Origin of the sequence: Microbacterium esteraromaticum (genome assembly GCF_014084045.1) — a bacterium.
In the GTDB taxonomy this organism is placed as follows: Bacteria; Actinomycetota; Actinomycetes; order Actinomycetales; family Microbacteriaceae; genus Microbacterium; species Microbacterium esteraromaticum_D.
This window is the reverse complement of record NZ_CP043732.1, coordinates 169,927-620,885: the sequence shown is the minus strand read 5'-3', so window position 1 is coordinate 620,885 and position 450,959 is coordinate 169,927. Positions and strand designations below refer to the sequence as shown.

Genomic DNA, 450,959 nt, shown 5'->3' with positions numbered 1-450,959 from the left:
GGCGACAGCTGATGCTCATGCACCCAGACTTCATCTTCGTTCGGGAGATCGACGGAGCTCTGGTGGTCGACATCATCGACCCACACCTCGACCACGGAGACTCGCGCGACAAGTGGCGGGGACTCGCGGAGTACGCGGCAGATCACTCAGACGTCATCCGGCGCGCGGTTGCCGTGGTGCGGATCGGTGAGACGGACTGGGGGCTGGACCTATCGAAGCCGTCCATTCGCGAGGCGCTCAATGATCCCGACGTCTCTCTCGACGAGCTGTTCCAGAGTAAGGGCAGCCGGCGGATCGCAGGGTGAACGTGGGCCCCGACTACGCGTTTCGGTGAGTATGACGGCGAGGGGCCGCAGGAACGTTCCCGCGACCCCACTGTCGTAGATCACAGCGAGAAGTCGTCGCCGTCCTGGTCAGGAGTGTCAAACCAGGATCCACCGTTTGCGAGCTGCGCGAGTTCATATCTACGCGCAACGTCCCGTCGGACGGCGGGCTGGCCGAGCGCACGGCCGTGGTGACGACGGGCCGCTTTCCGATGCAGATCCTCAGTGTCCTCGTCCGCAGCGAGCCTCTGAGCGACGCGGCGCTGAACGGAGCGGGGCAGCGTAGGCAACGATGCCGCCGCGCGCAGGGTTCCGTCGGACTCGTGGCCGTCCGCAGGTGCGATGAGTGCTTCGGCGATCAGGTCGATGATCTCGTTGCGGAACGTGTGGAATGCCGCGACGTTGGATGCGATGCGCGAACGCAGACTCTCCGGGCTGTACTGCGCGCCAAGCTCGCTGACACCGAAGGGGGCACCAATCTGGATCCCGTCGGGGTCGAGCACCGCGAAGCCATCGCCGACAACGTCGAAGCCCACGGCGTCGCCGAACGCTTTGAGCGCCGGCGTGACGTCGCTGTACAGAAGAATGAGTGCTCGGAACAGGTCCAGGGCATCGCGGAGGTAGTCGGCACCCGCGTCGCGCTGCTCGCGGCTGTCTAGGCCACGCAGGCGAGTCGTCGCGAGCCAGTCGCGGGTGGAGCCAAGGTCTGCCGCCTCCCGGCGCTGACGCTTGGCGACCGCGGCCAGCGTTGAAGCGGCGCCGAGGCGATCAAGGCGGTGGACGGTGAGCGACAGATCGGGTCCCGGCCCAACCGGCCGGAAACCAATCGCATCGGCGTCGAGGTGGCGAATCGCGAGTCCCGCGCCACGGAGGACGCGCGAATCCAGTGCCGAGGTGGGCAGCGAGCCGAGCAGCGCGATTACGGTGCGCTCGTAGACTCCTGCACCCACACGGGCCGCCTTGGCGGCATCTGAGTTGGGAAAGCGTTCGGTGATGGACATTGGTGTTCCTCTTTCTATGATCGGCGGACCGGGTGGTCAGCCGAGTTCGAGGCCCCGCTGCAAGTGCCGCTCACGCGCGGGAGACTGTGGCAGGACAGGACCGCTACGCCGCCTACGGCGCGGCCGCTCGTCGGCAACCACGTCAATGAGCTGTGGGACGGGCAGTGCCTTGGCATGCTCGGGTGCGATACGTCGGAGAGCAGCAATCTCGCGGGCCTGCCGCTCGACGGCCTTGCCATTGAAGTGGTCGGGCAGCACGTCCTCGGGGAATGTCTCGCCTTGGTGGCGGTATATGAGAAGGGACTGTCGACCGCGCTGCTCGCGATGCTGCGCACGCAGAACGGTGACACCAACACGGGCGAGCGTGAGAGCCCACCCATCGAGGGATAAGAAGAGCCCTGCAGTCAAGGTGCGGTCGAGGATGCGGACCAGATCGTTGCGTTGAGATGAGTGACCGGACTGGATCACGTTTCCGATGGCCCGGGCGGTAGACGGGACGGGTGACTGCGACGGGCGATCCGAGGCCGCCGCACGGCGCGCCTCCAGTGCCGTCGTGATGGCCGAATGGCTGAAGCTCTGCGAGAGCGACGAAGCCTTGCGGCGGCGGACACGATGCTTGCCCTGCCCAGTCTCGTCCAGTGCGCGGAAGGTCAAGCCCGTGACGGTCTGGCTGGCCCGGGGGCCGCGCCGCTGGGCCTCCTCGCGGATGTCGAGCGTGATTCCGTTGGCTTCGAGCGCCGTCCTGAATGCTGCCCACGAGGTGATCGACTTGTCAGCCAGCACCTCAGCAATGGCGTCGCCGAGTTGGCGGTCGAAGGCGGAAACGTTGTCGCGCCGCTCCGCCCACGCGGGCACAGCAGTCTTCGCACGCGGCTTCTCGATCGTGCTGAGGCCGTTCTCGCGCGCGACGTCGTCCGCGATGTGCTTGAGCTTCCAATGCGTGCGGTTCTCGCGGATTGCATGGCCGTCGATGTCATTGAGGGCTAACACATGTGCATGTGGCGCACCGCCGTCGCTGTGGACAACGACGGCGATGAGTGCGCCGGGGAAGGCACGTCGGGCGATCTCTGTGGCGGCCGCGCCGACGAGGCGCTGGTCGTCGGCGGTGCTCTTGTCAATTTCCGAGGGGCTGAAACTGACCACGAGAGATTGGGCCTTTACTCGCCGACCATTGGTCAAGCGTTTGCCGAGCGCGACGAACTCGGCCATGTCGGCTGCGTCGATGAAGCTGCCCGGCTGCAAGCGGTCAGTACCCGCTGTCTCGTGACTCTTGCGGCGTTCGCCGACACCGAGCGTCAGGTAAGTGGCTCGGACGTCGAGGTCGTAGACAGGGGCGACTTGGATGGTCACCATGAACGCCCGCCAAGCTTGCCGACGAGTTCGCGGCAGATCGCCGACAGGTCGCGGACCGCGTCGCCGAGCGCGGCTTCGCGGATGACGCCACGGTGTACCTCGCGGACGAGCTGATTAGCCAATCCTCCGGTCCGGGCGATGGCCGTGCGTGTTTCAGCGAGGGCGCGGTGATCGATGTTGGTTAGAGCTGGCTTCGCAGGTTCTGCGGTAGGTGTCGGAGTGACCGCGGCTGCGTCGAGGGCAACGGAGCGAATCCAGGTAGCGATCGGCAGACCGACGCGCTCCGCGGCCTTCTTGACATCGGCGACCTCGGCGGGCGTCATTCGTGTCTTGACTGTGGAGGACTTCACGGGCGGGCGATGCTGCATGTCTGCGCGCGGCATTGGTCATGTTCCCTTCGGATCGTTGAGCATGTCGCGGTCGAAGTAAGAAGAACGCAAGCAGGCCGCGCGGACCACGGCGCTACCGCACCGGGTCCAACACGACTTCTTGCGTTGGGGCACCGCCCCCTCGACCCCTTGGAGAAGTGCGGAGCGCATCACGGCCGCCCTTCTTGGCCCGCACCATGCGCTTTTCGAGCCGCGCGAGCGCGCTCGGAGCGCCTTGCCCTTTCGGCGTCGAGTTGCCGGCGAGCTTCAGCCTCGATAGCCGCGAGCGCATCTGACCTGATGCGACCACGCAGGATGTCGAGCACCCGCGCATCGAACCGCTCTTGCTCCCGGCGCTGCCGCGCTCGGAGCCGAGCGAGGCGAGCATTGGCTGCTGCTCTGGCTGCGACGATCTCGTCGGCGACGGCCGTCATGCGCAATCACCCAGAGCGACAGAGCGCAGTGCCTCGTCGATGGCGTCATAACTGGTGGTCATGTTTGTGTTCCTTTCAGCCGCGGTAGACGGCGGGTGCGGCGGTTAGGGTCTTCGAGATTGCGCGTGTAGCGATGCAGCAGGGGAACCTGAATTGGCCGCGCCAAGCGTCGGAGAGGATCGGCACCCCCAGCGGGTTGGGTGACCTATCGCCGTCGAGGTGATTCGCCGCGAAGTGCGCCGCGTAGTCTGGGCCGTACTCGGCCTCGGCGGCTGCGACCATGGCCGCTTCGTGATCGCGGGCGCGCTGGTCGAGGATCGCCCGATGAGCCTCCTCGATCGCCTGTCGTTCTGGTGCGAACGCCTGCATTGCCTCGGGGATCTTTGCTGCAACGTCGGGGCTGAAATGCGCCATGATCTCATGTGCGAGGAACCGGGCCGCGGGGTCGCAACCCTTGACGATTGCGATGGGTTCGAGCGTGTGCGAAGTGCGGATATGTCCCAGGCGTGCGTCACCGTCGCGGTTCTGCACTTCTTCGATGCGGCTGTCCGGCACCATCTCGACGCGTGAGATCGCGACGAGCATCTCGCGCTTCGTGCCGTCCCGGTCGTCGAGTGCGATGGAGGTCGGCTTGGTCACCTCCACGACGAAGCCAAGCCGGAAGAGGAACTCGTCGACGTTCACGGCGCCGAATTTGTCGGCGGTTGTGGCGAGGTCTTCCGATGACTTGCGGGCTTTCATCGAGAGCGCCAAGGACCCCAGTGTCTCGGAGCTGGTCATCAGAATTGCCCGAGGCGCGACCGGCGGCAGGTTCTTGTTCCGCGCGGCGGTGAACGTCGCACGATTTGGATCTAGATAGCGCAGTGCGTCGTCGTATGACCGCGAGAATTGAAAACGCAGGTCCTCATGGTGCACCACTTCGGCTGTGCCGATGTTCTCGCTCGCATGCTCGCCGGCGGGCCGCACCACCGACCACGCGAGCCCGGCGAGGCCTGCGAGCCTCACCAATTCCGCGGCGGTGCACTCGACTAACGTGTCTTTACCCGCCCGCGAGCGCCCCAGGAAAAGCGCGGAACCCTTGCGCCGACTATCGCCGAGCTGCGGAGCGTTCTCGGGCTGCGCCGCATGATCCTCCGCCAGTTGCCTAAGTCGTGGCAGGTCGGCGGCGTAGGCTTCAAAGTCGCGCTTCCGCGCCTCGGCGAGCGACCCTCCCTCCAAACCGACGAAACGACGCAACTCATGGATGCGGCTGGGGAGGCCGCCCGAGCGACTGCCCTTCCCCTTGCCACCCGGTCGACCGGCTGCGAGGAATGCGTAGAAGTCGAATCCGGGGCTTGCCCAGACCTCACCGCGCGGGTAGACGTGCTTGGTCATCACGCACCGCCCTTGTGCTCGTGAGTCAAGTACGAGCAAAAATCCCAAAAAGCACGCTCCGCGGCCATCGGCCCGAACTCCACGGACTTGCCCTCGGCGGCGCGGAGCTCCTTCGGTGTCTGGATGCGAGACGCCGGCATCTCGGCACGATCCGAGATCCACCGAATGCTCTTCTCAGCGCCCGCCTTTAGCTTGATAGCCGCATGCATGTGGACCGGCACCGGCGTTCCTTCGTCGTCGGTGTCAGAGTCTTGCCATATCGCGGCGGCGCGGTCGAGGATCTCATCCCTATCCAGCGCAGCGATCAGCTTGTCGAACTGCTCCTGCGTCCAGATCACCGCGCCCGTCTCCGGGTGTCGGCGGTACTGCATGAGCGAGAACACCGTGCTGCGCTCCCGCGCATGAGCTTTCTGTCCCCCAGTCTCCTTGTCCTTCCACTCCTTGAAGAAGGCGCGGGCGCCTTCGATCTCCTCGCGCGAGGAGGTAACGACGAGAAAGCCGCGACCCACCGGAGTGGCTGGTGTGGCGACTGGAGTGGTTTCGGACCCGGGGTTCTCTTCCGGGATAGCTATCCCGGAAGAGAATCCCGTAAGCCCAAAGCGCGGGGGACCCAAGGGTTCCCCCGCGCGCGCATGCACCGAAAAATCCTGGTCGGTCGGGGGAGGGGTGGAGTCTGCAGCAAGATCAGAGGAGTGCTCCGAAAGCTGTTTGACGGGATTGCGGGATTTGTTGCCGGTCTCGTGCTCGGCGACCGAAGGGCCGTATTCGGCTCCGTTCTCGGCGAAGTGAGCGGTCGGCTGCCCGCCCGCCGGAGGCGCATCGAGCAGCTCGGCGGAGGAGGAGGCGGCGGTCATGCGCGGGTCTCCTCAACCGTCGAGGCATGCTCCTGCGCGAGCAGCCAGGAGTCGATCGAACTGGGGAGGTAGCGAACGCCGCGACCTACACGGAGGTAGGCAGGGCCTGTCCCGGGAGGGCTCACCCTCCATTCGGCGAGCGTGCGCTCAGTGACTTTCAGACGCGCCGCGACTGTGGGGGGAGAGAGCAGGCTGTCGAGAACCGGGGCCGCAGGACCAGCGAGACGACGCTCAAGATGGTCAACGCGAGCAAGTAGCTCGGCGAGCGAGTCTGAAAGAGATGCAGAGGTGATCACGAACGATCCAACTTTCGAGAAACGGGGACACCCACCCCTATCGGGGTGTGCATCCTCTTCTCGAGAGGATCGGTAGCCGCAACCTTAGCAGACGGTTTCATGTCGTGGGCGGACGTTAGGCTCACATTTACGCACAGGTGAATCGGACCACGAGGAGTACCGATGGCGAGCGTCAGCAGAGATCCGCGAGTGAAGGGCACCGCCTATCGGGTGTCCTACCGGCGTCCAGACGGGTCGAAAACCTCCAAGGGCGGGTTCCGGCTCAAACGTGACGCGCAAGCATTCGCGGACTCGGTTGAAGTGTCCAAACGACAAGGTGCTTACATCGCCGAGAGCGATGCACTGGTCACTGTCGGCACGCTCGGGCGCGACTGGCTAAATTCGCACACAGCAGCGGTGAAGCCTTCCACAGCCCACAGCGATGAGAGCGCGTGGCGGATCCACGTCGAACCGAAGTGGGGCAAGCGCAAGGTCGGCTCGGTCAGGCACACCGAGGTCGCTACCTGGGTGGCGGAGCTGAGCAAGGAGAAATCACCGACAACGGTGAAACGATGCCATGGGGTCCTCGCGGCAATTCTCGATGGCGCTGTGCGCGACCGGCGCATCACGTCCAACCCGGCGCGCGAAGTGAAGACGCCGCGGAAGACCGCGAACCCGCGGGCGTACCTCACGCACCTGGAGGTTGAACGGCTCGCGGCGGCGTCGCGATATCCGGATCTTCTCCGGTTTGTCGCATACACCGGGCTGCGCTGGGGGGAGGTGGCGGGTCTGCGAGTCAAGCACCTCGATCGGAAGCGCCGTCGGGTGAGCGTCGAGGAGAGTGCGGTAACCGTCAACGGCCATGTGCAGGTCGGCACGCCGAAGACCCACGAGCGGCGGACCGTTCCTTACCCGGCGTTCCTAGACAACGCGATCGATCGGGCGAGCACAGGTAAGCCCCCTGAGGCGCTGCTATGGCCGGCCGAGGAAGGCGGCTACCTGCGCCCTGGCAACGCCGTCTCGGGGTGGTTCGCCGGGGCCGTGAAGCGGGTCCGTGCAGAGAATCTCGATGCTGTGGCTGATGCGATGAAGCACGGCGAGGACGAGCCGCGGATCATGCCGAGGGTGACTCCGCACGACCTGCGTCACACGGCTGCTTCGCTCGCAATCAGTGCCGGGGCGAACGTAAAAGCCGTGCAGAGAATGCTCGGGCACGCCAGCGCCGCGATGACCCTCGATACGTATGCCGACTTGTTTGAGGACGATCTGGATGAGGTGGCGGTAGCCCTCGACCGACATCGAGCGGTGAGTCTGGCAGCTGTCGAATCCGACAAACATCCGACAGCCGAATAGTTGCGAGCGCCTGTGTGGCGGTGTGTGCAGATGGGTGCCGATTCCGCGTGATCTCCGGGTTCTCAGGGAAGGCAACCGCGGCACTTGGCGTACGACGTGGGTTCAAATCCCACCGTCACCGCCATCTGTCCTGAGCCGCGACCCCGATTGCATCGAGGTCGCGGCTCAGGACTTTTTTGTGGCTGGGGCGTTGGCGCGCGGAGCGGGGTCGACGGTGAACTCGGCGATGACCTCCCTTGCCGCCATGCTGCTGACGGCGACGTCGTGGTCGTGGATGAGGATGAGCGTGAGCATGAGTGCCGAGGACTTCGGGGCGCGTGAACGCCTGCTGGGGAGTGCGGGAGGCAGTCAAACGCTCCTGTTTCAAGATTCTCTGGTACTGTCTGTACGTACAATACGAGCAATCGCTCCGTGTTGGATCACACCGACGAGAATGTCTGCACGCTCATCCCCGCAGTGTCTGTGGGGCGGCGGCAAGTGAAGGACCATCAATGTCAGCGACGACGGCAATCCGCTCCGGCGGAAAGGAAGCTCACGGCTTCGTCGAGAAGCTCGGGCTGCCCAAGCCTTTGATCTGGGGTTTCGTAGGCCTCCTGCTCTTCATGATCGGGGACGGAGTCGAATCCGGATACATCGCCCCGTACCTTGCGGCCCATGGCGCAGGCTCCGAGACGAATGCAGCCGTCATCATCTCCGTATATGGCCTGATGGTCACCATCGGTTCATGGCTGTCCGGAGCGCTCTCCGACGTCTGGGGTCCGCGGCGCGTCATGATCATCGGCCTCGTCCTCTGGTCGGTGCTCCAGGTGCTGTTCCTCGGTGTGGCGCTACCCGCCGAAAACTTCACACTCATGCTCATGATCTACGGGCTCCGCGGCATCGCCTACCCGTTCTTCGCCTACGGGTTCCTCGTCTGGGTGCTCGGCGCCAGCCCCGCGAATCGCCTCGGATCCGCCGTCGGCTGGTTCTATTTCGCCTTCACCGGCGGCCTTCCCACCCTCGGTTCCCTCGTCGCCAGCGGCACGCAGCCCCTGATTGGCGAGTACCTGACATTCTGGGTCTCGCTCGGACTCGTCATCCTCGGCGGCCTCGTGTCGCTCATCGGGCTGCGCAAGGCCAAGGGTGGCGGGCGCCTCGCAGCGTCTGACGTCACCACCGGTCGCAGCCTCATCAACAGCGTTGCCATCGCCTTCACGAACCCACGCATCGGACTCGGCTGCCTCGTTCGCGTCGTCAACACCGCGCCCCAGTTCGGCCTGTTCGTCTTCTTTCCGACCGTCTTCGCTGTGGAGCTCGGCTTCGGAACCGCCGGGTGGCTGCAGTTGGTGTTCATCCTCGGCGCCGCCAACATCTTCGCCAATCTCTTCTTCGGAGTCCTCAGCGACCGCCTCGGATGGCACCGCACCCTGCGCTGGTTCGGATGCATCGGATCTGCCGTCAGCGTGCTCGCGTTCTACTTCATCCCGCAGTACGTCTCCGGTCAGTACTGGGTCTCCGCGGTTTGTGCAACACTTTTCGGGATCAGCCTCGCGGGGTTCACGCCCATCTCCGTGCTCATGTCCCTGATGGCGCCCGGCCAGAAGGGCAACTCCATCGCCGTGCTCAACCTCGGCGCGGGAGCTGCCACCTTCGTCGGCCCGCTCATCGTGGCCCTCTTCCTCGCACCGCTCGGCGCCGGCGGAGTCACCATCATCTTCGCCGCCCTGTATGTCCTCGCAGGCATCTCGGTGCGCTGGCTCCACGTACCAGACGAGGCACAGCGCGTCGTCGCCGAAGGCGGGACCCTCGACGGGCTCGTCAACCCCGACGCCGCGACGCAGCGCATCACGAGGGATTGACGCGCAATCAGATCGTCGTGTCTTCCGTGCCCTTTTTGGTACGGACAGCCAGATCTATCCATACCAGCCGGAATGCCGGCACGAAAGGACTCTCATGCCACTGGTAAGCGGCTTCGACGTCATCGAGCAGTGCACCTCCCGCGGCCTCGTCGCGGGAGCATTCAACACGACGAACATCGAGACGACGATGGGCATCGTCGACGCCATCGAGCGTGTGGGGGTTCCGACCTTCGTTCAGGTCGCGCCCACGAACGTCGCCCTCTCCGGCTACGAGTACATCTACGACATGGTGTCCCGTCGTCTGGAGAAGACGAAGGTCCCGGTCGCTCTTCATCTCGACCATGGCAAGAACCTGCAGGCGGTCCAGGACTCGCTCGCTGCGGACTTCACCTCCGTGATGATCGACACCTCCGAGGAAGAGTACGAGGAGAACGTCCACCTCTCCGCGAAGGCCCGAGAGATCGCACCCGCCGATGTCTCCGTCGAGGCCGAGCTCGGAGCCATCGGCGGCAAGGAAGACGAGATCGGGCCCGACGAGGCGTCCGGTACCAGCCCCGAACAGGTCGCAGACTTCGTCGCCCGCACGAAGTGCGACATGCTCGCTGTCTCGGTCGGCAACGTGCACGGCTACGCGCCTGACGCGCGCATCGACTTCGACCTGCTCCGCCGGGTGCAGGAGCAAAGCTCGGTCCCGCTCGTCATCCACGGAGGCTCCGGCCTTCCCGTCGAGCAGTTCGCCCGATTCCACGAGTTCGGCGTCGTCAAGGTCAACATCGCCAGTGACCTCCGCAACGCGATGATCCGCACCTTCGGGGAGGCGTACGTGGCAAACCCCCACGAGCACTCTCTCATCAAGGTGTCGCGCAATGCGGTGACCGCCATCGCGGATGTCGTCGAGCGTCGCATTCGCCAGTTCAACCCGTCTGTCAAGTAGGCGAGAGTCCCGTGCTCTCCGCTATCACCGTCGACATCGGAACGACCAGCGTCAAGCTGTGCGTCTTCGACGACGAGGCGCGTCTACTCGCCTCTGCGCGGCAACCGACGCCCGTGCACAGGGATGAGTGGGCCGAGATCTACGACATCGAAGGCCTGACCGAGCTCATCACGGGTTTCATCGGAGGCCTCGAGGCCTGGCAACGCGCACTCGTGAAACGCATCGCCATCACCGGTGTCGGCGAGTCCGGGGGACTGGTGCTCCCGGACCTGCGCCTGGCCTCGCCCATGATCCTCTGGCACGACCATCGCGGAGCACGCTACTTCAGCGTGCTCACCCCGGAGCAGCGCGCTCGAATCTATGAGGTCACCGGCCTCCCCGTGAACGCGAACTATGGCCTGTCGAAGGTCGCATGGGCGCTCGACAGCGCAGGAGGCAACGCACCCGGTGCGGTGTGGCTGAACATCGCCGAGTACGTCGCCGGGCTGATGACCGGCGAACGGTACGCAGAACACACTCTCGCGAGCCGCACTCTCGCCCTCGACCTCACCACGAGGGAGTGGTCAGGCGAGGTCTGCGGTTTCGTGGGCATCGACCCCGCAGTCTTCCCCATGTTGCGCTCTGCGCGTGATGGCGTCGCCGTCACCACCGCATTCGCGCACTCGACTGGACTATCGGCCGACGTGCTCGTACACGTCGCTGGCCACGATCACATGGTCGGAGGCGTCGGAGCAGATCTCCGTGATGGAGACCTGCTGAACTCCACGGGCACCACCGAGGGACTGCTCTTCACCTCCTCCTCGCCACACCTGAGTCCGGATGCACGGCGCGCAAAGCTGGCCAACGGCATCGCGTGCGGTGGCGAGGGCTACACGCTGTTCGCGTCGATCCCCACCGGAGGATCTGCGTTCGCCACCTTGCAAAGCATCCTCGGACTCGACGGTGAGCAGCTGACGGGCCAGATCGACCTCCTGCACCAGAAGTACCTGTCCGGGGATATTGACATCACGCGCACGCCCCTCGTGCTTCCACAGTTCCGGGGCGCTCCACCGCCCACGAAGAACGCTGCGGCACGCGGGATCATCACCGGGCTGCGGACGGACACTGAGCTGTCGGAGGTCATCTTCGGAGCCTTCCTCGGCATGGTGCTGCAGTATAGGGACGTCCTCGATCTGTTCCCCACGACCGCGCGACAGGTGAAGGTCATCGGACCCGCGAGCAAGAACCCACTCTGGCTGCAGCTCAAGGCAGACCTCCTCGCCACTCCCCTCAGCGTCTCCGCATTCCCCGAGGTCGTCTCACGGGGCGCTCAGGCACTGGCGTCGGCGGCACGCGCCGATTGGGTGCAGACCGCACCATTCGACGTGCATCCCGACGCCGAGCGCTCCGCCCGCCTCGAGGCGTGGTTCGACGGAGTACGCAGGCAGTGGGAGTACGTGAAGGGCTTCCCCGCATGACCCGACACACTCGTCCGCGACCGGAGATCCACTCATGACCCTTGTCGCCGGCATCGACTCATCCACGCAGAGTTGCAAGGTCACCGTCCGGGACCTGGAGACGGGGGCGCAGCTACGCGAAGGCAAGGCGTCACACCCCGCCGATACCATCGTGCACCCGGACCGGTGGTGGGATGCGCTTCTCACCGCGGTGCGCAGGGCGGGCGGCTTGGACGATGTCGTGGCCATCTCCGTCAGCGGGCAGCAGCACACGCCCATCTTCCTCGATGCCCGTGGAGCGGTCGTCTGCTCGTCACCGCTGTGGAACGATGTCGGGTCCCATTCGCACATGATGGACCTGAACCGGGAAGTCGGACGCGATGAATGGATCCGCCGTACCGGCCTGCCTCTCACGCTCTCCGACACCGTGACCAAACTCCGGTGGCTCCGGGACACAGATGCCGAGTCCGCTCATCGCACGGCAGCCGTCGCCGTCGTCCACGACTGGTTGACCTGGCGCCTGATGGGATACGGCCCCGAAGCCGGAGGCATCGAACGCCTCACGACGGATCGCTCCGAAGCGAGTGGCACCGGGTACTGGTCGGGGGAGACCGAGGAGTACACCGAGGACCTGTTCGAACACGCGCTCGGGAAACGTGCCATCCTGCCTCAGGTTCTCGGACCCCATGACCGCGCAGGCCTGACCGCATCCGGGATTCCCGGCATCCCTTCCGGAATCCCCATCGGAGTAGGCAGCGGCGACAATGCCGCAGCTGCTGTCGCCCTGGGAATCGCGCAGGGCGACGTCGTCCTCTCGCTCGGCACATCGGGGGTCGTCTACACCCGCTCCGCCACCCCGGTGCACGACTACGCCGGCTACGTGTGCAGCTACGCCGATGCCACAGGCGACCACCTTCCTCTCGTGGCCACGCTGAACGCGGCCCGGAACTTCGATGTCGGCGCGAATCTCCTCGGCTGCACCTACGACGAGCTCTCGGATCTCGCCCTCCAAGCCCGCCCCGGGGCGGAGGGTCTGACGCTTCTGCCTTTCTTCGAAGGAGAGCGCACCCCCGACCTTCCGCATGCCCGCGCGTCCTTGCATGCTGCGTCGTTGTCGAACTTCACTCGCGCCAACTTCGCACGCGCGGTCATCGAAGGAACACTCGCCACCCAGGTAGCGATGCTCGAACCGCTCTCGGCATGCGACATTCACGCTGAGCGCCTCCTCCTCATCGGAGGTGCAGCCCAAAGTGCCGCGGTGCAGACGGTCCTCACGCAGATGGTGGAGATGCCGGTCGTGGTCCCCGAGCTCGACGAGTACGTGACCAAGGGGGCGGCGATGCAGGCCGCCGCGGCGCTCAACGGAGAGTTCCCCGAGTGGGTGGTCGCGGTGGCCGAGCTTCCCCGAACGGGTCATGAACCGCAGATCGAGGAGCAGCACACGGACGCGATGCGGTCGATGGGCTACCTCACTCCGGTGGTCGAGACCGCGTGAGCTGCTGGCCACGACGGCGTCGCCGGGCGGGTGACTATCGTATGAAGTGCCCGACAGCCGTCGGCTTCCGCTGACTCGAGGAGGCGCTGCCCGTGAGTGGGAATCGCCGCCTCTCTGTCGCATGCGGCGTGGACATCGGCTCGACCAACGTCAAGGTCATCGCGCTCGACTCCGCGGGCCACATCGTGGCACGCGCGAGCAGGCCGACGCCTCGTGACGAAGAGCAGCTGTCCATCGACGCGGCGGTGCTCTTCGCGTCTATCGAAGAGATGCTCGTCGAGGTGTGCGGCGACCGGTTCCTCCTTGCAGCCGTGAGCTGCTCCGGCGTGGGCGAGGACGGAGTCCTCGTGGACGAACGTCTGCGACCGCTTACCCAAGCCCTCGCATGGTTCGACCCGCGTCGGCATCGCATCTTCCGTGCGCTCCGTCCGTCCCTCGGTTCCGATGAGAGCTTCGACGCGGAAAGCGACGCCGTGCGCACGCTCGTCGGATGGGCATGGGCGCGCGTGCAGGCCGTGCAAGGTGAAGCCCGCAGTTGGGTGGCCATCGCAGACTTCGCCGGCGCGCTGTGGAGCGGTTCCGCCTTCATGAGCGACACCCTCGCATCGCGCACCGGTGCGTGGCGCTCACTCGACCGCCGCTGGGCAGAAGATCGCGTCATGCTCACCCTCGGCGCCACTGACCTTCTACCGCCTGTCGTGCCATCAGGCAGCGTCGTGGGGCACCTTGATTCACCTACGCTGAGGGCGGCGGACGTGCTTGATCCTGAGGCGCTGGTGGTCGCCGGCGGTCATGACCATCCCATTGGTGGATGGGCTGCGGATCAGCTCGCGCCAGGAGCTGTGCTCGATTCGATGGGTACGGCTGAGGTCGTCGTTGCGCAGTCACCGAATGGGCGCATCGATCGCGCCAGTCACCTTGAAGTCGCACCTGGCATCCTGTCCTCGGGGACAACACTGCTCAGAGTCGAAGAACTCTCACGGAATCTCAACTGGGCTGCTCAGGACCCCGACGTTGCGGTCGCCATCAGGACGCTCATGGATGGTGCCATGGAGCCCGCGCCCGTGCTCGACTCCGGGTACTTCGTACCCGGGACGAGGGGAGGCCAGCTGCCTTCTTACGCTCTCGACGCGCCCAAGGACCCGCATGCGCGGGCATCCGCCGTGCTCGGCGCGTTGGCTCACCTCGGCCGAGACGCCGTAGGCGCCGTTCTCGGGGGCTCGGACGCCCCAGTGAAGTGCGGCTTGCCGGTGGATGGGTGCGCGCGGCGGGTTGGTTGAGCATCAAGGCGACGGTCAACACCTACCCGACGATCCCGATCCTCGAGCCGGAGGTCACCGCCGTCGGGACCGCCCTGCTCGCGGCGGCGGCGCTGGGCTGGGATCCCGACCCGCACCTCTCCCTCGGGGTCAGTTCGCAGCCGCCACCTTCACTTCGAGTGGAACGACGTCGGTGAGGACCCAGGTCTCGTAGTAATCGAACAGGACATCGTTCTGATCCCACGAACGTGAGCGGATGCGGAGCACCGCCTGGTCATCAGCGACCTTCAGGTTCTCCGCGACCTCTGGCGGCGCGGAGAGTGCGTGGATTACGCGCTGGGCGCTGTTCAGCGTGTGGCCAGCCTGGCGGAGGGTGCTGTTCAACGAACCGGAACCGTCGAGGACATCTGTCGCTCCCGCGACGACATCGCCGATCTGGCGGGGGAACCAGTTGGTGCTGAACAGTGCGATCTCGCCGTCGAGGTAGCGCACGCGCTTCAGCGCGAACACGTCGGTACCCTCCGGTACGCGCAGCGCCTCTGCCACGTGTGAAGGCGGCGCGATGAAACCGGCGTCGACCACCTCCGTGCGGACGCCTGTACGCCCATGGCGGAGCTGATACTCCAGGAAGCCATCGGTGTCCTGCAGCGTCCAGCCGCTGGTCTCCTCAGGAGTCGCGGCGAACACTCCGCGGCGGGCGACGCGTCGCGCGTACCCATCGGCTTCCAGCTTTGACAGCGTCTGGCGAACCGTCGCGCGGGACAGACCGAAGTCGCGGCACAGCTCCAATTCGCTCGGAAGGCGCTCATCCACCGGGAACTCGCCCGAACGATCCGGTCTTTCAGGATCGAGTAGAGCTGTTCGTAATAGGGGACCGGCGAGGTCCGCTCAATTATCTGCGACACTGCCACACTCCTTCGTGCGCCATCGTACAACCTGCCCGTCTTCGCCTTATGGACCCTATTGTACGTACAGACTAGACAACACGGACAGTATGTAATAGCGTGAAGCCACGCCAATGTAGGGCGCATCGCACTCGGGCACCCGAACGAGAGCGGTCACGGCACACAACAAGGAGGTTGCGCGTGGCGCACATCAATCTGAAGCGAGGCATCGCTGGGCTCGGCATCGCTGCCATCACGGCCGGCTTGCTCGCTGGATGTTCCACCGGGGACAGCGGGGGCGGTGCAGATGGAGAGATCACCATCAACGTCGCTCTGGCCGCCAACCCGCAGATGAAGACGGCGGAGTCGCTCATCTCGGACTTCGAGGAGAAGAACCCCGGCATCAAGGTCACGTTCACCACGCTGCCCGAGAACGAGCTTCGCCCCGCAGTCACGAAGGACGTGGCAACCAAAGCCGGCCAGTTCGATGTCGCGATGATCGGCAGCTACGAGGTTCCGATCTGGGCCGACCGCGGCTGGATCGTGCCGCTCGACGACTACGCCGAGGAAGACGCCGACTGGAACGAGGCAGACCTCCTCGAGCCCATCAAGAACATCGTGTCCAAGGACGACGTCCTCTACGCCTCGCCGTTCTACGGCTCCTCGTCCTTCCTCTTCTACCGCAAGGATCTTGCGGAGAAGGCCGGCGTCACCATCAGCGAGACCCCGACCTGGGAGGAAGTCCAGGCCGCGGCCGCAGCGATGGAGGACGAGGCAGCCGGAATCTCCGGTCTGTGTCTTCGCGGACTTCCAGGATGGGGTCAGAACCTCGCCGCTGTCACCACTGTCATCAACACCTTCGGCGGCAGCTGGTTCAACGAGGACTGGGAGCCGCAGCTGACCAGCCCGGAGACGAAGGAAGCCGTCCAGTTCTACGTGGACAGCCTCCGCGACTACGGCCAGCCCGACGCTGCCAAGGATGGCTGGGAGGGCTGCTTGCAGCAGTTCAGCCAGGGCAAGACCGCCATCTGGTACGACGACACCGTGTTCGCCGGTTCCGCACTCGACCAGGCGACGCCTGAGGTGGAGCCGAACATCGCCTTCGCGATGGCTCCGACCGGACCCGCCGACCTGGCGTCCGGGTGGCTGTGGTCGTGGGGCCTCGGAATCACCGAGTCGAGCAAGAACAAGGACGCCGCGTGGAAGTTCATCTCCTGGGTCACCAGCGAGGACTACATCAAGCTCGCCGGTGAGGAAGCAGGGTGGGACTCCATCCCTCCCGGCTCCCGGGCATCCACCTACGAGATCCCGGAGTACCTCGAGGCGGCCAACCGATACGCGGACCTCACCGTGAAGTCCATCGAAGCGGCCGACCCGCTGCAGCCGACCGTGGACCCGGTGCCCTACACCGGCGTGCAGTACGTCCAAATCCCGGAGTTCGTCGAGATCGGAGACTTCGTCTCCCAGCAGATCGCAGGTGCCATCAGCGGCACCCAGACGGTCGATGAGGCGCTGGAGAAGAGCCAGGAGTACGCACTCAAGGCCGTCACCGACGCCGGTTACCTGAAGTAGTCGAACCATCCAGAGCTGCCCCCGGGCAACCGGGGGCAGCTCTGCTTCGAGAAGCGCAGACCACATGGCCACCAAAACCCGCTCCGCCATCACCAAACCGCCGCTGATGCCGCGGGCCGAACGCTGGAAGCGCCGCGGCCCCCTCCTCCCGGCCCTCGTCTTCACCCTCCTGCTCACGCAGATCCCGTTCGTCTTCACCCTGGTCTTCAGCACCCAGCGTTGGTTGCTCCTCAGCGGCAACGACAGCGAGTTCCGCGGCGTGGAGAACTATGTCGCCGTCGTCCAGGACGAGGTGTTCTGGAAGTCCGTCGGCAACACCATCGTCATGACCGTTGGCACGACCCTGGCCTGTCTGGTCATCGGCCTCCTCGTCGCGATCTTCATGAACCACTCGTTCCCCGGCAGGGGAATCGCGCGTACTCTCGCCATCACACCGTTCTTCGTGATGCCGGTCGCGGTGACGCTGTTCTGGAAGTCGGCGATGTTCGACCCCAGCTTCGGGCTGTTCGGGTTCATCGCACGCTCTCTCGGACTGCCGCCGGTGTCATGGCTGTCCGAGCACCCGATGGCCGCGCTCATCATCTTGCTGACGTGGCGCTTCGTCCCGTTCGCCATGCTCATCCTCGTCGCCGGACTCCAGTCCGCACCGCAAGACCAGCTCGAAGCCGCGCAGATGGACGGTGCCGGCATCTGGCGCCGCTTCACGAACGTGACCCTCCCGCACCTCCGGCCGTTCATCGAGCTCGCAGCCCTGCTGCTCGCGATGAACCTCATCCAGACGTTCGGCGAGATCGCGATGCTCACCGCCGGTGGACCCGCATACGGCACGACGAACATCACCTATTACATCTACCTCAAGGCGTTCAACGCGTTCGATTTCGGCATGGCATCCGCTCTGGGCATCGTCTCGCTGATCCTCACCATCGCGCTGATCCTGCCGATGCTGCGACTTCTGTCGGGCATCTTCCGAACGGAGGGACGGCGATGACCACCACGGCTTCGCTCAATACCCGGGCTGTCGTCACGCGCAACAAGACCCCGCAGCCCAGACCACGTCGAACTCGCGGACGGGCCACCCGCATCACCATGGGCGTCCTCGGCTGGGCATCGAGCCTCATCCTCTTCTTCCCTGTCGCATACATGGTGATGAAGAGCTTCCAGACGGAGACTGTGGCCGCGTCTGCCACGCCGCAGTTCTTCTTCGTCCCGACCTTCGAGCACTATGTCGAGACATTCGACCAGGGCATCTGGCCCTACGCGCTCAACTCCGTGATCGTGACGGGTGTCTCCACGCTCATCGTCATCGCCCTCGCGCTTCCTGCAGCATGGGCGTTGTCGGTTCGCGCGATCCAGAACCCGCAGGACTCGCTGTTCTTCTTCATCTCCACGAAGATGATGCCGATTGCTGCAGGAATCATCCCCATCTACGTGGTGGCGACGAACCTCGAGCTTCTGAACACGACGCAGATCCTCATCATCATGCACCTCGGCATGAACCTGCCTCTGGGCATCTGGATGCTGCGTTCATTCATGCAGGAGATCCCGTTGGAGATCATCGAGGCAGCCCAAGTCGACGGCGCCGGCGGTTGGCGCATCGGCTGGTCCGTCGTATTGCCGCTGATGCGTCCAGGCATCGCATCGACCGCACTGCTGTGCGCGGTGTTCAGCTGGAACGAGTATTTCTTCGCTGCCAACCTGACCAACTCGAACAGCACCCTGCCGCTATTCCTGCAGAAGTTCCTGAGCTTCGGTGAGCTCTACACCGCACAGGTGGCCGCCGTGGCAACTATCGTGAGCATCCCCGTCGTCATCGCCGGTTGGATCGCTCAGAAGTCCCTTGTCCGTGGCCTATTGTTCGGAGCCGTGAAATGACCAACACCATGCGTGCCGCTGTTGCTGACGGAAACGGAGGGGTCGAGATCCGCGACCTGCCGATCCCAGCCGCGAAACACGGATGGGTGGTGATCGCCCCAGTGGGCACGGGCGTCTGCGGCACGGACCTGCACCTCGTTCAGGGAGACTATCCGCACGGCCGTTTCCCCGTCGTCCCCGGCCACGAGTTCGCCGGATACGTCACCGAAGTCGGCGCGGGGGTGACCGCCCTGAAGGAGGGCGACTACGTCGGAGTGAACCCCAACATCTCGTGTGGCGAGTGCACCTGGTGTCTGCGCGGTGCGACCAACCTCTGCGTCAACATCCTGCCGGTGGGCGTGGCCGTTGACGGATCGGTCGCTGAGTACGTGGCGGTGCCTGAGCGCATCGTATTCCCGCTCGACAAGCGCATCACCCACCAATCGGCGCCTCTCATCGAGCCGTTCGCATGCGTCCTGCACGCCCTCGAGCGCGTGCCGGACTGGCGGGACCAGGAGATGGCCATCTTCGGGGCCGGATCCATCGGCCTCATGGCCATCATCCTCGCCAGGGCCGAGGGCGCGACAGGCGTCCGTGTCGTTGAGCCGAACGCGGCCCGCCGCGCAGCGGCTCTCGAGCTGGGAGCCGCACAGGCGGTCGCCTCCGCCGACGAGCTCGACCGCGGCGAGTTCGACCTCGCTCTCGACGCGAGCGGTCACCCGGTCGCCATCACGCAGGCCATCGAGTCCCTCGGCAACCGCGGGCGTCTGGTGCAGATGGGTGTCGCCTCACCGACGGCGACCGTCGCGCTCAGCCCTTATGCGGTGTTCGCCAAGGAGCTGAGCATCATCGGCTCCAACTCCCTTGCGGAGAAGTACCAAGAGTCCGCCGCCCGAATGGTGGATCTGCAGAGCGAGCTCACCAGCCTCGTCACCGCGACCTTCTCGCTGGAAGAGTATGCGCAGGCCCTGAAGGCGGCCACGAGCCCCGACCAGATCAAGATCCAGGTTGTGGTGTGACCTCCGTCGAGACTGTCACAGCGACCGAGAACCACGACGCGCCGCTCTACAACCACCCGGATCGGAACCTCGCACTCGAGCTGGTCCGGGCGACGGAGGCGGCTGCCATCCGCGCATCGCCGTTCGTCGGTCGAGGTGACAAGAACGGTGCGGACGGCGCGGCGGTGGACGCCATGCGGAAGTTCCTCAGTACCGTGAAGTTCGCCGGTACCGTCGTCATCGGGGAGGGCGAGAAGGACCAGGCGCCGATGCTCTACAACGGTGAGCAGGTAGGCACCGGAGACGGGCCGGCGTATGACATCGCTGTGGATCCCATCGACGGCACGTCGCTCGCCGCATCGGGGCGCCGCAATGCGATCTCGATGATTGCGGCCGCTGACCGGGGCAGCATGCTCGACGCTTCGCAGGTCTTCTATATGCAGAAGATCGTGGCCGGCCCCGAAGCCCGTGGACACCTGGACCTCGCTGCACCCATCGCTGACAACATTCATGCGCTGGCCTCTGCTCTCGGCAAGCCGGTGGACGAGATCCAGGTCGGGGTCCTTGACAGGCCTCGTCACGAGACCCTCATCGAGGAGATCCGCGCAGCCGGTGCCGCAACCCGCCTTCTTCTCGATGGCGATGTCGCCGGCGGCATCCAGGCTGCGTCGTTCGATGGAGCGCTGGACCTCTGTGTCGGCGTCGGCGGGAGCCCCGAGGGGGTTGCGACCGCCTGCGCGATCCGGGCTCTCGGTGGGTTCATGCAGGCGCGCCTCGCGCCCAGCGGCGACGATGAGAGACGCCGCGGTGAAGCAGCCGGGCTCCGTTTCGGCTACGTGTACGACGCCACCGAGCTCGTGACGAGCGAGAACACGGTGTTCGTGGCGACCGGGGTCACCGATGGCAACCTCGTCAGCGGAGTGCGTCGTCGAGGGCGCGGTATCCGGACGGAGAGCATCGTGCTTCGTTCGCAGTCGGGAACCGTCCGCCGAGTGGTCGCCGACCACGTCGCAAGCAAGTGGCTATAGTCGTGTCCCCGGGCGCCAGCTCGTAGGAGCACTACGCGCTGGGCGGCGAGGAGTTCGAGCAGTTCAGCATGAGGGGCCGGCCCACCGGACCGGCCCCTCGCTCACTGCAGGGTCAGCGCGTCACTTCACGACGTTGTACGCGTTGACGTTGCCTGCGCCGTAGAACCCGTTGCGCTGGCCGCCGGTGCAGGTGGCCGGGTAGCCGGGACGGGGTTCGTAGACGCCGTCGGGGCAGGCGATCGGCGTCGCCGTGCGCTCGAGGAACGACGCGAGCTGACCCGTCGACATGTTCGGGTGCGCCGACAGCGCGAGCGCCGCGACGCCTGCGGCGTGCGGTCCGGCCATCGACGTGCCCTGCGACCAGCCCCAGCCGCCGGGAACCGTCGAGAGGACGGCATCGGTGATCGTCGATGACGCGCCGCCCGTGCGGAAGCGGGTGTCACCGCCAGGAGCCGTCACGTCGACGACGCCCTGACCGTAGGACGAGTAGTAGCTCTTCTGCTCGGTCGGGCCGACGGCCGACACGGTCACGACGCCGGGCGCCTCGGCGGGCAGGTCACGGCATGCGCCGGTGATCGTGCGGTCCTCGACGGGATAGCTGCCGTCATTGGGGCTCGAGGAGTCGGTGAACTTGTGCTGGAGGTCGACGTTGCTGTTGCCGGCCGAGGCGACGGTCAGCGTGCCCTGAGCCGACGAGTAGCGCAGCGCGCGCTGAACGGCGAGCCAGACGGGGCGCTGGCGCTCGTCATTGATGCAGTTGAACTCCCACGGGTCGATGAAGTAGCTGTTGTTGGTGATGGGCATGCCGTGCTCCGCCGCCCACAGGTACGCGCAGATCGCGGCCTCGGGGTAGATGAAGCCGTCGTCGTTCACGACCTTCACCGAGGCGACCTTCACGCCGGGTGCGACGCCGGCGATGCCGACGCCGTTGATCGCCGCCGCGATCGTGCCGGCGACGTGCGTGCCGTGCGACGACGTCGTCGGGCTCCACGCGGCCTGGCTCGTATCGGCGACGCCGCCGATGCACGAAGCGCTCTGATCCTTCGCGACCTGGGTCGCCAGGTCGGGGTGGGTGGCGTCGATGCCCGAGTCGAGAACGCCGACCACGATCGACGGATCACCGGTCGTGATCGCATGCGCCGCGGGGACGTCGATCTGCTCCATGTCCCACTGGTTCGACCAGAGCGGCTCGCCGGTCGGGTCTCCCGTCGCCTGAACGGCTGCCGCCGCGACGGCTTCGGTGATGTCGTCGTCGATGAGCGTGGTGCCGAGGCCGGAGGTCGGGGCGGCCGACTCCACGCCGCTGCCCACGACGCGGGTCGAGAACGCCGAGCTGGTCGACTTCGCGACGAGAACGCCGATCTGGTCGTAGGCGGCGACCACGCTGCCGCCCGCCGACGCCACGCGCTGCGCGGCGGCCTGGGTGCCGGCCCCCTGCGGTGCGAGCACGAGATAGGTCGTCTCAGGACCGGTCGCCGAGGCCGGAGCGGCCGCGAGTCCCATGATGCCGACGGCGAGTGCACCCGCCGAGGCAGCGCCGATCATTCTGCGGAATTTCATCTTGTCTCCACTTCGTTGTGAGGAGTAAGCCGTCGACGGTTTCAGTCGACGGATCGGCCGCCCGCAGCGGGCGAGAGCGACCGCATCGGTGGGGTCGCGCAGCCGATGCCGCTGAGCCTACTCAGCCGCGAGCCCCCGTGACAGTCCCACTCGCACGGCGTTCACCGTCGCTGTCGGCACCGGGTGGGAGACTGCGGAGATGGCATCCCTCACCCTCCGTCTATGGGCCGAGACCGACCTTCCGCTGCTGCAGCAGGCCAACACCCCGGAGATGACGGCGCACCTCAACGGTCCGGAGACCGAGCAGCAGGTGGTCGCGAGGCACGAGCGCTACCTGCGGCACGTCGCGTCGGGCGAGTCGCGCCTGTTCGTGATCGTCGACGGCGGGCATCCGGTCGGCTCGATCGGGTACTGGCGGACGATCTGGCGCGATCAGCCGGCGCTCGAGACCGGCTGGTTCGTGCTTCCCGATGCGCAGGGGAGGGGGATCGCGTCGGCCGCCCTGGCACTCGTCATCCCGGATGCCAGGGAGCACCGCGATGAGAGACGCATGCTCACCGCTTTCCCGGGCATCGACAACGCGGCGTCGAACGGCGTCTGCCGCCGCAACGGGTTCACCCTGCACGGCACCTTCACGGAGGTGTTCCGCGAGAAGGAGCTCACCATGAACGAGTGGGCTCTCGACCTCCGTCCCGCATCCGTCGACACACCGACAGCCGGGTCGGAGCAGTAGAGGGCGGATCGTCGCAGGTACGATGCGCTTCGGGCCGGTCTGCGCGGCCGCTCGACAGTGACCCGGGGGATCATGCCAGCTTCTGATGTCTCATGGCGCCCATGGCGCAGCGCCTGGCTATGGGGCGTGGCGCTGCTGGCCCTCGCGCTGCCTTGGTATCTCGCCGGACACGGGCTCGATCTGCCTCCCCTGTTGCTGGCCCTCGTCGGCGGGTGGGCGCTCGGATTCTGGTTCGTCAACGCCACCCTGAGGATGCGGCGTGAGCGGCTCGGAGCCGTCTTCCATATCGCCGTCACAGTGACAGGCGGGGTGCTGCTGTGGGCGGTCACCGCCGGGCGCCCGCCCTTCGTCGAGAGCCTGCCCGGCTCCGGGCGCGCCGTGGCGTTGCTGGTGCAGATGGCATCGATACCGGCCCTCGGCTGGATATGGCTCGGCCTGCTGGGGCGGCTGTCGGCGTCTGTCAGCCGGCCCCGCACCGAGATGCTCGTCCCGAGCTGGAGCCGTGAAGACGGCGGGTCGATCGTGCGCTTCCCGGCGGTGCCGATGCGATTGCGCGAGCTGTACGTCATGATCGTCGCGGTCGTACTGCTCGGAGGCGGAGCGGTGATCGCGCTGATGATCGTGCTCGACATCTTCGTCTTCGGCCCGAGGATGCTGCTCGTGCTGCTCGGGCTGATCGTCGGTTTTCCGGCCTATCTCACCCTCAGTGAGAGCTACCGGCGGCGCACGGTAGCCGCCTCGGTATGGTTCGACTCCGACCGGATCCGCGTCGCGTACGGGGCGGAGGTCATCGAGACCCCTCTGGCCAGCATCCGGATGCTGCGCTGGCGCACCGACAGCGAGGAGGCGCGCATCGAGCTGCACACCGACGTGGCCGAGATCTCACTCGTCGCCGGCCTCGCCCGGGTGCCGAAGGGGACGGCGGCGGCGCTTCCGTCGCTGCCGAGATTCGTGCGCCGTTCGCTCCAGCTCGCAGGCCTCGTCGTGCGTCATGAGCGCAAGGGGACGACCACGTGGGTGCGTGAGGCCGCGTAAGCTCGATTCCCATGGCGGCAGGCGCGACGATCCACACCTTCGATGTGCAGCTGGCCGACGTCGACCGCGGCGTCTACGACGACCTCTCGCTGCGCGTCGCTCGTCACCCGTCCGAGACCGATGCGTACATGCTCACCCGGCTGCTTGCCTACTGCCTCGAGTACGAGGACGGCATCGCGTTCACCGAGGGCGTCGCCGCCACCGACGAGCCTGCCGTGCTGGTGCGCGACCTCACCGGTCGCGTCACGGCCTGGATCGAGGTCGGCGCTCCCGACGCCACCCGACTGCACTACGGCAGCAAGCTCGCCGATCGCACGGTCGTCTACACGTACCGCGACCCGGAGAAGATCATCGCGAACTGGGCGGGCAAGACCATCCACGACGCCGATGCCATCGTGCTGCACAGCTTCGACGCCGGATTCCTCGATGACGCCGCCGCCGCGCTCGCCCGCCGCAACACGATGACCGTCTCGGTGACCGAGCGCCAGCTCTACCTCGAGCTCAACGGCACGCACCTGAGCACGACCGTCCACGAGCAGCCGATCCGCGCCTGAGCGCAGCGTTCACTCCGTGCGCAGGGCATCCAGTCGGTCCTGCGCCTCGTCCAGCGCGTCGGCGGCCTCGGCCCGCGACGCGTCGGCCTCCTCGGCATCCCGCTCGGCCTGCTCGCGGTCCTGTCGCAGCCGGGTCAGCTCCTTCTCGACCTCCGCGATCCGGGCGGCCAGCTGATCCAGACGGCCGCGCGCGGAACGGGCATCCCGATCCGCCTTCTCGACCGACCGCTCGGCCCGCTCCCTCGCCTTCTCGGCGTCGCGCCGCTCCTGCTCGGCCTTTCGTCGCTCCCTCCGTGCGGCCACCTCGTCGGCGACGGGCGCAGGCGCGGCAGGGGGCGTGGGCGGGCCACCGCCGACCACCGCGTCGAGGTCGACCGGCGTCGTCGGCTCGAGGTCGCGCACCAGGCGTCCGGATGCCACGGCTGCGGCCGCATCGGGATCGAAGAACGCGGCCGAGATGGTCTGACGCACGGCTTCGAGCGTGGCGTCGGTGACCCGCGCCCCCTGCGCGGCCGCCAGGGAGGCGGCTTCTGCGGCGAGCTGGTTCGTCAGCGCCCTGCGCTGCCGGCCGAGCTGCGACAGCGTGGCGGCATCGAGATCCTCCTGCGCCTCGCGCAGCTCGGCGGCCAGCTGCAGCGCCTGCCCCAGCCGGGCGACGCGCTCGGCGGCGAAGAGGTTCACCACCCACGCTGCGACGCTCGGCTTGCGAAGGGCGCGCACGGCGGCGGCGAGCTCCGGATCTACGGTCTTCTTCGCGCGCTCGCCGCGCGCTGCGATGAACGCGTCAGGCGGCCCGGAGTACAGCTCGGCGGCGATGGTCTCGAGTTCGCCCGCTTCGCTCATGCGAGCGACCTTACCCGCTCGCCGCTCGCGCCACGATGCGCGCCCGACGCCGAGGAGCCGCGTGTCAGGGGCGCCTGCGGCTCCTCGGCGGGTGAGTGGTGCAGCTCCCCCGAGCCGCACCGCGACGCCGGACGATCAGAGGTTCGACCGGGCGTAGCCTGAGCTTAGGGAACCAGGTTTCACACAGATCGGGGGAGTGTGAAGATGTCGGAAGAACTCGAGCAGCCCAGCGCATTCGCGGATGTGCTGCGAGGGGCGATCGAGCGCAGCAGGCTGTCGCTCACCCAGATCCACAACCGCCTGCGCGAGCACGGCAACCCCGTATCGATGGCCACCCTCAGCTACTGGAGATCGGGGGAGCGGCGTCCCGAGGGAGCTGCCTCGCTCAGCGCAGTCGACGACCTCGAGAGGATCCTCGGCATGCCGGCCGGCGCCCTGACCGATCGCATCGTCCAGCCGCTGCGGATGGGCCCTCTGAACGCGCCCAGGGTCCCCTTCGACGAAGAGCGCGAGCGCAGGGAGACGGAGGAGACGTTCGCTGCGCTCGGCGCCGCTCCGCAGGTCTCGATCCGCGATCTCTCCACGCATATGACCGTGACGGTCGGCGCCGACGGGGCCATCGACCGCACCGTCTACCGGTGCATCGTGCAGGTCACCGAAGGTGTGGTGGCGGAGTTGCCGCTGATCGACATCGACGAGGAGGCGACAGACGCCACGCTGCAGATCGTGGATGTCGTCGGCGGGCGCCTGGATCGCGAGTACCGGCACCCTGGCGGGCGGCTGTCGGGCATCGTGATCGCGTTCGACGAGCCCGCCGCGGCAGGCGAGACGGTGCTCTTCGAGTTCGCCGAGGTCTACCCGCCCGGCTACCCGCGACGCCGCACGGCCTGGCATGCGACCGCCCGCGCGTCGAAGGAGACCGTGATCTCCGTGCACTTCCCACCGGGTGGCGAGCCGGACTGGTGCGAGGAGTATGTCGAGGTCGACGGCGACGAGACGACCAGGCCGGCTGCGATGCGCGGTCTCGTCGCGCATGCGATGCGCCACGGCTTCGGCCCTGGCGTGCTCGGGCTGCGCTGGGGACGCCTCGACTGACGCGCACGCGCGCTCGGCCGGGGGCTCGGGCCCTCAGTCGTTCTTCGTGGCCTCTTCCGCCGCCCGCATCGCGGCGTCGCCCTCCTCCTGGGACTCGGCCCCCGCACTCGCGGCGGGGTCGTGGTCGTCGGCGGGCTCGCCGTCGGTGGTCGGCATCTTCTGATCGTCGAACTGGCCGTCGGGCAGCGCCTCGTCGGCCGTCTGGGGATCTCCGTGCGCACCGCCCGCCGCCTGGGCGGCGTCGGCTGCTGCGTCGTGGTGGTGCTCGTCGTGGTCTCCGTCGTGGTGAGTCATCCCGTCATTGCACTCCGCCTGGGCGTGCTTGGGCAGGGCAGTGACGACGAGACCTGCGGCGAGTACCATGCGCCGTCGCGCACCGGCTCGCACCTCCACGAGCGGCCGCGGGCCAGCCGCGCGCGAGCTGCTCGCGCAGACCACGGAGAGCTGTTCGGCGTCGCCTGAGCGCCCACTCATCGGAGGCAGGCGAACACGCGGAGGCAGGTCGATTCCGCGTGGTTTCTCCGACCTCGGCGTGTTCGCTGCGCTCGCAGAGCCGGGCGACGCGGCTCAGTCCCACCCCTCCTGAGGCGTCTCGCACGTCTCGCGGAACACGTACTGCGAGGGGAGCTTGCGCTGCGAGCTCGACCAGTCGATCGCCGGGCGACGCTGCTCGGGCGGCAGATAGCCGAGCCGGTACACCGCCATCAGCTCGAGATCGTCTGGCACGTGCAGCAGCTCGATGATCTCCTCCCAGCGGCCCGGCGCCTCCATGGGGAACGAGATGAACTGGATGCCCATCCCCAGTTCGACGGTCGTGAGCCAGACGTTCTCCATCGCCGCGCCCATGCTGAACACCGAGTAGAACGAAGACAGTTCGCCAGGCCGGTACTCGCTGCGGTCCAGCATCACGCCGAGCAGCAGGGGGGAGCCGGAGACGAGCTTGCGGTTCTCCGCCCCGAGGGTCTTCGGCACCCCGAGCGAGTTCATGAGCTTCTGGCCGCGCGAGGTGAACACCTGGCTCGTGAAGGGACGCAGCACAGCGGGCAGCTTGTCGAACAGCATCCCGCTGCGCTTCTCCTCCATCTCGGCCTCGCTGAAGCGGAAGTACGGCTTGTACCGCTCGAAGAAGGTGCCGTTCGACATCACCTCGGTCATGCTCTCGCCCGAGATCTGCGCGATCCGCTCGATGGTCGAGCGGTCCTCGACCACGACGAAGCGCCACGGCTGGCTGTTCAGCTGCGACGGCGCCCGTCCGGCGGCTTCGAGCAGCAGTCGCTGGTGCTCCTCGCTGACCGGGTCGGGCAGGAACGGTCCGTTGGTCGTCTTGCGTCGGCGGATGACGTCGAGGAATTCCATGGTGCTCCTATCGGCTTCGGCGGGAGATGGCGACGCCGGCGACGATGAACGGCGCGGCGGCGAGGGCGATGGCGGGGTGGCGGCGGGTGCGCGTGCCCGCGTACGGGATGATCGCGAGCGGAACCAGCGAAGGCGAGAGCGCCAGCGCAGCGCGGCGGTCGCTCCGGATGCCCGTGACCAGCGCCACGATCGTCGTCGAGACGGTCGCGATGTAGAGCGCGTGATGCACCCAGCGGAACCGCTTGGTGTCGATCAGGCGCGCTGCGACGGCGGTGCCGAGCGCGCAGTTGGCCGCGTAGCAGAGCCCGGATGCCAGGAACGCGGCGGACGACGGATGCCGGTGCTTCACTGTCGGCCGCCTGCGTGTCATGGGATCAGCACACCACGCCGCAGGCATCCGGCGCGAGGGGTTGCGCTCGCCCCGGCTGCGCGGCAGTCACCGAGAACAGGAGAACATGCGAGCGCAGGCTGATTCGGCGCAGATCGTCCTGTTCTCGGGCGTTCGCCTGTGCTCGTGAGCGGCTCGGGCGACCAGCCGGCCCATCTCGTGGCGACCGGCCAGCGAACCATCCGCCGCCGGGTCAGTCCGCGGACGGCTCGGCGGGGTTGCGCCGGATGCCTATCCACGACACCACCCCGCCGGCGGCGAACAGCGCGGCGGTGACGAGCGCCGCGCTGTGGAACCCGTCGAGGTCGAGGGAGCCGCCCACGATGGTCGACAGCAGCGCGACCACGAGCAGCCCGGCCACTCGTGACACGGCGTTGTTCACCGCGGAGGCGATGCCGCTGCGACGTTCGTCGATCGCGCCGAGGATCGCCGAGGTCAGGGGCGCGACGGTCAGCGCGAGACCGAGGCCGAGCACGATCATGGACGGCAGCACCTGCCACCAGTAGTCGAAGGCATCGCCGACCGTGAGCAGCAGCAGAGCGCCGATCGACATGAGCAGCGGCCCGACGGACATGAACAGCCGTGGGCCGAGCCGCCCGGCCCACGCGCCGGCACGCGACGACAGCAGGATCATCAGCACGGTGATCGGCAGGCTGGCGAGCCCCGCCGCGGTGGCGCTGAGCCCAGGGCCCTGCTGCAGATACACGCCGACCACGAAGCCGTTGAGCGACAGCGCCGCGTAGATGAAGAGCGTCGAGATGTTGCCCCAGCCGAAGTTGCGCACCGTGAACATCGAGAGCGGCAGCAGCGGATGCGGCGAGCGGGCCTGACGCCACACGAACACCGCGAGCAGCACGAGACCCAGCAGCCCGGGCATCCAGATCGCGGGGGAGCCCCAGCCGAACCGCTCCTGCTCGATCAGCGCGAAGACGACCGCGCCCAGCCCGAGCGCGCAGAGGATGCCGCTCGTCCAGTCGACCCGCACATCGCGCTCGTGCTCCGGCAGGCGCAGCCGGCCGAGCAGCACGAGGTTCACCGCGATCGGCAGCACGTTGATGACGAAGACGAAGCGCCACGAGAGAAGGTCGACGAACAGTCCGCCCATGAGGGGGCCGACCAGCTGGGCTGCGGTGGTGAACGCTGTCCACACCCCGATCGCCCTGGATTGCAGCTCGCCGCGCATCATCGCGGTGATCAGCGCGAGCGAGCTGGGCACGAGCAGCGCGCCCGCGGCACCCTGGGCCGCGCGAGCGACGATGAGCACGAGCGGGTCGGGTGCGGCTGCGACGGCGATCGAGGCGATGCCGAAGGCGATCAGCCCTATCCGCATCACGCGAACGCGGCCGTATGCATCCGACAGCGAGCCGGCGAGCAGGATCAGCGCGCTGAGGGTGATGAGGTACGCATCGACCACCCACTGCTGGGTGACGATGCCGCCGCCGAGCTCGCGGCTGATCGCAGGCAGCGCGACGGTGACCACCGTGCCGTCGAGGAAGGTGACGAAGGAAGCCAGCACGGCGACCGCGACGACCAGTCGCTGCAGAGGGGTGAACGTGGGCACAGGGCGACCCTACTCCCGGCTGTCGACGTGCGGCGCGTGCAGGCGTACTCTGGCCGCAGGCGGGACGACCTGCCCCGTCTCAGCCCCGGTGCGAGCCGAAGACGAAGGCGGTGCGAGCGATGGATTCGATGATGATGGACGCGATGGCGTCCGAGATGAAGACCTCCGGCATGGAGATGATGGACATGTCGGTCATGCAGGCCTGCATGGATGCCTGTGCCGCCTGCGAGCAGGCGTGCACGGTCTGTTCGACGCAGATGATGGACTGCAGCGTGGCCTGCATGAACTGCGCAGACATGTGCGGCACGATGATGCGCTCGATGCTGCGGATGCAGGGCATGACCCCCGCGGTGATGATGTCGATGCTCGACGCCTGCATCGCGATGTGCCGCATGTGCATGGACGAGTGCATGGCGCACGCCGAGCACAGCGACGTCTGCCGGATGTGCGCTCAGGCCTGCAAAGCATGCATGGACGCGTGCATGTCGATGCGCGACATGATGATGAAGATGGCGTCCTGACGAGTCAGCCTTCTCCGGATCGGTGCCGCGACGCGGATGGGGGCGGACGAGCCCGGGGAGGGGGCTGGCGTTCTACGGGTTCTCTCCCCGCTGCCTCTCGTTCTGGATCCGCGCTTCAAGGCGGTGCATCCATGCCCCGTCTGCCGCGATCGCCGCTGGCCCCGGATCGCGCCAGGCCTCGTCGAGGTTGTGCCGGGGCAGATCCTCGACGCGGAGGCCGGAGGTGTCGGACTCGTCGTAGCGCGCGAAGTAAGACGTCAGGGTCGCTTCGAGCTCGTCGCGGACAGCACGGAACTCCGGCCGATCCCAGACGTCGGCACTTTCGCGCGGGTCGTGTTCGAGCGCGAACAGCTCGTCGGGTCCGTCGGGGTATCGCTTCACCAGCTTCATCGTCGAGGTGCGGGTCATCCGCAGATTGCCGTATTCCACGAACACGGCGTCGGCGCATTCTTCCTGGGGCCGGCCCATCAGCGGGCCGACGTACGACCGGCCCGGGTAAGGGGTCGGATGAAGGTCTGTGGGAGGTGTCGTGCCTGCGAGCTCGAGGAGCGTCGCGAACGTGTCGGTATGGTCGACGTTCTCGACCCGGTGCTGTCGGCCCAGGATGCCCGTGGGGAAACTGACGATCAGCGGCACGCGGATCGACTCGTCGACGACGTTGTAGGGGATCGTTCCATTGCCCTTGCCCCAGATTCCGTGCTGTCCGGCGTTGAGCCCGTGATCGCTCGTGTAGACGACGACCGTCGACTCGCTCAGCCCCTGGAGTTCGAGTTCGTCGATCAGGCGTCCCACCTGGTCGTCGATGTCTGTCACGGACGCGTAGTACTGTGCGAGCGCTTCACGCGGATCGTCACGGGAGGCGTACAGCGACTCCGAGCGCAGGCGGCCGAACGGGTACGTGAAGTCGTCGTGCACCGGGTGCAGCGCGCGCTCGCGGTAGCGCTCGACGAGACGGTCGGGGGCGTTGTCCCAGGGGCTGTGCGTGGCGATGTGCCCCACGAACAGGAAGAACGGCTTCGTGTGATCGCGTCGGCGCAGGAACTCGACGGCCTTGTCGGTGATCGCGTGCCGGTCGTACCCCGGGCCGCTCGGCGTCTCGGTCGGCCACGGCGCCGTGTATCCGTCTGGCCGGGAGATCTCGATGGAATGCGAGTACCAGAAATCGAACCCGGAGGGCGCGGCATCGTCGTGGCCCAGGTGCCATTTGCCGGACAGTCCGGTCGTGTAGCCCTGTTCGTGCAGGATCTCGGGCAGGAGCCTCTCCTTCGGCAGCCACCGCGTCGCGCGCACCTCCTCGTCGAGCTCGTTCAGGTAGTCGTGCATGCCGTGCTGAGAAGGAAGCCGCCCGCTGAAGAACGATGCGCGAGCGGGCGAGCACACCGGTGACGTCGTGAACGCGTTGGCGAAGCGCACCCCCGTCTTCGCCAGGTAGTCGAGGTTGGGCGTGTCGACATCGGCGTTGCCGTAGCAGCCGGCTGCCCACTGCGCGTGGTCGTCGGACATGATGACCAGGATGTTCGGTCGAGACATGGCGGGTCGTTCCTTCCTGCCTGTGCGGCATGACGAAGTCTCTCCAAGCCGGCGGTTGTCGCACCGTCGGCATGCTGATAATCTGCCATCTAATCGGTTAGTCTAAGCCCTTAGATCTCGAGTTCCAGGAAAAGTCGCCCGGCGCGAAGCGGCGTCGGCATCGGTTCAGCACCCCGTGAGCACGAGCCCACCCGGAAGGAAGACCCCATGAAGAAGAACGTCCGCAGAGCGGCAGGTGTGTCCTCGGCGGCGCTGGCCGGCATCGTGCTCGTCGGGTGCGCCGCCGGCGGTGACGCGGCGCCGTCGGCCCCGCAGGAGGAGGGTCCTGTCACCCTGAGCTTCGTCGGCGCCGACAACCCCGAGACGTACGCCCCGGTCATCGACGCCTTCGAGGCGGAGAACCCCGACATCACGGTCGAATACACCCAGATCCCGCTCGACAGCTTCTCGACGGCGATGCAGCAGCGCCTGAGTTCGAAGGACGACACCGTTGACGTCTACACGGTGAATCAGCCCAACATCGCATCCAACGCCGCCCAGGGATTCCTGGTCGACCTGTCGGCATATTCCGAAGAGCTGGAGCCGCTGGTGCCCGCCGATCAGTACGACGTCGGCTTCTACGACGAGAAGCTCTGGGCCCTGCCGGTCTGGACCTCCACGCAGCTGCTGTTCTACAACAAGGACCTGCTCGAACAGGCGGGGGTCGCGTTCCCCTCCGCTGACCCGGCCGAGGCGATGACCTGGGAGCAGGTGGTCACGCTGGGCACGCAGGTGCAGCAGGCCACCGGCGCGGCGTCCGGTCTCACGATCGAGGCGGAGACGTACTACGGCCTGCAGCCCCTCGCCGAGTCGCTCGGCGGCGGTTCGGGGGTGACCGGCTCCGGAATGCTGGAGGCCGACATCGCCAATGCCGGCTGGGTGAAGGCGATGGAGTGGTACCAGAGCCTGTACACCGACGGCGTCTCCGAGCGGCTCCCGTCGCTGCAGGGCCAGACCTACTTCATGGACAGCAACGCAGCGTTCTACGTGGGCGGGCCATGGGACGTCGGGATCTTCGCCGACTCGGAGGTCGAGTGGGGCGTGGCGCCCTTCCCATACTTCGCCGAGGGTGAGCGGGTCACTCCGACGGGCTCGTGGTCGTGGGGCATCAGCCCCTACTCCAAGCACCAGGAGGCGGCGAAGAAGTTCATCGAGTTCGGCTCGCTGAACCCCGAGGGCAATCGCGCCACCACCGAGGTGACGACGATCATCCCGTCGAACCTCGAGGCGATGTCCGACTTCCTCGCCGAGCTCGACGGCAGAGCCGGTGAGCGAAGTGCCGGAACGGCCGCGATCATCGCCGACGCCAGCGAGGAGACGGCCGTCGCGCGACCGACCACCGTCGGCTATCTGCAGTTCGAGCAGATCGTGAACAAGGCTTTCAGCGACATCGCGAACGGCGCCGATGTGAAGGAGCGCCTGGACAAGGCGCAGGAGGAGCTCAAGGACGCATGGTCCGCGATCAGATGACGAGCGTTCGGGGCGGCGACCATGTCGCCGCCCCGAACCGGGGGCGTCGGCGCCGCAGGGGCACCGCGCTCGCGGCACTGGCATTCCTCGCGCCGGCGCTCGCCGCGCTGATCCTGCTGCGGCTGCTCCCTGCCGGCCTCGCGGTGAGGGAGAGCTTCTTCGCACGCAGCTTCTTCGGCGGCGGCGAGATCTTCGTCGGGTTCGAACGGTACGCCGAGCTCTTCACGAGCCCCGACTTCCTCAACTCCCTGCAGGTGACGCTCGTCTTCGCGATCATCATCAACCCGCTGCAGGTCGGTGCGGCATTCCTGCTCGCGTACCTGTACACGCGCCGCGCGGCCGGGTCGCGCATCTGGCGCTCTTTCGTGATCCTGCCGATCGCCGCACCGGCAGCGGTGGCCGCCGTCGTATGGAGCGTCATCTACCGTCCAGACGGTCTGGCCAACGCACTGCTCGCCGTGTTCGGCATTCCCGCACAGCCCTTCCTGAACTCTCCCGACCAGTCGCTCGCCGCGATCATCGTGCTGCTGTCGTGGACGGCTGTCGGCTACTACATGCTGTTCCTCATCGCGGGCATCAACGACATCCCCGCCGAGCTGTACGAGGCCGCGTCCATCGACGGAGCCAGCGCGTGGCACAAGCTGTGGCACATCACGCTGCCGATGTGCAGGCGCCCGCTGGCGTTCGTGCTGGTGGCCGACACCGTGCACAATTTTCTCGTCTTCGCGCCGGTGCAGATCCTCACACAGGGCGGGCCGCAGGGATCCACCGACCTGCTGATGTACGACATCTACGAGCGCGCGTACACCCTCGGCGACACGAACGCAGCGAACGCCGAGGTCGTGGTGCTGGTGGTCATCACCCTGCTCGTCGTGCTGGCGCAGTTCCGCCTCCTCGGCGGAGAGAAGGAACGAGCATGACGAGCACACGCACGAACACCAGCACGCGCCGGTCGCGGCCGCAGCGCGCGTACGTGATCTCGAGTGTCCTCGGCGCCGCCATCGGGTTGCTCTTCGTGCTGCCCCTGCTGTGGGCGCTGATCAGCTCGCTGCGCCCCGGCGCCGAGGTGCTTCGCTTCCTCAACCCGCTGCAGTGGCACACGTTCGTGCCATCGGCGCTGACCTTCGACAACTACGTCGCCCTGCTCGAGACGAAGCTCGGCATCGGCATCCTGAACTCGCTGATCGTCTCGTTCGTCACGGTGCTGTTCGGCCTCGTCGTCTGCGCAGCGGCTGCGTTCGCACTGGCTGCCATCCCCTTCCGCGGGCGCGGCGCCGTGTTCGGCATCATCGTGCTGAGCTTCCTGATCCCGTTCGACGCGATCGCCATCCCGCTCGCCGATCTGTTTCGCGACTGGCAGCTGCAGAACACGTACACCGCGCTGATCCTTCCCGGCATCGGCAACGGCCTGGCCATCTTCATGCTGAGGCAGTTCTTCCTCGCGATACCCAAGGAGCTCGTCGAGGCGGCGACCCTCGACGGCCTGGGCTGGTTCGGCGTGTTCCGCCGCATCCACCTGCCGCTGTCGGTGCCTCCGCTGATCGGCGCCGGGCTGACCCTCTTCCTGTTCCAGTGGCAGTCGTACATGTGGCCGCTGCTGATCGGCACCGACACGCAGCACACTGTCGGGCCGGTCGCGCTGGCCGGCCTCGAAGGCGAGTTCTCGGTCGACTACGGCGTGCTCTTCGCCGGGGCGATCGTGCTCACCGTGATCCCGCTCGTGATCATCATGAGCCTGCAGCGCTACTTCATCCACTCCGTATCAACCTCCGGAATGAAGTAGCCGTGGCGAGCGCAGCCGGGTCAGCGGACACCGGGCGAGCCGGCGCGCCCCGATACTCACCGCACCTCTGAACGAGAAGGCACTATGACCGAAACACGCACCGTGATCCTCGACACCGACATCGGGACAGATGTCGACGACCTGCTGGCACTCGCCCTGATCCTCGGCGACCCAGGGATCGACCTGCACAGCGTCACCACCGTCTACGGCGACACGGTGCTGCGCGCGCGCCTGGCCGCACGGATCCTCGGCGTCGCTGGAGCGGACGTCCCCGTGCACGCCGGACGCGCGCACCCGCTCTCGGGCAAGGAGGTGTGGTGGGCCGGGCACGAGGGCGCCCTGCACGAGGGCCTCGAGAATGAGACGATCGCGTCTGATGACGCAGTCGCGCACCTGGTGTCCGCAGTGCTCGCAGCACCCGGGCGAATAGACCTGATCGCGATCGGGCCGCTGACGAACGTGGCCGCCGCGATCCAGCACGAACCGCGCTTTGCGGGCGCGGTGCGCCATCTGTGGATCATGGGCGGCTCTTTCGGGGCGCATGAGCCCGAGCACAACTTCCGCAGCGACACCGCCGCCGCAGGCATCGTATTCGCCTCCGGCATCCCCACCACAGTGACGGGGCTCGAGATCACCCGACTGATCAACATCGGCTCCGACGGAGTCGCCGCCATCGCGGGCAGCGGGCCGCTGGGGCGCCTGATCGAGGCCGAGATTCGGCAGTGGTGGGCGTTCTGGGGGACGGAATGGAATGTCCCGCACGACCCGGTGACGGTGCTCACCATGACCGCGCCCGAGCTGTTCCGCTTCAGCGCACCCGGCACGTTGAGCGTGAACGCGATCGACGGCGCGTCTGCCTTCCACGAGGGCGGCGGCGCCGTGCGCGTGGCCATCGGGGCGGATGCGGCCGCAGTGGCAGGGCGGATCATCTCGGGCATCGCCTCGATCCAGGCCCGGACGTGAGGCAGGCGGCCCCCGCGATCAGTCGTGGGGGCCGCAGGAATCGCGCACGACGAGCTCGAACGGAACAGTCCCGTGGGTCGGCTCCGGGCCGCGACGAAGCATCTCCAGCGCGCTCTCGGCCAGATCGTCGATGGGCTGGCGCACCGACGTGAGCGGGGGCCAGGAGAACGCCGAGTGCTCGGTCGCATCGAAGCCCGTCACCGCGACATCGGCCGGAACGCGCAGGCCTGCGCGGGCGCACGCGAAGAGCACACCGTGCGCCTGCTCGTCGGTCGTGCAGTAGACCGCCCGCGGGTGGTGCCCGCTGGAGAGCACCGCCGCGAACACCTCGGCGGTCTCGGCGCGGCTGATCGGGCTGCGGATCTCGGTGGCTGTGAGCTCCCTTCCGGCCGCACGGACCGCCGCGCGGAAGCCGCTGCGGTGCTGACGCACACCAGCCGAGTCTCCGTCGCTGCTGAGCAGGGCGATGGAGTCATAGCCGTGGTCGATCAGGTGCATCGTCATAGCCCGCGCAGCGCGACGGTAGTCGACGGAGAGGGATGAGAGCCGGCTGCCGGCGGGCACCGGCTGCAGCGCGAGCACCGGTACTCCTGCGTCGGTCAGCGGTGCGATGTCGGGCTCGTCGCTGAGCGACACCAGAACGGTCGCGTCGACGCGGCGTTCGGCGAAGGCCGCGATGTGCGCCCGCTCCCGTTCGGCATCGAGCCCCGAGTCTCCGATCAGCAGCAGGTCGCCCAGCGTCGCTGCGGCCCCTTGCAGCGCGCGCGCCAGTTCACCGAAGAATCGGTTGGCGATGTCGGGGACGACCAGTCCGATCGACGCCGTACGCCCGTGGCTCAGCGCGCGGGCGAGAGCATTGGGGCGATAGTTCAATCGGGCCGCGGCCTGCAGCACGCGTTCGCGTGTGTTCGGCGAGACGTTGCGCGGGCCGTTGTTGAAGACGTAGCTCACCACGGCGGTGGAGGTGCCCGCCAGGTCGGCGACATCTTTTCCCGTAGCCATGACGCCCCATCCAATCGGTTAGATGTGACCAATATAGATGCTCGAGCGACTCGGAAGCGTTCGCGACGCGTGCTGACGAGTCAGCGGGCGACGTTGTACAGCACGCGGCCGACCGCCAGCACGTCGTAGGCCGCATGCAGCGCGACGGGCGTGCCGGCAGGCGCCTCGAGCGCGGCCCCGCCTGCGCTCCAGATCGAGAGCACGTCGCCCTGAAGCGTGCGCAGGGTGAGGGATCCGGATGCCGCATCGGCCGTCTCCACGACGGCATCCACCCAGCTCAGCGGCGTGGCAGAAGCCATCCGCGCCTGGATCAGATGCAGCGCGTGTCCCGGTGCGTACGAGGAGCACACGTCGCCGTGGTCGCACATGCACGCCGCACGCTCACGCACCTCGAGGGGCGAAAGGCGGGTCAGCGGCGTGTTCACGTGGTTCTCCTCACGGGTCGGGATGAACCGAGAGTACGTCCGACCCGACCGCGCGTCGACCGAGGCCGACATGCGGCGACACATTGGCGATGCGATCGGCGGCGTACACTTGACGCCGTGTTGTCTGCAGAGTGCGCCGTCCAGGCGCGAGAGGTGATCGTCGGCGCATCACGCGCCGACGGCAGAGGCTGAGAGCGATCCGGCGGCGGAACCCCCGTCACCGGTGTCTCGTGGTATCCGGCATCCGATCTGAAGGATGCGCCTCACTCTCCCGCCGACCGTCGTCGGCACCTCGACAAGAAAGCACTGCCATGCGTCCCATCGACGAGCGCGCCATCCGCGCGTCCTTCCGCAACGCCTCTCGCAAGGAGGCCTCATCGCTCACCCTCCCACCCGACTTCGACGCGATCGACTTCGAACGGCTCGACTACCTCGGCTGGTTCGACCCGAAGATGCCCCGCCGCGCGTACGTGGTCACCGAGGTCGACGGCGAGCCCGTCGGCGTACTGCTGCAGCGCACAGAGCAGCGCACTCGCAGGCGCGCGCAGTGCTCGTGGTGCGACGACGTCACTCTGCGCAACGACGTGCAGTTCTTCTCGGCGCGCAAGGCCGGTGGCGCCGGTCGCAACGGCGACACGATCGGCACGCTGATCTGCGAGAACTTCGGCTGCTCGGCCAATGTGCGCCGGCTGCCTCCGCTCGCATACGAGGGGTACGACCGCGAGCTCGCGCGCGAGCTGCGCATGCTCCGGCTGCGCGAGCACGTCGACGCATTCGTGCGCGAACTCGGCTGAGATCCGCTGACGGAGGGGCCAGACCCCTCCGTCAGCGCGACTGCGCTTCGATGATCGCCTTCTCCAGATCGCCCCATCTCGTGATGGTGACCTTCCGCCCGTCGACGAAGAACGTGGGAGTCCCCTCGACGCCGAGGAAGGTTCCCTCCGACTTGTCGCGGCGCACCCGCTCCGCCGTGGCGGGGTCGTCGACCGCAGCGTCGTACGCGTCCATGTCGAGGCCCACCTCCTCGGCGAGAGCGCGGAACGTCTCGGCGTTCGGCTCGGCGGCCCCGCCCCACTCGGCCTGCGTCTCGAAGAGGTGCTGGTACATCGCCTCGAACTCACCCTGCTGGGCGGCCGCCTCGGCGGCGAGGGCCGCGTTCATCGAGTTCACGTGCCCGGGCAGGGGGAAGTAGCGCACCGCATAGGTGATCTGCCCGGCGTACTTCTGTCGCAGGTCTTCGACCACGGGGTAGTAGGCGCCGCACGCCTCGCACTCGAAGTCGAGGAACTCCACCACGGTCACCGCGTCCGGCCCGGCGTCATCGAGCACGTGCGACTCCTCGCGCAGCACCTGCGGCTTCGGGTCGTTCTCGGACTCGGCGCGCTGTGCGACGGCGTACACGAGCAGACCGATCAGCAGCACCATGATCAGGCCGCCCGTGATGATGACGGCCTTGACGGAGTTCTTCATGCTTCGATCCTGTCAGCTTCGGCCGACGGCGCCGCGCGCATGAGCCAGCGCCTGCGAGGTCAGCGCCGACGACAGCCGCTCGAACTCCTGCACGCTGCGCTCGCCGGGCCAGTCCTCGGGCAGCAGCGACGCGGGCAGCCCGGGGTCGACGTAGGGCAGCACTCGCCAGCTGTCGATCAGGCGCACATAGGCGGCGAACGGCTCGGCGCGGTCGAGGTCGACGAGCGAGGCCAGGAAGCGCTCGTGCTCGGCGCGCAGCGCCTCCAGATCCCACCATCGTGCGGCGGCGTCGGGCAGCGGCTCGGCCGGCATCGGATCGCTGGTGCGGAAGAGCGTCGCGTAGGAACGAGCGTCCAGCTCCGCCAGCAGCTGATCGACCTCGCCGGCGAGGTGGCCGGGCAGGATCCAGAGCCCCGCCGTCACCGCTCCGGCGCCGAGGAACTGCAGCCGTCGTCGCAGCTGGTGCCTGAGGTCTCTGCGCGTCTCGGGGATGGTGGCCGACACGAGCATCCACTCATCGCCCGCCGCCATCGTGCGCACCGAGAAGATGCGCCTGTCGCCGCGCTCGAGCATCGGCAGCGCGGCCGGGTTGAGCGCGTACCCGGCGTCCGCAGTCGCGATCAGCAGGCCGCGCTGCTTGAGCCGGGTGATCGCCGTGCGCGCCCGCGCCGCGGGGATGCCCAGGTCGCCCGCCAGGCGCACGAGCGCGGCAGACGAGATGCGTCCGCCGAGCGGGCGCAGATACAGCCCGATCAGGGTGCGCAGCAGCGAGGTGGTGCTGCCGGGCCGCGCCTCGATGTCATCGAGCACGACCCTCTCACCCCCGCCGAGCACGACCCCGTCATCGCCGACACCCCCACTTCGCGCCGACACCCCCGGCTGCGGACGCCCGTACGTGGGGGTCTCGGCACCAGGTAGGGGTGTCGGCGAGGAAGGACTCATGACTGCAGCGCGTCGCGCACGGCGATGACACCGCGCAGGGTCTCCTCGTGCGAGGTGCTCAGGGGCGACAGGCCGAGGCGGATGCCGTCGGGGAACCGGAAGTCGGGGATCACGCCGTCGGCCCACAGCCGCTTCGTGACCTCCTGGAACGAGTCGTGCCCGATGGTCACGTGCCCGCCACGGCGCGACGCCTCGCGCGGCGACAGCAGTCGCACGCCGAGCGGGGCGAGCAGCGCATCGTAGGCGCGGATCGCGAAGTCGGTGAGCGTGATCGACTTCGCCCGGAGGGCGGTGATGCCCTCGGCCTCGATCAGGTCGAGCATGCCCTGCATCGCGAGCATGGACAGCACGGGAGGGGTGCCGCTGAGCAGCTGCCGGATGCCCGCGACCGGGGCGTACTCCGGTCCCATCGCGAAGATGTCGGCCGCGCCCCACCAGCCGTGGATCGGCTGCGTCACGGCGCCGTGATGCTCGGCCCGCAGGTAGCCGAAAGCGGGAGAGCCCGGCCCGCCGTTCAGGTACTTGTAGGTGCACCCGACCGCCATGTCGACGCCCCACTCGTCGAGCTGCACGGGCACGACGCCGACGGAGTGGCACAGATCCCAGAGCATCAGCCCGCCGGCATCCTTCACCACGGCGGTGATCTCGGGCATCTGCGCGAGCGAGCCCGAGCGGTAGTCGACGTGGCTGAGCGCGACGAGCGCAGTGCGCTCGGACACCGCGGCGGCGACCTGCTCTGCGCTCACGCCGGAGATCGGGTCGGGCTCCACCCAGCGCAGCGTCGCGCCGGTCTCGTTCGCGACCCCGGCGGCGATGAAGCGGTCGGTGGGGAAGTTGCCCGCCTCGATGACGATCTCGCTGCGGCCGGGGCGCGCCGCCATCGCAGCCCGCATGAGCTTGTAGAGCATCACACTGGTCGAGTCGGCGACCACGGTCTGTCCTTTCGCGGCGCCCAGGGCGATCGCGCCGATCCGGTCGCCGAGGCTCATCGGCAGCGCCATCCACTGCTCGTCCCACGAGCGGATCAGCCGCGTGCCCCAGTCGTCGCGGATGAACGCGGCCGCCTTCTCGGGCAGGTCGCGCAGCGGTCGGCCGAGGGAGTTGCCGTCGAGGTATGCGACGACGCCAGGAGCGTCGGCGAACGCGCTGAGGTGATGGGCGAGCGGATCGGCCTGGTCGAGCTTGCGGGCCTCGGCGAGCAGGTCGGCGGTGATGTCGGTCATGTCACGGCTCCGTGATGTCGATGTCAGCGAGGGTCAGGCGGCGAGCCCGGTTCGGATCGCCGTGGGGAAGCAGAAGCAGGGGGCCGCCGTCGAGCGGGTCGGCGGGGGAGAGGGATGCCAGCAGGTCGACCCCGTCGATGCCCGCGGCGCGCAGCGCGTCGACCTCGGCCTCGCGCAGGTCGACGGGGGTGGGCCCGTTGCCCATGTCGGTGCCGTAGAGGATCTCGCCTCCGGCGGCGGCGAACCGGCGCACGTTGTCGACGGCGATCGAACGCGCCGCGCCGTCGTGGACGGCCATGGTCGAGATCCACGACGCGGATGCCGCTTGAGCCGCTATCTCGGCATCGCTCAACGGCTCGCTGAACGGGGCGTGCGCGAGGCGGGTGGCGCCGAGGCGCACAGCGCGCTGCGCCTGACCACGGCCCTCGGCGTGCGCAACGACGGGTATGCGATGCACGGCCGCCTGACGCACGACAGCACGGAAGGCGTCATCGTCGAGGACGGGGCCGGCCTCGCCGTGCGCGACGACCTTGATGAACGACACTCCGAATGCGGCGAGTTCGTCGACCGCACGAGCGGCGTGCTCGGCATCCGGGATCTCCCGCACCGAACCCGGAGGCGCCCAGGCCCGATCCGAGGGATAGCCGCCTGGCGCGGTGAGGAAGGGACCGGCATAGCCGACGACGACCGGGCCCGGGACGTCGGAGATCCAGTTCGGATCGGCGCCGAGATCGACCACCCGGCCGAGCCGTGAGGCCGCCAGCAGCGCGTGATCGACGAGCTGCAGATGCACGTGGTGGTCTGTGAAGAGCCCGGTCACCACGCCGTCGAGGCGCGCCGTGCCGGCAGGCGCGGGCCTGTCGAACAGCTGCGGCGCGCGGTCGCGCGCGACGACCGTGCCCTCGCGCAGGCCCTCTCCGTCGAAGAACGTGACCGACCGCATTCAGCGGCCGATCTCGGTGCGCACGCTGTAGAGCTCGGGGAAGAACGTCAGATCCAGTGCCCGCTGCAGGAAGCTCACACCGCTGGAGCCGCCGGTGCCGACCTTCATGCCGATGGTGCGAGTGACGGTGCGCAGGTGACGGAAGCGCCAGAACTGGAAGTTGTCCTCGACGTCGACGAGCTCCTCGCAGGCCTCGTAGAGGTCCCAGTGCTCGTGGGGGTGCTCATAGATCTCGCGGATCGCCTGCACGAGCTCGGGGTGCTCGCGGTAGGGCTGGCGCACGTCGCGGTCGAGGATCTCCTGCGGAATGGGCAGACCGCGGCGCGAGGCGTAGCGCAGGAACTCGTCGTACAGGGTCGGGCGCTCCCATTCGGCGGTGAGCATGGCGAGGTTCTCGGGGTGATCACGGAAGACGCTGAGCATCCGCTCGTTCTTGTTGCCGAGCGCGAACTCCACAGCGCGGTACTGCACCGACTGGAAGCCAGACGAATTGCCCAGGTCGCCGCGGAACTGCGCGTACTCGGTGGGAGTGAGGGTGGCGAGCACCGACCACTGCTGCGTCAGCACCTCCTGGATGTGCTTGACGCGGGCGATGTGCTTGAGCGCCGAACGCAGGTCGTCGTCGGCGAGGCGGTCACGCGCTGTGCCCAGCTCGTGCTGCACGAGCTTGAGCCAGAGCTCGGTCGTCTGGTGCTGGATGATGAACAGCATCTCGTCGTGGTGCTCGGGCTGCGAGACCGGATGCTGAGAGCTGAGGAGCCGGTCGAGGTCGAGGTACGACCCGTAGGTCATCCGATCCTTGAGGTCGGTGACGATGCCGTCTTCGAGCGTGCGTTCGTTGTCGCCGGTGGCCATGACCTGAATGTATCAGCAGCGTGTCGGGCGTCACAATTGTGAAATCGAATCGTATTCGATTGGACGCGCGTCGGAACGCGGGGCTAGTTTCTCGCCATGGGAGACAGCGTCGCCGCTCAGAGCTTCTCGCGTCAGGATCGAACCCTGTTCCGCAGCAGGGTTCGACGATGCCTCGACGCCCTCGCCTCGATGCTCGCCGACGGGCAGTTCGACGTATCCGAGCCGCAGCTCGGCCTCGAGATCGAGCTGAATCTCGTCAATGACAAGTGCGAGCCGGCGATGTCGAACGAGAAGGTGCTCGAGGCGATCGCGAGCCCGGCGTTCCAGACCGAGCTCGGCCAGTTCAACGTCGAGATCAACGTCGCGCCTCGCCCCATCGCGACCGGCAGCATCCAGGAGCTCGAGAACGTGCTGCGCGCCGCCCTCAATGCCGCCGACGACCGGGCGCACGAGGTGGGCTGCGGGCTGGCGATGATCGGAATGCTGCCGACGCTCGACGAGCACCACTTCACCGAGGAGTGGATCTCCGCCGACCCGCGCTACAGCCTGCTCGGTCAGCAGGTCCTCGCCGCCCGCGGCGAGGACATCGAGCTGCGTCTCGACGGCGGCGCGCTCACCGACGGCGGACCCCGCGAGGTCCTCGACATCGTGTGCGACACGATCCTGCCCGAGGCCGCGTGCACGTCTGTGCAGCTGCACCTTCAGGTGCCGCCGGAGGAGTTCGCGTCGTATTGGAACTCGGCGCAGGCGATCGCCGGCGTGCAGGTCGCGCTCGCCGCGAACTCGCCCTTCTTCGCCGGGCGGGCGCTCTGGCATGAGACGCGCATCCCGATGTTCGAGCAGGCCACAGACACCCGCTCTCAGGAGCTGAAGAACCAGGGCGTGCGCCCAAGGGTCTGGTTCGGCGAGCGCTGGATCACCTCGATCTTCGACCTGTTCGAGGAGAACTCCCGGTACTTCCCCGCCCTGCTGCCCGTGTCGAGCGACGAGGACCCGTTCGAGGTGCTCGCCGGCGGAGGCATCCCGTCGCTCTCGGAGCTGCGGATGCACAACGGCACGGTCTACCGCTGGAACCGGCCCATCTACGACACGCAGGACGGCGGCTACCACCTGCGGCTCGAGAACCGCGTGCTGCCCGCGGGGCCCAGCATCGCCGATGTGCTCGCCGACGCGGCGTTCTACTACGGGCTCGTGCGCTCGCTCGCGGAGGCCGATCGCCCGCTGTGGACGCAGATGACCTTCGACGCCGCCGAGGAGAACCTGCATTCCGCGGCGCGCGACGGCATCGAGTCGCGGCTGTACTGGCCGGGTGTCGGCTGGGTCGGCCCGCGCGAGCTGGTGCTGCGGCGGCTGCTGCCGCTCGCCGCCGAGGGGCTGGATGCCTATGGCGCGACCTCCGAGGTGCGCGACCGCTACCTCGGCATCATCGAGCAGCGCTGCCTGACCGGCCGCAACGGAGCCACCTGGCAGCGGTCGCACGTGGCGGCTCGCGAGGCGGCCGGCGAGTCGCGCTCGCAGGCGCTGCACGGCATGCTCGCCGACTATCTCGAGCGGATGCACTCCGGCGAACCGGTGCACACCTGGGAGCCCTGACCCGCGAACCGGCGCGGGTCAGCCCAGAGTCTCTGCGGTCGTCTGCAGCGTGATCTGCGGTGGGTACAGTCCCATCACGTGCAGTGCGGCCGCATGGTTCTCGGCGGTCGATCCCGCGCAGGCGTCGGTGACGATGGTGAGGTGCGCCCCGGCATCCGCCGCCGCCAGCGCGGTCGACAGCACGCAGCAGTCGGTCGAGACCCCTGTGAGCACGATATGCGCGCCTGGGCCGACGACGCTCTCGATCTCGCCGCCCCACTTGCCGAACGTCGGAAGGTCGAGCGTCGCTCGCGGCGAGAGGCCCGTGGCCTCCGGCACGAGGTCGAAGAGGGCATCCGTCGGCGGCTGGTCGGCGAACGGCCACGCGGCGAAGTACTCGCCCCATGACGTCGACCGGTCAGCCGTCGGCATCCACCTGGTCACCAGCACCCGCTCGCCGAAGCGCTCGGCGAGCAGCCGGATGTTCTCCATCGCCGCTGCGAAGAACGGCGAGCCCCATTCCGAATCAGGAGAGGCGAAGATGTTCTGCGGGTCGATGACGACCAGCCATCCTCTGCTCACCCCTGCTCCTGGCGACGGATGCGCCCTGCGCGGGCGAACCACGTGACGACGAACGAGAGCACGAGGGCGAAGAAGACGCCGAGGTTCGCGTATGCCCACTCGCCGTCCTTGCCGCCGATCAGCGGCAGCAGGTAGCCCTGCCAGTTGTTCCAGGCGGCGTCCTCTGCGAAGAGGTTGACGACGAAGCCCCAGCCGATGATCGAGGCGACGATCATCGTTCCGATCGAGGTCCAGTCCCAGGCGCCGTAGCGTCCGTTCGGATCGAACAGCGCGGCTTCGTCGTAGTCGCGGCGACGCCTCAGGATGTCGGCGATCAGGATGCCCGCCCACGAGGCGAGGGGCACGCCGAGCGTGATGAGGAACGACTGGAACGGGCCGAGGAAGCCCTGGTCGCCGAACACGACGAGGATCGTCACGACGGTGAGGATGAGGCCGTCGATGCCCGCTGCCGCGGGCCGCGGGATCCGGATGCCGAGGCTGAGCAGGGTGAGGCCGGAGGAGTAGATGCCGAGCACCGCGCCCGAGACGAGGGCGAGCACGGCGGTGAGCAGGAAGGGCACGAGCACCCAGAGCGGCAGGATCGAGGCGAGGGCGCCGATCGGATCGGCGGCGACGGCGGCCCTCAGCTCGGGGTCGGACCCGGCGAGCAGCACGCCGAAGGTGACGAGGATCACGGGGGCGATGGCCCCGCCGAACGTGTTCCAGAACACGATCGCGCCGTCGGATGCCGTGCGCTTCTGGTAGCGAGACCAGTCCGCGGCGATGTTGATCCAGCCGAGCCCGAATCCGGTCATGACCATCACCAGTGCGCCGATGACCTGACCTGCGCTGCCCTTCGGCTGCGAGAGCACGTCCGCGAGGTCGATGCTGGGTGCGGCGAGGATGACGTAGAGGATCGTGACGACGCCGGTGATCCAGGTGAGCACCGACTGCAGCTTCATGATCGTGTGATAGCCGAGCACCGAGGCGGTGACGATGAGGGCCGCGACGATCACCGTCGCGATGATCTTGAGCGTGACGCTGTCTCCGTCTCCGCCGAGCCGGGTGATCACGGTCGCGGTGGCGAGCACGGCCATGATCGCGAGGAAGGTCTCCCATCCGATCGACGTCAGCCACGACACGATGCCTGGCACCTTCTGCCCGTGCACGCCGAACGCCGCACGCGAGAGCACCATGGTCGGCGTCGATCCGCGCTTGCCTGCGATCGCGATCAGTCCGCAGAGCAGGAACGACACGACGATGCCGATGATCGCCACGACCGTCGCCTGGTAGAACGAGATGCCGAAGTCGAGCACGAATGAGCCGTAAGACATGCCGAACACCGACACGTTCGCGGCGAACCAGGGCCAGAACAGGTCGCGAGGCTTCGCGGTGCGCTCGGACTCGGGGATTATCTCGATGCCGGTGCGCTCGATCAGGGTGGAGCTCGGGGACGAGGAAGGGCTCTGCGATTCAGAAATGGACACGATGCCTCCGAGGTGACGGGATGTGCTCATCCTGGCACCACCGTCGCCTCGGCGTCAGCATGGATCGCGGTCAGAGCGGACGCAGGGCGTCGGCGGCGGCAGCCAGCGCCTCGCCGTTCACGGCGAAATAGGCCCATCTTCCCCGCTGCTCGCGCGTCACGAGTCCTGCCTCGGCGAGAAGCTTCATGTGATGCGACACCGTGGCCTGAGAGAGGCCGACCGGCTCGGTGAGGTCGCAGATGCATGCCTCGCCGCCTTCGCTGCGGGCGATGAGGGAGAGCAGGTGGACGCGGGTGGGATCCCCGAGAGCCTTGAACACGCGGGCGAGGCCATCGGCCTGCTCCGGCATGAGTGACGAGGTCACGCGCGGTGCGCAGCACGCCGATCGCTCGATGGTCGCAGGAAGGCTCACGCCGATATCCTCTCACGTATTGACAAACTTCGATAGGTGAGACACGGTTCTCATATTGACGTTCTTCGATCTGAGGAGATCCGATGCCGGAATCACCCGTCGTCATCATCGGCGCCGGCCCGCAGGGCCTTGCCGCCGCAGCCCACCTGACCGAGCGCGGCGTGGACGCCCTCGTCGTCGAACGCGGAACGGGCCCCGGTGCCGCCGTGTCGGAGTGGGGGCACGTCCGGCTCTTCTCGGCCTGGCCGGAGCTCATCGACGCAGCGGCGCGGCGCCTGCTCGAGAGGACGGGGTGGGATGCTCCCGACCGCGGATACCCGACGGGCGCGGAGTGGGTGAGCCGGTACCTGCAGCCCCTGGCGGATGCCCTGGGGACCCGTATCCGCTACGGCACGGCAGTGACGGGCATCGCTCGCCGCGGACGGGACAAGGTCGTCGACAGCGGGCGGAGGAGTCAGCCGTTCGTGGTGCATGCGACCGATGCGCAGGGGCGCGACGAGCGGATCGTCGCCCGCGCCGTGATCGATGCGAGCGGAACCTGGGGCCGGCCCAACCCGGCCGGCGCCGACGGGTTCCCCGCGGTGGGCGAGACCGCCGCATCCGACCGCATCTCGTACCGCATCCCCGACGATGTCTCGTCGTTCGCCGGAGCCCACGTCGTGGTCGTCGGCGCCGGGCACTCCGCGACGCACACGGTGCTTCGCCTGAGCGAGCTCGCCCGCCGAGACGGCGGCACGAGGATCACCTGGCTGCTGCGTCGCGGAAGCACGGCGAAGCTGTTCGGAGGGGGAGACGGCGATGAGCTCGCCGAGCGGGCGGTGCTCGGCACGCGCGCTCGCAAGGTGATCGAGACCGGCGTCGTCGAAGTGATCACGGGGTTCCGCGTCGCCGAGATCCGAGACGACGCCGCGGGGCTGACGATCCTCTCCGAGGCGGGCGGCGAGATCGCGGGCGTGGATCACGTCTTCGCGCTCACCGGGTTCCGCCCGGACACCGGCATCCTCCGAGAGCTGCGCATCGATCTCGACGCCTCCCTCGACGCCGTGGCCGGGATCGCGTCCGAGATCGACCCGAACATCCATTCCTGCGGCTCGGTGTCGGCGACCGGGGCGCGCCAGCTCGCGCAGCCGGAGCAGGACTTCTTCATCGTCGGCGCGAAGTCGTACGGCAGGGCGCCGACCTTCCTCGCCCTGACCGGCTTCGAGCAGGTGCGCAGCGTCGCCGCGCACCTGGCGGGCGACTCCGAGGCGGCTGCGCGCACCGAGCTCGTGCTGCCCGACACCGGCGTCTGCGGCGGCTCAGGAGACTTCGGCGAGGACGCGGGTGGATGCTGCGGATCCGCGCCCTCGCTCATTCAGCTCGGTGCTCGCCCCGTCGTCGCGGGCTGACCTCGGCGGGTCGGCCCGAGCCGCTGCCCTGGGGTGCGCTCAGCCGGCGAAGAAGGCCCGCGCGACGCGCGACAGGTCGTAGAGGTCGCTCACACCCGCGAGCTCGCGGGCGGAGTGCATCGACAGGATCGGGATGCCGACGTCGACCGTCCTGATGCCGAGACGCGTCGCCGTGATCGGGCCGATCGTCGACCCGCAGGGTACGGCGTTGTTCGAGACGAACTCCTGCGACCGCACGCCGGCGGTGTCGCACCATGCCGCCCAGGCGGCGGCGCCGACGGCGTCGGTCGCGTAGCGCTGATTGGCGTTGATCTTGAGGATCGGGCCCGACCCGAGCAGCGGCTGCACGACGGGGTCGTGCTTGTGCGGGTAGTTCGGGTGCACCGAGTGGCCGACATCGCTCGACAGGTGCCAGGATGCCGCGAACGCCCGGCGCTGCTCGGTGGCATCGGCGCCGAGCGATGCGTACACGCGCACGAGGACGTCCTCGAGGAAGGGGCCGGCCGCTCCCGAGCGCGATTCCGACCCGAGCTCCTCGTGGTCGAAGGCGGCGAGCACGGGGATGACGCCGCTCGCATCCGCAGACGCTTCGATCAGCGCGACCACTCCCGCATGCACGGAGGCGAGGTCGTCGAGGCGGCCTGACGCGAAGAACGCGTCGTCCTTGCCGAAGACCGCGCCGCGGGCGGCATCCGCCACCACCGCGTCGAAACCGCGGATGTCGGCCGGGTCGACTCCGGCCGATGCCGCGAGCTCGGCGAGGATGTCGGCGGATTCGGCGTCGCCGAGGCCCCACACCGGCTGCGTGCCGGTCTGCTTGTCGAGTGCGAGTCCGTCGTTCACGCCGCGGTCGAGGTGGATCGCGAGCTGCGGCAGACGCAGCAGCGGACCGGTGGCGGCGAGCACGACTCGGCCGTCGGCCAGTGCCAGGCGTCCGGCGAGACGCAGCTCGCGGTCGAGCCACGAATTCAGCAGCGGCCCGCCGTAGACCTCGACGGCGGCCTGCAGCCAGCCGCGCGACCCGGTCGTCGGCTTGGGCTTGAGCTTGAAGCCGGGGGAATCGGTGTGCGCACCGAGCACGTGAACGGGTGTGATCGCGGCGGCATCCGCCGGCACGGCCCAGGCGATCGCCGCGCCGTCGCGCACGACGACGAATCGGCCACCGGCCTGCGTCGGCCACTCGGCCGTCTCGTCGAGGCGGGTGAACCCGGCGTCTTCGAGTCGGCGGGCGACCTCTTCGGCGGCGTGGTAGCTCGACGGGGACGCGGCGACGAAGTCGGCGAGATCAGCGGCATGCGTGTGGGCGGCGGAGACAGCGGGCATGTGTTCGAGCCTATCCGGATGCCCCTCGCGCGGCCGCCGTCGCGCTTCGCGCCGCCCGCGCACCGCACGAGAACAGGAGAAAATGCGAGCACAGGCTGGAATCTCGTGTAAGGGCCTGTTCTCGCGTGATCTCCTGTTCTCGGTGAGCGTCGCCCGCGGCGGCGCGCAGCTGATGACGGGCGGGCGGATGCCTCGCCGCGGCGGAGCGGTTAGGGTGGGTGTCGACAGCGCCTAGGGTTCCGGGGCATCCGCCCGACTGGTCCGAGCGGCGCCACGGCATCGCCCCGCGGCGGGGCCGTCATCTGAACGGACAAAAGCCTGGAGGACCCGTTCGTCGCGCCCGCGGCGGGCAGAAGGGTCTTCGGATGTCCGTCCTAGCCATCGTCCTGGCGCTCGGCGCCGCTGTCGCGCACGCCGCCTGGAACGTCATCGCGCACAACGTGAGCCGCGCCGGCGCGCCCTTCCTGTGGTGGGGTGCCGTCGCGAGCACGATGCTGTGGATCGGGGTCATCCCGTTCACGGGAGGGCTCGGCACCGACGACATCGCCGGTTTCGCGCTCGGCGTCGCCGTCTCGGCGGTGCTGCACGTGCTGTACATGTCGGTGCTGCAGCGCGGGTACCAGCTGGGCAACCTCTCGACCGTCTACGCGACCGCGCGAGGCAGCGGCCCGTTCCTCGCGGTCATCGTGGCCATGCTGCTGCTCGGCGAGCGACCGTCGCCTGCGGCGCTGATCGGCGTGGGGCTGGTGATCGTCGGCGTCGTCGCCGTTGGTTTCGTCGACAGGCCCGCGGCGGGCGAACGACGGGGCATCGACCCGGCCGTGCTGTTCGGATTGCTCACCGGGGTGATGATCGCGACGTACACGATCTGGGACGCGCATGCCGTGCGCGAGTGGAGTCTGTCGCCGGTCGCATTCATGGTGGGCACGACGCTGGCGCAGCTGCCCTTCTACACGATCGTCGTGCGCCGCAGGTGGGGTGTCGTGCGCGAGCTCGGACGCCGCGAGTGGCGGCGGATCCTCGCCTTCGGCATCCTCTCGCCGCTGTCGTACATCCTCGTCCTGCAGGCGATCACGCTCGCACCGGTGGCGCTCATCGCGCCGCTGCGCGAGGTGAGCGTGGTGCTGGTGAGCCTGTTCGGCGCGTTCGTGCTGCGCGAATCGCGGCCAGCGTGGCGAGTGGCGGCCTCGGTCGTGGTGGTCGGCGGAGTAGTGCTGATCGCACTCTGAAACGGCATGATCGCACTCCGAATCGGCATGCCGTTTCGCCCGGTGCATCGGTCGATTCGCTGCCTGAGAACAGGAGAACGTGCGAGTACAGGACGGAATGCACGAGAGGATCCTGTTCTCGGTGAATCACCTGTTCGCGAGACGCACTCAGCCGCCGACGGCCCGCAGGTACTGGCCGTCGGCGGCGATGCCCGAGCCCGCGACGGTGAAGCGGACGACGTCGCCGAGGTAGCGGTCCTGCGAGGCTTCGAAGACGCGGCCGTCCGCGTCGCGAGAGATGCGGCTCAGCCTCAGCAGCGGGGTGCCCTGCGGCACACGCAGCAGGGCGGCATCGCGTTCGTCGGCTGCGATGGCGTCGATCTCGTGCTGCACGCCGACGATCGGATGCCCGTGTGAGCCGAGGTACTCCGTGATCGACACCGCGTCGGTGTCGACCTGGAACAGCAGGCGCCCCACGTCCTCGGTGTAGTTCAGTCGCTCGACCATCGTGGGGCGTCCGTCGAGCAGCCGCAGCCGCAGCACGCTCACGATCTGCCCCTCGGGGGCGATGCCGAGGGGCTCCGCCAGTTCGGCGGCGCGGCGCAGGCTCACCTCCTGGGTCTGCGCTCCCGGCTCCAGGCCGAGGTCGCGAGCCCAGCGCGTGAAGGGCACCGACATGTCGACGGCCTGCGTCGCCTTCACCGAGACGACTCTCGCGGGGCGTCCGCGCGTCGTCTCGACCAGGCCCTCGGAGCGCAGCGCCGCGAGGGCGTTGCGGATGGGACCGCGCGAGGTCTGCCACCGCTCGGCGAGCTCGGCCTCGGTCGGCACGTCGTCACCAGGGCGCAGTTCGCCTGACGCGATCCGCGCACGCAGATCGTCGGCGATGTCGATGTACACAGCTCGGGACACATAGGCATATTACTTGCGCACGTGTGACGCGGGTGGCTCGTTTCTCGGATGTTCATCCAGGGAAATCCTTGGTGAACGAGCGGCGAACACTGCCGAGATAGGTACATTTCTCGGCATCCGGCCTGTCAGAGTCTCTCTCGGACACCTTCCCGACACCCCCTGAAAGGTCCTCATGAAGCTTCGTGCTCTCCCCGCCATCGCCGGCGCCGCCCTGCTGGCGCTCGGCCTCGCCGCATGCTCCGGCCCCGCCGGTGCGGCGCCAGGCAGTGACGCACCCGCCGACAAGGCCGGCGGCTACGCGGTCGACGAGAACACCCTCGTGTTCGGCGTCGTGCCCGACTCGGTCGACACCGAGACCAACTACCAGCCGCTGATGGACTACATCGCCGAGAAGACGGGCAAGTCGGTCGAGTACCACGAGTCGACCGACTACGCCGCCCTGATCGAGGCCGCCATCGCAGGCAAGGTCGACGTCGCCTCGTTCTCGGGCTTCACCTACGTCACCGCCACCAACAACGGCGCCGAGCTCACCCCGATCTCGTCGATCGTGACCAAGGAGGGCCAGGAGCCCGGCTACTACTCCCAGGCCATCGCACCCGCAGGCTCCGACGTCGACGGAATCGAGGACTTCGCGGGCAAGAAGGTCTGCTTCGTCGACCCGTCGTCGACCTCCGGCTACCTGTTCCCCTCGTACAACCTGCTCGAAGCGGGCATCGACCCCGAGAAGGACATCACCCCGGTGTTCGCAGGCAAGCACGACGTCAGCGTCGCCAAGACCGGCGAGGGCAAGGAGTGCGAGGTGGGCTTCGCCGAAGACAGCGAGGCCGCGAAGTCCGACAAGGTGAAGGTCGTCGCCGAGACCATGGTCCCCGGCGCCCCGCTCGTCTACTCCAACACCCTCCCCGAAGACGTCGTCACCGTGCTGACCGACTCGCTCGCCGAGGTCACCATCGACGACATCATCGCCGCGGGCATCGAGAGCGCCGACTCCGACGCGTTCCGCTCGGTGTTCTACGCCACCAAGCCGGTCGACGACGAGTACTACGACCTGATCCGCGACATCTGCAAGAAGACCAACGCGACCCAGTGCCAGTCCTGATGCCCTGACCGACGAGCCCCGCGGCGACGCCGCGTTGCGCCCGTCGGAACGGTCATCGAGCGACGCGGCGAAGCCGCGGAGTCGAGATGCGGGGGCGTCACGTTCTCACGTGGCGCCCCCAGCCCGCCCGCACGAAGAGAGAACAGACATGAGCCCTGAAACCGTCGTCCGCATCGACTCGCTCACCAAGCGCTTCGACTCGACCACAGCGCTGTCCGGCGTCGACCTCACCGTCGACCGCGGTGAGATCGTCGTGCTGCTCGGCCTCTCCGGCTCGGGCAAGTCGACCCTGCTGCGTCACATCGACGCCCTCGAGACCCCGACCGGCGGCCGCGTCAGCGTGCTGGGCGAGAACGTGCCGGCGCTGCGCGGCCGAGCCCTGCGCCGTCTCCGCAGCCGCGTCGGCTTCATCTTCCAGCAGTTCGAGCTGGTCGGCTCGCTCTCCGTGCTGGAGAACGTGCTCGCGGGCTCGCTCGCCGGGCTCCGCGGACCTCGGCTCGGGCTGTTCGCCTATTCCCGCGCGCACAAGCTGCGCGCCCTCGGGCATCTCGACCGCGTCGGTCTGCTCGACCGCGCGTACCAGCGCGCCGACACCCTCTCCGGCGGTCAGCAGCAGCGGGTGGCGATCGCCAGGGCTCTCATGCAGAATCCCGAGGTGCTGCTCGCCGACGAGCCCGTGGCCTCGCTCGACCCGGAGTCGAGCTCGCAGGTGATGGCGCTCATCCGCGAGATCGCCGCCGACGACGGACTGACCGTGCTGTGCAGTCTGCACCAGGTCGACCTGGCCATCGACTGGGCCGACCGCATCGTCGGCCTGCGTCACGGCGAGGTGGTGCTCGACACCACCACCTCCGGCCTCGACAAGGCGCAGGTCATGGAGATCTACGGCCGCGTCGCCACCAGCACGGCCGAGATCCAGACGCTCGAGGCCGAACTGAGGGTCGCGGAGCCCGTGGCATGACGATCGCCGCCACGCGCCCCGAGTCCGCCGCCGGCGCACCCGCCCACGGCGACGACATCTTCGCTCGCGCCCCGCGTCGGCGTCTCAGCCCCGAGCGCATCTGCGCCTCGCTGACGCTCGCGGTCATCGCGGTCGTCGCGGTGATGTCACTGATCGACCTGCAGATCAGCCTCGCCAGCATCGGCGACAGCCTCGGCAACGCGCAGAACTTCTTCGCCCGGGTCGGCGGGCTGCGGTTCCCCGAGCCCGCCGAGCTGCTCGAGCTCACCGTGCTCACCGTCGGTCTCGTGCTCACCGGCACCCTGCTCGCCGCTGCGCTCTCCGTGCCCATCGCGTATCTCGCGGCATCGAACACGACCCCGCACCACACGCTGCGCGGGGTCGCCCGCTTCATCGGCGTCTTCACCCGTGCGCTGCCCGACGTGGTGCTCGCGATGGTGTTCGTGCTGATGTTCTCGCTGGGCACGCTGCCCGGCATCCTCGCGATCGGCATTCACTCGATCGGCATGATCTCGAAGATGTTCGCCGACGCGATCGAGCAGATCGACGAGGGTCCCCGCCTCGCCATCCGCGCCGCGGGAGGCACCCGCTCGCAGGAGTTCTTCGCCGGCGTGCTGCCGCAGGTGCTGCCCAGCTGGGTGGCCACCGTGCTGCACCGCAACGACATCAATCTGCGCGGTTCGGTCGTTCTCGGCTACGTCGGCGTCGCGGGGCTCGGTCTCGAGATGTCGCACGCGTTCAAATCGCTGAACTACGGACTCGGTCTCGGGTACGCCCTCGTCATCTTCCTGCTCTGCGTGGCCATGGAGATCATCTCCAGCGCCGTGCGCGTGTCGATGCTGGGGGAGAAGGATGCAGGCAAGGGCGTCTTCGTGCGGCTGCTCACCAGGAAGAGCCGCACGGCACACGCCGCGCCGACGACGCGCCGGTTCGCGAGCGTCGAGGAGGCACTTCACCGACCGTGGACGGCTCAGCGGGTGCGCAGCGCCATCGCGGGCTGGATCGCGGTGCTCGTCGTCGTCGCCTCCGTGGTCGTGAGCGAGATCGTGTGGAGCGACCTCCTCACCTTCTGGGTGCGCATCCCCGAGGTCGCCGCCCAGTTCTGGCCGCCGGACTTCGGCAGCTACGGCTTCGAGGTCATCGGCGCCGCGATGCTCGACACGATCAGGATCGCCCTCGCAGCCACGCTCATCACCCTGGTGCTCTCCCTGGTGATCGGCTCGTTCGCCGCGCGCAACGTGGCACCGAACCGCGCCACCCAGGGCGGGTTCCGGCTGCTGCTGGTGATCATCAGGGGCATCCCCGAACTGATCCTCGCGATCGTGCTGATCATCATCACGGGCCTCGGTCCGCAGGCAGGCACCATCGCGCTCGCGATCGGAGGGATCGGGCTGCTCGGCAAGCTCATCGCCGACTCGTTCGAAGAGGTTCCGCGCGGACCGGAGCGCGCGCTGCTCGCCACCGGAGCGACCCGCCTGCAGATGTACGCCGCGGCGACCTTCCCGCAGGGCTCACGCGCCCTGATCGGGCACACCTTCTACATGCTCGACACCAACGTGCGGGCGGCGACCCTGCTGGGCATCGTCGGGGGCGGCGGCGTCGGCTACTACCTGCTCAACGCGGGCCAGGGCTCGAACTACCCCCTCGTCGCCAGCATCGTGATCATGATCCTGGTCACCGTGCTCGCCGTCGAAGGCCTCGCGATGTGGATGCGGAAGGTGTTCCGTTGAGCGCGGCGCGGGCCGACGTCGTCGTCGTCGTCGGATCGGGCATCGTCGGTCTCGGCGCGGCGTATGCGTCGGTGCGCCGCGGGCTGAGCGTGATCGTCGTCGACCGCACCGAGACGCCGGTGGGCTCGAGCATCCGCAACTTCGGCCACCTGTGCATCGGCGCTCAGACGGGCGAGGCGAGGGAGTACGCCGACCTCGCCCGCGAGCTCTGGCTGCGCCTGGCGACGGATGCCGGATTCTGGCTCCGCGAATCCGGCACCCTCATCGCCGCCAGGCACGACGACGAGCTGGCCGTGCTCGACGCGGCGACGCGCGACGGCCGCGGCGACATCCGCCTGATCGACGCCGACGAGGTGCTTCGCCGCGCTCCGCTGCGCCCCGAGGCGCTGCGCGGCGGTGCCGTGATCGCGCCCGACCTGCAGGTCGACCCGCGCGAGGCCGTGGGCGCCATCGTGCGTCACCTGGCATCCGCCGGGGTCGGCTTCCGCTTCCGGACGTCGGTCACGGCCGTCGTGCCGGGCCGGATCGAGACGACCCGCGGCCCGATCGATGCCGGCCAGGTCGTCGTCGCGGTCAACCACGACATCGATCAGCTGATGCCCGAGATCGCCGAGCGCGTCGGCATCGTGCGCTGCACGCTCGACATGATGCGCGTCGCGGCCGACCTGCCTGGCCCGCTCGAGGCGCCACTGCTGACCGGGTGGTCTCTCGTGCGCTACGGCCGCTTCGCGGCCCTCGACGAGACCGCCGCCCTGCGCCGCAGGCTGCATGCTCAGCGACCCGAGCTCGCCGCGCTCGACCTCAACCAGATGTACACGCAGCTGCCCGACGGCTCGCTGATCCTCGGAGACTCGCACGCCAAAGCAGTCCAGCCCGGTCCGTTCCAGCCGGAGGCCGCGTTCGAGTCGTTCCTCGACGAGGCGGTCGAGCTCTTCGACGTCGACCGCGTGCGTGTGCTCGAGCGATGGCAGGGCGTGTACGCGTCCGGCCCGCAGGAGTTCCTGCGCGAGACGCCCGCAGACGGCGTCATCGTGATCGCCGCCACCACAGGCATCGGCATGACCTGCGGACTCGGCCTCGCCGAATCCGCCATGGCCGACGCACTCATCCCCACCACCCTCACGGAGGCTCTCTCATGACCAGCATCGAACTCGTCGTCCTCGACATGGCAGGCACGACCGTCCTCGACGACGGCGTCGTCGAGCAGGCGTTCCAGCGCGCAGCCGAGCGCACCGGCGTCGCCGACCGGATGCCGTGGGACGACGCTCTGCAGTACGTGCGAGACACGATGGGACAGTCGAAGATCGAGGTCTTCACCCACCTCTCCGGCGGCGACCGCGCCGCCGCCGAACGAGCCACGGCCGCGTTCGAGAGCGCCTACGACGAGATCGTCGCAGAGCACGGAGCCGAGGAGATCCCCGGCGCTCGCGCCGCGATCGAGCGGCTCAAGGCGGACGGCGCCCGGGTCGCGCTGACCACCGGCTTCGCTCCCGTCACGCGCGACGCGCTGCTGGATGCCCTCGGCTGGCGCGACCTGATCGACGTCGCCCTGTCTCCGGTGGATGCCGGCCGCGGACGCCCGCACCCCGACCTCGTGCTGACCGCGCTGATGCGCACGGGCACGTCGTCGGTGCAGGCCGTCGCCGTCGCCGGCGACACGGTCAGCGACGTGCGCTCGGGACTGCGCGCAGGCGCCGGCTTCGTGGCCGGGGTGCTCACCGGGGCGCACGCCGCGGACGCGCTCCTCGCCGCGGGTGCCCATGCCGCACTGCCGAGCGTCGTCGATCTGCACGACGCACTCGCCGCTCGCGAGCTGCTCACCGCTGCGGCGAGCTGAGGTGCGCCCGCTGCTCGCGCCAGCACCGTCGCTGACGCACCGCCCTGATCCGCAGGAGGAGACGCGCACCGACGTCGTGCTCCGCCCGTCGGCCGTCGCCATGGCGTTCCTCGGCGAAGGGCATCCGCACGAGACCATCGCCGTGCCCGGCGTCGCCCTCGCAGCCGACGACGTGCTCGTGGCCGTCGAGCTGTCGACGATCTGCGGCTCCGACGTGCACACCGTGCACGGGCGCAGATCCGCGCCCGTGCCGCTCGTCCTCGGCCACGAGAGCGTCGGCCGGGTGATCGCGCTGGGAGAGTCGGGCGCGGACGCCGAAGACGGCACGCCCCTGCGCATCGGCGACCGCGTGGTGTGGTCGGTCACCGTCTCGTGCGGGACGTGCGACCGCTGTGCGGCGGGGATGACGCAGAAGTGCCGCGAGCTCGGCAAGTACGGCCACGAGAGGGTCGCCCCGCATCGTGAGCTGACCGGAGCCTTCGCGAGCCACGTGCAGCTGCGCCGGGGCACGACGATCGTGCGCGTGCCCGAGGCTCTGCCCGCCACGGCGCTCGCGCCCGCCTCGTGCGCCACGGCGACCGCGTACGCTGCCGTGCGCCGCGGCGCGGCCGGACGCGACCTCGACGGCGTGCGGGTGCGGGTGTACGGCGCGGGGCTGGTCGGGCTGTCGGCGGTCGCGATCGCCGCGGCGGAGGGGGCGGTCGTCGACGTCGTCGACCCGAACGCCGCGCGCCGGCGTCTCGCGACGCGCTTCGGCGCCGAGCCGGATGCCTCCTCCGCCGATCCCGAGATCGCCATCGAGGCATCGGGACACGCTGTCGCCTCCGCGATCTCGGACGTCGCCGTCGGCGGAACGGTGGTGCTTATCGGCAGCGTCTTCCCCGCCGACCCAGTCCCGCTGGACGCGGAATCGATGGTGCGACGGATGATCACGGTGACGGGCGTGCACAACTACACCGGCGCCGAGCTCGCCGACGCGGTCGCCTTCCTCGCCGGACGGGGACGGGCGTTCCCCTTCGCCGAGATGGTCGGCACCGTGCATCCCCTCGCCGACCTCGACCAGGCGATCGCACTCGCCGCCGCGCCCGATGCCGCGCCGCGGATCGGGGTCGTCGCGCGCTAGTGCCCGCGCCGTGCCCGGCCGCTCATGCGGCCGGGAGTGGGTATCTGCGTCGCAGCGCCCACCGCTGCACGAGCGTCCAGGTCACGGTGACGACGAGATAGAGGGCGGCGGCGAGGGGCACGAACACCGCGAAGGCAGCCGTCAGGTAGTGCAGCCCGTTCACCACGCCGAGCATGGCGGGGGTGGCAAGCGGCCCGTCGGCGGGGACCTGCGGGCGGAAGACCCGCCGGGTGATGTCGGCGACGACCACGATGACGGCGAGCACCGCCGCCCAGACCAGGGCGGTCGGCGCGTCGAGGCCGGCACCGGCTGCGGCGAACAGCGATTCCCCGAGCGGCGCGCCGAACAGGTCATGAGTCAGGAGGGCGTTCGGGTGCCCTGCGATCTCGGTGCGCAGGAACAGCGTGTAGAGGATGCCGACGACGGCGGCCTGCACGGCGAGGGGCAGGCAGCCCGCCAGCGGCGATGCCTGCTCGTCGCGGTACAGAGCCATCGTCTCGCGCTGCAGCCGCTCGCGGTCGTTGCCGTGCCTCTGCTGCAGAGTGCGCAGCCGCGGCGCGAGCCTGGCGCGCAGCTGCTCGGCCTTTGCCTGGGAGACGCCGACGGGGATGAGCAGCCCCCGCACGACCAGCGTGACGAGCACGACGGCCAGGGCGGCAGCCGCCGAGCCCGCGACGGGCTCGAGCAGGGTGGAGAGGGCGAGAAGCGCCGAGTATGCGGCGTCGAGAAGAAGGGTCAGTGGAGGGATGGCGAAGATGTCCATGGGTGTCCGTTCGCAGGAGGGATGGGGTCGGCCTTCGGCCGCGCGACCCGCCCCGCGGGGACGGATCAGGCGGCGGGCGCGACGCCAGGCGCTCGCGGGCGCGGGTGGCCCGCTGCGTCCGGATCGCTCTGCGCGAGCAGCGTGGACACGTCGATGGCGCGCCGCGGATGTGGTGCCGAGCGGATGCCGGAACGAGGGGTCAGCAGCGCGAGGGCGATCGCGAGCACGGCCGCCGCGACGAGGACGGCGGCGATGCTCAGCATTCCGCCGGCGCTCAGACCGTCCGGAAGCGGCACGGCGCCGAGCGCCGCGAGCAGAACCCGCAGCAGCATCCCGATCGCCTCGATCATCGCCCCTCCTTCGCAGCCGACGCTACCATCGTCCGCCGGGAGCGCACACGAAGGGCGAGGGGGCACGGTGTCCCCTCGCCCTTCGCACCCTCCGGGGGCTCAGCCGTCCTTCACCTCGAGGCCGCCATGCGGCTCGTCGTCGCGGCGTTCGGCGATGTAGTCGGGACGCACCGGCTGCGGCGGCTGGTCGTCGAGCTCGCCCCCCTCACGACCGCCGAAGGGTCGGCCATGATCGGCGTACTCCTCGCGGCCGAACACGAGCTGCCATCCTGCGATGGTGAAATGGGCGCCGGTGCGCAGGATCTCACTGCGGTCGCCCTCTTCGCCAGGCGTGGGATTCGCATTCATCTCGCCCGCCCCGTGAAGGGTCAGCACGTACTCGTCGCGCTCATCGTGCACGATCGTGGCGTGCACGGCATCGGCATCCGGGATGCGCAGCGAGCAGTCCGAGCCCGAGCCGATGGTCACCCGATCCTCCCGAAGGGCGAACACCGTGCGGTCCTCCTCGGGGCTGGTGATGCGCAGGTGCGGATCGCCGGCGCCCCACTCGGCGTGCGTGGTGGTGGGCTGCTGGCCGTCGGACTGCTGGATCTGCTCGATCTTCTCGTCGATCGGCGGGGCGCTGCTCGCCGGGGTCCTGCCGTCGGTCTGATCGGTCATGGGGTCCTCCTCTGTCAGGGGCTGTGCGTGTCTGGCGGATGTCGTCCGGCGCTCCTCGACTGTCAGCGCGAGATGACCTCGACGGTCTCGCCGGTGGTCGACGGCTCGAGATGGCGGGCGATGTCGGCCTGGCTGATCATGCCCACCAGGCGGTGCTCCTCCAGCACGGGCACCCGGCGGATCCGGTGCTCGCGCATGAGGGCGAGCACTCTCTCGATGTCGTCGTCGGGCGATGCCATCACCGGCACTCCGTTGGCCAGCCGGCCGGCATTCGTCGTCTCGGGGTTGAGGCCTGCCGCGACCGCCTTCACGACGATGTCGCGGTCGGTGAGCATCCCCTTCAGGCGACCGTCCTCACCGCAGATGGGTAGTGCTCCGACGTCGAGCTCGCGCATCCGCTCGGCGGCGATCGAGAGCGCATCGTTCTCGCCGATGCACTGTGCGTTGGGTGTCATGATGTCTCGCGTCCGGGTCATGTTCCCGTTCCTCTCCCACTTCTCGTCCTCACCTGTTCTCGATCTTCTGCCTCGACGCTAGACAGCGCCTGCCCGGCCGCTAATGGGGTTGACAGGTGGTCAGGCGCTCGTCAACCCCGTTCCCGCCAGGGCGATGCCGCGCCAGCATCCGAAGAGGGATGGCCCGACGAGGAGGAGCCGCGGATGTCACAGCAGCACCAGCCGGGGAGGAGCACTCTCGGCGCACAGGTCGTGTTCTGGATGTGGGCGGGGACGATCGTGATCGGTTTCGCGGTCATGGTCGGCGTGATCGGAAGCGGGCGATGACGGTGCGGAGCTCGCTGCGCGACAACGGGCTGAGCCTGTTCTTCTTCGCCCTCTTCGTGCTCGCTCTGATCGGGCAGTCGGTTGCGGGACTGCTGCGCACCAACGACGAGCTCGCGCAGCACGGTCAGCCGGCCGAGACCTACCTCTCATTCGTCTTCTCGAGCGACTTCGTGGTCGATGTCGCCGAGAACTGGCAGAGCGAGTTCCTGCAGTTCCTGCTCTTCATCACGGCCACGGTCTGGCTTGTGCAGCGTGGGTCGCCCGAGTCGAAGAAGCCCGGCGACGAGGGGGTGGACTCCGATGAGAACCAGAAGGTCGGTGCGCACGCCCCCGCTGACGGGCCGCGCTGGGCGCGAGTGGGCGGCTGGCGTCGCACGGTGTACGAGAACTCCCTCGCCCTCGTGATGGGCGCGATCTTCCTCACGTCATGGCTGCTGCAGTCGCTGAGCGGCGTGGTCGTGATGAATGAGGAGAACACGCAGCATGGCGAACCCGCGATCACCTGGGGCCAGTACGTCGTGTCACCGGAGTTCTGGGATCGCACGCTTCAGAACTGGCAGAGCGAGTTCCTCGCCGTGGGGACGATGGTCGCGTTCTCGATCTTCCTTCGTCAGCGCGGCTCGTCGGAGTCGAAGCCGGTGGGGCTGGCGCACATGGTGTCGGCCGAGGAGTCGAAATGATCGGGAGCCGTGACCGAGCCGCCGCCGGCTCAGTCGCGTCGAACTCAATCGCCGTGGTCGAGGTGCTCCGGCAGAAGCCTGATGCCGCCGCTGGTGTTGGCGGAGTTCCCCAGCGCGGTGATCCACTCCGTGCTCAGCTCGGGCGGCTCCGGCGCATCGAACACGAACTGCAGCGGTATCGACGGGTGCAGCCAGATGGTCGTCCTGCCGGTCGGATCGACGGGAGGATGCTGCCAGGACAGGGTGAACGACTCGTTGCGTCGCAGCTTCATCGCGATGACGACCTTCAGGTGGGCGAGCGCACGGTCCTCGATTTCGATGGGGACCGTACTGCCGCCGTAGAAGAGCATGCCCATCTGACTAAGCTAGCCCCGGGGGACAGGGGATGCCACACGCAGTTCCGTACGTCTGAGAGGTCCACTTCCTTGGGAAAGTTCGTCTATGAAGGCTCGGTGAAGACCGAGATCGAGGACCGCGCCCTGACTCATCTGCAGCTCGTCATCACGGCGAAGCTGCGTCGCGGAGAGCCGTTCCCGTTCAGCTGGCGCGAGGACGCCAGCGTGGGCGGAGGACGCACCACTGTCTGGGTGCAGCCCAGCAGCTCGCTGGTGTTCAAGTACTTCGGCAGCCGCCAGCCGGCCATCAACCGCGCCTGGATCGAGGCTCTCGCGTACACGGCGAACACCCCGACCGGTCTGCACATGGTGCCCGAGCCGCCGGAAGACCCGAACGCGGGTGCCGAGGGCTGATCGCATCGGCTTTGCACGGGGCTGACCGGATGGTCAACCCCGTGTGCCGTCGTGCCGCCGCTGCCTAACCTGCTGTCCTCCGACGAGAGGATCCCCCAATGACTCGCATCGGGTTCCACGCCTCGCACGAGCAGCATGCGCCGGGCAGGCTGCTGCGCGATCTCACTCACGCCGAGCGCATCGGATTCGACGAGGCGATGTGCTCAGACCACCTCGCACCCTGGCTGAAGTCGCAGGGTCAGTCCGGTCACGCCTGGTCGTGGCTCGGCGCCGCCCTCGCCCTCACGAGTTTCCGCATCGGCGTCGTCACCGCGCCAGGGCAGCGATACCACCCGGTGATCCTCGCCCAGGCGCTCGCGACACTCGCCGAGATGTTCCCCGATCGCGTCTGGGCGGCGCTGGGCAGCGGTGAGGCTCTCAACGAGCACATCACCGGGGACGACTGGCCGGGCAAGGGAGAGCGAGACGAGCGGCTGGAGGCGTCAGCCGACGTGATGGCGCGCCTGCTGGCCGGAGAGCAGGTCGATGCCGACGGCCTCGTGCGAGTGCACGAGGCGAGGCTCTGGTCGCTGCCGGCCGTGCCTCCGCCCCTGCTGGCCGCCGGCATCAGCACCCACACGGCGGCGAAGGTGGCGACCTGGGCCGGCGGGCTGATCACCGTCGGCGCAGATCCTGAGGCCACCGCGCAGACCCGGAAGGCATACCGGGAAGCAGGAGGGCGAGGCGACCTGCTGCTGCAGATCCACATCAGCCTCGAAGAGACCGAGGAGCATGCGCTCGCCGCCGCACGCGAGCAGTGGGCGCAGGCGACCGTGCCGCCCGAGCTCATGTGGGAGCTGCGCGACCCGTCGGAGTTCGAGGCGCACGCCGACCCGACCGATGAGAAGCTGCGCGCCGCCGTGGTCATCGGCTCCGACACGACCGACGTCGCCGATCGGATCGCAGCCGTCGCGGAGGGGTTCGACGGGGTCTTCCTGCATCAGGTCGGGCGCGATCAGCGCGGCTTCCTCGACCGCTGCGAGCGGGAACTTCTTCCCCTGCTCAGGGAGCGGCTGTGAATCCCGCAGACACCAGCGACCTGTGGTGGCGCACCGCCGTCTTCTACTGCCTCGACGTCGAGACCTTCCAGGACTCCGACGGCGACGGGCACGGCGACTTCGCCGGGCTCACCCGGCGCATCGACGACCTCGACGCGCTCGGCGTCACCTGCATCTGGCTGATGCCGTTCCAGCCGACGCCCGAGCGCGACGACGGCTACGACATCTCCGACTTCTACAGCGTCGACCGCCGGTTCGGCGATCTCGGGCGAGTGGTCGAGGCCATCCGCGTCGCCCACGACCGGGGCATCCGTGTGGTGATCGACCTCGTCGTCAACCACACCTCCGATCGCCACCCGTGGTTCGTCTCCGCGCGTCGTTCACGCACCTCCCGGTTCCGCGACTACTACGTGTGGCGTGACAGGCCCCCGCGCAAGAAGGAGCAGCTCGTGTTCCCCGGCGAGGAGACGAGCATGTGGGAGTACGACGAGCGCACCGAGCAGTACTTCCGGCACAGCTTCTACCGGCACCAGCCCGACCTGAACTTCGCGAACCCCGAGGTGCGCTCCGAGGTCGCGCGCATCATCGGCTTCTGGCTGAAGCTCGGCGTCGACGGCTTCCGGGTCGATGCGGTGCCCTTCCTGGTGACCAGGGAGGGCATCGCCGATGAGCAGGACCCGCACTCTTTCCTGCGGGAGGTGCGCCGTTTCGTGAACAGGCGCGAGGCGTCGGCGATGCTGCTCGGTGAAGTCGGGCTCGCCCATCAGGAGCAGCTCGACTACTTCGGCGACGAAGGCACCGAACTCGATCTGCAGTTCGACTTCCTCACCACCGCGAAGCTGTTCCTTGCGTTGAGCAGACAGCAGGCGACTCCGCTCGCCGAGGTGCTCGCGAGTCGCCCCACGGTGGATGCCAGACACGGCTGGGCGATCTTCCTGCGTCATCACGACGAACTCAATCTCGGTCTGCTCGACGACGCCGAGAAGGAGGAGGTGTTCGCCCGGTTCGCTCCCGACGAGGATCAGCGCATCTACGGCAGGGGGATCATCAGGCGGCTGGCGCCGATGCTCGAGTCCGATCCTCGCCGGCTGCGCCTCGCGTACAGCCTGCTCTTCTCGCTGCCCGGCGCTCCGATGATCTTCTACGGAGAGGAGATCGGGATGGGCGAGCTGAGCACCGACCTCGGGCGAGGAGCGGTTCGAGGCCCCATGCAGTGGGATGCAGGACCGCTCGGCGGCTTCACCACCTCGACGCCGTCAAAGCTGCGCAGGCCGGTCGCGGGCGGAGCATACGCGCCTGCGCACGTGAACGTGCACGACCAGCGCCGCGATCCCGAGTCGCTGTGGTCGTTCATCGCGACCCTCGCGAGCCGATACCGGTCGACGCCCGAGATCGCCTGGGGCGACCTGCACGTGCAGGACCCCGGCGATCCGCGCGTGCTCGCGCATCAGACGACCTACGGCGATGTCACCTTCATCGCCGTGCACAACCTGTCGGCCGAGCCGGTGACCGCGCGCCTCGAGCCTCTCGCCGAAGGGCGCACGGTCACCGTTCTCTTGGAGAGCAGCGGCAGCGCCCCTCAGGGCGAGCACACCGAGCAGCTGCTCGACGGTTACGGGTTCCGCTGGTTCCGGGTCTCGCCGGACGCCTGGTCGGCCGCCTGATCGCTCTCATCGTGCACCTCGCCCTGCCGGCGGGTCTGCAGATCGGGGCGCCCCGTGACGTCCGCATCCTCCATCGGCACCTCGTCGCGGTGCGTGCGCAGGTGCTCGGCGGGGTCGGGGTTGTCGGTGCCCATCGTGTCTTCCGAGGTGACGGACTCGTCGCCGGTGCTCATGTACTCGTTGCTCATCGCCGTGTCCTTTCGTCGTGGGCATCCAGCGTGCGACGCCCGGGGCGAGCGGGGCACGCCCCTTGACATCATGCGCCGCGACGCCCTCGCGCGTGCTTCAGGCGGTGCGAACTGTCAACCCCCTGGCCAGGCCGGGGCGGGCGGGAGAGGGTGACCACACTGGCATCCGTGCCGGCACTCCCCACCGAAACTGCAGAGAGGCGCACGATGAGCGACAACACCCCGGACCCTCGCCACCAGCACCACGACGGCACCTTCCCCCCTCAGCAGCAGACCCAGCCCGGCCTCACCGGCGACACCGCGCCCACGCCCGATCACGGCGAGGAGACCTATCGGGGTCACGATCGGCTCGAGGGTCGTCGCGCCCTCATCACGGGGGGCGACTCCGGTATCGGCCGGGCCGTCGCGATCGCCTACGCCAGGGAGGGTGCGGATGTCGCCATCGTGCACATGCCCGAAGAGCAGGAGGATGCGGACGACACCCTCGCCCTGGTCACCGATGCCGGCCGTCAGGGCCTCGCCATCTCGGGTGATCTGCGCGACGAGCAGTTCGCCGAGGAAGCCGTGAACCGCGCCAGGGAGGCACTGGGGGGCCTCGACATCGTGGTGCTCAACGCGGCGTACCAGCACGACGTGGATGGCTTCGAGTCGCTGAGGACCGACGAGATGCGCCGCGTCTTCGACACCAACCTTCTCGGCACCCTCTTCACCGCCCGGGCCGCGTACCCGCATCTCGAGGAGGGAGCGAGCATCATCGTGACCGCATCCATCCAGGCCTACAACCCGTCACCGGGGCTGATCGACTACGCCATGACGAAGGCGGCCCAGGTGGCCTTCGTGAAGGCGCTGGCATCCGAAGCGGGAGAGCGCGGCATCCGCGTCAACGCCGTCGCACCGGGGCCCATCTGGACCCCTCTCATCCCCGCGACCGGCTGGGACGACACGAAGGTCGAGGAGTTCGGCAGCGACACTCCGCTGGGCAGGGCCGGTCAGCCGGCCGAGCTCGCCGGAGCGTACGTGTATCTGGCCGCAGCTGAGTCCTCGTACACCTCGGGCACCGTGCTCGCGGTGACGGGAGGTAAGGCGCTGTGACCGTCATGATCGACGACCCCATACCAGCCACCCCGCACGGGGACTGGGAGCTCACGCCCCTCGGTCGGGACAGCTGGCGCATCTGCGACCCGGCACGGCGTCACGCCGACGCCGACTGCCTGATCGCCTACGTCGACCGTTCGCCGACGGGCGTGCTGGACGTGCTCTGGCTGCGCACGCCCTGCCCGCGCACGACGCGGTTCCGCGGGTTCCGGCAGCTGTTCGAGGCGCTCGACCTCGCGGTCGCGAACGCGTCGAACCGGGCGCAGAAGCCCTCGCCCATCCCCGGGCGTCCGCCGCTCTGAGCTCTGCGGTGACCGCATGACGAAGCGCCCGGATCGTGGATCCGGGCGCTTCGCCTGTTCCATGTCCCGCACTGCACGGCTTAGGGGGAGGGGACGCACAGTGCGGGATGGGAGCGACGCTAGGCGCTGGGCCGGATCGGCGCACGGGGGTTGACGGATCGCTTGCGCGGATGCGAAGGGCCGGCACACGCCATCGCGGGCGTAGCCTCGGAGCATGAGTGATCTTCGCGAACTGCTCGGCATCAGGCATCCGGTCGTCCTCGCGCCGTTCGGCGGGCTCTCGTCGGTCGCCCTGACCGCCGCGGTGAGCGAGGCGGGCGGACTGGGGTCGTACGGCCTCTACGGATACGACGGCGAGCGGATCCGCCGAACGGCCGCCGCGCTGCGCGCCGCGACCACCGCTCCGTTCGCGCTGAACATCTGGCTGCCCACCGGCGACGAGGTGTCGCCGGGCGGTGAGCACGACGGGTACGCCGCAGCGCTCGCCGACTTCTTCGAGGAGGTCGGCATCGAGCCGCCCGCACGGCCCGAGCAGTACCTGCCGAGCCTCGACGAGCAGCTCGACGCCATCTGGGACGCGGCGCCCGCCGCGCTCAGCGTGGTCTTCGGCGTGCCCTCCCGCGAGCTGGTCGAACAGGCGCACAGCCGGGGCATCCGGGTGATCGGCGCCGCCACGACCGTCGCTGAGGCGCGGGCGCTGGAAGCCGGGGGCGTGGACGCCGTCGTCGCGACCGGAGCGGAGGCGGCCGGTCATCGGGTGTCGTTCCTCCGCCCCGCCGAGGACTCGCTGGTCGGTCTCCTCTCACTGCTGCCGCAGGTCGCGGATGCCGTGCGCGTGCCGGTCATCGCAGCCGGCGGCATCGGCGACAGGCGCGGAGTGGCCGCGGCGTTCGCACTCGGAGCCTCGGGGGTGCAGGTCGGCACGTCGTTCCTCGTGACGGCGGAGTCGGCGGCGAACGACGCGCATCGGGCGGCGATCCGCTCGACCGCGGCCGACGAGAGCGTGCTCACCCGCGCGATGAGCGGGCGGCTGTCACGCGGCGCGCCCAATCGAGCGGTGCGCGAGATCGAGGCATCAGGAGCCGTCGCGCCGTTCCCGGCGCAGAACTGGCTGACCGGGCGCTTCCGCGCCGTCGCCGGGCAGCGGGGGATGGGTGAGCTGCTGTCGCTGTGGCTCGGCCAGTCGGCACCCCTCGCGCGCGGCCGCACGGCGGCCGAGGTCTTCGCCGAGCTGGTGGCGGGGCTGCCGGCCTGACGCGAGGTCAGAGGATGACGGTGGACCGGCCGTGCACGATCACGCGGTCCTCCGCGTGCCATTTCACGGCGCGGGCCAGGACGTAGCGCTCGACGTCGGCGCCTCGGCGCTGCAGTTCGGCGGCGGACTCGGCGTGGGTGACGCGGGTGACGTCCTGCTCGATGATCGGGCCCTCGTCGAGATCGGCGGTCGCGTAGTGCGCGGTCGCGCCGATGAGCTTCACGCCCCGCTCCTTGGCTCGGGCGTACGGGTTGGCGCCGATGAAGGCGGGCAGGAACGAGTGGTGGATGTTGATCACCGGAGCGCCGAGTCGCTCGATGAAGCCGTCGGTGAGGATCTGCATGTAGCGTGCCAGCACCACCAGGTCGACGTTGCCCTGCAGCAGCTCGAGCTGACGCGCCTCCATCGCGGCCTTGTCGCCGGCGGGGATGTGCATGAACGGCACGCCGAAGGAGCGCACCGACTCGGCGAGATCGGGATGGTTCGAGATGACCATGGTCACGTCGATGTCGAGCTCGCCTCGCTGGGTGCGCCACAGCAGCTCCATCAGGCAGTGGTCGTACTTCGACACGAAGATCGCGACGCGCTTGCGCGTGGAGGTGTCGTGCAGCGACCACTCCATGCCGAAGCGATCAGCGACCTGGGCGATCGAGCTCTCGAGCTCGGGTCGCCTGGCGGCGAGCCCGTCGAGATGGATGACGGTGCGCTGGAAGAAGCGTCCGCCCTCCTCGTCGGTGGAGTGCTGGTCGAGTGAGATGATGTTCGCCCCGTGCGATGCCAGCACTCCGGCGACCGCGGCGACGATGCCAGGCTGGTCGTCGCAGGCGATGAGAAGGCGTGCGGTGTCGGTGTGCGGCATGGATGGCTCCTGAGCTGGGTGTCTGTCGATTCTGCCCGCATCCGGCGGGCGGGGCCCAATCGTTACCCTGGTCGGATGGACACTGCCGACGATCTGCTGCGAGACGCGCGTACGCGTCTCGCAGGTGCGCCACGCGAGTCGCTCGGCCTGCAGCGCACGTCGCGATGGCGCGGCGATCGGATCGTGCGCGCCGGATCCGCCTGGCACCTCGGCGTGCTGCTGCTCACCGACGACGGAGTGCTCTCGACCGCCGAGATCCTTCGCGCGGCCGAGCCCGTGCGGCGCGGGTACGCGGCCGACTCCGCTCGGGCCAGAGCGGAGCGGAGGGCGCAGGCCCGCCGCGGCGGCTTCGCCGAGGGCGAGGTCGTGCACGTCGCCTGGCAGGTGCTGGATGTCGCCGCAGTCGATGCCGGCGGGGCATCCGGACCGCTCGCGACGGTCGACGGGGTGCCGAGCGTTCGCTGGTCGCCCGGCGGCGCGCTGGTGCCGCTGCGCGGCTATCTCGACGAGCGGATCGCGCTCCTGCTCGGTGCGTGAGTGAGGTGCCCGACGACGGCCTGCCGTTCGTCACATGCGGAAGTGCGAGGCGCCGTTCAGGTCGAGGATCGTGCCAGACGCCCATGCGGCGTCGGGCGAGGTGAGGTAGAGCACCGCGGCGGCCACTTCCTCTGCCGTCCCCACGCGACCGAAGGGGCTCTGTCCGCGGATGCTGTCGCCGGAGTCCCCGCTCAGCTTCGCCGCCTGGCGATCCGTGGCGATGAAGCCGGGAGCGATGGATGCGACCGAGATGCCGTGCGGTGCCAGAGCGCCGGCCATCGTCTGACCGAAGGCATGCAGCCCGGCCTTGGAGGCGGCATAGGCGGGGTGCTCCGGCTCGCCGCGGAATGCGCCGCGGGAGCCGATGTTCACGATCGCCCCCGGAGCGCGCCGGTCGATGAGATGGGAGCTGACGAGCATCGTGATGCTGGCCGCCCCGATGAGGTTCACATCCAGCATCCGTCGCCACTGTCGCTGCCAGACCTCGTACGTGCTGTCGTCGACCGGATGCCGGTTCGCCGCATCGGGGGCGACGGCCGCGTTGTTCACGAGGATGTCTATCGACCCCATCGCGGAGACGGCCTGCTCGACGATGGAGCGGGCGGCGTCCGGGTCGGCGATGTCCCCTCCGGCGAGGGCGTGCCCCGTTCCGGGAAGCGAGTCCAGCGTGGTCTGCGCGGCTTCGAGGTCCTGGCCGTAGTGCACGGTCACCGTGTCGCCGCGACGGGCGAGAGCCTGAGCGATGGCGCGGCCGATGCCTCGCGAACCGCCCGTGACGAGAGCGTTGGCCATGATCCTCATCCGTTCCGTCGCGGGGGGCGATGCCTCGTGCGAGGCACCGCCCCGGCGCGAACGTCAGTCGCGGTAGCGATCCAGTCGCATCTGCGCGGTCGCCTCGTGCGCGGCCATGCCCTCCGAGGCCGAGATGGTGACGACGGCTTCGGCGAGCAGCGGCGTCGCCTCCTTCTCGATCCGCTGGTAGGTCAGCGGCTTGAGGTAACGCGACACCGAGAGGCCCGCACTGTGCTTCGCGCCGCCCGCGGTGGGAAGCGTGTGGTTCGTGCCGGCCATGCCCTTGTCGGAGTATGCCACGGTGCTCCACGGTCCGAGGAAGATCGAGCCGTAGTTGCGCAGGTTGTCGTGGTACCACTCGTCGTCGGCGGTGATGACCTCGAGGTGCTCCGGCGCGAGGTCGTCCATGAGGGCGGCCGCGACCTCGCGGCTGTCGGCGACGGTGACCGAGCCGTAGTCGCGCCATGCCGGACCGCAGATCTCGCGGGTGGCGATGGTCTCGAGCTGGCGCTCGACGGCCGCGATGACGTCGCGCCCGTGCTGCTCGTCGGTGGTGACGAGGGCCGCGGGCGAGTTCGGCCCATGCTCCGCCTGTCCGAGGAGGTCGGCTGCGACCAGCTCGGGATCTGCCGTCTCGTCGGAGATGACGGCGACCTCGGACGGCCCGGCGAGAAGATCGATGGCGACCCGGCCGAACAGCTGGCGCTTGGCCTCTGCGACGTAGGCGTTGCCCGCGCCGACGAGCATGTCGACCGGCAGATCGTCGATGAGGCCGAAGGCCATCGCCGCCAGCGCCTGGACGCCGCCGAGAAGGAACACGCGGTCGACACCGGAGACGTGCGCGGTGTACAGCACGGCGTCGTTGGGGCGGCCGTCGGGCTGCGGCGGCGTGCAGGCGACCACATGCGGCACGCCGGCGGCCTTGGCGACGCCGACGGTCATGAAGGCGCTCGCGGTGAGAGGGAAGCGTCCCGCGGGCATGTATGCGCCGACACGGCCGACCGGGATGTAGCGGACGCCGGTGTGCAGCCCGGGGGCGAGCTCCATCTCGAAGTCGACGTGACCCTCGCGCTGGCGCCGCGCGAAGCCCTGGGTGCGCTCGGCGCCCAGCTCGATCGCCTCGCGGAGGCGGGCGTCGATGCGGTCGCCGCTGCCGGCGATGTCGGCTGCCGAGATCTCGAAGTCCGTCCCGTTCCAGCGGTCGAGACGCTGGGCGTAGTCGCGTACCGCGTCGAGGCCGCGCTTCTCGATGTCGAGCAGCATCGCCGAGACCGTCGCGACGACCTCGGGGTCGCGCTGTGCGGCGGGGACGTCAAGGGGGGTCTTCAGCCGGGTGAAGCGGCCTTCGAGCTTCGCAAGGACAGGGTCTGTGAACTTCATGCTCTGAGGCTAGGAACGCCCGAGATGGCGCACAACGGGAGCAACACCTGTGACATGCATAGGATGAGGCTATGACGATCACGCAGCTTCGCGCATTCGTATATGCGGTCGCGGGCGGATCCTTCACCGCGGCCGCCGAAGCCCTCGGGGTCTCCCAGCCGACGGTGTCGGCCCTCGTGCGCAAGCTCGAGGACCATCACGGTGTGGAGCTGCTCATCCGCGCCGGGCGGACGCTCACCCTCACAGCCGCGGGCGCCGAGCTGCTCGGCTGGGCCCGCCAGATCGTCGATGCCTCGGAGCAGGCCGACAACGCCATCGCGGAGCTGCGGGGCCTCCGCCGCGGGACCATCTCGCTCGGGGTGCTCAGGAACGCGAACTTCTACTTCCTGCCCGAGATGGTCGAGCAGTTCCGCAGGCAGTACCCCGAGGTGCAGCTGCGGCTGTTCGGCCAGAACTCGTTCGAGGTCGTCGAGGGAGTGCGCGAGGGGTCGCTGGAGGCGGGGATCGTCGTGCTCCCCGTGCCCGATGACGAGCTCGAGGTGTTCCCGCTGATCAGGGACGAGGTCCTGTGGGCGAGCGTCGACCCCGCGCATGTCGCGGCGCCGGTGACGATCGATCAGATCGTGGCCCATCCCGTGGTGCTGTATGACGCGAGCTACAGCTGGAACGACCCCACCAGGCGGCAGCTCAGCGAACGCGCCCAGGAACGCGGACTGCGGCTCGAGCCGCAGGTCGAGGTGGAGTATCTCGAGGCGGCGCTCGAGCTGGTCGTGCGCGGTGTCGGCGACACCATGGTCTCGCGGGCTGTGACGCAGAGCAGGAGCTTCCCGCGAGGGGTGCATGTCGCGCCGTTCGAGGTGCCGATGTACGACACGATCGCCTTCATCCGTCGCCGCAACAGCGTGCTCTCGCCGGCCATCGTCGAGCTGATCGACCTGGTCGGTCGCCTGCTGCGCCACAGGGCGCCGGTCGCCGATCAGCTGCAGCGGGCCGCCTTCCGGCCGGAGGCGCCGCAGCGCTGATCGGCGACGCCGTCGTCCCTACGCCTCGTCGTCCAGCTCGTCGACGACGGGCACGACCTCGGTCTCGGGCGTGGAGAGGATGCCGGAGCGGCGCAGCAGTGCGCGCGTCTTGCTGTGCTGCGGATTCCCGAACACCGTCTCGGGTGCCCCCTGCTCGACGATGAGCCCGCCGTCCATGACGACGATGCGGTCGGCGATCTCCCTGGCGAACTGCATCTCGTGCGTCACGATCATCATCGTCGTGCCTGTGGCCGCGATCTTCTTGATGACCGCGAGCACCTCGCCGACGAGCTCCGGATCGAGCGCGGACGTCGGCTCGTCGAACAGCAGCACGCTGGGCTCCATCGCCATGGCCCTGGCGATCGCCACACGCTGCTTCTGCCCTCCCGACAGCCGCGACGGGTAGTTGTCCATGCGGTCCTGCAGTCCGACGAGCGCGAGGGCGGGCTCGGCGAGAGCACGGGCATCCGCTTTCGACATCTTCTTGACGTCGAGGAGAGGAGCCATCACGTTCTCGATCGCGGTCTTGTTCGCGAACAGGTTGAAGTGCTGGAAGACCATGCCGATGTCGGTGCGCTTGCGGGCGGTCTCGCGGGCCGACTCCGCGGCCAGGTCGCCGTTGCGCTCGCGGTATCCGACCAGATGACCGTTGACGAGGACGCGCCCCGAATCGATCGTCTCCAGCTTGTTGATGCAGCGCAGCAGCGTCGACTTGCCCGATCCGCTGGAGCCGATGAGCGCGACGACCTCTCCCGGTGCGACCTCGAGGTTCACGCCCTTCAGCACCTCCAGTGCCCTCCGCGTGTCCTTCCGGCCGGTGAGGCGCTGCCAGAGGGTCGGCTTCTCGCCGATCTGGAAGACCTTGTGCACATCCTTGATGCTGATCACTGCGTCATGCACGAGCTCGCGCCTTCCTCTCGAGAACGATGACCAGACGCGACAGGGGCAGCGAGAGCGCGAGGTAGAGCAGTGCCGCGGCCGTGTAGATCTCGACGGTCTGGAACGTCTGGGCGTTCAGGGTGTTCGCCGTCTTGAGGATCTCGGACACGGCGATCACCGAGGTGAGAGCGGTGTCCTTGACCATGGCGATGAAGTAGTTGCCGATCGGGCCGAGCGCGATCTTGAACGACTGCGGGATCACGATCCGCCACAGCGCCTTGGTCGGCGTGTATCCGAGCGACAGGGCGGCCTCCGTCTGGCCGCTGTCGACGGCGAGGATCGACGTGCGGTACACCTCGGACAGATACGCGGCGTAGTTCAGGCCGAGGCCGATGATCCCCGCCATGATCGGATCGAGCTGGATGCCGATGACCGGCAGCACGAAGTAGATGTACACCAGCTGCACCAGCAGCGGCGTTCCGCGCATCACCTCGACGAACACGGTCGAGATGCCGCGCAGGATCCAGCTCTGCGAGATCCTCGCCAGCGCGACGAGCAGGCCGAGGGTGAGGGCGAGCACCATGGCGCCCACGGCGAGCTGGGCGACGACGGGGATCGCCTTGATCAGATCGGGAAAGACGCCGATGACATTCTGGATGAACTCCACGGTCTTCCTTTCAGCGTCGGACGGGGGCGCAGGAGAGACCCCGTGTGTCGGAGGTCATTCGGCGACGTTGTCGGCGTTGAGACCGTACTTCTCGAGGATCTCCATGTACTTCGGCGATGCCTTCAGGTCGGCGAGCGCGCCGTTGAGCTCGGAGATCAGCTCCTTGCTCTCTTCATCCTTGCGGAACGCCGCGGCGATCGTGCCCGGGAAGTAGGGCTCGTAGGGGGTGACGAGCTTGACCTTGTCGTTCGGGTTCTGGGTGAGCGCCCATGCCACGACGGCCTGGTCGGTGAAGGCGGCGTCGACCTGCTTGTTGGCGACGGCCTGGAGCATGTTCGCCTGCGAGTCGTACATCTTGATGTGGGCCTCGTCGGTCAGATCCTGAGCGATCTCGAGGTGCGTCGCCCCCGTCATGACGCCGATGGTCTTGCCCTTGGCGTCGTCGCGCGACGTGAGGTCGGAGTCGGCGGGGACGACCATGCCCTCACCCTGGTAGTACCAGGTGTCGGAGTAGGCGAGCGTCTTCTTGCGCTGGTCGGTGACGTAGAGGCCGTCGGCGATGAAGTCGGCCTTCTTCGACAGCACGGTCTGCGGCATGGTCGCGAAGTCCGTGACGACGACCTCGAGCTTCCAGTCGAGCTCGTCGGCCATCGCCTGCAGCATGTCGCCGTCGATGCCGGTGAGCTCGTTCGTCTTCTTGTCGATGAACGAGAACGGCGCGTCGTTGGAGGTCACGATCGTGACCGTGCGCTGGCCGTCCTCGCCGGACGCGTTCGAATCGCTGGCTGATCCGCAGCCGCTGAGAGTGACGGTGGCAGCCACGAGGGCTGCGATCAGGGCTGCGTTCTTGCGGATGCTCATCGGGTTGATTCTTCCTGTCGGGAGTGCGCTGCGACAGTGCAGCAGTGCTGATCAGTTTCAAGAATGGTGACTCATTGGACAAGGCCTCAACCTTCTATGTAAGCCATAGTGTTCGACTATGGCTCGTCTCCGGGCATGCGTCGAGGGCCCTCGACGTCAGCCGCCGATGAGGCGGGGGAATCGCGCGAGCAGGTCGTCGCCGTCGACGGATGCGTCGAGGATCGCCCTCTCGGTGCGCGCGTAGTCGCGCGGGTCGAAATAGCCGGATGCCCGGTACACGGCCATCCGATCGGCGAAATCCTGCGGTGACGCCTCGGGGTGGAACTGGGTGGCGTACAGCCGATCGCCGACCCGGTACGCCTGCACGGTGCAGGCGTCGTTGGTGGCGAGCAGCACCGATCCCGGCGGTGTCGCGCGGGCTGACTCCTTATGCGCCGTGAACACCCTCAGGCTGGGAGCGCTCGGGCCGAACAGGCGATCCTCGAGGCCTGCCCCGGTGAGGTGCACCTCGGTCGCGCTCGCCTGCTCGGGCTGCTCGGTGTGCACGCGGCCGCCGAGCAGCCTGGTGACGACGCCGATGCCGTAGCACGTGAACAGCGCCGCGGCTGCTCCGTCGAGCACGCGGCCGGCGATGCGCTCGAGATCGCGCTCGACTGCATGCTGGTGCTCGCCCTTCTGCGCGTCGGTGACGTTGAACGGCGACCCGCCGATGACGAATCCGTCGTACTGCTCCCACTCCACGGTCTCGAGCGACGCGTGCAGCAGGTCGAGGCGATCGAGCGTCCCGAGTCCGAGTCCCCTGCGGAAGGAGCGGTGCTCGGCGTCGGCCGCGCTCCGCTCGGGTCGAACGCACACGTACAGCACCGAGGACATGCGCCGAGTCTATTGGGCGGTTTGACGTCGACCGGGAATATCGTTCATCATCTGATGTTGAAGTTGATAGAAGTGCGCTCAACTTTGAGAGGAAAGGTAATGCCCAACGACTTCAACGACGCGGGTGCGGGATCCTTCGATGAGTTCCTCGCCCGTTATCTCGCGGGGGAACGCAACCGGCAGGCCCGTTCGATCGACCTCGCCCGGTTCCTCACCGCGCGCACGCAGCAGATCCTGCAGCGTGCCGGTCGTTTCGCGCTCGAGCGCGGTCAGACCGACCTCGACTCCCTGCACGTGCTGCGGGTGATCGTCGAGGATGACGCGGTCTCGAAGGCGATCCGCCACATCGGCGTCGACCCGCAGTCCATCGTCGCCGCCGTCGATGCGGGTCTTCCCGTGCCGGCCGAGCCCGCGGGACTCGGCGCGGCCACGATCACGCCGAGCGCCAGCCGAGCGCTGTTCCACTCGTACCAGGTGGCGCGCTCGTCCGGCGCGACCTACATCGATCCCGAGCACCTGTTCTTCGCGCTCGTGCTGGGGCAGGACGTACCGGCCGGTCAGATCCTCGCCCGCGCCGGGGTCACAGCGGAGGCGCTGACGCAGAGCCTGCGCGAGCCGGTGGCGACGGGGGTCGACGGGGTCGACACGTCCGAGCCGCAGGCCGATCATGCAGCAGCGACCCCCATGCTCGACCAGTACGGTCTCGACCTCACGGCGCGAGCACGCGCCGGCGAGCTCGACCCGGTGATCGGACGCGCCGACGAGATCGAGCAGACGATCGAGATCCTGAGCCGTCGCACCAAGAACAACCCCGTGCTGATCGGAGAGGCGGGCGTCGGCAAGACCGCCATCGTCGAGGGCCTCGCCCGTGCGATCGTGGAGGGCGCCGTTCCCGCTCAGCTGAAGGACCGCCGCGTCGTCGCGCTCGATCTGCCCGCGATGCTCTCCGGCACCCGCTATCGCGGTGACTTCGAAGAGCGCCTGACGAAGACGATGGACGAGATCGCCGCGCACAAGGGCGAGGTCATCGTGTTCATCGACGAGGTGCACACCGTCGTCGGCGCGGGCGGCTCCGGCGACAGCGGCGGCATGGACGCCGGAAACATCCTCAAGCCGCGCCTCGCGCGCGGAGACCTTCACCTCGTCGGCGCCACCACGCTCGGCGAGTACCGGCGCATCGAGAAGGACCCGGCACTCGAACGCCGCTTCCAGCCGGTCAGGGTCTCCGAGCCCTCCCTCGAGGACGCCGTTCTGATCCTCGAGGGGCTGCTGCCCGCATACGAGGAGCACCACGCCGTGTCGTACACCTCCGATGCCGTGCGCGCCGCCGTGGAGCTGAGCGCGAGGTACCTGCCCGACAGGGTGCTCCCGGACAAGGCCATCGACCTGATCGATCAGGCCGGCGCGCGGCTGCGGCTGCGCCTGGGCGTGGTGCCGGATGTCGAGAAGCTGTTCGCACAGCTCGCCGAGCTCGAGTCGCGCAAGAACGCGGCTGTGGCCGCCGAGCACTACGAGGAGGCCTCGCGCATCCGCGACGAGATCGTGGAGGCGCAGCACCGCATCGATGCACTCGGCGGCGCGGCTCCATCGCGACCGACGGAGGAGGCCGTCGTCGACGAGGCGCAGATCGCGGCCGTGGTGTCCAGGGCCACGGGCATCCCCGTGAGCCGTCTCACCGAGACCGAGCGCGAGCGGCTCGGCGACCTCGAGGCCGATCTGCACGCTCGCGTGATCGGGCAGGACGACGCCGTGGCGGCGGTGGCCCGCGCCGTCAGGCGCAGTCGCACCGGAATGGGCGACGCACGACGACCGGTCGGGTCATTCCTGTTCCTCGGTCCGACCGGTGTCGGCAAGACCGAGCTGGCCAAGGCCCTCGCCGACCGCCTCTTCGATGACGAGAACGCCGTTATCCGCTTCGACATGAGCGAGTTCGGCGAGCGGCACACCGTCTCGCGTCTGGTCGGAGCGCCTCCTGGTTACGTCGGGTACGACGAGGCCGGTCAGCTCACCGAGCGGGTGCGGCGCAACCCGTACTCGATCGTGCTGTTCGACGAGATCGAGAAGGCGCATCCCGACGTGTTCAACCTGCTGCTGCAGGTGCTCGACGACGGCCGACTGACAGACGGCCAGGGTCGCACGGTCGACTTCCGCAACACGGTGATCGTGATGACGTCGAACATCGGCTCGGAGTTCCTGGCGTCGCGCTCGGGCGCCCTCGGATTCGTGGCCTCGCAGGACGCGTCGGCCAACGGATTCGCGTCGATGGACGACCTGCGCGCCAGGGTGATGGGCAGGCTGCGCGAGGCCATGCGGCCGGAGTTCCTGAACCGGATCGACGAGATCGTGCTGTTCCAGAAGCTCGGCCGCGACGAGCTGGGACGGATCGTGCGGCTCATGCTGCAGGCCACATCGCAGCGTCTCGCCGGTCGCGATGTCTCGCTGGATGTGACGGATGCCGCCGTGCAGTGGCTGGGCGAGAACGGCTATGAGCCGGAGTACGGTGCGCGCCCGCTGCGTCGCCTGATCCAGCGCGAGGTCGATGACCGGATCGCCGACCTGTTCGTCACGGGCGAGCTCGTCGACGGAGGCCGTGTTCGCGTGGACGGCGTGGCGGGCACCCTGTCGGTCGCGGTCGCGTCGCCGCAGCGCTCCGCCGCCTGATCACGCCTTCGGGATGACCCCCGCCCTCACCCGTGAGGGCGGGGGTCATCGCGATGAGTTCGCGGTGCGGCCGCGCACGATGCCGATGAACGTCTCGACGTCGGGTGTCGTCCTCTCGCGAGGCCAGGCCAGCGCCACCGTCGAGGTGCGCCCGCCCAGGAGCGGGCGATAATCGGCATCCTTGCGATGGTGCAGTCTGGCGAGCGACATGGGCACCACCAGGACTCCGACCCCCGATGCCACGGTCGCGACCGCCTCCTCCGTGGTCTGGATCGTCGGGAACGACGGCTCGTCCGTCGGCAGGTCGAGCGGGCCGAGCACGTCGTCGCCGGGAGTGATGAGCACCTGGCCCGCGAGGTCGTCCGGCGTCAGCTGATCGGTCGCCATGAGGAACGAGTCGGCGGATGCCACGACGACGGGCACCTCGTCGTAGAGGGGGATCACATGCAGCTCGTCGCGGTCGTCGATGGGGAGGCGGACCAGTGCGGCATCGAGGTCGCCGACAGCGGTGCGCTGACCGGAGAAGGTGATCGGGATGAGCTCGATGTCGACGTGGGGCATCCGCTCCTTCCAGGCATCGACCCATCTGCCCGGGGTGGCGCCGGGGATGACGCCGAGGCGGAACGCGCGCGGCGTCTCGTCGACCGGGGGCGTCGGCGCGGGCTGGGGGAGGGGCGCGGCGCGCGCTTCGGTGCGGGCCTGGCGCTCTTCTGCCCTGCCTTCGCCGGGCGCGGTCGCCCGCCCTTGGGAGCGCGGCGCCGGTCGTTCTTCACCGGTTCAGCGTAGCGCGCTGCATTCGCGGCGGACGGTGCGGCCGAGGCTGCCGTCGTGGTCGGACAGGCGGCCCGACCTGAGGTGTCGGGCCAGAGGCGGGCCGGGGTGTCAGGGGCGCGGACGGATCGCCACGCAGCAGCGTCCGGCGTGCGGCTCGCCGCTGGCGCGCAGGTGCGTGCAGTCGAGGCCGTCGAGCACGCCCCCGAGCAGCGAGAGGTTGGCTGAGCAGATCAGCTCGGTGTGATCTCGTGCGAGGGAGTCGAACGGGCAGTTCGCGAGGATGACGGCTCCGCCGTCGTCGCCGGATCCGGTGCGCGGCTCGTAGCCGTGGGCGGTCAGCACGGCCGTGACCCGGGCCGTCTCATCGTCGGCCGCGGCGGAGGTCTTCGGCGCGGATGCCGCTATCGAGCGCCCCTCGTCATGGGCGACCTCGGCGAGGGCGTCGCGAAGCGGCGTCCCCTCGCCGGCGCGTTCGATCGCTCCGGCCAGCACGTGCCCGACGAGGTCGTACCGGCGTTCGGGGAGCGAGATGCTGAGGGTGCCGCCGGCGCGCCGATACAGCTTCGACGGTCGGCCGGCGCCCGGCCCTGTGCGCCCGCTCAGACGCCGGAACTCGGTCTCGAGCAATCCGGCCTCGACGAGCTTGTCGAGGTGGAATCGCGCCATGTGCGCAGGGACGCCGATCGCGCTCGCGGCCGCTTCGCGGGTCACCGCGTCGGGCTGGCTCACGACGTGCTCGTACAGCGCCTGTCGCGTCTCATCGGCGAGGGAGCCGATGCTCGAGGCTCGTGCGGTGATGTCCATGACGCCTCTCTGAAGGAAGAGCTTCTTGCCTTAGAGGCAGTTTCGATTCTAATTTCGATACTGACCTCTTTTAGAAAGGGTGGCGTTCCTGCTGCTGCTGCGCACGGACGTCACCGTCAGGTCAGTCGGTCGCCAAGCCCCGACGCTGCATCCGCCGGATGAGTCCGACGAGGCCGCTGATCAGCACCAGCACGCCGACGCCGAGCAGCACGGTCGCGGTCATCGTTCCCGGACTCAGCGAGGCGAACCAGTCGGTGATCGCATTCTGGCGGGTGGTCGCGCTCAGCATCCAGATGCCGAACCAGGCGACCGCGGCGAAGCACACTCCCCAGATGATCGCCGCCCAGCGCGTGCGCGGCGCCGGGGACGAGAGCCGGGCGGATGCATCATCGAGGGCAGCCGTCGTCGGCTCGTCCATCGGGAGGGTCTCGTTCAGGTCGGACAGCGGAACGGTCGGCTCGGTGCTCACTGTGCTGCCTCCTCATCGGGGTGGGTCGCGTAGATGATGAAGATGGCGCCCGAGTCCTGCTCGATCGTCACGGGAACCGACTTCACGTCGCGTGGCGCGTCGGGGCCCGACCAATCAGGATCGAGGGAAGACGTGACCGACTCGCGATAGAGAGTGCGGCCGTCGCCGGCCGGCACCCCCTGGAACACACCCTGTTCGACGGTGGTCGTCTCGCCCCTCGCATTGAAGTCCGTCCGCTCCCACTGCACGGCGACGTCGCCGACCGTGGCGGTCAGCTGCAGCTCGACACCGGGGCTGACGTAGATGTCGGTGTACCCGACGCCCTTGTGCAGCACCACGGGGCGCGAGGTCACTCCGGGCATGTTCGCCAGCTGGATGCCGGTGCGGCCGAACGGCTGCCTGATCGAGCTGGGCTCGCCCGTGTTCGACAGCGTCTGGTCGCCGAGGCGCACGTCGCCGGCCGATGCGGCGCCCCCGGTCACGACTCCGGCGAGCAGCGTCACGGCGGCGGCGAACGCGAGGACGCCGCTGCGTCGTCGGGCGACACCGGCGACGATCATCCCGAACGCCAGCACCAGGGCGGCACTGAACAGCGCGACGGCCGCGGTCGTGGCATCCGGGGCGCTCGCCCAGAGCCAGACGACGGCGGCGGCGACCAGCGCGAACCCGAGCACGGTGCCCACGTACGCGGCGCTCACCCGCGGATTCGACGCGCGGCGGATGCGCCGGCGCTCCGCAGCCTCTGCAGAGAATGCGGCTGCGGCCGCCTGACGTTCGGCGCGCGCCTGTTCGCGCGCCGCGCGATCGGCATCCACCTGCTGCCGCCGCCACGCCTGCTCCTGCTGCTGCCAGTCGGCGTGCTGTGCGCGCCAGGTCTCGTAGTCGGCGCCCTCGCCGGGGTAGGGGGCGAGGGGGGACGCCGGCATCCGCCCGTCGGGTGCGGCATCCTCCCCTCGCGGGTCCGCTGCGGCGGCGATTCCCGAGTCGCCTGCCGGTGCGGAGGGTGCCGGGGCGGTGACATCGCCCGGCGTGCGGCGCGCGGCGCGCACGATGAGGACGAGCAGGATGCCGATCAGCACCAGCCCGATGATGAACAAGAAGGTGCCGAAGGGGCTCAGACCGTAGTCGAACGTCACATAGCCGTACGGGTTGAGCATCCGCTCGATGACGAACAGCCCGACCGGTGACGCGCTCGTGAGCAGCCCGAACACGACCCCCGCCAGAATTCCGAGCTGGGCCGGCTGGAACCGCCCGCGCAGCAGCTCCCGCAGGTGAATCCGCCCCTCGGCATCCGGAAGCAGGGCCCAGGCGAGTGCGTAGATCAGCACGAGCGGCAGCCCGCACAGGGTCGCGACGACCAGAACTCCGCGCACGATCAGCGGGTCGATCCGCAGGCGCGACGCGACGCCGGCGGCCACGCCGCCGATCCAGCCGTCCGAGCGCGCGACGCCGAGCCCGGCGACCCAGGCGTAGAAGCGGTCGGAGCGGCGGGGCGCCGGCGGGCGATCGAGCGTCGGCGGCGCGGTCGGAGATGTCATGCTCCGATCCTGTCGCGCGGCCTGCGCCGGTCGCCATGGGGTGAACCCCTGACTCGACCCTGATCCTGACCGCAGAGAAGGCGGATCCGGCCGCGGCGGTGGTTGGATGGCGGCATGTCGACTTCCGTTCCACTCGCGATACCGACGCGCTCGCGGGCGTCTGCACCCGCTCGCCCGGCGCTCGCCCGGGTGCGCGAGTGCCTCATCACCGGCACGGCCGAGGGCCTCGCGAGGCACCTCGGCACATCGCCGGCTCTGGTGCGGACGGTCTTCATCGTGTCGGCTCCGATGGCGGGATTCGGGATCCTGCTCTACATCTGGTGCTGGATGCTCACACCGTGGGAGCAGGGCGACGCACGTCCGTCACGACGGATGCCCGTGGCCTGGCTGCTGCTGGTCGGCGGCGGCGTGCTCTCGCTCATCGTTCTTCCGCAGCTGGGCACCGGGTATCGCTTCGGCGTGTGGCTGGGAGACCTCGGCGACACGACAGCAGACGTCTGGATCATCGCCGACGTGCTCACGCTGTTCATGGTGGTCGTGCCCGTCGTCGCCGCTGCGCTGTGGGCCGACCTCGTCGACCGCGACGATCCCCGCCGCGGGCCGCGTCACACGGCGGTGGTGCGCGTGATCGCCGTGGTGTGCGTCGTCATCCTGCTTCTCGCTCTGCTGCGGGCGTCGAACCCGTTCCTGCTGCTTGCTCCGTTCGCGGGTCTTTTGGCGATCTTCTCCTCCTCGCTCGCGCACCGCTGGCGCGAGCTCGCGGGGGAGCGCGTCAGGCGCATCCGCGAAGAGCAGCGCAGCGAGATGGCCGCCCATCTGCACGACTCGGTGCTGCAGACGCTCGCGCTGATCCAGAACCGCGCGGGCGCCTCGAGTGAAGCCGCCCGTCTCGCCCGCGCGCAGGAGCGTGAGCTGCGAGCCTGGCTGTACGACGGCGATGCCCCTGCCGACAGCGACCTCGCGACCGACCTGCGTGACTACGCCGGCGCTCTCGAACTCGACTATCCCGCGCGGATCGACGTCGTCTCGGCGGGGCTGTCCACCGAGCGGGCCAGTGGCGAACTCGCCGCCGCCGCGCGCGAGGCGATGCTCAATGCCGCTCGTCACGCCGGAGGCGAGGTGTCGGTGTACATCGAGGGCGCCGCGACCGGGGTGGACGTGTTCGTACGCGACCGCGGTGCCGGTTTCGACCTCGACGACGTGCCGAGCGACCGGCTCGGAGTGCGGCAGTCGATCGTCGGGCGCATGCGCCGCGCCGGTGGCACAGCCACCGTGCGCAGCGACGCGAACGGCACCGAGGTGCATCTGCGCATCGTCGGCACTGCTGCGCGGGCGGCGGAGGCGCGGCCGAACGAGGAGCGATCGCATGGGTGACAGCATCCGGGTGGTGATCGTCGACGACCACTCGATCTTCCGCTCCGGGCTGCGGGCCGACCTCGACGAGACGGTGCAGGTCGTCGGTGAGGCCGCAGATGTGGCATCCGCCATCGTGGTCATCTCCGAGACCCGACCCGATGTCGTTCTTCTCGACGTGCATCTGCCGGGCGGACCCTCGGCGAGCTCAGCAGCCCCGCACCCGGACTCGACGGGCGGAGAGGCGGTGATCCGCGGAGCCGCGCCCACCACGGCGCGGTTCCTCGCGCTGAGCGTGTCGGATGCCGCCGAGGATGTCGTGCGCGTGATCCGCGCCGGCGCCCGCGGGTACATCACGAAGGGGTCCTCGGGGATCGAGGTGTCGCGTGCTGTGCATGCCGTGGCAGGCGGAGACGCCGTCTTCTCGCCTCGGCTGGCCGGATTCGTGCTGGATGCCTTCGGCGCCGTCGCAGGTGAGACCGCGGCGGTGGAGGACGAGCTCGACCGGCTGTCGGGGCGTGAGCAGGAGGTGATGCGGCTGATCGCGCGCGGCTACGCGTACAAGGAGGTCGCGTCCGAGCTCTTCATCTCGATCAAGACCGTCGAGACGCACGTGTCATCGGTGCTGCGCAAGCTGCAGCTGTCGTCGCGGCACGAGCTGACGGTCTGGGCGACCGAGCGCCGCCTGCTCTGATCGGTCCGGCTGCACAGGAGAGCCCGCCGGTCGACACGACCAGGCGGGCTCTCGTGTGAGGGGCTCAGGCCGCCAGCCAGAGTCCCTTCCGGTCGGTGATGACCGTGAGACCAGGGGCGACGCTCTCGTCGTGCCCGATGCGGGTGCCCCGCGCGACCTGCGCTCCTGCGCCGATCTCGGTGCGCACCCCGATCCAGGCTCCGTCTCCGACCGCTGCTCCTGCGCCGATGTGCGCATGCGCGTCGATCCGAGCGTTCTCGCCGATCACGGCATCCGGTTCCACCCAGGCGCCGCGCGCGACCCGCGCGCCTGCGCCCACTCGTGCTCCCGGTTCGACATAGGCACCGGCCTCGATGAGAGCCTTCGGATGCACCTTCGCGCCATGCGCGACGAGTCCGCGTCCGTTGGCGTGCTTGCGGTATCGCAGCGTGGCGCCCTGGTCGTCCTCGATATCGATGTAGTTCTTGCCCACGTTTCCTCCCGTGTCCGGAGTCTTCCGGATATAGCTACAACCAGGAGGGGGCTTGATTCATTCCCCGTTCGTGATCAGCTCACCGCTGGCAGCGCGGACACCAGAACGTGAGGCGCTCCCGCGTCGGATCCGCGCCCAGCTCACCCCTGCGGATGGGCGTGCCGCAGCGTCGGCAGGAGCGCCCTGCCCGGCCGTACACCCAGTCGGTGAAGCCGCGACGTGCGTCGCCGGTGAACGTGCGGTCGCGCCGGTCGCGATTCGCCCTGATCGTGCGCACGCCGAGATCGAGCAGCGCTCGGACGTCGACCTCAGGCGTCGGCGTCTCGGGCCGGATGCCGCGCAGGAACAGGAGCTCCGCAGCGTACTCGTTGCCGAATCCGGCGACGTTGCGCTGATCGAGCAGCGCGACGTGGATGGGCCGGGTGTCGGCGCTCAGGCGCCGGATCGCCTCGTCGAGATCCCAGTCGTCGGAGAGCGGGTCGGGCCCGAGATGACCGATTAGCTGTTCCTCGTCGCGCGTCGGCACGAGCTTCACCTCGGCGATGTCGACGCCGACGGCTTCGTGCTCGGCGGTGCCGACGATCGCGCGCACCGTGAACGCCGGATGCCGCCACTTCTCGCCCGGTCGATACGTGAACCACGCTCCGTCCATGCGCAGATGGGAATGCAGGGTGAAATCGCCGATCCGCATCAGCAGGTGCTTGCCCCGTGGCACGACGCCGTGCACGGTCTCGCCGGTGAGGTCGGCGGTCGCGAGGCGTGGCACTCGCAGGTCGAAGCGCGTCACCTCCTGATCGCGCAGCGCCGAGTCGAGGCGCCGTGCTGTGCGGTAGATCGTGTCGCCCTCAGGCATGGGGGGTCACCGGAGTCGATCGACGGCCCAGCAGGTCGCGTGCGAGCACGGTGGCTCCCGCGACGGCTGTCGGCATGATGAACACGGCGCCGAGCGGAACCATGAAGCACAGCTGGGTGGCTGCGCCGAAGCCCAGCAGGCGCGCTCGGTGACCGGCGAACAGGCGGGATCGGTCGGCGCTCGGGATGTCTCTGGCGTTCAGTGCGCGGCCGGTGAGCTCTCGGGCGAGCAGGCGACCGGTGAGCAGCACGCTCGTGACGGCGGCGAGCGGCGCGCCGACGAGCGGGATGAAGCCGATCGCGAGGGCGAGCAGTGCGACGAGCGCTCCGAGAGCGATCAGCCGCACGCTCTCGCCGAGTGCGACGAGGAAGCCTCCATCGCCCTCGGGCACGTCGCCGCCGAGGTCGGTCTCGATGGCTCGCCAGATGCGCTGGTAGAACGGGTCGCCGATGAGCAGGGTGAGTGCCGTGAAGGTGACGCTCGCGAGGACCAGCACGGCGATCGCGACGACCACTCCGAGGGCGGTGCGCAGCGCATCCCGCCAGAACGGGTCCCACCCGTCGGCGAAGGGCGTGGCCCACGCCGTGAGCCCGCCGAGATTCAGCAGCAGGGGGATGATCGCCGCCGCGAGCAGGGCCAGTGCGATCAGTCCTGGCACGAGGCCGAGGGCCATCAGCGCCGGCCGCAGACGCCAGTAGCCGAGACCGCGCCCGAGGTAGCGGATGCCGGTGAAGAACTCGCTGACCATGTGTGAAGTCAATCAGACGCCGGGGACGGTGATCCTCGTCACGGCCGGAGAGATGGCCAAGGGTGCGATGAAGAACAGGCGATCGGCACCGACCTGAACGGCGACCAGGTGCGTGCGGGGCGGGCCTGGCCGGGTCAGGCGGCGGTGTCGTAGCGGGCTCGGCCGCCGAGGCGCGGTGTTCGTGTGTGATCGATGTGGGGTGGTGGGATGAACCACACTCGTCCCCTCGTGCCGGATCGCGGATCGGCGTTGTCGATGCGGATCTCCCAGCCGTTGTCGTGGATGCGGTGGTGGCAGGTGGAGCAGAGCAGGATTCCGTTGCTGAGATCGGTGGGCCCGGTGTCTCGTTGCCACCATCTGATGTGGTGCACCTCGGTCATGTTCGGTGGGAGTCCGCACATCGCGCACCCGCCGTCGCGATCGACGAGGGCGAGTTTCTGAGTTCTGGTGAACAATCGTCGTTCTCTGCCCCAGTCGAGGATCTCGCCGGCGGAGTCCAGTACGCAGGGGATCACTCCGCCCGAGGCCGCCATCCGCCGGATCGCGGTGACCGACACGGGCTGATCGACACCGTCGATCGTCCCGGCGCCGGTGCCGGCTTCGAGGTCTTCCAGGATCACCCGGACGATGACGGTGGCCCCTGCCACGGGCATCCGGCTGTCGCAGTCGAGCACATGGGTGCAGAAGAGGGTGAGGGCGTCGGCGCGCATCATGGTGACGGTGCGCTGATCGGCATCCACCGCACCGGCATCCACCCCGTCAGGGGCGTCTTTGCGGGCCTGGAACTGCGCGGACACGTAACCGTCTATCGCGGCTCTGATCGCCGCGCCTTCTTCCACAGGAGTCACCAGGTTCAGGTGCAGCATCCCGTCGCGTTCGAACATGCTCAGCGACCGACTTGCACGTCGTTCTTCTTCCCGCTGCTCGAGCTCGCCGACTTCGAGCAGCGCCTCGGCGCGCTTCACCAGCCGCCGCACGTCATCCAGCGACAGTCCCACCGCGCGGTCGACGAGCTTCCGCTCGAGATCCGCCACCAGGGTCTTGTCGGCGCCGATGCGGGCGCAGTCGAGGAACTCGACGATCAGGGCCGCCGCCGCCCCACCCAGAGCGCCGGAGGTCACGGCCGTCTGCACGGCGGGGTGCTTCGCAGGCGCTGACTCACCGAGAAGGTCACGGCGTGGGGCGATCGCCTCACCGACTCTCACCAGTCGTGCTGCGTCACCCGCGCTGGTCCCGGTGGTGGTGGCGATGAGCTGCACAGTGTTGCGGAATCCCTGCTGCTTGGCCAGAGAGTCGGCGCCCAGTTCGGGGCGGGATTCGTGGGCGATCGCCGCCGCGACCTCCGCCTGCAAGGCATCCAGCGCCCGCCGGGCAGACCCGATCGCGCGGGTGATCGACACGAGCTCGGATCGGCCGAGGTCAGCCGCAGAACCAGCATCCGCCCACACTCCGGCGAGAGCCGTGACGGCTTGTCGCAAAGGGTGGAGAGCGGGTGCTGACATACGAAAAAGTTTACGCCGCGATCACCGATATTCGTATTTTTCTACGAAATATGACCCCCGTTCGTGATGTATAGATTCGTGAATAAGAACGAACATGTGCATCGCGGAGGGCGGGCGCGACCGTCAGACGGCCTTGCGCAGGGCGTAGCCCCGCGGAGTGGCCACGAATCCCGCCTCCTGCAGCGCCAGGGCGAAAGGAGTGCCGTAGACGCCGTCGCCGTTGATCTTCTCGACCGTGAGCGTCTCGAGCCGCCGTGCTCGCGATGTCGCGACGAGGTCGGCGGCGGCGGCGCGCAGCACGTCGGGATCGTCGTCGAATGCGAGGACGGTGCGGCCTCCGCGCTCGAGATACAGCACGAGCGCGCCGTCCACGAGCACCACCAGGCCGCCCGCCTTGCGGCCCGGTCGGTGCGACACGCTCTCGAGACGCGGCCACGCGAGGGCGGCGCCATAGGGGTTGGCAGGGTCGGTCGCGGCCAGGGTGACGGTCTTGAGCGGAGGCGGATCCGAGAGGCCCGCGAAGGTGCGCAGCCGGTCGACGGTGGTCGATGCCGCGAACTGGGCTGCACCCAGCTTCTCGATGACGTACCCGCGCCGGCAGTGGCCTGCTTCCTCGAAGCCCGCGAGCACCCGGTACACCTGTGCGAAGCCGCCGGGCACGCCCTCGGCCTGAACGGCGCCGCGGGTGACGACGCCGTACCGGTCGAGCAGCAGTCCGGCGGTCACCGTGGCTCGGCGCGCGGCATCCGGATCGGTCTCGGGCAGCAACGCCCAGCGGCCGCCTGCTCCGGCGGCCGTCGGCTGTGCGGCCGGTCGCGCGAGCGAGATGCCGCGGTAGGTGCGTGTGCGCGGCGCGCGCCGCGCGGTCTTGTGCGCCTGGGACCCTCCGGAGACGAGCCCGCGGACCGGGGCGAAGGTGTCGTTGGTGATGTGACCCTGCCATGCCAGCGACCAGAGCGCCTCGACGACGGACTGCTGATTCTCAGCACCGGTCATCGCCTTGAGCGCGCCCGCGAACGATGCCCCGCTCAGCCGCAGCGCGTCGAGCACCTTCTCCTCCAGCGAACCGGCGGCAGGGGGCTCCTCGGGCACGGGCAGCGTGAAGGGTGCGAGATCGGCGGGATGCAGCGAGATCCAGCCGTCGCGGCCTGGCAGCGATCCATGACCGGCCCAGACGACCTCGCCGGCGGCGGTGAGCTCGTCGAGCAGGGCGGGGGAGTAGTCGCGCACGCGACCGGGAAGCACGAGCGACTCCCAGGCACTCGCGGGGACAGGCACGCCGGCGAACTGCTCGATCACGCTCAGCACGCCGTCGAGGCCCTCGGTCGGACGCGTGAGGTGCTGCCAATCGGGCAGGAAGCGGGCGTAGGCCTGTGGGCTGACCGGCTCCACGCTGCCGCGGATCGCCGCGAGCGAGCGCATGCGCAGGCGGCGCATGACCTCGACGTCGCACCACTCCTTCGAGCCGTCAGGCGCGGTCCCGCCGCCGGAGGAGGCGGGAAGGAAGAACCCGCTCGTCAGCCGGCCGGCCGACTCCAGCCGCTGCAGCGTGTGCCTGGCCACCGCAGCGCCGATGCCGAAGCGGGCCGCGACAGCGTCGGTGGTGAACGGACCGTGCGTGCGCGCGTGACGCGAGACGAGGTCGCCGAGCGGATCGGCGACCGGTTCGAGGAAGGTGACCGGGATGCCCGTTGGCAGCGCCACCCCGAGCGCATCGCGCAGGCGGCCGGCGTCCTCGATCACGGCGATACGGGACTGCCCGGCGATCGTCACCGGGATGGCGCGGCGGGCGGCGACGAGCTCGGCGAGGAAGGCGGCGGCGTCCTCGGTGCTGGCAGGCCGGGCCTCCGATCCCGCCTCCGCGGCGGCCGAGTCGGCGTCCACCGTGGCCCCCTCGAGCCGCAGGGCGACCTCTTCGGCGTCCAGCGGCCCGAGCATCCGGAGCAGATCGGCCACGCCTTCCACCCCCCGCACCCGGCGCTGCGGGTCGAGCCGCTGGGCTTCGCGCTCGAACTGGACGATCACGTCGGGATCGAGCAGCTCTCGCATCTCGACCGTGCCGAGCAGCTCGCCCAGCAGTGCCGGGTCGACCGACAGCGCTGCCGCCCTGCGCTCGGCGAGAGGCGAGTCGCCCTCGTACATGAACGCGCCCACATAGCCGAACAGCAGATCCCGGGCATAGGGCGAGGGCTGCGCGGGCTCGGTCTCGACCAGCCGTATGCGGCGCTCGGAGATGTCGGTGATCAGCCGGCGCAGCGAGGGCAGGTCGTACACGTCCTGCAGCACCTCGCGAAGCGTCTCGAGGATCACGGGGAAGGTCGGATGCCGTCGGGCGACCTCGAGCAGCTGCGCGGAGCGCTGTCGCTGCTGCCACAGCGGCGTGCGCTTGTTCGGGTTCATCCGCGGCATCAGCAGCGCACGTGCTGCGCACTCCCGGAACCGCGATGCGAAAAGCGCCGACCCGCCCACCTCGGTGGTGACGATCTGCTCGAGCTCATCGGCGTCGAAGACGAAGAGATCCGCGCCGGGCGGCTGCGCATCGGCATCCGGGATCCGCACGATGATCCCGTCGTCGCTCGCCACAGCCGATCCTTCGACGCCGAGGCGCTCGCGGACGCGTGCGTTGAGGGCCAGCGCCCATGGCGCGTGCACCTTCATGCCGTACGGGGAATGCAGGATGATCCGCCAGTCGCCGACCTCGTCGCGGCCGCGCTCGACGGTCAGCGTTCGGTCGGTGGGCAGGGTGCCCGTCGCCTCGCGCTGCTCGGTCAGGTACCCCATCAGGTTGTCTCGAGCACGTTCGTCGAGACCCGCGTCGATCAGACGCTGCTGCGCTTTCGCGGGCTGCGCCGTCGAGACCTCGCGCGAGAACCGGCCCAGCGCCTCGCCGAGCTCGAACGGGCGCCCGATTCCGTCGCCGTGCCAGAACGGCACCTTGCCGGGCTGCCCGTACGCGGGCAGCACGTTCACCCGGTCGTGTGTGATCTCGGCGATGCGCCAGCTGGTGGTGCCGAGGGTGAAGACGTCGCCGACGCGGGACTCGTAGACCATCTCCTCGTCGAGCTCGCCGACGCGGGCGCCCGAGGTCTCGCCGGCGACGAAGACACCGAACAGCCCGCGGTCGGGGATCGTGCCGCCGCTGGTGACGGCGATGCGCTGGGCCCCGGGGCGGCCGGTCAGAGTCCCGGCATCCCGATCCCACACCACTCGCGGGCGGAGCTCGGCGAACTCGTCCGACGGGTACTTGCCCGCCAGCAGATCGAGCGTCGCCTCGTAGGCAGAGCGGGGCAGGGTCTGGAACGGCGCGCTGCGTCGGACCGTCTCGAACCACTCCTCGACCGATATCGAGTCGAGGGCGCACGCGGCGACCGTCTGCTGGGCGAGGATGTCGAGCGGATTGCGCGGCACCGCGATCGCCTCGATCTGCCCCGCCAGCATCCGCTCGGTGACGATCGCGGTGTGCAGCACGTCGCCGCGGTGCTTGGGAAAGAGCGATGCCCGGCTGATCTCGCCGACCTGGTGCCCTGCGCGGCCGACGCGCTGCAGGCCGGATGCCGCCGATGGCGGAGCCTCGACCTGGATGACCATGTCGACGGCGCCCATGTCGATGCCGAGCTCGAGGCTGCTGGTCGCTACGACGCAGCGCAGCACGCCGGATTTCAGCTCGTCTTCGACGATCGACCGCTGCTCCTTCGAGACCGAGCCGTGGTGCGCTTTCGCGAGCACGGGCTCTACGCCGGCGGTCGCGCCGGCCTGCGCCGCCCCGGTCGCCCCTCCAGTCGTCGCATGCGCGCCGCCCGGAGCCTCTGCTCCCTGGGCCCGCGCGGCCGGCACAGCGGGATCGGGAACAGCCACCCCGATCCGCTCGGCATAGATCTCGTTGAGGCGCCCGGTCAGACGCTCGGCGAGGCGCCGGGAGTTCGCGAACACGATCGTCGAGCGGTTCCCTAGCACCGTGTCGACGATGGCCTCCTCGACGTGCGGCCACACCGATCCGGTGATCTCGGTGTACTCCGCCGGCTCATCGGCGGACGCTGTGGCGCCAGGCGGCGGGGGAGGGTTGCGCATGTCGTCGATCGGCACGACGACGCCGAGCTCGAAGGTCTTCACCGCACGCGGAGCGACGATGTCGACCGGCGCCGAGCCGCCCAGGAACCGCGCCACCTCGTCGATCGGGCGCACCGTCGCCGACAGGCCGATCCGCTGCGCCGGCTTCTCGGCACCTCTCGCCACGCGCAGTGCGTCGAGACGCTCGAGGCTCACAGCGAGGTGTGCTCCGCGCTTCGTCGCCGCGACCGCGTGCACCTCGTCGATGATCACCGTGTGCACGTTCTGCAGCGTCTCGCCGGCGCGGCTGGTGAGCATCAGGTACAGCGACTCGGGCGTGGTGATGAGGATGTCGGGCGGGTCAGTCACGAGCTTGCGGCGATCGCTCGATGTCGTGTCACCGGACCGCACGCCCACCGTGATCTCGGGGGCGGGCGCCCCGATACGCCGCGCCGACTGCCCGATGCCGATCAGGGGCGAGCGCAGGTTGCGCTCGACGTCGACGCCGAGGGCCTTGAGCGGGGAGATGTACAGCACGCGAGTGCGTGCGGTGCGCTCGTCGGCATCCGGACCGGGTTCTGCGCCCGCCGTCCGCTCACGGAACACGCTGTCGATCGCCCAGAGAAAGGCAGAGAGCGTCTTGCCCGACCCGGTCGGTGCGACCACCAGCGCGTTGCGCCCGGCCGAGATCGCGTCCCACGCGCCTGCCTGGGCGGGCGTGGGCGCATCGAAAGCCCCGCGGAACCAGTCCTGCGTCGCGGGGGTGAACCTCTGGAGCACGTCGCTCATCCCTCCATCATGCGCCAGGCCCCGGACACTGCTCGGGTGGCTTGCTCTCGACAACGTCGGAGGGGTAGAGACGCCTGAGGCGGCGCAGGTGTCAGCGGGTGAGCTGGAGAGCGGCGAGAACTGCGGCTACGACGCTCAGCAGTCCGTCGGGTACCGCTCGAAGCCGCTCACGCCGAGACAGATACGCGAGGCATGACGACGCCCCCGCCACGGCGAGCACGCACAGCGAGAGCCCGCCGAGGATCCGAGCCGTGCTCTGCGCAGCCGGGTCACCCGAAAGCGTGGAGAAATATGTCCATATCAGGGTGATCGCAACCGCACCGCCGAAAGTCCACCACGCGACAGACGCGATCTTGACGCTCAGCGTCTCGGACGGGGGCTCGGCAGCGGCGTCGAGCAGGCGACGAGCCCGGGCTATCGCCTCGTGCCCGGCAGGCAGTCGGCTGAGGCGCGCGAGCTGGCGATCGTCGGCTCCCACCCCCAGGCCCGTCAGCATCGCCTTGTACGCGCGCAGCTCGACGATCGTCGCGAGCCCATCGATCGCGATCGCGTAGCGACCGGCCTGATCGTTGTCTCCCGTTCGACGGTACCGGTCGACCAGCTCCCGGCGCGCCGCCTCGTCGTGGGGATCCGCAGACAGGCGTGCCTTGAGCGCGCCCACTTCCTGCGGGCTCAGCGGGAACGCCATGGGATTGCGCGACATGGCTCCATTCTGGAGCCGCGAGCTGCTCTCGACAACGTCAGAGGGGTAGGGGATGCTGGCGGCATGGCGCACACGACGAACTACACCAGCACCTTCATCGAGGTCAGCGAGGACTGTCCGGCCGAGTACGGCGTCGAGCCGCCGATCGCCGAGAACCTGTCGATCGCCGCACTGCACTACCGGCTGCTCAGCGAAGAGCCGTACACCCGCACCTCCGACGACGTGCTGTTCGAGACGCACGCCCTGCGCAAGGGCATCGACCCGAGCGACGTGGACGCCAGAGCCGAGTTCTTCTCGAAGGGGCAGGCGTGCCTGCGGGCATCGCCCCTGGGCAAGCGCTACGGCTGGGGCACGCACCACGACGAGCATGGCCGGGTCGCCCTCTTCCCGCGCGACTCCGCGGAGTACGCGGCGCTCGCCGCCGACCCCGCGATCGCGCACACGAGGGCCATGCGCTCGAGCCGGCGCCGCTGAGCCTCAGAACTCGTTCGGGACGATGATCCAGAGCAGCACGTAGGCCCAGATCGACAGGCCCGCGAAGAGCACTGCCAGCACCGTGACCACGCGCATGGTCGTCGGGCTGAGGTCGAACCGTCGCGCCACGGCCGAGCAGACGCCGGCGATCACGCGGTCTTGGCGGGGGCGGACGAGAGGTGTCATGCCTCCCATCCTGCCCACCAGAACCGCGCTGCGAAACCCTCACCCGATCTGCGCGAGGTAGCCTTCGGCGTCCAGCTCGAGGGTGAGATCCAGCCCCAGCCGCGCGAGGAACGCGTCGTCGTGACTGACGATCAGCACGGCACCGCGGTAGGCGCGCAGCGCCTCGACCAGCTGGTCGACCGTGTCGAGGTCGAGGTTGTTGGTCGGCTCGTCGAGCACCACCAGGTGCGGTGCCGGATCGGCGAGCAGCAGCTTCGCCAGCGCGACCCGGAACCGCTCGCCGCCCGAGAGCGCCCCGACGGGCCGATCCATGGCCGCCCCTCGAATCAGGAAGCGCGCCAGCCGGTTGCGCAGCTCCTTGTCGGGCACGTGCGGCGCGGCTGCGGCGATGTTCTGCACCACCGACGCGTGGTCGTCGAGCCCGTCGATCCTCTGCGACAGGTAGCCGATCCGGTCGGTGTGCGCTTGCGCGACCAGCTCAGGGTTCATCGGGAACCCGGACGCCGCGGCATCCGTCACCAGCCGGCGCAGCAGGGTCGTCTTGCCGACCCCGTTGCGGCCGATCAGCGCCACCCGCTCTGGGCCCTGCACGATCCACGTGCGCTCCCCGTCGCCGATCGTGGCGATGCGTCGCGAGGCGGACATGCCCGGATCCGGCAGCTCGATCTTCATGGTGTCGTCATCGCGCACCCGCCGTCCGGCGGCGTCGAGCGCCTGGTGGGCGGAGTCCTCCTTGCCGCGCACCTCGGTGCGCAGGCGGCCGGCCGAGACCTGTGCGGCCATCTTGCGGCCGTTGGCGATGATCTTCGGCACCCGCTTCTCGTCGAACGCCTTCCTCGCGACCTGCGCGCGGGTGGCGAGCTTCGCCTCTGCCTCGATCCGCTGCCGCTTCTCCTTCTTGTACGCCTGCGCGGCGTCGCGCTCGGCCTGACGCGCGGCGCCCTGCTCGGCATCCAGCCACGCCCGCCACTCCGAGTACGGACCGCCGAAGACGCTCAGCTCGCTGCCGTAGATCTCGGCGGTGTCGTCCATCAGCTCGAGAAGCGAGACGTCGTGGCTCACCACGATCAGCGCGCCCTTCCAGAGGCGCACCAACTCGGCGAGCCGAGCCCGGGCCTCGCGGTCGAGATTGTTGGTGGGCTCGTCGAGCAGGGTGATCGGCGCGCGCCGCAGGCGGATGCCGGCGACCGCCACGAGCACCGCCTCCCCGCCCGAGAGCTCGCCGACCGTGCGGTCGAGGAACGACGGGTCGAGTCCGGCTTCGGCGAGGGATGCCTGGGCGCGCGCCTCGATGTCCCAGTCATCGCCCACGGCGTCGAAGTGCATCGGATCGACATCGCCCGCGGTGATCGCGCGCACGGCGTCGAGCGGCGCCGCGATGCCGAGCAGTTCGGCGACGCGACGGTCGGTGTCGAGCGTGAGCCGCTGCGGCAGGTACGCGACCTGATCCGAGTGCAGCACCTGACCGGAGGCAGGGGCGAGCTCGCCGGCGATCAGGCGCAGCAGCGTCGATTTGCCGGCGCCGTTGCGGCCGACCAGGCCGGTGCGGCCCGACCCGAAGGAACCGGATACGGCGTCGAGCGCGACGGTGCCGTCAGGCCACGCGAAGGAGACCCGGTCGAGCGTGACGGCGGCAGTGGTGAAGGTGTTCGGTGATGACATGAGCGACTCCCGGAAGTGTGCGGGTGCGCGGATGCCGACGCGCGAGCTTCGGAAGAGACGTCGGAGACGACGTCGAAGGCTCGACTGCGGAGCAGGTCCTGCCGGAAGGCGGGTTCGTCGGATCAGCGCGTGGATGTTTACGCGGAGAGGCGACGAATCAGATCAATGGACTTCCAGACACGGCGGACAGGACTCTGCGACTTTACCGGCGAGCAGGCAGACGCGCAACCCGGGCGTGTCGCGTCAGGAGGCCTTCTTCTCGGCCGAGTCCTTCCACTGCGTCAGGAAGACGTGCACGTCGGCGAGCTCCTGCTCCGAGATCGAGTGCGTCAGACCCTGGTAGACGCGGCCCGACAGTGCGGCGTGCGCCGGCAGCCACTGCGCGGTGTGATCGATGAGCGGTACGGGGATGACGTCGTCGTGCGTGCCTCGTCCCCAGAACACGGGCGGACGCTGCTCCTGCAGCACCGCGTCGTGCGGCAGCTCCCCTGGCGCCGCGTAGCCGCTCAGCGCCACGACCGCGTCGACCCGCGAGGGATCGAGACGCAGCGCCTGCAGAGAGACCGCCGCGCCCTGTGAGAAACCCAGCAGCGCGACGGACGGCGCGTCGGCGGCCGCGCCCTCGAGCCACGCGAGCAGCGCCTCGGCCGCGAGGGTGATTCCCGCGGCATCCCGCGTGTTCAGCGAATCGATCGCGTACCACGACCGACCGGGCATCGGCCAGGGCGGGGTGAGCGGAGCCGCGACCGCGGCGACCGCGATCCCCTCCGGCAGGTAGGGGATCAGCCCGAACAGGTCGCGCTCGTCTGCGCCATAGCCGTGCAGCAGCACCAGCAGGGGCTTGCCCTCGCGCGGCTCGGGCGACCACAGGGTCACGGAGGAATCGATCGAGACGGTCACGCTGACATCCTGCCAGCACCGTCTGACGCTGGTAGAAAAGAGCCATGGCGGTGCGCACACCTGATCCCGGCCCCGAGCCCGACGACGACTTCGGCTTCGACGGCGCGCGCCCGGTCGACGCGAACCCGGGCTGGCTCACCGACATCGAACTCGAAGAGGCGCGCCGCCGCCTGCCGATGCTGTATGTGGAGGCCATCCCCGTCATCACGGACGGATCGGGCCAGGTCACCTCGATAGGCGTGCTGCTGCGCTCCACGCCACTGGGCGAGATCACCCGCACGATCGTGTCGGGCCGGGTGCGCTACGGCGAGACGATCCGCGACGCGCTGTTCCGTCATGTCGAGAACGATCTCGGGCCGATGGCGTTCCCGCTGCTTCCGGCCTCGCCTGCGCCGTTCGCGGTTGCCGAGTACTTCCCGATCCCCGGCGTCAGCGCGTTCCACGACGACCGTCAGCACGCCGTGTCCCTCGCGTTCGTCGTGCCGGTGACGGGCACCTGCGAGCCGCGCCAGGACGCGCTCGAGGTCACCTGGTTCTCGCCGGAGGAGGCGGCTTCCGACGCGCTCGCCGCAGACCTGGAGGGCGGCCGCGGCACCCTCATCCGCCAGGCCCTCGCCCACCTCGGCCTGCTGCGCTGAGATGGCCTGGACGCCCGAGGTCTGGAAGAGCACGGCCTTCGAGCACGAGCTGCGTGACTGGATCTCGCCGCACACCGGCGCGGTGCGAGCGCTGACGCGGGTCAAGGACCACCCCTGGTCGGGGGTGTGGCGGGTGGATGCCGAGCGCGGGTGCTTCTACGTGAAGCAGAACTGCCCGGGTCAGCAGCACGAGGCGCGCATCGCCTCGGTGCTGTCTCGGATCGCGCCCGACTTCATCGTCGAACCTGTGGCACTCGACGAGGAGCGCGATCTGCTGCTCACCCGTGATGCCGGCAGAACCTGGCGCGAGGCGCTCGCCGAGGGGGCCGCCGTCGGTTGGGAGCCCCTGCTGCACGACGCGATGCTGCTCGCACGCACCTCGGTGCCCGTGGTCGATGACATGCGCCTCACCGTGCTCGATCCCGCCGGCATCCGGGATCACCTCGTCAGGACGCGTGACGAGTGGCGGATCCCGGAGGAGTTCCGCGCGGCGGCGGATGCCGCGGTCGAGGTCGTCGGCGCCGCCGGCGACCAGGTCGCGGCTCTCGGGCTGCCGCTCGCGCTCGACCACAACGACCTGCACGACGCGAACGCCTTCGTCGGTGACCACGGGGCCCGCTTCTTCGACTTCGGCGACGCCGTGGCGTCCTCCCCGCTCGCCGTCCTGCGCATCCCGCTCGCGGTGTACGCGCGCTCGATCCATGCCTCCGAGAACGACCCGCGCGTGCTCGCGATCGCCGATGCGGCACTCGAGGTGTGGAGCGACCTCGCCCCGATGGCTGAGCTGCGCGCGGCTCTGCCCGCGGCGAACCGCCTCGCAGCCGTCGCCAGGGCCGAGTCGTGGCACCGCATCCTCGAGAGCGTGCCCGAGGAGTTCGTCGCGGAGGACTACCGCCGCGCCGACGCCGAGTGGCTCGCCGAATCCGCGCTCTGACCTGAGCGTCCTCGCCCCCGCTGAGCGTCCTCGCCCCCGCTGAGCGTCCTCGCCCCCGCTGAGCAACGTGAATCAGCAGGGGCGGCGTCGATGGGCAGGGGCGAAGACGGCGAGACCCGCCGTGGGACGAGTCGCGCGGATAGGCTCGGTCGGGTGACCGAACCCATCGCCTTCCCCGCCGCACCCGAAGCCTGGCTCGCGTTCGCGACCACCCGCGCCGACGAGCGCCTCGCACAGGTCGACGAGGCGGTGACCGCGCTCAAGGACGGCACCTCTCGCAGCGCTCTCGAGATCCTGCAGCTCTGGAACGACCTGCAGATCGCACTGCGCAGCGCCCACAGCGAGGCCGAGGTGCTCGCCGAGGTGCACCCCGAGCGGGCAGTCCGCGAGGGGGCCGAGTCTCGCACTGCCGCGACGCAGGCGAAGGACGCCGAGCTGATGACGGATGCCGAGCTCGCGGCGGTCTTCGCCGCCGCTGACGCGACCGGCCTCGACGCCGACGCCGCGCGGCTCATCAAGAGGATCCGCCGCGACTTCCGTCGTGGCGGCGCGGATCGGGATGCCGAGACCCGCGAGCGCGTGCGAGAGCTCGCAGCCCGCGAGACCGAGCTCGGCGTCGCGTTCGCCCGCAGCATCCGCGAGGGCCGCCGCGAGATCCGCGTCGCACCTGATGATCTGGCCGGCCTTCCGGCGGACTTCCTCGCCGACCGTCCTGTGGGAGACGACGGGCTCGTCGCCGTCTCGACCGACAACCTCGACGTCATGGCCGTGATGACGTATGCGCACGACCGCGGCACCCGCACGGCGCTGCGCATCGCGCGCAGCGAGCTGGCCTGGCCCGAGAACGATCCCGTGCTCGCAGAGCTGCTGCACGTGCGTCAGCAGCATGCCGAGCTGCTCGGGTACGCCAGCTGGGCGGACTACGAGACCGAGGATCGCATGGCAGGGTCGTCGGCCCGCGTCGCGTCGTTCCTCGCCGAGGTCGACGAGGCCACTCGCGCCGCGGCGGACGCCGAGTACGACCTGCTGCTCGCGCGCCTGCGCGAGGACGTCCCCGACGCGACGGAGGTGACGAACGCCGATCTGCACTACCTGCTCGCACGCCTGCACGAGGAGCGCTTCGCGGTCGACGCGCAGGAGGTGCGTCGCCACCTGCACGTCGAGCGCGTGCTCGGCGGGCTGCTGTCGACCACCGGCCGGCTGTTCGACATCGAGTACGTGCCGGTCGTCGTGCCGACGTGGCACGAGGATGTCCGCTCGTACGACGTCGTGCGGGCGGGGACGCGGATCGGCCGCATCCACCTCGATCTGCACCCGCGCGAGGGCAAGTTCAACCACGCCGCCTGCTTCCCCCTCGCTCCGGGCGTCCGAGGGCGCGTGCTGCCCGAGGCGGCGCTGGTGTGCAACTTCCCGCGGGGGCTCATGGAGCACCGCGAGGTGCAGACGTTCTTCCACGAGTTCGGGCATCTCGTGCACGACATCCTCGGCGGCGACCAGGAGTGGGCGCCCCTCTCGGGAGTCGCCACCGAGTGGGACTTCGTCGAGGCCCCCAGTCAGATGCTCGAGGAGTGGGTGTGGGATGCCGAGGTGCTCGCCCCCTTCGCCACCGACGAGTCCGGGGTTCCGATCCCGGCCGACCTCGTCGAGCGGATGCGGGAGGCGGAGGCGTTCGGCCGCGCGCTGCTCACGCGGACCCAGCTCGGGCACGCCCGCGTCTCGTACCACCTGCACATGGACCGCCCGGCCGACCTCGCCGCGGCGACCGACCACTGGTACCGGACGTCGACGCCCGTGCGCACCCTGCCGGGCACGCACTCCTACGCGTCGTTCGGGCATCTCACCGGCTACGGGTCCTGCTACTACACGTATCAGTGGAGCCTCGTGATCGCGCGTGACCTGCTCACCGGCTTCGCCGGCCTGCTCGACGAGGAGTCGGCGTCGCGCTACCGCCGCGAGATCCTCGAGCCCGGCGGGCGCCGCGATGCCGCGGACCTGGTCGAGGCGTTCCTCGGACGCCCCTTCACGGTCGACGCGTACCGGGAGTGGATGGGGTCGCCCGGCGCCTGAGCTCAGCCCGCGGTGCCGGGCCCCCGGCGCACGGCGCACGCCCACACCCGGCGCGCCGCGCGCACACCCGGCATCCTCGCCCCCTCCTGACTACCTCGCCCCTGCTCATCCACGTGGATGAGCAGGGGCGAGGTAGTCCAGCAGGGGCGGGGATGCCCAGATGCCGGAGATGCCGGAGATGCCGGAGATGCCGGCGGCGTCGGCGGCGTCGGTGGCGTCAGGCTGTCGTCAGGCGGGAGAGCTCGGCGACGAAGGCGTCGACGTCGGACTCCTGGGTGTCGAACGAGCACATCCAGCGGACCTCGTTGCGCGAGGCATCCCAGTCGTAGAACCGGAACTTCTCGCGGAGGCTGTCGGCGACCCCGTCGGGCAGCGTCGCGAACACGCCGTTCGCCTGGGTGGCCTGCGTGAAGCCGACGCCCCGGATGCTGCCGTCGGCGATGCCCTGCTCGACCTCGGCGCGCAGGCGCTGCGCCATGGCGTTCGAGTGCCGTGCATTGCGCAGCCACAGGTCGCCCTCGAGCAGGGCGATCAGCTGTGCCGACACGAAGCGCATCTTCGACGCCAGCTGCATGTTGAACTTCCGGCTGAACGGCAGCCCGTCAGCGGCATCCGGATTCAGCACGACGATCGCCTCGCCGAGCATGGCCCCGTTCTTGGTGCCGCCGAAGCTGAGCACATCCACTCCGGCGTCGGTCGTGAAGGCGCGCAGCGGCGCATCGAGGGCGGCGGCGGCGTTCGAGAGGCGGGCGCCGTCGAGGTGCAGCTTCATCCCGCGCTCGTGCGCGTGGTTGGCGAGGGCCCTGATCTCGTCGATGGTGTACAGGGTGCCGAGCTCGGTCGACTGGGTGATCGAGACAGCCAGCGGCTGCGCGCGGTGCTCGTCGCCCCAGCCCCAGGCCTCGCGGTCGACGAGCTCGGGGGTGAGCTTGCCGTCGTCGGTCGGCACGGTGAGCAGCTTGAAGCCGCCGATCCGCTCGGGCGCGCCGCCCTCGTCGACGTTGATGTGCGCGGTGGATGCCGAGATGACCGCGCCCCAGCGGGGGAGCATCGCCTGCAGACCGGTCACGTTCGCCCCGGTGCCGTTGAAGACGGGGAACGCCTGGGCGCTCTCGCCGAAATGCGACCGGAAGACCTCCTGCAGCCGCTCGGTGTACTGGTCCTCGCCATAGGCGACCTGGTGGCCGTCGTTCGCGGCCGCGATGGCGGCAAGCACCTCGGGGTGGATGCCGGAGTAGTTGTCGGATGCGAAGCCGCGCACGGCGGTGTCATGCAGAGTGCTCACCGTCCGAGTTTACGGGTCGGCCGGTGCGCGGATCCGCGACGAGGCCTGTCGGATGTCGGCGCCCGAGATTACCCTCGAATCCGTGACCGCATCAGCGAAGACCAGGGCTTTCACGAACGTGCTCGTGAACACGCTGATCGCCAACGTGACGACCAGCTTCCTGTGGTTCGCGCTGACGTTCTGGGTGTACATCGAGACTCAGTCGGTGCTGGCCACCGGGGTGATCGGCGGTGCGTACATGCTGCTCATCGCGTTCTTCTCGATGGTGTTCGGCACGATCGTCGACCGCTACCGCAAGCACACCGTGATGGTGATCTCGAGCGTGGTGTCCGCCGTCGCCTTCGGCGCGGCGGGGCTGCTCTACCTGTGGCAGCCCGAATCGGCTCTGCTCGACATCGGCGGGCCGTGGTTCTGGGCCTTCGCCGTGATCATCCTCGTCGGCGGCGTGATCGAGCAGCTGCGCAGCATCGCCCTGTCGACGACGGTCACGCTGCTGATCCCCGAAGAGAAGCACGCGAATGCGAACGGCCTGGTCGGCACGGTGCAGGGCATCGCCTTCCTCGTGACCAGCGTGTTCTCGGGCCTGTCGATCGGGTTCCTCGGCATGGGATGGACGCTGATCATCGCGATCGTCGCCATGGGGCTGACCTTCGCGCACCTGCTGTTCATTCGCATCCCCGAGAAGGCGCCCCAGCGCGACCCCGATGCACCGAGCGCGCTCGACTTCCATGGCAGCGTGAAGGCGATCCGCGAGGCGCCCGGCCTGTTCGCCCTGATCGTGTTCTCGACGTTCAACAACCTCATCGGCGGCGTGTACATGGCGCTGATGGACCCCTATGGACTCACCCTCTTCTCACCGCAGATGTGGGGCATCGTGCTCGCATTCGCGTCGACGGGCTTCCTCATCGGCGGTGCGCTGGTCGCGAAGTTCGGGCTGGGGAAGCGCCCTGTGCGCACCATGCTTCTGGTGGTGATCGGCATGGGCATCCTCGGAGCGGTCTTCATGCTGCGCGAGTGGTGGCCGCTGTTCGCGGTCGGCATGTGGCTGTACATGATGATGGTGCCGCCCGTCGAGGCGGCCGAGCAGACCGTCATCCAGAAGGTCGTGCCCTACGCCAGGCAAGGTCGGGTCTTCGGCATGGCACAGGCGATGGAGGCGGCCGCAGCGCCGGTGACCGCGTTCCTCATCGCACCGATAGCCGAGTTCCTGATCATCCCGTACATGCGCGACGATGCGGGGCGCGCGCAGTGGGGATGGCTGCTGGGCGACGGCGAGGCCCGCGGCATCGCGCTGATCTGCCTGTTCGCCGGCCTCATCATGGTGGTGGCGGCCGGTCTCGCATTCTTCACGCGCTCGTATCATCTGCTCACCGAGCTGTACGCACGGGCACCCGGGCCCGACGAGGCCGATACGTCCATGGCCGGTACCGCCGAGGGCGAGTCGGCGCCGCCGATCGATCTCGCACTCGACCCGGTCGCCGCGCGCGGCGGCCAGGCAGGCGCGCATCACTCCGAGAGGGCGGCGGACGACACTTCGCACACGCCCGAGACCGACGAGCCGCACCGGTGACATCGGCTGCCGATCGTTCCGCGCGTCGGCGCGTGGTGATGCGTCCGAGCTCTGACCCGCTCAGTCGAGGGTGATCACCGAGTCGTTCAGCGCCACGGCATCCCGGTCCCAGAGTGCGACCACCGCGCGCGACAGCGCGTCGGCCTGCAGTCCGCCCTGGGCGCGGAAGACGACGGATGCCGCGCGCAGCTCGTCACCGGCATCCCGAGCGGCCTTGGCGTACCCCTGCGCCACAGCCCGGGCCCACGCCTCGCTCGCCGCCTTCATGGCCGCGTAGTTCGCGCCTCCGGCCAGTGGATGCGTCACGACCGTCGACGACACGATCGCGAAGCGGCCGGCATCCGATGCCCTGATCCTCGTGTCGAAGGCGCGGCTTGTCGCGCGCACGGCCTGCAGAGCGGGCAGCAGCGCGGCGAAGTCCTCGTCGCTCTGTCCGGCGAGACCGCCGCCGCCGCGCCAGCCGCCGACGAGCGGGATGACCGCGTCGACGGCACCGAGCCTCTCGGCGAGGGACGCCATCTCGTCATACGAGGTGGCGTCGGCGACCTCGGTCTGCGCCCCGGCATCCCGAAGCGGCACGAGCCGCTCCTCCGAGCGGCCGGTGACGATCACCCGTGCGCCGGAGTCGATCAGCGCGACGGCCGCGGCCAGGCCCGCCTCGCTGGTGGCGCCGGCGAGGACGACGGTGCGGTCGGCGGTCATGGGTGCTCCTTCTCGTGCACGGATGTCGGCGGAATGCACGGATGTCGGCGGATCATGCCGTTCTGCGCCGACATGCGTGTTCGCCGCCGACATCCGTGCGGGAGAGGTGGGTTCCGACCGGGTCGGCGATCAGTCGTCGGTGCCGCGGATGCCGACGGTCGACTCGATGACGGGCTTCATCTTCTTGTCGAGGGTCTCGAAGAACATCGACAGCGGGAACTCGTCGTCCATCACGGCGTCGGTGTAGCCCTTGGGTGCACCGGCGAGGATCTCGTCCGAGAGGCCGCGCGCCCACTGCGAGGCCGGGTGCGGGGTGAGCGTGCCCCGGACCAGCTCGTAGGCGGCGAGCCAGTGAGCGGTCTTCGGGCGGTCGATCGAGTGCCAGTACAGGTCGTCGATCGCGTCGCCGAGGGCGACGACGGCGTCGGGCACGTTGTCCCAGTCGAAGGCGAGGGCGGTGTCGGTCCAGTGCAGCACGCCGCGCTGGTGCAGCCACGCGAACAGCAGCTGGCCGCCGACGGCGTCGTAGTTGCGCGTGCGGGTGCCGGTGATCGCGAAGCGGAAGATGCGGTCGAAGATCACCGCGTACTGCACGAGGTGCGCATAGTCGTGCATCTCCTGTTCGGTCTCGGTGAGGGTCTCGCCCGCGGCGACGCGGGCGTCGAACGCGCGCTCGATCTTCACCGACTCGCGGAACGCCGTCATGTCGCAGCGCATCTCCTCGAGCGAGTAGAGGAAGAACGGCATGCGCTGCTTGATCATGAACGGGTCGAACGGCAGGTCGCCGCGCATGTGGGTGCGGTCGTGGATGATGTCCCACATCACGAACGTCTTCTCGGTCATCTGCTGGTCATCGAGCATCGCCGCAGCTCGCTCGGGCAGATCGAGATTGGTGATCTCGGATGCCGCGCGCACGACCCGGCGGTAGCGGGCCGCCTCGCGGTCCTGGAAGATCGCGCCCCAGGTGAACGACGGGATCTCGCGCATCGCGACGGTCTCGGGGAACAGCACGGCCGAGTTCGTGTCGTAGCCGGGGGTGAAGTCGACCAGGCGCAGCGAGACGAACAGCTTGTTGCCGTAGTCGCCCGCCTCGAGGTCTGCGATGAACTCCGGCCAGATGGTCTCGACGATGAGCGCCTCGACGAGGCGGTCGCTCGAGCCGTTCTGCGTGTACATCGGGAAGACGACGAGGTGACGGATGCCGTCGATGCGGTGCTGCTGGGGCTGGAAGGCGACCAGCGAGTCGAGGAAGTCGGGCACGCCGAAGCCCTCGTCGGCCCAGCGCTGGAAGTCGACGACGAGAGCGTCGAGGTAGGCGGCGTCGTGCGGGAAGGCGGGGGTGAGAGCCCGGATGCCCGCGATGATCGCCGCGACGTGACCGGCTGCGGCCTCGCGGTCGTCGGCGTCGGGGATCGAGCCGTCCTTGATCTGCGTCGGGCGGATCGCGATCGCGGCGTCCTTGAGGAGCTTCCAGGCGTCGCTGTGCTCGGCGACGGAGGCGTCTTCCACGACCTCAGGCTCGCCGATGATGCTGTGGGTGGCGCTGGTGATGGTGGACATCGAACCCTCCGATCGTGGGACAGGCCGGAAAATTTCCGGCATTGCGTATGTTTCACGACTATTATTCCATCTATGGATGACTCTGTCGACCACACGATCCTCGCCGCCGTATCACGTGACGGGCGCGCCACCCTCGCACAGCTGTCCGAGGCAGTCGGCCTGTCGACGTCGGCCGTGCAGTCGAGGCTCAAGCGACTCGAGGCTCGCGGTGTGATCTCGGGCTATCAGGCTGTGCTCGACCCCGAGCAGGTGGGTGCACCTCTCTCGGCCTTCATCGAGATCACACCGCTCGATCCCGCTCAGCCCGACAACGCCCCCGAACTTCTCGAGCACCTCACGGCGATCGAGGCATGCCACTCGATCGCCGGCGACGCGGCCTACATGCTGTTCGTACGGGTGGCGTCGCCGCGGGCCCTCGAACAGCTCGTGCGCGACATCCGGATCGCTGCCAATGTGCGAACACGCACGACCGTCGTGCTGCAGACCTTCTACGAGCACCGACCGATAGTCACCGCGGTCTGACCGCGGGCTCGCGGCCGCGGCAGGCCGTGCCCCGGCAAGTAGGATTCCTGGCGTGGCAGGTTCCTCCAAGAAGACGAAGAAGCGCGCCCCGCAGCGGCGTCGCCCCGGCGGCAATCCGGCCAGGCGGCCGGTGCTCGCCCTCGAGCCGGTGACCGCGAAGGACTGGATCGGCGCGGCGCGCCTGCGCACGCTTCCACTCGCGGTCGCTCCGGTCGTGCTGGGCACGGGCGCCGCGCAGGTGGTCGATCACCTCTTCCACTGGGTGATCGCACTCGCCTGCCTCGCTGTCGCCGTGCTGCTGCAGATCGGCGTGAACTTCGCGAACGACTACAGCGACGGCATCCGGGGCACCGACGCCGATCGGGTCGGCCCCGCCCGCTTGACGGCATCGGGTCGAGTTCCCGCGAAGCGCGTGCTCGCGGTCGCGCTCGTCTTCTTCGCGCTGGCCGCGGTGGCGGGTCTCGCGATCGTCGTCCGATCGCAGCAGTGGTGGATGCTTGCCGTCGGGGCCCTGTGCATCGTCGCCGCCTGGTTCTACACGGGAGGCAAGCGTCCGTACGGCTACAACGCGATGGGCGAGCTGTTCGTGTTCGTCTTCTTCGGGCTCGTCGCGACGCTCGGCACCACCTGGGTGCAGGTGCAGTACCTGCCGACCGTGGCGTGGATCGTGGCAGTCGCGGCGGGCCTGTTCGCCTGCGCCGTGCTGCTCGCCAACAACCTGCGCGACATCGATCAGGATCGCGCCGCCGGAAAGCGCACCCTCACCGTGCTCATCGGCAGGCGTGCGACGCAGGTGCTGTTCACGCTCTTCGTGCTGATCCCGTTCGGCCTCGCCGCATGGATCGCGCTGCTGTACCCGATCGCATGGATGGCGATGCTGGCCCTGCTGTCAGGGCTGGTGGCGATCGTCATCGTCTGGTCGTACCGTCAGCCGCGCGAGCTGGTCGCCGCGCTGGGCCTCACGTCGCTGACGGCGCTCGCCTATGCGGGTCTCGTGTACTGGGCGCTCGTCGGCTGAGGCCGGCGGCGTCAGAGGGTGGCGCCGACCAGAGCCTCGCCCAGTGGCGTGCGCAGGTGCATCATCCGGTTGCCCTCGCGGCTGCTGGCGATGAGCCCGGCATCGCGCAGCACGGTGAGGTGGTGGGAGGCGGTGGATGCCGCGATGCCGGCGTCGCCGGCGATCTGCGACGTCGTGCGTGCGATGTGCGCCTGCAGCAGGATGCCCGCGCGCACCGGCCCGAGCAGCGCACCGAGCGCGCCGGCCAGATCCGCGGCATCCCGTGCCCACCCCGCCGTGACGCCGCGCGCGGGGTAGAAGAGCGTCGGCTGCGCGGGTGGCTCGGTGATCACCATGCACCCCCATGACGACATCACCGAGGGGACGAGCACGAGCCCGCCGCCGCGGCAGTCGACGTCCTCGCTGTGACGGCGCAGCTTCACCCGAACCGCGCCGTCGCTCCACCGCACGGTGTGGTGCAGGTCGCCGGCCATCGCCGCGATCCCTCCGGTGGTGATGGTGCGGGCACGCACGGCGATGTCGGCGCGCAGCAGCCGCTCGAGCTGCGGCCAGGCCGGCGCGAGCACCGCATCCCACACCTGCTCCCACGCGTCCGCGATCAGCTCTCGTGCGCGCTCGGGGTCTGAGCGCATGCGCGTCAGCGTGGCCTGGCGCTCGCCGGAGGAGCGCAGGACCATCTTCCCCAGATCGACCCGGATGCCGGGGAGGGCGGCCTCGCGCAGCGCGGCGAGCTCGTCCGCCGGGGTCAGGTCCCACCGCGGATCCGTCGTGAGGAAGTCGGGCAGGTAGCCGTCGGTGCCGATGATCTGGGTCAGCAGGGCGAAGGGCTCTCGCGGCAGGCGCTCACGCACGCGTCGAAGCCAGCCCCACTGCAGCGGGTGCTGAGCCGGCCGAAGCAGGACGCGCACCGCGTGCGCGAGCTCGTGTCCAGGGGAGACGCCGAATCGCACGGCCTGGATGTCGCCGGGGCTGAGCTGGAAGTCCACGCGGTGGTCCGGATGCTCCATGCCCTCCGGCGGGGCACCGGCGGGGCGCATGTTTCGATCCACATCGAAACTCTATGGGTGCCGGCCGGGCGGCGGAAGAGTGGCTCGCACACCACAGGAGGCATCATGATCGACACACTCGCCGAGCCGACGCTGGTCGGCGCAGCGCAGATCGGGATCGGCAGCGGACTCACCCGCCGATTCGAGGGCGCCGAGCACGGCGCGGGCATCTCGTACTTCTTCGTCGATAACCAGCCAGGCCAGGGGGCGCGCCTGCACTGGCATCCCTATCCTGAGACCTGGGTGGTGCTCGAAGGCGAGGCGACGTTCGTCGTCGGAGACCGGCGCATCGTCGCCACCGCCGGAGACACCGTCACCGGGCCGGCATTCGTGCCGCACAAGTTCACCAACACCGGCGGCGGACGGATGCGCCTCATCGGCATCCACTCCTCCGCCGTCATCATCCAGACAGACGCGGAGTGAGGACCGGCATGTCGTTCCAGGCATACCTCGACAACATCGAGACCAAGACGGGGCTCACGCCCCGGCAGTTCATCGACCTGGCATCCGAGAGGGGCTTCGGCGCGGGCACCAAGGCCACGCCGATCCTCGAATGGCTCAAGGCCGACTACGACCTGTCGCGCGGGTACGGCATGGCGCTCGTGCACGTGATCACCAAGGGGCCGCGGATAAGCGCGAAGCACGTCGGCAGCGACGGTGCGCACGCCGACCCGTCTGACGAGCTCTGGCTCGACGGCAAGGCCAGCAACCCGGCATCCGCCGGCTGAGAGGACAACCCATGACCGTGAAGATCGACCTCAACGTCTCGCTCGACGGCTTCGCGACGACGACCGACCAGACGCCGGAGAACCCGATGGGCGAGGACTGGTCACGTCTCGTCGCCGCTTACGTCGCCACCCGCACGATGCGGCAGCGGGTGCTCGGCGACACCTCGGGTGCCGGCACCACCGGGATCGACGAGAAGTACGCGAGCGCGTACTTCGAGGGAACGGGCGCAGAGATCATGGGCGCAGGCATGTTCGGCCTGCACCTGTTCGGCGACGACCCCGGCTGGCGTGGATGGTGGGGTGAGGAGCCACCGTTCGAAGTGCCGGTGTTCGTGCTCACCCACACGCCGCGAGCGTCGATCGAGTTCGACAACGGCACGGCGTTCCATTTCATCGACGCATCACCGCACGATGCCCTGGCGCAGGCGCGTGAGGCGGCAGGCGATGCCGATGTGCGCATCGGCGGCGGCGTCGACGTGGTTAGGCAGTTCGTGAAGGCGGGCCTGGTCGACCGCCTGCACCTCGCGGTCGCGCCGATCGTGCTGGGGCGGGGCGAGCGCATCTGGGACGACCTGCGCGGTCTCGAGAACGACTACGAGATCGTCAGCGAGGTCGCCGAGAGCGGGGTCACGCATGTCGTCTTCCGCCGCTGAACGGCGTCGGGGCCGGGGTCACTCGCCTGAGACGGTGTCCTCGGCGTCCTCGTCGGTCGTGTCCCTGGCCCTGGTGCGCTTCGCGTAGATCTCGCGCGAGGCCTGCGACAGCGGCGCGCGCAGGAACAGCAGCGAGATGCTCATGCCGATGAGTGCGGCGAAGAGCGCGGCGAGCCACCAGTACTCGCGGAAGACAGGGAAGAGCCAGAGGATCCCCAGCGGAACGGCGAACGCCAGCAGCCGCAGCACGGTGTAGACGAGGAGGGGTGGCAGCTTCACCCCGACAGTCTACGAACGGGGCTTAGGCGCCCGCTGTGCGCCGTCGGGGGCACAGCCGCAGCATCATCCGGCGACTTACACTGGAGATATGGTTCGGGTGCTGATCGTCGGCGGATTTCTTGCTGTCATCTTCTGGGTGTTCAGCATCGTCGACGTGGCCGTGCAGCCGGCAGGCAGGCACCGCGGGGTCTCGAAGAGCGCGTGGGTGCTGATCGTCGTGCTGCTGCCGGTCATCGGGGGCATCCTGTGGTTCTGGATCGGCCGCCGTCGACGCGGCGAGAAGATGACCGACTTCGTGACGGGGCCCGACGACGACCCGGAGGCGCTGCGGCGGATGAGCACAGCCGAACAGGACGCACGGATCCGGCAGCTGGAAGAAGAGCTGGCGCGTCTGGACGACGAGACCGACGGCACGGATCCGCGCTCGTGACCGCCTCGCCTGCGAGCGACGCGGCAGCAGCACTGCTCGCAGACCTCATCGGGCACGGCGTGCGCGACCTGGTGCTCTCGCCCGGCTCGCGGTCTCAGGCCCTCGCGCTCGCCGCGATCTCGCTGGCCCGCAACGGCGCCCTCCGGGTGCACGTGCGCATCGACGAGCGCGTCGCCGCGTTCACCGCGCTGGGACTCGCGCGCGAGAGCGGTGCTCCGGTCGCCGTGGTGTGCACGTCGGGCACGGCCGCAGGCAATCTGCTCCCCGCGACGATGGAGGCGTTCCACGCCGGTGTCCCCCTTCTGCTGCTGACCGCCGACCGACCGCCCGAGCTGCGCGGTGTGGGAGCCAACCAGGCGACCGTCCAGCCCGGCATCTTCGGACCGTTCGTGCGGCTGCACATCGACGCCGAGGTGCCCGGTGCGTCGGAGTTCTCGGACGAGACGGATGCCGGTCGGCGCGTCACCGACGGACACGCCGACGGCGGCCCGGATGATCCGACCGTTCCGACCGGGGGCACGGCGTGGTCGGGACTCGCCGCGCGAGCAGTGCGCGCCGCTCTCGGCCTCGAGGGTGACGGACTCGCGGGAGTGGCGGGGCCCGTGCACCTGAACCTGCCCAGCCGCGAGCCGCTCTCGGCCGCCGCCGATGTCACGGCGACGCCGGGGGAGGCGCCCGTCGCGTCTCGGGTGGATCCCGTCGTGCTGTCGCGGGGGCCCCGTACGGTCGTCATCGCCGGGGCGGATGCCGGGCCGGATGCCGAGGAGCTGTCGCACGCCGGAGGCTGGCCGCTCATCGCTGAGATCGTCAGCGGGGCGCGCTTCGGTCGCCTCCTCGTCCACGGCTACCGGGAGCTCCTGCGCGATGAGACGCTCGGCGGGCGTGTCGAGCGCGCCGTGGTCTTCGGTCATCCGACTCTCAGCCGCGAGGTCGCCGCGCTGCTCGCTCGCACGGAGGTCGACGTGATCGCCGTGAGCCGCGGCGGTGAGGCGATCAACCTCAACGGCCGCACGCGGGCGGTCGCCGCGACTGCCGTGGAGCCCGGCGCGGCGGATCGCGCATGGCTGGGCGCATGGATGTCGGCGTCGCAGCGCCGCGTGGTGGACCTCAGCGCGCCCGCCCCCGATCAGAAGGGCCTGTACTCCGACGACAGCGCTGAGCGCCTCGACGCCGTGCGCGCCGAGCTGGATGCCGTGCGCATGCGGGTGGACAGGCGGATTCTGGTGGATGCCGTGTGGCGGGCCACCTGGCCCCACGACCGGCTCGTGTTCGGTTCGTCCCGGCTGGTGCGGGTGGCCGACCAGGTGCTCGGCGGCAAGAAGGTTCCCGTGCATGCGAACCGGGGGCTCGCCGGCATCGACGGAACGGTGGCCACGGGCATCGGCATCGCGCTGGCGAGCCAAGCCGACGGCGCCCCCGGTGTGACCCGGGTGCTGCTCGGTGACCTCACCCTGCTGCACGACGTCGGCGCGCTGCTGCTGCCCGGTGACGAACCTGGGCCGCGCATCCAGGTGATCGTGGGCAACGACGGCGGCGGCACGATCTTCGACGGCCTCGAGGTCGCGTCGTCTGCGGCCGCGGCGGATCTCGACCGGGCGTTCTACACCCCGCACGGTGTGCGCGTGCACGAGCTCGCGGCCGCGTACGGCTGGGAGTTCCTGCAGGTGAGCACGCGCTCGGCTCTCGATCAGGCGCTGACATCGCCGGCAGGCGGACCGCAGATCATCGAGGTCCCGCTCGAGCGCTGAGCCGCTCGAGCGCTGAGCCGGCTGGTCAGTCGGGCCGGCTGGTCAGTCGAGCCGACTGGTCAGTCGAGCCGTCTCGTCAGTCGAGCCGGCTGGTGATCTCGCCGAGGTCGGCGCTGGCATATCGCTCGCCGGGGATCGACGGGTCGGCGTCGCCGGCCTCGAGCGCGTACAGATCGCTCTTCTGCGGGGCCACGGCCTGCGCCTCCACCGGCTGGGTCTCGGTGAGCACATCGTCGAGCCCCTGCAGGGCGCTGAAGCGCCTCGCCTGCGTCACGACATTGCGGTCGAGCGACCCCGCGAACCGGTTGTACGCGTCCACCGTGGAGTTGAGGCTGCGCCCGAGCCTGGCGAGGTGCTGGCCCAGCGTTCCGAGGCGCTTGTGCAGCTCTTTGCCCACCGTGAAGATCTGCTGCGCCTCCTGCGCCAGCTGATCCTGCCGCCATGCGTGCCCGACCGTGCGCAGCAGAGCAATGAGGGTGGACGGCGTGGCGATCACCACGTTCCGCTCGAACGCGTACTCGTACAGCGTCGCATCCTGGTCGAGGGCCGCCGCGAGGAACGGCTCGGCGGGCACGAACATCACCACGAACTCCGGCGACCCGGCCACGACGTCCCAGTACTCCTTGGCGCCGAGGTCGTCGATGTGCTTGCGCAGGTGACGGGCGTGGGCCTGCAGCCGCTGGGTGCGCACCGCGTCGTCGGTCGCCTCCATCGCCTCGAGGTAGCCGCTGAACGCGACCTTCGAGTCGACGACCACGCGCTTGTCGCCCGCGAGGTGCACCACGAGGTCGGGGCGCAGCGCGCCGTCATCGGTCGCATGATGCAGCTGCTCGTCGAAGTCGACGTGGTTGACCATGCCCGACGCCTCGACCACGCGTCGCAGCTGCAGCTCGCCCCATCGCCCACGCACCTGCGGGGCGCGCAGCGCATTGACCAGATTGCGCGTCTCGGATCCGAGGGTCTCGGACGACTGACGCATGATCTGCAGCTGCTCCGCGAGCGCCGCATGCGCCTCCAACCGCGACTTCTCGGCCGTCGTCATCTCGGACTTCACCGTGTCGAGGGTCTTCTGGATCGGATCGATGAGCTGCTGCACGGCGTCCTGCCGCTTCTGCAGCTCGGCCGCTCCCTCGCTCTGACTGCGCTTGAGTCGCTCCTCGGCCTGCTGCAGGAACGCCTTCGTGTTGGCCTCGAGAGCCCTGCGACTCAGCGCGTCGAACTCGTCGGCGAGGCGCTTCTGATCGGCTTTCAGCTCTTCCAGCCGCTCGGTCGCGCGCCTGCGCTCGGCCAGCACATCCGCGTCCGCCTCGTCGCGGACCTCGGCCAGCCTGCGCACGTGCTCGGTGCGCTCGTGCTCGAGCCGCTCCTGCGCCTCGCGGCGGACATCGGCCACGGCGGCCTCGCCCAGCTGCCGCGCCTCGGCGACGCGACGATCGGCGAGCGCGCGCTCTTCGTGCACCCGAGAGGAGGTCTCGGCGCGCAGTGCCTCGGCATCCCTCTCGAGCGCGGCGACGCGCAGCAGCGCCGCCGTCGCCTCCGCCTGCTGGGCGGCATCGGCCGAACGGCCGCGCTGCGCGCCGAGCAGGAATCCGAGCACTCCGGCGAGGGCGGCGGCGATCACCGCGACGACGATGACGAGAACGGTGGTGTCCATGGATCCGATTGTGGGGGAGGCCACCGACACTGCGGCTCGAAGGCGATCCGACACGCGCTCCCACCTTCCGTCGGAGGAAGGGCATGATGTCTGCATGGCGACGCACGCGTGGACGACCGAACCGGCAGAGCTGCTCAGGGTCGACGAGGGGTTCTCGCTCGCCGACGTCGATGCGGACTCGCATCCGGGCTTCGACGGCGGCAAGGCCACCGGGACAGCGCTGCTCGGCGCCCGCGAGCAGCGGCTGGACGAGCTGCAGGAGCGGCTGTTCGCGGCCAGCCGCATGGGCGACGGCCATGACGCCGTGCTGCTCGTGCTGCAGGCGATGGACACGGCGGGCAAGGGCGGCATCGTGCGGCACGTGGTGGGCGGCGTCGACCCTCAGGGCGTCGACTTCGCCGCGTTCAAGGCGCCGACCGAGGAGGAGCTCGCGCACGACTTCCTCTGGCGCGTCGAGCGGCGTCTGCCTCGGCAGGGCATGATCGGCGTGTTCGACCGCTCGCACTACGAGGACGTGCTGATCGGCCGTGTGCGCGGCCTCGCCGATGAGGCCGAGATCGAGCGCCGGTACGGGGCGATCAACGACTTCGAGCGCCGCATCGCGGCATCCGGGACCCGCATCGTCAAGGTCATGCTGCACATCTCGCGCGACGAGCAGAGGGAGCGGCTGGCCGAACGGCTGGACAGGCCTGACAAGCACTGGAAGTACAACCCCGGCGACGTCGACGAGAGGATGCACTGGGACGACTACATGGCGGCGTACCAGACGGTGTTCGAGCGCACCTCGACGCCGGAGGCGCCGTGGTACGTGGTGCCGGCGAACCGCAAGTGGTACGCGCGCCTGGCCGTGCAGGAGCTGCTCATCGACGCGCTCGAGGACATCGACCCGCAGTGGCCTGCGGCCGACTTCGATGTCGAGGTCGAGAAGAAGCGCCTCGCGGCCAGCTGAGCGATCCCGTCATCCGCTCGCCGACACCCCTGCCTCTTGCCGACACCCCCAGGTGCGGGTGGCCGCACCTGGGGGTGTCGGCAGTACGTGGGGGTGTCGGCGATGCCTGGGGGTGTCGGCAGTACGTGGGGGTGTCGGCGAGAAGCAGAGGCCGTCAGGCCCTGGGCCTGCGCGCGCGGTGCAGCGCGACGATGCCGAACGAGAGGTTGCGGTATTCGACGTCGGTCCAGCCGGCCTCGCGGATCCACGCCGACAGGGTGTGCTGGTCCGGCCAGTCCCGGATCGACTCGTTGAGGTAGTCGTAGGCGTCGCCGTTCGTGCCGGCGAGGCGGGCGACACGCGGCAGCACCTGGGCGTTGTAGAAGCTGTAGAACCCCCGGAAGAAGCGCCCTGGCGGTGTGGAGAACTCGTTGATCACCATGCGTCCCCCCGGCTTGGTGACACGCAGCAGCTCGCGGAGCGCCTTCTTCGGATCCTGCACGTTGCGCAGCCCGTACGACATGGTGACGGCGTCGAACTCCTCGTCCGCGAACGGCAGATCCGTGGCATCCGCTTCGACGAAGGTGATGTTGTGCAGGTGACCGTGCCTGCGGCGTCCCTCGGCCAGCATCCCGGGGGAGAAGTCCGCGGCGACCACCTGCGCCCCGCTCGCGGCGAGCGAGGCGGACGAGGATGCCGTTCCCGCGGCCAGGTCGAGGATCCGCTCGCCGCGCTTCGGCGCGACCGCCCGGGTCGTCGCCGCGCGCCACAGCGCGTCGTTGCCGAGGGTCATCACGGTGTTCGTGCGGTCGTACCCCTTCGCGACCTGGTCGAACATGCCGCTGACTCGCGAGGGGTTCTTGCCGAGATCGGCGCGGTTCGGCTCCATGCTTCGATCCTAGGCGCGGCGAGATGTGCGGATGTCGGTCGGATGTACGGATGCCGGTCGGATGTACGGATGTCGGTCCGGATGCCCCGACGCCGCCGACATGCGAGTTCTGCGCCGACGGGTGTGCGGCTACCGCGGGCATAGACTCGCCGGGTGAATGCGAAGCGCCCCGAGCCCGGCACCCCGATGGTCATGAAGTGGCGCAAGTGGGACGACTCGCCGCACTGGGTGAGCGACGTGATCTACCTGGGCGCCGACCAGTGGGGCGACTGGGTCGGGCAGCCGATCGGCTGGCGCAGTCACCGGCCGGGGGCCGACTTCGTCGCGGAGTCGCCGAACGTCACGCTCGTGCCACGAGACCACGACGACTTCGCGCTCACCGTGCACCGCGGGCACCCGCGCGGCCTGCGCATCTACATCGACCTGGCATGGGACGTGCGCTGGAGCGACGACCCGCTGCTCTCGACCGCGATCGACATGGACCTCGACGTCGTGCGCCGACTCAACGAGCTCGGCACCTATGTCGACGACCGCGACGAGTGGGCGGAGCACAGCGTCCGCTACGGCTATCCGGCCGACGTGATGACCCATCTCGAGGCCCGCGCCCTCGAGCTCGAGGAGCGGGTGCGCGCGCAGGGCGCCCCGTTCGACGACGCCACCGCCGATCCGTGGCTGGACCGTCTCATCGCGCTGGGCCTCGACCGCTGACGCCCGACCGTGGCGCGGCGCCGCCGCCGCCGCCCGCCCGCCGGGCCGATAGGCTGGAGGGGTGAGCAGCATCCGCCTGGTCGCGCAGACCCGCGAGATCCCACCCGTCGAGGATCTGCTGGCACACACCTCCGCCGTCAGCCCTCTCGCCTGGCTGCGCCGCGGCGAGGGGATCGTGGCCGCAGGCGACGGGACCGCCGCCGTCCTCCGCGTGGCCGCCGGCTCGGGCCGGGTGCGCAGCGCGGTGATCGCCGACGCGTGGCGTGAGATCGTCGCGCAGGCCGAGATCGACGACGAGGTGCGCCTCGCCGGCAGCGGGCTGGTCGGCTTCGGAGCTCTCGCCTTCGACGAGGACTCGTCCGCAGACAGCGTGCTGCTCGTGCCGCAGACCGTCATCGGCCTGCGCGACGGCCGCAGCTGGATCACCCGCATCCGGATGGCCGACGACGCCGACTTCGCGCCGCTGCCCGAGCCCGCACCCCATGGTCCGCACTGGGCGGGTCGCGTCGGTCCCGGCGCCCAGACGCCGCAGGGATATCAGGATGCCGTGCGACGCGCTCTCGACGAGATCGACTCCGGGGCCTACAGCAAGGTCGTGCTCGCGCGCGACCTCACCGGCACCGTGCCAGGCGACGCCGATCTGCGACGCCTCGTGCGCGCGCTCTCGACGGGCTATCCCGACACGTGGGCCTTCGCGGTCGACGGCCTCATCGGTGCGAGCCCCGAGACCCTGGTCACCGCGCACGAGCGGACGGTCACCGCGCGGGTGCTCGCCGGCACCGCGGCACGCGGCGCCGACCCGGCCGAGGATCACATCGCGTCCGCAGCTCTCGCATCCAGCGCTAAGGACCTCGCCGAGCACCGCTACGCCGTGCAGAGCGTGCTCGCCGCCCTCGAGCCGCACACCGGCGCGCTGGACGCCGACGCCGACCCGTTCGTGCTCGAGCTGCCCAACCTCTTCCACCTCGCGACGGACGTCGAGGGCAGGCTCAGCGATGGCGCCTCGTCGCTCGACCTCGTCGGGGCGATGCATCCCACCGCCGCAGTGGCGGGCACGCCGACGGATGCCGCTGTCGAGGCGATCCGGCGCATCGAGCCGTTCGACCGCGGGCGCTACGCGGGCCCCGTCGGCTGGATCGACGCGGCCGGAGACGGCGAATGGGCCATCGCGCTGCGCTGCGCGCAGTTCGGCGAGGCCCCGGACGGGGCATCCGGCGCACGGCGCGTCACCGCGTACGCCGGGGCGGGCATCGTCGCCGGCAGCGAACCCGAGTCAGAGCTGCTCGAGACGCGCGTGAAGTTCCGTCCGCTGGTCGACGCGCTCGCCTGAACCGGCGCTGCGCCCCGCCGTGCCGTCCTGCGCCGTCGCGAAGGTAGGGTTGAGTACGTGACTTCGAGCCCCGCGACCCCGGGCACGCGACTGGCGAGCCGACTCGGCTTCAGCGACCGCATCTTCCTCGGCCCTGCGGCGCGACGCGTCGCGTCCCGCATCGAGGCCGGTCTCGACCTGGTCGAAGCCGGGATCGCCGAAGAGGTCAAGGTCGCCGATTCGATCGCGGATGCCGCGGCGCGCTATCTCTACGAGGCCGGCGGCAAGCGCATCCGACCCGTGCTCACCCTCCTGACCGCCCAGCTCGGCGAAGGCACCACCGAGGCCGTGATCGACATCGCGAAGGCGCTCGAGCTCACCCACCTCGGCTCGCTCTACCACGACGACGTGATGGACGGCGCCGACACCCGCCGCGGCGTTCCCGCGGCGCACGCGGTGTGGGGCAACAACGTGGCGATTCTCACAGGCGACATCCTGTTCTCGCGCGCCAGCCAGATCATGTCGCGCTACGGAGATCGCGCGATCCGCCTGCAGGCCGACACCTTCGAGCGTCTCGTTCTCGGTCAGCTGCACGAGACCGTCGGCGCGCAGCCGGGCGACGACCCGATCGAGTTCTACATCCAGGTGCTGGCAGACAAGACCGGCTCCCTGATCGCCGCGGCGACCCAGGGCGGCGCGATCTTCTCCGGCGCCCCGGCCGAGCTCGAAGAGCCGCTGCGGGTGTACGGCGAGAAGGTCGGCGTCGCCTTCCAGCTGCTCGACGACGTGATCGATCTGTCGGCCGATGCGGAGGAGACCGGCAAGGTGCCTGGCACCGATCTGCGCGCGGGCGTGCCGACGATGCCGTCGCTGCTGCTGAAGACGAGCACCGCACCTGCCGACGTCGACCTCGCGCGCCGCATCGACGACGGTGTCGCGCGCATCGCAGAGGGCGCCGACCCTGCCGTGCTCGACGGCCCTCTGGCCGAGCTGCGCGACAACGACGCCACGGCGCAGACCATGACTCTTGCCCGCACCTGGACCGCCGACGCCATCGCGGCGCTCGAACCGCTGCCCAAGGGCACGGTGCGCGACGCGCTGACCCGGTTCGCGGAGACTCTCGCTGATCGCAGCAGCTGACGGAAGGAACCCCATGACGAAGCTCAAGCTGGCCATCGTCGGGGCGGGACCGGCAGGCATCTACGCCGCCGACCTCCTGCTCAAGGCCGAGCGCAAGTTCGATGTCTCCATCGACCTGTTCGAGCAGCTGCCCGCGCCCTACGGTCTCGTCCGCTACGGCGTCGCCCCCGATCACCCTCGCATCAAGGGCATCATCACGGCGCTGCGCGACGTGCTCGACCGCGGCGACATCCGTCTGTTCGGCAACGTGCGCTTCGGCACCGACATCACCCTGGAAGACCTCAAGCGGCACTACAACGCCGTGATCTTCGCCACAGGTGCGGTGCGCGACTCCGCTCTTGATATCCCCGGCATCGACGCAGACCACTCGTTCGGCGCCGCCGAGTACGTGAGCTGGTTCGACGGGCATCCCGATGTGCCGCGCGAGTGGAGCCTGGACGCCGAGTCGGTCGGCGTCATCGGCAACGGCAACGTCGCCCTCGACGTGGCGCGCATGCTCGCCAAGCACGCCGACGACCTGCTCGTCACCGAGGTTCCCGAGAACGTCTACCAGGGACTCAAGGCGAGTCGCATCACCGACGTGCACGTCTTCGGCCGCCGGGGCCCGGCGCAGGTGAAGTTCACTCCGCTCGAGCTGCGCGAGCTCGGCGAGCTGCGCGACGTCGACATGGTCGTCTACGACGAGGACTTCGACTACGACGAGGCGTCGCAGCAGGCCGTGTCGAGCAACAAGCAGGTCATGGTGATGGACCGCGTCATGCAGTCATGGCGCAAGCTCGACTCGGTGAACAACGCCGGAGGATCGGCATCCCGTCGCCTGCACCTGCACTTCTGGGCGCGCCCCGTCGAGGTCAGGAAGGACGACAACGGCCGCGTCGCCGCCCTCGTCTACGAGCGCACGAAGTCCGACGGCGCCGGCGGTGCCGTCGGTACCGGCGAGCTGCGCGAGGTGCCGATGCAGAGCCTGTACCGTGCGATCGGCTACTTCGGCTCGCCGCTGCCCGGTGTGCCCTTCGACAAGAAGCACGGCGTCATCCCCAACCGCGAGGGCCAGGTGCTCGAGACGAAGTCGAACCAGCGTGTGCCCGGCATCTACGCCACAGGCTGGATCAAGCGCGGCCCGGTGGGCCTGATCGGCCATACGAAGTCGGATGCCATGGAGACCGTGCGCCATCTGATCAACGACCAGGGCTCGTGGTGGCAGCCCGAGGATCCCTCCGACGACGCGATCCCGGCGCTGCTCGCCGAACGCGGCGTCGCGTGGACCGACCTCGAGGGCTGGCACCGCCTCGACGCGCACGAGATCGAGCTCGGTGCCCCGCAGGAGCGCGCGCGCGTCAAGCTCGTGCCGCGCGATGAGATGGTGCGCGTCTCACGCGGGGAGTGACGGCGACGCCCGTGTTCGGCGATTCCTGAGCGAGGAGGGAGCGAGGAATGGGCGAGTGGGTTCCCGACATCCTCGGCGAGGGATTCGCGCAGCTGACCCTGCCTCTGGGTGAGGATGCCGAGGGAGAGGTCGTCGCGACCGTGGTCCGCTCTCTGCCGGAGCCTGTGCCGTGGTGGCGGATGGGCGGCGATCGCCGCCCGCTGACCGATGTCGACGTGCTGTACGTGCACGGCTGGTCGGACTACTTCTTCCAGAAGCGCCTCGCCCGCTTCTGGACCGACCGAGGTGCCCGGTTCTTCGCGCTCGATCTGCGCAAGTACGGACGCAGCCTGAGGCCGGGGCAGACCCCGGGGTTCGTGACGGATCTCGCGGAGTACGACGCCGATATCGAGGCGGCTCTGCAGGCGCGGGGCGATGCCGCCGGACGCCGCCTCGTGCTGCTCGGCCACTCCACCGGCGGGCTCATCCTGAGTCTGTGGGCGTCCAGGCATCCGCGGCAGGTCGACGCGGTCATCCTCAACGCGCCGTGGCTGGAGTTCCAGCTGGGCGCGGCGCGAGCGGCGATCGCGCCGATGGTGGGCCTTCAGGCCCGCCTCTGGCCCAAGGACGTCGCACCGCAGGTCGACCTCGGCTACTACACGAGGGCGCAGAACGAGGTCGCCGACCCCGACGATCCGATGGAGATCGACCTGTCGTGGCGCCCGGAGCAGACGATGACGGTGCATGCCGCGTGGCTTCACGCGATCTTCGAAGGGCACGCGGCGGTGGCGGCCGGCCTGCAGATCCTGGCGCCGGTGTGCGTGCTGCTCTCGGCCAGGACCGCCGTGCCCACGCGCTGGTCGGATGAGCTCACCAGGGCCGACAGCGTGCTCGTCGTCGACGACATCGCCAGGGCTGCGCTCAAGCTGGGCAGCTCGGTGACCGTCGAGCGCATCGACGGCGCGCTGCACGACGTCTTCCTCTCACGACGGGAGGCGCGGGACGAGGCATACGCCCGACTCGATCGCTGGGTGCGAGGCTGGGCGCACGCGGTGCAGCTCAGATGACGTAGTACATCCGCCGGCAGGCCTGCTCGGCGGCATCCGCGTCGCCGCGATGCAATGCGTCCTCGAGCTCGGCGCAGGCGGCAGTGACGGACGCATGCCGGTCGGCCGGCACCTCGTGCGCCTTCAGAGCGCGCGCGAGAGCCAGGCTCGCCTCGTCGACCAGCGACTGCTGCAGTGCGTTTCCCGAGCGCGCCGCCAGGTATGCCACCACCGCGCGCCGCGCTCGCGAGGTCGCGGCGGCGTCGGTCAGGTCGGCGGACACGGCCCGGATCAGACCGCAGACGGTCTGCACCTCGTCGGGGGTCAGACGTGTGCACGCCAGACGGGTGATGATCCCCGCCTGCAGGCCGGCGAAGACGTGCGCGTTCTCGATCTGCTCGGGCGTGATCGACGACACCTCGGTGTACCGGCTGGGGTACATCGTGACGAGGCCGATGCGCTCGAGCCGCTGCAGCGCCTCGCGCACAGGCGTGCGCGAGACCGAGAGCTCGGCGGCCAGCTCGCTGTCGCGGATGCGCGCTCCTGGCGCGAGATCGCCGCTGACGATGCGCTCGCCGATCAGATGGAACAGCCCTTCTGCCAAGAGCTGCTTCTTCGTCGCGATCTCCGCTCGCGCTGGTCGTTCGACGTCGATCATGTGTCACTCCCCATACGCCTCACGGCGCCCCCCGGCTGCCCCATACAGCCCGTAACACCAGGATTCTACCCGCGTCATCCTTTGTTTCGAGCGGCGGATAGGGATCGATCGGCCGATATCGTCTCATTCGTGACCGTCATCGACCTCCCGACCGCCCCTCTCGCCGCCGAGGAGACGTTCGAGCACAGCGCGGTCCTGCTGCGCGCGATCGGCTCGCGCGAACGCGCCGATGAGCGCGTGCTGCGCATCCACACGCCCCTGCCCACGCTCGCCATGAGCCGATGGGAGAGCAGGCAGTCGGGATTCGCCGCCGCGTCGGAGTCCGCCCTCCGGTTCGGTTTCGCCCCCGCGATCAGACCGACCGGCGGTCGCGCCGCGGCCTACGACGAGAGCTGCCTCGTGTTCGACCTGGTGGTGCGCGAAGAGGAGGGCATCGATCCGCAGCCGCTGTTCGCCTCGACGTCAGCGCGCTTGGCCGCCGAGCTCGCCGCACTGGGAGTCGACGCACGCGTCGGTGCCGTCGCGGGGGAGTACTGCCCCGGCGAGTACAGCATCAACGCGCGGGGAGCCGTCAAGCTGATCGGCACCTCGCAGCGCGCGGTGCGCGGCGCCCGCCTGCTGAGCGGAGTGATCGCGCTCGGCTCGACCGAACATCTGATCCCCGTGCTCGATGCGGCGAACGCCGCACTCGGCCTCGACTGGGACCCGTCTACTCTCGGCGGCCTCGCCTCCGAGATCGGTCGGGTCGGCCGTCAGATGGTGGTGGATGCCCTGATCGCCGCGCTCGCCGAGTGAACGGCGGCCGCCCGCGGTGGGCGGCCGCCGATGACGGTCAGCGGTAGTTGATGAACTGCAGATCGATGTCGAGGTCGCTGCTCTTGAGCAGCGCGATCACGGCCTGAAGGTCGTCGCGGCTCTTGGACTGCACGCGCAGCTCGTCGCCCTGGATCTGGCTCTTCACGCCCTTCGGGCCCTCGTCGCGGATGATCTTGCCGATCTTCTTCGCGTTCTCGCTCGAGATGCCGTCCTTCAGGCTGGAGGTCAGGCGGTACTCCTTGCCGCTGGCGACCGGATCGCCCGACTCGAGGCTCTTCAGCGAGATGCCGCGCTTGATCAGCTTCGACTGGAAGACGTCGAGCACCGCGTTCACGCGCTCCTCGGAGTTGGCGACGATGAGGATCTGCTCGCCGCTCCACGAGATCGATGCGCCGGTGCCCTTGAAGTCGTAGCGCTGCTCGATCTCCTTGCGCGCCTGGTTGAGTGCGTTGTCGGCCTCCTGGTGGTCAACCTTGGAGACGATGTCGAACGAAGAGTCAGCCATGACTACCACCATAGAGCGTCCTGGATGAACGGCGAGGGCGTCCGTCACTTGCCGCTCTTGCCCTTCCCCTTGCCCTGTGAGCCCCCGCTTCGGTCGGATGCCTTCTCCGACGACTTCCCGGAGCTGCCGCCGGGTCCGGCGTTCTCGTTCTTCGCCGTCTCCGGCTGGTCCTGCCCCGACGGGCCAGTCGTCTGCGCCTCGTGATCGGCGGGCTGCTCGACGCCCGCCGTGGGGGCCGTCGGCACGGCATCCGGTTCTTCCGGCGTCTCGGCGACGACCGCCGGACTCTCGCTCGGCGCGGGTGAGTTGCCCGCCGGCTGCGCCATCCATGCTCCGGCGAGCACGGTGACGGCCGCCGCCGTGGCCGCGAAGACGCCGACCGCTCTACGCCGCCCCGATCGTCGCCTCTCCACATGAGGGGTGGTCGCAGCCGGGATCTGCGGGGCGACCGGAGTCGCGATCCGCACGGCGGGGAGGGGCTTGGTCACCCCTGTGGTGTCATCGCGGGCGTGCGTCGGCAGTGCACCGACCTCCGCGACGACCTCGGCTGCGATCGGCCGCAGCTGCGGGTCGGTGCTGGTCATTCGACGCAGCAGCCGCACCCACTCGGCGCCGAGCTCATCGGGGATGCTCGGCTCGCTGACCAGCCGCGCGAGCGCTGTCTGCACATCGCGGGTGCGCGGGAAGGCGGGCTCGCCGGTGAGCGATTCGAGCAGCACGAGGCCGAGCGAGTAGATGTCGGCGGCCGACGTGATGGGATCCGCCTTCACCTGCTCGGGAGCCATGTACGCCGCCGTGCCGATCGCGATCCCCGGCGATGTGCGGCGAGCCTCGTCGGGGTGGAAGGCGATGCCGAAGTCGGTGAGCTTCGCATTCCAGCCCGCATCTGCGCCGGCCCGCGCGAGCAGCACGTTCGACGGCTTCACGTCGCGGTGCACGATGCCGCGCTCGTGGACGACGCGAAGGGCGTCGGCGAGGTCGCGGCCGATCGCCGCTGCCTCGCGCCGGCTGAGCGGCCCGTGCGTGAGATGGGCGGCGAGGGTCGGCCCGTCGACGAACTCCATCACGAGGTACCGCGGGTGAGGCAGGTCGAGGCTGGCGTCGTACAGCGCCACGAGCGACGGGTGGGAGACGGATGCCAGCAGCGCCGTCTCGCTGTGGATACGCGCAGACTCCAGGGGCGTCTCGTCGTCTGCGCGCAACAGCTTGATGGCGACGGTGCGGCGCAGCAGGGTGTCGTGCGCGCGGTAGACCATGGACGTCGCGCCGCGGCCGACGCAGCCGTCCAGGCGATAGCGCCCGTCGAGCAGGGGAGCGGTGATCTCGTCGTCGATCGTGTCCATCGCAGCTCCGGAATCCTGCACGGCTCGGGCGCCGTGACCCTGTTCACGCTATGCGCGCCACCGATGGTCGTCTTCTGCCTTGACTGAGCGTCGCCGACGTGCAATACGACGTGATTCTGAAAGCGCTTCCACGCGTGAATGCTGCTGGAGGAGGGGTTACAGCTTGATATCAGTGCGGCTGACCATTGCATTGAGCTGCCCCTGCCGTGCATACTGTAAGCGCTTGCAGTATCCGCAGGCCACCCGCATCCAGAGAGGCACGCACCAATGAAGGTGACCAAGAGGAGCATCCTCGCGTTCGGCGCCATCGCCGCCACGTCCGCAATCGCCCTGAGCGGCTGCGCATCGTCCCCGTCCGGTGATGGCGACTCCGGCGACAACGCCGATTTCTCGGGCCAGATCACCGTCTGGGTCGACGCCGACCGCGCAGACGTCATGAAGGACGCCGCCGGCGAGTTCACCGACGACACCGGCGTGAAGGTCAAGCTCGTCCAGAAGGAGTTCGGCGAGATCCGAGACCAGTTCGTGCAGCAGGCACCCACGGGGAAGGGTCCGGACGTCGTCGTCGGAGCCCACGACTGGCTCGGAGTCCTCGTCACCAACGGTGTCGTCGCCCCTGTCGAGCTCGGCGACCGCTCGGACGAGTTCCAGCAGATCGCGCTCGACGCGTTCAGCTACGACGGTCAGCTGTACGGCGTGCCGTACGCGATCGAGAACATCGGGCTCATGCGCAACACCGACCTCGTCGCCGAGGCGCCGACCGATTTCGACGACATGGTCGCCAAGGGCAAGGCGGCGGGCACCGAGTACGCCTTCCTGGTCGGTCTCGATCCCGAGCAGGCCGACCCGTACCACCTCTACCCGTTCCAGACCTCGTTCGGCGCTCCCGTGTTCGGGCAGAACGACGACGGCAGCTACGACGCCGAAGACCTGCAGATCGGCAACGACGGCGGCAAGGCCTTCGCCGCCTGGCTCGGCGAGCAGGGCGCGGCCGGCGTGCTGAACACCAACATCACCGGCGACCTGGCCAAGGAGAACTTCCTCGCCGGGAAGGCGCCGTTCTTCCTGACCGGTCCGTGGAACGCTCCGGCCGCCACCGAGAAGGGCCTGAACATCGCGATCGATCCGATCCCTTCGGCCGGTGGCCAGGACGCCCAGCCGTTCGCAGGCGTGCAGGGCTTCTTCCTCAGCGCGGAGAGCAAGAACAAGCTCGCGGCGAACGAGTTCCTGCTCAACTACGTCGGCTCCGAGAAGGTCCAGACCGCTCTCTACGAGGTCGGCGGCCGCGCCCCGGCGCTCACCGCGGCTTTCGACGCCGCCGTCGAGAACGACCCGATCACCGCGGGCTTCGGTGAGGTCGGCGCGAACGCGGTTCCGATGCCCAGCATCTCCGAGATGGGAGCGGTGTGGCAGTTCTGGGGCGTCACCGAGACGGCCCTGATCAACGGCAAGGGCGGCGACCCGGCCGCGCTGTGGGAGAAGATGACCGCCGACATCCAGGGCGCCATCACCAAGTGAGCAGTCGACGGGGACGGCATCCCGCAGCGGACGCCGTCCCCGTCCCTGCCACCCGCGATTCTCGACGTGGAGAGCCATGACGACCACCCAGGACCCCGTGCACGAGACGGTCTCGCCGCCGACGCCGCGCGAGCGGCGCGCCGCCCGCATCGCCGAGGCGGCAGGCGGAGGCTGGGCCCTCGTGCTGATGAAGATCGTGCTGCTCGGGCTGATCCTCGCGCTGGCCGTGTTCGCCGCCATCGTGCTCGTCCGCACCGACCAGTGGGTGCCGGCGATCATCGTGATCGCGGTCGCGGTGCTGGCCGTCTGGGTCTACATGGGCCGAGGGCGACTGCCGGGCAAGTACCTGATGCCCGGTCTGATCTTCCTCTTCGTCTTCCAGGTCTTCGCGGCGCTGTACACGGGGTACGTGGCCTTCACCAACTACGGCACGGGGCACAATGCCGGAAAGGCGAGCGCCGTCAACGCGCTCATGCTCTCGGCTCAGGAGCGCGTGCCGGACTCGCCCGCCTATGACCTCACCATCGTCGATCAGCTCGGCGAGCTCTCGTTCCTCGTCACCGACCCCGACGGCGACGTGCTGATCGGCGGGCAGGACCGCCCGCTCGAGGAGGTCTCGGACGCCGAGACCGACGGCGGCAAGGCCGTCGGCCTCGCCGGCTACACGACACTGAAGTTCGGCGACATCGTCGCGAAGCAGGAGCAGATCGCCGACCTGACCGTGCCGCTGAGCGATGACCCCAACGACGGCGCGCTGCGCACTCCGGACGGCTCGACCGCCTACGTCTACACCTCCACGCTCGTCTACGACGAGGCCGCCGGCACCATGACCGACACGCGGTCCGGGGTCGTATACAGGGATGTCGGAACCGGATCGTTCACCGCCGACGACGGCACCGAGCTCACACCCGGCTGGCAGATCAATGTCGGGTTCGACAACTTCACGCGCGCCTTCACCGAGGAGTCGATACGCGGCCCGTTCCTCCAGGTGCTGGTATGGACCTTCGTCTTCGCGATCCTCTCCGTTCTCACCTGCTTCGCGCTCGGGCTGTTCCTGGCGATCGTGTTCAACGATCCCCGGATGAAGTCCAAGAAGTACTACCGCGTGCTGATGATCCTGCCCTACGCGTTCCCCGGCTTCCTCTCGGCGCTCGTGTGGGCCGGCATGATGAACCAGGAGTTCGGCTTCCTCAACGTCGCGCTGTTCGGCGGCGCCGACATCCCCTGGCTGACCAACGAATGGCTGGCGAAGTTCAGCATCATCATGGTCAACCTGTGGCTCGGCTTCCCGTACATGTTCCTCATCTGCACCGGGGCGCTGCAGTCCATCCCCGAAGACGTGCAGGAGGCGGCGCGCGTCGACGGCGCGAGCGCGTGGCAGGTGTTCCGGTCGATCAAGCTGCCTCTGCTGCTCGTCGCGGTCGCGCCGCTGCTGATCTCGTCGTTCGCGTTCAACTTCAACAACTTCAGCCTGATCTACATGCTCACCGGCGGCGGTCCTCGCGACATCACAGCAGGAGTCAACGTGGGTGCCACCGACATCCTCATCACGATGGTGTACAAGGTGGCGTTCGTCGGCTCGACATCCGACTACGGCCTGGCGAGCGCCTTCTCGATCATCATCTTCATCCTCGTCGCGACCATCTCGGTCCTCGCATTCCGACGCACCAAGGCACTGGAGGACCTGAACTGACATGAGCACCTCGCAGACCACCGCGCCGGCCACGCGCGCGACCACCGCTCAGGCCGGAGTGCGCGGCGAGGGCCAGGAGCCGCGCCGCCCCTTCCGCAAGTACTTCCGTGAGACGGGCTGGCGGCACCTCGTCGGAATCGTCGCGACCGTGTTCGCGCTGTTCCCGCTCCTGTACGTCTTCAGCGCATCGTTGAACCCGGGCGGCACGCTGCTGACCGCCAACTCGCTGTTCAGCAGCTGGGACTTCGGCAGCTACGCCGAACTGTTCCAGAACCCCTCGCAGCCGTACGGCGCGTGGTTCCTCAACACCCTCGTCATCGGTCTCACGACGTCGGTGTTCACGGTGCTGCTCGGGGCGCTGGCCGCCTACAGCTTCTCGCGCATGCGCTTCAGGGGGCGGCGCTTCACGCTCACATCGCTGCTCGTCGTGCAGATGTTCCCGCAGATGCTCGCGATGGTCGCCATCTTCCTGATCATGGTGACGATCAGCGACATCTTCCCGGCGATCGGCCTGAACACCCAGATCGGCCTGATCATGGTGTACCTCGGTGGCGCGCTGGGCGCGAACACCTATCTCATGTACGGCTTCTTCAACACCGTTCCGGCCTCGATCGACGAAGCGGCGAAGATCGACGGGGCCGGTCACGCCCGGATCTTCTTCACGATCATCCTGCGGCTGGTCGCCCCCATCCTCGCCGTCGTCGGCCTGCTCAGCTTCATCGGCACCTCGAGCGAGTTCGTCCTCGCGAGCGTCATCCTCATCGACCCCGACAAGCAGACCCTCGCGGTCGGGCTGTACCGGTTCGTCGCGGACGAGTTCTCGAAGAACTGGAGCGTGTTCGCCGCCGGCGCGGTGCTCGCCGCGATCCTGCCGGTGGCGCTGTTCCTCGCACTGCAGAAGTACATCGTCGGCGGGCTCACCGCCGGCAGCGTGAAGTAGCGACGTCCGCGGGCCAGGCGCCCGTGCGAGAATCGCTCGAGAACAGACAACTCAAGGGCTCTGTCATGGCCACGGCTGTGCAACCACGTCGCTTCAGACGGGTAGCACCGTCGTCATCCATGAAAGGCCCACCATGTCCGCTCTGCTCCCACACCACGACGGCTCGCCCCTGTACGTGTCCAACGATGCCCCGAACTGGGGGAGACCGTGCACGTGAGGCTGCGTGTTCCCGTCGGCTACGGCCCCCTGGCCGCTGTCCGCACTCGATCGAACCCCGACCACGAGCCGGCGTGGACCGACGCCGTGCGCATCGGCACCGCCGACGGGTGGGACTGGTGGGAGGCGCCCGTGACCGTGGGCAACAGGCGCCACGGCTACCGCTTCGTGCTGGTGCACGAGAGCGGGCGGGTCGAGTGGCTGAACCAGACGGGGGTCCACACGCTCGAGGTGCTGGACGCCGAGGACTTCGCTCTCGTCGCCCACCCCGCCCCTCCGGCGTGGCTGAGCGGATCGGTGATGTACCAGGTGTTCCCCGACCGGTTCGCGCGCTCGCCCCAGGCGGATGAGCACCCGACACCCGAGTGGGCCATCGCCGCCTCGTGGGATGATCCGGTCGACCCGGTCATGCCGGGGCGGTCGCAGCAGTTCTACGGCGGCGACCTTCCTGGCATCGTCGAGCATCTCGATCACCTCGTCTCGCTCGGCGTCGACCTGCTGTACCTGACCCCCGTCTTCCCGGCGGCGTCCAACCACCGCTACGACGCCGCGAGCTTCGACTCGATCGACCCGCTGCTCGGCGGCGACGAGGCGTACATCCGTCTCATCGAGGAATGCCACGCCCGCGGCATCCGGGTCATCGGCGACCTGACCAGCAACCATTCGGGCGACCGCCACGAGTGGTTCCAGCGTGCGCTCGGCAACCCGGGTGCCGCGACCGAGACCTTCTACTACTTCACCGACGAGGGCAACACGACATACGAGTCCTGGCTGGGGGTGCCGACGCTGCCGAAGTTCAATTGGGCGTCGGAGGCGCTGCGCGAGCGGTTCGTCACCGCTGAGGACTCGGTCGTCGCGAAGTGGCTGAAGCCGCCCTACTCGATCGACGGATGGCGCATCGACGTGGCGAACATGACCGGCCGACTCGGCGACGTCGACCTGAACGCAGAGGTACGCCAGCTGTTCCGCGAGACGATGCTGCGCATCAACCCGGATGCCGTCCTCCTCGGAGAATCCACCAACGACGCCGCCAGCGACCTCCAGGGCGACGGCTGGCACGGCGCCATGACCTACCCGTCGTTCACGCGGCCGCTGTGGGCATGGCTGAGCGAGCCGACCGGCGAGCCGTATCTCACGGCCGAGGGAGAGCAGCGCACGGAGCCCTGGTTCTTCGGGCAGCCGATCGGCGGCATCCCGTCGTACACGGCCGCGGAATTCGCCGCGGCGGTGACCCGGTTCACCGCCGGAGTGCCGTGGCGCGTGCGGCTTGCGAACATGCAGCCGCTCGACACCCACGACACGGGTCGTTTCGCCACGAACGCGGCGCCGGGAACGGTGCCGCTGGCCGTTGGTCTGTCGATGACGCTGCCGGGCCTGCCCGTCGTGTACGCCGGCGACGAGTTCGGGCTCACCGGCGCCGACGGCGAGGTCAGCCGCACGCCGATGCCGTGGTCGCGGCAGCACGAGTCGGCGCCGGCGTCCGCCCTGGCCGTGTACCGGTCGCTGGTCGGATTGCGACGAGCGCATCCGGTGCTCGGCACCGGCGGCATGCGGTGGCTGCATGTCGACGACGAGACGGTCGTGTTCGTGCGCGAGAGCGCCGAGGAGAGTGTGCTCGTCCTGGCCACTCGCGGGGAGCGGATGTCGCGCTCGCCCCGTCAGCCCTGTCCGGTGCGACCGAGGCCGATCTGCTCCACGGCGATGCGACGCTGGCCGTGGCATCGGACGGAGCCGTCGCGCTCGCCGCCGACGGCCCGGCCTTCGCCGCATGGTCGCTGCCAGGGGTGGTCGCGCCCTGACTCCGCTGGGCTGTGGCGGCTCACCCGGCGGAGCGTCCGCGCAGTCGCCAGAGCAGCCACAGCCCGCACACCGGGAACAGGATGAAGCTGAGCAGCACGATCGAGTGCCATCCGTTGAGGCCCGCCATGAGAGGGTTCGCGACGTCCACCTGATCGGGCGGACCGCCGAGCCAGGATGCCAATGCCGATATCACCGCGATCAGAGCGATCGTGGCGAAGGGCAGCAGCACGGCGATGAGCTTCTCGGCCGTTCGCCACAGTCCGCAGGTGAGCACCATCGCGACCCCGGCGAACCATCCGGCGAACGGCACGACGAACCCGCCCACTCCCAGCACTATCGCCGCGGCGATCGCGTACCCCCTCGAGCGTGTGAGCGGCGGACGCGGGGCGGGCGGGCCGACGGACGGTGCGGCCACGGGCGGTGCAGCGGGGCTGTGCGCCGACGCATCCATCGCCTCGCGGGCGATGTCGGCGGGATCGCCGAGCTGGGCGATCCGTCTGACAGCGGCGTCCGCGTCGAGGCCCGAGAGCTCTTCCGCGATGCCGTCGCGGATCTCGGAGGCGATCCCGTGCGGCACCTCGCTCAGCGCCGCATCGAGGCGGGCGAGGTAGTCGGCTGCGATCGTCATGATGGTCGGTCCTCTCTCACGAGCGACGAGACGGTGAGGGCGAAGGGCGCCCACTGCTCGCGGAACAGTGCGAGCTGGGCGATGCCCGTCTCGGTCAGACGGTAGTAGCGGCGCACAGGGCCCGATTCGGACGGCTGGTCGAAGGTCGACACCCATCCGTTCTCGCGCAGGCGGGCGAGCAGCGGGTACAGGGTGCCGATGCTCGCGATCAGCCCGGCGTCGGTGAGCGACTCGGCGAGCCGCCAGCCGTACATGGGCTCGCGGGAGAGCAGCCCGAGCACGCAGTACTCGACCACCCCCTTGCGCATCTGCGCCCCGACGTCCACTGTCATGCGTGACAAGCTAGCATGCGACACAAGACAGCGGAAGACACGATGGCCGGATACCGGGCTCCGGTCGCTCCGAGGCGTACCGTGTGCACATGGCGGCACGGGTGGGAGGGCGCAACCTGGCGATCAGCTGGATCGTCGGACTGCTGTGCGCCGCCGTCGTCGGAGCCCTCCTCTGGATCTCCCTCCCGGCAGGACCAGGGCTGCTCTTCATGGTCGGCCACCTCCTCGACGGCACGGTTCCCCGGTGACGCTGCCCGCGTCCTGACGCCGATATCCCGGACACATCGGCACGCCTGCGCGGCGCGGATCGCGCGCGGCGCTAGCCTCGGTGTGCATCTATCAGGAGAGGCGATCACATGAGCGACCCCGAGGTTCCCAAGAACGAGAAGCACCACGACGTGGACGACGTCGTCGGCCGTGCCAACGAGGGTCTCGACGCTGCTGCCGCTGCCCGCGGCGACGTTTCGGGTCCGGATGCCGAGGCGAACCCCTCCGACCCCGACATGGAGGCGTTCGAGGCTGCTGAGCGCGACTATCCCGGCACCTTCGGCGCCTCCGAGCCCGTCGAGGCGAGCGATGTCGCGTCGCCCGCCGATACGTCCCGAACCGACGCGGATCGCGAGGACGTCGGCCTCGCCGAGCCTGATGCCGCCGCGGTCGACGCCGATCGGGTGGACTCGCACCGCGACGCCGTCGCGGGGGACCATGCAGCCGGCGCCGTCGACGAGACCCGCACGGCGTCCGACACCGACGACGCCGACGCGACCAGGGTCATCGACACCGACCGCGAGCACCACCACCCCACGGTCGCGGACACCGCATACGCAGCCGCGGCCTCCAGCGCCGCGACGCAGGTGGTTCCGGCCGAGCCCATCGCACCGCATCCGGCTCCGCAGCCGATCTTCGTGCAGGCGCCTGAGCCGCCGCGAGAGCTGGGCAACCGCGGTGCTGCCGGCGCGATCGGCCTCGTGGCGTCCGTCGCCTTCGCCATCCTCTACCTCGGCGCGATCCTGGGCTTCGGAGCACTGCGCGGCGAGGTCACGGGCGAGAACGTCGGCACGGCGGCGCTCGCCCCGCTGACCACCTGGTCGTTCTGGGTTCCGGTGGCCGTGTTCTTCCTCTCGTTCTGGCTGCTCGGCGCGTTCATCAACCGCGCTCGCTGGGGCAAGTGGGTCACCCTCGGCCTGCTGGTGGCGATCGCCACGTACGGCGGCTACATCCTCGGTCAGCTGTTCCAGGCGCCGTTCTGGCGGATCAACGCGGCCGACTCGGTCGAACTGGTGAACGAGCAGCTGCTCGCACCGCTCGCCATCGCATCGTTCATCTTCGCCCGCGAGCTCACCATCTGGTTCGGCGCGTGGGTCGCGCGCAGCGGCGCCAAGAAGAAGAGGCTCAACGCCGAGGCGCAGGCGGAGTACGAGCGCACGCTGGAAGCGGGTCCCGCCGCCCTGCGATGAGCGTAGGGTGACGTCATGACCACAGGAGACCCCCACGGCCCCGCGCCGGTGGGGGTCTCCGCGCTTCTCGCCGGCGTGGTCGGCACCGTCTGCTTCGGTGCTCTCGGAATCCTCGGGCTGGGGATGCTGTCGTTCTTCGCCGATATCGCGATCATCTCCGTCGAGGGCCTGACCCTGTGGCCGGGGATCGTCGGCATGGCCGTCGCCATCGGGGCCTTCGCCCTGATGATCGCGCCGCTGCTGAGAAGGCGGCGTCCGTCGTTCGGCGCGGTCGTGCTGATTGCGGTGGGCACCGCCCTCGCCCACCTCGCCGCCGTCTGGCTCTCTGCGCTCGTCGGGGGCTCGGGCATCGCGCACGCGGCCGCGGCGGCATCGCAGATCGTCGTGCGCGGATCCAGCGTCGTCGTCGTGGTCGCCGCCCTGATCGCCGGGTGGATCGCGGTCGGACTCCGCCACGCACGTTCCGGCACCCCGCGGTGGCCATGGGAGCGCGACGACTCCGAGTGACGGACGCGCCGCCGTCGGGATGAAGCGCCGCTCGGCGACCCGACCGCTCTACTCTGTATTCGTGGAGAGGTCGCTGGAATCCCAGGTGAGCCAGGCCGTAGAGGCCTGGCTGCGCTGGGTGCCGCGCTGGGCTCCGGCCACCCACCGGGGCCGCGTCGCTCCGTGCCGGCGCTGCCTCGGCTCGCCGGTCCTCTCGGCGGCCGGCATCGGCGGCAACGTGCCGCACGGCGTGCAGCACGGGCTCTCGACCCGCATCAAGGCGATCGTCGACCAGGCGGTCGCGGAGTACACCGCGCGGAACCTGCCGATGCTGCAGGCTGAGCTCGACCACCAGGCCGCCAGGAACCGGTCGCGCGCGTACCGGCCGGGGGAGGGGCTCGATCCCGAGTACGAGGGGATGCCGCTCGACCCCGATCCGGTGCCGGGAGCGCCCTTCCTGTTCACCGTCGCGGGAATGGCAGACGAGGCCGCGGCCGAGCTGCCGCCCCTGCCGCCGCTGTCCGACGACGCGAAGACGGCGCTGCGACAGGAGGTCGCGCTCGCCGACGAGTACGCGAACATGATCGGGCGCGAGATATGCGGTCTGCTGCTGCGCCACAGGCTCGCCGTGCAGTCCGCGATCTCGCAGTACGTCGAGCCGCAGATCGAGGCGATGCTCGCGGAGCTGAGCGAGGCTCTGGACTCCCCGTTCGACCCGGACACCCCGTAGCACAGCATCCGTCCTGCTCATTTGACCGCCACGGCCCGCCGCCCTTACACTTGATCGGGTGTGTGCACGACTGTGCGCGCACGCAGGGCGCCGGCACCGTCGGTTCGCCCCCACGGCATACCCATCACACCAAAAGCTCGACTCCTCTGTCGAGCCGGTGGGTCATGATGTGAAACCCATCACGCTGTCACCGTGCAGCACTATGAGGAGAGAACGTGCCAACTATTCAGCAGTTGGTTCGCAAGGGACGCTCGCCCAAGGTCTCGAAGACCAAGGCGCCCGCCCTTAAGGCGAACCCGCAGCAGGCCGGCGTGTGCACCCGTGTGTACACCACCACCCCGAAGAAGCCGAACTCGGCGATGCGCAAGGTCGCTCGTGTGAAGCTCCGCAACGGCACCGAGGTGACCGCCTACATCCCCGGCGAGGGCCACAACCTGCAGGAGCACTCGCTCGTGCTCGTCCGCGGTGGTCGTGTGAAGGACCTCCCCGGTGTCCGCTACAAGATCGTCCGTGGTGCGCTCGACACCCAGGCAGTGAAGAACCGTAAGCAGGCTCGTTCCCGCTACGGCGCGAAGAAGGGCTGAGTCAGATGCCTCGTAAGGGACCCGCACCCAAGCGCCCCGTCGTCAACGACCCGGTCTACGGCGCCCCGATCGTCACCTCGCTGGTGAACAAGATCCTCGTCGACGGCAAGAAGTCGCTCGCCGAGTCCATCGTCTACGGCGCCCTCCGCGGTGTCGAGGCGAAGAACGGCCAGGACGCCGTCGCCACCCTCAAGAAGGCGCTCGACAACGTGCGCCCGACCCTCGAGGTCCGCAGCCGCCGCGTCGGCGGCTCGACCTACCAGGTTCCCGTCGAGGTCAAGCCGCACCGCGCGAACACCCTCGCGCTGCGCTGGCTGGTCAGCTACGCGAAGGGCCGTCGTGAGAAGACGATGACCGAGCGTCTGCAGAACGAGATCCTCGACGCATCGAACGGTCTGGGTGCCGCGGTCAAGCGCCGCGAGGACACCCACAAGATGGCCGAGTCGAACCGCGCCTTCGCCCACTACCGCTGGTAAAGGGCTGAGCGGATGCCGAGCGATCGGCATCCGCTCCCACTCTCTGTTCGTTCCTGAACCATCCCGGAGGAACCCCCGTGGCACAAGAAGTGCTCACCGACCTGAGCAAGGTCCGCAACATCGGCATCATGGCCCACATCGATGCCGGCAAGACCACCACCACCGAGCGCATCCTGTTCTACACGGGTGTCAACCACAAGCTCGGCGAGACCCACGACGGCGCGTCGACGACGGACTGGATGGAGCAGGAGAAGGAGCGCGGCATCACGATCACGTCGGCCGCCGTGACCTGCTTCTGGAACAAGAACCAGATCAACATCATCGACACCCCCGGTCACGTCGACTTCACGGTCGAGGTCGAGCGCTCGCTGCGCGTCCTCGACGGCGCGGTCGCCGTCTTCGACGGCAAGGAGGGCGTCGAGCCCCAGTCCGAGACCGTGTGGCGTCAGGCCGACAAGTACAACGTGCCCCGCATCTGCTTCGTCAACAAGATGGACAAGCTGGGCGCCGACTTCTACTACACCGTCGACACCATCGTGAACCGCCTCGGTGCCAAGCCGCTCGTGCTGCAGCTGCCGATCGGCGCCGAGAACGACTTCGTCGGCGTCATCGACCTCATCGAGATGCGCGCGCTGGTCTGGCCGGGCGACGCCAAGGGTGACGTGACCATGGGCGCGTCGTACGAGGTGCAGGACATCCCCGCCGACCTTCAGGAGAAGGCCGAGGAGTACCGTCAGCAGCTGCTCGAGACCGTCGCCGAGACCGACGACGCCCTGCTCGAGAAGTTCTTCGGCGGCGAGGAGCTCACCGTCGCCGAGATCAAGGGCGCCATCCGCAAGATGGTCGTCGCCAGCGAGATCTACCCCGTGCTCTGCGGCTCGGCGTTCAAGAACCGCGGCGTGCAGCCCATGCTCGACGCCGTCATCGACTTCCTTCCGTCCCCGCTGGACGTGCCCGCCATCGAGGCGCACGACCCGAAGGACGAGGAGAAGATCATCGAGCGTCACCCCGACGCGAAGGACCCCTTCGCGGCGCTGGCGTTCAAGGTCGCCGTGCACCCCTTCTTCGGTCGTCTGACCTACGTCCGCGTCTACTCGGGCGAGCTCGAGTCCGGCGCCCAGGTCATCAACTCGACCAAGGGCAAGAAGGAGCGCATCGGAAAGATCTTCCAGATGCACGCCAACAAGGAGAACCCGGTCGAGAAGCTGACGGCCGGCAACATCTACGCCGTCATCGGCCTGAAGGACACCACCACCGGTGACACCCTCGCCGACCCGGCCGCTCCCGTCGTGCTCGAGTCGATGACCTTCCCGGAGCCGGTGATCGAGGTCGCCATCGAGCCGAAGACGAAGGCCGACCAGGAGAAGCTGGGTCTCGCGATCCAGAAGCTCGCCGAAGAGGACCCGACCTTCCGCACCGAGCTCAACCCCGAGACCGGTCAGACGACCATCAAGGGCATGGGCGAGCTGCACCTCGACATCCTCGTGGACCGCATGAAGCGCGAGTTCCGCGTCGAGGCCAACGTCGGAAAGCCGCAGGTCGCGTACCGCGAGACGATCCGCAAGGCCGTCGAGAAGCACGACTACACGCACAAGAAGCAGACCGGTGGTTCGGGTCAGTTCGCGAAGATCCAGTTCAACATCGAGCCGCTCGAGGTCGAGGGCGACAAGACGTACGAGTTCGTCAACGCCGTCACCGGTGGACGCATCCCGCGCGAGTACATCCCCTCGGTGGACGCAGGCTTCCAGGACGCGATGAACGTCGGCGTGCTCGCCGGCTACCCGATGGTGGGCGTCAAGGCCACCCTCGTGGACGGCGCGTCGCACGATGTCGACTCCTCGGAGATGGCGTTCAAGATCGCGGGCTCCATGGGCTTCAAGGAGGCCGCTCGTCGCGCCAACCCCGTGCTGCTCGAGCCGCTGATGGCCGTCGAGGTCCGTACTCCCGAGGAGTACATGGGCGACGTCATCGGCGACCTGAACTCGCGTCGCGGACAGATCCAGTCGATGGAGGACGCGCAGGGCGTCAAGGTGGTGCGCGCTTCGGTGCCGCTGTCCGAGATGTTCGGCTACATCGGCGACCTGCGCTCGAAGACCTCGGGCCGTGCTGTGTACTCGATGGAGTTCGACAGCTACTCTGAGGTTCCGCGTGCCGTGGCCGACGAGATCGTCCAGAAGGCCAAGGGCGAGTAAGCCCTTCCTGGGGATGCCGTGCCGTGCACGGCATCCCCGCACCCCACAACTTCACATTCACTCTCTACTAAACTGAGAAACCGAAATCCGTAGGGAGCCGGTCACAATCCAGTGCCCGGCGATCTCTACACGAACGTCCTGAGGAGGACCCAGTGGCCAAGGCCAAGTTCGAGCGGACCAAGCCGCACGTCAACATCGGAACGATCGGTCACGTCGACCACGGCAAGACCACCCTGTCTGCCGCGATCTCGAAGGTGCTCGCCGACAAGTACCCGTCGGACACCAACGTCCAGCGTGACTTCGCCTCGATCGACTCGGCTCCCGAGGAGCGTCAGCGCGGTATCACCATCAACATCTCGCACATCGAGTACGAGACCCCGAAGCGCCACTACGCGCACGTCGACGCCCCCGGCCACGCCGACTACGTCAAGAACATGATCACCGGTGCCGCTCAGATGGATGGCGCGATCCTCGTGGTCGCCGCCACCGACGGCCCGATGGCTCAGACCCGTGAGCACGTCCTGCTCGCCAAGCAGGTCGGCGTGCCGTACCTGATGGTCGCCCTCAACAAGAGCGACATGGTCGACGACGAGGAGATCCTGGAGCTCGTCGAGCTCGAGGTCCGCGAGCTGCTCTCGGCGCAGGGCTTCCCCGGCGACGACGCTCCCGTCATCAAGGTCTCGGCGCTGAAGGCGCTCGAGGGCGACGAGAAGTGGGTCGAGTCGATCGTCGAGCTCATGCAGGCTGCCGACGACAGCATCCCCGACCCCGAGCGTGACCGCGACAAGCCGTTCCTCATGCCGATCGAGGACGTCTTCACGATCACCGGTCGTGGAACGGTCGTCACCGGCCGCGCCGAGCGTGGAACCCTCGCCATCAACTCCGAGGTCGAGATCGTCGGCATCCGCCCGACCCAGAAGACCACGGTCACCGGTATCGAGATGTTCCACAAGCAGCTCGACGAGGCATGGGCCGGCGAGAACTGCGGTCTGCTGCTCCGCGGCACCAAGCGCGAGGACGTCGAGCGCGGCCAGGTCGTCGTGAAGCCGGGCTCGATCACCCCGCACACGGAGTTCGAGGGCACCGCGTACATCCTGTCGAAGGACGAGGGTGGCCGCCACAACCCCTTCTACACGAACTACCGCCCGCAGTTCTACTTCCGCACCACCGACGTGACCGGCGTCATCACGCTGCCCGAGGGCACCGAGATGGTCATGCCCGGTGACACCACCGACATGAAGGTGGACCTCATCCAGCCCATCGCCATGGAAGAGGGCCTCGGCTTCGCGATCCGTGAGGGTGGCCGCACCGTCGGCGCCGGCACGGTGACCAAGGTCATCGCGTAAGCACCTGCTTCTCGAGAGAGGGGTCGGACCTTCGGGTCCGGCCCCTCTCTCCGTGTATCGGGGCGACTCTCGACACGGGTCGCCCTGATCGCGTAGAAAGGAGTGGGCGCGGGGACGCCGCGCCCACACCACCACAGGGGAGGAGACCCATGGGCATCGACGATCTCGTCAACCAGGGCAAGGACGTGTTCGAGCAGAACAAGGAGAAGATCGCCGAGGCGGTCAAGAGCGAGCAGGCCGAGGACGTCAGCGACAAGGTCCTCGACGGCATCGCCGACTTCGCCAAGAAGATCGCGCCGGGCGCCGCCGATCAGATCGACGACATCCGCAACAACGTCGACGGAGCCGTCGGCAACGAGTGATCGTCCGCGGGACGCATCCCGCATCAGCAGAAGGGTGCTGCGCCTTCGGGCGCAGCACCCTTCCGCGTTCCTGGAGGGGGAGCAGCCCGGTCCGGATGCCGGTACGGATGCCGGTCCGGATGCCTGGAATCATGCGCGACACGCCCGGGTTTGCAGTGCCAGGATCGGCGTGGCAGAATAGTCAGGTTCCACATTTCTGCGCTCATCATGATGCGCGGAATCACTGTCACGAATGTGCATAGACGGCGGGCCCTCCCGAAGGGCGCTGCAGGGTTCTAGGCCGCGGGCAGCAGAACAAGCCCCACTCGAAGACGCGAGCATACGATGCTGGCGTCTTCATGGTGAAAAGAGAACAGCGGTGCGCAAGTGCCGAAGGCGCGAACAGCGCCATCGTGCGTCCAATGCCCCAGGGTCACCCGGCTCCGGATGGTACGACGCCTATAGAGAGAGAGCAGACAATGGCGGGACAGAAGATCCGCATTCGCCTGAAGTCGTATGACCACGAGGTCATCGACACGTCGGCACGAAAGATCGTCGACACCGTGACCCGTGCGGGCGCGACCGTCGTCGGCCCCGTGCCGCTTCCGACCGAGAAGAACGTCGTGTGCGTCATCCGGTCGCCCCACAAGTACAAGGACAGCCGCGAGCACTTCGAGATGCGCACCCACAAGCGTCTGATCGACATCGTCGACCCGACGCCCAAGGCAGTCGACTCGCTGATGCGTCTCGACCTGCCCGCCGATGTCAACATCGAGATCAAGCTCTGAGGTCCGCCATGGTTGACATCAACGCAAAGATTTCCAAGGGCATGCTCGGCACGAAGCTCGGCATGACCCAGGTCTGGAACGAGAACGGGAAGCTCATCCCCGTGACCGTCATCGAGCTGGCTCCGAACGTGGTCACCCAGGTTCGCACCCCCGAGAAGGACGGCTACAACGCCGTTCAGATCGCCTACGGCCAGATCGACCCCCGCAAGGTGAACAAGCCGCTGACCGCTCACTTCGAGGCTGCCGGCGTCACGCCGCGTCGCCACGTCACCGAGATCCGCACCGCGGACGCCGCTGACTACTCGCTCGGCCAGGAGCTCACGCTCGACGGCGTGTTCGAGGCAGGCCAGCTGGTCGACGTCGTCGGCACCAGCAAGGGCAAGGGCACCGCCGGTGTCATGAAGCGCCACAACTTCGCCGGCGTCTCGGCCTCCCACGGTGCGCACCGCAACCACCGCAAGCCCGGCTCCATCGGCGCATCGTCGACCCCGAGCCGCGTGTTCAAGGGCATGCGCATGGCCGGCCGCATGGGTGGCGAGCGCGTGACCGTCCTCAACCTCACGGTGCACGCCATCGACGCCGAGAAGGGACTCATGCTCGTCAAGGGCGCCGTCCCCGGTGCTCGTGGTCGTATCGTGTACGTCCGCAACGCAGTGAAGGGTGCCTGATCTCATGGCTGACTCCACTCTGGCAATCGACGTCCTCTCGGTCGACGGCAAGAAGGCCGGCTCTGTCGAGCTGCCCGCCTCGATCTTCGACGTCGAGACCAACGTCCCGCTGATCCACCAGGTCGTCGTCGCGCAGCTCGCAGCCGCGCGTCAGGGCACCCACGCCACGAAGACTCGCGGCGACGTGTCCGGCTCCGGCAGCAAGCCCTTCAAGCAGAAGGGCACGGGCAACGCCCGTCAGGGCTCGATCCGCATGCCGCAGCACCGCGGCGGTGGCACGGTCCACGGCCCGCAGCCGCGCGACTACTCGCAGCGCACCCCCAAGAAGATGATCGCCGCCGCCCTCCGTGGCGCGCTGAGCGACCGTCTGCGCGGCGAGCGTCTGCACGCAGTCGAGGCCTTCGTCGCCGACAGCACCCCCTCGACCAAGGCTGCGGCCGGCCTCCTGGCCTCCGTCGCTCCGTCGAAGAACGTGCTGGTCGTCATCGAGCGCTCCGACGAGCTGACCACCAAGAGCGTCCGCAACCTCGCGAACGTTCACCTGATCAGCTTCGACCAGCTGAACGCCTACGACGTCGTCGTCTCCGACGACATCGTCTTCACCAAGGCTGCACTCGAGGGCTTCATCGCCTCGAAGACGGGTGCGACCGCAGAGGAGGTCTCGGCATGACCGAGCAGAACGTTCTCGCCACGGCCCTGAACAAGGACCCGCGCGACATCATCCTCGGACCGGTCGTGTCCGAGAAGAGCTACGGCCTGATCGATGAGGGCAAGTACACCTTCCTCGTCGACCCGCGCGCCTCGAAGACCGAGATCAAGCTCGCCATCGAGAAGATCTTCGGCGTCAAGGTGGCTTCGGTCAACACGATCAACCGCGTCGGCAAGGCCCGCCGCACCCGCTTCGGCACGGGCAAGCGCAAGGACACCAAGCGCGCGATCGTGGCTCTGAAGTCGGGTTCCATCGACATCTTCACGGCAGTCGGCTGACCGGGGGATAAGGACACATAATGGCTATTCGCAAGTACAAGCCCACGACCCCGGGCCGCCGCGGTTCGTCGGTGGCAGACTTCGCTGAGATCACCCGATCGACGCCTGAGAAGTCGCTGCTGCGCCCGCTCTCGAAGACCGGTGGTCGCAACAACCAGGGCCGCATCACGACCCGTCACATCGGTGGTGGCCACAAGCGCCAGTACCGCGTCATCGACTTCCGTCGCAATGACAAGGACGGCATCAACGCCAAGGTCGCTCACATCGAGTACGACCCCAACCGCACCGCGCGCATCGCGCTGCTGCACTACTTCGACGGCGAGAAGCGCTACATCCTCGCCCCGAACAAACTGAAGCAGGGCGACGTGGTCGAGTCGGGTGCCGGCGCTGACATCAAGCCCGGCAACAACCTGCCGCTGAAGAACATCCCCACCGGTACCGTGATCCACGCGATCGAGCTGCGTCCCGGCGGCGGAGCGAAGATGGCCCGTTCGGCCGGCGCCTCGGTGCGCCTGGTCGCCAAGGACGGCCCCTACGCACAGCTGCGTCTGCCCTCGGGCGAGATCCGCAACGTCGATGCGCGCTGCCGCGCGACCATCGGCGAGGTCGGCAACGCCGAGCAGTCGAACATCAACTGGGGCAAGGCAGGCCGCAAGCGCTGGAAGGGCGTCCGCCCGACCGTCCGCGGTGTCGCCATGAACCCGGTCGACCACCCGCACGGTGGTGGTGAGGGCAAGACCTCCGGTGGTCGTCACCCCGTTTCCCCGTGGGGTCAGGCTGAGGGTCGTACCCGTCACGCCAACAAGGAAAGTGACAAGTACATCGTCCGCCGCCGCAACGCTGGCAAGAAGCGCAAGTAGGAGTAGAGGAAGATGCCACGCAGTCTCAAGAAGGGCCCCTTCGTCGACGAGCACCTGCTTCGCAAGGTGGTCGGACAGAACGAGTCCGGTACGAAGAACGTCATCAAGACCTGGTCGCGTCGCTCGATGATCATCCCCGCAATGCTGGGACACACCATCGCCGTGCACGACGGTCGCAAGCACATCCCCGTGTTCGTGACCGAGACCATGGTCGGCCACAAGCTGGGCGAGTTCGCGCCCACCCGCACCTTCCGCGGCCACGAGAAGGACGACAAGAAGGGCCGTCGCCGCTGACGCGGTGACGCTCTGGACAGAAACAGAGGAGGAGAACAATGGTGGAATCCATCGCACGCGTCAAGCACATCCGCGTGACCCCTCAGAAGGCTCGTCGTGTCGTCGCGCTCATCAAGGGCAAGCAGGCGCAGGAAGCACTGGCCATTCTGAAGTTCGCACCGCAGGGTGCCAGCGAGCCGATCTACAAGCTCGTGCACTCTGCCATCGCCAACGCGTCGGTCAAGGCCGACCGTGACGGCGAGTTCCTGGACGAGCAGGACCTGTACGTGAAGAACGCGTACGTCGACGAGGGCACGACGCTCAAGCGTTTCCGCCCCCGTGCTCAGGGTCGTGCATCGCAGATCAAGAAGCGCACGAGCCACATCACGGTCGTGCTGGCCACCCCGGAGGTCGCTGAGGCGGCCGCACCGGCGGCCAAGACGAAGAAGGCGAGCAAGTAATGGGCCAGAAGGTCAACCCGTACGGCTTCCGCCTCGGCATCACCACGGACCACGTGTCGCGTTGGTTCTCGGACTCGACGAAGCCGGGCCAGCGTTACGCCGACTACGTCGCCGAGGACATCAAGATCCGTCGTCTGCTGCAGACGCAGCTCGACCGCGCCGGCGTCTCGAACATCGAGATCGAGCGCACCCGCGACCGCGTGCGTGTGGACATCCACACCGCACGTCCCGGCATCGTCATCGGCCGCCGCGGCGCCGAGGCCGAGCGCATCCGCGGCGACCTCGAGAAGCTCACCGGCAAGCAGATTCAGCTGAACATCCTCGAGGTCAAGAACCCCGAGGCCGATGCTCAGCTCGTCGCCCAGGGCATCGCCGAGCAGCTCTCCGCTCGCGTGGCGTTCCGTCGTGCGATGCGCAAGGGCCTGCAGGGCGCTCAGCGCGCCGGCGCCAAGGGCATCCGCATCCAGGTCTCCGGCCGCCTCGGCGGCGCGGAGATGAGCCGCTCGGAGTTCTACCGCGAGGGTCGTGTGCCGCTGCACACGCTGCGCGCGAACATCGACTACGGCTTCTACGAGGCCAAGACCACCTTCGGCCGCATCGGCGTGAAGGTCTGGATCTACAAGGGCGACCTCACCAACAAGGAGCTTGCTCGCGAGCAGGCCAACCAGAAGCCTTCGCGCGAGCGTGGCGACCGTCGTGGCCCCCGTGGCGACCGCGGTGACCGTCGCAACGAGGCTCCCGTCGCAGAAGGAGCGTCTGCCTGATGCTTATCCCTCGCAAGGTCAAGTACCGCAAGCAGCACCACCCGAAGCGTTCGGGCCAGGCCACCGGCGGCACCAAGGTGTCGTTCGGCGAGTTCGGCATCCAGGCGCTGACCCCCGCCTACGTGACCAACCGTCAGATCGAGTCGGCTCGTATCGCGATGACCCGTCACATCAAGCGCGGTGGAAAGGTGTGGATCAACATCTACCCCGACCGTCCGCTCACCAAGAAGCCCGCTGAGACCCGCATGGGTTCGGGTAAGGGCTCGCCCGAGTGGTGGGTCGCCAACGTCAAGCCGGGCCGTGTCCTCTTCGAGGTCGCGGGCGTGAACGAGCAGCTCGCACGCGAGGCGCTCACCCGGGCCATTCACAAGCTGCCGCTCAAGGCACGCATCATCAAGCGCGAGGAGGGCGACGCGTAATGGCGATCGGCACCAAGGAGCTCGCATCGACCGAGCTCGACACGTTCGAAGACCAGCGCCTCGTCGAGGAGCTGCGCAAGGCCAAGGAGGAGCTGTTCAACCTCCGTTTCCAGTCGGCCACCGGTCAGCTGGAGAGCCACGGCCGCATCCGCGCCGTCAAGCGCGACATCGCGCGCCTTTACACCGTGATCCGCGAGCGCGAGCTGGGCATCCGTGCGACGCCCGCTCCGGTCGAGGCTCCGGCCAAGAAGGCGTCCAAGGCGAAGGCGAAGAAGGCCGATGAGGCTGAGGCGCCGAAGGAGGAGGCCGAGTAATGGCTGAGAAGAAGGCTGCTGCCGCCGTCGAGCACGGCGAGCACGACGTCCGCGACGCAGGCGCCCGCGGTTACCGCAAGGCCCGCCGCGGCTACGTCGTCAGCGACAAGATGGACAAGACCATCGTCGTCGAGGTCGAGGACCGCGTGAAGCACCCGCTTTACGGCAAGGTCATCCGCGTGACCTCGAAGGTCAAGGCGCACGACGAGAACAACACCGCCGGCATCGGCGACCTCGTTCTCATCAACGAGACCCGCCCGCTGAGCGCCACCAAGCGCTGGCGTCTGGTGGAGATCCTGGAGAAGGCAAAGTGATCCAGACCGAGTCCCGCGTCAAGGTCGCCGACAACACCGGCGCCAAGGAGCTGCTCACGATCCGCGTCCTCGGTGGCTCGAGCCGCCGTTACGCCGGCCTGGGCGACACCATCGTCGCGACCGTCAAGGACGCGATCCCCGGTGGCAACGTCAAGAAGGGCGACGTGGTCAAGGCCGTCATCGTCCGCACCGTCAAGTCGACCCGTCGTGCAGACGGCTCGTACATCAAGTTCGACGAGAACGCCGCCGTCATCCTGAAGAACGACGGGGAGCCCCGCGGCACCCGCATCTTCGGACCGGTCGGCCGTGAGCTTCGCGACAAGAAGTTCATGAAGATCGTCTCGCTCGCCCCGGAGGTCATCTGATCATGGCGAAAATCAAGAAGGGTGACCTGGTTCAGGTCATCAGCGGCCGCAAGCAGGACAAGGGCGGCGACCGCGGCAAGCAGGGCAAGGTCCTCGAGGTCCTCGTCGAGCAGAACCGCGTCGTCGTGGAGGGCGTCAACTACGTCACCCGCCACACCCGTGTCGGCCAGACCCAGCGCGGCACCAAGACCGGTGGCATCGAGACCGTCGAGGCCCCGATCCACATCTCCAACGTCGCTCTCGTCGACCCCTCGAGCAAGAAGCCGACCCGCGTCGGCCACCGCGTCGAGGAGCAGGTCAAGGACGGCGTGAAGCGCACGGTCCGCGTGCGCTACGCGAAGAAGTCAGGTAAGGACCTCTGATGGCAACGGCAACTGCTGCTGAGACTGGCAAGACCCAGCCTCGCCTGAAGCAGAAGTACAACACCGAGATCAAGAAGGCTCTGCAGGAGGAGTTCGGCTACGCGAACGTCATGCAGATCCCCGGCCTGGTCAAGGTCGTCGTCAACACCGGTGTCGGTGAGGCGGCTCGTGACTCCAAGGTGATCGAGGGCGCCATCGACGACCTCACCAAGATCACCGGTCAGAAGCCGGTCGTCACCAAGGCCCGCAAGTCCATCGCGCAGTTCAAGCTGCGCGAGGGCCAGGCCATCGGTGCCCACGTCACCCTCCGCGGTGACCGTGCGTGGGAGTTCGTCGACCGCCTCGTCAACCTGTCGCTGCCGCGCATCCGCGACTTCCGCGGCCTGTCGGCCGACCAGTTCGACGGCAACGGCAACTACACCTTCGGTCTCCAGGAGCAGAGCGTGTTCCACGAGATCGACCAGGACAAGATCGACCGCGTCCGCGGCTTCGACATCACCGTGGTCACCACGGCCAAGACGGACGAAGAGGGTCGCGCGCTCCTGCGTGCGCTCGGCTTCCCGTTCAAGGCCGCTGACGCCCCGGCGTAAGTCGAACCTGCGCAAGCGGGGAGTGGGGAGGGATGCTGCACAGCATCCCTCCCCGCATCCCGTACAATTGAAGATTGTGCGTCCGCTCGGACGCGATTCTCATCGAAGGCCGTCTGTCGTGTAACGGCAGCCGGAACCTCATGATCGAAGGAAACCAATTATGACGATGACAGACCCGGTCGCAGACATGCTGACCCGTCTGCGCAACGCGAACTCGGCGCACCACGACTCCGTGACCATGCCGTCGAGCAAGCTCAAGACGAACATCGCCGAGATCCTCCAGCAGGAGGGCTACATCGCCGGCTTCGAGGTCACCGACGCCCGCGTCGGCAGCAACCTCACCCTCTCGCTCAAGTACGGTCCCAACCGCGAGCGCTCCATCGCCGGCATCAAGCGCGTGTCGAAGCCCGGTCTCCGCGTCTACGCGAAGTCGACCGAGCTGCCCAAGGTCCTCGGTGGCCTCGGCGTTGCCATCCTGTCCACCTCCTCCGGTCTCCTCACCGACCGTCAGGCTGAGCAGAAGGGCGTGGGCGGAGAAGTTCTCGCCTACGTGTGGTGATCTGACATGTCGCGTATCGGACGACTTCCCATCGACATCCCCGCGGGCGTGACCGTCTCGGTCGACGGCCGTGAGGTCGCAGTCAAGGGCCCCAAGGGCGAGCTGTCGCTCACCCTGGCCAGCCCCATCGAGGTCACGGTCGAGGAGAACCAGGTTCTCGTCACCCGCCCGGACGACGAGCGCGAGTCGCGCTCGCTGCACGGTCTGACCCGCACCCTCATCAACAACAACATCATCGGCGTCACCCAGGGCTACACCAAGGGCCTCGAGGTCGTCGGCACCGGTTACCGCGTGCAGCAGAAGGGCAGCTCGATCGAGTTCGCGCTCGGCTTCTCGCACCCGGTCCTGGTCGACCCGCCCGCAGGCATCACCCTGACGGTCGAGGGCACCAACAAGGTGACCGTGAGTGGCATCGACAAGCAGGCTGTCGGCGAGGCCGCTGCCAACATCCGCAAGATCCGCAAGCCCGAGCCGTACAAGGGCAAGGGTGTGCGCTACGCCGGCGAGGTCGTGCGTCGCAAGGCCGGAAAGGCTGGTAAGTAACCATGGCTGTCAAGTCCAAGTCCGCCGCCCGCGCGCGTCGCCACGCACGTCTTCGCAAGAAGATCGTCGGCACCGACGCCCGTCCGCGTCTCGTCGTCAACCGCTCCGCGCGCCACGTGTTCGTGCAGCTCGTCGACGACGCCAAGGGCCACACGGTGGCATCCGCTTCCACGCTCGAGACCGAACTGCGCTCCTTCGACGGTGACAAGACCGCCAAGGCCCGCAAGGTCGGCGAGCTCGTCGCCGAGCGCGCGAAGGCCGCCGGCGTTTCCGAGGCAGTGTTCGACCGTGGCGGCAACCGCTACGCAGGTCGTGTCGCAGCCATCGCCGATGGCGCCCGTGAAGGGGGGCTGGCACTGTGAGTGACATCAAGGAGAACGAAGTGACCGAAACCGCTCCTGCCGAGGCTCAGGCTGAGCCGCAGCGCGAGCAGCGCGATGGCCGCCGTGGCGGCCGCGACCGCGGCCAGAGCCGCGACCGCAACTCGCGCGACCGTGGCGACAACCAGTTCCTGGAGCGCGTGGTCACCATCAACCGCGTGTCGAAGGTCGTGAAGGGTGGTCGTCGCTTCAGCTTCACCGCTCTCGTGGTCGTCGGCGACGGCAACGGTCTGGTCGGTGTCGGCTACGGCAAGGCCCGCGAGGTGCCCCTGGCGATCTCGAAGGGTGTCGAAGAGGCCAAGCGCAACTTCTTCCGCGTCCCCCGCGTCGGCTCGACCATCCCGCACCCCGTGCAGGGTGAGGCCGCCGCAGGCGTCGTGCTGCTCCGCCCGGCCGCTGCCGGTACCGGTGTCATCGCCGGTGGTCCGGTGCGCGCCGTGCTCGAGTGCGCCGGCATCCACGACGTCCTGTCGAAGTCGCTCGGCTCGTCGAACACGATCAACATCGTGCACGCCACGGTCGAGGCCCTGCAGGGGCTCGAGGAGCCGCGCGCCGTCGCCGCTCGTCGTGGTCTCGACTACGACGCCGTCGTGCCGGAGATCATCATCCGCAACGAGGCGAAGGCCGCTGCTGCCGCCGCCGCGCAGAAGGTAGGTGCCTGATGGCTGAGCGCCTCAAGGTCACGCAGATCAAGTCCAAGGTGAGCGAGAAGCAGAACCAGCGTGACACGCTGCGTTCGCTCGGTCTCAAGCGGATCGGCGACTCGGTCGTCCGTCCCGACGACGCTCAGACCCGCGGCTACGTCCGCGCCGTCGCGCACCTCGTCAAGGTTGAGGAGATCGACTAATGGCTGAGAAGAACGAAGCCGTCGAGGCCGAGAAGGCCCCGAAGAAGACCGCTGCCAAGAAGCCGGCTGCTGCGAAGGCCGCTCCGGCCAAGGCCGCCGAGAAGAAGGCTCCGGCCAAGAAGGACGCCGAGGCTCCTGCAGCCCGCCCGTCCGTCCTGAAGGTGCACCACCTGCGTCCCGTCCCCGGCGCTCACACCGCGAAGACCCGTGTCGGTCGCGGTGAGGGCTCGAAGGGCAAGACGGCCGGTCGTGGAACCAAGGGCACAAAGGCGCGCAACACCGTGCGCGCCGGCTTCGAGGGTGGGCAGATGCCGCTGCACATGCGCACCCCGAAGCTGCGCGGGTTCAAGAACCCGTTCCGCGTCGAGTACCAGGTCGTGAACCTGGCCAAGCTCGCGGAGCTCTACCCCAAGGGTGGAGAGGTCACCGTCAGCGACCTGGTCGCCAAGGGTGCCGTGCGCAAGAACGAGAAGGTCAAGGTCCTCGGTGACGGCGACATCTCGGTCAAGCTGACCGTGTCGGTCGACAAGGTCTCGGGCAGCGCCGAGCAGAAGATCGTCGCTGCCGGCGGTTCGGTCAACTGAGCCAGCCGCTGTGAACGCTGGGAGGGGTCGGAGATTCTCCGACCCCTCCTGTGCGTTACCCTGGACTTTCGGCCGTCCTTCCACGTTCGGCAATCCCTTCAGGAGGAACGCCCTTGTTTAGCGCCATCGCGCGAATCTTCCGCACGCCTGACCTGCGGCAGAAGATCCTTTTCACCATCGGCATCATCGCTCTGTACCGTCTGGGCTCGAACGTGCCGGCTCCGTTCGTGAACTTCCCGAACGTCGAGCAGTGCCTCGCTGCCAACGCCGGCACCGACGGACTGCTCGGCATGCTCAACCTCTTCTCCGGCGGTGCGCTGCTGCAGCTGTCCATCTTCGCGCTCGGTGTGATGCCGTACATCACCGCGACGATCATCACGCAGCTCCTGCGCGTCGTCATCCCGCACTTCGAGACCCTCCACAAGGAGGGCCAGGCTGGGCAGAGCAAGCTCACCCAGTACACGCGCTACCTCACGATCGCACTCGCACTGCTGCAGTCCGCGACAGTGGTGACGGTCGCGCGCAGCGGTCAGCTGTTCGGCCAGACCGACATCGCCGCGTGCAACAGCCTGCTGACGAACGACGTGTGGTGGGCACAGGCGCTCATCATCATCGCGATGACCGCGGGCACCGGCCTGATCATGTGGATGGCGGAGCTCGTCACCGAGCGAGGCATCGGCAACGGCATGTCGCTGCTGATCTTCACGTCGATCGCCGCGACCTTCCCCGCTTCGATGTGGGCGATCTGGGAGGCCAAGGGCTTCGAGGTCTTCCTGCTGGTGATGCTCATCGGCATCGTGGTGATGTCGCTCATCGTCTACGTCGAGCAGTCGCAGCGCCGGGTCCCCGTGCAGTATGCCAAGCGCATGGTCGGTCGCCGCACCTATGGCGGAACCAACACGTACATCCCGATCAAGGTCAACATGGCGGGCGTGATCCCGATCATCTTCGCCTCGTCGCTGCTGTACCTCCCGATGCTCCTGGCGCAGTTCAACACTCCCGCCGACGCCAGCGAGCCGCCCGCGTGGGTGGCATGGATCCTCGCGAACCTCGCCACGGGCGACCAGCCGCTGTACATGCTGGTGTACTTCCTGCTGATCATCGGCTTCACGTACTTCTACGTCGCGATCACGTTCAACCCCGTCGAGGTCGCCGACAACATGAAGAAGTACGGCGGGTTCATCCCCGGCATCCGCGCCGGGCGTCCGACGGCCGAGTACCTGGATTACGTGATCACCCGGATCACGTTCCCCGGTTCGCTGTACCTGGGCTTCGTCGCGCTGATCCCGCTGGTCGCGCTGGCGACGGTGCAGGCCAACCAGAACTTCCCGTTCGGCGGCGCCTCGATCCTGATCATCGTGGGTGTCGGCCTCGAGACGGTGAAGCAGATCGACGCGCAGCTGCAGCAGCGCCACTACGAAGGGCTTCTCCGATGACCGCTTCCGCACGTCTTCTGATCGTCGGCCCGCAGGGCTCGGGCAAGGGCACCCAGGGCATCCGCATCGCCGAGGCGCTGAACATCCCCGTCGTCTCCACCGGCGACATGTTCCGCGCCAACATCAAGGAGGGCACCGAGCTCGGCCAGAAGGTCACCGCGATCCTCGACGCCGGCGACCTCGTGCCCGACGAGCTGACGAGCGAGATCGTGCGCGACCGTCTCTCCCAGGACGACGCGCAGGTCGGGTTCCTGCTCGACGGATACCCGCGCAACACCACGCAGGTGCACCACCTCGACGCCTTCCTCGGCGAGCACGACGCATCGCTCGACGCCGTCATCCTGCTCGACGTGCCGCGCGAGGAGAGCATCGCCCGCCTCAGCCTGCGCGCAGTGGAGCAGGGCCGCTCCGACGACACCGACGAGGCGATCGCGCACCGCCTCGACATCTACGAGCACGAGACCGCTCCGATCATCTCGGTGTACGACGAGCGAGGCATCGTCGACCGCATCGACGGCGTCGGCTCGCTCGACGAGATCACCGAGCGCATCTCGTCCGCCCTGGCCGCACGCGGCATCGGGCAGCTGGTCTGACCCCTCGATGTTCCGCAAGTCGATCTACAAGACCCCGGCTCAGCTCCGTTCGATGCTCGAGCCGGGGCTGATCACCGCCGCGGCTCTCGAGGCGGTGCGCCCGCTGGTGCGCCCCGGAGTCACGACGGCGGAGCTGGATGCCGTGGCCGAGCGCACGATCGTCGCTCGCGGCGCCGAGTCGAACTTCCAGCTCGTGCGCGGCTACCGCCACACGACCTGCATCTCGGTGAACGAGCAGGTCGTGCACGGTATCCCGGGTGAGCGGGTTCTCGAGCCCGGCGACATCGTCTCGATCGACTGCGGAGCGCAGTTCAAGGGCTGGAACGGCGACAGCGCGGTCACCTTCGTGGTTCCGGACGACTCGCGCCCTGAGCTGGTGGCTCGGCGCGAGGAGCTCTCCCGGGTGACCGAGGGCTCGATGTGGGCCGGCATCGCCGCGATGGCATCCGCCTCGCACATCGGCGACCTCGGAACCGCCATCCAGGAGTACATCGAGGCGCAGGGTCCGTCCGAGGTCTCGGGCGAGACCTACGGCATCCTGCGCGAGTACGTCGGCCACGGCATCGGACGCAAGATGCACGAGGCGCCGAGCGTCTTCAACTACCGCACGCCAGACCCCGGTGCCGAGATCCGGCCTGGCCTCGTGCTCGCCATCGAGCCGATGGTCACCGCCGGGGGAGAGGCGACCTTCATCGAGGACGACGACTGGACGGTGTCGACCACCGACGGGTCCGACGGCTCGCACTGGGAGCACAGCGTCGCCCGCCACGAGGGCGGCATCTGGGTGCTCACCGCGCCCGACGGCGGCGCCGCCGGCCTGGCCCCCTTCGGCGTGACGCCCGTCCCCCTCCCGTAACCCGCGCGCCGCACGCTGCGCACCGCGCACCTCGGCGAGACTTACGTTCCGGCACGAGACAGTGCTCGCCGACGTCGGTCTCGTGCGGGAACGTACGTCTCGCGCGCAGTGGGGCGATCACGCGGGCTCTGTGCGAGGGTCGCGAGCATCGCGGGCTGGGGTGGATGCTGCGGTGTCAGGCCCGCGCCGCGCAGTGCGGTGACGAGAGGTGCGACGCGCCAGGCGTCTGCGAGATCCCAGCGGGCGACCGGATGCCCGTTCCTGCGCAGCCGGTCCTCACGCCGCTTCTCGTCGCGAAGGTGCACGGCCGCCCTTTCCGGGGCGTTCAGCTCGTACTTGCCCCAGCCGTCGGCCTCGCCGATGGTGCCGTTCGACGGGAAGTGAAAGTCGGCGCGGTCGCGACGCCCTTCGTACCCGAACTCGCGCTGCAGCTCCGGATGCTCGAACCCGCTCCACTCGATGACAGCGCGGCTCACGCTCTCCGCCGGCGACTCGGCGCGTCCGTCGGCCCGCGCACAGACCCAGCGCAGACGCGCGCGGCCGCGTCGGTTCTGCTGCTCCTCGGCTTTCGCCCGCAGGTCGGCGAGCCGGACACCGCCGTCCTGCACAGGCGACAGGGCGCTGTCGGCGATCGCCAGCGCACGCGCAGGCGCGACCGCGCGCGCAAGATCGACGACGGTGTCGAGCAGCCCGGTGACGCGCATCCCTGCGATGCGGATGATGTCGCGGGCATCCGCGCTGGTGTGGATGCACACGTCGCCGATCCGCTGCGACCGCTCGGCGTCCGGGTCGAGCACATGGATGTCACGAGGATGCCGGAACAGCGGCAGACCATGCAGAACGGCGGCTGACTCGAGGCACAGCACTGCATCAGGATGGCGACGGATGTAGCCGTGGACCCGCAGGGCGTACTGCTCCCACGGCCTCAGGCTCAGGTACGCCTGACGCGGCACGTACAGGCCTCGACGCACGATCAGATGGCTCGTCGCGCTGATCGGCACGCCGAGCATCCGCGCCTCCTCGCGGGTGATCAGGGGAGCGGGCGGCGCCAGCACGGCGCGGTCGGTGAGCAGCATCCGCTCATCCTGACCCGAGCCGAGACCCGACCGCGGACCGCGACCCGGCCGCTGTGCACAAGTCGTGCACGTCCGTGAGCTGTGCAGAGACCGCGAGACGCGGGTTCCGGCACGAGACCGAGACTCGGGAGCTCGGCCTCGTGCGGGAACGGAAGTCTCACGGGCTGGGGGTGTGACGGCCTCGGTGAGGGTGAGGAGAGAGAGGGGGCGGATGCCGGGCGGCGGGGTTCACATGGCAGGCATAGCGTGCGCGGGGCAGAATGGTTGCGACAATTTAGTGCTGAAGATCGGACTGTCATGGCCCACGCCCAGAGCAAGCCCAACTGGTTCGCCATCGGAATCTCCATCGCCGTCGTCGTCGTGCTCGTCGCGCTCGGCGCGGTCGTCGTCTGGCTGAACAACCAGGCCACCGACGCGGGTCCGGCGCCCAAGGGCGAGATCATCAACTCCGAGACCGGCGCGATCAGCTTCGGCGAGGGCGAAGACACGCTTGCCGTCTACATCGACTTCATGTGCCCCATCTGCAACCAGTTCGAGCAGCAGTACGGCGAGGCCATGCAGAAGGCGGCTGCCGACGGCAAGATCACTCTCGAGTACCACCCGATCGAGATCCTGGACTTCCGTTCGCAGGGTTCCGCCTACTCATCGCGCGCAGCAGGCGCGATGTTCTGCGTGGCCGAGGAGGCTCCCGAGAAGGCCATCGACTTCATGAACGCGATGTTCCAGAACCAGCCTGATGAGGGCACCGCTGGACTCACGGACGACCAGATCTCGGAGATCGCCAAGGGTGCGGGTGCTGAAGCTGCCGCGTCGTGCATCGAAGACGGTACCTACAAGAAGTGGGGCACTGCCCAGGCGCAGCAGCACGAGATCAAGGGCACCCCGACCGTCGAGATCAACGGCAAGCGGCTCGACATGAGCAACAACGCAGACTTCCAGAAGTTCACCGACCTGATCGGCTGAGCTCCATTTGCCGCGCGGGCACCGAGGGTCTATCATAGATCTTTGGTGCCTTGCGCCTTGTTCTGGCGTGTCCGAACGGGCGGCATCACACTCATCACCCATCCACCGCAGATCGACCGGTCTGCAGAAGCGTCAGCGAGGCTATGGCTAAGAAAGACGGTGTCATCGAGATCGAGGGCGTCGTGTCCGAGGCTCTGCCCAACGCGATGTTCCGCGTTGAGCTCAGCAACGGACACAAGGTTCTTGCAACGATTTCCGGCAAGATGCGGCAGAACTACATCCGCATCATCCCCGAGGACCGCGTGGTCGTGGAGCTCTCGCCCTACGACCTGACCCGCGGCCGCATCGTCTACCGCTACCGCTGATCGGTCGAGAAGTAACACCCCAGGCGATCTCGCCTGCCCGGTGAAGACAGCGAACAGGAAACATCATGAAGGTCAACCCCAGCGTCAAGCCCATCTGCGACCACTGCCGCGTGATCCGTCGTCACGGCCGCGTCATGGTCATCTGCAAGTCGAACCCGCGTCACAAGCAGCGCCAGGGCTGAGCAGGGTCACACCCCGCGAGAACCACAACTGAACACTCACCGTCGTATGCGAGGCGTTTCGACTCGTCGCTTCGCTCTTCGCTCTTCGACCGGGTGAGATCAAACAAGGCAGCATCGGAACCCGCGCGAGCGGGGGACACCTCGGGGCGGAGGCCCGGGACCGGATGCTGCTCCACACCTCCACAACACTCCAGGAGAACCGCATGGCACGTCTTGCCGGCGTTGACATCCCGCGCGACAAGCGCGTGGTGATCGCCCTCACCTACATCTACGGCATCGGCCGTACCCGCTCCGTCGAGATCCTCAAGGCGACCGAGATCGACGAGTCGATCCGCGTCAAGGACCTCAGCGACGAGCAGCTCGTCGCACTCCGCGACCACATCGAAGGCAACTACAAGGTGGAGGGTGACCTGCGCCGCGAGGTCGCCGCCGACATCCGCCGCAAGGTCGAGATCGGCTCCTACGAGGGCCTTCGTCACCGTCGTGGCCTTCCGGTCCGCGGTCAGCGCACCAAGACCAACGCGCGTACCCGCAAGGGCCCGAAGCGCACCGTCGCCGGCAAGAAGAAGGCCCGCTAAGCGGCCAGGGAATAGGAGAACACTTTCATGGCTGCACCCAAGGCCGCCGCGCGCAAGCCGCGCCGCAAGGAGAAGAAGAACATCGCGCTGGGCCAGGCCCACATCAAGTCGACGTTCAACAACACCATCGTCTCGATCACCGACCCGTCCGGCGCTGTCATCAGCTGGGCCTCGTCGGGTGGCGTTGGTTTCAAGGGCTCGCGCAAGTCGACGCCGTACGCCGCCGGCATGGCAGCGGAGTCCGCTGCACGCCAGGCCGCAGAGCACGGCGTCAAGAAGGTCGACGTCTTCGTGAAGGGCCCCGGTTCGGGCCGCGAGACCGCGATCCGCTCGCTGCAGGCCGCCGGCCTCGAGGTGGGGTCCATCCAGGACGTCACGCCTCAGGCGCACAACGGCTGCCGCCCGCCGAAGCGCCGCCGCGTCTGATCCGGCCGTCTGCCCTTCCTGAGCCCCTGCGGGCCCAGGAGGGGCAGACTCGCCCCCAGATTTTCCACAACTTCAGACCTCACCCCACACATGTCATATAGCGGGCATGTGATCGAAAGGAACACATAGTGCTCATCGCACAGCGTCCCACTCTCACCGAGGAGAAGATCTCCGAGAACCGCAGCCGGTTCGTCATCGAGCCGCTGGAGCCCGGTTTCGGATACACGATCGGCAACGCGCTGCGTCGCAGCCTGCTCTCGTCGATCCCCGGCGCATCGGTCACCACCATTCGCATCGACGGCGTGCTGCACGAGTTCAGCACGATCCCCGGTGTGAAGGAGGACGTCACCGAGATCATCCTCAACATCAAGCAGCTGGTCGTCTCCAGCGAGCGCGACGAGCCCATCACCGCGTACCTGCGCAAGACGGGCTCCGGCGAGGTCACCGCAGCCGACATCTCCGCTCCGGCGGGAGTCGAGGTGCACAACCCCGACCTGGTCATCGCGACGCTCAACGACACCGCTCGCTTCGAGCTCGAGCTGACCATCGAGCGCGGCCGCGGCTACGTCTCGGCAGCCCAGAACCGCAACGAGTACGCAGAGGCCGGCCAGATCCCGGTCGACTCGATCTACTCGCCGGTGCTCAAGGTCAGCTACCGCGTCGACGCCACCCGTGCTGGTGAGCGCACCGACTTCGACAAGCTCGTGCTGGACGTCGAGACCAAGTCGTCGATCCTCCCGCGCGACGCCGTCGCCTCCGCAGCCAAGACCCTCACCGAGCTGTTCGGCCTCGCCCGCGAGCTGAACGTCGAGGCCGAGGGCATCGAGATCGGCCCTGCGCCGGTCGAGGCTGTGCTCTCCAGCGAGCTCTCCATGCCGATCGAGGACCTCGATCTGTCGGTGCGCTCGTACAACTGCCTCAAGCGCGAGGGCATCAACACCGTCTCGGAGCTGGTCGCCCTTTCCGAGACGCAGCTGATGAACATCCGCAATTTCGGACAGAAGTCGGTCGACGAGGTGCGCGACAAGCTCGTCTCGCTCGGTCTGTCGCTGAAGGATTCGGTGCCCGGTTTCGACGGCGCCCACTTCTACAGCGCAGGCGAAGACGAGTCCTTCTGAATCCCGACATCTTTCTGACCAGGAGCTAGACGATTATGCCCAAGCCCACCAAGGGTCCCCGCCTCGGAGGCGGCCCCGCACACGAGCGCCTTCTTCTCGCGAACCTCGCGGCAGCGCTGTTCACCCACAAGTCGATCAAGACGACCGAGACCAAGGCGAAGCGCCTGCGTCCGCTCGCCGAGCGCCTGATCACGCTCGGCAAGCGCGGCGACCTGCACGCCCGTCGTCGTGCGCTCACCGTGCTGCGTTCCAACAAGGACGCCGCGCACGTGCTGTTCAACGAGATCGCACCGCTGGTCGCCGACCGTCAGGGCGGCTACACCCGCATCACGAAGGTCGGCAACCGCAAGGGCGACAACGCGCCCATGGCCGTGATCGAGCTCGTCCTCGAGCCCGTCACCCCCAAGAAGAAGTCCGCCAAGCCCGCAGCCAAGGCTGAGGCGCCCAAGGCCGAGAAGGTGGAGGAGGCTCCGGTCGAGGAGACCGCCGCTCCCGCCGCTCTCGTCGACGGCGGCTTCGGCGAGGACTCGGCCGCTCCGCTGGAGGATGGCTCGGCTCCCGAGGGCTTCGACATCAAGGGCAACAAGGACTCGATGAAGTACCACCGTCCCGACGGCCAGTGGTACGACGCGACCGTCGCAGAGGTGTGGTTCCGCACCGCTGAGGCCGCAGAGGCCGCAGGCTTCGTCGAGGCAGGCAAGTAAGCCTCAGCGCCGACGCGCACTGACGAAGAAGCCCGTCACCCTTCCGGGGTGACGGGCTTCTTCGCGTCTCGCGCGTTCGACTCGATCGGCTCCGCCGAACTCGCTCAACGACCGGGTCGCGCCTTCGCGCAGCTCGGCCGCTATGAGGCCGCCCGCAGATCCTTGCGCAGGATCTTGCCCGACGCCGACTTCGGGATGCCCTCGATGAACTCCACCTGCCGCACCTTCTCGTGCGGTGCGACGCGCTCGGCGACGAAGGACATCACGTCGTCGGCGCTGAGCTCGACTCCCTGCTGCACCACCACGAACGCCTTGGGCACCTCCTGTCCGTCCTCGTCCTTCGCGCCGATCACGGCGGCGTCGGCGATTCCCGGATGCCCGAGCAGCACCGCCTCGAGCACGGCCGGCGCGACCTGGTAGCCCTTGTACTTGATGAGCTCCTTCAGGCGGTCGACGATGCGGAAGATGCCGTCGGGTGTGACCGTGGCGATGTCGCCGGTGTGCAGCCAGCCGTCATCGTCGAGCATCTCGGCCGTGGCATCCGGGCGGTTGAGGTACCCGACCATCACCTGCGGACCCCGCACCCAGAGCTCGCCTGGCGCGCTCTCGCCGCTCTGCGACAGCTCGACGTCCTGACCGGTCTGGGGGTCGACGAGGCGGGCCTCGGTGCTGGGAACGAGCGGGCCGATCGACGACTTGTCGACGTGCGTCCACTCGGCGGGGATGAGGTTGACCGCAGGGCTCGTCTCGGTCATCCCGTAGCCCTGAACGACCTCGCAGCCCAGGCGCTGCGCGACGGCGGCGGCGAGCTCGCCGTCCAGGGGAGCAGCACCTGAGAAGATGACGCGCACTGCAGACAGGTCGTACTGGTCGATGATCGGATGCTTCGCCAGCGCCACGGCGATCGGCGGGGCGATGAACACCCAGGTCGTGCGGTGCTCGGCGATGATGCGCAGGAATTCGAGCAGGTCGAACTTCGGCATGGTGACCAGCGATGCGCGCTTGCGCAGCGCGAAGTTGAGCAGCACGGTCATGCCGTAGATGTGGAAGAACGGCAGCACGGCGAGCACGCGGTCGTCGGAGTCGACGCTGAGCAGGCCGGTGCACTGCGCGACGTTGGCGATGAGGTTGCGGTGCGTGAGCATCACGCCCTTGGGGCGACCTGTCGTGCCGGAGGAGTACGGAAGCACGGCGAGGTGGGTGGCCGGGTCGACGCTCACGTCGGGCGCCTCGTGCCCCTCGGAGAGCAGGTCGCGCAGGCTCGGGTGCCCGTCGGCGCCGTCGAGCACGATGACGTGGTCGTCGGCGATGCCGCGCTGCGCGGCGGCGGCCTTGGCGCCGGCGAGCAGGGGAGAGACGGTCACCAGCCACGAGGCGTCGGCGTCCTCGAGCTGACTGGCGATCTCTTCGGCGGTGTAGAGGGAGTTGATGGTCGTGGCGGTGGCTCCGGCGCGAAGGATGCCGTGGAACACCGTCGCGAACGCCGGCACATTCGGGCAGAGCACGCCCACCCGATCGCCGATGCCGATCCCGCGTGCTGCGAGGGCACCGGCGAACAGTCCGATCTGGCCTACGAGCTGACGGTAGGTGGTCTCGGCGCCTGTCATGCCGTCGACGATCGCGACCGAGTCGAGGGCCGCATCGTCGAGGTCGGAGAACAGGTACTCGTAGATCGAGACGGCAGGGATCTCGACGTCGGGCAGAGGGCTGCGAAGCATGTGATCTCCTTCGATCAGAGCAGGCGGGTCGTGGGAGTCAGTCTCGCATGCCCTGAGACACGGTCTCAATAGTTCGGTAGCGGGTACCCGGCCGTCCCTTGGTGGAGTAGTCGAGTGAGCGCACCGCTCGCCCCGTGCTCGCGAGGTGCTCGAGATAGCGCCGCGCGCTCACCCTCGACATCCCGAGCACGTCGCCGAGCTCGGCGGCCGACGACTCGGGGTTCTCGCCCAGTGCGACGGCGACGCGGCCGAGCGTCTCGGCGCTGAGCCCCTTGGGCAGGCCTGCACGGCGGCGGAACGCGATGATGGCGTCGGCCGCTTCGACCCGGCGCACCACGTCGTGCAGCTCGGTGTGATCGCGCAGCAGCAGAGTGGCATCCACCGCCTCCCCGTCGACGCGTGCACCGGTGCCTCGCGCGACGAGCACATGGCTGCCGACGATCACAGGACGACCGGCGTCCTCGCCGTCGCGCAGCACGGCGAGCAGCTCGTCGTCGAGCACATCGGCCACTCTCGCGCCGGTCAGGTCGGCGGCGTCAGCCCCCAGCAGCCGTGCAGCCGCATCGTTCGCGAGCGTGATGGTGCCCGACGCGTCGACCGTGATCACACCCTCGCTGAGGCCGTGCAGAGTGGTCTCCTGATTGCGCACCAGCGCCGTGATCTCGTGCGGCTCGAGCAGATGGATGCGACGTCGGATGACAGCCGTCACCCACGCCGATCCGAACACGCCCAGCACGACCGCGATCAGCATCGCGCCGATGATCCAGCCGAGGTTCGTCGCGAACTCGCCGGTGCCCTGGGACTCGAGGATGCCGACCGACACGGTGCCGATCACCTCGGAGCCCTCGAAGACGGGCACCTTGACCCGCCAGGACGGACCGAGCGTGCCGGTCTGCGTCCCCATGTAGATCTCGCCGGAGAGCGGGACGGAGGCGTCGGTCGAGACCCTCTGGCCGATGCGCTCGGGGTTCGGATGCGAGTAGCGGATGCCGTCGGCGTTCGCCACCACGATGTACGTGAGGTCCGACGCCTTGCGTACGGTCTCGGCGAGCGGCTGGATCGTCGCCGCGGGGTCGGGGTCGTGGAACGCTGAGCGGATGGCGGGCATCGAGGCGATCGACTGCGCCACCGCCAGCATCCGGTCCTCGTAGGCGTCGCGCACCGTGACCGCCTGGATCACCCCGGCGGTGGCGCCGGCGATGAGGGTCACGACGGCGACGATCAGCGCCTGCAGCAAGATCAGCTGCACACGCAGCGGCATCCCGCCGTGCGTCGTCTGCGACGCGTGCGTCATCTTCGAGGCCACACAGCCATTCTCCCCGCGTGCGCGAGCGGAGGGAACGCCGGATGCGAGGCATCCGAGACCAATACTTTCGAAAGCGCGACCAATGATATCGGAAGCAGATCCGCCGCACCGGCAGTGCCTACGGTTGCCAGCATCCCCACACCGCTCAAGGAGGAGCGCATGAAGAAATCACGCACCGCCCTCGTCGCCGTCGCGGCGACGGTGGCACTCGCACTCGCCGGATGCTCGTCGCAGAACGCGACGCCCTCGCCGGCTTCCGACGGAGAGGGCGAGGCCTCGGTCTTCACCGACGTCTCCGTCATCGTCCCCGCCGGACCCGGCGGTGGATGGGACCAGACCGGCCGCGCGATGTCGAAGGTTCTCACCGACGACGACATCCTCGGCTCGGCAGCCGTCACCAACGTCGACGGCGCCGGCGGCACGGTCGGTCTCGCGCAGCTCGCCAATCAGAAGGACCCGGCGACGCTCATGGTCATGGGCCTGGTGATGGTCGGCGCGATCGAGACCAACTCATCCGCTGTGCGGCTCGAGGACACCACTCCTATCGCGCGCCTCACCGAGGAGCCGCTCGTCGTCGTCGTGCCGGAGGACTCGGAGTACGACACGCTGGAGGACCTGGTCGAGGACATCGTCGACAAGGGGCAGGAGGTCACCGTCACCGGCGGCTCGGCGGGTGGCGCCGACCACATCCTCGCCGGCCTGCTGCTCGAGGCTGCCGGCGTCGAGGGAGCTGACATCCCGTCGAAGCTGAACTACACGCCCAACTCGGGTGGCGGCGAGGCGGTCTCGCTGCTGGTCGGCGACAAGGTCTCCGCAGGTATCTCGGGCGTGGGAGAGTTCCTGCAGTACATCGAGGACGGCTCGATGCGCGCCTTGGCCGTCTCCTCGGAGGAGCCGGTCGAATCCCTCGCCGATGTGCCGACGATCACCGACGCCGGTTACGACGTCGTGCTGACCAACTGGCGCGGCGTGGTCGCCCCCGGCGGCATCTCCGGTGCCGATCGCGACGAGCTCGAGCGCATCGTCACCGAGATGCACGACTCGGACGGCTGGACGGCGGAGCTCGAGAGCAAGGGCTGGGCCGACGCGTTCCTCGTCGGAGACGAGTTCGACGCGTTCCTCGAGGAGAACATCTCCGACGTGACCGGAACCCTGAAGAACATCGGACTGATCTGACATGAATGCCCCGATCCTCGGGCGAGCGGGCGGGCCGAGGAGACTCGGCTCGCCCAGCGGGTTCCCCTCGGTGAGCTCGTCTTCGCCCTGCTCATGCTCGCACTCGGCGTGTTCGCGCTCGTGGGCGCCTTCACGATCCACGTCCCGGTGGGCGTCAAGGTCGGGCCGACGATCTTCCCGATCTTCGTCTCGATCGTCCTGCTCGGCTCGGCCGCGGCCGTGCTCGTCTCGGTGCTGCGCGGAAACCGCGCAGCACTGGAGGAGGGGGAGGACATCGACCCCGACGCCAGGACCGACTGGCTCACCCTCGCCAAGATCGTGGGAGCGGTCGTCGCGCACCTGCTGCTCGTCGATGTCATCGGCTGGGCCCCGGCAGCGGCTCTGCTGTTCGGAGTGGTCGCGTGGTCGCTGGGCGCGAAGCGCTGGTGGCTCGCCTTCGTCATCGGCCTGGCCGTCGCGCTGGCCGTGCAGATCGTGTTCGGCGGGCTCATGGGGCTGTCGCTGCCGTGGGGCCCCGCGCTCGGATGGCTGGGAGGGATCTTCTGATGGACAGCTGGACTCTTCTGCTCGAGGGCTTCGCGACAGCGCTGCAGCCCCAGTACCTGGTCTTCGCGTTCGTCGGCGTGCTGATCGGCACCGCGGTCGGGGTGCTGCCGGGGATCGGCCCGGCGATGACGGTGGCGCTGCTGCTGCCGCTGACGTACACGCTCGATCCGACGGCGGCGCTGATCACCTTCGCCGGCATCTACTACGGCGGCATGTACGGCGGATCGACGACGAGCATCCTGCTGAACACGCCGGGTGAATCGGCGTCCATCGTGACAGCCATCGAGGGCAACAAGATGGCCAAGCTCGGCCGAGGAGCCGCAGCACTCGCGACAGCGGCGATCGGCTCGTTCGTCGCCGGCACCATCGCGACGGTCGGCCTCACGCTGCTTGCGCCCGTGCTGGCGGAGTTCGCGGTGAACCTCGGCCCGGCCGACTACGTCGCGCTCATCGTCATCGCGTTCGTCACCGTCGGCGCCCTGATCGGCAGCTCGGTGCCGCGAGGAATGACGTCTCTCGGCGTCGGCCTGTTCCTCGGCCTCGTCGGCACCGACACCCTCACCGCGCAGCAGCGCTACACGCTGGGGCTGCTTCCGCTGTCGGACGGCATCGACATCGTGCTCGTCGCGGTCGGACTGTTCGCGGTGGGCGAGACCCTGTACATCGCCGCACGCCTGCGGCACGGCGGGATCGATGTGATCCCAGTCACCCGTGGATGGCGCAGCTGGATGACCAGGGACGACTGGAAGCGCTCGTGGAAGCCATGGCTGCGCGGCACGGCGATCGGCTTCCCGATCGGCACGATCCCCGCGGGAGGCGCCGATGTCGCGACCTTCCTCTCGTACGCGACCGAGCGCAAGCTGTCCAGGCACAAGCAGGAGTTCGGCCGCGGCGCCATCGAGGGGGTCGCAGGCCCCGAGTCGGCGAACAACGCGGCTGCGGCCGGCGTTCTCGTGCCGCTGCTGACGCTCGGCCTCCCGACGACGGCGACCGCGGCCATCATCCTCGTCGCGTTCCAGGCATACGGCCTCCAGCCGGGGCCGCAGCTGTTCCAGAACCAGCCGGCGCTCGTGTGGGCGCTGGTCGCCAGTCTCTACCTGGGCAACGTCATCCTCATCGTGCTCAACCTGCCGCTCGTGGGCATGTGGGTGAAGCTGCTGCAGATCCCGAGGCCCTATCTGTACGCAGGCATCCTGCTGTTCGCCGCCTTCGGCGCCTACGCGCTCAACTTCGCCGTGGTCGACATCCTGATCCTCGTGATCATCGGCGTGCTGGGCTACTTCATGCGGCGCTTCGGGTACCCGGTGGCACCGCTCGTCGTCGGCATGATCCTGGGGCCGATGGGAGAGGAGCAGCTCCGCAAGGCGCTGCAGCTGAGTCAGGGAGACCTGTCGACGCTCGTGCTGCAGCCGTTCGCCGCGACGGCCTACATCGTGCTGGCACTGCTCGTGGCAGGCGGACTCTGGCTGCGTCGCCGCCAGCACCGCTACGAGCAGGCGCTGACCGAGTCGATCGCGGTGCCGATCTCGGCCGACCGGGAGGTCTGACGCACAGCGGGCGCAAAGAGAGGTGAGCCCCCGGGGATAGTCTGAATCGTGTGAACGCAGAGCAGCAGGCCATCACCCGGGGGCCTCGCGCCTACGTCTTCTTCATCGTCATCGGGCTCACGGCCGGGCTGCTCTCGGGACTGTTCGGCGTCGGCGGCGGCACGGTGATCGTGCCCCTGCTGGTGCTGCTGCTCGCGTTCGATCAGCGCATCTCCGCCGGCACCTCGCTCGCCGCCATCGTGCCGACCGCGAGCGTCGGCGTGATCTCGTACGCCATGTCGGGCGCGGTGGCATGGATTCCCGCCCTGATCCTCGCAGCAGGCGCCGTGGTGGGCGCGCAGATCGGCTCGCGACTGCTGCCGAAGGTCTCCCAGACGGCGCTGCGCTGGGGCTTCGTCGCCTTCCTGCTCGTCGTGATCGTCAGCCTCTTCCTCGTCATCCCCTCGCGCGGGGCCGAGTTCGAGCTCAGCTGGCTCACGGGCATCGCCCTGGTCGGCGTCGGCGTCGTCACCGGCGTCGTGGCAGGCCTCATCGGCGTCGGAGGGGGAGTGGTCATCGTCCCCGTGCTCATGCTCGCGTTCGGCACCAGCGACCTCGTCGCCAAGGGCACATCGCTGCTGATGATGATCCCCACCGCCGTGTCGGGCACGATCGGCAATCTGCGTCACCGCAACGTCGACCTGGTCGCCGCCGCCTTCATCGGCGTGGCCGCGTGCACCACCACGGCGCTCGGCGCGTGGCTGGCGACTCTGATCGACCCGCTGACGGGCAACATCCTGTTCGCCGCATACCTCGTCGTCATCGCCGTGCAGATGTCACTGAAGGCGCTGCGCTCCCGCGGACGCTGACGCGGCATCGTGAGAGGGGGATGAAGAAGTCTTCATCCCCATCTCATCTCGTCATCATCAACACCCGCCACGATGGTCGTATGACCACCGCACGTCGCATCCTGATCCCGGGCGCGCTCATCGCCGTACCGGTGCTCTTCGCCGTCGGCAGCGTCGCGCTGGCTCAGATGCCGCCCTCGCCGCGACTGCCCGAGAAGCCGCTCACGGTGAAGCTGTCCACCCCCGCACCGGTTCCAGAGCCGGCTCCCGAGCCGGTTCCCGAGCCCGCCCCCGAGCCATCCAGCATCCCCGCGCCGCCACCTCCCGCGCCGGCTCCCGCACCCGCCCCGCCCGCACCTCCCGCCGGCGACGACGATGACGACGATGCTGATGACGAGGGCGACGATGACTGACGCCACGACGCTTCCCCTCGACCTCGACGAAGTCGCACGCGCGCAAGCCGCCGGATCGCGACCCGTCGCGGCGGACCGCGCGCCTGAGCCGGCCCCGCAGCCGCTGCGCACCCTGCGCGCCCGCACCCTGCCGGCGCGCTGGCGGATCACGCTCTGGATCATCCTCAGCACCGCAGTGACCCTGCTCGCCGTCGGACTGATCGGGCGCAGCATCCTCCTCGCCGGAGTCGAGCAGGCCGCCAACGGCGAGATCGAGCAGGAGGCCGCGGAGTTCGCCCGGTTCGCCGAGGACATCGCTGCGGCCGAGCTCACCTCGGCCGACGATCTGCTCACCGAATACCTCGACAGGCAGTCCGTGCACGAGGACGAGGCGATCGCCGTCGCCGTCGACGGACGCATCGTCGGCGTGGCGAACGGTCTCGTCGAGGCGTCCAGAACCGACAGCGTCGAGGCGCTGCCAGGGGGCCGGTCGATGCTCGATCGTCTTCTCGCATCCGACGAGGTCTCGGGCGCGCAGAACAGTCCCGAGACCGGGCCGATGCGCTGGGGACGGGTCGACTTCGAGGCCGCCGGAGAGCGCGGATCGGTCGTCGTCGTGCAGTACACGCAGGACGCCCGTGACCGGATCGACGAGAGCTTCGCCGCCATCGCGTGGGTCGCGCTCATCGGCATCGTGCTGTCGTCCGGTGTCGCCTGGCTCGTGGCCGGCCAGATCCTCGCCCCGGTGCGGGAGGTGTACCGGGTCGCCCGCGACATCGGGGAGCACGACCTCACCGCACGAGTCCCGGTCGACGGCACAGACGATGTGGCCGCGGTCGCGGCGACCTTCAACCAGATGCTCGATCGCCTGCAAGAGGTCCATGCGACGCAGCAGCGCTTCGTCGACGACGCCGGGCACGAGCTGCGCACTCCGATCACCATCGTCCGCGGCCATCTCGAACTGCTCAGCGAGGACCCGGTGGAGCGGGCCGAGACGCTGCGCCTCGTGCGCGGAGAGCTCGACCGGATGAGCCGCATCGTGACGGACCTGCTCGTGCTCGCCCGTGCCCAGCAGCCCGACTTCGTGCGCCGCTCCGGCTGCGACATCGCCACGCTCACCCTCGACATCGAGGCCAAGGCGCAGGCACTCGGCGACCGTCGCTGGCAGCTGATGGAGGTGGCCGAGGGGAGTGCTGAGCTCGACCCGCAGCGCGTGACGCAGGCGGTGCTGCAGCTCGCGGCCAACGCCGTGCAGGTCACGGAGGACGGCGACAGGATCCGCATCGGCTCGACCTTCATCGGCGAGGGGGATGCCCGCAGACTGCGGCTCTGGGTTCAGGACACGGGGCCAGGCGTCGCGGCCGCCGACGCCGAGCGCATCTTCGAGCGGTTCGTGCGGGGTGCGGCGCCGGCCGACACCGCGGGACGCAGAGCCGGATCGGGGCTCGGGCTGGCGATCGTGCGCGCCATCGCCGACGGCCACGACGGATCGGCGTGGCTCGACAGCGTTCCCGGCGAAGGCGCCACCTTCGGGATCGACATCCCCGCCCCCGTCCACCCCGCAGCAGAGAGGAGGTCGTGAGATGCGCCGCATCCTCATCGCCGAAGACGACCCGCACATCACATCATTCGTGCGGCGCGGCCTGCGGGCCGCCGGGTACGACACCGCTGACGCCGCCGACGGGCACACCGCCCTGCTGATGGCCCGCAGCGGGATGTTCGATCTCGTCCTGCTCGACATCGGGCTCGGCGGGATCGACGGGTTCGACGTGCTCGCCAGGCTGCGAGGCGAGGGGGTCGCCACCCCGGTGATCATCCTCACGGCGAGGGACTCCGTGATCGACACGGTTCGCGGATTGGAGGGCGGCGCGAACGACTACGTCACGAAGCCGTTCCAGTTCGCCGAGGTGCTCGCCAGGGTGCGGCTGCGCATCGGCGACGGCGAAGGCAGGCCGAGCGGTCCGATGCTCGTGCACGACGACGTGCGCGTCGACATCCGCGCACGCACGGTGACCGTGGCGGGGGAGGTGCGCGAGCTCACCTCGCGCGAGTTCTCGCTGCTCGAGGTGCTGCTGGAGAATCGTGGTCAGGTGCTCTCCCGCGATCAGCTGATCGGGCACGTCTGGGGGATGGACTTCGATCCGGCGTCGAACGTCGTCGACGTCTACGTGCGGGCGCTTCGCGGCAAGATCGGCGCCGAGCGCATCGAGACCGTGCGCGGAGCGGGGTACCGGTTCCGATGAGCGTGCAGACCACTCCTCCCGCCGCACGCGAACGGGTGCGATTCGCCACGGAGGCGCCGCGGCGGCATCCGGTTCCCCACGCAGCCGGCCCCGAGTCCCGGCGCGTCCCCTGGAGGCTGATCGGCCTCACGGCGGTCCTGACCGCCGCGGCCGCGCTGCTCATCCACTCGGCCGTGCAGCCGGTCGAAGGAGCCGGCGGGGCGCCGACTCCGGCTGTCGCACTCACCATCGGAGTGTTCCTCGTGGCGGTGTGGGCATGGTCGGCGACGCGGCTCGACGACACCCTCGTCGCCCTGTTCGCCTCGATAGCCCTCATCCTGCTCGGCGTCCTGCCCGCATCGCAGTTCTTCGCCTCGCTGGGAGACGAGACGATCTGGCTGCTCGTCGGCGCCTTCGTCATCGCCGCCGGAGTCTCGGCGTCGGGGCTCGCGCTGCGCGGGGCGGCGATGATGCTGCAACATGCGCGCGGTCCGCGCAGCCTCTTCCACCTCACCACCGTGGCTCTCACGCTCACCGCCTTCGCGATCCCCGCCACGTCGGGTCGTGCCGCGCTCGCCGTGCCCGTGTTCACCGCGGTGCAGACGGCGCTCCCGGGAAGGGCACGCCTCCTGCGCGCTTACGCGCTGCTGGTGCCGACGGTGGTGCTGCTGAGCGCCGTGGCATCGCTGCTCGGCGCCGGCGCGCACGTCATCACCGATCAGCTGCTGCGGGCGGCGGGAGAACCGGGATTCGGGTTCGTCGGCTGGCTGTGGCTCGGCCTGCCCCTCGCCGTCGTCTCGTCGCACGTCGCATGCGAGATCATCCTGCTTCGCTTCGCCGACCGTGCGGAGCGCACGGTGCCGCTGCGGGTCGACGCTGCGGCGTTCCGCGACACGGGCGGCCGGATCAGCGGTCCGCTGCGGCCCGCCGAGCGTCGGGCCGGACTCGTGCTGATCTCGGTCGTGCTGCTGTGGAGCACGACGTCCGTCCATCAGCTCCCACCCGCACTCGTCGCCCTGCTCGGCGCGGTCGCGGTGGTCACCCCCGGCATCGGATGCACGACGCTGCCCGCCGCGGTGAAGACAGTGCCGTGGGGGCTGCTGCTCTTCCTCGCGGCGACGCTGGCGCTGGCATCCGCCCTCACCGGCAGCGGCGCCGCCGAATGGCTCGGCGGCGCCGCGCTCGCCCCGTTGAGCGGGCTCGGCCATGGCGGGGCGATCGGGTTCGTGCTCGTCGTCATCGTGTCATCGACCGCCGCGCACCTGCTCATCCCCTCGCGCTCGGCGCGCTCGGCCGCGCTCATCCCCGTCGTGATCGCGATCGCGCCGGCCGTCGGCGTCGAGCCGATGGCGGCGGCGTTCGCGTCCACCGCCGCGGCCGGGTTCTGTCATACGCTGCCGAGCTCGGCGAAGCCGGTGGCGATGTTCGCCGACCCCGAGGTCGTGCACGGCGGCTTCACCGCCGCAGACCTGCGGCGACTCTCGACCGTGCTCGCCCCGGTGATGGTGGCACTGGTCGCGCTCTTCTCGTTCGCGGTATGGCCTGCGATGAGAATGCCCATGCTGCGCTGACACCGCCACCTCACCCGCCAACCACCGTCAACCGAACCGCAGGCGCGTCGCGCACAGCGGTGATCGTCGTGCCCGGATCGGGCACGGGAAGAAGGAGACAGCATGTCCATCCGCATCCCCCAGCGAATCCTCGTCGCCCCCAGCGGGTTCAAAGAGAGCCTCAGCGCCGAGGCGGTCGCCCACGCCATCGCCTCCGGGCTGCGCCGGGTGATCCCCGGTGTGCACGTCGACGAGTACCCGGTCCCCGACGGCGGCGAGGGCACCGCGGCCGCGCTCGCCGCGGCGACCGGCGGCGAGCTGGTGCCGATGACTGTCACCGGCCCGGTCGGCGAGCTCGTGCGGGCCCACTGGGCACGCCTGGGCGGGGCGGCCTCCGGCACGGCGGTCGTCGAGATGGCCTCCGCCGCGGGGCTGCGTCTCGTGCCGCGGGATCGCCGAGACCCCGGGGCGACCACCACCTACGGCGTCGGCCAGCTGATCGCGGCGGCGCTCGACGACGGAGCGACCCGCATCGTCGTCGGCTGCGGGGACTCGGGCACGAGCGACGGCGGGGCCGGCGCGCTGGCGGCCCTGGGCGTCCGCATCCTCGACCGCCACGGGGCGCAGGTCGCGCCCGGCGGTGCGCGACTCGGCGATGCGCGCGCACTCGATCTCGATGGCGTACACCCCCGGGCCTCCGAGGTCGAGATCGTGCTCGCCTGCAACATCCACAATGTGCTCTGTGGCCCGCGCGGCGTCGCCCGTGTCTTCGGGCCGCAGAAGGGGGCCGACCCTCAGCAGGTCGAGCAGCTCGCCGAGGCGCTCGACCACTGGGCTGCTCTGCTCGAGACGCAGACGCCGCACGGCCCTGCGATGGATGTGCGCACCGGCGGTGGGACCGGTGCCTCCGGAGGTCTCGGCGCCGGGCTCGCCGCTGTGCTCGGCGCGCGGCTCGCACCTCGGTTCGAGGTGCTGCTCGACAGCGGCATCCTGCCCGAGTCGATCGACGACCTGCTCGCCGCTGCGGATCTGGTGATCACGGCCGAGGGGGCGATCGATTTCCAGACGCCGCGCGGCAAGGTCCCGGCCGAGGTCGCGATGCGCGCCCGGATCGCCGGGGTCCCCGTGCTCGGCATCGCCGGTTCCCTCGGGCACGGGGCGCCGGCCGTGCATGACATCGGCATCGGCGCGATCACCTCGATCCTCACCGTGCCGATGGACCTCGAGCAGGCCGTCGAGCAGGGGGAGGAGCTGCTGCGAGATGCGGCCGAGCGCAGCATGCGGATGATGCTGCTCGGCTCCGCCATGGCGGCGCGCGGCGCCTGAGCGCTGCCGCGAGCGAGCCCGCGCTCGCCGGTGCAGACGCGATGGTGCCCCTCGGATCTCTCCGAGGGGCACCATGCTCGTGGCCGGACTCAGGGCATCCGGATCAGTCGCAGCTGAACCTCGCGTCGCCCCAGATGCCGTGGGCTCCGTTGATGCTGCCTGGCGCCTCGACGATGAGGTCGACGTACTGGCCGCCCTTCAGATCGACGTTCACGCTCTCGGGCGCGAACCCCGGCGTGAACGTACGCGACTGGTACGCGCCTTCGCCGTCGACGTCGACCTTGAAGATCACATTGCCCGAGAAGCCCGCCTCGAGGCCGACATCGGCGGTGAAGGCGCTGCACTCGCCGCCGACGTAGTAGGTGATCTTCGACAGGGCGTGCACGCCGAGCCCCTTCTCATAGGTCGGGTTCTCACCCGTGGCCGGGTCGACGTAGTTGATCGCCAGAGGCAGATCGGGCGACGACGCCGAGTCCTTGTTGGCGACGTCCTTGCCGATGACGCCCCAGCCGTTGGTCGCGCTGATCCACTGCAGGTCGGATGCGTAGGCCGATCCGGCCGGAGCAGGCGGCAGCGGCTGGTCGACCACCTTCCAGTCGAACATCTTCAGCCGGCTCTCGGTGGGAAGCACCACGTACGCCAGCTCCTTCGACGGGTTCAGCCGAACGAGGTTCGAGTACACCTGGTACGTGTACGTCGGGTACTCGTAGACGGCCGGGTTGGTCGCGCTGTTGCGGCCCATCGACGCGATCGCGACGCTCGCTCCACCGAGGCCGGATGCCTGGGGCAGCCAGTTCGGGAAGAAGACGTTCTGCTTCGACACCGTGCCGTCGGCGTAGTGCAGCTCGATGGCCGGGTTCACCCCGCCGCCGGACGCCGCCGAGGCGAGGATCGCGAGGTGCGTGCCCTTGCCCGCGAGGGCGATCGTCTGCCCTGCAGGAGAGACCGAATCGGCGGCGCCCGACGGTGCCGGCCAGGTGTACTCGATCGCGGCGTCGCCTGTGCCGACGGTCACGGTCGACCCTGGCGTGACTCCGGCGCGCTCGAGGGACTCGGCCGAGAAGCTGGCCCCGCCGCCGTCGAAGTCCCCGGCCTCAGCCGTCTCGATCGTGGTGATCGCGTCGGCGTTGTAGGCGCCGGCGAGCGATCCGTATGCGACGTAGATCTGGTTCGCTCCGCTCACCTGCTGCGCGGTCTTCTGAGCGGTGTACGCGGCGACGACCGTGACCGTCTGCAGGTCGGCTTTCGCCGCCTCGGTTACCTTCACCTCGAAGGTGGCGGTAAACGATGCGCCCGGTTCGACCACTGCCGCGCGGTCGCCGTTCGCCGATGTGACGCTCCAGCCCTCGGGCAGGGCCGGGGTGAGGGTCACGTCCTCCTTCTTCTTGGTGCCCGTGTTGCGGAAGGTGGCGGTGACGCTCGTGCTGTCGCCCTGGAAGACGCGGTCCTCCAGGTCGACCGAGACCGATGCCGCGGTCAGGTCGGCGTCGCGGCCGCCGACCGCACTGGTCGCGGAGAGCACGACCTCGGCGCTGCTGCCGGATGCCAGGGGCCCGGTCTTCACGTGGATGACCCCGCCCGCGTCGGAGGCGTCGAAGAACCAGCCGGTGGCCTGCGCCGACAGTGCGTCGAGCGATGCCGCCTGCTTCAGTCCCTTGCCGTCGACCGAGACGTTCTTCGGTGCCGATCCGGTGTGCGCCTCGATCAGGTACGGGCGCGCGTCGGCCATGCCGTCGTAGGCGCCCGAGCGCGTGCCGATCCCGATGGTGACGGTGCCCTTCTTACCCGCCTCGGGAGCGGCGACGGTGAACTTCTGGGTGCTCGACTCGCCGTCCTTGTACGCCCGGGTGACCTCGTCGTCCTCGTACAGCGAGAACGTGCTCGTGCCCTGCGGGAAGAGCGAGAGGGTGATGGGGGAGTCTTCTTCTACGAGTGACGCGTTGCGGGCGACGACGCCCTGCGGCACCACGGCGCCGGCGCGAACGAAGATCGGCAGCTTGTCGAGCGGAGCAGGATGCCCGTTGAGCACCTGTCCGCCTTCGTGCACCGTGCCCGTCCAGTAGTCGACCCACTGCGCGCCCTTCGGCAGGTAGATGCCGTTGCGCACGTTGCTCTTGGTGAACACCGGGGCGACGAGGTAGTCGCTGCCCAGGAGGAACTCGTTGTTGGCCTCGGCGCTGTAGGAGCCCGGGTCGTCGGGGTACTCGAGGGCGAGCGAGCGCATCATCGGCAGGCCGCTCCGGTGCGATTCCGCGGCGAGCGTGTAGATGTACGGCATGAGCTGCTGGCGCAGCTGCAGATAGCTGCGGTTGATCGCCGTCGCCTCGTCACCGTACAGCCACGGGCGCTTGTCGACCGACGCCCAGCCGCTCATCGAGTAGAGCGCGGGGGCGAACGCCTTCCACTGCAGGTCACGCACGTAGCTCTCGGCCGAGCCGCCGAAGATGCCGTCGACGTCTCCGGTCGTGAACGGGAGGCCCGAGTTGCCGGCTCCGGTGAGCGCCGAGACCTGCCAGCGCACCGCGTCGAGGTTGCCGTTGTGGTCGCCGGTCCACTGCATCCCGCATCGCTGGGAGCCGGCCCAGCCCTCGACCATGAGCGAGGTGCCGCGGGCGTCGGAGTACTGCTCGATGCCGCTGTGCGCGGCCTCGCATCCGGTCAGCGCCATGCGGTAGCCCGAGCCGACCCAGGCGACGTCGAGCTTGCGCAGCCGGATGCCCGCCTCGCCCACCTCGTACTCCTGGTTCGTCAGCGAGCGCTGCGTCCACAGACCGGTCTTCAGTGCGGTCTCGTCTTCGATGGCCTGCACGGTCTCCGGCAGCTCCTGGTACTCGCAGCCATAGCCGTCGTTCACCAGCATCCAGCCGGCCGGCATGTCGTGCTCGACGAAGTCCTTCGCGACCTCGAGCGACTGGGGCGTGCGCAGCTTCGACGGCGTCTTCGTGCCGGAGTAGGTCGGGCTCGAGCGGTTGTAGCAGTCGGCGTCGCCGTATTCGAGCGCGTACACCGGCGGCATCATCGGACGCCCGGTGAGCTGCGTGTACGACTCGAGCGACTGGCTGTAGTCGCCGACGAAGTAGTAGGCGTCGAACCGGCGCTCCTCGTGCGTGGTCGTGTTGTTCGTGAAGTCGTAGGTGCCCCGGGCGAAGGTGTTCCGCAGCACGCCGTAGCCCTCGGACGACATGTAGTACGGCACGGCGTTGGGGTATCCGTCGTCATCCCAGTCGTAGCTGCGGGCGACGTTGATCACGGATTCGGTGTGGATGGATCGGCCGTTCTGCATGCCTCCGCCGAGGATCTGCTCGCCCTCGACATCGCTGAGGTGCTGAGTGGCGGTCTTGGCGCCGAAGGTGATCGGCGCGGATTCGGTGAAGATCGACGAGCCGTCGGCGCGCATGGCGGAGACCGCGCCGGTGGCCCGGTCGACCTCGACGGTGACGGCCGCGGAGGAGATGCGGATCGTCTCGCCCTCTGTGACGGTGATGTCGGCACCGTCGAACGTGCCGGCGCCGACGACGATGTCGGCGGTTCGGGTGGGGTCGCCCTGCGGGGTGTTCGCGGGGTCGGTGAAGGAGCCGCTGGGGTCGGCTTCCAGGCGGAACGTGCCGTTCTCGAGGAACGTCACGCGCATGGCGCCGTGCTCGGCGGAGAGCGTGACCGCCCCTCCGTCCTTCGTGACCGCGGTGATGGCGCCGACGGTGGTGCCCGCGGTGTCGACGGGCACCTCGGGGGATGCGGGGTCGGGGATGATCGGGGTGAAGGTCGACGCGGCAGCGGTCTGGGGAGCGATCGCCGCGGCGGCGGCACCGACCGAGGTCATCCCGAAGCCGGTCACCCCCAATGCGACGGCCAGGCCCAGCGCGGTGAAGCGCCGACGGCAGGTGGGTGAGTTCAACTTCATCGTCTCCTCTGTGATTGATTCTGCGCATGGGGAACAGAATCAATCACATGCAAGCAGATGGCGTTCTCGTGGTCAAGGGGTGTTCCGGTTGCGCGCTGGGCGGCCCGCGCAGCGGCCGCGGCTAGGATCGAGGGGTGCCCGTGAACAGTGAACTGGTCGGCAGGGAGTTCCCGCCGACGGCCCCGTACCTGGTCGGACGAGAGAAGGTGCGCGAGTTCGCCCGCGCCGTGTTCGCCGACGCACCGCAGCATCTCGACGTCGAGGCGGCGCGCGCCGCCGGCTACACCGACCTCGTGGCTCCGCCGACCTTCCCGATGGTGATCCAGGACCTCACGCTGCAGCAGCTGCTCTCCGAGCCCGACTCCGGCATCGTCCTGGCGCGCACGATCCACGCCGAGCAGCGCTTCCAGTACAGCCGGCCGATCGTCGCAGGCGACGAGCTGACCGCGCAGCTCGCGGTGACCGGCATCCGCTCGCTCGGCGGCAACGCGATGATCACGAGCGAGGCGACCATCGCCGACGCCGCCGGCGACCACGTGGTCACAGCCGTCAGCGTTCTGCTTGTCGGCTCCGACAGCGAAGGGGAGGCCGCGTGATGGCCGAGTTCACCGTCGGCGACGTCATCGCCGAGCGCACCCTGCACCTGACCCGCGAATCGCTCGTGCGCTACGCCGGGGCATCGGGCGACTTCAACCCGATCCACTACCGCGACGACGTCGCGGCCGCCGTCGGCCTTCCCGGCGTGCTCGCGCACGGCATGCTCACGATGGGCATCGCCTCGTCGGTCGTGCTCTCCGCCCTTCCGGCAGACACCAGGGTCGTCGACTACGGCGTGCGCTTCACGAAGCCCGTCATCGTTGACGCCGAGACCGGTGCCGACGTGCACGTCGTGGCGAAGGTCGGCGCTGTCGACGAGACCGCCGCGCGCATCGATCTCACCGTCAAGGCGGCAGAGGCGACCGTGCTCGTGAAGGCTCAGCTGCGGGTCGCGCTCTGACATGGCGTCCGCCGGCGTGACCGAGACCACCCCCATCGCCCTGCGCGAGCTCACCACGCTGCGCACCGGCGCAGCCCCGCTGCGCATGCTCGAGGCATCCACCCGTGACGAGCTGCTCGCCGCCCTGCAGGACGTCTGGTCGACGGGCGACGACTGGTTCGTGCTCGGTGGCGGATCGAACCTGTTCGTCGGCGACGGCCCCTTCGAGGGCACGGTCATCAGGGTGCTGACCGAGGGCATCGAAGAGCTGCCGTCGCCTCACGAGGGTCGCGTCCGACTGCGCGTGCAGGCGGGTCATAACTGGGATGCCCTCGTGGCGTACGCCGTCGAGCGCGGCTACGCCGGCATCGAGGCCATGAGCGGCATCCCCGGCACAGTGGGTGCCGCCCCCGTGCAGAACGTCGGCGCCTACGGACAGGAGATCCAGGAGACGCTGGTCGAGGTCGAGCTGATCGACGAGCACGACGATGCCCCGGTCGTGCTGCCCGCGGCCGAGCTCGGTCTCGGATTCCGCACCTCGGTGCTCAAGCACCACTACGGCGAGGCGCAGGGGCGCCGTGCCGTCATCCTCTCGGTGACCCTCGATCTCGCCGTGACCGGCGATGCGGGACGAGTGGTGCGCGGTGAGCAGCTGCGCAGGGCGCTCGGTCTCGAGGACTACGAGGCGGTTCCCCTCGCGTGGGTGCGTTCGCGGATCCTCGAGACGCGCGCAGCGAAGGGCATGCTGCTCGATGCCGACGACCCCGACACCTGGAGCGCGGGCTCGTTCTTCCAGAACGCGATCGTTCCCGAGCCGGTGGCCCGCAGCCTTCCGCCCGAGTGCCCTCGCTGGCCCGTCGAACCCGACCTCGACTCGGTCACCGTGATTCCCCTCGACTCGTACTACGGGCTCGCGCCTCGCGAGGAGAAGCCGGTCGGAATGGTGAAGGTCAGCGCCGCATGGCTGATCGAGAACTCGGGCATCCGCAAGGGCTTCCGCCTGCCGCAGTCGCGTGCCGGGGTCTCCACGAAGCATGCGCTCGCGCTGACCAACCGAGGCGGCGCGACCGCCGCCGAGCTCAGCGAGCTCGCACGGTTCATCCAGAGCCGCGTGCACTCCGAGTTCGGTCTGCTGCTTCAGCCCGAGCCGGTGCTCGTCGGCGTCGACCTCTAGGACGATCGCGGCGGGCGGCATACACTCGCAGGATGAGCGGACTGATCCCGTACCTCCTGTTTCCCGGCACCGCCGCCGAGGCACTGTCGTTCTACGCGGCGACCTTCGGCGGCCAGCCGCGTCTGTTCACCTATGAGCAGGCGGGCCGCACCGACGGGCCGGGTGAGGCCATCGCGCACGGGATGCTCGTCGACGGCCCCGTCGAGCTCGCCGGTGCCGATGCCGCCGCAGGTGAGAGCACCGTCGAGATGAGCGGCATGTTCTTCTCGCTGCTCGGCACCACCGATCCCGCGACGCTCGCGGCGTGGTTCGAGGCGCTCGCCGAGGGCGGCCATGTCATCGATCCGCTGCAGAAGCGCCCGTGGGGCGATCACGACGGCACGCTCGTCGACCGCTTCGGCGTGCCCTGGCTGATCGGGCACGAAGGCTGACACCCGTCACCCCTCGCCGACACCCCCATCTCGTGCCGACACCCCCAGGTATGCACGTGCATACCTGGGGGTGTCGGCGGTAAGTAGGGGTGTCGGCGAGCGAATGTCAGGCCGAGAACAGGCGCTGCAGGCGCTGCACGCCCTCGAGCAGCTGGTCGTCTCCCAGCGCGTACGACAGCCGCAGGTAGCCGGAGGGGCCGAAGGCCTCACCGGGGACGACCGCGACCTCGGCCTCGTCGAGGATGAAGTCGGCGAGTTCGAGCGACGTAGTCGGCGTGACGGTGCTGCCGTCGCGTCGGGTCCAGGTGCGGTTCAGCAGACCCTGCACGTCGGGGTACACGTAGAACGCGCCCTTCGGAGTCGGGACGACCATCCCGTCGATCTTCGACAGCTCGTCGACGATCAGGCGGCGACGACGGTCGAACGCCTCGCGCATCTGCTCGGCCTCGTCCTGCGGGCCGTTCAGCGCCGCGATGGCACCGCGCTGCGCGACGTTGTTGACGTTGCTCGACAGGTGCGACTGCAGATTCGCGGCGACCTTGATGGCGTCGGCGGGGCCGACCATCCAGCCGACGCGCCAGCCGGTCATGGCATAGGTCTTCGCGACGCCGTTGACCAGGATGGTCTGGTTCGCGATCGCGGGCAGCGCCTCGACGATCGAGGTCGCTTTGACTCCCTCGTACGTGAGGTTCTGGTAGATCTCGTCGCTGATCACCCAGATGCCGTGCTCGAGGGCCCATTCGGCGATCGCCCTGGTCTCATCGGCCGTGTAGACCGAGCCGGTCGGGTTCGAGGGCGAGACGAACACGAGCACGGTGGTGCGCTCGGTGCGGGCTGCCTCCAGCTGCGCGACGGTGACCTTGTACTCCTGGTCGGCACCGGCGAAGACCTCGACGGGCACGCCGTCGGCCAGCTGGATCGCCTCGGGGTAGGTGGTCCAGTACGGCGCGGGCAGCAGCACCTCGTCGCCGGGGTTCACCACGGCCTGGAAGGCCTGGTACACCGACTGCTTGCCGCCGTTGGTGACGATGACCTGGCTGGGCGAGACCTCCAGGCCCGAATCGCGCAGCGTCTTCGCGGCGATCGCCTCACGCAGCTCGGGAAGGCCTGCGGCGGGCGTGTAGCGGTAGTTCGCCGGGTTCGCGAGCGCCTCGGCGGCGGCATCGACGATGAACTGCGGAGTCGCGAAGTCGGGCTCGCCTGCGGCATACGAGATGACGGGTTTGCCCTCGGCCTTCAGTGCCTTGGCCTTGGCGTCCACCTTCAGGGTGGCGGACTCGGCGATGGCGCTGAGCTTCTTGGAGACAGAGGGTTTGCGGGAGAGAGGAGCGCGTTCGGTCACGACTCCGATCGTACTCGCCGCCGGCGGGGAGGAACCGGCTCGGGACACCCCCGAGAACCGCGGAAACTCCGCGCCGCGCAGGAACCAGGAATCTTCTCGCGACGCGGGCGAGAGGGACGGGCGTCGACCCGTACCGGGCGCCGACCCGTACCGGGCGCCGGTCAGCTCGCGGGTGTCAGCTGCAGGGCATCCGCGACGACGACGCCGTCATGCAGAACCGTGCGGTCGCCGCCGCGATCCATCACGGCGCTGGTGGGCGTCTCGCCGTCGACGATCAGCAGGTCGGCGCGGTCGCCGATCGCGGTGCCGGGCCGATCGGCGATGCCGGCCAGGCGCGGCACCGCGTGGTCCATGATCGATGCGCCGCCCACCGTCGCCACCGCGAGGCTCATCTCGATCAGCTCGTCGCGTCGGTAGCCGTTGGTGAACGCGAGCTGCCACGTGCGGTCGAGCATGTCGCCGTTGCCGTACGGGCTCCAGTAGTCGCGCTGGCCGTCTTCTCCGAGTCCGAAGCGCACCCCTGCCGCGACGAGGTCGGCGAGCGGCAGCTGGTGGGGTGCAGCGGGCGCGACGGATGCCATGGCGATATCGAGCTCGGCGAACTCGTCGATCAGGCGACGGGTGGTCGCCGCATCGACGCCGCCGAGATCGTACGCATGCGACATGGTGACCTTGCCCTGCATGCCGAGCGCCCGGGTGCGCTCGATCACCAGCTCGGTGCTGAACACACCCAGCGCCGCCGGCTCATGCAGGTGGATGTCGACCTCGACCTGGTACTTCTCGGCCAGCGCGAACACGATGTCGAGGTGCTTCACCGGGTCGCGGTCGAGCTGGCACGGGTCGATGCCGCCCATCACGTCGGCGCCGAGCCGCAGCGACTCCTCGAGATACTCGACCGTGCCCTCCTCGCGCAGGATGCCGGCCTGGGGGAAGGTCATGATCTGCAGGTCGACCCGGTCGGCGAAGCGCTCCTTCGCGGCCAGGACGGACTCGAACTTCTCGAGCCGGCAGTCGACGTCGACCTGCGCATAGCTGCGCACTCGCGTCGTGCCGTGCACGATCATCTTCTCGAGCGTGTTCGCGACGATCTCGGCGTGCGGCACGTCGGTGTCGCGCCAGTTGCGGCGGTCGTTCATCATCATGCCCCACACGCCGGGGGCGCCGGTGTGCGGGCGGAAGGGCAGGCCGATCCGGCTCGAGTCCAGGTGCACGTGCACGTCGCTGAACGAGGGCAGCAGCAGCCTTCCGCGCCCGTCGACGTCTCCGGGCGCGAGCGCGGCAGCGGCGTCGTGCGGGCGGATCCGGCTGATGCGAGCCTCCGCGACCTCGACGTCACTGGCGGCTCCGCCCCATGGGCGGACGTTGCGGATGATCATGCGCCCAGGCTATCGCCGGGACGCACGATCATCCGTCGAGCGGATGCCGTCAGCCGGCCAGCCCGTGAGCCTCGGCGACCGCGGGAAGCGTGATGCGTCCGCCCTGCACGTTCAGGCCCTTCGCCAGCGCGGCGTCGTCGGCAGCTGCGGCATCCCAGCCCTTGCCGGCGATCGCCGACACGTAGGGGAGGGTGGCGTTGGTGAGCGCGCGCGTGGCCGTCTCGGGCACAGCCCCCGGCATGTTCGCGACGCAGTAGTAGATCGAGTCGTGCACGGCGAAGGTCGGGTCGTCGTGAGTGGTCGGGCGCGAGCCCTCGAAGCATCCGCCCTGGTCGATCGCAATGTCGACGAGCACCGCACCTGGCTTCATGCCCGCGACCATCTCGTCGGTGACGAGCTTGGGTGCCGCTGCTCCCGGGATCAGCACCGAGCCGATGACGAGGTCGGCGGTCGCCAGCTCCTCGGCGATGTCGTAGCGGTTGGATGCGCGGGTCTCGAGGGCGCCGCCGTAGCGGTGCTCGAGTTCGCGCAGGCGCGGCAGCGAGATGTCGAACACGGTCACCTTCGAGCCGAGGCCGAGGGCGTTGGCCGCGGCGTGCTCGCCGGCGACGCCGCCGCCGATCACGACGGTCTTGGCGCGCGGGGTGCCTGCGATGCCGCCGAGCAGCGTGCCGCGGCCGCCGTTCGAGCGCATCAGCGAGTACGACCCGACGGTCACCGAGAGGCGGCCGGCGATCTCGCTCATCGGCACGAGCAGGGGCAGGGTGCGGTCGGGCAGCTGCACCGTCTCGTAGGCGACGGCGGTGGTGCCGGCGTCGACGAGCGCGGTGGTGAGGGCGCGGTCGGCGGCGAGGTGCAGGTAGGTGAAGAGGGTGAGGTCGGAGCGCAGGTGGCCGTACTCCTGGTCGATCGGCTCCTTGACCTTCAGCAGCAGGTCGGCTTCGCCCCAGGCCTCGTCGGCGGATGTCACGATCTCGGCTCCCGCGGCGCGGTAGTCGTCGTCGCTGATGCGCGAGCCGAGACCGGCTCCGGACTGCACGAGCACGCGGTGGCCCTCGTGCACGAGGCGGTCGGCGCCGGCGGGGGTCAGAGCGACCCGGTTCTCGTTGTTCTTGACTTCGGTCGGGACGCCGATCTTCATCGATCCTCCAAGACGGGGGCAGGCACGGGGCACGCGTTCTTCGGCGGGTGCGGCCGGAAGCGCGTAGAAAAGGATCGCAGGAACGAGCGGATTCCAGGTAGGACTTCGAAGAACATTCGGTTCTGGGTGCCGATCTGGAATGATCGTTCGCATGAGTCCGGTCTCGGGGGCCTCCGCGCCGAACAGCATCCAGTCCGCGCCGCTGGATGCGCTGGACACCACGCTCGTGCGCCTGCTGATGGCCGACGGCCGCATGACGAACGCCGAGCTCGCCGCGCGCCTGGGCGTCGCTCCCTCGACGGCGCATGCGCGTCTGCGCTCACTGGTCGACCGAGGGGTGATCACCGGATTCCACGCGAGTGTGGACGAGCGGATGCTGGGTGCCGGGCTCCAGGCGGTCATCGGCGTGAGCCTGCGGCCCAGCGCCCGTCGCGAGAGCATCGTCGAGTTCGAGAAGCGTGTGCGCGCGCTGCCTCAGGTCATCCAGGTGTTCTTCCTGGGCGGCGACGACGACTTCCTGCTGCATGTCGCGGTCGCCGACTCGACGCAGCTGCGCGAGTTCGTGCTCGAGCATCTGTCGGCGCAGAGCAGCGTGGCATCCACGCGCACCAGCGTCGTCTTCGACTATCACCGCAACGCCGTCGCCGCGTCGTTCCTGTGACCCGAGTCGCCCCTGCGACCCGCTGAGCGCGGGCGAGGTCAGCGCTCGACGAGCACTCCGTCGTCGTCGGCGTACAGGCGCGCCCCTGGACGGAAGGTCACTCCACCGAACTCGACCGTCACGTCGGCCTCTCCGGTGCCCTGCTTGCCGCTCTTGCGCGGGTTGGTGCCCAGCGCCTTCACGCCCAGCGGCATGGTGCCGATCGCGACGCTGTCGCGCACGCAGCCGTGGATGACGACGCCGGCCCACCCGTTGTCGACGGCGAGCTGGGCGATCATGTCGCCCATGAGCGCGGTGCCGTACGAGCCGTCGCCGTCGACGACCAGCACCGCGCCGTCGCCGGGGGAGGAGAGCAGCGACTTCAGCAGCGCGTTGTCCTGAAAGCAGCGCACCGTGCGGATCGGCCCCTCGAACGAGGCCCGGCCGCCGAACGAGCGAAGCTGCAGCGGCAGGGACTGCAGGTCGTCGCCGTGCACGTCGTAGAGGTCAGCGGTGGATGTCATGACTCACTCCTATCAGTTCTCGGGATGATCGGTCGCATGGCGACGCGGGAGGGGCCGGATGCCCGGCGGCACCCGACCCCTCCCGCCGGCTGAGCGTCGGATCAGCTGAACTGGTTCATCGTGTTGTGCTGGCCGCCGGCCTTGAGAGCCGCTTCGCCTGCGAAGTACTCCTTGTGGTTGTCGCCCAGGTCGGAGCCGGCCATGTTCTGGTGCTTGACGGTGGCGATGCCGCCGCGGATCTCGCGACGCTGCACGCCCCTGACGTACGCCAGCATGCCCTCGTCGCCGAAATAGCCCTTCGCCAGGTCATCGGTCGACAGCGCTGCCGTGTGGTACGTCGGCAGGGTGATGAGGTGGTGGAAGATGCCCGCGCGGGCGGAGCCGTCGCGCTGGAAGGTGCGGATCTTCTCGTCGGCCAGTTCGGCGAGTTCTGTGCCGTCGTAGTCCACGCTCATGAGCCTGTCGCGCTCGTATGCCGACACGTCGTCACCGCGCTCGAGCATCGCGTCGTACGCCTGCTGCCTGAAGTTCAGCGTCCAGTTGAACGAGGGGCTGTTGTTGTAGACCAGCTTCGCGTCGGGGATGACCTCGCGGATGCGGTCGACCATGCCGGCGATCTGCTCGACGTGCGGCTTCTCGGTCTCGATCCAGAGCAGGTCGGCACCATGCTGCAGCGAGGTGATGCAGTCGAGAACGACGCGGTCGACGCCGGTGCCGGTGCGGAACTGGTACAGGTTGCTCGCCAGGCGCTTCGGGCGCAGCAGCCTTCCGTCGCGCTTGATCACCACATCGCCGTCGCCGAGGTCGTCTGCGGCGATCTCCTCGACGTCGAGGAACGAGTTGTACTGGTCGCCCAGATCGCCGGGCTGGTGCGAGACGGCGATCTTCTGCGTGAGGCCGGCGCCGAGCGAGTCGGTGCGCGCGACGATGATGCCGTTGTCGATGCCGAGCTCGAGGAAGGCGTAGCGCACCGCGTTGATCTTCGCGAGGAAGTCCTCGTGCGGCACGGTGACCTTGCCGTCCTGGTGGCCGCACTGCTTCTCGTCAGACACCTGGTTCTCGATCTGGATGGCGCACGCGCCGGCCTCGATCATCTTCTTGGCCAGGAGGTACGTCGCCTCGGGGTTTCCGAAGCCGGCGTCGATGTCGGCGATGATCGGCACGACGTGGGTCTCGAAGCCGTCGATCTGGGACTGGACGAACTCGACCGCCGTCTCGTCCCCCGCCGCCCTGGCCTCGTCGAGCTGCGTGAACAGGAGGTCGAGCTCACGGGCATCCGCCTGCCGGAGGAAGGTGTAGAGCTCCTCGATCAGCGCGGGGACAGCGGTCTTCTCGTGCATCGACTGGTCGGGCAGCGGGCCGAACTCCGAGCGCAGTGCCGCGACCATCCAGCCCGAGAGGTACAGGTAGCGCTTGTTCGTCGACTTCAGGTGCTTCTTGATCGAGATCATCTTCTGCTGGCCGATGAAGCCGTGCCAGACGCCGAGCGACTGGGTGTAGACCGACGAGTCGGCGTCATACTCCTGCATGTCGCGTCGCATGATGTCGGCGGTGTACTGCGCGATCTCGAGGCCGGTGCGGAATCGGTTCTGCGCGCGCATGCGCGCTGCCGACTCGGGGTCGATCGCGCTCCAGCCGGCGCCCTGTGCGTCCTTGAGCTGCTGGATGGCGGCGATGTCGTCCTGGTAACGGGTCATGGCGTGTCCTTCGTCGGTCGGGGATGGTCGGGTGGGGGAGTCGGTCAGTCGGTCAGGTAGCGGGAGTACGCCGGCAGGGTGAGGAACGCCGGGAACTCGGGCCGCAGCGTGACCTCGCGGAAGACCGCCGCGGCATCGTCGAACCGGTCGCCCTCGTGCCGAGGGGCTTCGGCCAGCACCTGCCGGATCAGGCCCTCGACGTGCTCGACGGTGATCGCCGTGCCCTCTTCGGTGCGGCGGTCCTGGTGGATCCACTGCCACACCTGCGAGCGGCTGATCTCGGCGGTGGCGGCGTCTTCCATCAGGCCGTCGATGGCGACGGCGCCCTGTCCTCGCAGCCAGGCCTCGAGGTAGCGGATGGCCACCGACACGTTCTCGTGCACGCCGGCATCGGTCACCGGGCGGCCGATGCGCAGGTCGAGCAGCTGCGACGCCGTCACCTCGACGTCGTCTCGCCGGCGGTCGAGCTGGTGCGGGCGCTCGCCGAGCACCGCGTCGAACTCGGCCTGGGCCGCGGGGATCAGATCGGGGTGCGCCACCCAGGTGCCGTCGAATCCGTCGCCGGCTTCGCGTCGCTTGTCGGCCGCCACCTTCGAGAGGGCGCGCTCGGTCTTCTCTGCGTCGCTGCGGTCGGGGATGAACGCGCTCATGCCGCCGATCGCGTGCGCTCCGCGCTTGTGGCAGGTCTTCACCAGCAGCTCGGTGTACGCCCGCATGAACGGCACGGTCATGGTGACCTCGCTGCGGTCCGGCAGCACGAACCGTGCGCCGCGTCCGCGATAGTTCTTGATGATCGAGAAGATGTAGTCCCAGCGTCCGGCGTTGAGGCCGGCGCAGTGATCGCGCAGCTCGTAGAGGATCTCGTCCATCTCGAAGGCGGCGGGCAGGGTCTCGATCAGCACCGTCGCGCGGATGGTGCCGTGCGGGATGCCGATGTACTCCTCGCTGAACGAGAAGACGTCGTTCCACAGCCTGGCCTCTTCGCTGGATTCGAGCTTGGCGAGGTAGAAGTACGGACCGCGCCCGGCGTCGATGAGAGCCTGCGCGTTGTGGAAGAAGTAGAGGCCGAAGTCGATCAGCGATCCGGATGCCGCGAGCCGGCGACCCGTGCGGTCTGTGAACTCGATGTGCTTCTCGCTCAGGTGCCAGCCCCTCGGGCGCATGACGATGGTGGGCGTCTGCTGGGCGGTGATCCGGTACTCCCTGCCCTCGGATGAGGTGTGCGTGAGCTCGCCGCGGATCGCGTCGCGCAGTGAGAGCTGGCCGCCGATGACGTTGCGCCAGGTCGGGCTGGTCGCATCCTCGAGGTCGGCGAGCCACACCTTGGCGCCCGAGTTCAGGGCGTTGATCGTCATCTTCGGATCGGTGGGACCGGTGATCTCGACACGGCGGTCCTCGAGGCCGGGGCCGGCTCCGGCGACGCGCCAGTCCGCGTCGTCGCGGATGTGAGCGGTGTCATCGCGGAAGCGCGGGTCGTGGCCGTTGCCGATCTCGAAACGGCGACGCATGCGGTCGGCGAGGCGATCGTGGCGTCGTCCGCTGAAGCGGTGGTGCAGCTCGGTGAGGAACGCGATGGCCTCGGTGGTGAGGATCTCGTCGTGGCGGTCGAGCTGCGGCGCGGTGATGTGCAGCGTCGGGCCGAGTCCGGCGGAGACGGCTGCGTCGACGGTGCGAGTCGGTGCGGTCGCAGTGGGAATGCTCATGATCTGTCTCCTCCGTGAGATGTCCGGTCGGCCTCGGTGGCCGGGTGGGTTGAGATCCACTGTGGGTGAAGAAACCCACCTCGCCCGACCAAATGTGGAGAGAAGTTTGATCGAATTTCTGTTTCTGTGACAGACTGCACCGCATGACCCTGCTCGAGGAATCCGATTCCGACGCGCTGACCATCGGCCGGCGCATCCGCCAGCTGCGCACCGCGCAGGGCATGACGCTCGAAGAGCTGGCTGCTCGCATAGACCGGGCGCCCAGCCAGGTGTCGATGTTCGAGACCGGCAAACGAGAGCCCAAGCTCACCCTGCTGCAGACGATCGCGAAGGTGCTCGGCACCACCCTCGACGGCCTGCTCGAGGGCGAGCCGCTCGACGAGCGCGCCACGAAGGAGATCGCGCTCGAGCGCGCGATGAAGGGCCAGACGTTCCGCGCCCTGGGCATCCCGTCGTTCCGCATCGGCAAGTCGCTCTCAGACGACGCCATCGACGCGATGCTCGCCCTGCACGGCGAGATCGAGCGGCTGCGCGACGAGCGCGCCGCGACGCCGGAGGAGGCGCGTCGCGCCAACCTCGAGCTGCGCCATCTGATGCGCACGCAGGACAACTACTTCGCCGACCTCGAGGCGCAGGCCCGCGAGATCCTCGATGCGGTCGGCCACCCTGGCGGGCCGCTCACCCAGCGCACCGCGTCTGAGATCGCGGCCCATCTCGGCTTCACGCTGCACTACGCGCCGGACCTGCCGCAGTCGACCCGCAGCGTCGCAGACCTCGCGCACGGCCGGCTCTACCTGTCGAGCAGCATCCCCGCCAAGGGCGATGCGCGCACCGCCGTCCTGCAGGCGCTGTCGAGCCGCATCCTCGGCCACTCCGAACCGCGCAGCTACGCCGAGTTCCTGCGCCAGCGGGTCGAGACGAACTACCTCACCGGCGCTCTGCTCGTGCCCGAATCGCATGTCGTGCCGGTGCTGCAGGATGCCAAGCAGCGCCGTGCGATCTCGATCGAAGACCTCCGCGACGCGTACTCCGTCTCGTATGAGACCGCCGCTCACCGCTTCACGAATCTGGCGACTCGGCACCTGGGCATCCCGGTGCATTTCCTCAAGGTTCATGAGTCGGGCACCATCACGAAGGCGTACGAGAACGACGACGTGAACTTCCCCACCGACCGGCTCGGGTCGATCGAGGGGCAGATGTGCTGCCGCCGCTGGACGAGCCGTGAGGTGTTCGACGTCGACGACCGCTTCAACCCGTACTACCAGTACACCGACACCGGCAACGGCACCTACTGGTGCACCGCGCGCGTCGAGCCGTCGAGCGAAGGGCTGCACTCGGTGAGCGTCGGGGTGCGATTCGATGACACGAAGTGGTTCGTCGGGCGCGACACCCCGAACCGCGCCGTCTCGAAGCACTCGGTCGAGACGTGCTGCCGCCGCGCCCCTGCCGAGCTCGAGCAGCGGTGGCGCGATCAGTCGTGGCCGAACGTGCGCACCCCTCGCACCCTGCTCGCCACCCTGCCGACCGGATCGTTCCCCGGCGTCGACACGACCGACGTGTACGAGTTCCTCGAGGCGCACGCGCCGCGCTGAGCCGGAGACGCGCAGGCGCCCCGATAGTCTGACGGCGGCACGTCAGGGGGGATGCATGAGCGTGAGCAGCGACTCGACCGAGAAGGATCCGATCGACGATCCGCACCCTCTCCGCGCCGATCTGCGGGCGATGCGGCGCGGCGCGAACCTCGTCGTGCTGCTCGTCGCGGTCGCCGGCGGCGTGTGGGGCGTGTTCGACACGCTGGCGGATGCCGCTGGCGACCGCCCGTGGGGCACGCTGTCGATCGCGGCTCCCGCCGTGTACGCGGGCTGGTGCATGCTCGAGATGGCATGGAAGCCGCTGTCGCAGGTCGGCACCGTGCTGCTCCGGCTGATGACCGCGTGCTTCGTCGCTCCGCTGTTCGTCGCCGTCCCGGTCGGGATCGTGCAGGCGGTCGCCCTTGCCTTTCCCGGTGTGCGGCAGACGATCGCGGATGCCACCGCGGCCAACGACGGGTTCCACTACTGGTGGAGCGAGGGCCTCGGCGCACAGCTCGCGCTCGTGCCCGGCGCCGGCTACGTGGTCGGCATGTGCGCGCCGCTCGCGGTGATCCTCATCATCGTGATGCCCGTGCTCTCGCTGCGTGCTCCGAGCATCGCCGCCGATGGTTCGCACCTCGAGAAGGTCGAGCCCGGGCGGCGGGATGCTGCGACCGCCTTCGTGTTCGTCGGGCTCGGGGCGACGGTGCTCGGCATCGGGCTGTGGGGGTTCGGCGAGGGCAGGAGCATCGGCGAGTTCCCCGAGTACCTCGGCCGGTTCGTCGAGGCGCTGTCGTACGGCTACGCGCGGTGGGACGAGGCGGTGTGGCTCATCGGCGTGGTGCTGATCGTGCTCGGCATCGCTGGGATGGCCTGGGGCTGCGTGCGGGTGCTGATCGCCCGCAGGCGTTCCGCGGCCGAGGCGCCCGAGCGCTGACGGCATCGGCGCCGGGTCAGCGCGAGCGGGGCCGGTCGTCACTCCGCGGCGCGCAGCGTCGCCCAGAGCTCGGCGCGCGCCGGGAACGAGGTGAGATCGGTGCCGAGCAGGTTCGCCGCCTGCGCGATGCGGGTGCGCAGGGTGTGGCGGTGGATGCCGAGGACCGCTGCCGTCTGCTCGGCATGCGTGTCGTGCTCGAGCCATGCGCGCAGGGTGCGCTCGAGCTCGGTGCCGCTGGTCGCGTCGTGCGCGCGCAGCGTGGCGAGGCGGGTCCGGGCGAGCGTGCGGGTCTCGCTCGAGACCAGGGCGTCGAGCACACCGCCCGGCTGCACGTCGTGGTACTCGATCACGCCCTCGCGGCCGGAGCGTTGCAGGGCGGTCATCGCCTGCGCATGAGCGTGCGAGAACCCCGTGTACTCGGCCGGTTCCGAGACGCCGATCCGGATGTCGAACCGCGCCGACACCTGGTCGAGCAGACCTCGCGACGATGCGCCGATGCAGATCGTCAGCCCGTCGGCGTCCTCGGCCACGAACGTGACCGTGCCGCCGACGGCCCGCTGCCGCTCGAACCAGCCCACCACGGCGTCGACCGGCGCGGCGTCCGCCGTCGCGACGAGCATCGGCGCGGGCGGCATGGCGCCGAGCGTTCGCCTGGCGAGGGAGGGGTCATCGGCCCGCAGGGAGGCGAGCAGCTGAGTGTGCATGCGTCGCCGGCCACGGGCGAGCTGCTCGCTCTGCTCGAGTGCGAGACCCGCCATCGCGATGGCCGTGGTGATGACGGCACGGGCCTCGGCGTCGATGGGGCTGAGGTCGACTCCGATGACGCCCTTCAGCTGGCCGGTGCGGCCGAAGGTGAACAGGGTGACCGTGCGATCGCCCTCGTCGAGCGATCGACTGGCGGTCGTCCCCCTTGCGAGCAGATCGGCCACGGCATCCGAGACGGCGTCCGCACCGCCGTCGAGCGCCGCCGGATGCTGCTGCGCTGTCGCGCCGCTCGAGTCGAACAGTCCGACCCAGCAGCCGAGGCGCCGGGCCAGTTCGGTCAGGGTCGCCTCCAGGCCCCGAGGGCGCAGGGCCGCCACGGCCAGCGCGCGCTGCACCTCGAGCGCCCAGGTGCGCCGGGCGTAGGCGTGGGCGGCCATCGACTCGGCGTGCGCGCGGGCGATCGCGAGGAAGGGGATGTCGTAGGGCACCTCGAACAGTGCGAGCCCCGCGCCGGCGCACGCCGTCACGAGCTCGTCGGACGGACCCACCCGGTGCACGCCCGACCCGAAACCGAGTGCGAGAACGCCGCGGCGCACAAGGCGCTCCACGTACGCGTCGGCGCCCGGTGCGTCGCGGTCGGCGAACTGGCTGCCCGTCGTCAGCAGCACGAGGTCGTCGGCGAGGAACGGCGTCGGGTCTACGAGGTCGGAGCTGTGCACCCAGCGCACGGGAAGATCCAGCGCGCCATCGGCGAGCGACTCCTCGGGCGAGACGAGGCTCAGGCGCAGCTCGGCGTGCCCGAGCAGGGTGCGCAGCGTCGGAGCGGCGGCGGTCTCCACGGAGTCTCCTCAACTCGGCTGTACAGCAAGGCGAAAGTTCTCTCTCAAGTGTACGACTCGGCGAATGCATCCGTCTTCCCGCGGTCGTAGCCTCGCCTCATGACCCTCATCGACGAGACCTCCACGATTCCCGCAGGCGGACCCACCCTCGAGCAGGTCCGTCGTGTCGTCACAGAACTCCCCGGGCCGAAGTCCGCGGCGATCCTCGCCCGCAAGGCCGACGCGGTCGCCGCCGGCGTCGCGCACTCCATGCCCGTCTCCGTCGTCGCCGCCGGCGGTGGCGTCGTCGTCGACGCCGACGGCAACTCGCTCATCGACCTCGGCTCAGGCATCGCCGTGACCAGCGTCGGCAACGCGCACCCCAAGGTCGCCGCCGCCGTGGCCGCACAGGCAGCGCAGTTCACCCACACCTGCTTCATGGTGTCGCCGTACGAGTCGTACGTCGACGTGGCCGAGGCGCTCAACCGCCTGACCCCCGGCGACTTCGCCAAGAAGACCGCGCTGTTCAACTCGGGCGCAGAGGCCGTCGAGAACGCGATCAAGATCGCCCGCAAGCACACCGGCCGTCAGGCGGTCGTCGCCTTCGACCACGGCTACCACGGTCGCACCAACCTCACCATGGCGCTGACCGCCAAGTCGATGCCCTACAAGGCCGGTTTCGGTCCCTTCGCACCCGAGGTGTACCGCGTTCCCGGCTCATACCCCTACCGCGACGGCCTCACCGGTGCCGAGGCGGCGAAGCGCGCGATCACCCTCATCGAGAAGCAGATCGGCGCCGACAGCCTGGCCGCCGTGATCATCGAGCCCATCCAGGGCGAGGGCGGGTTCATCGTGCCCGCCGACGGCTTCCTCGACGCGGTCGTGGCCTGGTGCCGTGACAACGGCGTGGTCTTCATCGCCGACGAGGTGCAGACGGGCTTCGCCCGCACCGGCGCGATGTTCGCCAGCGAGATCTTCGGCATCGAGCCCGACCTGATCACCACCGCCAAGGGCATCGCCGCGGGCCTGCCGCTCGCCGGCGTCACCGGCCGCGCCGAGATCATGGACTCCGCGCACGCGGGCGGCCTCGGCGGCACCTACGGCGGCAACCCGATCGCGTGCGCAGCCGCGCTCGCCGCGATCGACGCCTTCGAGAACGACGGTCTCGTCGAGCGCGCCCAGCAGATCGGCGCGCTGCTCACCGAGCGACTGGATGCGATCCGCGCGAACGACCCCCGTCTCGGCGACATCCGCGGCCACGGCGCGATGATCGCCGTCGAGTTCGTCGACGCCGAGACCGGTGCTCCCGATGCCGCTCTCACCGCAGCCGTCGCCAAGGCCTGCGTGGCCGAAGGGGTCATCATCCTCACCTGCGGCACCTTCGGCAACGTCATCCGCTTCCTGCCGCCGCTGTCGATCGGCGACGACCTGCTGAACGAGGGCATCGACGTCCTCGCTGCCGCGCTCGAGCGCGCCTGAGACGGCCGGCCGCGATCCCGGTCGGGGGATCAGGGAGCGCGGCCGGCACACCCGACTCGAACATTCCGCATCAAAGGAGATCACCAATGGCACAGCGAGAGATCAGTCGCGACGTCGTCATCGTCGGAGCCGGAGCCGCCGGCACCACCGCAGCGAACGAGCTGCGCAAGGCCGGCCTGTCGGTCGTCGTGCTGGAGGCGCGCGACCGCGTCGGCGGCCGGCTGTGGACCGACGTCATCGACGGCGCGATGCTCGAGATCGGCGGCCAGTGGGTCTCGCCGGATCAGGATGCCCTGATCGAGACGCTCGACGAGCTCGGGCTCGAGACCTACAGCCGCTACCGCGAGGGCGACAGCGTCTACGTGGGCCCGGACGGGCAGCTGCACCGCTTCACGGGTGAGATGTTCCCCGTGTCCACCGAGACCGAGGCGGTGATCGCCGAGCTCACCGAGCGGCTCGACGCGATGGTCGCCGAGATCGACCCCGACCGCCCCTGGGAGCACCCGAACGCGGCCGAGTGGGACTCGGTCACCTGGGACGCGTGGCTGCGTCAGCAGACCGACGACGACGAGGCGGTGCGCAACCTGGCCTTCGCCACGGGATCGGCGATGCTCACCAAGCCGACCCACGCGTTCTCGCTGCTGCAGTCGCTGCTGATGGCCGCATCGGCCGGCTCGTACTCGAACCTCGTCGACGCCGACTTCATCCTCGACAAGCGGGTCGTCGGCGGTCTGCAGCAGGTGCCCCTGCTGCTCGCAGAGCGTCTCGGCGACGATGTGATGCTCGGCCAGCCGGTGCGCACGCTGGAGTGGTCGGACGAGGGCGTGGTCGCACACGCCGACGGCGTCACCGTCCGCGCGAAGCACGCGATCCTCGCGCACGCCCCCGTGCTGTACGACCGCATCTCCTTCGTGCCGCCCCTGCCGCGTCGTCAGCACCAGCTGCACCAGCACCTCTCGATGGGCTTCGTCATCAAGGTCCACGCGGTGTACGACCGCCCGTTCTGGCGCGAGCAGGGCCTGAGCGGCACGGCGTTCAGCCCGTACGAGCTCTCGCACGAGGCGTACGACAACACCAACCACGGCGACGAGCGCGGCACCCTGGTCGGCTTCGTCAGCGACCAGAACGCCGACGACCTGTTCGCCCTGAGCGCCGATGAGCGCAAGGAGCGCATCCTCGAGTCGCTGTCGCACTACTACGGCCCCGAGGCGAAGAACCCGGTCGTGTACTACGAGAGCGACTGGGGAACCGAGGAGTGGACCCGAGGTGCCTACGCGGCGAGCTTCGACATGGGCGGCCTGCACCGCTACGGCGCCGACCTGCGCGCCGCTGTCGGACCGATCCACTTCGCCTGCAGCGACATGGCGGGCGCCGGCTACCAGCACGTCGACGGCGCGATCCGCATGGGTCGACTCGCCGCCGCGCAGATCGTCGAGAGGACCGGCGCCGAGGTCGCCGGCGCATGACCGGGTCGATCGTCGTCGCATACACGGCGACGGATGCCGGGGCCGACGCCCTCGCGCTCGGCGCGCGCCTGGCGCGCAGCGTCGACGCGCACCTCGATCTGGTCATCGTGCTGCCGCCCGAGGGTACCCGCAGCCCGATCGTGGCTCCGGAGCGGGCCTACGAGGACTACGTCCGGGCGCAGGCCGAGGAGTGGCTGCGCGCCGCCATTGCCGAGGTGCCCGCCGATGTCCGCAGCATCGGCCACGTGCGCTTCAACGAGTCGTTCGCCGAGGGGATCATCGCGGCAGGCGAGGAGTTCGATGCGCGCCTGATCGTCGTGGGAGCAGCCAACGGCTCCACGCTCGGGCGCCACCGGCTCGGCTCGGTCGCATCGGAGCTGGTGCACTCGTCGCCCATCCCCGTCGCGCTCGCCCCGGCAGGATCGCGCCGCAATGCCGACGCCGACATGCCGATCTCGCGCGTGACGGCGGCGGTCGGCACCCGCGCCGGCGCCGACGCGCTGCTCGACGCCGCCGTGCGGCTGACGACCTCGGCGCAGAGCACTCTGCGGCTCGTGTCGCTCGTGCCGTTCGACGTGCCCGCAGGTCTCGACACCGGTGCGATCGAACTGGTGCAGAACTCGCACGGCGAAGACGTTCTCACCCAGGTGCGCGCCACCCTTCCCGAGGGCCTGGCGGCGGAGGTCGAGCGCGCCGCCGGAGACAGCGTCGAAGACGCCGTGGCGCACCTGCGCTGGCACCCGGGCGAGGTCGTGCTGGTCGGCTCGAGCCGCCTCGCACAGCCCCGGCGCCTCTTCCTCGGCTCGACAGCGGCGAAGATGCTGCACGAGCTTCCCGTCCCCATGATCGTCGTCCCGCGCACCCGCGCTGAAGCAGGAGAACATTGATGTCCAGCACTGATCGGGCGATGATGCCCGACTCCGGAGTGACGACCGGAATCTCTCAGAAGGGCCTGAGCGCGGGCGCCGTCGGCGTGCTCGGCGCCGTCGTGATCGGCATCTCGACGATCGCCCCTGCCTACACCCTCACCGCATCCCTCGGGCCGACGGTGGCCGAGGTGGGCACTCAGGTGCCCGCGATCATCCTGGTGGGCTTCATCCCGATGCTCCTCACCGCGTTCGGCTACCGCGAGCTCAACCGAGCCATGCCAGACTCGGGCACCTCGTTCACCTGGGGTGTGCGGGCCTTCGGCCCGTGGATCGGCTGGATGACCGGGTGGGGCCTGATCGCGGCCACCGTGATCGTGCTCTCGAACCTCGCCGGCATCGCGGTGGAGTTCCTGTTCCTGCTCATCGCGCAGGTCTCAGGGAACGCGGCGATCGCCGACCTCGCGTTCAACCCGATCATCAACGTGGTCGTCTGCCTGCTGTTCATGCTCGGCGCGACGCTCGTGTCGTACCGCGACATGCAGACGACGCAGAAGTTCCAGTACATCCTGGTGGGCTTCCAGCTCGTCGTCCTCGTCGTGTTCGCGGTGATGGCCATCATCAAGGCGGTCGACGGCGAGGCCCCCGAGCCGACCGCCTTCTCGTGGTCGTGGTTCAACCCGTTCGAGGTCCCCACCTTTAGCGCCTTCGCGGCCGGACTCTCGCTGTCGATCTTCATCTTCTGGGGGTGGGACGTCGTCCTCACGATGAACGAGGAGACGAAGAACCCCGAGAAGACCCCGGGCCGGGCGGCCATGCTCACCGTCGTGATCGTCGTCAGCCTGTACCTGCTGCTCTCGATCGGGCTCATCATGTTCGCCGGCGTCGGCACAGGTGCGCTGGGACTGGCGAACGAGGACATCTCGGCGAACGTGTTCTTCGCGCTGTCCGACCCCGTGCTCGGCCCGCTCGCCTTCCTCGTGTCGCTCGCCGTGCTCTCGAGCTCGGCCGCGTCGCTGCAGTCGACGGCGGTGGGACCTGCCCGCACGCTGCTCGCCATGGGCCACTACGGTGCGCTGCCGCAGAAGTTCGCACGGGTCAGCCCGCGGTTCTTCACCCCCGGGTACGCCACGATCGTCTCGGCTGTCGTCGCATCGGTGTTCTACGCCGTGATGCGACTGCTCAGCGAGAACGTGCTCACCGACACGATCCTGTCGCTCGGCATGATGATCTGCTTCTACTACGGGCTCACCGCCTTCGCGTGCGTGTGGTACTTCCGCCGCCAGTGGTTCGACTCCGCGCGCAGCTTCTTCTTCACCTTCCTCTTCCCGCTGGCCGGCGGAGGCATCCTCGCGGTGCTGTTCGTCACCACGCTGATCGACTCGATGGACCCCGCCTACGGCAGCGGGTCGAACATCGGCGGGATCGGGCTGGTGTTCATCCTCGGCGTGACCATCATCCTCGCCGGTGTGGCGATCATGATCTGGCAGGCGTTCCGGCGTCCCGCCTTCTTCCGAGGCGAGACCCTGGGTATGGACGCCCCGCCCAGCCTCCGCCGCCGCTGACTCCCCCACAGAATCGAGACGACCATGACACTCGCATCGAACGAGCAGGAACTCCTCTCCCGCGTCCCCGGCGGCCTCTTCATCGGCGGTCAGTGGACGGATGCCGAAGAGGGACGCACCTTCGACGTGCGCGACCCCGCCACCAACGCGGTGATCGCGTCGATCGCCGACGCGACGCCGGCCGACGGGATCCGCGCCCTCGACGCGGCGGTCGCCGCGCAGGATGCCTGGGCGGCCACCGCCCCGCGCACCCGCAGCGACATCCTGCGTCGCGCGTTCGACCTCGTGCAGGAGCACAAGGAGGACCTCGCGCTGCTGATGACCCTCGAGATGGGCAAGCCGCTGGCCGAGGCCCGTGGCGAGGTCGTCTACGGCGGCGAGTTCCTCCGCTGGTTCAGCGAGGAGGCCGTTCGGATCAGCGGCCGCTACGGCAGCAACCCTGAGGGCACCGGTCAGATGGTCGTGTCTCAGCGCCCCGTCGGCCCGTCGTTCTTCGTCACCCCGTGGAACTTCCCGTTCGCCATGGCGACCCGCAAGATCGCGCCCGCGCTCGCCGCCGGCTGCACCGTGGTGATCAAGCCGCCGGCACTGACCCCGCTGACCACCATCTTCTTCACGAAGCTGCTCGAGGAGGCAGGCCTTCCCGCCGGTGTGGTCAACGTCGTGCAGACCTCGCGCTCTGGAGCGCTGTCGGGCCCGATCATCGCCGACCCTCGTCTGCGCAAGCTGTCGTTCACCGGCTCCACGGAGGTGGGCCGCAAGCTCATCGCGCAGGCGGCGGACGGCATCCTCCGCGTGTCGATGGAGCTGGGCGGCAACGCTCCGTTCGTCGTCTTCGAGGACGCCGACCTCGACAAGGCCGTCGATGGCGCGATGGCGGCGAAGTTCCGCAACATCGGCCAGGCCTGCACCGCGGCCAACCGCTTCATCGTGCACCAGGACGTCGCCGACGAGTTCGCCCGTCGCGTCGCCGAGCGCGTGCAGGCGATGAAGATCGGCCGCGGCACCGAGGACGGCGTGGCCATCGGCCCGCTGATCGACGAGGATGCGGTCGCCAAGGCGCAGGAGCTCGTCGGCGACGCCGTCGACCGCGGCGCGCGCGTGCTCGCCGGCGGCAAGGCCCTCGAGGGCACGGGCACGTTCTACGAGCCCACCGTGCTGACCGACGTCGTCGCCGGCAGCGCCATCCTGCGCGAGGAGATCTTCGGACCGGTCCTCGCCATCGCGACCTTCGCCGACGAGGAAGAGGCCGTGCGCCTCGCGAACGACACCGAGTACGGCCTGGTCTCGTACGTGTTCACCGAGGACCTCGCCCGCGGCCACCGCATGATCGACGCGCTCGAGACGGGCATGATGGGTCTGAACGTGGGCGTCGTCTCCAACGCCGCCGCTCCCTTCGGCGGTGTGAAGCAGTCCGGCGTCGGCCGTGAGGGTGGCGCCGAGGGCATCCACGAGTACCTGTCGACCAAGTACACCCTGATCCCGAACAGCTGATCCGCCCTTTACGAGAGGAACCGAAATGACCGACTACGCCGTCGTCAATCCGGCCACCGGCGAGACCGTCGCCAGCTACGACACCGCCACGGACGAGCAGATCGAGCAGGCCATCGCGGCCGCGGCCTCGGCCGCGAAGAGCTGGGGAGCCACCGCCCCGGCCGACCGCGCCGCCGTCATCCGCCGCATCGCCGAGCTGCACCGCGAGCGCAAGGACGAGCTCGGTGCGATCATCGTGCGCGAGATGGGCAAGCCGATCGCCGCCGCCGTCGGAGAGGTCGAGTTCGCCGCCGACATCATCGAGTACTACGCCGACAACATCGAGGCGATCACGGCCGACCAGCCGCTGCAGATCCTGGGCGAGGGCACGGCCGTGGTGCGCCGTGCGCCGCTCGGAGCGCTGCTGGGCATCATGCCGTGGAACTTCCCGGCGTACCAGGTCGCACGCTTCGCCGCCCCGAACCTCGCGATCGGCAACACGATCATCCTCAAGCACGCACCGCAGTGCCCCGAGTCGGCAGCCGCGATCGAGGCCATCTACCGCGACGCCGGCCTGCCCGAGGGCGCGTACGTCAACGTGTACGCCACCAACGAGCAGGCGGCGACCATCATCGCCGACCCGCGCGTGCACGGCGTCTCGGTCACCGGCTCCGAGCGCGCCGGTGCCGCCGTCGCCGAGGTGGCCGGACGCAACCTCAAGAAGGTCGCTCTCGAGCTGGGCGGCTCCGACCCGTTCATCGTGCTCTCGGCCGACGACCTCGACTCGGTCGTGCAGCTCGCCGTCGACGCGCGCCTCGACAACAACGGACAGTCGTGCAACGGCGCCAAGCGCTTCGTCGTCGTCGACGGCCTGTACGAGGAGTTCACCTCGAAGTTCACGGCCGCTCTCGCCGCCGTATCGGCCGAGGACCCGACGCAGGAGGACACCGTGCTCGGCCCGCTGTCGTCGCTGGCCGCAGCCGAACGCCTGCAGGAGCAAGTCGACACGGCCGTCGCGCAGGGTGCGACCGTGCTGACCGGAGGCACCCGTGAGGGCGCGTTCTTCGCACCGACCGTGCTCGCCGACGTGACCCCCGAGATGGACGTGTACCGCGAGGAGCTCTTCGGCCCCGCTGCGGTCGTGTACCGCGTCGCCGACGAGGATGCCGCCGTCGAGCTTGCGAACGACACGTCCTTCGGTCTGGGTTCGTACGTGTTCACGACCGACCCCGAGCAGGCGGAGCGCGTCGCGAACCGCATCGAGGCGGGCATGGTCTACGTGAACATCGCGCTCGCCGACAGCCCCGAGCTGCCGTTCGGCGGCGTGAAGCGCAGCGGCACCTCGCGCGAGCTGGGTCTGCTGGCCGCCGACGAGTTCGTCAACAAGAAGCTGATCCGCAAGGCCTGATCGGTCTCACGAGAACAGGCCCGGTTCCTCGGAACCGGGCCTGTTCTGCGTTGTATCGCCTTCTTCGGACTTTCGACTCACCTTCGCCGAGGACAGGAGAACACGCGAGGACAGGAGATTCCGGGGGAATCCGGCCTGTTCTCGCGTGTTCTCCTGCGCTGGGTGAATCGAACGCCCGAACGCCCGAACGCCCCAACGCCCGAACGCTCGGATGCCCGGATGCCCCTGACTCAGTCCAGCAGGGCGCGCACCTCGGCGGCGTCGCCGGTGCGGCCGAGCTTCTCGAGCACGTCGCCGAGCTCGAGGGCCGCCACCTGATGCAGCGGCGGGATCTCGGCTGCGCGATCGAGCACGCTGCGATACAGCGGCACGGCGTCGTCGAGGCGATCGGCGCTCGCCAGCGCGCGGGCGGCGAACAGCTCGGAGCCGCCTGCCGAGGTGGCGTCGCCGACCTCGGCGAAGCCGTCGGCCGCGGTCAGCAGCGCCGCGATCGCGTCGTCGAGCCGGTCGAACTCGATCAGAGCGCGCCCGCGCGAGTCGGTCACATCGGCGAGCAGCCAGGGGGCGTCGTGCTCGGCGGCGAGAGCGGCGACCTCGTCGAAGAGCGCGAAGGCACGCTCGTCGCGGGCGCCGCCGTACGCCTGGCCCAGGTTGTGCAGCACGTCGACGATCGCGCCGACCGCCTCGGTGGGGCGCACCAGGTCGGCTGCCTGCTCGAGCAGGTCGCGGGCGTCGGAGTGCTCGCCGAACCGCGCGAGGATCTTCGCCTGCTCGGTGAGCACCAGCGCCTGCTCTGCAGGCTCCTCGGCCTCCTCATGCAGCTCCGCCGCGTATCCGTAGGCGCTCAACGCGTGGCCGTACTCCTCCGAGGCGGCGAGTGCGCGTGCCAGCACGCCCGCCGTCAGGGCACGCGATGCAGCAGATGCGCCGTTCTGCTCTTCGCGCTGCAGCACGTCGCCGAGCAGCTCGGCGGCCTCGGCCGCATGGCCTGCCGCCAGCATCGCGCGTCCGAGCCGGAACTCGGCGCCGCTGACATCGGCGTCGCGTTCCCGCATCAGCTGAACCCCTGCGCGGTAGCGCGGCACGGCCTTGTCGGCGTGTCCGGCGTCGTCCCACAGCGCGCCGGCGAGCATCTGAGCCTCGGCCAGCGCGCCGCCGGCGCCGAGCAGGGTCAGGATGCCGACGGCGGCGTCAGCATCCGCCGCACCGTCCTCGAGATTCCCCATCCCGCCGTGCAGCCGCGCTCGCACTCCGAGCAGACGCGCGCGCTGCCCCGGGTTGAGATCGTCATCGGCCAGCAGCGACTGCATCAGCTCGAGAGCCTGGTCGACCTCACCCAGTGCGACGTGCGCCATCGCTCGCATCATGATGCTCGCCGCCACGAGCCGCGCGTCGCCGGCCTCGGCGAAGCATGCGGCCGCCTGCTCGGTGAGCTCCGAGGCTCCGGCGGGGTCGTCAGAACGCAGCCGCCACGCGGCGAGGGTGATGGCGATGTCGCCGCGCGTCCATGCCGGCAGCCGGGCGGCGTCAGCCCACTCCTGCTCGAGCCCTTCCTGATCTCCCGACTCACCGCGCCCGTACAGGGCGAGCCCCCGGCGGGCCTCCAGGTCGGCCTGCTCGGTGAGCCCCGCTTCCCGCAGCGCCTCGCCCCGCACGGGCAGCAGCGCGTCTGCGCTGGCCCAGTCCTCCAGAGACGCGTACGCGCCGATGCGCAGGCTGAGCAGCCGTGCGCGCTTCTCGGCATCGGCGGGCTCTCCGGCGCGAGCGGCGGCAGCGAGGGCGTCGAGCTCGGATCCGTAGCTGGCCAGCGCGACCGCTCGGTCGTACCAGCCCTCGGCATCCGGGGGCTCTGGGGCGGTCGTCGCGACGGCGAACGCGTCCGAGCGGATCGGCACGTCCCAGCTCTGCTCGGCCAGCGCCCGCATCCGGATGCGGCGCTGCGCATGCCAGGTCGATCCGTCGCGTGCGTCGAACTCGGCGCCGATGCGGTCGGCGGCGGTGCCGGCGGCGGCGGCGAGACCGGATGCCGTCCACGAGCCCTCGCGGGGGCCGAAGAACGGCTCGAGCGCAGGGGCGTCGGCGCCGCGCACGGTGGCGTCGCCGTGGCCGGCTGCGGTCACGCGGTCGAGCGCGAAGGCGATCGCCGAGAGGATCGCGAAGTGCCCGTCGACGTTCAGCGGGTCGTGCGCCAGCCACGGCAGGTGGCGCTCGACCAGTGACAGTGCCCGCGCCTCGTTGCCCGTCACCGCGGCGAACACGATGTTGTTGGCGATGATGCCGAGGTTGTCAGGATTGTCCTTCGCCAGCCGGTAGCTGCGCAGGTGCGCCGACCTGGCGTCGTCGAGACGGCCCGTGCGCAGGTACGGCAGCAGCACGCGCGAGAGGGCGTGCTCGGGCTCCTCGCCGCAGGAGAAGCCGCCCTCGATCATCTCCTCGACCAGCCGGATGGCCTGCTCGTCACGGTCGGTGGCGGCGAAGAACCCTGCGTTCTGGCTTCGGCCGCAGGCGTCGCAATGGCTGTAGTCGTCGCGCGGAGTCGTCTCGAGCTGCCCGCGCAGCCGCTCGGCCTCGTCGATGCGGCCCGATGCCCATGCGTCTTCGAAGCGGGCGGTCAGCACGCCGCTCAGCCCGATGCCCGCGCGGCGGTAGTGCGCCTCCATGTCGTCGAGCACGGCGGCGATCTGCTCGCTCGAGAACGCGGGGGAGGCGCGCAGCGTGGCGGCCATCCACTTGAACTGCCACATCAGGTCGGCTGCGCCGTTCTCGATGTCGAGAGGGAAGCGCTGCGGGTCGGCGTCGTGGTGCGCGAGGCACCACGCGAACGAGTTCAGCATGATGTCGGTGAGCCCGCCCATGTTCGCCGAGGCCGTCTGGCGCATGCGCGCCTGGTACTCGAACTGCTCGTCGCCGAGCTCCTGAGCGAGCGCGACCGCCTCGGCGGTCAGATTCTGCTCGTGAGGGCCCCAGGGAGTGCTGTCGATCTCGTCGAGCAGCTGCTGGAATCGCGTCGTCGGGTCTGTCATCAAAGCTCCTCGGTGAGGGAATCGGGCAGGTCGAGGCCGTCGAAGGGGAAGTCGTCGCGCACGCCGGCCGACAGGGCGACGAGGTCGGTCAGCGCCGTGGTCATCATCGCCCGATCGGCGTCGCCGAGCGGGTGATGGCCGGCCAGCAGCGCCTGGATGTACAGCAGCTGCACGGTGCGGGAGAACACGGCGTCGTCGTCGACTCCCGCGAGGGTGCGCACGACCCGGTTCGACCAGTTCAGGCACAGCCGCGCTCGCAGGTCGTCGTCGCCTGCACCGCCGACGGTGTCGTCCACTCTCGAGAGCACGCCGCCCCAGAGCCCGCCGGTGATGCCCTTGGTGCGTCCACGGTCGATGGCGCGCAGCACGCGCGGGTCGGCGACGTACAGCCCGGTGAGGTCGGCGCGGTCGATGGAGCGGACGATCACACCGCATCCGGATGCCGCGAGCACGGCGCCCGCCCGCGCCTCGAGCGCGATCGCCGCCTCGCGGTCGTCGAGCGGGGGCGGGTCGAGCCTGTCGAGCTCGCCGGTGACGTCGATCTGCTCGACGGTGACGTCGGGGAACAGCGCGGGGAGGCCGGCGATCAGATCGGCGTCGTACAGGTAGCCGCCGTTGACGAGCACCTCGGATGCCGGCACGATGCCCGCCACCTGACGGAACTCGTCGACGGTGCGCGCGTAGCGGATGTGCTTGTGGCGCTCGACCAGATCGCCGACGCGGATGCTGCCGTGCGTCGTCTCGACGGTCAGCCATCGGGTGATGAACCGGGCGAGCTCGTCGTCATGGCGCACGAGCGACTTCAGCCCCAGCTCGTGCACCGCGACGAACTGCGTGAGCAGGTGCGGGGCGGTGAGCCCCAGTTCGAGCACCCAGCGACGGATGCCGGCTCCGAGCTGGTCGCGCACGTGCTCGAGGGCGGCGTCCTCGACGAGCGATTCACGGCTGGCAGTGGGGGAGAGGCCGGTGGAGTCGACGACGGCACGCACGAAGAACGCCCAGTCGGGCAGCACCTCCGCCGAGCGCTCGGAGAGCAGCATCCGGCCGAGGTACGTGCGCGTCGCCTGCCGCAGGTTCGGCGGTGGCGCGAACGGCAGCACGTACGCGAGACCCCGGGTGCCGGTCGCCGGTTCGGAGATCTCGATCACGTCCATCGGGGTCGCGCCGATGAGGTCGCGTCCATACGCGAGAGCGGCATCCGCGTCTCCTTCGCCGAGGAACGGCGCGGGGCGGGTGATGTCGACGTCGCCGCCGGGCATCCCGACCGTGACACGCACCGGCAGGAACTCGCCGAAGTCCTGGGCGAGCTGCCTGACAGCGGCGGGCCGCAGCAGGTCGGCGTGCTCGAACCGAGGAGTCAGATGCACGCTCGTGCCGACGGGCAGGTCGTCGGCGAGCTCGACCACCCGGAAGGTGCCGTCGGAGCTGCCGGTCCATTCCACCGCCGCACCGCCTCGCGCACTGCGCGAGCGGATGACGATGCGGTCCGACACCATGAAGCAGCTGAGCAGTCCGATGCCGAACTGCCCCAGGTAGTCGCTGCGCGGCATGTCGAAGATGTCGCGCTTCGAGCTTCTGCCGACGGTCGCGAGCAGGTCGGCGACCTCGGCGGCGGTGAGGCCGACCCCGTCGTCGCGCAGGACGAACTCGCCCCCGTCGTCGGCGAGAGGGGTGATCCGGATGCCGGTGCCCCCGCCGTCGACCTCGGAGCGGGCGGCGATGGCATCCCTGGCGTTCTGCAGCAGCTCCCGCAGGTACACCCGCGGGCCGGAGTAGATGTGCCTGCTCAGCAGATCGACGACTCCACGAAGATCGACCTGGAACTGCTGTGCATCCGCGCCCACTGCGCCCCTCTCGACACCGAACCTGAGCCGGTCGCGACCGGCACTACCAGTCTGCCCGAACCGGCGCGACTCACGCGGGCGTCGGCCCCGGTTCGGCCGACGGTTCCGGATGCCGTACACTTGAGGGGCAGTTGTCTGCATCCTTCACCGTGCCTCAGGGCCGCGGCGGGGAGGCGGACCCAGAGGCCACCCGGTCTCTAGGGCGGTAGCTCAATTGGCAGAGCAGCGGTCTCCAAAACCGCAGGTTGCAGGTTCGATTCCTGTCCGCCCTGCGCGTCAGCGCATGCTGACTCACGAAAGGTACGTGCATGGACCAGGACGACGTTCGCGGCGAGATCGCCGCCTCGGGCACCTACGCCCTGCGCGACAGCAAGCTCGGCTTCTTCGGACGCATCGCCCTGTTCTTCCGCCAGGTGATCGGCGAACTGCGCAAGGTCGTCACGCCGACCCGCAAGGAACTCGCCAAGTTCACCACCGTGGTGTTCGTCTTCGTGCTGATCGTCATGGGTCTGGTCTACGGACTCGACTGGCTCTTCGGAACCGGGGCGCACTACGTGTTCGGAGTCCCGCTGAGCTGATGCACCCACTTCGACCGCCCGTACGCCGGGCAGTCGCAGCTATTGGAAAGAAGCAAAGTGTCTGACAAGTATTCCGACGACGCCGACTGGGCGACCGCTGCAGAGCAGTCCAGCGAAGAGGACGAGGCCCAGGAGGGCAACGTGCTCGCCGAGCAGGAGCAGTCCTCCACGGCCGCCGAGCACAACGCCCTGCACATCGAGGGCGACGGCGAGATCGGCGTGGACTACGACGACACCGATGACATCGAAATCGAAGACCCGGAGGCGGACGCGATCGTGAACGACGCTCTGAACCTGGACGAAGCGGCTGAGACGGAAGCAGCCGCCGAGGTCCTCAACGACGCTGTGGCGGAGGAGTCCGCCGAGGCCGAGGCGGCCGCGGCCGACGAGGTCGCCCCGTACGACGGCCCCGAGGTCGGCGACTCCGCCGACGACGAGTCCGCCGCCGAGGAGGACCCGTACGAGGCGTTCCGCGCAGACCTGCGCATGCTGCCGGGCAAGTGGTACGTCATCCACTCCTACGCCGGCTTCGAGCGCAAGGTGAAGGCCAACATCGAGCAGCGCAAGTCGACGCTCGAGGTCGAGGACGACATCTACCAGATCGAGGTCCCGATGGAGGACGTCGTCGAGATCAAGAACGGCCAGCGCAAGATGGTCAACCGCGTGCGCATCCCCGGCTACGTGCTGGTGCGCATGGAGCTCAACGAGGACACCTGGTCGGTCGTTCGCCACACTCCCGGTGTCACCGGCTTCGTCGGCAACGCCCACAACCCGACGCCGCTGCGCTTCGAAGAGGCGTTCAACATGCTCAAGTCGCTCGTCGAGGTGAAGGACGTCCCGACCGCGAAGTCCATCGCCGCCAAGGGCGGGGTCGCCGTGGCGCGCCCCATGGCCGCCGAGGTCGACTTCGAGGTCGGCGAGACCATCACGATCAAGGAGGGCTCGTTCGCGGGGCTGCCCGGAACGATCAGCGAGATCAACGCCGCCAGCGGCAAGCTCACCGTGCTCGTCTCGCTCTTCGAGCGCGAGACCCCGGTCGAGCTGTCGTTCGAGCAGGTCACCAAGATGATCTGACGCTCAGCGTCAGCACAGCGCCCCGCCGGCTCCGTCCGGCGGGGCGTTCTGCATGCGGTAGACTGTTGTGGTTTGCGCGCGAGCGCAGACACCACCGCGCCCCGGAGATGCCGGGGAGGCGGGAGAGGGATGCCCTGGGCATCCGCTCGATGAAAGGAAAGAGAATGGCACCTAAGAAGAAGGTGACCGGCCTGATCAAGCTTCAGATCAACGCCGGTGCAGCCAACCCGGCGCCGCCGATCGGCCCCGCGCTCGGTCAGCACGGCGTCAACATCATGGAGTTCTGCAAGGCGTACAACGCCGCGACCGAGTCGCAGCGCGGCAACGTCATCCCCGTGGAGATCACCGTCTACGAGGACCGCAGCTTCACGTTCATCCTGAAGACCCCGCCGGCAGCCGAGCTGATCAAGAAGGCCGCCGGTGTCGCGAAGGCCTCGGCCACCCCGCACACCGTCAAGGTCGGCAAGATCACCAAGGACCAGGTCCGTCAGATCGCCGAGACCAAGCAGGCTGACCTGAACGCGAACGACATCGACGCCGCATCGAAGATCATCGAGGGCACCGCGCGCTCGATGGGCATCACGGTCGAGGGCTGAGGGAGATAACAATGGCTACCAAGTCCAAGGCATACCAGGCTGCCCTCGCCAAGATCGAGGCAGACCGCTTCTACACCCCGACCGAGGCCGTCGCCCTCGCGAAGGAGACCGGTTCGGCGAAGTTCGACTCGACCGTCGAGGTCGCGCTCAAGCTCTCGGTCGACCCCCGCAAGGCTGACCAGATGGTGCGCGGCACCGTCATGCTGCCGCACGGCACGGGCAAGACCGCTCGCGTCATCGTGTTCGCGAACGGTGCCGCCGCTGAGGCCGCCATCGCCGCAGGCGCAGACGAGGTCGGCGGCGCCGAGCTCATCGAGAAGGTCGCCGGCGGCTGGACCGACTTCGACGCAGCCGTCTCGACCCCCGAGCTCATGGGCCAGGTCGGTCGTCTGGGCAAGGTGCTCGGCCCCCGTGGCCTCATGCCCAACCCCAAGACCGGCACCGTGACCCCCAACCCGGCCAAGGCCGTCGAGGAGATCAAGGGCGGAAAGATCGAGTTCCGCGTCGACAAGCACGCCAACGTGCACTTCATCGTCGGCAAGGCCTCGTTCACCGCTGAGCAGCTGAACGAGAACATCGGCGCCGCTCTCGAAGAGATCGTCCGCCTCAAGCCGTCGAGCTCGAAGGGCCGCTACATCCAGAAGGGCGCCGTGTCGACCACGTTCGGCCCCGGCATCCCGCTGGACGTCAACGCCATCTGAGACTGACCGACTGCATCAAGGCCCCCGCCGGTTCGCCGGCGGGGGCCTTCTGCGTCCCGCCGGCGGCGCGGGGCGGTCTCTCCGCGGCGGAGCCGGGTCGGCCGGCCAGCCGCGCGGCGGAGCCGGTCAGCCGGCCATCACTGGCAGCACGAGCGACACGGCGAGGGTGAGCATGACCAGCGCGATGACGGCGTCGAGCACACGCCACGAACGCTCGGTGCGCAGCCAGCGGCCCACGTAGCGGGCACCGAATCCGAGCGCGGTGAACCATACGATGCTCGCGACGATGGCTCCCGCGGCGAACAGCCAGCGGTTCTCGCCGTGAGTGGCGGCGATCGAGCCCAGCATGAGCACGGTGTCGAGATACACGTGCGGGTTGAGCCAGGTGAGCGCGAGCGTCGTCAGGATCACGGGCGCGAGTCGCGTGCCGGCTCGGGTGAGCGTCGCGGTGCCCGCTCCGGTCGATGACGTCGCGTCAGAGGCATCCGTCGTCTCGACGCTGAGTGCCTCGCCGCCCCGCCAGGCGCGGCGCGCGGCCATCACGGCGTAGACGAACAGGAAGGCGGCACCGGCCCAGCGAGCCACGGTGACGAGCCAGGGGGCGGCCGATACCAGGTAACCGAGCCCTGCCACGCCGGCGACGATCAGCAGCGCGTCCGAGACGGCGCAGATGATGACGACCCAGAGCACGTGCTCGCGTCTGATGCCCTGGCGGAGCACGAACACGTTCTGAGCTCCGATGGCGACGATGAGCGAGAGGCCGAGGCCGAGACCGGCGAGAAGGGTGAGCATGCAGATCACGCTATGTCCGTCGTGATGATGAGCACCAGCGATGATCTCTTCTGAACCATTAGCATTGCTTATGATGCGGATCGATCCTGAGCTCGCCGCCACCGTGGCGGCCGTCGCCGACGAGGGCACCCTCGAGGCGGGTTCCCGGCGCCTGCGGATCACCCCGTCTGCGGTGAGTCAGCGCCTCAAGCTGCTCGAGCAGCAGCTGGGTCGAGTGCTCGTCGTGCGCACCAAGCCGGTGCGTCTCACCGCGGCGGGCGAGGCGGTCGTCAGGCTGGCCCGACAGATCGCCCTGCTCGAACACGACGCGCTGGGCAGCCTCGGGCTGGATGAAGAGGGGGCGCGCATCAGCATCCCGCTTGCGGTCAACGCCGACTCGATGGCGACCTGGTTCCTGCAGCCGCTGGCGCGGATGTCGGCTGAGCGGGCGATCGACTTCGACCTGCACCGCGACGACCAGAACTTCACCGCCCGGCTGCTCGAGTCGGGCACGGTGATGGCGGCGGTGACGAGTGAGGAGACGCCGGTGGCCGGATGCTCGTCCTCCCCGCTCGGCGTGCTGGAATACCGTGCGATGGCCGAGCGTGGCTTCGCCGACCGCTGGTTCGGCCGCGGCGTCACCCCCGATGCGCTCGCCCTTGCACCCTTCGTCGACTTCGATCGCCGCGACACGCTGCAGCATGAGTGGCTGCGCGCGAACGGCGTCAGCCCCGAAGGGGTGCCTCGTCACTACGTGCCCGCCTCGCATGACTACGCACGCGCCGTCGAGCTCGGGCTCGGCTGGGGGATGGTGCCCGTGCTGCAGGATGCGGGTGTGCTCGTGCCCCTCGGCGGGCCGACGCTGCGCGTGGGTCTGCACTGGCAGCAGTGGAACCTGCGTTCACGGCTGCTCGACGAGATCGCGGCCGAGGTCGCGGCAGAGGCGGCGCGGGTGCTCGCCCCGGTGTGACGGGTGCTCGCCCTGGGGTGCTCGGTCGGTGCCGGGCTCCTGGTCACTCCGAGAGTGCGAGGGCGCGGAACATGTCGCGTTCACGCAGCGCGTTGCGGCGGCTCGGCGCGAGAGGCGCGCGCGAGGGAGGCGTCTGACCCGTGGTCCGGCGGTAGAGCTCGTCGATCAGGCGGGTCGCGAGACCGACCAGCTGGTCGATCTCCTTCTCGTCGCGGTCGATCCACACCGAGCGGGGCTCGTCGTGGATGGGATTGAAGTCGTCATGCTCTTCCCAGACGAACAGCGTGCGCTCGGCGCCGAGCACGTGCTGCTGCCACCACACCTGCCGCAGGTACGTGCGCGGAATCGTGCGCCACGACTTGTTGGTGGTCTTGATCTCGGCGAGCAGCACGCGGCCCTCGCCGTCGACGCAGATCCCGTCGGGAGTAGCAAGGTGGCGCTTCTCGACCTCGGCGTGGAACAGCGCTGACGACGGCAGGATGCCGTGCGTCGCAGCGACCCAGGCTGCGATCTCCGGCTCGCGACGGCGACCGTGATCGGTGTAGGCGTTGCCGCCGAACCGCGGACCGGCTCCGAGCTTGGCATCCGCCGCGCGTGCGATCGAGGCCTCGCCGGACAGCCCAGCGACGTCGGTCGCCGTGATCCCGCGTGCCCGTGCCCGAAGCCAGGCGACCCGATCGCGGGAGTCCGCGAGGATGCGAGCGTGGAGTTCGGGAGTCACCTCAGAAGCCTAACTCCCGCCCCCGCGCGTCCCCCGCTCACACGCCGCGCCCCGGCACCCCGGGGCACCCCCCTTCGTCTTCGCCCCGGTTCGGCTACCCCGCCCCTGCTCAGCTGCGTAAGCGAACGGGGGCGAAGTAGGTCAGCGGGGGCGGGAGCGAGTGGCTTGCGTTCAGTCGTCCTCCACAATCGCGGATTCGGTGCCAGATCGCGGTACGGCTGTGGGCAGACCGAGGGCGGATGCGGCGAGCGACCAGGATCGGTGGATGCCGAAGAGCATCGACATCGCAGGAGCTCGCGCTCTCATCACCACTCGAGCGGAGCTCCGCTCTCGCGGCCATTCCGAGCGCGAGATCGAGCACCTGGTGACCGACGGCGTGCTCCGCCGAGTGCGCAACAACCGATACGTGGAGGGTGACGCATGGGCATCCCTGTGGAATGAAGGCCGCCACCTCGTGGAGGTGGTGGCGACCCAGCTCAACTCCGCGGCGCCCGGGCCGGTCTTCTGGGGTGCTTCGGCTGCGGTGCTGCATGGCCTGCCTCTGTACAGGCTCGCGCCGAAGCGCGTGCATGCGGCGATCATGACCGCGCGTCACGGAAGGACGGCCGCCGGAGTGATGTGGCATCGTGTGCCGATCGACGCCGTTGACATCGTCGAACGCGACGGAATCCGCTGCACCTCGCTCGAGCGCACGGTGCTCGATCTCGCGTGCACGAGCGCGGCGACCGTTGCGCTGTCGGCCGCGGACGCCGCTCTGCGAAGCGTCGCGGTGTCAGGGCAGGTACAGGACGCAGACATCACCCGGGACTGGAAGGAGCAGATGTTGGCGCGTGCCGAGCGTCCCCGCCGTCCCGGTATCAGGGGTGCGAGGGAGATCCTGAGCGTCGCGGACGGACGTGCGCAGTTGCCGGGCGAGAGCGTGAGTCGGCTGCATCTGCTGAGCCTCGGCTTCAGCGCCCCTGCGCTCCAGGTGCACGTCGTGGGCTCGGCCGGACAGAACTACTGGCTCGATTTCGGGTTTCGACGGTCACGGTGTTTCGGAGAGTTCGACGGTCAGGGCAAGTACCTCGACGACAGCATTCGAGGGCGAAGAAGCGCCGACGAGGTCGTCATCGCCGAGAAGCGGCGTGAAGACGACATCCGGGGCGTCACCGGATGGCGCATCGTCCGCTGGGGCTCGGAGGACATTACGAGCGCGTCGGCTCTCGGCGCGAAGCTGGCATCGTTCGGCATCCGCCCACCCGGGTGATCGCTTGTCGTCCTCGCCCCCGTTCAGCTACCCCGCCCCTGCTCACTTACGTGAACCAACGGGGGCGAGGTAGCTCAACAGGGGCAAGGACGGAGTCGACGCCGGTGGTGCACAGGGCGGGGATTTGGGTGGGGGAGCGGGATGCCGTAGAGTATCGGTAACCGAAGACCGCCGGTCATCGTCGTGCGCGCAAGCGCGAGGCGATCGAAGCACTGCTCAGCAGGGGCCCGCGCAGGTGTGCGAATTCTTTTGAAGCTCCGTGCGCTTGCGCCGGAGCTTCTCTCATGTGGTGGGTGGTCGAGGTCGACGTCCCGCATCCGCGTGGCGTCCGTACACGTAAGGAGTGACCATGGCGCAGAAGGATGCAACGGTTGCCGAGCTCACGAAGTCTTTCGAGAACTCGAACGCCGTCCTGCTGACCGAGTACCGCGGTCTGACGGTTGCCCAGCTCAAGGAGCTGCGCACGGCTATCCGTCAGGACGCGGAGTACGCCGTGGTGAAGAACACGCTGACCAAGATCGCCGCGAACAACGCGGGGATCACGACGCTTGACGACGGCTTCAAGGGCCCGTCGGCTGTGGCGTTCGTGCACGGTGACTTCGTCGCCACTGCCAAGGCTCTTCGTGACTTCGCCAAGGCCAACCCGCTTCTCGTGATCAAGGGCGGCGTCTTCGAGGGCAAGACCCTCGACGCCGACGAGGTCAACAAGTACGCCTCGCTCGAGAGCCGTGAGGTTCTGCTGGCGAAGGCAGCGGGCATGATGAAGGCGACGATGGGCAAGGCTGCGGCCACCATCGACGCGCTTCGCGAAAAGCTGGAGACCGCAGAGGCCGCGTGAGCGTCCGGCGATTTCCTCACACAAACCCCATTCATTAGGAGAAAACATCATGGCGAAGCTCACCACTGAGGAGCTGCTGGAGCAGTTTGCTGGTCTCACCCTTGTCGAGCTCAGCGAGTTCGTGAAGGCGTTCGAGGAGAAGTTCGACGTCACCGCTGCCGCCCCCGTCGCCGTTGCCGGCGCTGCCGGTGGCGCTGGCGAGGCCGCTGCCGAGGAGGAGAAGGACTCGTTCGACGTCATCCTCGAGGCTGCCGGCGACAAGAAGATCCAGGTCATCAAGACCGTCCGCGAGCTCACCTCGCTGGGCCTCGGCGAGGCCAAGGCCGTCGTCGACGGTGCTCCGAAGGCCGTCCTCGAGGGCGCCAACAAGGAGACCGCAGACAAGGCGAAGGAGGCCCTGGAGGCCGCCGGCGCCACGGTCACCCTCAAGTAATCACGCGTCACCGCCTACAGAAGGCCCCCGGTTCCGACCGGGGGCCTTCTGCCGTTCACGGGGCCGGTCTCGATTCAGGGCGCTATGCGCGCGGCACCGCGGTCGACGCGCGCACGACCAGCTCCGATGCCAGCGCCTGATGCTCAGCAGGTGCGTCAGGGGCATCCATCCGCCGGCGCAGCAGCTCGACCGCGGCCAGCCCCTGCATCCTCGGCTGCTGGCGCACGGTCGTCAGCGCGAACATCTCGGCGTGTGCATGATCGTCGATCCCGACGACGCTGAGCTCGGCCGGCACAGACAGGCCGAGCCGTCTGGCGGCGATGATGCCGCCGATCGCGGCCTCGTCGCAGACGGCGACGAAAGCTGTCGGCCTGTTCTGCCTGTCGCCGAGCATCCGCACGCCGGCCTCGTAGCCGCCTGGCGTCGTCGACTCCCCGACCGCATGACGGATCTCGGCGTGCAGCGATGCCGTCGTCATCGCGGCGCGGTAGCCGCGCAGGCGCTGCTCGTCGCCGTATGCATGCGTCGCGGCATCCTCGCGCCCGCCGAGGAAGGCGATGTCGCGGTGCCCGAGGTCGATCAGATGCTCGGTCGCGATGCGAGCCGCCGCCTCGTCGTCGATCGACACGGCGCTGTTGTCCTCGCGGTAGGCGCCGATGCTCACGAGCGGCGACCCGACCTGCATGAGCGTCTCCAGCTCATGGGTGCTGGGCTGGATGCCGACAGCGATGATCCCGTCCAGGCGTCGGCGGGGCAGCACGTCCGAGAAGAGCCGCGCCCGCTCGTCCGACCCCTCCTGGGTGCCATAGAGGACGAGATCCTGCCCGGCATCGAGCAGGCCCTGCTGGATGCCCGCGAGCAGCTCGGCGAAGAACCAGCGATCGAGTGCCGGAATGATCACGCCCACCGAAAGCGATCGGCCGGTGGCGAGGCTCGTGGCGGAGGAGTGGGCGACGTAGTGCAGTTCGCGAGCGGCCGCGCGCACTCTCTCCCTGGTCTCGTTCGACACGTATCCGCCGCCGCTGAGCGCACGGCTCGCCGTGGCCTTGGAGACGCCGGCTCGTGCGGCGACGTCGGCGATCGTGCTCATGGGGTTCCTCCGGGGGTGGGCCTGGTCAGCGTATCGAGATCGAGCGTGGAAGGGAACCGGTTCCACAGGTTAGGCTGTGGGAGCGCTCCCACACGCGGGGTCACGGCTGCACAACGGTTGTGTGATTGTCTCCGCGTGGCATTGTGCCGGGGCGCCCGGGGCAAGTAGGTTGTCCTGGAATCGGTTCCTCAACGTTGCGGAATTCTCCGCCGAAAGAGGTCCGGAACACCCTGGAAGAGGAGAAAACACATGGCTCTGTCACAGCGATACCGCCTGCTTGCTCCCCTCGCCCTGGTCGGAGCGACAGCAATCGCCCTGACCGGTTGCGCGGAGGCCACCCCCGGAGAGGGAGGTGGTGATGGCGATGTGAAGGGCGCGACCGTGCGCATCTCCGGTGGCATCACCGGCACGGAGGCAGACGACCTCAACGAGAGCTTCGCCGCCTTCGAGAAGGAGACCGGCATCAAGGTCGAGTACACCGGCGACAAGAGCTTCGAGGGCAACATCGTCACCAAGGTGACCGGTGGCGACGCCCCCGACATCGCCGTCGTGCCGCAGCCGGGTCTGCTCAAGACGCTCGTCGAGACCGGGAAGGTCGTCGAGGCACCGGAGAGCGTCTCGAAGGCCGTCGACGAGAACTGGTCGGAGGACTGGAAGGCCTACGGCACGTTCGACGACACGTTCTACGCCGCGCCGATGCTCGCGAATCTGAAGGGCTACGTCTGGTACTCGCCCGCCAAGTTCAAGGAGTGGGGCGTCGAGGTTCCCAAGACGTGGGACGAGATGATCGCTCTCACCGACACCATCAAGGAGAAGTCGGGCCAGGCGCCCTGGTGCGCAGGCTTCGCGTCGGGCGACGCGTCGGGCTGGCCCGGAACCGACTGGATCGAGGACCTCGTGCTGCGCCAGGCAGGTCCTGACGTCTACGACGACTGGGTGGCCGGCGACGTGAAGTTCACCGACCCCGAGATCAAGGAGGCGTTCGACGCAGTCGGCTCGATCATCCTCAACCCCGACTACGTGAACGCCGGCTTCGGCGACGTGAAGAGCATCAACTCGACCGCGTTCGCCGACGTCGCCGCCAAGGTCGCCGACGGCAGCTGCGCGCTGACCCACCAGGCATCGTTCCTCTCGGCCAACTTCCTCGACGTGAAGAACGCCGCAGGCGAGACGCCCGAGGTCGGCCCCGAGGGCGACGTGTACGCCTTCATCACCCCCGGCATCACCGAGGGCGAGCTGCAGGTCGAGGGTGGCGGCGAGTTCGTCGCAGCCTTCAACGACGACGCGGCCACCGTCGAGGTGCTCGAGTTCATGGCATCCCCCGAGTTCGCCGACGCGCGCGTCGAGCTGGGCGGCGTGATCTCTGCCAACAAGAACGCCGACGCGAGCCTGGCGAGCAGCGAGTTCCTCCAGGAGGCCATGGGCATCCTGCAGGACGACTCGACCGTCTTCCGCTTCGACGCGTCCGACCTGATGCCGTCCACGGTGGGCTCCGGCTCGTTCTGGAAGGGCATGGTCGACTGGGTCGACGGCAAGGCGACCGACCAGGTCCTGAGCGACATCCAGGCAGGTTACGAGAACTAGCCGGCAGCGCTAGTCTGAGCGCAATCCGCTGGTGAAAGCGGGGTCGGGCAGAGATGCCCGACCCCGCATCCGTACTCAGAAGGGGATTTCATGTCACTGCTGACAGTCGACGAAAAGGACACGGCGGAACTGCCGAAGACGACGCACGGAGTGGATGCCAAGGGGCGCCGGATCACGCAGATCGTGGTCACCGTCGGCTTCCTCGCCGTCGCCGCGATGCTGTTCCTGCTCATCATCTCGGCACCGGTCGAAGACCCTGCGCGCATCGCGCTGGGTCCGGTGTCGCTGAACAACTTCTTCCTGTGGATGGGCGCACTGCACCCGCTGGTGCAGATCCCCGTCGTGCTGCTCGTGTTCGGGCTCGTCGTCGGCATCGTGCTCGTGCTGATCGAGTACGCCCCGCGTCCGGGCAGGGGCTACTTCATCATGCGACTCGTCGCATGCCTCGTCATTCCCGTGCTGGCGCTGATGCTGCTGCGCCCGTACGCGAACGCCGTGCTCTACGTCGTCGCGATCGCGCTGCTCTCGGGTGCGCTGCTCTTCTTCGCCGACTACCGCTCGCGGCAGGGCGCCGGGTACCTGTTCCAGCTCATCCTCTTCATGGCTCCGGCGGCGATCATGCTGCTGCTCGGCCTGATCTACCCGGCGATCTCGACGTTCATCAAGTCGTTCTTCGACAAGACGGGTGACGAGTTCGTCGGATTCGAGAACTACGTCTGGGTGTTCACCAACCCGGTCGGCACCTGGTCGGTGATCAACACCCTGATCTGGGCCCTGCTCGCCCCCACGATCTCGGTCGCCTTCGGCCTCGCCTACGCCGTGTTCATCGACCGCGCTCGCGGCGAGAAGATCCTGAAGGTGCTGGTGTTCATGCCCGTCGCGATCTCGTTCGTCGGCGCCGGCATCATCTGGAAGTTCATGTACGACTACCGGCAGGGCGAGCAGATCGGTCTGCTCAACGCCATCGTGACGATGTTCGGCGGCGACCCGGTGAGCTGGCTCGCGGTCAAGCCCCTGATCAATACCCTCATGCTGCTGGTCGTCTTCATCTGGACGCAGACCGGTTTCGCGATGGTGATCCTCTCGGCCGCGATCAAGGCCGTTCCCACCGAGCAGCTGGAGGCCGCCGAGCTCGACGGCACGAACGCGTGGCAGCGATTCTGGAACGTCACGGTGCCAGGCATCCGGTCGTCGCTGATCGTCGTGCTGACGACGATCACGATCGCCTCGCTGAAGGTCTACGACATCGTCGCGGTGATGACAGGCGGCCGCGACGACACCACCGTTCTCGGCTTCGAGATGGTCAACCAGCAGCAGCGCTTCCAGAGCTACGGGCACTCCTCGGCGCTCGCCGTGGTGCTGTTCCTCTTCGTGCTGCCCCTGATCATCTACAACGCCCGTTCACTGTCGAAGCAGAGGGAGATCCGCTGATGAGCGCCACTGAAGCCATCGTCCGCGACACGCGCACCAAGCGCCAGGTCGCACGCGACACCCGACGCAACGAGGCCATCGCCCACAAGAAGCTCACCTCGAAGGGCGCCACGATCGCCGCGGCCATCATCGCGGTGTTCTGGACGATCCCCACGTTCGGTCTGTTCGTCACCTCGTTCCGCCCAGGCGCCGACACGCAGTCGACGGGGTGGTGGACGGCCTTCACCAACCCCGAGTTCACGTTCTCGAACTACGTCGAGGCGCTCAACGCCGGCGGCACGTCGACGACCCTGGCGACGGCGTTCGTGAACTCCCTCGCGATCACGATCCCTGCCACGGTCTTCCCGATCGTCATCGCCGCGCTCGCCGCGTACGCGTTCGCGTGGATCGACTTCAAGGGCCGCAACATGCTGTTCGTGTTCGTGTTCGCGCTGCAGATCGTGCCGCTGCAGATGGCCCTGGTGCCGCTGCTGAGCCTGTTCTCGGAGGGGCTCACGATCAACGGCGTGATGATCTTCCCGGGCCTCACGCTCAACGACGTCGAGTTCAGCTTCGCCCGGGTGTGGATCGCGCACGCGATCTTCGCTCTTCCCCTGGCGACGTTCATGCTGCACAACTTCATCGCGGAGATCCCGGGCGACATCGTCGAGGCCGCCCGCGTCGACGGCGCAGGGCACGGGCAGGTGTTCTTCCGCATCATCCTTCCGCTGGCGATGCCGGCGATCGCCTCGTTCGCCATCTTCCAGTTCCTCTGGGTGTGGAACGACCTGCTGGTCGCGACGATCTTCGCCTCGCCGGGCGCGCTTCCGATCACCCAGGCGCTGAACTCGCTGTCCGGCACCTGGGGCAACCGCTGGTTCCTGCAGTCGGCGGGTACCTTCATCTCGATCATCGTCCCGCTGATCGTGTTCTTCGCTCTGCAGCGCTTCTTCGTCCGCGGACTGCTCGCGGGCGCGACGAAGGGGTGATCCTCGGCGAGGCCCGCCGCGTGCGGGCCTCGCTCGGGGCACGATGAGACGATGAGACGCCGCACCCTCCTCTTCGCCGGCAGCGCGATGCTCACCTTCGCCGCGCTTCTCGGCGTGCTCGTGGTGCTCTTGCCACGCGGTGCGACGAGCGGGCTCGACGTCTTCTGGAACGACCTCATGTCGCAGGTCCGTCAGGACTGGATGCTGTCGGCCGCCTACCTGCTGAACTGGATCGGCGGAGGCTGGGTGGCGATCGTCCTGGTGCCTCTGCTCGTCGTGCTGCTGCTCGTGCTGCTGCGGCGATGGCGGGCCGCCGTGTTCGCGGCGATGGCGTTCGGCGTCAGTGCAGGGCTCACGCAGCTGCTGAAGGAGATCTTCGCCAGGGCGCGGCCAGACGACATGCTCGTGACCTCGGACTTCGGATCATTCCCCTCAGGGCATACGTCGAATGCGGCGACCATCGCGATGGTGCTCTGGCTGGTCTTCCCCCGTGTGTGGATGGCTGTCGCCGGGGTCGTGTGGGTGGTGGCGATGGCGCTGTCGCGCACCATCCTCGCCGTGCACTGGATCACCGACACCCTCGGCGGTGCGCTGGTCGGCGCGTCGGCTGCGCTGATCGTCGGCGCCTTCGTCCTGACCTGGGCGTCACTAGGCTGGACGACGACCGCAGAACCGGCATCGAGGAGCCACCGTGACGCAGATCCGCCCCTATCGTGACGCCGACCGCGACGCGCTGTACGAGATCTGCGTGAAGACGGCGGATGCCGGCGGCGACGCCACCGGCATCTTCACCGACGACCGTCTGTGGGGCGACGTCTTCGCCGCGCCGTATGCGGTGCGGCATCCCGATCTCGCGTGGGTGGTGGAGTCGGATGACGGCCGCACGATCGGCTACGTCGTCGCGACGGACGACACGGATGCCTTCGAGCAGTGGTTCCGTGAGGAGTGGTGGCCATCGAAGCAGGGCCTGTACCCCCTCTCGGGCGCCGCCGAGCCGACCAGGCAGGACGGCATCATCGGCTACGCGAGCCGTCGCGCACCGGGCAGCGAGAAGCACGCGGCGCAGTATCCGGCGCACCTGCACATCGACCTGCTGCCCGAGACGCAGGGGCAGGGCCTCGGCCGGCGACTGATCGACACGCTCTTCGCCGAGCTCACGCGCCGCGGTGTGCCCGGCCTTCACCTCGGCATGAATCCGACGAACACCGGAGCAGGCGCGTTCTACGAGCGTCTCGGCATGCACCGGCTCGGATCCGGCCCCGAGACGACCATGTACGGCATCCGGTTCGACTGATCGCCCGGCGGGATCCCCGTGGGGCGGGTGACGGCGGGATTCGATCCCTCGACGCCACTCCACGCGGCGCGAGTGTGCGGGCGGGTTCGGGTTGGGTGGAAGGGCGCCGCGTGGAGCCTCGGGCGTCGTAGGGCCCTGGGGTGGCGAAGTGCCAACCGTCATCGGAAGAAGCCCTGAGGCCCACACTTCGTGCGGGCCTCAGGGCTTCTGGCGGTGACGGCGGGATTCGAACCCGCGGTTGCTTGCACAACACACGCTTTCCAAGCGTGCTCCTTCGGCCGCTCGGACACGTCACCAGGAAACAACCTGTCCATCCTATCCGATCGGCGACGGTGCCTCGGTACGCTCCTCGGCACGCTCAGCCGAGGGGATCTCGTCGACCGAGTGGTAGACGGGCAGCCCGCGCTCGCGTGCGAGTCGCACGTCGTTGTCGGCGCCGGCGGACTCTCCCGGCAGGCGGAGCACCGCGTCGCAGTGCATCAGCAGCCGATCGGCGGTCTGGTACATGACATCCGTCTCGGCGGCCTCCTCCGGAGAGAGTCCGCGAAGCACCGGGAGTGCGACCCATTCGCCGATCATCGGCACGTGGCCTCGGCGATGGATCGGAGCGGCGGCCTGCTCAAGCCGCTCGAGGTTGGCGGCGATCGCGTCGGGGTCGCCCCCGGTTCCCGAGCGGTAGGGGCCTGCGATGAGAATGAGAAGTGGTCTGTCCATGGGGGACAGCGTAGCGTGAAACATGCAGAAACGTGCAACAATGGAGAAGAACGGGAAAGGGTAGACCATGCTGAGTGCCCAACGACGCGAGCACCTGCTGGCTCTGCTCGCGGCCGAAGGCCGGGTCGTGGCGAAGTCGGTCGCCGCTGAACTCGGCATCTCCGAAGACTCGATCCGCCGCGACCTGCGAGAGCTCGCAGAGGCGGGGCTGTGCATCCGCGTCTACGGCGGAGCCCTGCCCGTGCCGCTCGCCGATGCGCCCGTGCAGCGCCGCCTCGGCGTCGCTGTCGACAGCAAGCACCGCGTCGCACAGGCGGCCGCCGCGCTGATCCGCCCCGGGATGACCGTCATCCTCGACGCCGGCACGACGGCGCTCGCGATGGCGGCGATGCTGCCTGACGACATCACTCTCATCACGCCCAGTCCGGCGGTGGCGGTCGCGGCGCTGGATTCGACGAAGGCCCGAGTCGTGATGATCGGCGGCGAACTGAGCCGCCACTCCGCGGTCGCCGGCGGTGGACTGGCCCACGAGGCCATCGCCCGGATCGCGGCGGATGCCTTCTTCCTCGGCGTCACGGGCATCCATCCCGACCACGGGCTCACCACCGGTGAGCTCGACGACGCCGTCACCAAACGCGCGCTCGCGGCGCGCAGCGCTGACACCTACGTGCTCGGCAGCGCCGAGAAGATCGGCGCCGCCTCGCGCTTCCCGGTGGTCGGGCTCGACGAGATCACCGGCATCGTGGTCGATCCGCACGATCAGAACCCGCTGATCGCCCAGCTGCCCACGGCCTAGAATCTCCTGGTGCCCACCCCCAAGATCGTGCTGTTCTACGCCTTCGCCCCGCTCGCGGATCCGGAGGCGGTGCGGCTGTGGCAGCGCGACCTGGGCGAAGCGCTCAAGCTGCGCGGGCGGATCATCATCTCCGCGCACGGGATCAACGGCACTCTCGGCGGTGACCTGCCCGCCGTGAAGAAGTGGCTGCGCCGGTTCCGCGACTATCCCGCATTCAAGAACGCCGACGTCAAGTGGAGCGAGGGCACGGCCATCGACGCCGACGGGTACAGTGCCGACTTCCCGAAGCTGAGCGTGAAGGTGCGCGACGAGATCGTGTCGTTCGGGGCGCCCGACGAGCTCGAGGTCGACGAGCACGGAGTCGTCGGCGGAGGCACCAGGCTCGACCCAGAGCAGCTGCACGCCCTCGTCGCCGAGCGCGGAGAGGATGTGGTGTTCTTCGACGGGCGAAACGCGCTCGAGGCAGAGATCGGCCGGTTCCGCGGTGCCGTCGTGCCCGATACGGACACCACCCGCGACTTCGTCCGCCTGCTCGACGAAGGCGTCTACGACGATCTCAAGGGCAAGCCCGTGGTCACCTACTGCACCGGCGGCATCCGCTGCGAGGTGCTGTCGAGCCTGATGGTGTCGCGGGGATTCGGCGAGGTGTACCAGCTCGACGGGGGCATCGTCCGCTACGGCGAGAAGTACGGTGACGACGGTCTGTGGGAAGGCTCTCTCTACGTCTTCGACAAGCGAGGATCCGTCGATTTCAGCGACCACACCGCGGTGATCGGCACGTGTGCGGGATGCGGGGCCGCCACCAGCCGCACCGCGAACTGCCCTGACGCGTCGTGCCGTCGGCAGTTCGTCGTCTGCGACGACTGCGATGCGGTGCCGTGTGCGGATCACGCCGGGAGCGCGCTGGGCTGAACGGGCGTCACCGTCGCAGCAGCGATGCCGGCAGCAGCCAGGCCAGCATGCGCCGGCGCCCGCTGACGCTCGCTTCGAGATCGCCGATGACCCGGCGCAGCGACGCGCCGAGGTCGACCTCTTCTGGCGGGAGCTCGGCATAGCTTCGCCGCTCGACCGCGTCGACCAGCAGGCGCAGCGCCTCGGGATCGGCCCCACGAGTCGTGGCGAGCATCTGGGCTCGCGTTCGTGCGGTGTCTGATGTGTGCAGCGGGAGGCGCAGGTCGACCATCGTGTCGGCCACCTCACGCCACGCCGCGATCGCGTCGCCGCGCCTCGACCGGCCGATCCGCAGCATCCGTCGCAGCGCGCGGCCCAGCCCGGGCATCAGCAGCACGAGCAGGATGCCGGCGGTGACCAGCACCACAGGCGTCGGGTTGAGCCTGGGCAGCGCACCGCCGACTCCGGCACCAGGGTCTTCTGCGCTGCGGTCGGGACCGCCGGTCGCTGATGCGGAGGGCGCCGAGGTGGGCGTGGGAGAAGCGGACGGAGCATCCGGGCCGTCGTCGCCGCCCGCGCCCGCCTCGGAGACGAAGTCGGTGGGCGTGCCGAGCGTCGCGGTCGGCTCGAAGGGCACCCAGCCGATGCCCTGGAAGTACACCTCGGGCCAGGAGTGCAGCTTGTCGCTCGTGACCGTGTAGACGCGGTCTTCACCGCGTGTCTGATCGGTCGAGGTGCCAGGCAGGTAGCCGACGACGATGCGCACCGGCATGTCGAGAGACTGCGCCATCAGCGCGAAGGCCCCCGCGAAGTGGATGCAGTATCCGCTGCGCACCTCGAGGAACGTCGCCACCGCGTCGGCGCCGGTGCCGTCGAAGCCCTCCTCGACGGGGGCGTCGAGCGAGTACGAGAACTCCGACCGGAACCAGTCCTGCAGAGCGAGCAGCCGATCGTAGTCGCTCTCTGCCCCGGCGGTGACTTCGCGCGCAAGGTCGCCGATCACCTCGGGAAGGTCTTCAGCGGGCGCTGCGACGAACTCGGCTCCGCCTGCCGATGTGGCGCGGATCTGCTCGAGGCTGGGCGCGGGGGTTGCGGTCTGCACGGTGTAGTCGGCCCCGGCGGCATCGTTCGTCGAGCTGATGACCGTGCGGTTCAGCGGCATGGCCTGCCAGCCCCGTGGCAGCCCGCTGATCTGCTCGGCGGCATAGGGCACCGGCAGCCGTGAGCTGGACATGCCCACCACCCTGATCGAGACCTCGTGTTCGATCGTCTCGATGGGGTCGCCCCAGGGGCGGGCGCCGAAGCCGTCCTCGACGGGGTTGCGGTCGGAGCGATCGGGACGCCAGATCTCGCCGTCGAAGCGGGAGAGGGTCGCGAGGCGCAGGTAGGGCGGAGCGGATGCCGAGGTGACGAGGGTCAGCGCCTCCGTCTCGTTCGGACGACGCAGGTCGTCGCCGAGCCGCAGATCGGCGCTGACGGTCGTCAGCTGCCCGGTCCCGCCGACGGGAGTCGTCAGGGGCAGCGTGGGGGCGACGACGACGGTGGCCGCGATCGCGGCGGCGCCGATGAGGCCGGCGGCGACGAAGGGGGAGTGGCGGATCGCGTCGCGGTCGTGCCTGGCGCCGAACCGGAGCACGACGAGGATCATCACGGCCTGCAGCACGAACCACACGAGGTTCACCGAGCCGAAGGTGATCAGCATCGGCACCGCCCCGACCACAGACGTGAACAGCACAGTGAGCACCACCAGGCGCTGCGAGAGCAGATGATCGACGAGAAGCGCGACCAGCGTGAAGGCCAGGCCCATGGCCGAGGTCATCGACACCGTCGCCTCGATCGGCGCGACGCCGTTCGAGATCTCGTCGACGGCACGCTGCAGGCGCAGACCCGTCAGCTCGAGGCTCGCCGCAGTCGGCACGAAGCCGAACTCGGCCGTCTCGCTCGCCAGCAGATTGGTCAGGACGAGGCTGAGCACGCCCAGCTGGAGCAGCAGGGTGAGCAGAGACCGGATGCCCTCGCGCATCCGCCGGAGCATCCGCCGCCCCGCCATGCCCGTAACCGCCGTCGTGGCGATGACGGCCACGACCACGAACGTCCACGCGCCGGGCTGGATCACCCCGGTGTACGGCCACATCGCCACGAGTGCGGCGACCGCGGCGAGCACTCCCGGCCCCGCGATGCCGGGGCGGGGAACGGTGCCGCGCGCCTCAGCCACGGGGCGCCTTCGCCTGGGGAATCGCCGACTCCCACACCTCCGCCGGGTCGGCTGCGGTGTCGAGCCTCGCCACGTTCCAGCCGTGCTCGGCGGCGACGGCCAGCGCATCGCGGCTCGCTCCCGCCGCGATCAGCATCGGCGCCGCGGCGCCCGCCGTGCTCAGCCGCACGGCATCGTCGGCCTGGATCGCCCCGGTGATCACGACGAGCGGGCCGGGAGGCGTGCCGCCGACGATGGCGCGCAGGTCGCGCGGCTCGCCGCGCGGGATCACCGTGGCCAATGCCACCATCAGCCCGTCGCGGTCGTCTTCATGCCCGCGCAGAGCGCCGAGCAGGGCGCCCGAGCTGTCGAACACGTCGACGCTGTAGCCGTCCTGCACGAAGCGAAGCGCGGCCGAGGCGCACAGCGACACGGCCGCCTCGAAGGCCGGATCGGGGGTGTCGCCGGGGCGGGCCCAGCGCGACGCCGCACGGTCGAGCACCACGACCGCGTCGGGGCTGGCCTCTTCCTCCTCCTGCCTGACCATCAGCGAGCCTCGGTGCGCGGTCGCGCGCCAGTGGATGCGCCGGCGTGAGTCGCCAGACAGATATGCGCGGGGGATGAGGTTGTCAGCGCCCTGCCCGATGCGCGTCGACCGGGTCTGCGCCGCACCGCCGGCAGCCCCCACCCTGGTCGGAAGGGGCGAGAGGGCGAAGACCTGCGGCACGACGGTGATCATGCGGGTCTCGCCGAAGGCCTGCACACGCTGCGCCAGGCCGAACGGGTCGACCGTGCGCAGCAGCAGAGGGCCGAGAGTCGCGGTGCCCCTGCGCACTCCCTCGAGGTCGTAGTGCAGCAGCCTGGTCTCGCCCGGGTACTCGCCGACGGCGTCGCCTCGCACAGCGTCGGGCAGGGTGTCGCGCCAGCGACCCCGCGGGACGCCGGGCGCGTACAGCTCGAAGCGCACGGTGACCTTCGACGTCTCTCCGACTGCGAGCAGGTCGGTGGAGATCTGCCGCCACACCTCCCCGCGGCGCCGTGGCGCCCTGACGACCAGCAGCGAGATGAGCGGCAGCAGCAGGAGCAGCACGCCGATGTACAGAAGGGGGCGGGCGGCGAGAACGTTGGCGGCCACGCACAGCAGGCCGCCGAGCACCAGGCAGGCGGCTCCTCTGGCTGTCAGCGGTCGCGTGCGCATGGCGCTCAGACGCGCGCGGCGAACGGCACGGGAACCCGCGACACGATCTGGCGAAGAGCGGCCTCGACCGGCTGCGCACCCGCGCGGTGCACGCCGCGAGCGGCCAGCAGCCGGTGCGCGAAGACGGGGATCACCAGATCGGCGAGGTCGTCTGGCACGACGTAGTCGCGGCCGTCGAGCGCCGCCACGACCTTCGCGGCACGGACGAGCTGCAGGGTGGCGCGGGGGCTTGCTCCGAGGTGCAGGCTCGGGTCCTGCCGGGTGGCCTGCGCGAGGGCGACGGCGTACTCCTCGAGCGATTCGGCGACGTGCACGCGCCGGGCCCACGAGATCAGCGCGCGTACGGTCGCGGCGTCGGTGACCGGGGCGATGGCCGAGAGCGGGTTGGCGACATCGCGCTGGCGCAGCATGAGGGTCTCGGCCGCGGCATCCGGATACCCCATCGAGATGCGCATCATGAAGCGGTCGCGCTGGGCCTCGGGCAGCGGGTAGGTGCCCTCCATCTCGAGCGGGTTCTGCGTCGCGACGACGAGGAACGGCTGGGGCAGGTGATGGCTCGAGCCGTCGACCGTGACCTGGTGCTCCTCCATGGCCTCGAGCAGCGCCGACTGGGTCTTCGGCGAGGCGCGGTTGATCTCGTCTGCGATGACGATGTGCGCGAAGATCGCGCCGCGTTTGAACTCGAACTCGCGCTCGACGGGGTCGTACACCGCCACGCCGGTGACGTCGCCCGGCAGGAGGTCGGGGGTGAACTGGATGCGCCGCACCGTGGCATCGACGCTTGCGGCCAGCGCGCGCGCGAGCATCGTCTTGCCGACGCCTGGCACGTCTTCGATGAGCAGATGTCCCTCGGCGAGCAGGCAGACCAGGGCGCTTCGCACCGCCTCGGGCTTGCCGTCGATGACAGACGACACCGACGCGGCGATGCGAGACGTGTGCTGAGCGAACTGCTCGGCGGTGAGCGACGGTGCGTTCTCTTGCATGCGGGTCCCCTCGGCGCGACGGTGCGTCTGATGATCGTAACCCGGGTGGATGGGGCGATAGGCGCTACGAGAGAGTCTGGATTCAGCGCGGATCGAGGCCGAGTGGCAGTCGCATGCGGCGTACGAGCCTGAGGACGGCGTTCGCCTCCGAACGTGGAGGCGAGCCAGAGGGTTCACCCGGTCTTCAGTTGCACCTCGATCATGTGTACGGAGTCGACGAACGGAATCCAGCCGATGCCGACGCCCCGAACCCCGAGTAGTCGATCAGCTCAACTGAATCGGCCTGACTTTCGTTCCTATCGGGAGCCTTGTTCGGCAGGTGCCGGATTGGCTGATTCCAGGTCAGCGTAATACGCCTGTTCGACCTCGATCGGGGTGCGCATGTCGAGCTCGCCGTGGAGCCGCTGGTTGTTCCACCACCACACCCACTCGAGAGTCGCGAGTTCGACCTGCTCGACGGTCCGCCACGGGCCGCGCTGGCGGATCAGCTCGGTCTTATAGAGGTTGTTCACCGCCTCCGCCATCGCGTTATCGAACGAATCGCCCACCGTTCCCGTCGACGGAACGGCGCCGAGCTCGACGATCCGCTCGGTGTAGACCATCGCGGTGTAGTTCGACCCGTGGTCCGCGTGATGGATCAGCCCGGTGAGATCGCCGCCGGCGCCCCACGCGGCCATGTCCAGCGTCTGCATCGGCAAGATCTCGGACCGCAACGTGGCGGCGACGTTCCAGCCGACGATGCGGCGGGAGTAGACGTCAGTGACGAACGCGACATACGCGAACCCGGACCACGTCGCCACGTAGGTCACATCGCAGACCCAGAGACGGCGAGGTGCCGGCGCGGTGAAGCGCCTGTTCACGAGATCGGCCGGCAGCGCCGCCGTCTTGTCGGAGCGCGTCGTGAACACCCGCTTCGACTTCCTCACACCACGGACCCCGGCCCGGCGCATGAGCCGTTCGGTCTGGTCGCGGCCGATGTCCCATCCTTGGCGGCGCATCAGCGCATGCATCTTCCGGCGCCCGTAGACGCCGTAGTTCTCCGTGTGCAGCCTGGCGACTTCCGGGACGAGCAACTCGTCCCGGAGGCGTCTGGCCGACGGTAGGCGTCGTTTCGCGGCACGATATCCGCGAGAGGTGATGAACCCACGAACTGTCGCGCGCAGCACACGGCAGATGGCCTCGACCCCGAATTGATCCCGATGCTTGTCGATGAAGCGGATCATCTCGTCGTGGGGCGGTCGAGTTCCTTGGCGAAAAACACACTCGCCGCCCTGAGGATCTCGTTGGCGCGCCGCAACTCGGCGACCTCGCGACGCAGCCGCGCGTTCTCTTCGGCAACGTCGCTGGGCACCCCGGGCCGCTGACCAGCATCGACCTCGCGGCGGCGATGCCACACCCGCAACGTCTCCGCGCTCATCCCGAGCAGGCCCGCGACGTGACGGACGGCGGTCATGAGGTTGGGATGATCCGGCTTGGCCTCATCGAGCATCCGCAGCGCGCGCTCACGCATCTCGGGCGAGTACTTCTGATTCATCGTGTTCCATCCTTACTTGAAGAACGGAACGAAAGTCAGGCCGATTCAGTACCCGAACCTGCAAGGGCACACCCTCGTCACCGGCAACGGCACCGGTCACGGTGGCGTGCAGCTGTACGACCCGTTCGGCCAGCCTCTCGACATGACCACCTTCGCGATCGGCACACCGACCGCCAACCGCACCGGTCAGGTGAACGGTGCGACAGGGTGGCACCAGGCAGCGCTGAAGACCACCGAAGCCGAATCCAGCGTCCTCATGATCGAGATGGGCGCGAGACTCTACGTCCCCGCCCTCGGCCGATTCCTGCAGGTCGACCCTGTCGAAGGCGGCGTCGACAACGACTACGTCTGGCCCACCGACCCCATCGGATCCGCAGACTTGAGCGGCGAGTTCGACTGGCTTTTCGCCCTTGACATGGTGGCCACGGCGGCGATATTCATTCCGGGGATCGGGACTGCGGCGGGGCTAGCAATCAAGGGTGTGGTGGTAGGCACGAGGCTCATTGCAACCGCCGCGCGTTCTACCAACGTCGCGCGAAAGATCGCGACGATCGCCAAATCGACTCGTGCTATGTCACACAAGGCTTCGGGTGGCATCAAGAAAGCTATACTGTCCACAAAGAGTGTCATCAAGAAGAACAACTTTGTCCGAATTGGAAAAAGTCCCGACGGCAATTTCCGGCTTTCGCTTGGTGCCCAGAGAAAGTACTGGCTCAAGTTTGGTGAGCCGCGACGGAGTTGGCAGCGTTGGCACGGGCACTTCGAGCTTCGTAAAGGCGGAATAACCGACAATAGGACTGGTGTAACGATTTGAAAGTACGGTCAATGGAAGAGCTGAGAAGGACTGATGATGAGATGCAAGAACTCATGGCGAAAATCCTGGATGAGCAGGAAGGTCTGATCTGGAGTCCGCTTCTCGAGGATAGCGCGACCGGGGTGTGCCTGCGGGATAGCGTTGGGGTCGGACGAAAGGCGGAAGTACTGCGAGCGGATTATACGCAGTACTCTCTCATAATCGACGATGCATACAGTGCCTCGTGGATTCAAGAGGATCTTACGCTGGACGAGGAAGAGTCTGAGATTCGTCGATTGATCTCCGTGGCTAATGCATATCTGGAGCATGGTGCTGAAATTCGGGCTACGAGGTTCTTTCGCCGACTGTATCTCGTTATCAATGTTGAAGGCCAGGTGGTAGAAGTTCACAGTCGACCAGGCGGAACTGATCATCGGTGAGAATTGGCCGGCATCAAGAGGCCTCTTGTGTGGCGATTTCCGGACTATGACCGGCTAACCGCCCGGCTCTCCAGCGCCGTCACGAACCCGGTCGCTGGTGCGGACAGCGTCACGGACGGGCTCGCCCCTGCGGATATCGTCTATGACGTCGCGGGTAACACGACCCGTCTCGGCGATGTGTCCCTTGCGTACGATGCGGCCGGACTTGATGCCGGGTCATCGTGGCGCCCCCGGTGTAGGTCGGAGTCTCCACGATCGTCTGGGAGCGGTGGCCAGGGGGCCTGCTTCAGGTTGCTGTCGCATTCTCAGTTTCGATGAGTTCGTTCAGTTCTGCGACGATTCGACGTGCCGTCCAGACTGTGCACATGGTGGCAGGAATGACTTCTGTAACGCTACTGGGGTCACCGCAGAAATCGATCTGCGCGATGCCGATGAGGTCCGCCGGCTGACCCAAGGTCCACCACCCGTTGTATTCGGCATCCACCACAAGATCCAGATCAGCGATGAGGAAGTGGTGAGTTCGCAAGTACGACCTAATGTGAATCGTCCCATCCGCCACCCAGGACCTGACCCGAAAACTCAGAACCAGGGCGCCAAGCGGTATCACCATGAACCACCACAGCCAGGCGTCCGCCGAGATGGTGCATAAGAAGGCGACGAACACCGAGTGCGCTGCGGCAAGGAATCGAGGAACGCGACCGATCTTTCGGAGCGCTGCCAGGTCAGAAGTCTCACGCACAGGCGTAGTGGTTACGACGAAACGCCATACTGGAATCCCCTCCATCCAGTGCGCGTCCCCGGCGCACAGGCGTAGCCTAGACCCGGATCGAACCCGCAAGCGAGAAGACCTGCCTGCGCTGTGACGTCAGGGTACGATGCGTCTGTCCGAGCCCGGGCGCACGGTCATCGTGGTTGTCGACGAGATCTGCGGGGCCCCGTTCCCGAACCCGCCTCAACGCCAAGCCATCGATTCAGCGATTCCGCGAGGCGTCTCGCAGTACGTCGATTGCATACCGTGCCATGCAGTTTGACAGTCCGGCCGTCACGCATGTCCGCATGGATCAGACCACTCTCCAACTTCCCGCCGTACACCGTCCAGCCGAGTATGAAGAAGGCCCCTGCGTACGATTCAGCGCGGAATCGAGAGATGTCGTCACAGGCATATCGTCGCCGGGCCCACCACGAGGTCACGATGATGTCAGTGTCCTCGATTCGGATGCCCGTAGACGGCAGTCGAATCCAGAGCCACGTACATACCAACACCGAGACTGCCGACGCGGCGCTCGCCCAAAGTGGCACCTCGGAGACATTGGTCACGAGCAGAACTAGCGGCAGGACACCGATGAAGAACGAAGACCCAGCTAGCCGGCGGGCGCGTTCAAATAGCGACCTACGGCGCTCTGGCTCTGGCAGCATGATATGAACTTACTCGCCAGACAACTGAACGAGGAAGCCGGAGACCTTCACATTCTCGCCTTGTCCACGTTCCAGGCGGCCGCTTCATCGCTACATTCGGGCCGCGTGTGCTTCAGCTATCCCTATATCCGTTTGAGGAAGGTCCACTGCGTCCGCCGGCGCGAGGACTGGGAAACTGGGCGTAGCACCTCTTCCAGTTTGCCGACGACGGTAACATGCCGAATGCCCGCATCAACAAGTTCCGCCGGATCATCGATCGATAGGCAGTCAATAAGCCCGAGCTCCCTGATTCCGAGTCGACCGAGCACGCGGGCATTTCTTATCTGACCGACGCGATCGAACGAGACAGATCTTAACCGCGGAAAATCGAGAAGTCGTGCGCGCCATGATCGATCCTCTTCTTGTTGGAGCCGACGTTCGTGCTGCGTTCGGAGCGATGTCCAGGGGCGCTGCTTCTGATGGTGAGGTCGTGCGACTTCTGAAGCAGAGCGCCCGCACCGCCGACTTCGCGATGGACGAGTTCTCGCCAGATGCGGCGATCCGAGCATCGATCGCCGATGCGTATCACAGTTGGAGGAGCCGCCGGGGCTCTCGTGCAGCGGTCGTCCGGGATGCGCGTCGGATGGCTCGTTGCGTGGTAGGTCACGACAGCATCTGGGCTTCGGGCGATTGGGGAACAGGGCTCACGCAGGTCGTTCTGCTGGCCTGTTCGAACTCATGAGTCGCGCGTAGCGGCTGGATCGCGTGCTGAGGATGGGTGATGATGCAAGTCATGAGGCGGTCCGCTGCTCCGCTTCATTCAGACGCCCGTCCCGGATTCGGACATGCGCAGTACCTTGAGGACGGCTCCGCCGCGCAGCTCGACCGAACTGGGCGCGTCGAAGGCGGCGTCGACAACGACTACGTCTGGCCCTCGACCCCATCAGGAACCACGACGTTTCAGGAGAAGCAGTCCCCCTTGGCACTCCTCATCCTTGGCGTATTGGGCAGTCCAATCTTCTGGGCCGGCGCGGCAGTGGCGGTTAGCGCAATCGCGATAGCTTCCGGTGGCGCTTACTGCAGGTGTGATTGCTGCCGCCCGGGGATTCATGAAAATGGCACACAGGAAGAAGGAACGCGCTCGAAACGCGGACCGCAAGGGTCATGGTGAGAACAAGAAGGGGGTCGCCCCGAACAAGCATCAGGATGCCCGAGGATACGGCGGTAGACAGAAGCCGAACATGAGGCCGAACCCCAGCACACGGCCCCTCGGAGCGATTTCGCGGCAATCCTGGGCGGGCGGGCGTTGCGTACAGGCAGACTTATCATCGCGCCAGGGTGATGTGCCCCAGAATCGAGGTGATCAAGTGGACCAGGGCGTGCTGAGGCTTGTGACAGGTGTGCGTGACCACAGTTCCGAGGCGATCTCGCGCGTGACGGGGATGTTCGCTGAGCAAGAGGCTGGCCTGACCGCAATCTCGAGTATCCAGCGTGCCGAGACCGTGGGTCACGCAGCGTATGAGCTTGGAACTCTGCTGTGGGACGAGGAAGGGCAAGAACTGTGGGCCATCGATGTGATGCAGACGGCAGTTGACCTCGGGTGCTCAGACGCATTGCTGCCACTCGGCGATGGGCTGAACTGGATGGGAATGCATGCGAAAGCCGTGGTCGTCCTGTCGCGGGCCCTCGTTGAGTCCGACCGCGATCCGGCGCGGGTTGAGGGTCTGCTGGGGCAGTCGCTCCGCCGAACGGGAGTTGGCGATGAGCGCGTCGAGGGGTTCCTTCGCGCTGGGTGTACGAGGAGTTCGGCATGGAGTATGCGGCCGTCCTCACGGAGGGTGGAAAGTACGCTGAGGCTCGAGTTGTGCTTGAAGCACTGATGAGGGCAGGCGTATACGGAGCGGCGCTAAGACTGGGAAACCTGCTGGATGACATTCTGGGTGACACAGACGCCGCGGTGGATGCGTACGCCGAGGGGGTCCAGAGCGGAGATGCGCACGCGGCATACAACCTCGGTGCGCTGTTCTATCGGGATGCGGACTATGTCGAGAGTGAACGGTACTTCGAGTTGGCTCGCGAGATGGGCGACACCACGGAACACCCGGATTTCGGGTGATGCCCGATATCACGTGGTCGCCGACATCGATGAGCCGTCGCGCTGACCCGCGGGCCCGGTCGTCCCGCTCTCCGTGGGTCGGGTAGACTGATCGACGGCTCTCCGCGTGACGGCATCCAGGCCAATTCCCCCAGGACGGAAACGTAGCAAGGGTAACCGGGCTCTGTCGGGTGCGCGGAGGGTCTTTTCTTTTGCCCGCCGGCCGCCGCTCTGCGGGAGGCAGCCTGCAGGACGTGTCCGGATCCTCGGCTCTCTCACCGGATGCCCTGCGAGGATCGACGTGTGACCGCTCCCGCCACTCGCACCTCGTCTGCCAGCCGCTTTCTCGCGCCGGTGATGCTGCTCGCCCTGATGTGGGCCATCCAGGTGCTCGATGCGCTGCTGCCCGGATCGTTCACGGGCTGGGGGCTTCGCTCGTGGGATCTCGCCAGCCTCCCGGGGCTCGTGCTCGGACCCCTGCTGCACGCGAGCTGGGCTCACCTGATCAGCAACTCCCTGCCGCTGCTGGTGCTCGGCTGCCTGGTCGCCGTCGAGGGGGCGAGGCGCTTCTGGGCGGTCACCGGCATCATCGCCGTCGTCGGGGGAGCGGGCACCTGGTTCCTGAACGCCCCGGGCACGCTCACCGTCGGCGCATCGGTTCTCGTGTTCGGGTACTTCGGCTACACGGTGCTGCGCGTCTTCGCGCCGGGCAGGGTGTCTCACCGCATCGCGTACGCGGCGATCGCCCTCATCGTCATCGTGCTGTACGGCACGACCGTGCTCACCGGCATCTTCGGCGCCGCCGCCGGTGTCTCGTGGCAGGCGCACCTGTTCGGCGCGATCGGCGGAGGCATCGCCGCGCTGGCGGCTCGGCGCCCGCCGCGCGGCGGCCGCCAGTCCGTGCGACCGTGAGCGCTCGCCGCAGGTACCCCGCGCGAAGAACGCGCCGTCGCGCCCGTCGAAGCGGACTCAGGGTCGCCGCGATGACCCTCGGTGTCGCCGTGCTGGCATCCGGACTGCTCGCCGTCATCACCCTCGTCACCACGCCGCGGCCCGAGGGCTACTGTCTCGATCAGCCCGAGGACTACCCCGCCTTCGGAGTGGAGGGATGGCGCGGCGAGCAGCTCGAGAACGCCGCGACGATCGTGCGCACCGCCCGCGAGCTCGGATTCGCCCGCGATGGGCAGATCGTCGGAGTGATGGCGGCGATGGGCGAGAGCTCGCTGCGAAACATCGACCACGGCGACTGGGAGACCTCGGGCGTCACGAACCCCGACGGCAGCCGCACGACGAGCATCGGACTGTTCCAGCAGCAGGACTGGTGGGGCAGCGTCGCCGAGCGGATGGACCCCGCCACCGCGTCGTCGATGTTCTACACGCGGCTGCGACGCGTGGCCGACTGGCCGAGCCTCGAGCCCTCGCACGCCATCAACCGGGTGCAGATCAACTCCGACCGCGAGCACTACGCCCGCTTCGCCGACGACGCCGCTGCGGTCGTCGACGCCCTCTCAGGGCCGTGCCCTGCAGACACCGCGCCGGTACCCTGAGACCGTGAGCGCACGCATCGTCCTCGTGCTCGACGCCTCCGCGTCGGCCCTCGAGTACGCCCTCGTCGACGTCGATCGTCGACGCATCCTCGCCGATGGGCGCGTGGATCGCATCGGGTCGGCGGATGCCGAGGCAAGCCACACCGTGCACTTCTTCGCCGAGCCGGGCGAACCGGCGCCGACAGTGCTCTCGGCGACCGCCGGCGAGGCGGTCGCGGTCGACGGACCGGATGCCGTGATGCGGGTGGTCCTCGACCAGTTCACCCGGCACGGGCCCTCACTCGACGAGAGCCGGCCGATCGCCGTCGCGCAGGTCGGGGACGAAGGCGGAATCCGCTCCGCGTCGACCACGGCGTTCCCTGGCATCCCGCAGCACTCGGCGCCCGGCGCCGACTCGCCTCTGATCGCCGCACGGCGCGTTCTCGGGCTGATCTGACAGAGCGGTCAACCCCCTCTGAGAGGGCGCCGTCTTCACTAGGCTTGATGCGCACGTCCGATCAAGGAGGTTCCATGTCAGACGCACTCCCCGACCTGCATCGCGCACCCGGCGTGCTCTTCGACCTCGACGGGGTGCTGACCCCCACCGCCGAGGTGCACATGCGCGCCTGGCAGAAGGTGTTCGACGAGGTGTTCGCCCGCTGGGGCATCCAGCCCGCGTACACCGACGCCGACTACTTCGCCTACGTCGACGGCAAGAAGCGCTACGACGGCGTGGCGAGCCTGCTGCGCAGCCGCAACGTCGAGATCCCCTGGGGAGAGGTCACCGACCCGCCCGAGGCCGAGACGGTCTGCGGCGTCGGCAACCGCAAGAACGACGCCTTCATCTCGGTGCTGCGCAGCGAGGGGATCGCGGCGTACCCCGGTTCGCTGGCCCTGCTCGAGAGCCTGCGCGACGCCAGGGTGCCGATGGGAGTCGTCTCGAGCTCGAAGAACGCCGAGGAGGTGCTCGGCAGCGCGGGCATCCGGGACTTCTTCCGCGCCGTCGTCGACGGACTCGTCGCCGAACGCGACCACCTCGCCTCGAAGCCTGCTCCCGACATGTTCCTGGAGGGTGCGCGGATGCTGGGCGTGGACCCGGCAGAGGCCGTTGCCGTCGAAGACGCCGTGTCGGGGGTCGCCTCGGCGGCCGCCGCCGGATACCGCTCCGTGATCGGCGTCGACCGCGGTGCCGGACCTGATGCTCTGCGCGAGGCCGGCGCGACCGGTATCGTCGATGACCTTGCCCGTCTGCTCGGCGACGTGCAGAGCTGACCCCTCAACCGCTTTCGGAGACAGCATGATCGATCGCGACCGCTACCCCGTCGACCCCTGGCGCCTGATCGAGACCAGGTACGACGAGGAGGGGGTCTCCGAGACCCTCTTCACCGTCGGCAACGGCTATCTCGGCCTGCGCGGCAACCACATCGAGGGCCGCGGCGCCCACGAGCACGGAACGTTCATCAACGGACTGCACGAGACCTGGCCGATCCGCCATGCCGAGCAGGCGTACGGCTTCGCCGAGGTCGGTCAGACGATCGTCAACGCACCTGACGCCAAGGTGATGCGGGTGTACATCGACGACGAGCCGCTCTCGTTCGACGAGATGGAGGTGCACGAGTACTCGCGCTCTCTCGACATGCGCACAGGCGTGCTCGAACGCAACGTCGTGTGGGTGACCCCGTCCGGCAAGCGCGTGCGCATGCGCGATGAGCGCATCGTGAGCTTCGAGGAGCGCCACCTCGCGGTGCTGCGCCTCGAGCTGACTGTCGAGAACGCCGACGCCCCGGTCACGATCAGCTGCCAGATGCTGAACCGTCAGGACGGCGCGGGCATCTACGCCGGCGACCCGATGGCCGCCAAGGCCGCAGGCAAGGCGGGCTTCGACCCGCGCAAGGCCGAGAAGATCACCGAGCGCGTGCTGCAGCCGGTGGAGTACTGGCAGGACGGACTGCGTTCGGCGCTGTCGTACCGCGTCTCGGACTCGGGGATGACCGTCGCGGTCGTCGCCGATCACATGATCGAGACCGAGAACGACTACAGCGCCCGCACTCTCGTCGAGCCCGACATCGCGAAGAACGTGTTCCGCGTGCAGGCGAAGGCGGGCGTGCCCATCCGCGTCGGCAAGGTCGTCAGCTACCACACCTCGCGCGGCGTGCCCCCGCGCGAGCTGGTCGACCGCTGCCGCCGCTCGCTCGACCGAGTGGGGGTGGAGGGGGTGGATGCCCTCTTCGCCGCGCAGCGCGAGTGGCTCGCCGCGTTCTGGGAGCGCTCAGATGTGCGCATCGCCGGCCACGACGACCTGCAGCAGGCGACCCGCTGGTGCCTGTTCCAGCTCGCGCAGGCGGCATCGCGGGCAGACGGCCACGGCGTCGCTGCGAAGGGCCTGACCGGATCGGGATACAGCGGTCACTACTTCTGGGACACCGAGATCTACGTGCTGCCGTTCCTCACGTACACCTCGCCGCAGTGGGCCAAGAACGCGCTGCGCGCCCGCGTGATGATGCTGCCTGCCGCGCGCCGGCGTGCGGCTCAGCTGAACGAGGCCGGAGCGCTGTTCCCGTGGCGCACGATCAACGGCGAGGAGGCCTCGGCCTACTACGCCGCAGGCACCGCCCAGTACCACATCAACGCCGACGTCAGCTTCGCCCTCGGCAAGTACGTGCGGGCGACGGGCGATGAGGACTTCCTGCGCCGGGAGGGCGCCGACATCGCGGTCGAGACCGCACGGCTGTGGGCGACGCTCGGGTTCTGGCGGGGATCCAACGGCGACTCGACGTTCCACATCCACGGCGTGACCGGGCCCGACGAGTACACCACCGTCGTCAACGACAACCTCTTCACCAACGTCATGGCGCGGTACAACCTGCGCTTCGCGGCGCGCATCGTCGGAGAGATGGCCGAGAGCGATCCGGCCGCGTACGCCGCTCTCGTCGACCGCACGGGTCTGGATGAGGGCGAGCGGGATGCCTGGGCCCGAGCGGCCGAGGCGATCCACATCCCGTACAGCGAGGCGCTGGGCATCCATCCGCAGGACGCGTTCTTCCTCGAACGCGAGGTGTGGGATCTCGAGGGCACGCCGCCCGAGATGCGCCCGCTGCTGCTGCACTACCACCCGCTGGTGATCTACCGGTTCCAGGTGCTGAAGCAGGCGGATGTCGTGCTGGCCCTGTTCCTGCAGGGCAATCACTTCACCCAAGAGGAGAAGCTGGCCGACTTCGACTACTACGACCCGCTGACCACGGGAGACTCGACGCTCTCCGCGGTGGTGCAGTCGATCATGGCGGCGGAGGTGGGGTACCAGGATCTCGCCAGGAAGTACTTCGAGCAGGCGCTGTTCGTCGACCTGGGGGATCTGCACCACAACGCCGCTGACGGCGTGCACGTGGCATCCACCGGTGGCATCTGGACTGCGCTGGTCAGCGGTTTCGGCGGCATGCGCGACCACGACGGCGAGCTGAGCTTCGATCCGCGTCTGCCCGCCGACTGGCCCGAGCTGTCGTACCCGCTGCAGTGGCGCGGTTCGCAGCTTCAGGTGACGATCACGCGCAACCAGCTGCGTCTGGAGGTCCGCGAGGGCGACGCCGTCGACTTCACGGTGCGCGGTGCCGCGCACCGTGCGTCGACGGGGGAGCCGGCGCTCGTGCTGCTCGCCGGTCAGGGGCCTGTGCGTCCTGGCCGTCCCACCCTGCGCGGGATCGCGGATGCCCGTCGCGACGACGGCACGCGCCTGTCGGCCTCGGTGCCCGTGACCACCACGACGATCCCCGTCATCGAGGCGTTCGAGGACTGACCCTTCTCCTGCGTCGACACCCCTGCTTGCTGCCGACACCCCCAGGTATGAACGTCTCTACCTGGGGGTGTCGGCGATAAGTGGGGGTGTCGGCGGAGACCGACAGCAGAGCCGGTCGAAGTGTCGGCGGCACGCCGTAGGCTGGACTGGTGACGACAGCCCTGTACCGCCGCTACCGGCCCGAGACCTTCGGCGAGATGATCGGGCAGTCCCAGGTGACCGATCCGCTCATGACCGCGCTGCGCGGCGACCGCGTCGGCCACGCCTATCTGTTCTCGGGTCCCCGCGGCTGCGGAAAGACCACCTCCGCCCGCATCCTGGCGCGGTGCCTGAACTGTGCAGAGGGCCCGACCGACACGCCCTGCGGTGTCTGCCCCAGCTGCGTCGAGCTGTCGCGCGCGGGCGGCGGATCGCTCGACGTGGTCGAGATCGACGCGGCCAGCCACAACGGTGTCGACGATGCCCGTGACCTGCGCGAGCGCGCGACGTTCGCACCCAGCCGCGACCGGTTCAAGATCTTCATCCTCGACGAGGCGCACATGGTCACCCCGCAGGGCTTCAACGCCCTGCTGAAGCTCGTCGAAGAGCCGCCCGCGCACGTGAAGTTCATCTTCGCGACCACTGAGCCCGAGAAGGTGCTCGGCACCATCCGCTCGCGCACTCACCACTACCCGTTCCGGCTCGTTCCGCCGGCTGCGATGCTCGAGTACGTCGAGAAGCTCTGCGCCGAAGAGGGAGTGCAGGTCGAGCCGGGTGTGCTGACGCTCGTGGTGCGCGCAGGCGGAGGGTCGCCGCGCGACACCCTCTCGCTGCTCGACCAGCTCATCGCCGGCTCCGATCAGGGCAATGTGACCTATGAGCGCGCGGTCGCGCTGCTCGGCTACACGCACGCGGCGCTGCTCGACGAGATCGTCGACGCGCTCGCCGCGGGCGATGCGGCGACGGCTTTCCCCGCGGTCGACCGCGTGGTGCAGACCGGCCAGGACCCTCGCCGCTTCGTCGACGACCTCCTCGAGCGGCTGCGTGATCTGATCGTCATCGACGCGGTCGGCGATGGCGCGTCGGCGGTTCTGCGCGGCATCCCCGCCGACGAGATGGAGCGCATGCAGGCGCAGGCCGCCGCCTTCGGGTCTGTCCGCCTCTCGCGCACCGCCGACCTGGTCAGCCAGGCGCTCGACGACATGAGCGGCGCGACCTCGCCGCGGCTGCATCTGGAGCTGATGGTCGCGCGGGTGCTCGCCGGGGCATCGCGGGATGCCATTGGTGCCGCGACCCAGAACGCGCCCGCCCAGACCGCTCCTGGTCAGGCCGCGCCCGCCCAGGCCGCGCCTGGTCAGGCCGCGCCTGGTCAGCGACCCGCCCCGGCGCCGGCGTCGGCCGCCGCGTCCGAGTCCGCGGCTCCCGCGCAGACCGTGCCGGTCTCGCCCGTCATCGTCGAGAACCTCACCTCATCGACGCCCCAGACGTCGAGCGGGCAGGGCGCAGTGCCTTCGGCCACGCAGTCCGGTGCCGCGATCCCCGATCCCGTCGCGCAGAACGCGCGATCCGCCGAACGGTCCGCAGACTCGCCCGCCGCGCCCGCCCCGGCTGCCGATCCCGTCGGTACGTCCGCGCCCGTCACCTTCGAGCGGATCGCCGCAGCGTGGCCCGCGGTGCTCACGCGCTTGGAGACGATCAGTCGTGCGTCGTGGCTGATCGTCACGGGCATCCAGCCTCTCGCCTTCGACGCCGCAAGCGAGGTTCTCACTCTCGGGTTCTCCAGCCCGAGCGATGTGCCGAAGTTCAAGGGCACCACCCCCGGCAAGGGCACCTCCGATCACCTGCGCACGGCGATCGAGCAGGAACTCGGGGTGACCGTGAAGTACCGGCCCGCTCCGCTGCCGCCAGGCGGGGGAGGCGGCGCCGCCGCGCCCAGCGGGCCCGCTCCGACGGGGTCGGGACCAGGTGCAGCGCCGACGCGACCCGCGAAGGGCGACGACGCCCCGGCAGCAGGCTGGGCGAACCCGATGAGCGGACCGCAGGACCTCGGTGGCGCCGCCGCGGCGCAGCCGCGTCCGAACGCCGGCGCCCCGGCATCCGGAACGTCGTCGAACGCCACGCGGTCGGCGTCGGCCGCTGTCACCGACTGGGCCGTGGCGCCCATTCCGTCGTCCGCACCGTCGACCGCGGTCGCGACCGCTCCGGTCGAGACCGGCGCGGTGATCGCTGCACCGCAGCCGCAGTTCCCCGTCGACGAAGAGCCGGCCGACGTCGAAGCCGCGGGCTCGGCTCCGCTCCCGCCGCATGACGGCGACATCGATGCGCCCCCGGCGCCCGACGACTATCCGCCCTACGACGACGAGCCGCCGTACGACCCCGAATACGACGAGCCTCGATCCGCCCCGAGCGCGGCGACGTCCGCACCGACGCCCGCACCCTCGCGGGTGCCCGCACCTGCCCCCGCGGCGACGCAGCAGGCACCGGCGCGACCCTCTCTCCGCGAGGTGCCTCCTGCACCACCCAGTCGCCCCATGGCCTCCGACGGCGTGGAGCGTCGCGGTGAAGCGGTCATCCGTCAGGTGCTCGGCGCGAAGTTCATCCGCGAAGAGCCCTACCAGCCCCCCTCGAGGTTCAACTGATGTACGACGGAATCGTCCAGGAGCTGATCGACGAGTTCGGCCGGCTGCCAGGCATCGGCCCCAAGTCCGCGCAGCGCATCGCGTTCCACATCCTGCAGACGCCGTCGTTCGACGTCGCACGGCTCTCGGAACTGCTGACCGAGGTACGCGCGCGCGTCCGCTTCTGCGAGGTGTGCGGCAACGTGTCCGAGCAGGACCGCTGCGCCATCTGCCGCGACCCGCGTCGCAACCCCGAGCTGATCTGCGTCGTGGAAGACGCCAAGGATGTCGCCGCGATCGAGCGCACCCGCGAGTTCCGCGGGCTCTACCACGTGCTCGGCGGCGCGATCAGCCCGATCGCCGGCGTCGGGCCGGACGACCTGCGCATCACGCAGCTGATGACCCGACTCGCCGACGGCACGGTGCAGGAGGTCATCCTCGCCACCAACCCGAATCTCGAGGGAGAGGCGACAGCCAGCTATCTGAGCAGACTGCTGACCAGCATGGCCATCACCGTGTCGCGCCTGGCGTCGGGCCTGCCCGTCGGCGGCGACCTCGAGTACGCCGACGAGGTGACGCTGGGGCGCGCCTTCGAGGGCCGTCGCCGCCTGTGAACGCGCACCACCCCGGATCCACCCGCAAGGGATGGATCCTGTTCGCCGTGATGGCGTTCGTGTGGGGCATCACCTACCTGTTCATCAAAGAGGCGGTGCACTCGTTCTCGCCGCCCGCGGTCGTCGCCGGACGCACCCTGCTCGGCGGTCTGATCCTGTTGCCGTTCGCCCTGCGCAGCGGGGCACTCGCCGCGGCCTGGAAGCACTGGCCGTGGGTGCTCGCGTTCGGGCTCATCGAGATGGCAGGCCCCTTCCTGCTTCTGAGCCACGCCGAGACCCAGCTGCCCTCCGGACTCACCGGGCTGCTCGTCTCGACGGTGCCACTGTTCGCCGTGCTCATCGCGCTGTTGCGCGGTGACCGCTCCGCTCTCGCCCCCATCCGTCTCGGCGGCCTGCTGCTCGGCTTCGCCGGCGTCGCTGTCGTCGTCGCCGGGCCCGGGCTCTTCCCGCACGGGCCAGGCAGCGCCTTCGCGATCGGCGAGATCCTGCTCACCGCCGTGATGTACGCGATCGCGCCGTTCATCATCGCGCTCAAGCTCAGAGACGTGCCCTCGCTCGGCACCATCACGCTCGCGCTGTTCGCCATCGGCATCGGCTACCTGCCTGCCGGCCTTCTCACCCAGCACGAGGTGCCGACGATCCGTTCGACCGTGTCGCTGGTGCTGCTCGGCGTCGTCTGCACAGCGCTCGCATTCGTCGCCTTCTTCGCCCTGATCCGCGAGGTCGGGCCGGTGCGTGCGCCGCTGTTCACCTACATCAACCCGATCGTCGCGATCGTGCTCGGCACCATCGTGCTCGCCGAGCCGCTGACGCCGGGGCTGCTGATCGGGTTCCCGATCGTGCTGATCGGATGCTGGTTCGCCGCCACCGGGGGCAGGCTTCGGCCTCGGGAGCCGCAGCCACCGCAGCCGTCTCAGCTCTGATCCGCCATCCGGCAGCGCGAGCGGTCAGCGGCTGACAGCCTTGCGCAGCATCAGGAGCAGAAGAACGAAGCCCGCACCGAGCAGCATGTGTCCCGTGCCGGCGATCCCCGCGATCATCTTCGACGACTCATGGCCGATCACCTGAAGCATCCCGTGCCAGACGAGACCGACGGCGGTCACCACGACGCCCGCGTTGTAGATCCAGAAGAACCAGCGGAACAGACGACCGACAGACAGCGTGAACGACTTCTCCAGCGCCATCACGACGAGCAGCACGATCACCCCGAGGGTGAGGATGTGGGTGTGCGCCAGGCCCAGCTGACCGTGCATGCCCTCCTCGAAGCCGTTCAGCTTTGTGAACTCGCGGTAGAACAGCCCCGCGGCCAGTCCGATCAGTGTGTAGCCGGTGACGGCGGCGAGCAGCATGCGCAGGGCGGAGCGCTGCCCGGCGCGCTCGAGAGTGAGGGAGAGGGAGGCGGATTCGGTGCCGGATGCCGTGGCGGTCTCTGTCATGTCTTCCAGCCTCGACGCCGCATGAGCGCTGCGGATCCATCGAAGGATCGATGTTCTGCGGCTGCGCTCCAGGCGCGCAGCGGCGAGAATCGGAGGGTGAGTCCCGATCGCCGACGGATGCTGCGTGCCGCACGCTTCGCCCTGCATCTGATCACCGTCTCGCTGGCCGTCGTCACGGCCCTGCGGGCGGTGGTCGACGGCACCGACCTGCTTCCTGCCATGGTCGCGGCTGGCCTCTTCCTCGCCTGGTACGGGGCGGGAGCCTCGATGGCGCGCGGCAGAGCGGCGCACTGGTGGCTCATCGTTCTCGGCGCTGTCTGGCTCGGGATGCTCGCACTCTCGCCCGAGTTCGTCTGGCTGTCGTTCCCGCTCCTGCTGCTCGCCGGGCACGTCCTCCCTGTGGTGGGCTCCGCTCTGTTCGCCGCCGTCGTACTCGCGGCGGCGATAGCCGCACCGGCCGTGCACAGCGTCGAGATGACATTCGCGCACCTGGCCGGCCCGCTGCTCGGCGGCGGCTTCGCGCTCGCCGTGTCGCTCGGGTACGACGCGCTGCTGCGCGACGCCGTCGAGCGTGACGAGCTGATCGCCTCGCTGCTGCGTGCGCAGCGCGAGATGGCCGAACTGCAGGACGAGCTGGGACGCACCCAGCGCGAGGCGGGTGCCGCCCGCGAGCGCACCAGGCTCGCCCGCGACCTGCACGACACGATCGCGCAGGAGCTCAGCTCGGTGTCGCTGCTCGCCAGAGGCGGCGACGCCGCACGGATGCCGCAGATCGATCAGCTCGCACAGCACTCGCTCACCGAGCTGCGCCGCATCGTCGCGGCACTCGCTCCGGCCGAGCTGCAGGGCACCGCCCTCACCGGGGCTTTGCAGCGCCTGCTCGACGCGCTGGCAGAAGACACCGGGATCAGCGTCGCGCTCGACTCCGCCGACGCGCCTCCCGCGCTGCCGACCCCCGTCGAGGTGACGCTGCTGAGGATCGCGCAGTCGGCGCTGGCGAACGTGCGGCAGCACTCCGGTGCGGAGGCGGTGCGCGTCACCCTGTCGGCCGCAGGCGGCCGCACCGCGCTGCAGATCTCCGACGACGGGCGCGGGTTCGACACGACCGCGCTCGAGGGGCGCACGCAGTCGTACGGCCTGGTCGCCATGCGCTCCCGGCTGCGCGAGCTGGGCGGCGAGCTGCGCATCGACAGCGTTCCGGGCGAGGGCACCACGATCCGAGCCGAGGTCCGCTCATGAGCATCCGGCTTCTCATCGTCGACGATCACCCGATCGTGCGCGCCGGACTGCGCAGCGTCGTGGAGCGGCGCGGCTTCGAGGTGATCGGAGAGGCGGGCAGCGGCGAGGAGGCCGTCGCCCTGGCATCCGCCCTGCGACCGGACGTCGTGCTCTGCGACCTGCGCCTGGGGGAGGGGATCGACGGCGTGGCGACCACCGCGGCCCTGCGGGCCGCACCGCATCCGCCCGCAGTGATCATCCTGACCACCTTCGACCACGACGCGCAGATCGTGCGCGCACTCGAAGCGGGCGCCGCCGGATATCTCCTCAAAGACGTCGCCACCGAGGTCATCGCGAAGGCGATCACGGATGCCGCGGCCGGCGCGCTCGTGTTCGGCCCCGACGACGAACGGCTGATCACCGCCCTGCGGGCTCCGCGCGTCGCACTCACCGCGCGTGAGCTCGAGGTGCTCCGCTGCATCGATGAGGGAGCAGGCAACCGCGAGATCGCCGAGCGGCTGTTCATCGCGGAGGCCACCGTCAAGACGCACGTCGTGCACCTGCTGGAGAAGCTCGGGGTCGGCGGGCGCAGCGCGGCGGCCGCGGAGGCGCGGCGCCGGGGGCTGATCTGACCTGAGGGCGAACGTCGCCGCGGGCCTCGTCACATGCTGAGGGCGGCATGGGCGTGATCCGTAGAATGTGCATGGGCGGATCCGCCCATCGTCCCCGGGAGTGATCGTGGCCCTGATCGTGCAGAAGTACGGCGGTTCGTCCGTCGCCGACGCAGAGAGCATCAAGCGCGTCGCCAAGCGCATCGTCGACACCCGTCGTGCCGGGCACGATGTCGTCGTCGCGGTGAGCGCGATGGGCGACACCACCGACGAACTGCTGGATCTGGCGAACGAAGTGGCCCCCATCCCCGCACCGCGCGAGCTCGACATGCTGCTCTCGAGCGGCGAGCGGATCTCGATGGCGCTGCTGGCCATGGCCATCCACTCGATGGGGTTCGAGGCCCGTTCGTTCACCGGCAGTCAGGCCGGCATGATCACCGACTCGCAGCACGGCTCGGCGCGCATCGTCGACGTCACCCCCGTGCGCGTGCGCGAGGCGCTCGACGAGGGCGCGATCGTCATCGTCGCCGGCTTCCAGGGCTTCAACCGCGACACCCGTGACATCACGACGCTCGGCCGCGGCGGCTCAGACACGACGGCCGTCGCGCTCGCCGCCGCCCTGAACGCCGATGTCTGCGAGATCTACAGCGACGTCGACGGCATCTTCACCGCCGACCCGCGCGTCATCCCGCGCGCCCGCAAGCTCGACCACGTATCCAGCGAGGAGATGCTCGAGCTCGCCGCCAACGGCGCCAAGGTGCTCTACATCCGCGCTGTCGAGTACGCCCGCCGTCACGGCGTGCTCATCCACGCCCGCTCGACCTTCTCGTCGTCCGAGGGCACCTATGTTCTGGGCGAGGGCATGAAGAACCCGCGCGCCATCGAGGGAGAAGCCATGGAAGAACCGATCGTCGCCGGAGTCGCCACCGACCTCAGCCAGGCCAAGATCACCGTCGCGGGCGTGCCCGACGTGCCAGGCAAGGCCGCCGAGATCTTCAAGATCGTCTCGAAGGCGGGCGCCAACGTCGACATGATCGTGCAGAACGTCTCCGCGGCATCCACCGGCCGCACCGATATCTCGTTCACCCTGCCCAAGGCCGACGCCTCGGCTACCCTCAAGGCGCTCGCCGCCGAGCAGGGCGAGGTCGGCTTCGAGAACCTGCTGCACGACGACCAGATCGGCAAGCTCTCGGTCGTCGGCGCAGGCATGCGCACCCACTCGGGGGTGTCGGCGATCCTCTTCGAGGCGCTCAGCGCCGGAGGCATCAACATCGAGATGATCTCGACCTCGGAGATCCGCATCTCGGTCGTGCTGCGCGGTGACGACCTCGCCGAGGCCGCGCGCACGGTGCACAGCGCGTACGGTCTCGACAGCGAGATCGAGGCCGTGGTCCACGCCGGCACCGGCCGCTGAGGCGGCCCCGCGACCAGGCATCCTGACGCCCCCGCATCTGCGGGCATCCGACGCCCCGCATCTGCGGGCATCCGACGCCTCCGCATCCGGATGCCCCGACAGATGACGGCGGATGGGACGGATGTCGGCGCGAACGCGCCGTTCCGACCGACATCCGTCTTTCTCGCCGACGCTCGTGCCCGCCGCGTCAGCCCACCGGCCTTCGGGTCGGCTCCGCAGGCTGAAACGACGCGCCTCAGTCCCGGCGCGAGCGGGTAGACTCACCGCAACCCTGACATCGGCGCCAGGCGCAGCGTCGACACCCCGGGGCTGAGCCTGGCGAATCGTCTCCACGCCAAGGACCCCCCATGACCCGTATCTCCGATTCCGGATTCTCGATCGCCATCGTCGGCGCGACCGGCCAGGTCGGCACCGTGATGCGCGACATCCTCGCCGAGCGCTCCTTCCCGGTGCGCGAGCTGCGTCTGTTCGCCTCGGCCCGCTCGGCAGGAACCGCCATCGAGTTCGGCGGCGTCGACGTCATCGTCGAGGACGTCGACACGGCGGATGCCTCCGGCATCGACATCGCGCTGTTCTCGGCCGGTGCCACGGCCAGCCGCGCGTACGCACCGAAGTTCGCGGCGGCCGGTGCGGTCGTCATCGACAACTCGAGCGCCTGGCGCATGGACCCCGAGGTCCCGCTCGTGGTCAGTGAAGTGAATCCGGATGCCATGGACGAGCGTCCGAAGGGCATCATCGCCAACCCGAACTGCACCACCATGGCGGCCATGCCCGCGCTGAAGGCGCTGCACGCGGCGGCCGGCCTCGAGCGCCTCATCGTCAGCACCTACCAGGCCGTCTCGGGCTCGGGCCTGGCCGGCGCGCAGGAGCTGCTGGGCCAGGTCGAGGGTGTGCTCGCCCAGGGCGACACGCTGCGTCTCGTGCACGACGGCTCGGCGGTCGACTTCCCCAGCCTGAGAAGTACGTGGCGCCGATCGCCTTCGACGTCATCCCGCTCGCCGGAGTCATCGTCGACGACGGAGACAACGAGACGGACGAGGAGAAGAAGCTCCGCAACGAGAGCCGCAAGATCCTCGGCCTGCCCGACCTGCGCGTCGCCGGCACGTGCGTGCGAGTGCCGGTCTTCACCGGCCACTCGCTGTCGATCCACGCCGAGTTCGCGAACGAGATCACGCCCGACCGTGCGCGCGAGGTGCTGGCATCCGCCCCCGGCGTCGTGCTCGACGAGGTGCCGACGCCACTGCAGGCGGCGGGCAAGGACCCGAGCTTCGTGGGGCGCATCCGCGCCGACCAGTCCGCGCCCGAGGGCAGGGGACTCGTGCTGTTCATCAGCAACGACAACCTGCGCAAGGGCGCCGCGCTCAACGCCGTGCAGATCGCCGAGGAGCTGACCAGGCGCCTCGCCCCGGCCGCCGTCTGAGACCGGGCCGCGCGGGTCCGAGCGGCCCGCGCGGCGGCTCCGTCAGGCGGAAATCCGCATCGTTGCGGACGACTAGACTGGTCTGGTGACCGAAACCGTCGATGTCGTTCTGATCGGTGGGGGCATCATGTCCGCCACGCTGGGTACCCTGCTGCACGAGCTGCAGCCGGACTGGAAGATCGTCGCCTACGAGCGACTCGGTGACGTCGCCGAAGAGAGCTCGAACCCCTGGAACAACGCCGGCACCGGGCACGCGGCGCTCTGCGAGCTGAACTACATGCCTCAGGGCAAGGACGGCTCGCTCGACCCGGCCAAGGCCATCTCGATCAATGAGCAGTTCCAGCAGAGCCGCGAGTTCTGGTCGACGCTGGTCGAGCGCGGCATCCTCGACGGGCCGTCGACGTTCATCAACTCGGTCCCGCACATGACCTTCGTCCGCGGCGAGAAGGACGTCGCCTTCCTCAAGGCGCGCTACGAGGTGCTCAAGGGCCAGCCGCTGTTCGACGGCATCGAGTACAGCGAGGACTCCCGCGTCATCAACAAGTGGGCGCCGCTGCTCATGCAGAAGCGGCGCAAGGGCGAGCCGTTCGCGGCGACCAGGGTGCCATCGGGCACCGACGTCGACTTCGGCGCTCTCACGCACCAGCTCTTCGACCACCTCGCCGCATCGGGCGTGCAGGTGCGCACCGATCACGAGGTGCGCAGCCTCAAGCGCCAGAGCGATGGCAGCTGGCTGGTCAAGTACCGTCACGTCATCGGTCGCACCCCCGGCCAGGTCAAGGCGCGCTTCGTCTTCGTCGGCGCAGGCGGCTGGGCGCTCAAGCTGCTGCAGAACAGCGGCATCCCCGAGATCAAGGGCTACGGAGTCTTCCCGATCGGCGGGCAGTTCCTGAAGACCACGAACCCCGAGGTCGTCGGCCAGCACCAGGCCAAGGTGTACTCGCAGGCCGCTGTCGGCGCGCCGCCGATGTCGGTGCCGCACCTCGACACCCGGGTGGTCGACGGCGAGACCTCGCTGATGTTCGGTCCGTTCGCGACCTTCAGCCCGAAGTTCCTCAAGCACGGCTCGCTGCTCGACATCGTCACCCAGGTGCGCGCGCACAACCTGTGGCCGATGCTGCGCGTCGCATTCGCCAACCCCGACCTGATCACCTATCTGGTCAGCGAGCTGGTGAAGAGCCATCGCAAGAAGGTGGAGAACCTGCGCACGTTCGTGCCCACCGCGAAGGACGAGGACTGGACGCTGATCCAGGCCGGCCAGCGCGCCCAGGTCATGAAGAAGGACCCCGAGAAGGGCGGCATCCTGCAGTTCGGCACCGAGGTCGTCGCAGCCGAGGACGGAACGATCGCCGGCCTGCTCGGCGCGTCCCCCGGCGCGTCGACGGCGGTGCCGATCATGCTCGGGCTTCTCAAGCGCTGCTTCCCCGAGCAGTACGCAGGGTGGGAGCCGAAGCTCACAGACCTCATCCCCACGATGGGGCACCGGCTCAACGACGACGCGGGCGCTGCCCAGAGGTCCATGAGCGCCACGGCATCCGTCCTGTCCCTCACGGCCTGATCGCGCGACCGTGGCGAAGCTGTACTTCCGCTACGGCGCGATGAACTCGGGCAAGTCGACCGCCCTGCTTCAAGCCGCGTACAACTACGAGGAGCGCGGGCAGCGGGTGCTGCTGGCGAAGCCTGAGATCGACACGAAGGGCGCCTCTCAGATCGAGAGCAGGCTCGGCGTCACCCGCGAGGTCGACTTCCTGATCGGACCGTGCGACGACGGCCGGGCGCTGTTCGCGCGCGAGCGCGCCCGGGTGATCGAGGAGGGGCTGCACTCGGCCGAGCCGCACGACGTCGCCTGCCTGCTGATCGACGAGGCGCAGTTCCTGACGACGGAGCAGATCGACGACCTGTTCCGCATCGCGGTGCTCGACGACATCCCGGTGATGGCCTACGGCATCCGCAACGACTTCCGCACCCACGCGTTCCCCGGGTCCGCGCGCCTGCTCGCGATCGCCCACTCGCTCGAAGAGCTCAAGACGATCTGCCGCTGCGGGCGCAAGGCCGTCTTCAACGGACGCCTCCTCGACGGCCGCTTCGTCTTCGCCGGCGATCAGGTCGCGATCGACGGCGCCGAGGTCACCTACGAGTCGCTGTGCGGAAACTGCTACCTCGACGAGTCGGGCGGCGTGCTGGACTGACGCGTCTCGCTTGCGTGGTCTGACCACAGGCGGTACTGTGTGGTCTGACCACAGGAGGACGCATGGCCGACATTCACGCGACAGGCCGCGCCTGGCGCACGGTGCTCGAGCGAATCGAGAGCGACCTGCTCAGCGGTGCCCTCGGTCCCGGCGACAGGCTCCCGTCGGAGCGCGAGCTGTCAGCCGATCTCGGCGTCGGTCGCTCCAGCGTCCGTGAGGCCCTTCGCGTCCTCGAGGTCATGGGTCTCATCCGCACCGCCACCGGCTCGGGCCCCCAGGCCGGCGCGATCGTCATCGCCGCGCCGTCAGGGGCATGGCCGCGCTGCTGCGCCTGCAGGTCGCCGCTCAGGGCTTCCCGCTGGCCGACGTCGTGCAGACGCGCCTCGTACTGGAGGGCGCCGTCGTCGCCGCACTCGGCGCCGACCCGCGGCGAGACCTCGCCGCCGCGCGCTCCGTGCTCGACGCGATGGACGACGATGCGCTCACCCCCAGCGAGTTCCTCGCCCTCGACGCGTCGTTGCACTACGCCCTGGCCGAAGCTGCGGGCAACACCGTGATCACCGCGACGATGGCCGGCCTTCGCACCGCCATCGAGTCGTACGTCGTCGAGGGCGCCGGGCGGATCGCGCGGTGGGATGCCATGGCGTCCCGCCTTCGCGCCGAGCACCGCGCCATCGTCGCCGCGATCGAGCAGGGTGACGGGGCGAAGGCGCAGGCGCTTGTGGTCTCCCACATCACCGGCTATTACACCGCCGCCGGGCTCGTGCCCGGCGGCGCCTGACAGAGAGGACCGGCTGATGGTCACCCGCCAGCTGCCCAACCCCGTCGAGCTGCTCGAGCTGATGACGTTCAAGAAGCCCGAGCTGAACGGCCGAAAGCGCCGTCTCGACGCCGCGCTCACCATCGACGACCTGCGCCTGATCGCCAAGCGCCGCACCCCGAAGGCGGCGTTCGACTACACCGACGGCGCAGCCGAGGGTGAGCTCTCGCTGGCGCGCGCGCGGCAGGCCTTCCAGGACGTCGAGTTCCACCCCGGCATCCTCAAGCCCGCCCCCGACGTCGACACGAGCGTCGAGATCCTCGGCGGGTCGTCGGCGCTCCCGTTCGGCATCGCCCCGACGGGCTTCACCCGCCTGATGCAGACCGAGGGCGAAGTGGCCGGCGCCGGCGCCGCGGGCGCCGCGGGCATCCCGTTCACCCTGTCGACGCTCGGCACGACATCGATCGAGGGGGTTCGGGATGCCAATCCCGACGGCCGCAACTGGTTCCAGCTGTACGTCATGCGCGACCGCGAGATCTCGTACGAGCTGACCCGTCGCGCGGCAGCCGCAGGCTTCGACACGCTGCACTTCACCGTCGACACTCCGGTGGCGGGTGCGCGCCTGCGCGACAAGCGCAACGGCTTCAGCATCCCGCCGCAGCTGACGCTCGGCACGATCATCAACGCCATCCCGCGCCCGTGGTGGTGGTACGACTTCCTCACCACCCCGAAGCTCGAATTCGCCTCGCTCAGCAGCACCGGTGGCACCGTCGGGGAGCTGCTGGATGCCGCGATGGACCCGACCATCAGCTACGACGACCTCGCCGTGATCCGCGACCTGTGGCCAGGCAAGATCGTCATCAAGGGCGTGCAGACCGTCGAGGACTCGCTGCGCCTGCGCGACGCGGGCGTTGACGGCATCGTGCTGTCGAACCACGGCGGGCGTCAGCTGGACCGCGCGCCGATTCCGTTCCGCCTGCTGCCCGAGGTGCGCAAGGCCGTCGGCGACGACTTCATCGTGATGATCGACACGGGCATCATGAACGGTGCCGACATCGTCGCCTCGGTCGCACTGGGTGCCGACTTCACGCTCATCGGCCGCGCCTACCTGTATGGCCTGATGGCCGGCGGACGCCAGGGTGTCGACCGCACCATCGCGATCCTGCGCAGTGAGATCGAGCGCACGATGCGCCTGCTCGGCGTCTCGACCCTCGCCGAGCTCACCCCGGCGCACGTGACGCAGCTTAGGCGGCTCGAACCGATCCCGCGTTGATCGACCGCCGAAGGCGGCCCCGCCGGCGCTGTCCGTGTCGGCAGGCCCGGCGGGCCGAGCCCGCTCGGCGCGTGCCGGGCGCCGCGGGCCCGGTCTCAGCGGGCGACGGGATCGGGAAGGGTCGCGATCAGGGCATCCAGCTTGTCGGCGGTGTCCTGCCAGTCCTCGACCGCGACGGACGGGACGCCGATCGCGCGAACGGGGTAGTCGTTGCCGCCCTCGTCGAGTCGGTCGCCGTAGAAGAGCATCTCGCCGAGGCCGATTCCGGTGAGCTCGGCGAGCCGCTGCATGCCGTAGGCCTTGTCGATGCCGCCGCGCGTGATGTCGATCGACGTGGAACCACCCGACCGCACTTCAAGACCCGGAACGCGGGGCGCCACCGCGTCGCGAAGGGCGGCGCGCCGTTCGCCGGTGGGATCCCACTCGTGCTTGGCCTCGCGGGGCGCACGCTGACCGAGCGCCGAGAACGTGATCTGAGAGCCGCGATCCTCGAGGATGTCTCCCCAGGGCTCGGACTCCCAGAGGCCGAGCCGCTCGGCCTCCTCGCGAAGCGCGGTGAGGGCGGCGGACTTCTCCTCGTCGCTCAGGTCGTGCGCATACACCACCGCGTAGCCTTCGCCGTCGTGACGCAGGTAGCGCGTCCCGCAGGTGGGCAGCAGGTGCAGGCGGGACTGCTCGGCCGGATGCAGGTCGACGAGGCGCGCGATGACCTGCGTGCGGAACTGCTGCTCGTTGCCCCCCGAGATGATCGCCACGTCGACGCGACGCAGCAGCTCGCGCAGCAGGTCGGCGATGCGGATGTCGATCTCGCCCTTCGAGGGCGCGAGGGTGTCGTCGAGGTCGAATGCGACCAGGCGGGGGTGCGTCATGATGCCCCCTAGCCTATTGCTTCCCCCTGAGAAGGCGGATCAGAGAGGAGGCAGCCCAGGCCACCATGACTCCCGTCGTGGCGCCGAGCGAGTTGGCCGCCACATCGACGAGCGACGCGACACGATGCGGCAGCAGCGCGGCCTGCGCAAGCTCCACGCCCAATGACAGCATCGGGCCGATGAGCAGGGCCAGGGCGATCAGTCGCGTTCGCAGCAGCAGGAAGGCGAGGATGCCGATCGGGAGGAACACGAGCACGTTGGCTATCAGCTCCAGCTTCGTGAAGCCCAGCCAATGCCAGCCGAGGGTGTGGTGCGCGAAGCCCAGCACGAGATCGAGCACCTGCGGCATGCGGTTCTGGAACCCGCGCGGGGTGAGGGTGAGAAACAGCAGGCCGACGACGTAGGGCACGCCGAGTACCGCGGCGGTCGCCAGCACCGGGCCCGAGGCGCGGTGAGAGCGGGGGCGGGGATGGGGGATGTGGTCATGGGCGTCCTCGGGATGAGGGTAGACGTGGGGGCTGAGGGGCGGCTGTGGGGCGGGACACTGCGCGGCATTGCGGCATTGCGGGCGGGCTCGCCGCTTTGCGGCATTGCGGATGTGGGGGGGGGGGCTGGGGGCTCGCCGCTTCGCGGCATTGCCGAAGTGCTCGCAGCTTCGCGGCATTGCGGACCTGGGTGGCTGGGGCGGCTCGGCGCTGGCGCGCCTCGCCTTCTCGCGGATGTCGCCACGGGGTGCATCCCCACGGCGCCCTCCACACGCCGCTCGATACGAGATCGGCTGGCGGTGGAGAGGGCGGGCGGCGTGCGGAGCCTCCTGCGCCGCGGGGCCCGCTGTAACACCTCGGGCATGCGAATGAGGGGCAGATCCACCTCCGGTGGATCTGCCCCTCATTCGCATGCTGTCGGGGTGACAGGATTTGAACCTGCGGCCTCTTCGTCCCGAACGAAGCGCGCTACCAAGCTGCGCCACACCCCGTGATCGCAACCGTTCAAGTCTACATGCACGGGAGCGCAACGACGAATCGAGCGACGCGGTCCGGGCGAGTCAGGCGCGTGCGGTGAGGGTCAGCAGCGTCGCCTCCGGACGGCATGCGAAGCGCACCGGCGCGTAGATCGAATGTCCGCAGCCGGCACTGACGTTCAGCGGAACGGTGCGGCCGCCGTGCGACCACGTGCTGAGGCCCTTCGCCTGCTTCAACGGGATGTCGCAGTTCGCTACCAGCGCTCCGAATCCGGGCAGGCAGACCTGGCCGCCGTGCGTGTGGCCGGCGAAAAGGGCATCCGCACCCAGATCGATGAACTCGTCGAGCACCCGCCGGTACGGCGCGTGGGCGACGGCGATCCGCGACGAGCCTGTGGGGGAGGCACCGAGCGAGGCGAGCGCGGCGGGAAGCGCATCGAAGTCGTCCCATCGGCGGTGGGGGTCATCGACGCCGATGAAGTCGATGCTGCTGCCCGCGACGTCGATTCGCGCCGCCGCATTGTTGAGGCTGTGCCAGCCGAGCTCGTCGGTGAAGAAGGCATCCATCGCCGCGGTGTCGAGCGGATCCTGCACGCGGACCGACTTCGACGGCCCGCCGAAGTACTTCAGCGGATTGCGGGGAGCGGGCGCCTGCACGTCATTGGAGCCGTGCACGAACACGCCGGGGATCCCCTCGAAAGGAGTCAGAGCGCGGCGGATGCCGACGAGACCGTCTCTGTGGCCCAGATTGTCACCGGTGTTCACCACCAGATCGGGCTCGAGCGCGGCCAGCGACGCGAGCCACCGCTGCTTGCGGTGCTGCCACGGCGCCATGTGGGCGTCGGAGATGTGCAGCACACGCAGCGGCTTCGATCCGGGTGCGAGCGCGACCGCGGTGGCCCTGCGCACGGTGAACAGCTGCCGTTCGATGCCCACGCCCCAGACCGCCGCGCCAGCGCCGACGGCCCCCACCGCGCCGAGCGCGATGAGGGCCGAGTGCGCGGCCTTGCGACCGGTCAACCGTCGTCTCCGCAGCGGAGCGTCACCTCGGTGCCGGGAGGCGCTGCCGTGTTGGCTGCAGGATCCTGCCCGGTCACCGTCGATCCGTTGTTGCACCCGTCTTCGGATACGCCGAACCCGAGCCCCTCGAGTGCGGCTCTCGCCTGGTTGTATTTGGCCCCGGTGACATTCGGCACCGTTCCGGCAGCGGGTTGCTGAGCAGTGGGCTTCTTCCCGGTGCTGGGGCGCAGGATCACGGTCGTGCCGCCGGGCACGCGACCGGCGCTTGGACTCTGCTCGGCGACGAGGCCCTGACCGATCTCGCTGTCGACGGCCTCGCCGACCTGCGCGGTGAAGCCGGCCTCATCGAGGATCCTCGTGGCCTCGTCGACCGACTTGCCGACGACGTTCGGAAGATCCCTGACGACGTTGCGGGTGAGGTCGCGATCCGGTGCGGGGAACTGCTCGCCGCCGAGAACGTCGTTCGCTGCGCCCTGCAGAGCGCGCGACAGCGGGAAGCGCACGGTGTTCAGCCGCTGGTTCGTGCCGAAGGTGCGGGCGAGATCGAACTTCGGGCCGTCGACCCAGCCGGCGAAGATGAACGTCGCCGCCTTCGTGCTCGACGTGGCCATCGCGGTGCCGAAGTCCTCGTTCGTGCCGGTCTTGCCGATCACCGGCACACCGTCGTTCGTCCGCGCCTGGCTGCCCGTAGCGCTCATCACGCCCTTGAGCGCGTGCGCGGCGGTGGCTGCCACCTCGGGGGTGATGACCTGGGTGCACGTCGACTCGGGCAGCTTGAGCTCCTTGCCGTCGGCTCCGACCACCCTGTCGATGGCCCGCGGGGTGCAGTACACGCCCTTGTTGGCGATGGTGCCGTAGACGCTCGCCATCTGGATGGGGGCGATGTTCTTCGAACCCAGAACGGTCGAGAACGGGCCGTTCTCCTCGGTGACCGGCTTCATGTCTCCGCGGTGCACGCCCATGCGCTCGGCGAGCTTGTTGATCTCGCACAGGTCGAGCTTCTGCGCCATCGCGTAGTACCCGGTGTTCAGCGATGCGGCAGTGAACCTCATCGGAGTGCCGACGTAACCCTGGTTGCCGCCGAAGTTCTTGGTCTTCGACGTGTTCTTGTACGTCTTGCCGCAGGAGGTGAACTTGTCGAACAGTCGCCAGCGGCCGTCGAGCGTCTCGTTCACCGAATGTCCGTCTTCGAGCCACTTGAGCAGCGTGAAGACCTTGTAGGCCGAACCAGGTCCCATGCCGATCGTTCCGCCGTGCTCGAGGTCGGCGGCGTAGACCTGTCCGATCTCACCCTTCGCCTTGTCGGCGTTCGCGGTCTCGTTGAACGTGGTGTTCTGGATGATCGCCAGCACGCGACCGGTCGCCGCCTCGATCGTCACGCCGCTCGCACCGAAGTTCTTGCCGTCGAGGTAGACCGGCGCGTTCACCGACATCGCCTCGTTGCCCGGCTCCTGGATGCGCATGTCGAGCGAGGTGTAGACCTTCAGGCCGCCGCGCTTGAGAAGCGCGAGGCGCTCGGCGCGCGTCTCGCCGAAAGCCTTGTCGTTCTCGATGAACGACTTGGCGTACTGGCAGAAGTACGCCTGCTTGCCGGCGGCGGCGCAGCCCTGCGTCGACGGGTGGATGCTCGGGACGATCGGGGCCTCGGTCGCCGCCTTGTGCTGCTCCTCGGTGATCTTGCCGTCGGTGAGCATGCGGTCGAGCACGTAGTTGCGACGCACCTTGGTGGCCGCGAAGCCGTCTTCAAGGGAGTTGGTGCCCGTCGCCTGGTCGATGCGGTACCGGTTCGGGTTCTGCACGACGCCCGCGAGGGTCGCGGCCTGCTCGAGGGTGAGGTTCTGCGCGCTCGTTCCGAAGTAGTAGTTCGACGCGGCCTCGATGCCGTAGGTCTGACCGCCGAAGTTCGCGACGTTCAGATAGCCGAGCAGGATGTCGTTCTTCGAGTAGTCCTTCTCGATCTGGATCGCGTAGCGCATCTCCTGCAGCTTGCGCTCGATGCCGTCGGCGCCCTTGGCGTTGGTCGCATCGGACCAGCACGCCTCGAGCTTCTCGCGGTACTTCTCGTCGCTCGGCGAGACGTCCCACTCGCACTCCTGGATGAGCACGTTCTTCACGAACTGCTGGCTGATGGTCGACGCACCGCGCGACGACGTGCCGCGCACATTGTCGAACACGGCCTTCATCGTCGCGCCGAGGTTCACGCCGCCGTGCTCGTAGAAGCTCTTGTCCTCACTCGACAGGATCGCGTCGTAGAGCAGCGGCGAGACCTGCTCGAACTTCACCGGCACGCGGTTCTGCTCGAAGAACTTGGCGAGCTCGACCGGCTGACCGTCGGTGCCCTGACCGTAGAACACCGTCGGCTCCATGGGGGCGCCGGGGGTGAGGCTGTTGGGCAGGTTGTCGAAGATCGTCAGCGCCTGGGATCCCGTTACTCCGGCCACCGCGATGGCGGGGGTGACCGAGGCGGTGACGAGGACGCCGGCGACCGCGCTCAGGCCGACCAGGCCGAGCAGACCGCCGAGCACACCCTTCAGCGTGCGTTTCGTTTGAGGCATACGCTGATGTTAAGGGAGTTCCCTGAATAAGAGCCTCGACGCACGGCATCCGGTGCCGCTCGTCGCCGACGCACAGGAGTGCCATGACCACGTGGGAGTATCTGACCACGCCGCTGCTGATCCACAACACGGCGGCGATCCTCAACAACTGGGGCAAGCAGGGCTGGGAGCTCGTGCAGGTCATCCAGGGTCCGGAGGGCGGCCTCGTCGCCTACCTGAAGCGCCCCGTCAGCCAGGACGCGACGGCCAACGCCGGTCTCGCGGCCGCCGCAGAGGCATCCCGTCAGTTCGAAGGAGGAGCACAGTGAGCATCGCCGCCCGTCTCGAGGAGCTCGGCATCGAGCTGCCCGCCGTCGCCGCGCCTGTCGCGGCCTACGTCCCCGCCGTCGTGCACGGCGGTCTCGTCTACACCTCGGGCCAGCTGCCCTTCGTCGATGGTGCTCTGCCTGCCACGGGCAAGGTCGGCGCTGAGGTCGAGGCGTCGGATGCCCAGGCCTATGCCCGCACCTGCGCGCTGAACGCGCTTGCCGCAGCCGCCGAGGCAGCGGGAGGCGTCGATCGGATCGCCGGCGTGCTCCGCGTGGGCGGGTTCGTGGCATCCGACCCCGCCTTCACCGGCCAGCCGGTCGTCGTCAACGGCGCAAGCGAGGTGCTCGGCGAGATCTTCGGCGATGCAGGCAAGCACGCTCGTGCGGCCGTCGGCGTCGCGAGCCTGCCGCTCGACACCCCCGTCGAGGTCGAGGTGACCTTCATCCTCGCCTGATCCACGGCACGGGGCGGGCCCAGTAATCGCCGACACCCCTAGTTGTCACCGAGACCCCTGGCTGCGAACGTCCGCAGCCAGGGGTCTCGGCGATTACTGGGGGTATCGGCGCAGACGCCGGACTACTTGACCTGGCTCGTGATAGTGCTCATCACCATCGTGTCGGCGAGCGTCGTGGTGTCTCCGACCTCACGGCCCTCGGCGACGTCGCGCAGCAGGCGCCGCATGATCTTGCCCGAGCGGGTCTTCGGCAGCTCGTTCACGATGTACACGTCGCGAGGACGCGCGATCGGACCGATCTGCTCGCCGACCCACGAGCGCAGCTGGGCGACCAGACCCTCGGGGGAGTGCTCGTCGAGGTAGCTCTGCTTGATGATGACGAACGCCACCACGGCCTGACCGGTCGTCTCATCAGACGCGCCGACCACTGCCGCCTCGGCCGTCGCCTCGTGCGCGACCAGCGACGACTCGATCTCGGTCGTCGACAGGCGGTGCCCCGACACGTTCATCACGTCGTCGACGCGGCCGAGCAGCCACAGGTCGCCGTCCTCGTCGAGGCGGGCGCCGTCGCCGGCGAAGTAGTAGCCCTTGTCCTGGAACTTCTCCCAGTAGGTCTCCTTGAACCGCTCGGGGTCGCCCCAGATGCCGCGCAGCATCGACGGCCACGGCTCGGTGATCACGAGCAGGCCGCCATTGCCGTTGCCCACCACGTTGCCGTCGTCATCGGTGACGTCGATCGAGATTCCGGGGATGGGCACCTGCGCGGAGCCGGGCTTGGTGGCGGTGATCCCGGGAAGAGCCGACACCATGATCGCGCCGGTCTCGGTCTGCCACCACGTGTCGACGATCGGGGCCTTCTCGGCGCCGATCACCTCGCGGTACCACATCCACGCCTCCGGGTTGATGGGCTCGCCCACCGATCCGAGCAGGCGCAGGCTCGACAGGTCGAACTTCTGCGGGATCTGGCGCCCGAGCTTCATGAACGAGCGGATCGCGGTCGGAGCGGTGTAGAAGATGGTCACGCCGTACTTCTCGATGATCTCCCACCAGCGGCCCGGGTGAGGCGAGTCAGGCGTGCCCTCGAAGAGCACCTGGGTGGCGCCGTTGGCCAGCGGTCCGTAGGTGACATAGCTGTGCCCGGTGACCCATCCGATGTCTGCGGTGCACCAGAAAACGTCGGTCTCCGGATGCAGGTCGAAGACGTACCTGTGCGTGTACGAGGCCTGCACGAGATAGCCGCCCGAGGTGTGCAGGATGCCCTTCGGCTTGCCCGTGGTTCCCGAGGTGTACAGGATGAACAGCGGATTCTCGGCGGGGAACGCCTGAGCCTCGTGCTCGGCCGACGCCTGCGGGACCACGTCGTGCCACCAGATGTCGCGCTCGTCGACCCAGTCGACCTCGTTGCCGCCGCGCTTGACGACGAGGACGTGCTCGACGGTCTGCTGCTCGCCCTCGCCGTTGCGGTCGCTCAGCGCCTGGTCGACGGCGGGCTTGAGTGCCGAGACCTTGCCCTTGCGGTATCCGCCGTCGGCGGTGATCACGAGCTTGGCGCCGGCGTCGTCGATGCGCGAGCGCAGGCTGTCGGCGCTGAAGCCGCCGAACACGACGGAGTGGATGGCGCCGAGTCGTGCGACGGCGAGCATCGACACGACGGCTTCGGGAATCATCGGCAGATAGATGGCGACGCGGTCGCCGTGGCCGACGCCGAGGTCCTGCAGCACGTTCGCGGTGCGCTTGACCTCCTCGGTCAGCTCGGCGTAGGTGATGCGGCGCTCGTCGCCCGGCTCGCCCTCCCAGAGGATGGCGACGCGGTCGCCGTGGCCGGCTTCGACATGACGGTCGAGGCAGTTGTACGCGACGTTGAGCTCGCCGTCGTCGAACCACTTCGCGAACGGAGGGTTCGACCAGTCGAGCACCTTGGTGAACGGCTTGTGCCAGTGCACGCTCTCGCGGGCCTGGTCTGCCCAGAAGGTCTCCCGGTCAGCCGCCGCCCGCTCGTACAGGGCCGGATCGTCGATCGACTGGGCGACGAACTCCTCTGACGGCGGGAACCTGCGGGCCTCGTCGAGGAGGTGGTCGATCTGGCTGCTCATGCACTCGCTCCTTTGCGCGGTCTGGTGATCGTGTCGGGGCACGACCGTGACACGGTGAATCTAGCCCCGCCGGAAATCGAAGCCTACTGTCGAAAGTCGGTAGTGCGGTGGTTTGCCGGGGACGCTCGGCGATGCATACACTGACCTCAGCCGAATTCGAACACGGCTTCAGCGCGCCCGATACCCCCGCTCCGGGCTGCGCGCAGGCGGCACCTCATTCCCCCCGTGAGGTGCCGCCTGTCCGTCTGGCGCTGCTCAGCGCGTCTCGGACTGCACAGAACGGGTGTTCACCGGGTTGTGCACACCCCCTGGGAATCGGGCCCGAACAGGTCGCACGGCCCGCTTAGCGTCGTCGCATGTCCGAACCCTTCGTCTTCCGGCCGCGCCACGGCGATGCGCCCGAAGTCGGCGATCCGGCCTTCGCGGACGTCGACGTCGCCTTCGGCGCGCTCGCCGAGCACGTGCGCGACCGCATGGTCACCGACATCTTCGTCAACGGCGCCGACGGGCTCTTCGTCGATCGCGGCGACGGCGCAGAGCGCATCGCCGGCTGGCGGGCGTCCGAGCGCGAGGTGCGCGACCTCGCCGTCGCCCTGGTCGCCGCCGGCGGACGCCACCTTGACGACCAGTCGCCCTGCGTCGACGTGCGGCTCGACTCGGGCATCCGGGTGCACGCGGTCCTCGCGCCCGTCTCGGTGACCGGCACCGCGCTGTCGGTCCGGGTGCCGCGCGTGCTCGGCGCCGACCTCGCGGCACTCGCCGCGACGGGAACGTTCGACGAAGCCCAGCAAGCGTGGCTCGAGCGTCTGGTGCGCGAACGGGCGAACGTACTGATCACAGGTGGCACCGGAACGGGCAAGACCACCCTGCTCTCTGCGCTGCTCTCGGAGGTCGGCGATCACGAGCGGATCGTGACCATCGAAGACGTCGCGGAGCTGCGCCCGCGCCATCCGCACCATGTCTCCCTCGAGGCTCGCCAGGCGAACCTCGAGGGAGCCGGAAGCATCACGCTCGCGATGCTCGTGCGGGAATCGCTGCGGATGCGGCCCGATCGACTGGTGGTCGGCGAGTGCAGGGGAGAAGAGGTGCGCGAGCTGCTGACCGCCCTGAACACGGGGCACGACGGCGGCGCGGGCACGCTGCACGCCAGCGGCATCGCCGACGTGCCGGCGCGGATGGAGGCGCTCGGCGCGCTCGCCGGAATGGATGCCACGGCCCTGGCCCGCCAGGTGGTCAGCGCCTTCACGATCGTGCTCCATCTGGAGCGGGGCAGGGACGGCAGACGCCGCATCGCGCGTGCGGGCCGGTTCGTGCTCGCAGGCGACCGGCTAGCGATGGAGGAGGTGCTGCCGTGGTGAGCCTTCGGAGACGGTCGATCGATCCTCCGGATCCGCAGCGGGCGGCAGCGGCGGTGCGCACCCTCGCGGTGCTGCTGCAGGCCGGGGCGAGGCCCCTCACCGCGTGGCGCCACCTCGCCGACACCGGAGACCCGGCAGCGGTCAGGATCGTGGCGCGGATGGACGGCGGGTCGGAGCCGACCGGCGCGATCGAAGCCGAGGGCGGCGCATGGTCGGATGTCGCGGCGGCGTGGGAGATCGCGACGACCGTCGGGGCGCCGCTGGCCGAGGTGCTGCGAACGCTGGCCGAATCCCTGCAGGATGCCGCGTCCGCAGCCGATGACGTGCGCATCGCGCTGGCCGAGCCGACCGGCACGGCCCGGCTGCTGCTGTGGCTGCCGTTGGCCGGTCTGCTGCTCGGCTTCGCGCTCGGTTTCGACATCGTCGGAGTACTGACGGGAAATCCGATCGGGATCGTCTGCGTCGTGCTGGGCGTCGGTCTCGTGCTGCTCGCACGCTGGTGGACCGCGCGCATGGTGCGAGCAGCACAGCCAGACGCCGCAACGCCCGGAATGCATGCCGAGCTGGTGGCCGTGGCCCTTGCCGGAGGGGTGGGGATCCCTCGTGCGCTGCGCCTCGTCGAGCACAGCCCTGCGGCCCTGCCGGATGCTCGCAGCAGCACCGACGCCGTGCTCGAGCTCTCGCGCTCGGCCGGTGTTCCCGCCGGCGAGCTGCTGCGGGCGTCGGCGGCGCAGCAGCGCCACGAGTCACGGGTGCAGGGGCGGGTGCGAGCTGCCCGGCTGTCGTCGACGCTGCTGCTGCCCCTCGGTGTCTGCACGCTGCCCGCCTTCCTCCTGCTCGGCGTCGCGCCGCTCATGCTCAGCGTGCTGGCAACCACTCCGCTGCCCATCTGAACCACTCCGCTGCCCATCTGAACGTCGGGGGCGACCGTCGTCCCCACCGAGAAAGAAAAGGAACATCATCATGACCGATACCGCAACCGGGCCCCTGCCCGAGCTCACGAGACGCCGCGCCGCCGAGCTCTTCACCGACGAGACCGGGGCCGCCACCGCCGAGTACGCGATCACGACCATGGCGGCTGTCGCCTTCGCGGGGCTTCTGGTCGTGATCATGCGCTCCGATGAGGTGAGGGGCATCCTCACCGACCTCGTTCGACGGGCGCTGACGGTGGCCTGATGCTCCGACTCTCGGGAGGAGGTCCCGGACGGGACGCCTGCTCGGCGACGACCGCGGTTCGGTCGCCGCCGAGCTGGCGGTCGCGCTGCCGGCCGCGCTCGTCGCGGTCGCATTCGGCATCGGCGCGCTCGCTGCGGCGGCGACGCAGGTCTCGCTGCAGGATGCCGCGGCGGACGCAGCCCGTCTTCTGGGCAGGGGCGAGAGCGCGGCCAGGGCCGCGGGCTCGGTCGCGGATGCCGTGCGCGGGGCATCATCGGCATCCCGGACAGAAGGAGACCTGGTGTGCGTGACGGCCTCGCTCGACATGCGCATCGGTCGGCTGATCACGGTGCCGCTCAGCGCATCGAGCTGCGCGCTGGCCGGAGGGCTGTGATGGCGGCGGCGCTTGCGATCGGAAACGGGAGGGGCGGATGAGCGGAACCGCGCTCGCCGCGGGCGTGGTGGCCGTCGCCGCCGGCCTCTCGCTCGGGCTGGCGGCCGTGGGAGGAGCCGCCGTCACCGCTCAGCGCGCCGCCGGAGCGGCCGACGCCGCAGCACTCGCCGCAGCCGACGTCACATCCGGCGCCGTATCCAGCGGAGAGGGCGCCTGCGAACTCGCCGCCCGGGTCGCCGCGGCATCCGGATCCGCGCTCGTCTCATGCACCGTCGACGGCCTCACGGCGACGGTCGAGGTCAGATCCGCGTACTCTGGACTGGTCGCCGTCGCCCGTGCCCGAGCGGGACCCCCGAACACCTAGACGCGCGACGCCCCTCGCACCGCCCACGCGTCTTCGCTGATGATTCGTCGGAGGATCTCTCGGCGCACGCCGGGATCGCGGTGTGTATGGTGTGCTTCGAAGAAAGGACGCCCCTTGGCAGAAGGCAAGAAGCTCGTCATCGTCGAGTCCCCGACGAAGATGCGGTCGATCCAGGGATATCTCGGCGACGGGTACCAGGTGCTCAGCTCGGTCGGTCACATCCGCGACCTCGCCGATAAGAAGGACATCCCCGCCGACGACAAGAAGGCGTACGGCAAGTACTCCATCGACGTCGAGAACGACTTCGACCCCTACTACGTGGTGTCCGATCGGAAGACGAAGACGGTCGCTGAGCTCCGCCGCGCGCTCAAGAGCGCCGACGAGGTCCTGCTCGCAACAGATGAGGACCGCGAGGGCGAAGCCATCGCATGGCACCTGCTCGAGACACTCAAGCCCAAGGTGCCCGTCAAGCGGATGGTCTTCCATGAGATCACCAAGGACGCCATCCAGGCCGCGGTCGGCAACACCCGCGAGCTCGATCTCGCGCTCGTCGATGCGCAGGAGACCCGCCGCATCCTCGACCGCCTCTACGGCTGGGACGTCTCGCCCGTGCTCTGGTACAAGGTGAAATCCGGGCTGTCGGCCGGCCGCGTGCAGTCGGCGGCGACGCGCATGGTCGTCGAGCGCGAGCGCGAGCGCATGGCGTTCGTCTCGGCCGAGTACTGGGACGTCGAGGCGCAGGCGTCGTCGTCCGGCTCCGCGTTCGGGGTGCGCCTCGTGCGCGTCGACGGCGGACAGCTCGCGCGCGGAACCGACTTCGACGACACCGGAAAGCTCAAGAAGGCCGTCGTCGTGCTCTCCGAGTCCGACGCAGAGGCGCTCGCCAGCGCGGTCGACGCCGCAGGCTCCGCCACCGTCACCAAGGTCGAGGCGAAGCCAGGCACTCGCAGCCCCTACGCCCCATTCACGACCTCCACGCTGCAGCAGGAGGCCGGTCGCAAGCTCTCGATGAGCGCCAAGCAGGCGATGAGCGTCGCCCAGCGGCTCTACGAGAAGGGGTACATCACCTATATGCGCACCGACTCGGTCGCGCTGAGCACGCAGGCGATCCAGGCTGCCCGCAGCCAGGCCGTCGCCCTCTACGGCGACTCGGCCGTGCCGCTGAAGCCGCGCGTGTACAAGTCGAAGAGCAAGAACGCGCAGGAGGCGCACGAGGCGATCCGCCCCTCTGGCGAGACGTTCCGCACTCCGGCGTCCGTCGCCTCCGGCCTCGATCGCGAAGAGCAGCGCCTCTACGACCTGATCTGGAAGCGCACCGTCGCCAGCCAGATGTCGGATGCCAAGTACGAGACCACCACGGTCACCCTCGAGACGATCGCAGGCGCCAAGCGGGTCGAGTTCACGGCATCCGGAACCGTCTACACCTTCAAGGGCTTCCTCGAGGCGTACGAGGAAGGGCGCGACGAGAAGCGCAACGCGCAGGACAGCTCGGCGGATCAGTCGCTGCCCGCCGTCGCCGTCGGCGACGAGCTGGCGGTCGGCGAGTCCGTCGCGAAGGGGCACCGCACCACTCCGAAGCCTCGCTACACCGAGGCATCGCTCGTGAAGGCGCTCGAAGAGCACGGCATCGGCCGCCCGTCGACGTTCGCCAGCATCATCGGAACCGTCATCGACCGCGGCTACGCGACCAAGCGCGGGCAGGCGCTCGTGCCGACCTGGCTGGCCTTCAGCGTCGTGCGGCTGCTCGAGCAGCATTTCGCCGATCTCATCGACTACGACTTCACAGCCGCCCTCGAGGACGACCTCGATGCGATCGCCCGAGGCGAGCAGAACCGCGTCGAGTGGCTGAAGTCGTTCTACTACGGCTCCGAGAAGCAGGTCGGCCTGCGCCAGGTCGTCGACAATCTGGGCGAGATCGACGCGCGCGCCCTGAACTCGACGCGCATCACCGACGACGCCACCCTGCGCTTCGGCAAGTACGGCCCCTATCTCGAGATCATCGATCCGGCCAACCCCGAGGCGAAGCCGCGCATCGTGAACGTTCCCGAGGACCTCGCGCCAGACGAGCTCACCGCCGACAAGGCGCGCGAGCTGATCGACGCGCCCGTCGCGGGCGACCGCGTCCTGGGAGAGAACCCCGAGAACGGCAAGATCATCGTCGTCAAGGACGGACGCTTCGGGCCGTACGTGCAGGAGAACGATCCCGTCTCCGACGACGACGCCGTGGACGAGGCCACCGGCGAGGTCGTCGAGAAGCCCAAGCCGAAGCGAGGCGCGAAGAAGGAGGCGGCGCCAAAGCCGCGCACCGCGTCGCTGTTCCGCTCGATGTCGGTCGACACCATCGACCTCGGCACCGCACTGCAGCTGCTCAGCCTGCCGCGAGTGGTCGGCGCCGACCCGGCCACCGGCGAGGAGATCACGGCGCAGAACGGCCGCTTCGGCCCGTACCTGAAGAAGGGAGCCGACTCGCGCTCGCTCGAGAGCGAATCGCAGATCTTCGACGTGACCCTCGAGCAGGCGCTCGAGCTGTACGCGCAGCCGAAGTACGGTGCGCGCAAGGCATCCAGCGCCCTCAAGGAGTTCGACGCCGACCCCGTCAGCGGCAAGCCGATCCGCATCCGCGACGGCCGGTTCGGAGCGTATGTCACCGACGGCGAGACCAACGTGACGATCCCGCGCGGCCAGACACCCGACGACATCACCTTCGAGATCGCCGCGCAGATGCTCGCAGACAAGCGTGCCAAGGGCCCGGCCCCCAAGCGCGGTGCGAAGAAGGCAACGGCCAAGAAGGCGACCGCCAAGAAGGCGACCGCCAAGAAGGCGACGGCCAAGACCGACGCCGACAAGGCCGCCGCGCGCTCAGAGGCGGCGAAGAAGGCCGCGGCCACACGCAAGGCGAACGCGATCGCGAAGGCCGACGCCGCTCGCGCGAAGGCAGGCTCGTGACCTCGGAGCGATCCGGACTGTGGATCACCCTCGAGGGCGGTGACGGCTCCGGCAAGACCACGCAGGCCGGCCTGCTGGCCGAGTGGATGCAGCAGCGCGGCCGAACCGTGCTGCACACGCGCGAGCCGGGCGGATCCGAGGTCGGCACGCTGATCCGCGACATCGTCCTGCATCACCGCGGCGACATCGCGCCGCGCGCGGAGGCGCTGCTCTACGCGGCAGATCGGGCGCACCACGTGGCCACGGTCGTGCGCCCGGCTCTGGCGCGCGGGGAGGTCGTCATCCAGGACCGCTACCTCGACTCGTCGGTCGCCTACCAGGGCGCCGGTCGCGTGCTCGACGCCACGGAGGTGCGCGACCTGTCGCTGTGGGCCACGGAGGGCGCACTGCCCGACCTCACGGTGCTGCTCGACCTCGACCCGTCCACCGCGCGACGACGACTGGACGCCGACGACAAGCCGTACGACCGTCTCGAGGCAGAGAAGGAGGAGTTCCACGCCCGCGTGCGTGCGGCCTATCTCGCCCTCGCGGCGGCAGAGCCGCAGCGGTTCCTGGTCGTCGACGCGTCACTGGACCCCGACGACATCGCGGTGCTCATCAGGGCGCGGATGTCGGTGCTCGTCTGAGCCGTCGGCGACGCCTGCCGATGTCGGCCCCGCGGTTAGGCTGGAGAGCATGACAGCCCTCGCGACCGCTCCGTTCCCGTGGACGGACGTCTGGGGGCAGGACGTCGCGGTCGACACCCTGCGCCAGGCTGCGGCCGACCCTGCGTCGCTCTCGCATGCCTGGCTGATCACCGGCCCTCCCGGATCGGGCCGGTCGACTCTCGCCTACGCGTTCGCAGCCGCCCTGATCGCGGACAGCCCTGACGACGAGTCCACGATGCGGCAGGTGCTCGCCCGCACGCATCCGGATGTCACGGCGCTGCGCACAGACAAGGTGATCATCACGATCGCCGAAGCCCGCGCACTGGTCGAGCGCTCGTACTTCGCTCCGTCCGCTGGCCGCTACCGGGTGATCGTCGTCGAAGACGCCGATCGGATGGTCGAGCGCACCTCGAACGTGCTGCTCAAGGCTCTCGAGGAGCCGCCCGAGAAGACCGTCTGGGTGCTCTGTGCACCGAGCGAAGCCGACCTGCTGCCCACGATCCGCTCGCGCGTCCGCGCCCTGCGCCTGCGCGAGCCCGATGTCGACGACGTCGCCAGGCTGATCGCCGCTCGCACGGGTGTCGACTCGGCTGTCGCCGAGCAGGCGGCGCGCCATGCGCAGCGTCACATCGGCATGGCGCAGCGGCTGGCGACCGACGACGACGCACGCCGCAGGCGCGACGAGACGCTGCGCGCGGTACTCGGGGTGCGCGGCGTCAGCACGGCCGTCGAGGTGGCGGGGCGGATCATCCAGGCGGCGACCGACGACGCGAAGTCGCTGACCGCCGAGCGCGATGCCGCCGAGCGCTCGGCCCTGCTTCGTACCGTCGGGATCGCCGAGGGGCAGGCCGTGCCGCCGGCTCTGCGCACGCAGATCAGCGCCCTCGAAGACGACCAGCGCAAACGAGCGACCCGCAGCCTGCGCGACGGCATCGACCGGGTGCTCACCGACTTGCAGTCGCTGTACCGTGACGTCGTCATGCTGCAGTTCGGCCGCGGCGACGAGCTGATCAATCGGGAGCTTCGCGATGAGCTCGACCGGATCGCCGAAGCGTGGCCGGTCGAGCGCACGATCGTCGTGCTGGATGCGGTTGCCGAGACCCGTGAATCCCTGGAGCGCAATGTCGCTCCTCTGCTCGCCGTCGAGAGCCTTCTTGTGACCGTCTCCAGCGGAAGGACCCCGTGAACCTCCGATCCCTGCGCCGGGCGGTGACCGTCTTGGCGGGCCTCGTCGTGGCATCCGTCGCACTCTCAGGCTGCCTCTACTCGCAGATCCCCGACGCACCCAGCTCGATCACCCGCGACCCGGACACATCTGGGGTGTCGGACGAGCTGCTGCCGTACTACTCGCAGAGGATCACCTGGGAGGCATGCGGCACCCGTTTCGACTGCGCCGAGATCACCGCCCCGCGCGACTGGGACGACCTCACCTCGGGCGACCTGACGCTCGAGATCGTTCGGCACCAGGCGACAGGTGAGTTCCAGGGCTCGCTGCTGATCAACCCCGGCGGACCAGGCTCGAGCGGTTACGACTTCGTCGCCGAGAGCCTCGAGTACGCTGTCGGCCCCGACCTGATCGAGCGCTTCGACGTGATCGGCTTCGATCCCCGCGGAGTCGGCCGATCGAGCGCCGTCTCATGCCTCGGCGCCGAGCAGCTGGACGAGTACAACTACGGTGTGCTCGACGCGCCCCGCGGCACTCCGGAGTGGGAGGACGAGATCACCGCGCGCAATCAGGAGTACGCCGACGCCTGCGACGAGAACAGCGACGGACTGCTGCCGCACATCACGACCGTGAACTCGGCGCACGACATGGATCTGATCCGGGCGGTGCTCGGCGACAAGACGCTCAACTACCTGGGCTATTCGTACGGCACGTTCCTCGGCGCCACCTACGCGAAGCTTTTCCCCGAGCGCGCACAGCGGCTGGTGCTCGACGGAGCGATCGACCCGGCCGTTCCCGGGCTCGATGTGGGAACCACTCAGGCCATCGGCTTCGAGTCGGCGCTGCGCGCCTACCTCTCCGATTGCGTCGCGGGCGCCGACTGTCCGTTCAACGGCTCGGTCGACGAGGCCACCGCCGACTTCCAGGCGCTGCTCGCCACCGTCGCCCGCACTCCGATAGAGAACGGCGACGGACGCATGCTCACGGTCGACACGATGATCACCGGCGTGATCACCGCGATGTACAGCGAGCAGAGCTGGTCGTTCCTCTCGCAGGGACTGACCGCACTTCTGCAGGGCGACCCGTCCGGGCTGTTCGCGCTGGCCGACAGCTACAACGGACGCGAGCCGGACGGCGGCTACGCCGACAACTCCTCGGAGGCCTTCCGGGCATACAACTGCATGGACTATCCCGTGGAGGACGACCCCGCTGCCGAGGAGGCCGCGATGGCCAGGATCGAGAAGCTCGCGCCCACGTTCGCGCCGTACTGGCAGGGTCCCGACCCCTGCGAGGTGTGGCCGTACGAGCCCGTCGGGGTGCGTGAGCCGATCACCGCGTCCGGTTCGGGCCCCATCGTCGTCGTCGGCACGACCAACGACCCCGCGACCCCCTATGCGTGGTCCGAATCGCTCGCCGAGCAGCTGGAGAACGGAGTGCTCGTCACCCGCGTCGGCGAAGGGCACACCGGTTACAACAAGGGCAGCAGCTGCGTCGATGCGGCCGTCGAGGACTTCCTCATCAGCGGTACGGTGCCGCAGGACGGGCTGCGATGCGAGTGACCGCTCGCCGTGACCCCGTCGGTTTCGCGCACGCTCGATCGTCGTAGTAGGATCATTGCTTGTGCCGCAGTCCGCTGCGCACGCCACCTTAGCTCAGTGGTAGAGCATCCCACTCGTAATGGGAAGGCCGTCAGTTCGATCCTGACAGGTGGCTCAGTCAGGGCCCGGGATGATTCATCCCGGGCCCTTCATCGTGTCAGGGTGCGACGATCAGATGATCGATCGGCCCTCCGCCTTGGCCTTCCTCGCTTCTGCGACGAAGGCGCGCACGATGACCGTGAGCGTTCCCGCCACGATCACGGGCCACACCAGGACATACGCGGTCAGCGCGATGGTCGACAGGTCCATGCTTCTCCTCCTTCTCAGCGTCCGCTCGGCCCGTCGACGTCGGCATCGGCCAGCTCGACGAGCTCTGCATCGGGATCGAACGCGGGATCCGACACCGGATCGAAGTCCCCGGTGCGCTGCCGGATGACGTCGAAATCGAAGTCCTCCTTCTTGCTGGGCAGGGTCAGGGCGACGCAGACGATGGTCGATACGGCATAGGCGATCAGCGAACCCGACAGCACCGGATAGGTGTGCAGGAAGCCGATCGCGAACGGTGCGGACGCCAGCGTCGCGACGGTTCCGACGATCAGCGCGACACGGGTCCCGAAGAAGCCGAACGCCATCAGCCCCAGCACCACGCCGATGCCCAGGGTCGCCAGCACATCGGACGCGATGCCGATCGGCCCGTCCAGCTCGATCCACTCGAACCGCACCGGCAGGAACGCGGCGAGGGCGACGACCACAGACACCGAGAAGGCGAGGTTGGTCACCCGCTTCCAGTAGAAGCTCGCGATCACGGGGAAGACGAGCGCACCCCACAGAGCTCCCACGAAGACCAGCAGGTCGAGGATGTTGAACTGGCTGCCCGCGAAGAAGAGGCCGGCGACCATCGCGACGATCATGGTGATCCGGCCGATGAGCACCATGGTGCGAGGGTTCGCCTTCCTCTTGCCTGCGATGTTCTGACCGTAGATGTCTGCCATCACGATCGACGACAGTGCCGTGAGGTCGGCATCGGCCGTCGACGAGAGCGAGCCGATGATCATCACGAAGAAGACGCACAGCAGCAGCGGCGACAGATAGGTCGCGGCCATCTGCGGGATCAGGTTGTTCACGTCGCCGCCGACCGGGGTGATCCCCGCGTAGAGTGCGATGACACCCAGCATCCCGACGCCGATGATCGTGGCGCCGTATCCGAAGGTCGCCGTCACGAACGTCTTCTTGATCAGATCCTCACGCACGGCGAACAGACGCTGAGCGATCGTCTGGTTGCCGATCGCGTACGCCAGCACGGCGGCGATGTACGGCGCCCCTTGGTTGAAGAACGCGTCCGACGAGAAGAAGTCGGCCTGCTGCGGCGTCACGTTCGCGGCACCGGTCTCGAAGAGGCTCGGACCACCCGCAGCGAAGAAGATCACGGGGATGATGACGATGACCGCGCCCAGCATCGCGCACACCTGCGCGAAGTCGGTCAGCACCGAGGCTCGGAAGCCCGACCACAGTGTGTACAGCAGCACGCCGGCCCCGATCGCCAGGATTCCCTGGCCGAAGGTGAACGGCGAGAGCATCGAGACGAGCGCGCCACCGGCGATGAGGTTCGAGGTCAGGCTGATGACGCTGCCGAGCACATTGGAGCCTGCGAGCATGAGCTGACTCGAGCGCCCGTGTCGCGCGAACATCACCTCGGCGATCGTGTGGGCCTTCGGCGCGACCTGGCGGATGCGTCTGCCGAACGGATAGATGAGCAGGATCATCAGCGCGCCCCACAGCCCGTAGTGGATGGGGCCCGAGATCCCGTAGGTGTACCCCGAGGTGGCCGAGGCGTACATCGACGACGCCCAGATCCAGGTGGCCGTCATGGATGCGGCCGAGATGCCGAATCCGATGCGTCCGCCACCGGTCATGTAGCCATCGGCGTTCTCGGTGCGCTTGCGGATGCGCAGCGACATGTACAGGCTGCCGCCGAAGAACAGCAGCATGAGCAGGACCACGACGGGCCCGGCGAGGGTTTGCAGATTTTCCACGTTTCACTCTCTTGTCGATGGACCGGCGGCAGTGCCGGAGGACGGGTCGAGAGAGCGCTAACGGGAGGGGAGCGTGGCCTTGAGCGGGGCTGAGGAGAAGCGGACAGGGAGCGGGGGAGTCTTGCGGGCGCTGGCCGGCATGTGGTTCTTTCTCTCGGTGAGCACGCGCGCAGATGTCCCTCCCGCCGACGAGGTGACGCACGCATGCGACGAAGGGCTGAGCCTTTCGTGCGAGCCGGAGAGAACAGCCGCTGCTCACGACGCAGGCGGTTCGTCGTGGCATGCCCGCATAGCGACCTCTGGCCGTCGTGCGGGTGGCGCGCCTGAATGGGGGCGGCAGCGGTGCGAGCTGTCCGGCCCGCTCTCCTCACGGTAGCAACAGGCCCGGCCAAGTCAAATGCGTCACCGCGACGGGCGGTGGAGGCACACCACCTCCACCCACACGGCGCGTACGCTCGGAGCATGACCAGGGCTCTTCTCATCGTCGATGTGCAGAACGACTTCACCGAGGGCGGTGCGCTCGCGGTCGCAGGCGGGGACGCGGTCGCGTCTGCCGTCTCGGCGCTGCTCGCCGAGCGGGCGTCCGATTACGAGGTCGTCGTCGCATCGCGCGACTGGCACGACCCCGACAGCGACAACGGCGGGCACATCTCCGACCATCCCGACTACGTCGACACGTGGCCGGTGCACTGCGTGGCCGGCACGGACGGAGCCGACTACGACCCTCTGCTCGACACAGCGGCGATCACCCACCATGTGCGCAAGGGGCAGGGCATCCCGGCGTACTCGATGTTCGAAGGCGTCACAGAGGCGGGCGCGCGCACGGCCGAGATCCTCGCCGCGCACGGCGTGACCGAGGCCGACGTCGTGGGCATCGCGACCGACCACTGCGTGCGGGCCTCAGCCCTCGACGCCATCGCGCACGGCATCCGGGTGCGGGTGCTCACCGATCTCATCGCGGGCGTCGCCCCCGAGCCGAGCGAGGCGGCACTCGCCGAACTCGCGCACGCAGGCGCCGAACTGGTCACTGGCCGCGCATGAGCGACCGCTGCGCACTGCTGCTGCGGGCGGTCAACGTCTCGGGGGCGAACCGCGTGCCGATGGCCGAGCTGCGGACGCTGCTGACCGAGCGCAGCGCGCTGCAGAACGTGTCGACGTACATCGCCAGCGGAAACGTCATCTGCGACGCGCCCGTCGACCGCGAGGCCGCGTGCGCTGAGGTGCGTGCGCTCATCGCCGACGAGTTCGGCGTGGACACCCCGGTGATCGCCCGTACGCATACAGAACTGGTGCGGGCGGAGCGCGACGACCCGTTCGACGACGCTTCGCTCGACAAGATGGTGCATGCGATGTTCCTCGAGGGCGACGCGTCACCGGGAGCCGTCGACCAGCTCACCGCCCGGATGCTGCCGGGGGAGCGCATCGCCCTCATCGGCCGCGAGCTGTGGATCGACTTCGGCCAGGGCGGCGTCGCGTCGACCAAGCTCACCCGTCCCGTCCTGGATCGAGCCCTCGGCACGGCGAGCACCGGCCGCAACCGCAACACCGTCCGCAAGCTCGTGCAGCTGACTGCCCCGTCCTGACGTCGTCCTGACGTCGGCACACGCGTGAGCGGGCCGGGCTCATGCCCGACCCGCTCACGCGTATCCAGGTCAGTCGTCGATGTCGACGCGGACCACGCCGAGGTCGGCGTCGAGCTCGACCTCGGCATCCTCACGGCCGCCCGTTCGCAGCTCGACGTCGTAGACGGCCCCCGAGCTGCTCGTGGACAGCGCGTGGAAGACGGTCTCGGTCGCGCCCGCATCGGCGGCGGCCGACTGCGCAGCGGCGAGGATGTCGCCCAGCTGCGCCAGGTCGATCAGCGGATCGTCATCGTCGTCGCTCTCATCGTCATCGTCGCGCTCGCGCACCGCTCCCTCGGTGGTCACGTACAGCTCGACCTCCGTGCCGTCGGCGAGACGGGCGTCGATGTCGTAGCCGCCTCGCTCGACCTCGATCGAGGTGATGCCCTCGGCCGAGGCGTGCGCGATCGCAGCCTCGGCAGCCGTGCGCAGCGCCGCGGCGTCGGCAGCAGCGGGCGCCCCGGGGCCGTCGTCACGGGCGCCGTCGTCGTCGCGGTCGTCGTCGCGGCGGTCGTCCCCTCGGCGGTCGTCTCCTGGTGCGGGCTGACCGTTCCGCGCGGCGTCGCCGGGTGCGGCCGGGGCATGCACGCCGGGACGGTCATCGTCGTCATCGTCGGCCACAGCGCTGCCGATCGCGAACGCACCGCCGCCGACGGCGAGCAGCGCGACGGCGGCACCGGCACCGATCAGGATTCCGCGGGTGCGACGACGCCTCAGGCCATCGGCGTCGGCGGAGGCAGTGACTGATTCGGACGCCGCAGCGGGGGCAGCCGGCGCGGATGCCCCGTCGAGACGCTCGGTCGGAGTGTCTGCTCCTGCGTTGTCGGCCTGCGCCGCGTCCGTGCGATCGCGGTCGTCGGAGGGGGCGGGGGTCTTCTCGTCGTTGTCCATGTCTCCACTCTGCTCGTCAGGCGGTGAAGCTCCGCTGAAGCCACCTGAAGGCGTCTTCAGACTTGCGCCGACCGGGGGAGTGAGAGGGTCATCAGTGCACCCCCGGACGTGCCGTCGGAGGCCGTGATCGTGCCGCCGTGAGCCAGCGCGATCTCGCGCACGATGGCAAGGCCGAGCCCGCTTCCTCCGGCATCCCTCGCCCGCGCCTCGTCGAGGCGGACGAAGCGGTCGAAGACGTGCTCGCGCTGATCGGCAGGGATGCCGTCGCCGTCGTCCTCGACCTGCAGCAGCACCCTGTCGCCCCGTTCGAAGACGCGGATGGCCACCTGATCCTGTGCGTGCCTGGCGGCGTTGTCGGCGAGGTTGCGCACGGCACGGGCGAGCAGCGTCGCGCTGCCGTCGACGCGGCCGGGGCCGATCCCCCGCCCGTCCACCGTGACGCCCATGCCCCGAAGGCGCTGCACTTCGGCGAGGGCGATGTCGTCGACATCGGTCGGAGCCTTCACCGCGCCACGACCTTCGTCGAGCCGGGCCAGCAGCAGCAGCCCTTCCACGAGCTCCTGCATGCGCGCCCCCTCGTCGAGAACGACGCGGCTCAGGGCGGGAAGCGAGCTGGCCTCGGGATGCGCCGCAGCCAGCTCCGCGTGCTGACGGATCGTCGCGAGGGGCGAGCGCAGCTCGTGCGAGGCGTCGCTGACGAATCGGCGCTGGGTGGTCTGCGATTGCTCGAGACGGTCCAGCATGCGGTTCATCGTGTGCGCCAGCGCCCCCAGCTCGTCGTCGCGGGCCGCATCCACCCGTCGGTCGAGACCAGCCGCATCGATGGCGTCCACCTGACGGCGAAGCCGCTCGACCGGGGCGAGGGCACGCGTGGCCACGACCCACATGACCAGGCCGACGAGGCCAAGCACGAGCGGAACCGCGACGGCCAGCAGCGCCGACGAGGCCGATACCGCCTCATCGACGCCGGCCAGCGGCCGTGCGACGGTCAGCATGCCGCGGTCGGTGTCTTCGGTCGCGGCCAGATAGGGCTCTCCGTCGACCTCGATGCGCTGCACCCGGCCCTCGTGAAGCGCAGGGAGGCCGCGCGCGTCGTCGTCGTTCGCCTGGTCGGGACCCTGGGCGGGACCCTGGCCGGGGCCCGGACGGTCATCATCGTCATCGTCGTCATCGGGCTCGTCGTCGTCGCCGGCGCCCTGCAGCCGCACAAGGACGTCGTCGTCGATGGCATCCACCCCGCCCGGACCGCGATCGAGCTGCGCCGAGATCGTGTCGAGATCCTGCTGCACAGTGGCGGCGACGCTGTCGGTCAGCGATACGCGCAGCACCTGCACGGCGGCGAAGGCACCGGCGATCAGTGCGACGGCGACGATCAGGAGCGCGCCGATGGTCAGACGGGAGCGGATGGAGCGAAGCGGGGAGGCCATGCTCACGCATCCCTCCCGACCAGGCGGTAGCCGGCGCCGCGGACGGTCTGGATGCTCTCGCGGCCGAACGGCCGGTCGACCTTCGCCCGCAGATGGCCGATGTACACCTCCACGATGTTCGCGTCGCCGTCGAAGTCCGCACCCCACACGTTGGCGATGATCTCGGCCTTGGTCACCACCTCGTCGCGTCGTCGCAGCAGGAAGTCGAGCACGGCGAGCTCGCGGGCGGTGAGCGAGATCTCGGCGTCGCCGCGGAAGACGCGACGAGCTGCCGGATCGAGCCGCAGGTCGCCCGCCTCGAGCACGGCGGGGCGCTCTCTGACGCCGCGCCGCACGAGAGCGCGCAGCCGCGCGACCAGCACGGGGTACGAGAACGGCTTCGTGAGCCAGTCGTCGCCGCCGGTGTCCAGCCCCTCGACCTCGTCCCACTCGCCGTCCTTCGCGGTGAGGAACAGGACGGGTGTCCAGTCGCCCTCGGCGCGGAGCGCCTGGCACACCCGGTACCCGCTCATGCCAGGCATCATCACATCGAGCACGATCGCGTCGTAGTCGTGATCGCGGGCGCGATCGAGGCCGGTGACACCGTCGTGGGCCATGTCCACGACCATGCCCTCGGCTTCGAGTCCGCGCCGGATGCCGTCGGCGAGGCGCACTTCATCGTCGACGAGCAGGATCCGCATGTTCACAGTCTGGCTGCTGGATCCTGAAGCGCAACTGAAGCGCGGGGGTTACGGGTCAGGCGTGCTGACCGCGGTGCGCGCCCTCGGCGATCTCTTCGACGACCTTCGCGCAGAACGCGGGCAGGTCGTCCGGCGTGCGGCTCGAGACCAGGCCGGAGTCGACCACGACCTCCTCATCGACCCAGTTCGCGCCGGCGTTGCGCAGATCGGTCGTGAGGCTGGGATAGCTGGTGAGCGTGCGCCCGTCGACGACCCCCGCCTCGATGAGGATCCAGGCTCCGTGGCAGATGACGCCGACGGGCTTGTGCTGCTCGAAGAACGCGCGCACGAAGTCGATCGACGCGCGGTCCATGCGCAGGTGGTCGGCGTTCACCACCCCGCCGGGGAGGACCAGGGCGTCGAAGTCGTCGGCCGATGCGGCGTCGGAGGCGAGGTCGACGGGCTGCGCGTGACCGTTCTTGCCGGTGATCTCGCCCGAGTCCGGCGACACCATGGTGACTTCGCCGCCGGCGTCGCTCACCGCCCGCCAGGGTTCGGTCAGCTCGCTGTCTTCGAAGCCGTTCATCGCGAGGAAGGCGACCTTCGTGTCGGAGATGCTCGTCATGATGCGTCCTTTCGCTGGGGATGGGTCATACCACTCTGCGAGCGGTCGGTGCATGGCGGCAGGGGATGGCCAGGCCGCGAGGTGCGTGATACAGAGCGCGGGTGAATACGCTGGACGCATGTCCGTGCCGTCTGGTCTGCTGCCCGCGACGATCGCCGCCGCGGTCGAGCACGAGCTGGTGATCCGCAAGTCGCGGTTCCTGACGGTGGTCGCGCCGGTCGCATCCACCGAGGATGCCGATGCCGTGATCGCCGCGGCGAAGAAGCGGCACTGGGATGCCCGGCACAACTGCAGTGCGCAGGTGACCGGCCTGCTCGGCGATCGGGCACGGTCGTCCGACGACGGCGAGCCGTCGGGCACCGCGGGCGTGCCGATGCTCGAGGTGCTGCGCCGGCGCGAGCTGACCGATGTCGTCGCCGTGGTCACCCGCTGGTTCGGCGGGATCAAGCTCGGTGCGGGAGGGCTGGTGCGAGCGTACTCGTCGGCGGTGTCCGAGTCGCTCGACCTCGCCACCCTGGTCGATCGCCGGGTGCTGCAGCAGGTGCAGGTCGCCGCGCCCCATGCCGATGCCGGCCGATTCGACAACCTGCTGCGCGACTGGGTGGGCCGCAACTCCGCCGTGCTCGGTGAGACCTCGTACGCCGATGCCGCGCAGTTCGAGGTATGGGCGCCCGCCGAGACGATCGGGGGTCTTCAGGCCGAGGTCGCGGCGCTTTCCGGAGGTGCGGTGCCTGCTGTCGGCACCGGCGTGGAACGGGTCATCGACGTGCCGCGCTGATCGCGCGGCTCTGCGCGGTCGGGGCAAGACCCTGCGGTGCGCGCAGATCCACTCGTCGGGCGCCGCAGTCGATGCAGCGCACGTACGCGACCTCGCCCTCCGAGGTGCGATGGGCGGATTCGGTGACCCATCCGTGCTCGTGCACGGGTGCGATGATCGGCAGCGGGAGGGTGTGGGATGCGGTCATGCCTCCACGATGATGTAATGCTCTTATGCATCTCAACCCTTACGGCGAGTACGCGGTGCTGATGGCGGCCTCGCTCGCCGACGACTGGCCCGCCGACCGCGACGGGATCGAGCAGCGCACGAGGGATTTCGGCATGACCATGGCCTTCGACGAGCGCCCCGACGACCACGCGCGCATGCGCGCTGTGATCGATGCCTGGCTCGAGGTCGTCGACGCCGAGACGCACGCCCATCGTGCGGCGATCCTGAACGCGCAGATGGCCGCTGCGGCGGCCTATCCGCAGCTGACCGACCACGACGGCGAGGGGTGGCACCTGCACTACCGCGACGCGGTGCAGACCCTCCCCGCCGTGCTCGAGGCGGTGATCAGCGTCGGCACCGCGCTGCATCTCGCGGGGCGCGGGATGCACCGGCTGAGGCGCTGCGAGGCTTCGCCGTGCCGGCGGGTGGTCGTCGACGTGACTCGCAACGGACGACAGCGGTACTGCTCGGTGCGCTGCGCGAATCGGGATGCCGTGCGCCGGCATCGCGCGCGTGCGGGCGCCTCCTCGTCATCAGGCGCGCTGTGAGTCCCGCTCAGCCGCGGAGCGCGGCGAGCACGGCATCCGACAGCGGCGGCCACGCTTCGACGGCCCACTGACCGAAGTCGCGATCGGCGAGGGCCACGCAGGCGGCCTGCGCCTGCGGGTCGACCCACAGGAAGGTACCGCTCTGCCCGAAATGACCGAAGGTAACGGGGGAGTTCGAGGTCGACGTCCAGTGCGGCGACTTGCCGTCTCGCAGCTCGAATCCCAGCCCCCAGTCGTTCGGCCGCTGCACACCGTAGCCGGGCAGCACCCCGGCGAGGCCGGGGAACGCCACAGCGGTCGCGAGCGACAGGGTCTGCGGAGCGAGAAGCGTCGGCCGCTGCAGTTCGGCGGCGAATCGGGCGAGATCGGCCGCCGTCGACTCGGCCCCGGCCCCGGCCGATCCCGTCAGTCGCGACGAGGTCATGCCGAGGGGCGCGAAGACGGCCTCGTGGATATAGGTGGCGAAGGGGATCTCGGCCCTCGCCTCGAGCGTCTGGGCGAGGACGTCGAAACCGCGGTTGGAGTAGATGCGGCGGGTTCCTGGCTTGGCACGCACCGTGTCTTCTGAGAAGTCGAGCCCGGAGGTGTGGGCGAGCAGGTGCCGCACCGTCGACCCATCGGGCCCTGCCGGATCGTCGAGATCGAAGACGCCCTCCTCGACGGCGACCAGGGTCGCGTACGCCGTGAGGGGCTTCGTGACGGACGCGAGGCGATAGACGCGATCGAGATCGCCCCGTGACCCCGCCACCGAGCCGTCAGCGGCGATGACCACGGCGGACGCGTTGTCGACCGGCCACCCGTCGAGCTGGCTCAGGGCGTCATCGATCGCGGTCATCGGTCCTCCAGGAAGTCGTGCGACGGGGGTCTGCGTGCCTCTGGAATCCTCCCACACGGCATCCGTTGCGCCCTGCTCGTCTCATGCGACAATCTGCAGATGAACGCGCGCAAGCCGGGGTCTGCCGCGACGCTCGCCGGCCTCGCCCTCATCCTCTTCCCGCTTCTCGGACTGGCTGCGAAGTTCGTGTATCCGGGGTGGATGCTCGTGATCGCGATCTGGTACGGCTGGATGCTGCTGCCCGGGTACATCGTGCAGATCGTGGTCGCTGCGACTGGCCTGCTGCGCAAGGACGGAGTGCTGCGACGTGCGAGGGGCGCATGGCGCACGATCACCGCGGCCTGGGTGACCTCGATCGGAATCCTCGGGGTCGGCTTCTTCCTCATCGACGGCGGCGACGACGGGCGCTCGGAGTCGGCGATGACCGTGCTGTTCGGCATGACCGACTCACCGGACGCGAAAGACCTGTCGATGACGTTCGCGTTGGTCTTCGGCGTGCTCTGGCTCGTCGGCTGGGCCTACCTCGTGATCGAGTGGATCATCCAGCTGGTGATCGCCCGTCGGGCACGGAAGACTGGTTGACCGAGACGGTGGTGGGCCCCGTGGGGCTCGAACCCACGACCCGCGGATTAAAAGTCCGATGCTCTGCCAACTGAGCTAGAGGCCCGTGCGTCAAGTCTAGATGCCGTCGGATCCTGTTCCGGACCGCGCGGTGTCCCCGGCACGAAGAAGCGCCCGTCGACTCTCTTCGACGGGCGCTTCCGTTCGGAGTCCGGTCCCCACCGTCCTCCCGCGCGTGCCCCAGGCGCGGTTGCCCGCGTCCCCCTGCGCGACAGCTCGGGTCACTCAGCCCGAGCCGCTCCATCCCGGGTCACTGAGCCGGCGGCATCAGCACCGAGTCGATGAGGTAGACCGTCGCGTTCGCGGTCTGCACGCCACCGCAGATGACGTTCGCGTCGTTCACCATCCACTCGTCGCCCGATCCGGTGACCTCGACCTCGGCGCCCTGCACGGTCTTGTGCATGCCCTCGATGTCGGAAGGCTCAATCTGGCCGGGTACGACGTGGTAGGTCAGGATCGACGTCAGGGTGTCGGCGTCGGTCTTCAGCCCCTCGATCGTCGCCGCGTCGATCTTGGCGAACGCGTCGTCGACGGGCGCGAACACGGTGAACTCGTCGCCGTTGAGCGTGTCGACGAGGTTCACGTCGGGGTTCAGTTGACCGCTGACCGCGGCGACCAGGGTCTTCAGCAGCGGGTTGTTCGAGGCCGCCACGGCGACCGGATCCTGCGACATGCCCTGGATCGAGCCTTCGCCGTCGGGCACCTGCTCGGCGTACGCCTCGCAGCCGGGACCGACGAGATTCGCGGCCGGGTCCATCGTCTCCGGCGCCTCCGACATCTCCGACGTCTCAGCCGGCTTCGGCTCCGACGACTCCATGTCGGACTGGCCTCCCATCGAACAGCCGGACAGGACGAGCACGCCGGCGAACCCGAGCGAGAGAGCGGCGGTGATCTTCTTCTTGGTGCTGAGCATTTCAACCTCCGGGGTTCCGAGCCGCGGACCTCCCGCGGCGTCGACGGTTGTTCGGAACCCTTCGAGGATCGGATGGGAACCAATCCGATCCGATTCCCAGACCCGAAGAACCCGTGACGGAAGGCGGGTCATGGACCTCATCATCATCGGGCTGCTCGGCGGCCTCATCACCGGCATCTCGCCGTGCATCCTGCCGGTGCTGCCGGTCATCTTCCTCACCGGCGGCGCGCAGTCCGCTCGGTTCGACGGGGAGGCCCTTCCGGCAGCACGCGGCCGGCCGTATCTGGTGATCCTCGGGCTCATGCTGAGCTTCAGCCTGGTGACACTGGTCGGCTCCCTCGTGCTCGGGCTGCTGAACCTGCCGCAGGACGTGATCCGCTGGGCCGGCATCGCCGTGCTCATCCTGCTCGGCATCGCTCTGATCGTTCCCCGGCTCGAGCAGCTGCTCGAGAAGCCGTTCCAATGGCTGCCCCGCAAAGAGGTGCAGAACCGGGGCTCGGGGTTCGGCGTCGGGCTCGCGCTCGGCGCGGTCTTCGTCCCGTGCGCCGGTCCCGTGCTCGCCGCGATCATCGTCGCAGGCAGCACCGGCCGGATCGGGCTCGACACCGTGCTGCTCACCGTGTCGTTCGCCGTCGGAGTCGCTGCGCCCCTGCTCGCGTTCGCGCTCGCCGGACGCGGCCTCGTCCAGCGGATCCGGGCCTTCCGCGCCCGTGAGCGGGGGCTTCGCATCGCCGCAGGCGTCGCGATGATCGCCCTGGCCGTCGGTCTGGTCTTCAACGTTCCTCAGCAGCTGCAGCGACTGCTGCCCGACTACACCGCGGGCCTGCAGCAGGACCTTGCCGAGAAGCAGGGCGACGCCCTCGACCTCGGCGGACTCGTCACCGACGAGAACCGCGAGCTCTCGAACTGCACGAACGCCGCCACCGTACTCGAGGAGTGCGGACAGGCCCCGGCGATCCGCGGCATCGAGCAGTGGCTGAACACTCCCGACGGCGAGGGCATCGACATCGACGACCTGCGCGGACGGGTCGTGCTGATCGACTTCTGGGCCTACTCGTGCATCAACTGCCAGCGTTCCATCCCGCACGTTGTCGCCTGGGACGAGGCGTACCGCGACTCGGGATTGCAGGTCATCGGCATCCACTCGCCCGAATACGCCTTCGAGAAGGACGCCGACAACGTCCGCGCCGGCGCACGCGATTTCGGGATCGAGTACCCGGTCGCGCTCGACAACAGCCTCTCGACCTGGACCGCCTACCGCAACCGCTACTGGCCGGCGCACTACCTGATCGACGCCGACGGCGTCGTGCGGCACATCTCGTTCGGAGAGGGCAACTACGCCGCGACCGAGAAGATGATCCGCGACCTGCTGGTCGACGCCGATCCGGATGCGGCGCTGCCGGCACCCACCGAGGTCGCCGACTCCACGCCCGAGGTCGGCTCGACGACCCGCGAGACGTTCCTGGGCTCCGCCAAGGATGTGAACTATGGCGGCGACGGGCCGTACCGAGCGGGACGCAGCGACTACGGGCTTCCTGACCAACAGCCCGACGACAGCTTCGCCCTCGACGGCGACTGGCAGGTCGAGACCCAGTACGCGACGCCCGCGGGCGAGGATGCCGGTGGCATCCGCCTCTCGTATCGGGCCGCTGAGGTGCGGATGGTGCTGGCAGGCGCCGGCCGGGTGACGGTGCAGGACGCCGAAGGGACGAGGCGCACGATCGAGGTGGACGGGACACCCCGCTCGTACGAGGTCGTCGAGGGCGCGCCGTCGAAGGGCACGCTGACGCTCGCCGTGAGCCCGGGCGTGAAGGTGTACTCGTTCACCTTCGGGTGACGGGGTGGCGTGCATCCGGGAGAGGAGTGATGGGGCATGCTTGTCGAGATGGTGATCGATGGCGTCGAGGTGCTCGAGGACGGGTCGTCAGGCGATCTCGCCGCCGACCTCCTCCTCCGCGTCGCCGACGGCGACCAGCGCGCCTTCGCCGAGCTGTACGACCTGCTCTCGTCGCGCGTCTTCGCACTGATCCTCAAAGTGGTCGTGAACCGCTCGCAGAGCGAGGAGGTGCTGCAGGAGGTCTTCCTCGAGATCTGGCAATCCGCTTCGCGGTTCGCTCCGAACAGAGGGCAGGGACGCTCCTGGGTCTTCACGATCGCACACCGGCGGGCCGTCGACCGGGTGCGCTCGTCGCAGTCGAGCACCGACCGCGACTTGCGGGCGGGCGCTCGCGACCTCGGCGGCGAACGGGATGTCGTGCAGGAGGCCGTCGAGTCGAGGATGGAAGGGGAGCGGGTCGTCACGGCGCTCGCCGCACTTCCCGAGGCACAGCAGGAAGCGCTCATCCTGGCCTACTACGGCGGTTACAGCCAGAGCGAGATCTCAGCACTCACAGGGGTGCCGCTGGGGACGATCAAGACAAGAATGCGGGACGGACTGACGCGATTGCGCGGGGAGATGGGGGTGTCGGCATGAACGAGCGGGAATTCGCGGAGCTTGCGGCCGCACACGCTCTCGGCGCGCTGTCGGATGCCGATGAGCGGCGCTTCACGGCCGCCCTCATGGAGCACCCCGAATGGCAGGCGATCGCCGACGACGACCACGACACCGTCGCGCTGCTCGCCGACGGCCTGACTCCTGTCGCCCCGCCGCCTGCGCTTCGAGCCGATCTCCTGCAGCAGATCGGGGCGTTGCCCCAGAGCACCTCGCCGCCCCCGGAGCAGGGAGAGGCCGCCGCGGATACCGCAACCGAAGACGACACCCGGCCGGCTGCCGCAGCCCAGACCGCCGACGAGCCCCAGCCCGTGCGCTCGCCGTGGCGGCGGAGGGTGTTCGCGCTCGCCGCAGGCCTCGCGCTGATCGTCGGCGCCGGGATCGCGACGACGACCATCGTGTCGCAGCTGCAGCGCCCGGCATCCGTGGTCGCGCTCGACGAGATCCGCTCGGCACCCGACGCCGAGCAGGCGAAGGTGCAGCTGGACTCGGGCGCCACCGCGACCGCGCACTGGTCGGGTGAGGTGGGCAAGGCCGTGCTCGTGGCATCCGGACTCGACGATCTCGACGCCGACAGGAGCTACGAGCTGTGGTTCGTGCGCGGAGATGAGCCGATCGCGGCCGGAGTCTTCAGGGCGGACGACGGGAAGGCGACCGCGCTGCTCGAGGTGCCCATGCAGGCGGGTGATGTCATCGCCGTCACGATCGAGCAGGCCGGCGGCTCGCCCACCGGTTCGCCGACGAGCGATCCGATCATCGTCATCCCCACGGCCTGAACCCCGCTGCGCGGGCGTACCCTTGACGGATGCCCGAGCAGTTCCATCGCCCCGTCCGCAGGCCGCCCACCGCGTTCGACAACATCGTCGGCGAGGCTGATCCCGCGGAGCAGTCGCGGGTCGCCCACGCCACGGCATCCGCCCTGCTCGAGCGCGCGCGCAGCGACGAATCGGGGGTCGTCACGGAGCGGCTTCTCGCATTCGCCTCCGAGCATGGGATCGACGAGATCGCCGAGCTCTGGTCGCACGCGCCTGCCCGCTCGCTGCCAGGAGCTCTGTGGAGGCTGTACCTGCTGCAGATCGCGATCCGCTCCGATGCTCCGCTCACCGCCCTGCTCTACGAACGCGGGCGCGTCGAGCTGCACACCGCCGACGCCGCGATCGCCGGAGCTCCGGCCCCGGCCGATCCGGGCGAGCTGGTCGACCTCGTCGACGCGATCCTGCGCGGAGTCTTCAGGGGCGATTTCTCTGTGGCGCTCGAGCGCGCCGCGGCGTACTGCCGGGTGCAGGCATCCGGAGCCACGCACACCGCAGACGACTACGAGCAGACCGAGCCGGAGCGGGCCAGCGACCTCACCCGCCGAGCGCTGCGGCTGTCGACCTACGCCGAGGATCTGGCTGCGTCCGCGGCCTCGTGGCGCCGAGGCATGCTCACCTGACGTACTGGTTTGGCACGGGGACGCGAGCGCCCTGTGTGTGGGCCGTGTCGGAGTTCTCGGACCGTTCGGCCACGGGTCGGCGTGGTGTCGGCGGACGCGCCGTGTGTGGTGCGGATGGTCTGGTGTTTCCGACGCGGGGAGCCGGATGCCGGGCGCCGTCGGAGTTCTCGGACGGTTCGGTCGGCGTGCGGCGTGGCGTCGGCGGACGCGCCGTGTGTGGTGCGGACCGTCTGGCGTTTCCGACGCGGGGGCGCCGGATGCCGGGCCGTGTCGGAGTTCTCGGACGGTTCGGCCGCGGGTCGGTGTGGCGTGGGTGGGCGCGCCGTGTGTGGTGCGGGTGGTCTGGTGTTTCCGACGCGGGGAGCCGGATGCCGGGCGCCGAGAGGGCATGGAAAAGCCGGACCGCAAGAACGCCTCTCGGCGGAAGGCCGCTCGCAGCGGCGAATATTGGAGCCCGGGGTTATGCGGCCCGGCCGATCAAGTGTAACGCGTCATCCGTGACGGTATTCCCGCCGCCCTAAGCTGTGCACATGGCCCAGCGCTTCGCTCTCATGATCGCCCCCGCCGACGTCGCGGACGACCGCGCCGACTTCGGCGACACCTTCACCGCGATGGACGTCGCCGCCCCCGCGCTGAGCGTCGGCGAGCTCAGCACGCAGCGCGGCGACGGGGTGTTCGAGTCGATCGGCGCCATCGATGGGCACGCCAACGAGGTCGAGGCGCACGTGCAGCGGCTCGCGCATTCCGCCCGCCTCTGCGATCTGCCCGCCCCCAATCTCGAGCAGTGGCGCCAGGCCGTGACAGCGGTCGCCGCGCATGCCCCGGCGGGGGAGGCGGTCATCAAGCTCATCCTCAGCCGTGGCGTCGAGCACGGGCCGGCCCCCACGGCATGGGCGACCGTCGCCGCGGCTCCCGACTTCAGCGCCGTTCGACGCGACGGCGTCAAGGTCGTCACCCTCGATCGCGGCTACGACCTCGGCGCGGGGGAGCGGGCGCCCTGGCTGCTGCTCGGTGCGAAGACGCTGTCGTACGCGGTGAACATGGCCGCGCTGCGGGAGGCCCACCGCCGAGGCGCCGACGACGCGATCTTCGTCACGCGCGACGGGTACGTGCTCGAAGCGCCGACCGCCTCGCTGATCATCCGTGTCGGCGACGAGTTCCTCACGCCCGCGCCCGCTGGCGGCATCCTGCACGGCACCACCCAGCTCAGCGTGTTCGAGCACCTGGAGTCGCGTGGCCTCGCCACTCGTTACGAGACGCTGACCGCGACCGATCTGACCAGGGCCGATGCGGCCTGGCTCGTCTCGAGCATCCGTCTCGCAGCCCCGATCAGCGCCGTCGACGGCGCGCCCCTGGCATCCGACCCCGAGCTGACCGCCGAGCTGAACGCCTTCCTGCTCTCCCCGCGCTGACCCGCCCGTCGGAGATCTCGGACCATGCGCGCCGGCTACGGCGCGTCGCGCGCCGCCACGCCGCGGCCGGAGCGAGTGGTCTGTCGACTCCGACGCCGGATGCCCGGGTGTGGCGTCCGCAGGTGAGCACCGGCCTCGATCTTGGCGACGATGGCCGCCTCGACCCGGGGCCAGTCGTGCACGATCAGGGCGTAGTCGAACCGCAGCGTCTCGTACCCGAGGGCTGCGGCCGCCGCATCCCGCAGCAGGTCCTTGTGCCTCTGCTGCTCGCGTTCGTGGTTCTCTCGGCCGTCGCATTCGATCAGCAGGCGATCTCCGATCAGGATGTCGACTTCGCCGACGCCCCGGATGCTGATCTGCGTGCGCACCGAGATCCCGAGGCGGTGCAGCCGCAGCCGCACGAGCGATTCGAGCCCGCTGTCAGCATCCGATCGGGCGATGTCGAGCAGCCATCGCATGCGCACGGGCAGATGCCGCCACAGCCACGCGATGCCGGCAGGCGAGATCTTCGCGAGCCGGAGCGCTGACTCGTACGCGGCGAAGAAGGCCTCTTCGCTCCCGCACTGCGACATCTGCAGAAGCACGTTGTGCACAGGGGGCAGCTCGCCGATCAACGCGACGCCCTCGTCCCAATGCATGCGACACGTCGGAGGCTCCCCGGCCATCGTCAGCATCGTGCACGGCCCGTGCGGCGCGCCGGCATCGCCCATCCAGACATGATCGGCGGAGCCGTCGAGCACCCAGAGCCCGTGCATCCGCGCAGCGTCGGCGCACCCCGGGACCCCGCCGTGCGCGGTGGCGTGACGGAACGTCGTCGGAACGTCGGGCAGCGCGTAGACCCCCTGTCGCAGGCGGATCACCTCACCGGCACGCACCGCGCGGGTGAGCTCCCGCTCGCGCACGCCGAGGGCTCTCAGGTCGGCGCTGCGGGCCACGGGCCCTCGAGTGTTCAGCGCGCTGCGTGCAAGCATCCGTCGAGGATGCCCGACCCACCGTGCGCGCGATCGGCCCGAACCCGGCGGCTGTGCACAACCTGGCTGCCGAGCCGGCCTGTGCAGAGACACGGGCCGCGTCGGGCGCATCAGACCGGACATGCGAGAACCGGCGTGTCCCTGAGGGACACGCCGGTTCGAGAACGGATGGTCCGAGATCTCCGACGGACCAGATCGGGTCAGCGGGCGACGCTCACCCGAAGCGACCCGAGACGTAGTCCTCGGTGGCCTGCACCGAAGGGGTGGTGAAGATCGTGGCCGTGTCGTCGAACTCGATGAGCTTGCCCGGCTTGCCGGTTCCGGCGATGTTGAAGAACGCGGTCTTGTCGGACACGCGGCTCGCCTGCTGCATGTTGTGCGTCACGATGACGATCGTGTACTCGTTCTTGAGATCCTGGATGAGCTCCTCGATCGCGAACGTCGAGATCGGGTCGAGCGCCGAGCAGGGCTCGTCCATCAGCAGCACCTCGGGTGACACTGCGATCGCGCGCGCGATGCACAGACGCTGCTGCTGACCGCCCGAGAGACCAGAGCCCGGCTTGTCGAGGCGGTCCTTGACCTCGTTCCACAGGTTCGCGCCCATCAGCGACTTCTCTACGAGGGCGTCCTGATCGCTCTTGGCCATCTTGCCGTTGTTGAGCTTGACCCCGGCGAGCACGTTCTCCTTGATCGACATCGTCGGGAACGGGTTGGGGCGCTGGAAGACCATGCCGACCTGACGGCGCACCAGCACCGGGTCGACTCCGGCGCCGTAGAGGTCCTTGCCGTCGAGCAGCACCTCGCCCTCGACGCGTGCGCCGGGGATGACCTCGTGCATGCGGTTCAGGGTGCGCAGGAACGTGGACTTGCCGCAGCCCGACGGGCCGATGAACGCGGTCACGCTGCGCGGCTGGATCTCGAGGGAGACGCCCTCTACGGCGAGGAAGTCGCCGTAGTAGACGTTGAGGTCGTTGACTTCGATGCTCTTGGACATGTCGGGTTCCTTCGGGTTCGGGTGCGACTCAGCGGCCGGCGGTCTTCGGGGCGAACAGCTTCGCGATCAGACGCGCGAGCAGGTTCAGCAGCATGACGATCAGGATCAGGGTGAGCGCGCCGGCCCAGGCGCGGGCGACCGAGGCATCGGCCGCGGTCCCCTGGTTCATGTACGAGTTGTAGACGAACACCGGCAGGGTCATCATCTGGCTGTTCACGAGGTTCGTGTTGAGGCTGGCGGTGAAGCCGGCCGTGAGCAGCAGCGGTGCGGTCTCGCCGATGACGCGCGAGATGGCGAGCATCACAGAGGTCGTGATACCGGCGATCGAGGTCGGCAGCACGATCTTGATGATGGTCAGCCACTTCGGCACGCCGAGCGCGTACGACGCCTCACGCAGCTCGTTGGGCACGATGCGCAGCAGCTCCTCGCTGCCTCGCACGACCACGGGGACCATGAGCACGGCCAGTGCCAGCGCGCCCATCAGACCCATCGAGATGCCCGGCCGCACGAGCAGCGCGAAGACCGAGTAGATGAACAGACCGGCGACGATCGACGGGATGCCCGTCATGACGTCGACGAGGAAGGTGATGCCCTTCGCGATGCGGCCGCGGCCGTACTCGACGAGGTAGATCGACGTCATCAGACCCACCGGAACCGCGATCAGGGTCGCGGTGAGTGTGACGAGCACCGTGCCCCAGATGGCGTGCACGATGCCGCCGCCCTCGCCCACGACGTTGCGCATCGAGTAGCTGAAGAACTCGGCGTCGAAGCGGCCGATGCCGTTGAGCACGACCGTCCACAGAAGCGAGATCAGCGGCAGCAGCGCGACGACGAACGCGGCGGTGACGAGCGCAGTCATGAGGCGGTCGACTGCCTTGCGGCGGCTCTCGGCGATCGACGAGACGACCGTGATGAGCACCATGTAGATCAGCACGCCGACGATGACGGCCCCGGCGATGTTGAAGTCGGCCGGGTCGCTGCCGATGGCGCCGAGTGCGAAGACGGTGAACGAGATGGCGAGGGATGCCCCGAGCAGGGCCCACGGCGCCCACGGAGCCAGTCGGCCGGCGGTGAGCGAGGTGGAGGCGGGTGCGGCGGTGAGCGTGGTCATGTCAGTTCGCTCCAGAGAACTCGGCGCGGCGGGCCACGATCCAGCGGGCCAGCGCATTGACCGCGAAGGTCACGACGAACAGGACCAGACCCGTGGCGATGAGGGTGTTCACACCCGTGTCGTGCGCCTCGGGGAAGGCGAGCGCGATGTTCGCGGGGATCGGGGTCGGGTTGGTGGCGGTGAGTACCAGGAAGCTGTAGACGGCCGCGGGGGAGAGGACCATGGTCACGGCCATGGTCTCGCCGAGCGCACGGCCGAGGGCCAGCATGACCGCCGAGACCATTCCTCCGCGGGCGAAGGGCAGCACGGCCATGCGCACCATCTCCCAGCGCGTCGCACCGAGAGCGAGGGCCGCCTCCTCATGCAGCTTCGGGGTCTGCAGGAAGACCTCGCGGCAGATGGCGGTCATGATCGGGATCACCATGACCGCGAGCACCACGGCGGCGGTCATGATCGTCTTGCCGGTCGACGAGACCTGGCCGCCGAAGAAGGGCACCCAGTTGGCGTTCTCGTTGAGCCAGGCGTAGATCGGCTGCAGCATCGGGGCGAGCACCAGGCCGCCCCAGAGACCGAAGACCACCGACGGCACGGCGGCGAGCAGATCGATGATGTAGCCGAGCACGCCGGCGAGTCGGCGGGGCGCATAGTGCGAGATGAAGAGGGCGATGCCGATCGAGATCGGCGTGGCCATGAGCAGCGCGATGAACGATGCCCACACGGTTCCGAAGGCGAGCGGCCCGACGTACTCCCAGAAGGAGCGCCCCTCGAGGATGTGGTTGTCGCTGGTGTCCGGCGCGAACGCGGGGACACTCTGCATCACGAGGAAGGCGGCCACGGCCGCGAGCACGACGAGGATGATGATCCCCGCGCCGAGGGCGCTGCCTGAGAACACCCGGTCGCCGAGGCGCTGCTTGGCTCTGATCGGGGCAGGCGGCGCCTGCCTGGTCGTCGTGCTCATGGTCTCCGTTCGGGTCGAAGTGCGTCTGTGGGCTGACCCTCCGGTGCCCCCGCGCCGGATCGGACGCGGGGGCACCGGAGTCAGCTGATCGTGATGGGTCAGCCGACCTTGATCGTGTCGATGGCGGCGAGGACCTTCTCGCGCAGGCCGTCCGAGATCGGCGCGCTGCCTGCGTTGTCTGCGGCAGCCTGCTGGCCCTCCTCGCTCGCGATGTACTCGAGGTACGACTTCACGAGCTCGGCCTTGTTCTCGTCCTCGTACTGCTCGCACGCCACGAGGTAGCTGACCAGGGCGATCGGGTACGAACCGGCGGGAGCGGCTGCCGGGTCGACGTCGAAGACGAGGTCGGCCGCACCGCGGCCCTCCTCCAGCGGCGATGCCTCGACGAGCGCAGCGGCGGCCTCGGCCGAGTACGCGACGTACTCGCCCTCGACGCCGACCTTGACCTGGCCGAGGCCCTTGGTCTGCGACGCGTCGGCGTAGCCGATCGCTCCGTTGCCGGCCTTGATCGCCTGGACGACACCCGAGGTGCCCTGTGCGGCCTCGCCGCCCTGGATCGGCCACACGCCGTCGGCCTCGTTGGTCCACACGTCGGGCGCGGTCGCGTTGAGGTACGCGGTGAAGGTCTCGGTGGTGCCGGAGTCGTCCGAGCGGTGAACGGGCGAGATCGCCAGGTCGGGCAGCTCGACGCCCTCGTTCTGCGAGGCGATGGCCGCGTCGTTCCAGTTGGTGATGGTGCCGGCGAAGATGCCTGCGATCGTCTTGGCGTCGAGGTTCAGCTCGTCGACGCCCTCGAGGTTGAAGGCGACGGCGACGGGCGAGATGTACAGCGGCACCTCGACGATGCCCTCCGACGAGCAGGTCTTGAAGCCGTCGGCGAACTCGTCGAGCTTGAACGCGCGGTCCGAGCCGATGAAGTCGCTCGCGCCGGCGATGAAGTTCTCGCGGCCCGTGCCGGAGCCGGTGGGCTCGTAGTTGATGGTGACGCCCGTGTTGGCGGTCTGGAAGGCGGCGACCCATGCCTCCTGTGCGGCGCCCTGCGAGGAGGCGCCGGTCGCCTTCAGCGTGCCCTCGAGGTTCGAGGCCGCAGGGGCGTCGGAGTTCTCGGAGGCGGGGGCTTCGTTCGCGGCGCAGCCGGCAAGCGCGAGGGCGGCGACAGCGCCGACGGCGCTGATACGAGCGATGCGGGTGATCTTCACTGTGGATCCGTTCGATCGGGGAATGTGTACGGCCCGGTGCGGGGCACACAGTGACGCTAGGAGGGCCGGTTAACGAGACTCTCCCCGACAGGTGAACGGGAGGTGAACGAGGTGCGGACAGTCGGAGCGTGCTCCCGCCCGCAGCGGGTCAGATCTTGGGTTCGTGGGTCTCGATCGAGATGATCCCGGAGCCGGGATTCGTCGCCGAGAGGTGCACCACCGAGAACGCGGCGACGTTCAGCGCGCTGGCGCTGTCGACGTACGAGCCGTGGACGGTTCCGGTGGCGAGGGCGAGCTCCGACAGGATGCCGGGCAGCACAGGTCCGTGACTGCAGAGCACGGTGGCCTTGCGAGAGCGCACACGTCGGCCGATCACCGAGCGCACGTCGGCTTCATCCGCCTCCCACGCGTCCTGGCTGAGCTTCGGGGTCACGCGCGCCATCCGGCCGAGCTTGCGCTCCAGGGGAGCGACGGTCTGCAGGCACCGCACGGCGTCGCTGGTGACGATGCGTCGCACCCCGAACGCCCGCAGGGGCCCTGTGATCGCTTTGGCCTGCAGCAGTCCCTTGTCGGTGAGGGGTCGGGCGGCATCCGCCTCGTTCCAGTCCGATCGGGCGACGGCCTTCGCATGCCGCAGCGCGATCACCGGGAAGGTGCGCAGCACGCCGTCGTCGACCAGACGGATGAAGTTGTCGAGGATCTCGACGTCGACGGGATAGCTCAGATGCTTGCGCGCCTTCTTCAGGCTCACCCACTCGACGCCCGAGATCTCGCCGTTCGGCACGAACGACGAGGCGCGGATGGCGGCGTCCGTCGCCTCGGCCGCCCAGTAGTGCACGACCTTCTGGCGCTTGGGGCGCATCCAGTACCTGCTCACGCCGACCGGCACGCCCAGCGACACCTTGATGCCGGTCTCCTCCCGCACCTCGCGGACGGCGGTCTCGGCGAGCATCTCGCCGGGATCGACCTTGCCCTTCGGCAGCGTCACGTCGCGGTATTTCGTGCGATGGATCAGCAGCACCCTCAGCTTGTCGTCGACCAGACGCCAGACGACGGCGCCCGCCGCGTAGACCGCCGAGTCGCTCATCGGATCGTGCGCTTGCTGCGACGCCGACGACCCTGCACGCTCGCCATGGTGAGATCCTGCAGGTCGACCAGGGGTGCTCCGTCGACCTCGGCGACGCGCTTCCATTCACCGCCCTCGGCCAGATGCCACGAGTTGGTGTGCGGGTCCATCGCCAGATCGAACAGCGCGTGCAGCTCCTGCAGGTGCGCTGGATCGCTCAGCCGCACCAGCGCCTCGACGCGACGGTCGAGGTTGCGGTGCATCATGTCGGCGCTGCCGATGTAGACGATCGGCGCTCCGTCGTTGTCGAACATGAACAGCCGCGAATGCTCGAGGTAACGGCCGAGGATGCTGCGCACGGTGATGTTGTCGCTCACCCCTGGCAGGTCCACGCGCAGGCTGCAGATGCCTCGCACCCAGACGTCGACCTTCACGCCGGCCATGCTGGCACGGTAGAGACCGTCGATGATCTCCTCGTCGACCATCGAGTTGACCTTGATGCGGATGCGCGCCGGCTTGCCTGCCTCGGCGTTGCGCGTCTCGGCGTCGATGTGCCTGAGCAGCCCCTTGCGCAGGTGGCGAGGAGCCACGAGCAGGTGCTTGAACTTCTTCTCGATCGCGTAGCCGCTCAGCTCGTTGAACAGCCGAGTGAGGTCCTTGCCGACCTGCGGGTCTGCGGTGAACAGGCCGAAGTCCTCGTAGATGCGGCTGGTCTTCGGGTTGTAATTGCCCGTGCCGATGTGCGAGTAGTGGCGCAGCACGCCCTCCTCCTCGCGGATGATCAGCGCGAGCTTGCAGTGCGTCTTGAGACCCACCAGGCCGTACACGACATGGACGCCTGCCTTCTCGAGCTTGCGCGCCCAGACGATGTTGTTCGCCTCGTCGAAGCGCGCCTTGACCTCGACGAGCGCGAGCACCTGCTTGCCGGCCTCGGCCGCGTCGATGAGCGCCTGAACGATCGGGCTGTCGCCCGAGGTGCGGTACAGCGTCTGCTTGATGGCGAGGACGTGCGGGTCGCGGGCCGCCTGCTCGAGGAACGCCTGCACACTCGTCGCGAACGATTCGTACGGGTGGTGCACGAGCACATCGGCCTTGCGGATCGACTGGAAGATGTCGGCGCGCTCGTTGCTGTCGCCCGGCTGGAACGCCACCGCGGTGGTGGGCAGATGCGGCGGGTAGCGCAGGTCTGGTCTGTCGAGCCGGCCCAGGTCGAACAGGCCCCGCAGGTCTAGCGGCCCCGGCAGCCGGTACACCTCCTGGTCGGTGATGTCGAGCTCCCTGATGAGCAGCTCGAGCGTCACCTCGTCCATGTCGTCGGTGATCTCGAGGCGGATGGGCGGGCCGAAGCGGCGACGCAGCAGCTCGGCCTCGAGCGCCTGGATGAGGTTCTCGCTCTCGTCCTCCTCGATCTCGACGTCCTCGTTGCGGGTGAGTCGGAAGGCGTGATGGTCGAGCACCTCCATCCCGGGGAAGAGGTCGCCGAGATGGTTGGCGATGAGCTCCTCGAGGCGGATGAACCGGGTGATCGCGCTGGAGCCGGGCACCTCGACGAAGCGAGGCAGCATGGTCGGCACCTTGAGGCGTGCGAAGTCCTGACGGCCGGTCCTGGCGTTGCGGATGCGGATGGCGAGATTCAGCGACAGGCCGGAGATGTACGGGAACGGGTGCGCCGGATCGACGGCGAGCGGCATGAGCACGGGGAAGACCTGCGCCTGGAAGTACTCGCCGAGGGCGTCGCGCTCCGCTTCGGTGAGGTCGTCCCACTCGGTGATCTCGATGCCGGCGTCTGCGAGGGCCGGCTTCACGAGGTCGGTCCACGCCGCCGCGTGACGAAGCTGCAGGGTGTGCGCGTCACGCGAGATGTCGGCGAGCACGTCGCTGGGTGCCCGCCCCACGTTGGTCGGCACGGCGAGGCCGGTCAGGATGCGTCGCTTGAGGCCGGCGACCCTGACCATGAAGAACTCGTCGAGGTTGCTCGCGAAGATCGCGAGGAAGTTCGCCCGCTCCAGCTCGGGAAGCGACGAGTCCTCTGCGAGCTCGAGCACGCGCTGGTTGAACGCCAGCCAGCTCAGCTCACGGTCGTGGTAGCGGTGGTCGGGGAGCACCGCGTCCGGGGTCTCGTGCGCATCGAAGTCGTCGTCTTCGGCATCCCCGAGGCCGGCGTCGACAAGGGCGGGTTCCATCATGGGGTACATCTTTGCACCCGTCGGTGACGGATCTGTGAACTCAGTCCGACGATGTCGGGGGCTCGTCGTGCAGATTGAACCGGTAGCCGACGTTGCGCACGGTGCCGATGACCTGCTCGGCGTCTCCGAGCTTGGCGCGCAGCCGCCGCACATGCACGTCGACCGTTCGCGTGCCGCCGAAGTAGTCGTACCCCCACACGTCGCTGAGCAGCTGCTCGCGGGTGAACACCCGCGACGGGTGCGTGGCCAGGAAGTGCAGCAGCTGGAACTCCTTGTACGTGAGATCGAGCGGACGACCGTGCAGCCGCGCCGAGTAGGACTGCTCGTCGATGGTGATGCCGGATGCCTGCACATGCGCCGGAGCCGCAGCATCCGTCCGCGCCAGCGCCAGCCGCAGCCTGGCGTCGATCTCGGCGGGCCCCGCGGTGCACAGCAGCACGTCGTCGAAACCCCAGTCAGAGGCGATCGCGCTCATGCCGCCCTCGGTGACCACCAGCAGCACAGGCGCCTCGGTGCCCGCCGTGCGCAGCAGCCGGCAGGCGGCGCGCGCCGCGGCGAGATCGCCGCGGGCGTCGATCAGCACGGCGTCGCTCTCGGGCAGCTCGAGGAGGCGGGTGGCATCGAGCGGGTGGCGCCGGATGCTGTGGGGCAGCAGTTCGAGCGCGGGCAGTGCCGGATCCCCTTCGGGAGCGGAGGTGAGTGCCAGCACGAGGACCACGGGTCAATGCTACTGGCGCGCCCCCGCTCGATGACGGGATGACGGATGCCCGAAGGCGCGGCCGTTACGATGTCACCATGTCTGAACCGGCCCTCGCCCCGCGCAACGCCTTCCACGGCGTCGTCGCGGTCTGGATCGCCTCGCTGGTGGTCGCGGTCACGCTCGGCATCGTCCTGCCCGAGGAACTCAGGGTCGGCTGGCTGCTCATCGCCTTCGGAGGCATCGTGCTCGTGGCGTTCGCCATCCAGCTCGCATACGGCCGTGCGCAGGGGTTCATCGTTCGCATGGCAGGCAGCGTCGTCGGCGCCCTCGTGATCATGGGACTCGTCTCGGGGGCATTCGGCATCGCCGCCCTCGCCTCCGCCCTCTGACCCGCCCGCCTGCCGAGGGGTAGAGTGGACGGCATGGACCTCGTCGCGCTCGAATTCTTCTTCCTCGGCCTGCTGGGGCTTGCGAGCCTCGCGATCGCCTTCGTCTCCGGCGTCGTGCTCGTCAACCTCTTCCGCGGCCAGCGCTGATCCGACGCCGTCGTGATCGAGCTGCCCACCGATCTTCCCGCCGACCTCGCACCGCTGTCATGGCTGCTCGGTGTCTGGGAGGGCACCGGGGTCATCGAGTACACCGCGGGTGAACAGCGCCACCAGGGGGAATTCACGCACCGCGTGAGCTTCAGCCATGACGGCGGCCCGTTCCTGAACTACGCTGCCTCGGCATCCTTCCGCGGCGCCGACGGCACCGACGAGCCGGTCGACCTGCTCGCCGAGACGGGGTTCTGGCGACTCTCGCGTCCGCTCACCGATGCGGACCCCGGCCCCGCCCTGCTGCCCCCGACGGCCGAGGAGGCTCCGCGCACGGTCGACGACGTCGAGGCCCTGCGCACCGACGAGGGCTTCCCGCTCCAGGTCTCGGTCACGCACTCCGACGGCACCCTCGAGCTCTATCTGGGTCGCATCGCCGGCCCGCGCATCGACATCGCGACGGATGCCGTCGTGCGCCCGGCAGGAACCAGGCCGTACTCTGCTGCCACCCGCATGTACGGACTGGTCGACGGCCACCTGCTCTGGGCGTGGGACATCACGGCACTGGGCGAGAAGCTGAAGTCGCACGCGTCAGCGCGTCTGGCCAAGGTCTGACATGGCGACGTTCGATGCCATCGCGGGCGCAGTGCGCGAAGGCGAGCTGATCGCCCATTTCGGCAACCCCCTCGTCGAGCAGCGCCGCCTGGCATCCGGAGACGCGATCGCGCCGCTCACCGACCGCGTGCTCATCGAGGTCGCGGGCGACGACCGGCTCAGCTGGCTCGACTCGATCACCTCGCAGTCGGTCGCGCGGCTGCGCGCGGGAGACAGCACAGAGCTGCTCGTGCTCGACCCGCAGGGGCGGGTGGAGCATGCCGCCGGAGTCTTCGAGGACGGCTCGTCGGTCTGGCTGATCGCCGACGACGGCGATGCCGAGAAGCTGGCCGGCTGGCTGCAGCGCATGATCTTCCGTTCGCGCGTCACCGTGACGGTGCGCCCTGAGGCGGCGCTGGTCGGCTTCTTCGCCGGCGGCGCAGCGGAGGCGCGGATCGCGCCATCGTCCCCGCACGGCGTGCCGCTGATCTGGCGCGATCCCTGGGCCCACGTGCAGCCCGGCGGGCACCAGTACGCCGTCAGTGAAGAGCATCCGGCCGCGGACTACGGCTGGAGCGTCGCCGTCGCAGACGACGCCGGAGCGCTCACCGGTCCGTTCGCCGGCGCGCTCGCCGCCGAGGCGCTGCGCGTGGCCGCGTGGCGGCCGCGCTGGGCGCGCGAGGTCGACGACCGCAGCATCCCGCACGAGTCCGACTGGATCCGCAGCGCCGTGCACCTGAACAAGGGCTGCTACCGCGGGCAGGAGACGGTCGCGAAGGTGCACAATCTCGGGCATCCGCCTCGCCGTCTCGCGGCTCTGCTGCTCGACGGCAGCGACGTCGTGATGCCATCGCCTGGCGATGCCGTGCTGGCAGGCGATGCCGAGGTCGGTCGCATCACGTCGGTCGCGATGCACTACGAGGACGGCCCGATCGCCCTCGCCATGCTGTCGCGCCGGGCGCCCGTGGGCGAGCTGGTCGTGCGCGCGGGGGAGACCCTTATCGCAGCGGCCCAGCAGGTGATCGTCCCCGCCGATGCGGGCGCGACCGCTGAGATACCGCGGCTGACCCGTCTGTCTCGTCGGCCCGCAGGCGAAGACCCCCGCCACGCGCGCTGACCCTTCCGCGAGCCAGGTCAGGATGCCGGCGCGACGGCCGTCCAGGGGACGGTGACCTCGCCGAGGCGCCAGCGCTGCTTCGTGCCCTGCACGGGGATGCCCTGCGCCTTGAGCGCCGAGACCGCGGCGAGCCACCGCTGCACCGGACCGAAGGCCGACAGGGGAGCGGCGCGGTCCCACTCGCGGTCGAGCGCGGTGAGCAGGTCGTGGATGCGCTCACCGGAAACGTTGCGATGGATGAGCGCCTTGGGCAGGCGCTCGGCGACGATACCCGGATGCTCGAGCTCAGTCAGCCGGAGCGAGATCGTGAACGACACGGGGCGGCCGTCGGATTCCACGTCGACCCAGCTCGCGATGCGGCCGATCTCGTCGCACGTGCCCTCGAACAGCATCCCGCCCGGCGTGAGCCGGGAGGCGACCCGTCGCCAGGCATCGGCGACGTCGCCCTCGTCGTACTGCCGCAGGACGTTCATGGCCCGGATGACCGCCGGCCTCCGACCGCCGGGAACGGGCACCTCGAAGCCCCCTCGCGCGAACGACACGGGCAGGTCGGCGGCGAAGGGGGTGCGTCCTGCGCGCACGTCGTCGAGCTGGCGGCGCGCCGTCGCGACGCGCTCGGGATCGAGCTCGAGCCCGAGCACCTCGGCATCGGGCCTCACGCGGCGCAGCCGAGTCGCGAGCTCGAACGCCGTGACGCCGCTGGCCCCGTATCCCAGGTCGACGACCAGCGGGTCCGCAGCCCTTCGGAAGGCGTCCGACGCCGCGATCCACCTGTCATTCCGCCGCAGCCGATTGGTCCCCGTCGTCCCGCGCGTCGGATTCCCCACAGGTGCGTTCATCTCCCTATCCTCCATCAACAGGTGCGTGTCCCACTGCTCATGAGAGGGCGGAGTGACCTTCCCCGAGCGAGCATCGGGGAGGGACCCGCGAAGCGGGAGGGGCACCCGCTCTGCGAGCGAGGGGAAGGTCACGCAGCCCGCCCCGATGAGCAGGTTCGATAAACTCAGACCCATGACGCGCACCCTGATCCTGCTCCGCCATGGCCAGAGCGAATGGAACCAGCTCAACCTCTTCACCGGATGGGTGGACGTCCGCCTCACCGAGCAGGGCAGGGCCGAGGCCCGTCGCGGCGGCGAGCTGCTGGCGGAGTCGGGGCTGCTGCCCGATGTGCTGCACACCTCGCTGCTGAGCCGCGCGATCCAGACCGCGAACATCGCCCTTGATGCGGCCGACCGGCTGTGGATCCCGGTGACCCGCTCGTGGCGCCTCAACGAGCGCCACTACGGCGCTCTGCAGGGCAAGGACAAGGCGCAGACGCTCGAGGAGTTCGGGCCCGAGCAGTTCCAGCTGTGGCGCCGCTCGTTCGATGTGCCCCCGCCCCTGCTGGCCGACGACAGCGAGTTCAGCCAGGTGAACGACCCGCGCTACGCGGGTATCGACGGCGATGTCCCGCGCACCGAGTCGTTGAAGCTGGTCATCGACCGGCTCCTCCCGTACTGGAACGACGCGATCATCCCCGACCTCGAGGCGGGCAAGACGGTGCTCGTGACGGCGCACGGCAACTCGCTGCGGGGCCTGGTCAAGCACCTCGACGGCATCAGCGACGACGACATCGCAGAGCTGAACATCCCGACGGGCATCCCGCTGGTGTACGAGCTCGACGACGACAACGTGCCCACCGGCCCGAGCCGCTACCTCGACCCCGAGGCCGCTGCCGCCGGCGCCGCCGCCGTCGCCGCGCAGGGCAAGAAGTAGCGCCGACACCCCGCCTCACCACCGAGACCCCGTGCTGCAGACGTCTGCAGCACGGGGTCTCGGCGATATCAGGGGGTGTCGGCGACAAGAAGCGGCCGACGGTGCGATCAGGGTGCGGGCGTCTCCGGGGTGGCCGGGAACTGCGCCTCGGCAGCCAGGGCGATGTCGTCCTCGGCGACGGCCCAGTCTCCGGTGGCGAGGTAGACGACCTTCTTCGCGACGGCGACGGCGTGGTCGGCGAAGCGCTCGTGGTAGCGGCTGGCGAGCGTGGCGTCGACGGTGGCCGTCGCCTCGCCCTTCCAGTTGTCGCTGAGCACCTTCTCGAACACGCTGGCGTGCAGCTCGTCGACGTCGTCGTCCGCGTTGCGGATCTCATCGGCGAAGCGCAGGTCCTGCGTGCGCAGCAGCTCGGCGAGGGTGCCGGCGATCTCCACGTCGAGCTCGCCCATGCGGCGGAAGGTGCCCTTCAGGCCCTTCGGCACGGCGCGCTCGGGGAAGCGGAGGCGCGCGAGCTGTGCGATGTGCTCGGCCATGTCGCCCATCCGCTCGAGCGACGCGCTCACGCGCAGGGCGGTGATCACGATGCGCAGGTCGCGGGCGACGGGCTGCTGGCGGGCGAGGATCTCGATGGCCTGCTCATCGAGCGCGACGGCGAGCTCGTCGATCTTGGCGTCGTCGGCGATGACCTCCTCGGCCAGGGCGACGTCGCTCTCGGCGAACGCCGTGGTCGCCTTCTGGATCGCGACCGTGACCAGGTCTGCGATCTCGGCGAGGCGCGACTGCAGCTCTTCGAGGGACTGGTGGAAGACTTCGCGCATGTCGGCGCAACCTTTCGTCGGGGGTTCGGCACGCATGCCGAGGAGCACGCGCTCACGCGGCCGGATCGATTGTCCGGGGCGAAGGTTAACAAACGGTGCCGGGAACGTGAATACTAGCCTCTCTGCCGCATGACGGCGCGGTGTACGTCTGGTGACCGATGCGCAGACCTTTACTCTGGAGGCATGGATTCCGCTCAGCTGGCGCTGTTCGCCCTCGCCGTCGGCGCGCTGATCGGAGCCGGTGCCGTGCTGCTCGTCGGCTGGGCGTATCGGGTGCGTGCGATCGCGCTGCAGGAGACGTCGACGGCGATCCCCGCGGGCATCGGCGACGTGCTGGCCAGCATGGACGATGCCGCCTGCGTGCTCGACGCATCGGGCCTCGTGGTGGCCACCTCGAATGCGGCGGCCCGCTTCGGCATCCGCGAGGGAGCTGTTCTCGAGAACGGCGATCTGCGACGGCTCGTCAGGGGGGTGCGCAGCAGCGGCGCCAGCGCGACCGAGACGATGCGGCTCACGGGAGGCGCGTCGCTCGACCCGCGCCTCGTCTCTGCGCGTGCGAGCTCGGTCGGCCCGCAGCTGACGCTGCTGATCATCCGCGATGTCACAGAGCGGGAGCGCCTCGATCAGATGCGCACCGACTTCGTCTCCAACACGAGTCACGAGCTGAAGACCCCCGTGGCGTCGGTCAGCCTGCTCGCCGAGGCGATCGAGTCGGCCGCCGATGACGCCGAGCAGGTGCGCATCTTCGCCGCCCGGATCTCGGCCGAGGCATCCCGTCTGGGGCAGCTCACCGGGCGCATCCTCAGCCTGTCGCGACTGCAGGCCGCCGAGAGCCTCTCCCAGGTCGAGCCGGTCGCGATCGACGAGGTGGTCGCGGCGTCCATCGAGGCGCACTCGGTGCAGGCCGATTCGGCCGGGGTCGAGCTCAGCCGCGGCGGAGAGCGGGGTGTCTGGGTGCGCGGCGATGCCCAGGTGCTCATCGAGGCGGTCGGCAACCTCATCGCGAACGCGATCGTCTACTCGCCGAGCGGCTCGCGCGTGGGCGTCGGGGTGAAGGCGGATGGTGACGTCGTCGAGATCGCGGTGACCGATCAGGGCATCGGGATCTCGGATGCCGATCGCGAGCGCATCTTCGAACGGTTCTACCGTGCCGACGAGGCGCGCTCACGCCGCACCGGCGGGACGGGACTGGGCCTGTCGATCGTGAAGCACGCGACGCAGCGCCACGGCGGCGAGGTGCGCGTGTGGTCGCGCCCCGGCCGAGGCTCGACGTTCACCATCCGCCTGCCGCGTGCAGAGGCTCCGGAGAGCGTCGGCGCGAAGAAGACCAAGAAGAAGACCAAGAAGAAGCGCACGAACGCGGATACCCGCGCGCGCGACGCTCGAAACGGAGAGTTCGCATGACCCGCATCCTGCTCGTCGAGGATGAGCCAGATCTGGCCGACCCGCTCGCCTACCTTCTGCGACGCGAGGGCTATGAGGTCGAGATCTGCGAGGACGGCCCCGGTGCGCTCACAGCGTTCCGCGAGCGCGGGGCCGACATCATCCTGCTCGACCTCATGCTGCCCGGCATGGCCGGGACCGAGGTGTGCCGTCAGGTGCGGCAGACCTCGAGCGTGCCGATCATCATGCTGACCGCGAAGGACTCCGAGGTCGACATCGTGGTGGGGCTCGAGCTCGGCGCCGACGACTACATCACCAAGCCGTACTCGTCGCGAGAGCTGCTGGCGCGCATGCGCGCTGTGCTGCGCCGGGTCGTGCAGGCGGAGGCCGAAGTCGACGAGCGCGTCCTGGAGGGCGGCCGGGTCGTCCTCGACATCGACAGGCACACGGTCGCCGTCGACGGCACCGAGATCAACATGCCTCTGAAGGAGTTCGAGCTGCTCGAGGTGCTCATGCGCAACGCCGGGCGGGTTCTCACCCGCGGTCAGCTGATCGACCGCGTGTGGGGCAGCGACTACTTCGGAGACACGAAGACGCTCGACGTGCACATCAAGCGCATCCGCTCGCGCATCGAGCAGAACCCGGGCGACCCGGTGATGCTCGTCACCGTTCGTGGGCTCGGCTACCGCTTCGAGGGCTGATCATCCCGGGATGCGAAGAGGCCGGCTCCCGTGGGGGGAGCCGGCCTCTTCGCTGCAGCGGCTGGTGCCGCAGACGTCAGGATGCGGCGTCGAGCGGCTCCGCGGCCGGCACGAGGTCGGCGTACTGGGGGAGCGAGCCGTCGAGAACGGGCACCTGGGCGGGCACGGCCTCGCCGTCGCCGGAGATGACGAGCACCTCCACGGTGGCACCGGGCTTGACGCCGAGGTTCTCGATGCGCAGCGGCATCTCTTCGGCGCCGAGGCTCACGCGCTCCGCGCTGGGGACGCGCAGGGTGAGCTGTTCGTCGGCGACGTCGATGTCGACCGTCGTGGTCTTGTCGCCCTCGTTGATGAAGGCGCCGACCAGGCTGCCGATCTCGCCGTCCTCGGTGGTGACGATGAAGACGTTGCGCGCGATGACGTCTCCGCCGGTCTCGTCGATGGGGACGCCGTCGGAAGCAGGGTAGGGGTTCGTCGTCGCCTGGTGCGTGATGAAGGTGCATCCGGTCGTGCCGAGTGCGAGCGCCGAGCCCAGGGCGATGGCGGCGACGAGACGCGGAGCGATGGACGCAGCAGAGCGCGAGTTCACGGATCCTCCTGAGGTGCGACGGGTGTCCTGGTTCAGTCTAGTGGGTAGGGGGCCGGGAACGACGACGACGAGGCCGCAGGGAGACCGGCGGCGAACCTTACTGCATAACTGCTGTGGTATCCTGGAGATTGCCGAAAGGACACGTTTTTATGCTTTTTGAGGTTGGCGAAACCGTCGTCTATCCGCACCACGGAGCCGCGACGATCATCGAGGTCAAGGACCGCGTGATCAAGGGGGAGACCAAGAAGTACCTGAAGCTCAACGTCACGCAGGGCGATCTCATCATCGAGGTTCCTGCGGAGAATGTCGACCTGGTCGGCGTTCGCGACGTGATCGGCAAGGAGGGTCTTGAGAACGTCTTCGAGGTGCTGCGCGCCCCGTTCACCGAGGAGCCCACCAACTGGTCGCGCCGCTACAAGGCGAACCTGGAGAAGCTCGCCTCGGGTGACGTGATCAAGGTGAGCGAGGTCGTGCGCGACCTGTGGCGCCGCGATCAGGACCGCGGACTCTCCGCGGGTGAGAAGCGGATGCTCGCCAAGGCCCGCCAGATCCTCGTGTCGGAGCTCGCTCTGGCCGAGAAGATCGACGAGGACAAGGCGGGCGCGCTGCTCGACGAGGTCCTCGCCTCCTGACGAGCGCGTCATACGACCGGAATTCGAAGAGGGCGGATGCCATGGGCATCCGCCCTCTTCGCGTCCGCGCCCTCTTCGGGGCGTGCGCGCGCACGATACCGTGTCAGCGTGACTGAAGTCCCCGAGCGCTCCGCCGTCATCATCGTCGCCGCCGGCTCCGGCACGCGTCTGGGAGCCGCTGCTCCCAAGGCGTTCGTCGAGCTGGCCGGTCGCACCCTGCTGCGCCACGCCCTCGAAGGAGTGCACGCGGCGGGGGCGATGCAGGTGATCGCGGTCGTCCCGGCCGGTCTCGAGCAGGAGGCCGAGGCCGAGCTTCGAGCCGCAGCACCGGCCGACCGCGATCCGGGAACGGTCGTCGTCGGCGGTGCCACCCGTCAGCAGTCGGTTGCGGCCGGGCTGGATGCCCTGGGTGACGACGTGCGCATCGTGCTCGTGCACGATGCGGCGCGGGCGCTCACGCCTCCGGCGCAGATCGCCGCGGTCGCCTCGGCCGTGACCGGAGATGCAGGCGTCATCCCCGCCCTTCCGGTCGTCGACACGCTCAAGCGCGTCGACGGCGACCTGGTCACAGGGCCCGTCGATCGCTCCGTGCTCGCCGCCGCCCAGACTCCGCAGGGCTTCCCCCGGACCGCGCTTCAGGGTGCGTACGTCGCGGCCCTGGCATCCGGAGAGGAGCACACCGACGACGCGGCGCTCTTCGCCGCCGCGGGCGGGGTCGTCCGCCGCATCGCCGGATCGGAGCGCGCCTTCAAGATCACCACCCTGGCCGACCTCGAGCGGGCACGGATGCTGCTCGCCGACCGGCCCGCGCTGCCGCGCATAGGCGTGGGAACGGATGTGCACGCCTTCGGCGGCGAAGGCACTCTGTGGCTCGCCGGTCTGGAGTGGCCGGGCGAGCAGCCCCTGTCCGGTCACTCGGACGGCGACGCCGTCGCCCACGCCATCGTCGACGCGCTGCTGGGCGCGGCGGGACTCGGTGACATCGGCGAGCATTTCGGCACGGCGCATCCCGAGTACGCCGGCGCGCACGCAGACGTCTTCCTCGGCCGCACCGCCGAGCTGCTCGCAGAAGCGGGATTCGCGATCGGCAACGTGTCGGTGCAGTTCCAGGGGAACCGCCCGCGGTTCAGCGCCCGCCGCGCGGAGGCCGAGCAGGCCCTCTCGTCCGCGCTCGGCGGCGCCCCCGTCACAGTCTCGGCGACGACCACCGACGGGCTCGGCTTCCCCGGCCGCGGCGAGGGAATCGCGGTGACCGCGGTGGCGCTGGTGCTCCAGGTCTGAGCGACGGGGCGACGCCCAGGCGGGCGCTGCGCCGCCCCGGTAGTCTTGTGCGGTGACGATCCGCCTGTACGACACCCGCGCGCAGCAGCTGCGCGACTTCGTTCCGCTCGACCCCTCGAACGTGACGATGTACGTGTGCGGACCCACCGTGCAGTCCGGTCCTCACATCGGACACGTCCGCGCTGCGCTGAGCTTCGATCTGCTGCGGCGGTGGCTCGAGTACCGGTTCGGGCGCGTCACCTTCGTGCGCAACGTCACCGACATCGACGACAAGGTGCTGGCCAACGCGACCGACACCGAGCCCTGGTGGGCCCTCGCCTACCGCATGGAGCAGGAGTTCTCGCAGGCGTATGCCGCAGTGGGCATCCTCGCACCGACGTACGAGCCCCGGGCGACGGGCTTCATCCCGCAGATGCACGAGCTGATCGCCACGCTCATCGAGCGCGGACACGCGTACGTCGCTCCCGACGCCTCGGGAGACGTCTACTTCGACGTGCGCTCCTGGCCGGAGTACGGCTCGCTCACTCGGCAGTCGGTGGATGCCATGGAGGCGGCGGCCGACGCCGACCCGCGCGGCAAGCGCAATTCGCAGGACTTCGCGCTCTGGAAGGGCGCGAAGGTCGACGAGCAGCGGGATGCCGTGTGGGACTCGCCCTGGGGGCGAGGACGCCCCGGATGGCACATCGAGTGCTCGGCGATGTCGAAGCGCTATCTCGGCGCCGAGTTCGACATCCACGGGGGAGGGCTCGATCTGCGCTTCCCGCATCATGAGAACGAGCTTGCGCAGTCGACCGCGGCCGGCGACGGATTCGCACGCTACTGGGTGCACAACGGTCTCGTGACTGTCGGCGGGCAGAAGATGTCGAAGTCGCTGGGCAACTTCACCCTCGCGAAGGACTTCCTCCAGGGCGTCGACCCGATGGTGGCGCGCTATGCGCTCGCCGCGGCCCACTACCGCTCGAGCCTCGACATCACGGCATCGACCCTCGCGGAGGCGGAGTCGGCGCTCGGGCGCGTCGACGCGTTCCGCTCGCGTGCGATGCGCGCGCTTGCGGGCGCCGGACAGCGCGGGCCCGTGTGGGCAGGAGACGATGCCCTCGCAGTCGCGCGTCGGGTGCCGCAGGACTTCGCTGCGGCCATGGATGACGACCTCGGCGTGCCTCAGGCGCTCGCTGTGCTGCACGAGACGGTGCGCGTCGGCAATGCGAAGGTCGATCAGGGCGATCTCGACGGCGTCGCGGCCGCGCTGTCGGCCGTGGAGTCGATGACGGACGTGCTCGGCATCGCAGGGCCGGCCGCGTCGTCGGCCGCAGACGGGACGGCATCCGCCCTCGACGCGCTCGTGCAGACGATGATCACCCAGCGAGCGCAGGCGCGCGCTGACAAGGACTGGGCCGCAGCCGATCGCATCCGCGATGCGATCAGCGCGGCGGGAATCACTCTGGAGGACACTCCGGACGGAACGCATTGGAGTATCGATGGCTAAGCCTGGCCGCCCCGGAGCGGGCAACAGCAAGAAGAAGGGTGCCAGCAAGGGCACCGGTGGACTGGGCCGCAAGGCGCTCGAGGGCCGCGGCCCGACCCCCAAGGCCGAGGACCGCAGCTGGCACGTCGCCGGCAAGCGCAAGGCGGCCCAGGAGCGCTATGCCGCGGCCGGAGGCAAGGGCCGGGTCGGGCAGAAGCCGCAGGGCCGCGACATGAACCGTCAGGCGCGCAGCAAGGCGACCGACGACACCGAGACCGTCACCGGTCGCAACTCGGTGCTCGAGGCCCTGCGCACGAAGATCCCGGCGACGACGTTCTACATCGCGCAGCGCGTCGAGATGGACGACCGCGTGAAGGAGATGCTCGCGATCGCCCGGCACCGGGAGATCCCCGTCCTCGAGGTCACCCGCCAGGAGCTCGATCGCATGGCGGGCTTCGACGGTGTGCACCAGGGCGTCGCGCTGAAGGTGCCGCCGTACGAGTACGCGCACCCGCAGGATCTTCTCGAGCAGGTGATCGATCGCGGGCAGACCCCGCTGTTCGTGGCCCTCGACGGGATCACCGATCCGCGCAACCTCGGCGCCATAATCCGATCGACCGCCGCCTTCGGCGGACACGGCATCATCCTGCCGCAGCGCCGGTCGGCGAGCGTCAACTCGGCCGCCTGGAAGACGAGCGCAGGAGCCGCCGCGCGCCTTCCCGTCGCGCTCGCCGCGAACCTGACCACGCTGCTCAAGGAGTTCAAGAAGCAGGGCGTGTTCGTGCTCGGTCTCGACGGCGGGGGAGATGTGGCGCTGCCGGCGCTCGAACTCGCCGACCGTCCCGTCGTGATTGTGGTCGGCTCGGAGGGCAAGGGTCTCTCGCGGCTGGTCACCGAGACGTGCGATCAGATCGTGTCGATCCCGATCTCGTCGGCCACCGAATCGCTGAACGCCGGCATCGCAGCATCCGTCGCGCTGTACCAGGTCGCGACCGTCCGTGCCGCTGCGGAATAAGCCGCGCACCCGCGCGACTTGTACCGGGCGTACTGCTCGCGCATCGGAAGGAACACACGGATGTCTCGCATCGTCGTCATCGGAGGAACCGGCTACGCCGGATCGCACATCGCTCGCGAGGCGGTGAGCCGAGGTCACGACGTGACGGTGGTCTCCCGTCGGGACCCGGACGCCCCAGTCGACGGCGTTCGGTACGTGCAGGGCTCGGTGCTCGATCTGGACGGCCTCGGCGATGCCTTCGACGGAGCGGATGCCGTCGTCTCGGCGCTCGCGCCCCGCGGCGACATGGAGAACGAGGTCATCGGTGCGCTGCGCGACCTGAGCGAGAGGCTCAGCGGCACGGGAGCCCGCCTGGGCGTCGTCGGCGGCGCCGGAGGCAGCCTGGTCGCACCGGGCGGGCCACGCCTGTTCGACCAGGGCTTCCCCGAGGAGTACAAGCACGAGGCGCAGGTCGGCATCGACTCGCTCGAGCTGCTGCAGCAGAGCGATGAGCGCCTCGACTGGTTCTTCATCCACCCCGCCGAGGTCTTCGGCCCGTGGGCCGAGGGCGAGCGCACCGGTCGGTACCGCGACGGCGGCGACGTGATCGTGCGCGACGCCGACGGAAACTCGACCATCTCGGGCGCCGACTTCGCCATCGCCGTCGTCGACGAGATCGAGGCGCCGAAGCACCGCCGCGGCCGGTTCACCGTCGGGTACTGATACCCGCACCAGGCTCGCGACGTGCGAGCTCGTCGCCCCAGTCGTACCGGTTCGGGTGAAACGGGACGCGGCGCCTCGCATTTGACCTCCTTAAGGGGGCCACGCGCGCTACCTGCGTTGCTCTCGCCGCGGTAGCGGTCCCAGAGTTACTGGGCGGAGGATGTCCGAATACTCCGTGTGCGTTGGTCCCTGGCCGAATGGTGCTCCGTGCGGCCGCGTCCCGTGGAGGGTCTGAGTGAGAGATACGAAGAAGCAGGTGTCCGGCCGGTGGGGTCGCGGTGCCGCGGCGCTGCTGCTCGCCGTCGCGGCGGTGATCCCGACGACGTTCGCCACGGCGGCGGCCGCTGATGAGATCGCGGTCGGCGACTCGGTGTGGGTCGGCTCGAAGGTCGGCTACTCCGGCGGAGGCTACCACTCCGTCTACCTCGAGGCGCCGTCAGACCCGAACAGCCCTGGCGCTGCCAGCTTCGGCGCGTACTGCATCGAGCAGCCGATCAGGGCCCGCACCAACACGCCGGGCGTCGTGGGCGACTACTCGAGCTACCTCGGCTCGAACCACTTCACCAGCCCTGCTGTGCAGGCCAAGGTCTTCTGGGTGCTCGCGCACTCGTACCCGGCCGTCAGCCTGGCGGACATGGCGGCCGCGGCCGGACTGGCGGATCTGACCCTCGAAGAGGCGACTCAGGCGGCGCAGTACGCGATCTGGCGGTACACCGACCTCGGCTTCGACGCGGACTGGTCCGGGTGGGTGTCGCCGAACGCGAGCGCCGCCTACTGGTACCTCGTCAACGGCGCGAATGCCGACACGGCGACCGCTCCGCCCGCGTCGGCGCCAATCGAGGTCTCCGTCTCCGCTCCGGCGGCGGCGGGAGAAGCCGGAACCCTGTATGGGCCGTTCACCGTGTCGACCAATCAGCCGACGGCCAGCGTCGTGTCCGATCCGGCCTACCCCATCACCGACGCGAGCGGTGACCCGGTCGACGTCGATGCGGTGGTCGACGGCCAGGAGCTCTACCTCGACCTCACCGGTGTCGCCGCAGCAGGCGCGGCGACGATCACGGCCACGGTCGACGGCGCCTCGGGCACGGGCTTCGTGATCACCACCCCGACCACGACCGGCGGCACGGCGACGCCGGAGTCGCACGCGCAGTCCCTCGTCCTCGTCGCCGCAGCGGGAGCCACCACCTCCGCCGAGGCCGAAGCCGCCTGGAGCGCTGCTCCCGTCCCGTCGATCGGCACCTCGTTGGTCGATGACGCGGACCAGGACCGTGTTCTGGCGTGGGATGGCGGCACGCTGGTCGACACGATCGCGTACGAGAACCTGACGCCGGGTGTCCAGTACACGGTGGCGGGGGAGCTGATGCTCAAGTCGGACGGATCGGCGACGGGGGTCACCGGTTCGACGACGTTCACGCCGTCGGAGGCGAACGGCACGGTGGAGGTGACGTTCACGGTTCCTACCGGTTTCGCCGGTGAGACGCTGGTGGCGTTCGAGTACCTCTACGAAGGTGCGGCGGCCGAGGGAGAGCCGGTGGCTGTGCACGCCGACATCGAGGACGCCGCGCAGACCGTCGTGGTCGAGGAGCAGCCCGCTGCTCCCGTCCCGTCGATCGGCACCTCGCTCGTCGATGACGCGGACCAGGACCGGGTTCTGGCGTGGGATGGCGGCACGCTGGTCGACACGATCGCGTACGAGAACCTGACGCCGGGTGCCGAGTACACGGTGGCGGGGGAGCTGATGCTCAAGTCGGACGGATCGGCGACGGGGGTCACCGGTTCGACGACGTTCACGCCGTCGGAGGCGAACGGCACGGTGGAGGTGACGTTCACGGTTCCGACCGGTTTCGCCGGTGAGACGCTGGTGGCGTTCGAGTACCTCTATGAAGGTGCGGCGGCCGAGGGAGAGCCGGTGGCCGTGCACGCCGACATCGAGGACGCCGCGCAGACCGTCGTGGTCGAGGAGCAGCCCGCTGCTCCCGTTCCCTCGATCGGCACCTCGTTGGTCGATGACGCGGACCAGGACCGGGTTCTGGCGTGGGATGGCGGCACGCTGGTCGACACGATCGCGTACGAGAACCTGACGCCGGGTGCCGAGTACACGGTGGCGGGGGAGCTGATGCTCAAGTCGGACGGATCGGCGACGGGGGTCACCGGTTCGACGACGTTCACGCCGTCGGAGGCGAACGGCACGGTGGAGGTGACGTTCACGGTTCCGACCGGTTTCGCCGGTGAGACGCTGGTGGCGTTCGAGTACCTCTATGAAGGTGCGGCGGCCGAGGGAGAGCCGGTGGCCGTGCACGCCGACATCGAGGACGCCGCGCAGACCGTCGTGGTCGAGGAGCAGCCCGCTGCTCCCGCCGGCCCTGGCGATGACGGCGGAGAGCTCGCAGTCACCGGCGGGGCGCTGCCGATCGGGCTGACCGCCCTCGGCGCACTCGCCCTGATCGCCGGCATCGTGCTGGTGACGACACGTCGCAGGGAGAGCACGCTCCTCTGACAGGCTGAAGGAGATCGGGCGGCGGAGACATCCGCCGCCCGATCTTTCATGTGCGCCCGGGGCGCTGACACACTGTCACCCGCCTCGGTCGATCGATGACAGCTTGGGAATTGAGCCCGAGCCCCGTTCCGCGGAATCCTGAATCCAGTCGCAGCGCCGAGACTTCTGCTCCCGAGCGCTCATCGGCACAACGGAGTCCCTACCCATTAAGGAACGGCCATGACGGTTCAACGGAGAAACGGTTTCCTGGCGAAGAGCCTGCAGGCGGGTGCGGTGGCGATGGCGCTCGCACTGGGCCTGAGCGCGTGCGCGAACGGCGCGCCCGCCGACGGTGACGGAGACCTGCAGAGAGTCGACTACCAGCTCGGCTGGCTCAAGCTCACCCAGTTCGGAGGCTTCTTCGCCGCAGACGAGCAGGGCTTCTACGAAGAGGAGGGCATCGACGCGGAGTTCACGGCCGGTGGCTCCAACATCCTCTCCTGGCAGCAGGTCGTCACGGGCAAGGCGCTCGTCGGCGACGAGGACAACACCAACGCGCTCGTCGCCATCGAGGATGGACAGCCCCTCGTCGTCATCGGCACGGTGTTCCAGACCTCGCCGTTCTCGATCATCAGCCTCGCCGACGACCCGATCGAGTCGATCGACGACTTCCGTGGTCGCACCATCGCGGTCTCCGACGCCTCCCTCGCGCAGTTCAAGGCGTTGACGTCCGCGGCCGGCATCGCCGAGGACGAGGTCGAGTTCGTCTCGGCAGGCACCGACCCGTCGCAGCTGACGACGAAGCAGGTGAGCGGCTACGCGGGCTACGCCACCTCCCAGGGCGCGTCTCTCGAGCTGCAGGGAGTGAAGACGCACACGCTGCTTCTCGAGGATCTCGGTGTGCCGAGCTACGGCAACGTGATCGTGACCACCAAGGACAACCTCAACAGGCATCGCGAAGAGATCGTCGATTTCATGCGGGCCAGCGTGAAGGGGTTCGAGTACATGAACGCGAACCCCGACGACGTCGCCGACCTGGTCGTGAACAAGATCAACCCGGCCGGTGGGCTCGACTCCGACACCGAGAAGGAGACCGCCAGGATCCAGCGCGATCTGATCGAGTCGCCGACCGGAGTGCTGCGTGTCGACGTCGAGAAGATGCAGGCGATCATCGACGCCCTCGTCGACGCCGGGACGCTGACGTCGACCATCGACGCGAAGACGGTCGTCGACACCTCCGTGCTCGACGACGTGTACGGCGACAAGACCAGCCTGCTCGAGTAGCAGGCGCAGAGCCCCGCTGCCGACCACCGGATGCGGGCGCCGCCTCCGCATCCGCCAGACCCGCAGCCCGACAAGGAGCAACCGTGATCATCGACGCCTACAACAACACCTGGAAGGCCGGAGGCACCTCCGACTACCTCACTGCGGAGTCCTACACGCCAGAGACCATGATCCAGCACATGGATCAGGCAGGCGTCGACATGGCGGTCGGATGCTCGCTCGGTCAGATGATCGACAACGACTTCATCGCCGAGACCGTGGAGAGATCGCAGGGGCGGATCATCGGCTTCGGACAGGCGGATCCCCGAAAGCTCGACGCCGTGGAGACGGTCACCACGGTGGCGCGCCTCGGCCTGAAGGGTCTCAAGCTGCATCCCACGATGCATGGGTATCACTTCGCAGACCACGGTCTGCTCGACCCGATCTTCCGTGCCGCAGCCGACAACGGGCTCACGATCCTGGTCAACGCCCTGGACGACCCGTTCTGCGCGCCGTTGTCGATCGAGGAGATCGCGAAGGGGTTCCCCGAGGTTCCGGTGCTCATCGCCCACATGGGCACGGTCTGGAACGTGACCGAGGCGATGATCGTCGCCGAGCGCAACGATAACGTGTACCTGGAGACCTCCGGGACCCAGCTCATCGAGGTGCAGATGGCGTATCGCCGTCTGGGCGCCGAGAAGCTGGTGATGGGGACCGACTGGCCGGGCAACCACTTCGATCTCGAACGCGCCAAGATCGCGCGTGCGGTCCCTGACCAGGATGACCGCGCGGCGGTCGAGGGACTGAACCTCGCTCGCATCCTGGGCATCCGATGAGCGCCGGCGCCGTGGCCGACGGCATCCGCCTCGAAGGAGTCGGGCTCGACTTCGACACGAAGGAGGGGGTGTTCGCCGCTCTCGAGGGCGTCACCTTCGACATCCCCGTCGGAGGATTCACCACCCTTCTCGGTCCATCGGGATGCGGCAAATCGACGCTGCTGCGAACCATCTCCGACATCCTGCAGCCGTCGCGAGGAACGCTCAGCCTGTTCGGTCGCACTCCGAGCCAGGCGCGTCAGAACGGCGACTTCGGCTTCGTCTTCCAGGATCCGGTGCTGCTGCCGTGGCTCGACTGCCTGTCGAACACCGCTCTGCCTCTGGATCTCGCCGGGGTCTCCAAGCGCGAGCGCACGGAGCGGGCCACGGAGATGCTCAGACTGGTGGGGCTCGAGGGGTTCGAGCGTCGGATGCCATCGCAGATCTCGGGCGGCATGGCGCGGCGCGTCGCGATCGCCCGCGCGCTCGTCCTCTCACCTCGCATCCTGTTCCTCGACGAGCCGTTCAACGGACTCGACGAGCTGCGGCGCCGGCAGATGAACGAAGAGCTGCAGAGGATCTGGCTGGAGTCCGGCACCACGGCGATCCTCGTCACGCACAACGTCAGCGAGGCCGTCTTCATGTCGGACCGCGTGCTCGTCATGGCCAGGAACCCGGGTCGCATCATCGCCGACGAGCGCATCGGGCTGCCTCGTCCGCGCACGCAGGAGCTGACCAGGTCGCCGGAGTTCCTGGCGTACGAGGACCGGCTCACCGCCCTGCTGACAGACGCCTACCGGGGTGTCGATGACTAGGTGGACGCGCGTGGGAGCGCCTGTGCTCTTCTACGCGGCTCTCATCGTCGCGTGGCAGATCGTGGGCAGCGGCGTCGAAGACCCGGCATCGCCCCTGATAGCGCCGACCGAGATACTGCAGACGATCTGGGACAGGCGCACTCCGCTGATGATCAACACCGCCACGACACTCGGCGAGACGGCGGCCGGTCTGGCCCTCGCGATCGTCGTCGCCGTGCTGCTGACGATCATCGTCGACCGCTTTCGCGTGGCAGGCGAAGGCGTCTACCGGCTCGCACTCATCGTGTACTCGGTGCCGCTGATCGCGCTGGCACCGGCGCTGGTCGCGGCTCTCGGGCTCGGCATCTGGAGCAAGATCTCGATCGCGATGCTGGGGGCGTATTTCCCCGTGCTCGTGAACCTCACCGGCGCGCTGCGCACGCAGGACCCGCGCGTGCTGGAGCTGGGCCGGGTGCTCAACCTCTCCTACTTCTCCACCCTGCTCCGGCTGCGCGCACCCGCGGTCGTGCCGGACTTCCTCGCATCGCTCAAGATCGCCGCCCCCGCGGCCTTCATCGCCGCGATCATCGCGGAGTGGATCGGTGCGGAATCGGGCCTGGGGCTCGCCATGATGCACGCGATGTTCGGGTACAAGATGGCCGACCTGTGGGCGATCCTCGTCATCGCCACCGCGGTCAACGGTCTGCTCGTCGTGCTGTTCGGTGTGATCGCGCGGTTCGCCACGCCCTGGCACGAGAGCGCGAAGCGGAGGGCCGAGGTATGACGCTCACCCGTGTCCTTGCGCTGCCGAGGCGCCCCCGCCGTCGTCTGGTCACACCCACGAGCGCACTGATCTCGCTCGGCGTCCTCGCCGCCGCGGTGGTCGTCTGGCAGCTGGCGGTCTGGATCTTCCGCATCCCGTCGTTCATCCTGCCTGCGCCGTCCGACATCGCCCTGCAGGCCGACTGGGGCACTGCACTGAGCGCTCTGGCTCAGACCGCGCTGTCGACCGCAGCCGGTTTCGTGGCGGGAAACATCGTCGGATACGTCGGCGCCCTGCTCATCTCGTCATCGCGGACGGTATCGAGCATCATCTTCCCTGGAGCGCTCGTCCTGCGATCCATCCCGGTCGTCGCGCTCGCTCCGTTCATCACGCTCGCGTTCGGCCGCGGCCCCGCGGCGACCGTCGTCGTGGCCGCCCTGATCGTCTTCTTCCCGACGCTGATCAACTCGCTGCAGGGCTTGAACTCGGTATCTGCGGAGTCGATGGAGCTGATGAAGGTGCTGAACGCGTCGCGTCTTCAGTCCTATGCGCGAGTGCGCATCCCGGCTTCCCTTCCGTCGTTCTTCAGCGCGCTGCGCATCGCTGCGCCGAACGCCGTGCTGGGTGTGATGACCGCCGAATGGATCGTCGGCGGCGGCCTCGGCCACCTGGTCATCACCTCGTGGCTCGCGCTGCAGATGCAGACCATGTGGTCGGCCGTCGTGCTCTCTGCGATCCTCGCGGCCGCGCTGTTCTCGATCGTGGCGGTGCTCGAGCGCACCGCGATCACCTGGGCGAGGACGACATGATCCGCGGATACCGGTGCGAGCGGCTGCTCCGCGACGCAGACGCCCAGGTGGAATCCGACCGCGGCCTGCTGGTGGAGGACGGCATCATCCTCGATGTGATCGCCGGCTCGGAGCTGGCCCGCGCGGTCGGCGCCGGCGACATCGAGCACCTGCCGGGGACGACGATGCCGGGGCTCGTGGACGCGCACACGCACCTTCGCAGCACGCCGGCCGTCGCTCAGGCCTCCCTCCCGGGGATGTCGTTCGAGCAGTGGGCCTACGCGCTCTCGGCGCTCACACCGCTGCCCGCGCTGGACGACGCGACCGTCGCTGCGGCGGAGCTGCTCCAAGCGGGGGCGACTGCCGCGCAGATCGTGCTGCACAGCTGGGGAGACGCGGATGCCCGCCTCGACGAGCTCGACGCCGCACTCCGCGCCCTCGGACGCACCGGGCTGCGTGCCGTGGTCGTGCTCGGCTTCACCGACCAGGCGGAGTACCTTCCGGTGACCGACGGCGATGACCAGGCCGGCATCCCGCTCCCCGAGCGCGGCATGGCCGTGGCGGACTGGCCGGAGCTGATCCGCGCAGCCCGTGTGCTCGTCGGCGAGGCGCAGTCGCGGGTGCGGCTCGCCATCGGCCCGGTGGCGCCGCAGTGGTGCTCGGAGGAGGGCCTGAGCGTGCTCGCCGCGCACAGGGGAGACCTGCGCGTTCACACGCACCTGCTCGAGAGCGCGGCGCAGCGCACCTGGCTGGGAGGCGAGGAGGATCCGCTCGCGCGGCTCCGGCGCTTCGGCCTGGTCGGTCCGTTCGCCTCGTACGCGCACGGCGTGCATCTGATGCCGGAGGAGATCGACGTGGTCGCCTCGGCAGGTGCGAGCCTGGTGCACTGTCCCGGATCGAATCGCCGGCTCGGCGTCGGCTCGGCGCCGGTCGGCGAATGGCTCAGGCGCGGCGTCCGCTCCGCGCTGGGAATGGACAGCCAGGTCGCCGACCGCCCCGATCTCTTCGCCGAGATCCGCGAGGCCGTGCGCACGAGCGCAGAGGCCGGCGACCCGATCGCCGCCGCCGATGCCATGCGCATGGCGACCAGGGGAGGCGCGGCAGCCATCGGCAGCCGCGGTGGTGCCATCGCACCTGGAGCCGACGCCGATTTCATCGTGGTCGATGCCGAGTGCGAAGGGGGTGCCCAGCAGATCCTCGATCAGGTGGTGGACGCGGCGCTCACTCGCACGGTCATCGCCGGCGAGACGCATCTCCCGGCGGGGGAGAACGACACAAGAGAGGTCGAGCGGATGCGCGAGCACCTCGATCTGGCCGTGGGGGCCGACGCGTCCGGGCGACAGGCCCGGATCCGAGCGCTGGCGGAGCCGCTTCGCCGGGTGCTCGAGCTGAGTTCGGAGGCGAGATGATCCGTTTGGAGGCGAGGCCGGTCTTCGAGGCCGGTGCGCTGCTGGGTGAAGGGCCGGTGTGGCACGGAGCCGGGCTGCTGTGGGTCGACATCCCCGACGGCAAGGTGATGCGCAGCCAGGATGGCCGTACGCGGACGATGAAGGTCTTCGGCTCTCCGGTCAGCGCCGTGCTTCCGCGGCGCCGCGGCGGCTACGTGGCCCTTCATGACCTCGACGTGGCCGTCCTCGACGCGGACTTCCATGAGCTGGGGCGCATCAGCGTGCTCCAGCGGGAGACGGGGCTGCGGCTCTCGGACGGTGCCGTCGGCCCCGGGGGCGAGCTCTGGTTCGGCAGCATGCGGCACGACCTCGCCGCCGGTGGCTCCCTCTTCCGGCTGCGAGCCGGCGAATCCGCGCCGACCGAGGTGCGTGCCGGGCTCGGGATGCCCAACGGCATGGCCTTCTCTCCGGATGGCCGATCGCTCTACCTCGTCGACAGCGTTCGTCGGGCGGTCACCGTCCTCGACTACGACCCCGAGACGCAGGACGTGTCGGGAGACCGGGTGCTCATCGAGGTGGACCCCGACCTGGGGACGCCCGACGGGATCGCCGTCGACGCCGGCGGTGGCATCTGGGTCGCGATGTGGGCGGGCGGTCGGCTGCGGCGGATCGAGCTCGACGGCACCTGGAGTCAGGAGATCCTCGTTCCCGCACGCAACGTGACCAGCTGCGCCTTCGGCGGTGCTGGGCTGCAGACGCTCTACATCACCACCGGCACCGTCGACCTCGGCGTCGAAGAGGCACGGCAGCAGCCGACGGCCGGATCCGTGTTCGGCATCTCGCTGCCGATCGGCGGGCTTCCGCAGGAGGAGACCGAACTATGACGACCGAATCCGTATCGCCTCGGCTGCACCCGCACGGCGGGCTGCTCGGCATCCGGGCGCAGCACCACACCGGCATCGTGACGGCCGACTTCGATGGCGACATCGACTTCTACCGGCGCACCCTCGGCTACGAGCTCGGCTTCAGCGTGCGCGGGATGGCCGACCAGTTCGCGCGCATGGTCGGCATCCCCGGCGTCTCGTGCGATCTCGCGCAGCTGTACAACCCGCGCACGCGAACCCGTATCGAGCTCATCCGCGCGCATGCCGTGCCTGACGACGCCGATCCGGCGGCGCCGGTGCACGTCGGCGTGGCCCACACCGCCTATCTCGTCGACGACATCGCGGCCGCCGCCGAGCTGATCCGTGACGAAGGCGGCCGGATGCTCGGGGAGATCGTCGAGTTCGACGAGGGCCCTGCCGCCTACTTCCGCACCGGCGGGGGAACCGTGATCGAGATCGAGCAACCGCACGAGCGGACCCCAGAGGGAGGAGAATGATGCCCTGCACGTCGACGGAGACGTATCGCCTGATGAGGTTGATGCGCGAGTTCGAGGAGGCCTGCGCCCGCGGAGTGGCCGAGCGGCACATCCACGGCGAAGTGCACCTCGCGATCGGCCAGGAGGCGATCGGCGCCGCGCTCGCCGGGGTGCTGCGTGACAGCGACGCCATGGTCAGCACGCACCGCAACCACCTGCATGCCATCGCCAAAGGCGTTCCGCTGCACCCGATGCTCGCCGAGATCTTCGAGCGCGCCACCGGGCTCTGCGGTGGTTTCGGCGGGCACATGCACCTGTTCGACCCGGCACGCCGGTTCTCGACGACCGGCATAGTGGGCGGTTCGCTCCCGGTCGCGCTCGGGCACGCATACGCGGCGAGGCTGCGGGGCGATGACGCGGTCGCCGTCGCGGTCGTCGGCGACGGGTCGGTGAACACGGGAGGGTTCGCGGAGAGCATGAACATGGCCGGGGCGATGAAGCTGCCGCTGGTGGTCGTCGTCGAGAACAACGAATGGGCGATATCCGTGCCGTTCAGCCAGGCGAGCGCTACCGCAACGATCGCCGAGCGGGCCGCCGCCTTCGGCGCACGCGGCGTCCGTGTCGACGGGCTCGACTACGAGCGGGTGCGCGAAGCGTTCATCGACGCGGTCGACTCGGCCCGCGCCGGGGGAGGGCCCGTCATCGTCGAGGCCACCTGCTACCGGTTCCGCGGCCACTACGAGGGCGACCTCGATCTGTACCGCGACCAGGGCGACAAGGAGAGCCGTCGAGAGCAGCGCGACCCGCTTGCGATGGCGCGCGCCGAGCTGCTGGAGAGCGGCGCGGCCGACGAGCCCGAACTCGCCCGCATCGATGAGGAGGTGCGCGCCGAGATCGGCGGCCTGGTACAGCGCGTGCTCGCCGATCCCTTCCCCGATCCGGAGACGGCCAGGCGGCACGTCTTTGCATCAGGACTCGATCTTCCGGCCGGAGTGTGAGCATGGACGCGATCAGACAGAACATCAACGTCTCGCAGGCGGTGGCCGAGGGCCTCCGGCTCGAGATGGAGGCCGACGAGCACGTGCTCGTCATCGGCGAGGACGTCGGCAGGCAAGGCGGGGTCTTCGGCAGCACCCGTGGACTGCAGAAGGCCTTCGGGGCCGAGCGGGTGCTCGACACCCCCATCTCCGAGATGGCCTTCACGGGCATGGCCGTCGGCCTGGCCATGGAGGGCTACCGGCCGGTGGTGGAGATCATGTTCGCCGACTTCATCGGCGTCTGCCTCGAGCAGGTTTTCAATGCCATAGCCAAGAACCCGTACATGTCGGGTGGTGCGACGCCGATGCCCATCGTTATCAAGACCGCGGGCGGCGCGATCGGATCGGCCGCTCAGCATTCCCAGACGCTGTGGGGGCTGTACGCCCATCTGCCCGGCCTCCGCGTGGTCGCTCCGTCGAGCCCGCACGACAGCAAGGGCATGATGGCGGCCGCTGTCCAGTCGCCCGACCCCGTGGTGTTCATCGAGCACAAGGGCCTCCTCCTCAAGAAGGCCTCGAGCTTCTCGCACGGCACCGACGTTCCGCGCGAGCGGTACACGGTTCCGCTCGACCGAGCGCACGTGGTGCGAGAGGGCCGCGATGTCACGATCGCCACGCTGAGCGCAAGCGTAGGCGACGCGCTCGACGCCGCGGAGGCGCTCGCCCTCGATGGCATCGACGTCGAAGTGCTCGATCTGCGCAGCGTCGTGCCGCTGGATTGGGACGGCATCACTGCATCGCTGCGCAAGACGAGGCGTCTGCTCGTCGTCGACGAGGACTATCTCGGGTTCGGGCTGAGCGGCGAGCTGATCACCGGCGCGATCGAGCGGCTTGGTCTGGATGGACTCGACAGCGTCAGCAGGCATGGCCTGGCCAATGTGCCCGTTCCGGCGTCGAAGACGCTCGAGCAGGCCGTGCTTCCGAGCGCTGCCAGCATCGCGCGCGCCGTCCGCGAGTCAGGGGCGGGACGATGAGCGCGCGGCGCGTCCTCGTCTTCGGCGGCACGGGATCGATCGGACTGGCGATCTGTCGTCGGCTGGCCGCCGACGGCGATGAGCTGGTCGTCGCCGATCTGGGAGACCGAGGCCACCTGATCTCGGACCTGCCGGGGGAGGGACACACGTTCGCGTCCTGCGACGTCGGCGATCTCGAGAGCGTCCGGGCCGTCGCCGCGGCCTGCACCGACATAACGGCCGTGGTGTCGGCCGTGGGGATCAACTACACGGGACCGGTGGCGGAGACCGACTGGTCGATGTACGAGCGGATGCAGCGCGTCAATCTGCAGGGCGCCTTCCACATCGCCGCGGCCTGCGAGGAGTCGTGCTCACCGGACGCGTATGTCTTCCTGGCATCCGTCGCCGGCTTGACGGGCGAGGCGGGCGGAGCGGTGTACTGCTCGACGAAGTTCGGGCTGATCGGCTTCGTGCAGTCGTTCGCGGCTGAGATCGCAGCGCGCGGGGCTCGGGCGAACACCGTCTGTCCCGGGAACGTCGACTCACCGCTGCTGCGCGATCTCGCGGCGGCGGTCGCCGAGAGGGAGGGGACCTCCGCAGAAGCGATGCTCGACCGGTTCGCCGGAGACTCGGCCTTCCGTCGACTGATCACGGTGGACGAGGTCGCCGAGGCCGTCGCCTTCCTCGCCTCCCGCCGATCCAGCGGCATCAGCGGGCAGTCGCTCGTCGTCGACGGCGCACCGAACTAGCCCCGCGCAGCCCAACCCCGAACCGCGGCTCCGCGAAGGAGCGGCTCTGGCATGAAAGAAGAGACATGATCGACGTCGACTCGGTGGTCGAAGACACCCGCACCCTCATCAGCATCGACAGCCAGAATCCCGGCCCCCTCGAGGCCGAGTGCGCGGACTGGGTGGTCTCGCGACTGGAACGGGTCGGCCTCGCCGTGCAGCGCCACGAGGTCGAGCCCGGAAGGGACAACATCCTCACCCAGGTCGCGGGGAGCGATCCGGATGCTCCCCGGCTCGTGATCCTCGGCCACATGGACACCGTCCCGATCGGAGAGGGGTGGACCTATCCGCCGCTGGGCGGGGTGATCGATGACGGACGCATCTACGGACGGGGCGCGTGCGACATGAAGGCCGGTCTCGCGCTGGGCATCGGTCTGCTCGATGCGCTCGTGCGAACCGGGGAACAGCCTCGCGGGGACGTCGTGCTGGTGGCCACCGTCGATGAGGAGGCGCCCGGGATGCTGGGAGCGCACCAGCTCGTGCGCGATGGACTGATCCGGCCCACCGACCAGGTGCTGGCCCCGGAGCCCACGGGCATGCGTCTTCGTCAGCGCCAGATGGGTCTTCGCTGGCTGACGATCACCGTGACCGGGAAGATGGCGCATGCGGGCCGAGCCCACCTCGGCATCGACGCGAACCACGTTCTGGCCGAGATCATGACGCGGGCCAAGACGACCTTCTCGGCGCTGCCGTTCGAGGACGGGATCCTCGGTCGTGCACGATTCACGTGCGGCACGTTCCACGGCGGCGTCTCGACGAATGTCGTGCCAGGAAGTGCCACAGCCGAGTTCGATCTGCGCATCGTGCCGCCGATGGTCCCCGAAGACGCCGTCGGCATCGTGCAGCGCGTCGCCGACGCCGTGATGCGCGAGCACCCCGGCGCCGAGTACGCCATCGAGCTGCTGGGCGCGCGTCGTCCGCCCGTCGGCGCCTCCGATGATGCGAAGATCATCAGGGACCTCGTCGAGGCCTATGTCGAGCACACTGGCGCAGAGCCGGAGATCGGCGGCGCAGACGGGCATGAGGCCTACACCGACGCGTCGATGATCGCCGCGCTCACCGGCAGCGACTCGTGCACGGTGCTCGGTCCCGGAGCCACGGACCAGGCGCACACCGCCGACGAGTACGTGTCATTGGCCGATATCGAACTGGGAGCAGAGCTGCTGTGGACGCTGGTGCGGAAATGGTGACCGAGCGGTGAACCCGGGCAAGGCGAGTCGGATGCAGCTGCCGAGCGTCGCGCAGGTGCTCCAGTTCGAGTCGCTCGCCGCCGCGGACCCCGTTGTCGTCGCGGGCGCGACGGGGCTCACGCGTCCCGTGCGCTGGGTGCACGTGAGCGAGCTGGCCGACATCGCCGGTCATCTGCGCGGACAGGAGATGATCCTCACCACCGGCATCGCGCTCCCCGAGGACGATGCGGGACTGCGCGGCTACATCGCCGCGCTCGCGAGCGTGGACGTCGCCGCGATCATCGTGGGGCTCGGCCCGCACTTCGACCGCAGTCTGCCGGCCGCGATGATGGATGCCTCGGATGAGCACTCGATCCCGCTCGTCGTGCTGCGCCGGCACACCGCATTCGTCACGATCACGGAGGATGTGCATGCCCGGCTCGTCGACGCCCAGGTCGAGCAGCTGCAGCAGTCCGTGCAGATCCACGAGATGATGCGCACGATGGTGATGGACGGCAGCGCCGCGGCCGACCTGCTGCACGAGGTCGCGCGCGTCGCGGGCAGGCCCGTCGTGCTCGAAGACCTGCGCCATGAGCTTCTCGAGGTCGCCGAGGGGCCAAGGCCCCGTGGCGACGTGATCACGGAATGGGCGGAGCACACCGAGCGTCACCGGGCCGTACGGCGCACGGATTACGATCCGCGCACCGGGTGGCTCACCTCCACCGTCGGGATCAAGGGCGACGACTGGGGACGGCTCATCATCATGTCGGCGGCCGACACGAGCCTGCCACGTGGCCTCGACCAGGACCCGTTGAGCTCGGTGCGATCGACGCTCGTCATGCTCATCGAACGCGCCGCGACCACCGTGGCGCTCGGGCGGCTCGTCGCTCGCGATCGGGGCGCCCTCGGCGCCAAGACCCAGCGAGAGCTGCTCGAGGGGCTCATCGCCGGTGGTCGCGCCGCCGACGAGGCTTCCGAGACGGCCGAGGCGATCGGCTTCCCCGTCGGCTCAGGCACGCTGATCGCGCTCGGGGCGAGGATCCACGACCCGGATGCGCTGAGCGCCCGGGAGCAGCACGACCTGCTGCACGGATTCGCAGCGGGACTGCGCACGGTCTGCGTGCGCCTCTCGCTGCCGATCATGCTCGCCCAGCTCGGTCACGACGCGCTGGTGGCGCTCGTGTGCCGCACGGACGGCGTCGAAGCCGAGCAGATCGAGCGCGGGGTGTCCGGCATCGGACTCGCGCACCTGGTGGTGGGGCTCGCCTCGCCATGGCCGGGTGCGCCGGCTGCGGGGGACATCCTCCGCGAAGCGCGGGAGACCGCGGAGATCGCAGCGCTGCTGGGCGTCGAGGCGCGGGCCGTGCACCGTGCCGACCTCGGTCTCGACGGGCTGCTCCTCTCGCTGGGGTCCGACCCTCGGCTGAAGCGGTTCGGCGACGACACCCTCGCGGCTCTGCGCGGTGCGGGAGGACGCGACGGCGAGCTCGTCGACGCGCTTCGGTCGTTCCTCTTCGCAGGTCGCAACAAGTCCCTGGCGGCCAAGCGCTCGTTCGTCTCACGGCAATGGCTGTACGAGCAGCTGGACCGCGTCGAGCGTCAGCTCGGCATCAGCCTCGACGATGAGGAGACGTGCCTGCGGCTGCAGGTCGCGATCCTCGCAACCGATCTGCGCGCACGACGCGCAGAGGCCGATCAGCTGCGTCGCAGGCGCGCGCAGCCGCCCATGCAGGGGGAAGAATGAACCATCGCACAGCGTCATTCGGCGCCATCTCGACACCCCACCACACCGCCACCCAGGTGGGCGAGCGCATTCTGCGCGAAGGGGGAAACGCGATCGACGCCGCTGTGGCCGCCGCACTCGCGCTCTGCGTCACCTACCCGAACAATGTGGCGCTGGGCAGTGACCTGGTCGCCCTGGTGCACGCGCCGGACGGCAGCGTCATCGAGGTGAACGCCACGGGCCCCGCGCCGCAGGGCGCCACCGTCGATCTGATGCGCGAGCGCCACGGCGATGCGCTGCCGATGTACGGCGTCGACACGATCACGGTGCCAGGCGCGGTGCGCGGCCTGGAGCGGCTGCTCGCACTCGGAGGAGCCAAGACCTGGCGCGAGGTGGTCGAACCGGCCGCTGCGCTCGCCCGCGACGGCGTGCCGATGCCCAGCTCGGTCGCCAAGGGCATCCTCGCCCTCGACGCCGGACTCAGAGCGGATCCGGGATGCCGGGAGGTGTTCTTCGCGGATGACCGCCCGCTCGGCGTCGGCGAGACCTTCCGGCAGCCGGCGCTCGCCCGCACCCTGGAGCGGCTGGCCGAGCGCGGCCCTGACGAGTTCTACACCGGAGCCGTCGGAGAGCGCTGGCTGGCCACTCTGCGCCAGGTGGGCTCGCTGCTCTCGCCGCGCGATCTGAGCGAGTACCGGCCGGAGGTCGGACCGGCGCTGTCGGTCGACGTCGGCGATCTGCGTCTGCTCAGCAGCAACCCCAACACGCAGGGCTTCGCCCTTCTCCGAGCGGTGCGAGAGTCCTGGACGGCGGCGAGCGACGCATCGGGCGCCATCGATCCCGTGCTGCTCGCCGAGGCCTTCCGGCGCACCAACGCGGTGCGCGACCAGTTCCTCGCCGACCCGATGCGCGGGGGCCTGAGCGGCGAGCAGCTGCTCGACGTGGGCGTCCCCGACGGCGTCGACGCACCGTACCGCGGCCGCCCGATGGGCGACACCGTCGGCATCGCGGTCGCCAGCGCCGACGGATACGCCGTGTCTCTCATCCAGTCGGTGTACTTCCAGTTCGGCGCGGTCGTGCTCGATCCGCACACGGGCGTGCTGTTCCAGAACCGCGGTGCCTCGTTCTCGCTCGATCCGGAGGCCGCGAACGCCTTCGCGCCGGGTAAGCGACCGGGTCATACGCTGATGCCTGTTCTCATCGAGCGCGGCGGAGAGCTGCGCTGGGTGTCGGCGACGATGGGCGGGCAGGGACAGCCGCAGATCCACGCGCAGCTGCTGGAGGCCGTGCTGACCGGATCCGATCCCGCCGCGGCGGTGACTCGTCCGCGGTGGCTGGTCGGGCGGCAGACGCCGAGCGACACGCCCGACACGGTCACCGTCGAGAACGGCGTCGATGCCGCGCTGGTCGCAGAGTTCGACCGAACCGGCCTCGCGGTGAAGCGCATCCCCGATCTGAGCGACGTCGTCGGCCATGCGAATCTCATCGAGCTCGACGGTCTCGGCGGCATGACGGCGGCCAGCGACCCGAGGTCCGACGGGTCGGCGGTGGTCTGCTGAGGGCTGCGGCGTCGAGGCGACGGGTGGCTGCACCTCGCCCGTGTCCCGGTGCAGATGCTCGTGCACCGCGTGCGCGGGCGCCGCTGACCGTGCTCAGACCAGGTCGCGCCAGTCGACGGCAGCCGTGTCGTCGGAGACCTCGACGGAGCCGGTGATCACGGGGACGCTCATCGTCTCGGTGGGCGGACCCATGATGGTCGCCTCGTCGCGGCGGTGCCGCAGCACGTCGTTGATGTAGCTCGTGAGCACCTCTGCGATCGGCACCGATCGAGACTCGGCCTGCGACAGATACCAGCGGTGCTCCAGCACCTGGTGGTACACCTCCGCGGGCTCGAGCTTGGCCCGCAGGTCGTAGGGGATCGCGCGCACGACGGGCTCGAAGACCCGGGTCAGCCATTCGTGCGCGTACATCTCCTCGTCGGCCCAGGCCTTGGTCGAGCGCACCCGGAACTCGTCGAGGTCGTTGAGCAGCCGACGCGCCTGGTTCTCCTCGACGTCGAGACCGGTGAGGCGGATCAGCCGGCGCTGGTGGTGACCGGCATCCACCACCTTCGGCTGTATGCGCACGACGGTGCCGTCGGCCGTCGTGACCATCGACATCTCGTCGATGTCGAAGCCGAGCGCGTTGAGCTTCTCGACGCGCTCGGTGATCCGCCACGTCTCACCGGTCGAGAACGACTCCTCGTCGGTGAGAGCGGCCCACAGCGAGCGGTACGACGAGACGATGCCATCGGCGATCTCCAGCGCGTCCACGCCGCGCTCCAGCCGCCCGCCCGCCGCGAGATCCATGATCTCGCCCGCGATGTTGGTGCGCGCCAGGTCGAGATCGTACGCCCGCTGGCCGTCGGTCAGCCCCTCCTCGTGCAGCTCCCCGGTCTCGGCGTCGACCAGGTACGCCGCGAACGCTCCTGCGTCGCGCCGGAACAGCGTGTTCGACAGCGACACGTCGCCCCAGTAGAACCCGACGTTGTGCAGCCGGACGAGCAGCAGCGCGAGCGCATCGACCAGGCGGGTCGCCGTGTCCGGACGCAGCACCTGGGTGAACAGGGCCCGGTAGGGCATCGAGAAGCGCAGATGCGAGGTCACCAGCGCCGCGGGCAGTGCCTTGCCTTCGGCATCCGTCCGCCCCGCGATCACGGCCACCCTGCTCACGCACGGCACGTCGAGCCGGCCGAGGTTGCCGAGCATGTCGTACTCGCGCTGCGCCATGTCGGCGGTCGTCTCCTTGACCGCGACCACCCGACCCGACAGGTCCGCGAAGCGCACGAGATGACGGGAAAGGCCCTTCGGCAGCGACACGATGTGCTCGGACGGCCACTTGCCGAGCGGGGTCGACCAGGGCAGGCCGAGCAGCCCCGGGTCGACCGAGCTGGCCGTGATGCGCAGGGAGTCCTGCATGATTCCTCCGGAAACACCGCGGCGCGGGAGACCCAGAAGGTCCGCCCGCGCCGCGTGTGCTGATTCGTCAGGCCGAGACGACCGGCTTGTCGTTGAGGCGCTCGCCCGACTCGAGGTCGAAGGCGTGCACGTGGCCGGGGTTGGCCGCCAGGGTGACCGTCTCGCCCGCGTTCGGGTGGTTGCGGCCGTCGACGCGCGCCACGATGTCGGTGCGCTTGCCGTTGATCTCGGTGTGACCGTAGAGGTAGCCGTCGGCGCCGAGCTCCTCGACGAGGTCGACGACGACCGAGAGGCCCTTGCCGTCGGCGGGGCCGACGGTGATGTCCTCGGGGCGCACGCCGACGGTGACCTGGCTGCCCGTGGCACGGCCGACGGTGTCGCGGTCGAGCGGGACGACCTCGGTGCCGAACTGCACGCCGCCTTCGGCGAGGTCGGCCGTGAAGAGGTTCATCGCGGGCGAGCCGATGAAGCCGGCGACGAAGACGTTGTTCGGCTTCTCGTACAGGTCGCGCGGGGTGCCGACCTGCTGCAGCAGACCGTCCTTGAGCACGGCGATACGGTCGCCCATGGTGAGCGCCTCGGTCTGGTCGTGCGTGACGTACACGGTGGTGACGCCGAGGCGACGCTGCAGCGAGGCGATCTGGGTGCGCGTCTGCACGCGAAGCTTCGCGTCGAGGTTCGACAGCGGCTCGTCCATGAGGAACACCTGCGGCTGGCGCACGATCGCGCGGCCCATGGCGACACGCTGACGCTGACCGCCCGAGAGGGCCTTCGGCTTGCGGTTCAGGTACTCCTCGAGGTCGAGGAGCTTGGCGGCCTCGAGGACGCGGCTGGCGCGCTCCTCCTTGCCGACGCCGGCGATCTTGAGGGCGAAGCCCATGTTCTCGGCGACCGTCATGTGCGGGTACAGCGCGTAGTTCTGGAAGACCATCGCGATGTCGCGGTCCTTCGGCGGCACATCGGTGACATCGCGGTCGCCGATGAGGATGCGGCCGCCGTTGACCTCTTCGAGGCCGGCGAGCATACGCAGCGAGGTGGACTTTCCGCAGCCGGACGGACCGACCAGAACGAGGAACTCGCCGTCGGCGATCTCGATGTTCAGCTTGTCGACTGCCGGACGGGTGCCGCCGGGGTACAGGCGGGTGGCGTCGTCGAACGTAACGGTGGCCATGGTTTCTCCTTCACCGGCAGGTACGTGCCGGACGATCCTTCGTGATGGAAGCGGCGGACGCTGCCCGCCGTGACCCGCCATCGGGTCGGGATCAGTATGGCACGCCCGGGCGCGTCTGGGTATTTCTCAGACTGCCTCGTTAACATCGAATCCGGCGCCGCAGCACACGCGGCCGAGGGGTCCCCCACCCGAATCTTCACAATCCCACCCGATCTTCAAGAGGAACGATGTCGAGCGACGAAACGCCGAACGTCCCCGCCGCTCGCAACTCCCGCGAGGCGGTGCGCGAGAAGGCACAGCTGGTGCACGCGCAGCAGTCGCGGGCACGACTGATGCGACGCCTCATCATCGGCCTCGTCGCGATCGTCGCCGTCGGCTCGATCGGAGCCGCCGTCGCGTATGCGGTCAGCTCGTCGATCTCGAAGCCGCAGCTGACCCCCAGCGGGATGCCAGGCGACGGCGTCACCGTCAGCCAGATCGCTGCGACGCCATCCGGGGGCGCGCCGTCGCCCGCCCCGACCGAGAGCGCCACCGAGGCAGGCGAAGCCGCGACTCCCTCGCCCTCGCCGTCGGCTACGGCCGATGCGAAGGCCACCGAGATCCACATCTACGTCGACTACCTCTCGGCGGGCGCCGCGGAGTTCGAGCGCGCGAACGCACGCCAGCTCGCGGGCTGGATCTCCGAGGGTGCTGTCACCGTCACCTACCACCCGGTCGCGCTGCTCACCGCGAGCTCGAACGGCACGAAGTACTCGCTGCGCGCCGCAGCGGCAGCCGCCTGCGTGGCGACCTACGCGCCCGACAGCTTCTACGACTACAACCACGAGCTGCTCACCGATCAGCCCGAGGCCGACAGCGACGGCCGCAGTGACGCCCAGCTGGCCGACCTGGCTGTCGCCGTCGGAGTGTCGGACGCCAAGAAGGTGCGCGCGTGCATCGAGGGCCAGGACTTCGTCTCATGGGCGAAGGACGCGACCGCAAGGGCGCTCGAGGGACCGTTGCCTGGCACCGACGGACTGAAGCTCAACAACGAGGCGCTGATCCTCGTGGGCGGCAAGTCCTACGTCGGTGCGCTCGACGACCCCGCGGAGTTCTCGCAGTTCGTGCTGACGATCGCCAGCGACGAGTACTTCGGCTCGACGAAGCCGACGCCGACGCCCGTTCCGACGCCGAGCGCCACCACAGCGCCCTGACCCGGCCGGTCAGGCACAGCCGCGTACCGTCGGTATGCTGGTGACGGTCCGCCGACTTGGCGCAATTGGTAGCGCACCGTACTTGTAATACGGGGGTTACGGGTTCGAGTCCCGTAGTCGGCTCAGTGGACGAGGCCCGTGCCCCCGATCAGCGGGGGCACGGGCCTCGTCGTGTGCGGGGGAGGGCGTCAGGGCATGACGGGCGGCTGCGTCGGCCAGCCGTCGACGAGCCCGGTGTCGATCTGGTAGCCGATGTAGTCGTAGTGCGGGATGCTGTGCCAGATCATCGGATCGGTGCTCCAGATGCTGCCATCGGCGAGACCGCCGAGCAGCGCCTCCACGCCGACGACGTTCTGCTTGATCGCCTTGCCGCGGCTCTTCTGGCCGATCGACCCGCCGTAGGTCTCGAAGAAGACCATCGGGTGGCTGTGTCCGGTCGGGTTCAGGCCGTTGTAGTTCAGTCCGAGCATGACGGCAGACGAGACGCCGCCCTTGATGTCGATCTCGCGGTACCCGCTGCTGGCGCTGCCCACGCTGTAGCGGTCGGCGTTCACGTAGCCGTACCGCTGCAGCGCGGTGTACACGTGCCCCTGCAGCTGGCGCGTCTTCACGTCGTACTCGCCGCCTCGTACTCCGGGAAGGGTGGGGCCGCTCGGCGCGAGCGAGATGCCGAGAGACATGGTGATGGGCTCGTCGGAGTCGTCGTACTTCAGACCCTGGTGGTGGATGTCGAGACCGACGTCAGGCTTCACGCTCGCCCAGTAGGAGTACCAGGCCAGCGACTCCTTCGCCGCGAAGCCGGTCGGCGACCAGTCGCGGTTGAGGTCGATGCGCCTGCCGTCCTCGAGCACGGTGTGACGGATGTAGAGCTCGGAGCCGTCGGGGTTGTACATCGGGATGACGTGCAGGGTCAGCTTCTCGCGGACCGCCTTCCACATCGGGGATCCGCTGGACCCGGCGTTGCGCAGCACATCGAGCAGCACGTCGGGGCCGTAGGGCTCGTTGCCGTGGATGCGGCCCTGCAGCCACACCTTCGTCGGACCGGTGCCGACAGTGGCGACGTACAGCTCCCGGCCGGCCTCGCTGCGGCCGAAGCCGAGGCTCGAGAGCGTCTTCACCGTGACGGCGCCCTTCGAGGTGCGCTCGATGCCGGCGAGTGCCTTCTGCACGTCGGCGTAGGTCAGCAGCGCCGCGCGCGGCACCTGACCGCCCGGTTCGGGGAAGCTGCCTGCGGCGAACGCCGGCTGACCCGCGAGGAGGGGCAGTGCTGCGGCGAGCGGCATGGCGGCGAGCATCTGGCGGCGAGTGAGGGTGAATGAGGGGCGTGTTTCGTTCATCGCGTGCTCCTGTGTCGTCGTTGACTGGGGATGAGGTCAGTGTGGCAGTGACCCGGGGCGCGGAGCAATCGTTTTCCGAGGTTCGGCTCCTGCAGAATCCGGGGGGGGACCTCAGAACAGGGTCTGCCCACCCTTGTCGTCGTCTTGCGGCGTGGCCGCCACTCGCTCATCGAGGTCGCCGGCGGCGAGCAGCGCCTCGTCGATGAGCTCGCGGGTGGGGTCGCCGCCGAGCCAGTCGCCGGCGAACGACGTGGGGATGAGCAGAGGGATCCGGTCGTGGATGTGCGCCAGCTGCGGGGGAGCGGGGCGCATCACGATCGAGTAGCAGGTGATCCAGTCGCCGTCCGGTGTCCGGCCGCGCTGGGTGACAGCGGCCATGCCGAACAGGACTCCCCGCCCCAGGCCGAACTCATGCCAGACGCGGTCCGGCTTCTGCATCTCGTACCAGCCCGTCGCAGGTACGAGGGCGCGGGTGCGCAGTCCGCCCGGTCTGTCTTGCAGTCGCTCGGAGCGGGTGTTGATCGAGGGGAATCTGGCGGGCTGTCCATCGACGAGATAGCCCCACCAGGCAGCCTGGAGAGCTGCTCGGCCGTCGGAGGTCGTCACCAGCGGATTGAGGTTTCGCAGGTTCTTCCCCGTCGGGCGCAGCGTCTCGCCGGCGTTCTGCTCGGCCCAGGAGCGCAGCCCTTCGAGCACGGCGTCATCGGCCTCGGCCAGCAGTTCGGCATCGGTGAAACGGGGGTCCAGTCCGTAGCTCGCGCACATGCCGTCAGGCTAGTCGCGGGCACCGACACCGGGAAGGGCCGTCGACCGGTAGCCTCGAGCGAGTGACCCGTCCTCGCCCGCTGCCGACCTGGATCGCGCTGGGTGGCGCTGTCTCGATCGGGGCGATGACCGCCGTGCAGGCCCGCATCAACGGCGTCCTCGGGATCCGCATCGACGACGCCATCGTCGCGGGGCTCATCTCCTTCGGCGTCGGACTCGTCATCCTCGCCGCCGTCATCCTCGCGATGCCGTCGGGGCGCGCAGGTCTGGGGCGGCTGGTCTCGGGCATCCGGAGTCGCAGCATCCCGTTCTGGATGCTGCTCGGCGGCACGTGCGGCGCACTCACGGTGACCACGCAGGGCCTCGTCGCAGGGGTGCTCGGCGTCTCGCTGTTCACCGTCGGCGTGGTCGCGGGCCAGACGCTGCACGGTCTGCTGCTCGACCGCATCGGCGTGGGGCCGTCCGGCGTCGTCGCGGTGACGCCGGGGCGCGTGATCGGCGGTGCTCTCGCGCTCGCCGCGGTCGGCGTCTCGCTGGGAGGGGACGTGCTGGCGGCCGCGCCGCTGTGGCTGCTGCTGCTCCCGTTCGCGGCCGGTGCGGGGATCGCGTGGCAGGCTGCGGCGAACGGGCGCCTCGCGGCCAGGGTCGCGTCGCCGCTCACCGCCACGCTGATGAGCTTCATCGCCGGCACCGTCGTGCTTGCGGTCGGCGCGGCGCTCAGCGTCCTCGCCCGAGGGATGCCCGAAGCCCTCCCCGCCGAGCCGTGGCTCTACCTGGGCGGTCTGCTCGGCTTCGCATACATCCTGCTCGGTGCCTGGCTCGTGCCGCATACCGGTGTGCTGCTGCTCGGACTCGGCAGCGTGCTCGGCCAGCTCGTCGCCTCCGTGGTGATCGACGTCGTCTGGCCGGTGGATCGGGGCCCCGCGCTGTGGCAGCTCGCCGCGATGATCGTCGTCGCCTCGGCCTCCGTCGTCGTGGCGCTGCCGCGGCGGCGCTGACTCAGCTCTTGCGGCGCTTGTCCTTCGCCGACTTCTTCTTCGCCGACTTCTTCCGCTCCTTCTGCAGGAGCCTGTCGGCCCCGCCGGATGCCGCGGGCATAGGTGTGAGCAGGGTCTCGGCATCAACCGGCTTGCGGCGCCCCGCGCTTCTGCCCTCGGGCTTGCCGCCGACGTAGAGCCAGCCGAGCAGCTCCTCGTTCTTCTTCAGGCCGTGCGCCTTGGCCACGGCCTTCGACCGGGTGAGGCCGCCGGTGCGCCAGATGACGCCCCAGCCGGCCTCGTCGAGCAGCAGGCTGAGGGTGTGTGCGACGCCGGATGCGACCGCCTCCTGCTCCCACCGAGGCACCTTGTCGCTCTTGCGGTACGAGGCCACGATCGCGATCAGCAGCGAGGCGCGCAGCGGCTTGCTCGAGGGCTTGTCGTCTCCGCCCGCCTTCGCCAGTGCCGCGCCCAGCGTCAGCCGGTCGTCGCCGCGCAGCTCGATCAGGCGCCAGGGGCGCAGCGACGAGTGGTCGGCGACGCGTCCTGCCGCCTCGACGAGCGGCAGCAGCTGCTCGCGGGTCGGGGCGTCGTCGGTGACGCGCGACCAGGACGTGCGGCGCCGGACGGCGTCGAGTGCGCTCACGGCTGCTCTGGTGTGAACGACAGAGCCAGTGAGTTCATGCAGTAGCGGTCGCCGGTCGGGGTGCCGAAGCCGTCGGGGAAGACGTGCCCGAGGTGCGACCCGCACGCGGCGCAGCGCACCTCCGTGCGCACCATGCCGAGCGAGCGGTCCTCGATGAGCTGCACGGCCTCGGGGCGCACCGATTCGTAGAAGCTCGGCCAGCCGCAGCCCGAGTCGAACTTCGTGCCGCTGCGGAACAGCTCCGCCCCGCACGCACCGCAGGTGTAGAGGCCGGCGCGCTCCTCATCGAGCAGCTCACCCGTCCAGGGGCGCTCGGTGGCGGCTTCGCGCAGCACCGCGTACTGCTCGTCGCCGAGCTCTGCCCGCCATTCGGCATCCGTCTTGTTCACGCTGTAACCCATGCCTCTATTCTCTCTCTTCCGCGGCGAAGAGGGGGCGCTGGGACAATGGCGGGATGATCGATGCCGTCGCCGAGCGCTACGACCGCTTCGCCCGTGACGAGGCTCCTGGCCGCAGCGACGTGTACGCCGCGTGGGCTGCGGGCGTGGCCGGGGATGCCGCGGTGCAGGCGCTCCTCGCCCGGCTCTCGCCGCAGAACCGCCAGCCGCCGCTGGTGTTCGCGGTCTCACGGCTTCTGGGCGCGCCGGTCGGCGGGTATGCGCAGTGGCGGGAGTTCGTGCTCGAGCACGCCGACGAACTGGTTGCCGAGTGCGGGCGCCGCGGCGTGCAGATCAACGAGCCGCTCCGGCTGGCGGCGCTGCTGCCTGCGCTGAGCATGATCGACGGGCCGATCGCCCTGCTCGAGCTGGGCGCCGCCGCGGGGCTGTGTCTCTACCCGGACCGGTTCTCGTTCCGCATCGACGGCGCCGACGGCGTCCCGCGTGAGCGGATCGACCCGTCGGACGGGCCGTCTCCTGTGCTGCTCGGCAGCGTGGTCACGGGCGAGCTGCCCCCGCTGCGCGTTCCGGAGGTGATCTGGCGAGCAGGCGTCGACCTCGATCCCCTCGATGTGCGCTCGCCGTCGGATCGCGCCTGGCTGGAGTCGCTCATCTGGCCGGGGGAGCGCGAGCGCAGCGAGCGGATCGCCGGGGCCATGGCGATCGTCGCCGCCGACCCGCCCGTGCTGCGCGCCGGCGACGCGGCAGAGCAGCTCGAGGCCGTGGTGGCCTGCGCCCCCGCCGGCGCGAAGCTGGTCATCACCACCCCGGGGATGCTCGTCTATCTGCCGCGCCCGCGGCGGCTGGAGCTCATCGAGCGCATCCGCGCCGTCGATGCGCACTGGATCACGATTGACTCGCCCGGGCTGCACGACGGGTGGCGACCGGCGATCGATCCGGCCGGATTCCGCGGCTTCGCGGTCGCCCTCGACGGACGGGTGGTGGCGGATGCCGATCCGCTGGGCCGCTGGTGGGAGTGGCGCGCGGGGAACGGCGAGGATGCCGCGTAGCCTGAGCACATGCTCGGTGAACTCTCCGATCGCGATCGCGCGATCCTCACGCTGGAGGCGGCCTGGCCGCGTCACGGCGGCATGAAGGAGGAGACCATCCGGGCGCAGCTGGGCATGAGCCCGGCACGCTACTACCAGCTGCTCGGCCGGCTCATCGAGACCGAGGCCGCGCTGGAGTTCGACCCCCTGCTGGTGCGCAGGCTCCGTCGCCTCCGCGACGCTCGGGCTGTGCAGCGCACCGCTCGCATGCGCGGCTTCGTCGGCTGACGACGCACAGCGCCGGCATTCGCCCGCCGCCGTTCGATGCGGACTCACGGGAGGCGCCCGATAGCATCGAGGGGTGCAGAAGTCCCCCCGCGATCGATTCGACGACGTCCCCCGTGCGACCGGACGCGTCGGCGCGCACCGCGCCGAGCAGCCGGGTATGAACGGACTCGTCGTGCTGCTGTGGTCGGCTGCTGTCGCCCTCGTGCTCATCGTCTGCGGAATCTTCGTGTCGCTGGTGATGATGGACCGCATCTCGCTGTTCGGCGGGGATGAGCCGGCTCCGGTGCAGACAGCGCCCGGTGTCGTCGCCGAGGTGGATCCGTCGTACCGCGTGCTGATCCTCAACGCCACGCCCGAGGAGGGTCTGGTCGCCGAGGTTCGCGAGAAGCTGCTCGACGAGGGATGGTCGACGGAGGATGTCTTCGGCAGCGACGGAGCGTCGCAGGAGTTCTCCAAGACCACGGTGTTCTACGTCGCCGATGAGGACGAGGGAGCCGCGCTGGGCCTGGCCGACCTGCTCGGCGGCGCCGAGGTGCAGAAGAGCGACTTCTACGCCGCGCTGAACGACACCGACGAACCGCAGCTGACCGTGGTGATCGGGCTCGACCGCGTCGACGGCGAGCCGACCGATTCCGAGACCCCGGCTCCCTGACGCGCGACGCCGAGCTCCCGCCCCCGCGGCTTGCACTCTCATGGGTCGAGTGCCAGACTGGGTTTAGCACTCGAACAGTCGGAGTGCTAACACCCCATCGCCTACGTCCGGGAGGGACGAAAGACTCATGGCAAAGATCATCGCTTTCGATGAGGAGGCCCGTCGCGGCCTCGAGCGCGGCCTGAACATCCTGGCCGACGCCGTCAAGGTGACCCTCGGCCCGCGTGGTCGCAACGTCGTGCTCGAGAAGAAGTGGGGCGCCCCACGATCACGAACGACGGTGTGTCGATCGCCAAGGAGATCGAGCTCGACGACCCGTACGAGAAGATCGGTGCGGAGCTCGTCAAGGAGGTCGCCAAGAAGACCGACGACGTCGCCGGTGACGGAACCACCACCGCGACCGTCCTCGCTCAGGCACTCGTCCGCGAGGGTCTGCGCAACGTCGCAGCCGGCGCTGACCCCATCTCGCTCAAGCGCGGCATCGAGAAGGCCGTCGCGGCCATCACCGAGGACCTGCTGAACAGCGCCAAGGAGATCGAGTCCAAGGAGCAGATCGCCGCCACCGCATCGATCTCGGCCGCTGACCCCGCCATCGGCGAGCTCATCGCCGAGGCCATCGACAAGGTCGGCAAGGAGGGCGTCGTCACCGTCGAGGAGTCCCAGACCTTCGGCACCGAGCTCGAGCTCACCGAGGGCATGCGCTTCGACAAGGGCTACCTGAACCCGTACTTCGTCACGGACCCGGAGCGCCAGGAGGCTGTCTTCGAGGACCCGTACATCCTCATCGCCAACCAGAAGATCGGCAACATCAAAGACCTGCTGCCGGTCGTCGACAAGGTGATCCAGGACGGCAAGGAGCTCGTCATCATCGCCGAGGACGTCGAGGGCGAGGCTCTCGCGACGCTCGTGCTCAACAAGATCCGCGGCATCTTCAAGTCGGTCGCCGTCAAGGCTCCCGGCTTCGGCGACCGCCGCAAGGCTCAGCTGCAGGACATCGCGATCCTGACCGGCGGCCAGGTCATCACCGAAGAGGTCGGCCTCAAGCTCGAGAACACCACGCTCGACCTGCTCGGTCGTGCGCGCAAGGTCATCGTCACCAAGGACGAGACCACGATCGTCGAGGGCGCGGGCGAGCAGTCCGCCATCGAGGGCCGCGTCACGCAGATCCGTCGCGAGATCGAGAACACCGACAGCGACTACGACCGCGAGAAGCTGCAGGAGCGCCTTGCGAAGCTGGCCGGTGGCGTCGCCGTCATCAAGGCCGGAGCAGCCACCGAGGTCGAGCTCAAGGAGCGCAAGCACCGCATCGAGGACGCCGTCCGCAACGCGAAGGCTGCTGTCGAAGAGGGCATCGTCCCCGGTGGTGGCGTCGCGCTGCTGCAGTCGGCCAAGGTGCTCGACACGCTCGCCCTCGAGGGCGACGAGGCGACCGGTGCGAACATCGTGCGCGTCGCCATCGAGGCTCCGCTGAAGCAGATCGCCATCAACGCCGGCCTCGAGCCCGGCGTGGTGTCGCACAAGGTCGCCGAGCTCCCCGCGGGCCAGGGCCTCAACGCCGCCACCGGCGAGTACGGCGACATGTTCGCGCAGGGCATCATCGACCCGGCCAAGGTCACCCGCTCGGCGCTGCAGAACGCCGCGTCGATCGCCGGTCTGTTCCTGACCACCGAGGCCGTCGTCGCCGACAAGCCCGAGAAGGCACCGGCCATGCCGGCTGACCCGTCGGGCGGCATGGACTTCTGATCCAGACGATCTGAAGCACTGCTCGAACGCCCCCTGCCCGAAAGGCAGGGGGCGTTCTGCGCGTGTCGGCTCGATCGGCTCCGCCGCTCTCGCTCAACGACCGGGTTGCGCTCCTGCGCGGCACGAGCGCTGTCGGGCGTCAGCGGAACAGGCTGGCCGAGTACTGATCGGCGTCCGCGTACTGCGCGGCCGCGGAACCGAGTGCGGCGCTGATCGATCCGAGCACCTGCTCGACGTGCAGCTGCGCTCCGCGCCACTGCTCGCTGCACTGCTGGAAGGCCGCGGCTGCAGCCCCCGTCCACGACGACTGCAGCTGGTTCAGCTGAGCCATCAGCGCGGACGACTCTCCCTGCAGTCGCTCCATGGTGGCGTAGGCGGCGCCGTTGGCGGCCTGGACCGCGTCTGTGTCGACGGTGAAGACGGACATGGGATCTCCTCTCGATGGAGTTCCGACCCTACGAGGGGCGGGATCGCGAGGAGACGCCGGTTCCCGGCATCCGTGCACAACCCGCCCGGCGGAGCCGCTGTGCAGAAGAGATCAGCGCCTCAGAGCTCGAGGCGATCGATCGGCTGGGTCTCCTCCAGCAGATGCGCCGGGGTCGCCTGGGCAGGGGCGAGGGGCAGTGAGACGGTGAAGGTCGCGCCGCCGCCTGGCGTCTCATCGACGGCGACGGTGCCGTGCAGCGATTCGACGATCGAGGCGACGATGGCGAGACCCAGTCCCGAGCCGCCCGTCTCCCTCGCGCGCGACGTGTCGGCACGCCAGAAGCGTTCGAAGATCTGCTCGCGGATCTGCGGGGGGATCCCCTCGCCGTGGTCGACGATCGATATGGTGCCCACTCCCTTGCGGCGGTCGGCACCCACGACGATCTCGATCGGGCTGTCCGCGGGTGAGAACCTGCGCGCGTTGCCGAGCAGGTTGGTGACGACCTGGCGCACCTTGTTGTCTTCGCCGAGCACGATCGGGGGAGTGCGCACAGGGGCATCCGTCGCCTCGGTGAAGTCGATCGCGGGCACCGGCGGAGTCGAGCGGGGACGGCGCCGCAGCCGGGCGAGAGCACTGGCGGGTCGCGAGGGGATTGGCCGCGTCGGCAGCGGCGGCGGCGCCGTGTGGGGGCGGCCGTGCAGGCGCACCTCTCCCGAGTCGTCCGCCGTGGTGTCGACGACCGAGATCGTGCGTCCCGGTGCCGCGACGCGCAGGTCGAGCGCGGCGTCGCGCGCGATGGGCCGGAGGTCGAGCGGCTCGATCTGCAGCTCGCGGGAGCGCTCCTCGTCGAGACGTGCCAGAGCGAGAAGGTCTTCGACGAGCACCCCCATGCGGATCGCCTCCTTCTCGATGCGCTCCATGGCCCTGGCGGTGTCCTCTTCGCCCGTGATCGCGCCCATGCGGTACAGCTCGGCGTAACCGCGCACGCTCACCAGCGGGGTGCGCAGCTCGTGGCTGGCGTCGCCGATGAAGCGCCGCATGTTCTGCACTGTGCGGTCGCGCTGTGCGAGCGAGCGGTCGACACGATCGAGCATCGTGTTGATCGCCGAGTTCAGCCTGCCCACCTCGGTGGTCGGCTCGAGGTCGGTCAGTCGCTGGCTGAAGTCGCCGGCCGCGATGGCCATCGCGGTCGACTCCACGTGCCCGAGCCTTCGGAAGGTCAGCGTCACCAGGCCGCGCGTGAGCAGCGCAGCCAGCAGGATCGTGACCAGGGCCACCGTCGTGTACACGGCGACGTAGGTGGCGACGATCCGATCGGCCTCATCGAGGGGCAGGGCGACGATCTGAACGTAGGTGAGCCCCTGGGGGTCCTGCGCCGACTGCGCGGAGGCGACAGAGCTGTACGTCTCGCCGTCCTCGCCGCGCAGCGTGATCACCTGATCGCCCTGACTGATGGTGTCCTGCAGGGTGAAGGTCTCGGGGAAGTCGGGTCGAGGAGCGGACGCCTGTCCGCCGGCCTCCGCGACGAACTCGCCGTCGGCCGTGTAGAAGGCGACCATGAACTCGGTCGGCCGCGGCGCGATCTCGGCCGGGTCGAACACGAGCCGGCCGCCCTCCGCGGAGACGTCGAAGAACCGCTCGGCCTGCCCGGTCGTCGCCAGCGCAGGCAGCTGTGCGTCGATGTTGTTGATCATCGCCCCCCGCAGGATCGGCACGGTGCCGATGCCTGCGATCATCAGCCCCAGAGCGAGCACGGCGACGGTGACGCCGGTGACCTTCGCGCGCAGGCTGATGCGCCGCCACCACCGGGTGACGGAGTCGGGCTCGCCTGCCATGACCGCCTCGGACCGGGGTCCGCTACGCGGACTTGCCGACCTTCAGCATGTAGCCGAAGCCGCGCTTGGTCTGGATCACGGACTCGTCGGTGTGCGGGTCGATCTTGCGGCGCAGGTACGAGATGTAGCTCTCGACGATGCCGGCGTCGCCGTTGAAGTCGTACTCCCACACGTGGTCGAGGATCTGAGCCTTCGAGAGCACGCGGTTGGGGTTGAGCATGAGGTACTTGAGCAGCTTGAACTCGGTCGGGCTGAGCTCGATCGGGACCTTGCCCACGAACACGTCGTGGGTGTCCTGATCCATCGACAGCTCGCCGGCGCGGATCAGCGACTCCTCGTCGGTCTGCATCGTGCGGCGCAGGATCGCCTGAGCACGTGCGACGATCTCGTCGAGTGCGAACGGCTTGGTGACGTAGTCGTCGCCGCCGGCGTTCAGGCCCTCGATCTTGTCCTGCGTGTCGTCCTTGGCGGTGAGGAAGAGGATGGGGGCCGTGAAGCCGGCGCCGCGCAGGCGCTTGGTCACGCTGAACCCGTTCATGTCGGGGAGCATGACGTCGAGGATGATGAGGTCTGGCTCCTCTTCGAGGACGGCCGAGATGGTGGCGGCGCCGTTCGCGACGGTCCTCACCTTGAACCCGGCGAAGCTGAGACCCCGGGAGAGCAGGTCGCGGATGTTCGGCTCGTCGTCGACGACCAGGATGCGCGCATCAGTCATGCCCCCATTATGGTGACTCCGCCCTTGCATCGGCTGATTGCCTTCGGTGGTGCGGCGCTCAGGCGCCGAGCGCAGCGGTCACCGCACGTCGAATCGCGTCGTCCGTCGGGGCGTCAGGGTCGACCGTGACGCGGTGCAGTAGGAGGCCGTCGCAGGCAGCCATGAGCATGCGCGTGCCCGCAGCGGCATCCGGTCCTCCGATCCGGACGAGCGCATCGCGCGTCCACTCCTCGAAGATGCGCCGCTGCTGCCGAAGGGGTGCGGCGGCGTCGTGGTCGAGAGCCTCGAGGAACAGCGCGTACCGTGCGCGGGTGCGCGTCGCGCCCGGCCCCGATTCCAGCTCGAGCGCGCGCTGCAGCATCGCGATGAGGTCCTCGGCGGTGTCGACCACCACCGGGAAGCCGCCCTCGGCGCGCTCCGCCTCTGCTATCCACTGGATCACTCCTGCAAGCAGTGCAGCGCGGGTGCGGAAGTGATTGGATGTCGAGCCGGCGGGGAGGGACGCCGCCGCGTCGATCCTGCCGTGGGTGAGGGCGCGGATGCCCTCCGTGCCGATCAGGGTCACGGCGGCCTCGAGGGCGCGAATCCGAGTGTTGCTCACAGATCGAGCCTATTTGTCACTACTTTCATAGTGACAAACTACTATGAAAGTAGTAGAGTGTGCGCAGGGGCCGATGTCGACCCTTCGAGCGACGGGGAGGCTCATCATGGACGCACCGGCACCGTCGACGGGCTCCCGCCACCGCGAGTGGTCGCCTTCGCTTCCCCACGCATCCGGCTTCGACCACATCGTCGTCAGAACCCTCGGCCTGAGCAGCCATGTCGCCGTCATCGGCGAGGGGGAGCCCGTGGTCATGCTGCACGGCTTCCCGCAGAGCTGGTGGGAGTGGCGGCATGTCGCGCCGAGGCTCGCCGCCCGAGGTCACCGCGTGATCTGCCCCGACCTGCGTGGCTCGGGCTGGACGGAGGCCGACGACCCGTCCATCCGCCGCACGACGATGGTCGCGGATCTCATCGCGGTTCTCGATGCGCTGGGCGTCGTGAAAGCACACGTCGTCAGCCATGACCTCGGTGCGGTCGTCGCCGGTCAGCTGGCATACGGGCATCCGGAACGCGTCCGCACAGCCGTGCAGTTCGCCGTGCCGCCGGGGTTCATGACCTTCAGCCCCAAGCTGCTTCCTGCGTTCACGCACATGCCGCCGCTGCTGAGGCATCGTGCGGGCGACTCGCTCGCCTGGCTGTTCGGCCCCGATTACGCGGCGAAGCCCATGACCGCCGATGTCGTGGACGGCTATCTGCGGGTGCAGAAGCGATCGGGATTCGATGCCGCCGTCCGGGAGCTGTACCGCGGCATGATCATTCCCGAGGTGATGCGCCTGGCGACGGGCCACTACAAGAGGCGCCGGCTGCACCCGCCGACGCTCGCGGTCTTCGGGCGCCAGGATGCTCCCTTCGCCGAGCCGACGGTGCGTCGCATCTGCCGAGGACATGAGCGGTACGCCGACCGCTTCGAGCTCGCCTTCGTCGACGGCGCCGCGCATTTCGTCGTCGACGATGCTCCGGAAGCCGTCGCCGAGCTGTGCCTCGACTGGTTCACGCGTGGTGAGAGAGCCCCTGAGGGCGAGTAGCCTCGCTGCCATGGGTGACGACGAGGAGCACGGTGACAGTGCCTGCTGGCTCTCCCAGGTGTGCCCGAGTGCGGGGCGCTGCTCGACGACCTCGCCGCACCGTGCTGGCGGTGCGGACTGAAGCCGGGCGAAGAGCGGTGAGCGGACTCAGGCGGCCAGGTCGACCGCATCCATGACCGTGTAGCTGTACCCCTGCTCGGCGAGGAACCGCTGCCGGTTCTGCGCGTAGTCCTGGTCGACGGTGTCGCGGGCGATGAGGGTGTAGAAGCTGGCCGTGTGATTCGACTGCTTGGGTCGCAGAAGGCGACCCAGACGCTGCGCCTCCTCCTGGCGCGAGCCGAAGGAGCCGGACACCTGGATGGCGACCGAGGCCTCGGGGAGGTCGATCGAGAAGTTGGCGACCTTCGACACGACGAGCAGCGAGATCTCGCCCTCACGGAACTGTCGGTACAGCTCCTCGCGCTCGTCTATGGGGGTCGCGCCCGTGATCTGCGGCGCGTTCAGCGCCTGTGACAGGCTCTCCAGCTGGTCGAGGTACTGACCGATGACGAGGATGCGCTCGCCGGGGTGCTTCGCGATCAGCTCACGCACCGCTGTGATCTTCGCAGGTGCGGATGCCGCGAGCCGGTAGCGCTCGTCGTCTGTGGCCGCGGCGTATTCGAGGCGGTCGCTCGGCGGCAGGTCCACCCGCACCTCATAGCAGGCGGCCGGAGAGATGAAGCCCTGCGCCTCGATCTGCTTCCAGGGCGCATCGAAGCGCTTCGGGCCGATCAGGCTGAACACGTCACCCTCTCGGCCGTCTTCGCGCACGAGAGTCGCGGTGAGGCCGATGCGGCGGCGGGCCTGCAGATCGGCGGTCAGCTTGAACACCGGAGCAGGCAGCAGATGCACCTCGTCGTAGACGATGAGGCCCCAGTCCATCTCGTCGAGCAGCGAGAGGTGGGCGTACTGGCCCTTCCGCTTCGCGGTGAGGATCTGGTACGTCGCGATCGTGACCGGCTTGACCTCCTTGGCCTGACCGGAGTACTCGCCGATCTCCTCGGGGGTCAGCGAGGTGCGCTTGAGCAGCTCGTCGCGCCACTGGCGCGCCGAGACCGTGTTGGTCACCAGGATGAGGGTGGTCGTGCCGGTGGCGGCCATCGCGCCGGCGCCGACGATCGTCTTGCCCGCGCCGCACGGCAGCACCACGACGCCGGAGCCATCCTTCGCGAACGCCTCGACCGCCTGCCGCTGGTACGGCCGCATGCTCCAGCCGTCCTCGTCGAGATCAATCTCGTGCGGCGTGCCCGGCGTGTAGCCGGCCAGATCCTCGGCCGGCCAGCCGATCTTCAGCAGCTCCTGCTTGATCTGCCCGCGCGCCCACGCGTCGACGACGTAGCTGTCGGGCGAGGGGTGCCCGATGAGCAGCGGCTGGATGCGCTTGTTGTTCGCCACCTGGGCGAGCACGGCGGGGTCCGTCGAGCGCAGCACCAGCGCGCCCTCGTCGTCGCGTTCGATCACGAGCCGTCCGTAGCGGTTCACCGTCTCGCGCAGATCGACCGCCACAGACGGCGGGACGGGGAAGCGCGACCAGCGGTCGAGGGTCTCGAGCATGTCTTCTGCGGTGTGGCCGGCGGCTCGTGCGTTCCACAGCCCGAGACGCGTGATGCGGTAGGTGTGGATGTGCTCGGGGGCCCGCTCCAGCTCGGCGAAGATCGCCAGCTCGTGCCGGGCGGACTCGGCGTCGGCGTGCGCGACCTCGAGCAGCACGGTGCGGTCGCTCTGGACGATCAGGGGGCCATCAGACATAGCAGACCAGTCTACCGGCCGCTCGGCGCATCAGCTCTGCAGCACCCGCACCGACACGATGCTGCGTACCGGGAGCGTCCGTTCCACGTCGGCTGCGCGGTCGCGCCCGCGCAGTCGTCCGCCCCCGAGACCCGCAGCCTCGAGAGTGAGCTCGCGTCGCGAGCCGTCCGGCATGGCGACCTCGACGAGCACCACGGCCTTCGCCCGCACCGCGGCTTCCAGCTCGCGGTCCAGCCAGGCGGCGTCGGCGTCGGGACCCTGGTGCGAGCGCAGCCTCGCGATCAGAGCGGCGTGTCCGCCGTCGGTCGCGGCGGCGGGACCGGCGATCCGCGCTCGACCAGCGGCCACGCTGCGGCCGTCGCGGTCGACGAGGGTTGCCGGGTATCTGGCATCCGCGAGCGCCCACGCCACCGCCTCGGCTCCGACGCGCGAGATCAGCCGGTCCCCCTCGCGGATGAGTCCGAGGGGGCGCAGGTTGCGGTCGATCTCCATCGCCTCCAGCAGGTGGGCGTCGGTGCTCGTCACGACGGTGCCGCCGTCGGCATCCGGCCGCACGCGCACGAGACCGTGCCTCGACGCCGTCTGGGCGACCAGGTACTCGAGAGGCTGCGGAACCCCGGTCAGCGAGATCTCCCGCAGGAAAGCCAGGATGCCCTCGGCGCTGTCGCCCTCGACGAGCGCGCGCGACACCGATTCGGCGGTGAAGCGGTACGACGAGGCCTGGGCGGGGTCATGCTCGGTCATCGTCCGCAGCCTGTTGTCGAGCGACGGTCGCAGCGGGCCCGGGGCGATGGCGGTGAGGTCGTTCTGCAGGAAGAGCCGGTCGACCTCCGAAGGCAGAAGCGCCTGCAGCGCCGAGCTGTCGAACGGCTCGTCGGTGTGCAGCGGGCCGCCCCACTCGGGAACCGCCCATGCGCTCTCCGATCCGTCGTCGGCCAGAAGTCCGAGCCGCAGGGCGAGGCCGCGCAGGTGCGCGGCTCGCGCCGGCCAGCTCGCGTCCCAGGGGTGAGCGCGAGGCCAGTCGATCGCCGCCGAACCCCGGATGCCGGAAGGCAGGGCATCGCGGAAGCGGCCGGCCACGAGCGTCCATCGTCCGGTGAAGGAGGCGTCCAGCCATGACTCGGCGTCCGCGGTCGGCCTCAGCTCCCGGTCGACGCGCCTGGTGAGACCTGCCATTTCGGCCAGATCGCGCAATGCGTCGAGGTCGCCGTCGTCGAGCAGTCGCCGCTTCTCCGTCGCGCTCAGCGCGCCGGTCGCGACCAGCCCGAGGGGTGCGGTGCGCGCGGCGAGCAGAAGCTCGGCCACGCCGGCGATCGTCGCGAAGGCCCGTTCGGCGGCGCGGGCGGAATCGGCGGCGGATGCCCGAGTGGGACGCGACTCCTCGGCATCCGGGATCTCGGCGAGCGTCTCGACGACCGCGCGCACCGGGGGGAGGACCCGGTCGTCCTCGTCGAGCAGGCCCAGACCCGCATCGCCGAGATCGACCGCATCGTCCGGCCCTGCCGAGCGGAGGGCACGCGCCTCGGCGAGTGTGAGACGGGCAAGGGCGCGTTCGATGGAGGCCGGCTCGAGAAGCGCCTCTGCGGCGTCGAAGAAGTCGACCCACCCGGCATCCGGTCGCACCGCCCGCTCGCGCAGCACCCGCTCCAGCTGCGCGTCGCTCGCCGAGGCGAGCCGGGCAGCCAGCGGACGGGCGTGCGTGCTCATCGTCAGGACCCGGAGCCCGCGCGTCCCTTGCGCGCCCAGCTGAGCACCAGCAGGGAGATGATCATCAGGAACGCGATCGGCAGGCCGAACAGCGGCAGTCCCGCGACGAACGGCCAGACGCCATGCCCGAACGCGGACTGGTCCATGCCGACGGCGGTGCCGATGATGATCGAGAAGAAGCAGATCACGGACGCCGCGGCGAGACCCAGCGCGGTGAAGGCCAGGAATCGCTCGAGTCGCCCGGTCTTCGGCGCGCTGCGGTCGTCATGCATGCTCATCGCTCTCAGCGTATCCCCTGTCGGTGCGGGCGGACGGGTAGGCTGAAGGGGTCGCGCCGCCGCGCGACGTCTCCATTTCGTGTTTCAGTGAGGTTCTCCCATGCCCACCGGCAAGGTCAGGTTCTACGACGACGAGAAGGGGTTCGGCTTCATCGCATCGGATGACGGCCAGGACGTCTTCCTGCACGCCTCTGCCCTTCCTGCAGGCGTCTCCGTGAAGAAGAACGCCCGCGTCGAGTTCGGTCTCGCCGACGGCCGTCGGGGCCCGCAGGCGCTGTCGGTGCGCGTGCTCGACGCGCCGCCCAGTCTGGCGAAGGCCGCGCGCAAGCCCGCCGACGACATGGCCGTGATCGTCGAGGATCTGGTGAGGATGCTCGATGAGATGGGCGGCGACCTCCGGCGCGGCCGCTATCCTTCGGCGACCAGGAGCCGCACCGTCGCCGCCGTCCTCCGCAAGGTCGCTGATGACCTCGACGCCTGACGACCTCGCCGCATCCACTCGTGATCTCGCGCTCGCCGCGCTGCACGAGATCACTCCGGCCTCGACCGTGGGACCGGCGGCCGGTCACACGGTCGAGGAGAGCGGCGCCGTGTCGCTGCGCTTCGAGAACCGCCTGCCCGGCTACCCGGGCTGGTTCTGGACCGTGACCGTCGCGCAGGTCGAGGACTCGGAGCCGACGGTTCTCGAGGTCGAGCTGATGCCGGGCGACGGCGCGCTGCTCGCTCCCGACTGGGTGCCGTGGGCCGAGCGCCTCGCCGAGTACCGTGCGCACCAGGCCGAGCTCGCGGCGCAGGCCGAGACGGACGCCGCTGAAGACGACTCGGACCAGGACGATTCCGGCGAGGATGACGACGACGAGTCTGATGACGAAGACGAGTCCGATGACGACGACGAGTCCGATGACGACGACGAGTCCGATGACGACGAGTCCGACGAGGACGACGAGCAGGATGACGACGATCTGTCGCCGCGACTGCACGCCGGCGACCTCGACGGCGTCGACATCGACGAGCTCGACGAGTCCGGGGATGACGACGAGGAAGATGAGTCCAACGACGACGAGTCCGACGACGACGAGTCCGACGACGACGAATCCGACGACGACGATTCCGACGAGGACGACGACGAGTAACATCCGGCATCCGGCATCCGGCATCCGGCATCCGGCATCCGGCATCCGGCATCCGGCATCCGCCGCCCGTCCGCGCTGACGATCGAGGCCCCTCCTGAATCAAGGAGGGGCCTCGATGCTGCGGTCAGGTCGTGGCGTCAGCCCTGCTGCGAGAGCACGTACTCGATCGATCGGATCAGCTGACGGACGTCGTCGGGCTCGATCGACACGAACGTCGCGATGCGCAGCTGGTTGCGGCCGAGCTTGCGATAGGGCTCGGTGTCGACGATCCCGTTCGCGCGGAGGGTCTTCGCGACGGCGGCCGCGTCGACGCTGTCGTCGAAGTCGAGGGTCGCGACCACGGGGGAGCGGTGCGCCGGGTCGCTGACGAACGGGGTCGCGACGGTCGACGCGGCGGCCCAGTCGTAGAGCAGGCCGGACGACTCCGCCGTGCGCGCGGCCGCCCAGCTGAGACCGCCGCCGGCGAGGATCCACTCCAGCTGGCTGTCGAGCAGGTGCAGGGTGGCCAGCGCGGGGGTGTTCAGGGTCTGGTTGAGCCGCGAGTTGTCGACCGCGTTCTTCAGGCTGAGGAACTCGGGGATGTACCGCCCGGATGCGGCGATCCGCTCGATGCGGTCGATCGCGGCCGGAGAGACGGCCGCGAACCACAGACCGCCGTCGGAGCCGAGGTTCTTCTGCGGCGCGAAGTAGTAGACGTCGGCCTGTGCGACGTCGAAGTCGATGCCGCCTGCGGCGCTGGTCGCATCGATCACCGTGAGCGCGCCGTCGGCGGCGACGCGCTGCACCGCGGCCGCGACGCCGGTCGAGGTCTCGTTGTGCGGCCAGGCGAACACGTCGACGCCGTCGACGACCTCCGGGGTGGTCAGCGTTCCGGCCTCGGCGGTGCGCACGTCGGGGGCATCGAGCCACGGAGCCGCCGCAGCCTTGGCGAACTTGCCGCCGAACTCTCCGAACACGAGGTTCTGGCTGCGCTGCTCGATGAGGCCGAACGCGGCTGCATCCCAGAACGCGGTCGATCCGCCGTTGCCGAGGATGATCTCGTAGCCGTCCGGCAGCCGGAACAGCGCGGCGAGGCGCTCGCGAACGCTCCCGACGAGATTCTTCACGGGCGCCTGGCGGTGTGACGTGCCCAGCAGGCCGACTCCCGCCGCGGCGAGTGCCTGCACCTGGGCGGGGCGCACTTTCGAGGGGCCGCAGCCGAAGCGTCCGTCGGCGGGCAGCAGTTCGCGGGGGATCTCGATCGACATGGCTCGATTGTAAAGGCGGGGGCACCCCTGCCCTTCCCTGTGACGGGCCCGATGTCGGGGTGAGAAGGTAGGCTTGCCTAAGAACTCCGGAGGGGCTGAATGACCGATCTGATCGACACCACTGAGATGTACCTGCGCACCATCCTCGAGCTCGAGGAGGAGAACATCGTCCCGCTCCGTGCGCGCATCTCCGAGCGGCTGGGCCATTCCGGTCCCACCGTGTCGCAGACCGTCGGCCGCATGGAGCGCGACGGCCTCGTCGTCGTCTCCGAGGATCGCCGTCTCGAGCTCACCGACGACGGCCGCCGCAAGGCGGTCGACGTGATGCGCAAGCACCGCCTCGCCGAGCGGCTGCTCTCCGACGTGATCGGCCTCGACTGGGCGTATGTCCACGAAGAGGCGTGCCGCTGGGAGCACGTGATGAGCGAGCAGGTCGAGCGCCGCCTCGTGGAGCTTCTCGGTCATCCGACCGAGTCGCCTTACGGCAACCCCATCCCCGGCCTCGATCAGCTCGGCGACATCGAGACCCCGGCATTCGAGACCGGTGTCGTCGGTCTCGTCAAGAAGCTGGATGCCGCCGACGGTCCCATCACGGGCACCGTGCGCCGTCTCGCGGAGCCGGCGCAGGTCAGCCCTGAGCTGCTCGAGCAGCTGCGCGAGGCGGGCGTCGTCCCCGGCGCGAGCGGTGACTACCGCTACAGCGAGGGCTATGTGCTGATCCAGATGGATGGCAGCGACGAAGGGCTGGAGCTGCCGGTCGAACTGGCGTCGCACATCTTCCTGGTCGGAGAGAACGCCTGATCAGATCGCATTTCGATGCCCGTCGAGATGATTGCCAGGTTCGGAGGGTGACAGAATCGTTATCTTCCGGTAACCTCGGTGAGGTCGTCGGAGAAGAAGCCCGCCGATGACGGAATCGCGAAGATCGCCTCCCTGGCTCGTCGTCTTCGCGAATAGTTCGCACAACGTGCCGTGTGACATACGTGCCCGAGAAACGACATTGCTGACGAGCCTGCGCTGCCCGAAGCGCGGAGGCGCAGGAGGAATCCCTTTTGGCCGAAGAAATCGCCCCGACCGAGTCCGCTGGCAACCCGAAGCCCACTCGAGGTCGAGCACCTCGCGCAGCCCGCTCAAGCGTCAAGCCCATGCGCACCGTCGCGATCCTCGGCGCAGTCTGCGCCCTCGTCGCGGGTGTCGCGCTTCCGGCACTGGCCTCCTCGAAGCCTGCTCCGGCCGAGGCCACCACTCTGCAGCAGATGGCGTTCGACGACGCGCAGTCGCTCGTCGTGGCATCGGAGGCCACCAGTGCTCCGCTCGAGCGCGGCACCTATTCGGCCACGACCCCCGATGAGATCGCGAAGAAGAAGGCCGAGGAGGCCGCCAAGGAGCGCGCCGCAGCAGCCGCTGCCGCGGCCCGCGTCGCCTCCAGCACTCAGGGGGGTGGCCGACTCAGCGACGCCGACCTCCGCCTCGTCGCCGCAGGGTCCGGTGCCGTCCGCTACCCGCTGCCCCAGGGCTCCTACTACGTCAGCCGCACGCTCAGCGGCAGCCACAACGGTGCCGACATGGTCGCGCCCGCAGGCACTCCGATCTTCGCCGCCACGGGCGGCGTGGTGCGCGTCTCGTCCGAGAGCTACTTCGGATACGGCGTGGCCGTCGTCATCGACTCGGTCGTGGGCGGCAAGCGCGTGTCGACGCTCTACGCGCACATGACCAACGGCACCCGCGCCGTGCAGGCCGGCCAGACGGTCGAGCCCGGCCAGTTCATCGGCAAGGTGGGCAACACGGGTCGCTCCTACGGGGCGCACCTGCACTTCGAGGTCAAGGTCAACGGATCACTGGTCGAGCCGATCGGCTGGCTGCGCGCCAACGCCGGCTGACCGACACGTCTTCGGGCCGTTCAGGCGCGATACGTCCGCTGTTCATGCGGATGGGTTACCCTGAACGCGTCGTCGAACGGACGGGAGGAAGCCGATGGAGCCGATACCGGGCATCCGCACCATGGATGCGCTCGGTCGTCTGGTCCTTCGGCAATGCCCGCAGATCCATCTCGGTCTGACCGAGCGCGAAAGGCGCTGTCTGTAGACAGCGCCTTTCTTCGTATCCGCGTCCTCTCCCGCTCCGACGGCGACGTGTGAGTCGAGAGTGCCGGGAAGCCATCCCGGCGGATCGAGAGGATAACGACGATGCGCACACTGGTCCTGAACGCCGGATACGAGCCCCTGACGGTGATCTCGTTCAAGAGAGCCATGGTTCTCGTGATGAATGAGAAGGCCAGCGTGATCGAGCGCGTGGAGGATGATCCAGTCATCGCCGGACGCAGACGCTACGACCGGCCGGTCGTGATCCTGCTCACCCGCTACGTGCGCGTGCCGACCGCGCGTCGTCAGCCGGTGACTCGGCGCGGAGTGCTGCGCCGCGATGACCATCGCTGCGGCTACTGCGGCAAGGCGGCCTCCACCATCGACCACATCATGCCGCGCTCTCGCGGGGGAGCGGACAGCTGGGAGAATCTGGTCGCCTGCTGTCTGCGCTGCAACAACGCGAAGAGCGACCGCACGCCGCAGGAGATGGGATGGGAGCTGCGTCGGGTGCCGCGTGCGCCGCACGGCGGCACATGGGTTGTGCGCGGTGCAGAGCGCGGAGATCCGGTGTGGGAGCGCTATTTGGCTCTGGCGGCCTAGCCGCGCAGCGCATTTCGCGCTCGTGCGCTCGAGCCGCAATAGGGGGGAGCGTGCCCTCGAGCCGCAGTGGGGGAGCGTGCCCTCGCATCCCCATCGGGCCCTCCGCGCGCCGCAGTCGGGCGAGTGCGTTCGGGTGGAGGAGAGGGGCGGCGCGCGGAGCCTCCTGCCCGATGGGGCCCGACTGACGAGAGGTGTAGATCGTTGAAGGGGCCACCCTCCGGGCGGCCCCTTCAACGATCGTGCCCTCGACAGGATTCGAACCTGCGACCTGCCCTTTAGGAGAGGGCTGCTCTATCCAGCTGAGCTACGAAGGCGCACCACAAGTCTACCGGGGCGACGTGCCGCGACATGCCGGTGGCCGAGGTCCATCGGAACCTCGGCCACCGGCATCCGGATGTCAGTGCGCGGCGCGATAGGCCTCGACCACGTCGGCGGCGATCCGCCCCCGCTCCGAGACCTTCAGGCCCTGCTTCTTCGCCCATTCGCGGATCTCGACTGTCTCCGAGCTGCGAGCGGCACGGCGGCGGGGCGCCGACGGGCGGGAAGAGGAGGAGCCCGCCGCACGTCGGCCCGCCTCGATGTACGGAGCGAGCGCATCGCGCAGCTCCTCTGCGTGGGAATTCGTCAGATCGATCTCATAGGCGACCCCGTTCAATGCGAAATGGACGGTCTCTCCTTCGCCTGCGTCGAGCAGCGTTCCGTCGATGTCGTCGACCAGTTGATGCACAATTCTTCGAGCCATGCAGATGACATTATTCGACCCGCATTGATCCGTGCAATCCACGGGCCGCATTCCAGCCGGAAATGTCCGCCGAATTGATTTTCGCGGTCGGTCAGGGAAGAAGGCCGGCGCGGCGGGCCCGCGCCACGGCAGCATGGCGCGTGGAGGCGTCGAGTTTCGACATCGCCGCGCCGAGATAGGCCTTGACCGTGCCTTCTTTCAATCCGAGCTGCGCGGCGACCTCCGCATTCGTCGCACCGAGGGCGGCGCACGCGAGGACGTCCGTCTCGCGCGGCGAGAGTCGCACCGTGCTGATCGCTCCCGTCACGGCAGACGGCTCAGGGGCGGCGGCGCCGACGAGGCGTCGTTCGACGGCGGCGATGCGCTCTCGCAGCTTCTCGTCGGCGACCGAGGCGGCGATGCTGCGCAGCTCGGCGAAGCTCTCCCTGAGATCTTCGAGGTGCGAGCCCTCCAGCGCAGGCTCCGCTCTCATCGATCGCATACGGCGCTCGACCTCGTCGCGGATGTGCAGCTCGTTCGCGACGCTCTGGGCCACGCTCATCGCCGGCGCGGTCGTCACGCCGCCGATCGGGGTCTCCTCCCACGCGCCGGCGTAGAGCACGCCGCGAGGACGTCCTTCCACGACTATCGGCAGCGCGAGCAGAGTGCGCAGGCCCTCGCCGAGCACGAACACGTCGTAGTCGTGGGTGATGTGCTGCGACGTGCGGTAGTCGCTGGTCATCCGCGGTCGCAGCTCGATCATCGCGCGGCCCCCGAGCCCGCGCTCGGGACGCACGTTCAAGCCGTCCAGGCTGTGCGTGCGGTTGCCGACGATGCTCGTCACCCGCACGACCCCGTCTTCGATGAGTCCGCCGAATGCCACCGGGAAGCGCGTGCGGTGAGCCAGTTCGCGGACGCCGTCGGCGACGAGGTCCTCGGCCGTGCCGATGCGCTTGTCCGCGTCCACTGGTACCAACTTTCGGGGTGACGACAGCACCCGCCCGTTTCGTAGCGTCGACGATACCACCGCGTGATACCCCGTCACGCTGACGATGGACATGTGGCAAGGAGGCCCCATGGCACAACCGACGACGGGCGATTCCGCTCAGGGAATCGACTACATCGCTGTCGAGGAATCGGAGAGATTTCAGGGACTGAAGCGAATGCAGCGGTCATTCGTCTTCCCGATGGCCGCGCTCTTCCTCATCTGGTATTTCGTTTATGTGCTGCTCGCCGCGTTCGCAACCGACTTCATGAGTCAGCGGGTCTGGGGCGACATCACCATAGGGCTGCTGATGGGACTGGGCCAATTCGTGACGACGTTCGTCATCACGATGGCTTATGTGTCATTCGCCAATCGCAGGCTCGACCCCATTGCGACCGAGATCCGAGAAGAGCTCGAGAAGACGGAGGCCCGGTCATGACGACGATTCCGCTGGCTGCAGAAGCGGTCAAGAACGACCCGGTGCTGAACATCGCGATCTTCGGCGCCTTCGTCGCCGTGACGCTGTTCATCGTCATCCGTGCCAGCCGCAACAACAAGACAGCGGCCGACTACTACGCCGCAGGGCGCTCGTTCAGCGGCACCCAGAACGGCTTCGCCATCGCGGGCGACTACCTCTCTGCCGCCTCGTTCCTCGGGATCTGCGGCGCGATCGCCCTGAACGGCTACGACGGGTTCCTCTACTCGATCGGATTCCTCGTGGCCTGGCTCGTCGCACTGCTGCTCGTCGCCGAGCTGATGCGCAACACCGGCAAGTTCACCATGGCCGACGTGCTCGCCTTCCGCCTGAAGCAGCGTCCTGTGCGCATGGCTGCGGCGCTGACCACCCTCGCGGTGTGCTTCTTCTACCTGCTCGCGCAGATGTCGGGAGCGGGCGGCCTGGTCTCGCTGCTGCTCGGCATCGACGACAGGATCGGCCAGTCGCTCGTGATCGCGATCGTCGGCGTGCTGATGATCGTCTACGTGCTCATCGGCGGCATGAAGGGCACCACCTGGGTGCAGATCGTGAAGGCGGTGCTGCTGATCGCGGGTGCTCTCGCGATGACGATCTGGGTTCTCGCGCAGCACGGGTTCAGCCTGAACACGCTGCTCGAGGCAGCCGTGGCGGAGTCGCCTTCGGGTGACAAGATCCTCGGACCCGGACTGCAGTACGGTGCCAATCCGCTCGACTTCCTCTCGCTCGGCATGGCTCTCGTGCTCGGCACCGCAGGACTGCCGCACGTTCTGATGCGGTTCTACACCGTGCCGACGGCCAAAGAGGCCCGTCGCTCCGTGGTCTGGGCGATCTGGCTCATCGGCGGGTTCTACCTGCTCACGCTCGTGCTCGGCTACGGTGCGGGTGCCCTGGTGGGCCCGGAGCGCATCGCAGCCGCACCCGGAGGGGTGAACTCCGCGGCGCCGCTTCTCGCCCAGGCTCTGGGCGGTCCGCTGCTGATGGGCTTCATCTCGGCGGTGGCGTTCGCGACGATCCTCGCCGTGGTGGCAGGGCTCACGATCACCGCGGCCGCGTCGTTCGCGCACGACATCTACTCCAATGTCATCAAGCGAGGCAAGGACGGGACGGGTGCATCCGACCCGAACGGCGAGGTGAAGGTCGCCCGTCGCACGGTGATCGTGATCGGCGTGCTGGCCATCGTCGGCGGAATCGGCGCGCAGGGGCAGAACATCGCCTTCCTGGTGGCCCTCGCCTTCGCGATCGCGGCGTCGGCGAACCTTCCGACCATCCTCTACTCGCTCTTCTGGAAGCGCTTCAACACGCGCGGAGCCGTGTGGAGCATGTACGGCGGACTGATCGCGGCCATCGGTCTGATCGTGATCTCGCCGGTGTTCTCGGGCAACGAGAAGGCGATGATCCCGGGCATCGACATCGCCATCTTCCCGCTGAACAACCCGGGCATCATCTCGATCCCGCTGGGCTTCCTGCTCGGCTGGATCGGAACGGTCACAGCGAGGTCGGCGGAGTCGAGGGCTCTCGCAGCAGAGATGGAAGTCCGCTCGCTGACCGGCTATGGTGCGGAGAAGGCGGTGGACCACTAGATCTCTCCCCAGAGATACCCGAGTGCCGTGTCCCCAGCACGGCAGGAGCGGAGCCCGGCGGCCTACACGCCGGGCTCCGCTTCGTTCACGAGCGCGCCGCCGAGGCCTCGCGCTCGAGATCGAGCAGATAGCGCTTGCGCTCCGGATACGCGCCATAGTGACCGGGCGCGCCGTCGGAGCGGATGACGCGGTGCACAGGCACGATCACAGACAGCGGCGTCTGCCGGCATGCGCTTCCCACCGCTCGCGCGGCGCCGGGACTACCCGCGAGCACCGCGACCTCACCGTAGCTCATCGTCTCGCCCCACGGGATGGTGCAGACCGTCTGCAGCGCCGACCGGCTGAACCCGTCGACGAGGCGCCAGTCGAATGCGAAGTGCTCGTCGAACCGCACCGGCTCGCCGTCGAAGTACGAATCGAGAGCCTCCGTCAGCTCGTCCGCCGCTCCCGGTGTCGCCTCCGGCACAGCGCCGAGGCGCCGGCTGACGCTCTCGAGCAGCCACGGAACACCGGGGTCGGCCGACTCCGACAGATCGAAGCTCACGATGCCGTCATCCGAGAAGACCGCGAGGGCATCGCCGAACGGCGTCGGCGCGAAGTCGTAGCGATAACTCATGCCCCCATCCTGCTCTGCAGAGCGAGGGCGAGACGCCGATATCACGGCCGACGTGGACAACTCGCGCGTCCCGCCCTCTGTGCAGGGGAGTGCATCGACGGGACCACTGGCAGAATCGCAGCGAAACGGCCCGGAATACCGCTGGTCGCGCGTGTCGCGCCTAGGCTTGCGGTGTGTGGCGACGAGAGGCGAAGAACGCGGAGAGCGCGGACCAGCAGGCCGCAGTGACTCTCGGTGATCTGAGCGACTCCTCGACCGGCGTCGGCATCGCTCACGCTGCGGAGGAGCGACGCACCAGCCTGCGCGCACAGGCCGCCGATCTCGGCGGCGCGTCTCCGCTGACCGGATTCGCCGATGCTCCAGAGTCCGTCATCGACATCTCGAAGGCGCACCCCGGCAGCCTGCCGCAGTTCATCACCGGCCGCTCCACGCTGCTGTCCAACCTGTTCCGCGACGAGGTGGGGCTGCGCACGGCTCGCATGGCCGCGGAGCGGATCACCGCGCGCAACACCGAGCTGCGCACCGTGCGCGGCATCGAGGCCGTGCGGCTCGCGGTCGGCATAGCGCGCTGGCGCATCGGCGGCGCGCACTTCGCCGCGCCGGTGCTGCTGCGCCCACTGGCGATCCGTCGGCACCACACCGACTTCGAGCTGAAGCTGCACGGCCGCTTCGAGGTCAACCCCGAGCTCGTGCGCGTCGCACGCGAGCACTTCGGGCTCGAGCTCGATCCCGCGGGCCTGGCATCCCTCGCGTACGACGGCGGCATCTTCAAGCCGCAGCCGGTGATCGACCAGCTGCGTGCTCTCACCCACTCCATCGACACCTTCGCCGTGCATCCCCGTCTGGTCGTCTCGACGTTCGCCGACGTCGCCGACGCCATGGTGCGCGACATGGTCGATCTCGACCATCCGGTGCTGAACGCGCTCGGCGGTCACGTCGGCGACCGCGAGCAGGTCACCGCGCCTCGAGAGCTCCCCGCCACCGCAGGGCCGGACGATCGGGCTCCGGCATCGGAGAGTCTCCTGCTCGACGCGGACTCCGAGCAGGAGGAGGTGCTCGCCCGCATCGCGGCCGGCCATTCCCTCGTCGTCTCGACGCTCCCCGGAACCGGCGGCACGCAGACGGTGATCAACGCCCTGGGCGCGTTCGTCCGCTCGGGACGACGAGTCCTGGTCGTCTCGGCGCGACGCTCGACTCTCGACGGGGTCAGGCACCGGCTCGCCGGCGTCGGCCTCGACGGGCTCGCCGTCTCGCCGAGCCGCGCTCGCCGCGATCTGATCGCCGCGATCACCCGCAGCGAGAAGGCGACGCAGCCCAAGGCCGCGGAGCTGGATGAGGCGCTGGTGCGCCTGCGCACCGTCCTGCGCGACTACCGCAGAGCCCTCGCCGAGCCGGTGGGCCGCACCGGGGCATCCGTCCTCGACGCCACAAGGGAGCTCACGCGACTCGCGTCGCTGCCCGTGCCGCCGTCGACCGGCGCCCGGCTGTCGATGGAGACCCTCGAGAAGCTCGCAGGCGATCGCCGCGACGCCGCCCGATCGCTCACGCGCGCGGCGCAGCTGGGCGAGTTCCGCTTCGGGCCGGATGATTCGCCCTGGTACGGCGTCAGCTTCGACAGCGCCGAGGCCGCGCAGAAGGCGCATGAGCTGGCCGGGCGCCTGCATGGCTCGGCCGTGCCATCGCTGCTCGAGCGGGGGTACGAGCTCATCGCGCAGACGAGCATGCGCCCGTTCGGCACGATCGACGAGCTGGGCGAGTACGTGCGGCTGCTGCAGGGCATCCGGGATTCGCTCGACCGCTTCAGCCCGACGGTCTTCGAGCGCCCCCTCGGCGAACTGATCCAGGCGCACGGCTCGCGCCGCGATGCGCCGGGTATGTCGTCGGCCAACCGTCGCCGACTCAAGAAGCTCGCTCGCGAGTATGTGCGCCCAGGGGCGCACGTCTCGGAGATGCACGAGGCGCTGCTGCGCATCCAGCAGCAGCGCACCCAGTGGCAGCGCTACGTCGAGGCCGGCGTCGCGCCGCAGGTGCCGCTCGGCCTCTCCGACGTCCATGTCGCCTGGCAGCGGGTCTCGGCGGAACTGTCAGACCTCGATCACGCACTCGGCCGACGCGAGCCGCTCAGCTCGCTGCCGGTCGCACGCCTCGTGCGCACCCTGTCCGGACTCGCCGCGCGCTCAGCCGTGTTCGACAACCTCGTCGAGCGCACCCAGATCCGCGACGCGCTGGCCGGCCTCGGCCTGCGTCCGCTGCTCTCCGACCTCTCGGTGCGGCACGTGCCAGAGGAGCGCGTGTCCGCCGAGCTCGAGTTCGCGTGGTGGCAGTCCCTGCTCGAGCGCGCCCTGCAGGACGATCGGTCGCTGCTGGGCGCGAACACCGCCGTCGTCGACCGTCTCGAGCGCGACTTCAGGCTCGTCGACGAGGCGCACACCGCGATGGCCGGCCCGCTGCTCGCCTGGAACCTCGCCAGTCAGTGGCGGATCGCCATCGTCGACGAGCCCGAGCAGGCGGCGCACCTGCGCAGAGCCCTGAAGAGCGGCGATGCGACGACGGCCGAGATCGTCGCCGCCGCGCCCGACCTCACCCGCGTGCTCGCGCCCGTCTGGATCGCATCGCCGTACGAGGTGCCGCTGATCCCCGACTCGGTCGAGTTCGATGCGGTGCTGCTGGTGGATGCCGCCGCCGTGAACCTCGCCGAGACGGCGCCGGCGATCCGCCGCGCGCGTCAGATCGTCGCCTTCGGCGACCCCGTCACGCAGCGTCCCACGCCGTTCACCGTGGCGACGGTCAGCGACCCCGACTGGGAGCCGGAGGTCGAGTTCGACGACGTCTCGATCTTCGAGCGCCTCGCCGAGCTCTTCCCCGTGATGACCCTCACCCGCAGCTACCGTGCGGGCGGCGAGGATCTCGCCGAGCTCATCAACGACGCCTTCTACGGAGGCGAGATCGTCTCGCTCCCTTGGGCCGGCTCGTACCTCGGCCGGGGCAGTCTCACCGTCGACTACGTCGAGGGGGGAGTGGGCACGCCAGACCCCGAGTCGGGAGCGGTCGAGAGCCCGGATGCCGAAGTGGCCCGGGTCGTGACCCTGGCGGTCGAGCACGCGATCCACCGCCCCAGCGAATCGCTCATGGTGATCACCGCGAGCAGGCGGCACGCCGAGCGGGTGCGCGCGGCCGTGGCATCCGCCTTCGCAGGGCGCTCGGACGTGGCGGACTTCGTGGGCCGTGACACCGCCGAGCCCTTCGCCGTGCTCACGCTGGAGGAATCGGTCGCCGAGAGCCGAGACCGGGTCATCTTCTCGCTCGGCTTCGGACTCACCAAGCACGGCCGCGTGCTCAGCGACTTCGGCGATCTGTCGCAGCAGGACGGCGAGCGGCTGCTCACCGTCGGCATGACGAGGGCCCGCCGCTCGATGGTCATCGTCTCGTGCATCCGCCCGTCGGCATTCGACGAGGGGCGTCTCGAGCACGGGGCATCCACGCTCATGTCGATCCTCGGCGGGCTCGCGGCGCGCGGTCGAGACGCGCGTCTCGAGGACCTCGCCGACCCGCTCACCCTCGCGCTGGCCAGGGAGCTGCGTCGCCTCGGCGCCTCGGTCGACGTCGACTACCGCGGACTGCTGCCGCTCGTCGCGCAGCATGACGGCCGGGCGGTCGTGATCGAATCCGACCCCGAGACCAGTGGGGAGTCGCTGCGTGAGAGCGTTCGACTGCGCCCGCAGGTGCTGCGCAGGCTCGGCTGGCACTACGTGCGCGTGCACGCGTTCGACCTCTACAGCGACCCGGCCACGGTCGCGCGGCGCATCGGGTCCGTGCTGGGCATCGACGAGGATGCGGTGCGCGCCGAGAACGACACGCAGCCGCTCGATCTCGATGACTGACGAGCGACAGCGGATCGTTCGCGTCGCGGGCGCTCGGCGGGCGAAGCTCACGCCCGTCGAGGGCACGACGTCGGAACCGCACGCGAGGGAGGACCCCTCGGCCCCGCCGCCTGCGGAACGCGGACCGAACGACGAGCGGATGCTGCGCGAGGTGCCGCCGCACTACTGAGCCGTCTGCCCGACACGACAACGCCCCGCCCCCGGAGGGGCAGGGCGTCGGTGACGAGCGAGTCGGGTCAGCGTGCGTCGGCGTCGCGGCGCATCAGATCGCGGATCTCGATGAGCAGCTCCTGCTCGGTCGGCAGGGTCTCCTCCTCGACGGCGGGGTTCTTGGCCGCCTGGCGCTCCTTGTACTTGTTCATCGGGACGACGAAGACGAAGTACACGACCAGCGCGACGGCGAGGAAGCTGATGATCGCCGAGATCAGGTCGCCGAGCGGGAAGGTGACCGCCTCGCCGTAGATGCTCTGCAGCTGAGGGCCGAACTTGCCGGTCGCGTCTGCCTTGAAGAAGAGCGAGACCAGCGGGTTGATGATGCTCGAGACGACCGCGTTGACGATCGCCGTGAACGCGCCGCCGATGACCACGGCGACGGCCAGGTCGATGACGTTGCCCTTGGTGATGAATTCCTTGAATCCCTGGAACATGGACTCCCCCTGGAGGTGCGCGACCTCAGGTCGAGGCCGGGGCCTTCGCGGGCGCCGGGTTGGTTCCCGTCGAAGGTTCCGCCTTAGATGATGCCGAAGGCGCGTCCGAGATGCCAGTATTTCCGCGCGAGTCCGTGCGATAGAAGCCCGAGCCGTTGAAAGTGACCCCGACCGACCCGTACTGCTTGCGCAGCGCGCCGCCGCATTCGGGGCAGAGAGTGAGGGACTCCTCGGTGAAGGACTGCACAGCGTCGAAGCGGTGGTCGCAGGCCGTGCACGCATAGGCGTAGGTGGGCATGGATGCTCCTGTCAGTTCCGCGCGGGCGACAGGGCGATGGTCTGCGTCGGGGTGACGATGCCATCGACCGGCTGGTCGTGCACTTCGCGCGGCAGCGAATCGAGTACCTCGGAATCATAGATCACCGCGTACACGGGCGGGCGGCGCTCCATCGATCCGAGAGTCTTGTCGAAGTACCCGCGTCCCCAGCCGAGGCGGGTGCCGTCCCTGTCGACCGCAGCGGCGGGGACGATCATCAGGTCGACGTCGTTCACGGCGATCGGCCCGAGCACCTCGCCGGTCGGCTCGAGAAGACCGAACAGGCCCTCGGCGACGGCGCCGGAGTCGTCGGCGACGGCCCAGTCCAGTAGGCCGTCGGCGCGGGTGATCGGCAGCAGCACCCGGATGCCCCTGCGCACCGCCGCCTGCACGAAGAGCATCGTGCCCGGCTCGGTGGTGGTGGAGAGGAAGCACGATACCGATCGGGCGTCGTGGGCGGCGACCAGGGCGTCGAGCTGGGCGGCGATTCCCGCGGATGCCTCGTCGCGCTGGGCCTCGGAGAGGATCTGGCGACGTTCGCGCAGGTCGGCGCGCAGCGCGCGCTTCTGCTGTTCTGCTTCGCTCCGCATGCCCCGATCATACGGCGGCGCGTCCTGCAACCCGCCGAGTCGCGAGCGTGACCCGCGGCTAAGCTGAACCGCATGAGCACGATGAAGGCGGTCATCCCCGCCGCAGGCCTCGGAACGCGGTTCCTGCCTGCGACGAAGGCGCTGCCGAAGGAGATGCTGCCCGTCGTCGACAAGCCGGCCATCCAGTACGTGGTGGAGGAGGCGGTCGCCGCCGGCATCCACGACATCCTCGTCATCATCGGCCGCAACAAGAACGCGATCTCCGATCACTTCGACTCGGTGCCAGAGCTCGAGGTGCGCCTGCAGGAGAAGGGCGATCACGGGCGGCTCGAGCGGGTGATCGCGTCGAGCGATCTCGCCGACATCCATTTCGTCCGTCAAGGTGAGCCGAAGGGACTCGGCCATGCGGTTCTTCGGGCCAGGACGCACGTCGGCGACAGCTCCTTCGCCGTGCTCCTGGGTGACGACCTGATCGACGAGCGCGATGCGCTGCTCACGGAGATGATCGCGACGCACGAGCGCACGGGCGCGGCGGTCGTCGCGCTCATGGAGGTCGACCCGGCGCAGATCCACATGTACGGCGCGGCCGATGCCACGTCGACCGACGTCGAGGGCGTCGTGAGGGTGGATGCCCTGGTCGAGAAGCCCGCGCCCGAGGACGCCCCCTCGAACCTCGCGGTGATCGGACGCTACGTGCTGCCGCCTGCCGTCTTCGACATCCTCGAGCGCACTGAGCCGGGGAAGGGCGACGAGATCCAGCTGACGGATGCGCTGCAGGAGCTCGCGGCCGATCCGGACGGTCCAGGCGTGGTCGGGGTGGTGTTCGGCGGACGTCGCTACGACACCGGCGATCGCGCGGATTACATCAAGGCGATCGTTCAGCTCGCCGCCGACCGCGATGACCTCGGCGGGGAGCTGCGTCCGTGGCTCAAGCAGTTCGCCGCCGGTCTCTGAGCCACGGGGGATGCGATGCCGACTGACGTCCTGCCGGTGATGCGCTACGGCCCGGTCGGTCTGCGCCTGGTGAAGCCCCGCGATGCGCGGGTGCTGCAGCGCGAGCTGCTCGACAACCGCGCGTGGCTGCAGCCCTGGGAGGCCACGATCCCTGGCGGCACCGCGGGCTTCGACATGCGCGCCGGGATCAGGCGCCTGCTGCAGCAGCATCGGGATGGCGCCGGCTATCCGTTCGTGATGGAGTACGACGGCGAGGTGGCAGGACAGCTGAACGTATGGGGCATCGCCCGCGGATCACTGGCGTCGGCGACGATCGGGTACTGGGTGAGCGAGCGGTTCGCGGGCCGTGGCATCACGCCGACCGCCGTCGCGATGGCGACCGACGCCGCGTTCGATCAGTTCGGTCTGCACCGGATGGAGATCTGCATCCGCCCCGAGAACCACGCCAGCCTGCGCGTGGTGCAGAAGCTGGGCTTCCGGTACGAAGGGCTGCGCCGCCGCTACATCCACATCGACGGCGACTGGCGCGACCACTACGCGTTCGCGCTCACGCAGGACGAGGTGCCGCGCGGGGTGCTCGCCCGCTGGGTGAGCGGATCGGCCCCGCAGGAGGCGGCCGCCATTCCGCCGCACGACGCGATGCAGAGCTGACCTGGTCGAGCGGGCGACACACGCGGGGGAATGAGCGGGACTGACCGGGCGGTCGCGCTACCGTGGACTGCATGGATGGGCCGGTGCTGAGTGGGGGCGTGATCGTCGTCGTCGCCGTGCTGCTCTGGGTGCTCTACTTCGTGCCCAGCTGGCGAGGACGCCATCAGTACTACGCCGCCGAGCGCAACGCCGTGCGACTCAATCAGGCCCTCCGCGTGCTTGCCGAGACGAGTGAGACCCCCGACGAGGTGCGCCTCGAGCTCACGGCGCGCACCGCGCTGGCGCAGCAGAGGCTGGCCAAGCGGGTGCAGGCCGAGAAGGAGAGCGCGCAGCTCGAGCGTCTGCGCGAAGAGCTCGCCGCGACCCGTCGTGACCCGGTGCTGCGTCAGGCGCGGGCACGCCGTCGAGTGCGACTGACGGCCACTGCTGTGCTCGTGCTCGCTCTCGGCATGCTCGGGTTCGGCGCCTGGCAGGCCATCGTCACAGGCGGATGGATGCTGGCCGCCGCCGGCCTCGTGCTCGCTGCGCTCGGCATCGCCGTTCTGGTGCGCATGGCCGAGGTTTCGCGTCGCCGTGGGCGACGCGCGGTTGGTCCCGTCGCGGAGCCCGTCGCCGAGCGCGTCTCCCCGCCGCTTCACGATCAGGGTCCGGCTGTCTGGACTCCTCGCCCGCTGCCGCAGCAGCTGGTGACGGTCACGGGATCGCGAGCTCAGGCCGCTCAGGCTGAGATCGATGCCCGAGCCGAGCGCGAGCGCGCCGCACGGCGGGCAGAGCTGCGTCGTCGGGCGGAGGAGCTGGCACCGCCGGCGCCGACCGCGCTGCCCGTCGCACCCGCTGCCGCCGAAGCGTCGCCGTATGCCTCGATGGGAGTCGTCGACGACGCGGAGATCGAGGCTCACGTGCGTCAGCTGCTGGCACGGCGAGCAGCCGGCTGAGCACGTGATAACCTGAATCCTGTTCACGGGCCTATGGCGCAGTTGGTAGCGCGCCTCGTTCGCATCGAGGAGGTCAGGGGTTCGAATCCCCTTAGGTCCACAGAAGAAGCCACCGGAATCCCGGTGGCTTCTCTCGTTTCCGATGTCATTCGCGCTGATCGGCAGGGGAGCCGAGTGAGAGGACGTTCAGCGAAGGCTGACGCCCCTTCTCGATGTGCGCATGGGCGATCGACCGGGCCAGTGCCTCGTTGCCCGAAGCGATCGCTTCGACGATCTCGAGGTGCTCGACGCACGCCTGCTCAGGCCCGCGGGCCGATGTCATGTAAAAGAGCCATGTCATGCGCTGGGCGATCTGGGCCATCAAACGCGACATCAGTTGATTGCCGGTGATCGCGACGATCTCGGTGTGGAACCGTGCGCTGGTCTCGGCGAGGTCCAGCATGCGTCCCTCCGTGCTGGCGAGGTGCTCGGCGGCGACGACGTCGCGCAGCGCCTCTACGGCCTCGGGCGACCGGTGCCGCGTGGCCACGGCGGTCGCCTCGATCTCGAGGCCGAGGCGCACGTCGAAGAGCTCATCGACCCGCTGCGGGGTCCACGCGGTGACGACCGCACTGCGCCGGGGCTCCTGGTCGATGAAGCCGTCGCGCTCGAGGGTGTGGAAGGCCTCGCGCAGCGGCACCCGCGAGACGTTGAAGGACTGCGCCAGGCGGATCTCGTTCAGCCGCATGCCGGCGGGGTACTCGCCGGTCATGACCCCGCGTCGGATCCGTTCGTAGATCCAGTCGCGGCGACCACCATGCGGAACGGTTCCGCCGTCGGCGACCTCGAGCGGGATGCCGGGAGCGGCGGAAGGAGATTCGCGGGAGGTCACCCCTTCATTATCCATGGGCACGGATGCATCGTGTTTGTCTAACAAAATGGCCTTGTAGATCAAGATTCGAGCCCAGTCTGCAGAGATCTTGTATTACAAAAATGCTGAATCGCCTTGACAGCGCCCCCTGACTGGCCGACAATCGAGGAAGACAGCAGAACGAAACAAAGATTTCGAATTGTGGAAATCTGCGTGACCGATGTGACGGCGCCCGGACACGGTGATCGCCGCACCACCCCACCGGCGCTGACCCCGCGCCGGCGCATTCCCCGCACAGCCGCGTCGTCATGCCCCCGGGCAACCCCACGGCACCCCTCAGGAACAGGAAAGCAACGATGGACGAAGAAGTCCGCACCGAAGACCGCTGGAACGGCGAGTCGCTCACCGGCCTGGTCGAGACCGACCCCGCGGGTCGCCTCTACAACGAGGACCTCGCCCCGGTGCCCCGCAGTCGCCGTACATGGAACGTCTACCACCTGATGTCGTTGTGGATGAACGTCGCCCACAACGCGGCGAGCTACACGTGGGCCGCCGGCATCTTCCTCACCCTCGGCATCAGCGCCTTCGACATGACCGTCGCGATCTTCATCGGCTGCGTGCTGCTCAGCATCGGCTGCGTGCTGTCGGGACTGATCGGTCAGAAGACCGGAAGCCCGTTCCCGGTGATCAGTCGCATCACCTGGGGCATCTGGGGCGCGAACGTCGCCGCCGTCATCCGCGGGATCGTCGCGATCGCCTGGTACGGCGTGCAGACCTACCTCGCCTCGATCGCGCTCAACGCGATCGTGACGCGACTGTGGCCCGCCTTCGGCGATCTCAGCGCGCCTGGTGCCCCGGTCATCCTCAACCTCGCCGTCGGCGGCTGGATCTGCTTCCTGCTGCTCTCCCTCATCCAGCTCTACGTCGTGCAGAAGGGCATGGAGGCCGTACGCCACGTGCAGGGGTGGGCGGGCCCGATCATCTGGGTGATGATGCTCGGCGCCATGGTGTACTTCCTCAACGAGGCCGGCTGGTCGTTCGACTGGTTCACCGGCGTGGGCGGCGCGTCGTTCGACCTGGCCGCGAAGATCGGGCTCATCGCCCTCGTGGCCGCGCAGGTCGTCTCGCAGCTCGCCCCCGTGATGCTCAACTACGCCGACTTCGCGCGCTTCTCGAAGGACGAGCGCAGCGTCAAGATCGGCACACTGATCGGCGCGCCGCTGAACTGGACCCTGTTCGCCGTCACCTCGGTGCTCACCACCGGCGCCGCGGCGCAGGTGCTGACGGGCATCGACCAGGAGGCGATCAAGGATCCAGGCATCCTGATGACGCACGTCAGCAATGACCTGCTGTTCTACATCTTCGCCGGCGGCTTCACGCTCGCCACGATCGGCGTCAACATCATCTCGAACTTCGTGTCGGCGGCATTCGACATCTCGAACATCGCGCCGCGACGAATCAGCTTCCGGCGGGCCGGCTTCTTCACGGCGCTCATCGCGGTCGTCGTCACCCCGTGGAACTACTTCAACAACCCGATCGTCGTCGGATACTTCCTCGGCAGCCTCGGCGCCATGATCGGGCCGCTGTTCGGCATCATGATCGCGGACTTCTATCTCGTGCGCCGGCAGTCCTTCGCGCTGCGGCACATGTTCATGCCGACGCCCGAATCGATCTACTACTACAACCGCGGCGTGAGCCTGAAGACGCTGTGGGCGTTCATTCCCGCCAGCGCGATCGCGCTCACCATCGCCGTCGTCCCCGCCTTCGGAGCACTGACGAACTACGGATGGTTCATCGGCGCAGGACTCGGGCTGGTGCTGCACCTGGTGATCTCCCGCGGACGCGTGATCATCGTTCCCGCACCGGATGCCCAGGGCGAGGCCGATCCTGCGCTGGCGCGCGACTGACCCGGAGGAGACCGGCACATGAAGGCACTGGTCACGGGCCGCCGAGGGTTCATCGGCACCGCGCTGCAGCATCGGCTCGAGGAGCTCGGCTGGGAGGTCGTCGGCCTGGAGCACGACGACGCCCGAGTCGACATCCGGGATGCCGAGCTGGTGAGGAGCGTGATCGCGCACGCGGCTCCGGACGTCGTGTTCCATCTCGCCGGGGTCTCCGGACCGATGCTGCTGACCGACGACCCCGGAGCGGTCGTCGACATCAACTGCGTCGGCACGCTCAACGTCATCCGCGCGGCTGCCGACAGCGGCGTCGCACGGCTGATCTACGGCGCCTCGGTGGCGGCATACGCCACCGAGGGCGTCGGGGAGCCGCTCGCCGACTCGGTCTACGGACTCACCAAGAAGTTCGGCGAGATGCTCGCCGACTTCTACCGGGCAACCACTCCGATGCAGATCAGCTCGGTCCGCATCGGCTCGACGTACGGCGAGGGACGCGAGACGTTCAACCCGCTGCACGAGATGGTGCGTCAGGCGGTGCACGGCGAGCCGATCCGCTGCAACGAGAATCAGCGCGAGCCGATCGTGTGGGTGCGGGACTGCGCGCAGCTGCTCGCCGCGCTGGCCACCGTCGAGCACCTCCAGCCCACGTACGACGCGGTGACCGAGCTGCCCACGCATCGCCAGATCGCCGAGACGATCGCCGCGCAGCTGGGCGGGGAGACAGAGACCTTCGGCGGCGAGGAGGTCTGGTATCCCCGCGGATTCCGCCTGCTCGGCGATGCGGCGGGCAGCCTCATCGGGCAGCCGATGCGGCTGCCCGAGGCGATCATCCGCATCGCCGGCCTCGTGCCGGAGCCGAGCGCGGCGACGAAGTGAACGATCAGGAAGCGAACAGCATGAACAGCACGAAACACGACGGTCGAATCGCAGGCAGGCGCGTTGTCGTCATCGGCGGTGCCGGTGCCATCGGCGAGGCGATCGTCGAGCTCCTCTCCGCCGAGGGAGGGGCGGTGGTCGTCGCCGACCACGACCTCGCCGCCGCACAGGCGCTCGCGGACCGGCTTCGGCGGGAGTCGAGGACGGCCTTCGCCGTCGCGATCGACATCTCCGACGAGCGCTCGGTCGTCGACGCGTTCCGCGAAGCCGCCGATCGGCTCGGCGGGATCGATGTGCTGGTGAACTCCGCCGGCATGATCACCGAGTCGCCCATCGACGAGATGTCGCTGGCGGAGTGGACCAGGGTGGTCGAGATCAACCTCGGCGGCGTCTTCCTGGGATGCCGTGAGGTGCTGCCGTACCTGCGCTCGGCCGGGGGAGGCCGCATCATCAACATCGCGAGCCAGGTCGGGCAGCGCGGACGCGAGCGCCTCACCCACTACGCCGCCGCGAAGGCGGGCGTCATCGGCTTCACGAAGGCGCTCGCCCGCGAGGTCGCCGGTGAGGGCATCCTGGTCAACGCCGTCGCCCCGGGCCCGATCGACACGGGATTCTCGGCGACGCTCAGCGCGGAGACCCTCTCCGAGACCGCGAAGGCGCTGCCGCTGGGCCGCACCGGGGCGCCGGCTGAGGTGGCGCCGAGCGTGCTTCTGCTGGCGAGCGAGCCGGGAGGCAACCTCTACGTCGGGCAGACGCTCGGCCCCAACAGCGGCGACGTGATGCTGTGAGCGATCGACAGGAGAAGACCATGACAGACACACCGGTGGCCGGCGGCTTCATCGGCCTGGCGACCCTGGGCCGCACGCCGCGACCCGATTTCGAGAAGACGTTCGCCCCGCACCTCGGCCGCACGCCGTACCGCATGACCGGTGCGCTCGACGGCGTCAGCGACGAGGAGGCGATCTCGCTGCACTCACCGGACGGCGAGTACCCGATCCACATCCCGGTCGCCCGGGAAGGCGGAATCGACGTCTCCCGCGACCGGATCCGTCCGTACCTGCAGCGCTCGATCGATGCGCTCGTCGCCGAAGGCGCAGCGGCGGTCGCGGTGCTCTGCGCAGGCGACCTCGGCCGATTCGACTGCCCGGTGCCGCTGCTCGCCGCCGGACGGCTCATCCCGCACATGGTGCAGGCCACGCTCGGCACCGACGTGCCGCTCGCCGTCGTGACCCCGAACAACGGACAGGTGCCCTTCGCCCGACGCAAGTGGAACGAGGACGGCTTCGAGGTCGACGTCGTCGCGGTGCCGCCGTACGCGGCCCGCGAGGTGCGCACCATGCAGCTCATCGCCGAGACCACGCGGATGGTGGGGGCCGGCGCCGGCGCGGTCGTGCTGGACTGCTTCGGCTTCGGCGCCGATGACGGTCGTCTCGTGCACCGCGAGCTCGGCGTCCCCGTCTTCGTCGCCCGCGAGGTCGCGGGACGGGCTGCCGGCATCTTCGGGCTCTACCTCGAGCCCGCGAACGACACCACCACGCACGAGGAAGGAAAAGCATGACCATCTCCAACGACCGTCTGAGCGGATTCGAGGACGAGCCCGGCCCCGGCCCCCGGCGCGACCTCTACGGATACGGACGCACCGGCATTCAGGCGCGTTGGCCCAACGGGGCCAAGGTCGCCGTCACGATCGTCGTGAACTTCGAGACCGGAGCCGAGGCGTCCTGGCCATCTGGCGACCGGCAGAACGACCGCATCTTCGAGTTCCCCTACGGCATCGAGTCGCGCTTCCGCGACCTGCCGTCGGAGTCCGTCTCGGAGTACGGCAGCCGCGCCGGATTCTGGCGCATCCAGCGCCTGTTCGACGAGTACGACGTCAAGGCGACCATCTCGGGCTGCGCGGTCGCCTTCGCCCGCAACCCCGAGGTCGGCGCCTACATCAAGGAGGCCGGGCACGAGCCCGGCTGCCACGGCTGGCGCTGGGAGTACGGCCACCTGCTCTCTCGCCAGGAGGAGCGCGAGCGCATCCACGCCGCGGTGAAGATCATCGAGGACACCTGCGGGTCGCGTCCGGTCGGCTGGCAGTCGCGCACCGCCTCGACGAACACGCGTGAGCTGGTCGTCGAAGAAGGCGGCTTCATCTACGACTCGGATGCGGTGAACGACGATGTGCCGTACTTCGTCGATGTCGCCGACAGGAAGCACCTCGTGATTCCATACAGCGGCGTCTACAACGATCACCGCTTCGTGATCGGGCAGGGGTACTCGGAGCCCGAAGACTACGTCAAGACGCTCAAGCACGGCCTGGACTACCTGCGCAGGGAGGGCGACACGCACCCGAAGATGATGACGCTAGGTGTTCACGCGCATTGGATCGGCCAGGCATCGCGTGCCTCGGCGCTTCGGATGTTCATCGAGTACGCGCAGAGTCTCGGCGACGTGTGGATCGCGCCGCGCTCCGAGATCGCGCAGTGGTGGATCGACAACTCCAGCGAGTTCGTCGTCGGTTGATGGCCTGTCCGTCCCGGGGTCGTGGGCGTTCTGCCGGCGCCCCGGGCGGTCGTGGCTCGGCGAAGAGAGGGGAGAGGGATCGATGCGCAGCAGCGGGACGCCAGCCGTGCCCCTGGACTACGGATGGATGCTGTACGCGGGCGTCGCGCTGAACTTCGTCAGAGGCATCGGGCTGTTCGTCGGAGCCTTCGCGCTGAGCGCCGAGGGCGCTCCGCTGATCCTGGTCGAGCTGGCTGGTGCGCTGTACTTCCTTCCCATGCTGTTCGGCAACGGATACCGGCGCATCCCCGGCTTCACCCGGGGGCAGTCGGCGGTGACGTCGGCGTTGCGCGGGTGCGCGGCAGCGGCCGGCATCATCGCTGTGCTGGGAGTCGTGGCCGCCGTCGGCGACCCGACCACCTGGCTGGTCCTGATGTTCATGACAGTGCTCGGCAGCGGAAATCTCATCAACATCGCGTTGCGGCTGCCACTGCTCCAGACGATGATCGGGCGTCGCAGCAGTCAGCGATACATGGCGATCGAGGCGATCTCATCGGCGGTCGGCGCGTTGATCGGGCCGCTCGCAGGCGGCGCTGTGATCGCCCTCACCGGTGTGGGGTCGAGCCTGATCCTGACGGCCGGGGTGCTCGCATCTGCGGCGGTCGCGCTGCTCGTGCTGCGCCGCCGGGCAGCGGATGTCGATCCCGCGGCACCACCTCAGCGCCTCGGTGACGACCTCCGCATCCTGCGTGGCAACAGATCGCTGCAGCAGGTGCTGGCCGTGACCGTTCTGATGAACATGGGGTTCTTCGCCGCCGTGCCCGTGGTGCCGTTCATCGCGCACGAGCGCGGAATGGATCCCGTCGTAAGCGGGTGGCTGGCCTCGATGGTCGGGCTCGGCGGGCTGCTGGGCGCGATACTGCTTGCGCTCCTGCCGTCGCTCGAGCCACGACGGATCTACCTGATCAGCTCGATTCTCGCGCTGGTCGCATTCGCGGTCTTCGTGCTGGTGGATGCAGGACCCGGGTCATTCGCCATCCTCGTCATCGCCGGTCTCGGACAGGCGGGCTTCACCGTTCAGCAGCCGGTGCTCGCGCTCCTGAGCGTCGAGCCGGACGACCGACTCACTGCGATGGGACTGCTCAGCCTGGGCGTGGGGACACTGCCACTCGGTGTGCTGCTCACTCACGTGGCCCAGCTGCTGGTCGCACCGACGATCGCGGTCGCCATCACCTGCGCGATCGCGGCTGCGGGTGTACCCCTCGTCAGCCGGGAGCGATCGAGTCTTCGCACCCGGTGAGCACGTGCGACACGCCCGGGGTGTGGTGGGGATTTGCTGGGGTGTGTGGTTCGGCGTAAGTTATTACTTGTTCGCCCCAAGCGGTTGAGCGGAAGGCCTGAAGGGCCTGGCTCCCCTCCAAGTAGCGAATCATCCACCTTCAGCATTGTGAGCTTCGGTTCTGGTGTGGGTCTTTGGCCCGGGGAGTGTGGTCATCCCTGTCGGGGTTGTCGATTTGACAAGTTCGTCGGATGGGTTAGGCTGGAGAAGTTGCCTCGGAGACGGGGCGCGGATCTGGTCCTGGTTCTCTCGGCGTGTCGGTTTGACAGTCGGGCTGGGATGGATAAGATTGTGAAGTTGCCCTGCGCTTCTTGCCCTGATGGGGTGGGTGTGTGGGTGCGTCCGATCCTTGAGAACTCAACAGCGTGCACTTGTCAAATGCCAAATTATCCTCGTCCAACCCTTGTGGGGGTTGGTTGAGAATTCCTTTGGATCAATGTATATGAATGTCAGCAATGATGTTCGTCTCTTTTGGTCATGATTGAACTCGCTGCTCATTGCCGTTTTCCCGGTGGTGGGTATGCATCTGTTTTTTACGGAGAGTTTGATCCTGGCTCAGGATGAACGCTGGCGGCGTGCTTAACACATGCAAGTCGAACGATGAAGCCCAGCTTGCTGGGTGGATTAGTGGCGAACGGGTGAGTAACACGTGAGCAACCTGCCCCTGACTCTGGGATAAGCGCTGGAAACGGCGTCTAATACTGGATATGTCCCGTCACCGCATGGTGTGCGGGTGGAAAGATTTTTCGGTTGGGGATGGGCTCGCGGCCTATCAGCTTGTTGGTGAGGTAATGGCTCACCAAGGCGTCGACGGGTAGCCGGCCTGAGAGGGTGACCGGCCACACTGGGACTGAGACACGGCCCAGACTCCTACGGGAGGCAGCAGTGGGGAATATTGCACAATGGGCGGAAGCCTGATGCAGCAACGCCGCGTGAGGGATGACGGCCTTCGGGTTGTAAACCTCTTTTAGCAGGGAAGAAGCGAAAGTGACGGTACCTGCAGAAAAAGCACCGGCTAACTACGTGCCAGCAGCCGCGGTAATACGTAGGGTGCAAGCGTTATCCGGAATTATTGGGCGTAAAGAGCTCGTAGGCGGTCTGTCGCGTCTGCTGTGAAATCCCGAGGCTCAACCTCGGGCTTGCAGTGGGTACGGGCAGACTAGAGTGCGGTAGGGGAGATTGGAATTCCTGGTGTAGCGGTGGAATGCGCAGATATCAGGAGGAACACCGATGGCGAAGGCAGATCTCTGGGCCGTAACTGACGCTGAGGAGCGAAAGGGTGGGGAGCAAACAGGCTTAGATACCCTGGTAGTCCACCCCGTAAACGTTGGGAACTAGTTGTGGGGTCCTTTCCACGGATTCCGTGACGCAGCTAACGCATTAAGTTCCCCGCCTGGGGAGTACGGCCGCAAGGCTAAAACTCAAAGGAATTGACGGGGACCCGCACAAGCGGCGGAGCATGCGGATTAATTCGATGCAACGCGAAGAACCTTACCAAGGCTTGACATACACGAGAACGGGCCAGAAATGGTCAACTCTTTGGACACTCGTGAACAGGTGGTGCATGGTTGTCGTCAGCTCGTGTCGTGAGATGTTGGGTTAAGTCCCGCAACGAGCGCAACCCTCGTTCTATGTTGCCAGCACGTAATGGTGGGAACTCATGGGATACTGCCGGGGTCAACTCGGAGGAAGGTGGGGATGACGTCAAATCATCATGCCCCTTATGTCTTGGGCTTCACGCATGCTACAATGGCCGGTACAATGGGCTGCGATACCGTAAGGTGGAGCGAATCCCAAAAAGCCGGTCCCAGTTCGGATTGAGGTCTGCAACTCGACCTCATGAAGTCGGAGTCGCTAGTAATCGCAGATCAGCAACGCTGCGGTGAATACGTTCCCGGGTCTTGTACACACCGCCCGTCAAGTCATGAAAGTCGGTAACACCTGAAGCCGGTGGCCTAACCCCTTGTGGGAGGGAGCTGTCGAAGGTGGGATCGGTAATTAGGACTAAGTCGTAACAAGGTAGCCGTACCGGAAGGTGCGGCTGGATCACCTCCTTTCTAAGGAGCATCTGAAGTCTTCGGACTTCCAGAACCCAGATCGAAGGCACACGTTCTTCGCTGGGAGCTCATGGGTGGAACATTTGACATGCCGTCAGCGCAGCTGACTCCAGTTAGTACGGTCTTCGGATCTGGAACGGTGGGGGATGCAAGCAGGCGGCTGCACGCTGTTGGGTCCTGAGGGACCGGGCCGGCTGGATTCGTTCTGGTCGTTCTGAACCTCTCGGCCCTTACTTCTGTTGCCTTCGGGTGGTGGGGGTGGGGGACCGCCCGTACTTTGAGAACTACACAGTGGACGCGAGCATCTTAAAGAAAACCGGATCAGATCTTTTCCTGGATCTGGTCCATCTCATGTGATTTCAAGTCTTTAAGAGCAAACGGTGGATGCCTTGGCATCTGGAGCCGAAGAAGGACGTAGCAATCTGCGATAAGCCTCGGGGAACTGATAAGCGAGTTTTGATCCGAGGATGTCCGAATGGGGAAACCCCGCCAGGCGTTTGTGCGACCTGGTGACTCCCGCCTGAATATATAGGGCGGGTAGAGGGAACGTGGGGAAGTGAAACATCTCAGTACCCACAGGAAGAGAAAACAACAGTGATTCCGTGAGTAGTGGCGAGCGAAAGCGGATGAGGCTAAACCGGGTGTGTGTGATAGCCGGCAGGCGTTGCATGCCCGGGGTTGCGGGACTTTTCTGAACATTCTGCCGAGTGTTCGACGTGATGTGACGATATAGACGAACCGTCTTGAAAGGCGGGCCATAGTGGGTGCCAGCCCCGTAGTCGAAATGTTGTGCGCAGCGTGAAGAGTATCCCAAGTAGCACGGGGCCCGAGAAATCCCGTGTGAATCTGTCAGGACCACCTGATAAGCCTAAATACTCCCAGATGACCGATAGCGGACAAGTACCGTGAGGGAAAGGTGAAAAGTACCCCGGGAGGGGAGTGAAATAGTACCTGAAACCGTTTGCTTACAAACCGTTGGAGCCTCCTTAGTAGGGGTGACAGCGTGCCTTTTGAAGAATGAGCCTGCGAGTTAGCGATATGTGGCGAGGTTAACCCGTGTGGGGTAGCCGTAGCGAAAGCGAGTCTGAATAGGGCGATTCAGTCGCATGTCCTAGACCCGAAGCGAAGTGATCTATCCATGGCCAGGCTGAAGCGACGGTAAGACGTCGTGGAGGGCCGAACCCACTTAGGTTGAAAACTGAGGGGATGAGCTGTGGATAGGGGTGAAAGGCCAATCAAACTTCGTGATAGCTGGTTCTCTCCGAAATGCATTTAGGTGCAGCGTTGCGTGTTTCTTGCCGGAGGTAGAGCTACTGGATGGCCGATGGGCCTCACCAGGTTACTGACGTCAGCCAAACTCCGAATGCCGGTAAGTGAGAGCGCAGCAGTGAGACTGTGGGGGATAAGCTTCATAGTCGAGAGGGAAACAACCCAGACCACCATCTAAGGTCCCAAAGCGCGTGCTAAGTGGAAAAGGATGTGGAGTTGCTTAGACAACCAGGAGGTTGGCTTAGAAGCAGCCACCCTTGAAAGAGTGCGTAATAGCTCACTGGTCAAGTGATTCCGCGCCGACAATGTAACGGGGCTCAAGCACGCCACCGAAGTTGTGGCATTGACATTTTTGGTAGGCCTTCGTGGTCCAGCCGTGTTGATGGGTAGGAGAGCGTCGTGTGGCGAGTGAAGCGGCGGTGGAAACCAGCCGTGGACGCCACACGAGTGAGAATGCAGGCATGAGTAGCGAAAGACGTGTGAGAAACACGTCCTCCGGAAGACCAAGGGTTCCAGGGTCAAGCTAATCTTCCCTGGGTAAGTCGGGACCTAAGGCGAGGCCGACAGGCGTAGTCGATGGACAACGGGTTGATATTCCCGTACCGGCGAAGAACCGCCCCAGTCAATCCAGTAATGCTAAGTGTCCAAAGCCAGTCATCGAACCCTTCGGGGTTCACCGGCTGGTGGAGCACACGACCCTATGCTGGTGCGGCTAGCGTATTAACAGGTGTGACGCAGGAAGGTAGCCCAAGCCAGGCGATGGTTGTCCTGGTGCAAGTGCGTAGGCCGAGTCATAGGCAAATCCGTGACTCATACAGGCTGAGACACGATGCGGATAAAAAGTGGGTGATCCTATGCTGCCGAGAAAAGCATCGACGCGAGGTTCAAGCCGCCCGTACCCCAAACCGACTCAGGTGGTCAGGTAGAGAATACCAAGGAGATCGAGAGAATCGTGGTTAAGGAACTCGGCAAAATGCCCCCGTAACTTCGGGAGAAGGGGGGCCACCCGCTTATTAGGATTTACTCCGAAAGGGCGTGGTGGCCGCAGAGACTAGTGGGTAGCGACTGTTTACTAAAAACACAGGTCCGTGCGAAGACGCAAGTCGATGTATACGGACTGACGCCTGCCCGGTGCTGGAAGGTTAAGAGGACCGGTTAGCCGCAAGGCGAAGCTGAGAATTTAAGCCCCAGTAAACGGCGGTGGTAACTATAACCATCCTAAGGTAGCGAAATTCCTTGTCGGGTAAGTTCCGACCTGCACGAATGGCGTAACGACTTCCCAACTGTCTCAACCGCGAACTCGGCGAAATTGCACTACGAGTAAAGATGCTCGTTACGCGCAGCAGGACGGAAAGACCCCGTGACCTTTACTACAGCTTGGTATTGGTGTTCGGTGTGGCTTGTGTAGGATAGGTGGGAGACTGTGAAACCGTGACGCCAGTTACGGTGGAGTCATTGTTGAAATACCACTCTGGTCATATTGGATATCTAACTTCGAACCGTGATCCGGTTCAGGGACAGTGCCTGGTGGGTAGTTTAACTGGGGCGGTTGCCTCCCAAAAAGTAACGGAGGCGCCCAAAGGTTCCCTCAACCTGGTTGGCAATCAGGTGGCGAGTGTAAGTGCACAAGGGAGCTTGACTGTGAGACTGACAGGTCGAGCAGGGACGAAAGTCGGGACTAGTGATCCGGCAGTGGCTTGTGGAAGCGCTGTCGCTCAACGGATAAAAGGTACCTCGGGGATAACAGGCTGATCTTGCCCAAGAGTCCATATCGACGGCATGGTTTGGCACCTCGATGTCGGCTCGTCGCATCCTGGGGCTGGAGTAGGTCCCAAGGGTTGGGCTGTTCGCCCATTAAAGCGGTACGCGAGCTGGGTTTAGAACGTCGTGAGACAGTTCGGTCCCTATCCGCTGCGCGCGTAGGAAGTTTGAGAGGATCTGACCCTAGTACGAGAGGACCGGGTTGGACGAACCTCTGGTGTGCCAGTTGTTCCGCCAGGAGCACCGCTGGTTAGCTACGTTCGGGATGGATAACCGCTGAAAGCATCTAAGCGGGAAGCCGGCCTCAAGATGAGACTTCCATACCCCTCGGGGTGAGAGGCTCCCAGCCAGACGACTGGGTTGATAGGCCAGATGTGGAAGCACGGCAACGTGTGCAGCTGACTGGTACTAATAAGCCGATGACTTGATAACACCACCCTTCTGCGAGAAGGTTCGCGTCCACTTTGTGGTTCTCGACGTACGGTCGGAACCAAACAACACACTCCACGCGAGTGATGTTGCCGAAACGTCAATAGTGTTACGGCGGCCATAGCGTGAGGGAAACGCCCGGTCACATTCCGAACCCGGAAGCTAAGCCTCACAGCGCCGATGGTACTGCAGGGGGGACCCTGTGGGAGAGTAGGACACCGCCGGACTTCTTCTGTGAAAGAGCCACCCATCGTTGGGTGGCTCTTTTGCGTTAAGGCGTGCCCGTGGACGCATGCGATGTATGAACGTGTGAGGCGGAGTCAGCGCCTGTCGTAGCCTAGGCGACTCTGCAGCGTATGCGCCGCCTCGCGCACGACTGCATCAGGCTGCGTCTCCCGCTCGCCCTCCCAGGTCACCGCCACGGCCGCCACCGGCCACCCGGCATGATCGTGCACGGCCGCGGCGACCGATCGGAATCCCGGCGTCACCTCGCCGTCCTCGCCCGCGACGCCGGCCTGGCGCACATCTCGCAGCACATCGCGCAGCTCGGACGGGCGCGCAGGTCCCCGGCCCGTGCGGTCGGTGAACGCGGCGGCGTCTGGGTAGAGCGCTCGCACCTGCGCGCGGGGAAGAGCGGCGAGCATCGCCCGCCCCGTCGCGGTCAGGTGGGCAGGCAGACGGACCCCGACATCCGTCACCAGCGCGGGGCGGCGCGCCGCGCGCTCCTCGACGATGTACAGCACGTCTCGTCCGCTCATCACCGCGAGGTGAGCACTCTCCCCGATCCGATCGGCGAGTGCCGCGAGGATCGGTCGACCGAGCCGTGCGAGCGGCTCCTGCCTTGCGTAGCCGCCGGCCAGCTCGAACGCACTGGTGCCGAGGCCCCAGCGTCGTTCCTGAGGCAGGTGCACCACGAAGCCGTGATCCTCGAGTGTCGAGAGCAGGTGATACACCGTCGATCGGGGATCCCGAGGTCGCGGGCCAGCGCGGTCGCGGCGATCGGCGCAGGGCGCCGGGCGAGGTGGCGCAGGATGCGCAGCGTCTGGTCGGCCGCCGGCACCTGGGGGCGGCCGACGCGGGCGTCCGGAATGTCTGGGATCACAGACACAGTCTGTCACTCGGGCTCCCGCGATGACAGCGGAAGGTGTGGAATCGAGTCATGCCTGAAACTTCCCCCGTGATCGTCGGCGACAGCCCGCTCTCGCCCGCAGACGTCGTCGCCGTCGCGCGCCACTTCGCCCCCGTCGAGATCGCCGCAGCGGCTCGCGATCGCGTCTTGGCGGCCCGCGCGGTCATCGACGGCATGGCTGCCGATCCGAACCCGCACTACGGCGTCTCGACCGGATTCGGCGCCCTGGCCACCACCTTCATCGCTCCGGATCGTCGCCGTCAGCTGCAGCTCAGCCTGATCCGCTCGCACGCCGCCGGCACCGGCGCCGAGGTCGAGACCGAGGTGGTGCGGGCACTGCAGCTGCTGCGCCTGCAGACCCTCGCCTCCGGCCACACGGGTGTGCGCCCCGTCGTCGTGGACACCTATGCCGCGATGCTCAACGCGCGTATCACCCCGGTCGTCCGCGAGTACGGATCGCTCGGCTGCTCGGGCGACCTCGCACCCCTGGCGCACGTCGCTCTGGCGTCGATGGGCGAGGGCGACGTCCGAGACGCCGACGGCGAGCTCGTCGTCGCTGCCGAGGCGCTCGCCGCGGCGGGCATCGATCCGCTCGTGCTCGTCGAGAAGGAGGGCCTGGCCCTCATCAACGGCACCGATGGGATGCTCGGGATGCTGCTGCTCGCCCTGCACGATCTGGAGAGCCTCGTCTCGACCGCCGACCTCGCGGCCGCTATGTCCATCGAGTCGCAGCTCGGCACCGACGCCGTGTTCGCCGCCGACCTGATGGCGCTGCGACCGCAGGTCGGCCAGGGGATCTCAGCGGCGAACCTGCGTGCGTTCCTCGGCGATTCGCCCATGGTGCACAGCCACAAGGGACCGGAGGACGGCCGCGTGCAGGACGCGTACTCGCTGCGCTGCTCGCCGCAGGTGCACGGCGCCGCGCGCGACACCATGGCGCACGCGGCGACCATCGCCGAGCGTGAGCTGGCATCCGTCGTCGACAATCCGGTCGTGACCGGCGACGGCCGGATCGAGTCGAACGGGAACTTCCACGGCGCGCCCGTCGCCGCCGTGCTCGACTTCCTCGCGATCTCGGTCGCCGACCTTGCTTCCGTCTCCGAGCGGCGCACGGACCGCGCCCTGGATCCTGCCCGCAGCCACGGGCTGCCGCCGTTCCTCGCCCACGAGGTGGGCGTCGACTCGGGCCTGATGATCGCGCAGTATGCCGCAGCGGGCATCGTGTCCGAGCTGAAGCGACTGGCCGTGCCCTCCTCGGTGGATTCGATCCCCTCGTCGGCCATGCAGGAGGACCATGTCTCGATGGGCTGGTCGGGCGCGCGCAAGCTGCGCCGTGCCATCGACGGCCTCACTCGCGTGCTCGCCATCGAGATCCTCACCGGTGCCCGCGCACTCGACCTGCGGGCGCCCCTCGAGGCGGGACCCTCCACCGGCGCCGTCCGCGACCTCGTCCGCACCGTGGCTGCAGGCCCCGGCCCCGACCACTTCCTCTCACCCGACATGGAGGCCGTGACCGAGCTCGTCCGCTCCGGCGCCGTCCTCCGCACTGCGAAGGAGCACGTGAATGTCTGACCCCTCCACCCGAACCGTCCGCGCCGCGCGCGGGAACGAGCGCACCGCGAAGAGCTGGGGCGCTGAGGCCGCCAAGCGGATGCTGATGAACAACCTCGACCCCGAGGTCGCCGAGCACCCCGAGGACCTCGTCGTCTACGGGGGAACCGGCCGCGCGGCGCGCAGCTGGGAGGCGTACGACGCGATCGTGCGCACGCTCGACGAGCTCGAGCCCGATGAGACGCTGCTCGTGCAGTCCGGGAAGCCCGTGGGCGTCTTCCGCACCCACGAGTGGGCGCCGCGCGTGCTCATCGCGAACTCCAACCTCGTCGGCGACTGGGCGACCTGGCCCGAGTTCCGCAGGCTCGAGGCCGAAGGCCTGATGATGTACGGCCAGATGACCGCAGGCTCGTGGATCTACATCGGCTCGCAGGGCATCCTTCAGGGCACCTACGAGACCTTCGCGGCCGTCGCCCGCTCGCTGGGCAGGGGGTCGCTCAAGGGCACCCTCTCGCTCACCGGCGGCGCCGGCGGAATGGGCGGTGCGCAGCCCCTCGCGGTCACCCTGAACGAGGGGGCCTGCCTCATCGTCGACGTGGACGAGACCCGGCTCGCGCGCCGCGTCGACCACGGCTACCTCGACGTCTACTACACCGACCTCGACGAGGCGGTGGCCAGGGCGATCGCAGCCAGGAATGCGGGCGAGGCGCTCTCCGTCGGCATCGTGGGCAACGCCGCCGAAGTGTTCCCCGAGCTGTTCCGCCGCCAGCAGGCCGGCGAGATCGAGATCGACGTCGTCACCGACCAGACCAGCGCCCATGACCCGCTCGCCTACCTGCCCATCGGCATCTCGGTCGGAGAGTGGCGGGCAGAGGCCGAGCGCGACCCCGAGGAGTTCACCCGCCGCTCGCGCGAGGCGATGGCCGCGCACGTCGCCGCCATGGTCGCGTTCCAGGACGCAGGCGCCGCCGTCTTCGACTATGGCAACTCGATCCGCGCCGAGGCCCAGCTGGGCGGCTTCGACCGCGCCTTCGAGTTCCCCGGCTTCGTCCCCGCGTACATCCGTCCGCAGTTCGAAGAGGGCCGCGGCCCCTTCCGCTGGGCCGCGCTCTCGGGCGACCCGGAGGACATCTACAAGACCGATCGCGCGATCGCCGAGCTCTTCCCCGAAGACGAGGCGCTGCACCGCTGGCTCGAGAAGGCCGGTGAGAAGGTGCACTTCGAGGGTCTGCCCGCGCGCATCTGCTGGCTCGGCTACAAGGAGCGACACCTCGCCGGGCTCAGGTTCAACGAGATGGTCGCCTCTGGCGAGCTCTCGGCACCGATCGTCATCGGCCGCGACCACCTCGACTCGGGCTCTGTCGCATCGCCCTACCGCGAGACCGAGGCCATGAAGGACGGCTCCGACGCGATCGCCGACTGGCCGCTGCTCAACGCCCTGCTGAACACCGCGTCGGGTGCGAGCTGGGTGTCGCTGCACCACGGCGGCGGCGTCGGCATCGGCCGTTCGATCCACGCGGGTCAGGTGACCGTCGCCGACGGGTCGGAACTCGCGGCGCAGAAGCTCGAGCGCGTGCTGACGAACGACCCTGGCACCGGCGTCATGCGTCACGTCGACGCCGGTTACGAGCACGCTCGCGACATCGCTCGCGAGCGCGGACTCAAGGTGCCGATGCTGTGAGCAGCACCCTCATCACGAACATCGGGGAGCTGACGACCAACGTCGGCTCCCCGGCGGACCGGTTCGGCACGCTCCGCGACGCGGCCGTGCTCATCGAGGACGGGCTGATCTCCTGGGTCGGTGCGGCTACGCAGGCCCCTGATGCCGACGAGGTCGTGGATGCCGGCGGCCGCGCCGTCATCCCCGGGTTCGTGGACAGCCACAGCCACATCGTGTTCGGCGGCGACCGCGCCGCCGAGTTCGAGGCGCGCATGGCAGGGCAGAAGTACGCCGCAGGCGGCATCCGCTCCACCGTCGCCGCCACCCGCGGCGCGAGCGACGACGAGCTGCGCACCCGCGTGCGCGGCTTCCTCGACGAGATGCTCGCGCAGGGCACCACGACGGTCGAGATCAAGAGCGGCTACGGCCTCGACGTCGTGACCGAAGCGCGCCTGGTGCGGCTCGCCGCCGAGGTGACCGAAGAGGTGACCTTCCTCGGAGCGCACGTCGTTCCGGCCGAGTACGCCGACCGCGGCGACGACTACGTCGATCTCGTGATCGGCGAGATGCTGGATGTCTGCGCCCCGCACGCCAAGTGGATCGACGTGTTCTGCGAGACCGGTGCCTTCAGCGTGCCGCAGTCGCGACGTGTGCTCGAGGCCGGCATCTCGCGCGGACTGAAGCCCCGCGTGCACGCCAGCCAGCTCGGTCCCGGCGATGGCGTGCGGCTGGCGATCGAACTCGGCGCGGCCTCGGTCGACCACGGCACCTACCTGACGGATGACGACGTGGCCGCGCTCGCCGCATCCGACACGGTGCTGACCCTGCTGCCAGGGGTCGAGTTCTCGACCCGTCAGCCCTATCCCGACGCGCGTCGCCTCATCGACGCCGGCGTGAGCGTGGCCATCGCCTGCGACACGAACCCCGGCTCGAGCTTCACATCCTCCATGCCGTTCTGCATCGCGGTCGCCGTGCGCGACATGGGGATGACACCGGCAGAGGCGGTATGGGCCGCGACGGCCGGGGGAGCGGCGGCGCTGCAGCGCACCGACATCGGCATGGTCGCGCCGGGCAAACGGGCCGATCTCGTGCTGCTCGACGCGCCGACCCGGGTGCACCTGGCCTACCGCCCCGGTGTCCCGCTGGTGAAGAAGGTCTGGAAGGACGGCGTCGCGATCCGCTGAGGCGGTGCGACGATTCAGGAGGACGACATGGCACTCTCACACGACGAGCTCTGGCCGCGCGCCGGATCCTGGCCGGCACCCGCGGCGGGCGAGGGGGCGGATGCGGTGATCGTCGGCATCCCGACCTGGCGCACGTCGCTGTCGCAGACCGGTGCGCACGCGACACCAGCGGCGATCCGCGACGCGCTGCCGCGCTACAGCGCGACGCTGATGGGTCCGCCGGTCGTCGATCTGAACGAGGCCCTTCGCATCGTCGACGCGGGCGACGTCCATGACCCGGACGGGGACGAGGGCGTCGAGCGGGCAGTCGAGCGCGTGCGCGAGCTGTCGGAGCGGACGCGTCTCATCATCGCCCTCGGCGGCGACAACTCGCTCACCTACCCTGTCGCCCGCGGGGCGGGCGCTGATGGACTGATCACGCTGGACGCGCACTTCGACCTGCGTGACGGCGTGTCGAACGGATCGCCGGTCCGCCGCCTCGTGCAGGACGCCCCCGACGGTCAGCGCATCGACCCGAGCCGCATCGTGCAGATCGGCATCGCCGACTTCGCGAACTCCGCCGCCTATGCCCAGCGCGCCGCCGAATGGGGCATCCGGGTGATCACCCTCGACGAGGTGCGCGAGAAGGGCATCCGGGCGGTGGTGGCCGAGGCTCTGCGCATCGCCGGGACTGGAACGAGCATCCATCTCGACATCGACGTCGACGTCGTCGACCGCTCGATCGCACCCGGCTGCCCGGCGAGCGTCCCCGGCGGTCTCGCCGCGTGGGAGCTGCGCGCGCTGGTGCGCGCAATCGCGGCGGATGAGAAGGTGGTCAGCGCCGACATCGCCGAGGTGGATGCCACGGCGGATGCGGATGACGCCCGCACCGTGCGTCTCGCCGCGCTCTGCGTGCTCGAGCTGCTCGCAGGTCTCGCCTCGCGCTGACCGGCGCACGCTGCGAGACGCCACGAGACGGGCGTAGCGTGGAGGCATGGCTCGAATCGTGATCTTCGGCGGCCACGGCAAGGTGGCTCTGCTGCTGGCTCCTCTTCTTTCCGCCCGGGGCGACGACGTCACCGCGGTGATCCGCAACCCGGACCACGCCGAGGACGTGCGTGCGGCCGGTGCGCAGCCGGTCGTGTTCGACGTCGAGCACCGGGATCGGGCGGCGACCGCCGCGCTGATCTCTGGGCACGACGCCGTCGTGTGGTCGGCAGGTGCCGGCGGCGGCGATCCGGCGCGCACCCGCGCCGTCGACCTCGATGCGGCGGTGCGCTCGATGGACGCGGCAGCCGACGCCGGTGTGCGCCGTTACGTGATGGTGTCGTACTTCGGTGCATCGCCGGACCACGGCATCCCGGCTGACAACCCGTTCCACGCCTATGCCGAGGCGAAGGCCGCTGCGGACGAGCGACTGCGGGCATCTGGCCTCGACTGGACCGTGCTCGGCCCGAGTCGCCTCACTCTCGGTGAGGCGACGGGGCGCATCGATGTCGCCGCGTCCGAATCGGGTGAGGTGTCGCGGGCCGACGTCGCGCAGGTCATCGCCGAGACCCTGCGTGCCGACTCGACTATCGGCCGCACGGTCCGCTTCAACGCCGGTGATCAGCCGATCGCCGACGCGCTGCAGTCCTGAGGCGAGCCGTAACAGGAGAGGCGGGTCAGACGCCGGGGATCAGGGCGTGGGCGACGGCGTAGATCGCGAGGCCGGCGAGGGCCCCGACCACGGTGCCGTTCAGGCGGATGTACTGCAGGTCCCGGCCGACCATGAGCTCGATCTTCTCGGTCGTCTCGGCGGGATCCCATTTCTCGACCGTGTCGGTGATGATCGACGCGATGTCGTGCCGGTACCGGTCGACGAGGAAGACCGCGGCGTCGGTGACCCACCCGTCGACGCGGGCCTGAAGCGCCGGCTCGGTCGCGAGACGGTCACCGATCTCCGCCACGGCCTGCGAAGCGCGCACCCTCAGCCCGCTGCGGGGGTCGGCGAGTGCGGTGAGCAGGCCGGACTTCGCCGTGTTCCAGAGCTGTGCGGCGAGTTCGCCGACGCGCGGGCTGTCGAACAGGCTGGTCTTCGCGCCCTCGAGCCGCGAACGCATCGCGGGATCGTGCTGCAGCCCGTCGGCGAGACGGGCCAGGTAGCCGTCTATGGCGAGGCGGGCAGGATGCCGGGGATCGGCCTGCACGGCGCGGACGAACTTGACCGCCTCGGCATAGGCGGTCTCGTCGACGAAGCGGTGCGCGAGCCGCGGAACCCAGCTCGGCAGGCGGCGCGAGATGAGCCCCTGGAAGGCGGCGGCGTTGCTGTCGAGCCACGACCCGATGCTGTCGACGGCGAGATCGACGGCGCTGCGGTGCGCGTCGGCCTCCACGATCCGCTGCAGCCAGCCGCCGGCCGTGGGCGCCCAGTCGGGTTCGATCAGGTGCTCGCGAGCGAGATCGGCGATGAGACCCTGCACGTCGTCGTCGCTGAGCGCATGCAGCACGGCTGTGGCGGCGGTCGATGCCTCGGCGGTGACCCGCTCGGCGTGCGCCGGCACCCGCAGCCACTCACCGAGCCTCTGCGAGAGCGCCGTGCGCGACAGCTTGTCGCGCACGACATCGGCCGCGAGGAAGTTCGTCTCGACGAACTCGCCGAGCGTGCGCCCGATCTCGTCCTTGCGGTTCGGGATGATCGCGGTGTGGGGGATGGGGAGCCCCAGCGGCCGGCGGAACAGGGCGGTCACCGCGAACCAGTCGGCGAGAGCGCCGACCATGCCGCCCTCGGCGGCGGCGCGGACGTATCCGAGCCACGGATGCCTGGATTCGAGCCAGAACGAGACCACGAAGAGCACGGCCATGAACAGCAGGGCGCCGAGGGCGACGGCCTTCATCCGGCGCAGACTGCGCAGTCGCTCCTGATCGGCGGGCGAGAGCAGCGCCATCGGTGTTCGCGACATGCCGACATCCTTTCACGGTGACTAGGCTCGAAGGGTGATCGACGACATCAAGAAGCGCGCTCTGCACCGCACCAGCATCCTCGAGGGTCAGCTGCGCGGCATCGCGCGCATGATCGAGAACGAGGAGTACTGCATGGACATCATCACGCAGTCGCGTGCCGTGCAGCGCTCGCTCGAGTCGCTCAACCGGCTGCTGCTCGAGAATCACCTGCGCACGCATGTGACGCACATGTTCGAGGAGGGCGGCGATGAGCGCGAGACGGCGGTCGGAGAGCTGCTGAAGGCCTTCGACTTCGACCGCAAGTAGACCATATCCGCAGGAACATGATCAGTTGACGACGGATATCGTCGCCGACTTCATCACATTCTGCGATTTTCGCTGTACCTCCACGTCCGACTGTGCTTGACTGGCGTCAGTCAGAACTCAACGTGGAGGTTCCATGGCACAGCCCGCATCCGCGGCCGCCGTCACGACGGCAGAGCCCGGCACCGGAGGCGTCGACATCGTCGGCGTCACCAAGCACTACGGTGACGCGACAGCGGTCGACGATCTGTCGCTGTCGATCCAGCCTGGCGAGTTCCTCTCGCTGCTCGGCCCGTCGGGGTGCGGCAAGACCACGACCCTGCGCATGATCGCCGGCTTCGAGCATCCCGACAGCGGCGACATCCGCATCTCGGGCCGCAGCGTGCTCGGCCTGCCCCCGCACCGCCGGGAGGTGAACACGGTCTTCCAGGCGTACGCGCTGTTCCCGCACATGACCGTCGCCGAGAACGTCGCCTACGGTCTGCAGCAGCGTCGCGTGCCGAAGGCCGAGCAGCGCGAGCGCGTCATCGCCGCACTCGACATGGTGCAGCTGCGCCGCTTCGCCGATCGAAAGCCGACCATGCTCTCGGGCGGACAGCAGCAGCGCATCGCCCTGTCGCGCGCGCTGATCAACCGACCGAGCGTCCTGCTGCTGGACGAGCCGCTCGCAGCCCTAGACCGCCAGCTGCGCGAGGAGATGCAGGTCGAGCTGAAGCTCCTGCAGTCCCGGCTCGGCACGACCTTCGTGTTCGTCACCCATGATCAGGGCGAGGCGCTGTCGATGAGCGACCGGATCGCCGTGATGCGGGCCGGGCGCATCGAGCAGCTCGACGCGCCCGATCGGATCTACGCCGCGCCGGCCTCGGCGTATGTCGCCTCGTTCATCGGCCAGCAGAACTTCCTCAGCGGCACTGCTCAGGGCGACGCCGTCGACACGAGTGTGGGACTGATCCACGGCACGTGGGGAGCCCAGCGGGTCGCGGTGGGGGATGCCGCTGTCGCGGCCGTCCGGCCCGAGTTCATCCGCATCGAGACGGCGGATGCAGACGGGTTCGGCATCGACGGCCGAGTGCTCGGCGTCTCATACCTCGGCGAGACGCTGCAGGTGGTCGTGGGCATCGACGGCGAGCAGACGCTGCTGGTGCGCACTCCGGCCCCGACGGCGCCGCCCGTCGCCGTCGACCAGCGGGTGCGGTGCACCTGGTCGCCCGGCGACGTGCGCCTCTTCGCGGCCGAGGGCGCGCCGACGGCGGCCACGCACGTGATCGCCCTGCCCGACCGCGCCGCCGTCTGACCGGTATCCATCCACCAGATCCCGAATACCCGCATCGCACGAAGGAGTGCTCCCATGAACGACAACAGCATCCGCATCCTCGCCGACAGCAGTATCGCGCCGGTCGTCCGCCATCAGCTCACCCGCCGCGGGTTCATCGGCGTCGTGGCCGCGCTGGGTGCCGCCGGGGTTCTCACCGCCTGCTCGCCCGGTGGCTCGGGGAAGCCCGCCCCCCGAGCCACCGGCGGCGCCGTGGAGGACAAGCTCTCGATCTACAGCTGGGGGAGTACGACGCCCCCGAGGTGATCGAGGCGTTCACGAACGACGAGGGTGCGAAGGTCGTCATGGACACCTTCAACTCCAACGAGGAGATGATCGCCAAGCTCGTCGCCGCCAAGGGCACCAGCGGCTACGACCTCGTCGTGCCGACCGGAGTGTTCATCCCGCAGATGATCGAGAACGGTCTGCTCGCGAAGCTCAACCTGGACCTCATCCCGAACATCGAGCACATGGATCCCGCCTTCCTCGGTCGCGCGTGGGATCCGAAGAACGAGTACTCCATCTGCAAGGCCTGGGGCACCACCGGGTTCGTGTACGACAAGACCGTCATCACGCGTGAGCTGAAGACGTGGAGCGACTTCATCGACGCGGCGAAGAACGAGGCGTCGGGCAAGACCTCGGTGCTCGATGACCCGGCGCCCCTCGGCGGCATCTACTACTGGGCCAACGGCATCGACTGGAACACCACCGATCCCGCCGATCTCGACGCGTGCGAGAAGTTCCTCGTGGAAGAGCTGGCACCGCACATCTCGGCATTCGACTCGTACCCCGGCGGCGCGGCGATCCCGCAGGCCTCGCACGTGCTCATGCAGTCGTGGAACGGCGACGCCCGCATCGGCATCCAGGAGTCGCCCGACCCCGACCGCTGGCAGTGGGTGCTCGGCGCGCCGGACACCGAGCTGTGGATGGACAACTGGGCGCTGGTCGAAGGGGCGCCGCATCCCGAGGCCGCGCATGCCTTCCTGAACTACATCCTCACGCCCGAGAACCAGCTCGCGCAGGTCGACTACATCGGCTACGACACGGGAGCTGCGGGCATCAAGGCCGCCGCAGAGGAGGCGGGTCTCGAGATGCTCGACATGGTGTTCTTCGACGAGGCTCAGGTGAAGACGATGCACGAGGGCAAGGTGACCGAGGCTCAGGCGCGCGTCGTCGAGATCTGGAACAAGACCAAGGCCGCTGCCGGTGCGTAGTCCTCGCTTCGGGCTGGCTGTGCCCGCGTGGGTGTGGCTGGCGCTGTTCTTCATCGCGCCCATCGGGATGGTCGTGTGGTTCAGCTTCGGCTACAAGCCCGGCATCTTCGGAACGCACGCCAACGACGTGCTCTCGTTCGACCGCTATGCCGAGGCGATGTCGCCGACGTTCTTCGCGACCTTCCAGAACACGCTCTGGGTCGGCATCATCGGCACCGTCCTGTGCCTGCTGATCGGCGGGCCGGTCGCGTACTGGATGGCAGTGAAGGCGCCACCCTCGCGTCGCGGGCTGCTCATCGCGCTCGTGATGGTGCCGTTCTGGACGAACTTCCTGGTGCGAACGCTCGGCTGGCAGGTGATCCTCTCGCCCGAGGGATGGCTCTCATCGCTGCTGCAGGGGATGGGAGCGATCGACGGACCGATCGAGGTGCTCTACACCCGCACGGCCGTGCTGATCGGCGTGGTGTACAACTACCTGCCGCTGATGATCCTTCCGCTGTACGTCGCGTTCGACCGCGTCGGCACGCCGCTGCGCGAGGCCAGCAAGGACCTCGGCGCGAACGGCGTGCGCACCTTCCTGCAGGTGACCGTCCCGCTCGCGCGGCCCGGCATCATCGCCGGTGTGCTTCTGGTGTTCATCCCGCTGATGGGCGACTACATCACCGCGACCGTCCTCGGCGGGGCGCAGGGCAACATGATCGGCCAGCTCGTGGCGAGCCAGTTCGGCACCGCGCAGAACTGGGCGCTGGGCTCGGCGATGGCCGTGCTGCTGATCATCGTGATCATGCTGACGATCGGGGTCGCCGCAGGGATCCTCTGGCTGATCTCCCTGCCCTTCAGAAACCGCAGCCGGCTCGTCCTCGGGGAGGCATCATGAGTGACATCCGCACTCGCCGTCGCGGCACCGCCGTGGGCGATCGCCTGCTGGGCATCTGGTCGATGGCGGTCTACGCGTTCCTGTTCCTTCCGATCGTCGTCATCATCATCGCCTCGTTCAACTCGGGCCGCCTGCTGGTGGCGTGGGACGGCTTCAGCTTCGCGCCGTTCGCCGCGCTGGTGGAGAAGCCGGTGATCCGCGATGCGGTCATGGTGTCGCTGCGCACCGGTCTGATCGCGGCTCTCTTCGCCGCCGTGCTCGGCACGCTCGCGGGGATAGCCATGGCACGGCGCCCAGGCAAGTGGGTGTGGTGGTTCCTCGGACTGCTTCTGCTGGTCTCGGTGACGCCCGAGATCGTCGACGCCGTCGCGCTGCTGCCCTGGCTCGTCTTCCTCGGTCAGGACCTCGGCCTTTCGATGTTCAACGACGGCACCGTGCGCCTCGTGGTCGGTCACTCGCTGTTCTCGATCGCGATCGTCTCGTACATCGTGCGGGCGCGACTGGTCGGTCTCGACGCGCGCCTGGAGGAGGCCTCGGCCGACCTGTACGCACCGCCGGTGCGCACCTTCCTCAGGGTGACCCTGCCGCTGGCGATGCCGGCAGTGCTGGCGGGGTTCCTGCTCTCGTTCACGCTCAGCCTCGACAACACGGTCGTCTCGGCGTTCGTGCAGGTCTCGGGCACGACGCCCTGGCCGGTGTACGTGCTCAGCTCGTTGCGCAGCGGGCTGCGGCCCGAGATCGCAGCGGTGTCGACCGTGATGCTGCTGCTGACGCTCGTCTCTCTCGCGCTCGTCGCGTATGTGCTCAAGCGCGCGGGCGACTCCACGACCGAGATCGCCAGGACGATGGCAGGAGGATGACATGACCCACGCCGACCTCGTGTTCACCGGCGGCGCCTACGGCGGCCGCGTGTTCGTATCGGACGCGTCGCGGTCTCGCGCTGACGCGGTCGCGGTCAGCGGCGGGCGGATCGTCGCACTCGACCGCGACGCGGTCGCGCTGATCGGGCCAGGCACCGAGGTGGTCGACCTGGAGGGGCGGATGCTGCTGCCCGGCTTCCAGGACGCCCATGTGCACCCGCTGTGGGGCGGACTCGACATGCTGCGCTGCGACCTCGCCGACCTGTCGACCCAGGATGCGTATCTGCAGCGCATCGCGGAGTATGCAGCCGGGCATCCGGACGACGGATGGGTGCTGGGCGGCGGCTGGCAGATGTCGGCCTTCCCCGGCGGCACGCCGACGGCCGCAGCTCTCGACCGCGTGGTCCCCGACCGGCCCGCCTTCCTGCCCAACCGCGACGGGCATGGTGCGTGGGTGAATTCGCGTGCGCTCGCCCTCGCCGGGATCACACGCGACACCCCGGATCCCAGCGACGGACGGATCGAGCGCGACGCCGCAGGCGAACCCACCGGCACGCTGCACGAGGGCGCGATGGGGCTGGTCAACAGACTGTTGCCCGCCGAGCCGCCCGAGCGACTGCGCGAGGCGCTGGCCGTGGGGCAGCGGCATCTGCACTCGTTCGGGATCACCGCCTGGCAGGACGCCATCGTCGGCACGCAGTACAGCGATGCGGGCGATCCGCTGCCGGTGTACATCGCGGCGGATCGTGCCGGCGAGCTGACCGGCCGTGTGGTGGGCTCGCTGTGGTGGGACCGCACACGCGGACTCGAGCAGATCGACGACCTCGTCGCGCTGCGCGAGAGCGCCTCGGGCGGACGCCGCTTCGCCGCGACGAGCATCAAGATCATGCAGGACGGCGTCGCCGAGAACTTCACGGCGTCCATGCTCGAGCCGTACTGCGACGGGCACGGGCATCCCACCGAGAACGCCGGCATCTCGTTCGTCGATCCCGAGGTGCTGAACGAGGCGGCGGCGCGACTGGATGCGCTGGGGTTCACCCTGCATTTCCATGCCATCGGAGACAGGGCGGTGCGCGAGTGCCTCGATGCCGTCGAGACCGCGCTGCGTCGCAACGGTCCGCTCGGCAATCCGCACCACATCTCGCACATCCAGGTGGTGCATCCCGACGACGTGCCTCGGTTCCGCCGGCTCGGAGTGACGGCCAACATGCAGATGCTGTGGGCCACGCTCGAGCCGCAGATGGTCGACCTGACACTGCCGTTCCTCGGTGATCAGCGCTCCAGCTGGCAGTACCCGTTCGGCGATCTGCTGCGCTCCGGTGCCGCGCTCGCCGCGGGCAGCGACTGGTCGGTGTCGACTCCCGACCCCATGGCCGCGATCCACACGGCGGTCAACCGCCGGTCGGCTCCTTCGGAGTGGGAGGGCGACTACCCGCCGTTCCTTCCTGAGCAGGCCATCGACCTCGGCACCGCACTGCAGGCGTACACCGCGGGTTCGGCGCGGGTGAACAGCCTGTCCGAGACCGGCGTGATCCGGGTCGGGATGCTGGCGGACCTGGCGCTGCTCGACCGAGACCCGTTCGACGCGCCCGCCGCCGAGATCGGGAACACCCGTGTGCTCGGCACCTGGGTCGAGGGCGAGCAGGTCTTCACCGCCTGAGTCGCTGCTGTCGCCGAGACCCCGCCTTAGCGCCGAGACCCCCAGGTATGGACGTACATACCTGGGGGTCTCGGCGATATCTGGGGGTGTCGGCGTCAGATGATGCGGGATGCCTCGCCGAGCACGCCTCGGAGGATGTCGCCGATCTCGCGGAACTCCGCCGGCCCGATCGTCAGCGGCGGGGCGAGCTGGATCACGGGGTCGCCGCGGTCGTCGGCTCGGCAGTACAGACCCGCGTCGAACAGGGCCTTCGAGAGGAAGCCGCGCAGCAGGCGCTCGGACTCCTCGGCGTCGAACGTCTGCTTGCTCGCCTTGTCCTTGACCAGCTCGATGCCGAAGAAGTAGCCGTCGCCGCGCACGTCGCCGACGATCGGCAGGTCGAGCAGAGTCTCGAGCTCGGCGCGGAACAGCGGCGAGTTCTCGCGGACGCGTGCGTTGAGGCCCTCTTCATCGAAGATGTCGAGGTTCGCCATCGCGACCGCAGCCGAGACCGGATGCCCGCCGAAGGTGTACCCGTGCGGGAAGAAGGTGTCGCCCTGGGCGAACGGCTCATAGATCCGGCTCGAGATGATCGTGGCTCCGATGGGGGAGTAGCCGCTCGTCATGCCCTTCGCGCAGGTGATCATGTCGGGGACGTAGTCGAACGCGTCGCAGGCGAAGGTGTGGCCGAGACGGCCGAATGCGCAGATGACCTCATCCGACACGAGCAGCACGTCGTGGCGGTCGCAGATCTCGCGCACGCGCTGGAAGTATCCGGGAGGGGGCGGGAAGCATCCGCCCGAGTTCTGCACGGGCTCGAGGAAGACCGCGGCGACCGTGTCAGGCCCCTCGAACAGGATCATCTCCTCGATGCGATCCGCCGCCCATCGTGCGAAGGCGTCGGGCTCGGACGGGGCGCCCATCTCGTCGGCGCGGTAGATGTTCGTGTTGGGCACCCGGAACCCGCCTGGCGTCACCGGCTCGAACATCTCCTTCATCGCCGGGATGCCGGTGATCGCCAGCGCGCCCTGGGTGGTGCCGTGGTAGGCGATCGCTCGGGAGAGCACCTTGTGCTTGCCCGGCCGGCCCCGAAGCCGCCAGTACTGCTTGGCGAGCTTGAACGCCGTCTCCACGGCCTCGCTGCCACTGGTGGAGAAGAACACGCGGTCGAGGTCGCCGGGGGCTTCGGCGGCGAGCCGGTCGGCCAGCTCGATGGCTGCGGGATGCGCATACGACCACAACGGGAAGAATGCGAGCTCCTGGGCCTGCTTCGCGGCCGCTTCGGCGAGGCGGCGCCGACCGTGGCCGGCGTTGACGACGAAGAGGCCCGCGAGCCCGTCGATGTACTTCTTGCCGGCCGAGTCCCAGATGTGGTGACCCTCGCCTTTGACGATCACCGGCACATCGGATGACGCCACCGTCGACTGACGAGTGAAGTGCATCCAGAGATGATCCTTCGCTTTCCGCTGCAGTTCCGTGTTCATGTGTCGATATTGACACTGAAAGCACACGATGACAACAGAATTCGAAGTCCGAGCGCCTGTTCGCCTGCGGATTCAGCTCTCGAGCGGTCCCAGCCATGCCGATGCGGCCGTCGAGTGGGCCGACTCGGGGTCGGACGGGTGGAACATGCCGGCCAGGACGTCGCGGTACAGTCGCGAGAGCTCATTCGACGAGAAGTACGATCCGCCACCGGCGACGAGCATCGCCTCGTCGACGACCTGCTTCGCCATCACGACCGCTCGATGCTTCAGGCCCGACAGCAGCGTGAACCATCGCGGCCCGTGATCGGCGAGCTCATCGACGTCGTGCGCGAGCGCCGCGATCTGCGGCGGCAGGGCATCGTACGCGAGGGCCATCTCGGCGATCCGCCACCGGATGTCGGGGTCCTGGCTGTAGGCCACGCCGGTCTTCTTCGAACGGCGCCCCTTCGCGGCGTCGACGGCGAGATCGAGGCCGCGGCGTGCGATGCCCGTGTAGACGGACGCGAGCAGGATCTCGAAGACGCTGAAGATGCCGAACACGATGGGGTCCGGATTCGGGCCGGGATCGATCCGGCGCACCACGTGCTCGGCCGCTGCGACCGAGCCGTTCAGGCGGGTGGTGCGGCTCTGCGTGCCGCGCATGCCGAGGGTGTCCCAGTCGTCGCTCGTGGTCACCGCATCGGTGCGTTCCACGAACGCGAACACCAGCTTCGGTGCATCCGGGCTCGTCGTGTCGAGGCCGTGCAGGCCGAGCTTCGTCCAGACCGGCGCAAGAGAGGTGAAGATCTTCGTGCCGGTGAAGGCGTACCCGCCGTCGGACTGGGGGACCGCCGATGTGTCGCTGCCGAACAGCACGAGATCGTTGCCGCCCTCGCTGATCCCGAAGGCGAACACCTCGCCCGCTGCCGCGCCGTCCTGCACGAACTCGAGCCCGGTCACGCCTCGGTCGGAGAAGACCTTGGCGACTCCCGTCCACACCAGATGCATGTTGATCGCCAGCGCCGTCGCCGGCGCCGCGGATGCCAGGCGCTGCTGCAGGATCGCCGCTTCGGCGAGGCCGAGACCGGCACCGCCGCGTTCGCGCGGCACGAGGATCTTCAGGTAGCCCGCGTCGCGCAGCTCGTCGAGGTCTCGCTGAGGGAACGTGTTCTCACGATCGTGCACGGCCGCGCGCTCGCGGATCCGCTCGAGGAGGTCGTCGGGGAGGTGATGGCGGGGATCGAATGCGCTCATGACAGGGCCTCCAGGATCTGACGGATCGTCTCGTCGGGGCGATCGCGATGGGGTGAGTGCCCGGCGTCCGGCACGATCGACATCGTGATGTGCGGGTTCTCGAGCACAGACTCGGCGAGCTCGCCGGTGAACAGGCTGTATACGCCGGGGTCGGCTCCGACGATGTGGGTCGGGATGCCGAGGAGCGCAGCTTGCGCACGCACGTCCCACGGATCGTTCTGCGCGCTGGTCTGCTCGACGGCCCAGCGGCTGGCCCGCAGCACGGCGTCCACCTTCAGCTCCACGTCCTGCGGATGCCAGTCGGGGTGCTCCGCACGCACGGACTCCACGTCGGGGGACGCGAACGCGCGCTTCTGGCTGCGTCGGATGATCCCCTCGTCGCGCCCGGCGACGTGGATGGCAGGGTCGATCAGCACGAGTCGCCGCGCCCATCCGGATGCCGTGGTCGCCGCGACCACGGTCGATGCGCCGCCCAGGGAATGGCCGATCACGGCATCCCACTCCCCGCCGCCCTCCGGGCGCGCGGCTGCGACGTCGGCGCCATATGCGGCGACGGTGTAATCGAGCGCACGGGGCGCGTCGCCGTGGCCTCGCAGGTCGACGGCGGTGGCCTTCCATCCGGCATCCGCGAGGGCGGTGCCGACCCGCCACATCAGCGCGGCGGACGACCCCAGGCCGTGGACGAGCAGGGCGCGGCGCGGGCCGTCGCCCCACACCAGACGAGGAAGAGTGAGGGGTGCTGGCACGCCACCAGCCTAGAGCCGGGCCGTCTGGATCGGCTCGGTGTCGGGATACGGTGCGGGATCGCGGTGACGCAGATCGGGGAATGCGCGGACGAACACTATGGAGACCGCGAGACCCACGAGCGCGAACAGGGCGGCCGCGAGGTACGCGCCGCGGGGACCGGACTGATCGATGAGGATGCCGGCGACCGCGGAGCCGGCAGCCGCGCCGATCAGCTGCCCTGTGCCCGCCCAGCCGAACGCCTCGGCGGTCTCGCTGAACTTCACGCTCGCCGTCGTGATCGCGAAGAGCACGGCCAGCGCCGGAGCGATGCCGACGCCCGCGAGCACGAGAGTTCCGCCGAGCCAGAAGATGTCCAGCGAGACCATCGTCAGGCCGAGCCCGATGGTCACGATGAGCAGGCGCCGGGCCATCGCCCAGGGCCCGATCGGAATGTGACCGAACGCGAGTCCGCCCACCAGGCTGCCGACCGAGAAGACCGCGAGCACGAGACCGGCCTCGAGGCCGCCATGGCCGAAGGTCGCGACGACGCCGACCTCGACCGCCGCGCATGCGCCGATGAGCAGGAAGCCGATGACGGTCGCGAGCATCACCGGCGGCTTGAGCACCACGCGTCCGAACGCGCGGCGGCTGCGAGGGATGCGCACGCGACCGACCTCGGGGGAGAGGATGAACCAGGCTCCGCCCATCACGAGGATGGCGGCGACGAGGAGCAGGCCCTGCACCGTCCCGACCTGAGTGGAGACCACGGTGATGACGACAGGGGCGACGATCCAGATGATCTCCTGCAGTGACGCGTCGAGTGAGAAGAGAGGCGTGAGCTGGCCGGCGTTGACGAGCTTGGGATAGATGGTGCGCACGGCCGCCTGCACGGGCGGGGTCGACAGGCCGGCGAGCAGGGCGAAGACCATGTACCCGGGCAGGGAGAGTGGCAGCAGCGCGAGACAGAGCACCGCGAGCACGCACACCATCAGCGTGAGGGTGAGCACGCGGCGCATTCCCCACGCGCCCATCCAGCGGCTCGTGACGGGCCCCGCGACGGCCTGGCCCACCGAGGCCGCGGCGAGCACGATGCCCGCGGCGCCGTACGATCCGGTCTGCTGCTCGACGTGCAGCAGGATCGCCAGACTGGTCATCCCGTTGGGGAAGCGCGCCACCAACTGCGCGGCGATCATCCGCGCCACTCCTGGGGTGCGAAGAAGGTCCCGATATCCCGCCATCAGAAGAGGCTATCCGGCGCGCGGGGACGGACGCGATGCGCCGGACGGGCGACACGCCGCGACACGCCGAAGGCGTCTCTCCACAGGAAATCGGATGTCGGTGGCCGGGCGTACCGTCCTGCCTGTGGATGGATCGGGGAGGGGGTGGCGAGACCCGCGTGAATCCGCGGTCCGAGCGGCTTCTCGGAGCCGTCCGACCTGTGGAAGAAAGCGTGGACAAGCTGTGTTGTATCTGGGGAAGGCAGTGGAAAACTACACGGATGTAACTACTACCCCTTGTGGTCGCTTCCAATGTCCGTCCCCATATGTAGTATTGAAGTCCCGGCGGGGGGTCTGCCGGAAAACCACCTGGATTAGAGGGGAATCAGACATCACCATGTCGATCACGGTCTACACCAAGCCTTCCTGCGTGCAGTGCAACGCGACCTACCGCGCCCTCGACGCCAAGGGCATCGAGTACGAGATCCACGACCTGTCGGAAGACGCCTCGGCGCTCGAGCAGGTCAAGGCGCTCGGCTACATGCAGGCGCCCGTCGTCGTCACCGACGAGGACCACTGGTCGGGCTTCCGTCCCGACAAGATCGACGAGCTCGCAGCCCGTCTCGCCTGAGGCGCCGACCATGAGCGCTGTCGCGACCGCGGTGCCGCTCCTGGTCTACTTCTCGAGCGTGTCGGGCAACACCGCGCGATTCATCGAGAAGCTCGGACTGCCGGCCCGCCGCATCCCCCTGCACCGCAGCGAGGAGCCGCTCGTCATCGACGAGCCGTTCGTCCTCGTCACCCCTACCTACGGGGGCGGGCAGGGGCGCGGCGAGGAGAAGGGCGCAGTCCCCAAGCAGGTCATCCGGTTCCTCAACGATGAGCACAACCGGCGCCACATCCGCGGGGTCATCTCCGCAGGCAACACCAACTTCGGCGAGGCGTTCTGCCTCGCCGGCGAGATCATCAGCCGTAAGTGCAAGGTGCCGCACTTGTATCGGTTCGAAGTATTCGGCACACAGGACGACGTCGATCGCGTGAGCGACGGATTGGAACGATGGTGGAAGCGACAGTGACAGACGCAGTCGAGTTCAAGGTGAACCCCGCGTACGAGGGGCTCGACTATCACGCCCTCAACGCGATGCTCAACCTGTACGACGCGAACGGCAAGATCCAGTTCGACGCCGACAAGCGGGCCGCACGCGAGTACTTCCTGCAGCACGTCAACCAGAACACGGTGTTCTTCCACTCGCTCAAGGAGCGCCTGGACTACCTCGTCGAGAAGGAGTACTACGAGGGCGCCGTCATCGAGCAGTACTCGTTCGACTTCGTGCAGAAGCTCAACGACCTCGCGTACTCGAAGAAGTTCCGCTTCGAGACCTTCCTCGGCGCGTTCAAGTACTACACCAGCTACACGCTGAAGACCTTCGACGGCAAGCGCTACCTCGAGCGCTTCGAGGACCGCGTCGTCATGACCGCGCTCGCGCTCGCCGAGGGCGATGAGCAGGTCGCGATCGACCTCGTCGAGGAGATCATCTCGGGCCGCTTCCAGCCGGCCACCCCGACCTTCCTCAACGCGGGCAAGGCGCAGCGCGGCGAGCTCGTCAGCTGCTTCCTGCTGCGCATCGAAGACAACATGGAGTCGATCGCCCGCGGCATCAACTCGTCGCTGCAGCTGTCGAAGCGCGGCGGCGGCGTCGCCCTGCTGCTCTCGAACATCCGCGAGTCCGGAGCGCCGATCAAGCAGATCGAGAACCAGTCGTCGGGCATCATCCCCGTGATGAAGCTGCTCGAAGACAGCTTCAGCTACGCCAACCAGCTGGGCGCGCGTCAGGGCGCAGGTGCCGTGTACCTCAACGCGCACCACCCCGACATCATGCGCTTCCTCGACACCAAGCGCGAGAACGCCGACGAGAAGATCCGCATCAAGACCCTCTCGCTGGGCGTCGTCGTCCCCGACATCACCTTCGAGCTCGCCAAGAAGGGCGAGGACATGTACCTGTTCTCGCCGTACGACGTCGAGCGCGTCTACGGCGTGCCCTTCGGCGACATCTCGGTGACCGAGAAGTACCACGAGATGGTCGACGACTCGCGCATCAAGAAGACGAAGATCAACGCGCGCGAGTTCTTCCAGACCCTCGCCGAGATCCAGTTCGAGTCGGGCTACCCGTACATCATGTTCGAGGACACGGTGAACAAGGCGAACCCGATCAAGGGCCGCATCAACATGTCGAACCTGTGCAGCGAGATCCTGCAGGTGAACACCCCGACCTCGTACAACGACGACCTGTCGTACGACCAGATCGGCAAGGACATCTCGTGCAACCTCGGCTCGATGAACATCGCCCTGGCGATGGATGCCGATGACCTGGGCAAGACCGTCGAGACCGCGATCCGCGCGCTGACCGCCGTCAGCACCCAGAGCCACATCACCTCGGTGCGCTCGATCGAAGACGGCAACGACCGCTCGCACGCCATCGGCCTCGGCCAGATGAACCTGCACGGCTACCTGGCCCGCGAGCGCGTCTTCTACGGCTCCGAAGAGGGCATCGACTTCACGAACATCTACTTCTACACCGTGCTGTTCCACGCGCTGAAGGCGTCGAACACGCTCGCCATCGAGCGCGGCGAGACCTTCGACGGCTTCGAGGACTCGACGTACGCGTCGGGTGAGTTCTTCGACAAGTACATCGACCAGGCCTGGGTGCCCGCGACCGACAAGGTCAAGGAGCTCTTCGCCGGCAAGTTCATCCCTGCGCAGCAGGACTGGATCGAGCTGCGCGACAGCATCCAGAAGCACGGCATCTTCAACCAGAACCTGCAGGCGGTGCCGCCCACCGGATCGATCTCGTACATCAACAACTCGACGTCATCGATCCACCCGATCGCGTCGAAGGTCGAGATCCGCAAGGAGGGCAAGCTCGGCCGCGTGTACTACCCGGCGCCGTTCATGACGAACGACAACCTGGAGTACTACCAGGACGCGTACGAGATCGGCTACGAGAAGGTCATCGACACGTACGCCGCGGCCACGCAGCACGTCGACCAGGGACTGTCGCTGACGCTGTTCTTCAAGGACACCGCAACCACCCGCGACATCAACAAGGCGCAGATCTACGCATGGCGCAAGGGCATCAAGACGATCTACTACATCCGTCTGCGTCAGCTCGCCCTCGAGGGCACCGACATGACCGAGTGCGTCAGCTGCATGCTGTGATTGCCTTCTGATCAGGGATTTTAGAACAGGAACGATGAATTGACTCCCTCACCGAAGCTCACGCTGATCGACCACGTGCAGGCGATCAACTGGAACCGCATCGAGGACGAGAAGGATCTCGAGGTCTGGAACCGCCTCGTGAACAACTTCTGGTTGCCCGAGAAGGTGCCGCTGTCCAACGACGTGCAGTCGTGGAACACGCTCACCGCCGACGAGCAGCTGCTCACGATGCGCGTGTTCACCGGTCTCACCCTGCTCGACACGATCCAGGGCACCGTAGGCGCCGTGTCGCTCATCCCCGATGCGATCACCCCGCACGAGGAGGCGGTGTACACCAACATCGCGTTCATGGAGTCGGTGCACGCCAAGAGCTATTCGTCGATCTTCTCCACCCTGTGCTCGACGAAGGAGATCGACGAGGCGTTCCGCTGGTCGGTCGAGAACCAGAATCTGCAGAAGAAGGCGCAGATCATCGTCGACTACTACCGTGGCGACGACCCGCTCAAGCGCAAGGTCGCCTCGACGCTGCTGGAGTCGTTCCTGTTCTACTCGGGCTTCTACCTGCCGATCTACTGGTCGTCGAAGGCGAAGCTGACGAACACGGCCGACCTCATCCGCCTCATCATCCGCGACGAGGCCGTGCACGGGTACTACATCGGCTACAAGTTCCAGAAGGGCCTCGAGAACGAGACCGAGGAGCGCCGCCAGGAGTTGAAGGACTACACCTTCAACCTGCTGTTCGAGCTCTACGAGAACGAGGTGCAGTACACGCAGGACCTCTACGACGGCGTCGGCCTGACCGAGGACGTCAAGAAGTTCCTGCACTACAACGCCAACAAGGCGCTGATGAACCTCGGCTACGAGCCGATGTTCCCCTCCACGGTCACCAACGTGAACCCCGCGATCCTCTCGGCCCTGTCGCCGAACGCCGACGAGAACCACGACTTCTTCTCGGGGTCCGGCTCGTCGTACGTGATCGGCAAGGCCGAGGCCACCGAGGACGACGACTGGGACTTCTGATAACCGCTGGTCAGCGGGTTAAATCCTGAGATCGATAACGCCCCCGGCGGCCGCTCGTCACGAGCGGGAGCCGGGGGCGTTTCGTGTGTCTGCCCACACATTTCCCACACCTCGTGCGAAGCAGCAGCGTGCGCGCTGCGCTCAGGCGAGAGCGAGGTGGAGAATCGGGTAGGGTCGGCCGTCGCCGTCGAGCTCGCTTCGCCCGATCTGTACGAAACCACGGCTCAGATAGAACCCGAGACCGTTCAGATTCTGCTCATTCACGTCGACCTTGGTCACGCCGTGGCTCTTGACCGCCTCAGCGAGCAGACGTGAGCCGATGCCCATTCCCCGGGCTTCGTCAGAGACGAAGAGCATCTCAAGGTTCCCGTCTGCGACGCCGGCGAAGCCGACGGCAGCACCCTCCCGCTGGGCGACTATGAGTTCGACTGCGGGGAAATACAAGGACGCCAGATTGCCTTCGATTCGGGCGAAGTCGGCTTCGTCGAGGAAGTCATGCGTGGCTCGAACGGCACTCCGCCAGATCTCGACCAGTCGGGGGTATTCGCGTGCCCCATGAGCAGGTCTGAGGGTGACGTGACTGTTGGTGTCGGGCATTCGATCATCTTGGCCGAAAGCGCTCCCCGACACCAAAGCGTCAGGGGTGATAAACGAGATGCCCGCGCATCGGGAAGACGCACCGGGCCATCTCGCTGGCCGAGAATGGAAGGATGCAAAGAACCAGGGACGTCGATCTGCCGGTGCTGTACTTCGGGACTCCTGTCGCATTGATCACGACGATCAATCCTGACGGGTCGTCGAACATCAGCCCGATCTCCTCAGCATGGTCGTTGGGCGACCGCTACATGCTCGGACTGGGCTCGGAAGGTCAGGCGTGCGCGAACCTGCAGCGCGTCGGCGAACTGGTCATCAACCTCCCGTCCGCCGATCTGGCGCCCGCTGTCGAGGCGATCGCACCGACCACCGGCCGCACCCCGGTACCCGAAGACAAGAAGGCCAGCTACCGTCATGAGCCCGACAAGTGGAGCCTGGGCGGCTTCACACCCGTCGGCTCACAGGACGTCCTTCCGCCTCGAATCGGCGAGTGCCCCGTGCAGATCGAGGCGCGCGTCGCGCAGCTCATCGAGATCGACGGCGGCAGCGCGGTCGCAGTCGAAGCTGAAGTCCGTCGTGTCCACGCGCACGAGAGCATCCTGAGAAGTCAGGGGCCTGATCGTGTCGACACTGAGAAATGGGAGCCGCTGTACTACAGCTTCCGTCACTACTTCGCTCAGGGCCCTCGCGTCGGCACGAACTTTCGGGCCTCCCTGCTCGATGAGCCCGCAACCGTCGCGTGATCGCGGATCACAGGAGGGGGCGGATGCTGGACGCATCCGCCCCCGGCCGCATCAGCCCTGTGCGCCGTAATCGGGCAGCTGCTGCAGAGTCCAGGTGTTGCCGTCGGGGTCGTCGAAGGTGACGAAGCGCCCCCATGCGAGATCGTCGACACCGCTGGCGTCGACACCGACCGACCGCAGGTGAGCGAGCGCCTCATCCGCATCGGGCACCACGACCTGGATCGTGTTCTGCTGCCCAGGCTGCAGATCGATTCCCAGGCCGGTGCCGAACGCGATCGAGCACGCCGATCCCGGCGGGGTCATCTGCACGAAGCGCAGCTCGTCGTTCACCTGCTGATCGTGATCGGCGTTGAACCCGACCTTCACGTAGAAGTCCTTGGCTCGGTCGACATCGGTCACCGGCACGAAGATGAGCTCGATCTTCCAGTCCATGTTCCTGCGCCTTCCTCGAGATACGGGAGCGGGCGCGCCCCCGCGGTCACGCTACTCGGGGCCACCGACATCCGCGAGGGCTCGACACATGCCTCGCGCCGCATACCGACCCGCGTAGCGTGGGCACCAGCGATCGGCATCCGCCCTTGGCTTCCACAGCTCAAGGGCATCCGATCGGCAGGAGAAGATCATCACTTCCACCCCCCTCGACATCGACGTCGACCCCGGCGCGGCCACCCTCGGACCGATTCGCCAGACATACTCCGGTACGGCGGAGTTCCCTCCGATGGCGCATGCCTACAAGCAGGTGTCGCAGGTCGTGCGCGAAACGGGCCTGCTGCGACGCGCTTCGTGGTTCTACATCATCGTGGCGGCCGGCATAGCCGTCGCATTCGCGGGCTGCGTCGCCGGGTTCATCCTGCTCGGCGACAGCTGGCTGCAGCTGCTGATCGCGGCGGCTCTCGGCATCATCTTCACCCAGGTCGCCTTCCTGGCGCACGAGGCGGCCCATCGGCAGATCCTCGACGGCGGACCGGCGAACTTCCGACTCGCGCGCGTCCTCGCCGGCATCGTCGGCATGAGCTACGCCTGGTGGGATTCGAAGCACACCAAGCACCACGGCAACCCGAACCGCGTGGGCAAGGACCCCGACATCGAGGTCGACACGATCTCCTTCCTCGATGAGGACGCGGCGCGCTCACGCGGCTTCATCCGCATCATCACCCGCAGGCAGGGGTGGCTGTTCTTCCCTCTGCTCACACTCGAGGGACTCAACCTGCACTACCTGAGTCTCAAGCACCTCGTGTCGCAGCGCGCGGTCAAGGGCCGCTGGACCGAGCTCGGCATCATCGCCCTGCGCTCTGCCATCGTGTTCGTGCCCGTCTTCCTGCTGCTGCCTCTCGGCATGGCGTTCGCCTTCGCCGGCGTCATGCTGGCGGTCTTCGGCGTGTACATGGGGGCGTCGTTCGCGCCGAACCACAAGGGCATGCCGATCATCCACCCGGATGCAAAGCTCGACTTCTTCTCGAAGCAGGTGCGCACCTCGCGCAACATCTCCGGCGGCTGGTGGGCCACCGCGCTGATGGGCGGGCTGAACTACCAGGTGGAGCACCACCTGTTCCCGAACATGCCGCGTCCGCACCTGTCGAAGGCCCGCGCCATCGTCCGGGACTACTGCACGGCGAACGGTGTGCCGTACACCGAGACGAACCTGCTGCGCTCGTACGCGATCGTGATCGAGTACCTCAATCGCGTCGGGCTCGCCGCGCGCGATCCGTTCGACTGCCCCGCAGCCATGCAGCTCCGCCGGGCCTGACGCACGCGTCTCAGACCTGCGGGTATCCGGTGCCTTTCAGCATCCGGGCAAGGTGAGCGGCGTTGGCCGCTGCGGTCGTGATGGACTGCGCGACCTTCTCGGGCGTCTCGGGAAGATCCTTGTAGTCGGTCTTCTGCATCGCCTCGCCGTTCCAGTAGATCGACCCCTGTGCGGGGATCGTGAAGCCCACGTCGTTCAGCGACTGGAACACGATCGCCGCGATGTGATGGGCGCCGTCCTCGTTGCCGACGACGACGGCCAGCGCGACCTTGTCGAAGAGGATCGGCCGACCCGCATCGTCGGTCTCGCTGAGCTCGGCATCCAGCCGCTCGAGCACCCTCTGGGCGACGCTGGAGTGCTGACCGAGCCATGTCGGCGTCGCGAACACGAGGATGTCGGCTGCGAGCACTCGTGCGCGCAGGTCGGGCCACTCATCGCCATGCCCCATGTCGGTCTGCACGCCGGGGCGGATGTCGTGGTCGACCGCTCGGATGCGGTCGGCCGCCACCCCGTGCTCGGCAAGGGCGTTCAGCACCTGCTCTCCCAGCACATGGGTGCTCGATCCGGCCGGCGACGGCTTGAGGGTGCAGTTGATCAGAAGGGCGCTGAGCGTGTCATCCATGCCGGGCACGGTACGCGCTGACGCCGGATGCCGTGCAGGGCCTTTCGGATGCCGGGGCGATGCGCTACCCGCTGAGCGCTTCTCGCCGGAGGAAGCGGGAGTTCGACCGCCCGGCTCAGCGCTTCCGGTTCGCCTGGTAGTACGCGAGCAGGGCCTTGGTCGAGGGGTCCTGCGCGGCCAGGGCATCCGTATCTCCCTCGATCGCCGGGGCGATCTGCAGGGCGAGCTGCTTGCCCAGCTCGACACCCCACTGGTCGAAGGAGTTGATGCCCCAGATCACGCCCTGCGTGAACGTGATGTGCTCGTACAGGGCGATGAGCTGGCCGAGTACGCCCGGGGTCAGCGACGGTGCGAAGATCGACGTCGTCGGGCGGTTCCCGGGGAACGTGCGTGCGGCGACCAGCGCTCCGGTGGTGCCCTCGGCCTCGACCTCCTCTGCCGTCTTGCCGAACGCGAGCGCCTTGGTCTGCGCGAGGAAGTTCGCCAGGAACAGGCCGTGCACGTCGCGGCCGTCGTCGGCGAGCGGGTACGCCGGATTCACGAAGGCGATGAAGTCTGCGGGGATGAGACGCGTGCCCTGGTGGATCAGCTGATAGAAGGCGTGCTGGCCGTTGGTGCCGGGCTCGCCCCAGAACACCTCGCCGGTGTCGGTCGTGACGGGCGAGCCGTCCCAGCGCACCGACTTGCCGTTGGACTCCATGGTCAGCTGCTGCAGGTAAGCGGCGAACCGGCTGAGCTGCTGGGCGTACGGCAGCACGGCGTGCGACTGCGCCCCGAGGAAGTTCACATACCAGACGTTGAGGAGCCCCATGAGCACGGGCACGTTCTGCGCGAGCGGTGTGGTGCGCACGTGCTCGTCGACGGCGTGGAAGCCTGCGAGCAGCTCACGGAATGCAGCCGGCCGGAAGACGATCGCGAGCGACAGCCCGATCGCCGAGTCGACCGAGTAGCGACCCCCGACCCAGTCCCAGAAGCCGAACGCGTTCTTCGGATCGATGCCGAAGGCCTCGACCTTGTCGAGGGCGGTCGATACCGCGACGAAATGGTGCGCGACGGCACCCTTGCGGCTCGCGTCGTCGTCTTCCATCGCACCGGATGCCGAGAGACCGGCCCACAGCCAGTCGCGTGCGAGGCGCGCATTGGTCAGGGTCTCGAGAGTGGTGAAGGTCTTCGAAGCGACGATGAACAGCGTCGTCTCGGGGTCGAGGTCCGTGGTCTTCTGCGCGATGTCGGTCGGGTCGATGTTCGACACGAAGCGCGCCTCGATCCCGGCGTCGGCGTACGGCTTCAGCGCCTCGTAGACCATCACCGGTCCGAGATCCGATCCGCCGATGCCGATGTTCACGACGTGGGTGACCTTCTTGCCGGTCACGCCGCGCCAGTCGCCTGAGCGCACCCGGTCGGCGAACGCCGACAGCGACGTCAGCACAGCCTGCACATCGGCATCCACGTCCTGGCCGTCGACGACGAGCGCAGGCGTCGCGCCCTCAGGGCGGCGCAGCGCGGTGTGCAGCACGGCGCGATCCTCTGTCGTGTTGATGTGCGCGCCGTCGAGCATCGCCTCGTAGCGCTCGGCGACGCCGGTCTGCTCGGCCAGGCGCACGAGGGAAGCGACGATCTCATCGGTGACCAGGTTCTTCGACAGGTCGACGTGCAGATCGGCGAGGGGCAGCGACAGGCGCTCGACGCGAGTCGGATCCTCGTCGAACCATGCACGCAGGTCGGGTGAGAACGAGTCGCTTATGGCCGACAGCTCAGCCCAGGCGGATGTGGACGTGGGATCGATCGGTGCGCTCATGCAAGCAACGTTAGCGCCGGAGCCCTGCCGTCGTGCCGTCGATGTCATCGTCGGCACAGGACGGTAGCGTGGTCTGCGGACCAGGAGGAACGATGAAGACAGTGCCGTTCGGAACCCGCAACGCGCCCGCGGTGATCGCCGGAATGATGCGCATCCCCGACAAGACGGATGCAGAGGTCCGCGAGCTGTACGACACCGCCCGCTCGGCGGGGATCGACTTCTTCGATCACGCCGACATCTACGGCGGCGCCATGCACGTCTGCGAGGATCGCTTCGCCTCGGCCCTGCAGCTCAGCGCGGCGGAGCGGGAGGAGATCGTGCTGCAGACCAAGTGCGGCATCGTTCCGTCGCAGCAGATGTTCGACTTCTCGTACGAGCACATCATGACCCAGGTGGATGGGTCGCTGGCGGCTCTGCGCACCGACTACATCGACGTGCTGCTGCTGCACCGCCCTGATGCCCTGGTCGAGCCCGACGAGGTCGCCAGGGCCTTCGACGAACTCGAGGCCGCGGGGAAGGTGCGCGCGTTCGGTGTGTCGAACCACACGCCGCGGCAGATCGATCTGCTGCGGACGGCGGTCACGCAGCCCCTCGTCGCGAACCAGCTGCAGCTGTCGATCACCCACTCTCCGGTCATCGCCCAGGGGATGGCGATGAACATGGCAGGGGAGGAGCAGAGCGTCGTCCGCGACGGCGGCGGCATCGTCGAGTACTGCCGCATCAACGCGATCACCGTTCAGGCGTGGTCGCCCTTCCAAGCGGGATTCTTCGACGGGGTCTTCCTGGGAAACCCGAAGCACTCCGAGCTGAATGCGGTCATCGACCGGCTCGCGACGAAGTACCGCGTGACGCCGACGGCGATCGCCACGGCGTGGATCACCCGCCACCCGGCGCGGATGCAGGTTGTGCTCGGAACGACCACCCCGCAGCGCGTGATCGACGCGGCGGCGGGCGCCGACGTCGAGCTGACCCGATCCGAGTGGTACGAGCTGTTCCGCACAGGCGGGCACATCGTCCCCTGATGAACCAGGAGGCCGGTCCGGGACCGGTCCGAGTCCGGTCGGGGTCCCGAACGGATCCGAGCCCATAGAGGAGGGCCTATGCACCCGCTGATCTCCGCCGACGAGCTGCGCGCCGGCCTCGCCGAGACGCTCGTCCTCGACGCCCGCTGGTCGCTCGGCCGCACCGACGGGCGCGAGCAGTACCTCGCCGGTCACATCCCCGGTGCCGTCTTCCTCGACGTCACACGCGACCTCAGTCGCCACGGTGAGCCGCACGAGGGCCGGCACCCGCTACCCGACGACGCGGCGCTCGCCGCGGCCGCGCGCCGATGGGGAGTGCGCCGAGACGTGCCGGTCGTGGTCTACGACGACGACCGGATGCTTCCCGCGTCTCGCGCCTGGTGGGCGCTGCGCCGCGCCGGTCTCGACGTGCGGGTGCTCGACGGCGGATGGCGCGCCTGGCTCGCCGCGGGCGGCGAGGTCGAGACCGGCGAGACGACGGTGCCGGAAGGCGATGTGGTGCTCGGCTCGCCGGGCGACAGCGGCATCATCGACACGCGCTCGGCCGGCACGTGGCCGGATGCCGGTGTGCTGCTCGACGCAAGGGCGGCGGAGCGCTATCGCGGAGAGACCGAGCCGTACGATCCGATCGCGGGGCACATCCCCGGCGCGAAGAACCTGCCCATCGCCCGAGTGCTCACCGAGGACGGACGGTTCCGCTCTGCAGCCGACATCGCGGCGGCCTTCGACGCCGTCGGGGCGGAGGAGGGCACGGCGATCGCCGCGTACTGCGGGTCGGGCATCACCGCCGCGCAGCTCGCCCTCGCCGGCACGCTGGTCGGCCGCGACGTGACGGTGTACCCGGGGTCGTGGAGCGCCTGGTCGAACACACCTGGGCGCCCCGTCGCCACCGGCGCGGAGTGACGGAGCCGGCCCCGCACGGGTCGTCTACTCTGAGATCATGCCGTTCCTGTTCACCCTGATCGTCATCGCGCTGATGGTGTTCGCCCTCGTCGACATCATCCGCCGCGACGACAGCCAGGTGCGGTTCATGCCGAAGTTCGTGTGGCTGCTGCTGGTCGTCCTGCTGCCGTTCCTGGGGAGCGTGCTGTGGTTCGCGCTGGGGCGCGAATACCCCGAGGGCGGCATCCGTCTCGGCCGTCCCGCGCGCCGCGACGCGGCGGCGCCCCCTGTCGCTGCCGCGCCGCCCGCCGATCAGCGCACCACCGAGCAGCAGATCGCCGACCTCGATCGGGAGATCGAGGAGTGGCGGCTGCGGCAGGAGATCGAGAAGCGCAAGAAGGAGCGCGGCGACAGCGTGGCCGACGACTGAGCCGGCGCCCCGACGCCAGGGCGTCTCTGCATGATCGCTATGCAAAGAATCTATGCAAATAACTTGTGCATAGCACAGGGCGGTGTCATTCTGAGAGCGTGACCGAACAGGACGAACGCGGCATCCGCCTCGACGAACGGCAGATCCGTGTTCTCGCGCACCCGCTGCGGGCGCGCATCCCCGGCCTGTTGCGCATGGGCGGCCCCGCCACGGCGACAGACCTCGCCAGGCTGCTCCACACGAATTCCGGCGCGACGAGCTACCACCTTCGTCAGTTGGCCGCCGTCGGACTGGTGGCCGACACGGGGGAGGGTGTCGGGCGACGCAGAGAGTGGCGGGCTACGAGCGACTTCCACTCCTGGGCGCCGTCGGACTTCGACGACCGACCCGATGCGGCTGCGGCCGTGGGGTGGCTTCAGCGCGCCTACCTGCGCGACTTCATCGAGCGCGCCGAGCGCTGGGAGGCCGCCGCTCCCGACTGGCCCGCGGCATGGCGCGACGGTCTCGGACTCAGCGACACGGTCGTCGAGGTGACCCCGCAGCAGGCGGCAGCCCTCCAGGCCGAGATGGGCGCGCTGCTCGAGCGCTATCGCGCAGCGGGCGCCGGTGCGCCCGACGCCATCAGGGTGCACGTCACCACGCACGCCTCACCCCTCGAGTTCTCGACCGGCGCGGGTGCGGCAGTCGCGGACCCGACTGAGAGCGGCGGCCTATCGGACGAGAGCGGCACCCGATCGTGAGCACTCTGACGCGAAAGCAGGCTGAGCGACGGTACCTGCTGCTCACGGCCGTACGATGGCTGCCCGCAGGCATCACCTTCGGGATGACCGTGCTGCTGCCCCTCGAGAGAGGACTCAACCTCGCCGAGATCGGCGTGCTGATGTCGCTGCAGGGCTTCGTCGTGCTCGGGCTAGAGCTGCCCACAGGAGGGCTGGCCGACGCGATCGGTCGGCGCCCGCTGCTGCTCGCCGGCGCGATGCTCGCCGTGGCGTCGACCTGGGTGTTCCTGATCGCCGAGTCGTTCGCCGTCTTCGCCATCGCCCTCGTGCTGCAGGGGGTCTTCCGTGCTGTCGACTCGGGTCCGCTCGAGGCGTGGTTCGTCGACGCCGCGCTCGCCGACGACCCGGATGCCGAGCTCGACGCGCCCCTCGGGCGCGCGGCGGCCGCGCTGGGAATCACCATCGCCGCTGGAGCTGCGCTCGGCGGTGCGCTCGTCGCCTGGCATCCTCTGCCTGGGCAGTCGGCGCTGGTGCTGCCGTTCACGGTCTCGACCGCGGTCTACGCCGTTTTCGGTGTGCTGGTGGCAGCGCTCGTGCGCGAGCCGCATCGCGAACGCGCATCGCTGGCCTTCGCAGTGCGCGAGACGCCACTCGCGATGCGAGGCGGGCTGCGGCTGCTGCGGGGATCGGGCGTGCTTCGAGGCCTGGTGCTCGTCGAGGTGTTCTGGAGCATCGCGATGATCGCATTCGAGTCGCTCGCTCCGATCCGCCTCACAGAGCAGCTCGGGTCGGAGAGCGCCGCCGCCGCGGTCTTCGGCCCGGCGTCGGCAGTCGCCTGGGGCCTTTTCGCGATCGGGTCGTCATCGGTCGTGCTCGTGCGCCGGTGGCTCGGCCCTGCAGGGGCCGCCATCGCGATGCGGATCCTCAACGGTGCGGTCGTGGTGGTCATGGGGATCGCGGCAGGGCCGGTCGGACTGCTCGTCGGGTACGGGCTCGCCTATCTCACGCACGGCGGCGCGGGGCCCTTGCACAACGCCCTGCTGCACAGGCAGAGCGCAGCGGAGACGAGGGCCATGGCGCTCTCGATCAACTCGATGATCGCGGGAGGCGCATACAGCCTGGGGCTGCTCGTGCTCATGCCGCTCGCCGAGACGACGAGCACCACCGTCGCGATCGTCGCGGCCGGCGCGTTCAGCATGCTCGGTGCGGTCGGCTACCTGCCCGCGCTGCGTCAGCAGCGCCGTGCAGTCGTCTCGGATTGAGGTCAGCTCGCGAGGGATGCGCGCAGCGCCTTATCGAGATCCGGATGCCGGAACCGGTACCCCGCCGCGAGCAGCTTCTCCGGCAGCACCCACCGGCTCTTCAGGATCAGCTCCGTCTCGGTCCGGATGCCCATGGCGCCGATCTCGAGCATCCATCGCGGCATCGGCGGGCCGATGCGGGCGCCGACGGCCCGCCGGACCGCGGCCATGAACGAGCGGTTGTCGACCGGATTCGGGGCGGAGGCGTTGACCGGTCCGTCGAGTGCCGGATGCCCCTCGAGGAAGTCGATGATGCCGAGCACATCGTCGACGTGGATCCAGCTGAACCGCTGCCGACCGCCGCGCGCGCCGGGCAGGTGTGCTGTGCCCGCCGCGATGCGGGAGGCGGGCACCGGCCACCATCCGTCGAGCTGGGTACCGCCGAGACCGAACCGCGCCAGGCGCCGCAGGGGGCCGAGCACGCCGGCGTCGCCGAGCACGATCGCGGTGCGCAGCGCCACGCGGCGCGTCGCAGGCAGGGCATCCGCCATCAGCGTCTGCTCCCACGCCCTCGCGACATCCACCGAGAACCCGGTGCCGAGCTCGCCCGTCGACTCGGTCATCGGGCGGTCCTCGGCATGACGGTAGATCGTCGCGGTCGAGGAGTTCACCCACAGCGGCGGCGGCGCGCTCGCGCGGCGGATCGCCGTGCTGAGCGCTGCGGTGGTGTCGAGCCGGGAGCGGAAGATCTCCGCCCGATTCGCGGGCGTGTAGCGGCAGTTGACGCTCTTGCCCGCGAGTCCCACGACCAGTGCCGCCCCGTCGACCGCCGCATCGATGCCCGACTGGTCGTGCCAGGTCAGATCGGCGCCCGAACGCGAGATCGTCACCACCTCGCGTCCCTCCGTGCGGTACTTCTGCAGCAGGTGCCTGCCGATGAAACCGGTGGAGCCGCCGATGACGACCCGCGTCACACCCGCTCCTGCTCGACTCGGAACGTGAACGTGCCCGCGTACTCGTAGATCCGGCCGATCAGCGGGGCGTCGACCGTGAGCTCGACGCGCTGCAGACCCGCCTGCTTCTCGGCGCTCTCCCGCAGCCGCACGACGGGCGCGAGCAGACGCGGCAGACGCACGCGCACTCCCGCGAGCCGTACGCCCATCGCCCGGCTGCGCAGGGTGAGGGCGTGCTCGTCGACGGCGACGTCGAACGACACCGCGAGGGTCGTCGGCTCTCCGATCTGATCGATCACGCGGCCACCCGGCCCTGCGGTCACCGTGTCCTTCATCACCCAGTCGCCATCGGGAAGGTGCAGCGTGCGCACGCTGACCGCACGGCCGGCGATCGTGCGATTGCGGATGGTGAACGGAACCTGCTCGTGCCATCCGGCGAGCACCGCCCCGCCGTCCTGCAGCAGCCGGAGGATCGGCCACAGCCAGCGGCGAGGTGTGCCGACCCGCTCGAACACGCCCTCGCCGATGCCGACGCGTCCGCGAGGCACCGGCGAGAAGTACGTGCTCAGTGCCGGGTGGAGGGCCGGCCGCTGCTCGCCCAGCGCCCGCAGGTAGGGCGACTGGGGCACGTGATCCATGCTTCGAGACTACTCGCGCGGCCCAGGGTAGAGCAGGTGCGGTCGGGTGTCCTCCCTGAACCGGGCGAGCTCCGGCTGCCATGCCGCGATGATCTCATCAGCCGTTGCCCCGGCCTCGAGCTGCTGCTGGAACCGCCCCGATCCGGTCAGCAGACCGATCCATCTTCCGCCGTCGCCCCGCCACGAGAACTCGGGGTAGAGGCGGCGCGCCTCGACGAGCATGTGGGTGCCCACCGCGATGGCATCGACCTTCTCGGCGTCCATGATGTGCACCTGCACACCCGCGCACACCGTGCCGGCGTTCTTCGAGAAGGTCGGGGTGAAGTACGCCTCGCGGAACTCGACACCGGCGAGGCCCCGCTCGTTCAGCGCCGCAGCCCAGCGGTGATCGAGGTACGGAGCACCGATCAGTTCGAAGGGACGGGTCGTTCCTCGTCCTTCCGACCAGTCGGTGGCCTCGACCATGCCGGTGCCGGGGTAGAGCACCGCGGTCTGCGGCGTGGGCATGTTGGGTGACGGGGGGATCCAGCGGTCGGCCTGATCGGGCCCGACCATCTGACGCCGCCAGCCCTCGACCTCGACCACCTGCAGGTCGCTCAGCGGCGTCTGGCCCGCACGCTCCATGAAGGTCGCATTGAAGTATCGAGCAAGCTCTCCGACGGTCATGCCGTGCTGCTGCGCGATCTCGAGCAGCCCCACGCCCGACGTGAAGCCCGGCTGCAGCACCGGCCCGCGCGCCCTGCCGCCGAGCGGATTCGGGCGGTCGAGCACGACGAAGCGCAGATCTCCGCTCTGCGCTGCAGCCTGCATGGCCGTCCACATCGTCCAGATGTAGGTGTAGAAGCGCACACCGACGTCGCGGATGTCGAACACGACGGTGTCGACCCCGGACTGGACGAAGAAGTCGGCGAACGTCGCGACCGATGCGCCGTAGGCGTCGTAGACCGTCACGCCTGTGCGCGGATCGATCGAGGTCTCCTCGGCCTCACCCGCCTGAGCGGTGCCGCGGAATCCGTGCTCAGGCCCGAACACCGCGCGCAGGTCCACATCGTGCGCCACCATGTCGTCGACGATGCTCGTGAAGTCCTCGAGCACGCCGGTGGGGTTGGTGATGACCCCGACGCGACGCCCGGCGAAGACCCGCCACCCGTCGGCCGCAGCGACGTCGGCGCCGGTTCGCACGGGGCGGCCCTTACCGGGACCCTTCGGCTTCCCCGGCTGGTCCGGCTTGCCGGCGGCGAACGCCGACCCTCCGGTGGCGACCACGCCCGCGGCGCTCGCCGCGGCGAGGCCGGCGGCGCGGAACACTCCTCGTCTGCTGATGCCCATGCCGGTCACCGGCCCAGTCCGTGGCCGAACGGGTAGAGGACCTCACCGGAGCCGTCGCCGGCGTAGATGTCGACAGGCAGCGCACCCTGCGGCTCGATCTCGCCGGTGATCACCTTCGCGAGCGACGCGAGCGCCGGAGCCGCGTATGAATATGTGGCGATGAAGTTGTCGACGCCGGGCAGCTGGTTGATGTCGTAGGGGTTGCGCACCCCCGCGACGACGAGATGGCTGTCGGTGGCGTCGAGAGCGGCGACGAGCTGCTTCTGCGTGCTGGTCGCGGTGACTCCGTTTGTGAGCACGACAGTCACATCGTGCTGAGCCGCGGCCTCTGCGGCCTGCGTGATCAGCCCCGCCGAGGGGGCGGTTCCGGTGGGCAGCGTGGTGACGGTGGCTCCGCGTGCCGTCAGCTCAGCGGCGAGTGCGCGACCGGTCACCTCGCCGTAGCCGGTGACCAGCACGGTCTTGCCGTCGACCGACACGGGCAGCGCATCGCCCTCGTTGCGCACGAGGGTGGTGGTGCGATCGGTGATCTTCTCTGCGGCTCGCAGGCTTCCCTGGCGTCCGACGACGTTCATGACCTTGTCGACCTCTACGGTCGGTCGCTTGATGACGCCCTGGTCGTACTTCATCTTCAGGATGCGGGCGACCGACTCGTCGATGCGCTCCTCGGTGAGTCGACCGGAGTCGAGAGCCGCCTCGATGGCGTCGTACGCCGCGGGCGGATCAGCGGGCAGCAGCAGCTGGTCGACGCCGGCCTCGATGGCGCGCACGGCCACCTCGCCATCGCCGTACTTCTGGCGCACCGCCGCCATCTCGAGTCCGTCGGTGACGATGACGCCATCGAACCCGAGCGCCTCGCGCAGCTGGCCCGTGACGATCTTCTTCGAGAGCGTGGCGGGGTCGCCGCTGTCGTCGAGCGAGGGCACCACGATGTGCGCGGTCATGATCGAGTCGACGCCCGCGGCGATCGCGGCCTCGAACGGCGGCGCGTCGATCTGCTGCCACTCCTCGAGGGTGTGGGTGATCACCGGGAGCCCGGTGTGCGAATCGGTGGCGGTGTCGCCGTGCCCGGGAAAGTGCTTGGCGGTGGCGACGATGCCGGCGTCGTCCTGGTAGCCGCGCACCGCGGCGGCGGTGAGCAGCGAGACGAGATCGGGGTCGGACGAGAAGCTGCGCACACCGATCACGGGGTTGTCCGGATTCACGTTGACGTCGGCGTCCGGGGCGTTGTTCTGGTGGATGCCCATGGCGAGCAGCTCCTGCCCCGTGATCGCGGCAGCCCGCCTGGTGTCCTTCGCACTGCGACCCGCGCCCAGTGCCATGTTGCCGGGGAAGAGCGTCGCCGGCGAGCCGATGCGGGTGACGAGGCCCTGCTCCTGATCGGTGCTGATCAGCATCGGGATGCCGGCGCCGGCATCCATCGCCGCCTCCTGCAGCCCGTTCGAGAGCCTGGCGACCTGCTCGGGATCCGTCACATTGTCGCGCGCCGAGAACAGGATGAACCCGCCCGGCTCGTACTCGTCGACGATCTCGGCCGCGCTGGCCTCGCCGTACAGCCCCGTGTTGCGCGCGTCGGCCGAGTCGACGGCGGGGCCATATGCGAACAGGATGAAGAGCTGCCCGATCTTCTCTTCGAGCGTCATCGACTCGAGCGCGCTCTCCACGTACCGCTCGGCGAGACGCTCGGTGCCGGGAGGCGAGCCGGGGCTTCCGGTGCTCTGCGATGCCGCTGATGCGGCCGTCGGCGTCAGTGCGGCGGTCAGCGCGACGGCGGCGGCTGCGGCTGCGACGCGATGGGCAGGTCTTCTCAGCATGACGTCTCCTCTTCGAGATGCGTCCCCGGCTTCGTCCCCCAGACGTGCCCGTCAGCCTAGCAACCCGCTCGGCGAGACGACAGGGTCACCGCTCCTGCAGGCGCACCAGCCGCTCGTGCCCGCTCTCTTCGAGCTCCGCGACGTCGTCGCGAGACCGCAGGAAGTCGTTGAACGAGCGATACCCCAGCGCCTTCTCGCTGAACGAGGGGTCCATGCGCCGCATCTGCGTCTTCACCGCTGAGGCGTGCAGCCACTCGTCGGCGTCTGCCTTGTCATGCCCGAGACGCAGCGCCCGCACGAGCAGCGAGGTCGCCTCAGTCTGGTCGTCCTGCTTGGGCGCCGCGGTACGCGTGCGGCGTGTTCTCGCTGCGCTCTTGGGCTCGGGCTTCTCCTTCGCGGAGTCCGCGGCCGGGGCGTCGGCGACCGGGCGGACGACGCCGGGCAGCGAGTCGTACGACTCGAATTCGTCGCATGCGGCGGCGAGCGACTTCGCCGTCGAACCGGCCACGCCCACCCCGATCACGTAGCGGCCGAGCCGCTTGCACCGCTGCGCGAGCGGCACGTAGTCGCTGTCGCCCGCGACGATGACGACATGGGTCAGATCCGGCAGGCGGAACATGTCTTCGACGGCATCCACCGCGAGGCGGATGTCCGCCCCGTTCTTGGCGTAGGCCGCGGCGGGGAACAGCTGCACGAGGTCGACGGCTCTCGCGACCAGCTGCGACCGGTACTCGGCGTTCACCGGTGACGACCAGTCGGCATAGGCGCGGGTGAGCACGAGGGTGCCGAAGGACGACGCGTAATCGATGATCGCGCCGACTTCGATCGTCGCCTGCCTGAGGCGTTCGACGACCTCTGCGTCGTTCGGGTTCTCCGCGATGCGCTGTCGGTCCTTGCCGTATGCGTTGCGACCGTGCACGCGGTCGTACCAGGAGATGACGATGTTGTCGAAGTCGAGATAGACGGCCACGCGGCCCGGGGTCTCGGCCATGTCAGCTCTCGCTCGGGTAGACGACGCCGATCTGGCGGCGCACCTCGTCGAGGGTTCCCATGATCGCGACCGACTCCGCGGTCGGAAGGGCCAGCTGCGATCCGGCGGTGTCGCCGGATGCGATGGCGGCCTCGGCGGCGAGAGCCTGGAACTGCATGCCGCGTCCCTCGACGCTCGACTCGTACCGCTCGATGATCGTGCCGTCTGGTGCCACCACGCGGAACGAGGTGGGGGAGTACCAGACGCGGTCGATCTCGATCCGCGCCTCGGTGCCGAGCACGACGGCCGTGTTCGGTCCTGCGGTGCGCGATGACGACAGGGTGGTCGAGATCGCGCCTCCGGCGTGGGTCATGATCGTCGCGACCTCGGCATCCGCGCCCGTGTCGACCAGACGACCCGACGCGGTGATGCCGACCGGCTCGCCCAGCACGTCCCAGACGAACGAGATCGGGTAGATGCCCAGATCGAGCAGGGCGCCGCCGCCGAGGGCGAGGTCGTTCAGCCGGTGGGCGGGGTCGGTGGGCAGGCTCTGGGTATGGTCCGCCGACACCGAGCGGATCTCGCCGAGGCTGCCCGCGGCGATGATCTCGCGGATGCGCGCCATGTGCGGCAGATAGCGGGTCCACATGGCCTCCATGGCGAGCAGCCCCCTCTCGGCGGCGAGCCGGCGCAGGTCCTCGGCCTCGGCGCGGTTGAGAGTGAAGGCCTTCTCGACGAGAACGTGCTTGCCGTTCTGCAGAGCGAGTCTGGCGTCCTCATGGTGCATCGGGTGCGGGGTGGCGACGTAGATGATGTCGACCTCGGGGTCTTCGGCCAGGTCGATGTACGAGCCGTGCGCCCGGGGGATCTCGAACCTGGCGGCGAAGGCGTCGGCCGATTCCTGGGTGCGCGATCCCACCGCGACGAGGTCGAGCCCTGCGGTGCGCAGGTCGGATGCGAAGGCGGTCGCGATGCCGCCGGTGGCGAGGATGCCCCATCGGAGTCCGGTCATGGAATCAGCGTATCGGGGTGCTCGACCCCATCGGTCTGAAGTCAGCGTGCGCCGATGAGGGCGTCGGCGAGCAGCGGCGCGAGCACGCGGTCCAGATCGGCGATCAGGTCGGCCGGGTCCTCGAGGCCGGCCGAGACCCGCACCGTGTTCAGCGAGATCCCTGCGGCTGCGCGCTGCGCCGGAGTCAGGTGCGAGTGGGTCATGGACGCCGGGTGGGCGACCATGCTGCGCGCGTCGCCGATGTTGGCGACGAGACGGAACACCCGCAGTTCGTCGACCACGCTCGCGACTCTCGCGAACGCGCCCTCGTCCTCCTCGCCGACGAGGTCGAACGAGAAGACCGAGGGGGCGCCGTTCGGCAGGTACCGCGCCGCGAGCGCGTGCCACGGATTGTCGTCCAGCGCGGGGTGGTGCACCCGGGCGACGGCCGGATGCTGCGCCAGGTGCTCGGCGATCAGCCGGGCCGTCGTCGACTGACGGGAGACACGGAGGTCGAGCGTCTCGATGCCCTGCAGGATCTGCCAGGCGTTGAACGGAGAGAGCGACGGCCCGAGGTCGTGCACGTACTTCGACTTCACGAGGGCCGCGAACGCGTGCCCCTGCCCGAACCGCTCCCACAGCACGAGGTCGCCGAACCGGGTGTAGGGGCCGGCGAACTGCGGCCATCGCGCCGGCTCCGCTCCGAAGTCGAAGCTGCCCTGATCCACCACGACCCCGCCCAGCGAGCTGCCGTGTCCCGAGAGGAACTTGGTGGCCGAATGCACGACGAAGTCCGCGCCGTGCTCGCCGGGGCGAACGAGGTGGGGGGTGCCGACGGTGTTGTCGATGACGAGCGGCACGCCGGCCGTGTGAGCGACATCGGCGACCGCGCGGATGTCGAGGACCTGGGCGATGGGGTTCGCCACCGACTCGGCGAACAGCAGCCGGGTGCGCGGTGTGATCGCCTCCCGCCAGGCGTCGATGTCGTCCTGGTCGACGAAGGTGACCGAGATGCCGAAGTCGTCGAGGGTCTCCTGCAGCAGATCGATGGTGCCGCCGTAGAGCTGGTCGGCGGCCACGATGTGTCCGCCGCGATGCACGAGCGCGAGGATCGTCACCGCCACGGCGGCCTGGCCCGAGGCGACGGCCACCGCGCTGACACCGCCCTCGAGCAGCGCGACCCGCTCCTCGAGGATCTGCTGGGTGGGGTTGGCGTTGCGCCCGTAGATGATGCCGGGGCGCCGAAGCGCGAACAGGTCGGCCGCCTCGGCGAGCGATGCGAATTCGTATGCGGCGGTCTGGTGGATCGGCGGGACTGCGCTGATCACCCCGGTCGGCTGATAGCCGGCCTGCACCTGCGCGGTCGCGAAAGCCGGCGTCGGCGCGGCACACGGGGAAGTCATGTGCTCATGATGCTCCGCGCGCCGCGCCGACGCCCGTCGTGTGTCGAACTGTTGCGGCGTGCGTCGCCGTGCGTCTCAGGGCACGAGGATGATCTTGCCGTTCGCCGCGTGCCGCTCGATCAGCTCGTGCGCCGTCGCCGCGTCGGCGAGGGGGAGCTCAGGGCCCAGCTCGACCTGGAAGTCGCCCGCCTCGATGAGGTTGATCGTCAGCGGGATCGCCTCCTGGCGCCAGGCCTGCTCCTGCTCGGTGAGCGGGACCGGGCTGCCACCTGAGAACGCCCTGATGCCGAAGTCCGCGGCATCAGGGCCGCGGACGATCGTCGCGATCCGCGCGCTGTCCTCGACGAGAGCGAGCGAGGTGCGGATCGCCTCGTCTGTCCCGGCGCAGTCGAGGGCGACCGTGACCCCCTCGGGGGTGAGGTCGCGCACCCTCTCGGTGAGCCCTTCGCCGTACGCGACCGGTTCGGCGCCGAGCGAGCGCAGCTGATCGAAGCGCTCCGGGCTGCCGGTGGCGATGACCTTTGCGCCCCAGAGCACGGCGAACTGGACGGCGGCCTGGCCGACCGCACCCGAACCGGCGTGCACGAGCAGGGTGTCGCCCTTGGAGACGCCCAGCGAGCGCAGGCACTGATAGGCGGTGCCGATCGGGATGCCGAGGGCTGCTCCCTCGGCTGTCGTGACGCCGTCGGAGAGGCGGAAGACCTTGGACACGGGCACCGCGAGCGCGGTCGCGTACGTGCCCAGCACGTTGTCGATCACGACTCGATCGCCGATCGCGAATCCGGTCACTCCCTCGCCGATGCCGGCCACGACGCCGGCGCCGTCGAACCCGACACGGCGAGGCTCGACGATGGGCGGCGAAGGTCGCGCCCCGCGACGCAGCTTGGCATCCAGCGGGTTCACGCCTGCGGACTCGATGTGGACGACGACCTCGCCCGGCCCCGCGGCGGGCTCGGGTATCTCGATGAGGTGGAGGACGTCAGGGGTGCCGATCTCGGTGTAGACGATTGCGCGAGCCATGCGGCCAACGCTACCCCGGGCTGTCAGCGCGTGCTGCGCGTCACGACCGGCCGAGCGCCTTCGCTATGCGCTGCGGCGACACCGGCTGCGCGGTGCCGAGGCGCTGGGCGAAGACGCTGATCCGGTACTCCTCGAGCAGCCAGCGCACCTCCTGCAGGTGCGCGGGAGCGTCTGCGGCGAGCGGGATGGTTCCGCCGGCGTCCTCGAACGATTTCGCGACGCGCTCGTACTCGGTCATCCGCGTACGGTCCCTGCCTGGTTCGTTCGAGAGGGTCTTCAGCCGCTCGAGCATCCCGTCGAGGTAGCGGGGCAGGTGAGCGAGCCGCTCCATCCCTGTCGCCGAGATGAAGCCGGGGCGGATCAGCGCGCTCAGCTGAGAGCGGATGTCGTTCAGCGGTCCGAGCAGGGCGAGCGAGTTCTGCGACTTGATGCCGCGCTCGACGTCGCGGCTCTTCGTGAGGATCCTCGCGACCAGTGACACGCATGAGAAGAGCCGGTCGACGAGCTCGGCGTTCACCTCGTCGCGTACTCGCCGGTACTCCGCCTCGGTGCGGATGATGCCACTGGGGACGCGCTCGTCGATGAGCGCGCGCACGACCGCTGTCCTGGCGTCCTCGATGAGGGTCGCCGCGTTCGGATAGGGCGACGCGGCGAGCGCGAGCTTCTCGGGCGCGGTCAGGTGGCTCTGCACGTACGACGCAGGCGAGGGCACGTTCAAGAGCACGAGGCGCAGGACGCCGTCGCGGGTGGCCAGGGCGGCGGCATCCGCGGTCGCCTCGACCCGCACGGAGACGGACGAGCCGCGGTCGACGATCGCCGGGTAGCCGCGCACCGTGCCGCCGGCGACCTTCGTGTCGAGCAGCTCGGGAAGGTCGCCGAATGTCCAGTCGGTGAGGTCGTCGCGCTCGATGGCCTCTCGGCCGGACGCGTCGGCGACACGTTCCGCTTTCCGGCGCGGCAGTGGCGTGCGCGCCGGATCCGGCCGTGCCAGCGAGCGGGTCACGCTCTGCCGCGATCGGTCTGACAGCCGCTGCTGAAGCGCGGGGAGGTCGCGGTCGGACCCGGCGATCCTGCCTCGCTCGTCGACCGCGCGGAAGTTGACACGCAGATGGCCGGGCACCCTGGCGTCGTCGAAGTCGGCGGCCGAGACCGGCTGGTTGGCGAGCGGTTGGATCAGCCGCGCCAGCGCCTCCTTGAGCGACCGCTCCGGTACTCCGGAGCGGTGCTCGGGGCCCTCGGCGGCCAGCTGCTCGCCGAACTTCTCGGCCCAGTCGGCGGCGGGCACGACGTGGCGGCGGATCGCCTTGGGCAGCGCTCGCAGCAGGGCGGTGATCAGCTCTGCGCGCAGCCCAGGCACCTGCCAGTCGAAACCGGTGTCGCGGATCTGCTGCAGCAGCGCCAGCGGCACCACGACGCTCACGCCGTCGTCCTCGGCTCCCGGCTCGAACCGGTACGCGAGTCCCAGCACCTGATCGTCCTGCTGCCAGCGGGTCGGGAACTCGCCCTGGTCCGAGCGACTGTCGTCGTCGACGAGGTCGCTCTCGCGCATCACGAGCAGCTTCGGCGTGGTCTGCAGCGCGTCTCGCCACCACTTCTCGAAGGAGCGCACGTCGAACACGTCACGCGGGATGCGCTCGTCGTAGAACGCATACACGGACTCGTCGCCGGCGAGGATGTCGCGGCGACGCTCGCGCTCCTCGAGCTTCTCCAGACGGCGCCGCAGCTCGGCGTTCGCGCGCCAGAACGCGCCGACCCGCTTGTCGATTCTCGACGGATCCCACTCGCCTTCGACGAGGGCGTGCCGCAGGAACAGCTCGCGGGCGCCTGCGCGGTCGATGCGGGCGAACTGCACCCGGCGCTTCGGGATGATCTCGACGCCGAACAGGGTCACCTTCTCGTACGCGACCGCGGCGCCGGCATCCTTCGACCAGTGCGGCTCGGTGACCTGCCGCTTCGCCAGATCGCCTGCGATCGACTCGGCCCAGGCGGGGTCGATCGCGGCGACCGTGCGGGCGAACGTGCGAGACGTCTCGACGATCTCGGCCGCCATCACGGCCTGCGGGGACTTCTTGCGCAGGCCGGAGCCGGGGAAGATCGAGAACCGGATGCCGCGGGCGCCACGGTATTCGGCTATGCGGCGGCCTTTCTCGCCCTTCGCCTTGTTGGCGCTGCCGGCCGTCGTGCGTTCGTCGAGGATGCCGATCTGCGACAGCAGTCCGGAGAGGACCGCCCGGTGGACGGCATCCGGATCCGATGCGCCGCCGTCCCGTGCCGCGTCCTTCGGCGCCTTCACGAGCGTGCGCAGCTGACGGTGCACGTCGAACCACTCGCGCACGCGCACGTAATTGAGGTGCTCGCTGCGGCACATGCGGCGGAAAGCGCTGGAGCCGAGCTCCTTCTGCTGCTCGCGCAGATGGTTCCACAGGTTCAGCAGGGTGAGGAAGTCGCTGGTCGGGTCGACGAAGCGCGCGTGCATCCGGTCGGCTTCATCACGGACCGACTGCGGGGCGTCGGCGCTGGGGCGCTCGCGGACATCTTGGATCGATAGACCCGCGACGATCGCCATGACATCGGCCAGCACGCCGCCGCCGCGCGCAGCAGCGGCGACCAGCATCCGTGCGAACCGCGGATCCATGGGCATGCGGGCGATGTCGCGGCCGATCCTGGTGAGCCGGGGCTGCGCGCCGCGCGCGACGTCGACGGCGCCGATCTCGGTGAGCAGATCGAGTGCGGCCTTCACTCCGCGCGAGTCAGGGGAGTGAGGAAGGGGAACTCGGTGATCTCGCCGAAGCCGAGCGAGAGCATCTGCAGCACGACAGATGCGAGCGACGTGCGCAGGATCTCGGGCTCGGTGAACTCGGGCCGCCTGTCGAAGTCGTCTTCGCTGTACAGCCGGATCGCGATGCCGTCGCTGGTGCGTCCGGCGCGTCCCGAGCGCTGGTTGGCGGATGCCTGCGACACGGCCTCGATGGGCAGCCGCTGCACCTTCGAACGGGCGCTGTAGCGCGAGATGCGGGCCGTGCCGGTGTCGACCACATACTTGATGCCGGGCACGGTGAGGCTGGTCTCGGCGACGTTGGTCGCGAGCACGACACGGCGGCGGACACCGGCGACCTTCGACGGCTCGAACACGCGGTGCTGCTCGGCCGCGGAGAGACGGCCGTACAGCGGAAGCACCTCCACCGGCGCGATCGCCGAGCGGTACGCACCGCGCACGGCGTCGGCCGCGTCGCGGATCTCCGCCTCACCGGGAAGGAACACGAGCACGTCGCCCGGCGCCTCGCGGTCGAGCTCGCGCAGGGCCCCCACGATCGCGGTCACCTCGTCTTCGGGGTCGGCCTTGGCGCGGTCAGAACGCAGGACGTCCCGGGCTGAGCCGTGCCCCCGCGACGCATTCGCCGGTGCTGCGGCCGGTTCTTCCTGAGTTGCGGACGCCTCGTCGATGAGGGGTCGGTACCTGATCTCGACAGGGTAGGTGCGACCCGACACCTCGATGATCGGCGCGGGCTCGCCGCTCGCGTCCGCGAAGTGCGCCGCGAAGCTCTCGGGATCGATGGTCGCCGAGGTGATGATGACCTTCAGATCGGGACGCTCCGGCAGGATCCGCCGCAGATAGCCGAGCAGGAAGTCGACGTTGAGTGAGCGCTCATGCGCCTCGTCGATGATGATCGTGTCGTAGCGCGTCAGGTGCCGGTCGCGATGGATCTCGTTCAGCAGGATGCCGTCGGTCATCAGCGCGATGCGCGTGGCGTCAGACACCTGGTCGGTGAAGCGCACCTTGTACCCGACCAGGTCGCCGAGGGCGACGTGCAGCTCTTCTGCCACGCGCTCGGCGATGGTGCGCGCGGCGAGGCGGCGCGGCTGCGTGTGCGCGATGCGCTCTCGGCCCAGCTCGAGGCAGATCTTCGGCAGCTGCGTGGTCTTGCCCGAGCCGGTGGCACCGGCGACGATCACGACCTGGTTGTCACGGATCGCAGCGGCGATCTCGTCGCGCGCCGCGCTGACCGGCAGCTCCGGCGGGTAGGAGATCACGGGCGAAGACATAGCCCTCCATCGTATGCCGATACGGTCACCGGATCGGCCAGGTCTGGCATGATCGCCCCATGGTGCACGCGACGGCGGGCGACTGGTTCCGCGGGTTCGGCCGCGCCCCACGGATCATGGGCCTGGATGTGGCGCGGGCGCTCGCCATCCTCGGCATGATCGGAGCGCACCTCGGCGAGGTCGGCGATCGGCTCGATCCGAGCGATCCCTCGACGTGGAGCAGCCTCGTGCACGGGCATCCGTCTGTGCTGTTCGCGGTGCTGGCCGGGGTGTCGGTGGCGCTCATGACCGGTGCGCAGGCCGGGCCGCCGCCCGAGCGGCTGCCGGCGCTGCGGCTCGGGCTGGTGGGGCGCGGCGCGACGATCTTCGTGATCGGGCTGCTGCTCGAGCTGCTGCACACTCCGATCGCGATCATCCTCACCCTGTACGGCGTGCTGTACATCGCTCTCATTCCCGCGCTGCGGTGGCGGGCGCGCACGCTGCTGGTCGTCGCCGGGGCTCTCGCGCTGGGAGGACCCGCCGTTCTCGCGCTGGTGACCGCGCTCGGACTGGGCCCGAGCGGGCAGGGCGTGGCCTTCGCGCTGTACGGCGGCTATCCGCTCACGGTGTGGCTCGTCTACGCGCTCGCCGGGATGGCGCTCGGACGCCTCGGTATCGGGTCGATCCGCACGGCCGGATGGATGCTCGGCGCCGGCGCCGCGTCGGTGATCGCAGGGCACGCGCTCGGTGCAGTGGGGCGCAGCGTCGGCGTGCGCTCGGAAGACGCGTTCGACCCGCGCGACTCCGCAACGGGGTTCACGAGCGCCGGCTGGGACAGCTACCCCGACCGCTTCCGCGAGATGGAACCGGGCGGCGCGGTGCTGCGCGCACTGCTCGCCGTCGACCCGCACAGCGGCGGGACGGCCGACATCCTCGCCGCAGGCGGCGTCGCGGTGATGGTCATCGCCGCCTGCGTGCTCGCCTCGGAATCGCTGCGTGCCGTACTGCTGCCGTTCGCCGCGCTGGGGTCCATGCCGCTCACCGCATACACCGCGCACGTCGTGTCGTATGTCGTCATCGCGTCGCCGGCTGGTCACATCAGCGACAACCTGATCTGGCTGTGCAGTTCCGTGGTGCTGCTCGCGCTCACGACACTCTGGTCGATGGCTGAGGGACGTGGCCCGCTCGAGCGCCTCACCGCGCGCATCGCACGGGCGGCGGCGTCGGCTGGGTAGAGCGGCCGATGCCGTCGCCGGGCGGACATGCAGGAGGCTCTGCCGAGCAGTGGTCGCCGGCAGAGCCTCCCCGAGGACTTCTCAGGCGCGGTCGCCGAGTTCGCGCAGCGGCGTCAGGAGGTCGTCGCGGAACTGGTGCAGAAAGCGAGTCTGGTCATGGCCGGGGCCGTGGAACACGAGGTGGTTGAATCCTGCCTCCACGTACGGTGCCACCTGCTCGACGACCTGCTCGGGTGTCGAGGCGACGATCCACCGTTTCGTGACCTGCTCAAGGGGCAGCGCATCGGCGGCCTTCTCCATCTCGATGGGGTCGTCGATGCTGTGCTTCTGCTCGGGCGTGAGTGACAGCGGGGCCCAGAAGCGGGTGTTCTCCCGGGCGGTCTCGGGATCCCGGTCATACGACAGCTTGATCTCGATCAGCCTGTCCACCGTGCGTTCCGGGTCACTCGACTGGGCGCGTCCCTCTTCGACTGCCGGCATGAGCTTCTCCGTGTACAGATCCATGCCCTTCCCGGATGTGCAGATGAAACCGTCGCCGTGCCGACCCGCGTAGCGAGCGACGAAAGGACCGCCCGCGGCGATGTACACGGGGATCGGCGTGTCGGGCACGTCGTAGATCGAGGCGCCGACGGTGCGGTAGTAGGTGCCATCGTGATCCACGCGCTCACCGGTCCAGAGCTTGCGCATGAGGTCGATCGACTCGCGCAGACGGCCGAACCGCTCTTTGAACTCGGGCCACTCGCCTACGTATCCGGTGGCGATCTCGTTCAGCGCCTCGCCGGTGCCCACGCCGAGGATGACGCGACCGGGGAAGAGGCAGCCGAATGTGGCGAAGGCCTGAGCCATGACGGCCGGGTTGTATCGGAACGTCGGCGTGAGCACGCTCGTGCCGAGGGTGATGCGCTCCGTGCGCTCGCCGGCTGCGGCGAGCCAGGCCAGCGAGAACGGGGCGTGCCCGCCGTTGTATCGCCACGGCTGGAAGTGGTCGCTGACCATGGCGGAGTCGAGCCCGATCTCCTCGGCGAGAACGGTGAAGTCGACCAGGTCGCGGGGACCGAACTGCTCGGCGGAGGCCTTGTAGCCGAGTCGTAGTGTCGTGCTGCCCATTTGCATTGAGTCCTTTCTCAAGTAGCATGCTACATGTTACACGTAAAAGGCCGTGAAATCGAGTGTCGACGCGGTCGTGAAAGAAGAGGAGCGATGATGACCACCTTCTACACCCTGACGGATGTCGTTGGCGAGGACCTGGCCCCGTCGGCAGCGCCGCCCATCATCCTGGAGGGCGACCCGCAGGCCACCAAGCGTGTGCTGCACCGTGACGGTGACACCGAGATCGGCATCTGGGAGTGCACGCCAGGAGTGTTCCGATCGGAGAAGAAGGGGATCTCCGAGTTCATGCACTTCGTGAGCGGAGCTGGTCGCATCGAGCACTCCGACGGAACGACCACGATCATCGAGCCCGGCGCGGTGCTCCATGTGCACAGCGGATACATCGGCACCTGGTATGTCGAGCAGCCCGTACGCAAGGTGTACACGGCGATCGAGAAGCCGGATGAGGCATGAGAAGGAACCCCCCGAAGGCCGGGCGTGCGGGGTGCGACCGGGAGGAGGTCAGCGGTGACCGACACGAGCGCGCCTGAATTCGGCACCCTCATCGGCGGTGAATGGAGGAGTGCCGCCGAGCACCGCGAGAACATCAGCCCATCGGATCGATCGGACGTCATCGGCAGGTTCGCCATCGCCGGCATCGGCGAGCTCGATCTCGCGGTGGAAGCCGCACGCGAAGCCTTCCCGCGCTGGTCCCGCACGTCGCCCGCGGTGCGTGCCGATCTGCTCGAGCGCGTCGCCGCCCGCATCCTGTCCGATGCTGACGCCCTCGCCGAGCTCCTCGCGCGCGAGGAGGGCAAGACGCGGAATGAAGCTCGGGGCGAGGTGACCCGCGCGGCGCACATCTTCCGGTTCTTCGCCGGGGAGGCGCTGCGGCTCACCGGAGACCACCAGGATTCGGTGCGTCCGGGGGTGACGGTCACCGTCCATCGCGAACCGCTGGGAGTGGTGGGCGTGATCACCCCATGGAACTTCCCGATCGCGATCCCGGCGTGGAAATGCGCACCCGCCCTCGCATACGGGAACACCGTCGTGCTCAAGCCGGCGGCCCTGGTGCCAGCGAGCGCCGCCGCGCTCGCGCGCATCATCGAGGAGGAGGGATGTCCTCCTGGCGTGTTCAACCTCGTCACAGGATCGGGCGCTCTGATCGGCGACGCGCTCGCCCGGCACGAGGGCATCGACGCCGTCACCTTCACCGGATCGGAGAGCGTCGGTGTCGGGATCGCGCAGGCCGGCGCCACGGCGCTGCGCCCCGTGCAGCTCGAACTCGGGGGCAAGAACGCCTTGATCGTCTCGGACGACGCCGACCTCGACATCGCGGTCGCCTGCGCCATAGACGGCGCGTTCTTCGCGACGGGGCAACGGTGCACGGCGTCCAGCAGGATCATCGTGATGGACGCGGTCTACGAGCGATTCGTCACCGCTTTCCGTGAGCGGGCTCTCCGGCTGCGCGTCGGCCACGCGCTCGATCCGGACACGGAGATCGGTCCGGTGGTGGATGCCGGCCAGCTGCGCATCGATCTCGGGTACATCGACGGCGCCAGGGCCCACGCGGACGCGATCGTCCACGGAGGGGATCTCGTGGAGGGGAGCACGGCGGGCCACTTCCTGCGGCCGGCCGTCGTAGAGGGCCTGTCTGCCTCCGCCCCCCTGAACCGGGAGGAGGTGTTCGGACCCGTCGCCGGAGTGCTGCGCGCTGAGGACTACGACCACGCGGTCGAGCTCGCCAACGACACGCCGTACGGCCTGGTCGCCGGCATCTGCACCACCTCGCTCGCACGCGCCGCCGACTTCCAGCGCCGCTCCGACACCGGGATGGTCATGGTGAACCTTCCCACGGCTGGAGTCGACCCCCACGTGCCTTTCGGGGGCAGGAAGCGCTCCAGTCACGGACCGAAGGAGCAGGGCACCCATGCCAGGGAGTTCTTCACGCAGCTCAAGACCGCGTACGTCAGGCCATGACCCCCGCCGCAGAAGCCGCTGATCTCGCCCATGAGCTGACGGCGGCCGTCGCAGGTGAGGTCTGGGCGTCCGCTGCCAGAAGGGCCCAGTACTCCTCGGATGCGTCCAACTACCGTGTTCCCCCGCAGGTGGTCGTCGCGCCGCGCGATGTCGATGACCTGCTGGCCGTCGTCGATCTCGCGCGTCGGCGACGCGTTCCTCTCACGATGCGCGGTGCGGGCACGTCTGTGGCCGGCAACGCGATCGGTCCGGGCATCGTCGTCGATACCTCGGTGCATCTGAACAGGGTGCGGGAGATAGACGCCGATGGTGCCACCGCACTCGTCGAGCCGGGAGCCGTGCTGTCGCGCATCAACGACGAAGCCCGCGTCCACGGTCTGCGCTTCGGTCCAGATCCGTCCACGCACACCCGCGCGACGATCGGCGGGGTGCTTGGCAACAACGCGTGCGGGGCGCACGCGCTGGCCTACGGGCGCGCCGCTGACAACGTGGTCGAGCTCGATGTCGTGGACGGCCGCGGAAGCCGGTACATCGCCGCAGACGATCTGGCCCCGGTGCCCGGACTCGCGCGGCTGGTGAGGGAGAACCTGGGCACGCTGAGGACGGAGTTCGGACGCTTCGGGCGACAGGTCAGCGGATACTCCCTGGAGCACCTCCTGCCGGAGCGCGGATCGTCATTGGCACGAGCGCTGGTCGGCACCGAGGGCACTGTCGCCGTGACGCTGGGAGCGAGGATCCGGCTGGTGCCCATCGCCGCCGCTCCTGCGCTCGTCGTTGTCGGGTACCCCGATATGGCGGCGGCCGCGGATGCCGTCCCGGCGCTGCTCGCGCATCGCCCGCTCGCGATCGAGGGACTCGACGCGCGGCTGGTCGATGTGATCCGTCGCCATCGCGGCTCCGGCTCCGTGCCGGAGCTGCCGGCAGGGGGCGGCTGGCTGCTCATCGAGGTCGGCGGAGCAACGCAGGAGGACTCGCTGGCCACCGCACGCGCCCTCGTCGCGGATGCCGGTGCGATCTCCTCACGACTCCTGCCTGCCGGCGCCGAGTCGGCGAGGCTCTGGCGGATTCGCGAGGACGGCGCAGGCCTCGCCGGCCGCACGCCGTCAGGTGCCCAAGCATGGCCCGGGTGGGAGGACGCCGCGGTGCCGCCCGCGCGCCTCGGAGCCTATCTGCGCGATTTCGAGGCGCTCATGGCCCGGCATGATGTGGAAGGTCTGCCATACGGACACTTCGGGGACGGCTGCGTGCATGTGCGCCTGGATCTGCCGCTGGCATCCGACGCGGATGCGATGCGCCGGTTCATGCTCGATGCCGCGGACCTCGTGATCTCGCACGGAGGGTCGCTGTCCGGCGAGCACGGGGATGGACGGGCGCGAGGCGAGCTGCTGTCCAAGATGTACTCGGCCGAGGCACTCGAGCTGCTCGGCCGGTTCAAGGCGCTCCTCGATCCCGATGACGTGCTCAACCCCGGCATCATCGTGGAGCCGGCCCCACTCGACGCCGATCTGCGCCGGCCCGCGGCACTTCCCCTCCTGAGCTCGGGAGGTTTCGCGTTCGCGGACGACGGTGGCGACTTCACCCAGGCGGTGCATCGCTGCGTGGGCGTGGGCAAGTGCCGCGCTGTGGACGGCGGGTTCATGTGCCCGTCGTTCCGGGTGAGCGGAGACGAGAACGACGTCACCCGTGGCCGAGCCCGCACACTGCAGGAGATGGCCAACGGCTCGTTGATCGAAGACGGGTGGCGGGCCGCCGAGGTGCATGGGGCGCTCGACCTCTGTCTGAGCTGCAAGGCCTGTTCGAGCGAATGCCCGGCCGGTGTCGACATGGCCCAGTACAAGTCCGAGGTTCTGCACCGCAGCTACCGTGGCCGCGTGCGCCCGCGCGCGCACTACCTGCTCGGCTGGCTGCCACGCTGGGCGCGGCTGGCGGGTATCGCACCGGGTGTCGTGAACGCCGTGATGAAGGTGGCCCCGCTGCGACGAGCCCTTCTTCGCGCGGGCGGGATCGACCCTCGCCGCGGCGTTCCTGCTTTCGCGTCCCGCGCCGCGCGGCGCGCCCTGCGCGACACCGGGGCGCAGCCGGGCGACGCCGGGGCGCAGCCGGGCGACGAGCGGCGAGTGGTCCTCTGGGGCGATTCGTTCAGCGCGGCCTTCCGGCCCGCGTCCGTCGTAGCGATGCGCCGCGTGCTCCACGACGCGGGTTACACGGTCATCGTGCCCCGGGGAGAGCTGTGCTGCGGTCTGACGTGGATCAGCACGGGCCAGCTCGACGGCGCGCGGCGGCGATTGCGTCAGCTCGTGGACGGGCTCGCCCCATACGCGCTTGACGGCGTGCCGATCGTAGGTGTCGAGCCGTCATGCACGGCCGTACTGCGCAGCGATCTGGGTGAGCTGCTGCCCGAGGACTCGCGTGCGCGCAGCGTGGCGGCTGCGACCGTGACGCTGGCGGAGCTGCTCGAGCGGACTCCGGGCTGGTCCCCGCCCGATCTGAGCGATCTCACCCTCATCGTGCAGCCGCACTGCCATCACCACGCGGTGATCGGGTTCGAGGCGGATCGCCGCCTGCTCGCGCGCAGTGGAGCCGAGGTGCAGGAGCTCGAGGGATGCTGCGGAATGGCGGGCAACTTCGGGATGGAGCAGGGGCATTATGAGACCTCCGTGGCTGTGGCGGAGCTCGCGCTGCTGCCTGCGCTGCGCGCGGGGGGCACCGAGAGCGTGTTCCTCGCAGACGGTTTCTCCTGCCGGACTCAGGCCGAGCAGCTGGCCGATGTGCAGGGGAGGACCCTGGCCGAGCTGCTGGTCGGCGGCGCGGAGAAGTGACTACTTCGGACGCATGGAACCTTCCCTTCCACAGGACTTGCATGTAACATGTTAGATGTCACCGAATGAGGTGGCTGGTTCGAATCAGGCGGTTCGGACCGTGAGGCTCAAGGAAGAGAGGCACGATCAGTGGCATTCGTACGCGTTGATATCGCAAGTCGGAGTCAGGACCAGCGGGAGGCGATCATCGCCGGCATCACAGATGTCATGGTCGCCAATGGCGCGCGCCTGGAGAACGTCCAGGTCCTGCTGGTGGAGCACAGCCCCAAGATGTGGGGCACGCACGGGACCACCTTCCACAAGCACCTCAACCTGCCCGACGACTGACCGAGCCGCCTGCCATGGCGGCAGGCGCTGAGAGACGAGCCCGCAGCGCACGAGGCGAGGCGGGACAGAGAACGAGAAAGGACGAGAAATGGCAGATGACAGCGTCGAGGAGATCCTCAAGAAGCTGAGGGTGTACCTCTTCCCGTGGGGCGCCGACGGCCCGACCATCGACTCCATGGTGGAGTTCGCGCAGAAGGCGGAGGAGCTGGGATTCGAAGCCATCCACGTGCCGTGGCACTTCACCATGCCCAAGACGGCGAGCTTCGCGGCCTTCGGCACCCGATACCTGTTCGATCCCCTGGTGCTGATGCCCATCATCGCGCGCGAGACGAAGCGCATCAAGGTCGCGTTCGAGTTCGTCGCGCCGACGCTGCATCCCTTCGTCTGGGCGCAGTACTTCTCGACGCTCGACAACGCCTCGAACGGGCGCGCCGTGGCTGTTCCCGTGCTGGGCTGGTGGGACGAGGACTTCTCGGTCGGCATGGTCAAGACCACCGAGCGCGGCCGCCGGATGGACGAGGCGATGTCGACCTTCCGTCAGCTGTGGAACGGCGAGGACATCACGGAAGCCGGTCGGATCTGGGACTCCACCGGGCTTGAGATCACTCCGAAGCCCGTGCAGCAGCGGCTGCCGATGTGGGTCGGTGGCGGGGAGAAGTCCCTCAACCGGACCGCCAAGTGGGCGGATGCGTTCTACCCGCTCTTCCCGACTCCCGACGAGATCAAGAACGAGCTGCTGCCGACTCTGCGCGCCAAGGACGAGGAGTTCGGCCGCACGACCCCCCTTGAGCTGGCAGCCGTGAACTACGGCATGATCAGCGACGATGAGGCCTGGATGAAGGATTGGGCGCTTCCGCGCCTGCTCGCGCGCATCAACGGAATCACCTTCGATGAGGCGCTGACCCGCATCGACGACCCGACGCTCAACCGCCCCGAGGAGCGGTTGATGATCGGCTCCGCGGAGCAGGCTGCCAAGCGTCTCCGCGAGAACCTGGACGCGGGAGTGGACCACCTCGTCCTGGACTTCTACCTGCACGGGTGGGAGGACTCGAAATTCGGCATCGAGCACATGACGCGCTTCGCCAAGGAAGTCGTCCCGCTCGCCGCGGCGAAGTGAGCGACGCTCGACGCCCGAAGATCCTGGTTGCGCTCCGCCCCTCCGGGGCGGAGCCGCCGGGCCTGAGGGACAAGGTGGACGGGCTCGCGGAACTGGGCTTCGTCACCGACGCGAGCGAGATCACCGCGGAGTGGGAGGATGCCGAAGCGGTGTTCGTGTGGAACTTCCGCTCCACGGTCGTGCCCGATGCAGCGCGGAGACTCTCCGCACTGCGCTGGGTGCATGTGGCGGCCGTCGGCGTCGACGCCTCGCTCTCCGACGAGGTGCGCGACCGGGGCATCCGCTTCACCAACTCGCGTGGGGTGACCGCGGAGTCGATGGCGGAGTTCGCGCTGTCTTTCATGCTCGCCTTCGCCAAGGAGCTGCCTCGCTTCGGCGCGGACAAGACGGCCCGCGTCTGGCGACCGGTCGAGACGAGGATGCTCTCCGGAGCACGTCTCGTGATCGTCGGCATGGGTGAGGTCAGCCGCCAGCTGGCTCGCAGAGCGCACGCGCTCGGGATGTCCGTCACCGGAGTCGGACGACGCGCCCGAGTCGCACCTGTGGAGCACTTCGATCGGGTCGTCGTCCAGGACGACCTGCATGAGGTGCTCGCGACTGCGGACTATGTCATGCTCGCGACGCCGCTGACCGAGCAGACGGCGGGCATGTTCGGCAGCGCCGAGTTCGCCGCCATGCCGACCGATGCTGTGCTCGTGAACGTGGGCAGGGGACCTGTCATCCGAGAGGACGCTCTGCTCGATGCGCTTCGCTCCGGACTCATACGCGGTGCGGCACTCGACGTCGTGCCGAAGGAACCCCTCGCGCCCGAGCATGAACTCTGGGACATGCCGAACGTCATCCTGACGCCGCACATCTCCTCGGACTTCCAGGGCTGGGAGGACGCGATGGTCGACCTCTTCGTGGAGAACCTCCGTCGATGGACGGAGGGCGAGCCCCTGCGCAACATCGTGGACCTCGAAATGGGCTACGCGCCCCTTGACACCTGAGGATCCGCCGGACCTCGTGACCACACTGCAATGACGCAGACAGACAGAGAGGAACCCCAGTTCCCATGAGTATGACCGTAGGCCGGATCATCGTGGAGGCGATCCGCGCAGAAGGCGTGGACCATGTCTTCTGCGTGCCGGGGGAGAGTTACCTGCCCGTGCTCGATGCGTTCAACGACGTGCCGGGGATCACCCTCGTCACCACCCACCATGAGGAGGGTGCGGGATTCATGGCGGACGCGTGGGCCCGAACTCGAGGACTGCCCGGCGTCTTCATGGTGACGAGAGGGCCCGGCGTCACCCATGCGGCGATCGCCCTTCACGCCGCACGACAGGACTCGACACCCCTCGTGCTGTTGGTCGGCCAGGTGCCCAAGGAGGACGAGGGCAGAGAGAGCTTCCAGGAGATGGATCTCCTCGCTCTCGGAGATCTCATCGGCAAGGGTGCCGTGAAGATCACAGAGGGCGACCGCGCAGCGGAGCAGATCCAGCGAGCGTTCTACCTCGCCCGCGCCGGCAGACCGGGCCCGGTCGTGGTGAGCCTTCCAGAGGATGTCGGCTACGACACCACGGAGACCGTGGAGGTCGCTCGACAGCGCGTGCCGCGACCGGCCGCATCCGACTCGGACGTGGCCGAGGCTGTGGACCTGCTTCGTTCGGCGGACGCGCCGGCGTTCGTGATCGGGGGAGGCTGCGGCGATGAACGTATGCGCGAAGACCTCATCGCCCTCGCGGAGGCGAGCGGCGCCGTGGTGTACTGCGGATGGCGCCGATTCGATGCCTTCCCGAATGGGCACGCCCAGTTCGCGGGCAACCTGCCATGGCTGCCGGAGGAGCTTCTGGCGCCACTGAGACGTGCGGACCTCGTCATCGGCATCGGCACCAGGATGGGAGACTTCTCCAGCCTCGGGTACACCGTGCCAGGAGCAGGGCAGCGGTTCGTGCAGATCGACCTGAGCGCCGAGTCGATGTCGCCGGTGCGGAACCCGGATCTGCCCATCGTGGGAGATGCGGGAGACACGGTGGCTCGACTGCTCGCAGCTCTCCGCGATGCGCCGTTGGCATCCGAGGTGCTCGACGGGCGGAGGCAGTCCGCTCGTCGTGCGCATCTCGCGTATGTCGCATCCACTGAGCCGGAATCGGCCACCGGCGATGACTTCGACATTCCGCGTGCCATCGCTGAGCTGCGGAAGGAGCTGTCTGGCGACGCGGTGATCACCTCCGATGCGGGCGCCTTCGCCAGCTACCTCAACCGCTACTACCGCTGGGAGAGGCCGAAGACCTTCCTCGGCACGACGTCGGGGTCGATGGGCTATGCCGTTCCGTCTGCGATCGGTGCGAAGTTCGCCGACCCTGCACGGCGCGTCCTCGCCGTAGCCGGCGATGGCGGCTTCGCCATGACGATGAGCGAGGTGCACACGGCCGTGCGTCTCGGCCTCGATCGCCTTGTGTTCCTCGTGTTCGACAACGCCACGTACGGCACCATCCGGGCACATCAGACCCGGGTCTTTCCCGGGCGTGAGATCGGCGTCGACCAGGCGAGCATGGATCTCATCGCCGTCGCCGAGGGCATGGGGGCAGCGGCGCATCGTGTGCGCACCAACGAGGAGTTCCTTCCTGCGCTGCGCAGCGCTCTTGCGGCCGGACGTCCTGCCGTGATCCAGGTGCACACGTCGCCCTCGCAGATCGGGGCGTGGTCATGAGCGCTTCTTCCGAGTCAGCGGCCCCCCGAACCGTCCTCGTCACGTGGGTGGACTTCCCCGGGGAGGACTCTCCGGAAGTACGGCGTCTGCAGGAGGTCGGATTGGAGCTGCGCCGCGCGCCGAGGCTGCGCGACCGCTCCGTCGACGAGGTGATCCGCCTGGCCCGGGGCTGTGAGGCGGCCATCGTGAGCACAGATCCGTTTCCGCGGGAGTTCTTCGAAGCGGTTCCGGAGATGCGCGTGATCAGCCGTGTCGGCGTGGGCAGCGATTCGATAGATCTGAAGGCGGCCGAGGAGCACGGTGTCGCCGTGGCGATAGCGCGCGGCACGAATGAAGAGGCCGTGGCCGACCATACGATCGGGCTCATGCTGGCAGTGCTGCGCAAGATCCCGGCGATGGACGCCTCCGTGCGACACGAGGAGTGGCGCCGTACGGAACCCTGGCTCGGCAGCGACCTGCACGGCAAGACGGTCGGCCTTCTCGGCCTCGGTCGCATCGCACGCCTGGTGGCCGAGCGGCTTGCGGGATTCGGAGTGCAGATCATCGGGTACGACCCGTACGCCGTGCCCCCGCCCGCCGTCAGGGCTGCTGACTTCGACGAGGTGATCAGCGGGGCAGACATCCTCTCGCTTCATCTGCCGCTCACACCGGAGACCCGCGGATGCATCGGGCGGGATGAGATCGCTCGGATGCGGCCGGGAGCGATCCTCATCAACACCTCACGCGGCGGGGTCGTCGACGAGGCGGTGCTCTCGGAGGCCTTGCGCGAGGGGCGCATCACGGGTGCAGGACTCGACGTCTTCAGCGAGGAACCTCCCGTGCACAGCCCACTGCTCGGACTGACGAGATCGACCGTTCTCACCCCGCACATCGGCGGTCTCTCCCGTGAGGCGATCGTCGACATGGTCGCGCACGCCACTGACGCAGTGGTCGACGTCATGAACGGTCGAAAGCCGCGCGACGTCGTCAACAGCCCACACCCGCCGCCCTGGGAAGCAGGCCTGCTCGCACGGGCCGACTCAGGAGGACATACAGAAAGGAACGAATCATGAGCAACACACTCAGCGGAGTCCGCGTGGCCATTCTCGCGGAGGACCTCTACGAGGATTCGGAGCTGTGGTATCCGTACTACCGCCTGATCGAGGAGGGCGCAGAGGTCACCATCGTCGGCAGCGGACGGCAGGAGACCTTCAAGGGCAAGCTCGGCATGCCTGTCAAGGCGGATGTCTCGATCGACGATGTCACCGCCGATCAGTTCGACGGAGTGATCGTCCCGGGCGGGTTCTCGCCGGACTACATGCGCCGCAAGCCTCCGATGATCGATTTCATCCGAGAGATCGGGGAAGCGGGCAAGCCCGTCGGAGCGATCTGCCACGGCGCCTGGGCCCTCACCTCAGCCCGCCTCGTGCGTGGTCGCAACATCGCCTGCTACTTCTCCATCCGCGATGACATCGAGGGCGCCGGCGGGACGTTCGTCGACGAGGCGGTGGTGGTGGACGGCAACATCATCACCTCCCGGATCCCGGACGATCTCCCATCCTTCATGCCCCCGATCATCGCGGCGCTCGCGGCGGCGAAGTCGTCTTGACCTCTCCGCAGAAGCACATTCCGGGAAGGAGGCGTCCATGAACGGGTCGCAGTCCGGCGCCGACGTGATCATCGTCGGCGCGGGGATCGTCGGGGTCACCGCCGCCTATGATCTGGCGGCCGAAGGCCATTCAGTGCGTCTGATCGACAAGGGTCCCGTATCGGACCTGCAGTCGAGCAGGAACTGGGGGTTCATCCGCCGTCAGGGGTGTGACATCTCTGAGATGCCCCTCGCGGCGATGTCATCGAAGATCTGGGACGACATCCGCGATGACATCGGCGCGTCCTCGACTGTCGTGAAGTCCGGCCTGGTCTACCTCTCGCCGGACCAGGAGAACCTCGACAAGTATCGGGGGTGGATGCGCGAGACCCGCGCAGACCAGGCGTTCGGAACCGAGCTGCTGAGCCCCGAGGACGTGCGCTCGCTCCTGCCTTCGCTGACCGGCGAGTGGGCAGGCGGATTGATGACGCCGACCGACGGCCACGCCGATCCGGGCGTCGCAACTCGAGAGATCGCGGCTGCGGCGGCCCGAAGAGGCGTCACGATCGAGACCGGTGTGACGGTGACGGGCATCCGTGTCTCGGCAGGTCGAGTGACCGGTGTCGACACGACAGCCGGACCTCGGCACGCGGCGCGCGTCATCGTTGCGGCCGGTGCGTGGTCGGGAAGGCTGACGCGGCCCCTCGGCGTGAAGATACCCGTCCGCTGGATCCGCGCTACTGCTGCCAGGACCAATCCGGTGGCCCATGTCACCGACCTGGCCGTGCACGTCCCGTCCGTGGGGTTCAGCCAGACATCCGACGGCTCGGTGATCTTCGGCAGCGCCGCCTGGAGCGACTACGATCTCGCGATCGACACGCTTGGTGACCTCCGTCTGTTCCTGCCGAACTTCTTCAGGAACCGGAAGATGATCCAGCTTCACCTCAACGAGGTGGCGTTCCAGGATCTCGGAAGACGCCTCACCGGGGCGACACGGGGCGCGGCGCTGTTCGACTGGCGACGGATGGATGATCCACCGGCCAACCGCCGGAAGATCGAGATGGCGCACCGGAACCTCATGTCGTTGGTGCCGGAATGGCGCGGGTCGCGTATCGCGCGGATGTGGGGCGGCACCGTCGACGTCACACCCGATGCGCTGCCCGTGATTTCCGCTGTTCCCCGGATCGAGGGGCTGATCCTCGCTACGGGCCTCAGCAGCCACGGGTTCGGCATCGGTCCCGGCGTCGCCAAGGTCGCCGCGGAGCTGGCCACGGATCGAGCACCGTCGATCGACATAGCCGACTTCCGGGTGTCGAGGTTCGACGAGGGTCCGATTCAGGCGCACGCCCATCTCTGACACCCCGACGGGAAGGACGAGGGACCGGCGGCGGCTTCGCTCCGGTCCCTCATCCGTTCCGCGGTCTGCATCTGCCGGTATCAGGACCCTGCGGCCGCTCGACCCGCGGCGAACCCCCGCGCGTATCCTTCAGCCTCGGCTTCGGCGGACCCGAGGCGGAACAGGTCGTCGTCGGACGAGCGCACGATGCTGCGTGCGCCGGGCAGATCCAGCGGGCCGACGACATCGGGGCGCCCGCGGACGACGGCCACCGGGCAGCCGCTGGTCTTCCCCTTGACGAGATCTGCGGCTGCGCAGAGTTCATCAGCCAGGCAGGGGAGGGTGACGACCAGCTGCTTTCCCGCTGTGTCGGTCGTTCCCCTTATGTCGTCGAAGACGCGGACCCCAGCGGCGCCGATGGCGATGTCGGTCTGTCCGTCCCGCCACGGTCGGCCGAGGGTGTCGCTGAGAAGGACACCGACCGTGGGGCCGTGACGGCGGATGCCCTCTGCCAACGATCGCGCCGACGCATCGGGGTCGATCGGGAGAAGCAGGATCGTCCCCTCGGCGACGTTGCTGGCATCCACGCCGGCGGCGGCTCCGACGATGCCGAGCCGGTTCTCCACGATGCGCGTGCTCGTCCCGTCAGCGCGGGGCCTGGTCGCCACGACGCGCACCGTCTCGGATGTGATGGCGTCCTCGCGATCCACCGCCGCAACGATGCGTCCCTCTGCCTTCGAGACGATCTTCGAGGTGACGACGAGGATGTCGCCATCCTGCAGGGAGCCGCCGGCTGCCGCCAGTACCAGCTCGACCAGGTCGTCTCCCGCTCGGACTTCCGGGATGCCCTGCAGCGGCCAGACGGTGATCATCGGCGACGGCCGATCTCGGGAAGCACATGGGTGGCGTACATCTGGATGAACTCCGATTGGTTGCGGCCTACGTTGTGGACGTACACATGATCGAACCCGAGATCCACGTAGCGCTGGATGTGCTCGCGATGCTCTTCGGGCTCGGATGAGATCAGCATGCGGTCGGCGAGATCCGCGTCCTCCACATGCTTGGTCATCATGGCGAAATCGTAGGGAGAGCGGATGTCCGCGGTCGGGAAGCGCAGACCGCCGTGGGCCCACTCCTCCCTCGCATGCTCGAGGGCGAGGTCGCGGGTGTGGGCCCAGGAGACGTGGAGCTGGATCATCCGCCGCTTCGGGCCCGAGGTCGCCGACTCCGCGACCCCGGTCTCGAAACGGTCCAGCATCAACTGCAGCCGGTCGGGCGGACTCTGCACCGTGATGATGCCATCGGCGACGCGGCCGGCCCTTCGCGCGGCCACCGGGCCAGACGTCGCCACGACGACGGGAGGCGGCTCGTCCGGCAGTGTCCAGAGTCGCGCCGGCTCGAGACGGAAGTGCTCGCCGTCGTGTCTGACATCTCGTCTGGTGGAGCCGAGCAGCTTTCGCACGAGCTCGACCGACTCGAACAGTCGCTCGACTCGTTCGTTCGCTGGCGGCCAGTACTCTCCGACGATGTGCTCGTTCAGCGACTGGCCCGATCCGAGTCCAAGCTGAAAGCGTCCGGGGTACAGCACGGCGATCGTCGCGGCTGCTTGGGCGGTCACGGCAGGGTGACTGCGGTAACCGGGGGTCGTCACGCCCAGCAGGGGAACCGAGACCTGCTGCCCGAGGGCTCCCATCACGCTCCACATGTACGACGCGTTGCCCTGCTGCGGCAGCCACGGCTGGAAGTGGTCGCTCAGGACGATCCCTCCGAACCCCGACTCAGCCGCTTCCACGGAGTGACGGATCGCGTCGTCCGGACGGAACTGCTGGAGCATCGGCGCGAAGCCGATGGTGATCTCAGCGCCGGCGGTCACGGGCATCATCGTCGTACAGCCAGGCGACGCGCGCGCCGGCGGCCTCGGCGCGTGCCGAGGCGACCGCGATCGGCAGGTCTTCTCCCGCTCGAGCGCGACTCAGTGCATCGCGCTTGCCCGCGCCGGTGGCGAAGACGAGGACCATTTGCGCATGGTCGAGCGCTGCGAGGGTCAGCGTGATGCGCTCGGCTGGCGGCTTCGGGGAGTCGGTCACGGCGGTGACCAGTGAGGGCGAGTTCCAGACGGGTTCCTGCCCGGGGAACAGTGACAGGGTATGGCCGTCTTCACCCACCCCGAGCCAGACGACGTCGAATCGCAGCGGCTGGAGCTGCGCCTCGATGCGTCGGCCGTACTCGGTCGCGGACGACTGCGGATCGAGTGACGTATCGGGAGCGATCCCGTGGATCGCCCCGACGCGAGGGCTCGCCGTGAGGAGCGGGCTCAACTGGCCCCAGTTCGAATCGGCATGGTCGTGAGGGACGACTCGCTCGTCGCCCATGAGAACACTCACGCGCGCCCAGTCGAGCGCGTCCGAATGCTCGGCGGCGATGATCCGGTACGCGGCGGCGGGGGAGGAGCCGCCGGCCAGCACCCACGTCGCGCTCCCTCGCTCCGCGATCGCGTCCCGCAGCGCTGTCACTGTGCGCATCGCGGCGTCGTCTGCGACCGCGGCGGAATCGGTCAGTTCCACGTATTCGGGCATGCTACCTCCTGCTCGGCCGGCGTCAGCGCTCGGCGTCCTCTTCCTGCGAGATGAGATTCTCGGCGGTGTTCTGCAGATGCACGCGCATGGCCTCAGCGGCCTGATCCGGGTCGCCTGATGCGATGCCGCTGAGGATCACTCGGTGCTCATCGGTGATCTGCGTGAGCGAGCGGGTTCTGCCGGCGCTGGTCGCTCCGGGGACCAGGATCGACTCACGGAGAATGCCGATGATGTTCGTCAGGCGCTCGTTGCCCGCCGCATGCAGGATCATGTGGTGGAAGGTGCGGTCTGCTGCCCAGTAGCTGCGGTCGTCCTTCTCATCGCCGGCCTTCTCGAGCGCCTCGAAAGCGGCGCGCAGCCGAGCGATGTCTCCTTCGCTCATCGAGGTCGCCGCCACTCGAGCGGCATGCACCTCGAGGAGATGGCGCAACTCGAAGATCTCGCGCAGGTCGTCGGCCGTCGAGCGCAGGATTCGAACTCCCCGGTTCCGCTCGAATCGGATGATCCCCCGTGAGGCGAGGTCGATCAGCGCTTCTCGAACCGGCGTCCTGGACACACCAAAGGTCTCCGCGAGCTCCGCTGCGGAATGAAGGCTTCCCGGCGCCAGGTCGCGTCGGGCGATGGCGAGCTGCAGAGCCTCGAAGACCTCTTGCGTGCGGGACGGTCGCTGGCCGATGGCATGCAGCCCCGCGCCGCTCTCCGCCGCGTCGCCGAGCGAATTCGTCTGTGACATGGTGTCCCCGATCTCCTTGTGGGCTCTGACTGCTCAGGACGCTCGGCCCCACAGCAGCAGGTTTGTGACCGCCAGTATCTCCCGAGGCGGGTGAGACGCCGAGCATAGACGTCTCTGCACCTCGAGTCCCTCATTCTTCTCGAGGGTATTGACTCGACCTACTACATGCTACATGCTACATGTCACAGACCAATTCACCCGATCAGATCTGATGCGAATCCGACGTGTCCGTCCCGATCGGGTGCGGCCGAAAGGAGTCCGACCTGTCCGAGGTAACCACTCCGTCCGAACCACCAACGAAGGGGTGACGGAAAATGCTCTTGGCGATCCTCCGCCGCATCCTGTACGTCGTCCCTCTGCTCTGGGGGGTCGTGACGCTCACGTTCATCCTGGTATCGCTCGCACCCGGCGACATCGTCACGGCGACCATCGGCGACTACCCGGCATCCGAGGAGTACCTGGCGCAACGTCGCGCTGAGCTGGGAATCGACAAGCCGTTCATCGTGCAGTACCTGAACTACCTCTGGAGCGTCGCACGCGGCGATCTCGGCTTCTCCTTCGCGAACCGCGAAGCGGTGCTGCCGCTGGTGGTCGACCACCTCGGCGCCACGGTGATCCTCGTCGTCGCGGCGAGCATCCTCTCTCTGACCATCGGCCTGCCGCTCGGCCTGTGGGCCGCGACCACGCGCAAGCGCTTCGTCGACACGGCGATCAACGTCCTCGCGCTCGTCGCCTTCAGCATTCCGACCTTCTGGCTGGCTCTGCTCGGGGTGATGGTCTTCGCCATCAGCCTCGGCTGGCTGCCCACACAGGGCATGACGACCATCGGGTTCCAGGGCACTCCATTCGAGCAGGCGCTGGATGTGCTTTCGCATCTTCTGCTGCCCGCAGCGGCGATGGCTGTGCCGGAGACCGCCCTGATGATCCGGATGACGCGCGCAAGCGCGGGAGGCGTGCTGAACTCCGGCTTCGTGCTGACCGCGGTCTCGAAGGGCATGACGCGCTCCCGCATCGTTCGCCGGCACGTCGTGCGCAACTCGCTGCTTCCCGTCGTGACGGTCTTCGGGTACACCTTCGGCACCATGATCGGCGGCTCCGTCCTGGTCGAGAAGGTGTTCGGCTGGCCGGGAATGGGCACGCTGCTGTACGACTCGGTCACTCGTCGTGACACCGCGGTGGTGCTCGGAGTCGTCGTGGTCGTGGCCGTCGTGACGCTCGTCGTCAACGTCATCACCGACATCGTCTACGGCGTAATCGATCCGAAAGTCAGGGAGGCGACGTCGCTATGACCGAGGCCATCGTGGTTCAGAGAGCAGCCCGCAAGGTGCGCAGGAACAGGCCGAACGCGCTCACCATCGGCGCCATCATCACTGTCGGGCTCTTCGCGCTCGCTGCGCTGCTCGCACCCGTCATCGCCCCCATCGATCCGTTCGCGATCTCGAACGACATCCTCGAGCCTCCATCGGCATCGCACTGGTTGGGCACGGACGACGTGGGCAAAGATCTCTTCTCGCAGATCGTCTACGGAGCTCGGGTCTCGCTCTTCATCGGCATCGCCGCCGGGCTGGGGTCCCTTGTGGTCGGTCTGCTCGTGGGCGGGATAGCGGGGTACGTCGGCGGCGCCGTGGACAACATCCTGATGCGCATCGCCGAGGTGTTCCAGATCATGCCGGCGATGCTCATCGCCCTGGTGATTGTCGCCGTGATCGGCAGGGACTCCACCCTCACGGCGGTGGCTGTGATCCTCGCGATCTGGCCGCAGTCCGCGAGGATCGTGCGGGGGCAGTTCCTCGCCCTGCGATCATCGGAGTTCGTCGACGCCGCCCGCATCTCTGCAACGCCGTCGTGGCGGATCATCCTTCTCGAGATCTTCCCCCTGGTCATCCCGGCGGCAGCTGTGCAGGCCGCGCTCGACGTGGGGCGCGGAATGCTCCTGGAAGCCGGACTGAGCTTCCTCGGCCTCGGCGATCCGACGACGGCCAGCTGGGGTGCCGTGCTGCGTCGTGCGCAGCCGTACCTGGCGGACGCGTGGTGGTTCAGCATCCCCGCCGGCATATGCATCGCGATCATGGTGCTGTGCTTCAACGTGATCGGCGACGCCGCAGGAAATCGTGGTAGCGCGGGAAGGAGAGCGCTGTGAACGCGGCAGCCGAACATCACGAGGTCGTGCTCTCGGTGGACTCCCTGGATGTCAGCATCAACCCCTTCGGCGCCGGACGCGTGCAGACCGTGCGCGATGCGTCGTTGATGCTGCGGCGCGGTGAGGTGGTCGGCCTGGTCGGCGAGTCCGGATCCGGTAAGACGATGCTCACACGGGCTGTTGCAGGACTGCTCGCACCCGGGCTTCGCCCTGAGGTGAGCGGCAGCGTGAAGCTCATGTCGAGGGAACTGGTCGGTGCGGACACCGGCGCGCGCCGACAGGCGCTGCGCACCGACCTCTCGTACGTCTTCCAGGATCCGAACGCGCATCTGAACCCCACGATGCGCGTCGGCGAGCAGATAGCGGAGGCCATCGTTGACGGGACCCGCAGCGTCTTCGAGCTGCTGGAGTCCGTCGGGTTGCCGGGTACGAGCGACTTCAGCCGGCTGTACCCCCACCAGCTCAGCGGCGGAATGAAGCAGCGTGTGATCATCGCATGCGCGCTGGCGAAGAACCCGGGCCTCATCATCGCCGACGAGCCGACGACGGCGCTCGACGTCACGATCCAGGACCAGGTGCTTCGCCTGCTCAAGCGGCTCGCACACGAAGAGGACGTCGCTGTGCTGCTCGTCTCTCACGATCTCGCCGCGATCGGGCAGGTCTGCAGCCGGATGTACGTGATGTACCAGGGCGATCTCGTCGAGAACGGCGCTACCGAGGACATCCTGTGGCGACCGCAGCACGACTACACGCGGTCGCTCATGCGCGCCATGCGAGCCATCTACGACGCGCCGATCGCCGCGGAGGGAGAGCGATGACGACGAACGAGGCACGGCAGGATGCAGCGGAGGCCAGCCGGCTCGACCTGCATGAGGTCCGAGTGGAGTTCAAGACCGGGCGTGGCGGACGGAACCGTGTCGTCGCAGCGAACGGCATCTCGCTCAGCATCGGACGCGGCGAGATCGTCGGACTGGTCGGCGAAAGCGGCAGCGGCAAGAGCACGCTGGGGCGCGTCATGGTGGGCTTGCAGCGCCCGGACTCCGGGGAGGTCAGGATCGGCGGTGTCACGCGGTCGGGTCGTCGGAGGCTGCGCCCTGGTTTCGGTCGCACCGTCCAGATGGTGTTCCAGAGCCCGGCCGCGTCCCTCAACCCGAAGAGGACCGTCGGGTCGATCCTCGGCTACGCCGCTCGCCAGGCAGGCGTCGGCCGGGCTGCGTCGCAGAGGAGGGCAGCAGAGGCGCTGGAGGAAGTCGGCATCTCGCCGGCCTCGGATTACCTGCGACGGTATCCGCACGAGCTCAGCGGCGGACAGCAGCAGCGCGTGGCGATCGCCCGCGCCCTGCTCTACGAGCCTGAGTACCTCGTCGCCGATGAACCGACCTCGGCGCTCGACGTCTCAGTGCGGGTGCAGATCATCGAACTGATCCGGACTCTGCAGCACACGCGGCGCATGGGGATCCTGTTCATCACGCACGACCTCTCGGTCGTTCGAGCACTGGCAGACCGTGCCGTCGTCATGTTCCGCGGCGACATCGTCGAGGCGGGCAGTGTCGGCGACATCTTCCTGAGCCCGCAGAACGAGTACACGCAGACCCTTCTCAAGTCCACTCCGAAGCTGGAGCCGCCGGCGTGGTTCGTCGACGAGAATTCCGAGCCGGAGCACGAAGAAGGATGATCACGGACATCCGTCACCGGATCGAAGGAGACCTGGAGGACGGCTGCGCCCGTGCAGCAGGAATGACAAGGAGAGAAAGGTGACAACGACATGAAACGGATAGGACGGCTGAGGCAGAGGCTGCTTCTCGCCGGCGCCGCCGCGATGATCGCGGCCTTGGCGGTGACAGGCTGCTCGCCGAGCGGCTCGGGAAACCGCGGCAGCGCGAGCGACAGCACGTTCGTGGTGGGGATGAGTGCAGAGCCGCCTCACCTCATGCGACTGTTCCTCGGCGACGTGCAGGTCGGGCTCGTCGGACTGGCGATGGAGGAGTCACTCGTCACAGTGAACCGCGACCGCGAACTCGAGCCGCAACTCGCCGAGTCGTGGGAGCTGCTTGACGAGGTGACTCACCGCTTCCACCTGCGCAAGGGTGTGAAGTGGCACGACGGCGAGCCCTTCACCGCTGCAGACGTGGTGTTCAGCCTCACCGAGGGCCTCGGCGTGAACGCACAGACGGCAGCCCTCAAAGACATGATCAAGGAGGCCAAGGAGGTCGACGAGCACACGGTGGACGTCGTGCTCAATTCTCCGGCCGGTGCCTTCCTCGCGATGCTGAACTCGATGTCGTTCACGGTCATCCCGAAGCACATCTACGAAGGCACCGACCTGCTCGAGAACCCTGCCAACAGGGCACCCATCGGAACGGGGCCGTTCAAGTTCAAGTCGTGGGAGAACAACCGGATCACCCTGGTGCGCAACGAGGACTACTGGGGCGACAAGCCCGGGTACGAGAACGTGGTGTTCACGGTCATGGGCGAACCGTCTGCCCGAGCCCTTGCGCTGAAGAAGGGGGACATTCAGTACATCAACTCCTATGACGTGACGTATGAATCGATTCTCCAGCTCGAGGACGACGACAACATCCGCTTGGACGTGGGGCGCGCGTCGACATCGATGAAGATGTTCCCGTTCAACACACGCAACGAGATCCTCGCCAAACCGGAGGTGCGCAAGGCGCTGTTCCAGGCGATCAACCGCGAGTTCATCTCGAAGAGCGTCTATGGAGGGTACTTCCCCCCGGGCCGGGCACCGCTTCCCGACGGGCACTGGGCGAACTCCGGCGAAGTCGACTACGAGAAGGAGCTGCCCTACGATCCCGAAGCGGCGGAAGCCGCTCTCGATGCCGCCGGGTACCCGCGCGGTGCCGATGGCATCCGCTTCTCCCTGACCCATCGCTACGAGACGGCTGAGCCCGGCGGCGACAAGGTCGCGGAAGTCATCGCAGACAACTGGAAGGCGATCGGCATCGATGTGAAGGTGATCGCCGACGACGCGGAGGTGTTCCGCAAGGAGGTGTTCGCCGAGCACAACTTCGACACCTACACGATCAACATCTCGTCTGGTGCGGACCCGGCAATCGGCCTCTACCGTCGCTACACCTGTGACAACAACCAGAATGCCGTCTTCGGCAATGCGACCGGGTACTGCAACGAGGAACTCGACGCGGTGTTCCGTGACGCGGCCGCGGCCAATGAGCAGTCCGAGCGCACTCCGTTCTACACGAAGGCGCAGCGCATGATCGCCGACGACATGCCGACGGCGACGCTGGTCCAGGTGAAGTACACGGACGCCATCCGGGCCGATCTGAGCGGGCTCGACGGGTTCCTGCACCCGGGCGAGGTCGTGATCCTCGACTGGAGCAAGCTCGGTCCTCCGAAGTCCTGACCCGGATCTGAGCGAAGAGAGCGTCATGTACCACCCTCCCGGAACGGTGGGCCGCAAGGCCGTCGCCTACGGCGACTCCGCGATGGTGTCGACCCAGCATCCGCTGGTCACCGATGCCGCGCTGGACATCCTCCGGGAGGGTGGCAACGCCATCGACGCCCTGATCGGCGCCTGTATGGTGCAGGCCACGGTGTCGCAGGAGCTCACCAACCATGCGGGCACCGTGACGGTGCTCCACTATGAGCGGCGTTCCGGGAAGGTGCGCCAGCTCAACAGCCCGGGACGCCTGGTGCCAGGACTGGCCCCGTTCCGCCCGCTTCCCGTGGTGGCCGGCACATACTCGGCCCATCCTCCCGGCGCGAACGCGGTCGTCCCCGGGTTCATGCCTGCCATGAAGACATGCTGGGAACAGGGGGCGACGCTTCCGTGGGCGCGGTTGGTCGCGCCCGCAGCGATGCTGGCGGAGGAAGGGCACCGCGTCACATCGTTCGAACACTACGTCATGGCCACGACCTTGGCCTACTTCCAGCACTCGCCATCGGGGCGGTCGCACTTCACGCCCGATGGGCGCCTTCCGCAGGTGGGAGAGACGTGGCGTCAGCCGGAGCTTGCGGCGACCCTGTCGGCGCTCGCAGACGAGGGCCCCGATCACTTCCTCAGCGGCGGATGGGCACGAGCGTTCGTCCGTCGCGGCAATGCCATGGGGTGGGCGGTGAGGCTCGAGGACCTGAACGCGAACGCACCGCGCTGGTCGCCCGCGCGGATCTTCCGTCACCGCGGTCACGAGGTCGCCTCTCTGGCCGCGCCCCAGATCCAGGCCGTCTCACTCGCCTTCGTGCTCGGTGTGCTCGAGCAGCTCGGGGTCCAGGAGCTCGGCCACTACAGTGAGGACCCGATGGCCTGCTACTACCTGGGGCATGCGCTGCGTCGCGTTCGCGTCGATCTCGGCCATCTCAATGATCCGCGCTGCTTCGAGGATCCCAGCGAGGCGATCGCCGACCCGGAGTATCACGCACACGTCGCCCGCATCATCGAGCGATCACGCCCGCGTGTCGACCTCACCGCCCATCTGGAGCTCACTTCCCGACACCCGCGCCACATGGAGCTGGCGACGACGCCGGGCACGGACAGCTGCGAGATCAGCATCGTCGACGCGCAGGGTGACTGGGTGCAGGCCATGACCACCCTCTCGGGAAGCGGCATCCCCGGTGAGGTGGTCGGCGGCGTTCCCATGACCGGATCGCTCACCGACACCAGCCTCGACCCCATTCAGAACATCAGCGGCTGGTACACCGGCGGCGGTGACGTGCGCACCGTGATGGGGAACACGATGGTGTTGAGGGGAGGAGAGCCGTGGCTCGCCCTCGGCACGCCCGGGAAGGTCGAGGCCACCATGCCGCAGGTCCTGTCGGGGATCCTCGACTTCGGGCTCGATCCGGATGAGGCCGAGGCGCGCCCGCTCACGATGCCCTTGGACGATCACTACACGATGGCGATGGAGAGCCGGGTCTCGCCGGAGTTCGTCGCCGGCCTGGCTGCCATGGGAGTTCGGGTGCGTCCACTCGGCCTGTCCGATTGGCACATGGGGTCGTTCGAGATGTGCTGGCGTGGCCCGGACGGGCGCCTCAACGGCGCCTCGGGGTCGCGCCGGGAAGGGAAGTCCGCCGGGTTCTGAGCCGGCGGCATAGTCAGACGGCACGTCGAAGTGCCAGAGCAGAGGAGTAAAGATGACCACTCGCCAAGAGCGCTACCGCAGCCTGCTCGAGTTCGCCGGCACGGTGACCGGCGGGCGGATCGCACCGGTCTGGAGCCGCGGACGGGTCGCATTCCATGCGGACGGCGCCCTGCAGGTCGTCGACTGCGCGACCGGCGAACGACAGCCGATGAGGACGATGCCGCCCAGCGACGTGCCGCTCGGACGACGTCTGCGTTCTGCCTTCAAGATCGGGCGTCCTCCGGTGTTCGAGGCCCCCGAGCCGGGGGGACGGTACTTCGCCACAGAGGTCGGAGACGACCTGGCGCTGCGGTGGGCGATCGATGACCGCCTGAGCCCGCTCACCGACGACGGTGCTCCTGATCACCGATGGGAGGTGAAGGATGCCCGGTGGTCGCCGGACGGTCTCCGCCTGCTCGCCAGGCGGGTGGACACCCGCGAGATGGAGCGATTCCCGGTGGTCCACTGGCTGAAGCCCAACGAGGAGGTGGAGTTCTTCCCCGCCGGGCGGGTCGGCGGTTCCGTGGAGTCGACGACTCTGCACATCGTCCACCGCATCAGTCGTCGAGTCGTCACCGTCGACAGCGGTCCTGAACCCGAGCAGGACCTGCGACCGCTCGGCTGGAGTCCGGATGGTCGCGAGGCGTATTTCATCAAGACGAATCGATACAAGAAGCCGTTCACCCTGATGGCGGTCGACCCCGAGACGGGCGCGACGCGTACGGTGTTCGAGCAGGAGGTGAGCACCTGGGTCTCGTACTGGGAGAAGGGGATGTCGTGCACTCTGCTTCCCAGCGGAACCGGTCACATCTGGCTCGCGGAACGCGGCGAATGGGCCCATCTGCACCTTCACGACATGGAGGGGGCTCCCATCGGCCAGCTCACCTCGGGTGACTTCGCGGTGACCAGGCTCGCCGCCGTCGATGAGCCCGGCGGCTGGGTGTACTTCGAGGCCCACTCGGATCGCGAGCGCCCGTACGACACGCATGTGTGCCGTGCGCGCCTGGATGGATCCGGTGGCTTCGAGCAGCTCACCACCGAGCCGGGGACGCATCGCGCCCACTTCTCACCGGATGCCTCCGTGTTCGTGGACACGCACGCCAGCATGACGCGCGTCCCCGCATCGGATCTGCGTCGTGCGGACGGCACGACGGTGGCCAGACTCGCCGCGGGCGATGAAGGAGCGCTGAGCGCGTGGACTGCGCCGGAGGAGTTCACGGTGCTCGCGGACGACGGCGAGACCATGCTGCACGGCCACCTCTACCTGCCGGCGGACTTCGACCCCGGGAGGAGCTATCCGGTCATCGAGTCCATCTACGCCGGGCCGAACAGTGCCTTCGTCCCGACGGAGCTCGACGATGCCAACGCCGTGCAATCTCATGCCCTCGCGCAGCTCGGATTCGCCGTCGTCATGGTCGATGGACGAGGTACCCCCGAGCGCTCGAAGCCGTTCCACGACTGGGCGTACCGGAACTTCGCGGACACCGTGATCCCCGACCATGTCGCCGCGCTGCGGGGTCTCGCCGCCACGCGACCGTACCTCGATCTCTCCCGCGTCGGCGTGTACGGCAGATCCTACGGCGGGTACTACACGGCGCGGGCGCTGCTCGAGGCGCCGGATGTCTACCATGTCGGCGTCGCGGTGAACGGCGTCTACGAGATGCGCGAAGGCAACGGTCCCGGCCCCATCGAATGCGTGATGGGGCCGCTCGAGGGAAACCTCGACGGCTATGACCGCCTCGACCTGCACGCGATGGTGGATCGACTGCGCGGCCGATTGCTCATCGTGCACGGGACATCCGATGTCAACGTGCCGTTCTCCGCATCACTGCAATTCACCGAGGCGCTCGTTCGGGCAGGCAAGCCGTTCGATTTCCTCCCCGTCAACGAGCAGCCTCATCACTTCACCGGCGAGCACGGCATCTATCTGGGCATGGCGAAAGCCCGTTACTTCACCGAGCATCTGGGGGTAGACGCGCTGTGAACCTCGCCGAGTCCATCCGGCTGCTGACGCCCGAATCCTCGTATCAGCCTGCGGAGTTCACCAGGTTGCCCAGGGCATGGAATGAGCAGCGGGCTGCGGACCTGCTCGAGACGCTCGCTGAGCGCGGGATCAACTCGGTGCTGCTGACCGATCCGTGGAACATCGTGTACTTCACGGGGCTCTGGGCGGCGACGACCGAACGACCCCTTTACGCGCTCCTCAGCGCCGGCCAAGAGGCGCCCTACTGGTTCTATCCGACGCTCGACCGTGATCTGGTGCACGAGTGGTGGTTCGGCGACGGACTGGAGTACTTCGATTATCCGCACGTGGCGGGGCAGTTCCCGCATCTCGGCCATGCGTCGAGGGGTCCCGCGGTGGATCTGTGGGAGATGGCGCTCGGTGGGATGAGGGATTCGGGGCGCGTCGCGGGGCACGTGGTCGGAATCGACCGCATGCCCGCCGGCGAGCGTGCCATGGCGGCCGCACGGATACTGGGCGGGCCCCTCCACGACGTGTCTTCTGTGTGCACGGAGATGCGCATGCACAAGACACCGGAGGAACTGGCGCTCATCAAGCGCACCTACACCTACTTCGACGAGGTGCATGCCTACGCGCGGCAGCGATTGCTCGAAGAGGGCCCGATGACGGACTTCGACCTGCGGATGTCGATGATCGATTTCGCCACCAAGCGGATCGTCCCGGATCTTGAGCTCGACGGCCGACCCCATCGCGGCGTCGGCGTGGTGATCGACCTCGCCTGGGTGCGCGCCGGAGCGGTGACGGGGTATCCCCATCCCAACCAGTTCCGCTTCGCGGCGATCACCGCTGACACCGTCCTGCAGGTGTCCGGAGTGCTGCAGGTCGGTGGGTATGGCGGTGAGTGCTACCGGCCCTATCTCTTCCAGGAGCGCACGCCGCACATGGAGCGGGTGTGGCAGGTCGTGCGGGACTCCTGCCTGCTGCAACAGGAAGAGCTCCGCGCCGGAGTCGCATGTGGTGAGGTCGCTGAGCGCATCCACCGCTTCCAGATCGCAGAGGGCATGGCGGAGCTGATCTATCATCGCCCTGCGCATGGGCAGGGACCGGAACGCCATCAGCCGCCGTGGCTCGCGCTCGGTGACGACACGGTGCTGGAGCCCGGGATGTGCTTCTCCGTCGAGCCGGGGCTGTACGATCCCGCCGCCGGTTTCAGCGTGAACTTCTCCGACACGTTCGTCGTGCAGGAATCGGGGCCTGCCGTCGCGATGTCCCGCGTGCCGTGGACGGAGGAGTGGGCCTGGATCGATCTCTGAACGGCGCCGCACACGAGATGACTCAGCGCGGGGCGGCCGCACCCGCCAGGGACGTCGCAAGCACCACCTGGCCGGTCGTCGGGTTCACCAGCACATCGGCGTGCACGCCCCAGACCTCGTGCAGGAGCGAGGGGGTCAGCACGTCCTGAGGCGTTCCTTCGCAGACGACACGACCTCCGGCCATCACCACCACATGGTCGGCATGCGCGGCGGCGAGGCTGAGGTCGTGCAGCGCCGCGACCACGGTGACCCCCTCGCTCGCGAGGCGCCGCAGGAGAGCGAGAGTGCTGAGCTGTGCGCGGATATCGAGATGGTTCGTCGGCTCATCCAGCAACAGCAGCCGGGGCTCCTGAGCGAGCGCGCGCGCCAGCTGGGCCCGTTGCTTCTCACCTCCGGACAGCGACTCATACGCGCGCCCGGCCAGCTCCTTCGCCTCCGCGAGGTGCAACCCGCGTCGTACCGCCGCATGCATGTGATCCGCACCAGCCCACATGCCGTCATGCGGCAGCCGCCCGAGGGTGACGAGGTCATGCACGCGGATGCTGTCGGGCGTGGCCGGCTCCTGCTCGACGAAGGCGACCGTCCGTGCCCGAGATCGACGTGGCATGCCGAGAAGGTCGGCCGCCTCATGGGTGAGTTCGACGAAGGTGGCGGGAATCGTGCCCGCCATCGCATGCAGGAGCGTGCTCTTTCCCGCGCCGTTGGGGCCGATGAGCGCGGTGATCCGCCCGGAAGGCGCGTGCAGATCTGCGTCGTCCAGCACGTCTGCGCCGTCGCGCCGGGCGCGCGCTCCGCGCACGGTCAGGCCGGTCCCGGCCGTCGACCTCCTCGGCGCCTCGTGGACGTCGACCGGGGGAGTGCTCATGCGGACCGCCTCCGGGCGAGCAGATATGCGAAGACGGGGCCGCCGATGAGCGCGGTGACGATTCCCACCGGAATCTCCCGCGGATCGAGCACCGTCCTCGCAAGGGTGTCGGCCCACATCAGGAAGAGCGCGCCGGCGAGGGCTGACAGAGGCAGCAGCCTCCGGTGCATCCCGCCCACGACCAGCCGCACTGCATGGGGCAGGATGAGGCCGACGAACCCGATCGACCCGCTCACCGATACCAGGGCACCGGTGAGCACGGCCGTGACCACGAGAAGGGCCGTGCGAACCCTCGCGACGGGTATGCCGAGCGCCGCCGCGCCGGAGTCGCCGAGTGCGAAGGCATCGAGCACGCGCCCACTCGCGAGCAGCGGCGCTCCCGCGATGACGAGCGCGATCGTCGCTATTCCGACAGAGCTCCATGACGAGCCCGCGAGCGACCCCAGCAGCCAGTTGAGTATCTCGCGGTAGCTGTCGCCGGTCGCATGGAGGAGGATGAACAGACTGGTGAGGGCGCTTCCGACGGCCGATACCGCGAGCCCCGCCAGCACAGTCGTCGACGGGGACAGTCTCCCGCCGAGTCGAGCAAGCGCCAAGGTCGCCCCGAGCGCTGCGAGGGCGCCGACGAAGGCGGCCGCCGGTACGTGGACGCCGATGCCGAGCACGAGCACCGCAACAGCTCCGACAGAGGCACCGGATGACAGCCCGAGCAGGTACGGATCGGCCAGGGGGTTCCTGGTGAGCGCCTGCATCACCACTCCGCATACGGCCAGACCGGCTCCGACGACAGCAGCGGTCACGATACGGGGGAGTCGCAGCTGCCAGATGATGCCTTCCTGAAGCGGAGTCAGAGCGCTGTACCCGATTCCGAGGCGGGTGAGGATGCTGCGCACCACGTCCTGCGGGGCGATGTCCGCTGTCCCTATGGTGCTGGCCGCCACAACGGACAGCGTGATGCCGGCGAGGAGAAGGGCGCCCGTCAGTGGCGCCCGTGCGACGTCCTGCGCGCCCCAGACCGGTCGCTTCGCCGTGGCGACCGTCATGACGAGGCGAGCTGGTCGATGAGCGACGCGACGGCCGACACGTTGCGCACGCCGGCTTCCGTGGCAGGGAAGTCCACGACGAGGAATCGAGCATCGCGCACCGCAGTCAGCTGCTGCGTGAGCGGGTTGCTCCGCAGCAGCTCGATCTTGGATTCCGCCGTGTTCCACGCGGAATCCACCAGCACGATGACATCCGGGTCTTGGGCCGCCACCGCCTCCCAGGACGCCGACGTCCAGCTGTCCCCGACATCGCCGAAGATGTTCTTGAGCCCTGCTGCCGACATGATCATCTGGGGTGCGCCTGTGCCTGCCCCGACGAAGGGTGTGTCGCGGCCCGAGGAGTACCACACCGCCGTCAATGAGCGATCGTCAGGCGTGAGGGCGGCGAGCTGATCGCGCTGCTCCTCGACGAGATCGGCGGCGGCCTCCTCGGCGTCGAAGATCCGACCGGCCTCGCTGATCGAGTCGAAGACACTGTCGAAGGTGAGCGGTGCAGGCGCGTAGCCGTCTCCGGTGCACGCTGCCGGTGACACGTATGAGGCGACTCCCAGTTCGGCCAGCGCGGCTCGGTCGCCCGCTCCCTCGGCAGTGAGGTTGGATTCCCATCCGGCGAACACCATGTCGGGTTCGAGCGCGAGCGTCGCCTCCTGCGAGGGAACCTTCTCGGACAGGGTCTCGATGCCCTTCGCATCATCGCGGAGGGCGTCAGGCAGCGGACCATCCGAGAACGCCTGTGCGACGATGCGATCGCCGACGCCGAGGGAGAGCAGGAGTTCGATGGTCGAGGACTTGATGGCGACGATGCGCTGCGGGGGCCCGGCGACGGAGAGGTCGAAACCGCAGTTGTCGAGCGTCAGGGGATAGCCGCTCCGAGCGTCGTCAGCGTCTGCTGACGCGGGAGTGGCCGGCGTCGAAGCGCATCCGGCGACGGCGGCGGCAAGGACGACGAGAGAGGCAGAGAAGAGAGAGCGGCGAACGCGCATGAGGACTCCGGATGGTGGATGACAGCGGGGGCGGCAGAATTGCCGCGTGCGTCGAACCCAGATCCAGGCTCTCAAAGCCGGCTAGACGAACCGGCGATGGTCCGATTCTAAGAGCGCACCGCAGGCGGCGCAACAGCCGACTGTGCGATCTTCGATCTGCCTCGGGTCAACGACCAACGGCACCCAGCCCCGGCGTAGCGTGGAGCCATGACGAACCGGCTCGCCGACACGCTCAGCCCGTACCTGCGGGCGCACGCCGACAACCCCGTCGACTGGTACCCGTGGGGTGAGGCCGCGTTCGCCGAGGCGCGGCGCCGCGATGTGCCGCTGCTCATCTCGATCGGGTACTCGACGTGTCACTGGTGCCACGTCATGGCGCGCGAATCGTTCGACGACGCGGTCACCGCCGCGCAGATCAACGCCGGCTTCGTGGCGGTGAAGATCGACCGCGAAGAGCATCCTGACGTCGATGCGGCCTTCATGGCCGCAGCCTCCGCGTTCACCCGCAGCCTCGGCTGGCCGCTGACGGTCTTCGCCACCCCCTCCGGGCGCACCTTCTACGCCGGCACCTACTTCCCTCCTCAGGCACGGGGAGGATCGCCGTCATTCCGCGACGTGCTCACGGCCGTGACCGAGGCGTGGACCGACCGGCGCACCGAGGTCGACGAGTCGGCTGGTGCCGTCGCCGACGCGCTGCGACAGGCGGCGGGCGCCGGAACCGGAGGGCTGCCGGACGCCGACGCGATACGCGCGGCCGCGGCGGCCATCCTGCAGCGCGAAGATCACCGTCACGGCGGGTTCGGCGGGGCGCCGAAGTTCCCGATGGCGACCACATTGCGGTTCCTGCAGCATCCGCTTGCGGAGGGCGCTGCTGTCGCTCGGCGCGCCCTCGATGCGATGGCCGCTTCCGAACTGCGGGACGGCGTCGACGGCGGGTTCTTCCGGTACGCGACCCAGGCCGACTGGACGGTGCCGCACTACGAGCGGATGCTGATCGACAACGCCCAGTTGATGGATGTCGCGCTCGCCGCCGGACGCGACGACATCGCGCGCGACATCGCCGGGTTCCTGCTCGGCGTCCTGCGCCGTGCGGGCGGCGCATTCGCCGCCGCGCAGGACTCCGAGTCGTGGATCGACGGGGAGCGAAGCGAAGGCGGCTACTACCGGGCGGATGCCGCTGCGCGGGCTTCCCTCGACCCTCCCGCGGTCGACGGGAAGGTGCTCACCGGATGGAACGGCCTCGCGATCGGCGCTCTCGCCCGCGCGGGGGCGCGGCTGGGAGAGCGGGACTGGCTGGCGGCCGCCGAGGGCGCGGCCGAGCACGTGCTGCGCGTCAACCGGTCGGCGACGGGGGCGCTCGTGCGCTCCTCGCTGGACGGCGCAGCGGCGGCGGCCGTCGCGACCGCCGCCGACATCGGCCTGCTCGCCGACGGGCTGTTCGCGCTCGCTCTGGCGACCGGCGAGGCGTCATGGGCGACACGCGCGCTCGCTGTGCTCGCCGAGCCGATCGTCGACGACCCGGTGATGGCGGCGCAGGGTCTCGCCTCGGCGGGAGACGACGGCGACGGCGACCTTCCGTCGGGCCCGGCGTCGCTGGCGTCCGCGCATCTCACCGCCTGGCTGCTCGGCGCGGGTGACGAGCATCGAGAGCGGGCCGTGTCGCTCTGCGCCCCCTTGACGGAACGCGCGCTGCAGCACCCGCTCGCCTACGGCGCGCTGCTGCGGCTGTGCTCGGCGCTTGCCGGCCCTTCGCGTCAGGTCGTCGTCGTCGCCTCCCACGGTGGTGCGCTCGCAGAAGCGGCACGCGCCGTCGAGGCCGATGTGGTCGCGATCGTCACTCCCTCCCAGGCTCGGGCCTTCGCGGATGCCGGGTTCTCTCTCTTCGAGGGCAAGGACGAACTCGACGGTGTGGCCTACGACTGCCGAGATCTGGCCTGCCGGCTGCCCACCCGCAGCCCCGACGAGCTGACATCCGCCCGCTGACGCTCCGGATTGTGCATTCTGATCACCGGGATCGGGTGCAGTCCTGCCTCAGCGCGCACGGTGCGTGCTGTTCGCGCGGCACTTTGCATGTGAGCGGGTCCGCGATCTAGTGTTGCGCTTCGGATGGCGCGCATGCGGCGCATCCCCGACCGGACGAGGA

General features: G+C 68.7%; 434 protein-coding genes, 8 tRNA genes, 3 rRNA genes, 1 other RNA gene and 6 pseudogenes (1 of these 452 running past the window's edge). 286 read left to right on the top strand and 166 right to left on the bottom strand.

Translation table 11 applies throughout. The annotated features are described in order from the left end of the window. Positions 1-305 carry the 3' portion of a hypothetical protein gene (locus FVO59_RS16790; RefSeq protein ID WP_524538372.1) on the top strand. 172 nt of this gene lie to the left of the window's left edge, so 305 of the gene's 477 nt are visible here — the last part of the coding sequence; the start codon falls outside the window, past its left edge; the stop codon is at positions 303-305. Between the two features lie 80 nt (positions 306-385). Here FVO59_RS16790 and FVO59_RS03060 read toward each other — a convergent pair whose 3' ends face one another. The 6 genes from FVO59_RS03060 to FVO59_RS03035 all read right to left on the bottom strand — a co-directional run bounded on the left by FVO59_RS03060 (position 386) and on the right by FVO59_RS03035 (position 5,707). Further along, positions 386-1,324 (bottom strand): hypothetical protein, encoded by a 939-nt coding sequence (locus FVO59_RS03060; protein WP_182254523.1) that lies wholly within the window; start codon positions 1,322-1,324, stop codon positions 386-388. A gap of 36 nt (positions 1,325-1,360) precedes the next feature. Then, positions 1,361-2,677 (bottom strand): relaxase/mobilization nuclease domain-containing protein, encoded by a 1,317-nt coding sequence (locus FVO59_RS03055; RefSeq protein ID WP_182254521.1) that lies wholly within the window; start codon positions 2,675-2,677, stop codon positions 1,361-1,363. Next, on the bottom strand, positions 2,671-3,027 hold the full coding sequence (locus tag FVO59_RS03050) for a plasmid mobilization protein (RefSeq protein ID WP_182254519.1): 357 nt from the start codon (positions 3,025-3,027) through the stop codon (positions 2,671-2,673). The genes FVO59_RS03055 and FVO59_RS03050 overlap by 7 nt, the downstream gene beginning before the upstream one ends. Positions 3,028-3,215: 188 nt before the next feature. Then, complete coding sequence (locus FVO59_RS03045) at positions 3,216-3,479, bottom strand: hypothetical protein (protein ID WP_182254517.1); 264 nt, start codon at positions 3,477-3,479, stop codon at positions 3,216-3,218. Positions 3,480-3,554: 75 nt separating this feature from the next. Further along, positions 3,555-4,853: a hypothetical protein gene (locus tag FVO59_RS03040; protein ID WP_182254515.1), complete on the bottom strand. Its 1,299-nt coding sequence runs from the start codon at positions 4,851-4,853 to the stop codon at positions 3,555-3,557. Then, the gene (locus FVO59_RS03035; protein WP_182254513.1) at positions 4,853-5,707 is read right to left on the bottom strand and encodes a hypothetical protein; all 855 of its coding nucleotides are present in this window, start codon (positions 5,705-5,707) and stop codon (positions 4,853-4,855) included. Before FVO59_RS03035 ends, FVO59_RS03040 begins: the two co-directional genes overlap by 1 nt. A gap of 458 nt (positions 5,708-6,165) precedes the next feature. Between FVO59_RS03035 and FVO59_RS03030 the strand changes: the two genes are divergently transcribed. Continuing rightward, a complete protein-coding gene (locus FVO59_RS03030) occupies positions 6,166-7,335 on the top strand; it encodes a tyrosine-type recombinase/integrase (RefSeq protein WP_182254511.1) in 1,170 nt (389 codons plus the stop codon). A gap of 165 nt (positions 7,336-7,500) precedes the next feature. On the opposite strand, the gene FVO59_RS16350 is transcribed toward FVO59_RS03030, so the two are convergent. Beyond that, complete coding sequence (locus tag FVO59_RS16350) at positions 7,501-7,629, bottom strand: hypothetical protein (RefSeq protein ID WP_259363401.1); 129 nt, start codon at positions 7,627-7,629, stop codon at positions 7,501-7,503. A gap of 197 nt (positions 7,630-7,826) precedes the next feature. On the opposite strand from FVO59_RS16350, the gene FVO59_RS03025 reads away from it, so the two are divergent. From FVO59_RS03025 to FVO59_RS03005, 5 genes are all read left to right on the top strand, one after another. Then, positions 7,827-9,173, top strand: coding sequence for an MFS transporter (locus FVO59_RS03025; protein WP_182254509.1), 1,347 nt, complete (start codon positions 7,827-7,829; stop codon positions 9,171-9,173). 94 nt (positions 9,174-9,267) lie between these two features. After that, on the top strand, positions 9,268-10,107 hold the full coding sequence (locus FVO59_RS03020) for a class II fructose-bisphosphate aldolase (RefSeq protein ID WP_182254507.1): 840 nt from the start codon (positions 9,268-9,270) through the stop codon (positions 10,105-10,107). Between the two features lie 11 nt (positions 10,108-10,118). Then, entirely contained in the window at positions 10,119-11,564 is a 1,446-nt protein-coding gene (locus FVO59_RS03015; protein ID WP_182254505.1) for an FGGY-family carbohydrate kinase, read from the top strand. 34 nt (positions 11,565-11,598) lie between these two features. Continuing rightward, the gene (locus tag FVO59_RS03010) at positions 11,599-13,038 is read left to right on the top strand and encodes an FGGY family carbohydrate kinase (RefSeq protein ID WP_182254503.1); all 1,440 of its coding nucleotides are present in this window, start codon (positions 11,599-11,601) and stop codon (positions 13,036-13,038) included. Positions 13,039-13,130: 92 nt separating this feature from the next. Beyond that, positions 13,131-14,318, top strand: a complete 1,188-nt coding sequence (locus FVO59_RS03005) for an FGGY family carbohydrate kinase (protein ID WP_182254501.1) — start codon at positions 13,131-13,133, stop codon at positions 14,316-14,318. A gap of 129 nt (positions 14,319-14,447) precedes the next feature. Here FVO59_RS03005 and FVO59_RS03000 read toward each other — a convergent pair whose 3' ends face one another. Further along, on the bottom strand, positions 14,448-14,984 hold the full coding sequence (locus tag FVO59_RS03000) for a GntR family transcriptional regulator (protein ID WP_346265692.1): 537 nt from the start codon (positions 14,982-14,984) through the stop codon (positions 14,448-14,450). Between the two features lie 6 nt (positions 14,985-14,990). Further along, positions 14,991-15,116, bottom strand: a pseudogene (locus tag FVO59_RS16345) (GntR family transcriptional regulator); the annotation flags it as partial. A gap of 266 nt (positions 15,117-15,382) precedes the next feature. Here FVO59_RS16345 and FVO59_RS02995 point away from each other — a divergent pair. The 5 genes from FVO59_RS02995 to glpX all read left to right on the top strand — a co-directional run bounded on the left by FVO59_RS02995 (position 15,383) and on the right by glpX (position 20,630). Continuing rightward, positions 15,383-16,753 (top strand): ABC transporter substrate-binding protein, encoded by a 1,371-nt coding sequence (locus tag FVO59_RS02995; RefSeq protein ID WP_220465693.1) that lies wholly within the window; start codon positions 15,383-15,385, stop codon positions 16,751-16,753. A 64-nt stretch (positions 16,754-16,817) separates the two neighbouring features. Continuing rightward, positions 16,818-17,741, top strand: coding sequence for a carbohydrate ABC transporter permease (locus tag FVO59_RS02990; RefSeq protein WP_182254497.1), 924 nt, complete (start codon positions 16,818-16,820; stop codon positions 17,739-17,741). Next, positions 17,738-18,625 (top strand): carbohydrate ABC transporter permease, encoded by an 888-nt coding sequence (locus FVO59_RS02985; protein WP_182254495.1) that lies wholly within the window; start codon positions 17,738-17,740, stop codon positions 18,623-18,625. Before FVO59_RS02990 ends, FVO59_RS02985 begins: the two co-directional genes overlap by 4 nt. After that, on the top strand, positions 18,622-19,623 hold the full coding sequence (locus FVO59_RS02980) for an alcohol dehydrogenase catalytic domain-containing protein (protein ID WP_182254493.1): 1,002 nt from the start codon (positions 18,622-18,624) through the stop codon (positions 19,621-19,623). The genes FVO59_RS02985 and FVO59_RS02980 overlap by 4 nt, the downstream gene beginning before the upstream one ends. Beyond that, a complete protein-coding gene (glpX, locus tag FVO59_RS02975) occupies positions 19,620-20,630 on the top strand; it encodes a class II fructose-bisphosphatase (RefSeq protein ID WP_182254491.1) in 1,011 nt (336 codons plus the stop codon). Before FVO59_RS02980 ends, glpX begins: the two co-directional genes overlap by 4 nt. 120 nt (positions 20,631-20,750) lie before the next feature. On the opposite strand, the gene FVO59_RS02970 is transcribed toward glpX, so the two are convergent. Then, positions 20,751-22,190: a S8 family peptidase gene (locus tag FVO59_RS02970; RefSeq protein WP_220465692.1), complete on the bottom strand. Its 1,440-nt coding sequence runs from the start codon at positions 22,188-22,190 to the stop codon at positions 20,751-20,753. 199 nt (positions 22,191-22,389) lie between these two features. On the opposite strand from FVO59_RS02970, the gene FVO59_RS02965 reads away from it, so the two are divergent. The 3 genes from FVO59_RS02965 to FVO59_RS02955 all read left to right on the top strand — a co-directional run bounded on the left by FVO59_RS02965 (position 22,390) and on the right by FVO59_RS02955 (position 24,512). Next, positions 22,390-22,923, top strand: a complete 534-nt coding sequence (locus tag FVO59_RS02965; protein ID WP_182254489.1) for a GNAT family N-acetyltransferase — start codon at positions 22,390-22,392, stop codon at positions 22,921-22,923. A 72-nt stretch (positions 22,924-22,995) separates the two neighbouring features. Next, entirely contained in the window at positions 22,996-23,958 is a 963-nt protein-coding gene (locus tag FVO59_RS02960; protein ID WP_182254487.1) for a hypothetical protein, read from the top strand. A gap of 11 nt (positions 23,959-23,969) precedes the next feature. After that, the gene (locus FVO59_RS02955; RefSeq protein ID WP_182254485.1) at positions 23,970-24,512 is read left to right on the top strand and encodes a YaeQ family protein; all 543 of its coding nucleotides are present in this window, start codon (positions 23,970-23,972) and stop codon (positions 24,510-24,512) included. A gap of 9 nt (positions 24,513-24,521) precedes the next feature. Here FVO59_RS02955 and FVO59_RS02950 read toward each other — a convergent pair whose 3' ends face one another. Next, on the bottom strand, positions 24,522-25,355 hold the full coding sequence (locus FVO59_RS02950; protein WP_182254483.1) for a transposase: 834 nt from the start codon (positions 25,353-25,355) through the stop codon (positions 24,522-24,524). 204 nt (positions 25,356-25,559) lie between these two features. On the opposite strand from FVO59_RS02950, the gene FVO59_RS02945 reads away from it, so the two are divergent. Beyond that, the gene (locus tag FVO59_RS02945; protein WP_182254481.1) at positions 25,560-26,450 is read left to right on the top strand and encodes a hypothetical protein; all 891 of its coding nucleotides are present in this window, start codon (positions 25,560-25,562) and stop codon (positions 26,448-26,450) included. A 33-nt stretch (positions 26,451-26,483) separates the two neighbouring features. Here FVO59_RS02945 and FVO59_RS02940 read toward each other — a convergent pair whose 3' ends face one another. The 4 genes from FVO59_RS02940 to FVO59_RS02925 form a co-directional block, all read right to left on the bottom strand. After that, a complete protein-coding gene (locus FVO59_RS02940; RefSeq protein ID WP_182254479.1) occupies positions 26,484-26,924 on the bottom strand; it encodes a hypothetical protein in 441 nt (146 codons plus the stop codon). 93 nt (positions 26,925-27,017) lie between these two features. Further along, positions 27,018-27,806, bottom strand: coding sequence for a nitroreductase family protein (locus FVO59_RS02935; protein ID WP_182254477.1), 789 nt, complete (start codon positions 27,804-27,806; stop codon positions 27,018-27,020). Positions 27,807-27,813: 7 nt separating this feature from the next. After that, entirely contained in the window at positions 27,814-28,176 is a 363-nt protein-coding gene (locus FVO59_RS02930; RefSeq protein ID WP_182254475.1) for a hypothetical protein, read from the bottom strand. A 211-nt stretch (positions 28,177-28,387) separates the two neighbouring features. Beyond that, entirely contained in the window at positions 28,388-29,755 is a 1,368-nt protein-coding gene (locus FVO59_RS02925) for an MFS transporter (RefSeq protein WP_182254473.1), read from the bottom strand. 119 nt (positions 29,756-29,874) lie between these two features. Between FVO59_RS02925 and FVO59_RS16785 the strand changes: the two genes are divergently transcribed. Further along, entirely contained in the window at positions 29,875-30,276 is a 402-nt protein-coding gene (locus FVO59_RS16785; protein WP_524538371.1) for a four-helix bundle copper-binding protein, read from the top strand. A 72-nt stretch (positions 30,277-30,348) separates the two neighbouring features. Here the strand turns inward: FVO59_RS16785 and FVO59_RS02915 are convergent, their stop codons facing one another. Beyond that, a complete protein-coding gene (locus FVO59_RS02915) occupies positions 30,349-31,806 on the bottom strand; it encodes a sulfatase-like hydrolase/transferase (protein WP_182254470.1) in 1,458 nt (485 codons plus the stop codon). A 207-nt stretch (positions 31,807-32,013) separates the two neighbouring features. On the opposite strand from FVO59_RS02915, the gene FVO59_RS02910 reads away from it, so the two are divergent. From FVO59_RS02910 to FVO59_RS02895, 4 genes are all read left to right on the top strand, one after another. Beyond that, positions 32,014-33,315, top strand: a complete 1,302-nt coding sequence (locus FVO59_RS02910; protein WP_182254468.1) for an ABC transporter substrate-binding protein — start codon at positions 32,014-32,016, stop codon at positions 33,313-33,315. Then, on the top strand, positions 33,297-34,235 hold the full coding sequence (locus FVO59_RS02905) for a carbohydrate ABC transporter permease (protein ID WP_182254466.1): 939 nt from the start codon (positions 33,297-33,299) through the stop codon (positions 34,233-34,235). Before FVO59_RS02910 ends, FVO59_RS02905 begins: the two co-directional genes overlap by 19 nt. Continuing rightward, positions 34,232-35,098, top strand: coding sequence for a carbohydrate ABC transporter permease (locus FVO59_RS02900; protein WP_182254464.1), 867 nt, complete (start codon positions 34,232-34,234; stop codon positions 35,096-35,098). The genes FVO59_RS02905 and FVO59_RS02900 overlap by 4 nt, the downstream gene beginning before the upstream one ends. Before the next feature lie 84 nt (positions 35,099-35,182). Further along, positions 35,183-36,061 (top strand): nucleoside hydrolase, encoded by an 879-nt coding sequence (locus FVO59_RS02895; RefSeq protein ID WP_182254462.1) that lies wholly within the window; start codon positions 35,183-35,185, stop codon positions 36,059-36,061. Positions 36,062-36,079: 18 nt separating this feature from the next. Here FVO59_RS02895 and FVO59_RS02890 read toward each other — a convergent pair whose 3' ends face one another. Next, positions 36,080-37,063, bottom strand: coding sequence for a LacI family DNA-binding transcriptional regulator (locus FVO59_RS02890; protein WP_182254460.1), 984 nt, complete (start codon positions 37,061-37,063; stop codon positions 36,080-36,082). 80 nt (positions 37,064-37,143) lie between these two features. Beyond that, positions 37,144-37,488 (bottom strand): hypothetical protein, encoded by a 345-nt coding sequence (locus FVO59_RS02885; protein ID WP_182254458.1) that lies wholly within the window; start codon positions 37,486-37,488, stop codon positions 37,144-37,146. A 311-nt stretch (positions 37,489-37,799) separates the two neighbouring features. Here FVO59_RS02885 and FVO59_RS02880 point away from each other — a divergent pair, with 311 nt between their 5' ends. Beyond that, entirely contained in the window at positions 37,800-38,282 is a 483-nt protein-coding gene (locus FVO59_RS02880) for an FBP domain-containing protein (RefSeq protein WP_182254456.1), read from the top strand. Between the two features lie 31 nt (positions 38,283-38,313). Here the strand turns inward: FVO59_RS02880 and FVO59_RS02875 are convergent, their stop codons facing one another. From FVO59_RS02875 to kynA, 5 genes are all read right to left on the bottom strand, one after another. Then, positions 38,314-38,958, bottom strand: a complete 645-nt coding sequence (locus FVO59_RS02875) for a DsbA family protein (protein ID WP_182254454.1) — start codon at positions 38,956-38,958, stop codon at positions 38,314-38,316. Between the two features lie 12 nt (positions 38,959-38,970). Continuing rightward, positions 38,971-39,768 (bottom strand): PaaX family transcriptional regulator, encoded by a 798-nt coding sequence (locus tag FVO59_RS02870; RefSeq protein WP_259363400.1) that lies wholly within the window; start codon positions 39,766-39,768, stop codon positions 38,971-38,973. Positions 39,769-39,896: 128 nt separating this feature from the next. Further along, positions 39,897-41,123: a kynureninase gene (locus tag FVO59_RS02865; protein WP_182254450.1), complete on the bottom strand. Its 1,227-nt coding sequence runs from the start codon at positions 41,121-41,123 to the stop codon at positions 39,897-39,899. Position 41,124: 1 nt separating this feature from the next. Continuing rightward, on the bottom strand, positions 41,125-42,066 hold the full coding sequence (locus FVO59_RS02860) for an amidohydrolase family protein (protein WP_182254448.1): 942 nt from the start codon (positions 42,064-42,066) through the stop codon (positions 41,125-41,127). After that, positions 42,067-42,921, bottom strand: a complete 855-nt coding sequence (gene kynA / locus FVO59_RS02855; protein WP_182254446.1) for a tryptophan 2,3-dioxygenase — start codon at positions 42,919-42,921, stop codon at positions 42,067-42,069. Between the two features lie 96 nt (positions 42,922-43,017). Here kynA and FVO59_RS02850 point away from each other — a divergent pair, with 96 nt between their 5' ends. Further along, complete coding sequence (locus tag FVO59_RS02850; protein WP_182254444.1) at positions 43,018-44,514, top strand: glutamate-cysteine ligase family protein; 1,497 nt, start codon at positions 43,018-43,020, stop codon at positions 44,512-44,514. An 18-nt stretch (positions 44,515-44,532) separates the two neighbouring features. Here the strand turns inward: FVO59_RS02850 and FVO59_RS02845 are convergent, their stop codons facing one another. From FVO59_RS02845 to FVO59_RS02835, 3 genes are all read right to left on the bottom strand, one after another. After that, complete coding sequence (locus tag FVO59_RS02845) at positions 44,533-45,075, bottom strand: cysteine hydrolase family protein (protein ID WP_182254442.1); 543 nt, start codon at positions 45,073-45,075, stop codon at positions 44,533-44,535. Continuing rightward, on the bottom strand, positions 45,072-46,541 hold the full coding sequence (locus FVO59_RS02840) for a purine-cytosine permease family protein (protein WP_259363398.1): 1,470 nt from the start codon (positions 46,539-46,541) through the stop codon (positions 45,072-45,074). The genes FVO59_RS02845 and FVO59_RS02840 overlap by 4 nt, the downstream gene beginning before the upstream one ends. Before the next feature lie 70 nt (positions 46,542-46,611). Next, positions 46,612-46,953 (bottom strand): ArsR/SmtB family transcription factor, encoded by a 342-nt coding sequence (locus FVO59_RS02835; RefSeq protein WP_259363397.1) that lies wholly within the window; start codon positions 46,951-46,953, stop codon positions 46,612-46,614. A gap of 83 nt (positions 46,954-47,036) precedes the next feature. On the opposite strand from FVO59_RS02835, the gene FVO59_RS02830 reads away from it, so the two are divergent. Further along, entirely contained in the window at positions 47,037-48,341 is a 1,305-nt protein-coding gene (locus tag FVO59_RS02830; protein ID WP_182254438.1) for an NAD(P)-binding domain-containing protein, read from the top strand. Positions 48,342-48,380: 39 nt separating this feature from the next. Here FVO59_RS02830 and FVO59_RS02825 read toward each other — a convergent pair whose 3' ends face one another. Next, positions 48,381-49,664 (bottom strand): M18 family aminopeptidase, encoded by a 1,284-nt coding sequence (locus FVO59_RS02825; RefSeq protein WP_182254436.1) that lies wholly within the window; start codon positions 49,662-49,664, stop codon positions 48,381-48,383. Positions 49,665-50,029: 365 nt separating this feature from the next. On the opposite strand from FVO59_RS02825, the gene FVO59_RS02820 reads away from it, so the two are divergent. Then, positions 50,030-50,893, top strand: coding sequence for an EamA family transporter (locus FVO59_RS02820; RefSeq protein WP_182254434.1), 864 nt, complete (start codon positions 50,030-50,032; stop codon positions 50,891-50,893). Between the two features lie 147 nt (positions 50,894-51,040). Here FVO59_RS02820 and FVO59_RS02815 read toward each other — a convergent pair whose 3' ends face one another. After that, positions 51,041-51,784 carry a GntR family transcriptional regulator gene (locus FVO59_RS02815; protein ID WP_259363396.1) on the bottom strand — a complete coding sequence of 248 codons (744 nt, stop codon included), beginning with the start codon at positions 51,782-51,784 and terminating at the stop codon, positions 51,041-51,043. Positions 51,785-51,956: 172 nt separating this feature from the next. On the opposite strand from FVO59_RS02815, the gene FVO59_RS02810 reads away from it, so the two are divergent. The 6 genes from FVO59_RS02810 to FVO59_RS02785 all read left to right on the top strand — a co-directional run bounded on the left by FVO59_RS02810 (position 51,957) and on the right by FVO59_RS02785 (position 58,534). After that, on the top strand, positions 51,957-52,883 hold the full coding sequence (locus tag FVO59_RS02810) for a phosphate/phosphite/phosphonate ABC transporter substrate-binding protein (protein WP_182254432.1): 927 nt from the start codon (positions 51,957-51,959) through the stop codon (positions 52,881-52,883). A 148-nt stretch (positions 52,884-53,031) separates the two neighbouring features. After that, positions 53,032-53,844 (top strand): phosphonate ABC transporter ATP-binding protein, encoded by an 813-nt coding sequence (phnC, locus tag FVO59_RS02805; RefSeq protein WP_182254430.1) that lies wholly within the window; start codon positions 53,032-53,034, stop codon positions 53,842-53,844. Further along, positions 53,841-55,574 carry a PhnE/PtxC family ABC transporter permease gene (locus FVO59_RS02800; RefSeq protein ID WP_182254428.1) on the top strand — a complete coding sequence of 578 codons (1,734 nt, stop codon included), beginning with the start codon at positions 53,841-53,843 and terminating at the stop codon, positions 55,572-55,574. The genes phnC and FVO59_RS02800 overlap by 4 nt, the downstream gene beginning before the upstream one ends. Further along, a complete protein-coding gene (locus FVO59_RS02795; protein WP_182254426.1) occupies positions 55,571-56,713 on the top strand; it encodes a TIGR03364 family FAD-dependent oxidoreductase in 1,143 nt (380 codons plus the stop codon). Before FVO59_RS02800 ends, FVO59_RS02795 begins: the two co-directional genes overlap by 4 nt. Then, positions 56,710-57,411, top strand: a complete 702-nt coding sequence (locus FVO59_RS02790; RefSeq protein ID WP_182254424.1) for a phosphonatase-like hydrolase — start codon at positions 56,710-56,712, stop codon at positions 57,409-57,411. The genes FVO59_RS02795 and FVO59_RS02790 overlap by 4 nt, the downstream gene beginning before the upstream one ends. A gap of 1 nt (position 57,412) precedes the next feature. Continuing rightward, positions 57,413-58,534: an alcohol dehydrogenase catalytic domain-containing protein gene (locus FVO59_RS02785; protein WP_259363394.1), complete on the top strand. Its 1,122-nt coding sequence runs from the start codon at positions 57,413-57,415 to the stop codon at positions 58,532-58,534. Between the two features lie 22 nt (positions 58,535-58,556). On the opposite strand, the gene FVO59_RS02780 is transcribed toward FVO59_RS02785, so the two are convergent. From FVO59_RS02780 to FVO59_RS02765, 4 genes are all read right to left on the bottom strand, one after another. Next, positions 58,557-59,297: a YidC/Oxa1 family membrane protein insertase gene (locus FVO59_RS02780; protein ID WP_182254417.1), complete on the bottom strand. Its 741-nt coding sequence runs from the start codon at positions 59,295-59,297 to the stop codon at positions 58,557-58,559. Between the two features lie 65 nt (positions 59,298-59,362). Further along, positions 59,363-59,647 carry a DUF6412 domain-containing protein gene (locus FVO59_RS02775; RefSeq protein WP_182254415.1) on the bottom strand — a complete coding sequence of 95 codons (285 nt, stop codon included), beginning with the start codon at positions 59,645-59,647 and terminating at the stop codon, positions 59,363-59,365. 99 nt (positions 59,648-59,746) lie between these two features. Beyond that, on the bottom strand, positions 59,747-60,307 hold the full coding sequence (locus FVO59_RS02770; RefSeq protein ID WP_259363393.1) for an FHA domain-containing protein: 561 nt from the start codon (positions 60,305-60,307) through the stop codon (positions 59,747-59,749). A 62-nt stretch (positions 60,308-60,369) separates the two neighbouring features. Further along, on the bottom strand, positions 60,370-60,783 hold the full coding sequence (locus FVO59_RS02765) for a CBS domain-containing protein (RefSeq protein ID WP_182254413.1): 414 nt from the start codon (positions 60,781-60,783) through the stop codon (positions 60,370-60,372). A 183-nt stretch (positions 60,784-60,966) separates the two neighbouring features. Here FVO59_RS02765 and FVO59_RS16340 point away from each other — a divergent pair, with 183 nt between their 5' ends. Both FVO59_RS16340 and FVO59_RS02760 read left to right on the top strand, forming a co-directional pair. After that, the gene (locus FVO59_RS16340) at positions 60,967-61,089 is read left to right on the top strand and encodes a hypothetical protein (protein ID WP_259363391.1); all 123 of its coding nucleotides are present in this window, start codon (positions 60,967-60,969) and stop codon (positions 61,087-61,089) included. Further along, on the top strand, positions 61,086-61,769 hold the full coding sequence (locus FVO59_RS02760; RefSeq protein ID WP_182254411.1) for a DUF6766 family protein: 684 nt from the start codon (positions 61,086-61,088) through the stop codon (positions 61,767-61,769). The genes FVO59_RS16340 and FVO59_RS02760 overlap by 4 nt, the downstream gene beginning before the upstream one ends. A gap of 44 nt (positions 61,770-61,813) precedes the next feature. Here FVO59_RS02760 and FVO59_RS02755 read toward each other — a convergent pair whose 3' ends face one another. Then, on the bottom strand, positions 61,814-62,125 hold the full coding sequence (locus FVO59_RS02755) for a DUF7882 family protein (protein WP_182254409.1): 312 nt from the start codon (positions 62,123-62,125) through the stop codon (positions 61,814-61,816). Between the two features lie 69 nt (positions 62,126-62,194). On the opposite strand from FVO59_RS02755, the gene FVO59_RS02750 reads away from it, so the two are divergent. The 3 genes from FVO59_RS02750 (at position 62,195) to FVO59_RS02740 (ending at position 65,219) form a co-directional block, all read left to right on the top strand. Beyond that, positions 62,195-62,518 carry a DUF7882 family protein gene (locus tag FVO59_RS02750; RefSeq protein ID WP_182254407.1) on the top strand — a complete coding sequence of 108 codons (324 nt, stop codon included), beginning with the start codon at positions 62,195-62,197 and terminating at the stop codon, positions 62,516-62,518. Positions 62,519-62,616: 98 nt separating this feature from the next. After that, on the top strand, positions 62,617-63,576 hold the full coding sequence (locus FVO59_RS02745; protein WP_182254405.1) for a TIGR03557 family F420-dependent LLM class oxidoreductase: 960 nt from the start codon (positions 62,617-62,619) through the stop codon (positions 63,574-63,576). After that, positions 63,573-65,219 (top strand): alpha-amylase family protein, encoded by a 1,647-nt coding sequence (locus tag FVO59_RS02740; protein WP_182254403.1) that lies wholly within the window; start codon positions 63,573-63,575, stop codon positions 65,217-65,219. The genes FVO59_RS02745 and FVO59_RS02740 overlap by 4 nt, the downstream gene beginning before the upstream one ends. Here the strand turns inward: FVO59_RS02740 and FVO59_RS02735 are convergent. After that, entirely contained in the window at positions 65,168-65,407 is a 240-nt protein-coding gene (locus FVO59_RS02735; RefSeq protein WP_182254401.1) for a hypothetical protein, read from the bottom strand. The two genes, FVO59_RS02740 and FVO59_RS02735, sit on opposite strands and share 52 nt — an antisense overlap. A 207-nt stretch (positions 65,408-65,614) precedes the next feature. On the opposite strand from FVO59_RS02735, the gene FVO59_RS02730 reads away from it, so the two are divergent. The 3 genes from FVO59_RS02730 (at position 65,615) to FVO59_RS02720 (ending at position 68,059) form a co-directional block, all read left to right on the top strand. Then, positions 65,615-66,499 carry an SDR family oxidoreductase gene (locus FVO59_RS02730; protein ID WP_182254399.1) on the top strand — a complete coding sequence of 295 codons (885 nt, stop codon included), beginning with the start codon at positions 65,615-65,617 and terminating at the stop codon, positions 66,497-66,499. After that, positions 66,496-66,804: a hypothetical protein gene (locus FVO59_RS02725; RefSeq protein WP_182254397.1), complete on the top strand. Its 309-nt coding sequence runs from the start codon at positions 66,496-66,498 to the stop codon at positions 66,802-66,804. The genes FVO59_RS02730 and FVO59_RS02725 overlap by 4 nt, the downstream gene beginning before the upstream one ends. 214 nt (positions 66,805-67,018) lie before the next feature. Continuing rightward, positions 67,019-68,059, top strand: a complete 1,041-nt coding sequence (locus FVO59_RS02720) for an NAD(P)H-dependent flavin oxidoreductase (RefSeq protein WP_182254395.1) — start codon at positions 67,019-67,021, stop codon at positions 68,057-68,059. Positions 68,060-68,066: 7 nt separating this feature from the next. Here FVO59_RS02720 and purU read toward each other — a convergent pair whose 3' ends face one another. Further along, a complete protein-coding gene (gene purU, locus FVO59_RS02715) occupies positions 68,067-68,918 on the bottom strand; it encodes a formyltetrahydrofolate deformylase (RefSeq protein ID WP_182254393.1) in 852 nt (283 codons plus the stop codon). Between the two features lie 75 nt (positions 68,919-68,993). On the opposite strand from purU, the gene FVO59_RS02710 reads away from it, so the two are divergent. Beyond that, positions 68,994-69,455, top strand: coding sequence for a glutaminase (locus FVO59_RS02710; RefSeq protein ID WP_182254385.1), 462 nt, complete (start codon positions 68,994-68,996; stop codon positions 69,453-69,455). A 30-nt stretch (positions 69,456-69,485) separates the two neighbouring features. On the opposite strand, the gene FVO59_RS02705 is transcribed toward FVO59_RS02710, so the two are convergent. Both FVO59_RS02705 and hisD read right to left on the bottom strand, forming a co-directional pair. Next, positions 69,486-70,247 carry an SDR family NAD(P)-dependent oxidoreductase gene (locus FVO59_RS02705; protein ID WP_182254383.1) on the bottom strand — a complete coding sequence of 254 codons (762 nt, stop codon included), beginning with the start codon at positions 70,245-70,247 and terminating at the stop codon, positions 69,486-69,488. A gap of 63 nt (positions 70,248-70,310) precedes the next feature. Then, entirely contained in the window at positions 70,311-71,627 is a 1,317-nt protein-coding gene (gene hisD / locus FVO59_RS02700; RefSeq protein ID WP_182254381.1) for a histidinol dehydrogenase, read from the bottom strand. A gap of 71 nt (positions 71,628-71,698) precedes the next feature. Here hisD and FVO59_RS02695 point away from each other — a divergent pair, with 71 nt between their 5' ends. Continuing rightward, entirely contained in the window at positions 71,699-72,649 is a 951-nt protein-coding gene (locus FVO59_RS02695; RefSeq protein WP_182254379.1) for a LysR family transcriptional regulator, read from the top strand. Positions 72,650-72,667: 18 nt separating this feature from the next. Here the strand turns inward: FVO59_RS02695 and FVO59_RS02690 are convergent, their stop codons facing one another. The 4 genes from FVO59_RS02690 to FVO59_RS02675 form a co-directional block, all read right to left on the bottom strand. After that, the gene (locus FVO59_RS02690) at positions 72,668-73,549 is read right to left on the bottom strand and encodes an amino acid ABC transporter ATP-binding protein (RefSeq protein WP_275943030.1); all 882 of its coding nucleotides are present in this window, start codon (positions 73,547-73,549) and stop codon (positions 72,668-72,670) included. Further along, positions 73,542-74,195: an amino acid ABC transporter permease gene (locus tag FVO59_RS02685; protein ID WP_182254377.1), complete on the bottom strand. Its 654-nt coding sequence runs from the start codon at positions 74,193-74,195 to the stop codon at positions 73,542-73,544. Before FVO59_RS02685 ends, FVO59_RS02690 begins: the two co-directional genes overlap by 8 nt. A gap of 54 nt (positions 74,196-74,249) precedes the next feature. Next, a complete protein-coding gene (locus FVO59_RS02680) occupies positions 74,250-75,056 on the bottom strand; it encodes a substrate-binding periplasmic protein (protein WP_182254376.1) in 807 nt (268 codons plus the stop codon). Between the two features lie 156 nt (positions 75,057-75,212). Next, a complete protein-coding gene (locus FVO59_RS02675; protein WP_182254374.1) occupies positions 75,213-75,929 on the bottom strand; it encodes a glutamine amidotransferase-related protein in 717 nt (238 codons plus the stop codon). 99 nt (positions 75,930-76,028) lie between these two features. Here FVO59_RS02675 and FVO59_RS02670 point away from each other — a divergent pair, with 99 nt between their 5' ends. After that, positions 76,029-78,590, top strand: coding sequence for an ATP-dependent Clp protease ATP-binding subunit (locus tag FVO59_RS02670; RefSeq protein ID WP_182254372.1), 2,562 nt, complete (start codon positions 76,029-76,031; stop codon positions 78,588-78,590). Positions 78,591-78,635: 45 nt separating this feature from the next. Here FVO59_RS02670 and FVO59_RS02665 read toward each other — a convergent pair whose 3' ends face one another. The 4 genes from FVO59_RS02665 to FVO59_RS02650 all read right to left on the bottom strand — a co-directional run bounded on the left by FVO59_RS02665 (position 78,636) and on the right by FVO59_RS02650 (position 82,175). Then, positions 78,636-79,199, bottom strand: a complete 564-nt coding sequence (locus FVO59_RS02665; protein WP_182256441.1) for a LysR substrate-binding domain-containing protein — start codon at positions 79,197-79,199, stop codon at positions 78,636-78,638. 273 nt (positions 79,200-79,472) lie between these two features. Continuing rightward, complete coding sequence (locus FVO59_RS02660) at positions 79,473-80,168, bottom strand: helix-turn-helix transcriptional regulator (protein ID WP_182254370.1); 696 nt, start codon at positions 80,166-80,168, stop codon at positions 79,473-79,475. A 121-nt stretch (positions 80,169-80,289) separates the two neighbouring features. Next, entirely contained in the window at positions 80,290-80,637 is a 348-nt protein-coding gene (locus FVO59_RS02655) for a hypothetical protein (RefSeq protein WP_259363390.1), read from the bottom strand. Next, on the bottom strand, positions 80,634-82,175 hold the full coding sequence (locus FVO59_RS02650) for a PspC domain-containing protein (RefSeq protein ID WP_182254368.1): 1,542 nt from the start codon (positions 82,173-82,175) through the stop codon (positions 80,634-80,636). The genes FVO59_RS02655 and FVO59_RS02650 overlap by 4 nt, the downstream gene beginning before the upstream one ends. Positions 82,176-82,289: 114 nt before the next feature. On the opposite strand from FVO59_RS02650, the gene FVO59_RS02645 reads away from it, so the two are divergent. Further along, complete coding sequence (locus tag FVO59_RS02645; protein WP_182254366.1) at positions 82,290-83,549, top strand: ATP-binding protein; 1,260 nt, start codon at positions 82,290-82,292, stop codon at positions 83,547-83,549. Further along, complete coding sequence (locus tag FVO59_RS02640) at positions 83,542-84,222, top strand: LuxR C-terminal-related transcriptional regulator (protein ID WP_182254364.1); 681 nt, start codon at positions 83,542-83,544, stop codon at positions 84,220-84,222. The genes FVO59_RS02645 and FVO59_RS02640 overlap by 8 nt, the downstream gene beginning before the upstream one ends. A 64-nt stretch (positions 84,223-84,286) precedes the next feature. Here the strand turns inward: FVO59_RS02640 and FVO59_RS02635 are convergent, their stop codons facing one another. The 6 genes from FVO59_RS02635 to FVO59_RS02610 all read right to left on the bottom strand — a co-directional run bounded on the left by FVO59_RS02635 (position 84,287) and on the right by FVO59_RS02610 (position 93,336). Next, the gene (locus FVO59_RS02635) at positions 84,287-84,694 is read right to left on the bottom strand and encodes a transferase (protein ID WP_182254362.1); all 408 of its coding nucleotides are present in this window, start codon (positions 84,692-84,694) and stop codon (positions 84,287-84,289) included. A 79-nt stretch (positions 84,695-84,773) separates the two neighbouring features. After that, positions 84,774-85,547: a DNA-formamidopyrimidine glycosylase family protein gene (locus FVO59_RS02630; RefSeq protein WP_182254360.1), complete on the bottom strand. Its 774-nt coding sequence runs from the start codon at positions 85,545-85,547 to the stop codon at positions 84,774-84,776. Continuing rightward, positions 85,540-86,295 carry an EI24 domain-containing protein gene (locus FVO59_RS02625; RefSeq protein ID WP_182254358.1) on the bottom strand — a complete coding sequence of 252 codons (756 nt, stop codon included), beginning with the start codon at positions 86,293-86,295 and terminating at the stop codon, positions 85,540-85,542. The genes FVO59_RS02630 and FVO59_RS02625 overlap by 8 nt, the downstream gene beginning before the upstream one ends. A 134-nt stretch (positions 86,296-86,429) precedes the next feature. Beyond that, a complete protein-coding gene (locus FVO59_RS02620; protein WP_182254356.1) occupies positions 86,430-87,797 on the bottom strand; it encodes an HNH endonuclease signature motif containing protein in 1,368 nt (455 codons plus the stop codon). Positions 87,798-87,920: 123 nt separating this feature from the next. Beyond that, a complete protein-coding gene (locus FVO59_RS02615; protein WP_182254354.1) occupies positions 87,921-92,633 on the bottom strand; it encodes an ATP-dependent helicase in 4,713 nt (1,570 codons plus the stop codon). 91 nt (positions 92,634-92,724) lie between these two features. Continuing rightward, on the bottom strand, positions 92,725-93,336 hold the full coding sequence (locus tag FVO59_RS02610; protein ID WP_182254345.1) for a hypothetical protein: 612 nt from the start codon (positions 93,334-93,336) through the stop codon (positions 92,725-92,727). A gap of 63 nt (positions 93,337-93,399) precedes the next feature. On the opposite strand from FVO59_RS02610, the gene FVO59_RS02605 reads away from it, so the two are divergent. Then, positions 93,400-93,810, top strand: a complete 411-nt coding sequence (locus FVO59_RS02605; RefSeq protein WP_182254343.1) for a DUF6157 family protein — start codon at positions 93,400-93,402, stop codon at positions 93,808-93,810. Between the two features lie 3 nt (positions 93,811-93,813). Here the strand turns inward: FVO59_RS02605 and FVO59_RS02600 are convergent, their stop codons facing one another. From FVO59_RS02600 to FVO59_RS02590, 3 genes are all read right to left on the bottom strand, one after another. Continuing rightward, positions 93,814-93,996, bottom strand: a complete 183-nt coding sequence (locus FVO59_RS02600; protein ID WP_182254341.1) for a PspC domain-containing protein — start codon at positions 93,994-93,996, stop codon at positions 93,814-93,816. Between the two features lie 39 nt (positions 93,997-94,035). After that, complete coding sequence (locus tag FVO59_RS02595) at positions 94,036-95,658, bottom strand: ABC-F family ATP-binding cassette domain-containing protein (protein ID WP_182254339.1); 1,623 nt, start codon at positions 95,656-95,658, stop codon at positions 94,036-94,038. 243 nt (positions 95,659-95,901) lie between these two features. Continuing rightward, on the bottom strand, positions 95,902-96,558 hold the full coding sequence (locus FVO59_RS02590; RefSeq protein WP_259363389.1) for an alpha/beta hydrolase: 657 nt from the start codon (positions 96,556-96,558) through the stop codon (positions 95,902-95,904). 44 nt (positions 96,559-96,602) lie between these two features. Here FVO59_RS02590 and FVO59_RS02585 point away from each other — a divergent pair, with 44 nt between their 5' ends. The 3 genes from FVO59_RS02585 (at position 96,603) to FVO59_RS02575 (ending at position 100,197) form a co-directional block, all read left to right on the top strand. Then, complete coding sequence (locus FVO59_RS02585; protein WP_182254335.1) at positions 96,603-97,196, top strand: NUDIX hydrolase family protein; 594 nt, start codon at positions 96,603-96,605, stop codon at positions 97,194-97,196. 1 nt (position 97,197) lies between these two features. Further along, entirely contained in the window at positions 97,198-98,130 is a 933-nt protein-coding gene (locus tag FVO59_RS02580; protein ID WP_182254333.1) for a hypothetical protein, read from the top strand. A gap of 153 nt (positions 98,131-98,283) precedes the next feature. Continuing rightward, positions 98,284-100,197 carry a M3 family metallopeptidase gene (locus tag FVO59_RS02575; protein WP_259363388.1) on the top strand — a complete coding sequence of 638 codons (1,914 nt, stop codon included), beginning with the start codon at positions 98,284-98,286 and terminating at the stop codon, positions 100,195-100,197. Positions 100,198-100,414: 217 nt separating this feature from the next. On the opposite strand, the gene FVO59_RS02570 is transcribed toward FVO59_RS02575, so the two are convergent. Then, positions 100,415-101,482 (bottom strand): threonine aldolase family protein, encoded by a 1,068-nt coding sequence (locus FVO59_RS02570; RefSeq protein ID WP_182254329.1) that lies wholly within the window; start codon positions 101,480-101,482, stop codon positions 100,415-100,417. Positions 101,483-101,534: 52 nt separating this feature from the next. On the opposite strand from FVO59_RS02570, the gene FVO59_RS02565 reads away from it, so the two are divergent. Then, entirely contained in the window at positions 101,535-103,052 is a 1,518-nt protein-coding gene (locus tag FVO59_RS02565) for an MFS transporter (RefSeq protein ID WP_182254327.1), read from the top strand. Positions 103,053-103,112: 60 nt separating this feature from the next. Here the strand turns inward: FVO59_RS02565 and FVO59_RS02560 are convergent, their stop codons facing one another. Further along, complete coding sequence (locus FVO59_RS02560) at positions 103,113-103,754, bottom strand: SDR family NAD(P)-dependent oxidoreductase (RefSeq protein ID WP_182254326.1); 642 nt, start codon at positions 103,752-103,754, stop codon at positions 103,113-103,115. A gap of 129 nt (positions 103,755-103,883) precedes the next feature. Further along, positions 103,884-105,314: a DUF6421 family protein gene (locus tag FVO59_RS02555; protein WP_182254324.1), complete on the bottom strand. Its 1,431-nt coding sequence runs from the start codon at positions 105,312-105,314 to the stop codon at positions 103,884-103,886. 72 nt (positions 105,315-105,386) lie between these two features. Between FVO59_RS02555 and FVO59_RS02550 the strand changes: the two genes are divergently transcribed. Continuing rightward, positions 105,387-105,836, top strand: coding sequence for an Lrp/AsnC family transcriptional regulator (locus FVO59_RS02550; protein WP_275943029.1), 450 nt, complete (start codon positions 105,387-105,389; stop codon positions 105,834-105,836). 52 nt (positions 105,837-105,888) lie between these two features. Continuing rightward, entirely contained in the window at positions 105,889-106,854 is a 966-nt protein-coding gene (locus FVO59_RS02545) for a 1,4-dihydroxy-2-naphthoate polyprenyltransferase (RefSeq protein ID WP_182254322.1), read from the top strand. Between the two features lie 11 nt (positions 106,855-106,865). Here the strand turns inward: FVO59_RS02545 and FVO59_RS02540 are convergent, their stop codons facing one another. Then, complete coding sequence (locus FVO59_RS02540) at positions 106,866-107,903, bottom strand: ArsR/SmtB family transcription factor (protein ID WP_259363386.1); 1,038 nt, start codon at positions 107,901-107,903, stop codon at positions 106,866-106,868. A gap of 63 nt (positions 107,904-107,966) precedes the next feature. Here FVO59_RS02540 and FVO59_RS02535 point away from each other — a divergent pair, with 63 nt between their 5' ends. The 3 genes from FVO59_RS02535 to FVO59_RS02525 are packed head-to-tail and all read left to right on the top strand — an operon-like array spanning position 107,967 to position 109,281. After that, on the top strand, positions 107,967-108,323 hold the full coding sequence (locus tag FVO59_RS02535) for a cupin domain-containing protein (RefSeq protein WP_182254320.1): 357 nt from the start codon (positions 107,967-107,969) through the stop codon (positions 108,321-108,323). Between the two features lie 8 nt (positions 108,324-108,331). Next, complete coding sequence (locus FVO59_RS02530) at positions 108,332-108,628, top strand: DUF4287 domain-containing protein (protein WP_182254318.1); 297 nt, start codon at positions 108,332-108,334, stop codon at positions 108,626-108,628. Positions 108,629-108,639: 11 nt separating this feature from the next. Next, the gene (locus FVO59_RS02525; protein WP_182254316.1) at positions 108,640-109,281 is read left to right on the top strand and encodes a dihydrofolate reductase family protein; all 642 of its coding nucleotides are present in this window, start codon (positions 108,640-108,642) and stop codon (positions 109,279-109,281) included. An 18-nt stretch (positions 109,282-109,299) separates the two neighbouring features. Here FVO59_RS02525 and FVO59_RS02520 read toward each other — a convergent pair whose 3' ends face one another. Further along, a complete protein-coding gene (locus FVO59_RS02520; protein ID WP_182254314.1) occupies positions 109,300-109,560 on the bottom strand; it encodes a DUF4229 domain-containing protein in 261 nt (86 codons plus the stop codon). A gap of 88 nt (positions 109,561-109,648) precedes the next feature. On the opposite strand from FVO59_RS02520, the gene FVO59_RS02515 reads away from it, so the two are divergent. Continuing rightward, on the top strand, positions 109,649-109,990 hold the full coding sequence (locus FVO59_RS02515; protein WP_182254312.1) for a PLD nuclease N-terminal domain-containing protein: 342 nt from the start codon (positions 109,649-109,651) through the stop codon (positions 109,988-109,990). After that, positions 109,987-111,738, top strand: coding sequence for a thiamine pyrophosphate-binding protein (locus FVO59_RS02510; RefSeq protein ID WP_182254310.1), 1,752 nt, complete (start codon positions 109,987-109,989; stop codon positions 111,736-111,738). The genes FVO59_RS02515 and FVO59_RS02510 overlap by 4 nt, the downstream gene beginning before the upstream one ends. 76 nt (positions 111,739-111,814) lie before the next feature. Here FVO59_RS02510 and FVO59_RS02505 read toward each other — a convergent pair whose 3' ends face one another. Next, positions 111,815-113,392, bottom strand: coding sequence for a DNA recombination protein RmuC (locus tag FVO59_RS02505; RefSeq protein ID WP_182254308.1), 1,578 nt, complete (start codon positions 113,390-113,392; stop codon positions 111,815-111,817). Between the two features lie 94 nt (positions 113,393-113,486). Between FVO59_RS02505 and FVO59_RS02500 the strand changes: the two genes are divergently transcribed. Next, the gene (locus FVO59_RS02500; protein WP_182254306.1) at positions 113,487-114,341 is read left to right on the top strand and encodes a polyphosphate kinase 2 family protein; all 855 of its coding nucleotides are present in this window, start codon (positions 113,487-113,489) and stop codon (positions 114,339-114,341) included. A 154-nt stretch (positions 114,342-114,495) separates the two neighbouring features. Here FVO59_RS02500 and ubiE read toward each other — a convergent pair whose 3' ends face one another. Further along, complete coding sequence (gene ubiE, locus FVO59_RS02495; protein ID WP_182254303.1) at positions 114,496-115,209, bottom strand: bifunctional demethylmenaquinone methyltransferase/2-methoxy-6-polyprenyl-1,4-benzoquinol methylase UbiE; 714 nt, start codon at positions 115,207-115,209, stop codon at positions 114,496-114,498. Between the two features lie 153 nt (positions 115,210-115,362). On the opposite strand from ubiE, the gene FVO59_RS02490 reads away from it, so the two are divergent. The 5 genes from FVO59_RS02490 (at position 115,363) to FVO59_RS02470 (ending at position 120,799) form a co-directional block, all read left to right on the top strand. Beyond that, complete coding sequence (locus FVO59_RS02490) at positions 115,363-115,917, top strand: DUF402 domain-containing protein (protein ID WP_182254301.1); 555 nt, start codon at positions 115,363-115,365, stop codon at positions 115,915-115,917. Positions 115,918-115,978: 61 nt separating this feature from the next. Beyond that, on the top strand, positions 115,979-117,247 hold the full coding sequence (locus tag FVO59_RS02485; RefSeq protein WP_182254299.1) for an isochorismate synthase: 1,269 nt from the start codon (positions 115,979-115,981) through the stop codon (positions 117,245-117,247). Between the two features lie 57 nt (positions 117,248-117,304). Continuing rightward, positions 117,305-118,366: a polyprenyl synthetase family protein gene (locus FVO59_RS02480; protein ID WP_182254297.1), complete on the top strand. Its 1,062-nt coding sequence runs from the start codon at positions 117,305-117,307 to the stop codon at positions 118,364-118,366. Between the two features lie 13 nt (positions 118,367-118,379). Then, entirely contained in the window at positions 118,380-119,753 is a 1,374-nt protein-coding gene (locus FVO59_RS02475; RefSeq protein WP_182254295.1) for an FAD-dependent oxidoreductase, read from the top strand. Positions 119,754-119,800: 47 nt separating this feature from the next. After that, positions 119,801-120,799, top strand: coding sequence for an alpha/beta hydrolase (locus FVO59_RS02470; protein ID WP_182254293.1), 999 nt, complete (start codon positions 119,801-119,803; stop codon positions 120,797-120,799). Here the strand turns inward: FVO59_RS02470 and FVO59_RS02465 are convergent. Next, complete coding sequence (locus tag FVO59_RS02465) at positions 120,792-121,436, bottom strand: GntR family transcriptional regulator (RefSeq protein ID WP_182254291.1); 645 nt, start codon at positions 121,434-121,436, stop codon at positions 120,792-120,794. The two genes, FVO59_RS02470 and FVO59_RS02465, sit on opposite strands and share 8 nt — an antisense overlap. A 129-nt stretch (positions 121,437-121,565) precedes the next feature. On the opposite strand from FVO59_RS02465, the gene FVO59_RS02460 reads away from it, so the two are divergent. Then, a complete protein-coding gene (locus FVO59_RS02460) occupies positions 121,566-122,231 on the top strand; it encodes a lipoate--protein ligase family protein (RefSeq protein ID WP_182254289.1) in 666 nt (221 codons plus the stop codon). A 37-nt stretch (positions 122,232-122,268) separates the two neighbouring features. Here FVO59_RS02460 and FVO59_RS02455 read toward each other — a convergent pair whose 3' ends face one another. Next, positions 122,269-122,757: a YajQ family cyclic di-GMP-binding protein gene (locus FVO59_RS02455; RefSeq protein ID WP_182254287.1), complete on the bottom strand. Its 489-nt coding sequence runs from the start codon at positions 122,755-122,757 to the stop codon at positions 122,269-122,271. A 44-nt stretch (positions 122,758-122,801) separates the two neighbouring features. Continuing rightward, entirely contained in the window at positions 122,802-124,100 is a 1,299-nt protein-coding gene (locus FVO59_RS02450; protein ID WP_182254286.1) for a serine/threonine-protein kinase, read from the bottom strand. A gap of 267 nt (positions 124,101-124,367) precedes the next feature. Here FVO59_RS02450 and FVO59_RS02445 point away from each other — a divergent pair, with 267 nt between their 5' ends. The 4 genes from FVO59_RS02445 (at position 124,368) to FVO59_RS02430 (ending at position 130,351) form a co-directional block, all read left to right on the top strand. Beyond that, on the top strand, positions 124,368-125,618 hold the full coding sequence (locus tag FVO59_RS02445; RefSeq protein ID WP_182254284.1) for a sugar ABC transporter substrate-binding protein: 1,251 nt from the start codon (positions 124,368-124,370) through the stop codon (positions 125,616-125,618). Between the two features lie 76 nt (positions 125,619-125,694). Continuing rightward, positions 125,695-127,311: an ABC transporter permease subunit gene (locus tag FVO59_RS02440; RefSeq protein WP_182254282.1), complete on the top strand. Its 1,617-nt coding sequence runs from the start codon at positions 125,695-125,697 to the stop codon at positions 127,309-127,311. Between the two features lies 1 nt (position 127,312). Beyond that, a complete protein-coding gene (locus FVO59_RS02435; RefSeq protein WP_182254280.1) occupies positions 127,313-128,251 on the top strand; it encodes a sugar ABC transporter permease in 939 nt (312 codons plus the stop codon). Between the two features lie 213 nt (positions 128,252-128,464). Then, positions 128,465-130,351 (top strand): glycoside hydrolase family 13 protein, encoded by a 1,887-nt coding sequence (locus FVO59_RS02430; protein ID WP_259363385.1) that lies wholly within the window; start codon positions 128,465-128,467, stop codon positions 130,349-130,351. Here FVO59_RS02430 and FVO59_RS02425 read toward each other — a convergent pair. Together FVO59_RS02425 and FVO59_RS02420 are read right to left on the bottom strand one after the other, a co-directional pair. Next, a complete protein-coding gene (locus tag FVO59_RS02425) occupies positions 130,287-130,895 on the bottom strand; it encodes an HAAS signaling domain-containing protein (protein WP_182254278.1) in 609 nt (202 codons plus the stop codon). The two genes, FVO59_RS02430 and FVO59_RS02425, sit on opposite strands and share 65 nt — an antisense overlap. Further along, positions 130,892-131,227: a PadR family transcriptional regulator gene (locus tag FVO59_RS02420; protein ID WP_182254276.1), complete on the bottom strand. Its 336-nt coding sequence runs from the start codon at positions 131,225-131,227 to the stop codon at positions 130,892-130,894. The genes FVO59_RS02425 and FVO59_RS02420 overlap by 4 nt, the downstream gene beginning before the upstream one ends. Positions 131,228-131,316: 89 nt before the next feature. On the opposite strand from FVO59_RS02420, the gene FVO59_RS02415 reads away from it, so the two are divergent. The 32 genes from FVO59_RS02415 (at position 131,317) to map (ending at position 151,802) form a co-directional block, all read left to right on the top strand. After that, positions 131,317-131,475 (top strand): hypothetical protein, encoded by a 159-nt coding sequence (locus FVO59_RS02415; RefSeq protein ID WP_182254274.1) that lies wholly within the window; start codon positions 131,317-131,319, stop codon positions 131,473-131,475. Between the two features lie 108 nt (positions 131,476-131,583). Continuing rightward, positions 131,584-132,684: an ABC transporter gene (locus FVO59_RS02410; RefSeq protein WP_182254272.1), complete on the top strand. Its 1,101-nt coding sequence runs from the start codon at positions 131,584-131,586 to the stop codon at positions 132,682-132,684. 15 nt (positions 132,685-132,699) lie between these two features. Then, complete coding sequence (locus FVO59_RS02405; protein ID WP_182254270.1) at positions 132,700-133,191, top strand: DUF6121 family protein; 492 nt, start codon at positions 132,700-132,702, stop codon at positions 133,189-133,191. Between the two features lie 61 nt (positions 133,192-133,252). Continuing rightward, positions 133,253-133,900: a spermidine/putrescine ABC transporter substrate-binding protein gene (locus tag FVO59_RS02400; protein WP_182254268.1), complete on the top strand. Its 648-nt coding sequence runs from the start codon at positions 133,253-133,255 to the stop codon at positions 133,898-133,900. A 215-nt stretch (positions 133,901-134,115) separates the two neighbouring features. After that, positions 134,116-134,484 carry a 30S ribosomal protein S12 gene (rpsL, locus tag FVO59_RS02395; protein WP_018171438.1) on the top strand — a complete coding sequence of 123 codons (369 nt, stop codon included), beginning with the start codon at positions 134,116-134,118 and terminating at the stop codon, positions 134,482-134,484. A gap of 5 nt (positions 134,485-134,489) precedes the next feature. Further along, a complete protein-coding gene (gene rpsG / locus FVO59_RS02390; RefSeq protein ID WP_017201608.1) occupies positions 134,490-134,960 on the top strand; it encodes a 30S ribosomal protein S7 in 471 nt (156 codons plus the stop codon). Between the two features lie 77 nt (positions 134,961-135,037). Continuing rightward, positions 135,038-137,152 carry an elongation factor G gene (gene fusA / locus FVO59_RS02385; RefSeq protein WP_182254265.1) on the top strand — a complete coding sequence of 705 codons (2,115 nt, stop codon included), beginning with the start codon at positions 135,038-135,040 and terminating at the stop codon, positions 137,150-137,152. Between the two features lie 152 nt (positions 137,153-137,304). Continuing rightward, a complete protein-coding gene (gene tuf, locus FVO59_RS02380; RefSeq protein ID WP_182254263.1) occupies positions 137,305-138,498 on the top strand; it encodes an elongation factor Tu in 1,194 nt (397 codons plus the stop codon). A 149-nt stretch (positions 138,499-138,647) separates the two neighbouring features. Then, the gene (locus tag FVO59_RS02375) at positions 138,648-138,860 is read left to right on the top strand and encodes a hypothetical protein (protein ID WP_182254261.1); all 213 of its coding nucleotides are present in this window, start codon (positions 138,648-138,650) and stop codon (positions 138,858-138,860) included. Positions 138,861-139,318: 458 nt separating this feature from the next. Continuing rightward, positions 139,319-139,627 (top strand): 30S ribosomal protein S10, encoded by a 309-nt coding sequence (gene rpsJ / locus FVO59_RS02370; protein WP_017201594.1) that lies wholly within the window; start codon positions 139,319-139,321, stop codon positions 139,625-139,627. A gap of 8 nt (positions 139,628-139,635) precedes the next feature. Continuing rightward, positions 139,636-140,295 carry a 50S ribosomal protein L3 gene (gene rplC / locus FVO59_RS02365; RefSeq protein ID WP_099194596.1) on the top strand — a complete coding sequence of 220 codons (660 nt, stop codon included), beginning with the start codon at positions 139,636-139,638 and terminating at the stop codon, positions 140,293-140,295. A 4-nt stretch (positions 140,296-140,299) separates the two neighbouring features. Then, positions 140,300-140,965, top strand: a complete 666-nt coding sequence (gene rplD, locus FVO59_RS02360; protein ID WP_071640286.1) for a 50S ribosomal protein L4 — start codon at positions 140,300-140,302, stop codon at positions 140,963-140,965. After that, the gene (rplW, locus tag FVO59_RS02355) at positions 140,962-141,282 is read left to right on the top strand and encodes a 50S ribosomal protein L23 (RefSeq protein WP_182254259.1); all 321 of its coding nucleotides are present in this window, start codon (positions 140,962-140,964) and stop codon (positions 141,280-141,282) included. Before rplD ends, rplW begins: the two co-directional genes overlap by 4 nt. 20 nt (positions 141,283-141,302) lie before the next feature. Then, a complete protein-coding gene (gene rplB / locus FVO59_RS02350) occupies positions 141,303-142,142 on the top strand; it encodes a 50S ribosomal protein L2 (RefSeq protein ID WP_071640282.1) in 840 nt (279 codons plus the stop codon). 12 nt (positions 142,143-142,154) lie between these two features. After that, positions 142,155-142,436, top strand: a complete 282-nt coding sequence (gene rpsS, locus FVO59_RS02345) for a 30S ribosomal protein S19 (protein ID WP_071640280.1) — start codon at positions 142,155-142,157, stop codon at positions 142,434-142,436. 38 nt (positions 142,437-142,474) lie between these two features. Further along, entirely contained in the window at positions 142,475-142,876 is a 402-nt protein-coding gene (rplV, locus tag FVO59_RS02340) for a 50S ribosomal protein L22 (protein WP_182254257.1), read from the top strand. Continuing rightward, positions 142,876-143,640, top strand: coding sequence for a 30S ribosomal protein S3 (rpsC, locus tag FVO59_RS02335; RefSeq protein ID WP_071640276.1), 765 nt, complete (start codon positions 142,876-142,878; stop codon positions 143,638-143,640). Before rplV ends, rpsC begins: the two co-directional genes overlap by 1 nt. Beyond that, positions 143,640-144,059 carry a 50S ribosomal protein L16 gene (gene rplP / locus FVO59_RS02330; RefSeq protein ID WP_099194600.1) on the top strand — a complete coding sequence of 140 codons (420 nt, stop codon included), beginning with the start codon at positions 143,640-143,642 and terminating at the stop codon, positions 144,057-144,059. Before rpsC ends, rplP begins: the two co-directional genes overlap by 1 nt. Further along, positions 144,059-144,373: a 50S ribosomal protein L29 gene (rpmC, locus tag FVO59_RS02325; RefSeq protein ID WP_182254240.1), complete on the top strand. Its 315-nt coding sequence runs from the start codon at positions 144,059-144,061 to the stop codon at positions 144,371-144,373. The genes rplP and rpmC overlap by 1 nt, the downstream gene beginning before the upstream one ends. Continuing rightward, on the top strand, positions 144,373-144,687 hold the full coding sequence (gene rpsQ / locus FVO59_RS02320; protein ID WP_182254238.1) for a 30S ribosomal protein S17: 315 nt from the start codon (positions 144,373-144,375) through the stop codon (positions 144,685-144,687). Before rpmC ends, rpsQ begins: the two co-directional genes overlap by 1 nt. Beyond that, on the top strand, positions 144,684-145,052 hold the full coding sequence (gene rplN / locus FVO59_RS02315) for a 50S ribosomal protein L14 (RefSeq protein WP_099194602.1): 369 nt from the start codon (positions 144,684-144,686) through the stop codon (positions 145,050-145,052). The genes rpsQ and rplN overlap by 4 nt, the downstream gene beginning before the upstream one ends. A 2-nt stretch (positions 145,053-145,054) precedes the next feature. Next, the gene (rplX, locus tag FVO59_RS02310; RefSeq protein WP_182254236.1) at positions 145,055-145,414 is read left to right on the top strand and encodes a 50S ribosomal protein L24; all 360 of its coding nucleotides are present in this window, start codon (positions 145,055-145,057) and stop codon (positions 145,412-145,414) included. Then, positions 145,414-146,004 (top strand): 50S ribosomal protein L5, encoded by a 591-nt coding sequence (gene rplE / locus FVO59_RS02305; protein ID WP_182254234.1) that lies wholly within the window; start codon positions 145,414-145,416, stop codon positions 146,002-146,004. The genes rplX and rplE overlap by 1 nt, the downstream gene beginning before the upstream one ends. 160 nt (positions 146,005-146,164) lie before the next feature. Next, positions 146,165-146,563: a 30S ribosomal protein S8 gene (rpsH, locus tag FVO59_RS02300; protein WP_071640261.1), complete on the top strand. Its 399-nt coding sequence runs from the start codon at positions 146,165-146,167 to the stop codon at positions 146,561-146,563. Positions 146,564-146,569: 6 nt separating this feature from the next. Next, positions 146,570-147,106 (top strand): 50S ribosomal protein L6, encoded by a 537-nt coding sequence (rplF, locus tag FVO59_RS02295; protein ID WP_182254232.1) that lies wholly within the window; start codon positions 146,570-146,572, stop codon positions 147,104-147,106. Between the two features lie 2 nt (positions 147,107-147,108). Next, positions 147,109-147,468 (top strand): 50S ribosomal protein L18, encoded by a 360-nt coding sequence (rplR, locus tag FVO59_RS02290; RefSeq protein ID WP_182254230.1) that lies wholly within the window; start codon positions 147,109-147,111, stop codon positions 147,466-147,468. Continuing rightward, the gene (rpsE, locus tag FVO59_RS02285) at positions 147,465-148,148 is read left to right on the top strand and encodes a 30S ribosomal protein S5 (RefSeq protein WP_182254228.1); all 684 of its coding nucleotides are present in this window, start codon (positions 147,465-147,467) and stop codon (positions 148,146-148,148) included. The genes rplR and rpsE overlap by 4 nt, the downstream gene beginning before the upstream one ends. Beyond that, the gene (rpmD, locus tag FVO59_RS02280) at positions 148,148-148,333 is read left to right on the top strand and encodes a 50S ribosomal protein L30 (RefSeq protein ID WP_071640253.1); all 186 of its coding nucleotides are present in this window, start codon (positions 148,148-148,150) and stop codon (positions 148,331-148,333) included. Before rpsE ends, rpmD begins: the two co-directional genes overlap by 1 nt. Further along, the gene (gene rplO / locus FVO59_RS02275; protein WP_182254226.1) at positions 148,333-148,917 is read left to right on the top strand and encodes a 50S ribosomal protein L15; all 585 of its coding nucleotides are present in this window, start codon (positions 148,333-148,335) and stop codon (positions 148,915-148,917) included. The genes rpmD and rplO overlap by 1 nt, the downstream gene beginning before the upstream one ends. Positions 148,918-149,030: 113 nt before the next feature. Beyond that, positions 149,031-150,353 (top strand): preprotein translocase subunit SecY, encoded by a 1,323-nt coding sequence (gene secY / locus FVO59_RS02270; RefSeq protein WP_182254224.1) that lies wholly within the window; start codon positions 149,031-149,033, stop codon positions 150,351-150,353. Beyond that, positions 150,350-150,946, top strand: coding sequence for an adenylate kinase (locus FVO59_RS02265; RefSeq protein WP_182254222.1), 597 nt, complete (start codon positions 150,350-150,352; stop codon positions 150,944-150,946). Before secY ends, FVO59_RS02265 begins: the two co-directional genes overlap by 4 nt. 7 nt (positions 150,947-150,953) lie before the next feature. Continuing rightward, complete coding sequence (map, locus tag FVO59_RS02260; protein ID WP_182254220.1) at positions 150,954-151,802, top strand: type I methionyl aminopeptidase; 849 nt, start codon at positions 150,954-150,956, stop codon at positions 151,800-151,802. 41 nt (positions 151,803-151,843) lie between these two features. Here map and FVO59_RS02255 read toward each other — a convergent pair whose 3' ends face one another. Continuing rightward, positions 151,844-152,878, bottom strand: a complete 1,035-nt coding sequence (locus tag FVO59_RS02255; protein WP_182254218.1) for a type IV toxin-antitoxin system AbiEi family antitoxin — start codon at positions 152,876-152,878, stop codon at positions 151,844-151,846. Positions 152,879-153,175: 297 nt separating this feature from the next. On the opposite strand from FVO59_RS02255, the gene FVO59_RS02250 reads away from it, so the two are divergent. The 7 genes from FVO59_RS02250 to rplQ all read left to right on the top strand — a co-directional run bounded on the left by FVO59_RS02250 (position 153,176) and on the right by rplQ (position 157,214). Continuing rightward, the gene (locus FVO59_RS02250) at positions 153,176-153,841 is read left to right on the top strand and encodes a DsbA family protein (protein WP_182254215.1); all 666 of its coding nucleotides are present in this window, start codon (positions 153,176-153,178) and stop codon (positions 153,839-153,841) included. 143 nt (positions 153,842-153,984) lie between these two features. Beyond that, positions 153,985-154,206: a translation initiation factor IF-1 gene (infA, locus tag FVO59_RS02245; protein WP_018171468.1), complete on the top strand. Its 222-nt coding sequence runs from the start codon at positions 153,985-153,987 to the stop codon at positions 154,204-154,206. A gap of 65 nt (positions 154,207-154,271) precedes the next feature. Further along, complete coding sequence (rpmJ, locus tag FVO59_RS02240; protein WP_071644008.1) at positions 154,272-154,388, top strand: 50S ribosomal protein L36; 117 nt, start codon at positions 154,272-154,274, stop codon at positions 154,386-154,388. A 203-nt stretch (positions 154,389-154,591) separates the two neighbouring features. Continuing rightward, positions 154,592-154,966: a 30S ribosomal protein S13 gene (gene rpsM / locus FVO59_RS02235; RefSeq protein WP_182254213.1), complete on the top strand. Its 375-nt coding sequence runs from the start codon at positions 154,592-154,594 to the stop codon at positions 154,964-154,966. A gap of 27 nt (positions 154,967-154,993) precedes the next feature. Further along, positions 154,994-155,392, top strand: coding sequence for a 30S ribosomal protein S11 (gene rpsK, locus FVO59_RS02230; RefSeq protein WP_071644012.1), 399 nt, complete (start codon positions 154,994-154,996; stop codon positions 155,390-155,392). 128 nt (positions 155,393-155,520) lie between these two features. Next, positions 155,521-156,510 (top strand): DNA-directed RNA polymerase subunit alpha, encoded by a 990-nt coding sequence (locus FVO59_RS02225; RefSeq protein ID WP_101188505.1) that lies wholly within the window; start codon positions 155,521-155,523, stop codon positions 156,508-156,510. Positions 156,511-156,545: 35 nt separating this feature from the next. Next, a complete protein-coding gene (gene rplQ / locus FVO59_RS02220; RefSeq protein WP_182254211.1) occupies positions 156,546-157,214 on the top strand; it encodes a 50S ribosomal protein L17, sunset domain variant in 669 nt (222 codons plus the stop codon). A 140-nt stretch (positions 157,215-157,354) separates the two neighbouring features. Here rplQ and FVO59_RS02215 read toward each other — a convergent pair whose 3' ends face one another. Further along, positions 157,355-158,932: an AMP-binding protein gene (locus FVO59_RS02215; protein WP_182254209.1), complete on the bottom strand. Its 1,578-nt coding sequence runs from the start codon at positions 158,930-158,932 to the stop codon at positions 157,355-157,357. Positions 158,933-158,969: 37 nt separating this feature from the next. After that, positions 158,970-160,238, bottom strand: coding sequence for a PAS domain-containing protein (locus FVO59_RS02210; protein WP_259363374.1), 1,269 nt, complete (start codon positions 160,236-160,238; stop codon positions 158,970-158,972). A 159-nt stretch (positions 160,239-160,397) separates the two neighbouring features. Between FVO59_RS02210 and FVO59_RS02205 the strand changes: the two genes are divergently transcribed. From FVO59_RS02205 to FVO59_RS02165, 9 genes are all read left to right on the top strand, one after another. After that, entirely contained in the window at positions 160,398-161,414 is a 1,017-nt protein-coding gene (locus FVO59_RS02205; protein WP_182254207.1) for a Bug family tripartite tricarboxylate transporter substrate binding protein, read from the top strand. Between the two features lie 87 nt (positions 161,415-161,501). Continuing rightward, a complete protein-coding gene (locus tag FVO59_RS02200; protein WP_259363512.1) occupies positions 161,502-161,960 on the top strand; it encodes a tripartite tricarboxylate transporter TctB family protein in 459 nt (152 codons plus the stop codon). Further along, complete coding sequence (locus FVO59_RS02195; protein WP_182254202.1) at positions 161,960-163,507, top strand: tripartite tricarboxylate transporter permease; 1,548 nt, start codon at positions 161,960-161,962, stop codon at positions 163,505-163,507. The genes FVO59_RS02200 and FVO59_RS02195 overlap by 1 nt, the downstream gene beginning before the upstream one ends. Positions 163,508-163,557: 50 nt before the next feature. Continuing rightward, entirely contained in the window at positions 163,558-164,355 is a 798-nt protein-coding gene (locus FVO59_RS02190) for a sulfite exporter TauE/SafE family protein (protein ID WP_259363373.1), read from the top strand. 80 nt (positions 164,356-164,435) lie between these two features. Beyond that, positions 164,436-164,747, top strand: a complete 312-nt coding sequence (locus FVO59_RS02185; RefSeq protein ID WP_182254201.1) for a hypothetical protein — start codon at positions 164,436-164,438, stop codon at positions 164,745-164,747. Continuing rightward, positions 164,740-166,308: a sensor histidine kinase gene (locus FVO59_RS02180; RefSeq protein ID WP_182254199.1), complete on the top strand. Its 1,569-nt coding sequence runs from the start codon at positions 164,740-164,742 to the stop codon at positions 166,306-166,308. The genes FVO59_RS02185 and FVO59_RS02180 overlap by 8 nt, the downstream gene beginning before the upstream one ends. 1 nt (position 166,309) lies before the next feature. After that, positions 166,310-166,969 carry a response regulator transcription factor gene (locus FVO59_RS02175; protein WP_182254197.1) on the top strand — a complete coding sequence of 220 codons (660 nt, stop codon included), beginning with the start codon at positions 166,310-166,312 and terminating at the stop codon, positions 166,967-166,969. Beyond that, on the top strand, positions 166,966-168,519 hold the full coding sequence (locus FVO59_RS02170) for an SLC13 family permease (protein WP_182254195.1): 1,554 nt from the start codon (positions 166,966-166,968) through the stop codon (positions 168,517-168,519). Before FVO59_RS02175 ends, FVO59_RS02170 begins: the two co-directional genes overlap by 4 nt. Positions 168,520-168,621: 102 nt before the next feature. Continuing rightward, positions 168,622-169,824 (top strand): glycerate kinase family protein, encoded by a 1,203-nt coding sequence (locus FVO59_RS02165; RefSeq protein WP_182254193.1) that lies wholly within the window; start codon positions 168,622-168,624, stop codon positions 169,822-169,824. Positions 169,825-169,927: 103 nt separating this feature from the next. On the opposite strand, the gene FVO59_RS02160 is transcribed toward FVO59_RS02165, so the two are convergent. After that, positions 169,928-173,725 (bottom strand): NPCBM/NEW2 domain-containing protein, encoded by a 3,798-nt coding sequence (locus FVO59_RS02160; protein WP_182254191.1) that lies wholly within the window; start codon positions 173,723-173,725, stop codon positions 169,928-169,930. Positions 173,726-173,859: 134 nt separating this feature from the next. Here FVO59_RS02160 and FVO59_RS02155 point away from each other — a divergent pair, with 134 nt between their 5' ends. From FVO59_RS02155 to FVO59_RS02140, 4 genes are read left to right on the top strand one after another with little or no spacing between them, the layout of a single operon-like run. Further along, complete coding sequence (locus tag FVO59_RS02155; RefSeq protein WP_182254189.1) at positions 173,860-174,321, top strand: FAS1-like dehydratase domain-containing protein; 462 nt, start codon at positions 173,860-173,862, stop codon at positions 174,319-174,321. Beyond that, a complete protein-coding gene (locus FVO59_RS02150) occupies positions 174,321-174,722 on the top strand; it encodes a MaoC/PaaZ C-terminal domain-containing protein (RefSeq protein WP_182254187.1) in 402 nt (133 codons plus the stop codon). The genes FVO59_RS02155 and FVO59_RS02150 overlap by 1 nt, the downstream gene beginning before the upstream one ends. Before the next feature lies 1 nt (position 174,723). Further along, positions 174,724-175,875 (top strand): UDP-N-acetylmuramate dehydrogenase, encoded by a 1,152-nt coding sequence (locus FVO59_RS02145; RefSeq protein WP_259363372.1) that lies wholly within the window; start codon positions 174,724-174,726, stop codon positions 175,873-175,875. 32 nt (positions 175,876-175,907) lie between these two features. Next, the gene (locus FVO59_RS02140) at positions 175,908-176,306 is read left to right on the top strand and encodes a VOC family protein (protein ID WP_182254183.1); all 399 of its coding nucleotides are present in this window, start codon (positions 175,908-175,910) and stop codon (positions 176,304-176,306) included. Between the two features lie 106 nt (positions 176,307-176,412). On the opposite strand, the gene FVO59_RS02135 is transcribed toward FVO59_RS02140, so the two are convergent. The 3 genes from FVO59_RS02135 to ald form a co-directional block, all read right to left on the bottom strand. Beyond that, a complete protein-coding gene (locus FVO59_RS02135) occupies positions 176,413-177,648 on the bottom strand; it encodes a pyridoxal phosphate-dependent aminotransferase (RefSeq protein ID WP_182254181.1) in 1,236 nt (411 codons plus the stop codon). A 161-nt stretch (positions 177,649-177,809) separates the two neighbouring features. Then, a complete protein-coding gene (locus FVO59_RS02130; protein WP_182254179.1) occupies positions 177,810-179,024 on the bottom strand; it encodes an amidohydrolase family protein in 1,215 nt (404 codons plus the stop codon). A gap of 49 nt (positions 179,025-179,073) precedes the next feature. After that, positions 179,074-180,165, bottom strand: a complete 1,092-nt coding sequence (gene ald, locus FVO59_RS02125) for an alanine dehydrogenase (protein ID WP_182254177.1) — start codon at positions 180,163-180,165, stop codon at positions 179,074-179,076. A gap of 151 nt (positions 180,166-180,316) precedes the next feature. Between ald and FVO59_RS02120 the strand changes: the two genes are divergently transcribed. After that, positions 180,317-180,826: an Lrp/AsnC family transcriptional regulator gene (locus tag FVO59_RS02120; protein ID WP_259363370.1), complete on the top strand. Its 510-nt coding sequence runs from the start codon at positions 180,317-180,319 to the stop codon at positions 180,824-180,826. Positions 180,827-180,864: 38 nt separating this feature from the next. Here the strand turns inward: FVO59_RS02120 and rraA are convergent, their stop codons facing one another. The 3 genes from rraA to aceB all read right to left on the bottom strand — a co-directional run bounded on the left by rraA (position 180,865) and on the right by aceB (position 184,729). Further along, entirely contained in the window at positions 180,865-181,329 is a 465-nt protein-coding gene (gene rraA, locus FVO59_RS02115; protein WP_182254172.1) for a ribonuclease E activity regulator RraA, read from the bottom strand. A 101-nt stretch (positions 181,330-181,430) separates the two neighbouring features. Further along, the gene (locus FVO59_RS02110) at positions 181,431-183,026 is read right to left on the bottom strand and encodes an isocitrate lyase (RefSeq protein ID WP_182254170.1); all 1,596 of its coding nucleotides are present in this window, start codon (positions 183,024-183,026) and stop codon (positions 181,431-181,433) included. Between the two features lie 44 nt (positions 183,027-183,070). After that, positions 183,071-184,729 (bottom strand): malate synthase A, encoded by a 1,659-nt coding sequence (gene aceB, locus FVO59_RS02105; protein WP_182254168.1) that lies wholly within the window; start codon positions 184,727-184,729, stop codon positions 183,071-183,073. Positions 184,730-184,872: 143 nt separating this feature from the next. Between aceB and FVO59_RS02100 the strand changes: the two genes are divergently transcribed. Both FVO59_RS02100 and FVO59_RS02095 read left to right on the top strand, forming a co-directional pair. Next, the gene (locus FVO59_RS02100; RefSeq protein WP_182254166.1) at positions 184,873-186,321 is read left to right on the top strand and encodes an XRE family transcriptional regulator; all 1,449 of its coding nucleotides are present in this window, start codon (positions 184,873-184,875) and stop codon (positions 186,319-186,321) included. Between the two features lie 55 nt (positions 186,322-186,376). After that, on the top strand, positions 186,377-187,237 hold the full coding sequence (locus FVO59_RS02095; protein ID WP_182254164.1) for a hypothetical protein: 861 nt from the start codon (positions 186,377-186,379) through the stop codon (positions 187,235-187,237). 38 nt (positions 187,238-187,275) lie between these two features. Here FVO59_RS02095 and FVO59_RS02090 read toward each other — a convergent pair whose 3' ends face one another. Next, positions 187,276-188,781, bottom strand: a complete 1,506-nt coding sequence (locus tag FVO59_RS02090; protein ID WP_182254162.1) for a PucR family transcriptional regulator — start codon at positions 188,779-188,781, stop codon at positions 187,276-187,278. A gap of 99 nt (positions 188,782-188,880) precedes the next feature. Between FVO59_RS02090 and gabT the strand changes: the two genes are divergently transcribed. From gabT to FVO59_RS02060, 6 genes are all read left to right on the top strand, one after another. Beyond that, positions 188,881-190,239, top strand: a complete 1,359-nt coding sequence (gene gabT / locus FVO59_RS02085; protein WP_182254160.1) for a 4-aminobutyrate--2-oxoglutarate transaminase — start codon at positions 188,881-188,883, stop codon at positions 190,237-190,239. 86 nt (positions 190,240-190,325) lie between these two features. Beyond that, the gene (locus FVO59_RS02080) at positions 190,326-191,705 is read left to right on the top strand and encodes a flavin monoamine oxidase family protein (RefSeq protein ID WP_182254158.1); all 1,380 of its coding nucleotides are present in this window, start codon (positions 190,326-190,328) and stop codon (positions 191,703-191,705) included. Beyond that, positions 191,702-192,592, top strand: coding sequence for a universal stress protein (locus FVO59_RS02075; RefSeq protein WP_182254156.1), 891 nt, complete (start codon positions 191,702-191,704; stop codon positions 192,590-192,592). Before FVO59_RS02080 ends, FVO59_RS02075 begins: the two co-directional genes overlap by 4 nt. Beyond that, positions 192,592-194,136, top strand: coding sequence for an APC family permease (locus FVO59_RS02070; protein WP_182254154.1), 1,545 nt, complete (start codon positions 192,592-192,594; stop codon positions 194,134-194,136). The genes FVO59_RS02075 and FVO59_RS02070 overlap by 1 nt, the downstream gene beginning before the upstream one ends. Positions 194,137-194,160: 24 nt before the next feature. Next, on the top strand, positions 194,161-195,630 hold the full coding sequence (locus tag FVO59_RS02065; RefSeq protein WP_182254152.1) for an NAD-dependent succinate-semialdehyde dehydrogenase: 1,470 nt from the start codon (positions 194,161-194,163) through the stop codon (positions 195,628-195,630). A 25-nt stretch (positions 195,631-195,655) separates the two neighbouring features. Next, a complete protein-coding gene (locus FVO59_RS02060) occupies positions 195,656-197,017 on the top strand; it encodes an NAD-dependent succinate-semialdehyde dehydrogenase (RefSeq protein ID WP_182254150.1) in 1,362 nt (453 codons plus the stop codon). Positions 197,018-197,247: 230 nt separating this feature from the next. On the opposite strand, the gene FVO59_RS02055 is transcribed toward FVO59_RS02060, so the two are convergent. Then, a complete protein-coding gene (locus tag FVO59_RS02055) occupies positions 197,248-200,040 on the bottom strand; it encodes a hypothetical protein (protein WP_182254148.1) in 2,793 nt (930 codons plus the stop codon). Next, positions 200,040-201,884 carry an HSP90 family protein gene (locus tag FVO59_RS02050; RefSeq protein WP_259363369.1) on the bottom strand — a complete coding sequence of 615 codons (1,845 nt, stop codon included), beginning with the start codon at positions 201,882-201,884 and terminating at the stop codon, positions 200,040-200,042. Before FVO59_RS02050 ends, FVO59_RS02055 begins: the two co-directional genes overlap by 1 nt. Positions 201,885-202,083: 199 nt before the next feature. Here FVO59_RS02050 and FVO59_RS02045 point away from each other — a divergent pair. The 5 genes from FVO59_RS02045 to rplA all read left to right on the top strand — a co-directional run bounded on the left by FVO59_RS02045 (position 202,084) and on the right by rplA (position 204,833). Beyond that, positions 202,084-202,156, top strand: a tRNA-Trp gene (locus FVO59_RS02045). A gap of 36 nt (positions 202,157-202,192) precedes the next feature. Continuing rightward, positions 202,193-202,462 carry a preprotein translocase subunit SecE gene (secE, locus tag FVO59_RS02040; protein WP_182254145.1) on the top strand — a complete coding sequence of 90 codons (270 nt, stop codon included), beginning with the start codon at positions 202,193-202,195 and terminating at the stop codon, positions 202,460-202,462. Positions 202,463-202,519: 57 nt separating this feature from the next. Then, positions 202,520-203,536 (top strand): transcription termination/antitermination protein NusG, encoded by a 1,017-nt coding sequence (gene nusG, locus FVO59_RS02035; RefSeq protein ID WP_182254143.1) that lies wholly within the window; start codon positions 202,520-202,522, stop codon positions 203,534-203,536. A 164-nt stretch (positions 203,537-203,700) separates the two neighbouring features. Further along, complete coding sequence (gene rplK / locus FVO59_RS02030) at positions 203,701-204,132, top strand: 50S ribosomal protein L11 (protein ID WP_182254141.1); 432 nt, start codon at positions 203,701-203,703, stop codon at positions 204,130-204,132. 11 nt (positions 204,133-204,143) lie between these two features. Next, positions 204,144-204,833, top strand: coding sequence for a 50S ribosomal protein L1 (rplA, locus tag FVO59_RS02025; protein ID WP_182254139.1), 690 nt, complete (start codon positions 204,144-204,146; stop codon positions 204,831-204,833). Between the two features lie 126 nt (positions 204,834-204,959). Here the strand turns inward: rplA and FVO59_RS02020 are convergent, their stop codons facing one another. After that, the gene (locus FVO59_RS02020) at positions 204,960-205,625 is read right to left on the bottom strand and encodes a LysE/ArgO family amino acid transporter (RefSeq protein ID WP_182254137.1); all 666 of its coding nucleotides are present in this window, start codon (positions 205,623-205,625) and stop codon (positions 204,960-204,962) included. Positions 205,626-205,698: 73 nt separating this feature from the next. Between FVO59_RS02020 and FVO59_RS02015 the strand changes: the two genes are divergently transcribed. Next, positions 205,699-206,574 carry a LysR family transcriptional regulator ArgP gene (locus FVO59_RS02015; RefSeq protein ID WP_182256429.1) on the top strand — a complete coding sequence of 292 codons (876 nt, stop codon included), beginning with the start codon at positions 205,699-205,701 and terminating at the stop codon, positions 206,572-206,574. Between the two features lie 43 nt (positions 206,575-206,617). Here the strand turns inward: FVO59_RS02015 and FVO59_RS02010 are convergent, their stop codons facing one another. Beyond that, positions 206,618-207,295: a YqaJ viral recombinase family protein gene (locus FVO59_RS02010; RefSeq protein ID WP_182254135.1), complete on the bottom strand. Its 678-nt coding sequence runs from the start codon at positions 207,293-207,295 to the stop codon at positions 206,618-206,620. A 265-nt stretch (positions 207,296-207,560) separates the two neighbouring features. Between FVO59_RS02010 and FVO59_RS02005 the strand changes: the two genes are divergently transcribed. From FVO59_RS02005 to rplL, 3 genes are all read left to right on the top strand, one after another. Further along, positions 207,561-208,544 (top strand): hypothetical protein, encoded by a 984-nt coding sequence (locus FVO59_RS02005; RefSeq protein WP_182254133.1) that lies wholly within the window; start codon positions 207,561-207,563, stop codon positions 208,542-208,544. Positions 208,545-208,893: 349 nt separating this feature from the next. Next, the gene (rplJ, locus tag FVO59_RS02000) at positions 208,894-209,382 is read left to right on the top strand and encodes a 50S ribosomal protein L10 (RefSeq protein WP_182254131.1); all 489 of its coding nucleotides are present in this window, start codon (positions 208,894-208,896) and stop codon (positions 209,380-209,382) included. Between the two features lie 49 nt (positions 209,383-209,431). Further along, the gene (gene rplL / locus FVO59_RS01995; protein WP_182254129.1) at positions 209,432-209,815 is read left to right on the top strand and encodes a 50S ribosomal protein L7/L12; all 384 of its coding nucleotides are present in this window, start codon (positions 209,432-209,434) and stop codon (positions 209,813-209,815) included. A gap of 82 nt (positions 209,816-209,897) precedes the next feature. On the opposite strand, the gene FVO59_RS01990 is transcribed toward rplL, so the two are convergent. Further along, a complete protein-coding gene (locus FVO59_RS01990; RefSeq protein WP_182254127.1) occupies positions 209,898-210,905 on the bottom strand; it encodes a LacI family DNA-binding transcriptional regulator in 1,008 nt (335 codons plus the stop codon). Between the two features lie 249 nt (positions 210,906-211,154). Here FVO59_RS01990 and FVO59_RS01985 point away from each other — a divergent pair, with 249 nt between their 5' ends. The 5 genes from FVO59_RS01985 (at position 211,155) to FVO59_RS01965 (ending at position 216,182) form a co-directional block, all read left to right on the top strand. Then, the gene (locus FVO59_RS01985) at positions 211,155-212,489 is read left to right on the top strand and encodes an ABC transporter substrate-binding protein (RefSeq protein WP_182254124.1); all 1,335 of its coding nucleotides are present in this window, start codon (positions 211,155-211,157) and stop codon (positions 212,487-212,489) included. 90 nt (positions 212,490-212,579) lie between these two features. Further along, positions 212,580-213,920 carry a carbohydrate ABC transporter permease gene (locus FVO59_RS01980; protein ID WP_182254122.1) on the top strand — a complete coding sequence of 447 codons (1,341 nt, stop codon included), beginning with the start codon at positions 212,580-212,582 and terminating at the stop codon, positions 213,918-213,920. Next, the gene (locus FVO59_RS01975; RefSeq protein WP_182254120.1) at positions 213,920-214,888 is read left to right on the top strand and encodes a carbohydrate ABC transporter permease; all 969 of its coding nucleotides are present in this window, start codon (positions 213,920-213,922) and stop codon (positions 214,886-214,888) included. Before FVO59_RS01980 ends, FVO59_RS01975 begins: the two co-directional genes overlap by 1 nt. Positions 214,889-214,939: 51 nt before the next feature. Beyond that, positions 214,940-215,605 (top strand): phosphatase PAP2 family protein, encoded by a 666-nt coding sequence (locus tag FVO59_RS01970; RefSeq protein ID WP_182254118.1) that lies wholly within the window; start codon positions 214,940-214,942, stop codon positions 215,603-215,605. Beyond that, on the top strand, positions 215,580-216,182 hold the full coding sequence (locus FVO59_RS01965) for a GNAT family N-acetyltransferase (protein ID WP_182254116.1): 603 nt from the start codon (positions 215,580-215,582) through the stop codon (positions 216,180-216,182). The genes FVO59_RS01970 and FVO59_RS01965 overlap by 26 nt, the downstream gene beginning before the upstream one ends. Positions 216,183-216,390: 208 nt before the next feature. Here the strand turns inward: FVO59_RS01965 and FVO59_RS01960 are convergent. Beyond that, a tRNA-Ser gene (locus tag FVO59_RS01960) sits at positions 216,391-216,478 on the bottom strand. A gap of 19 nt (positions 216,479-216,497) precedes the next feature. Further along, entirely contained in the window at positions 216,498-216,896 is a 399-nt protein-coding gene (locus tag FVO59_RS01955; protein ID WP_182254114.1) for a DUF4406 domain-containing protein, read from the bottom strand. 67 nt (positions 216,897-216,963) lie between these two features. Between FVO59_RS01955 and FVO59_RS01950 the strand changes: the two genes are divergently transcribed. Together FVO59_RS01950 and trhO are read left to right on the top strand one after the other, a co-directional pair. Further along, a complete protein-coding gene (locus FVO59_RS01950) occupies positions 216,964-217,692 on the top strand; it encodes a DeoR/GlpR family DNA-binding transcription regulator (protein WP_182254112.1) in 729 nt (242 codons plus the stop codon). Between the two features lie 9 nt (positions 217,693-217,701). Further along, a complete protein-coding gene (gene trhO / locus FVO59_RS01945; RefSeq protein ID WP_182254110.1) occupies positions 217,702-218,604 on the top strand; it encodes an oxygen-dependent tRNA uridine(34) hydroxylase TrhO in 903 nt (300 codons plus the stop codon). A gap of 7 nt (positions 218,605-218,611) precedes the next feature. Here the strand turns inward: trhO and FVO59_RS01940 are convergent, their stop codons facing one another. From FVO59_RS01940 to FVO59_RS01925, 4 genes are all read right to left on the bottom strand, one after another. Beyond that, complete coding sequence (locus FVO59_RS01940; RefSeq protein WP_182254108.1) at positions 218,612-220,798, bottom strand: transglutaminaseTgpA domain-containing protein; 2,187 nt, start codon at positions 220,796-220,798, stop codon at positions 218,612-218,614. Further along, complete coding sequence (locus tag FVO59_RS01935) at positions 220,791-221,975, bottom strand: DUF58 domain-containing protein (RefSeq protein WP_182254106.1); 1,185 nt, start codon at positions 221,973-221,975, stop codon at positions 220,791-220,793. The genes FVO59_RS01940 and FVO59_RS01935 overlap by 8 nt, the downstream gene beginning before the upstream one ends. Positions 221,976-221,980: 5 nt before the next feature. Further along, positions 221,981-222,958, bottom strand: coding sequence for an AAA family ATPase (locus FVO59_RS01930; RefSeq protein ID WP_182254104.1), 978 nt, complete (start codon positions 222,956-222,958; stop codon positions 221,981-221,983). A gap of 296 nt (positions 222,959-223,254) precedes the next feature. Next, positions 223,255-224,492, bottom strand: a protein-coding gene (locus FVO59_RS01925) for an IS3 family transposase (RefSeq protein WP_182254102.1) whose coding sequence is annotated in 2 segments (ribosomal slippage) — positions 223,255-224,207 and positions 224,207-224,492 — 1,239 coding nt in all. Because the reading frame shifts where the segments join, the coding sequence is not laid out codon by codon here. Between the two features lies 1 nt (position 224,493). Here FVO59_RS01925 and FVO59_RS01920 point away from each other — a divergent pair. Together FVO59_RS01920 and FVO59_RS01915 are read left to right on the top strand one after the other, a co-directional pair. Then, a complete protein-coding gene (locus FVO59_RS01920) occupies positions 224,494-225,306 on the top strand; it encodes an RHS repeat-associated core domain-containing protein (RefSeq protein ID WP_182254100.1) in 813 nt (270 codons plus the stop codon). Between the two features lie 11 nt (positions 225,307-225,317). Continuing rightward, positions 225,318-225,725 (top strand): hypothetical protein, encoded by a 408-nt coding sequence (locus tag FVO59_RS01915; RefSeq protein WP_182254098.1) that lies wholly within the window; start codon positions 225,318-225,320, stop codon positions 225,723-225,725. Positions 225,726-226,011: 286 nt separating this feature from the next. Here FVO59_RS01915 and FVO59_RS01910 read toward each other — a convergent pair whose 3' ends face one another. Beyond that, the gene (locus tag FVO59_RS01910; RefSeq protein ID WP_182254096.1) at positions 226,012-226,464 is read right to left on the bottom strand and encodes a hypothetical protein; all 453 of its coding nucleotides are present in this window, start codon (positions 226,462-226,464) and stop codon (positions 226,012-226,014) included. A 2,466-nt stretch (positions 226,465-228,930) separates the two neighbouring features. Between FVO59_RS01910 and FVO59_RS01905 the strand changes: the two genes are divergently transcribed. From FVO59_RS01905 to FVO59_RS01860, 10 genes are all read left to right on the top strand, one after another. Further along, on the top strand, positions 228,931-229,236 hold the full coding sequence (locus FVO59_RS01905; protein WP_182254094.1) for an SEL1-like repeat protein: 306 nt from the start codon (positions 228,931-228,933) through the stop codon (positions 229,234-229,236). A 93-nt stretch (positions 229,237-229,329) separates the two neighbouring features. Continuing rightward, positions 229,330-229,426: signal recognition particle sRNA small type (ffs, locus tag FVO59_RS01900), an RNA gene on the top strand. Positions 229,427-229,518: 92 nt separating this feature from the next. Then, positions 229,519-230,127, top strand: coding sequence for a rhomboid family intramembrane serine protease (locus tag FVO59_RS01895; RefSeq protein ID WP_259363368.1), 609 nt, complete (start codon positions 229,519-229,521; stop codon positions 230,125-230,127). A gap of 71 nt (positions 230,128-230,198) precedes the next feature. Next, entirely contained in the window at positions 230,199-230,762 is a 564-nt protein-coding gene (locus FVO59_RS01890; RefSeq protein ID WP_259363367.1) for a transglycosylase SLT domain-containing protein, read from the top strand. Between the two features lie 4 nt (positions 230,763-230,766). Further along, positions 230,767-231,198: a hypothetical protein gene (locus FVO59_RS01885; RefSeq protein WP_182254088.1), complete on the top strand. Its 432-nt coding sequence runs from the start codon at positions 230,767-230,769 to the stop codon at positions 231,196-231,198. Positions 231,199-231,272: 74 nt separating this feature from the next. After that, complete coding sequence (locus FVO59_RS01880; RefSeq protein ID WP_182254086.1) at positions 231,273-232,013, top strand: HAD family hydrolase; 741 nt, start codon at positions 231,273-231,275, stop codon at positions 232,011-232,013. Positions 232,014-232,038: 25 nt separating this feature from the next. Then, complete coding sequence (locus tag FVO59_RS01875; protein ID WP_182254084.1) at positions 232,039-234,531, top strand: glycoside hydrolase family 65 protein; 2,493 nt, start codon at positions 232,039-232,041, stop codon at positions 234,529-234,531. Between the two features lie 149 nt (positions 234,532-234,680). Next, positions 234,681-237,149, top strand: coding sequence for a DNA polymerase III subunit gamma and tau (locus FVO59_RS01870; protein WP_182254082.1), 2,469 nt, complete (start codon positions 234,681-234,683; stop codon positions 237,147-237,149). Then, the gene (gene recR, locus FVO59_RS01865) at positions 237,149-237,742 is read left to right on the top strand and encodes a recombination mediator RecR (protein ID WP_182254080.1); all 594 of its coding nucleotides are present in this window, start codon (positions 237,149-237,151) and stop codon (positions 237,740-237,742) included. The genes FVO59_RS01870 and recR overlap by 1 nt, the downstream gene beginning before the upstream one ends. Next, positions 237,739-238,665 carry a DMT family transporter gene (locus FVO59_RS01860; protein WP_259363365.1) on the top strand — a complete coding sequence of 309 codons (927 nt, stop codon included), beginning with the start codon at positions 237,739-237,741 and terminating at the stop codon, positions 238,663-238,665. The genes recR and FVO59_RS01860 overlap by 4 nt, the downstream gene beginning before the upstream one ends. A gap of 24 nt (positions 238,666-238,689) precedes the next feature. Here FVO59_RS01860 and FVO59_RS01855 read toward each other — a convergent pair whose 3' ends face one another. Next, a complete protein-coding gene (locus FVO59_RS01855; RefSeq protein WP_346265682.1) occupies positions 238,690-239,178 on the bottom strand; it encodes a DUF2871 domain-containing protein in 489 nt (162 codons plus the stop codon). Between the two features lie 96 nt (positions 239,179-239,274). Between FVO59_RS01855 and FVO59_RS01850 the strand changes: the two genes are divergently transcribed. The 9 genes and pseudogenes from FVO59_RS01850 to FVO59_RS01815 all read left to right on the top strand — a co-directional run bounded on the left by FVO59_RS01850 (position 239,275) and on the right by FVO59_RS01815 (position 248,063). Continuing rightward, positions 239,275-240,417: a sensor histidine kinase gene (locus tag FVO59_RS01850; RefSeq protein ID WP_182254077.1), complete on the top strand. Its 1,143-nt coding sequence runs from the start codon at positions 239,275-239,277 to the stop codon at positions 240,415-240,417. Continuing rightward, complete coding sequence (locus FVO59_RS01845) at positions 240,414-241,028, top strand: response regulator (RefSeq protein WP_182254075.1); 615 nt, start codon at positions 240,414-240,416, stop codon at positions 241,026-241,028. Before FVO59_RS01850 ends, FVO59_RS01845 begins: the two co-directional genes overlap by 4 nt. Before the next feature lie 106 nt (positions 241,029-241,134). After that, a complete protein-coding gene (locus FVO59_RS01840; protein ID WP_182254073.1) occupies positions 241,135-242,421 on the top strand; it encodes an aspartate kinase in 1,287 nt (428 codons plus the stop codon). A 347-nt stretch (positions 242,422-242,768) separates the two neighbouring features. Continuing rightward, a pseudogene (locus tag FVO59_RS01835) lies at positions 242,769-243,841 on the top strand (aspartate-semialdehyde dehydrogenase). Between the two features lie 85 nt (positions 243,842-243,926). Beyond that, the gene (locus FVO59_RS01830; protein WP_182254071.1) at positions 243,927-245,399 is read left to right on the top strand and encodes a malate:quinone oxidoreductase; all 1,473 of its coding nucleotides are present in this window, start codon (positions 243,927-243,929) and stop codon (positions 245,397-245,399) included. 10 nt (positions 245,400-245,409) lie between these two features. Continuing rightward, positions 245,410-246,030: a thymidine kinase gene (locus tag FVO59_RS01825; protein ID WP_182254069.1), complete on the top strand. Its 621-nt coding sequence runs from the start codon at positions 245,410-245,412 to the stop codon at positions 246,028-246,030. Between the two features lie 62 nt (positions 246,031-246,092). Next, a pseudogene (locus FVO59_RS16640) lies at positions 246,093-246,242 on the top strand (GntR family transcriptional regulator); the annotation flags it as partial. 101 nt (positions 246,243-246,343) lie between these two features. Beyond that, on the top strand, positions 246,344-246,811 hold the full coding sequence (locus tag FVO59_RS01820) for a FadR/GntR family transcriptional regulator (protein ID WP_346265681.1): 468 nt from the start codon (positions 246,344-246,346) through the stop codon (positions 246,809-246,811). Between the two features lie 16 nt (positions 246,812-246,827). Beyond that, positions 246,828-248,063, top strand: coding sequence for an alpha-hydroxy acid oxidase (locus FVO59_RS01815; protein ID WP_182254067.1), 1,236 nt, complete (start codon positions 246,828-246,830; stop codon positions 248,061-248,063). A gap of 95 nt (positions 248,064-248,158) precedes the next feature. On the opposite strand, the gene FVO59_RS01810 is transcribed toward FVO59_RS01815, so the two are convergent. The 5 genes from FVO59_RS01810 to FVO59_RS01790 all read right to left on the bottom strand — a co-directional run bounded on the left by FVO59_RS01810 (position 248,159) and on the right by FVO59_RS01790 (position 253,468). Further along, complete coding sequence (locus FVO59_RS01810) at positions 248,159-248,932, bottom strand: HAD-IIB family hydrolase (RefSeq protein ID WP_182254065.1); 774 nt, start codon at positions 248,930-248,932, stop codon at positions 248,159-248,161. A gap of 13 nt (positions 248,933-248,945) precedes the next feature. After that, positions 248,946-249,368 carry a VanZ family protein gene (locus FVO59_RS01805; protein WP_182254063.1) on the bottom strand — a complete coding sequence of 141 codons (423 nt, stop codon included), beginning with the start codon at positions 249,366-249,368 and terminating at the stop codon, positions 248,946-248,948. Positions 249,369-249,834: 466 nt separating this feature from the next. After that, a tRNA-Pro gene (locus FVO59_RS01800) sits at positions 249,835-249,908 on the bottom strand. A 69-nt stretch (positions 249,909-249,977) separates the two neighbouring features. Then, the gene (locus tag FVO59_RS01795) at positions 249,978-250,913 is read right to left on the bottom strand and encodes a metallophosphoesterase (protein WP_182254061.1); all 936 of its coding nucleotides are present in this window, start codon (positions 250,911-250,913) and stop codon (positions 249,978-249,980) included. After that, a complete protein-coding gene (locus FVO59_RS01790; protein WP_259363363.1) occupies positions 250,910-253,468 on the bottom strand; it encodes a transglycosylase domain-containing protein in 2,559 nt (852 codons plus the stop codon). The genes FVO59_RS01795 and FVO59_RS01790 overlap by 4 nt, the downstream gene beginning before the upstream one ends. Positions 253,469-253,551: 83 nt before the next feature. Here FVO59_RS01790 and sp36 point away from each other — a divergent pair, with 83 nt between their 5' ends. Both sp36 and FVO59_RS01780 read left to right on the top strand, forming a co-directional pair. Then, complete coding sequence (gene sp36 / locus FVO59_RS01785) at positions 253,552-253,776, top strand: Sp36 family protein (RefSeq protein ID WP_182254059.1); 225 nt, start codon at positions 253,552-253,554, stop codon at positions 253,774-253,776. Continuing rightward, positions 253,773-254,231, top strand: coding sequence for a RidA family protein (locus FVO59_RS01780; RefSeq protein ID WP_182254056.1), 459 nt, complete (start codon positions 253,773-253,775; stop codon positions 254,229-254,231). Before sp36 ends, FVO59_RS01780 begins: the two co-directional genes overlap by 4 nt. 122 nt (positions 254,232-254,353) lie before the next feature. Here the strand turns inward: FVO59_RS01780 and acs are convergent, their stop codons facing one another. Continuing rightward, positions 254,354-256,324 carry an acetate--CoA ligase gene (gene acs / locus FVO59_RS01775; protein WP_182254054.1) on the bottom strand — a complete coding sequence of 657 codons (1,971 nt, stop codon included), beginning with the start codon at positions 256,322-256,324 and terminating at the stop codon, positions 254,354-254,356. 356 nt (positions 256,325-256,680) lie between these two features. Between acs and FVO59_RS01770 the strand changes: the two genes are divergently transcribed. The 10 genes from FVO59_RS01770 to FVO59_RS01725 all read left to right on the top strand — a co-directional run bounded on the left by FVO59_RS01770 (position 256,681) and on the right by FVO59_RS01725 (position 266,066). After that, positions 256,681-257,682 (top strand): TadA family conjugal transfer-associated ATPase, encoded by a 1,002-nt coding sequence (locus FVO59_RS01770; protein WP_182254052.1) that lies wholly within the window; start codon positions 256,681-256,683, stop codon positions 257,680-257,682. Beyond that, a complete protein-coding gene (locus tag FVO59_RS01765; RefSeq protein ID WP_259363362.1) occupies positions 257,679-258,575 on the top strand; it encodes a type II secretion system F family protein in 897 nt (298 codons plus the stop codon). The genes FVO59_RS01770 and FVO59_RS01765 overlap by 4 nt, the downstream gene beginning before the upstream one ends. Positions 258,576-258,645: 70 nt before the next feature. Continuing rightward, a complete protein-coding gene (locus tag FVO59_RS01760; protein WP_182254048.1) occupies positions 258,646-258,858 on the top strand; it encodes a DUF4244 domain-containing protein in 213 nt (70 codons plus the stop codon). Between the two features lie 37 nt (positions 258,859-258,895). Then, entirely contained in the window at positions 258,896-259,231 is a 336-nt protein-coding gene (locus FVO59_RS16620; RefSeq protein ID WP_346265691.1) for a TadE family type IV pilus minor pilin, read from the top strand. A 37-nt stretch (positions 259,232-259,268) separates the two neighbouring features. Next, positions 259,269-259,595: an Rv3654c family TadE-like protein gene (locus FVO59_RS01750; protein WP_182254046.1), complete on the top strand. Its 327-nt coding sequence runs from the start codon at positions 259,269-259,271 to the stop codon at positions 259,593-259,595. Positions 259,596-259,709: 114 nt separating this feature from the next. Continuing rightward, positions 259,710-262,541 carry a type I DNA topoisomerase gene (gene topA, locus FVO59_RS01745; protein ID WP_182254044.1) on the top strand — a complete coding sequence of 944 codons (2,832 nt, stop codon included), beginning with the start codon at positions 259,710-259,712 and terminating at the stop codon, positions 262,539-262,541. After that, positions 262,538-263,167, top strand: coding sequence for a dTMP kinase (tmk, locus tag FVO59_RS01740; RefSeq protein WP_182254042.1), 630 nt, complete (start codon positions 262,538-262,540; stop codon positions 263,165-263,167). Before topA ends, tmk begins: the two co-directional genes overlap by 4 nt. A gap of 49 nt (positions 263,168-263,216) precedes the next feature. Next, positions 263,217-264,374: a DNA polymerase III subunit delta' gene (locus FVO59_RS01735; protein ID WP_182254039.1), complete on the top strand. Its 1,158-nt coding sequence runs from the start codon at positions 263,217-263,219 to the stop codon at positions 264,372-264,374. Continuing rightward, positions 264,371-265,912, top strand: coding sequence for an alpha/beta hydrolase (locus FVO59_RS01730; protein ID WP_182254037.1), 1,542 nt, complete (start codon positions 264,371-264,373; stop codon positions 265,910-265,912). Before FVO59_RS01735 ends, FVO59_RS01730 begins: the two co-directional genes overlap by 4 nt. An 82-nt stretch (positions 265,913-265,994) precedes the next feature. Further along, positions 265,995-266,066: transfer RNA gene (locus FVO59_RS01725), tRNA-Thr, on the top strand. Positions 266,067-266,122: 56 nt separating this feature from the next. Here the strand turns inward: FVO59_RS01725 and FVO59_RS01720 are convergent. Together FVO59_RS01720 and FVO59_RS01715 are read right to left on the bottom strand one after the other, a co-directional pair. Further along, positions 266,123-266,260 (bottom strand): putative transporter small subunit, encoded by a 138-nt coding sequence (locus FVO59_RS01720; RefSeq protein ID WP_182256928.1) that lies wholly within the window; start codon positions 266,258-266,260, stop codon positions 266,123-266,125. A 14-nt stretch (positions 266,261-266,274) separates the two neighbouring features. Continuing rightward, entirely contained in the window at positions 266,275-267,939 is a 1,665-nt protein-coding gene (locus tag FVO59_RS01715; RefSeq protein WP_182256419.1) for a sodium:solute symporter family protein, read from the bottom strand. 507 nt (positions 267,940-268,446) lie between these two features. On the opposite strand from FVO59_RS01715, the gene FVO59_RS01710 reads away from it, so the two are divergent. Both FVO59_RS01710 and FVO59_RS01705 read left to right on the top strand, forming a co-directional pair. Beyond that, on the top strand, positions 268,447-269,025 hold the full coding sequence (locus tag FVO59_RS01710) for an isochorismatase family protein (RefSeq protein ID WP_182254035.1): 579 nt from the start codon (positions 268,447-268,449) through the stop codon (positions 269,023-269,025). Further along, complete coding sequence (locus FVO59_RS01705; RefSeq protein ID WP_182254033.1) at positions 269,022-269,567, top strand: DUF1697 domain-containing protein; 546 nt, start codon at positions 269,022-269,024, stop codon at positions 269,565-269,567. The genes FVO59_RS01710 and FVO59_RS01705 overlap by 4 nt, the downstream gene beginning before the upstream one ends. A 69-nt stretch (positions 269,568-269,636) precedes the next feature. On the opposite strand, the gene FVO59_RS01700 is transcribed toward FVO59_RS01705, so the two are convergent. Genes FVO59_RS01700 through FVO59_RS01685 form a run of 4 tightly spaced genes read right to left on the bottom strand, consistent with a single transcriptional unit; the run spans position 269,637 to position 273,208 of the window. Beyond that, a complete protein-coding gene (locus tag FVO59_RS01700; RefSeq protein ID WP_182254031.1) occupies positions 269,637-270,497 on the bottom strand; it encodes a hypothetical protein in 861 nt (286 codons plus the stop codon). A 56-nt stretch (positions 270,498-270,553) separates the two neighbouring features. Next, positions 270,554-271,924, bottom strand: a complete 1,371-nt coding sequence (locus tag FVO59_RS01695; protein WP_182254029.1) for a sensor histidine kinase — start codon at positions 271,922-271,924, stop codon at positions 270,554-270,556. Positions 271,925-271,926: 2 nt separating this feature from the next. Beyond that, positions 271,927-272,604: a response regulator transcription factor gene (locus FVO59_RS01690; protein WP_182254025.1), complete on the bottom strand. Its 678-nt coding sequence runs from the start codon at positions 272,602-272,604 to the stop codon at positions 271,927-271,929. 55 nt (positions 272,605-272,659) lie between these two features. After that, the gene (locus FVO59_RS01685; RefSeq protein ID WP_182254023.1) at positions 272,660-273,208 is read right to left on the bottom strand and encodes a type 1 glutamine amidotransferase domain-containing protein; all 549 of its coding nucleotides are present in this window, start codon (positions 273,206-273,208) and stop codon (positions 272,660-272,662) included. Between the two features lie 118 nt (positions 273,209-273,326). Between FVO59_RS01685 and FVO59_RS01680 the strand changes: the two genes are divergently transcribed. Next, the gene (locus tag FVO59_RS01680; protein ID WP_182254020.1) at positions 273,327-273,986 is read left to right on the top strand and encodes an IMPACT family protein; all 660 of its coding nucleotides are present in this window, start codon (positions 273,327-273,329) and stop codon (positions 273,984-273,986) included. On the opposite strand, the gene FVO59_RS01675 is transcribed toward FVO59_RS01680, so the two are convergent. Then, a complete protein-coding gene (locus FVO59_RS01675) occupies positions 273,967-274,173 on the bottom strand; it encodes a hypothetical protein (protein WP_182254018.1) in 207 nt (68 codons plus the stop codon). The two genes, FVO59_RS01680 and FVO59_RS01675, sit on opposite strands and share 20 nt — an antisense overlap. 25 nt (positions 274,174-274,198) lie before the next feature. On the opposite strand from FVO59_RS01675, the gene FVO59_RS01670 reads away from it, so the two are divergent. Next, positions 274,199-274,741: a CGNR zinc finger domain-containing protein gene (locus FVO59_RS01670; protein WP_182254016.1), complete on the top strand. Its 543-nt coding sequence runs from the start codon at positions 274,199-274,201 to the stop codon at positions 274,739-274,741. 7 nt (positions 274,742-274,748) lie between these two features. Here FVO59_RS01670 and FVO59_RS01665 read toward each other — a convergent pair whose 3' ends face one another. Then, the gene (locus FVO59_RS01665; RefSeq protein ID WP_182254014.1) at positions 274,749-275,576 is read right to left on the bottom strand and encodes a serine hydrolase domain-containing protein; all 828 of its coding nucleotides are present in this window, start codon (positions 275,574-275,576) and stop codon (positions 274,749-274,751) included. A 99-nt stretch (positions 275,577-275,675) separates the two neighbouring features. On the opposite strand from FVO59_RS01665, the gene FVO59_RS01660 reads away from it, so the two are divergent. Beyond that, on the top strand, positions 275,676-276,158 hold the full coding sequence (locus FVO59_RS01660; protein WP_182254012.1) for a hypothetical protein: 483 nt from the start codon (positions 275,676-275,678) through the stop codon (positions 276,156-276,158). A 9-nt stretch (positions 276,159-276,167) separates the two neighbouring features. On the opposite strand, the gene FVO59_RS01655 is transcribed toward FVO59_RS01660, so the two are convergent. Together FVO59_RS01655 and FVO59_RS01650 are read right to left on the bottom strand one after the other, a co-directional pair. Further along, positions 276,168-276,243: transfer RNA gene (locus FVO59_RS01655), tRNA-Lys, on the bottom strand. A 204-nt stretch (positions 276,244-276,447) separates the two neighbouring features. Continuing rightward, a complete protein-coding gene (locus FVO59_RS01650) occupies positions 276,448-277,110 on the bottom strand; it encodes a fasciclin domain-containing protein (protein ID WP_182254010.1) in 663 nt (220 codons plus the stop codon). A 130-nt stretch (positions 277,111-277,240) separates the two neighbouring features. On the opposite strand from FVO59_RS01650, the gene FVO59_RS01645 reads away from it, so the two are divergent. The 5 genes from FVO59_RS01645 (at position 277,241) to FVO59_RS01625 (ending at position 282,448) form a co-directional block, all read left to right on the top strand. Continuing rightward, complete coding sequence (locus FVO59_RS01645; RefSeq protein ID WP_182254008.1) at positions 277,241-278,947, top strand: cytochrome c biogenesis protein DipZ; 1,707 nt, start codon at positions 277,241-277,243, stop codon at positions 278,945-278,947. A gap of 36 nt (positions 278,948-278,983) precedes the next feature. Then, entirely contained in the window at positions 278,984-279,583 is a 600-nt protein-coding gene (locus tag FVO59_RS01640; protein WP_182254006.1) for an ECF RNA polymerase sigma factor SigK, read from the top strand. Then, the gene (locus tag FVO59_RS01635) at positions 279,580-280,377 is read left to right on the top strand and encodes an anti-sigma factor (protein WP_182254004.1); all 798 of its coding nucleotides are present in this window, start codon (positions 279,580-279,582) and stop codon (positions 280,375-280,377) included. The genes FVO59_RS01640 and FVO59_RS01635 overlap by 4 nt, the downstream gene beginning before the upstream one ends. A 29-nt stretch (positions 280,378-280,406) precedes the next feature. After that, on the top strand, positions 280,407-281,036 hold the full coding sequence (locus FVO59_RS01630; RefSeq protein WP_182254002.1) for a DNA-directed RNA polymerase subunit beta: 630 nt from the start codon (positions 280,407-280,409) through the stop codon (positions 281,034-281,036). Positions 281,037-281,566: 530 nt separating this feature from the next. Further along, the gene (locus FVO59_RS01625) at positions 281,567-282,448 is read left to right on the top strand and encodes an aminodeoxychorismate lyase (protein ID WP_182254001.1); all 882 of its coding nucleotides are present in this window, start codon (positions 281,567-281,569) and stop codon (positions 282,446-282,448) included. A 35-nt stretch (positions 282,449-282,483) separates the two neighbouring features. On the opposite strand, the gene FVO59_RS01620 is transcribed toward FVO59_RS01625, so the two are convergent. The 8 genes from FVO59_RS01620 to FVO59_RS16335 all read right to left on the bottom strand — a co-directional run bounded on the left by FVO59_RS01620 (position 282,484) and on the right by FVO59_RS16335 (position 291,651). Further along, entirely contained in the window at positions 282,484-283,419 is a 936-nt protein-coding gene (locus FVO59_RS01620; RefSeq protein ID WP_182253999.1) for a type IV toxin-antitoxin system AbiEi family antitoxin domain-containing protein, read from the bottom strand. A 214-nt stretch (positions 283,420-283,633) separates the two neighbouring features. Continuing rightward, positions 283,634-284,413, bottom strand: coding sequence for a phosphate ABC transporter ATP-binding protein PstB (gene pstB, locus FVO59_RS01615; RefSeq protein WP_182253997.1), 780 nt, complete (start codon positions 284,411-284,413; stop codon positions 283,634-283,636). 28 nt (positions 284,414-284,441) lie between these two features. Next, complete coding sequence (gene pstA, locus FVO59_RS01610) at positions 284,442-285,524, bottom strand: phosphate ABC transporter permease PstA (protein ID WP_182253995.1); 1,083 nt, start codon at positions 285,522-285,524, stop codon at positions 284,442-284,444. 1 nt (position 285,525) lies between these two features. Next, a complete protein-coding gene (gene pstC / locus FVO59_RS01605; RefSeq protein ID WP_182253993.1) occupies positions 285,526-286,482 on the bottom strand; it encodes a phosphate ABC transporter permease subunit PstC in 957 nt (318 codons plus the stop codon). Positions 286,483-286,580: 98 nt separating this feature from the next. Then, entirely contained in the window at positions 286,581-287,681 is a 1,101-nt protein-coding gene (locus tag FVO59_RS01600; RefSeq protein ID WP_182253991.1) for a phosphate ABC transporter substrate-binding protein PstS, read from the bottom strand. 148 nt (positions 287,682-287,829) lie between these two features. Beyond that, positions 287,830-288,768, bottom strand: coding sequence for an NUDIX hydrolase (locus tag FVO59_RS01595; RefSeq protein WP_182253989.1), 939 nt, complete (start codon positions 288,766-288,768; stop codon positions 287,830-287,832). Continuing rightward, a complete protein-coding gene (locus FVO59_RS01590) occupies positions 288,765-290,933 on the bottom strand; it encodes an RNA degradosome polyphosphate kinase (protein WP_182253987.1) in 2,169 nt (722 codons plus the stop codon). Before FVO59_RS01590 ends, FVO59_RS01595 begins: the two co-directional genes overlap by 4 nt. 40 nt (positions 290,934-290,973) lie before the next feature. Then, positions 290,974-291,651: a winged helix-turn-helix domain-containing protein gene (locus tag FVO59_RS16335; RefSeq protein WP_259363360.1), complete on the bottom strand. Its 678-nt coding sequence runs from the start codon at positions 291,649-291,651 to the stop codon at positions 290,974-290,976. 77 nt (positions 291,652-291,728) lie between these two features. Here FVO59_RS16335 and FVO59_RS01580 point away from each other — a divergent pair, with 77 nt between their 5' ends. The 3 genes from FVO59_RS01580 to ygfZ all read left to right on the top strand — a co-directional run bounded on the left by FVO59_RS01580 (position 291,729) and on the right by ygfZ (position 293,880). Next, positions 291,729-292,022 (top strand): hypothetical protein, encoded by a 294-nt coding sequence (locus FVO59_RS01580; protein ID WP_182253985.1) that lies wholly within the window; start codon positions 291,729-291,731, stop codon positions 292,020-292,022. Positions 292,023-292,181: 159 nt separating this feature from the next. Further along, positions 292,182-292,784 carry a heme-binding beta-barrel domain-containing protein gene (locus FVO59_RS01575; protein ID WP_182253983.1) on the top strand — a complete coding sequence of 201 codons (603 nt, stop codon included), beginning with the start codon at positions 292,182-292,184 and terminating at the stop codon, positions 292,782-292,784. A gap of 1 nt (position 292,785) precedes the next feature. Continuing rightward, positions 292,786-293,880, top strand: a complete 1,095-nt coding sequence (gene ygfZ / locus FVO59_RS01570) for a CAF17-like 4Fe-4S cluster assembly/insertion protein YgfZ (RefSeq protein ID WP_182253981.1) — start codon at positions 292,786-292,788, stop codon at positions 293,878-293,880. Positions 293,881-293,897: 17 nt separating this feature from the next. On the opposite strand, the gene FVO59_RS01565 is transcribed toward ygfZ, so the two are convergent. Beyond that, the gene (locus FVO59_RS01565; RefSeq protein ID WP_182253979.1) at positions 293,898-294,719 is read right to left on the bottom strand and encodes a class I SAM-dependent methyltransferase; all 822 of its coding nucleotides are present in this window, start codon (positions 294,717-294,719) and stop codon (positions 293,898-293,900) included. A 172-nt stretch (positions 294,720-294,891) separates the two neighbouring features. On the opposite strand from FVO59_RS01565, the gene FVO59_RS01560 reads away from it, so the two are divergent. After that, positions 294,892-295,635, top strand: a complete 744-nt coding sequence (locus tag FVO59_RS01560; RefSeq protein ID WP_182253977.1) for a phosphoglyceromutase — start codon at positions 294,892-294,894, stop codon at positions 295,633-295,635. A 107-nt stretch (positions 295,636-295,742) separates the two neighbouring features. Here FVO59_RS01560 and phoU read toward each other — a convergent pair whose 3' ends face one another. Further along, positions 295,743-296,453 carry a phosphate signaling complex protein PhoU gene (gene phoU, locus FVO59_RS01555; RefSeq protein WP_182253975.1) on the bottom strand — a complete coding sequence of 237 codons (711 nt, stop codon included), beginning with the start codon at positions 296,451-296,453 and terminating at the stop codon, positions 295,743-295,745. A gap of 183 nt (positions 296,454-296,636) precedes the next feature. On the opposite strand from phoU, the gene FVO59_RS01550 reads away from it, so the two are divergent. Both FVO59_RS01550 and FVO59_RS01545 read left to right on the top strand, forming a co-directional pair. Next, on the top strand, positions 296,637-297,857 hold the full coding sequence (locus FVO59_RS01550) for a sensor histidine kinase (RefSeq protein WP_182253973.1): 1,221 nt from the start codon (positions 296,637-296,639) through the stop codon (positions 297,855-297,857). Further along, complete coding sequence (locus FVO59_RS01545; protein ID WP_182253970.1) at positions 297,854-298,537, top strand: response regulator; 684 nt, start codon at positions 297,854-297,856, stop codon at positions 298,535-298,537. Before FVO59_RS01550 ends, FVO59_RS01545 begins: the two co-directional genes overlap by 4 nt. Positions 298,538-298,613: 76 nt before the next feature. On the opposite strand, the gene FVO59_RS01540 is transcribed toward FVO59_RS01545, so the two are convergent. Continuing rightward, complete coding sequence (locus FVO59_RS01540) at positions 298,614-299,126, bottom strand: DNA modification methylase (protein WP_182253968.1); 513 nt, start codon at positions 299,124-299,126, stop codon at positions 298,614-298,616. Positions 299,127-299,275: 149 nt separating this feature from the next. On the opposite strand from FVO59_RS01540, the gene FVO59_RS01535 reads away from it, so the two are divergent. The 20 genes from FVO59_RS01535 to FVO59_RS01440 all read left to right on the top strand — a co-directional run bounded on the left by FVO59_RS01535 (position 299,276) and on the right by FVO59_RS01440 (position 321,097). After that, a complete protein-coding gene (locus FVO59_RS01535; RefSeq protein ID WP_071640539.1) occupies positions 299,276-299,758 on the top strand; it encodes a CarD family transcriptional regulator in 483 nt (160 codons plus the stop codon). Positions 299,759-299,866: 108 nt separating this feature from the next. After that, on the top strand, positions 299,867-301,039 hold the full coding sequence (gene ispD / locus FVO59_RS01530) for a 2-C-methyl-D-erythritol 4-phosphate cytidylyltransferase (protein WP_259363358.1): 1,173 nt from the start codon (positions 299,867-299,869) through the stop codon (positions 301,037-301,039). A gap of 52 nt (positions 301,040-301,091) precedes the next feature. Beyond that, complete coding sequence (cysS, locus tag FVO59_RS01525; protein WP_182253964.1) at positions 301,092-302,525, top strand: cysteine--tRNA ligase; 1,434 nt, start codon at positions 301,092-301,094, stop codon at positions 302,523-302,525. Then, the gene (rlmB, locus tag FVO59_RS01520; RefSeq protein WP_182253962.1) at positions 302,518-303,519 is read left to right on the top strand and encodes a 23S rRNA (guanosine(2251)-2'-O)-methyltransferase RlmB; all 1,002 of its coding nucleotides are present in this window, start codon (positions 302,518-302,520) and stop codon (positions 303,517-303,519) included. The genes cysS and rlmB overlap by 8 nt, the downstream gene beginning before the upstream one ends. Positions 303,520-303,579: 60 nt before the next feature. Next, the gene (locus FVO59_RS01515) at positions 303,580-304,221 is read left to right on the top strand and encodes an NAD(P)-dependent oxidoreductase (protein ID WP_182253960.1); all 642 of its coding nucleotides are present in this window, start codon (positions 303,580-303,582) and stop codon (positions 304,219-304,221) included. Positions 304,222-304,456: 235 nt separating this feature from the next. Further along, entirely contained in the window at positions 304,457-306,718 is a 2,262-nt protein-coding gene (locus tag FVO59_RS01510; protein ID WP_182253958.1) for a VaFE repeat-containing surface-anchored protein, read from the top strand. A gap of 219 nt (positions 306,719-306,937) precedes the next feature. Beyond that, a complete protein-coding gene (locus tag FVO59_RS01505) occupies positions 306,938-307,981 on the top strand; it encodes an ABC transporter substrate-binding protein (protein WP_182253956.1) in 1,044 nt (347 codons plus the stop codon). A gap of 83 nt (positions 307,982-308,064) precedes the next feature. Next, on the top strand, positions 308,065-308,796 hold the full coding sequence (locus FVO59_RS01500) for an amidohydrolase family protein (RefSeq protein ID WP_182253954.1): 732 nt from the start codon (positions 308,065-308,067) through the stop codon (positions 308,794-308,796). Further along, positions 308,793-309,590, top strand: a complete 798-nt coding sequence (locus tag FVO59_RS01495; RefSeq protein ID WP_182253952.1) for an ABC transporter ATP-binding protein — start codon at positions 308,793-308,795, stop codon at positions 309,588-309,590. The genes FVO59_RS01500 and FVO59_RS01495 overlap by 4 nt, the downstream gene beginning before the upstream one ends. After that, positions 309,583-310,353, top strand: coding sequence for an ABC transporter permease (locus FVO59_RS01490; RefSeq protein WP_182253950.1), 771 nt, complete (start codon positions 309,583-309,585; stop codon positions 310,351-310,353). Before FVO59_RS01495 ends, FVO59_RS01490 begins: the two co-directional genes overlap by 8 nt. Further along, a complete protein-coding gene (locus FVO59_RS01485; protein WP_182253948.1) occupies positions 310,350-311,141 on the top strand; it encodes an ABC transporter permease in 792 nt (263 codons plus the stop codon). Before FVO59_RS01490 ends, FVO59_RS01485 begins: the two co-directional genes overlap by 4 nt. Further along, complete coding sequence (locus tag FVO59_RS01480) at positions 311,138-312,529, top strand: amidohydrolase family protein (RefSeq protein WP_182253946.1); 1,392 nt, start codon at positions 311,138-311,140, stop codon at positions 312,527-312,529. The genes FVO59_RS01485 and FVO59_RS01480 overlap by 4 nt, the downstream gene beginning before the upstream one ends. Beyond that, positions 312,526-313,392: an SMP-30/gluconolactonase/LRE family protein gene (locus FVO59_RS01475; RefSeq protein WP_182253944.1), complete on the top strand. Its 867-nt coding sequence runs from the start codon at positions 312,526-312,528 to the stop codon at positions 313,390-313,392. Before FVO59_RS01480 ends, FVO59_RS01475 begins: the two co-directional genes overlap by 4 nt. Further along, positions 313,389-313,889: a VOC family protein gene (locus FVO59_RS01470; protein WP_182253942.1), complete on the top strand. Its 501-nt coding sequence runs from the start codon at positions 313,389-313,391 to the stop codon at positions 313,887-313,889. Before FVO59_RS01475 ends, FVO59_RS01470 begins: the two co-directional genes overlap by 4 nt. 41 nt (positions 313,890-313,930) lie before the next feature. Further along, a complete protein-coding gene (locus FVO59_RS01465; RefSeq protein WP_220465689.1) occupies positions 313,931-314,866 on the top strand; it encodes a thiamine pyrophosphate-dependent dehydrogenase E1 component subunit alpha in 936 nt (311 codons plus the stop codon). A gap of 2 nt (positions 314,867-314,868) precedes the next feature. Further along, complete coding sequence (locus FVO59_RS01460) at positions 314,869-315,879, top strand: alpha-ketoacid dehydrogenase subunit beta (RefSeq protein ID WP_182253938.1); 1,011 nt, start codon at positions 314,869-314,871, stop codon at positions 315,877-315,879. Next, positions 315,876-316,607, top strand: a complete 732-nt coding sequence (locus tag FVO59_RS01455) for an SDR family NAD(P)-dependent oxidoreductase (RefSeq protein ID WP_182253936.1) — start codon at positions 315,876-315,878, stop codon at positions 316,605-316,607. The genes FVO59_RS01460 and FVO59_RS01455 overlap by 4 nt, the downstream gene beginning before the upstream one ends. A gap of 65 nt (positions 316,608-316,672) precedes the next feature. Then, complete coding sequence (locus FVO59_RS01450) at positions 316,673-317,836, top strand: M20 family metallopeptidase (RefSeq protein WP_182253934.1); 1,164 nt, start codon at positions 316,673-316,675, stop codon at positions 317,834-317,836. Positions 317,837-317,867: 31 nt separating this feature from the next. After that, entirely contained in the window at positions 317,868-319,559 is a 1,692-nt protein-coding gene (locus FVO59_RS01445) for a PucR family transcriptional regulator (RefSeq protein WP_182253931.1), read from the top strand. Continuing rightward, positions 319,556-321,097 (top strand): gamma-glutamyltransferase family protein, encoded by a 1,542-nt coding sequence (locus FVO59_RS01440; RefSeq protein ID WP_182253929.1) that lies wholly within the window; start codon positions 319,556-319,558, stop codon positions 321,095-321,097. Before FVO59_RS01445 ends, FVO59_RS01440 begins: the two co-directional genes overlap by 4 nt. A 93-nt stretch (positions 321,098-321,190) precedes the next feature. On the opposite strand, the gene FVO59_RS01435 is transcribed toward FVO59_RS01440, so the two are convergent. Next, positions 321,191-322,495 (bottom strand): DUF4032 domain-containing protein, encoded by a 1,305-nt coding sequence (locus FVO59_RS01435; RefSeq protein ID WP_182253927.1) that lies wholly within the window; start codon positions 322,493-322,495, stop codon positions 321,191-321,193. 67 nt (positions 322,496-322,562) lie between these two features. Next, the gene (locus FVO59_RS01430; protein ID WP_182253925.1) at positions 322,563-323,666 is read right to left on the bottom strand and encodes an ABC transporter ATP-binding protein; all 1,104 of its coding nucleotides are present in this window, start codon (positions 323,664-323,666) and stop codon (positions 322,563-322,565) included. A 227-nt stretch (positions 323,667-323,893) separates the two neighbouring features. On the opposite strand from FVO59_RS01430, the gene FVO59_RS01425 reads away from it, so the two are divergent. Beyond that, positions 323,894-324,859 carry a DsbA family protein gene (locus FVO59_RS01425; RefSeq protein ID WP_182253923.1) on the top strand — a complete coding sequence of 322 codons (966 nt, stop codon included), beginning with the start codon at positions 323,894-323,896 and terminating at the stop codon, positions 324,857-324,859. Between the two features lie 50 nt (positions 324,860-324,909). Continuing rightward, positions 324,910-324,982 (top strand) — tRNA-Thr (locus tag FVO59_RS01420). Positions 324,983-325,047: 65 nt separating this feature from the next. On the opposite strand, the gene FVO59_RS01415 is transcribed toward FVO59_RS01420, so the two are convergent. Continuing rightward, on the bottom strand, positions 325,048-326,196 hold the full coding sequence (locus FVO59_RS01415) for a M14 family zinc carboxypeptidase (protein ID WP_259363355.1): 1,149 nt from the start codon (positions 326,194-326,196) through the stop codon (positions 325,048-325,050). A 111-nt stretch (positions 326,197-326,307) separates the two neighbouring features. Beyond that, positions 326,308-326,961, bottom strand: coding sequence for an SOS response-associated peptidase family protein (locus FVO59_RS01410; RefSeq protein WP_182253921.1), 654 nt, complete (start codon positions 326,959-326,961; stop codon positions 326,308-326,310). A gap of 92 nt (positions 326,962-327,053) precedes the next feature. On the opposite strand from FVO59_RS01410, the gene FVO59_RS01405 reads away from it, so the two are divergent. Then, positions 327,054-327,959 (top strand): DMT family transporter, encoded by a 906-nt coding sequence (locus FVO59_RS01405; RefSeq protein WP_182256413.1) that lies wholly within the window; start codon positions 327,054-327,056, stop codon positions 327,957-327,959. 1 nt (position 327,960) lies between these two features. On the opposite strand, the gene FVO59_RS01400 is transcribed toward FVO59_RS01405, so the two are convergent. Both FVO59_RS01400 and msrB read right to left on the bottom strand, forming a co-directional pair. Next, on the bottom strand, positions 327,961-328,584 hold the full coding sequence (locus FVO59_RS01400) for a nitroreductase family protein (protein ID WP_182253919.1): 624 nt from the start codon (positions 328,582-328,584) through the stop codon (positions 327,961-327,963). Continuing rightward, positions 328,581-328,985, bottom strand: coding sequence for a peptide-methionine (R)-S-oxide reductase MsrB (gene msrB, locus FVO59_RS01395; RefSeq protein WP_182253917.1), 405 nt, complete (start codon positions 328,983-328,985; stop codon positions 328,581-328,583). Before msrB ends, FVO59_RS01400 begins: the two co-directional genes overlap by 4 nt. Before the next feature lie 53 nt (positions 328,986-329,038). Here msrB and FVO59_RS01390 point away from each other — a divergent pair, with 53 nt between their 5' ends. The 4 genes and pseudogenes from FVO59_RS01390 (at position 329,039) to groL (ending at position 332,693) form a co-directional block, all read left to right on the top strand. Beyond that, a complete protein-coding gene (locus FVO59_RS01390) occupies positions 329,039-330,031 on the top strand; it encodes a DUF2332 domain-containing protein (protein WP_182253915.1) in 993 nt (330 codons plus the stop codon). Between the two features lie 9 nt (positions 330,032-330,040). Beyond that, positions 330,041-330,298: a DUF3263 domain-containing protein gene (locus FVO59_RS01385; RefSeq protein ID WP_182253913.1), complete on the top strand. Its 258-nt coding sequence runs from the start codon at positions 330,041-330,043 to the stop codon at positions 330,296-330,298. Positions 330,299-330,371: 73 nt separating this feature from the next. Then, positions 330,372-330,950, top strand: coding sequence for a LytR C-terminal domain-containing protein (locus tag FVO59_RS01380; RefSeq protein WP_259363352.1), 579 nt, complete (start codon positions 330,372-330,374; stop codon positions 330,948-330,950). Positions 330,951-331,077: 127 nt separating this feature from the next. Beyond that, a pseudogene (gene groL / locus FVO59_RS01375) lies at positions 331,078-332,693 on the top strand (chaperonin GroEL). A 139-nt stretch (positions 332,694-332,832) separates the two neighbouring features. Here groL and FVO59_RS01370 read toward each other — a convergent pair. From FVO59_RS01370 to FVO59_RS01355, 4 genes are all read right to left on the bottom strand, one after another. After that, positions 332,833-333,120: a WXG100 family type VII secretion target gene (locus FVO59_RS01370; protein WP_182253911.1), complete on the bottom strand. Its 288-nt coding sequence runs from the start codon at positions 333,118-333,120 to the stop codon at positions 332,833-332,835. Between the two features lie 119 nt (positions 333,121-333,239). Beyond that, the gene (locus tag FVO59_RS01365; RefSeq protein ID WP_182253909.1) at positions 333,240-334,955 is read right to left on the bottom strand and encodes a sensor histidine kinase; all 1,716 of its coding nucleotides are present in this window, start codon (positions 334,953-334,955) and stop codon (positions 333,240-333,242) included. 22 nt (positions 334,956-334,977) lie between these two features. Continuing rightward, positions 334,978-335,670: a response regulator transcription factor gene (locus FVO59_RS01360; RefSeq protein ID WP_182253907.1), complete on the bottom strand. Its 693-nt coding sequence runs from the start codon at positions 335,668-335,670 to the stop codon at positions 334,978-334,980. A gap of 58 nt (positions 335,671-335,728) precedes the next feature. Beyond that, positions 335,729-336,271 (bottom strand): TetR/AcrR family transcriptional regulator, encoded by a 543-nt coding sequence (locus FVO59_RS01355; RefSeq protein ID WP_182253904.1) that lies wholly within the window; start codon positions 336,269-336,271, stop codon positions 335,729-335,731. A 106-nt stretch (positions 336,272-336,377) separates the two neighbouring features. Here FVO59_RS01355 and FVO59_RS01350 point away from each other — a divergent pair, with 106 nt between their 5' ends. Next, on the top strand, positions 336,378-337,298 hold the full coding sequence (locus FVO59_RS01350) for an alpha/beta fold hydrolase (RefSeq protein WP_182253902.1): 921 nt from the start codon (positions 336,378-336,380) through the stop codon (positions 337,296-337,298). A 147-nt stretch (positions 337,299-337,445) separates the two neighbouring features. On the opposite strand, the gene FVO59_RS01345 is transcribed toward FVO59_RS01350, so the two are convergent. From FVO59_RS01345 to FVO59_RS01335, 3 genes are read right to left on the bottom strand one after another with little or no spacing between them, the layout of a single operon-like run. Further along, positions 337,446-339,086 (bottom strand): DNA repair helicase XPB, encoded by a 1,641-nt coding sequence (locus tag FVO59_RS01345; protein WP_182253900.1) that lies wholly within the window; start codon positions 339,084-339,086, stop codon positions 337,446-337,448. Between the two features lie 30 nt (positions 339,087-339,116). Further along, on the bottom strand, positions 339,117-340,793 hold the full coding sequence (locus FVO59_RS01340) for a helicase-associated domain-containing protein (RefSeq protein ID WP_182253898.1): 1,677 nt from the start codon (positions 340,791-340,793) through the stop codon (positions 339,117-339,119). A gap of 2 nt (positions 340,794-340,795) precedes the next feature. Further along, entirely contained in the window at positions 340,796-341,071 is a 276-nt protein-coding gene (locus FVO59_RS01335) for a multidrug ABC transporter ATPase (RefSeq protein WP_182253896.1), read from the bottom strand. Between the two features lie 100 nt (positions 341,072-341,171). On the opposite strand from FVO59_RS01335, the gene FVO59_RS01330 reads away from it, so the two are divergent. Further along, positions 341,172-341,552, top strand: a complete 381-nt coding sequence (locus tag FVO59_RS01330; RefSeq protein ID WP_071640579.1) for a cold-shock protein — start codon at positions 341,172-341,174, stop codon at positions 341,550-341,552. Continuing rightward, complete coding sequence (locus tag FVO59_RS01325) at positions 341,536-342,204, top strand: DUF3027 domain-containing protein (protein ID WP_182253894.1); 669 nt, start codon at positions 341,536-341,538, stop codon at positions 342,202-342,204. Before FVO59_RS01330 ends, FVO59_RS01325 begins: the two co-directional genes overlap by 17 nt. Before the next feature lie 137 nt (positions 342,205-342,341). On the opposite strand, the gene serC is transcribed toward FVO59_RS01325, so the two are convergent. Continuing rightward, the gene (gene serC, locus FVO59_RS01320) at positions 342,342-343,451 is read right to left on the bottom strand and encodes a phosphoserine transaminase (RefSeq protein WP_182253892.1); all 1,110 of its coding nucleotides are present in this window, start codon (positions 343,449-343,451) and stop codon (positions 342,342-342,344) included. 99 nt (positions 343,452-343,550) lie between these two features. Between serC and FVO59_RS01315 the strand changes: the two genes are divergently transcribed. The 3 genes from FVO59_RS01315 to FVO59_RS01305 all read left to right on the top strand — a co-directional run bounded on the left by FVO59_RS01315 (position 343,551) and on the right by FVO59_RS01305 (position 346,135). Further along, the gene (locus tag FVO59_RS01315; RefSeq protein WP_182253890.1) at positions 343,551-344,252 is read left to right on the top strand and encodes an iron-dependent transcriptional repressor DtxR; all 702 of its coding nucleotides are present in this window, start codon (positions 343,551-343,553) and stop codon (positions 344,250-344,252) included. Between the two features lie 344 nt (positions 344,253-344,596). Further along, a complete protein-coding gene (locus FVO59_RS01310; RefSeq protein WP_182253888.1) occupies positions 344,597-345,331 on the top strand; it encodes a M23 family metallopeptidase in 735 nt (244 codons plus the stop codon). 306 nt (positions 345,332-345,637) lie between these two features. After that, positions 345,638-346,135, top strand: a complete 498-nt coding sequence (locus FVO59_RS01305) for an HNH endonuclease (protein WP_182253886.1) — start codon at positions 345,638-345,640, stop codon at positions 346,133-346,135. A gap of 240 nt (positions 346,136-346,375) precedes the next feature. On the opposite strand, the gene FVO59_RS01300 is transcribed toward FVO59_RS01305, so the two are convergent. The 3 genes from FVO59_RS01300 to FVO59_RS01290 all read right to left on the bottom strand — a co-directional run bounded on the left by FVO59_RS01300 (position 346,376) and on the right by FVO59_RS01290 (position 347,823). Further along, a tRNA-Arg gene (locus FVO59_RS01300) sits at positions 346,376-346,449 on the bottom strand. Between the two features lie 83 nt (positions 346,450-346,532). Beyond that, positions 346,533-346,877: a histone-like nucleoid-structuring protein Lsr2 gene (locus FVO59_RS01295; protein WP_182253884.1), complete on the bottom strand. Its 345-nt coding sequence runs from the start codon at positions 346,875-346,877 to the stop codon at positions 346,533-346,535. Positions 346,878-346,968: 91 nt separating this feature from the next. Further along, a complete protein-coding gene (locus FVO59_RS01290; protein WP_259363349.1) occupies positions 346,969-347,823 on the bottom strand; it encodes a LuxR C-terminal-related transcriptional regulator in 855 nt (284 codons plus the stop codon). A 109-nt stretch (positions 347,824-347,932) separates the two neighbouring features. Here FVO59_RS01290 and FVO59_RS01285 point away from each other — a divergent pair, with 109 nt between their 5' ends. Both FVO59_RS01285 and FVO59_RS01280 read left to right on the top strand, forming a co-directional pair. Then, a complete protein-coding gene (locus FVO59_RS01285; protein WP_182253880.1) occupies positions 347,933-348,280 on the top strand; it encodes a DUF485 domain-containing protein in 348 nt (115 codons plus the stop codon). Next, positions 348,277-349,896, top strand: a complete 1,620-nt coding sequence (locus FVO59_RS01280; RefSeq protein WP_182253878.1) for a monocarboxylic acid transporter — start codon at positions 348,277-348,279, stop codon at positions 349,894-349,896. The genes FVO59_RS01285 and FVO59_RS01280 overlap by 4 nt, the downstream gene beginning before the upstream one ends. 85 nt (positions 349,897-349,981) lie before the next feature. On the opposite strand, the gene FVO59_RS01275 is transcribed toward FVO59_RS01280, so the two are convergent. Next, a complete protein-coding gene (locus tag FVO59_RS01275) occupies positions 349,982-350,512 on the bottom strand; it encodes a methylated-DNA--[protein]-cysteine S-methyltransferase (RefSeq protein ID WP_182253876.1) in 531 nt (176 codons plus the stop codon). 224 nt (positions 350,513-350,736) lie between these two features. Here FVO59_RS01275 and FVO59_RS01270 point away from each other — a divergent pair, with 224 nt between their 5' ends. Then, on the top strand, positions 350,737-354,393 hold the full coding sequence (locus tag FVO59_RS01270) for an ATP-binding protein (RefSeq protein ID WP_182253874.1): 3,657 nt from the start codon (positions 350,737-350,739) through the stop codon (positions 354,391-354,393). Further along, complete coding sequence (locus FVO59_RS01265) at positions 354,386-354,562, top strand: hypothetical protein (RefSeq protein WP_182253872.1); 177 nt, start codon at positions 354,386-354,388, stop codon at positions 354,560-354,562. The genes FVO59_RS01270 and FVO59_RS01265 overlap by 8 nt, the downstream gene beginning before the upstream one ends. A gap of 67 nt (positions 354,563-354,629) precedes the next feature. Here FVO59_RS01265 and mscL read toward each other — a convergent pair whose 3' ends face one another. Genes mscL through FVO59_RS01250 form a run of 3 tightly spaced genes read right to left on the bottom strand, consistent with a single transcriptional unit; the run spans position 354,630 to position 355,946 of the window. Continuing rightward, complete coding sequence (mscL, locus tag FVO59_RS01260) at positions 354,630-355,040, bottom strand: large conductance mechanosensitive channel protein MscL (RefSeq protein WP_182253870.1); 411 nt, start codon at positions 355,038-355,040, stop codon at positions 354,630-354,632. A gap of 25 nt (positions 355,041-355,065) precedes the next feature. Then, complete coding sequence (locus FVO59_RS01255) at positions 355,066-355,338, bottom strand: FmdB family zinc ribbon protein (RefSeq protein ID WP_182253868.1); 273 nt, start codon at positions 355,336-355,338, stop codon at positions 355,066-355,068. Positions 355,339-355,349: 11 nt separating this feature from the next. Continuing rightward, positions 355,350-355,946, bottom strand: a complete 597-nt coding sequence (locus tag FVO59_RS01250; protein ID WP_182253866.1) for a 5-formyltetrahydrofolate cyclo-ligase — start codon at positions 355,944-355,946, stop codon at positions 355,350-355,352. Between the two features lie 81 nt (positions 355,947-356,027). Here FVO59_RS01250 and galU point away from each other — a divergent pair, with 81 nt between their 5' ends. From galU to FVO59_RS01230, 4 genes are all read left to right on the top strand, one after another. Beyond that, entirely contained in the window at positions 356,028-356,900 is an 873-nt protein-coding gene (gene galU, locus FVO59_RS01245; protein ID WP_259363510.1) for a UTP--glucose-1-phosphate uridylyltransferase GalU, read from the top strand. A 39-nt stretch (positions 356,901-356,939) separates the two neighbouring features. Beyond that, positions 356,940-357,551 (top strand): GNAT family N-acetyltransferase, encoded by a 612-nt coding sequence (locus FVO59_RS01240; RefSeq protein ID WP_182256409.1) that lies wholly within the window; start codon positions 356,940-356,942, stop codon positions 357,549-357,551. 71 nt (positions 357,552-357,622) lie between these two features. After that, a complete protein-coding gene (locus tag FVO59_RS01235; RefSeq protein WP_182253862.1) occupies positions 357,623-358,486 on the top strand; it encodes a hypothetical protein in 864 nt (287 codons plus the stop codon). A 27-nt stretch (positions 358,487-358,513) separates the two neighbouring features. Continuing rightward, positions 358,514-358,586, top strand: a tRNA-Ala gene (locus FVO59_RS01230). A gap of 45 nt (positions 358,587-358,631) precedes the next feature. Here the strand turns inward: FVO59_RS01230 and FVO59_RS01225 are convergent. Beyond that, the gene (locus tag FVO59_RS01225; protein ID WP_182253860.1) at positions 358,632-359,357 is read right to left on the bottom strand and encodes a GntR family transcriptional regulator; all 726 of its coding nucleotides are present in this window, start codon (positions 359,355-359,357) and stop codon (positions 358,632-358,634) included. A gap of 335 nt (positions 359,358-359,692) precedes the next feature. Between FVO59_RS01225 and FVO59_RS01220 the strand changes: the two genes are divergently transcribed. From FVO59_RS01220 to rrf, 9 genes are all read left to right on the top strand, one after another. Beyond that, on the top strand, positions 359,693-361,243 hold the full coding sequence (locus tag FVO59_RS01220; RefSeq protein ID WP_182253858.1) for an NCS1 family nucleobase:cation symporter-1: 1,551 nt from the start codon (positions 359,693-359,695) through the stop codon (positions 361,241-361,243). Between the two features lie 18 nt (positions 361,244-361,261). Next, positions 361,262-362,113, top strand: coding sequence for an NAD-dependent epimerase/dehydratase family protein (locus tag FVO59_RS01215; RefSeq protein ID WP_182253856.1), 852 nt, complete (start codon positions 361,262-361,264; stop codon positions 362,111-362,113). A gap of 20 nt (positions 362,114-362,133) precedes the next feature. Then, a complete protein-coding gene (locus FVO59_RS01210; RefSeq protein WP_182253854.1) occupies positions 362,134-362,901 on the top strand; it encodes an SDR family NAD(P)-dependent oxidoreductase in 768 nt (255 codons plus the stop codon). A 20-nt stretch (positions 362,902-362,921) separates the two neighbouring features. Then, on the top strand, positions 362,922-363,671 hold the full coding sequence (locus tag FVO59_RS01205) for an AroM family protein (RefSeq protein ID WP_182253852.1): 750 nt from the start codon (positions 362,922-362,924) through the stop codon (positions 363,669-363,671). Beyond that, on the top strand, positions 363,668-364,621 hold the full coding sequence (locus tag FVO59_RS01200; protein ID WP_182253850.1) for a polysaccharide deacetylase family protein: 954 nt from the start codon (positions 363,668-363,670) through the stop codon (positions 364,619-364,621). Before FVO59_RS01205 ends, FVO59_RS01200 begins: the two co-directional genes overlap by 4 nt. Positions 364,622-364,703: 82 nt before the next feature. Beyond that, on the top strand, positions 364,704-365,900 hold the full coding sequence (locus tag FVO59_RS01195) for an MFS transporter (RefSeq protein WP_182253848.1): 1,197 nt from the start codon (positions 364,704-364,706) through the stop codon (positions 365,898-365,900). A gap of 571 nt (positions 365,901-366,471) precedes the next feature. Further along, a 16S ribosomal RNA gene (locus FVO59_RS01190) occupies positions 366,472-367,996 on the top strand. A gap of 357 nt (positions 367,997-368,353) precedes the next feature. Beyond that, positions 368,354-371,458, top strand: a 23S ribosomal RNA gene (locus tag FVO59_RS01185). Positions 371,459-371,565: 107 nt separating this feature from the next. Then, positions 371,566-371,682 (top strand): 5S ribosomal RNA (gene rrf, locus FVO59_RS01180). The 16S, 23S and 5S rRNA genes sit together here, the layout of an rRNA operon. A gap of 93 nt (positions 371,683-371,775) precedes the next feature. Here the strand turns inward: rrf and FVO59_RS01175 are convergent. Next, positions 371,776-372,515: pseudogene (locus FVO59_RS01175) on the bottom strand (IclR family transcriptional regulator). Positions 372,516-372,614: 99 nt separating this feature from the next. Here FVO59_RS01175 and hutH point away from each other — a divergent pair. The 5 genes from hutH to FVO59_RS01150 are packed head-to-tail and all read left to right on the top strand — an operon-like array spanning position 372,615 to position 378,597. After that, complete coding sequence (gene hutH / locus FVO59_RS01170; protein ID WP_182253846.1) at positions 372,615-374,156, top strand: histidine ammonia-lyase; 1,542 nt, start codon at positions 372,615-372,617, stop codon at positions 374,154-374,156. Beyond that, on the top strand, positions 374,149-375,816 hold the full coding sequence (gene hutU, locus FVO59_RS01165; RefSeq protein ID WP_182253844.1) for a urocanate hydratase: 1,668 nt from the start codon (positions 374,149-374,151) through the stop codon (positions 375,814-375,816). The genes hutH and hutU overlap by 8 nt, the downstream gene beginning before the upstream one ends. Next, on the top strand, positions 375,813-376,979 hold the full coding sequence (gene hutI, locus FVO59_RS01160; protein WP_182253842.1) for an imidazolonepropionase: 1,167 nt from the start codon (positions 375,813-375,815) through the stop codon (positions 376,977-376,979). The genes hutU and hutI overlap by 4 nt, the downstream gene beginning before the upstream one ends. 27 nt (positions 376,980-377,006) lie before the next feature. Then, complete coding sequence (locus FVO59_RS01155; protein WP_182253840.1) at positions 377,007-377,906, top strand: agmatinase family protein; 900 nt, start codon at positions 377,007-377,009, stop codon at positions 377,904-377,906. 46 nt (positions 377,907-377,952) lie between these two features. Beyond that, a complete protein-coding gene (locus FVO59_RS01150; protein WP_182253838.1) occupies positions 377,953-378,597 on the top strand; it encodes an SDR family oxidoreductase in 645 nt (214 codons plus the stop codon). Between the two features lie 25 nt (positions 378,598-378,622). Here FVO59_RS01150 and FVO59_RS01145 read toward each other — a convergent pair whose 3' ends face one another. Beyond that, positions 378,623-379,900: a DUF445 domain-containing protein gene (locus FVO59_RS01145; RefSeq protein ID WP_182253836.1), complete on the bottom strand. Its 1,278-nt coding sequence runs from the start codon at positions 379,898-379,900 to the stop codon at positions 378,623-378,625. A 34-nt stretch (positions 379,901-379,934) separates the two neighbouring features. Between FVO59_RS01145 and FVO59_RS01140 the strand changes: the two genes are divergently transcribed. From FVO59_RS01140 to FVO59_RS01115, 7 genes are all read left to right on the top strand, one after another. Next, a complete protein-coding gene (locus FVO59_RS01140) occupies positions 379,935-380,207 on the top strand; it encodes a metal-sensitive transcriptional regulator (protein ID WP_182253834.1) in 273 nt (90 codons plus the stop codon). 133 nt (positions 380,208-380,340) lie between these two features. Further along, positions 380,341-381,498: an ABC transporter ATP-binding protein gene (locus FVO59_RS01135; RefSeq protein ID WP_182253832.1), complete on the top strand. Its 1,158-nt coding sequence runs from the start codon at positions 380,341-380,343 to the stop codon at positions 381,496-381,498. A gap of 54 nt (positions 381,499-381,552) precedes the next feature. Beyond that, complete coding sequence (locus FVO59_RS16330; RefSeq protein WP_259363347.1) at positions 381,553-381,783, top strand: twin-arginine translocation signal domain-containing protein; 231 nt, start codon at positions 381,553-381,555, stop codon at positions 381,781-381,783. Next, positions 381,780-382,730, top strand: coding sequence for a polyamine ABC transporter substrate-binding protein (locus FVO59_RS01130; protein ID WP_259363346.1), 951 nt, complete (start codon positions 381,780-381,782; stop codon positions 382,728-382,730). Before FVO59_RS16330 ends, FVO59_RS01130 begins: the two co-directional genes overlap by 4 nt. Next, positions 382,723-383,607: an ABC transporter permease gene (locus FVO59_RS01125; protein WP_182253830.1), complete on the top strand. Its 885-nt coding sequence runs from the start codon at positions 382,723-382,725 to the stop codon at positions 383,605-383,607. The genes FVO59_RS01130 and FVO59_RS01125 overlap by 8 nt, the downstream gene beginning before the upstream one ends. Continuing rightward, positions 383,604-384,467, top strand: a complete 864-nt coding sequence (locus FVO59_RS01120; protein WP_182253828.1) for an ABC transporter permease — start codon at positions 383,604-383,606, stop codon at positions 384,465-384,467. The genes FVO59_RS01125 and FVO59_RS01120 overlap by 4 nt, the downstream gene beginning before the upstream one ends. A gap of 1 nt (position 384,468) precedes the next feature. Continuing rightward, positions 384,469-386,127, top strand: coding sequence for an amidohydrolase (locus FVO59_RS01115; protein WP_182253826.1), 1,659 nt, complete (start codon positions 384,469-384,471; stop codon positions 386,125-386,127). 95 nt (positions 386,128-386,222) lie between these two features. Here the strand turns inward: FVO59_RS01115 and FVO59_RS01110 are convergent, their stop codons facing one another. The 4 genes from FVO59_RS01110 to FVO59_RS01095 form a co-directional block, all read right to left on the bottom strand. After that, the gene (locus FVO59_RS01110) at positions 386,223-387,590 is read right to left on the bottom strand and encodes an aspartate aminotransferase family protein (protein WP_182253824.1); all 1,368 of its coding nucleotides are present in this window, start codon (positions 387,588-387,590) and stop codon (positions 386,223-386,225) included. Positions 387,591-387,662: 72 nt separating this feature from the next. After that, positions 387,663-388,823 carry an acyl-CoA dehydrogenase family protein gene (locus tag FVO59_RS01105; protein WP_182253822.1) on the bottom strand — a complete coding sequence of 387 codons (1,161 nt, stop codon included), beginning with the start codon at positions 388,821-388,823 and terminating at the stop codon, positions 387,663-387,665. Next, positions 388,820-389,569 carry an alpha/beta fold hydrolase gene (locus tag FVO59_RS01100; RefSeq protein WP_182253820.1) on the bottom strand — a complete coding sequence of 250 codons (750 nt, stop codon included), beginning with the start codon at positions 389,567-389,569 and terminating at the stop codon, positions 388,820-388,822. Before FVO59_RS01100 ends, FVO59_RS01105 begins: the two co-directional genes overlap by 4 nt. 9 nt (positions 389,570-389,578) lie before the next feature. Then, the gene (locus tag FVO59_RS01095; protein WP_182253818.1) at positions 389,579-390,787 is read right to left on the bottom strand and encodes an MFS transporter; all 1,209 of its coding nucleotides are present in this window, start codon (positions 390,785-390,787) and stop codon (positions 389,579-389,581) included. A gap of 376 nt (positions 390,788-391,163) precedes the next feature. Between FVO59_RS01095 and nrdH the strand changes: the two genes are divergently transcribed. From nrdH to nrdF, 4 genes are read left to right on the top strand one after another with little or no spacing between them, the layout of a single operon-like run. Then, positions 391,164-391,397 (top strand): glutaredoxin-like protein NrdH, encoded by a 234-nt coding sequence (gene nrdH / locus FVO59_RS01090; protein ID WP_182253815.1) that lies wholly within the window; start codon positions 391,164-391,166, stop codon positions 391,395-391,397. A 10-nt stretch (positions 391,398-391,407) separates the two neighbouring features. Continuing rightward, positions 391,408-391,842 carry a class Ib ribonucleoside-diphosphate reductase assembly flavoprotein NrdI gene (gene nrdI, locus FVO59_RS01085; RefSeq protein WP_182253813.1) on the top strand — a complete coding sequence of 145 codons (435 nt, stop codon included), beginning with the start codon at positions 391,408-391,410 and terminating at the stop codon, positions 391,840-391,842. Further along, on the top strand, positions 391,824-393,983 hold the full coding sequence (gene nrdE, locus FVO59_RS01080; RefSeq protein ID WP_182253811.1) for a class 1b ribonucleoside-diphosphate reductase subunit alpha: 2,160 nt from the start codon (positions 391,824-391,826) through the stop codon (positions 393,981-393,983). The genes nrdI and nrdE overlap by 19 nt, the downstream gene beginning before the upstream one ends. 39 nt (positions 393,984-394,022) lie before the next feature. Continuing rightward, complete coding sequence (nrdF, locus tag FVO59_RS01075; protein WP_182253809.1) at positions 394,023-395,003, top strand: class 1b ribonucleoside-diphosphate reductase subunit beta; 981 nt, start codon at positions 394,023-394,025, stop codon at positions 395,001-395,003. A 141-nt stretch (positions 395,004-395,144) separates the two neighbouring features. Here the strand turns inward: nrdF and FVO59_RS01070 are convergent, their stop codons facing one another. Beyond that, on the bottom strand, positions 395,145-395,600 hold the full coding sequence (locus FVO59_RS01070; protein WP_182253807.1) for a GNAT family N-acetyltransferase: 456 nt from the start codon (positions 395,598-395,600) through the stop codon (positions 395,145-395,147). A 113-nt stretch (positions 395,601-395,713) separates the two neighbouring features. Between FVO59_RS01070 and FVO59_RS01065 the strand changes: the two genes are divergently transcribed. Further along, positions 395,714-396,340: a flavin reductase family protein gene (locus FVO59_RS01065; RefSeq protein WP_182253805.1), complete on the top strand. Its 627-nt coding sequence runs from the start codon at positions 395,714-395,716 to the stop codon at positions 396,338-396,340. A gap of 51 nt (positions 396,341-396,391) precedes the next feature. On the opposite strand, the gene FVO59_RS01060 is transcribed toward FVO59_RS01065, so the two are convergent. After that, on the bottom strand, positions 396,392-396,772 hold the full coding sequence (locus FVO59_RS01060; protein WP_182253803.1) for a VOC family protein: 381 nt from the start codon (positions 396,770-396,772) through the stop codon (positions 396,392-396,394). Between the two features lie 187 nt (positions 396,773-396,959). Here FVO59_RS01060 and FVO59_RS01055 point away from each other — a divergent pair, with 187 nt between their 5' ends. Beyond that, positions 396,960-398,087 carry a fatty acid desaturase family protein gene (locus FVO59_RS01055; RefSeq protein ID WP_430736342.1) on the top strand — a complete coding sequence of 376 codons (1,128 nt, stop codon included), beginning with the start codon at positions 396,960-396,962 and terminating at the stop codon, positions 398,085-398,087. Positions 398,088-398,097: 10 nt separating this feature from the next. Here the strand turns inward: FVO59_RS01055 and FVO59_RS01050 are convergent, their stop codons facing one another. Then, the gene (locus tag FVO59_RS01050) at positions 398,098-398,709 is read right to left on the bottom strand and encodes a flavodoxin family protein (protein WP_182253799.1); all 612 of its coding nucleotides are present in this window, start codon (positions 398,707-398,709) and stop codon (positions 398,098-398,100) included. Between the two features lie 115 nt (positions 398,710-398,824). Further along, a complete protein-coding gene (gene pgi, locus FVO59_RS01045; protein WP_182253797.1) occupies positions 398,825-400,507 on the bottom strand; it encodes a glucose-6-phosphate isomerase in 1,683 nt (560 codons plus the stop codon). 92 nt (positions 400,508-400,599) lie between these two features. Between pgi and FVO59_RS01040 the strand changes: the two genes are divergently transcribed. From FVO59_RS01040 to FVO59_RS01020, 5 genes are all read left to right on the top strand, one after another. Further along, positions 400,600-401,529 carry an aldo/keto reductase gene (locus tag FVO59_RS01040; RefSeq protein ID WP_182253795.1) on the top strand — a complete coding sequence of 310 codons (930 nt, stop codon included), beginning with the start codon at positions 400,600-400,602 and terminating at the stop codon, positions 401,527-401,529. Positions 401,530-401,607: 78 nt separating this feature from the next. Continuing rightward, on the top strand, positions 401,608-402,432 hold the full coding sequence (locus FVO59_RS01035; RefSeq protein ID WP_182253793.1) for a sulfurtransferase: 825 nt from the start codon (positions 401,608-401,610) through the stop codon (positions 402,430-402,432). 37 nt (positions 402,433-402,469) lie between these two features. Then, positions 402,470-402,841, top strand: coding sequence for a PLD nuclease N-terminal domain-containing protein (locus FVO59_RS01030; RefSeq protein WP_182253791.1), 372 nt, complete (start codon positions 402,470-402,472; stop codon positions 402,839-402,841). 98 nt (positions 402,842-402,939) lie between these two features. After that, positions 402,940-403,581 carry a winged helix-turn-helix domain-containing protein gene (locus FVO59_RS01025; RefSeq protein WP_182253788.1) on the top strand — a complete coding sequence of 214 codons (642 nt, stop codon included), beginning with the start codon at positions 402,940-402,942 and terminating at the stop codon, positions 403,579-403,581. Further along, positions 403,578-404,822, top strand: coding sequence for an MFS transporter (locus FVO59_RS01020; protein ID WP_182253786.1), 1,245 nt, complete (start codon positions 403,578-403,580; stop codon positions 404,820-404,822). The genes FVO59_RS01025 and FVO59_RS01020 overlap by 4 nt, the downstream gene beginning before the upstream one ends. Positions 404,823-404,824: 2 nt before the next feature. On the opposite strand, the gene FVO59_RS01015 is transcribed toward FVO59_RS01020, so the two are convergent. From FVO59_RS01015 to hrpA, 9 genes and pseudogenes are all read right to left on the bottom strand, one after another. Beyond that, complete coding sequence (locus FVO59_RS01015; RefSeq protein ID WP_182253784.1) at positions 404,825-405,775, bottom strand: epimerase; 951 nt, start codon at positions 405,773-405,775, stop codon at positions 404,825-404,827. Then, the gene (locus FVO59_RS01010; RefSeq protein ID WP_182253782.1) at positions 405,772-406,392 is read right to left on the bottom strand and encodes a DUF4166 domain-containing protein; all 621 of its coding nucleotides are present in this window, start codon (positions 406,390-406,392) and stop codon (positions 405,772-405,774) included. The genes FVO59_RS01015 and FVO59_RS01010 overlap by 4 nt, the downstream gene beginning before the upstream one ends. Positions 406,393-406,401: 9 nt before the next feature. Beyond that, positions 406,402-407,721: an exo-beta-N-acetylmuramidase NamZ family protein gene (locus FVO59_RS01005; protein ID WP_182253780.1), complete on the bottom strand. Its 1,320-nt coding sequence runs from the start codon at positions 407,719-407,721 to the stop codon at positions 406,402-406,404. Between the two features lie 5 nt (positions 407,722-407,726). After that, positions 407,727-409,535: a glycoside hydrolase family 3 protein gene (locus tag FVO59_RS01000; protein ID WP_182253777.1), complete on the bottom strand. Its 1,809-nt coding sequence runs from the start codon at positions 409,533-409,535 to the stop codon at positions 407,727-407,729. Positions 409,536-409,620: 85 nt separating this feature from the next. Beyond that, positions 409,621-410,526 carry an NYN domain-containing protein gene (locus tag FVO59_RS00995; protein WP_182253775.1) on the bottom strand — a complete coding sequence of 302 codons (906 nt, stop codon included), beginning with the start codon at positions 410,524-410,526 and terminating at the stop codon, positions 409,621-409,623. 1 nt (position 410,527) lies between these two features. After that, the gene (locus tag FVO59_RS00990) at positions 410,528-411,517 is read right to left on the bottom strand and encodes a Gfo/Idh/MocA family protein (RefSeq protein ID WP_182253773.1); all 990 of its coding nucleotides are present in this window, start codon (positions 411,515-411,517) and stop codon (positions 410,528-410,530) included. 41 nt (positions 411,518-411,558) lie between these two features. Next, positions 411,559-412,899 carry an O-acetylhomoserine aminocarboxypropyltransferase/cysteine synthase family protein gene (locus FVO59_RS00985; RefSeq protein WP_182253771.1) on the bottom strand — a complete coding sequence of 447 codons (1,341 nt, stop codon included), beginning with the start codon at positions 412,897-412,899 and terminating at the stop codon, positions 411,559-411,561. A gap of 75 nt (positions 412,900-412,974) precedes the next feature. After that, positions 412,975-413,919, bottom strand: coding sequence for a quinone oxidoreductase family protein (locus tag FVO59_RS00980; RefSeq protein ID WP_182253769.1), 945 nt, complete (start codon positions 413,917-413,919; stop codon positions 412,975-412,977). Positions 413,920-413,959: 40 nt separating this feature from the next. Further along, positions 413,960-417,963, bottom strand: a pseudogene (gene hrpA / locus FVO59_RS00975) (ATP-dependent RNA helicase HrpA). 59 nt (positions 417,964-418,022) lie between these two features. Here hrpA and FVO59_RS00970 point away from each other — a divergent pair. Continuing rightward, positions 418,023-419,177: a heparan-alpha-glucosaminide N-acetyltransferase domain-containing protein gene (locus tag FVO59_RS00970; RefSeq protein WP_182253767.1), complete on the top strand. Its 1,155-nt coding sequence runs from the start codon at positions 418,023-418,025 to the stop codon at positions 419,175-419,177. Positions 419,178-419,258: 81 nt separating this feature from the next. On the opposite strand, the gene fgd is transcribed toward FVO59_RS00970, so the two are convergent. Continuing rightward, a complete protein-coding gene (gene fgd / locus FVO59_RS00965; RefSeq protein ID WP_182253765.1) occupies positions 419,259-420,284 on the bottom strand; it encodes a glucose-6-phosphate dehydrogenase (coenzyme-F420) in 1,026 nt (341 codons plus the stop codon). Between the two features lie 93 nt (positions 420,285-420,377). On the opposite strand from fgd, the gene FVO59_RS00960 reads away from it, so the two are divergent. The 10 genes from FVO59_RS00960 (at position 420,378) to FVO59_RS00915 (ending at position 432,125) form a co-directional block, all read left to right on the top strand. Further along, entirely contained in the window at positions 420,378-420,740 is a 363-nt protein-coding gene (locus tag FVO59_RS00960; protein WP_182253763.1) for a cupin domain-containing protein, read from the top strand. Between the two features lie 54 nt (positions 420,741-420,794). After that, positions 420,795-422,246: an aldehyde dehydrogenase family protein gene (locus FVO59_RS00955; protein ID WP_182253761.1), complete on the top strand. Its 1,452-nt coding sequence runs from the start codon at positions 420,795-420,797 to the stop codon at positions 422,244-422,246. Then, the gene (locus FVO59_RS00950) at positions 422,243-425,065 is read left to right on the top strand and encodes an FAD-binding and (Fe-S)-binding domain-containing protein (protein WP_182253759.1); all 2,823 of its coding nucleotides are present in this window, start codon (positions 422,243-422,245) and stop codon (positions 425,063-425,065) included. Before FVO59_RS00955 ends, FVO59_RS00950 begins: the two co-directional genes overlap by 4 nt. Before the next feature lie 129 nt (positions 425,066-425,194). Further along, positions 425,195-425,392: a tautomerase family protein gene (locus FVO59_RS00945; RefSeq protein WP_182253757.1), complete on the top strand. Its 198-nt coding sequence runs from the start codon at positions 425,195-425,197 to the stop codon at positions 425,390-425,392. Positions 425,393-425,480: 88 nt separating this feature from the next. Then, positions 425,481-426,509: an LLM class flavin-dependent oxidoreductase gene (locus FVO59_RS00940; protein ID WP_182253755.1), complete on the top strand. Its 1,029-nt coding sequence runs from the start codon at positions 425,481-425,483 to the stop codon at positions 426,507-426,509. Beyond that, on the top strand, positions 426,506-427,498 hold the full coding sequence (locus FVO59_RS00935) for a D-2-hydroxyacid dehydrogenase (RefSeq protein ID WP_182253753.1): 993 nt from the start codon (positions 426,506-426,508) through the stop codon (positions 427,496-427,498). The genes FVO59_RS00940 and FVO59_RS00935 overlap by 4 nt, the downstream gene beginning before the upstream one ends. Before the next feature lie 65 nt (positions 427,499-427,563). Next, positions 427,564-429,201, top strand: a complete 1,638-nt coding sequence (locus FVO59_RS00930) for a thiamine pyrophosphate-dependent enzyme (RefSeq protein ID WP_182253751.1) — start codon at positions 427,564-427,566, stop codon at positions 429,199-429,201. Next, complete coding sequence (locus FVO59_RS00925; RefSeq protein WP_182253749.1) at positions 429,198-430,253, top strand: phosphoglycerate dehydrogenase; 1,056 nt, start codon at positions 429,198-429,200, stop codon at positions 430,251-430,253. Before FVO59_RS00930 ends, FVO59_RS00925 begins: the two co-directional genes overlap by 4 nt. Continuing rightward, on the top strand, positions 430,250-430,789 hold the full coding sequence (locus tag FVO59_RS00920; RefSeq protein WP_182253747.1) for a type 1 glutamine amidotransferase domain-containing protein: 540 nt from the start codon (positions 430,250-430,252) through the stop codon (positions 430,787-430,789). The genes FVO59_RS00925 and FVO59_RS00920 overlap by 4 nt, the downstream gene beginning before the upstream one ends. A 37-nt stretch (positions 430,790-430,826) precedes the next feature. Further along, the gene (locus FVO59_RS00915; protein WP_182253745.1) at positions 430,827-432,125 is read left to right on the top strand and encodes an NAD(P)/FAD-dependent oxidoreductase; all 1,299 of its coding nucleotides are present in this window, start codon (positions 430,827-430,829) and stop codon (positions 432,123-432,125) included. 80 nt (positions 432,126-432,205) lie between these two features. Here FVO59_RS00915 and cofE read toward each other — a convergent pair whose 3' ends face one another. The 4 genes from cofE to FVO59_RS00895 are packed head-to-tail and all read right to left on the bottom strand — an operon-like array spanning position 432,206 to position 435,413. Further along, positions 432,206-432,976 carry a coenzyme F420-0:L-glutamate ligase gene (gene cofE / locus FVO59_RS00910; RefSeq protein WP_182253743.1) on the bottom strand — a complete coding sequence of 257 codons (771 nt, stop codon included), beginning with the start codon at positions 432,974-432,976 and terminating at the stop codon, positions 432,206-432,208. Continuing rightward, positions 432,973-433,983 carry a TIGR03557 family F420-dependent LLM class oxidoreductase gene (locus FVO59_RS00905; protein ID WP_182256406.1) on the bottom strand — a complete coding sequence of 337 codons (1,011 nt, stop codon included), beginning with the start codon at positions 433,981-433,983 and terminating at the stop codon, positions 432,973-432,975. The genes cofE and FVO59_RS00905 overlap by 4 nt, the downstream gene beginning before the upstream one ends. Then, the gene (gene pgl / locus FVO59_RS00900; protein ID WP_182253741.1) at positions 433,961-434,680 is read right to left on the bottom strand and encodes a 6-phosphogluconolactonase; all 720 of its coding nucleotides are present in this window, start codon (positions 434,678-434,680) and stop codon (positions 433,961-433,963) included. Before pgl ends, FVO59_RS00905 begins: the two co-directional genes overlap by 23 nt. Positions 434,681-434,702: 22 nt before the next feature. Next, complete coding sequence (locus FVO59_RS00895) at positions 434,703-435,413, bottom strand: GntR family transcriptional regulator (RefSeq protein ID WP_182253739.1); 711 nt, start codon at positions 435,411-435,413, stop codon at positions 434,703-434,705. Positions 435,414-435,727: 314 nt separating this feature from the next. Here FVO59_RS00895 and FVO59_RS00890 point away from each other — a divergent pair, with 314 nt between their 5' ends. The 8 genes from FVO59_RS00890 (at position 435,728) to FVO59_RS00855 (ending at position 445,925) form a co-directional block, all read left to right on the top strand. Then, positions 435,728-436,702, top strand: coding sequence for an ABC transporter permease (locus FVO59_RS00890; RefSeq protein ID WP_182253737.1), 975 nt, complete (start codon positions 435,728-435,730; stop codon positions 436,700-436,702). Further along, positions 436,699-437,553 (top strand): ABC transporter permease, encoded by an 855-nt coding sequence (locus FVO59_RS00885; protein WP_182253735.1) that lies wholly within the window; start codon positions 436,699-436,701, stop codon positions 437,551-437,553. Before FVO59_RS00890 ends, FVO59_RS00885 begins: the two co-directional genes overlap by 4 nt. Continuing rightward, positions 437,550-438,371: an ABC transporter ATP-binding protein gene (locus FVO59_RS00880; RefSeq protein ID WP_220465688.1), complete on the top strand. Its 822-nt coding sequence runs from the start codon at positions 437,550-437,552 to the stop codon at positions 438,369-438,371. Before FVO59_RS00885 ends, FVO59_RS00880 begins: the two co-directional genes overlap by 4 nt. Next, positions 438,368-439,228 carry an ABC transporter ATP-binding protein gene (locus tag FVO59_RS00875; protein ID WP_182253733.1) on the top strand — a complete coding sequence of 287 codons (861 nt, stop codon included), beginning with the start codon at positions 438,368-438,370 and terminating at the stop codon, positions 439,226-439,228. The genes FVO59_RS00880 and FVO59_RS00875 overlap by 4 nt, the downstream gene beginning before the upstream one ends. 90 nt (positions 439,229-439,318) lie before the next feature. Then, positions 439,319-440,935, top strand: coding sequence for an ABC transporter substrate-binding protein (locus FVO59_RS00870; protein ID WP_182253731.1), 1,617 nt, complete (start codon positions 439,319-439,321; stop codon positions 440,933-440,935). Positions 440,936-440,960: 25 nt separating this feature from the next. Continuing rightward, positions 440,961-442,610: a gamma-glutamyltransferase gene (locus tag FVO59_RS00865; protein ID WP_182253730.1), complete on the top strand. Its 1,650-nt coding sequence runs from the start codon at positions 440,961-440,963 to the stop codon at positions 442,608-442,610. A gap of 52 nt (positions 442,611-442,662) precedes the next feature. After that, complete coding sequence (locus tag FVO59_RS00860; RefSeq protein WP_182253727.1) at positions 442,663-444,633, top strand: S9 family peptidase; 1,971 nt, start codon at positions 442,663-442,665, stop codon at positions 444,631-444,633. Continuing rightward, entirely contained in the window at positions 444,630-445,925 is a 1,296-nt protein-coding gene (locus FVO59_RS00855) for a M24 family metallopeptidase (RefSeq protein WP_182253725.1), read from the top strand. The genes FVO59_RS00860 and FVO59_RS00855 overlap by 4 nt, the downstream gene beginning before the upstream one ends. 22 nt (positions 445,926-445,947) lie before the next feature. On the opposite strand, the gene FVO59_RS00850 is transcribed toward FVO59_RS00855, so the two are convergent. Genes FVO59_RS00850 through FVO59_RS00840 form a run of 3 tightly spaced genes read right to left on the bottom strand, consistent with a single transcriptional unit; the run spans position 445,948 to position 448,816 of the window. Continuing rightward, entirely contained in the window at positions 445,948-446,790 is an 843-nt protein-coding gene (locus tag FVO59_RS00850; protein ID WP_182253723.1) for an ABC transporter ATP-binding protein, read from the bottom strand. After that, a complete protein-coding gene (locus FVO59_RS00845; protein ID WP_182253721.1) occupies positions 446,787-447,833 on the bottom strand; it encodes a putative F420-0 ABC transporter permease subunit in 1,047 nt (348 codons plus the stop codon). The genes FVO59_RS00850 and FVO59_RS00845 overlap by 4 nt, the downstream gene beginning before the upstream one ends. Continuing rightward, on the bottom strand, positions 447,830-448,816 hold the full coding sequence (locus tag FVO59_RS00840) for a putative F420-0 ABC transporter substrate-binding protein (protein WP_182253719.1): 987 nt from the start codon (positions 448,814-448,816) through the stop codon (positions 447,830-447,832). Before FVO59_RS00840 ends, FVO59_RS00845 begins: the two co-directional genes overlap by 4 nt. Before the next feature lie 207 nt (positions 448,817-449,023). On the opposite strand from FVO59_RS00840, the gene FVO59_RS00835 reads away from it, so the two are divergent. Then, positions 449,024-450,799, top strand: a complete 1,776-nt coding sequence (locus FVO59_RS00835; RefSeq protein WP_182253717.1) for a thioredoxin domain-containing protein — start codon at positions 449,024-449,026, stop codon at positions 450,797-450,799. Positions 450,800-450,959 lie beyond the last annotated feature (160 nt).

Excerpts from the sequence above, each read along its gene's own strand:
- FVO59_RS01000 (WP_182253777.1), bottom strand. The coding sequence starts at position 409,535 with ATGCTGAGAAGACCTGCCCATCGCGTCGCAGCCGCAGCCGCCGCCGTC.
- FVO59_RS02765 (WP_182254413.1), bottom strand. The coding sequence starts at position 60,783 with ATGACCCGGACGCGAGACATCATGACACCCAACGCACAGTGCATCGGC.
- FVO59_RS02890 (WP_182254460.1), bottom strand. The coding sequence starts at position 37,063 with ATGGCTACGGGAAAAGATGTCGCCGACCTGGCGGGCACCTCCACCGCC.
- FVO59_RS02175 (WP_182254197.1), top strand. The coding sequence starts at position 166,310 with ATGCGCCGCATCCTCATCGCCGAAGACGACCCGCACATCACATCATTC.
- rlmB (WP_182253962.1), top strand. The coding sequence starts at position 302,518 with ATGGCTAAGCCTGGCCGCCCCGGAGCGGGCAACAGCAAGAAGAAGGGT.
- FVO59_RS02005 (WP_182254133.1), top strand. The coding sequence starts at position 207,561 with ATGCCGAAGAGCATCGACATCGCAGGAGCTCGCGCTCTCATCACCACT.
- FVO59_RS02070 (WP_182254154.1), top strand. The coding sequence starts at position 192,592 with ATGTCCAGCACTGATCGGGCGATGATGCCCGACTCCGGAGTGACGACC.
- FVO59_RS01310 (WP_182253888.1), top strand. The coding sequence starts at position 344,597 with ATGCGCACCGTCGCGATCCTCGGCGCAGTCTGCGCCCTCGTCGCGGGT.
- FVO59_RS01095 (WP_182253818.1), bottom strand. The coding sequence starts at position 390,787 with ATGGCGGGATATCGGGACCTTCTTCGCACCCCAGGAGTGGCGCGGATG.
- FVO59_RS01535 (WP_071640539.1), top strand. The coding sequence starts at position 299,276 with ATGCTTTTTGAGGTTGGCGAAACCGTCGTCTATCCGCACCACGGAGCC.
- FVO59_RS03060 (WP_182254523.1), bottom strand. The coding sequence starts at position 1,324 with ATGTCCATCACCGAACGCTTTCCCAACTCAGATGCCGCCAAGGCGGCC.
- FVO59_RS00905 (WP_182256406.1), bottom strand. The coding sequence starts at position 433,983 with ATGCCCGTGACCGCCGGCGCTGAGATCACCATCGGCTTCGCGCCGATG.
- FVO59_RS02020 (WP_182254137.1), bottom strand. The coding sequence starts at position 205,625 with ATGCTCACCCTTCTCGCCGGTCTCGGCCTCGGCCTCTCGCTCATCGTC.
- phoU (WP_182253975.1), bottom strand. The coding sequence starts at position 296,453 with ATGCGCGAAGTCTTCCACCAGTCCCTCGAAGAGCTGCAGTCGCGCCTC.
- FVO59_RS01155 (WP_182253840.1), top strand. The coding sequence starts at position 377,007 with ATGGCACTCTCACACGACGAGCTCTGGCCGCGCGCCGGATCCTGGCCG.
- FVO59_RS01855 (WP_346265682.1), bottom strand. The coding sequence starts at position 239,178 with ATGACAGAGACCGCCACGGCATCCGGCACCGAATCCGCCTCCCTCTCC.
- FVO59_RS01195 (WP_182253848.1), top strand. The coding sequence starts at position 364,704 with ATGCGCAGCAGCGGGACGCCAGCCGTGCCCCTGGACTACGGATGGATG.
- FVO59_RS01005 (WP_182253780.1), bottom strand. The coding sequence starts at position 407,721 with ATGGGCATCAGCAGACGAGGAGTGTTCCGCGCCGCCGGCCTCGCCGCG.
- FVO59_RS02610 (WP_182254345.1), bottom strand. The coding sequence starts at position 93,336 with ATGTCGCGCAATCCCATGGCGTTCCCGCTGAGCCCGCAGGAAGTGGGC.
- FVO59_RS02960 (WP_182254487.1), top strand. The coding sequence starts at position 22,996 with ATGCCAGCTTCTGATGTCTCATGGCGCCCATGGCGCAGCGCCTGGCTA.
- FVO59_RS02930 (WP_182254475.1), bottom strand. The coding sequence starts at position 28,176 with ATGACACGCAGGCGGCCGACAGTGAAGCACCGGCATCCGTCGTCCGCC.
- FVO59_RS02470 (WP_182254293.1), top strand. The coding sequence starts at position 119,801 with ATGGGCGAGTGGGTTCCCGACATCCTCGGCGAGGGATTCGCGCAGCTG.
- FVO59_RS01220 (WP_182253858.1), top strand. The coding sequence starts at position 359,693 with ATGGACGAAGAAGTCCGCACCGAAGACCGCTGGAACGGCGAGTCGCTC.
- FVO59_RS02710 (WP_182254385.1), top strand. The coding sequence starts at position 68,994 with ATGGACACTGCCGACGATCTGCTGCGAGACGCGCGTACGCGTCTCGCA.
- FVO59_RS01620 (WP_182253999.1), bottom strand. The coding sequence starts at position 283,419 with ATGCTTGCACGCAGCGCGCTGAACACTCGAGGGCCCGTGGCCCGCAGC.
- FVO59_RS02535 (WP_182254320.1), top strand. The coding sequence starts at position 107,967 with ATGATCGACACACTCGCCGAGCCGACGCTGGTCGGCGCAGCGCAGATC.
- FVO59_RS01630 (WP_182254002.1), top strand. The coding sequence starts at position 280,407 with ATGCCCGAGCAGTTCCATCGCCCCGTCCGCAGGCCGCCCACCGCGTTC.
- FVO59_RS02670 (WP_182254372.1), top strand. The coding sequence starts at position 76,029 with ATGCCCAACGACTTCAACGACGCGGGTGCGGGATCCTTCGATGAGTTC.
- rpsC (WP_071640276.1), top strand. The coding sequence starts at position 142,876 with ATGGGCCAGAAGGTCAACCCGTACGGCTTCCGCCTCGGCATCACCACG.
- FVO59_RS02255 (WP_182254218.1), bottom strand. The coding sequence starts at position 152,878 with ATGCTGCTCACCGACCGCGCCGTGCTGGCGCCGCCCGCTCCCCTGATC.
- fgd (WP_182253765.1), bottom strand. The coding sequence starts at position 420,284 with ATGGGCAGCACGACACTACGACTCGGCTACAAGGCCTCCGCCGAGCAG.
- nrdE (WP_182253811.1), top strand. The coding sequence starts at position 391,824 with ATGGTGGAAGCGACAGTGACAGACGCAGTCGAGTTCAAGGTGAACCCC.
- FVO59_RS01565 (WP_182253979.1), bottom strand. The coding sequence starts at position 294,719 with ATGAACGCACCTGTGGGGAATCCGACGCGCGGGACGACGGGGACCAAT.
- FVO59_RS01430 (WP_182253925.1), bottom strand. The coding sequence starts at position 323,666 with ATGGCCACCGTTACGTTCGACGACGCCACCCGCCTGTACCCCGGCGGC.
- FVO59_RS01410 (WP_182253921.1), bottom strand. The coding sequence starts at position 326,961 with ATGTGCGCGAGCTACGGACTGGACCCCCGTTTCACCGATGCCGAACTG.
- msrB (WP_182253917.1), bottom strand. The coding sequence starts at position 328,985 with ATGGGTTACAGCGTGAACAAGACGGATGCCGAATGGCGGGCAGAGCTC.
- FVO59_RS01470 (WP_182253942.1), top strand. The coding sequence starts at position 313,389 with ATGACGACCGAATCCGTATCGCCTCGGCTGCACCCGCACGGCGGGCTG.
- FVO59_RS02130 (WP_182254179.1), bottom strand. The coding sequence starts at position 179,024 with ATGATCATCCGCAACGTCCGCCCATGGGGCGGAGCCGCCAGTGACGTC.
- FVO59_RS02990 (WP_182254497.1), top strand. The coding sequence starts at position 16,818 with ATGGCCACCAAAACCCGCTCCGCCATCACCAAACCGCCGCTGATGCCG.
- FVO59_RS01455 (WP_182253936.1), top strand. The coding sequence starts at position 315,876 with ATGAGCGCGCGGCGCGTCCTCGTCTTCGGCGGCACGGGATCGATCGGA.
- FVO59_RS02945 (WP_182254481.1), top strand. The coding sequence starts at position 25,560 with ATGTCGGAAGAACTCGAGCAGCCCAGCGCATTCGCGGATGTGCTGCGA.
- hutU (WP_182253844.1), top strand. The coding sequence starts at position 374,149 with ATGTCTGACCCCTCCACCCGAACCGTCCGCGCCGCGCGCGGGAACGAG.
- FVO59_RS01560 (WP_182253977.1), top strand. The coding sequence starts at position 294,892 with ATGACGCGCACCCTGATCCTGCTCCGCCATGGCCAGAGCGAATGGAAC.
- FVO59_RS01820 (WP_346265681.1), top strand. The coding sequence starts at position 246,344 with ATGGCCGCGCTGCTGCGCCTGCAGGTCGCCGCTCAGGGCTTCCCGCTG.
- FVO59_RS01040 (WP_182253795.1), top strand. The coding sequence starts at position 400,600 with ATGAAGACAGTGCCGTTCGGAACCCGCAACGCGCCCGCGGTGATCGCC.
- FVO59_RS00920 (WP_182253747.1), top strand. The coding sequence starts at position 430,250 with ATGAGCAACACACTCAGCGGAGTCCGCGTGGCCATTCTCGCGGAGGAC.
- FVO59_RS01360 (WP_182253907.1), bottom strand. The coding sequence starts at position 335,670 with ATGACTGATGCGCGCATCCTGGTCGTCGACGACGAGCCGAACATCCGC.
- FVO59_RS01930 (WP_182254104.1), bottom strand. The coding sequence starts at position 222,958 with ATGCAAGAGAACGCACCGTCGCTCACCGCCGAGCAGTTCGCTCAGCAC.
- FVO59_RS02850 (WP_182254444.1), top strand. The coding sequence starts at position 43,018 with ATGGGAGACAGCGTCGCCGCTCAGAGCTTCTCGCGTCAGGATCGAACC.
- FVO59_RS02440 (WP_182254282.1), top strand. The coding sequence starts at position 125,695 with ATGACGACCACCCAGGACCCCGTGCACGAGACGGTCTCGCCGCCGACG.
- ubiE (WP_182254303.1), bottom strand. The coding sequence starts at position 115,209 with ATGGAGCCGAACCGCGCCGATCTCGGCAAGAACCCCTCGCGAGTCAGC.
- FVO59_RS01035 (WP_182253793.1), top strand. The coding sequence starts at position 401,608 with ATGCACCCGCTGATCTCCGCCGACGAGCTGCGCGCCGGCCTCGCCGAG.
- rpsQ (WP_182254238.1), top strand. The coding sequence starts at position 144,373 with ATGGCTGAGAAGAAGGCTGCTGCCGCCGTCGAGCACGGCGAGCACGAC.
- FVO59_RS02900 (WP_182254464.1), top strand. The coding sequence starts at position 34,232 with ATGACGAGCACACGCACGAACACCAGCACGCGCCGGTCGCGGCCGCAG.
- rpsJ (WP_017201594.1), top strand. The coding sequence starts at position 139,319 with ATGGCGGGACAGAAGATCCGCATTCGCCTGAAGTCGTATGACCACGAG.
- FVO59_RS02880 (WP_182254456.1), top strand. The coding sequence starts at position 37,800 with ATGCGTCCCATCGACGAGCGCGCCATCCGCGCGTCCTTCCGCAACGCC.
- FVO59_RS02560 (WP_182254326.1), bottom strand. The coding sequence starts at position 103,754 with ATGACCGCCGACCGCACCGTCGTCCTCGCCGGCGCCACCAGCGAGGCG.
- nrdH (WP_182253815.1), top strand. The coding sequence starts at position 391,164 with ATGTCGATCACGGTCTACACCAAGCCTTCCTGCGTGCAGTGCAACGCG.
- FVO59_RS01150 (WP_182253838.1), top strand. The coding sequence starts at position 377,953 with ATGGCTCGAATCGTGATCTTCGGCGGCCACGGCAAGGTGGCTCTGCTG.
- purU (WP_182254393.1), bottom strand. The coding sequence starts at position 68,918 with ATGCCGCACACCGACACCGCACGCCTTCTCATCGCCTGCGACGACCAG.
- FVO59_RS02065 (WP_182254152.1), top strand. The coding sequence starts at position 194,161 with ATGACACTCGCATCGAACGAGCAGGAACTCCTCTCCCGCGTCCCCGGC.
- sp36 (WP_182254059.1), top strand. The coding sequence starts at position 253,552 with ATGACCACGTGGGAGTATCTGACCACGCCGCTGCTGATCCACAACACG.
- hutH (WP_182253846.1), top strand. The coding sequence starts at position 372,615 with ATGCCTGAAACTTCCCCCGTGATCGTCGGCGACAGCCCGCTCTCGCCC.
- rpmC (WP_182254240.1), top strand. The coding sequence starts at position 144,059 with ATGGCGATCGGCACCAAGGAGCTCGCATCGACCGAGCTCGACACGTTC.
- FVO59_RS01110 (WP_182253824.1), bottom strand. The coding sequence starts at position 387,590 with ATGAACACGGAACTGCAGCGGAAAGCGAAGGATCATCTCTGGATGCAC.
- FVO59_RS01640 (WP_182254006.1), top strand. The coding sequence starts at position 278,984 with ATGCTTGTCGAGATGGTGATCGATGGCGTCGAGGTGCTCGAGGACGGG.
- FVO59_RS02695 (WP_182254379.1), top strand. The coding sequence starts at position 71,699 with ATGACGATCACGCAGCTTCGCGCATTCGTATATGCGGTCGCGGGCGGA.
- rpmD (WP_071640253.1), top strand. The coding sequence starts at position 148,148 with ATGGCTGAGCGCCTCAAGGTCACGCAGATCAAGTCCAAGGTGAGCGAG.
- FVO59_RS02950 (WP_182254483.1), bottom strand. The coding sequence starts at position 25,355 with ATGAGCGAAGCGGGCGAACTCGAGACCATCGCCGCCGAGCTGTACTCC.
- FVO59_RS01415 (WP_259363355.1), bottom strand. The coding sequence starts at position 326,196 with ATGAACGAAACACGCCCCTCATTCACCCTCACTCGCCGCCAGATGCTC.
- FVO59_RS16340 (WP_259363391.1), top strand. The coding sequence starts at position 60,967 with ATGTCACAGCAGCACCAGCCGGGGAGGAGCACTCTCGGCGCACAGGTC.
- FVO59_RS02595 (WP_182254339.1), bottom strand. The coding sequence starts at position 95,658 with ATGTCATCACCGAACACCTTCACCACTGCCGCCGTCACGCTCGACCGG.
- FVO59_RS01465 (WP_220465689.1), top strand. The coding sequence starts at position 313,931 with ATGCGCGAGTTCGAGGAGGCCTGCGCCCGCGGAGTGGCCGAGCGGCAC.
- mscL (WP_182253870.1), bottom strand. The coding sequence starts at position 355,040 with ATGTTCCAGGGATTCAAGGAATTCATCACCAAGGGCAACGTCATCGAC.
- pgl (WP_182253741.1), bottom strand. The coding sequence starts at position 434,680 with ATGCCCGAATACGTGGAACTGACCGATTCCGCCGCGGTCGCAGACGAC.
- FVO59_RS01810 (WP_182254065.1), bottom strand. The coding sequence starts at position 248,932 with ATGACGCACCCCCGCCTGGTCGCATTCGACCTCGACGACACCCTCGCG.
- FVO59_RS01505 (WP_182253956.1), top strand. The coding sequence starts at position 306,938 with ATGACGGTTCAACGGAGAAACGGTTTCCTGGCGAAGAGCCTGCAGGCG.
- FVO59_RS01250 (WP_182253866.1), bottom strand. The coding sequence starts at position 355,946 with ATGCGGAGCGAAGCAGAACAGCAGAAGCGCGCGCTGCGCGCCGACCTG.
- kynA (WP_182254446.1), bottom strand. The coding sequence starts at position 42,921 with ATGGCCACCGGCGACAACGAACGCACGCTCGAAGACGGCATCGTCACC.
- FVO59_RS00875 (WP_182253733.1), top strand. The coding sequence starts at position 438,368 with ATGACGACGAACGAGGCACGGCAGGATGCAGCGGAGGCCAGCCGGCTC.
- FVO59_RS01975 (WP_182254120.1), top strand. The coding sequence starts at position 213,920 with ATGAGCGCCACTGAAGCCATCGTCCGCGACACGCGCACCAAGCGCCAG.
- FVO59_RS02605 (WP_182254343.1), top strand. The coding sequence starts at position 93,400 with ATGGCGCACACGACGAACTACACCAGCACCTTCATCGAGGTCAGCGAG.
- phnC (WP_182254430.1), top strand. The coding sequence starts at position 53,032 with ATGAGCCCTGAAACCGTCGTCCGCATCGACTCGCTCACCAAGCGCTTC.
- FVO59_RS01385 (WP_182253913.1), top strand. The coding sequence starts at position 330,041 with ATGCTCGGTGAACTCTCCGATCGCGATCGCGCGATCCTCACGCTGGAG.
- FVO59_RS01845 (WP_182254075.1), top strand. The coding sequence starts at position 240,414 with ATGAGCATCCGGCTTCTCATCGTCGACGATCACCCGATCGTGCGCGCC.
- FVO59_RS01345 (WP_182253900.1), bottom strand. The coding sequence starts at position 339,086 with ATGTCTGATGGCCCCCTGATCGTCCAGAGCGACCGCACCGTGCTGCTC.
- FVO59_RS02770 (WP_259363393.1), bottom strand. The coding sequence starts at position 60,307 with ATGACCGATCAGACCGACGGCAGGACCCCGGCGAGCAGCGCCCCGCCG.
- pstC (WP_182253993.1), bottom strand. The coding sequence starts at position 286,482 with ATGAGCACGACGACCAGGCAGGCGCCGCCTGCCCCGATCAGAGCCAAG.
- rplC (WP_099194596.1), top strand. The coding sequence starts at position 139,636 with ATGGTTGACATCAACGCAAAGATTTCCAAGGGCATGCTCGGCACGAAG.
- FVO59_RS01255 (WP_182253868.1), bottom strand. The coding sequence starts at position 355,338 with ATGCCCACCTACGCCTATGCGTGCACGGCCTGCGACCACCGCTTCGAC.
- FVO59_RS02475 (WP_182254295.1), top strand. The coding sequence starts at position 118,380 with ATGACGAAGCTCAAGCTGGCCATCGTCGGGGCGGGACCGGCAGGCATC.
- FVO59_RS02980 (WP_182254493.1), top strand. The coding sequence starts at position 18,622 with ATGACCAACACCATGCGTGCCGCTGTTGCTGACGGAAACGGAGGGGTC.
- FVO59_RS03045 (WP_182254517.1), bottom strand. The coding sequence starts at position 3,479 with ATGACGGCCGTCGCCGACGAGATCGTCGCAGCCAGAGCAGCAGCCAAT.
- FVO59_RS01365 (WP_182253909.1), bottom strand. The coding sequence starts at position 334,955 with ATGGCAGGCGAGCCCGACTCCGTCACCCGGTGGTGGCGGCGCATCAGC.
- FVO59_RS00890 (WP_182253737.1), top strand. The coding sequence starts at position 435,728 with ATGCTCTTGGCGATCCTCCGCCGCATCCTGTACGTCGTCCCTCTGCTC.
- FVO59_RS02660 (WP_182254370.1), bottom strand. The coding sequence starts at position 80,168 with ATGGACATCACCGCACGAGCCTCGAGCATCGGCTCCCTCGCCGATGAG.
- rplJ (WP_182254131.1), top strand. The coding sequence starts at position 208,894 with ATGGCGCAGAAGGATGCAACGGTTGCCGAGCTCACGAAGTCTTTCGAG.
- FVO59_RS01590 (WP_182253987.1), bottom strand. The coding sequence starts at position 290,933 with ATGATGGAACCCGCCCTTGTCGACGCCGGCCTCGGGGATGCCGAAGAC.
- rpsS (WP_071640280.1), top strand. The coding sequence starts at position 142,155 with ATGCCACGCAGTCTCAAGAAGGGCCCCTTCGTCGACGAGCACCTGCTT.
- FVO59_RS01050 (WP_182253799.1), bottom strand. The coding sequence starts at position 398,709 with ATGGATGACACGCTCAGCGCCCTTCTGATCAACTGCACCCTCAAGCCG.
- FVO59_RS02165 (WP_182254193.1), top strand. The coding sequence starts at position 168,622 with ATGTCCATCCGCATCCCCCAGCGAATCCTCGTCGCCCCCAGCGGGTTC.
- acs (WP_182254054.1), bottom strand. The coding sequence starts at position 256,324 with ATGAGCAGCCAGATCGACCACCTCCTCGACGAGGCCCGCAGGTTCCCG.
- FVO59_RS02580 (WP_182254333.1), top strand. The coding sequence starts at position 97,198 with ATGGCCTGGACGCCCGAGGTCTGGAAGAGCACGGCCTTCGAGCACGAG.
- FVO59_RS01440 (WP_182253929.1), top strand. The coding sequence starts at position 319,556 with ATGAACCATCGCACAGCGTCATTCGGCGCCATCTCGACACCCCACCAC.
- FVO59_RS02955 (WP_182254485.1), top strand. The coding sequence starts at position 23,970 with ATGGCGGCAGGCGCGACGATCCACACCTTCGATGTGCAGCTGGCCGAC.
- FVO59_RS01370 (WP_182253911.1), bottom strand. The coding sequence starts at position 333,120 with ATGTCCGTCTTCACCGTCGACACAGACGCGGTCCAGGCCGCCAACGGC.
- FVO59_RS02415 (WP_182254274.1), top strand. The coding sequence starts at position 131,317 with ATGGCGGCACGGGTGGGAGGGCGCAACCTGGCGATCAGCTGGATCGTC.
- gabT (WP_182254160.1), top strand. The coding sequence starts at position 188,881 with ATGACCCTCATCGACGAGACCTCCACGATTCCCGCAGGCGGACCCACC.
- FVO59_RS02100 (WP_182254166.1), top strand. The coding sequence starts at position 184,873 with ATGACCCTGCTCGAGGAATCCGATTCCGACGCGCTGACCATCGGCCGG.
- FVO59_RS03025 (WP_182254509.1), top strand. The coding sequence starts at position 7,827 with ATGTCAGCGACGACGGCAATCCGCTCCGGCGGAAAGGAAGCTCACGGC.
- FVO59_RS02600 (WP_182254341.1), bottom strand. The coding sequence starts at position 93,996 with ATGACACCTCTCGTCCGCCCCCGCCAAGACCGCGTGATCGCCGGCGTC.
- FVO59_RS01705 (WP_182254033.1), top strand. The coding sequence starts at position 269,022 with ATGAGCGACCGCTGCGCACTGCTGCTGCGGGCGGTCAACGTCTCGGGG.
- FVO59_RS01625 (WP_182254001.1), top strand. The coding sequence starts at position 281,567 with ATGGCCCAGCGCTTCGCTCTCATGATCGCCCCCGCCGACGTCGCGGAC.
- FVO59_RS01815 (WP_182254067.1), top strand. The coding sequence starts at position 246,828 with ATGGTCACCCGCCAGCTGCCCAACCCCGTCGAGCTGCTCGAGCTGATG.
- galU (WP_259363510.1), top strand. The coding sequence starts at position 356,028 with ATGAAGGCGGTCATCCCCGCCGCAGGCCTCGGAACGCGGTTCCTGCCT.
- FVO59_RS01460 (WP_182253938.1), top strand. The coding sequence starts at position 314,869 with ATGGACGCGATCAGACAGAACATCAACGTCTCGCAGGCGGTGGCCGAG.
- pstB (WP_182253997.1), bottom strand. The coding sequence starts at position 284,413 with ATGTCCAAGAGCATCGAAGTCAACGACCTCAACGTCTACTACGGCGAC.
- map (WP_182254220.1), top strand. The coding sequence starts at position 150,954 with ATGTTCCGCAAGTCGATCTACAAGACCCCGGCTCAGCTCCGTTCGATG.
- FVO59_RS01305 (WP_182253886.1), top strand. The coding sequence starts at position 345,638 with ATGCGCACACTGGTCCTGAACGCCGGATACGAGCCCCTGACGGTGATC.
- FVO59_RS02120 (WP_259363370.1), top strand. The coding sequence starts at position 180,317 with ATGAGTCCGGTCTCGGGGGCCTCCGCGCCGAACAGCATCCAGTCCGCG.
- FVO59_RS00840 (WP_182253719.1), bottom strand. The coding sequence starts at position 448,816 with ATGCGCGTTCGCCGCTCTCTCTTCTCTGCCTCTCTCGTCGTCCTTGCC.
- FVO59_RS02145 (WP_259363372.1), top strand. The coding sequence starts at position 174,724 with ATGGCGTCCGCCGGCGTGACCGAGACCACCCCCATCGCCCTGCGCGAG.
- FVO59_RS01645 (WP_182254008.1), top strand. The coding sequence starts at position 277,241 with ATGGACCTCATCATCATCGGGCTGCTCGGCGGCCTCATCACCGGCATC.
- FVO59_RS02410 (WP_182254272.1), top strand. The coding sequence starts at position 131,584 with ATGAGCGACCCCGAGGTTCCCAAGAACGAGAAGCACCACGACGTGGAC.
- FVO59_RS01875 (WP_182254084.1), top strand. The coding sequence starts at position 232,039 with ATGATCGATCGCGACCGCTACCCCGTCGACCCCTGGCGCCTGATCGAG.
- FVO59_RS02055 (WP_182254148.1), bottom strand. The coding sequence starts at position 200,040 with ATGACAGACCCGACGACGCGATTCCAGCAGCTGCTCGACGAGATCGAC.
- FVO59_RS02860 (WP_182254448.1), bottom strand. The coding sequence starts at position 42,066 with ATGCGGTCGGTCACGTTCTTCGACGGAGAGGGCCTGCGCGAGGGCACG.
- FVO59_RS16330 (WP_259363347.1), top strand. The coding sequence starts at position 381,553 with ATGAACGACAACAGCATCCGCATCCTCGCCGACAGCAGTATCGCGCCG.
- FVO59_RS02895 (WP_182254462.1), top strand. The coding sequence starts at position 35,183 with ATGACCGAAACACGCACCGTGATCCTCGACACCGACATCGGGACAGAT.
- FVO59_RS02970 (WP_220465692.1), bottom strand. The coding sequence starts at position 22,190 with ATGAAATTCCGCAGAATGATCGGCGCTGCCTCGGCGGGTGCACTCGCC.
- FVO59_RS01660 (WP_182254012.1), top strand. The coding sequence starts at position 275,676 with ATGAACGCGCGCAAGCCGGGGTCTGCCGCGACGCTCGCCGGCCTCGCC.
- FVO59_RS02420 (WP_182254276.1), bottom strand. The coding sequence starts at position 131,227 with ATGACAGTGGACGTCGGGGCGCAGATGCGCAAGGGGGTGGTCGAGTAC.
- FVO59_RS00865 (WP_182253730.1), top strand. The coding sequence starts at position 440,961 with ATGTACCACCCTCCCGGAACGGTGGGCCGCAAGGCCGTCGCCTACGGC.
- FVO59_RS01550 (WP_182253973.1), top strand. The coding sequence starts at position 296,637 with ATGGATTCCGCTCAGCTGGCGCTGTTCGCCCTCGCCGTCGGCGCGCTG.
- FVO59_RS01890 (WP_259363367.1), top strand. The coding sequence starts at position 230,199 with ATGACCCTCGGTGTCGCCGTGCTGGCATCCGGACTGCTCGCCGTCATC.
- FVO59_RS00925 (WP_182253749.1), top strand. The coding sequence starts at position 429,198 with ATGAGCGCTTCTTCCGAGTCAGCGGCCCCCCGAACCGTCCTCGTCACG.
- FVO59_RS01695 (WP_182254029.1), bottom strand. The coding sequence starts at position 271,924 with ATGGCCTCCCCGCTTCGCTCCATCCGCTCCCGTCTGACCATCGGCGCG.
- FVO59_RS03010 (WP_182254503.1), top strand. The coding sequence starts at position 11,599 with ATGACCCTTGTCGCCGGCATCGACTCATCCACGCAGAGTTGCAAGGTC.
- FVO59_RS01595 (WP_182253989.1), bottom strand. The coding sequence starts at position 288,768 with ATGAGCGACTCGGCGGTCTACGCGGCGGGCGCCGTCGTCTGGCGTCTG.
- FVO59_RS02775 (WP_182254415.1), bottom strand. The coding sequence starts at position 59,647 with ATGATCGAGGCGATCGGGATGCTGCTGCGGGTTCTGCTCGCGGCGCTC.
- ald (WP_182254177.1), bottom strand. The coding sequence starts at position 180,165 with ATGAAGATCGGCGTCCCGACCGAAGTCAAGAACAACGAGAACCGGGTC.
- FVO59_RS02645 (WP_182254366.1), top strand. The coding sequence starts at position 82,290 with ATGTCGACTTCCGTTCCACTCGCGATACCGACGCGCTCGCGGGCGTCT.
- FVO59_RS01935 (WP_182254106.1), bottom strand. The coding sequence starts at position 221,975 with ATGCGCACGCGACCGCTGACAGCCAGAGGAGCCGCCTGCCTGGTGCTC.
- FVO59_RS02825 (WP_182254436.1), bottom strand. The coding sequence starts at position 49,664 with ATGCCCGCTGTCTCCGCCGCCCACACGCATGCCGCTGATCTCGCCGAC.
- FVO59_RS02550 (WP_275943029.1), top strand. The coding sequence starts at position 105,387 with ATGGATGACTCTGTCGACCACACGATCCTCGCCGCCGTATCACGTGAC.
- FVO59_RS01685 (WP_182254023.1), bottom strand. The coding sequence starts at position 273,208 with ATGACGAGCATCTCCGACACGAAGGTCGCCTTCCTCGCGATGAACGGC.
- FVO59_RS02620 (WP_182254356.1), bottom strand. The coding sequence starts at position 87,797 with ATGTCAGCACCCGCTCTCCACCCTTTGCGACAAGCCGTCACGGCTCTC.
- FVO59_RS01425 (WP_182253923.1), top strand. The coding sequence starts at position 323,894 with ATGTCGAGCGACGAAACGCCGAACGTCCCCGCCGCTCGCAACTCCCGC.
- FVO59_RS02755 (WP_182254409.1), bottom strand. The coding sequence starts at position 62,125 with ATGGGCATGCTCTTCTACGGCGGCAGTACGGTCCCCATCGAAATCGAG.
- secE (WP_182254145.1), top strand. The coding sequence starts at position 202,193 with ATGGACCAGGACGACGTTCGCGGCGAGATCGCCGCCTCGGGCACCTAC.
- FVO59_RS01980 (WP_182254122.1), top strand. The coding sequence starts at position 212,580 with ATGTCACTGCTGACAGTCGACGAAAAGGACACGGCGGAACTGCCGAAG.
- FVO59_RS00850 (WP_182253723.1), bottom strand. The coding sequence starts at position 446,790 with ATGAGCACTCCCCCGGTCGACGTCCACGAGGCGCCGAGGAGGTCGACG.
- FVO59_RS01285 (WP_182253880.1), top strand. The coding sequence starts at position 347,933 with ATGGCACAACCGACGACGGGCGATTCCGCTCAGGGAATCGACTACATC.
- FVO59_RS01700 (WP_182254031.1), bottom strand. The coding sequence starts at position 270,497 with ATGGACAACGACGAGAAGACCCCCGCCCCCTCCGACGACCGCGATCGC.
- pstA (WP_182253995.1), bottom strand. The coding sequence starts at position 285,524 with ATGACCACGCTCACCGCCGCACCCGCCTCCACCTCGCTCACCGCCGGC.
- rpsM (WP_182254213.1), top strand. The coding sequence starts at position 154,592 with ATGGCACGTCTTGCCGGCGTTGACATCCCGCGCGACAAGCGCGTGGTG.
- FVO59_RS01115 (WP_182253826.1), top strand. The coding sequence starts at position 384,469 with ATGACCCACGCCGACCTCGTGTTCACCGGCGGCGCCTACGGCGGCCGC.
- FVO59_RS01390 (WP_182253915.1), top strand. The coding sequence starts at position 329,039 with ATGATCGATGCCGTCGCCGAGCGCTACGACCGCTTCGCCCGTGACGAG.
- FVO59_RS01650 (WP_182254010.1), bottom strand. The coding sequence starts at position 277,110 with ATGCTCAGCACCAAGAAGAAGATCACCGCCGCTCTCTCGCTCGGGTTC.
- FVO59_RS00860 (WP_182253727.1), top strand. The coding sequence starts at position 442,663 with ATGACCACTCGCCAAGAGCGCTACCGCAGCCTGCTCGAGTTCGCCGGC.
- FVO59_RS01735 (WP_182254039.1), top strand. The coding sequence starts at position 263,217 with ATGACAGCCCTCGCGACCGCTCCGTTCCCGTGGACGGACGTCTGGGGG.
- FVO59_RS02215 (WP_182254209.1), bottom strand. The coding sequence starts at position 158,932 with ATGCTTCGCAGCCCTCTGCCCGACGTCGAGATCCCTGCCGTCTCGATC.
- rplA (WP_182254139.1), top strand. The coding sequence starts at position 204,144 with ATGGCTACCAAGTCCAAGGCATACCAGGCTGCCCTCGCCAAGATCGAG.
- FVO59_RS01275 (WP_182253876.1), bottom strand. The coding sequence starts at position 350,512 with ATGAGTTATCGCTACGACTTCGCGCCGACGCCGTTCGGCGATGCCCTC.
- cofE (WP_182253743.1), bottom strand. The coding sequence starts at position 432,976 with ATGATCACCGTCTGGCCGCTGCAGGGCATCCCGGAAGTCCGAGCGGGA.
- FVO59_RS02940 (WP_182254479.1), bottom strand. The coding sequence starts at position 26,924 with ATGAGTGGGCGCTCAGGCGACGCCGAACAGCTCTCCGTGGTCTGCGCG.
- aceB (WP_182254168.1), bottom strand. The coding sequence starts at position 184,729 with ATGAGCATTCCCACTGCGACCGCACCGACTCGCACCGTCGACGCAGCC.
- rplB (WP_071640282.1), top strand. The coding sequence starts at position 141,303 with ATGGCTATTCGCAAGTACAAGCCCACGACCCCGGGCCGCCGCGGTTCG.
- FVO59_RS03030 (WP_182254511.1), top strand. The coding sequence starts at position 6,166 with ATGGCGAGCGTCAGCAGAGATCCGCGAGTGAAGGGCACCGCCTATCGG.
- FVO59_RS02060 (WP_182254150.1), top strand. The coding sequence starts at position 195,656 with ATGACCGACTACGCCGTCGTCAATCCGGCCACCGGCGAGACCGTCGCC.
- FVO59_RS02935 (WP_182254477.1), bottom strand. The coding sequence starts at position 27,806 with ATGGAATTCCTCGACGTCATCCGCCGACGCAAGACGACCAACGGACCG.
- FVO59_RS02405 (WP_182254270.1), top strand. The coding sequence starts at position 132,700 with ATGACCACAGGAGACCCCCACGGCCCCGCGCCGGTGGGGGTCTCCGCG.
- FVO59_RS02530 (WP_182254318.1), top strand. The coding sequence starts at position 108,332 with ATGTCGTTCCAGGCATACCTCGACAACATCGAGACCAAGACGGGGCTC.
- FVO59_RS01215 (WP_182253856.1), top strand. The coding sequence starts at position 361,262 with ATGAAGGCACTGGTCACGGGCCGCCGAGGGTTCATCGGCACCGCGCTG.
- FVO59_RS01635 (WP_182254004.1), top strand. The coding sequence starts at position 279,580 with ATGAACGAGCGGGAATTCGCGGAGCTTGCGGCCGCACACGCTCTCGGC.
- pgi (WP_182253797.1), bottom strand. The coding sequence starts at position 400,507 with ATGAGCGCACCGATCGATCCCACGTCCACATCCGCCTGGGCTGAGCTG.
- FVO59_RS02185 (WP_182254201.1), top strand. The coding sequence starts at position 164,436 with ATGACCACCGCACGTCGCATCCTGATCCCGGGCGCGCTCATCGCCGTA.
- recR (WP_182254080.1), top strand. The coding sequence starts at position 237,149 with ATGTACGACGGAATCGTCCAGGAGCTGATCGACGAGTTCGGCCGGCTG.
- FVO59_RS00885 (WP_182253735.1), top strand. The coding sequence starts at position 436,699 with ATGACCGAGGCCATCGTGGTTCAGAGAGCAGCCCGCAAGGTGCGCAGG.
- FVO59_RS02015 (WP_182256429.1), top strand. The coding sequence starts at position 205,699 with ATGCGGATCGATCCTGAGCTCGCCGCCACCGTGGCGGCCGTCGCCGAC.
- FVO59_RS01670 (WP_182254016.1), top strand. The coding sequence starts at position 274,199 with ATGCATCTCAACCCTTACGGCGAGTACGCGGTGCTGATGGCGGCCTCG.
- FVO59_RS01350 (WP_182253902.1), top strand. The coding sequence starts at position 336,378 with ATGGACGCACCGGCACCGTCGACGGGCTCCCGCCACCGCGAGTGGTCG.
- FVO59_RS02745 (WP_182254405.1), top strand. The coding sequence starts at position 62,617 with ATGACTCGCATCGGGTTCCACGCCTCGCACGAGCAGCATGCGCCGGGC.
- FVO59_RS00940 (WP_182253755.1), top strand. The coding sequence starts at position 425,481 with ATGGCAGATGACAGCGTCGAGGAGATCCTCAAGAAGCTGAGGGTGTAC.
- FVO59_RS03055 (WP_182254521.1), bottom strand. The coding sequence starts at position 2,677 with ATGGTGACCATCCAAGTCGCCCCTGTCTACGACCTCGACGTCCGAGCC.
- FVO59_RS02780 (WP_182254417.1), bottom strand. The coding sequence starts at position 59,297 with ATGGACATCTTCGCCATCCCTCCACTGACCCTTCTTCTCGACGCCGCA.
- FVO59_RS00895 (WP_182253739.1), bottom strand. The coding sequence starts at position 435,413 with ATGTCACAGACGAATTCGCTCGGCGACGCGGCGGAGAGCGGCGCGGGG.
- FVO59_RS02500 (WP_182254306.1), top strand. The coding sequence starts at position 113,487 with ATGGCGACGCACGCGTGGACGACCGAACCGGCAGAGCTGCTCAGGGTC.
- FVO59_RS02910 (WP_182254468.1), top strand. The coding sequence starts at position 32,014 with ATGAAGAAGAACGTCCGCAGAGCGGCAGGTGTGTCCTCGGCGGCGCTG.
- FVO59_RS00985 (WP_182253771.1), bottom strand. The coding sequence starts at position 412,899 with ATGACTTCCCCGTGTGCCGCGCCGACGCCGGCTTTCGCGACCGCGCAG.
- FVO59_RS01490 (WP_182253950.1), top strand. The coding sequence starts at position 309,583 with ATGACTAGGTGGACGCGCGTGGGAGCGCCTGTGCTCTTCTACGCGGCT.
- FVO59_RS02675 (WP_182254374.1), bottom strand. The coding sequence starts at position 75,929 with ATGTCCTCGGTGCTGTACGTGTGCGTTCGACCCGAGCGGAGCGCGGCC.
- FVO59_RS01790 (WP_259363363.1), bottom strand. The coding sequence starts at position 253,468 with ATGCCTCAAACGAAACGCACGCTGAAGGGTGTGCTCGGCGGTCTGCTC.
- FVO59_RS16350 (WP_259363401.1), bottom strand. The coding sequence starts at position 7,629 with ATGCTCACGCTCATCCTCATCCACGACCACGACGTCGCCGTCAGCAGC.
- FVO59_RS02875 (WP_182254454.1), bottom strand. The coding sequence starts at position 38,958 with ATGAAGAACTCCGTCAAGGCCGTCATCATCACGGGCGGCCTGATCATG.
- FVO59_RS01580 (WP_182253985.1), top strand. The coding sequence starts at position 291,729 with ATGTCTGAACCGGCCCTCGCCCCGCGCAACGCCTTCCACGGCGTCGTC.
- FVO59_RS02205 (WP_182254207.1), top strand. The coding sequence starts at position 160,398 with ATGAAGAAATCACGCACCGCCCTCGTCGCCGTCGCGGCGACGGTGGCA.
- FVO59_RS02445 (WP_182254284.1), top strand. The coding sequence starts at position 124,368 with ATGAAGGTGACCAAGAGGAGCATCCTCGCGTTCGGCGCCATCGCCGCC.
- FVO59_RS02625 (WP_182254358.1), bottom strand. The coding sequence starts at position 86,295 with ATGGTCAGCGAGTTCTTCACCGGCATCCGCTACCTCGGGCGCGGTCTC.
- FVO59_RS02170 (WP_182254195.1), top strand. The coding sequence starts at position 166,966 with ATGAGCGTGCAGACCACTCCTCCCGCCGCACGCGAACGGGTGCGATTC.
- FVO59_RS00845 (WP_182253721.1), bottom strand. The coding sequence starts at position 447,833 with ATGACGGTCGCCACGGCGAAGCGACCGGTCTGGGGCGCGCAGGACGTC.
- FVO59_RS01665 (WP_182254014.1), bottom strand. The coding sequence starts at position 275,576 with ATGACCGCGATCGATGACGCCCTGAGCCAGCTCGACGGGTGGCCGGTC.
- FVO59_RS02680 (WP_182254376.1), bottom strand. The coding sequence starts at position 75,056 with ATGAGCATCCGCAAGAACGCAGCCCTGATCGCAGCCCTCGTGGCTGCC.
- FVO59_RS01985 (WP_182254124.1), top strand. The coding sequence starts at position 211,155 with ATGGCTCTGTCACAGCGATACCGCCTGCTTGCTCCCCTCGCCCTGGTC.
- FVO59_RS02705 (WP_182254383.1), bottom strand. The coding sequence starts at position 70,247 with ATGGCCAACGCTCTCGTCACGGGCGGTTCGCGAGGCATCGGCCGCGCC.
- FVO59_RS02075 (WP_182254156.1), top strand. The coding sequence starts at position 191,702 with ATGACCGGGTCGATCGTCGTCGCATACACGGCGACGGATGCCGGGGCC.
- FVO59_RS02515 (WP_182254312.1), top strand. The coding sequence starts at position 109,649 with ATGGTTCGGGTGCTGATCGTCGGCGGATTTCTTGCTGTCATCTTCTGG.
- FVO59_RS02760 (WP_182254411.1), top strand. The coding sequence starts at position 61,086 with ATGACGGTGCGGAGCTCGCTGCGCGACAACGGGCTGAGCCTGTTCTTC.
- FVO59_RS01335 (WP_182253896.1), bottom strand. The coding sequence starts at position 341,071 with ATGAGCATGCATGACGACCGCAGCGCGCCGAAGACCGGGCGACTCGAG.
- FVO59_RS02505 (WP_182254308.1), bottom strand. The coding sequence starts at position 113,392 with ATGGACACCACCGTTCTCGTCATCGTCGTCGCGGTGATCGCCGCCGCC.
- FVO59_RS01010 (WP_182253782.1), bottom strand. The coding sequence starts at position 406,392 with ATGGATCACGTGCCCCAGTCGCCCTACCTGCGGGCGCTGGGCGAGCAG.
- FVO59_RS01030 (WP_182253791.1), top strand. The coding sequence starts at position 402,470 with ATGCCGTTCCTGTTCACCCTGATCGTCATCGCGCTGATGGTGTTCGCC.
- FVO59_RS01065 (WP_182253805.1), top strand. The coding sequence starts at position 395,714 with ATGCAAAGAACCAGGGACGTCGATCTGCCGGTGCTGTACTTCGGGACT.
- infA (WP_018171468.1), top strand. The coding sequence starts at position 153,985 with ATGGCTAAGAAAGACGGTGTCATCGAGATCGAGGGCGTCGTGTCCGAG.
- FVO59_RS01280 (WP_182253878.1), top strand. The coding sequence starts at position 348,277 with ATGACGACGATTCCGCTGGCTGCAGAAGCGGTCAAGAACGACCCGGTG.
- rplW (WP_182254259.1), top strand. The coding sequence starts at position 140,962 with ATGACCGAGCAGAACGTTCTCGCCACGGCCCTGAACAAGGACCCGCGC.
- FVO59_RS01060 (WP_182253803.1), bottom strand. The coding sequence starts at position 396,772 with ATGGACTGGAAGATCGAGCTCATCTTCGTGCCGGTGACCGATGTCGAC.
- rplF (WP_182254232.1), top strand. The coding sequence starts at position 146,570 with ATGTCGCGTATCGGACGACTTCCCATCGACATCCCCGCGGGCGTGACC.
- FVO59_RS01880 (WP_182254086.1), top strand. The coding sequence starts at position 231,273 with ATGTCAGACGCACTCCCCGACCTGCATCGCGCACCCGGCGTGCTCTTC.
- FVO59_RS00870 (WP_182253731.1), top strand. The coding sequence starts at position 439,319 with ATGAAACGGATAGGACGGCTGAGGCAGAGGCTGCTTCTCGCCGGCGCC.
- rpsK (WP_071644012.1), top strand. The coding sequence starts at position 154,994 with ATGGCTGCACCCAAGGCCGCCGCGCGCAAGCCGCGCCGCAAGGAGAAG.
- FVO59_RS01950 (WP_182254112.1), top strand. The coding sequence starts at position 216,964 with ATGCTGAGTGCCCAACGACGCGAGCACCTGCTGGCTCTGCTCGCGGCC.
- FVO59_RS16785 (WP_524538371.1), top strand. The coding sequence starts at position 29,875 with ATGGATTCGATGATGATGGACGCGATGGCGTCCGAGATGAAGACCTCC.
- FVO59_RS02375 (WP_182254261.1), top strand. The coding sequence starts at position 138,648 with ATGGGCATCGACGATCTCGTCAACCAGGGCAAGGACGTGTTCGAGCAG.
- FVO59_RS02640 (WP_182254364.1), top strand. The coding sequence starts at position 83,542 with ATGGGTGACAGCATCCGGGTGGTGATCGTCGACGACCACTCGATCTTC.
- FVO59_RS02905 (WP_182254466.1), top strand. The coding sequence starts at position 33,297 with ATGGTCCGCGATCAGATGACGAGCGTTCGGGGCGGCGACCATGTCGCC.
- rplX (WP_182254236.1), top strand. The coding sequence starts at position 145,055 with ATGGCGAAAATCAAGAAGGGTGACCTGGTTCAGGTCATCAGCGGCCGC.
- rplO (WP_182254226.1), top strand. The coding sequence starts at position 148,333 with ATGGCTGAGAAGAACGAAGCCGTCGAGGCCGAGAAGGCCCCGAAGAAG.
- FVO59_RS02160 (WP_182254191.1), bottom strand. The coding sequence starts at position 173,725 with ATGAAGTTGAACTCACCCACCTGCCGTCGGCGCTTCACCGCGCTGGGC.
- FVO59_RS01325 (WP_182253894.1), top strand. The coding sequence starts at position 341,536 with ATGACCTCGACGCCTGACGACCTCGCCGCATCCACTCGTGATCTCGCG.
- FVO59_RS01135 (WP_182253832.1), top strand. The coding sequence starts at position 380,341 with ATGGCACAGCCCGCATCCGCGGCCGCCGTCACGACGGCAGAGCCCGGC.
- FVO59_RS00950 (WP_182253759.1), top strand. The coding sequence starts at position 422,243 with ATGACCCCCGCCGCAGAAGCCGCTGATCTCGCCCATGAGCTGACGGCG.
- FVO59_RS02180 (WP_182254199.1), top strand. The coding sequence starts at position 164,740 with ATGACTGACGCCACGACGCTTCCCCTCGACCTCGACGAAGTCGCACGC.
- FVO59_RS01680 (WP_182254020.1), top strand. The coding sequence starts at position 273,327 with ATGTCCGTGCCGTCTGGTCTGCTGCCCGCGACGATCGCCGCCGCGGTC.
- rplL (WP_182254129.1), top strand. The coding sequence starts at position 209,432 with ATGGCGAAGCTCACCACTGAGGAGCTGCTGGAGCAGTTTGCTGGTCTC.
- FVO59_RS01435 (WP_182253927.1), bottom strand. The coding sequence starts at position 322,495 with ATGCAGGACTCCCTGCGCATCACGGCCAGCTCGGTCGACCCGGGGCTG.
- FVO59_RS01105 (WP_182253822.1), bottom strand. The coding sequence starts at position 388,823 with ATGAGCGCATTCGATCCCCGCCATCACCTCCCCGACGACCTCCTCGAG.
- rplR (WP_182254230.1), top strand. The coding sequence starts at position 147,109 with ATGGCTGTCAAGTCCAAGTCCGCCGCCCGCGCGCGTCGCCACGCACGT.
- FVO59_RS01750 (WP_182254046.1), top strand. The coding sequence starts at position 259,269 with ATGAGCGGAACCGCGCTCGCCGCGGGCGTGGTGGCCGTCGCCGCCGGC.
- FVO59_RS01710 (WP_182254035.1), top strand. The coding sequence starts at position 268,447 with ATGACCAGGGCTCTTCTCATCGTCGATGTGCAGAACGACTTCACCGAG.
- FVO59_RS02735 (WP_182254401.1), bottom strand. The coding sequence starts at position 65,407 with ATGAGCAACGAGTACATGAGCACCGGCGACGAGTCCGTCACCTCGGAA.
- FVO59_RS02585 (WP_182254335.1), top strand. The coding sequence starts at position 96,603 with ATGGCGGTGCGCACACCTGATCCCGGCCCCGAGCCCGACGACGACTTC.
- FVO59_RS01770 (WP_182254052.1), top strand. The coding sequence starts at position 256,681 with ATGTCCGAACCCTTCGTCTTCCGGCCGCGCCACGGCGATGCGCCCGAA.
- FVO59_RS00835 (WP_182253717.1), top strand. The coding sequence starts at position 449,024 with ATGACGAACCGGCTCGCCGACACGCTCAGCCCGTACCTGCGGGCGCAC.
- FVO59_RS02800 (WP_182254428.1), top strand. The coding sequence starts at position 53,841 with ATGACGATCGCCGCCACGCGCCCCGAGTCCGCCGCCGGCGCACCCGCC.
- FVO59_RS02110 (WP_182254170.1), bottom strand. The coding sequence starts at position 183,026 with ATGACCCGTTACCAGGACGACATCGCCGCCATCCAGCAGCTCAAGGAC.
- FVO59_RS02915 (WP_182254470.1), bottom strand. The coding sequence starts at position 31,806 with ATGTCTCGACCGAACATCCTGGTCATCATGTCCGACGACCACGCGCAG.
- FVO59_RS01235 (WP_182253862.1), top strand. The coding sequence starts at position 357,623 with ATGGATGGGCCGGTGCTGAGTGGGGGCGTGATCGTCGTCGTCGCCGTG.
- rplE (WP_182254234.1), top strand. The coding sequence starts at position 145,414 with ATGGCAACGGCAACTGCTGCTGAGACTGGCAAGACCCAGCCTCGCCTG.
- FVO59_RS00915 (WP_182253745.1), top strand. The coding sequence starts at position 430,827 with ATGAACGGGTCGCAGTCCGGCGCCGACGTGATCATCGTCGGCGCGGGG.
- FVO59_RS01690 (WP_182254025.1), bottom strand. The coding sequence starts at position 272,604 with ATGCGGATCCTGCTCGTCGACGATGAAGTGCGCCTCGCCGACGGCATC.
- hisD (WP_182254381.1), bottom strand. The coding sequence starts at position 71,627 with ATGAAGTTCACAGACCCTGTCCTTGCGAAGCTCGAAGGCCGCTTCACC.
- FVO59_RS03035 (WP_182254513.1), bottom strand. The coding sequence starts at position 5,707 with ATGACCGCCGCCTCCTCCTCCGCCGAGCTGCTCGATGCGCCTCCGGCG.
- FVO59_RS00960 (WP_182253763.1), top strand. The coding sequence starts at position 420,378 with ATGATGACCACCTTCTACACCCTGACGGATGTCGTTGGCGAGGACCTG.
- FVO59_RS02810 (WP_182254432.1), top strand. The coding sequence starts at position 51,957 with ATGAAGCTTCGTGCTCTCCCCGCCATCGCCGGCGCCGCCCTGCTGGCG.
- FVO59_RS03020 (WP_182254507.1), top strand. The coding sequence starts at position 9,268 with ATGCCACTGGTAAGCGGCTTCGACGTCATCGAGCAGTGCACCTCCCGC.
- FVO59_RS02865 (WP_182254450.1), bottom strand. The coding sequence starts at position 41,123 with ATGACCGACATCACCGCCGACCTGCTCGCCGAGGCCCGCAAGCTCGAC.
- FVO59_RS02965 (WP_182254489.1), top strand. The coding sequence starts at position 22,390 with ATGGCATCCCTCACCCTCCGTCTATGGGCCGAGACCGACCTTCCGCTG.
- FVO59_RS02720 (WP_182254395.1), top strand. The coding sequence starts at position 67,019 with ATGAGTGATCTTCGCGAACTGCTCGGCATCAGGCATCCGGTCGTCCTC.
- FVO59_RS01445 (WP_182253931.1), top strand. The coding sequence starts at position 317,868 with ATGCAGCTGCCGAGCGTCGCGCAGGTGCTCCAGTTCGAGTCGCTCGCC.
- FVO59_RS02730 (WP_182254399.1), top strand. The coding sequence starts at position 65,615 with ATGAGCGACAACACCCCGGACCCTCGCCACCAGCACCACGACGGCACC.
- rplQ (WP_182254211.1), top strand. The coding sequence starts at position 156,546 with ATGCCCAAGCCCACCAAGGGTCCCCGCCTCGGAGGCGGCCCCGCACAC.
- FVO59_RS01070 (WP_182253807.1), bottom strand. The coding sequence starts at position 395,600 with ATGCCCGACACCAACAGTCACGTCACCCTCAGACCTGCTCATGGGGCA.
- FVO59_RS00980 (WP_182253769.1), bottom strand. The coding sequence starts at position 413,919 with ATGGCTCGCGCAATCGTCTACACCGAGATCGGCACCCCTGACGTCCTC.
- FVO59_RS01315 (WP_182253890.1), top strand. The coding sequence starts at position 343,551 with ATGACCGATCTGATCGACACCACTGAGATGTACCTGCGCACCATCCTC.
- FVO59_RS02820 (WP_182254434.1), top strand. The coding sequence starts at position 50,030 with ATGTCCGTCCTAGCCATCGTCCTGGCGCTCGGCGCCGCTGTCGCGCAC.
- FVO59_RS02630 (WP_182254360.1), bottom strand. The coding sequence starts at position 85,547 with ATGCCTGAGGGCGACACGATCTACCGCACAGCACGGCGCCTCGACTCG.
- FVO59_RS02095 (WP_182254164.1), top strand. The coding sequence starts at position 186,377 with ATGAGCGTGAGCAGCGACTCGACCGAGAAGGATCCGATCGACGATCCG.
- FVO59_RS01330 (WP_071640579.1), top strand. The coding sequence starts at position 341,172 with ATGCCCACCGGCAAGGTCAGGTTCTACGACGACGAGAAGGGGTTCGGC.
- FVO59_RS01715 (WP_182256419.1), bottom strand. The coding sequence starts at position 267,939 with ATGCTGCTGTTCTTCGGCGGCAGCCTGTACATGTCGCTGCGCATCCGC.
- FVO59_RS01970 (WP_182254118.1), top strand. The coding sequence starts at position 214,940 with ATGAGACGCCGCACCCTCCTCTTCGCCGGCAGCGCGATGCTCACCTTC.
- serC (WP_182253892.1), bottom strand. The coding sequence starts at position 343,451 with ATGTCGATCGAGATCCCCCGCGAACTGCTGCCCGCCGACGGACGCTTC.
- FVO59_RS00970 (WP_182253767.1), top strand. The coding sequence starts at position 418,023 with ATGGTGCACGCGACGGCGGGCGACTGGTTCCGCGGGTTCGGCCGCGCC.
- FVO59_RS01905 (WP_182254094.1), top strand. The coding sequence starts at position 228,931 with ATGGAGTATGCGGCCGTCCTCACGGAGGGTGGAAAGTACGCTGAGGCT.
- FVO59_RS02250 (WP_182254215.1), top strand. The coding sequence starts at position 153,176 with ATGGCCCACGCCCAGAGCAAGCCCAACTGGTTCGCCATCGGAATCTCC.
- FVO59_RS02985 (WP_182254495.1), top strand. The coding sequence starts at position 17,738 with ATGACCACCACGGCTTCGCTCAATACCCGGGCTGTCGTCACGCGCAAC.
- FVO59_RS02080 (WP_182254158.1), top strand. The coding sequence starts at position 190,326 with ATGGCACAGCGAGAGATCAGTCGCGACGTCGTCATCGTCGGAGCCGGA.
- FVO59_RS02435 (WP_182254280.1), top strand. The coding sequence starts at position 127,313 with ATGAGCACCTCGCAGACCACCGCGCCGGCCACGCGCGCGACCACCGCT.
- FVO59_RS02790 (WP_182254424.1), top strand. The coding sequence starts at position 56,710 with ATGACCAGCATCGAACTCGTCGTCCTCGACATGGCAGGCACGACCGTC.
- rpsH (WP_071640261.1), top strand. The coding sequence starts at position 146,165 with ATGACGATGACAGACCCGGTCGCAGACATGCTGACCCGTCTGCGCAAC.
- rplK (WP_182254141.1), top strand. The coding sequence starts at position 203,701 with ATGGCACCTAAGAAGAAGGTGACCGGCCTGATCAAGCTTCAGATCAAC.
- rplP (WP_099194600.1), top strand. The coding sequence starts at position 143,640 with ATGCTTATCCCTCGCAAGGTCAAGTACCGCAAGCAGCACCACCCGAAG.
- FVO59_RS02465 (WP_182254291.1), bottom strand. The coding sequence starts at position 121,436 with ATGATCGACGTCGAACGACCAGCGCGAGCGGAGATCGCGACGAAGAAG.
- FVO59_RS01495 (WP_182253952.1), top strand. The coding sequence starts at position 308,793 with ATGAGCGCCGGCGCCGTGGCCGACGGCATCCGCCTCGAAGGAGTCGGG.
- rraA (WP_182254172.1), bottom strand. The coding sequence starts at position 181,329 with ATGACATCCACCGCTGACCTCTACGACGTGCACGGCGACGACCTGCAG.
- FVO59_RS01485 (WP_182253948.1), top strand. The coding sequence starts at position 310,350 with ATGACGCTCACCCGTGTCCTTGCGCTGCCGAGGCGCCCCCGCCGTCGT.
- FVO59_RS01450 (WP_182253934.1), top strand. The coding sequence starts at position 316,673 with ATGATCGACGTCGACTCGGTGGTCGAAGACACCCGCACCCTCATCAGC.
- FVO59_RS01240 (WP_182256409.1), top strand. The coding sequence starts at position 356,940 with ATGCGCTACGGCCCGGTCGGTCTGCGCCTGGTGAAGCCCCGCGATGCG.
- FVO59_RS00990 (WP_182253773.1), bottom strand. The coding sequence starts at position 411,517 with ATGACCGGACTCCGATGGGGCATCCTCGCCACCGGCGGCATCGCGACC.
- FVO59_RS01720 (WP_182256928.1), bottom strand. The coding sequence starts at position 266,260 with ATGGACCTGTCGACCATCGCGCTGACCGCGTATGTCCTGGTGTGGCCC.
- FVO59_RS02830 (WP_182254438.1), top strand. The coding sequence starts at position 47,037 with ATGCCGGAATCACCCGTCGTCATCATCGGCGCCGGCCCGCAGGGCCTT.
- nrdI (WP_182253813.1), top strand. The coding sequence starts at position 391,408 with ATGAGCGCTGTCGCGACCGCGGTGCCGCTCCTGGTCTACTTCTCGAGC.
- FVO59_RS01145 (WP_182253836.1), bottom strand. The coding sequence starts at position 379,900 with ATGTCGCGAACACCGATGGCGCTGCTCTCGCCCGCCGATCAGGAGCGA.
- rpsG (WP_017201608.1), top strand. The coding sequence starts at position 134,490 with ATGCCTCGTAAGGGACCCGCACCCAAGCGCCCCGTCGTCAACGACCCG.
- rpmJ (WP_071644008.1), top strand. The coding sequence starts at position 154,272 with ATGAAGGTCAACCCCAGCGTCAAGCCCATCTGCGACCACTGCCGCGTG.
- FVO59_RS01675 (WP_182254018.1), bottom strand. The coding sequence starts at position 274,173 with ATGACCGCATCCCACACCCTCCCGCTGCCGATCATCGCACCCGTGCAC.
- FVO59_RS01295 (WP_182253884.1), bottom strand. The coding sequence starts at position 346,877 with ATGGCTCGAAGAATTGTGCATCAACTGGTCGACGACATCGACGGAACG.
- rplV (WP_182254257.1), top strand. The coding sequence starts at position 142,475 with ATGGTGGAATCCATCGCACGCGTCAAGCACATCCGCGTGACCCCTCAG.
- FVO59_RS02555 (WP_182254324.1), bottom strand. The coding sequence starts at position 105,314 with ATGTCCACCATCACCAGCGCCACCCACAGCATCATCGGCGAGCCTGAG.
- FVO59_RS01210 (WP_182253854.1), top strand. The coding sequence starts at position 362,134 with ATGAACAGCACGAAACACGACGGTCGAATCGCAGGCAGGCGCGTTGTC.
- FVO59_RS02450 (WP_182254286.1), bottom strand. The coding sequence starts at position 124,100 with ATGGACACGATCGACGACGAGATCACCGCTCCCCTGCTCGACGGGCGC.
- FVO59_RS02195 (WP_182254202.1), top strand. The coding sequence starts at position 161,960 with ATGGACAGCTGGACTCTTCTGCTCGAGGGCTTCGCGACAGCGCTGCAG.
- FVO59_RS02650 (WP_182254368.1), bottom strand. The coding sequence starts at position 82,175 with ATGACATCTCCGACCGCGCCGCCGACGCTCGATCGCCCGCCGGCGCCC.
- FVO59_RS01760 (WP_182254048.1), top strand. The coding sequence starts at position 258,646 with ATGACCGATACCGCAACCGGGCCCCTGCCCGAGCTCACGAGACGCCGC.
- FVO59_RS00995 (WP_182253775.1), bottom strand. The coding sequence starts at position 410,526 with ATGGCCGAGACCCCGGGCCGCGTGGCCGTCTATCTCGACTTCGACAAC.
- FVO59_RS01340 (WP_182253898.1), bottom strand. The coding sequence starts at position 340,793 with ATGAGCACGCACGCCCGTCCGCTGGCTGCCCGGCTCGCCTCGGCGAGC.
- FVO59_RS01990 (WP_182254127.1), bottom strand. The coding sequence starts at position 210,905 with ATGAGCACGATCGCCGACGTCGCCGCACGAGCCGGCGTCTCCAAGGCC.
- FVO59_RS03040 (WP_182254515.1), bottom strand. The coding sequence starts at position 4,853 with ATGACCAAGCACGTCTACCCGCGCGGTGAGGTCTGGGCAAGCCCCGGA.
- FVO59_RS02150 (WP_182254187.1), top strand. The coding sequence starts at position 174,321 with ATGGCCGAGTTCACCGTCGGCGACGTCATCGCCGAGCGCACCCTGCAC.
- FVO59_RS01915 (WP_182254098.1), top strand. The coding sequence starts at position 225,318 with ATGGAAGAGCTGAGAAGGACTGATGATGAGATGCAAGAACTCATGGCG.
- FVO59_RS01955 (WP_182254114.1), bottom strand. The coding sequence starts at position 216,896 with ATGGACAGACCACTTCTCATTCTCATCGCAGGCCCCTACCGCTCGGGA.
- FVO59_RS02565 (WP_182254327.1), top strand. The coding sequence starts at position 101,535 with ATGTCGGCGCCCGAGATTACCCTCGAATCCGTGACCGCATCAGCGAAG.
- FVO59_RS01120 (WP_182253828.1), top strand. The coding sequence starts at position 383,604 with ATGAGTGACATCCGCACTCGCCGTCGCGGCACCGCCGTGGGCGATCGC.
- FVO59_RS01475 (WP_182253944.1), top strand. The coding sequence starts at position 312,526 with ATGATCCGTTTGGAGGCGAGGCCGGTCTTCGAGGCCGGTGCGCTGCTG.
- FVO59_RS01200 (WP_182253850.1), top strand. The coding sequence starts at position 363,668 with ATGACCATCTCCAACGACCGTCTGAGCGGATTCGAGGACGAGCCCGGC.
- FVO59_RS02425 (WP_182254278.1), bottom strand. The coding sequence starts at position 130,895 with ATGACGATCGCAGCCGACTACCTCGCCCGCCTCGATGCGGCGCTGAGC.
- FVO59_RS02455 (WP_182254287.1), bottom strand. The coding sequence starts at position 122,757 with ATGGCTGACTCTTCGTTCGACATCGTCTCCAAGGTTGACCACCAGGAG.
- FVO59_RS01205 (WP_182253852.1), top strand. The coding sequence starts at position 362,922 with ATGACAGACACACCGGTGGCCGGCGGCTTCATCGGCCTGGCGACCCTG.
- FVO59_RS01545 (WP_182253970.1), top strand. The coding sequence starts at position 297,854 with ATGACCCGCATCCTGCTCGTCGAGGATGAGCCAGATCTGGCCGACCCG.
- FVO59_RS02525 (WP_182254316.1), top strand. The coding sequence starts at position 108,640 with ATGACCGTGAAGATCGACCTCAACGTCTCGCTCGACGGCTTCGCGACG.
- FVO59_RS01480 (WP_182253946.1), top strand. The coding sequence starts at position 311,138 with ATGATCCGCGGATACCGGTGCGAGCGGCTGCTCCGCGACGCAGACGCC.
- FVO59_RS00930 (WP_182253751.1), top strand. The coding sequence starts at position 427,564 with ATGAGTATGACCGTAGGCCGGATCATCGTGGAGGCGATCCGCGCAGAA.
- FVO59_RS01265 (WP_182253872.1), top strand. The coding sequence starts at position 354,386 with ATGACTGACGAGCGACAGCGGATCGTTCGCGTCGCGGGCGCTCGGCGG.
- FVO59_RS02140 (WP_182254183.1), top strand. The coding sequence starts at position 175,908 with ATGAGCGGACTGATCCCGTACCTCCTGTTTCCCGGCACCGCCGCCGAG.
- FVO59_RS02615 (WP_182254354.1), bottom strand. The coding sequence starts at position 92,633 with ATGAGCGACGTGCTCCAGAGGTTCACCCCCGCGACGCAGGACTGGTTC.
- FVO59_RS01515 (WP_182253960.1), top strand. The coding sequence starts at position 303,580 with ATGTCTCGCATCGTCGTCATCGGAGGAACCGGCTACGCCGGATCGCAC.
- ygfZ (WP_182253981.1), top strand. The coding sequence starts at position 292,786 with ATGGCGACGTTCGATGCCATCGCGGGCGCAGTGCGCGAAGGCGAGCTG.
- rplD (WP_071640286.1), top strand. The coding sequence starts at position 140,300 with ATGGCTGACTCCACTCTGGCAATCGACGTCCTCTCGGTCGACGGCAAG.
- FVO59_RS02265 (WP_182254222.1), top strand. The coding sequence starts at position 150,350 with ATGACCGCTTCCGCACGTCTTCTGATCGTCGGCCCGCAGGGCTCGGGC.